General features: G+C 70.6%; 382 protein-coding genes and 4 pseudogenes (2 of these 386 running past the window's edge). 179 read left to right on the forward strand and 207 right to left on the reverse strand.

Features of this window, described 5'->3' with window-relative positions; genetic code table 11:
• Positions 1 to 613, reverse strand: the beginning of a protein-coding gene (locus tag OG246_RS37840; protein ID WP_266473476.1) for a cytosine permease. It extends 923 nt beyond the left edge of the window; the window shows 613 of its 1536 coding nt (coding positions 1-613); it begins with the start codon at positions 611 to 613; the stop codon falls past the left edge of the window.
• Positions 614 to 715: 102 nt separating this feature from the next.
• Here OG246_RS37840 and OG246_RS37845 point away from each other — a divergent pair, with 102 nt between their 5' ends.
• From OG246_RS37845 to OG246_RS37875, 7 genes are all read left to right on the forward strand, one after another.
• Positions 716 to 2167 carry a PucR family transcriptional regulator gene (locus OG246_RS37845; protein WP_266473477.1) on the forward strand — a complete coding sequence of 484 codons (1452 nt, stop codon included), beginning with the start codon at positions 716 to 718 and terminating at the stop codon, positions 2165 to 2167.
• Positions 2168 to 2296: 129 nt separating this feature from the next.
• Positions 2297 to 3394 carry a LacI family DNA-binding transcriptional regulator gene (locus tag OG246_RS37850; RefSeq protein ID WP_266473478.1) on the forward strand — a complete coding sequence of 366 codons (1098 nt, stop codon included), beginning with the start codon at positions 2297 to 2299 and terminating at the stop codon, positions 3392 to 3394.
• 52 nt (positions 3395 to 3446) lie between these two features.
• Complete coding sequence (locus tag OG246_RS37855) at positions 3447 to 5045, forward strand: FAD-dependent oxidoreductase (protein WP_266473479.1); 1599 nt, start codon at positions 3447 to 3449, stop codon at positions 5043 to 5045.
• Between the two features lie 99 nt (positions 5046 to 5144).
• Positions 5145 to 7274 (forward strand): hydantoinase/oxoprolinase family protein, encoded by a 2130-nt coding sequence (locus tag OG246_RS37860; RefSeq protein ID WP_266473481.1) that lies wholly within the window; start codon positions 5145 to 5147, stop codon positions 7272 to 7274.
• Positions 7271 to 7870: a hypothetical protein gene (locus tag OG246_RS37865; protein ID WP_266473483.1), complete on the forward strand. Its 600-nt coding sequence runs from the start codon at positions 7271 to 7273 to the stop codon at positions 7868 to 7870. The genes OG246_RS37860 and OG246_RS37865 overlap by 4 nt, the downstream gene beginning before the upstream one ends.
• A gap of 3 nt (positions 7871 to 7873) precedes the next feature.
• Positions 7874 to 9154 carry a TRAP transporter large permease subunit gene (locus OG246_RS37870; protein WP_266473485.1) on the forward strand — a complete coding sequence of 427 codons (1281 nt, stop codon included), beginning with the start codon at positions 7874 to 7876 and terminating at the stop codon, positions 9152 to 9154.
• A gap of 30 nt (positions 9155 to 9184) precedes the next feature.
• On the forward strand, positions 9185 to 10186 hold the full coding sequence (locus tag OG246_RS37875; RefSeq protein ID WP_266473487.1) for a hypothetical protein: 1002 nt from the start codon (positions 9185 to 9187) through the stop codon (positions 10184 to 10186).
• Between the two features lie 501 nt (positions 10187 to 10687).
• On the opposite strand, the gene OG246_RS37880 is transcribed toward OG246_RS37875, so the two are convergent.
• Positions 10688 to 13129, reverse strand: a complete 2442-nt coding sequence (locus tag OG246_RS37880; RefSeq protein WP_266473488.1) for an MMPL family transporter — start codon at positions 13127 to 13129, stop codon at positions 10688 to 10690.
• Positions 13130 to 13340: 211 nt separating this feature from the next.
• Between OG246_RS37880 and OG246_RS37885 the strand changes: the two genes are divergently transcribed.
• A complete protein-coding gene (locus tag OG246_RS37885) occupies positions 13341 to 14747 on the forward strand; it encodes an FAD-dependent oxidoreductase (RefSeq protein ID WP_266473489.1) in 1407 nt (468 codons plus the stop codon).
• A 27-nt stretch (positions 14748 to 14774) separates the two neighbouring features.
• Positions 14775 to 15260 (forward strand): SRPBCC family protein, encoded by a 486-nt coding sequence (locus tag OG246_RS37890; RefSeq protein ID WP_266473490.1) that lies wholly within the window; start codon positions 14775 to 14777, stop codon positions 15258 to 15260.
• Positions 15261 to 15309: 49 nt separating this feature from the next.
• Here the strand turns inward: OG246_RS37890 and OG246_RS37895 are convergent, their stop codons facing one another.
• The gene (locus OG246_RS37895; RefSeq protein WP_266473491.1) at positions 15310 to 15933 is read right to left on the reverse strand and encodes a TetR/AcrR family transcriptional regulator; all 624 of its coding nucleotides are present in this window, start codon (positions 15931 to 15933) and stop codon (positions 15310 to 15312) included.
• A gap of 186 nt (positions 15934 to 16119) precedes the next feature.
• Here OG246_RS37895 and OG246_RS37900 point away from each other — a divergent pair, with 186 nt between their 5' ends.
• Genes OG246_RS37900 through OG246_RS37910 form a run of 3 tightly spaced genes read left to right on the forward strand, consistent with a single transcriptional unit; the run spans position 16120 to position 19765 of the window.
• The gene (locus tag OG246_RS37900) at positions 16120 to 17481 is read left to right on the forward strand and encodes an NAD(P)/FAD-dependent oxidoreductase (protein ID WP_266473492.1); all 1362 of its coding nucleotides are present in this window, start codon (positions 16120 to 16122) and stop codon (positions 17479 to 17481) included.
• Entirely contained in the window at positions 17478 to 18356 is an 879-nt protein-coding gene (locus OG246_RS37905) for an SDR family oxidoreductase (protein ID WP_266473494.1), read from the forward strand. The genes OG246_RS37900 and OG246_RS37905 overlap by 4 nt, the downstream gene beginning before the upstream one ends.
• On the forward strand, positions 18353 to 19765 hold the full coding sequence (locus OG246_RS37910; RefSeq protein ID WP_266473496.1) for an aldehyde dehydrogenase family protein: 1413 nt from the start codon (positions 18353 to 18355) through the stop codon (positions 19763 to 19765). The genes OG246_RS37905 and OG246_RS37910 overlap by 4 nt, the downstream gene beginning before the upstream one ends.
• A 5-nt stretch (positions 19766 to 19770) precedes the next feature.
• Here the strand turns inward: OG246_RS37910 and OG246_RS37915 are convergent, their stop codons facing one another.
• A complete protein-coding gene (locus OG246_RS37915; protein ID WP_266473498.1) occupies positions 19771 to 20916 on the reverse strand; it encodes an AraC family transcriptional regulator in 1146 nt (381 codons plus the stop codon).
• 132 nt (positions 20917 to 21048) lie between these two features.
• On the opposite strand from OG246_RS37915, the gene OG246_RS37920 reads away from it, so the two are divergent.
• The 4 genes from OG246_RS37920 to OG246_RS37935 all read left to right on the forward strand — a co-directional run bounded on the left by OG246_RS37920 (position 21049) and on the right by OG246_RS37935 (position 25535).
• Positions 21049 to 22257 carry an MFS transporter gene (locus OG246_RS37920; RefSeq protein WP_266473499.1) on the forward strand — a complete coding sequence of 403 codons (1209 nt, stop codon included), beginning with the start codon at positions 21049 to 21051 and terminating at the stop codon, positions 22255 to 22257.
• 141 nt (positions 22258 to 22398) lie between these two features.
• Positions 22399 to 23562 (forward strand): ABC transporter substrate-binding protein, encoded by a 1164-nt coding sequence (locus OG246_RS37925; RefSeq protein WP_266473501.1) that lies wholly within the window; start codon positions 22399 to 22401, stop codon positions 23560 to 23562.
• A gap of 108 nt (positions 23563 to 23670) precedes the next feature.
• On the forward strand, positions 23671 to 24864 hold the full coding sequence (locus OG246_RS37930) for a sensor histidine kinase (RefSeq protein WP_266473502.1): 1194 nt from the start codon (positions 23671 to 23673) through the stop codon (positions 24862 to 24864).
• Positions 24861 to 25535 (forward strand): response regulator transcription factor, encoded by a 675-nt coding sequence (locus tag OG246_RS37935; RefSeq protein ID WP_266473504.1) that lies wholly within the window; start codon positions 24861 to 24863, stop codon positions 25533 to 25535. The genes OG246_RS37930 and OG246_RS37935 overlap by 4 nt, the downstream gene beginning before the upstream one ends.
• Before the next feature lie 26 nt (positions 25536 to 25561).
• Here OG246_RS37935 and OG246_RS37940 read toward each other — a convergent pair whose 3' ends face one another.
• The 3 genes from OG246_RS37940 to OG246_RS37950 all read right to left on the reverse strand — a co-directional run bounded on the left by OG246_RS37940 (position 25562) and on the right by OG246_RS37950 (position 29004).
• Positions 25562 to 26407, reverse strand: coding sequence for a carbohydrate ABC transporter permease (locus OG246_RS37940; RefSeq protein ID WP_266473506.1), 846 nt, complete (start codon positions 26405 to 26407; stop codon positions 25562 to 25564).
• A gap of 119 nt (positions 26408 to 26526) precedes the next feature.
• Positions 26527 to 27507, reverse strand: coding sequence for a carbohydrate ABC transporter permease (locus OG246_RS37945; protein WP_266473508.1), 981 nt, complete (start codon positions 27505 to 27507; stop codon positions 26527 to 26529).
• Positions 27508 to 27516: 9 nt separating this feature from the next.
• Complete coding sequence (locus OG246_RS37950) at positions 27517 to 29004, reverse strand: ABC transporter substrate-binding protein (protein ID WP_266473510.1); 1488 nt, start codon at positions 29002 to 29004, stop codon at positions 27517 to 27519.
• Positions 29005 to 29308: 304 nt separating this feature from the next.
• Between OG246_RS37950 and OG246_RS37955 the strand changes: the two genes are divergently transcribed.
• Positions 29309 to 30343, forward strand: coding sequence for a LacI family DNA-binding transcriptional regulator (locus tag OG246_RS37955; RefSeq protein WP_266473512.1), 1035 nt, complete (start codon positions 29309 to 29311; stop codon positions 30341 to 30343).
• On the forward strand, positions 30343 to 32301 hold the full coding sequence (locus OG246_RS37960) for a DUF2264 domain-containing protein (RefSeq protein WP_266473514.1): 1959 nt from the start codon (positions 30343 to 30345) through the stop codon (positions 32299 to 32301). The genes OG246_RS37955 and OG246_RS37960 overlap by 1 nt, the downstream gene beginning before the upstream one ends.
• Before the next feature lie 121 nt (positions 32302 to 32422).
• On the opposite strand, the gene OG246_RS37965 is transcribed toward OG246_RS37960, so the two are convergent.
• Together OG246_RS37965 and OG246_RS37970 are read right to left on the reverse strand one after the other, a co-directional pair.
• Positions 32423 to 33382, reverse strand: a complete 960-nt coding sequence (locus tag OG246_RS37965) for a glycoside hydrolase family 6 protein (RefSeq protein ID WP_266473515.1) — start codon at positions 33380 to 33382, stop codon at positions 32423 to 32425.
• Between the two features lie 111 nt (positions 33383 to 33493).
• Positions 33494 to 35716 carry a glycoside hydrolase family 9 protein gene (locus tag OG246_RS37970; protein ID WP_266473517.1) on the reverse strand — a complete coding sequence of 741 codons (2223 nt, stop codon included), beginning with the start codon at positions 35714 to 35716 and terminating at the stop codon, positions 33494 to 33496.
• Positions 35717 to 36019: 303 nt separating this feature from the next.
• Between OG246_RS37970 and OG246_RS37975 the strand changes: the two genes are divergently transcribed.
• From OG246_RS37975 to OG246_RS37985, 3 genes are all read left to right on the forward strand, one after another.
• The gene (locus OG246_RS37975; protein ID WP_266473519.1) at positions 36020 to 37360 is read left to right on the forward strand and encodes a GH1 family beta-glucosidase; all 1341 of its coding nucleotides are present in this window, start codon (positions 36020 to 36022) and stop codon (positions 37358 to 37360) included.
• Between the two features lie 62 nt (positions 37361 to 37422).
• The gene (locus OG246_RS37980; protein ID WP_266473520.1) at positions 37423 to 38424 is read left to right on the forward strand and encodes a LacI family DNA-binding transcriptional regulator; all 1002 of its coding nucleotides are present in this window, start codon (positions 37423 to 37425) and stop codon (positions 38422 to 38424) included.
• Between the two features lie 564 nt (positions 38425 to 38988).
• A complete protein-coding gene (locus OG246_RS37985; protein ID WP_266473521.1) occupies positions 38989 to 40644 on the forward strand; it encodes a carboxylesterase/lipase family protein in 1656 nt (551 codons plus the stop codon).
• A gap of 56 nt (positions 40645 to 40700) precedes the next feature.
• Here the strand turns inward: OG246_RS37985 and OG246_RS37990 are convergent, their stop codons facing one another.
• The 4 genes from OG246_RS37990 to OG246_RS38005 all read right to left on the reverse strand — a co-directional run bounded on the left by OG246_RS37990 (position 40701) and on the right by OG246_RS38005 (position 47224).
• On the reverse strand, positions 40701 to 41426 hold the full coding sequence (locus OG246_RS37990; protein ID WP_266473522.1) for a class I SAM-dependent methyltransferase: 726 nt from the start codon (positions 41424 to 41426) through the stop codon (positions 40701 to 40703).
• 170 nt (positions 41427 to 41596) lie between these two features.
• Complete coding sequence (locus tag OG246_RS37995) at positions 41597 to 44062, reverse strand: SpoIIE family protein phosphatase (RefSeq protein ID WP_266473524.1); 2466 nt, start codon at positions 44060 to 44062, stop codon at positions 41597 to 41599.
• 149 nt (positions 44063 to 44211) lie between these two features.
• Entirely contained in the window at positions 44212 to 46599 is a 2388-nt protein-coding gene (locus OG246_RS38000) for an MFS transporter (RefSeq protein WP_266473526.1), read from the reverse strand.
• A gap of 181 nt (positions 46600 to 46780) precedes the next feature.
• Complete coding sequence (locus OG246_RS38005) at positions 46781 to 47224, reverse strand: SRPBCC family protein (protein ID WP_266473528.1); 444 nt, start codon at positions 47222 to 47224, stop codon at positions 46781 to 46783.
• Positions 47225 to 47396: 172 nt separating this feature from the next.
• On the opposite strand from OG246_RS38005, the gene OG246_RS38010 reads away from it, so the two are divergent.
• The 3 genes from OG246_RS38010 (at position 47397) to OG246_RS38020 (ending at position 50849) form a co-directional block, all read left to right on the forward strand.
• Entirely contained in the window at positions 47397 to 48440 is a 1044-nt protein-coding gene (locus OG246_RS38010) for an Rv2578c family radical SAM protein (protein ID WP_266473530.1), read from the forward strand.
• A gap of 150 nt (positions 48441 to 48590) precedes the next feature.
• Positions 48591 to 50174, forward strand: coding sequence for an alpha/beta hydrolase (locus OG246_RS38015; protein WP_266473531.1), 1584 nt, complete (start codon positions 48591 to 48593; stop codon positions 50172 to 50174).
• Positions 50175 to 50336: 162 nt separating this feature from the next.
• Complete coding sequence (locus OG246_RS38020) at positions 50337 to 50849, forward strand: GNAT family N-acetyltransferase (RefSeq protein ID WP_266474990.1); 513 nt, start codon at positions 50337 to 50339, stop codon at positions 50847 to 50849.
• Positions 50850 to 50857: 8 nt separating this feature from the next.
• Here the strand turns inward: OG246_RS38020 and OG246_RS38025 are convergent, their stop codons facing one another.
• Entirely contained in the window at positions 50858 to 51430 is a 573-nt protein-coding gene (locus OG246_RS38025; protein WP_266473532.1) for an adenylosuccinate lyase, read from the reverse strand.
• Positions 51431 to 51793: 363 nt separating this feature from the next.
• On the opposite strand from OG246_RS38025, the gene OG246_RS38030 reads away from it, so the two are divergent.
• From OG246_RS38030 to pssA, 9 genes are all read left to right on the forward strand, one after another.
• Positions 51794 to 53599 (forward strand): 3-hydroxyacyl-CoA dehydrogenase family protein, encoded by a 1806-nt coding sequence (locus tag OG246_RS38030; RefSeq protein ID WP_266473534.1) that lies wholly within the window; start codon positions 51794 to 51796, stop codon positions 53597 to 53599.
• 136 nt (positions 53600 to 53735) lie between these two features.
• Positions 53736 to 54548 carry a TetR family transcriptional regulator gene (locus OG246_RS38035; protein WP_266473536.1) on the forward strand — a complete coding sequence of 271 codons (813 nt, stop codon included), beginning with the start codon at positions 53736 to 53738 and terminating at the stop codon, positions 54546 to 54548.
• Positions 54549 to 54969: 421 nt separating this feature from the next.
• Positions 54970 to 56307, forward strand: coding sequence for a crotonyl-CoA carboxylase/reductase (ccrA, locus tag OG246_RS38040; protein ID WP_266473538.1), 1338 nt, complete (start codon positions 54970 to 54972; stop codon positions 56305 to 56307).
• An 8-nt stretch (positions 56308 to 56315) separates the two neighbouring features.
• Positions 56316 to 58343 (forward strand): protein meaA, encoded by a 2028-nt coding sequence (locus tag OG246_RS38045; protein ID WP_266473539.1) that lies wholly within the window; start codon positions 56316 to 56318, stop codon positions 58341 to 58343.
• Positions 58340 to 59299, forward strand: a complete 960-nt coding sequence (locus OG246_RS38050) for a CoA ester lyase (RefSeq protein ID WP_266473540.1) — start codon at positions 58340 to 58342, stop codon at positions 59297 to 59299. The genes OG246_RS38045 and OG246_RS38050 overlap by 4 nt, the downstream gene beginning before the upstream one ends.
• A 5-nt stretch (positions 59300 to 59304) precedes the next feature.
• Positions 59305 to 59817, forward strand: a complete 513-nt coding sequence (locus OG246_RS38055) for a MaoC family dehydratase (protein ID WP_266473542.1) — start codon at positions 59305 to 59307, stop codon at positions 59815 to 59817.
• Positions 59818 to 59819: 2 nt separating this feature from the next.
• On the forward strand, positions 59820 to 61025 hold the full coding sequence (locus tag OG246_RS38060; protein WP_266473543.1) for an acyl-CoA dehydrogenase family protein: 1206 nt from the start codon (positions 59820 to 59822) through the stop codon (positions 61023 to 61025).
• Between the two features lie 173 nt (positions 61026 to 61198).
• Complete coding sequence (locus OG246_RS38065; RefSeq protein ID WP_266473544.1) at positions 61199 to 61855, forward strand: phosphatidylserine decarboxylase; 657 nt, start codon at positions 61199 to 61201, stop codon at positions 61853 to 61855.
• Between the two features lie 28 nt (positions 61856 to 61883).
• Positions 61884 to 62702 (forward strand): CDP-diacylglycerol--serine O-phosphatidyltransferase, encoded by an 819-nt coding sequence (gene pssA, locus OG246_RS38070; RefSeq protein WP_266474991.1) that lies wholly within the window; start codon positions 61884 to 61886, stop codon positions 62700 to 62702.
• 96 nt (positions 62703 to 62798) lie between these two features.
• On the opposite strand, the gene OG246_RS38075 is transcribed toward pssA, so the two are convergent.
• Genes OG246_RS38075 through OG246_RS38095 form a run of 5 tightly spaced genes read right to left on the reverse strand, consistent with a single transcriptional unit; the run spans position 62799 to position 67755 of the window.
• Positions 62799 to 64064: an ABC transporter substrate-binding protein gene (locus tag OG246_RS38075; RefSeq protein ID WP_266473545.1), complete on the reverse strand. Its 1266-nt coding sequence runs from the start codon at positions 64062 to 64064 to the stop codon at positions 62799 to 62801.
• Positions 64061 to 65134 (reverse strand): branched-chain amino acid ABC transporter permease, encoded by a 1074-nt coding sequence (locus OG246_RS38080; protein ID WP_266474993.1) that lies wholly within the window; start codon positions 65132 to 65134, stop codon positions 64061 to 64063. Before OG246_RS38080 ends, OG246_RS38075 begins: the two co-directional genes overlap by 4 nt.
• Positions 65135 to 65171: 37 nt before the next feature.
• Positions 65172 to 66062, reverse strand: a complete 891-nt coding sequence (locus OG246_RS38085) for a branched-chain amino acid ABC transporter permease (protein ID WP_266473546.1) — start codon at positions 66060 to 66062, stop codon at positions 65172 to 65174.
• Positions 66059 to 66940, reverse strand: coding sequence for an ABC transporter ATP-binding protein (locus tag OG246_RS38090; protein ID WP_266474995.1), 882 nt, complete (start codon positions 66938 to 66940; stop codon positions 66059 to 66061). Before OG246_RS38090 ends, OG246_RS38085 begins: the two co-directional genes overlap by 4 nt.
• A gap of 8 nt (positions 66941 to 66948) precedes the next feature.
• Positions 66949 to 67755, reverse strand: a complete 807-nt coding sequence (locus tag OG246_RS38095; protein ID WP_266473547.1) for an ABC transporter ATP-binding protein — start codon at positions 67753 to 67755, stop codon at positions 66949 to 66951.
• A 187-nt stretch (positions 67756 to 67942) separates the two neighbouring features.
• Here OG246_RS38095 and OG246_RS38100 point away from each other — a divergent pair, with 187 nt between their 5' ends.
• Positions 67943 to 69148 carry a helix-turn-helix domain-containing protein gene (locus OG246_RS38100; RefSeq protein ID WP_266473549.1) on the forward strand — a complete coding sequence of 402 codons (1206 nt, stop codon included), beginning with the start codon at positions 67943 to 67945 and terminating at the stop codon, positions 69146 to 69148.
• Between the two features lie 343 nt (positions 69149 to 69491).
• Here the strand turns inward: OG246_RS38100 and OG246_RS38105 are convergent, their stop codons facing one another.
• On the reverse strand, positions 69492 to 70610 hold the full coding sequence (locus OG246_RS38105; RefSeq protein ID WP_266474997.1) for a glycerate kinase: 1119 nt from the start codon (positions 70608 to 70610) through the stop codon (positions 69492 to 69494).
• A gap of 185 nt (positions 70611 to 70795) precedes the next feature.
• Between OG246_RS38105 and OG246_RS38110 the strand changes: the two genes are divergently transcribed.
• Both OG246_RS38110 and OG246_RS38115 read left to right on the forward strand, forming a co-directional pair.
• Entirely contained in the window at positions 70796 to 71869 is a 1074-nt protein-coding gene (locus OG246_RS38110) for an ADP-ribosylglycohydrolase family protein (protein WP_266473551.1), read from the forward strand.
• Between the two features lie 96 nt (positions 71870 to 71965).
• Complete coding sequence (locus tag OG246_RS38115) at positions 71966 to 72457, forward strand: NUDIX hydrolase (RefSeq protein WP_266473553.1); 492 nt, start codon at positions 71966 to 71968, stop codon at positions 72455 to 72457.
• Between the two features lie 6 nt (positions 72458 to 72463).
• Here the strand turns inward: OG246_RS38115 and OG246_RS38120 are convergent, their stop codons facing one another.
• Positions 72464 to 73216, reverse strand: coding sequence for a hypothetical protein (locus tag OG246_RS38120; RefSeq protein WP_266473555.1), 753 nt, complete (start codon positions 73214 to 73216; stop codon positions 72464 to 72466).
• 239 nt (positions 73217 to 73455) lie between these two features.
• Here OG246_RS38120 and OG246_RS38125 point away from each other — a divergent pair, with 239 nt between their 5' ends.
• A complete protein-coding gene (locus tag OG246_RS38125) occupies positions 73456 to 74193 on the forward strand; it encodes a Sir2 family NAD-dependent protein deacetylase (RefSeq protein ID WP_266473558.1) in 738 nt (245 codons plus the stop codon).
• On the opposite strand, the gene OG246_RS38130 is transcribed toward OG246_RS38125, so the two are convergent.
• The 3 genes from OG246_RS38130 to OG246_RS38140 form a co-directional block, all read right to left on the reverse strand.
• Entirely contained in the window at positions 74190 to 74675 is a 486-nt protein-coding gene (locus OG246_RS38130) for a methylated-DNA--[protein]-cysteine S-methyltransferase (RefSeq protein ID WP_266473559.1), read from the reverse strand. The two genes, OG246_RS38125 and OG246_RS38130, sit on opposite strands and share 4 nt — an antisense overlap.
• Before the next feature lie 9 nt (positions 74676 to 74684).
• A complete protein-coding gene (locus tag OG246_RS38135) occupies positions 74685 to 76169 on the reverse strand; it encodes an AlkA N-terminal domain-containing protein (RefSeq protein WP_323178366.1) in 1485 nt (494 codons plus the stop codon).
• A 77-nt stretch (positions 76170 to 76246) separates the two neighbouring features.
• Positions 76247 to 78187 carry a heavy metal translocating P-type ATPase gene (locus tag OG246_RS38140; RefSeq protein WP_266473561.1) on the reverse strand — a complete coding sequence of 647 codons (1941 nt, stop codon included), beginning with the start codon at positions 78185 to 78187 and terminating at the stop codon, positions 76247 to 76249.
• A 35-nt stretch (positions 78188 to 78222) separates the two neighbouring features.
• On the opposite strand from OG246_RS38140, the gene OG246_RS38145 reads away from it, so the two are divergent.
• The 3 genes from OG246_RS38145 to OG246_RS38160 all read left to right on the forward strand — a co-directional run bounded on the left by OG246_RS38145 (position 78223) and on the right by OG246_RS38160 (position 81617).
• Positions 78223 to 78585, forward strand: coding sequence for a metalloregulator ArsR/SmtB family transcription factor (locus OG246_RS38145; protein ID WP_266473563.1), 363 nt, complete (start codon positions 78223 to 78225; stop codon positions 78583 to 78585).
• Between the two features lie 46 nt (positions 78586 to 78631).
• Entirely contained in the window at positions 78632 to 79792 is a 1161-nt protein-coding gene (locus OG246_RS38150) for an MFS transporter (protein ID WP_266474999.1), read from the forward strand.
• 595 nt (positions 79793 to 80387) lie between these two features.
• Positions 80388 to 81617 (forward strand): transposase, encoded by a 1230-nt coding sequence (locus tag OG246_RS38160; RefSeq protein ID WP_266475003.1) that lies wholly within the window; start codon positions 80388 to 80390, stop codon positions 81615 to 81617.
• Positions 81618 to 81679: 62 nt separating this feature from the next.
• Here OG246_RS38160 and OG246_RS38165 read toward each other — a convergent pair whose 3' ends face one another.
• From OG246_RS38165 to OG246_RS38185, 5 genes are all read right to left on the reverse strand, one after another.
• Positions 81680 to 82621, reverse strand: coding sequence for a lysylphosphatidylglycerol synthase domain-containing protein (locus OG246_RS38165; RefSeq protein ID WP_266473565.1), 942 nt, complete (start codon positions 82619 to 82621; stop codon positions 81680 to 81682).
• Between the two features lie 205 nt (positions 82622 to 82826).
• The gene (locus OG246_RS38170) at positions 82827 to 83336 is read right to left on the reverse strand and encodes an O-acetyl-ADP-ribose deacetylase (RefSeq protein WP_266473567.1); all 510 of its coding nucleotides are present in this window, start codon (positions 83334 to 83336) and stop codon (positions 82827 to 82829) included.
• Positions 83333 to 84742 (reverse strand): NAD(P)/FAD-dependent oxidoreductase, encoded by a 1410-nt coding sequence (locus tag OG246_RS38175; protein WP_266473569.1) that lies wholly within the window; start codon positions 84740 to 84742, stop codon positions 83333 to 83335. Before OG246_RS38175 ends, OG246_RS38170 begins: the two co-directional genes overlap by 4 nt.
• A 111-nt stretch (positions 84743 to 84853) precedes the next feature.
• Positions 84854 to 85699 (reverse strand): inositol monophosphatase family protein, encoded by an 846-nt coding sequence (locus OG246_RS38180; RefSeq protein ID WP_266473571.1) that lies wholly within the window; start codon positions 85697 to 85699, stop codon positions 84854 to 84856.
• 121 nt (positions 85700 to 85820) lie between these two features.
• Positions 85821 to 87641 carry a gamma-glutamyltransferase family protein gene (locus OG246_RS38185; protein WP_266473573.1) on the reverse strand — a complete coding sequence of 607 codons (1821 nt, stop codon included), beginning with the start codon at positions 87639 to 87641 and terminating at the stop codon, positions 85821 to 85823.
• Positions 87642 to 87846: 205 nt separating this feature from the next.
• Between OG246_RS38185 and OG246_RS38190 the strand changes: the two genes are divergently transcribed.
• Complete coding sequence (locus OG246_RS38190; RefSeq protein WP_266475004.1) at positions 87847 to 88911, forward strand: biotin/lipoate A/B protein ligase family protein; 1065 nt, start codon at positions 87847 to 87849, stop codon at positions 88909 to 88911.
• A gap of 37 nt (positions 88912 to 88948) precedes the next feature.
• Here OG246_RS38190 and OG246_RS38195 read toward each other — a convergent pair whose 3' ends face one another.
• The 3 genes from OG246_RS38195 to OG246_RS38205 all read right to left on the reverse strand — a co-directional run bounded on the left by OG246_RS38195 (position 88949) and on the right by OG246_RS38205 (position 91406).
• Complete coding sequence (locus tag OG246_RS38195; protein WP_266473574.1) at positions 88949 to 89566, reverse strand: DUF4232 domain-containing protein; 618 nt, start codon at positions 89564 to 89566, stop codon at positions 88949 to 88951.
• Positions 89567 to 89628: 62 nt separating this feature from the next.
• Positions 89629 to 90297 carry a response regulator transcription factor gene (locus OG246_RS38200; protein WP_266473575.1) on the reverse strand — a complete coding sequence of 223 codons (669 nt, stop codon included), beginning with the start codon at positions 90295 to 90297 and terminating at the stop codon, positions 89629 to 89631.
• The gene (locus tag OG246_RS38205; RefSeq protein ID WP_266473577.1) at positions 90294 to 91406 is read right to left on the reverse strand and encodes a sensor histidine kinase; all 1113 of its coding nucleotides are present in this window, start codon (positions 91404 to 91406) and stop codon (positions 90294 to 90296) included. Before OG246_RS38205 ends, OG246_RS38200 begins: the two co-directional genes overlap by 4 nt.
• A gap of 431 nt (positions 91407 to 91837) precedes the next feature.
• Here OG246_RS38205 and OG246_RS38210 point away from each other — a divergent pair, with 431 nt between their 5' ends.
• Positions 91838 to 92797 (forward strand): carboxymuconolactone decarboxylase family protein, encoded by a 960-nt coding sequence (locus OG246_RS38210; protein WP_266473578.1) that lies wholly within the window; start codon positions 91838 to 91840, stop codon positions 92795 to 92797.
• 122 nt (positions 92798 to 92919) lie between these two features.
• On the forward strand, positions 92920 to 93579 hold the full coding sequence (locus OG246_RS38215; protein ID WP_266473581.1) for a hypothetical protein: 660 nt from the start codon (positions 92920 to 92922) through the stop codon (positions 93577 to 93579).
• Positions 93580 to 93637: 58 nt separating this feature from the next.
• Here OG246_RS38215 and OG246_RS38220 read toward each other — a convergent pair whose 3' ends face one another.
• From OG246_RS38220 to OG246_RS38260, 9 genes are all read right to left on the reverse strand, one after another.
• Positions 93638 to 95158, reverse strand: coding sequence for an NCS1 family nucleobase:cation symporter-1 (locus OG246_RS38220; protein WP_266473584.1), 1521 nt, complete (start codon positions 95156 to 95158; stop codon positions 93638 to 93640).
• 133 nt (positions 95159 to 95291) lie between these two features.
• On the reverse strand, positions 95292 to 96314 hold the full coding sequence (locus tag OG246_RS38225; protein WP_266473586.1) for a TIGR03842 family LLM class F420-dependent oxidoreductase: 1023 nt from the start codon (positions 96312 to 96314) through the stop codon (positions 95292 to 95294).
• Positions 96315 to 96332: 18 nt separating this feature from the next.
• Positions 96333 to 97733 (reverse strand): dihydropyrimidinase, encoded by a 1401-nt coding sequence (gene hydA / locus OG246_RS38230; RefSeq protein WP_266473589.1) that lies wholly within the window; start codon positions 97731 to 97733, stop codon positions 96333 to 96335.
• A gap of 139 nt (positions 97734 to 97872) precedes the next feature.
• Complete coding sequence (locus OG246_RS38235) at positions 97873 to 98715, reverse strand: nitrilase-related carbon-nitrogen hydrolase (RefSeq protein ID WP_266473591.1); 843 nt, start codon at positions 98713 to 98715, stop codon at positions 97873 to 97875.
• A 145-nt stretch (positions 98716 to 98860) separates the two neighbouring features.
• On the reverse strand, positions 98861 to 100417 hold the full coding sequence (locus OG246_RS38240) for a PucR family transcriptional regulator (RefSeq protein ID WP_266473592.1): 1557 nt from the start codon (positions 100415 to 100417) through the stop codon (positions 98861 to 98863).
• 48 nt (positions 100418 to 100465) lie between these two features.
• Positions 100466 to 101752 (reverse strand): aspartate aminotransferase family protein, encoded by a 1287-nt coding sequence (locus OG246_RS38245; protein WP_266473594.1) that lies wholly within the window; start codon positions 101750 to 101752, stop codon positions 100466 to 100468.
• Complete coding sequence (locus OG246_RS38250) at positions 101749 to 102591, reverse strand: nitrilase-related carbon-nitrogen hydrolase (RefSeq protein ID WP_266473595.1); 843 nt, start codon at positions 102589 to 102591, stop codon at positions 101749 to 101751. The genes OG246_RS38245 and OG246_RS38250 overlap by 4 nt, the downstream gene beginning before the upstream one ends.
• 186 nt (positions 102592 to 102777) lie before the next feature.
• The gene (locus OG246_RS38255; protein WP_266473597.1) at positions 102778 to 104550 is read right to left on the reverse strand and encodes a hypothetical protein; all 1773 of its coding nucleotides are present in this window, start codon (positions 104548 to 104550) and stop codon (positions 102778 to 102780) included.
• Between the two features lie 174 nt (positions 104551 to 104724).
• Positions 104725 to 104976 carry a helix-turn-helix domain-containing protein gene (locus OG246_RS38260; RefSeq protein WP_266473598.1) on the reverse strand — a complete coding sequence of 84 codons (252 nt, stop codon included), beginning with the start codon at positions 104974 to 104976 and terminating at the stop codon, positions 104725 to 104727.
• A gap of 32 nt (positions 104977 to 105008) precedes the next feature.
• Here OG246_RS38260 and map point away from each other — a divergent pair, with 32 nt between their 5' ends.
• Positions 105009 to 105776 (forward strand): type I methionyl aminopeptidase, encoded by a 768-nt coding sequence (map, locus tag OG246_RS38265; RefSeq protein ID WP_266473600.1) that lies wholly within the window; start codon positions 105009 to 105011, stop codon positions 105774 to 105776.
• 62 nt (positions 105777 to 105838) lie between these two features.
• Here the strand turns inward: map and ggt are convergent, their stop codons facing one another.
• Positions 105839 to 107644, reverse strand: a complete 1806-nt coding sequence (gene ggt / locus OG246_RS38270; protein WP_266473601.1) for a gamma-glutamyltransferase — start codon at positions 107642 to 107644, stop codon at positions 105839 to 105841.
• Positions 107645 to 107748: 104 nt separating this feature from the next.
• On the opposite strand from ggt, the gene OG246_RS38275 reads away from it, so the two are divergent.
• Together OG246_RS38275 and OG246_RS38280 are read left to right on the forward strand one after the other, a co-directional pair.
• The gene (locus OG246_RS38275; protein ID WP_266473603.1) at positions 107749 to 108507 is read left to right on the forward strand and encodes a hypothetical protein; all 759 of its coding nucleotides are present in this window, start codon (positions 107749 to 107751) and stop codon (positions 108505 to 108507) included.
• 116 nt (positions 108508 to 108623) lie between these two features.
• A complete protein-coding gene (locus OG246_RS38280) occupies positions 108624 to 110195 on the forward strand; it encodes an alpha/beta fold hydrolase (RefSeq protein WP_266473605.1) in 1572 nt (523 codons plus the stop codon).
• A 51-nt stretch (positions 110196 to 110246) separates the two neighbouring features.
• Here OG246_RS38280 and OG246_RS38285 read toward each other — a convergent pair whose 3' ends face one another.
• From OG246_RS38285 to OG246_RS38365, 17 genes are all read right to left on the reverse strand, one after another.
• On the reverse strand, positions 110247 to 111137 hold the full coding sequence (locus tag OG246_RS38285) for an amino acid ABC transporter permease (RefSeq protein WP_266473608.1): 891 nt from the start codon (positions 111135 to 111137) through the stop codon (positions 110247 to 110249).
• Positions 111134 to 111778, reverse strand: a complete 645-nt coding sequence (locus OG246_RS38290; protein ID WP_266473610.1) for an amino acid ABC transporter permease — start codon at positions 111776 to 111778, stop codon at positions 111134 to 111136. The genes OG246_RS38285 and OG246_RS38290 overlap by 4 nt, the downstream gene beginning before the upstream one ends.
• Before the next feature lie 7 nt (positions 111779 to 111785).
• Positions 111786 to 112703, reverse strand: coding sequence for a glutamate ABC transporter substrate-binding protein (locus tag OG246_RS38295; protein WP_266473613.1), 918 nt, complete (start codon positions 112701 to 112703; stop codon positions 111786 to 111788).
• Positions 112704 to 112720: 17 nt separating this feature from the next.
• Positions 112721 to 113464, reverse strand: a complete 744-nt coding sequence (locus OG246_RS38300; protein WP_266473615.1) for an amino acid ABC transporter ATP-binding protein — start codon at positions 113462 to 113464, stop codon at positions 112721 to 112723.
• A 109-nt stretch (positions 113465 to 113573) separates the two neighbouring features.
• Complete coding sequence (locus OG246_RS38305) at positions 113574 to 114014, reverse strand: DUF6278 family protein (protein ID WP_266473618.1); 441 nt, start codon at positions 114012 to 114014, stop codon at positions 113574 to 113576.
• A 181-nt stretch (positions 114015 to 114195) separates the two neighbouring features.
• On the reverse strand, positions 114196 to 114975 hold the full coding sequence (locus OG246_RS38310) for an exodeoxyribonuclease III (RefSeq protein WP_266473620.1): 780 nt from the start codon (positions 114973 to 114975) through the stop codon (positions 114196 to 114198).
• Positions 114976 to 115056: 81 nt separating this feature from the next.
• Positions 115057 to 115689, reverse strand: coding sequence for an MBL fold metallo-hydrolase (locus OG246_RS38315; RefSeq protein WP_266475005.1), 633 nt, complete (start codon positions 115687 to 115689; stop codon positions 115057 to 115059).
• A gap of 91 nt (positions 115690 to 115780) precedes the next feature.
• Positions 115781 to 117076: a 4-carboxymuconolactone decarboxylase gene (gene pcaC / locus OG246_RS38320; protein ID WP_266473622.1), complete on the reverse strand. Its 1296-nt coding sequence runs from the start codon at positions 117074 to 117076 to the stop codon at positions 115781 to 115783.
• A 129-nt stretch (positions 117077 to 117205) separates the two neighbouring features.
• Positions 117206 to 118504 (reverse strand): sulfite oxidase, encoded by a 1299-nt coding sequence (locus OG246_RS38325; RefSeq protein WP_266473623.1) that lies wholly within the window; start codon positions 118502 to 118504, stop codon positions 117206 to 117208.
• 349 nt (positions 118505 to 118853) lie between these two features.
• On the reverse strand, positions 118854 to 121175 hold the full coding sequence (locus OG246_RS38330) for an SWIM zinc finger family protein (RefSeq protein ID WP_266475007.1): 2322 nt from the start codon (positions 121173 to 121175) through the stop codon (positions 118854 to 118856).
• A 95-nt stretch (positions 121176 to 121270) separates the two neighbouring features.
• Positions 121271 to 124171, reverse strand: coding sequence for a DEAD/DEAH box helicase (locus OG246_RS38335; protein WP_266473624.1), 2901 nt, complete (start codon positions 124169 to 124171; stop codon positions 121271 to 121273).
• Between the two features lie 101 nt (positions 124172 to 124272).
• A complete protein-coding gene (locus OG246_RS38340; RefSeq protein ID WP_266473625.1) occupies positions 124273 to 124854 on the reverse strand; it encodes a sugar kinase in 582 nt (193 codons plus the stop codon).
• Positions 124851 to 125996 (reverse strand): ROK family glucokinase, encoded by a 1146-nt coding sequence (locus OG246_RS38345; protein ID WP_266473627.1) that lies wholly within the window; start codon positions 125994 to 125996, stop codon positions 124851 to 124853. Before OG246_RS38345 ends, OG246_RS38340 begins: the two co-directional genes overlap by 4 nt.
• Before the next feature lie 130 nt (positions 125997 to 126126).
• Positions 126127 to 126930 (reverse strand): ATP-binding cassette domain-containing protein, encoded by an 804-nt coding sequence (locus OG246_RS38350; RefSeq protein ID WP_266475008.1) that lies wholly within the window; start codon positions 126928 to 126930, stop codon positions 126127 to 126129.
• A gap of 14 nt (positions 126931 to 126944) precedes the next feature.
• Positions 126945 to 127976, reverse strand: a complete 1032-nt coding sequence (locus OG246_RS38355) for an ABC transporter permease (protein ID WP_266473630.1) — start codon at positions 127974 to 127976, stop codon at positions 126945 to 126947.
• 20 nt (positions 127977 to 127996) lie between these two features.
• Entirely contained in the window at positions 127997 to 129001 is a 1005-nt protein-coding gene (locus tag OG246_RS38360; protein WP_266473632.1) for a sugar ABC transporter substrate-binding protein, read from the reverse strand.
• Between the two features lie 246 nt (positions 129002 to 129247).
• Positions 129248 to 129985: a GntR family transcriptional regulator gene (locus tag OG246_RS38365; RefSeq protein ID WP_266475009.1), complete on the reverse strand. Its 738-nt coding sequence runs from the start codon at positions 129983 to 129985 to the stop codon at positions 129248 to 129250.
• 129 nt (positions 129986 to 130114) lie between these two features.
• On the opposite strand from OG246_RS38365, the gene OG246_RS38370 reads away from it, so the two are divergent.
• Entirely contained in the window at positions 130115 to 131125 is a 1011-nt protein-coding gene (locus OG246_RS38370; protein ID WP_266473635.1) for a Gfo/Idh/MocA family oxidoreductase, read from the forward strand.
• Between the two features lie 84 nt (positions 131126 to 131209).
• Here OG246_RS38370 and OG246_RS38375 read toward each other — a convergent pair whose 3' ends face one another.
• The 3 genes from OG246_RS38375 to OG246_RS38385 form a co-directional block, all read right to left on the reverse strand.
• Entirely contained in the window at positions 131210 to 132394 is a 1185-nt protein-coding gene (locus OG246_RS38375) for a cytochrome P450 (RefSeq protein WP_266473637.1), read from the reverse strand.
• Between the two features lie 40 nt (positions 132395 to 132434).
• On the reverse strand, positions 132435 to 133106 hold the full coding sequence (locus OG246_RS38380; protein ID WP_266473638.1) for a response regulator transcription factor: 672 nt from the start codon (positions 133104 to 133106) through the stop codon (positions 132435 to 132437).
• Positions 133107 to 133482: 376 nt separating this feature from the next.
• Entirely contained in the window at positions 133483 to 134730 is a 1248-nt protein-coding gene (locus tag OG246_RS38385) for a histidine kinase (RefSeq protein WP_266475011.1), read from the reverse strand.
• Between the two features lie 363 nt (positions 134731 to 135093).
• On the opposite strand from OG246_RS38385, the gene OG246_RS38390 reads away from it, so the two are divergent.
• Positions 135094 to 135300, forward strand: a complete 207-nt coding sequence (locus tag OG246_RS38390; protein ID WP_266473639.1) for a hypothetical protein — start codon at positions 135094 to 135096, stop codon at positions 135298 to 135300.
• A gap of 50 nt (positions 135301 to 135350) precedes the next feature.
• Here OG246_RS38390 and OG246_RS38395 read toward each other — a convergent pair whose 3' ends face one another.
• The 3 genes from OG246_RS38395 to OG246_RS38405 form a co-directional block, all read right to left on the reverse strand.
• Complete coding sequence (locus OG246_RS38395) at positions 135351 to 135743, reverse strand: ribonuclease domain-containing protein (protein ID WP_266473641.1); 393 nt, start codon at positions 135741 to 135743, stop codon at positions 135351 to 135353.
• Positions 135744 to 135894: 151 nt separating this feature from the next.
• Positions 135895 to 136521 (reverse strand): dihydrofolate reductase family protein, encoded by a 627-nt coding sequence (locus OG246_RS38400; protein ID WP_266473642.1) that lies wholly within the window; start codon positions 136519 to 136521, stop codon positions 135895 to 135897.
• A gap of 87 nt (positions 136522 to 136608) precedes the next feature.
• Positions 136609 to 137436 (reverse strand): AIM24 family protein, encoded by an 828-nt coding sequence (locus OG246_RS38405; protein ID WP_266473644.1) that lies wholly within the window; start codon positions 137434 to 137436, stop codon positions 136609 to 136611.
• Between the two features lie 130 nt (positions 137437 to 137566).
• Between OG246_RS38405 and OG246_RS38410 the strand changes: the two genes are divergently transcribed.
• Positions 137567 to 138316, forward strand: coding sequence for a 3-oxoacyl-ACP reductase family protein (locus OG246_RS38410; protein ID WP_266473646.1), 750 nt, complete (start codon positions 137567 to 137569; stop codon positions 138314 to 138316).
• A gap of 189 nt (positions 138317 to 138505) precedes the next feature.
• On the opposite strand, the gene alc is transcribed toward OG246_RS38410, so the two are convergent.
• Together alc and allB are read right to left on the reverse strand one after the other, a co-directional pair.
• Positions 138506 to 139636 carry an allantoicase gene (gene alc / locus OG246_RS38415; RefSeq protein ID WP_266473648.1) on the reverse strand — a complete coding sequence of 377 codons (1131 nt, stop codon included), beginning with the start codon at positions 139634 to 139636 and terminating at the stop codon, positions 138506 to 138508.
• A 79-nt stretch (positions 139637 to 139715) separates the two neighbouring features.
• Positions 139716 to 141056 carry an allantoinase AllB gene (gene allB / locus OG246_RS38420; RefSeq protein WP_266473649.1) on the reverse strand — a complete coding sequence of 447 codons (1341 nt, stop codon included), beginning with the start codon at positions 141054 to 141056 and terminating at the stop codon, positions 139716 to 139718.
• A 270-nt stretch (positions 141057 to 141326) separates the two neighbouring features.
• Here allB and OG246_RS38425 point away from each other — a divergent pair, with 270 nt between their 5' ends.
• Positions 141327 to 142130: an IclR family transcriptional regulator gene (locus tag OG246_RS38425; RefSeq protein WP_266473651.1), complete on the forward strand. Its 804-nt coding sequence runs from the start codon at positions 141327 to 141329 to the stop codon at positions 142128 to 142130.
• 124 nt (positions 142131 to 142254) lie between these two features.
• Here OG246_RS38425 and OG246_RS38430 read toward each other — a convergent pair whose 3' ends face one another.
• On the reverse strand, positions 142255 to 142569 hold the full coding sequence (locus tag OG246_RS38430) for a DUF5955 family protein (RefSeq protein WP_266473654.1): 315 nt from the start codon (positions 142567 to 142569) through the stop codon (positions 142255 to 142257).
• A gap of 208 nt (positions 142570 to 142777) precedes the next feature.
• Here OG246_RS38430 and OG246_RS38435 point away from each other — a divergent pair, with 208 nt between their 5' ends.
• Together OG246_RS38435 and aceB are read left to right on the forward strand one after the other, a co-directional pair.
• Positions 142778 to 143377, forward strand: a complete 600-nt coding sequence (locus tag OG246_RS38435) for an NTP transferase domain-containing protein (RefSeq protein ID WP_266473658.1) — start codon at positions 142778 to 142780, stop codon at positions 143375 to 143377.
• A 187-nt stretch (positions 143378 to 143564) separates the two neighbouring features.
• Positions 143565 to 145199 (forward strand): malate synthase A, encoded by a 1635-nt coding sequence (gene aceB, locus OG246_RS38440; protein WP_266473660.1) that lies wholly within the window; start codon positions 143565 to 143567, stop codon positions 145197 to 145199.
• Between the two features lie 6 nt (positions 145200 to 145205).
• Here the strand turns inward: aceB and OG246_RS38445 are convergent, their stop codons facing one another.
• Genes OG246_RS38445 through OG246_RS38455 form a run of 3 tightly spaced genes read right to left on the reverse strand, consistent with a single transcriptional unit; the run spans position 145206 to position 148044 of the window.
• Complete coding sequence (locus tag OG246_RS38445; protein ID WP_266473662.1) at positions 145206 to 145505, reverse strand: SelT/SelW/SelH family protein; 300 nt, start codon at positions 145503 to 145505, stop codon at positions 145206 to 145208.
• Complete coding sequence (locus OG246_RS38450) at positions 145502 to 146416, reverse strand: HipA family kinase (RefSeq protein ID WP_266473664.1); 915 nt, start codon at positions 146414 to 146416, stop codon at positions 145502 to 145504. The genes OG246_RS38445 and OG246_RS38450 overlap by 4 nt, the downstream gene beginning before the upstream one ends.
• Before the next feature lie 41 nt (positions 146417 to 146457).
• The gene (locus tag OG246_RS38455) at positions 146458 to 148044 is read right to left on the reverse strand and encodes an IucA/IucC family protein (RefSeq protein WP_266473666.1); all 1587 of its coding nucleotides are present in this window, start codon (positions 148042 to 148044) and stop codon (positions 146458 to 146460) included.
• Between the two features lie 107 nt (positions 148045 to 148151).
• Between OG246_RS38455 and OG246_RS38460 the strand changes: the two genes are divergently transcribed.
• From OG246_RS38460 to OG246_RS38470, 3 genes are read left to right on the forward strand one after another with little or no spacing between them, the layout of a single operon-like run.
• On the forward strand, positions 148152 to 149654 hold the full coding sequence (locus OG246_RS38460) for an IucA/IucC family protein (protein WP_266473668.1): 1503 nt from the start codon (positions 148152 to 148154) through the stop codon (positions 149652 to 149654).
• 45 nt (positions 149655 to 149699) lie between these two features.
• Entirely contained in the window at positions 149700 to 150965 is a 1266-nt protein-coding gene (locus OG246_RS38465; protein ID WP_266473670.1) for a VWA domain-containing protein, read from the forward strand.
• The gene (locus OG246_RS38470) at positions 150965 to 151783 is read left to right on the forward strand and encodes a hypothetical protein (RefSeq protein ID WP_266473672.1); all 819 of its coding nucleotides are present in this window, start codon (positions 150965 to 150967) and stop codon (positions 151781 to 151783) included. The genes OG246_RS38465 and OG246_RS38470 overlap by 1 nt, the downstream gene beginning before the upstream one ends.
• A gap of 197 nt (positions 151784 to 151980) precedes the next feature.
• On the opposite strand, the gene OG246_RS38475 is transcribed toward OG246_RS38470, so the two are convergent.
• On the reverse strand, positions 151981 to 152607 hold the full coding sequence (locus tag OG246_RS38475; protein WP_266473674.1) for a helix-turn-helix domain-containing protein: 627 nt from the start codon (positions 152605 to 152607) through the stop codon (positions 151981 to 151983).
• An 85-nt stretch (positions 152608 to 152692) separates the two neighbouring features.
• On the opposite strand from OG246_RS38475, the gene OG246_RS38480 reads away from it, so the two are divergent.
• From OG246_RS38480 to OG246_RS38495, 4 genes are all read left to right on the forward strand, one after another.
• Positions 152693 to 153901: a pyridoxal phosphate-dependent aminotransferase gene (locus tag OG246_RS38480; RefSeq protein WP_266473675.1), complete on the forward strand. Its 1209-nt coding sequence runs from the start codon at positions 152693 to 152695 to the stop codon at positions 153899 to 153901.
• Between the two features lie 128 nt (positions 153902 to 154029).
• Positions 154030 to 154680: a histidine phosphatase family protein gene (locus tag OG246_RS38485; protein WP_266473677.1), complete on the forward strand. Its 651-nt coding sequence runs from the start codon at positions 154030 to 154032 to the stop codon at positions 154678 to 154680.
• A gap of 22 nt (positions 154681 to 154702) precedes the next feature.
• Positions 154703 to 155341, forward strand: a complete 639-nt coding sequence (locus OG246_RS38490) for a hypothetical protein (RefSeq protein WP_266473678.1) — start codon at positions 154703 to 154705, stop codon at positions 155339 to 155341.
• A gap of 83 nt (positions 155342 to 155424) precedes the next feature.
• Complete coding sequence (locus OG246_RS38495) at positions 155425 to 155847, forward strand: thioesterase family protein (RefSeq protein ID WP_266473679.1); 423 nt, start codon at positions 155425 to 155427, stop codon at positions 155845 to 155847.
• Between the two features lie 54 nt (positions 155848 to 155901).
• Here the strand turns inward: OG246_RS38495 and OG246_RS38500 are convergent, their stop codons facing one another.
• Both OG246_RS38500 and OG246_RS38505 read right to left on the reverse strand, forming a co-directional pair.
• Complete coding sequence (locus OG246_RS38500) at positions 155902 to 157236, reverse strand: HAMP domain-containing sensor histidine kinase (protein WP_323178368.1); 1335 nt, start codon at positions 157234 to 157236, stop codon at positions 155902 to 155904.
• Positions 157233 to 157889 (reverse strand): response regulator transcription factor, encoded by a 657-nt coding sequence (locus tag OG246_RS38505; RefSeq protein ID WP_266473680.1) that lies wholly within the window; start codon positions 157887 to 157889, stop codon positions 157233 to 157235. The genes OG246_RS38500 and OG246_RS38505 overlap by 4 nt, the downstream gene beginning before the upstream one ends.
• A gap of 233 nt (positions 157890 to 158122) precedes the next feature.
• Between OG246_RS38505 and OG246_RS38510 the strand changes: the two genes are divergently transcribed.
• The 4 genes from OG246_RS38510 to OG246_RS38525 are packed head-to-tail and all read left to right on the forward strand — an operon-like array spanning position 158123 to position 162003.
• Entirely contained in the window at positions 158123 to 158647 is a 525-nt protein-coding gene (locus OG246_RS38510) for a hypothetical protein (protein ID WP_266473682.1), read from the forward strand.
• The gene (locus OG246_RS38515; protein WP_323178369.1) at positions 158640 to 160085 is read left to right on the forward strand and encodes a peptidoglycan-binding protein; all 1446 of its coding nucleotides are present in this window, start codon (positions 158640 to 158642) and stop codon (positions 160083 to 160085) included. The genes OG246_RS38510 and OG246_RS38515 overlap by 8 nt, the downstream gene beginning before the upstream one ends.
• Positions 160082 to 160780 carry an ABC transporter ATP-binding protein gene (locus OG246_RS38520; protein WP_266473683.1) on the forward strand — a complete coding sequence of 233 codons (699 nt, stop codon included), beginning with the start codon at positions 160082 to 160084 and terminating at the stop codon, positions 160778 to 160780. The genes OG246_RS38515 and OG246_RS38520 overlap by 4 nt, the downstream gene beginning before the upstream one ends.
• Positions 160777 to 162003, forward strand: a complete 1227-nt coding sequence (locus OG246_RS38525; protein ID WP_266473685.1) for an ABC transporter permease — start codon at positions 160777 to 160779, stop codon at positions 162001 to 162003. Before OG246_RS38520 ends, OG246_RS38525 begins: the two co-directional genes overlap by 4 nt.
• A gap of 53 nt (positions 162004 to 162056) precedes the next feature.
• On the opposite strand, the gene OG246_RS38530 is transcribed toward OG246_RS38525, so the two are convergent.
• Positions 162057 to 162458, reverse strand: coding sequence for a helix-turn-helix domain-containing protein (locus OG246_RS38530; protein ID WP_266473687.1), 402 nt, complete (start codon positions 162456 to 162458; stop codon positions 162057 to 162059).
• 90 nt (positions 162459 to 162548) lie between these two features.
• Between OG246_RS38530 and OG246_RS38535 the strand changes: the two genes are divergently transcribed.
• Positions 162549 to 164036 carry an MFS transporter gene (locus OG246_RS38535; protein WP_266473688.1) on the forward strand — a complete coding sequence of 496 codons (1488 nt, stop codon included), beginning with the start codon at positions 162549 to 162551 and terminating at the stop codon, positions 164034 to 164036.
• Here OG246_RS38535 and OG246_RS38540 read toward each other — a convergent pair.
• Complete coding sequence (locus tag OG246_RS38540; protein WP_266473690.1) at positions 164009 to 164872, reverse strand: NAD(P)H-binding protein; 864 nt, start codon at positions 164870 to 164872, stop codon at positions 164009 to 164011. The genes OG246_RS38535 and OG246_RS38540 overlap by 28 nt on opposite strands.
• An 87-nt stretch (positions 164873 to 164959) precedes the next feature.
• Here OG246_RS38540 and OG246_RS38545 point away from each other — a divergent pair, with 87 nt between their 5' ends.
• The 3 genes from OG246_RS38545 to OG246_RS38555 all read left to right on the forward strand — a co-directional run bounded on the left by OG246_RS38545 (position 164960) and on the right by OG246_RS38555 (position 167107).
• The gene (locus OG246_RS38545) at positions 164960 to 165793 is read left to right on the forward strand and encodes an AraC family transcriptional regulator (RefSeq protein WP_266473692.1); all 834 of its coding nucleotides are present in this window, start codon (positions 164960 to 164962) and stop codon (positions 165791 to 165793) included.
• A 64-nt stretch (positions 165794 to 165857) separates the two neighbouring features.
• Positions 165858 to 166184: a hypothetical protein gene (locus OG246_RS38550; RefSeq protein ID WP_266473694.1), complete on the forward strand. Its 327-nt coding sequence runs from the start codon at positions 165858 to 165860 to the stop codon at positions 166182 to 166184.
• Positions 166185 to 166291: 107 nt separating this feature from the next.
• On the forward strand, positions 166292 to 167107 hold the full coding sequence (locus OG246_RS38555) for a chitosanase (RefSeq protein ID WP_266473696.1): 816 nt from the start codon (positions 166292 to 166294) through the stop codon (positions 167105 to 167107).
• 83 nt (positions 167108 to 167190) lie between these two features.
• On the opposite strand, the gene OG246_RS38560 is transcribed toward OG246_RS38555, so the two are convergent.
• The 7 genes from OG246_RS38560 to OG246_RS38590 all read right to left on the reverse strand — a co-directional run bounded on the left by OG246_RS38560 (position 167191) and on the right by OG246_RS38590 (position 172953).
• Positions 167191 to 168564, reverse strand: coding sequence for a nucleobase:cation symporter-2 family protein (locus OG246_RS38560; protein ID WP_266473698.1), 1374 nt, complete (start codon positions 168562 to 168564; stop codon positions 167191 to 167193).
• A 225-nt stretch (positions 168565 to 168789) separates the two neighbouring features.
• Positions 168790 to 170166 carry an 8-oxoguanine deaminase gene (locus tag OG246_RS38565; RefSeq protein WP_266473700.1) on the reverse strand — a complete coding sequence of 459 codons (1377 nt, stop codon included), beginning with the start codon at positions 170164 to 170166 and terminating at the stop codon, positions 168790 to 168792.
• 162 nt (positions 170167 to 170328) lie between these two features.
• Positions 170329 to 171252 (reverse strand): factor-independent urate hydroxylase, encoded by a 924-nt coding sequence (pucL, locus tag OG246_RS38570; protein ID WP_266473702.1) that lies wholly within the window; start codon positions 171250 to 171252, stop codon positions 170329 to 170331.
• A gap of 5 nt (positions 171253 to 171257) precedes the next feature.
• Positions 171258 to 171647, reverse strand: coding sequence for a hydroxyisourate hydrolase (gene uraH / locus OG246_RS38575; protein ID WP_266473704.1), 390 nt, complete (start codon positions 171645 to 171647; stop codon positions 171258 to 171260).
• The gene (gene uraD, locus OG246_RS38580) at positions 171644 to 172162 is read right to left on the reverse strand and encodes a 2-oxo-4-hydroxy-4-carboxy-5-ureidoimidazoline decarboxylase (RefSeq protein ID WP_266473705.1); all 519 of its coding nucleotides are present in this window, start codon (positions 172160 to 172162) and stop codon (positions 171644 to 171646) included. The genes uraH and uraD overlap by 4 nt, the downstream gene beginning before the upstream one ends.
• A 174-nt stretch (positions 172163 to 172336) precedes the next feature.
• The gene (locus tag OG246_RS38585) at positions 172337 to 172705 is read right to left on the reverse strand and encodes a helix-turn-helix domain-containing protein (RefSeq protein WP_266473707.1); all 369 of its coding nucleotides are present in this window, start codon (positions 172703 to 172705) and stop codon (positions 172337 to 172339) included.
• Positions 172702 to 172953, reverse strand: coding sequence for a hypothetical protein (locus OG246_RS38590; protein ID WP_266473709.1), 252 nt, complete (start codon positions 172951 to 172953; stop codon positions 172702 to 172704). The genes OG246_RS38585 and OG246_RS38590 overlap by 4 nt, the downstream gene beginning before the upstream one ends.
• A 162-nt stretch (positions 172954 to 173115) precedes the next feature.
• Between OG246_RS38590 and OG246_RS38595 the strand changes: the two genes are divergently transcribed.
• The 4 genes from OG246_RS38595 to OG246_RS38610 all read left to right on the forward strand — a co-directional run bounded on the left by OG246_RS38595 (position 173116) and on the right by OG246_RS38610 (position 177228).
• Positions 173116 to 173955, forward strand: coding sequence for a TIM barrel protein (locus OG246_RS38595; protein ID WP_266473711.1), 840 nt, complete (start codon positions 173116 to 173118; stop codon positions 173953 to 173955).
• Positions 173956 to 173999: 44 nt separating this feature from the next.
• Positions 174000 to 174893 carry a 2-hydroxy-3-oxopropionate reductase gene (locus OG246_RS38600; protein ID WP_266473712.1) on the forward strand — a complete coding sequence of 298 codons (894 nt, stop codon included), beginning with the start codon at positions 174000 to 174002 and terminating at the stop codon, positions 174891 to 174893.
• A gap of 214 nt (positions 174894 to 175107) precedes the next feature.
• A complete protein-coding gene (locus OG246_RS38605) occupies positions 175108 to 176565 on the forward strand; it encodes a catalase (protein WP_266473713.1) in 1458 nt (485 codons plus the stop codon).
• 432 nt (positions 176566 to 176997) lie between these two features.
• Positions 176998 to 177228, forward strand: a complete 231-nt coding sequence (locus OG246_RS38610) for a hypothetical protein (RefSeq protein WP_266473714.1) — start codon at positions 176998 to 177000, stop codon at positions 177226 to 177228.
• Positions 177229 to 177530: 302 nt separating this feature from the next.
• Here the strand turns inward: OG246_RS38610 and gcl are convergent, their stop codons facing one another.
• The gene (gcl, locus tag OG246_RS38615; RefSeq protein WP_266473716.1) at positions 177531 to 179315 is read right to left on the reverse strand and encodes a glyoxylate carboligase; all 1785 of its coding nucleotides are present in this window, start codon (positions 179313 to 179315) and stop codon (positions 177531 to 177533) included.
• Between the two features lie 317 nt (positions 179316 to 179632).
• On the opposite strand from gcl, the gene OG246_RS38620 reads away from it, so the two are divergent.
• On the forward strand, positions 179633 to 180433 hold the full coding sequence (locus tag OG246_RS38620) for a hypothetical protein (protein WP_266475017.1): 801 nt from the start codon (positions 179633 to 179635) through the stop codon (positions 180431 to 180433).
• Between the two features lie 20 nt (positions 180434 to 180453).
• Here the strand turns inward: OG246_RS38620 and OG246_RS38625 are convergent, their stop codons facing one another.
• Both OG246_RS38625 and OG246_RS38630 read right to left on the reverse strand, forming a co-directional pair.
• Entirely contained in the window at positions 180454 to 182061 is a 1608-nt protein-coding gene (locus tag OG246_RS38625) for an AMP-binding protein (protein WP_266473718.1), read from the reverse strand.
• Entirely contained in the window at positions 182058 to 183737 is a 1680-nt protein-coding gene (locus OG246_RS38630) for an AMP-binding protein (RefSeq protein ID WP_266473720.1), read from the reverse strand. The genes OG246_RS38625 and OG246_RS38630 overlap by 4 nt, the downstream gene beginning before the upstream one ends.
• Before the next feature lie 104 nt (positions 183738 to 183841).
• On the opposite strand from OG246_RS38630, the gene OG246_RS38635 reads away from it, so the two are divergent.
• The 4 genes from OG246_RS38635 to OG246_RS38650 all read left to right on the forward strand — a co-directional run bounded on the left by OG246_RS38635 (position 183842) and on the right by OG246_RS38650 (position 189594).
• A complete protein-coding gene (locus OG246_RS38635) occupies positions 183842 to 184681 on the forward strand; it encodes a response regulator transcription factor (protein ID WP_266473721.1) in 840 nt (279 codons plus the stop codon).
• 153 nt (positions 184682 to 184834) lie between these two features.
• On the forward strand, positions 184835 to 187672 hold the full coding sequence (locus OG246_RS38640) for a helix-turn-helix transcriptional regulator (protein ID WP_266473722.1): 2838 nt from the start codon (positions 184835 to 184837) through the stop codon (positions 187670 to 187672).
• A 261-nt stretch (positions 187673 to 187933) separates the two neighbouring features.
• The gene (locus OG246_RS38645) at positions 187934 to 188722 is read left to right on the forward strand and encodes a trypsin-like serine protease (RefSeq protein ID WP_266473724.1); all 789 of its coding nucleotides are present in this window, start codon (positions 187934 to 187936) and stop codon (positions 188720 to 188722) included.
• Between the two features lie 227 nt (positions 188723 to 188949).
• Positions 188950 to 189594 (forward strand): LysE family translocator, encoded by a 645-nt coding sequence (locus OG246_RS38650; RefSeq protein ID WP_266473726.1) that lies wholly within the window; start codon positions 188950 to 188952, stop codon positions 189592 to 189594.
• A gap of 82 nt (positions 189595 to 189676) precedes the next feature.
• On the opposite strand, the gene OG246_RS38655 is transcribed toward OG246_RS38650, so the two are convergent.
• Positions 189677 to 190783: a winged helix DNA-binding domain-containing protein gene (locus OG246_RS38655; protein WP_266473727.1), complete on the reverse strand. Its 1107-nt coding sequence runs from the start codon at positions 190781 to 190783 to the stop codon at positions 189677 to 189679.
• 225 nt (positions 190784 to 191008) lie between these two features.
• Here OG246_RS38655 and OG246_RS38660 point away from each other — a divergent pair, with 225 nt between their 5' ends.
• Together OG246_RS38660 and OG246_RS38665 are read left to right on the forward strand one after the other, a co-directional pair.
• Complete coding sequence (locus OG246_RS38660; protein WP_266473729.1) at positions 191009 to 192169, forward strand: magnesium and cobalt transport protein CorA; 1161 nt, start codon at positions 191009 to 191011, stop codon at positions 192167 to 192169.
• 273 nt (positions 192170 to 192442) lie between these two features.
• Positions 192443 to 194431: a hypothetical protein gene (locus OG246_RS38665; RefSeq protein WP_266473732.1), complete on the forward strand. Its 1989-nt coding sequence runs from the start codon at positions 192443 to 192445 to the stop codon at positions 194429 to 194431.
• Between the two features lie 112 nt (positions 194432 to 194543).
• Here OG246_RS38665 and OG246_RS38670 read toward each other — a convergent pair whose 3' ends face one another.
• The 5 genes from OG246_RS38670 to OG246_RS38690 all read right to left on the reverse strand — a co-directional run bounded on the left by OG246_RS38670 (position 194544) and on the right by OG246_RS38690 (position 200767).
• The gene (locus OG246_RS38670; RefSeq protein WP_266473734.1) at positions 194544 to 195203 is read right to left on the reverse strand and encodes a hemerythrin domain-containing protein; all 660 of its coding nucleotides are present in this window, start codon (positions 195201 to 195203) and stop codon (positions 194544 to 194546) included.
• Between the two features lie 8 nt (positions 195204 to 195211).
• On the reverse strand, positions 195212 to 196132 hold the full coding sequence (locus OG246_RS38675; protein WP_266475019.1) for a TIGR03619 family F420-dependent LLM class oxidoreductase: 921 nt from the start codon (positions 196130 to 196132) through the stop codon (positions 195212 to 195214).
• A 160-nt stretch (positions 196133 to 196292) separates the two neighbouring features.
• The gene (locus tag OG246_RS38680; RefSeq protein WP_266473735.1) at positions 196293 to 198947 is read right to left on the reverse strand and encodes a BTAD domain-containing putative transcriptional regulator; all 2655 of its coding nucleotides are present in this window, start codon (positions 198945 to 198947) and stop codon (positions 196293 to 196295) included.
• Between the two features lie 252 nt (positions 198948 to 199199).
• Positions 199200 to 199892, reverse strand: coding sequence for a response regulator transcription factor (locus tag OG246_RS38685; RefSeq protein WP_266473736.1), 693 nt, complete (start codon positions 199890 to 199892; stop codon positions 199200 to 199202).
• Positions 199889 to 200767: a sensor histidine kinase gene (locus tag OG246_RS38690; protein WP_266473738.1), complete on the reverse strand. Its 879-nt coding sequence runs from the start codon at positions 200765 to 200767 to the stop codon at positions 199889 to 199891. The genes OG246_RS38685 and OG246_RS38690 overlap by 4 nt, the downstream gene beginning before the upstream one ends.
• 138 nt (positions 200768 to 200905) lie before the next feature.
• Between OG246_RS38690 and OG246_RS38695 the strand changes: the two genes are divergently transcribed.
• Together OG246_RS38695 and OG246_RS38700 are read left to right on the forward strand one after the other, a co-directional pair.
• Positions 200906 to 201637: an ABC transporter ATP-binding protein gene (locus tag OG246_RS38695; RefSeq protein ID WP_266473740.1), complete on the forward strand. Its 732-nt coding sequence runs from the start codon at positions 200906 to 200908 to the stop codon at positions 201635 to 201637.
• The gene (locus tag OG246_RS38700; RefSeq protein ID WP_266473742.1) at positions 201634 to 203949 is read left to right on the forward strand and encodes an FtsX-like permease family protein; all 2316 of its coding nucleotides are present in this window, start codon (positions 201634 to 201636) and stop codon (positions 203947 to 203949) included. Before OG246_RS38695 ends, OG246_RS38700 begins: the two co-directional genes overlap by 4 nt.
• 43 nt (positions 203950 to 203992) lie before the next feature.
• Here the strand turns inward: OG246_RS38700 and OG246_RS38705 are convergent, their stop codons facing one another.
• From OG246_RS38705 to OG246_RS38715, 3 genes are all read right to left on the reverse strand, one after another.
• Complete coding sequence (locus OG246_RS38705; RefSeq protein ID WP_266473744.1) at positions 203993 to 204700, reverse strand: restriction endonuclease; 708 nt, start codon at positions 204698 to 204700, stop codon at positions 203993 to 203995.
• A gap of 361 nt (positions 204701 to 205061) precedes the next feature.
• Complete coding sequence (locus OG246_RS38710) at positions 205062 to 206498, reverse strand: cell wall metabolism sensor histidine kinase WalK (protein WP_266473746.1); 1437 nt, start codon at positions 206496 to 206498, stop codon at positions 205062 to 205064.
• On the reverse strand, positions 206495 to 207184 hold the full coding sequence (locus tag OG246_RS38715) for a response regulator transcription factor (protein WP_266473748.1): 690 nt from the start codon (positions 207182 to 207184) through the stop codon (positions 206495 to 206497). Before OG246_RS38715 ends, OG246_RS38710 begins: the two co-directional genes overlap by 4 nt.
• Positions 207185 to 207335: 151 nt before the next feature.
• Here OG246_RS38715 and OG246_RS38720 point away from each other — a divergent pair, with 151 nt between their 5' ends.
• Genes OG246_RS38720 through OG246_RS38730 form a run of 3 tightly spaced genes read left to right on the forward strand, consistent with a single transcriptional unit; the run spans position 207336 to position 210127 of the window.
• A complete protein-coding gene (locus OG246_RS38720; protein WP_266473750.1) occupies positions 207336 to 208673 on the forward strand; it encodes a ferredoxin reductase family protein in 1338 nt (445 codons plus the stop codon).
• A gap of 10 nt (positions 208674 to 208683) precedes the next feature.
• Positions 208684 to 209397, forward strand: coding sequence for an FMN-binding protein (locus OG246_RS38725; RefSeq protein ID WP_266473751.1), 714 nt, complete (start codon positions 208684 to 208686; stop codon positions 209395 to 209397).
• Between the two features lies 1 nt (position 209398).
• Positions 209399 to 210127 carry an FAD:protein FMN transferase gene (locus OG246_RS38730; RefSeq protein ID WP_266473753.1) on the forward strand — a complete coding sequence of 243 codons (729 nt, stop codon included), beginning with the start codon at positions 209399 to 209401 and terminating at the stop codon, positions 210125 to 210127.
• A gap of 66 nt (positions 210128 to 210193) precedes the next feature.
• Here the strand turns inward: OG246_RS38730 and OG246_RS38735 are convergent, their stop codons facing one another.
• The 4 genes from OG246_RS38735 to OG246_RS38750 all read right to left on the reverse strand — a co-directional run bounded on the left by OG246_RS38735 (position 210194) and on the right by OG246_RS38750 (position 215481).
• Positions 210194 to 212833: an immunoglobulin domain-containing protein gene (locus tag OG246_RS38735; protein ID WP_266473754.1), complete on the reverse strand. Its 2640-nt coding sequence runs from the start codon at positions 212831 to 212833 to the stop codon at positions 210194 to 210196.
• 88 nt (positions 212834 to 212921) lie between these two features.
• Positions 212922 to 213461 carry a hypothetical protein gene (locus OG246_RS38740; protein ID WP_266473756.1) on the reverse strand — a complete coding sequence of 180 codons (540 nt, stop codon included), beginning with the start codon at positions 213459 to 213461 and terminating at the stop codon, positions 212922 to 212924.
• A 197-nt stretch (positions 213462 to 213658) separates the two neighbouring features.
• The gene (locus OG246_RS38745; protein ID WP_266473757.1) at positions 213659 to 214630 is read right to left on the reverse strand and encodes an HtaA domain-containing protein; all 972 of its coding nucleotides are present in this window, start codon (positions 214628 to 214630) and stop codon (positions 213659 to 213661) included.
• Between the two features lie 50 nt (positions 214631 to 214680).
• Positions 214681 to 215481, reverse strand: coding sequence for a hypothetical protein (locus OG246_RS38750; RefSeq protein WP_266473758.1), 801 nt, complete (start codon positions 215479 to 215481; stop codon positions 214681 to 214683).
• 92 nt (positions 215482 to 215573) lie between these two features.
• Between OG246_RS38750 and OG246_RS38755 the strand changes: the two genes are divergently transcribed.
• The 4 genes from OG246_RS38755 to OG246_RS38770 all read left to right on the forward strand — a co-directional run bounded on the left by OG246_RS38755 (position 215574) and on the right by OG246_RS38770 (position 219659).
• Positions 215574 to 216629, forward strand: a complete 1056-nt coding sequence (locus OG246_RS38755) for a hemin ABC transporter substrate-binding protein (protein ID WP_266473760.1) — start codon at positions 215574 to 215576, stop codon at positions 216627 to 216629.
• Positions 216630 to 216847: 218 nt separating this feature from the next.
• Positions 216848 to 217522 carry a heme oxygenase (biliverdin-producing) gene (locus OG246_RS38760; protein WP_266473762.1) on the forward strand — a complete coding sequence of 225 codons (675 nt, stop codon included), beginning with the start codon at positions 216848 to 216850 and terminating at the stop codon, positions 217520 to 217522.
• Between the two features lie 311 nt (positions 217523 to 217833).
• Positions 217834 to 218829, forward strand: coding sequence for an iron ABC transporter permease (locus OG246_RS38765; protein ID WP_323178381.1), 996 nt, complete (start codon positions 217834 to 217836; stop codon positions 218827 to 218829).
• On the forward strand, positions 218826 to 219659 hold the full coding sequence (locus OG246_RS38770; RefSeq protein WP_266473763.1) for a heme ABC transporter ATP-binding protein: 834 nt from the start codon (positions 218826 to 218828) through the stop codon (positions 219657 to 219659). Before OG246_RS38765 ends, OG246_RS38770 begins: the two co-directional genes overlap by 4 nt.
• Positions 219660 to 219714: 55 nt before the next feature.
• Here the strand turns inward: OG246_RS38770 and OG246_RS38775 are convergent, their stop codons facing one another.
• On the reverse strand, positions 219715 to 220254 hold the full coding sequence (locus OG246_RS38775) for a hypothetical protein (protein WP_266473765.1): 540 nt from the start codon (positions 220252 to 220254) through the stop codon (positions 219715 to 219717).
• 310 nt (positions 220255 to 220564) lie between these two features.
• Here OG246_RS38775 and OG246_RS38780 point away from each other — a divergent pair, with 310 nt between their 5' ends.
• From OG246_RS38780 to OG246_RS38790, 3 genes are read left to right on the forward strand one after another with little or no spacing between them, the layout of a single operon-like run.
• On the forward strand, positions 220565 to 222052 hold the full coding sequence (locus OG246_RS38780; RefSeq protein ID WP_266473766.1) for a family 43 glycosylhydrolase: 1488 nt from the start codon (positions 220565 to 220567) through the stop codon (positions 222050 to 222052).
• Positions 222053 to 222081: 29 nt separating this feature from the next.
• Entirely contained in the window at positions 222082 to 223527 is a 1446-nt protein-coding gene (locus tag OG246_RS38785) for a family 43 glycosylhydrolase (protein WP_266473768.1), read from the forward strand.
• 38 nt (positions 223528 to 223565) lie between these two features.
• Positions 223566 to 226370 carry a beta-L-arabinofuranosidase domain-containing protein gene (locus tag OG246_RS38790; protein ID WP_266473769.1) on the forward strand — a complete coding sequence of 935 codons (2805 nt, stop codon included), beginning with the start codon at positions 223566 to 223568 and terminating at the stop codon, positions 226368 to 226370.
• An 8-nt stretch (positions 226371 to 226378) separates the two neighbouring features.
• Here OG246_RS38790 and OG246_RS38795 read toward each other — a convergent pair whose 3' ends face one another.
• Positions 226379 to 227005 carry a GNAT family N-acetyltransferase gene (locus OG246_RS38795; protein WP_266473771.1) on the reverse strand — a complete coding sequence of 209 codons (627 nt, stop codon included), beginning with the start codon at positions 227003 to 227005 and terminating at the stop codon, positions 226379 to 226381.
• 83 nt (positions 227006 to 227088) lie between these two features.
• Positions 227089 to 228108 carry a DUF2278 family protein gene (locus tag OG246_RS38800; RefSeq protein ID WP_266473773.1) on the reverse strand — a complete coding sequence of 340 codons (1020 nt, stop codon included), beginning with the start codon at positions 228106 to 228108 and terminating at the stop codon, positions 227089 to 227091.
• Positions 228109 to 228233: 125 nt separating this feature from the next.
• Between OG246_RS38800 and OG246_RS38805 the strand changes: the two genes are divergently transcribed.
• On the forward strand, positions 228234 to 228674 hold the full coding sequence (locus OG246_RS38805) for an SRPBCC family protein (RefSeq protein WP_266473775.1): 441 nt from the start codon (positions 228234 to 228236) through the stop codon (positions 228672 to 228674).
• Between the two features lie 98 nt (positions 228675 to 228772).
• Here OG246_RS38805 and OG246_RS38810 read toward each other — a convergent pair whose 3' ends face one another.
• The 6 genes from OG246_RS38810 to OG246_RS38835 form a co-directional block, all read right to left on the reverse strand.
• Positions 228773 to 229942 carry a glycoside hydrolase family 6 protein gene (locus OG246_RS38810; protein WP_266473776.1) on the reverse strand — a complete coding sequence of 390 codons (1170 nt, stop codon included), beginning with the start codon at positions 229940 to 229942 and terminating at the stop codon, positions 228773 to 228775.
• A gap of 225 nt (positions 229943 to 230167) precedes the next feature.
• The gene (locus OG246_RS38815) at positions 230168 to 231334 is read right to left on the reverse strand and encodes an XdhC/CoxI family protein (protein ID WP_266473778.1); all 1167 of its coding nucleotides are present in this window, start codon (positions 231332 to 231334) and stop codon (positions 230168 to 230170) included.
• Between the two features lie 71 nt (positions 231335 to 231405).
• Entirely contained in the window at positions 231406 to 232863 is a 1458-nt protein-coding gene (locus tag OG246_RS38820; protein WP_266473780.1) for an NCS2 family permease, read from the reverse strand.
• A 265-nt stretch (positions 232864 to 233128) separates the two neighbouring features.
• A complete protein-coding gene (locus OG246_RS38825) occupies positions 233129 to 235516 on the reverse strand; it encodes a xanthine dehydrogenase family protein molybdopterin-binding subunit (RefSeq protein WP_266473782.1) in 2388 nt (795 codons plus the stop codon).
• A 2-nt stretch (positions 235517 to 235518) separates the two neighbouring features.
• Positions 235519 to 236100, reverse strand: a complete 582-nt coding sequence (locus OG246_RS38830) for a (2Fe-2S)-binding protein (protein WP_266473784.1) — start codon at positions 236098 to 236100, stop codon at positions 235519 to 235521.
• A complete protein-coding gene (locus OG246_RS38835; RefSeq protein WP_266473786.1) occupies positions 236100 to 236990 on the reverse strand; it encodes a xanthine dehydrogenase family protein subunit M in 891 nt (296 codons plus the stop codon). The genes OG246_RS38830 and OG246_RS38835 overlap by 1 nt, the downstream gene beginning before the upstream one ends.
• Positions 236991 to 237344: 354 nt before the next feature.
• Here OG246_RS38835 and OG246_RS38840 point away from each other — a divergent pair, with 354 nt between their 5' ends.
• Together OG246_RS38840 and OG246_RS38845 are read left to right on the forward strand one after the other, a co-directional pair.
• The gene (locus tag OG246_RS38840; RefSeq protein WP_266473789.1) at positions 237345 to 239018 is read left to right on the forward strand and encodes a PucR family transcriptional regulator; all 1674 of its coding nucleotides are present in this window, start codon (positions 237345 to 237347) and stop codon (positions 239016 to 239018) included.
• Positions 239019 to 239153: 135 nt separating this feature from the next.
• A complete protein-coding gene (locus tag OG246_RS38845) occupies positions 239154 to 239927 on the forward strand; it encodes a hypothetical protein (protein WP_266473791.1) in 774 nt (257 codons plus the stop codon).
• A 132-nt stretch (positions 239928 to 240059) separates the two neighbouring features.
• On the opposite strand, the gene OG246_RS38850 is transcribed toward OG246_RS38845, so the two are convergent.
• Together OG246_RS38850 and OG246_RS38855 are read right to left on the reverse strand one after the other, a co-directional pair.
• A complete protein-coding gene (locus OG246_RS38850; RefSeq protein ID WP_266473793.1) occupies positions 240060 to 240308 on the reverse strand; it encodes a hypothetical protein in 249 nt (82 codons plus the stop codon).
• A 151-nt stretch (positions 240309 to 240459) separates the two neighbouring features.
• Positions 240460 to 241290 (reverse strand): GntR family transcriptional regulator, encoded by an 831-nt coding sequence (locus tag OG246_RS38855; protein WP_266473795.1) that lies wholly within the window; start codon positions 241288 to 241290, stop codon positions 240460 to 240462.
• A 157-nt stretch (positions 241291 to 241447) separates the two neighbouring features.
• Here OG246_RS38855 and OG246_RS38860 point away from each other — a divergent pair, with 157 nt between their 5' ends.
• A complete protein-coding gene (locus OG246_RS38860; protein WP_266473797.1) occupies positions 241448 to 242326 on the forward strand; it encodes a (2Fe-2S)-binding protein in 879 nt (292 codons plus the stop codon).
• A 337-nt stretch (positions 242327 to 242663) separates the two neighbouring features.
• Positions 242664 to 243722, forward strand: a complete 1059-nt coding sequence (locus tag OG246_RS38865) for a DUF2637 domain-containing protein (RefSeq protein WP_266473798.1) — start codon at positions 242664 to 242666, stop codon at positions 243720 to 243722.
• Between the two features lie 86 nt (positions 243723 to 243808).
• On the opposite strand, the gene OG246_RS38870 is transcribed toward OG246_RS38865, so the two are convergent.
• From OG246_RS38870 to OG246_RS38880, 3 genes are all read right to left on the reverse strand, one after another.
• Positions 243809 to 244258 carry an ATP-binding protein gene (locus OG246_RS38870; protein ID WP_266473800.1) on the reverse strand — a complete coding sequence of 150 codons (450 nt, stop codon included), beginning with the start codon at positions 244256 to 244258 and terminating at the stop codon, positions 243809 to 243811.
• Positions 244259 to 244806: 548 nt separating this feature from the next.
• Positions 244807 to 246549 carry a pyruvate dehydrogenase gene (locus tag OG246_RS38875; RefSeq protein ID WP_266473801.1) on the reverse strand — a complete coding sequence of 581 codons (1743 nt, stop codon included), beginning with the start codon at positions 246547 to 246549 and terminating at the stop codon, positions 244807 to 244809.
• A 64-nt stretch (positions 246550 to 246613) separates the two neighbouring features.
• The gene (locus OG246_RS38880) at positions 246614 to 248329 is read right to left on the reverse strand and encodes a protein phosphatase 2C domain-containing protein (protein WP_266473804.1); all 1716 of its coding nucleotides are present in this window, start codon (positions 248327 to 248329) and stop codon (positions 246614 to 246616) included.
• 507 nt (positions 248330 to 248836) lie between these two features.
• Between OG246_RS38880 and OG246_RS38885 the strand changes: the two genes are divergently transcribed.
• Positions 248837 to 249817: a LuxR family transcriptional regulator gene (locus OG246_RS38885; RefSeq protein WP_266473805.1), complete on the forward strand. Its 981-nt coding sequence runs from the start codon at positions 248837 to 248839 to the stop codon at positions 249815 to 249817.
• A 36-nt stretch (positions 249818 to 249853) separates the two neighbouring features.
• Complete coding sequence (locus tag OG246_RS38890; RefSeq protein WP_266473807.1) at positions 249854 to 250336, forward strand: DUF456 domain-containing protein; 483 nt, start codon at positions 249854 to 249856, stop codon at positions 250334 to 250336.
• Between the two features lie 19 nt (positions 250337 to 250355).
• Here the strand turns inward: OG246_RS38890 and OG246_RS38895 are convergent, their stop codons facing one another.
• Positions 250356 to 251606: an SGNH/GDSL hydrolase family protein gene (locus tag OG246_RS38895; protein ID WP_266473808.1), complete on the reverse strand. Its 1251-nt coding sequence runs from the start codon at positions 251604 to 251606 to the stop codon at positions 250356 to 250358.
• Between the two features lie 150 nt (positions 251607 to 251756).
• On the opposite strand from OG246_RS38895, the gene OG246_RS38900 reads away from it, so the two are divergent.
• Positions 251757 to 252125: a PPOX class F420-dependent oxidoreductase gene (locus OG246_RS38900; RefSeq protein ID WP_266473809.1), complete on the forward strand. Its 369-nt coding sequence runs from the start codon at positions 251757 to 251759 to the stop codon at positions 252123 to 252125.
• 199 nt (positions 252126 to 252324) lie between these two features.
• On the opposite strand, the gene rsgA is transcribed toward OG246_RS38900, so the two are convergent.
• The 9 genes from rsgA to OG246_RS38945 form a co-directional block, all read right to left on the reverse strand.
• Positions 252325 to 253416, reverse strand: a complete 1092-nt coding sequence (gene rsgA / locus OG246_RS38905) for a ribosome small subunit-dependent GTPase A (protein WP_266473810.1) — start codon at positions 253414 to 253416, stop codon at positions 252325 to 252327.
• 456 nt (positions 253417 to 253872) lie between these two features.
• Complete coding sequence (locus OG246_RS38910) at positions 253873 to 255333, reverse strand: tannase/feruloyl esterase family alpha/beta hydrolase (protein WP_266473811.1); 1461 nt, start codon at positions 255331 to 255333, stop codon at positions 253873 to 253875.
• Positions 255334 to 255431: 98 nt separating this feature from the next.
• Entirely contained in the window at positions 255432 to 256079 is a 648-nt protein-coding gene (locus tag OG246_RS38915; RefSeq protein ID WP_266473813.1) for an aldehyde dehydrogenase family protein, read from the reverse strand.
• Entirely contained in the window at positions 256040 to 257905 is a 1866-nt protein-coding gene (locus tag OG246_RS38920; RefSeq protein ID WP_266473815.1) for a PAS domain S-box protein, read from the reverse strand. Before OG246_RS38920 ends, OG246_RS38915 begins: the two co-directional genes overlap by 40 nt.
• A 293-nt stretch (positions 257906 to 258198) precedes the next feature.
• Positions 258199 to 258864 (reverse strand): isochorismatase family protein, encoded by a 666-nt coding sequence (locus OG246_RS38925; protein ID WP_266473816.1) that lies wholly within the window; start codon positions 258862 to 258864, stop codon positions 258199 to 258201.
• Complete coding sequence (locus tag OG246_RS38930; protein ID WP_266473817.1) at positions 258861 to 260402, reverse strand: MFS transporter; 1542 nt, start codon at positions 260400 to 260402, stop codon at positions 258861 to 258863. The genes OG246_RS38925 and OG246_RS38930 overlap by 4 nt, the downstream gene beginning before the upstream one ends.
• Complete coding sequence (locus OG246_RS38935) at positions 260402 to 260632, reverse strand: hypothetical protein (RefSeq protein WP_266473818.1); 231 nt, start codon at positions 260630 to 260632, stop codon at positions 260402 to 260404. Before OG246_RS38935 ends, OG246_RS38930 begins: the two co-directional genes overlap by 1 nt.
• Positions 260629 to 261702: a pyrimidine utilization protein A gene (rutA, locus tag OG246_RS38940; protein WP_266473819.1), complete on the reverse strand. Its 1074-nt coding sequence runs from the start codon at positions 261700 to 261702 to the stop codon at positions 260629 to 260631. Before rutA ends, OG246_RS38935 begins: the two co-directional genes overlap by 4 nt.
• A gap of 131 nt (positions 261703 to 261833) precedes the next feature.
• The gene (locus OG246_RS38945) at positions 261834 to 262859 is read right to left on the reverse strand and encodes a LacI family DNA-binding transcriptional regulator (RefSeq protein ID WP_266473821.1); all 1026 of its coding nucleotides are present in this window, start codon (positions 262857 to 262859) and stop codon (positions 261834 to 261836) included.
• A gap of 170 nt (positions 262860 to 263029) precedes the next feature.
• On the opposite strand from OG246_RS38945, the gene OG246_RS38950 reads away from it, so the two are divergent.
• Positions 263030 to 265978 (forward strand): SpoIIE family protein phosphatase, encoded by a 2949-nt coding sequence (locus tag OG246_RS38950; protein ID WP_266473823.1) that lies wholly within the window; start codon positions 263030 to 263032, stop codon positions 265976 to 265978.
• Between the two features lie 63 nt (positions 265979 to 266041).
• Here OG246_RS38950 and OG246_RS38955 read toward each other — a convergent pair whose 3' ends face one another.
• Positions 266042 to 267037, reverse strand: coding sequence for a LuxR C-terminal-related transcriptional regulator (locus OG246_RS38955; protein WP_266473825.1), 996 nt, complete (start codon positions 267035 to 267037; stop codon positions 266042 to 266044).
• Positions 267038 to 267270: 233 nt separating this feature from the next.
• Between OG246_RS38955 and OG246_RS38960 the strand changes: the two genes are divergently transcribed.
• From OG246_RS38960 to OG246_RS39015, 12 genes and pseudogenes are all read left to right on the forward strand, one after another.
• Positions 267271 to 268566 carry an MFS transporter gene (locus tag OG246_RS38960; protein ID WP_266475021.1) on the forward strand — a complete coding sequence of 432 codons (1296 nt, stop codon included), beginning with the start codon at positions 267271 to 267273 and terminating at the stop codon, positions 268564 to 268566.
• The gene (locus OG246_RS38965) at positions 268511 to 271876 is read left to right on the forward strand and encodes a type I polyketide synthase (RefSeq protein ID WP_266473827.1); all 3366 of its coding nucleotides are present in this window, start codon (positions 268511 to 268513) and stop codon (positions 271874 to 271876) included. Before OG246_RS38960 ends, OG246_RS38965 begins: the two co-directional genes overlap by 56 nt.
• A 134-nt stretch (positions 271877 to 272010) precedes the next feature.
• Positions 272011 to 277464, forward strand: coding sequence for a MupA/Atu3671 family FMN-dependent luciferase-like monooxygenase (locus OG246_RS38970; RefSeq protein ID WP_266473829.1), 5454 nt, complete (start codon positions 272011 to 272013; stop codon positions 277462 to 277464).
• Entirely contained in the window at positions 277461 to 278768 is a 1308-nt protein-coding gene (locus tag OG246_RS38975; RefSeq protein WP_266473831.1) for a M18 family aminopeptidase, read from the forward strand. Before OG246_RS38970 ends, OG246_RS38975 begins: the two co-directional genes overlap by 4 nt.
• A 4-nt stretch (positions 278769 to 278772) precedes the next feature.
• Entirely contained in the window at positions 278773 to 279525 is a 753-nt protein-coding gene (locus tag OG246_RS38980; RefSeq protein WP_266473832.1) for a thioesterase II family protein, read from the forward strand.
• Positions 279526 to 279536: 11 nt separating this feature from the next.
• On the forward strand, positions 279537 to 281435 hold the full coding sequence (locus OG246_RS38985; protein WP_266473833.1) for an amino acid adenylation domain-containing protein: 1899 nt from the start codon (positions 279537 to 279539) through the stop codon (positions 281433 to 281435).
• Positions 281432 to 282649: an argininosuccinate synthase-related protein gene (locus OG246_RS38990; RefSeq protein WP_266473834.1), complete on the forward strand. Its 1218-nt coding sequence runs from the start codon at positions 281432 to 281434 to the stop codon at positions 282647 to 282649. Before OG246_RS38985 ends, OG246_RS38990 begins: the two co-directional genes overlap by 4 nt.
• A gap of 138 nt (positions 282650 to 282787) precedes the next feature.
• Positions 282788 to 283288: pseudogene (locus tag OG246_RS38995) on the forward strand (hypothetical protein); the annotation flags it as partial.
• Positions 283289 to 283384: 96 nt separating this feature from the next.
• Entirely contained in the window at positions 283385 to 284740 is a 1356-nt protein-coding gene (locus OG246_RS39000) for a hypothetical protein (protein ID WP_266475022.1), read from the forward strand.
• Entirely contained in the window at positions 284737 to 286116 is a 1380-nt protein-coding gene (locus OG246_RS39005) for a VWA domain-containing protein (protein ID WP_266473836.1), read from the forward strand. Before OG246_RS39000 ends, OG246_RS39005 begins: the two co-directional genes overlap by 4 nt.
• Positions 286117 to 286175: 59 nt before the next feature.
• The gene (locus tag OG246_RS39010) at positions 286176 to 287288 is read left to right on the forward strand and encodes an AAA family ATPase (protein ID WP_266473839.1); all 1113 of its coding nucleotides are present in this window, start codon (positions 286176 to 286178) and stop codon (positions 287286 to 287288) included.
• Complete coding sequence (locus tag OG246_RS39015; RefSeq protein ID WP_266473841.1) at positions 287285 to 290077, forward strand: DUF5682 family protein; 2793 nt, start codon at positions 287285 to 287287, stop codon at positions 290075 to 290077. Before OG246_RS39010 ends, OG246_RS39015 begins: the two co-directional genes overlap by 4 nt.
• Positions 290078 to 290185: 108 nt before the next feature.
• Here OG246_RS39015 and OG246_RS39020 read toward each other — a convergent pair whose 3' ends face one another.
• From OG246_RS39020 to OG246_RS39070, 11 genes are all read right to left on the reverse strand, one after another.
• Positions 290186 to 292099: a right-handed parallel beta-helix repeat-containing protein gene (locus OG246_RS39020; RefSeq protein WP_266473843.1), complete on the reverse strand. Its 1914-nt coding sequence runs from the start codon at positions 292097 to 292099 to the stop codon at positions 290186 to 290188.
• Between the two features lie 73 nt (positions 292100 to 292172).
• Positions 292173 to 292955 (reverse strand): SDR family NAD(P)-dependent oxidoreductase, encoded by a 783-nt coding sequence (locus OG246_RS39025; RefSeq protein ID WP_266473845.1) that lies wholly within the window; start codon positions 292953 to 292955, stop codon positions 292173 to 292175.
• A complete protein-coding gene (locus OG246_RS39030; protein WP_266473847.1) occupies positions 292952 to 293794 on the reverse strand; it encodes an ABC transporter permease in 843 nt (280 codons plus the stop codon). Before OG246_RS39030 ends, OG246_RS39025 begins: the two co-directional genes overlap by 4 nt.
• Positions 293791 to 294735, reverse strand: a complete 945-nt coding sequence (locus OG246_RS39035) for an ABC transporter permease (protein ID WP_266473849.1) — start codon at positions 294733 to 294735, stop codon at positions 293791 to 293793. The genes OG246_RS39030 and OG246_RS39035 overlap by 4 nt, the downstream gene beginning before the upstream one ends.
• A gap of 7 nt (positions 294736 to 294742) precedes the next feature.
• Complete coding sequence (locus OG246_RS39040; protein WP_266473850.1) at positions 294743 to 296332, reverse strand: ABC transporter substrate-binding protein; 1590 nt, start codon at positions 296330 to 296332, stop codon at positions 294743 to 294745.
• 86 nt (positions 296333 to 296418) lie between these two features.
• Complete coding sequence (locus OG246_RS39045; RefSeq protein WP_266473851.1) at positions 296419 to 297498, reverse strand: mandelate racemase/muconate lactonizing enzyme family protein; 1080 nt, start codon at positions 297496 to 297498, stop codon at positions 296419 to 296421.
• Positions 297495 to 298724 carry an ROK family transcriptional regulator gene (locus OG246_RS39050; protein WP_266473852.1) on the reverse strand — a complete coding sequence of 410 codons (1230 nt, stop codon included), beginning with the start codon at positions 298722 to 298724 and terminating at the stop codon, positions 297495 to 297497. The genes OG246_RS39045 and OG246_RS39050 overlap by 4 nt, the downstream gene beginning before the upstream one ends.
• Positions 298725 to 298892: 168 nt before the next feature.
• Positions 298893 to 300386, reverse strand: a complete 1494-nt coding sequence (locus tag OG246_RS39055) for a cellulose-binding domain-containing protein (protein WP_266473853.1) — start codon at positions 300384 to 300386, stop codon at positions 298893 to 298895.
• 345 nt (positions 300387 to 300731) lie between these two features.
• Entirely contained in the window at positions 300732 to 302066 is a 1335-nt protein-coding gene (locus OG246_RS39060) for a radical SAM protein (RefSeq protein ID WP_266473854.1), read from the reverse strand.
• An 83-nt stretch (positions 302067 to 302149) separates the two neighbouring features.
• Positions 302150 to 302815 carry a pyridoxamine 5'-phosphate oxidase family protein gene (locus tag OG246_RS39065; RefSeq protein ID WP_266473855.1) on the reverse strand — a complete coding sequence of 222 codons (666 nt, stop codon included), beginning with the start codon at positions 302813 to 302815 and terminating at the stop codon, positions 302150 to 302152.
• A gap of 148 nt (positions 302816 to 302963) precedes the next feature.
• The gene (locus OG246_RS39070) at positions 302964 to 303971 is read right to left on the reverse strand and encodes a hydroxyacid dehydrogenase (protein ID WP_266473858.1); all 1008 of its coding nucleotides are present in this window, start codon (positions 303969 to 303971) and stop codon (positions 302964 to 302966) included.
• A 212-nt stretch (positions 303972 to 304183) separates the two neighbouring features.
• On the opposite strand from OG246_RS39070, the gene OG246_RS39075 reads away from it, so the two are divergent.
• The 10 genes from OG246_RS39075 (at position 304184) to OG246_RS39120 (ending at position 316930) form a co-directional block, all read left to right on the forward strand.
• Positions 304184 to 305434 (forward strand): FAD-binding protein, encoded by a 1251-nt coding sequence (locus tag OG246_RS39075; protein WP_266473860.1) that lies wholly within the window; start codon positions 304184 to 304186, stop codon positions 305432 to 305434.
• A 92-nt stretch (positions 305435 to 305526) separates the two neighbouring features.
• Positions 305527 to 306741, forward strand: coding sequence for an ROK family protein (locus tag OG246_RS39080; RefSeq protein WP_266473862.1), 1215 nt, complete (start codon positions 305527 to 305529; stop codon positions 306739 to 306741).
• A 181-nt stretch (positions 306742 to 306922) separates the two neighbouring features.
• Complete coding sequence (locus OG246_RS39085; RefSeq protein ID WP_266473863.1) at positions 306923 to 308188, forward strand: ABC transporter substrate-binding protein; 1266 nt, start codon at positions 306923 to 306925, stop codon at positions 308186 to 308188.
• A 23-nt stretch (positions 308189 to 308211) separates the two neighbouring features.
• On the forward strand, positions 308212 to 309180 hold the full coding sequence (locus OG246_RS39090) for a carbohydrate ABC transporter permease (RefSeq protein ID WP_266473866.1): 969 nt from the start codon (positions 308212 to 308214) through the stop codon (positions 309178 to 309180).
• A 59-nt stretch (positions 309181 to 309239) separates the two neighbouring features.
• Positions 309240 to 310055, forward strand: coding sequence for a carbohydrate ABC transporter permease (locus tag OG246_RS39095; protein ID WP_266475023.1), 816 nt, complete (start codon positions 309240 to 309242; stop codon positions 310053 to 310055).
• A gap of 39 nt (positions 310056 to 310094) precedes the next feature.
• Entirely contained in the window at positions 310095 to 312971 is a 2877-nt protein-coding gene (locus OG246_RS39100) for a glycoside hydrolase family 2 TIM barrel-domain containing protein (protein WP_266473868.1), read from the forward strand.
• Entirely contained in the window at positions 312964 to 314139 is a 1176-nt protein-coding gene (locus OG246_RS39105; protein WP_266473870.1) for a sugar MFS transporter, read from the forward strand. Before OG246_RS39100 ends, OG246_RS39105 begins: the two co-directional genes overlap by 8 nt.
• Positions 314140 to 314236: 97 nt before the next feature.
• On the forward strand, positions 314237 to 315253 hold the full coding sequence (locus OG246_RS39110; RefSeq protein ID WP_266473872.1) for an ATP-binding cassette domain-containing protein: 1017 nt from the start codon (positions 314237 to 314239) through the stop codon (positions 315251 to 315253).
• Between the two features lie 4 nt (positions 315254 to 315257).
• A complete protein-coding gene (locus tag OG246_RS39115; RefSeq protein ID WP_266473874.1) occupies positions 315258 to 316070 on the forward strand; it encodes an ABC-2 family transporter protein in 813 nt (270 codons plus the stop codon).
• A 2-nt stretch (positions 316071 to 316072) separates the two neighbouring features.
• Positions 316073 to 316930 carry an ABC transporter permease gene (locus OG246_RS39120; RefSeq protein WP_266473876.1) on the forward strand — a complete coding sequence of 286 codons (858 nt, stop codon included), beginning with the start codon at positions 316073 to 316075 and terminating at the stop codon, positions 316928 to 316930.
• A 72-nt stretch (positions 316931 to 317002) separates the two neighbouring features.
• On the opposite strand, the gene OG246_RS39125 is transcribed toward OG246_RS39120, so the two are convergent.
• Both OG246_RS39125 and OG246_RS39130 read right to left on the reverse strand, forming a co-directional pair.
• On the reverse strand, positions 317003 to 319000 hold the full coding sequence (locus tag OG246_RS39125; RefSeq protein WP_266473878.1) for a calcium-binding protein: 1998 nt from the start codon (positions 318998 to 319000) through the stop codon (positions 317003 to 317005).
• 120 nt (positions 319001 to 319120) lie between these two features.
• Positions 319121 to 320329 (reverse strand): MFS transporter, encoded by a 1209-nt coding sequence (locus OG246_RS39130; protein WP_266475024.1) that lies wholly within the window; start codon positions 320327 to 320329, stop codon positions 319121 to 319123.
• 254 nt (positions 320330 to 320583) lie between these two features.
• Between OG246_RS39130 and OG246_RS39135 the strand changes: the two genes are divergently transcribed.
• Complete coding sequence (locus OG246_RS39135; RefSeq protein WP_266473880.1) at positions 320584 to 321672, forward strand: endo-1,4-beta-xylanase; 1089 nt, start codon at positions 320584 to 320586, stop codon at positions 321670 to 321672.
• Between the two features lie 25 nt (positions 321673 to 321697).
• Here OG246_RS39135 and OG246_RS39140 read toward each other — a convergent pair whose 3' ends face one another.
• The 4 genes from OG246_RS39140 to OG246_RS39155 all read right to left on the reverse strand — a co-directional run bounded on the left by OG246_RS39140 (position 321698) and on the right by OG246_RS39155 (position 326227).
• The gene (locus OG246_RS39140; protein WP_266473882.1) at positions 321698 to 322213 is read right to left on the reverse strand and encodes a hypothetical protein; all 516 of its coding nucleotides are present in this window, start codon (positions 322211 to 322213) and stop codon (positions 321698 to 321700) included.
• Complete coding sequence (locus OG246_RS39145; protein WP_266473885.1) at positions 322210 to 323925, reverse strand: PHP domain-containing protein; 1716 nt, start codon at positions 323923 to 323925, stop codon at positions 322210 to 322212. The genes OG246_RS39140 and OG246_RS39145 overlap by 4 nt, the downstream gene beginning before the upstream one ends.
• A 189-nt stretch (positions 323926 to 324114) precedes the next feature.
• Complete coding sequence (locus OG246_RS39150) at positions 324115 to 325593, reverse strand: alkaline phosphatase PhoX (RefSeq protein WP_266473889.1); 1479 nt, start codon at positions 325591 to 325593, stop codon at positions 324115 to 324117.
• A 157-nt stretch (positions 325594 to 325750) separates the two neighbouring features.
• Positions 325751 to 326227: an ATP-binding protein gene (locus OG246_RS39155; RefSeq protein ID WP_266473890.1), complete on the reverse strand. Its 477-nt coding sequence runs from the start codon at positions 326225 to 326227 to the stop codon at positions 325751 to 325753.
• A 151-nt stretch (positions 326228 to 326378) separates the two neighbouring features.
• Here OG246_RS39155 and OG246_RS39160 point away from each other — a divergent pair, with 151 nt between their 5' ends.
• Both OG246_RS39160 and OG246_RS39165 read left to right on the forward strand, forming a co-directional pair.
• Positions 326379 to 327224 (forward strand): helix-turn-helix transcriptional regulator, encoded by an 846-nt coding sequence (locus OG246_RS39160; RefSeq protein WP_266473891.1) that lies wholly within the window; start codon positions 326379 to 326381, stop codon positions 327222 to 327224.
• Positions 327221 to 327460 (forward strand): DUF397 domain-containing protein, encoded by a 240-nt coding sequence (locus OG246_RS39165; RefSeq protein ID WP_266473893.1) that lies wholly within the window; start codon positions 327221 to 327223, stop codon positions 327458 to 327460. The genes OG246_RS39160 and OG246_RS39165 overlap by 4 nt, the downstream gene beginning before the upstream one ends.
• A gap of 19 nt (positions 327461 to 327479) precedes the next feature.
• On the opposite strand, the gene OG246_RS39170 is transcribed toward OG246_RS39165, so the two are convergent.
• Together OG246_RS39170 and OG246_RS39175 are read right to left on the reverse strand one after the other, a co-directional pair.
• Complete coding sequence (locus tag OG246_RS39170) at positions 327480 to 328571, reverse strand: alanine racemase (RefSeq protein WP_266473895.1); 1092 nt, start codon at positions 328569 to 328571, stop codon at positions 327480 to 327482.
• 36 nt (positions 328572 to 328607) lie between these two features.
• Entirely contained in the window at positions 328608 to 329576 is a 969-nt protein-coding gene (locus OG246_RS39175; protein ID WP_266473897.1) for an alpha/beta hydrolase, read from the reverse strand.
• 186 nt (positions 329577 to 329762) lie between these two features.
• On the opposite strand from OG246_RS39175, the gene OG246_RS39180 reads away from it, so the two are divergent.
• From OG246_RS39180 to OG246_RS39190, 3 genes are all read left to right on the forward strand, one after another.
• On the forward strand, positions 329763 to 330227 hold the full coding sequence (locus OG246_RS39180; protein ID WP_266473900.1) for a MarR family winged helix-turn-helix transcriptional regulator: 465 nt from the start codon (positions 329763 to 329765) through the stop codon (positions 330225 to 330227).
• 41 nt (positions 330228 to 330268) lie between these two features.
• Positions 330269 to 331828, forward strand: a complete 1560-nt coding sequence (locus OG246_RS39185) for a carboxylesterase/lipase family protein (RefSeq protein ID WP_266473902.1) — start codon at positions 330269 to 330271, stop codon at positions 331826 to 331828.
• Between the two features lie 85 nt (positions 331829 to 331913).
• The gene (locus tag OG246_RS39190; RefSeq protein WP_266473904.1) at positions 331914 to 332504 is read left to right on the forward strand and encodes a TetR/AcrR family transcriptional regulator; all 591 of its coding nucleotides are present in this window, start codon (positions 331914 to 331916) and stop codon (positions 332502 to 332504) included.
• Here the strand turns inward: OG246_RS39190 and OG246_RS39195 are convergent.
• Both OG246_RS39195 and OG246_RS39200 read right to left on the reverse strand, forming a co-directional pair.
• Positions 332479 to 333255, reverse strand: coding sequence for an isocitrate lyase/phosphoenolpyruvate mutase family protein (locus tag OG246_RS39195; RefSeq protein ID WP_266473906.1), 777 nt, complete (start codon positions 333253 to 333255; stop codon positions 332479 to 332481). The two genes, OG246_RS39190 and OG246_RS39195, sit on opposite strands and share 26 nt — an antisense overlap.
• Positions 333252 to 333719 (reverse strand): hypothetical protein, encoded by a 468-nt coding sequence (locus tag OG246_RS39200; RefSeq protein WP_266473908.1) that lies wholly within the window; start codon positions 333717 to 333719, stop codon positions 333252 to 333254. The genes OG246_RS39195 and OG246_RS39200 overlap by 4 nt, the downstream gene beginning before the upstream one ends.
• Positions 333720 to 333872: 153 nt before the next feature.
• On the opposite strand from OG246_RS39200, the gene OG246_RS39205 reads away from it, so the two are divergent.
• The gene (locus OG246_RS39205) at positions 333873 to 335456 is read left to right on the forward strand and encodes a hypothetical protein (protein WP_266473913.1); all 1584 of its coding nucleotides are present in this window, start codon (positions 333873 to 333875) and stop codon (positions 335454 to 335456) included.
• On the opposite strand, the gene OG246_RS39210 is transcribed toward OG246_RS39205, so the two are convergent.
• Complete coding sequence (locus OG246_RS39210; RefSeq protein WP_266473914.1) at positions 335401 to 337131, reverse strand: DUF2264 domain-containing protein; 1731 nt, start codon at positions 337129 to 337131, stop codon at positions 335401 to 335403. The genes OG246_RS39205 and OG246_RS39210 overlap by 56 nt on opposite strands.
• A gap of 87 nt (positions 337132 to 337218) precedes the next feature.
• On the reverse strand, positions 337219 to 338268 hold the full coding sequence (locus tag OG246_RS39215) for a rhamnogalacturonan acetylesterase (protein ID WP_266473916.1): 1050 nt from the start codon (positions 338266 to 338268) through the stop codon (positions 337219 to 337221).
• A gap of 190 nt (positions 338269 to 338458) precedes the next feature.
• On the opposite strand from OG246_RS39215, the gene OG246_RS39220 reads away from it, so the two are divergent.
• Positions 338459 to 340123, forward strand: coding sequence for a rhamnogalacturonan lyase B N-terminal domain-containing protein (locus tag OG246_RS39220; protein ID WP_266473918.1), 1665 nt, complete (start codon positions 338459 to 338461; stop codon positions 340121 to 340123).
• Between the two features lie 7 nt (positions 340124 to 340130).
• Here the strand turns inward: OG246_RS39220 and OG246_RS39225 are convergent, their stop codons facing one another.
• Entirely contained in the window at positions 340131 to 341540 is a 1410-nt protein-coding gene (locus OG246_RS39225; protein WP_266473920.1) for an RICIN domain-containing protein, read from the reverse strand.
• A 274-nt stretch (positions 341541 to 341814) separates the two neighbouring features.
• On the opposite strand from OG246_RS39225, the gene OG246_RS39230 reads away from it, so the two are divergent.
• Entirely contained in the window at positions 341815 to 342594 is a 780-nt protein-coding gene (locus tag OG246_RS39230; protein ID WP_266473921.1) for a tetratricopeptide repeat protein, read from the forward strand.
• Between the two features lie 38 nt (positions 342595 to 342632).
• On the opposite strand, the gene OG246_RS39235 is transcribed toward OG246_RS39230, so the two are convergent.
• Entirely contained in the window at positions 342633 to 343040 is a 408-nt protein-coding gene (locus OG246_RS39235; protein WP_266473922.1) for a RidA family protein, read from the reverse strand.
• A 127-nt stretch (positions 343041 to 343167) separates the two neighbouring features.
• On the opposite strand from OG246_RS39235, the gene OG246_RS39240 reads away from it, so the two are divergent.
• A complete protein-coding gene (locus OG246_RS39240; protein WP_266473924.1) occupies positions 343168 to 343548 on the forward strand; it encodes a helix-turn-helix domain-containing protein in 381 nt (126 codons plus the stop codon).
• A gap of 49 nt (positions 343549 to 343597) precedes the next feature.
• Positions 343598 to 344386: a PIG-L deacetylase family protein gene (locus tag OG246_RS39245; protein ID WP_266473925.1), complete on the forward strand. Its 789-nt coding sequence runs from the start codon at positions 343598 to 343600 to the stop codon at positions 344384 to 344386.
• 59 nt (positions 344387 to 344445) lie between these two features.
• Here the strand turns inward: OG246_RS39245 and OG246_RS39250 are convergent, their stop codons facing one another.
• Complete coding sequence (locus OG246_RS39250; protein ID WP_266473926.1) at positions 344446 to 345357, reverse strand: LysR family transcriptional regulator; 912 nt, start codon at positions 345355 to 345357, stop codon at positions 344446 to 344448.
• A gap of 94 nt (positions 345358 to 345451) precedes the next feature.
• Here OG246_RS39250 and OG246_RS39255 point away from each other — a divergent pair, with 94 nt between their 5' ends.
• On the forward strand, positions 345452 to 346279 hold the full coding sequence (locus OG246_RS39255) for an oxidoreductase (protein WP_266473928.1): 828 nt from the start codon (positions 345452 to 345454) through the stop codon (positions 346277 to 346279).
• Between the two features lie 192 nt (positions 346280 to 346471).
• Positions 346472 to 348565, forward strand: coding sequence for an autotransporter (locus OG246_RS39260; protein ID WP_266475025.1), 2094 nt, complete (start codon positions 346472 to 346474; stop codon positions 348563 to 348565).
• Positions 348566 to 348582: 17 nt separating this feature from the next.
• Here the strand turns inward: OG246_RS39260 and OG246_RS39265 are convergent, their stop codons facing one another.
• Both OG246_RS39265 and OG246_RS39270 read right to left on the reverse strand, forming a co-directional pair.
• A complete protein-coding gene (locus tag OG246_RS39265) occupies positions 348583 to 349875 on the reverse strand; it encodes an MFS transporter (protein WP_266473930.1) in 1293 nt (430 codons plus the stop codon).
• An 82-nt stretch (positions 349876 to 349957) separates the two neighbouring features.
• Positions 349958 to 350740: a class I SAM-dependent methyltransferase gene (locus OG246_RS39270; protein ID WP_266473932.1), complete on the reverse strand. Its 783-nt coding sequence runs from the start codon at positions 350738 to 350740 to the stop codon at positions 349958 to 349960.
• Between the two features lie 110 nt (positions 350741 to 350850).
• Here OG246_RS39270 and mmuM point away from each other — a divergent pair, with 110 nt between their 5' ends.
• The 4 genes from mmuM (at position 350851) to OG246_RS39290 (ending at position 355084) form a co-directional block, all read left to right on the forward strand.
• Positions 350851 to 351774, forward strand: coding sequence for a homocysteine S-methyltransferase (gene mmuM / locus OG246_RS39275; protein WP_266473934.1), 924 nt, complete (start codon positions 350851 to 350853; stop codon positions 351772 to 351774).
• Between the two features lie 254 nt (positions 351775 to 352028).
• Entirely contained in the window at positions 352029 to 352313 is a 285-nt protein-coding gene (locus tag OG246_RS39280) for a hypothetical protein (protein ID WP_266473936.1), read from the forward strand.
• Positions 352310 to 353866 (forward strand): amidase, encoded by a 1557-nt coding sequence (locus tag OG246_RS39285; RefSeq protein ID WP_266473938.1) that lies wholly within the window; start codon positions 352310 to 352312, stop codon positions 353864 to 353866. Before OG246_RS39280 ends, OG246_RS39285 begins: the two co-directional genes overlap by 4 nt.
• 147 nt (positions 353867 to 354013) lie before the next feature.
• Positions 354014 to 355084 carry a LacI family DNA-binding transcriptional regulator gene (locus OG246_RS39290; protein ID WP_266473940.1) on the forward strand — a complete coding sequence of 357 codons (1071 nt, stop codon included), beginning with the start codon at positions 354014 to 354016 and terminating at the stop codon, positions 355082 to 355084.
• A gap of 24 nt (positions 355085 to 355108) precedes the next feature.
• Here the strand turns inward: OG246_RS39290 and OG246_RS39295 are convergent, their stop codons facing one another.
• The 7 genes from OG246_RS39295 to OG246_RS39325 all read right to left on the reverse strand — a co-directional run bounded on the left by OG246_RS39295 (position 355109) and on the right by OG246_RS39325 (position 365261).
• The gene (locus tag OG246_RS39295) at positions 355109 to 355945 is read right to left on the reverse strand and encodes an alpha/beta fold hydrolase (protein ID WP_266473942.1); all 837 of its coding nucleotides are present in this window, start codon (positions 355943 to 355945) and stop codon (positions 355109 to 355111) included.
• 84 nt (positions 355946 to 356029) lie between these two features.
• Entirely contained in the window at positions 356030 to 356728 is a 699-nt protein-coding gene (locus OG246_RS39300) for an alpha/beta fold hydrolase (protein ID WP_266473944.1), read from the reverse strand.
• A gap of 133 nt (positions 356729 to 356861) precedes the next feature.
• Complete coding sequence (locus OG246_RS39305) at positions 356862 to 359144, reverse strand: tetratricopeptide repeat protein (RefSeq protein ID WP_266473946.1); 2283 nt, start codon at positions 359142 to 359144, stop codon at positions 356862 to 356864.
• Positions 359145 to 359176: 32 nt separating this feature from the next.
• Positions 359177 to 360757, reverse strand: a complete 1581-nt coding sequence (locus OG246_RS39310) for a carboxylesterase/lipase family protein (protein ID WP_266473948.1) — start codon at positions 360755 to 360757, stop codon at positions 359177 to 359179.
• Between the two features lie 79 nt (positions 360758 to 360836).
• Complete coding sequence (locus OG246_RS39315; RefSeq protein WP_266473950.1) at positions 360837 to 362087, reverse strand: alginate lyase family protein; 1251 nt, start codon at positions 362085 to 362087, stop codon at positions 360837 to 360839.
• Positions 362088 to 362132: 45 nt separating this feature from the next.
• Entirely contained in the window at positions 362133 to 363638 is a 1506-nt protein-coding gene (locus OG246_RS39320) for a glycosyl hydrolase family 28 protein (RefSeq protein ID WP_266473952.1), read from the reverse strand.
• A 33-nt stretch (positions 363639 to 363671) separates the two neighbouring features.
• On the reverse strand, positions 363672 to 365261 hold the full coding sequence (locus OG246_RS39325; RefSeq protein WP_266473954.1) for a glycoside hydrolase family 43 protein: 1590 nt from the start codon (positions 365259 to 365261) through the stop codon (positions 363672 to 363674).
• Positions 365262 to 365574: 313 nt separating this feature from the next.
• Here OG246_RS39325 and OG246_RS39330 point away from each other — a divergent pair, with 313 nt between their 5' ends.
• Entirely contained in the window at positions 365575 to 366612 is a 1038-nt protein-coding gene (locus OG246_RS39330) for a LacI family DNA-binding transcriptional regulator (RefSeq protein WP_266475027.1), read from the forward strand.
• 16 nt (positions 366613 to 366628) lie between these two features.
• Here OG246_RS39330 and OG246_RS39335 read toward each other — a convergent pair whose 3' ends face one another.
• Together OG246_RS39335 and OG246_RS39340 are read right to left on the reverse strand one after the other, a co-directional pair.
• Positions 366629 to 367378: an SDR family oxidoreductase gene (locus OG246_RS39335; RefSeq protein WP_266473956.1), complete on the reverse strand. Its 750-nt coding sequence runs from the start codon at positions 367376 to 367378 to the stop codon at positions 366629 to 366631.
• Positions 367379 to 367448: 70 nt separating this feature from the next.
• Positions 367449 to 368168, reverse strand: coding sequence for an SDR family oxidoreductase (locus OG246_RS39340; RefSeq protein ID WP_266473958.1), 720 nt, complete (start codon positions 368166 to 368168; stop codon positions 367449 to 367451).
• Between the two features lie 194 nt (positions 368169 to 368362).
• Between OG246_RS39340 and OG246_RS39345 the strand changes: the two genes are divergently transcribed.
• Positions 368363 to 369388: an alcohol dehydrogenase gene (locus tag OG246_RS39345; RefSeq protein ID WP_266473959.1), complete on the forward strand. Its 1026-nt coding sequence runs from the start codon at positions 368363 to 368365 to the stop codon at positions 369386 to 369388.
• 18 nt (positions 369389 to 369406) lie between these two features.
• On the opposite strand, the gene OG246_RS39350 is transcribed toward OG246_RS39345, so the two are convergent.
• Positions 369407 to 370036, reverse strand: coding sequence for a hypothetical protein (locus OG246_RS39350; RefSeq protein ID WP_266473960.1), 630 nt, complete (start codon positions 370034 to 370036; stop codon positions 369407 to 369409).
• A 144-nt stretch (positions 370037 to 370180) separates the two neighbouring features.
• Here OG246_RS39350 and OG246_RS39355 point away from each other — a divergent pair, with 144 nt between their 5' ends.
• Positions 370181 to 371197 carry a DUF5954 family protein gene (locus tag OG246_RS39355; RefSeq protein WP_266473961.1) on the forward strand — a complete coding sequence of 339 codons (1017 nt, stop codon included), beginning with the start codon at positions 370181 to 370183 and terminating at the stop codon, positions 371195 to 371197.
• Between the two features lie 27 nt (positions 371198 to 371224).
• On the opposite strand, the gene OG246_RS39360 is transcribed toward OG246_RS39355, so the two are convergent.
• Positions 371225 to 371872 (reverse strand): DUF4389 domain-containing protein, encoded by a 648-nt coding sequence (locus OG246_RS39360; protein WP_266473962.1) that lies wholly within the window; start codon positions 371870 to 371872, stop codon positions 371225 to 371227.
• Positions 371873 to 372037: 165 nt separating this feature from the next.
• Here OG246_RS39360 and OG246_RS39365 point away from each other — a divergent pair, with 165 nt between their 5' ends.
• On the forward strand, positions 372038 to 372439 hold the full coding sequence (locus OG246_RS39365) for a VOC family protein (protein ID WP_266473963.1): 402 nt from the start codon (positions 372038 to 372040) through the stop codon (positions 372437 to 372439).
• A gap of 10 nt (positions 372440 to 372449) precedes the next feature.
• Here OG246_RS39365 and OG246_RS39370 read toward each other — a convergent pair whose 3' ends face one another.
• Positions 372450 to 373166, reverse strand: a complete 717-nt coding sequence (locus OG246_RS39370; protein WP_266473964.1) for a helix-turn-helix transcriptional regulator — start codon at positions 373164 to 373166, stop codon at positions 372450 to 372452.
• Between the two features lie 10 nt (positions 373167 to 373176).
• A complete protein-coding gene (locus OG246_RS39375; RefSeq protein WP_266473965.1) occupies positions 373177 to 374112 on the reverse strand; it encodes an AraC family transcriptional regulator in 936 nt (311 codons plus the stop codon).
• An 80-nt stretch (positions 374113 to 374192) separates the two neighbouring features.
• Here OG246_RS39375 and OG246_RS39380 point away from each other — a divergent pair, with 80 nt between their 5' ends.
• Positions 374193 to 375041, forward strand: a complete 849-nt coding sequence (locus tag OG246_RS39380; protein ID WP_266473966.1) for an NAD(P)H-binding protein — start codon at positions 374193 to 374195, stop codon at positions 375039 to 375041.
• Between the two features lie 15 nt (positions 375042 to 375056).
• Here the strand turns inward: OG246_RS39380 and OG246_RS39385 are convergent, their stop codons facing one another.
• Positions 375057 to 376229 carry a YihY/virulence factor BrkB family protein gene (locus OG246_RS39385; protein ID WP_266473968.1) on the reverse strand — a complete coding sequence of 391 codons (1173 nt, stop codon included), beginning with the start codon at positions 376227 to 376229 and terminating at the stop codon, positions 375057 to 375059.
• A gap of 17 nt (positions 376230 to 376246) precedes the next feature.
• Here OG246_RS39385 and OG246_RS39390 point away from each other — a divergent pair, with 17 nt between their 5' ends.
• From OG246_RS39390 to OG246_RS39455, 15 genes are all read left to right on the forward strand, one after another.
• Positions 376247 to 377881 (forward strand): acyl-CoA dehydrogenase family protein, encoded by a 1635-nt coding sequence (locus OG246_RS39390; RefSeq protein ID WP_266473969.1) that lies wholly within the window; start codon positions 376247 to 376249, stop codon positions 377879 to 377881.
• Positions 377882 to 378143: 262 nt separating this feature from the next.
• Positions 378144 to 379499 carry a helix-turn-helix domain-containing protein gene (locus OG246_RS39395; RefSeq protein ID WP_266473971.1) on the forward strand — a complete coding sequence of 452 codons (1356 nt, stop codon included), beginning with the start codon at positions 378144 to 378146 and terminating at the stop codon, positions 379497 to 379499.
• A gap of 242 nt (positions 379500 to 379741) precedes the next feature.
• Positions 379742 to 381130, forward strand: a complete 1389-nt coding sequence (locus OG246_RS39400; RefSeq protein ID WP_266473972.1) for a hypothetical protein — start codon at positions 379742 to 379744, stop codon at positions 381128 to 381130.
• A gap of 25 nt (positions 381131 to 381155) precedes the next feature.
• Entirely contained in the window at positions 381156 to 381728 is a 573-nt protein-coding gene (locus OG246_RS39405) for a GNAT family N-acetyltransferase (RefSeq protein ID WP_266473974.1), read from the forward strand.
• 195 nt (positions 381729 to 381923) lie between these two features.
• Positions 381924 to 382007 carry a putative leader peptide gene (locus OG246_RS42940; RefSeq protein ID WP_353962415.1) on the forward strand — a complete coding sequence of 28 codons (84 nt, stop codon included), beginning with the start codon at positions 381924 to 381926 and terminating at the stop codon, positions 382005 to 382007.
• 135 nt (positions 382008 to 382142) lie between these two features.
• A complete protein-coding gene (locus tag OG246_RS39410) occupies positions 382143 to 383837 on the forward strand; it encodes a nitrite/sulfite reductase (protein WP_266473976.1) in 1695 nt (564 codons plus the stop codon).
• Positions 383834 to 384013 carry a hypothetical protein gene (locus tag OG246_RS39415; protein ID WP_266473977.1) on the forward strand — a complete coding sequence of 60 codons (180 nt, stop codon included), beginning with the start codon at positions 383834 to 383836 and terminating at the stop codon, positions 384011 to 384013. The genes OG246_RS39410 and OG246_RS39415 overlap by 4 nt, the downstream gene beginning before the upstream one ends.
• Positions 384010 to 384717, forward strand: a complete 708-nt coding sequence (locus tag OG246_RS39420; RefSeq protein WP_266473979.1) for a phosphoadenylyl-sulfate reductase — start codon at positions 384010 to 384012, stop codon at positions 384715 to 384717. Before OG246_RS39415 ends, OG246_RS39420 begins: the two co-directional genes overlap by 4 nt.
• Positions 384718 to 384779: 62 nt before the next feature.
• A complete protein-coding gene (gene cysC, locus OG246_RS39425) occupies positions 384780 to 385316 on the forward strand; it encodes an adenylyl-sulfate kinase (RefSeq protein ID WP_266473980.1) in 537 nt (178 codons plus the stop codon).
• The gene (cysD, locus tag OG246_RS39430; RefSeq protein ID WP_266473982.1) at positions 385313 to 386248 is read left to right on the forward strand and encodes a sulfate adenylyltransferase subunit CysD; all 936 of its coding nucleotides are present in this window, start codon (positions 385313 to 385315) and stop codon (positions 386246 to 386248) included. Before cysC ends, cysD begins: the two co-directional genes overlap by 4 nt.
• A 2-nt stretch (positions 386249 to 386250) precedes the next feature.
• Complete coding sequence (locus OG246_RS39435; protein WP_266473984.1) at positions 386251 to 387606, forward strand: sulfate adenylyltransferase subunit 1; 1356 nt, start codon at positions 386251 to 386253, stop codon at positions 387604 to 387606.
• 230 nt (positions 387607 to 387836) lie between these two features.
• Positions 387837 to 388946 (forward strand): aliphatic sulfonate ABC transporter substrate-binding protein, encoded by a 1110-nt coding sequence (locus OG246_RS39440; RefSeq protein WP_266473986.1) that lies wholly within the window; start codon positions 387837 to 387839, stop codon positions 388944 to 388946.
• 36 nt (positions 388947 to 388982) lie between these two features.
• On the forward strand, positions 388983 to 389771 hold the full coding sequence (locus OG246_RS39445) for an ABC transporter ATP-binding protein (protein WP_266473989.1): 789 nt from the start codon (positions 388983 to 388985) through the stop codon (positions 389769 to 389771).
• A complete protein-coding gene (locus OG246_RS39450; protein WP_266473991.1) occupies positions 389758 to 390660 on the forward strand; it encodes an ABC transporter permease in 903 nt (300 codons plus the stop codon). The genes OG246_RS39445 and OG246_RS39450 overlap by 14 nt, the downstream gene beginning before the upstream one ends.
• 7 nt (positions 390661 to 390667) lie before the next feature.
• Positions 390668 to 391405, forward strand: coding sequence for a sirohydrochlorin chelatase (locus OG246_RS39455; RefSeq protein ID WP_266473993.1), 738 nt, complete (start codon positions 390668 to 390670; stop codon positions 391403 to 391405).
• Positions 391406 to 391416: 11 nt separating this feature from the next.
• Here OG246_RS39455 and OG246_RS39460 read toward each other — a convergent pair whose 3' ends face one another.
• Positions 391417 to 392025: a TIGR03086 family metal-binding protein gene (locus OG246_RS39460; protein WP_266473996.1), complete on the reverse strand. Its 609-nt coding sequence runs from the start codon at positions 392023 to 392025 to the stop codon at positions 391417 to 391419.
• Between the two features lie 95 nt (positions 392026 to 392120).
• On the opposite strand from OG246_RS39460, the gene OG246_RS39465 reads away from it, so the two are divergent.
• Complete coding sequence (locus OG246_RS39465; protein ID WP_266473998.1) at positions 392121 to 392990, forward strand: transglutaminase-like domain-containing protein; 870 nt, start codon at positions 392121 to 392123, stop codon at positions 392988 to 392990.
• Here the strand turns inward: OG246_RS39465 and OG246_RS39470 are convergent.
• Entirely contained in the window at positions 392956 to 393513 is a 558-nt protein-coding gene (locus tag OG246_RS39470) for a DUF1697 domain-containing protein (protein WP_266474000.1), read from the reverse strand. The genes OG246_RS39465 and OG246_RS39470 overlap by 35 nt on opposite strands.
• Positions 393514 to 393742: 229 nt before the next feature.
• On the opposite strand from OG246_RS39470, the gene OG246_RS39475 reads away from it, so the two are divergent.
• Positions 393743 to 396013, forward strand: coding sequence for an MMPL family transporter (locus OG246_RS39475; RefSeq protein WP_266474002.1), 2271 nt, complete (start codon positions 393743 to 393745; stop codon positions 396011 to 396013).
• A 16-nt stretch (positions 396014 to 396029) separates the two neighbouring features.
• Here the strand turns inward: OG246_RS39475 and mgt are convergent, their stop codons facing one another.
• Genes mgt through OG246_RS39495 form a run of 4 tightly spaced genes read right to left on the reverse strand, consistent with a single transcriptional unit; the run spans position 396030 to position 400325 of the window.
• Positions 396030 to 397238, reverse strand: coding sequence for a macrolide-inactivating glycosyltransferase (gene mgt / locus OG246_RS39480; protein WP_266474004.1), 1209 nt, complete (start codon positions 397236 to 397238; stop codon positions 396030 to 396032).
• Positions 397239 to 397282: 44 nt separating this feature from the next.
• Positions 397283 to 398560: an ABC transporter substrate-binding protein gene (locus OG246_RS39485; protein ID WP_266474006.1), complete on the reverse strand. Its 1278-nt coding sequence runs from the start codon at positions 398558 to 398560 to the stop codon at positions 397283 to 397285.
• Positions 398560 to 399393 (reverse strand): carbohydrate ABC transporter permease, encoded by an 834-nt coding sequence (locus OG246_RS39490; RefSeq protein ID WP_266474008.1) that lies wholly within the window; start codon positions 399391 to 399393, stop codon positions 398560 to 398562. Before OG246_RS39490 ends, OG246_RS39485 begins: the two co-directional genes overlap by 1 nt.
• Complete coding sequence (locus OG246_RS39495) at positions 399390 to 400325, reverse strand: carbohydrate ABC transporter permease (RefSeq protein WP_266474010.1); 936 nt, start codon at positions 400323 to 400325, stop codon at positions 399390 to 399392. The genes OG246_RS39490 and OG246_RS39495 overlap by 4 nt, the downstream gene beginning before the upstream one ends.
• 239 nt (positions 400326 to 400564) lie before the next feature.
• Here OG246_RS39495 and OG246_RS39500 point away from each other — a divergent pair, with 239 nt between their 5' ends.
• Positions 400565 to 401428: a phosphotransferase enzyme family protein gene (locus OG246_RS39500; protein ID WP_266474011.1), complete on the forward strand. Its 864-nt coding sequence runs from the start codon at positions 400565 to 400567 to the stop codon at positions 401426 to 401428.
• A gap of 15 nt (positions 401429 to 401443) precedes the next feature.
• Here OG246_RS39500 and OG246_RS39505 read toward each other — a convergent pair whose 3' ends face one another.
• Positions 401444 to 402409, reverse strand: a complete 966-nt coding sequence (locus OG246_RS39505; protein ID WP_266474012.1) for a LysR family transcriptional regulator — start codon at positions 402407 to 402409, stop codon at positions 401444 to 401446.
• A 95-nt stretch (positions 402410 to 402504) separates the two neighbouring features.
• On the opposite strand from OG246_RS39505, the gene OG246_RS39510 reads away from it, so the two are divergent.
• Together OG246_RS39510 and OG246_RS39515 are read left to right on the forward strand one after the other, a co-directional pair.
• On the forward strand, positions 402505 to 403551 hold the full coding sequence (locus OG246_RS39510) for a DMT family transporter (RefSeq protein WP_266474013.1): 1047 nt from the start codon (positions 402505 to 402507) through the stop codon (positions 403549 to 403551).
• On the forward strand, positions 403521 to 404018 hold the full coding sequence (locus OG246_RS39515) for a YbaK/EbsC family protein (protein WP_266474014.1): 498 nt from the start codon (positions 403521 to 403523) through the stop codon (positions 404016 to 404018). The genes OG246_RS39510 and OG246_RS39515 overlap by 31 nt, the downstream gene beginning before the upstream one ends.
• A 6-nt stretch (positions 404019 to 404024) precedes the next feature.
• Here OG246_RS39515 and OG246_RS39520 read toward each other — a convergent pair whose 3' ends face one another.
• The 4 genes from OG246_RS39520 to OG246_RS39535 all read right to left on the reverse strand — a co-directional run bounded on the left by OG246_RS39520 (position 404025) and on the right by OG246_RS39535 (position 408426).
• A complete protein-coding gene (locus OG246_RS39520) occupies positions 404025 to 404756 on the reverse strand; it encodes a 3'-5' exonuclease (RefSeq protein ID WP_266474017.1) in 732 nt (243 codons plus the stop codon).
• A 114-nt stretch (positions 404757 to 404870) separates the two neighbouring features.
• A complete protein-coding gene (locus tag OG246_RS39525) occupies positions 404871 to 406109 on the reverse strand; it encodes an SAV2148 family HEPN domain-containing protein (protein ID WP_266474019.1) in 1239 nt (412 codons plus the stop codon).
• A 115-nt stretch (positions 406110 to 406224) separates the two neighbouring features.
• Complete coding sequence (locus OG246_RS39530) at positions 406225 to 407544, reverse strand: copper amine oxidase (protein WP_266474021.1); 1320 nt, start codon at positions 407542 to 407544, stop codon at positions 406225 to 406227.
• A 72-nt stretch (positions 407545 to 407616) separates the two neighbouring features.
• Positions 407617 to 408426: a Tat pathway signal sequence domain protein gene (locus tag OG246_RS39535; RefSeq protein ID WP_266474023.1), complete on the reverse strand. Its 810-nt coding sequence runs from the start codon at positions 408424 to 408426 to the stop codon at positions 407617 to 407619.
• 178 nt (positions 408427 to 408604) lie between these two features.
• Here OG246_RS39535 and glgX point away from each other — a divergent pair, with 178 nt between their 5' ends.
• Together glgX and treY are read left to right on the forward strand one after the other, a co-directional pair.
• Positions 408605 to 410713, forward strand: a complete 2109-nt coding sequence (gene glgX / locus OG246_RS39540) for a glycogen debranching protein GlgX (RefSeq protein WP_266474024.1) — start codon at positions 408605 to 408607, stop codon at positions 410711 to 410713.
• A gap of 121 nt (positions 410714 to 410834) precedes the next feature.
• Entirely contained in the window at positions 410835 to 413237 is a 2403-nt protein-coding gene (treY, locus tag OG246_RS39545) for a malto-oligosyltrehalose synthase (protein WP_266474026.1), read from the forward strand.
• Here the strand turns inward: treY and OG246_RS39550 are convergent.
• Positions 413197 to 414354: a cytochrome P450 gene (locus OG246_RS39550; RefSeq protein WP_266474028.1), complete on the reverse strand. Its 1158-nt coding sequence runs from the start codon at positions 414352 to 414354 to the stop codon at positions 413197 to 413199. The two genes, treY and OG246_RS39550, sit on opposite strands and share 41 nt — an antisense overlap.
• Before the next feature lie 592 nt (positions 414355 to 414946).
• Here OG246_RS39550 and OG246_RS39555 point away from each other — a divergent pair.
• Positions 414947 to 416197: a M14 family zinc carboxypeptidase gene (locus OG246_RS39555; protein WP_266475029.1), complete on the forward strand. Its 1251-nt coding sequence runs from the start codon at positions 414947 to 414949 to the stop codon at positions 416195 to 416197.
• 16 nt (positions 416198 to 416213) lie between these two features.
• Here the strand turns inward: OG246_RS39555 and OG246_RS39560 are convergent, their stop codons facing one another.
• The 3 genes from OG246_RS39560 to OG246_RS39570 form a co-directional block, all read right to left on the reverse strand.
• On the reverse strand, positions 416214 to 416624 hold the full coding sequence (locus OG246_RS39560) for an SSI family serine proteinase inhibitor (RefSeq protein ID WP_266474031.1): 411 nt from the start codon (positions 416622 to 416624) through the stop codon (positions 416214 to 416216).
• A complete protein-coding gene (locus tag OG246_RS39565) occupies positions 416621 to 417946 on the reverse strand; it encodes a M14 family zinc carboxypeptidase (RefSeq protein ID WP_266474033.1) in 1326 nt (441 codons plus the stop codon). Before OG246_RS39565 ends, OG246_RS39560 begins: the two co-directional genes overlap by 4 nt.
• Positions 417947 to 418187: 241 nt before the next feature.
• Positions 418188 to 418739: a DUF1707 and FHA domain-containing protein gene (locus tag OG246_RS39570; protein ID WP_266474034.1), complete on the reverse strand. Its 552-nt coding sequence runs from the start codon at positions 418737 to 418739 to the stop codon at positions 418188 to 418190.
• A gap of 210 nt (positions 418740 to 418949) precedes the next feature.
• Here OG246_RS39570 and treZ point away from each other — a divergent pair, with 210 nt between their 5' ends.
• Positions 418950 to 420695: a malto-oligosyltrehalose trehalohydrolase gene (treZ, locus tag OG246_RS39575; RefSeq protein WP_266474036.1), complete on the forward strand. Its 1746-nt coding sequence runs from the start codon at positions 418950 to 418952 to the stop codon at positions 420693 to 420695.
• A 38-nt stretch (positions 420696 to 420733) separates the two neighbouring features.
• Here treZ and OG246_RS39580 read toward each other — a convergent pair whose 3' ends face one another.
• From OG246_RS39580 to OG246_RS39590, 3 genes are all read right to left on the reverse strand, one after another.
• On the reverse strand, positions 420734 to 421663 hold the full coding sequence (locus OG246_RS39580; protein ID WP_266474038.1) for an aminoglycoside phosphotransferase family protein: 930 nt from the start codon (positions 421661 to 421663) through the stop codon (positions 420734 to 420736).
• Positions 421664 to 421741: 78 nt separating this feature from the next.
• Positions 421742 to 422857, reverse strand: a complete 1116-nt coding sequence (locus OG246_RS39585) for an aminopeptidase P family protein (protein ID WP_266474041.1) — start codon at positions 422855 to 422857, stop codon at positions 421742 to 421744.
• Positions 422858 to 422950: 93 nt separating this feature from the next.
• Positions 422951 to 423574 (reverse strand): LysE family translocator, encoded by a 624-nt coding sequence (locus OG246_RS39590; RefSeq protein WP_266474049.1) that lies wholly within the window; start codon positions 423572 to 423574, stop codon positions 422951 to 422953.
• A 135-nt stretch (positions 423575 to 423709) separates the two neighbouring features.
• Here OG246_RS39590 and OG246_RS39595 point away from each other — a divergent pair, with 135 nt between their 5' ends.
• On the forward strand, positions 423710 to 424462 hold the full coding sequence (locus OG246_RS39595; RefSeq protein WP_266474051.1) for a phosphodiesterase: 753 nt from the start codon (positions 423710 to 423712) through the stop codon (positions 424460 to 424462).
• Between the two features lie 2 nt (positions 424463 to 424464).
• Here OG246_RS39595 and OG246_RS39600 read toward each other — a convergent pair whose 3' ends face one another.
• Positions 424465 to 425127, reverse strand: a complete 663-nt coding sequence (locus tag OG246_RS39600; RefSeq protein WP_266474053.1) for a PDZ domain-containing protein — start codon at positions 425125 to 425127, stop codon at positions 424465 to 424467.
• A gap of 92 nt (positions 425128 to 425219) precedes the next feature.
• Positions 425220 to 426086 carry a LysR family transcriptional regulator gene (locus tag OG246_RS39605; RefSeq protein WP_266474056.1) on the reverse strand — a complete coding sequence of 289 codons (867 nt, stop codon included), beginning with the start codon at positions 426084 to 426086 and terminating at the stop codon, positions 425220 to 425222.
• Positions 426087 to 426180: 94 nt separating this feature from the next.
• Between OG246_RS39605 and OG246_RS39610 the strand changes: the two genes are divergently transcribed.
• Positions 426181 to 426915, forward strand: coding sequence for a hypothetical protein (locus OG246_RS39610; protein ID WP_266474058.1), 735 nt, complete (start codon positions 426181 to 426183; stop codon positions 426913 to 426915).
• A gap of 40 nt (positions 426916 to 426955) precedes the next feature.
• Here the strand turns inward: OG246_RS39610 and cyc2 are convergent, their stop codons facing one another.
• Positions 426956 to 429139 (reverse strand): germacradienol/geosmin synthase Cyc2, encoded by a 2184-nt coding sequence (cyc2, locus tag OG246_RS39615; RefSeq protein WP_266474060.1) that lies wholly within the window; start codon positions 429137 to 429139, stop codon positions 426956 to 426958.
• A 273-nt stretch (positions 429140 to 429412) separates the two neighbouring features.
• Between cyc2 and OG246_RS39620 the strand changes: the two genes are divergently transcribed.
• Positions 429413 to 430660, forward strand: a complete 1248-nt coding sequence (locus tag OG246_RS39620) for an endonuclease/exonuclease/phosphatase family protein (RefSeq protein ID WP_266474061.1) — start codon at positions 429413 to 429415, stop codon at positions 430658 to 430660.
• Between the two features lie 47 nt (positions 430661 to 430707).
• Here the strand turns inward: OG246_RS39620 and OG246_RS39625 are convergent, their stop codons facing one another.
• The 5 genes from OG246_RS39625 to OG246_RS39645 form a co-directional block, all read right to left on the reverse strand.
• Positions 430708 to 431571 (reverse strand): TIGR03619 family F420-dependent LLM class oxidoreductase, encoded by an 864-nt coding sequence (locus OG246_RS39625; protein WP_266474063.1) that lies wholly within the window; start codon positions 431569 to 431571, stop codon positions 430708 to 430710.
• Positions 431572 to 431575: 4 nt separating this feature from the next.
• Positions 431576 to 431977, reverse strand: coding sequence for a MerR family transcriptional regulator (locus tag OG246_RS39630; RefSeq protein ID WP_266474064.1), 402 nt, complete (start codon positions 431975 to 431977; stop codon positions 431576 to 431578).
• Positions 431978 to 432044: 67 nt separating this feature from the next.
• Positions 432045 to 433208, reverse strand: coding sequence for a damage-control phosphatase ARMT1 family protein (locus OG246_RS39635; protein WP_266474065.1), 1164 nt, complete (start codon positions 433206 to 433208; stop codon positions 432045 to 432047).
• Positions 433201 to 433791: a hypothetical protein gene (locus tag OG246_RS39640; RefSeq protein ID WP_266474066.1), complete on the reverse strand. Its 591-nt coding sequence runs from the start codon at positions 433789 to 433791 to the stop codon at positions 433201 to 433203. The genes OG246_RS39635 and OG246_RS39640 overlap by 8 nt, the downstream gene beginning before the upstream one ends.
• Before the next feature lie 158 nt (positions 433792 to 433949).
• The gene (locus OG246_RS39645) at positions 433950 to 435758 is read right to left on the reverse strand and encodes a S8 family serine peptidase (RefSeq protein ID WP_266474067.1); all 1809 of its coding nucleotides are present in this window, start codon (positions 435756 to 435758) and stop codon (positions 433950 to 433952) included.
• A 469-nt stretch (positions 435759 to 436227) separates the two neighbouring features.
• Here OG246_RS39645 and OG246_RS39650 point away from each other — a divergent pair, with 469 nt between their 5' ends.
• A complete protein-coding gene (locus OG246_RS39650) occupies positions 436228 to 437163 on the forward strand; it encodes a lytic polysaccharide monooxygenase (protein WP_266474068.1) in 936 nt (311 codons plus the stop codon).
• Positions 437164 to 437181: 18 nt separating this feature from the next.
• Here OG246_RS39650 and OG246_RS39655 read toward each other — a convergent pair whose 3' ends face one another.
• Entirely contained in the window at positions 437182 to 437847 is a 666-nt protein-coding gene (locus OG246_RS39655; protein ID WP_266474070.1) for a Tat pathway signal sequence domain protein, read from the reverse strand.
• A gap of 737 nt (positions 437848 to 438584) precedes the next feature.
• Here OG246_RS39655 and OG246_RS39660 point away from each other — a divergent pair.
• From OG246_RS39660 to OG246_RS39670, 3 genes are all read left to right on the forward strand, one after another.
• Complete coding sequence (locus OG246_RS39660) at positions 438585 to 439268, forward strand: DUF6230 family protein (RefSeq protein WP_266474072.1); 684 nt, start codon at positions 438585 to 438587, stop codon at positions 439266 to 439268.
• Complete coding sequence (locus OG246_RS39665; protein WP_266474073.1) at positions 439268 to 439681, forward strand: DUF6114 domain-containing protein; 414 nt, start codon at positions 439268 to 439270, stop codon at positions 439679 to 439681. Before OG246_RS39660 ends, OG246_RS39665 begins: the two co-directional genes overlap by 1 nt.
• A gap of 262 nt (positions 439682 to 439943) precedes the next feature.
• Entirely contained in the window at positions 439944 to 441188 is a 1245-nt protein-coding gene (locus OG246_RS39670; RefSeq protein WP_266474075.1) for a cytochrome P450, read from the forward strand.
• 10 nt (positions 441189 to 441198) lie between these two features.
• Here OG246_RS39670 and OG246_RS39675 read toward each other — a convergent pair whose 3' ends face one another.
• The 5 genes from OG246_RS39675 to OG246_RS39695 are packed head-to-tail and all read right to left on the reverse strand — an operon-like array spanning position 441199 to position 445225.
• Positions 441199 to 442551, reverse strand: coding sequence for a cytochrome P450 (locus OG246_RS39675; protein WP_266474077.1), 1353 nt, complete (start codon positions 442549 to 442551; stop codon positions 441199 to 441201).
• Positions 442548 to 443150 carry an ATP/GTP-binding protein gene (locus tag OG246_RS39680; protein ID WP_266474078.1) on the reverse strand — a complete coding sequence of 201 codons (603 nt, stop codon included), beginning with the start codon at positions 443148 to 443150 and terminating at the stop codon, positions 442548 to 442550. Before OG246_RS39680 ends, OG246_RS39675 begins: the two co-directional genes overlap by 4 nt.
• Positions 443128 to 443490 (reverse strand): DUF742 domain-containing protein, encoded by a 363-nt coding sequence (locus OG246_RS39685; RefSeq protein WP_266474080.1) that lies wholly within the window; start codon positions 443488 to 443490, stop codon positions 443128 to 443130. Before OG246_RS39685 ends, OG246_RS39680 begins: the two co-directional genes overlap by 23 nt.
• Positions 443487 to 443900 carry a roadblock/LC7 domain-containing protein gene (locus OG246_RS39690; RefSeq protein ID WP_266474081.1) on the reverse strand — a complete coding sequence of 138 codons (414 nt, stop codon included), beginning with the start codon at positions 443898 to 443900 and terminating at the stop codon, positions 443487 to 443489. Before OG246_RS39690 ends, OG246_RS39685 begins: the two co-directional genes overlap by 4 nt.
• Positions 443897 to 445225, reverse strand: coding sequence for an ATP-binding protein (locus OG246_RS39695; protein WP_266474082.1), 1329 nt, complete (start codon positions 445223 to 445225; stop codon positions 443897 to 443899). The genes OG246_RS39690 and OG246_RS39695 overlap by 4 nt, the downstream gene beginning before the upstream one ends.
• A 287-nt stretch (positions 445226 to 445512) precedes the next feature.
• Between OG246_RS39695 and OG246_RS39700 the strand changes: the two genes are divergently transcribed.
• Entirely contained in the window at positions 445513 to 446490 is a 978-nt protein-coding gene (locus OG246_RS39700; protein ID WP_266474083.1) for a helix-turn-helix domain-containing protein, read from the forward strand.
• A 70-nt stretch (positions 446491 to 446560) separates the two neighbouring features.
• Here the strand turns inward: OG246_RS39700 and OG246_RS39705 are convergent, their stop codons facing one another.
• The 3 genes and pseudogenes from OG246_RS39705 to OG246_RS39715 all read right to left on the reverse strand — a co-directional run bounded on the left by OG246_RS39705 (position 446561) and on the right by OG246_RS39715 (position 449228).
• Positions 446561 to 447286, reverse strand: coding sequence for a helix-turn-helix domain-containing protein (locus OG246_RS39705; RefSeq protein WP_323178382.1), 726 nt, complete (start codon positions 447284 to 447286; stop codon positions 446561 to 446563).
• A gap of 612 nt (positions 447287 to 447898) precedes the next feature.
• Positions 447899 to 448153 (reverse strand): annotated as a pseudogene (locus OG246_RS39710) (PucR family transcriptional regulator); the annotation flags it as partial.
• 61 nt (positions 448154 to 448214) lie between these two features.
• Positions 448215 to 449228 carry an alpha/beta hydrolase gene (locus tag OG246_RS39715; RefSeq protein ID WP_266474085.1) on the reverse strand — a complete coding sequence of 338 codons (1014 nt, stop codon included), beginning with the start codon at positions 449226 to 449228 and terminating at the stop codon, positions 448215 to 448217.
• A gap of 252 nt (positions 449229 to 449480) precedes the next feature.
• Between OG246_RS39715 and OG246_RS39720 the strand changes: the two genes are divergently transcribed.
• Positions 449481 to 450305, forward strand: a complete 825-nt coding sequence (locus tag OG246_RS39720) for an SAM-dependent methyltransferase (protein WP_266474086.1) — start codon at positions 449481 to 449483, stop codon at positions 450303 to 450305.
• 15 nt (positions 450306 to 450320) lie between these two features.
• Here the strand turns inward: OG246_RS39720 and OG246_RS39725 are convergent, their stop codons facing one another.
• Positions 450321 to 451628: a YhgE/Pip domain-containing protein gene (locus OG246_RS39725; RefSeq protein ID WP_266474088.1), complete on the reverse strand. Its 1308-nt coding sequence runs from the start codon at positions 451626 to 451628 to the stop codon at positions 450321 to 450323.
• A 187-nt stretch (positions 451629 to 451815) separates the two neighbouring features.
• Here OG246_RS39725 and OG246_RS39730 point away from each other — a divergent pair, with 187 nt between their 5' ends.
• The 3 genes from OG246_RS39730 to OG246_RS39740 all read left to right on the forward strand — a co-directional run bounded on the left by OG246_RS39730 (position 451816) and on the right by OG246_RS39740 (position 456845).
• The gene (locus OG246_RS39730) at positions 451816 to 454197 is read left to right on the forward strand and encodes a SpoIIE family protein phosphatase (protein WP_266474089.1); all 2382 of its coding nucleotides are present in this window, start codon (positions 451816 to 451818) and stop codon (positions 454195 to 454197) included.
• Between the two features lie 214 nt (positions 454198 to 454411).
• The gene (locus OG246_RS39735) at positions 454412 to 455434 is read left to right on the forward strand and encodes a lysylphosphatidylglycerol synthase transmembrane domain-containing protein (RefSeq protein ID WP_266474090.1); all 1023 of its coding nucleotides are present in this window, start codon (positions 454412 to 454414) and stop codon (positions 455432 to 455434) included.
• 445 nt (positions 455435 to 455879) lie between these two features.
• Positions 455880 to 456845, forward strand: coding sequence for a sugar ABC transporter substrate-binding protein (locus tag OG246_RS39740; RefSeq protein WP_266474091.1), 966 nt, complete (start codon positions 455880 to 455882; stop codon positions 456843 to 456845).
• Between the two features lie 105 nt (positions 456846 to 456950).
• Here OG246_RS39740 and OG246_RS39745 read toward each other — a convergent pair.
• From OG246_RS39745 to murC, 5 genes and pseudogenes are all read right to left on the reverse strand, one after another.
• Positions 456951 to 457664: pseudogene (locus OG246_RS39745) on the reverse strand (pectate lyase); the annotation flags it as partial.
• Positions 457665 to 457880: 216 nt separating this feature from the next.
• Positions 457881 to 458240, reverse strand: a pseudogene (locus tag OG246_RS39750) (RICIN domain-containing protein); the annotation flags it as partial.
• Positions 458241 to 458492: 252 nt separating this feature from the next.
• Complete coding sequence (locus OG246_RS39755) at positions 458493 to 459455, reverse strand: MHYT domain-containing protein (RefSeq protein ID WP_266474092.1); 963 nt, start codon at positions 459453 to 459455, stop codon at positions 458493 to 458495.
• Between the two features lie 195 nt (positions 459456 to 459650).
• The gene (gene msrB / locus OG246_RS39760; RefSeq protein ID WP_266475032.1) at positions 459651 to 460070 is read right to left on the reverse strand and encodes a peptide-methionine (R)-S-oxide reductase MsrB; all 420 of its coding nucleotides are present in this window, start codon (positions 460068 to 460070) and stop codon (positions 459651 to 459653) included.
• Positions 460071 to 460098: 28 nt separating this feature from the next.
• A protein-coding gene (gene murC, locus OG246_RS39765) for a UDP-N-acetylmuramate--L-alanine ligase (protein WP_266474094.1) crosses the window boundary here: on the reverse strand, positions 460099 to 461373 show its 3' portion. 111 nt of this gene lie beyond the right edge of the window; the window shows 1275 of its 1386 coding nt (coding positions 112-1386); its start codon lies off the right edge, out of view; it ends in the stop codon at positions 460099 to 460101.

A 461373-nucleotide genomic window follows, 5' to 3' on the forward strand; every position in this document is an offset into this window, starting at 1 on the left:
GGTCGGCGGTGGACGCGAAGGCTCCCGCGTAACCGGGGTCGAAGTCGCCCGCGAAGGCGAAGGCGCCGAGCACGAACAGGGCCGACGCCGCCAGCACCGCGATCTTGTTGACCAGCAGCATGAACCGGAAGCCGTAGATGCAGACGGCCAGGACGAGTACGGCGAAGAGCGCGTACGCGATGCCGTAGGTGACGTCCGACTCGGGGACGTCGACGAGCCGGTGCGCACCGCCGACGAGCGCGTCCCCGGAGGACCACACCGAGATCGAGAAGAACGCGATGGCGGTGAGCAGGGAGAGGAACGAGCCGACGACCCGGCCGTGCACGCCGAGGTGCGCGGAGGAGGAGACGGCGTTGTTCGTGCCGTTGGTGGGCCCGAACAGTGCCATCGGGGCCAGCAGCAGCGCACCCGCGACGAGGCCGAGGACGGTCGCCGCCAGACCCTGCCAGAAGGAGAGGCCGAAGAGGATCGGGAAGGCGCCCAGCACACAGGTCGCGAAGGTGTTGGCGCCGCCGAAGGCGAGGCGGAACAGATCGATCGGGCGGGCCGTGCGGTCCGCGTCCGGGATCCGCTCGACACCGTAGGTCTCGATTTCGGTGATCGAGGTCGTCACGGGCGCTCCACCTTCCGTTCATGCTGGGGACGATTCCCCAGTCTGTGGCCGCGGCACGACCAGCCACAATTGTGTCCGTCACAGAGCCGTACGCTGTCTTATGTGGCCAGCAACAAACTCACCGTCGAGGATCTGCTCTCCTTCCCGGCACTCCAGCTCTCTGTGAAAGCCGGCAGTGGCGGTCTGGGCCGGTCCGTGTCCTGGGCGCACGCCAGCGAGCTCACCGACCCGACGCCCTGGCTCCTGGGCGCCGAGGTGATCATGACGACGGGCCTGGCGATCCCCCGTACCGCGGCCGGACAGTGCGCCTATCTGGAGCGGCTCGACGACGCCGGGGTATCGGCTCTCGCGCTCTCCGCGCAGCTGCACATGCCCCCGCTGCACGACGCGTTCTTCCGGGCGGCGGAGGAGCGGGGCTTCCCGGTCCTCGAAGTGCCGCTCGCCGTCCCGTTCATCGCTGTCGCCCAGGAGGTCGCGGCCTCGGCCCAGGAGGACGCCCGGCACCGGCTGGGCGCGCAGCTCCAGGTCTTCGGCTCGCTGCGCTGGCTGGTCGCCGAGGACCTCGACACGCCGACACTTCTGCGCCGCCTCGAACGTTTGTCGGGTTACGACGTCTACCTCTGCACACCGCAGGGCCGCCCGCTCCTGCCCGGCGTTCCCACGCCGGATCCCGCCGTCCTGCCCGCTTCCGTCGACGCCCCACCGACGATCCCCGGCGGATTCGTCCTCCCGGTGCCCGCGCCCGGCGGCCCGGCGGGCTTTCTCGTCGCGTACGAACGTCAGGGCGCCCAGCCCGGAGGGCTCGCCGTCGCCCAGCACATCGCCACCGTGGCGGCGCTGCGGCTTGCGATGGTGCGCAACGAGCGCGAGACGCTGCGCCGCGAGGGCGCGGAGACGCTGGCCGAACTGCTGCAGGAGGTGCTCGACCCGGAGGCGGCGCGCCGCCGGCTCGCCCGGCACTCGATCGAGGGCGACACCGTGCTCCTCGTCGTGCGCCACACCACCGACGAGGCGCTGCTGCGCTGCCTGGAGGACCATCCCCATCTGCTGCTCACCTGGGGCGAGGACCGCTACGTCCTGGGATCGCCGGAGCTGGCGGTGGCCGTCGGTGAGCTGCCGGCCGTGGCCGCCGGGATGAGCCGCCCCTTCTCGCCGGGCGCCGCGCTGAAGGTCGCCCAGCGCGAGGCGCTCTGGGCGGTCTCCAAGGCTGTGGAGTCGGGCCGCCCCGTCGTCCGGTACGGCGACGACTCGACGGGCCGGTGGCTGCCCGACGACCCCGCTGTCCTGACCGCACTCGTCCAGCACGTGCTCGGCGAGGTGCTGCGCTACGACGAGGCCCACGACTCGCAGTTGCTGGTCTCCGCCCGCACCTGGATGGAGCGCAACCGCCGTACCGACGCGGCTGCCGCGGCGCTCCACATCCATCCGAACACCCTCGCCTACCGGCTGCGCCGCTTCGGCGCTCTCGCCAACCGTGATCTGACATCGACGGGGGCTCTGGCCGAGGTCTGGCTGGCGATCCAGGCAGCGGGAGCGCTCGGCCTCACCGACTGATTTTCCCTGTCCCAACCCTTGACCCGCCGCTCGGGGAAGTGCACAGTCTCTCGTTAATGCGCATTAGGTAATACGCATTAATAGCGCCGTAGACAGCGCCTGATCCTGCCCCGGAGGAGAGAGATCACTGTGGAACCGAGGAAGCGGCCCGGACGTACGCCCGCTCCGGCCGGGCGTACGTCAAGGCCCCGACAGGCCGAGGTGGCCCGGCTCGCGGGGGTGTCCCAGGCGACCGTGTCCCTGGTGCTTTCGGCCAGGCCCGACGGCAAGGGACCCGTCATCTCCGAGGAGACCCGCCAACGGGTCCTGGAGGCGGCCCGCAGCCTCGGCTACGTTCCCGACCCGGCCGCCCGGCGGCTGGCCGCCGCCCGCAACAACCTCCTCGGCGTCTTCAGCTTCACCGCCACGTTCCCGACCGATGTGCAGCACTCGTACTACCCCTTCCTGGTCGGCGTGGAGCGAGAGGCGGCGGCGCTCGGCTACGACCTGGTGCTGTTCACCGGGTCGAGCACCGGCGGCGCGGGAGCCGCGGGTCCCGAAGCCCTGAGCCGGGTCCGGCTCGCCGACGGCTGTCTCTTCCTCGGCCGGCACACACCCCGGGCGGAGCTGAAGCGGCTGGTCGAGGACGGCTTCCCCGTCGTGCACCTGGGCCGCCGCGAGGAGTTGGAGGGCGTGGCATGGGTGGGCGCGGACTATGTCGCGGCCACGCGTGAAGTCGTGGGCCATCTGGCCGGGTTGGGGCATCGGCGGATCGTCCTGGTCCGCGAGGACGACGACGCGCCCGCCTCGGCGGACCGTCAGCGCGGCTTCCTGGAAGGGCTGGCAGCGGCAGGTCTGCCCTGCGGGCCCACGGCCGTCTTCCGGTCCGCGGATCCGCAGCGGGAGCTCACGCCCGAACGGCTGCGTGCCTGGGCCGATGAAGGGGTGACGGCCTTCGTCGCGGAGGAGACCGACACCGGGGCGGCCTGGCGGGGCCTGCTCTCCGCCGTGCGCGAGGCGGGCCTCGACTGCCCCGCAGACGTGTCTCTCGCCCTGCTCGGCAGCCCGCCCGCCGACCTGGCGGGGGAACCCGAACCCACCGGATTCGACATCCCCCGGCCGCAGTTGGGCGCCGCGGCCGTACGTCTGCTGGCCGCGCTCGTCGCGGGCGAGGAGGCGCGGGAGCCGCTCGTCAGCTGCGTCTTCCGCCCGGGTCTGACAACAGGACCGCCGCGTAGCCATCCCTGAGCACGGCCCGTACGAACCTCCGGATGAACCCGATCCAGCAGCAAGGAGAAGCGTGATACCCGAAGCAGACATCCTCGTCGTGGGCGGCGGTCTCGGTGGCGTGGCCGCAGCACTCGCCGCCTGCCGGGCAGGACGCAGCGTCGTGCTCACCGAGGAGACGGACTGGATCGGCGGCCAGCTCACCAGCCAGGCCGTACCGCCCGACGAGCACCCGTGGGTCGAGCGGTTCGGCACGACCGCCTCGTACCGCCGGCTGCGTGAGGAGATCCGGAGCTACTACCGCCACTGGTACCCGCTGCGGGCCGAGGCCCTGGCGCTCACCGACCTCAACCCGGGGGCGGGCCGCGTCAGCAAGCTCTGCCACGAGCCGAGGGTCGCCCTCGCCGTCCTGGAGGGCATGCTCGCGCCCCACCGTGCGGCGGGACGGCTGACCGTACTCACCGAGCACCGGCCGGTCTCCGCCGAGTCCGACAACGATGTCGTACGGTCGGTGACCCTGAAGGACCTGCGCGACGGGACGCATCGCACCCTCACCGCGCGTTACGTCCTGGACGCCACCGAGACGGGCGAACTCCTCCACCTCGCGGGCGTCGAGCACGCGAACGGGGCCGAGGCACGCGCCGAGTTCGACGAGCCGCACGCCCCCGACGAGGCCCAGCCCCTCAACCAGCAGGGCATCACCGTCACCTTCGCGCTCTCCCACCACGAGGGCGAGGACCACACGACCGACCGCCCGGAGGACTTCGACTTCTGGCGCACCTACCAGCCCTCGTTCTGGCCGGGCCCGCTGCTCGGCTTCGAGGCACCCGATCCGCGCACGCTGGAGCCGGTGCCGCGGACCTTCGTACCGAATCCGGCCCTCGACCCGCTCGGCATCTCCGCCGACCAGAGCGCCGACGCCGGCGACAAGGAACTGTGGGGCTTCCGCCGCATCCTCGCCCGCAAGCTGCACTCCCCGGGCGCCTTCGATTCCGACATCACGCTCGTCAACTGGCCGCTCAACGACTACTGGCTCAAGCCGTACATCGGACAGGAGGCCGAAGCGCTGCGCGAGGCACGGCAGTTGTCGCTGTCGCTGCTGTACTGGCTGCAGACCGAGGCGCCGCGCACGGACGGCGGCACCGGATTCCCTGGCCTGCGGATCCGCCCGGACGTGACCGGCACGGCGGACGGCCTGGCCAAGGCGGCGTACGTCCGCGAGTCCCGCCGTATCAAGGCGGTCACCACCGTCACCGAGCAGGACGTGGCGATCGACCTCGTCGGACCGTACGGCGGCACGCGGCACCGTGACTCGGTGGGTGTCGGCAGCTACCGCATCGACCTGCATCCCTCGACCGGCGGCGACAACTACATCGACATCGGGTCCGTGCCGTTCGAGATCCCGCTCGGCGCGCTCGTGCCGCGCCGGGTGCGCAACCTGCTGCCCGCCGGCAAGAACATCGGCACCACGCACATCACCAACGGCTGCTACCGGCTCCACCCGGTGGAGTGGAACGTCGGCGAGGTCGCCGGTGCCCTGGCCGCGCACTGCGTCAACGAGGACGTCGAACCACACCAGGTGCAGGCCGAGGACAAGCGGTTCGAGGAGTTCGCGCGGCTGCTCGACCGCGACGGAGTGCAACGCCACTGGCCGGACGTACGCGGCTACTGAACACACCCCGCGTGGACGGGAGTTCGGGCGGGGCGGCTCCACCCGCCCCGCCCGGTGACCGCCCGCGCGAACCGATCCAGCACAAGGAGGTGCCCGGACATGAACACACACCGCATCCGCGTCGGCATCGACGTGGGCGGAACCTTCACCGACGCCGTGGCCGTGGACGCCACGACCCTCGAACTCCTGGGGCAGGTCAAGGTCCCCACCAGCCACCATCACGAGGACGGCGTCGCACACGGCATCGTCGAGGCGCTCGACCGGCTCCTGGAACAGACCGGCTGCGCCCCGGCCGACGTCGCCTTCCTGGCGCACGGCACGACCCAGGCTACCAACGCCCTCCTGGAGGGCGACGTGGCCACCGTCGGACTGATCGGCATCGGGACCGGCCCCGCAGCAGTACTCACCCGCCGCCTCGCCTCGTTCGGCAAGCTCGAACTCGCCCCCGGCAAAAGGCTTCCGCTGGTCTACGCACATGTCACCGACCCTCAGGACACGGCAGCCGTCCGCAGCGCCGTCGAGCAGTTGAAGGGCGAAGGCGCCCAAGTCCTCGTCGCCAGCCAGCCGTTCAGCGTCGACCGCCCCGAGGGCGAGCAGACCGTCCTGGACGCGGCACGGCCGTACGGGCTGCCGACGACCGCCGCGCACGAGATCACCTCGCTGTACGGGCTGCACAAGCGCACCCGCACCGCCGTGGTCAACGCGGCGATCCTGCCCCGCATGCTGGCCACCGCCGACCTCGTCGACGCCTCCATCACCAAGGCCGGCGTGACCGCGCCACTGATGGTCATGCGCTGCGACGGCGGCGTGATGGCGCTCGGCGAGATGCGCCGCCGACCGCTACTGACGGTCCTGTCGGGACCGGCCGCCGGAGTCGCGGGCGCCCTGATGCAGGAGCGGGTGAGCGAGGGCGTGTTCCTGGAGACCGGAGGCACCTCGACCGACATCAGCGTCGTACGCCGCGGCAAGGTCGCCGTCCGGCACGCCACCATCCTCGGCAAGACCTCGTATCTGAGCGCCCTCGACGTGCGCACCGTCGGTGTCGGCGGCGGCTCCATGGTGCGGATAGGCGAAGGCCGGGTGACGGGCGTGGGGCCGCGCAGCGCCCACATCGCGGGACTGCCGTACGCCTGCTTCGCCTCCCCCGACCAGCTGCGCGACGCCAAGGTGGACACCGTCCGGCCCATGGACGGCGACCCCGCCGACTACGCCGTGCTCGACGCGGCGGGCGGGCGGTTCGCCGTCACGATGACCTGTGCCGCCAACGCCCTCGGCCGCGTCCCCGAGGGCGACTTCGCCCGCTGCGACCCCGAGAGCGCGCGTGCCGCGATCGAGCCGCTGGCCGCCCATCTCGGCACCGATGTCGCGACCGCGGCGACGCGGATCCTCGACGCGGGCATCGCCCAGGTGAAGTCGGTGGTGGACGCCATGATCCGCGACTACCGCCTCGACAAGGACACGGCCGTCCTCGTCGGCGGAGGCGGCGGTGCCGCGTCCGTCACCCCGCACCTGGCCCACACCAGCGGGATGGAGGGCCGGATCGCCCGCCACAACGAGGTCATCAGCCCCATCGGCGTCGCCCTCGCGCTCGTACGGGAGCAGGTCGAGCGGATCGTGCCCGGTGCCACGCAGGAGCAGATCCTCGCCGTCCGGGCCGAGGCGGAGCGGGCGGTCGTCGCCCAGGGTGCCGCCGCCGAAGGCGTCGAGGTCGAGATCACCGTCGACCCGCAGACCAACACCGTGCGCGCGGTCGCGACCGGCGCCACCGAACTGCGTACCCAGGACCGGTCCCACCGCGCCGACGACACCGAGCGGCTCCATGCCGCGGCGGCCAGCCTCAAGACCGACCCCGCGGCCGTCCAGGTCCTCGCGGGCACCGCCGCCCACACCGTCTACGGCACCGAGACGCGCCGCCGACTGCGGCCGACCCGACGACCCATACGGATCGTCGACGTGGACGGCGTCGTACGCCACCACGCCGCCGACGCCCGCGTGGAGACCACCACCGTGGCCGGCGCCCCGGAGGTGCTCGCCCGGCTGGTGGGCGAGTCCACCTCGTACGGTGACGGCGGGGTGCGCGCTCCCGCCCTGCGGCTGCTGCTCGGCTCCCGCATCGCCGACCTGTCCGGCGTCCTCGATCCCCAGCCGCTGCTGGCGCTGGCCCGCAGCGAGTTGCGGGCCCGCGCCGCCGACGAGCCGGTGGTCGCGGTACTGGAGGTGCGGTCATGACGGCCACTGAACTCACCCTCCAGGAGCGGGAGTTGATGGATCCCGAGTCCGTCGACGACATCGAATGGGCCGTACGACTGCTGGCCGCCACGCCCACTCACGAGGGCCGCGACCGCGAACTGCTGCGCCAATGGGCCCGTAAGGCCGACGAGTTCGGGTCCCGGCTCGCCCCCGTCCCGTCCACGGCCCGCGTGATCGAGCGGGACGGCGGCCTGGAGCGGATGCTGCTCGCCCGCTACACGTCACGGCCCCCGACGGTCGAGCTCTACACCGACACGCTCGCCCTCGCCGAGGAGTTGGTGGACGCCCGCGGCTGGCGCGGCTGGTATCCGCCGGGCTCGGTGCGCGCCGCCGCCCTGGCCCATGAGGCCGTGCACGCCCACTTCCACCACGGCCCGGCGAAGGCCGCGCTCAAGCAGGCGCTCGACCACACCGTGCTGCGCCTCGGACGCCACCGCCTGGCCGGTCATGTCGCCGGTGCCGAGGAGGTCGCCGCGCACGCCTACGCCCGAACCGTCTGCGGACTCGGCCGCAGCCCCCTGCTCCTCACCGCCGCACTGCGCGCGGAACTCACCCGGCCCGGAAGAGAGAAGTGACCCATGGGTGTCGTCATCCTTCTCGTCATGGCGGCCGGTGTCGCCCTGATGCTCACCCGCAGACTGCCCACCGCCTTCGCCCTTGCCCTGCTCGCCGTCGCCATCGCCTTTCTCGCCGGGGCACCGCTCACCGGCAAGAACAGCGTGCTGGACACCGTCCTCCAGGAAGGCGCGCCGACCCTGGCCGCCACCATGATCGCGATCATTCTGGGCTCCTGGCTGGGCAAACTCCTCGACGAGACCGGCATCGCGGGCACCCTCGTCCGCAAGATCGTCGAGTTCGGCGGTGACCGCCCGACCATCGTGGCCCTCGGTGTCCTTGCCGTGTCCGCACTCGTCGGAACGGTGACCGGCTCGGCACCCGCCGCCATGCTCGCCGGCATCATCGGAATCCCCGCCATGATCGCCGTCGGCGTGCCCAAGGTGACCGCCGCGGGCACGGTGCTGATGGGCATCGCCGTGGGCATCCCCTTCGAGCTGCCGCTGTGGCAGTTCTTCTCCACCGCGCTGGAACTGCCGATCCCGACCGTGCGCGGCTTCATGGTGAAGCTCTTCCCGTTCGCGCTGGTCGCCGCTCTCGCGTTCGTCCTCGTCGAGACGCGAAGGCGGGGCACCGAGCACGCCTGGTCGCTCAAGTCCGTTGACACGAAGCCTCGTTCACGACGCGAGGAGCTGGGCGACGCGCCCTGGTACCCATTGCTCGCCCCCGCCGTGCCGCTCGTTCTCGCCCTGGGCTTCGAACTCGCCATCATTCCCTCGCTGTTGGCGGGCGTCCTGTACGCGCTGGTCACCACGACCCGGCCCGGCGCGATGAACAAGCGGCTACTGCGCACCCTGTACGGCGGTTTCGAGGTGGCCGCCCCGCCGCTCGTCCTGTTCATCGCCATCGGCATCCTGCTCGCGGCCGTGAAACTGCCCGGCGCCGTCGACGCACTCGAACCGCTCGTCAAGGCCGTCAGCCCGCACAACCCCGTGGTGTTCGTCCTCGTCTTCACGCTCCTCGTCCCGCTGTGCCTCTACCGCGGCCCCCTCAACGTGTTCGGGCTCGGCGCGGGCATCGCCGGCGTCCTCATCGCCACCGGCATCTACCCGGCGGTCGCCGTCCTCGGCATGGCCACCTCGTACAACCAGGTGTTCGGCGTCGCCGACCCCACCAGCACACAGACCGTGTGGAGTGCCCAGTACGCGGGCGTCACTCCCCAACAGGTCATGGTGCGCACCCTGCCGTACGTCTGGGCGGTCGCCCTCGGCGGCCTGTGCGTCACCGCCGCCACCTACCTCTGAGCCGCACACCTTCTGGCATTGGAGACCACCATGCACGAGCAGCACCTCGACCGGCGTCTCTTCCTGCGAGCCACCGCCGCCACCGGAGCCGCCCTCACCGTCGGCACGGCCCTGGGCGCCCAGCCCGCGGCCGCGGCGCCCGGCGGATTCCCCGACTACGCCTACGTCCGCACCCTTCTGACGCCGTCTCAGCTGAAGTACAACCCGACCGGCGAGATCATCTTCCCCTGCATCAGAGGCGTCTACGACAAACTGAGCTCCCCACTCGGCCGCTACTACCTGTACTACGCCCCGCACGACACGCCAGGTGGGATCTGCCTGGCCTACGGCAACTCGCTGGAAGGGCCGTTCACGGAGTACCCGTCGAACCCGATCGTCTCCAACAAGTGGTCCCCGCACTACTCCGTCAGCCATGTCTCGTCCCCCCACGTGCTGTGGAACGAGGACGCCAAGGAGTTCTGGCTGTACTTCCACGGCGAGAACACCACGACGCGCCTCGCCCGCTCGGCCGACGGGATCCACTTCACGTACGACAAGGTCGTCCTGTCGGCGTCCATGCTCCCGGCAGGCACCAACGAGACGTCGTACGCCCGGGTCTTCCGCCACGAGCTGCCCTCGCGCGGCGCCCGCTACGTGATGGTCTTCATGCTCAACAACACCACCAACCACCGTGACATCCACTGGGGTTGGTCCGCCGACGGCCGCACCTGGACCTACGACCAGACGCCGCTGATCCGGCACGGGGACGTCGGCGCCGTCAACGTCGGCGGCCCGCACCTTCTCTACCGCAACGGCAGCACCTACGTCGTCTACAACAAGGACAAGGAGAGCGGCGGCGACATCATGATCACCGAGGTCGGCAACGACTTCAGCAAGCGCAGCCACCTCGGCGTCTTCTACAACTCCCGCAGCACGGCTCCCGAGAACGGGCGCTCCGCGGCACCGACCTTCGGCACCGACGGCGGCGTCCCGTACATGATCTACGAGGCGGGAGAGAGGCTCTCGGGGGCCATCGCGGTCGCCCGAGGCTGACCCGACAGGTCCCTCCCCGCCGACGTCCGGAACTCGTCGGCGGGGAGGGACCCGCGCCTCACCGCGCCACCGCCTCCAACCAGAACGCCTTGCCCTTCGAGGTGTTCTCGGACAGGTCGACCGGCAGTCCCCCGGTGCGCAGCAGCTCGCCGGTGAACTCGCCTTTCGCGGTGCGGGCCTAGCTGGCGTCGTTGGTGCGTTGCGCGCGGTCCTCGTTGCCTCACCAGGTGAAGGTGAGCGTCGCTTTCCCGCTCGCTTCCGTGCTCGGCCCGTTGTCGCTGGAGCAGCCGGTGAGTCCCGCGAGGAGTAAATGCTTTGAGGGACCTGAGGTGCGTCTACGACGGTCGGTGCGGGTGAACTGCCGGGTACCGCAAGGGACTTCGGGGGCCTCGGCGTAGAAGCGACACGACCGCATGGCACAGCACAGCGCCGCGCGACACCGCAGTGCGGTGCCGCGCGGCGCGGCGTGCCGTGGTCGGCCATCAAGGGCGACGGACCGGGTCAACGGCTGCCGGAAGCTTCGCGCCGCTCGCCGCGACCGGTCGTGGTCGAGCCCGCCGTGGTCGAGCCCGTCGCGGTCGAGTCCGCCGTCGTCGAGCGCGTCGCGGTCAAGTCCGTCGCGGTGCCACGCCCTTGGGCCGGCGCAAGGGAGACGACCTCAGGATCCTCGGAGCCCGCCGGTCCCGCCTTCTGGAGGCTGCTTCCTTCGACGTCGAGGTCCGGCAGGATCCTGTCCAGCCAGGCCGGCAGCCACCAGGCGCCCCGGCCCGCGAGGGCGAGTACCGCCGGTACGAGCGTCATACGGACGGCGAAAGCGTCGATGGCCACGCCGACGGCCAGGGCGAAGGCGATGGGTTTGATCAGGGCGTCGTCCAGGGGGAAGAACCCGGCGAAGACGGTGAACATGATCAGGGCGGCCGCGGTGACGACCCGAACACTGTGCCGCGCCCCGTCGATGACCGACTGGCGGGCCCGGCCGGTGTGGGCCCATTCCTCGCGCATCCCGGACACGAGGAACACCTCGTAGTCCATGGCCAGTCCGAACAGCACGCCGATCAGGATGATCGGCAGGAAGCTGACGACCGGACCGCTGTGCGGCACGTCGAGGACGTCGGCCAGCCAGCCCCACTGGAAGACGGCGACGACCAGACCGAGCGAGGCGCCCACCGAGAGCAGGAAGCCGACGGCGGCCTTGACTGGAATGACCAGCGACCGGAAGACGATCATCAGCAGGAGCAGGCTGAGGCCGACGACGATGGCGACGAAGGGCAGCAGGGAGTCGCTGAGGCGGGTGGAGACGTCGATGTTGACTGCGGTGGTGCCGGTGACGGCGACCGTGGCGCCGGTGGTGTCACGGATGCCGGGCGCGGCTTCGCGGATGTCTCGGACGAGTTGGTCGGTGCGGACGCTGTCGGGGCCGGAGGCGGGGAGCACGGTGATGACACTCTGCGCCGGGTCGCTGGTGGGCTGGGGCGGCAGGACGGCCTTGACGTTCTTGAGGGTCCCCAGCTTCTGGGCCACCTGAGCGCCGACCTGTGAACTCGTCCCAGCCGTACCGTTGTTGGACTCGACGAGTACGAGCAGGGGGCCGTTGAAGCCGGGACCGAACTTGTCGCTGATCGTGTCGTAGGCCTTGCGTTCGGTGGAGGCGTGTGGCGCGGAGCCGTTGTCGGGAAGCGCCAGGCGCAGGTCCATGGCCGGCAGCGTGAGGGTCACCAGGATGCCCGCGACAGCGAGCACGGTCAGCAGCGGCTTGGCGATGACCCACTTCGTCCAGCGGGTGCCCATGGTGGCGCGGGCGGTGGCCCCCTCGACATCGACGGCCCCCTCGACATCGACGGCCCCCTCGGCATCGGGGGACCCTTCGGCATCGGGGGACCCTTCGGCATCGGGGGACCCTTCGGCATCGGCAGCCCGCCGCCCGGCGCGGCTGCCGGGCTTGGGGACAAGCCGCGAGCCGGCGAATCCCGCGACGGCGGGGACGAGGGTGATGGCGGCCAGTACGGCGATCAGGACGGCGCCGGCGGCGCCGAGACCCATCGTCGTCAGAAACGGGATGCCGATGACGCTCAGCGCGGCGAGCGCGATGATCACGGTGACGCCGGCGAAGACCACGGCGCTTCCGGCCGTACCGACGGCCAGCGCGACGGATTCCTTCGGATCGGTTCCGCGGGCCAGTTGCTGGCGGTGGCGCGAGAGGATGAACAGGACGTAGTCGATGCCGACGGCCAGGCCCAGCATCAGGGCGAGTGTGACGGCCGTGGAGGAGATGCTGACCGCGGGCGCGAGAGCGAGCAGTCCGGCGAGCCCGACTGCCACACCGATCAGCGCGGGCAGCAGTGCCATACCGGCGGCCAGCAGCGAACCGAAGGTGACGACGAGGACGAGCAGCGCCACGGCCACGCCGATGATCTCCGACGGACCGATGTGAACTCCCTTGCTGCTGAAGACGGAACCGCCCACCGATGTCCGCAGCCCGTCCGTCTCGGCCGCCCGGGCCGCGTCCTCGATCGCGTCCACCGATGACGTACGGACCTCCGCGATCTGCACGGGGTACTGGACCTGGACGATCGCAGTGGTCCGGTCGGCCGAGACGGCGCCGGATGCCTGCGGGTCGACGACCTCGCCGACCTGGGGCGCCCGCTCGGCTTCCGCCACGGCCTCGGCGATGGCCGCCGTATAGGGGGCTTCGGTGACCTGGTGGCCCTCGGGCGCGGTGAAGACGATCTGGGCGCTCGCGCCCGAGGCTTCCGGAAGGGTCTTGCTCAGGCTGTCCAACGCCCGCTGAGACTCGGTGCCCGGCACCGAGAAGCGGTCGTCGAGCTTGCCGCCGAAGACGCTGACGCACGTGATGAGCGCGGCCAGCACGAAGAGCCATATCCCCAGGACGAGCTTTCGGTGTCGGTAGGCGCTGTGGCCCAGCCGGTGAAGCAGGACGGCCATGACGAACTCCCTCGTACGGTGTCGGTGGGCCGACTTTATCACCTGCTCAAGTCGCTCGAACGAGTCACTCGACCGCCACCCTTGCCCATCATGCAATAAGTGCAGGTCAAGCGGTAGAAGTGGATGACGAAATCAGTCGACCTTGTCACACGACAATGTCATCTGTACGTTGTTCATCGACCGCTTCACCGCCGGCAGCCGAGGAGTGACCATGACCAGTACGCACAGCACCCGGAACGTCGAGAGGCGCTGGAGTCGGGAGGCCGACGTCGTCGTGATCGGCGCCGGGCTGGCCGGACTCACCGCGGCGCGTGAGCTAGTCGCGGCAGGCAAGTCCGTGGCCGTCCTGGAGGCCCGCGACCGCGTCGGCGGCCGACTGCTGAACCATGAGCTCGGCGACGGCCAAGTGACCGAGATCGGGGGGCAGTTCGTCGGCCCGACCCAGGACCGCATCCTGGCGCTGGCCAAGGAGGTCGGGGTAGCCACGTACGAGGCCGCCGTGCCCGGCGAGCGGGTCTACGTCCGCGACGGCAAGGCCAAGCGGTTCGCCGGGCACACTCCGCCGGACCTCCTCGCGCTGCCGGACATGGGCATCGCCCTGGCCCGCATCGGCCAGGCGGCGGGCAAGGTGCCCCCGGCGGCTCCGTGGCGGGCCCCGAACGCCCGTGACCTGGACGGCATGACCTACGAGACCTGGCTGCGCAAGGCCGAAATCACCGGTGACGCGGTCGACTTGATCAACATCTTCCTCAACTCCGCGTACGGCGGCGAGGCGCGCGACGCGTCGGCACTGTTCAGCCTCTGGTACGTCTCGACCTTCGGCGACGAGACGCATCCGGGCACCATGGAGCGCGGCACCGGTACCTCCGGCGGTGCGCAGGACAGCCGGTTCGTCGGCGGCTCGCAGCTGGTCGCGGCCCGGCTGGCGGAGGAACTCGACGGCCGCGTCCATCTGTCGGCCCCGGTGCGCCGTATCAGCCAGGACGCCGACGGGGTCACCGTGATCTCCGACGCCGGCGACTGGCGGGCCGGCCGGGTGATCGTCGCCGTACCGCCGGTCCTGGCCTCGCGCATCGTCTGGGACCCCTTGCTGCCGCCGCAGCAGGACCAGCTGTTCCAGCGGTTGCCCTTCGGGACGCTCATGAAGTGCGTGGCCGTCTACGACACACCGTTCTGGCGGGCCGAGGGCCTCTCCGGCATGGGCCTGCTGCGGGGCGGCTCGCCGATCCGCGAGATGTTCGACAATTCCCCGCCCGACGGTGGACCGGGCGTGCTCATGGGATTCCTCGGCGGCAAGGAATGGCGGAAATGGGCGCACCGCCCGGCGGGCGAGCGCCGTGGCGCGGTGCTGCGCTCCTTCGCCCAGGTCGTCGGGGAGCGGGCCTACGACACCGTCGACTACGTCGAGCAGGACTGGACCGCCGAGCAGTGGACGCAGGGCGGCCCCACGTCCGTCGCCGCCCCCGGCGTGCTGACCGAGTACGGGGAGTGGATGGGCCGGAGTTTCGGGCGCGTGCACTGGGCGGGGTCCGAGTTCTCCCCCTACTGGAACGGCTTCATGGACGGCGCGGTCCGCTCCGGCGAGCACGCCGCCACCGAACTCCTCCATCAGAGCTGACCGAGAGAGAAACAAGGAGAAGCAGTCATGACCAAGTTCCACGTCACCGAACGCGCCATCATCAACGCCCCTGTAGAGCGGGTCTGGGAGGTCATCTCCCGCACCGACCGCTACGCGGAATGGGTCGCCGGCGCCATAGAGGTCACCGACCACCACGGCATCGCCACCGTCGGCCGGACCTACGCCGAACGCAACCGCACCCTCGGCCCGCTGCGCACCGACTCGGTGTGGACCGTGATGGAGATCGACCCCCTGAGGCGCCGCGTCGACACCGGGATCGGGTTCGCCCCGCTGAAGGAGGTGACCAGCATCTTCGAGTTTCTGCCGGTCAGGAACTCGGAGGGGAGGGACGCCACGCAGATGACGTACAAGGTGGAATACGTCATCGGCCTCGGCCCGATCGGGCTCCTGCTCGACCGGATACAGCAGCCGGGCATGCGCGCGAACATGCGCGCCTCGATGACCCGCCTGAACACCCTGATTCGCTCCGAGGCCGTCAACGCGCGCGGCTGACCACAAGCGAAGGGCGCACTCGTACCGTACGAGTGCGCCCTTCGTCGCATCAGCTCACCGGTACCGGCACCAGGTCCAGCCGACCGTCGGCCATGGCCACCACGGCGGACACGAAGGCCTCGAGGCAGGTGCGCTCGGCCTCCTCGTCGGGGAGCGAGAGACGTTGCATCGTGAGCCCGTCGAAGCCGGCGAGGAAGAACCGCGCGATCGTGTCGACAGGCTGGGCGAGGGGCCGCCCGGTACGCTCCGCCGCCTCGGTGATCAGCCTCGCCGTCACCTCGACCACCCCCCGGTAGTGGGTTTCGAGGGCCTCTCTCAGGGCGGGCGAGCGGAGCGCGGACATCATCAGCTCCGTGAGGAGCTGATGGCTGGCGGGCTGCTCACGCACCGTCCGCCACAGCGCGGCCGCCAGCGCGCCGACCGTCTCCTCGAAACCGCCGTCGGTCGGCGCCGCCTGCTCGACCTGCGCCACCAGATCCTGCGTGAGCTGCTCCATGACGGCGCGGTACAGCCCTTCCTTCGTGCCGAAGGTGTAGTGCACCGTGGCCTGGGCCACCCCCAGCTCGGCGGCGATGGCACGCGTACTGCCGGCCGCGACCCCTTCCCTCGTCATGAAGTCGATGGCCGCTTTGATCAGCTGAGGACGGCGCTCGGCCGCGGAAACGTGAGCCATGACCTCATCATACCGACTTAGTCCCACGAACAAGTCGCCCGAACAAGTCGAATCCGCCGCAGCGGGCTGCCAAGGCCGCGGCCGCTGGGGTCCGGTCCCTGGCCGCGCGGGTCAGTTCCCGCTGAACGGCGGGTGAATACGTTTCCTCCAACACCCGTGAAACGGGATGAACGAGGAGGCAGGCTCGTGAGAGAAAGCCAGTTTGATACGTGTGTGATCGGGGCGGGACCTGCCGGGCTGGCGGTCGCCAGGGCCCTGGCGGAGCGCGATCTGCCGTACACGCATCTGGAGCGGCACACCGGGCCCGGCGGTATCTGGGACATCGAGAACCCCGGCAGCCCGATGTACGATTCGGCCCATTTCATCTCCAGCAGGACCTTGTCGGGGTTCGGCGGCTTTCCGATGCCCGAGCACTTCGCGGACTACCCGCCGCACCGGCAGATCCTGTCGTATCTGCGGTCCTTCGCCGACGCCTACGGACTGACGGACCGGATCGAGTTCGGCGTCGAGGTCGCGGGCGTCGAGAAGAACGCGGACGGCACCTGGACGGTGACCCGGGCCGACGGGCGGGAAAGCGTGCATGGGCAGGTCGTGGTGTGTACGGGCGCGCAGTGGCACCCCAACATCCCTGATATTCCCGGGGAGTTCAGCGGGGAGGTCGGGCACACCGCCGGCTATCGCAGCGCGGAGGAGCTGCGGGGCAAGCGGGTCCTGGTCGTGGGTGCGGGCAACTCCGGCTGCGACATCGCCTGCGACGCCGCCCGGACCGCGGACCATGCGGTGATCAGTATGCGGCGCGGGTACTGGTTCATTCCCAAGCACCTGTTCGGCCGGCCCGTGGACACCATCGCCAACAGCGGGCCGCATCTGCCGATGTGGCTGGCGCAGCGGGTCTTCGGCGGCCTGCTGCGGATCATCAACGGCGATCCGACGCGGCTGGGGCTGCAGAAGCCGGACCACAAGCTGTTCGAGACCCACCCGGCCATCAACTCGATGCTGATCCACCACCTCCAGCACGGCGACATCGCCGCCAGGCCCGGGATCGCCCGCGCCGAGGGCAGCACCGTGCACTTCACCGACGGAACGAGCGACGACTTCGATCTCGTCCTGCTCGCCACGGGCTACGTCCACAAAGTGCCGGTCGCGCAGAAGTACTTCGGTGACGAGCAGCATCCCGACCTGTACCTGTCGTCGTTCTCGCGCGAGCACCTGGGCCTGTTCGGCATCGGGTTCATCGAGACCAACTCCGGCGCGTACCAACTCTTCGACACCCAGGCGCAGTTGATCGCCGGGTATGTGTACGACGCGCGGCACCGGCTGCCGAACGCGGAGCGGTTCAGCCAGATGATCCGCGCCGACCGCCCGGATCTGACCGGCGGGCTGAAGTTCGTCGCCTCGCCCCGCCACACCGGCTACGTCGACAGCGGGGCCTTCGTGAAGTACCTCGGCAAGGTCGCGGGCCGGATGGGCTGGCGTACGGAGGGCCGGCCGCCGGTGCGGTCCCCGCGCCGCGTGGAAGCAACGGAGACGGCGGAGGCGACGGCATGAGCCGGTTCGACTTCGCCGACAAGGTCATGCTGGTGACCGGGGGCGCGGGTGGCATCGGCAGCGCCCTGTGCCACCGCTTCGCCTCCGGCGGCGCCCGCTGTGTCGTCGTCGACATCGACGGGGTCCGTGCCGAGAAGGTGGCCGCTGAGCTGCCAGGGGCCGGGCACACGGGTATCGGCTGCGATCTGCTGGAACGCGCCGAGGTGGAGCGGCTGTTCGAGCGGGTCGCCGACGTCTACGGGCGCCTCGACGTGCTGGTCAACAACGTGGGCATGACGAGCTCGGAGCGCTTCGACGTCCGCAGCGTCGAGAGCATCGAGCGGGAGATCACCCTCAACCTGACCTCCCCGCTGGTCGCGACCCGGATCGCGATCCCCCTGCTGAAGGCGTCTCGTGACGCCCGGGTGGTCACCACGGTCTCCCTCGGCGGGATCTTCCCGCTGGGCGAGACCCCGATCTACACGGCCTCCAAGTTCGGGCTGCGGGGCGCGATGCTCGCCATCGGCCTCGACCTCAGGAGCAAGGGCATCCTGGCCGGTTCGGTGCTGCCCTCGGCGACCGACACCAGGATGCTGCGTCAAGAGGCCGTGGACGGCGGGAACTCCATGCAGTTCCAGGACCCGCCGCAGCAGCCCGCCGATGTCGTGGCGGCGGTGGTGAGTCTGCTGGACAGGCCACGCCTGGAGGCCTATCCCCGGCCCGGCGAATCCCGTCTGGTGCGGTTCGCGATGCTCGTACCGAACCTGCTGCCCAGAATCTTCCCGCTGTTCCGCAAGCGAGGTGACCGCGGCATGGCCCGCTATCTGGAGGAACTCCGCCGCCGCGGACTGGCCCGACAGACCGACGGACACTGGGAGTTGGTGGAGGAAGCATGACCAGGAACGAGACGCTGCACATCGTCAACCCCGCCACCGGGGAGCCGATCACCACCCTGCCCGCCGCGAGCGCCGACGACGTCACCAAGGCCGCCGAACAGGCCCGACTCACCTACGACGCCGGGACATGGTCGCGGCTGCCGATCCGGGAACGCGGCGCCGTACTGCTGCGCCTGGCCGGCCTGATGGAACGCGACGCCGAGATCCTCGCCCGGCTGGACAGCGAGGACGCGGGCAAACCCATCACGGAGTGCCGTACGGGCGACGTACCGGGCGCGATCGAGTCGATCCGCTGGTTCGCCGAGGCGGCCGACAAGGTCTTCGGCCGGGTCGCGCCGGGCGGGCCCGACGGTCTCGGACTCATGAGCCGCGAGCCGGTCGGGGTCGGCGCGGCGATCCTGCCGTGGAACTACCCCCTTGCGATGACCGCCTGGAAGGTCGGCCCCGCCCTGGCCGCGGGCAACTGTCTGCTGGTCAAGCCCGCCGAGGCGACCCCTCGTTCGGCCCTGCACCTGGCCGCGCTGGCCGCCGAGGCAGGCCTCCCCGACGGGGTGCTCACGGTGCTGCCCGGGTACGGCGGGGAGGCCGGGGCGGCCCTCGCTCGCGACCCCCTCGTCCAGGCGCTCTCCTTCACCGGGTCCACCTCGACCGGCCGCCACATCCTCAAGGCCGCCGCCGACAGCAACTTCAAGCGCGTCTCACTGGAAATGGGCGGCAAGAGCCCCCAGGTGCTGATGGCCGACGCGCTCTCCTACGGCGACGAGCTCATCGCCGACATGATCGAGGCCGCGTTCCTGACCATGGGGCAGAACTGCACGGCGGGCTCCCGTGTGCTCGTGCACCGCGACATCGCCGAGGAGGTCGTGGAGCGGTTCACGGCCGCGGCGAAGGAACTCGTCGTCGGTGATCCGGCCGACCCGCGCACCCGGATGGGACCGCTCATCAACCGCGCCGCCTTCGACCGGGTCGCGGGAGCCGTGGAGGCCGCCCGGGCCGGCGGAGCCCGGATCCACACCGGAGGTCTGCCCGACGGGCTGCCTCCGCGCGGCGCCTACTACCCGCCCACCGTGATCACCGGCGCCCCCGACGGCAGCGACGTACTCACCAAGGAGCTGTTCGGTCCCGTGGTCACCGTCGAGACCTTCACCTCGGAGGACGAGGCGGTACGCCGGGCGAACGCCACCGAGTACGGGCTCGCCGCCTCGGTGTGGACCCGCGACCTCGACACCGCGCTACGGCTGGCCCGTCGGGTCGAGGCGGGCGTGGTCTCCGTCAACGCCTACAGCGAGGGCGACATCACCACCCCCTTCGGCGGCTGGAAGCAGTCCGGATTCGGCGGCGTGGAGAAGTCCACCGACGCCTTCGGCCAGTGGACCCGGGAGAAGACGGTCTGGATCCGCACCCGCTGATCCGATCACTCCACGTGCCCCGCACCACCCCGGAGCATCCGCTCCCGCAGCTGGACCGGGGAGGTGCCGTGCCAGCGGCGCACCGCGCGGCGCAGCGCCCGTTCGTCGGAGAATCCCGCCCGGCGGGCGATGTCACGCAGTGTCAACTCCGGGCGGAGCAGCAGCTGTTCGACGCGTTCCCGGCGTACCCCCTCGGCCAGCGCCTCGTACGTCGTGCCGCAGTCGGCCAGCCGGCGGCGCAGTGTCCGCTCGCTCGTCGCGTGCCGTCGTGCCTGCTCACCGAACGAGGGGATCACCGGGAGGCTCTGCGCGACGGAGACCTCCAGCACCTCCAGCAGGTCCTGCTGGTCGTGGCGGGAAGCCAGCTGTGCGTCGAGCATCTCCAGGGTCGACGCGTAGGTCACCGGATCCCGGCCGGGCATCCGGGCGCCGGCCCACACGGGGTCGATGACGATGCGGTCGGCCGGAGCGCCGAAGCGGACCGGGCAGCCGAACAGGGCGCCGTACAGCTCGCGTTGGCGAGGCGCCGGAGCAGAGAACTCCACCGCCCTCGGCGCGAAGCCCGACCCGACGGCGAGCCGGGACAGGGTGACCACGGACGCGAATCCCTCCTCGATCAGGAAGGAGGCCACGCTCGGGTCGATGGCCGGGTCGGGGAGGTCGGCGTGCAGCACGAAGGCGCCGTCCTCGCCCAGGTCGGTCGACCACACGGTCATCGCGCCGGACAGGTTCTGGTACTTCACGCCGGTCTCGATGGCGTGTCGCAGCGTGTCGTCGGCCAGCAGGGCGAAGCCGAGCAGGCCCCACGCGGTCAGGTGCTGCGCCGCGCCGACCTTCAGGCCAAGACGCTCGTCCCCGGTGAGCTCCAGCGCGCGCCGGATCACCGCGCTGCCCTGCCGGTAGGACACCCTCAGCGCGGCGGCGCGCATGACCGTCTCGTCCAGCCCGACCTGTCTCAGCTGAGGCCGTAGATCGATGCCGCGTTCACCGGCGACGATGACGAGATAGCGCAGGATGTTCGGCTGGATCGTCGCCGACGTGCTGCGGCTGGTGCCTTGAGGGTCCGCGCTGGTCCCGTGAGGGTCCGCGCTGGCCCCGTGAGGGTCCGCGCTGGCCCCGTGAGGGTCTTCCGGGCCGGGGCCAAGGGTCATCGCACTCACCTTCTGCTGGGCGACCACCGTAAGCATCGGGACCTCACCGGTCGTATGCCTTGACCCGCGAAGTCCCCTGTACGGCCTCCGGCGTCCTGCGTTCGTCCCTCCGCGCCTGGCTACGGTCTGCGCATGTCCCTCAGTGCTCCAGGCCGGACGGAGGCCGGGCACCCCGCCTCCCAGGCCGGCGCCCGAAGGGTCGCGACCATCGCGTTCACCGCTCAAGGTGTGTCCGTCGCCGCCGTGTACACGACCGTCCCCGCCGTCACCGAACACCTGAGACTGGCTCCGCTCCTGACGACGACCATGATGGTCGCGGTGGCGCTGATGGCCGGGGGCGGCAGCTTCGTGGGGCTGGCCGCGATCCGCCGCGCCGGTCCCGTCGCCACGATGCGCGGCGCCCTGCTGACGGCCGCCGCCGCGCTGACCCTGATCGGGTGGGCGCCCGACACGGCGACCGTCATCTGCGCGTACATCCTCTTCGGGATCGCCGTCGGCGCCCTCGACGTCGCCGTCAACACCCGGGCAGCCGCGATCGAACGCGCCTACGGCCGCAGCATCTTCGGCTCCTTCTACACGGCATGGAGCGTGGGCGGCGTGGCCGCGGCGCTGCTCACCGCCGCGGCGGCCCGGCTGCAGTGGCCGGTGTCCGCCGGCCTGACCGTGCAGGCAGGCGTCCTCCTCGCCCTCACCGCCTGCATACGCACGCATCCCCTCGCCTCCTCCGAAGGGCCGTCGGACACCCCGGCGCAGCCGCCGCTGGGGCGCCGCGTGTGGAGCCGGCTCCTCCCCTTCGGCCTGGTCCTCCTCGTCGTCTACGTCGTGGACTCCACCGTCTCGGCCTGGTCGGCGGTCTATCTCCGCCAGACCCTCGCCGCCTCCCTCACGGTGGCGCCGATGGCGTACGCGGCCTACCAGGCCGGCACCGTCATCGGCCGCGCCGCCACCGACCGACTCGTGCAGAGGTTCGGCGCGGTCGCCGTCGTCCGTACCGCCGCTCTGTCGGTCTCGGGCGCCCTAGTAGGCATGGCCGCCGCGCCGGGCTGGCCGTTCGCCGTTCTCGCGGCCGGGGCGGTGGGGTTGGGGGCGTCCGTCCTGGCACCGCTGTGCCTGGCCTCCGCCGCACGGCTGCGCCCCGCCGCCTCGGAGGCGATCCTGGCCCGCCTGAACCTCTTCAACTACGCGGGCGTCGTCACCGGTGGCGCGGTGAGCGGTCTCCTCGGCTCCACCGGCCAGTTCCGTCTCGCCTACGCGGCACCGGCCGTGCTGGCGGTTCTGCTGCTGGCCGGCGCCCGCCATTTCACCCGGCCTCCGAGCTCGGCCGTTCCACCGAAGAGTTGAACGGGGTGGCAGCTTCTGGGCGATGTGTGAACGCGTGCCGCGGCCGGAGACTCGTCACGCCCCCGGTCGACCCGGCTCGAATCCGAGGCCGCGAGGTGCGAGACCGAAGCTCAGCAGGCGGAGAAAGGACCCACCCCACCCATGTCAAGGAACATCAGCAGACGCGGCGTTCTCGCGATCGGTGCCGGAGCGACACTGGCCGCAGCGACCGGGGCCGCCACCGCGAGCGCCGCGGAGACCGCGCGCGACACCAGGGGCGGCAACGGATCGTCCTCCCGCGGCTTCGGCGGCGAGGAGACCCGCTCGCTCGACCAGCTGTACGCGGCCGCTCTCGCGGAGGGTGGAAAGCTCGTCGTCTACGCGGGCGGTGATGTCGACGACCAACTGGCCGGTGTCAGGGCGGGGTTCAGGAGCAGGTTCCCCGACATCGATCTGACCATCGTCGTGGATTACAGCAAGTTCCACGACGTCCGCATCGACAACCAGCTCGCCACGGGCACCCTGGTCCCGGATGTCGTCCAGCTCCAGACCCTGCAGGACTTCACCCGCTGGTCCCGGCAGGGCGAGCTGCTGCGCTACAAGCCCGCCGGATTCTCCGCCGTCCACCCGAAGTTCAAGGACCCGGACGGCGCCTGGACGGCGGTCATGGCTGTCGCTTTCAGCTTCGTGTACAACGTGGCGGCGGTCGGCGCCGACGTGCCCCGTACACCGCTGGACTTCGTGGACCCCCGGTGGAAGGGCGCCGTCGCCTCCTCCTATCCGCATGACGACGACGCGGTGCTCTACCTGTTCTCGCTCTATGTGCGGAAGTACGGCTGGGAGTGGGTCGAGAAGTTCGCCCAGCAGCAGCCGCAGTTCGCCCGCGGCTCCCACAAGGCGGGCGTCGCCGTGGCCGCCGGCCAGAAGAGCGTCGGCGTCGGCTCGTCGGGCAGCCTGCTCGCCACCGGCGGGGCATCGAGGTGGGCTCTTCCCACCGAGGGCCACCCGTTCATGGCGTGGGGCCAGCGTGCCGCGATCCTGAAACAGGGCGCCCACCCCACGGCCGCCAAGCTGTACCTGAACTGGATGCTGTCGCCCGAGGTCCAGCAGACGTCGTACAGCGGCTGGTCGGTCCGTACGGACATCCCCCTGAAGAGCGGCCTCAAGCCGATCTGGGAGTACAAGGACGCCAACCTGGACGGGTTCCCGGTGTTCATGGAGGACCGCGCCACCGTCGAACAGCTCAAGCAGACCTTCGCGCTGTACTTCGGCGAGGTCGAGGGTGCCCCCTCCCCCGGGCGCCTCGGCCTGCACCCGGGCCGCTGACCCCGGGTGCCTCCTGCGGCTCCCTGCCGGCTTACGCCGGTCACACACAGGTTCGGGTTAAAGTCTGCCGCTCCTGTCGTGACCGTCACCCAGCAGGGAGCCGCTGCCGTGCCCCCCACTCGTTCCGCCCTGCGCAGGCTGTCCCTGTCGGTGTGGCACATTCCGCACCTGGTCTTCCTGACCGTCGTCACCGGCACCCTCGCCCGGCTCTTCGCCGTGCACACGTGGCTGTGCTGGATGGTCGCCCCGCCCATCGTGGTCCTGGCCCTGGCGTACGTGGGCGGGCTGGCGCGATGGGACCGGCTCGGCACCCGGGGCAGGCCCGCCTGGCTGGGACTGCTCCTGCTGCTGTGGGGGTGCGTCTGCTGGGCCCTTCCGGCCGACCTCGTCACCGGGTACGTGTGGTTGGCCATCCCGCTGGCCGTGGTGGCGCAGCGGATGCCCGGACGCCGATTGCCTCTCGCGGCGCTCTGGGTGACGACCGCGCTGCTCGTGGCGACGCTCACCCGGATCAGCGGCGGGTTCGACCTCGAACTCATAGCGCCGCCGACCGCGGCCATCTGGGCAACCGTGGCTCTGCACCGCACCCAGGAACGACTGATGCGTGAACTGACCGCCACCAGGGGCGAGTTGGCGGCACGCCAACGCGAGGCCGGCCGCCTCTCCGAGCGCGCCCGCCTCGCCCGGGACCTGCACGACACCCTGGCCCAGGAGATCTCGGGGAGCCGCATGCTGCTGCAGGCCGCCGACCGGGACTGGGAACGCAGGCCGGATGCGGCAAGGCGACAGGTGCGGGCCGTTGTCGACGCGCTCGGCACGCACCTCGCGGAGACCCGCGGCATCATCCACGATCTCACCCCGCCCGGTGTGGAACGCGATGGCCTGGAGACGGCACTGCACGAGCTCTGCGCCCGTACGGACGCCGCTCCAGGAGCTCCCACGGTCTCCGTCTCCACGCGGGGTGAGCCCTGTCCCGTCCCCACCGACCTGGCCGTCGCCCTCCTGCGCGTGACCCGGGGCCTGCTGGCGAACGCGTGCGAGCACGCCCGCGCCACACATGTCCGGGTCACCCTTCAGCACATGGACGGGGCTGTGGCGGTCGAAGTGAGCGACGACGGAACGGGATTCGACCCCGCGGTCACGGTTTCCGCGAAGGAGGGGCGGGGATTCGGACTGGCCGCCGCACACGACCGGCTGGCCGAGCTGGAAGGCACGCTCACCGTCGACGGCGTACCCGGCCTCGGGACCAGGGCGAGAGCCACCGTGCCGGTGCGGGCGCGCGTCACCGCGGGCGCGGCGTGAACGACGTTCCCGCGCACACGGTGCGGATCCTGATCGTGGACGACCATGCCGTCGTACGAGCCGGCCTGCGGGCCCTGCTGGAGGGTGAGCCCGGATTCGACGTGATCGACGAGACCGGCGACGGTGAACAGGCCGTACTCCTCGCCGGGAGGCACAGACCCGACGTGGTTCTGATGGACCTGCGGCTGAGGGACGGCGGCGGCACGGCTTCCGACGCCGAGGCGGGCGGCATCGCCGCGACACGGCGGATCACCGCCACCGTTCCCGGCGTCGACGTCGTCGTCCTGACCAGCTACGGCAACAGAGGGGACGTCGTCCGAGCCATGGAGGCCGGCGCCCGCGGCTATGTCCTCAAGGCGGGCCCGCCCGAAGAACTCTTCCGCGCGGTACGCGCCGCCGCGGCCGGGAGCATGGGCCTGGCTCCCGAGGCCACCGCTCACCTCGTCGGCGGGACGATGGAGGACGGCCCGGTACTGAGTGAGCGCGAGCTCGAAGTCATCAGGTTTCTCGCGCAGGGACACAGCAACCGGGCCATCGCGGCGGCCCTGCACCTCTCGGAAGCCACGGTCAAAACGCACCTCGTCCGCATCTACCGCAAGCTCGGCACCGAGAACAGGGTCGGCACGGTGTCCGAGGCCGTTCGGCGTGGACTGCTTGAGATCGGTGGATGAGGCGTCCGCGTCACCCTCGCCGAGCGCTACTGCTTGACCGCCCCCGCCAGCCCGTTGATGAAGAACCGCTGCAGCACGACGAAGATCAGGACGATGGGCAGCAGGGTGATGACCGACCCCGCGCACACCAGGGTCCAGGCGGTGGAGTTCTGGCCGATGAAGTTGAACATGCCCACCGACAGCGTGTGCAGTTCGGGGCGGGAGAGGGTGAAGACGAGCGGGATGAAGAAGCTGTTCCAGGCCGTGATGCAGGCGAACAGGCCGACGGTCGCCAGCATCGGCCCGGACAGCGGCAGCATGATCCGCCAGAAGATCTGGTGGAAGCTCGCCCCGTCCACCCGGGCCGCGTCCTCCAGGCCCCGGTCGATCGTCGTGAAGTAGCCCATGAAGAGGAAGGTGCCGAAGACCATCCCGCCCGCCGACTGGACGATGACCACCGACCAGAGGGTGTTGAGGAGATGGAGCCGCTGGATCAGGTCGAAGACCGGGATGATCGTGTAGCCGTGCGGCAGGAAGAGGGTCACCCCGACCAGGCCCAGCCAGATCTTCTTGCCGGGGAACTCGGTGCGGGCCAGGACGTAGCCCGCCATGGAGGTGGCGAGCAGCGTCACGATGACCGTGCCGGTCGCGAACAGGACCGTGTTGACGAAGAACCGGCTGAAGTCCGCCTGCGTCCAGGCCTCGCTGTAGTTGGACCAGTGGAACTCGGAGGGGATCGGGTTCAGCCCGCCGGAGAAGAAGCCGTCGGTGCTCTTCAGCGAGCTACCCAGCGCCCAGAGGAACGGGTAGAGCCAGATGAGCCCGCCGCCGAACAACGCGAGATAGAGCAGGCCGCGCCGGCCTTGGCGCAGGCGCGGGGACAGTGTGGACATCGACGAGACCCTTTACTGGTTGGCGACTGATGCGCCCTCAAGGGGCGCGAGGAACTGCGCGACCAGCCACGATGGCGCTGCAGACGATTGACGGCACCTGGCCGCCGTACCGCGGAGCACTAGGCGGCGCGCCGTCGGCCGATCCCCCGCAGCGCGAGGACCTGCAGCGCGGAGAAGACGATGAGCAGCAGTCCGTAGAGGAACGAGGCCGCGGAGGCCAGGCCGACGTCGGGCTGGGCGGCGGAGCCCGGGGAGCCGCCGAAGGCCAGGTGGTAGATGTACGTGTTGACGACCTCGGTGGCGAAGTACGGGCCGCCGCCGGTGAGGACCTGCACCAGGTCGAAGACCTGGAAGCTGCCGATGAAGGCCAACACCACGATGACGACGCCGACTTGGCGGAGCATCGGGATGGTGATGCGGAAGAAGGACTGGACGGGGCCGCAACCGTCGAGCTTCGCCGCCTCGTACAGCTCCGCCGGGATGGTCTGCAGTCCGGCGAGGAAGTAGACGAGGTTGTAGCCGAGGGTGTGCCAGATGCCGATCAGGATGATCACGGCCAGGGCGGTGTGCGGATCCCCGAGCCAGTCGATCTGCCCGTCGGTCACCCCGGTCTTGGCGAGCAGACTGCCCGCCGAGTCACCAAAGTTGGCGAGCATGAGCTGGATGACCACGCCGACGACCGCGGCCGAGGTGACGACGGGGATGAAGTAGACGGTCCGGAAGAACAGCGCGAACTTGAGCTTCGGGTTGTTCAGTACCAGCGCGAGCGCCAGCGCCAGCACGAGTTGGACCGGGACGAGCACGAACGCGTAGACGAAGGTGTGCCCGACGGCGCCCCAGAAGATGCGGTCGTGCAGGATCTGCCGGAAGTTGGCCAGGCCCACGTAGTCGCCGGGTTCGCCGATGCCGTTCCAGCGGTAGAAGGTGTAGCCGAAGGAGGCGAAGATCGGGTAGACCACGAAAGCCAGCAGCAGCACGGCCATTGGGGCGAGATAGGCGTACGACCACTTGGCGGCGCGGATTCTGCGCCAAAGGCCGGGCCGGGGGGCGACCGTGGGTGCGGTCCGAGGCGGCCGCTGACGGGTGGCGAGGAGTGACATGTTGACCGCTCACGCCTTCTTCGTGGTGTACGGCTTGGTGGGGTCCCAGTCCGGGAAGACGTAGTCGGACGTGCTGACCTTCTTGCCCTGCTTGGCGACTGCGGCGACCGCGTCGGAGAAGAGCTGGAACTTCTTGTCGGCCAGGCTGCTCAACTCGCTCTGTACGTCCTTGATCTGGCCGGTGTAGATGCCGGTCACCACATCGCTGATGTCCGGCTTGGGCGCGCTGGGCGCGACGGCTGCCAGCGCCGGGTTGCGCACGAGGGGCACCGGGCCGCGGAGCACCTGCTCGGTCATGCCGACGAAGGTGGCGAACGGCTTGGAGTCGATGCCGACCGGGTCGTTGTTGGCGGGGTGGGCGGAGACGCCGTTGAGAGCCTGCACCCAGCGGCGGCCCGCGGCGGGGGACGTCAGCGCGTCCAGCCACTGGAAGGCCTCGTGCGCCTTCTTGCTCTTGGCGGAGACCGCGGCGAAGGTGCCGTTGCCGACCGGGTCCGCGTAGTAGTAGCCCTGCGGGGTGGTGGTGGGCGAGGGCAGGGTGACCAGGCTGTAGTCGGTGAACTTGTGCTGGGTCCACTCGGGTTGGTTCCACACGCCGCCGACGGTCATGCCGAACTTGCCGCGCTCGAAGAACGCGCGGGCCGCTTCGTCGGAGAGGCTGACGGAGTTGGGGTGGAAGAAGCCGCGCTTCTTCCATTCGACGAGCAGCTCCAGGAAGTCGGCGTACGCCCGGTCGGTACCGAACGTCCACTTGCCGACGCGGTAGTCCATGCCCAGGCCGGGGCCGGTGGGGGCGCCGCCCGGTGCGCCGGCGCCGCGGACGAACAGGTCCAGCCACCAGGCGAGGACGCCGATGTTGTCGGCGTTGCCGAAGCCGAAGCCGTACGACTTGCCGCCGCTCTTCTTGGTGATCGTCTGGGCGGCGCTGGTGACTTCGTCCCAGGTCCTGGGGATCTTGACGCTGCCATCAGGGTTCGTCAGCCCGACGGACTTGAAGACGCCGTGGTGGATGTAGAGCTGGAGCTGTGGTCCCGAGCCCTTCAGCGGGGCCGAATAGACCTTCCCGTCGAAGACGTTGGCTCCTTCCAGGAAGGTGCCCTCGGGGAAGCGCGACTGCCACTCGGGTGTCGCCCACTCGTCGAGCGGCATCAGCCAGCCCTTGGCGACCTGTTCGGCGACGCTGGGCACCTGCGGGATCATGAAGACGTCCGGCGGGTTGCCGCTGCGGTTGGCGAGCGCCACCAGGTCCGCGTACTTGGCGTTCTGCTGGGTGGTCTTGTTGACGCTGACCCCGCTGTGGCCCTTCTCGAAGAGTTCTATCTCCTTGTCGACCCAGGGGGCTTGGGTGACGTACCAGTCCCAGTAGGCGAGTGCGTCCGCCGACGCGGAGGGGGAGCCGGAGCTGCATGCGCTCAGGCCACCGCCCAGCGCCATGGTGCCGGCACCGAGTGCGGCGGCGTGCAGAAGTCGGCGTCTGGAGACGTTCGACGAAGTCATCTGGTGTTCCTCCGAGGCGGAAGAGGGATGCTCAACGGCGTGTAACGTTCACTCAACCGTTTACAGTAACCGGGACGTTAAGGGTGCGTGTCACGCCCGTCAAGGGGTTCGACGAGGCTTTACGAGACGATCCGCACGGCGCCAGAAAGCCTCACAAGTCAGCTCCCTGCCAGGGCATAGAGAAACGCCGACAAGTTGTGTAACTTTTTCATCGGCGTTACTCACATTGGCTGTTCACCTGGGCGAGGAGAAGCAGAGCATGGCTCAAGGTCGGGGTTCCGCAGGTCGGGCGACGATTCGTGACGTGGCGTCGCGCGCAGGTGTGTCCGTCGCCACCGTGTCGCGGATCCTCAGCGGGGCGTACACGGCGCCCCCGGCGACGCACGACCGGGTCATGGACGCCGTGCGCGAACTCGACTACGTGGTCAACGCCAACGCCCGCTCCCTCTCCACGGCTTCGGGGATGGTGGCGATGGTGGTCAACGACATCACCTCGCCGTTCTTCATGAACGTCGCCTCCGGAGTCGAGGAACAGGCCGTCGCCGACGGCCGGGTCTGCCTCGTCTGTTCCACCCAGGGCGTCCCGGAGCGCGAGTTGTCGGTGATCAACCTGATGCGCCAGCGGGGGGCTGAGGCGATCATCCTGGTCGGCGGTATGGCCGAGACCGAGGAGCATCTCGCCCAACTCGCCGCCGCCGCCGAGGGGATGGACCGGGCCGGCGCCCGCATGGTGCTCTGCGCCCGGCCGTGGAAGGGCGCGAAGGCGCCGGTGGACGTGGTGGAGTGCGACATGGAGGCCGGCGCCTTCGCGGCCACCAGCCATCTGATCTCCGCCGGCCACACCCGGGTGGCCCACCTGGCGGGACCGCACGAGTTCAGCGTGGCGGGCCAGCGCCTCGAAGGGTACGAGCGGGCGCTGCGCGCGCACGGCATCAAGCCCGACCCGGCGCTCGTCGCCGAGAGCGACATGACCCGCGAGTCCGGATACGAAGCGGCCTGCCGGCTGCTCACCGGCACCGACGCCACCGCGATCTTCTGCGCGAGCGACATGAGCGCCGCGGGTGCCATCGCCGCCGCCCGCGACCTGGGCCGCTCGGTCCCCGGCGATGTCTCCGTGGTCGGCTTCGACGACATCCCGCTCGCCGAGGACCTGTATCCGCGGCTGACCACCGTGCACGTCCCGCAGCAGGAGCTCGGCCGCTCCGCGACCCGGCTGGCCCTGCACCGCCGCCCCACCGATCCGCCGAGCCGCCGCGTGGTGCTCGGCTCGCACGTCGTCGTACGCGAGTCGGTGGCGCCCCCCGCCCGCCTCAACACCGTCGGAAAGGCTGACAGTTGATGCCGGAAGACCGGCTCCTCTCCCCGTACACCGGCTGGACGCGTACGCACTGGGAGGGGCTGGCCGACGCGCAACTGGCCGCCATCCGCCCGTACGCCACCGACCGGCACGCCCTGCTCCATCTGCCCGGCCCCGCCAGCCGCTCCGGCCGGCACAGCGACGGCCTCGAAGGGTTCGCCCGCACCTTCCTGCTCGCCGGCTTCCGCCTGGCGCACTCCGGCGACACCGACCCCGGCGGCCATGCCGAGTGGTACGCCGAGGGCCTGACCGCCGGCACCGACCCTCGCTCACCTGACCACTGGCCGACCCTGCGCGAATGCCGACAGGCCAAGGTGGAGTGCGCGTCGGTGGCGATCGCGCTGCACGAGACACGGCCGTGGATCTGGGACCGGCTGGACGACGGCGTACGGCAGCGGATCATCGCCTGGATGACGGACATGCTCGGCAGTGAGGTCCCCGACAACAACTGGGTCTGGTTCCGGGCGATCACGTCGGCGTTCCTGCGCTCGGTCGGCGGACCGTGGAGCGCGCGCGACATCGACCACGCGATCGCGCGGACGGAGGAGTGGTACGCGGGCGACGGCTGGTACGCCGACGGGGGCGGCACAGCCGGCGCGCTGCGGCACTTCGACTACTACTCGGGCTGGGCCATGCAGTACTACCCGCTGTGGTACTGCCGCATCTCCGGCGCCGACGCCGACCCCGCCCTGCTCCCCCGGTACCGCGCCCGGCTGCGCCGCTACCTCGAGGACGCCCAGCACCTCGTGGCGGCCGACGGCGCCCCGCTGTACCAGGGCCGCTCCCTCACGTACCGCTACGCGATGCTCTGCCCGCTGTGGACCGGCGCCGTCTTCGACGCCACTCCCCTGCCCGCGGGCCGCACCCGCCGCCTGGCCAGTGGCGTGCTGAGGCACTTCACCGAAGCCGGCTGCTTCGACGGACGCGGCCTCCAACCGCTGGGCTGGCACGGGGAGTTCCCGGCCATCCGGCAGCCGTACTCGGGGCCCGGCTCGCCGTACTGGTCGAGCAAGGGCTTCGCCGGACTGGTGCTGCCCGCCGAGCACCCGGTGTGGACCGAGAAGGAAGAAGCGCTGCCGATCGAGAACCAGGACGTGCGGCGGACGCTGACCGCCCCAGGGTGGCTCGTCTCCGGCACGGCCGCGGACGGGGTCGTACGCGTCGTCAACCACGGCAGCGACCACGCCTTCGGTGACGGCGTCGACGCCGAGGCGGACGACCCGGTCTACAGCCGCCTCGCCTACGCCACCCACGCCGCCCCCGACAGCACGGACGCGAGCCTGAACGACCCGCTCGACTCGCACATCGCCCTGCTCGACGCCGAAGGGCGCCCCTCCCACCGCCGTCCGCTGACCCGGCTGCACCTCGGTGTGCGCACCGCCGTCTCCCGGCATCGCGCGCACTGGCCGCTCGGCCCCGTTCCCGCGCCGTACGCCCACGACCCCGCGCCCGACTTCCGTACAGGTCCGTGGATCACGACGGCGTCCATGCTGAACGGCCCGCTGGAAGTCCGGCTCACCAGGGTCGACGGCCCGCTGGAGGAGCCGCTGCGGCTGCGCCTCGGCGGCTACTGCCTGGCCACCGCCGAGCCGCCGCTCGCGCACGAGGCGAGCGGGCCCGCCGCATGGGTGCGCCGCCCCGCGGGCCTGTCCAGCACGGTGGTCGCGCTGCGCGGATTCGACGAGGCAGGCGTCGCCACCGCGCGGGACGCCAATGCCCTAGGCCCGCACTCGGCGACGCCCTGGCTCGGCACGGCGGCGGAGGTCCAACCGGGCACGGTGTACGCCGCGTTGGTGTGCCTCTCCGGAGTGATCGAGGGTCCGGCCACGGCCGAAGCCGTACACCTGGAGGTCTCCTACGACGGCGACGGCACCGCCCTCGCCTCCGTCACCTGGCCCGACGGCACCGAGGACAACGTCCGCCTGGAGCCGCCGAGTTGACGAGCGGGTAGCGGGCACGACGTGGGGCGCGGGCTGTCAGGGGCCCGCGCCCCACGCCGGATCGAGTGCCGTACGTCGGGATCAGTCGCCGTACGACGGAATCAGGTGCCGTACGCCTGGATCACGTGCCGTCGATCAGCCGGACGGCGATCGCGGGGCTGAACTGTCCGGCGGGAACGGTCGGGGCGATACCGCACTCCCCGTCGGAGTTGCCCGGTGTCTTGACCCACAGCAGCAGGTCCTCGCCCCCGCCCACGCGCGCGGTGACGCCGAGTTTGCGCCCGGCCGGGTTGCACCACTCGCCGTTGGAGCCGTTGCCGTTGCGGCTGGTGTCCACGACGAAGTGGGAGCCGCCGCCGAGGGCCGAGTTGATCGAGTTGCCGTAGGTCTCCGAGGACGCGGTGGTGTAGAAGTTCGAGACGTTCAGGGAGTAGCCGCGGATGTTGCGCACGCCCGCGGAGTTCAGCCGGCTCGCCATGGTCGCCGGGGCGACCCAGTTGGTGTGTCCGGCGTCGAGGTAGGCCCAGGTGTTGGGTGCCTTCTGCTGGAACATCTGGCTGGCGTACGCGAGCATCGCGAGACGGTCGCTGACCTGCGTGCTGGTCAGGCAGCTGAAGTCCGACAGGGCGTCCGGCTCGATGACGACCACGGCGGGGCGGTCCCCCACCGCGGCCGCGAAGGTGGAGACCCAGGTGCGGTACTCGGCCACGCTGCCCGCGCCACCGGAGGAGTGTCCGCCGCACGCGTCCCGGAGCGGGATGTTGTACGCGACGAGTACCGGCAGCTTGTCGTGGCTGTCGGCGGCTCCGACGTAGCTGGCCACGGCCGGTCCGATCGCCCCGCTCTCGCCCGCGAACCAGCGGGCGATCGGCTGGGACGCGATGGCCGACTGGATGCGCGCGGCCCGCGCGTCGCCGGAGTTGTTCCGGACCCAGACGGCCGGGCCGGAGTCGGGGTTGGAGTAGAAGCCGCTGGTCAGGGAGATCGGGCTGGCGGCGGCCGCCGGACCGGCCGCCGCGAACGACATCGGTAGGGCGAGCAGACAGATCAGGGCGGTTCGGAGCAGGGGGTTCCAGCGCATGGTGAGTCCCTATCTCTGGGGGGGTGGGGCTGTCGCGGGCCCCTCGGCTCGGCTCCCGCCCGCGCTCGTCCTGCGCGGGCGGGGCCACGGCGGTGATGCTGAAGCCGGCTCTCAGCGCGCGGAGTCGGCGGCGAAGGTCGCCACCCAGGCGAGTGCGGAGTTCCAGTTGATCGCGATCTCGTTGGTCGAGTACGAGTAGATGTCGTCGATGTAGCAGGTGGCCGGGGCGCAGCCGACCAGGTTCTGCTGCGCGACCGGGTCCTGTAGGGCGGAGTCGGGGCCGCCTGCGAGCGAACCGGGCGGCGGGCTGGGCAGCTTGGGGTCGATCTGGTGGGCCCAGATCCGGTTGTGCTGGTTGTGGCTGGCCTGGGTGCCGTATCCGGTGACGAAGGACTGGTTGAGGGCGTTGCGGCCGAGGAGGTAGTCCATCGACTCAAGCGCGGCGCTGCGGTAGACGCTCCGGTGGGTGATGTCGTAGGCGGTCGCGATGACCAGGGCGTTGTTCACGGTGACGCTGTTGGAGCCCCAGACGTAGGCGCCGTTGGCGGGCAGGCTGGGGTTCGGGTAGCCCTGCGACCGCTCGTCCCGTACGAACCCGTCCGCGACGGTGAGCACCCGCTTGCGCGCGGCGGCGACCATGCGGTCGGGGAAGCGGCTCGGCAGTCGGACGACGGTGAGGTCGGCGAGCGCGCCGGTGTCCCGCCAGGAGAATCCGGCCGGGGTGATCTCCGTGTCGATGCGGGACAGGTAGGCCCGGTCGTGCGTGGTGGCGTAGAACTCGGTGGCGGCCCAGGAGAACTCGTCGGTCACGTCGGTGTCGGCGTACGCTCCGCCGCCGACGCTGTCGCTGCTCGGGGCGTACACGTCGGGGTGGGCGAGCGCGGCCTTCCAGGCGGTCCTGGCCGCGGTCAGGCACCTGTGGGCGAAGGGCGCGTCGTAGCGGGCCCACACCCGGGCGCACTGGGCGCCCGCGGCGGCCAGGTTGAGGGTGGCGGCCGTGGACGGCGCGTGCAGGTAGCGGGGTTGGGAGTCCTTGTCGGGCTGGGTGGGCAGGGCGGACCAGGCCAGGTCGTGGATCTTGTGGTGGGCCATGCCGGCCAGCGGTTCACCCGCGGGCACCTGCATGCTCAGCAGGAACTCCATCTCCCAGCGGGACTCGTCGAGTACGTCCGGGACGCCGTTGTCGTTCTCGGGGATGCTCAGCAGCCCGTCACGCAGCCCCGCCAAGTCGCCCTGGCCGCGGGAGCGTTCGTAGGAGTCCATCAACTGCCAGGCGGCGAGCGCTCCGTTGACGACGTACTTGCCCTGGTCACCGGCGTCGTACCAGCCGCCCCGGACGTCAAGGGAGTAGTCGCAGGCACCGGGCAGGCAGGGCACGTCCGTGTCGCCCTTGTTGGGTGCCACGCCGAGGTGTCCGGCGGGCCGGGCGTAGGCCTCGCCTGCGTACTGCGCCTCGATGGGGGTGCCGCTGCGGACGGCGTAGAAGTAGGCGAGTGCGTCCTTGCGCAGGGTCTTGTAGGGGTTGTCCGCGATGGCGAACGGATAGCTCGTCGCCCCGTCGACCGCGAGCGTGTATCCCGTACCGGCCGTACGGACCGAGCTGAAATCGGCGATGTGCACATGGTCACCGGACGCGGCGTCCGTGCCCTGGACGTGGGTGAGTCCGTTCTTCACGACCGCGCCCGAGGAGTCGAGCAGGCGCCAACTCACGGGCGTCGCCGAGGCGTCGACGATGGATGCCTTCTTGGGGCCGTGGACCGCGTAGCCGTACTGGTTCGCCCGCACCGAGGAGCCGAAGTCGCGACCGCCGCCGGGAGGTATCGCACCGCCGGTGAGGGAGACGTCGTCGAGGCACAGGGTGAACGGCTGGGTGGCGCCGCCCTGTTGGAACAGCAGCTGGGCGTGCAGTCCTGCGGTCGTGGACGTGCCGGTGAACTGGAAGGACTTGGGCGTGCCGGTGACGGCGGCGGCCTTGTTCAGGGTGGCCGGAGCGGTGGGCAGCTGAACCACGGCGCGGATCGACATGTCCCGGGTGGCGGAGGCGGTGAAGCTCAGCGTGTACGGCTGGCCGGCCTCCAGCGGGATGTCGTTCTGGCCGATCATGGAGTCCCATACGTTGACGGTCCCCGCGGGAACGTCGGCGCACAGGCGGCCCAGACTCACGGCGGACGGCGTGTTGGCACTGCTCCACCAAGGGCTCTTCACGCTGTCGAACGTGCCGTTGAGCACCCGTTCGTATGCCGCTTCCGCTGCGGTGTGCGCGGGTGTCGCGGCCAGGGCGACGGTCAGGACGGGTGCGAGGAAGACTGCACCCCATCTGGCTCTGTGGGACATACCGGGCCCTTCTCGGTGGCAGGGTTCCCGGTCGGTGCGGCGTCAGTGCCAGATGTTCGGCTGGGGCACCGCGGCTGTCAAGTCTTCACGCACATAAGACTTTTCTGCGTCCGAACACTTCACAGACTGAACGCACCGCTCCTAGGCTGCGACTGTAAGCGCTTCCAGTTTTACCTGGAAACCTCACGTAGATACCGGCCGAGCTGCGGCGTCAACCCAGCTCAGCAGTGACATACGAATCAAGGACGAGAGCATTCCGATTGTTAACGCTCTCGGAATGCCCACCGGTGGAGGTTCAACTCAGTGAGCACGTTCGATCCCGGCTTCCTGTGGGGCGCCGCCACCTCGAGCTACCAGATCGAGGGCGCGGTCACCGAGGACGGCCGGGGCCCCTCCATCTGGGACACCTTCGCGGCCACCCCGGGAGCCATCCAGGGCGGCGACACCGGAGCCGTCGCGGCCGACCACTACCACCGCTTCCCCGAAGACATCGCGCTGATGGCCCAACTCGGCCTGCGCGCCTACCGCTTCTCCCTCGCCTGGCCCCGGATCCAGCCCACCGGCTCCGGGCCGGCCAACCAGCGCGGCCTCGACTTCTACCGCCGCCTGACCGACACCCTCCTCGACCACGGCATCCAACCCTGGCCCACCCTCTACCACTGGGACCTGCCCCAGCCGCTGGAGGACCGCGGCGGCTGGCCCGTCCGGGACACCGCCGAGCGGTTCGCCGAGTACGCCGCCCTCGTCCACGAGGCGTTGGGCGACCGCATCACCCACTGGACCACCCTCAACGAGCCATGGTGCTCGGCCTTCCTCGGCTACGCCACGGGCCGCCACGCCCCCGGCCGCCGCGAACCCGCCGCCGCCGTACGCGCCGTCCACCACCTGCTCCTCGGGCACGGCCTGGCGACGGAGGCGATACGAGGCGACGCCCAGGTCGGCATCACGCTCAACCTCACCCACATCTCCCCGCTGAGCACCGCGCCCGCCGACCTGGACGCGGCCCGCCGCATCGACGGCATGCAGAACCGCCTCTTCCTCGACCCCCTGCTGCGCGCCGCCTACCCCGACGACGTACTCGACGACCTCCACGAGGTCACCGCCTTCGGACACGTCCACGACGGGGACCTGAAGACGATCGGCGCTCCACTCGACCACCTCGGCATCAACTACTACGCACCGATGCTGGTCGCAGGCGGCACGACGCCGACCCAATCCGCCTATGTGGGCTCGCCGTTGGTCCGTGTCGCCGACGGCGGCCGGGCGAGGACCGCGATGGGCTGGGAGATCGACGAGAGGGGACTCCTGAAGCTCCTCCTGCGTCTCAAGGACGACTATCCGGCCGTACCGCTGTACATCACGGAGAACGGCGCCGCCTTCGACGACGTGGTGCTCCACGGCGAGGTGCGTGACCCGGACCGGATCGCCTACCTGGACGGCCATCTCCGCTCCTGCGCACAGGCGATCGGCCGCGGAGTGCCGCTCAAGGGCTACTTCGTCTGGTCGTTCCTCGACAACTTCGAGTGGTCCTTCGGGTACCGGCCCCGCTTCGGCATCGTGCACGTCGACTACGCGACCCAGCGCCGCACGCCCAAGGACAGTGCCCGCTGGTATGCCGAGGTCATCAGGCGCGGCGGCCTCTGACACGGTCCGCGCCTACAGTGCTGTACTGCCCACCCCATCCGTACGAACAGGAGCAGCCCCACATGACGAGACGGCCACCGACGCTGGACGAGGTGGCGCTGCGCGCCGGGGTGTCCGTCGGAACCGTCTCGCGTGTGATCAACAACCGGCAGCACGTCAGCACGAAGGCGCGGCAGGCGGTGGAGAGTGCTGTGGCGGAGCTGGGCTATGTGCCCAACGTGGCGGCCCGTTCACTCGCCTCGCAGCGCCGCGGCGCGGTGGTACTGGCGATCTCCAGCGACGACCCCGCGCTGTTCGCCAACCTCTTCTTCGCCGAGGTGATCACCGGTGTGAACGCGGTCATCGAGGAGACGGACCTCGAACTGCTGCTGGTCCTGGCCGCTTCCGAGCGGGGCCGGGCCCGGCTGGCCCGCATCCTCAAGTCCCGGGGTGCGGACGGCGTCATGCTGCTGGCCCTGCGCGAGAACGACCCGCTGGCGAAGGTGGCCGAGGCAGGGGGCGTACCCGTCGTGCACGGAGGCCGCCCCCTTGACCGGGCCCCGCGCTGGTACGTGGACGCCGACAACCGGGGCGGGGCCCGCCAGGCGGTCGAGTATCTGATCTCGACGGGCCGCCGCGCCATCGCCACCGTCACCGGCCCGCAGGACATGCACGCGGGTGTCTCCCGCTACCTGGGCTTCCGCGAGGCGGTCGCCCTGGCCGGCCTGAAGGACCACCGCGTGGCCCACGCCGACTTCAGCGAGGCGGGCGGCGCCGCGGCGATGGCCCGGCTGCTCGACGAACACCCGGACCTGGACGCGGTGTTCGTCGCTTCGGACGTCATGGCGGCCGGCGCCCTGCGCGTCCTGCGCGAGCGCGGCCGAGCCGTCCCCGAGGACGTCGCGGTCGTCGGTTTCAACGACATCCTCACGGCCCGGCACACCCAGCCGGCCCTGACGACGATCCACCAGCCCATTGTGGCCCTCGGCCGCGAGATGACCCGCATGCTGGTGCGCGTACTGGCCGGCGAGGAGCCGACGCCCCTCATCCTGCCGACGGAGCTGGTGATCAGGGGGTCCGCGTAGCGCGGCCTGCCCGACCTGTTGGAGCGTACGGCGAACGTCCACGATCCCCGCGAGCGCGGCGTCCCCCGTCGCATGGATGTCGCCGCGGAGGTCCATGCCCGGCGTTCGACGGTGCGCCTTTCGCGGCCCGTCGCGCCGCGGTGACCGTGATCGACGTGTGAAGGCCCGATGCCCGCCGTCACCCGGCTCGCTTCAAGAGTTGTAGGAAATTTTGTCGCACATATTGCTGACAGTATTGCCGCGCGGTTACGTTTCCATACACGCGAACACGGCTCACAGCGCTCGTGGCACACGTCCCGCCGCAGCGTCAGCAGCCGGCACAGCCGCACACGCACGTACCCGCAGACCGTTCCGCCGCGCCGACCGGTGCGTATCCCACTCAGTGGACTTCCGCAGCCGCGCCTCCCCCACAGCCACCACCACCGGTCGCCGACGTGGCCTTCTCATCGGAGGCGAACGTGATCGGACCTGCCCTGAAACAGCGAGTGGCCGCATGGACGGCGGCCCGGTAACCCCCGCCCCTCATTCCCCATCCCCCTCACCCTCAACAGGAAGCAGGGATCGATGAGCCGCAGGAGAATCAACGCGAGAATCGGTGCGGCCCTGGCCTTCGCGGGCCTGCTGGGCCTCGGCCTCATGAACCCGCTGTCGACCGGCGCGTCGGCACAGAGCTCCGAACGCCCCACCTCCACCGTCGTGGAAACCACGAACGGCAAGGTCAAGGGCGGCAGCCGGACCAACTACGACCAGTGGCTCGGCATCCCGTACGCCGCGTCGCCCACCGCCGCCCAGCGGTGGACCGCCCCGAAACCGGCGGCGAAGTGGAAGGGCGTACGGGACGCCACCGAGTTCAGCGACCGCTGCGCCCAGCCCTCCGGCTGGGATCCCGGCTACGAGAATCCGACCACCACCGAGGACTGTCTCGCCCTCAACGTCTATGTTCCGGAAGGCACGAAAGGCCGACTCCCGGTCCTCGTCTGGATCCACGGCGGCGGCTACTTCGGCGGTGCCGGGCAGGACACCGACCCGCGCAAGTTCGTCGAGCAGACGGGCTCAGTCGTCGTCACCATCAACTACCGACTCGGCCCGCTCGGCTTCCTCAACCTTCCCGAGCTGCGCACGGAGAGCGCCAACGGAGCAGGAAACTACGGGCTGTTGGACCAGCAGGCGGCACTGCGCTGGGTGCAGTCCAACATCACGAACTTCGGCGGCAACCCGAAGAACGTCACCATCGCGGGGCAGTCCGCCGGCGCAAGTTCGGTCTGCGCCCAGCTCGCCTCGCCCACCGCCAAGGGCCTGTTCGCCCGCGCGGGCATCATGAGCGGCAGTTGCGGCATCCAGTCCGCCGCGGCCGGTGAGACGCAGAGCCGGGCCTTCGTCAAGGAGATCGGCTGCTCCACCGCCTCCGACGTCCTCGCCTGCCTGCGCGCCAAGCCCGCCTCCGCGATCGTCGCCGCCCAGCAGAAGGCGGCCGTACGGCCCTCGCTCGGCGGCGCCGCCTTCCCGACCGACCCGGCGATCGCCGTAGGGACCGGGAAGTTCAACCGCGTCCCGGTCGTGCTCGGCCAGACGAACAGCGAACGCGGCCTGTCCACGTTCCAGAACTACGACTACCTCGGCAAGCCCATGACCGCCGCCCAGTACGAGACGGAGGTCCGGGGCGCCTACGGGGCCAACGCCGACAAGGTGCTCGCCGAATACCCGCTCAGCGCCTACAAGACGCCCGGCGAGGCGTGGACTTCGGCGCAGAACGGCTCCACCTCCTACGCCCGCCAGCAGCTGATGGGCACGCTGTCGCGCTGGACGCCCACCTACGCCTACGAGTTCGCCGAGAGCGACACCCCGCACTTCACCTCGATCTTCCTGATCCAGCAGAAGAGCGAGACCGCGCGGAACTTCCCGTTCGGCGGCGCCATCCACGTCGACGACCTCGGCTACATCTGGAACTACCTCGGCCAGACCATGCCCTACGACGACGACCAGCTCGAACTGTCCGAGCAGATGATCCGCTACTGGGGCCACTTCGCCGCGACCGGCGAGCCGAACGGCACCCGCACCCCGGCCTGGCCGAAGTACAGCACCAGGACCGGCGCCCTGATGTCGCTCTCCGCCTGCGACACCGCACCGTCGAGCGGCGCCTCCCCGGCGGCCTGCTCCAAGGTCTCCACACGGTTCGACGAGGAGCACAACCTCGACTTCTGGAAGAGCCTCTCGTCCTGACGGTCCGTGCACGTCGGCTTGAGTGGTGCCCGCGGGCACCACTCAAGCCGGCCGGCTCACCCCGTACGCCCCACCACATACCAGGTCGAGGGCAGCTCGATCCGTGTCCCGTCCGCCGTGTACTCCGTGGTGATGAGCGGGAGTTCACCGCTCGCAAGCACCGTCAGACCGGCCGCGCCCAGGTACACCGGCACCGCCGCGTCCGCGACCTCACCGGGCACGATCCCGTGCGCAAGGACCGGCCGCAGCTTGGGCGGCGGTCCCTCGGGGCCCTGTGCGAGGCCCATCAGAATAGGTCGCGCGTTCTCCGACAGCTCAACCAGGAAGCCCCGGCCGCGCTCCCCGAGCAGGGTCGCGATGCCGTCGACGAGGGCCTGCCGGTCGTCGGCCTCGCACTGGTGGAGCACACCCCGCATATAGACGTTGGTGTCGCCGAGCTCCGCGTGCAGCGCCTCGACCTCGCTCTTCTCGGCGGAGTCCAGCAGCCGGTATTCGACCGTGCCCTCCGGGTCCGCGCGACGGGCGTGGTCCAGTGCGGCGGACGAGATGTCGGCGCCGACGAGCCGGGTGAACCGTTCCGCGAGGAACCGTGTCTGTGTGCCGTTGCCACAGCCCAGGTCCACGAGAGGCAACTCGAAGTCCACCAGGCGCGGTTCGAAGACGGCGAGATGGACGCCGGCGGTCAGCACCGGTTCGGCGTCCCAGAAGACGGCCCCCTGCTGCTCGGGGGCCTCGCGCCAGAAGCCTTCCCAGGCCTCCTTGTACCGACTGGTCACGCTCATGCCCAACTCCCCAGGATGCGACGCCGACCCGACGGAAACGACGGGCCAGCTCGGTCTATCGCGCCATGGTTACGGCCACAAGCGCGCCGCGCATTCCTTCACGCTCATTCGACATGCGCACGCCGGTGCGCGCCCTCGGTCGCACCCTGCGCTGCCCGGCCGGAGGGGCCCTAACTGCGTCGCGGCAGCGTCAGTTCGAACCAGACGGTCTTGCCCGCGCTCGTCCGGCTCGTCCCCCACTCGCGGGCCAGCCTGCTGACGACGCGCAGACCACGCCCGAACTCGTCCTCAGGGCCCGCGCTGAGCAGGGTCGGCAGCGTGTGGTCGTCGTCGTCCACCTCGCACAGCAGCGTCTCGCCGCGCACCAGGCGCAGCCCGATGTGCCGGCTGCGGGCATGCCGTACGGCGTTGGTGACCAGCTCGCCGGCCATCAGCGCGGCCGGGTCGGCGAGAGCGGTCAGGCCCCATTCGTGGAGCTGCTCGCGGACCACGGCGCGTGCCCGGCCCGCCTCGATCGGCTCGAGCGCGAGCCGCCATTCGGCGACGTCCTCGGGTTCGATGCCGTTGAGCCGGGCCATCAGCAGCGCCACGTCGTCCTTGCGGCCGCCGCGGGTGTTGAGCGCGCGGATGATGGTGTCGCAGGCGTCGTCCATGGACGCGGCCGGGTGGGCGGCGGACTCGCAGAGCGTGGCGAGGCCGACGCCGATGTCCTCACCGCGCACTTCGACCAGTCCGTCGGTGCACATCACGAGCCGGTCGCCGGTCGCCACGGGCACCCGAACCGCCTCGAAGGGCACCCCTCCGACCCCGATGGGCGCGCCCGTCGGCAGGTCGAGCAGGTCACTGCGGCCGTCCGCGGCGCGCACGATGACGGGTGGGATGTGGCCGGCGTTGCCCATGTGCAGCTCGCCGGCGATGGGGTCGTAGACCGCGTACAGGCAGGTCGCGAGGTAGTTGTCGCCGAGTCGCTGGGCCAGGTCGTCGAGGTTGCGCAGGAGCTGGGCGGGCGGCAGGTCGAGCGCCGCCATGGTCTGGACGGCGGTGCGCAACTGCCCCATCATCGCCGCCGAGTTGAGGCCGTGGCCCATCACGTCGCCGACGACCAGGGCGGTCCGGGAGCCGGGCAGTTTCACCGAGTCGAACCAGTCTCCGCCGACCCGGCCCAGGAGCGTGCCGGGCAGATAGCGGGTCGCGATGTCGCAGCCGGCCATGCGGGGCGCGATGTGCGGCAGCATGCTGTCCTGGAGGGTCTCGGCGACGCTCTCCTGGTACGTGTACATGCGCGCGTTGTCGAGCACGAGCCCGGCGCGGGCGGCCAGTTCGGCGCCCGTCACCCGGTCCATGTCGTTGAACTCGACCCGCTCGGGGTGGCGCAGCAGGATCATGAAGCCGAGGACCACATTGCGGGCCTTCAACGGGACGACCAGCATGGAGCGGTGGGTGATGAGCGGCCTGATGTCGCGCTTCTCGAACTGCGCGGCGATCATGTGCCCCATCTGCTCGCTGATGCGCGGCACGAGGACGGGTTCACCGGTGGTCATGCACTGGAAGAACGGCGTGTGCGCCGGGAAGGGCATCGCCTCGCCGACCGGCACGACGTCGTCCCAGCGGCCCGGCTCGTCGGTGTGCTCCAGCGCCACGCGGTGCCACATGGTGGTCGTGTCGGGCACCCCTTCGGGGAAACCCTCACCGGCGACGACCTGTTCACGCAGGTACGTGCCCGCCACATCGGTGAAGCGCGGCACCACGGCACGGCTGACCTCGAGGATGGTCTGCGACAGGTCGAGCGAGGTGCCTATGCGCCCGCTGACTTCGTTGAGGAACTCCAGGCGCTCGCGTACAGCGACGTATTCGAGGTCCTCGCCCTCGTCCTGGACGTCGCTGGGCAGGGGTTCACCGGTGACCGCCGCCCTGGCCGCCCGCTCGCGGCGCGCCTTGCGCTCGGTGCGCCGGGGCACGCCCCAGTCGGGGGTGACGGGCACCCGGTCGTTCTGGCTGAACTCCAGGACGGGATAGCCCAGTTCGAGGATCTGCGCGACGATCCGGGCACCCTCGCCCACGCTCATGCTGGGCAGGATCTCGGGGAGCCCGCGGGCCAGTTCCTCGGCGCCGGGGAAGTCGGTGTGCAGCGCGAAGCCGGGCGCCATGCGCTCGACGGCCGCCCCATCGAGGTCCTGGTCCTCGTGGCGCATCGCGCCGGCGTCGGCGGCCAGCACCAGCAGCCGTTCCTGCCCGGGGCCCACGAGGGGATAGGCCCACCACAGGACATCGACCCGGTCGCGGCCGGTCACGGTGAGCCGGGCGCGCCCCGCGGCCGGGTAGGAGAGCCGCCCGTCGAGGGAGGACTCCAGGTCGGGGCCGAGTCCGTCGTAGGCCGCGTACGCCCCGTAGGGCGCCGTTTCGTCGTCTTCGGGGAGCGCGCCGGACACCGGGAGCAGATCGACGGCGGGCCGGCCCACCGCGTCCTCCTTGGAGGCGCCGAACAGGCGCCTGGCACCGGTGCTCCAGTGCGACACCAGCCCGCCGCGGTCCACGACCACCACGGCCAGGGGGATTCGTCCGGCGGCGGCGTGCTCCACCGCGCCGTTCCCAGCTCCGCTGCTGGGAGTTGCGCCCGCTTCGGTGCCACGGTCCATGGCCCAGGCCCTCTCTCCCACCGGCTCCGCAAGATCTGTGCCGCCACTACTACCGTACGGCGGTGGCCGGTTCCGATGTGTGGCAATTCCGGAATTGAACTCGCGGGTAGCCTCCGGCGCGTTGCGGGCGCGGCGTGGTCCGGCGATGCCTAGTCCTCGTGCCCGAGTTGCAGGTCGCGCTCCGTCCTGCCGCCCCCGGCGACCTGGAGCACGGTGGCCACCGGCGGATAGCCGGCCGCGATGACGGTGTACTCTCCGGAGGACAGATCCACGAACCGGAACGTTCCGTCGGCTCCGGTGGTGAGCGTGTCCACCACGTTGCCGGCGGCGTCGAGGAGGGTCACGCGCGCGTCCTCCACCGGGCGCCCGCCACCGGCCCGCACGGTGCCGCGCAGCACTGCGCCGCCGGCGAGTTCGACGTCCTGGCGGGTTTCGCGGGCGGCCTGGACGGAGACGGGGAGCGCGGCCGGGCGGAAGGCGGGCGCGCTGGCGGCGAGGGTGTACTCGCCCGCGACCAACTCCGTGATGACATAGCCCCCTTCGCGTCCGCTGCGGGTGGTGGCGACGACCTCCCCGTGGACGTTGGTGAGCGTGACGATGGCCTCGCGCACGGGGGTGCCGTCCGCCGTCAGCACGCTCCCGGCGAGGCGCCCCGCACCGCCGAGCACGACGTCGAGCTCCACGGGACGCTCGCCGACGGTCACCGAGACGGCCTGCGGCTGGTGGCCTCCCGCCGCGGCGATCAGGACGTACGACCCCGACCCCGGCGTGGACAGCGCGTACCGCCCGTCCTCGCCGCTGGCGCCCCGCCCGATCTGCTGTCCCGCGACGTCGATGAGGGTGAGCGCGGCTCGCGGCACGACGGTGCCGTCGGGGTGCTGCACCGTGCCGCAGACGGGGATCCCGGCGGCGTACGACGTGCGGGCGTGCGGGATCTGGGTGAGCCGTGCGGACTCGGCTTCGGTGGCGGGGGCGTTGTGGGACACCAGAGGTTTCTCCTTGAGGAAGAAGGCGATGAGCAGGCCGAGGACGAGTACCGGCACGAGGTAGAGGAAGATCCGCGGCATGGCTTCCGCGTACGCCCTGATGTAGTCGTCGCGCAGGGCGGCCGGCATCGCGTGCACGAGCTGCGGGGTGAGGGACTCGGAGTCCGGAACTCCGGTGCCCCCGTGCGCGGGGAGGCGGTCGGCGAGTTCGTCGGCGAGCCGGTTGGCGAACAGCGTGCCGAAGACGGCCGCTCCGACGCTGCCGCCGATCTGCCGGAAGTAGTTGTTGGCGCTGGTCGCGGTGCCGAGGTCGGCGGGGCGCGCGGAATTCTGCACGGCGAGGATCAGCACCGGCATCACCATGCCGATTCCGGCACCGAGGACCGCCATCCAGATGCTGTAGTGCAGCCGGGGCGTGTCCACTTCGAGCCGGGAGAGCAGCCACATGCCGACGACCGAGAGGGCGCCGCCGAGGATCGGGTGGACCTTGTAGCGGCCTGTCCTGCTGATGAGCTGCCCGGAGATGACCGAGGCGCCGACGATGCCGCCCATCATGGGGAGCATCAGGAGCCCGGACTCGGTGGCCGAGGCGCCGTCCACCATCTGCAGGAACGTCGGCAGATAGCTGGCGGCGCCGAACAGGGCGACGCCGATGATCAGGCCCACCAGGGCGGTGATGTTGAAGACGCCGTCCCTGAACAGCCTCAGGGGGATGAGGGGTTCGGCGGCGAAGTGCTCGGCGACGAGGAAGAGGACCGTCGCGGCGAGCGCACCCGCGCCGAGCCCGAGGATGACCCGCGAGTCCCACGCGTACTCGGTGCCGCCCCAACTGGTCAGCAGGACAAGGCAGGTCGACGCGGCGGCGAGCAGCAGCGCCCCGAGCACGTCGAGGCGCGCTCGGGCGGTGGGCTTCGGCAGTTTCAGTACGGCGGTGACGACGGCCAGGGTGAGCAGGCCGAAGGGCACGTTGATGTAGAAGCACCACCTCCAGGAGAGGTGGTCCGTGAAATAGCCCCCGAGGAGCGGGCCTGCGACGGAGGCGAGGCCGAAGGCGGCGCCGATCAGGCCCATGAAGCGGCCGCGTTCACGCGGCGGGACGATGTCGGCGATGATCGCCTGCACGCCGATCATGAGGCCGCCCGCGCCGACGCCCTGGAGTGCGCGGAAGGCGATCAGCTGGTCCATGGTGCGCGACCAGCCGGCCAGCGCGGAGCCGATGACGAAGACGACGATCGCGAACTGGAAGACGCCCTTGCGGCCGAAGAGGTCGCCGAGCTTGCCGTAGATCGGGAGTCCGACGGTGGAGGTGAGCAGATAGGCGGTGATCGCCCAGGACATCTTGTCCAGGCCGTGCAGCTCTCCGACGATCTTCGGGAGCGCGGTGGCGACGATCATCTGCTCGAGCGCCGCGAGCAGCAGCGCGAGCATGAGCCCGAAGAAGACCAACCGGACCTGGCGCGGCCCCAGTTGGGCGATCCCGGCGGCCTGTGGTTCGGGGTTCTGCGGGGGTGCGGCAGCCGGTTCGTCCTTCACCAGAGTGATCCCGCCCACGTACCGCTCCCCTCGTCGCACCTACCCGCACAATTCCCGCTTACGCGACAACTGCAGGCAAGCGCGACGAGTTACGGCACAACGGCACGCCAGAGAGAGATCCACTCGAAACGGTGAGGGTGACAACACGCCCTGGAGAGTTGCCTCTTGGACCGCACACCTCACGAAGTCGCCCTTGGGGCTACTTCTCCACCTCGGCGGCGAGCTTGGCGAGCACCAGGTCGTAGATCCTGCCGAGACCCTTGGGCGCGAAGGTCTTCTCGAAGAAGCCGCCGATGCCGCCCGCGCCGTTCCAGACGGTGGTGACTACGGCACGCGACTTGCCCTCACCGGCGGGAGTGACACGCCAGGTGGTGACCATCGAGGAGTTGCGGTCCTTCTCGACGAGCTCGCCGTCGGTGGGCTCGCTCACCTCGAGCAGGCAGTCGCGGATCCGCTTGCTGGTGGCCTGGAGCTTCCAGTGGACGAGGGTGCCCTCGCCGTCGCCGCCCTCGCGCACCTCGTACTCGCTGAAGTGCTCGGGCAGCAGCTTCGCGCGTGTGCCGGTGTAGTCGGCCAGGGCGTCGAACACCGCCTCCGCGTCCGCCGCGATGACCCGTTCAGTCGTGGCCTCGACCTGCGCCATTGCACTTCCTCCAGCACTTGGTTTCTCGGGGTGTGCGGCCACCCAACCACCCCCCGGCCGGGCCGCCCAAATCGGGGTCCTCACAGGGTGCCGCGCGGGACACGGAATAGGAGGTCGCACGATCAAGGGAACATGTGTTCTATTCTGTGGTCAGTGCTACCGAGGAGGCGTCATGCGCTGGGAGAACCTCACAGCGGACCCCGCAGGGAATCCCGCCCGGGACGCCGCGCTGTTCGGCGCGGACGCGGTGACCACCCGTACCTTCGACACCCCGGAGTTCCGGGGCATCACCTTCCACGAGATCCGGGCCAAGTCGATCGTGAACCGGGTGCCGGGGGCCTCCCGCATGCCGTTCGAGTGGACGGTGAACCCCTATCGGGGCTGCACGCACGCGTGTGTGTACTGCTTCGCCCGCAAGACGCACAGCTATCTGGACCTCGACACGGGCCTCGACTTCGACTCCCAGATCGTGGTGAAGGTGAACGCGCCGGACCTGCTGCGCCGCCAGCTCGGCTCACGCCGCTGGCACGGCGAGCACATCGCGATGGGCACCAACGTCGACTGCTACCAGCGGGCGGAGGGCCGCTACCAGCTGATGCCCGGCATCATCGCCGCCCTGCGCGACCACGCGAACCCCTTCTCGATCCTCACCAAGGGCACGCTGATCCTGCGCGACCTCGACCTCCTGAAGCAGGCCTCCGAGGTCACCGACGTGGGCATCTCCGTCTCCGTGGGCTTCACCGACGGCCAGTTGTGGCGCACCGTCGAGCCGGGCACGCCCGCGCCGGAGCGCCGCCTGGACGCCGTACGCACCCTGACGGACCACGGCATCGGCTGCGGGGTCCTGATGGCCCCCGTTATCCCCTTCCTGGGTGACGACCCGGCCCAACTGCGCGCCACTGTAAGGGCGATCGCGGCCTCCGGCGCCACCTCCGTGACCCCGCTCGTGCTGCATCTGCGACCCGGCGCGCGCGAGTGGTTCATGGCCTGGCTGGCGCACTACCACCCGCATCTCGTACGCCGTTACGAGCGGCTGTACGCGGAGGGCTCCTACGCCCCGAAGTGGTACCAGCGCCGGATCACCCGTCAGGTGCACGAGCTGGCCCAGGAGTACGGCATCGGTCCCTCGCGCGCGGGGATGCCCCGCAGGATCGCGGCACCGGAGCCCGCCGCACCGGAACCGGCGCAGCAACCGACACAGCTCACGCTCCTGTGATCACGGGCCTCTCCAGGGCATCCGAGCGCATCCCGCGACCCAATCGGGTCAAGTCTCGCCAGAACGGGTTCTTACGGACCCCCTCTCCGGGACGATGCGGCGAAGGCCGTGGCGTGCACGGCTCACAATCCTCCGTCCCTGGGAGGCTTCATGACGAAACGCGCAGCTGCTCTGTGCGGTGCTGCCGCGGTGGTGGCCGGGATGATCGCATCGGTCCCCGCAGACGCGAGCGCCGGCGCCGCGACCGCACCGCGCACCGACCGGACCGCGAAGCTCACCTGGAAGAAGTGCGGCACCAGCGCCTATCCGACGCTCCAGTGCGCGTCCTTGCAGGTGCCGCTCGACCACTCGAACCCGTACAGCGAGCGGATCACCCTGGCCCTCTCGCGCGTCCCGCACACCGCGAAGAAGTACCAGGGTCCGCTGCTGGTGAACCCCGGCGGCCCAGGCGCGAGCGGACGCACTCTCGCCGGTTACGTCGCGTCCGCACTGCCCAGGGCGGTGGCGGCGCAGTACGACGTGATCGGCTTCGACCCGCGCGGTGTCGGCGCGAGCAAGCCCGCCCTGAACTGCAAGCCGGGGTACTTCAACCCGGGGCGCCCGGACACCGTGCCCAGCACCCCGGCGCTCGAGAAGGCCAACCTCACGCGCGCCGAGTCGTTCGCGAAGGCCTGCGGCACCAAGTACGCGAAGCTCCTGCCGTACATCGACACGGTGAGCTCGGTCCAGGACATGGACGCGATCCGGCACGCGCTCGGCGCCGGGCAGATCAACTACTTCGGGTACTCGTACGGCACCTACCTGGGCGCCGTCTACGCCAAGCTCCACCCTGACCGCGTACGGCGCCTGGTCCTGGACTCCATCGTCGATCCCACCGGTGTGTGGTACGCCGACAACCTCATGCAGGACTTCGCCTTCGACGACCGGCACCGGGCCTTCCTGTCCTGGGTCGCCAAGCACAACACCACCTACAAGCTCGGCACCGACCCCGCGAAGATCGAGGCCAAGTGGTACGCGATGCGCGCGGCGCTGGCCAAGAAGCCCGCGGGCAAGAAGGTGGGCGCCTCCCAGGTGGAGGACACGTTCACTCCCGGCGGCTACTACAACGGCTACTGGCCCTATCTCGCCGGGGCGTTCGCGGCCTACGTGAACGACAAGAACGCGGTCCCGCTGGTCAGGGCGTACGACAAATTCGCCGCAGTCGACGCCGCCGGCGACAACAGCTACAGCGTCTACACCTCGGTACAGTGCCGTGACGCGCCCTGGCCGCGGGACTGGAACCGGTGGCGCGAGGACAACTCGGCGGTGTACGAGAAGGCGCCGTTCATGGCCTGGAGCAACGCCTGGTACAACGCGCCATGCGCGTTCTGGCCGACGGACTCGCTCCAGCCGGTGGACGTCGCCAACGACGCCATCCCACCGGCGCTGCTCTTCCAGGCCACGAACGACGCGGCCACCCCGTACGAGGGCGGCGTCACCGTCCACGGCCTGCTGCGCGGCTCCAGCCTGGTGGTCGAGCAGGGCGGCGGGAACCACGGCATCTCGCTGAGCGGCAACGCCTGCCTGGACAAGCACCTGGCGGCGTACCTGACCGACGGCAAGGTGCCGCGCAGCGGCGGCGAGGTCGACGCGGTGTGCAAGACGCTCCCCGACCCGAAACCGCTGAGCACGAAGGCCGCCTCCACCGCCTCGCGCGGCTCGACACTGCACGGCCTGCTCGGCTTCCGGGGCTGAACACCGCCTGAGCAGCGGCCCGTCGGGGGCGTTGTCGGACCCATGGTCCACCATGGACGCATGAGTGACCCGACTCCCCTTCCCGCCCCCGACGGGCCCTCCCGCCTCGGCTTTCGAGGCGTACGCGGTGATGGGCGCGTGAGTGACCTCCGGGTCCGCGAGATGACCCTCGACGACTGTGCCCGTGTCGCCGAGATCCGTATCCGCGGCTGGCAGACCGCGTACAAGGGGCTGATACCTCAGTCGTATCTCGACTCGCTCAGCGTGGAGGAGGACGCGGCGCGGCGCCGCGAGCGCTTCGGGCGGGGCGGCACCGAGATCGTGAACCTGGTCGCCGAGCGGGACGGCGAGGTGGTCGGCTGGGTCTGCCACGGACCGTACCGGGACGGTGAAGTCCGCACCGAGGACGTCGAGTTGTACGCGATCTATGTGCATCCCGACCGGGCCGGGGACGGGGTGGGGCAGGCGCTGCTGAGTGAGTCGGTCGCGCGGTGTGCCGCCGCCGGACACGGGCGGATGCTGCTGTGGGTACTCAAGGGCAACACCCGGGCCCGCCGTTTCTACGAGCGGGCCGGGTTCACCCCCGACGGCGCCGAGGAGCCTTTCGACGTGGACGGTGTCGCGGTGCCTGAGGTGCGTTACGTCCGCGTTCTGTCCGGCGCCGAGAGCGACTGACTCGGGGCCTACGTCTTCGGTAGCCGTGCCAGCGCCCGCACCGCCGCCTCCGCGAGCGTCGGATGCGCCAGCGCTTCCGTGAGGACCGGTCTAGCCCGTACGTCGCCGAGCGCGCCCAGCCCCTCCACGCAGGCGAGGGCGACCCTGCGGTGTGGATCGTGCGGGCGCAGCCTGCGTTCCAGGGTGGTGATCAGCGCGGGCACGGCCTCGGGGGCGCGCAGCTCGGCCAGCAGGCGTACCGGATGCAGGGCGTAGGCGACGCGCAGTTCGTTGGTGGCGAGTGCGGCCGCGGCGCGGGAGGTGCGGGGATCACCGAGCCGGGCCAGGGCGCAGGCGGCGGACGCGCAGCGCTGCGGTTCGCGGTGGTTGAGGAACAGGACAAGTGCCTCGAAGGCCCGCCGGTCCCCGGCGGCCCCGAGCCGGAAGGCGACCAACTCCCGTGCCCACAGTGGCTGTCCGGGCTCGGTCAGTGCTGCCGCCAGTTCGTCGGCGTCCTCGGTCGCCGCGAGACGGTCGTACGCCGCCGAAGCCCCGGACTCGCCTCGTAAACGCTCCGTGAGTGATCGCAACTCTTCGTCCATGACGCCGAGCCTAGGGAAACCTCTGAGGTGCGGGGACGTACATCACAAACTCGGGGGCTGGCGCGCTCGTTACTGGCGGGTTAAGCTCAGACGAGCGAGTTACCCACTCGCGTTCTACTCACGGTGGCCTGGTGACGCAGCCGCCGGGAGAGCAGTCGGTTCGGTACTTCAGGTACCTCAGTACGACATGGCTCCGGGACAGAGCCAGTCGGCTTCACGTTCCCTGGACGCTTCGCCCAGGAACGGCACCGGGCGTGTGCGCTTGTCAGCCCGGAATCACCCGCAAGAACCTCCGCACGGTGTGCGCCTGTCGGCGTACCCGCGTGCGCTCCTCAGTCGTCACCCTCTCCCTGGAGTCCCGCGATGGCCACTCCCCTTTCCGACACCTCTCTGTCCCCGCTCAAGACCGTCGCCGTCATCGGCCTCGGCACGATGGGCACCGGCATCGCCGAGGTTCTGGCACGCGCCGGCCGCGAAGTCATCGGCATCGACATCAGCGAGGCCCAGGCCGCCCAGGCGGTCACGGCGCTCGAAGCCTCCACCGCCCGCGCCGTGCGCCGCGAGCGGCTCACCGAGCAGGAGCGTGAGGACGTCCTCTCCCGCTTCCGCACGTTCACCGACCTCGCGGCCGCGGCCGACGCGGACCTGGTCATCGAGGTGACCCCGGAGTCGTACGACATCAAGCAGCAGGTCTTCCGCGCGCTCGACGACATCGTGCGCCCGGAGACGATCCTCGCCACCGGCACGAACGCCCTGTCCGTGACGCGCCTCGCCGCCGACTCGGCCCGCCCCGAGCGCGTCCTTGGCCTGCACTTCTTCAACCCGGCGCCCGCGATGAAGCTCGTCGAGGTCGTCTCCTCGGTGCTGACCGCGCCGGGGGCCGTCGCCGCGGTCACCGACCTGGCCATCGAACTCGGCAAGGAGCCCGTCGCGGTCGGCGACCGCCCCGGCTTCGTCGCCGACGGGCTGCTGTTCGGCTACCTCAACCAGGCCGCCGCGATGTACGAGGCGAAGTACGCCTCCCGCGAGGACATCGACGCCGCGATGAAGCTCGGCTGCGGGCTGCCGATGGGACCCCTCGCACTGCTCGACCTGATCGGCGTCGACACCGCGCGCACGGTCCTGGAGGCCATGTACGCCGAGTCGCACGACCGGCTGCACGCCCCCGCGCCCATCCTCAAGCAGCTCAGCGAGGCGGGCCTGACCGGCAGGAAGTCGGGGCGCGGCTTCTACTCGTACGAGGCTTCCAACAGCGCGAGTGTCGTGCGGGACGCCCTGACTCCCCTCGAAGGCGCCGCCGCGGCGCCCGGCCGCACCGTCCGCTCCGTCGGTGTCGCCGGCTCCGGCACGATGGCGTCCGGCATCGCCGAGGTGTTCGCGAAGGCCGGGTACGAGGTCGTCCTCGCCGCCCGCAGCGAGGAGAAGGCGCAGGCCGCCAAGGCCCGTATCGGCAAGTCGCTTTCGCGGTCTGTCGACAAGGGGCGGATGACGGCCGAGGCCGCGGCGGGAACCCTGGACCGGATCACGCCGGCGGGCTCGTACGACGCCTTCGAGGACGTCGATCTCGCCCTGGAGGCGGTCGCCGAGGACCTGGAGATCAAGCAGCAGCTGTTCGCGACCTTCGACAAGGTCTGCAAGCCCGGCGCGATCCTCGCCACCACCACCTCCTCGCTGCCCGTCGTGGCCTGCGCCCGCGCCACCTCGCGCCCGCAGGACGTGATCGGCATGCACTTCTTCAACCCGGCCCCGGCGATGAAACTCGTCGAGGTCGTGCGGACGGTCCTGACCGAGGACGACGTGCACGCCACCGTGCGGGAGGTCTGCGCGAAGATCCGCAAGCACCCGGTGGACTGCGGGGACCGGGCCGGTTTCATCGTGAACGCGCTGCTGTTCCCGTACCTGAACAACGCGATCAAGATGGTCCAGGAGCACTACGCGACGCTCGACGACATCGACGCCGCGATGAAGCTCGGCGGCGGTTACCCCATGGGCCCCTTCGAGCTCCTGGACGTCGTCGGCCTCGATGTCTCGCTGGCCATCGAGAAGGTGCTGCACCGCGAGTTCCGCGACCCGGGGCTCGCCCCGGCGCCGCTCCTGGAGCACCTGGTGGCCGCGGGCTGCCTCGGCCGCAAGACGGGCCGCGGCTTCCGCGAATATGCCCGCCGCTGAGCGAGAGGGCGACTGGTTCGCGGACAGCGCCCACTGGGGCGGCCTGCTCGACCCGGCCGGAAACCCCCCGCCCACGGAGGGCGGGGGGATCCCCGGACATGCGCACTCCCCTGCACATATGCAGTACGTTCGGGTCATGTCCCAGCCCGCCAAGTCCTCACGTACACCAGCCACGCCCGACGCGCCGGAGAGTGCCGCGGGCACTCGCGCGGCGGCCCAGCGGCTCAAGATGCGTCGCGAGCTGGCGGCCGCGGCCATGGAGCTGTTCGCGACCAAGGGGTACGAGGCGACCACCGTCGACGAGATCGCCGCCCAGGCCGGGGTGGCCCGTCGCACCTTCTTCCGCCACTTCCGTTCCAAGGAAGAGGCGATCTTCCCGGACCACGACGACACCCTGATCCGGGCCGAGGCGGTGCTGAACGCGGCTCCCGCGCACGAGCACCCGCTCGACACGGTGTGCCGTGGCATCAAGGAAGTCATGAAGATGTACGCGGCCCAGCCCGAGATCTCCGTCTCGCGCTACAAGCTCACGCGCGAGGTGCCGACGCTGCGCGAGGCCGAGATCGCCTCCGTGGCGCGCTACGAGCGACTGTTCACCCGCTATCTGCTGGGCCACTTCGACGAGCACGCGCACGACGACGACGCCAACGACGACCCGCTGCTGGCGGAGGTCGCCGCGTCCGCCGTGGTGACGGCACACAATCACGTGCTGCGGCGCTGGCTGCGGGCCGGGGGCCAGGGGGACGTCGAGACCCAGCTGGACCACGCCTTCTCGATCGTCCGCAAGACCTTCGGGACCGGGATCGGCGCCGGGCGCGAGGTCGCGCCGCAGGCGGCACCGGCTTCCTCCTTCACGGAGGGGGACGTGCTGGTGACCGTCGCCCGGGTCGATGCTCCGCTCGACCAGGTCATGCGGACCATCGAGCAGGCTCTCCGCGACCGGTCGTAACCACTTCCCCTCAGGAAACCGCGGCTTCGCCGCTTGTCCTCGATCGCCGGACGGGCTTGACCTGGCTCGTCCGGCGTTTTCATGCCGTTTTGCGCCCCACCTGATCGATCATCGCTCAAGTGTTACGTAAAGATTTCACCTGAGCGCAACTTCTGGCACTCCGTGCCTTGTCACGTGACACGCCGTGCCATACCTTGAAGGAGTCCGGGCGGCCGGCGTGCAGAGACCTTTCGTACGTCGGCTGTCCCCGCAAGCCAATGGCGAGCGCGCCCGGACGCCTGCGTCACAGGCAACCTTCTGCGCCGACCCAGCGCTGCCACAGCATCACCTCCGCCGAACCGACGGCACACCCCTCACCCCAGCAGCACCGACGTAACCCTCAGCGTCTCCCCTCAAGACGCCAGTCGCCGGAGGCAACACCGTGAAGGAAATCCTGGACGCGATCCAGTCGGGGACAGCTACGTCCGCCGACTTCGCCGCTCTGCCGCTCCCCGAGTCGTACCGCGCGATCACCGTGCACAAGGACGAGACGGAGATGTTCGCCGGCCTCGCCACCCGCGACAAGGACCCCCGCAAGTCGATCCACCTGGACGACGTGCCGGTGCCCGAGCTCGGCCCGGGCGAGGCCCTGGTGGCCGTCATGGCCTCCTCGGTCAACTACAACTCGGTGTGGACCTCGATCTTCGAGCCGATGGCGACCTTCGGGTTCCTGGAGCGCTACGGCAGGCTCAGCGAGCTCACCAAGCGGCACGACCTGCCGTACCACATCATCGGCTCCGACCTCGCGGGCGTCGTGCTGCGCACAGGGCCCGGCGTGAACGCCTGGAAGCCCGGCGACGAGGTCGTGGCGCACTGCCTGTCCGTCGAGCTGGAGTCGTCCGACGGCCACAACGACACGATGCTCGACCCCGAGCAGCGCATCTGGGGCTTCGAGACCAACTTCGGCGGCCTGGCAGAGATCGCACTCGTCAAGTCCAACCAGCTGATGCCGAAGCCGGACCACCTCAGCTGGGAGGAGGCCGCAGCTCCGGGCCTGGTGAACTCCACCGCGTACCGCCAGCTGGTCTCCCGCAACGGCGCCGGTATGAAGCAGGGCGACAACGTCCTGATCTGGGGCGCGAGCGGTGGGCTCGGCTCGTACGCCACGCAGTTCGCGCTGGCCGGCGGCGCCAACCCCATCTGTGTCGTGAGCAGCCCCCAGAAGGCGGACATCTGCCGGGCGATGGGCGCCGAGGCGATCATCGACCGCAACGCCGAGGACTACAAGTTCTGGAAGGACGAGCACAACCAGGACCCCAAGGAGTGGAAGCGCTTCGGGAAGCGGATCCGTGAGCTGACCGGTGGCGAGGACGTCGACATCGTCTTCGAGCACCCGGGCCGCGAGACCTTCGGCGCGAGCGTCTACGTCACCCGCAAGGGCGGCACGATCGTCACCTGCGCCTCGACCTCCGGGTACAACCACGAGTACGACAACCGCTACCTGTGGATGTCCCTGAAGAAGATCGTCGGCTCGCACTTCGCGAACTACCGCGAGGCCTGGGAGGCCAACCGGCTCGTCGCCAAGGGCAAGATCCACCCGACGCTCTCCCGGGTGTACTCCCTGGAGGAGACCGGGCAGGCCGCCTACGACGTGCACCGCAACCTGCATCAGGGCAAGGTCGGAGTCCTGGCGCTCGCGCCCCGCGAGGGCCTGGGCGTCCGCGACGAGGAGAAGCGCGCCCAGCACATCGACGCCATCAACCGCTTCCGGAACATCTGAGGTCATCGATGACAGAGCGCCAGAAGGACCGGCCGTGGCTGATGCGGACGTACGCCGGTCACTCCACGGCAGAGGCCTCCAACGAGCTGTACCGGCGCAACCTCGCCAAGGGGCAGACGGGCCTCTCCGTGGCCTTCGACCTGCCGACGCAGACCGGGTACGACCCCGACCACATCCTCGCCCGCGGCGAGGTCGGCCGGGTCGGCGTGCCGGTCTCGCACCTCGGTGACATGCGCCGGCTGTTCCAGGACATCCCGCTGGAGCAGATGAACACCTCGATGACCATCAACGCCACCGCCATGTGGCTGCTGGCGCTCTATCAGGTCGTCGCCGAGGAGCAGGGCGCGGACATCACCCAGCTCCAGGGGACGACCCAGAACGACATCGTGAAGGAGTACCTGTCGCGGGGGACGCACGTCTTCCCGCCGGTTCCCTCGCTCCGGCTGACGACGGACATGATCACCTACACGGTGAACCACATCCCCAAGTGGAACCCGATCAACATCTGCAGCTACCACCTCCAGGAGGCGGGAGCCACCCCGGTCCAGGAGATCGCGTACGCGATGTCCACCGCGATCGCCGTCCTGGACGCGGTGTTCGCGTCGAGGCAGATCGCCGAGGACCGCAAGGGTGATGTCGTCGCGCGTATCTCCTTCTTCGTGAACGCGGGCGTCCGCTTCATCGAGGAGATGTGCAAGATGCGGGCGTTCGGGCGGATCTGGGATCAGATCACGCGCGAGCGGTACGGCATCGAGGACCCCAAGCAGCGGCGCTTCCGGTACGGCGTCCAGGTCAACTCCCTCGGTCTGACCGAGGCTCAGCCGGAGAACAACATCCAGCGGATCGTCCTTGAGATGCTGGCCGTGACGCTTTCGAAGGACGCCCGCGCGCGTGCCGTGCAACTCCCCGCCTGGAACGAGGCGTTGGGCCTGCCCCGGCCCTGGGACCAGCAGTGGTCGCTGCGCATGCAGCAGGTGCTCGCCTACGAGAGCGACCTGCTGGAGTACGCGGACATCTTCGAGGGCTCGCACGTCATCGAGGCCAAAGTGGCTTCCCTGGTGGAGGAGTCGCTCGCCGAGATGGACCGCATCGAGGAGATGGGCGGCGCGATGGCCGCCGTCGAGTCGGGCTACCTGAAGTCGCAGCTCGTCTCCTCGCACGCCGAGCGCCGGGCCCGTATCGAGTCCGGCCAGGAGAAGATCGTCGGCGTCAACATCTTCGACTCGACCGAGCCGAACCCGCTCACGGCCGACCTGGACGCGGCGATCCAGACGGTCGACCCGGCGGTCGAGGCCCGAGTGGTCGGGGCCCTCCAGAACTGGCGCGACACCCGGTATCAGCCGCCGTTCAACCACCCGCGCCCGTGCAAGGCGCTGGAGCGGCTGAAGGCGGCCGCCAAGGGCACCGACAACCTCATGGAAGCCACCCTGGAGTGCGCCCGCGCCGGCGTCACGACCGGCGAGTGGTCCGGGGCGCTGCGCGAGGTGTTCGGCGAGTTCCGGGCTCCCACCGGCGTCTCGTCCGCGCCCGTCGCGGTCACCGCCGAGGAGGGCACCGCGATGGCGCTGGTGCGCCGCAAGGTGGAGAGGACCGCCCGCGACCTCGGCGTCGGCAAACTCCGCTTCCTGGTGGGCAAGCCGGGCCTGGACGGGCACTCCAACGGCGCCGAGCAGATCGCCGTGCGGGCCCGCGACGCCGGGTTCGAGGTGGTCTACCAGGGCATCCGGCTCACCCCTGAGGAGATCGTGGCCGCGGCCGTCGCCGAGGACGTGCACGGCGTCGGTCTCTCGATCCTGTCCGGCTCGCACGCGCAGCTGGTGCCGGACGTGCTGGAGAGGCTGCGCGAGGCCGGTGCGGCCGACATCCCGGTGATCGCGGGCGGGATCATCCCGAACGCCGACGCCGAACTGCTGAAGGCCGCTGGAGTGGCCGCGGTCTTCACCCCGAAGGACTTCGACATCACCGGAATCATCGCCCGTATCGTCGACGAGATCCGCAAAGCGAACAAGCTCGACCCCCTGGAGGTCCCCGCATGACCGTCAACCGTCTGCGTCCCCGCCGCTCCTGCCTCGCGGTGCCGGGAAGCAACCCCCGCTTCCTGGAGAAGGCGCAGGGCCTCCCCGCGGACCAGGTCTTCCTCGACCTCGAGGACGCGTGCGCGCCGCTCGCCAAGCCCGAGGCGCGGCACACCATCGTCAAGTTCCTCAACGAGGGCGACTGGACCGGCAAGACGAGGGTCGTGCGGGTCAACGACTGGACGACGGAGTGGACGTACCGCGATGTCGTGACGGTTGTCGAGGGCGCCGGTCCGAACCTCGACTGCATCATGCTGCCGAAGGTGCAGGACGCCCAGCAGGTTGTCGCGCTCGACCTCCTGCTGACGCAGATCGAGAAGACGATGGGCTTCGAGGTCGGCAAGATCGGTATCGAGGCGCAGATCGAGAACGCCAAGGGTCTGGTCAACGTCAACGAGATCGCGGCCGCCTCGCCGCGCACCGAGACCATCATCTTCGGCCCGGCCGACTTCATGGCGTCGATCAACATGAAGACCCTGGTCGTGGGCGAGCAGCCGCCCGGCTACGGCGCGGACGCCTACCACTACATCCTGATGAAGATCCTGATGGCGGCCCGTACCTACGACCTCCAGGCGATCGACGGCCCGTACCTCCAGATCCGCAACGTGGACGGCTACCGCGAGGTCGCGCAGCGCGCCGCCGCCCTCGGCTTCGACGGCAAGTGGGTGCTGCACCCGGGTCAGGTCGAGGCGTCGAACGAGATCTTCTCGCCCTCCCAGGAGGACTTCGACCACGCCGAACTGATCCTGGACGCCTACGAGTACTGCACGTCCGAGGCGGGCGGCAAGAAGGGCTCCGCGATGCTCGGCGACGAGATGATCGACGAGGCCAGCCGCAAGATGGCGCTCGTCATCTCCGGCAAGGGCCGGGCCGCCGGCATGCAGCGCACGTCCAAGTTCGAAGCCCCGGAGGCCTGAGCACCATGCAGTTCGGACGCACCTACGAAGAGTTCGAGATCGGCGCGGTCTACAAGCACTGGCCCGGAAAAACGGTCACCGAGTACGACGACCACCTCTTCTGTCTGCTGACCATGAACCACCACCCGCTCCACATGGACAGCAACTACGCGGAGAAGACGACCGACTTCGGGAAGAACGTCGTCGTCGGGAACTACATCTACTCGCTGCTGCTCGGCATGTCGGTCCCCGACGTGTCCGGCAAGGCGATCGCCAACCTGGAGGTCGAGTCGCTGAAGCACGTGGCGCCGACCTTCCACGGCGACACGATCTACGGCGAGACCACGGTCCTCGACAAGACGCCGTCGAGGTCCAAGTCGGACCGCGGGATCGTCTACGTGGAGACCAAGGGCTACAAGCAGGACGGCACGCTGGTCTGCGTGTTCCGCCGCAAGGTGATGGTCCCCACCGAGACGTACATCAAGGAGCGCGGCGGCGAGCAGCCCGGCCGCCCGGAGCTGAAGCAGACGGAGAAGTAGCCATGGCGCGACTCGCCCAGACCGCCGGTCTCACCGAAATCCAGCAGGAGATCCTCTCCACCGTCCGCGACTTCGTGGACAAGGAGATCATCCCGGTCGCCACCGAGCTGGAGCACCGCGACGAGTACCCACAGGAGATCGTCGACGGGCTCAAGGAGTTGGGCCTCTTCGGGCTGATGATCCCGGAGGAGTACGGCGGTCTGGGCGAGTCCCTCCTGACGTACGCGCTGTGCGTCGAGGAGATCGCCCGTGGCTGGATGTCGGTGTCCGGCATCATCAACACCCACTTCATCGTGGCCTACATGCTCAAGCAGCACGGCACACAGGAGCAGAAGGACTACTTCCTGCCGCGGATGGCGCTGGGCGAGACGCGGGGCGCGTTCTCGATGTCGGAGCCGGCACTCGGCTCGGATGTCTCGGCGATCACGTCGAAGGCGGTCAAGGACGGCGACGAGTACGTCCTGAACGGTCAGAAGATGTGGCTGACGAACGGCGGCACGTCGAACCTGGTGGCCGTTCTCGTGAAGAGTGACGAAGGACACCCCGAGGGCACCCCGGCCCACAAGTCGATGACGACCTTCCTGATCGAGAAGGAGCCCGGCTTCGGAGAGGTCCGCCCCGGCCTCACCATCCCCGGGAAGATCGACAAGATGGGCTACAAGGGGGTCGACACCACCGAGTTGATCATGGACGGACTGCGCATTCCGGCCAATCGCGTGCTCGGCGGGACCACCGGCCGAGGGTTTTACCAAATGATGGACGGGGTCGAGGTCGGCCGCGTGAATGTGGCGGCGCGTGGCTGTGGCGTCGCACAACGTGCATTTGAGCTGGGTGTCTCCTATGCCCAGCAGCGTCACACTTTCGGCAAGCCGATCGCCCAGCACCAGGCGATCCAGTTCAAGCTGGCCGAGATGGCTACCAAGGTCGAGGCCGCCCATGCGATGATGGTGAATGCAGCACGCAAAAAGGACTCCGGGGAACGAAACGACCTCGAAGCAGGGATGGCGAAGTACCTCGCCTCCGAATACTGCAAGGAAGTAGTCGAGGACGCTTTCCGGATCCACGGTGGCTACGGCTTCTCGAAGGAGTACGAGATCGAGCGTCTCTACCGTGAGGCGCCGATGCTGCTGATCGGCGAAGGTACCGCCGAGATCCAGAAAATGATCATCGGGCGCAGGCTGCTCGAAGAGTACCGACTCCAGGGCTAGATGTCCCGGTTAGGGGTGTTTCCTTCGAGAAGAACATCACACCCCGTCAGCACTCTTCAGCCGTCGACTCGGCTTCCTGGCTTGCCCAGTTGTGGCCCGCGACCGGTACGATCCCGGGAAAGCCGCCGTCCCCCGTTTTTGCAGCGCGGCATCATCCGCTACGAAGGTCATCCATGCCCCACAGCCAAACCTCTGCACCTCGCGACAGCCTGGCAGGCGTACGCCTCGCGCGCGGAGCATCGCCGTGGCTTCTCCCGACCGTTGCCACCGCAGCCCTCAGCCTGGCACGCGCACGCCACTCCGGCGTCGCCAAGGCCGTGGCCGTACCCGCCACCGCGCTCGCGGCGGGGATGCTGTGGTTCTTCCGCGACCCAGAGCGTGAGATCACGCAGGGCAGGGTCATCTCGCCCGCCGACGGTGTGGTGCAGAGCATCATGCCGTGGAAGGACGGACGCACCCGCGTCGCGATCTTCATGAGCCCGCTGAACGTCCACGTCAACCGCGCGCCTCTCTCCGGCACGGTGACATCGGTCGAGCACATCCCCGGTGGGTTCGTTCCGGCGTTCAACAAGGAGAGCGAGAACAACGAACGCGTCGTCTGGCACTTCGACACCGAGCTCGGTGACATCGAGATGATCCAGATCGCCGGCGCGGTCGCCCGCCGTATCGTTCCTTATATCCCTCAGGGTACGAAGGTCGAGCAGGGCGAGCGGATCGGCTTGATCCGGTTCGGCTCGCGCGTCGACATCTATCTCCCCGAGGGTGTCGAGGTGGACGTGGAGGTCGGTCAGAAGACCGTGGCTGGGGTGACTCGAATTGACCGTGATTGATCCCGAGACGCAGGCCGGCACCGGCTGGGTGCCGGAGGCCGACGAGGTGGACGACGAAGAGGAGATGCCCCTCTCTCTCCGCCTCTCAATAGCGGACACCCTCACCCTGGGCAACGCGACCTGCGGCTTCATGGCGGTGTACTTCACCACCACCGGCATCCTGATCCCGCACCTCACGGGTAGCCAGGAGACGGGCATGGCACGGCACAGCGCCGCCACGGCCGTCATCCTCATGCTGTGCGCGGCGGTCTTCGACCTCTTCGACGGTCTGGTCGCCCGCAAGCTGCGCTCCTCCCCCATGGGCGCCGAGCTGGACAACCTCTCCGACCTGATCAGCTTCGGGCTCGCTCCGGCGTACTTCGTGCTGGTCTACGGCATGGTCGCGGACGACGCGCATCAGCGAGTGGCGGCGCTGGGGGCCATCGTGGTCCTCCTCGCGGTCGTACTGAGACTCGCGCGCTTCTCCTGCGTCACGGTCAAGGACGGCACGTTCCAGGGCATGCCATCGCCCTTCGGGGCACTCACCGTGGTCTCCATCGTGCTGCTCGAGCTGCCGTTCGTCGCCACGCTCATGGCGATCCTCGGCACCGCCTGGCTGATGGTGAGCCGGGTCGAGTACCCGAAGCCGAGGGGGCGCCTCGCCATCGCGATGCTCTCCTGGATCGTCGTCAGCATGGGCCTCCTCGTGGCCTGGGCCTTCGACGCTCCCAGCGGGATACTGCTGCTGCAGACCGGATGCGCGCTGCAGCTGGTCATGGGCGCGGTGATTCCCCTCTTCGCCACGGCTCGGAAGGTGAACAACTTCCGGGACAACCGGCGTGAGGCACGGGCGGCTCAGCTGCCGTAGTGCTTGTACGAGCCGCGCTTGTACGTACCGAAGGGCCCCGAACCACACGGTTCGGGGCCCTTCGGCTTTTTCGGGGCCCTTGTTCGGCCTTTGGTGTCACGCCCCCGGCGTGTAGCCCTCTGCCGCCGTCGAGGCCGCCGCCTCCCGGACCACCGTCATTCCGCCCACGGCGCTCTTGTCCGGCTTCAGGATGATGCTCTGCTTCGAGGACGGGGACTTCGGATCGCTGAAGTCCTGGGTGACGCCGAAGCCCGGGTCGAAGGCGTCGATCGTCAGCAGGGCCTTGTCGACGCCCTCGCGGGTGAGGTCCTTGCTGTCGCAAGCCTTCTTCAGGGCCTCACCGAAGGCGGCCGCCGCGGTCCAGCCGGCCACCACACCGTTGTCGAGGGAGTCCTTCGGATAGGCCGCCTTGTAGTCCTCGACGAGCTTCTTGCCCTCCGGAGTGTCGGCGCCGATGGGGAGAGAGGGCGAGGCCACGTAGTAGTTCGCCGTCAGGGCCGGGCCCGCCTGGGTGGCCAGCAGCTGCGGGGCGAAGGCCGAGTTGTTGCCGATGATCGGCACATTGAACCCTCCGGCCGCCGCGACACCGACGAGCGAGGCCGCCTGGCGCGGTCCCGCGCTGATCACGATCGCCTTGACACCGGCCTGCTTGAGAGCGGCGACCTGGGCGGTCATGTCGTTGTCGGTCGGCTTGATCTTCTGCTCGACGACGGTGAGCCCCGACTCCTTCGCCATGTACTTGGAGCCGACCAGGGCGTTCTCGCCGTAGTCCCCCTCGAAGTACACATGGCCGATCTTGTCGCCCGCCTTGATGCCCTTCTCCTTGATCAGGAAGTCGACGGCGTTGATCGTCTCGATGTCGTACGTCGATCCGATGACCCGGATGTACGGGCTGCCCAGCAGGGTGGCCGACCAGGCCTGCGGCAGCACGAGGCCCTTGTCCTGGCCGTCCACCCGCTGCTTCACGGCGGCGACGAACGGCGAGCCGATGAACTGCGTGAAGCCCAGCACCTTCGGCGCAAGCTCCGTGTACCCGGAGACCGCCTTCTGCGGGTCGTAGCCGTGGTCCCGGACGGTGAGCGCCAGCTGGTAGCCGCAGATGCCGCCGTCGGCGTTGACCTGCTTCACATAGAGCTGCTGGGCCTGTGTGACGCTCTTGCCGAGGGTGGCGTACACGCCGGTCATGTCGGTGAGCGCGCCGAGGCTGATGGTCTTGCCGGAGATGCCGTCGCCGGTCTTCACGCCGCCGGCGGCCGTCTCCTTGTCGTCGTCCCCGTCCTTGGCCTTGGAGCTGCACCCGGCCAGCACGAGCAGGGCGGCCAGCGTCCCGGCGGCCACCCTTGCCACGTATGTCCTTCTCATCGTTCCTCCCCTGGAGTGGGCCTTGAGCCGTTCGGCTTGGCGCGACGCCGGGCGGCGACCCTGATCAGGCCGCCCGGCAGGAAGAGCACGACCGCCACGACGGCGGCGCCGTAGAGGTACCTGGACGCCTCGCCCGGTGCGATCCCGCCGGTGCCGGGGTCGGAGACCAGGGGCAGCGTGTCGCTGTAGCGGGTCAGCAGCTGCGGCAGCAGGGAGACGAACGCGGCCCCGACCACCGCCCCGGCGACCGAGCCGAGTCCGCCGATGACGATCATGGCGAGATATTCGAGCGAGAGGATCATGCCGAAGTAGTCCGGCACCGTCCGCTGGAAGATCAGCGCGAGCAGGACCCCGGCCAGGCCCGCGTACATCGAGGACAGCACGAAGACCGCGGCGCGGTAGCGGGCGACCGGCACGCCGATCACCCCGGCCGCGATCCGGTGGTCGCGGATCGCGTTCATGGCCCTCCCCGGCCGGCCCCGCAGCACCCCGCGGGCGAAGAGCGCACCGCCCAGAAGCATCAGGAGGCCCGCGTACCAGAGCTTCTCGGCGGAGCCGAACGGCACGGCGGCGACGACGAGTTCACGGTCGTCGAAGGTCAGCCCGAAGATGCTCAGGGGTGGTACGTCGCGGCCGTTGAAGCCGCCCGTCAGGTCACGCGCGTTGAACAGCACGTGCTGGCCGATGAAGATCAGGGCGAGGGTGGCGATGCCGAGATAGGCGCCGCGCAGCCGCCCCGCGATGGGGCTGAACAGCCCGCCCGCGACACCGGCGGCCAGCACGGCCAGCACGGTGGCGAGCCAGGTCGGCAGCCCGAGCCCGGTCAGCCCGTCGCCCCCGTCACCGGCGAACACGCAGTAGCCGTACGCCCCGACCGCCAGGAAGAAGGCGTGCCCCATGGAGAGCTGTCCGGTCGCGCCGGTGAGCAGGTTGATGCCGATCGCGCCGATCGCGGCGGCCATCGCGAACAGGCCCGCCTGGAGCCAGAAGCGGTCCAGGTAGAAGGGCAGGGCGAGCAGCAGGACGGCGCCCGCGGCCCAGACGTATGTGCGGGGACGGGTGAACCACAGCGGTGGAGCGCCGCTCCTGCGGGTGCTTGCGAGGACCTCAGACACGGGCGAGCTCCTTCGTGCCGAAGAGCCCGGCGGGCCGGATGAGCAGGATCGCGACCATGACGAGGTACGGGGCGAGGTCGCCGAGTCCCCTGCCCAGGAAGGTCAGGTCGCTCTGGTAGCCGGTGGCGAGGGACTCCGTGATCCCGACGAGCAGACCGCCGACCAGCGCGCCCGTCGTCGAGTCGAGACCCCCGAGGATCGCGGCCGGGAACGCCTTCAGCGCGGCGAGTGAGGTGGCCCGCTCGAGGCCCGGTGTCGGGAAGACGGTGAGGAACAGCGCGGCGACCGCGGCGAGACCCCCGGCCACCGCCCAGGCGCCGAGCGACACCCGCCCGAGCCGTACGCCCATGAGAGCGGCGGTCTCCGGACTCTCGGCGGCGGCGCGCATCGCCACGCCCCACGAGCTGTACCGGAAGGCCAGCAGGAAGGCCGTGATGAGCAGGGCGGCGGCCACGAACGCGGCGATCCGCGTGTGCGCGAGGGAGACCGGCCCGACCGTGAGCACCGCGTCGCCCCACGGATCGCCGAGCGGCAGTACGTCCGTGCCGATACGCCGGGTCAGTTCGGTGGTGAGCAGAATGTCGACGCCGATGGTGACGATGGCGAGAACACTGTGGTCGGACCCCCGGTAGCGGCGCATCACCAGGAACTCCACCGCCGCCCCCACCAGCGCGGCGCCCGCGATCCCGGCGAGCAGCGCGGGCCAGAAGCCGATGTCGTCGTGGAGGGAGGCGGTGACATAGCCGCCCGCGAGCAGCAGCGAGGCGTGGGCGAAGTTCACGACCTCGGTCGCACGGAAGATGACGACGAAACCGAGGGCGATGAGGGCGTAGACGGAGCCCAACGAGACGCCGTTGAGGAGGAGTTCGGCGAAGGTGCTCATGAGGCGGTCTCCTCACCGTTGGTGCGGGCCTGGTCGGGGCGGTCCCTGTCGGCGCGGTCCTGGTCGGCGCGGTCACCGTCCGCGCGCTCATCGTCCGCACGCTCGCCCAGGTAGGCCCGTACAACCGCCGGATCCTTCTGTACGTCGACGGGGGCGCCGTCCGCGATCAGCCGGCCGAAGTCCAGTACGGTCACCGCGTCCGCGAGCCGCATCACCACCCCCATGTCGTGTTCGACGAGCACGATCGAGATGCCGAGGCTGTCGCGGACGCCGGCCACGACCGCGGCGGTGCGGCGTCGTTCGTCGGCGGTCATGCCCGCGACCGGTTCGTCGAGCAGCAGGAGGCGGGGCTCCATACACAGAGCGCGGGCGAGTTCGGCGAGCTTCTGCTGCCCGTACGGGAGCGAGCCCGCCGGGCGGTCGAGTTGCTGTTCAATGCCCACGAACTCGGCTATCTCGCGGACGCGTTCACGGTGCCGGCGCTCCTCGCGGGCCGCCGCGGGCAGCCGCAGTCCCGCGGCGAGGAAGCCGGTGCGGGTCAGCCGGTGGCGGCCGAGCAGCAGGCTGTCCTCGACCGTGGCCAGCGGTGGCAGGGCGAGGTTCTGGAAGATCCGCGCCACGCCCAGGCCCGCGATGCGGTGCGGGGGCAGGCCGGTCAGCTCGTGCTCGCCGAACCGGACGCTGCCGGAGGCGGGCCGGCAGACACCGGAAAGCACGTTGAAACAGGTGGACTTGCCGGCGCCGTTGGGGCCGATGAGCGCGTGCACGGTGCCGGGGCGGACGGTGAAGCTGACGGCGTCGAGGGCGGTCAGGCCGGCGAAGCGGACCGTCAACTCCCTTACGTGGAGCGGCGGGACGTCGGTGTCGGCCGGGTCCATCGCGGGCGTCACCCCTTCCACCTGGGCAGTGTCGGGTGGGTGGCGCGGGCCTGGGAGGCGTCTTCTGCCGCGTCCTCGTCGACGACGCCCAGATAGCGGCGGCGCACCTCGTCGGAGGCGGCGAGTTCGTCGGCCGGGCCCGAGAGGGTCACTTCGCCGACTTCGAGGACGTACGCGCGGGAGGCGAGCCGCAGGGCGAGAGCGGCGTTCTGCTCGACGAGCAGGACCGAGGTGCCCTGGGCGTTGATCTCCCGTACGGTGTCGGCGATTCGCCGGGCCATCAACGGGGCGAGTCCGAGGGACGGTTCGTCGAGCAGGAGCACCTTGGGAGTGGCCATCAGGGCCCTCGCGACCGCGAGCATCTGCTGTTCGCCGCCCGAGAGGAGTCCCGCGCGCTGCTGGGCGCGTTCGGCGAGGACGGGGAACAGGTCGTGCACACGGCGCAGTGCGGCGGCCCGCTCCGCCCGGCCGCCCACGGCTCCGAGCGCTCCGGCCCGCAGATTGTCCGCGACCGTCATCCGGGCGAACACCCTTCGCCCTTCCGGTACTTGGGACACGCCGGCGGCCACCACCCGGTCCGGGGCCAGCCGGTCGAGCGGGCGTCCGCCGAGGGCGACCGTGCCGCCGGTCACCGCTCCCCCGTGGAAGGAGAGCGTCCGGCACACCGCCCGCAGCAGCGTCGACTTGCCCGCGCCGTTGCTGCCGAGGACGACGACCACGGCTCCCTCGGGCACCTCCAGAGAGACCTGGCGCAGTGCGCGTACGGGTCCGTATCCGACCGACAGGTCCCGTACGAGCAGAGCGGAACCGCCCATGGCACCTCCACCTCCCGCTGTCCTCGCTCGGTGTGGCGCTCACCTCAGCACCCGTCCAGGCGCCCGTCCACGGGGTGCGGGCGAAACGCGGCGGGTGCCCAGAGGTCGTGGCCGGCCGTTGTGCACGCGCACAACACCGCGTGTCAGGGGCCTGTCCGGCGGGCCTCCCCGGTGACATCCTCCGGCCATGGGACGGCGCCGACCGCGGACCGGTCATGACTGGAAGCTGCTCGCGGAGTCCTGCGCGGCTCTGCTGGAACGGCTGCCCGAGCTCGTCGACGAGCATCTGCGGCAGCTCACCGAGTACTCCCCCGTCTACGGACAGGTGCTGCCTTACGACGAGCAGTGGCGGGAGGCGGAGACCGCGATGCGCATCGGCATCGAGACGCTCTCCGCGCCGCGGGACTCGCCGCGCCGCGATCTGGAGTACGCCGAGGACGCGGGCCGCCGCCGTGCCCAGCAGGGGATTCCGCTGGAGCTGCTCGTGCACGCCTACCGCTCCGCGGGTTATCTCGTGTGGGACGCGCTGATGGAGGGCGTGGCCGGGCGGGAGCCGGAGCGGCTCGCGATGCTCATGCGCTCGGCGACCATGGTGTGGTCCGCCGTGGACGCGCAGGCCGCGACCGCCACGGAGGCGTACCGGGCCACCGAGATGGAGCTGCGGCGGCGAACCGACGAGCAGTTGCAGGCCCTCCTCGACGCCCTGCTCGAAGGGCAGCAGACGCCCGGGCTCGCGGCACGGGCCGCCGCCGGGCTCGATCTGCCGGAGCGTGGGCCGTACGCCGTGGTGGTACTGCGTGCCGAGCGCCATGACGCACGGGACGCGTGCCCTCGGCCCATGCTGGGTGCGGGGCTGCGTTTCATCTGGCGGATGCGGGCGGACTGCGAGGTGGGCGTGGTCGCCCTTGGGCCCGGGCAGGGGCTCGACGGGGTGGCCCGGCTGCTCGACGGGCGGTGTCAGGGGCCGGGCGGTATCAGTCCCGTGGTGGCCGGGCTCGCCGAGCTGGGGCGGGCCCGGCGGCTCGCCGAGCTGGCGCTGCGTACCTGTCCGCCGGACGCCACCGATGTCGTACGTCTCGACCAGCGGATGCCGACCGCGCTCGTCGTCAGCCAGCCCGAGCTGGCGGCCCGTCTTGTCTCGGACGTGTTCGGGGAGCTGCTGGAGCTCGAGCCCGGCGATCGGGCCGTGCTTCTCGAAACGCTCGACGTCTGGCTCTCCTGCGAGGGCTCCGCCGGGCGGGCCGCGGGGCGCCTGTACTGCCACCGCAACACGGTCTTCAACCGCCTACGCCGACTCGAACAGCTGACGTCCCGGTCACTGGCCCGGCCTCGGGACCTGATCGAGATGACGTTGGCGTTGGATGCGTATCGGTTGTCGGGGGTGGGGCGGTGAGACGGTTTTTCGCCCCCTCCGCCCCTACCCGTCCCTTGCTCCTGGGGGCTGCCGCCCCCAGACCCCCGCATCGCGCTGACGCGCTCGTCCTCAAACGCCGGACGGGCTGAAAGATCTCCCCCGGCCGGAACTGAAAGATCTGCCGCGGGGGCGAAAGATCTGCCGGTCGGGGCTGAAAGGTTCTCTGCCCGGGGCTGAAAGATTTCAGCCCCGGCCGGGGAAATCTTCAGCCCCTCCGGCGTTTGAGGAGCGGGGTCTGGGGCGGAGCCCCAGGAACAAGGGACGGGTAGGGGCGGAGGGGGCGAAAAACCACCCCCCACCCACCCCAGCCCTCCTCAGTTCCTCAGTTCAAGAAGTCCCGCCCAATGTTCTCCGCCACCTTCTCCAGGATCGGCCCCGCATCCGCGATGCACTTCGCGATGTCGGGCTCCACCTCGGTGAGCGGGTACGCGCGGCGGATGCCGGCCTTGCCGAGGGCCTCCGGGCGCAGGCCGAGGCGGCCACAGACCGCGACGACCTCCTTGCCCGCGGCACGCGCGGCGGCGGCCACCCCGGCGGGAGCCTTCCCGTGCAGGGTCTGCTCATCGAGCGACCCCTCACCGGTGATGACCAACGTGGCCCGCTCCAGCGCGGGCGCGAAGCCGAGAACGTCGAGCATGACCTCGATACCGGGCCGAAAGCGCGCCCCGAGAACAAGCGCGCCGTACCCGATCCCACCCGCGGCCCCGGCCCCGGGCGCCGCCGCGTACTCGGCGGCCCTGGACCCGATGGCCTTCTCCAGAACGGCGGCGAAGTGAGCGAGCGAGGCGTCCAGGACGGCGACGTCGTCGGGTCCGGCCCCCTTCTGCGGGCCGTACACGGCAGGCGCACCCTTGGGCCCGGTGAGCGGATTGTCCACGTCGGAGGCGAGAACAAAGTCGACCGAGGAGATCCGGCCGTCAAGGCCGGACAGATCGGCGGTCACGACATCGCTGAGCGCGCCCCCACCGGGCGCGACGGGCTCACCGTCCGCGTCAAGGAACCGCGCACCGAGCGCGGACAGCATCCCCGCACCCCCATCGGTGGTGGCGCTCCCGCCCACACCGAAGACGATGGCCCGCGCCCCCGCGTCCAGCGCGGCCCGCAGCAGCTCTCCGGACCCGTACGTCGAGGACGTGAGCGGCGCGAAGACCCCGGAGGGCAGCCGCTGCAGCCCGCTGGCCTCCGCCATCTCCACGACCGCCGTGTCCCCGCGCAGCGCGAACGCCGCCGTGACCTCGTCGCCGAGCGGCCCGGCGACCCGCACCTCACGCCGCTCGAACCCGGCGGCGACCGCCGCGTCGACGGTCCCGTCACCGCCGTCGGCCACCGGCAGCGCCTCGACCTCGACATGCGGCGCGACGCGGCGCAGCCCGGCCGTCACACGCTCGGCGACCTGCACGGCCGTCAGCGATCCCTTGAACTTGTCCGCGGCGATCAGCACACGCGCCGCCTGCCGAGTCCGATTCACAGCAGCGTCCGCCACCTTGCATCCCCTTGCTTTCGGCCTTGCTCACGTCAAGGCAGTCGCGCCGCTGCGACCTTAACCGGAGGAAGCCCCCGCCGTCATGCCCCGCCCGGACCGCGGAACACCGCGCACCATCGTCCGGAATTGGGTAAACCGGAGCTATGACCTCTGTGGGCACTGAGCTCGCCGACCGCATCCATGGGGGCTGGCTGGGCCGGATCGCGGGCAACATGCTCGGCAAACCGGTCGAGCAGGGCGACCACTGGACGCGGGACCGGATCGACCGCTATCTGCGGCAGGCCGCGGCCCTGCCCCTCACCGACTACCTCCCCGAGCCCGCCGCCGACGGAGGCGGGAGCGGCGAATTCGAGCTGCGGCCCGAGTGGCGACAGTGCGTACGCGGCCGTATCCACGGCAGCTGCCGCGACGACGACGTGGACTACGCGATCCTCGGGCTCGACCTCCTGGAGACGCACGGTTTCGGCTTCAGTACCGAGCAGGTCGGTGACCTGTGGCTGCTGCGGCTGCCGTATCTGCAGACGTTCACCGCGGAGCGGGCCGCGTACCGGAACCTCGCCAATGGGATCAAACCGCCGCTGACAGCGACGTACGACAATCCCTACCAGGAGTGGATCGGGGCTCTCATCCGCGCCGACGTCTACGGCTGGACCTGTCCGGACTCGCCGCGGCAGGCGGCCTCGCTGGCCCGTCGCGACGCCGTCCTCTCCCACACCGGCAACGGCGTGTACGGCGCGATGTGGGCGGCGGCGCTGATCTCGGCGGCCTTCACCGCGCCGAGCGTGCGGCACGCGCTGGACACGGCGCTCACGGTGATCCCTGCGAGCTGCCGCCTGGCGCGGACCGTACGACGGGTGATGACGCTCCACGAGACGCGGATGACCTGGGACGACACGCTCACGACCGTCTCCGAGGAGACCGCGGGGCTCGGCTGGATCCACACGATCCCGAACGCCGCGGTCCTCACGGCCGGGCTCCTGTACGGCGACGGCGACTTCACCCGCACCATCACGCTGACCGTCCGTGGCGGCCTGGACACCGACTCGAACGGCGCGACCGCGGGCTCCGTGGCGGGCGTCCTGTGCGGGGCGGCTGCGATCCCCGCACAGTGGCGGGACCCGCTGGAGGACACCGTACGGAGTGCGGTGTTCGGCTTCGACAGGGCGCGGATCAGCGAGCTCGCGTCACGTACGGTCGCGTTGACGACACGGGCCTAGGACCTGTCCGGCCGATGGCAGCCGGGGCCACCTCCAACTCGCCGAACCCGGCAGCGAGTCGGAGGAACGGCGCCGCAGGCTCGTTACCCTTCGTGAGTGACCACTCAAGACTTCGCCACGTACATCGCGAGCCTCCCCCGCGTCCTCGCCGGGGCCGCCGCCCTCTTCCGTGACGCCGCCGGACGTGTCCTGCTCGTCGAGCCGAACTACCGTGACGGCTGGGCACTTCCGGGCGGCACGGTCGAATCGGACGACGGGGAGACTCCGCGCCAGGGCGCCCGCCGGGAGACCGCCGAGGAGATCGGCCTCGACATCGAACTCGGTCGGCTGCTCGCGGTGGACTGGGTGCACGGCACGGCGAGGCCCCCGCTGGTGGCGTACCTCTACGACGGTGGAGTCCTCGCCGAGAGGGACTTCAAGGCGATCCGGCTGCAGGAGGAGGAGTTGCTGTCGTGGCGTCTGGTCCCGCGGGACGAGCTGGCCGAGTATCTGCCGGGTGCGCTGGGCCGTCGTGTCATGACCGCGCTCGATGTGCTGGCGGAGGGCACGGGGACGGCGGAGCTGGAGAACGGACACCGGGTCGGCTGACGCCGTCTAGACCTGGACGACCCGCTCGGCGATGCCCTCCTTGATCGTCACCGCAACGGTCAGGTTGCCGTCCTTCGCTACCGCGTCCAGTTCATCGGCGGTGCAGGTCTCCGCCGCCTGGGTCTCGGGGTCACCGCAGATGTCGCCGCCCTGGATCTCCGTGTCCTCCGCGATCCAGAAGGGACGACCGTCGACCTCCAACTTGCCCGGCGCCAGATAGGTCAGCGTGCCGGTGACCGTACCGTCCGCACGGTTGTCCGCACTCGCGTCCCCGGTGTCGTCCTGTTCGGTCGGCTCCGCCGAGGCGTCGGTACCCCCACCCGACCCGCCGGTGATTTTGGTCGCTATGCCGTTCGCGATCACTACCTCGGCCGTGACCCTGCCGGTCTTGGCCGCCGCCTCCGCCTCGTCGGCGGTGCAACTCTCCGCCGCCTGGGTCTCGGGGTCACCGCAGATCTCGCCGCCCTGGATCTCCGTGTCCTCCGCGATCCAGAAGGGACGACCGTCGACCTCCAACTTGCCAGGCGCCAGGTAGGTCAGCGTGCCAGTGACCGTACCGTCCGCACGGTTGTCGGCACTGGCATCCGTGGCGTCGGCTGCGCTGGAAGGGGTGCTCGCACCGGATTCGGCGCCTGAACCGGTGGCGGAACCAGTGGCGGAACCGTCGGGGCCGCACGCGGTGAGGAACAGACCCGTAGCGGCCAGGAACCCGACGGCGGCGAGCGTACGGGAGCGGGTGCGGGAGCGGGTGAGCGACATGTCAGGTTGCCCTTTCGGCGTCATTTCCTCGTTGATCTCAACCCGTCAAACGCCATACACAGCAAGCCGGTTCATCGGCGCTCTCCCCTGTTGCACAGCCAGGATGAACCGCCGGTATCTGTTACAGGGAACCGTTCCTCTGTGACCATCCGGATGCACCCGGCAGCACGAACGGTTGGAAGCGAGGGCACCCCGATATCCCTTCGCCTCCGAGCACGCAGGCGTCCTACTCTCGGTCCATGAACAAGCCTCTCGTCGCCATCCTCAGTGGCGCAGGCGTCTCCACCGACTCCGGGATCCCCGACTATCGAGGGCCCAACGGGCTGTGGCGACGCGATCCGGGGGCCGAGAAGCTCGTGACGTACGAGTACTACGTGGGCGACCCGGAGATCCGGCGGCGGTCGTGGCAGATGCGGCGCGGGAACTGGGCGCTCAAGGCCGAGCCGAACGCCGCGCATCGGGCCGTGGCGGAGTTGGAGCGGGCCGGGGTGCCCGTGCGGGTCATCACGCAGAACGTCGACGGACTGCACCAGTCGGCCGGGATGCCCGCCCGCAAGGTGCTCGAACTCCACGGCACCGCACGGAGCGTGGTGTGTATCAAGTGCCATGCCCGTGGCCCCATGGAGGACGCGCTGGCCCGGGTCGAGGCCGGGGAGGAGGATCCGCCGTGTCTTGAGTGCGGCGGGATCCTCAAGTCGGCGACCGTCATGTTCGGCGAGCGGCTCGACCCCGTGGTGCTCGGTGAGGCCGTCGCCATCACCAAGGCCTGCCAGGTGTTCATCGCCGTCGGGAGCAGTCTGCAGGTTCAGCCGGCGGCGGGGCTGGCGGGCGTCGCCACCGACCACGGCGCACAGCTGATCATCGTCAACGCCGAGCCGACGCCGTACGACGAACGAGCCGACACTGTGATCCGGGAGCCCATCGGCACGGCACTGCCGCAACTCCTGCGCGGGCTGAACACCTCGGACAGGTCCTAGAAGAGCGCGGCCCCGCTCTCGAAGTCCAGCAGCCGCTGCTTGCGGTCCAGGCCGCCGCCGTACCCGGTGAGGCTGCCGTTCGCGCCGACCACTCGGTGGCAGGGCACGATGATGCCGATCGGGTTCTTGCCGTTGGCGAGGCCCACCGCGCGGGAGGCGCCCAAGTTGCCGAGGGCTTCGGCGAGTTCACCGTACGAGCGGGTCTCGCCGTAGGGGATCTGCCCGAGCTGCTCCCAGACGCTGCGCTGGAAGGGGGTGCCGTCGAGGCGCAGGGGCAGGTCGAACTCCTTCAAATCGCCCTCGAAGTAGGCCGCGAGCTGGCGCGTCACTTCGTCGAAGAGGGAGCCGTCGTCGCGTACGCCGAAGCTCTCCTCCGGCGGGCGATGGCGCTGTCCGACCATGTACAGGCCGCAGAGGGCGCCGTCGTCGGCGACGAGGGTGAGCGGCCCGTAGGGGCTGTCGATCACGGTGTGGTGCTTCATGGAACGTCCTTATACGGGAAGGAAGTTGATCGGGTGGCTGTCCGTCGCCCACAGGTACTGGACCGCGTACGCCCGCCAGGGACGCCACGCCGCCGCGCGTGCCGTGAGCGCGGCCGGGGTGGACGGCAGGCCCAACTCCTGGGCGGCGCGCCGGATTCCGAGGTCGGTGGGGAGGAAGGCGTCGGGGTCGCCGAGGGCGCGCATGGCGATGACGTCGACCGTCCAGGGGCCGAAGCCCGGCAGCGAGAGAAGCCGGGCGCGGGCCTCCTCCCAGTCGCTCTCGACGCCCAAGTGGAGCGTGCCGTCGGCGAGTTGACGTACGAGCGTGGTGAAAGTGGTGCGGCGGGTGCGTGGCATCGCGAGGGACTCGGGGTCCAGCGCGGCGAGCGACTCGGGGGACGGGAAGAGGTGGGTGAGGCCGCCCTCGGGGTCGTCGACGGGTTCGCCGTGCGCGGTGACCAGGCGGGCCGCGTGGGTGCGGGCGGCGGCCGTGGAGACCTGCTGGCCCAGCACGGCCCGTACGGCGAACTCGGCCTCGTCGACCGTACGCGGCACCCGGCGACCGGGCGCCTTGTCGACGAGCGGCGCGAGCAGCGGGTCGGTGCGCAGCTGATCGTCGACCGCGACCGGGTCGGCGTCCAGGTCGAGCATGCGGCGGCAGCGGCTGATGGCGACGGGCAGGTCGCGCAGGTCGCTGAGGGTGAGGCGGCAGGCGATGTGGTCGGGCTGCGGGGTGAGGGCCACGATGCCGTGTCCGTACGGCAGCCGGAGCGTGCGCCGGTATGCGCCGTCCCGCCACTCCTCCACGCCCGGCACGGCGGTCGCCGCGAGGTGGCCGAAGAGGTTGTCGGGGTTGAGCGGGGCGCGGAAGGGGAGCCGGAGGCTCAGCACTCCCGGCGTGGCGGCCCCCGCCCTCCCCTTCGGCAGCCGGGCGCGCAGTTCGCTCGGTGACAGCGCGAAGACCTCGCGGACCGTGTCGTTGAAGGTGCGGATCGAGGAGAATCCGGCCGCGAAGGCGATCTCCGCCATCGGGAGCGGGGTGGTCTCGATGAGCAGCCGTGCGGTCTGGGCGCGTTGGGCCCGGGCCAGGGCGAGCGGTCCCGCGCCCAGCTCGGCCAGGAGCTGCCGCTCGATCTGGCGGGTGCTGTAGCCGAGCCGGGTGGCGAGGCCGGGTACGCCCTCGCGGTCCACGATTCCGTCGCCGATCAGGCGCATGGCGCGGGCGACGAGGTCGGCGCGCTGGTTCCACTGGGGCGAGCCGGGGCTGGTGTCGGGGCGGCACCGCTTGCAGGCCCGGAACCCGGCCTGCTGACAGGCCGCCGCGCTCGGGTAGAACGTCATGTTCTCCGGCTTGGGCGGCACCACCGGGCAGCTGGGCCGGCAGTAGATCCGCGTGGTCAGGACCGCCGTGAAGAACCAGCCGTCGAAGCGCGCGTCCTTCGACTGGACCGCGCGCACGCAGCGCTCCGTATCGGTGTGCATCCCGTTCTGCATACCTCAAGCATCGGGCACGCGCGAGGCCCGAGCTGGCGAGAATCCGACATCAGCCTTGCGTGCCCTGGGGCCGCCCATCAGGCCTGCGGCCTCCACGCGGAGTCCCGCAGCAGCCGCAGCCCGTTCAGACCGACCAGGACCGTGGAGCCCTCGTGCCCCGCGACGCCGAGCGGCAGCGGGAGGTGGCCGATGACGTCCCACAGGACGAGGACCGTGATGAACGTACCCGCGATGACGAGGTTCTGGGTGACCAGGCGACGGGCCGTGCGGGAGAGTCGTACCACCGCGGGGATGGCTGCGAGCTCGTCGCGGACGACGACGGCGTCCGCGGTCTCAAGCGCGAGGTCGGACCCGGCGCGACCCATGGCGATCCCGGCGTGGGCGGCGGCCAGGGCGGGCGCGTCGTTGACACCGTCGCCGACGAACAGCACTTTGCGGTCGGCCAGTTGGAGTACGGCGGCGACCTTGTCCTCGGGCAGCAGACGCGCGCGTACGTCCGTGATGCCGGTGGCGGTGGCCACCTGGGCGGCGGCGCGCGGGTTGTCGCCTGTGAGCAGCACGGGCGAGGTGCCCGTGAGGGCGGTGAGCGCGGCGACCGTCGAGGCGGCGTCGGGGCGGAGGCGGTCCGCGAGGGAGAGGGTGCCGACGGGGGCGCCGTCGCATTCCACCAGGACGATCGTGTGGTCGGCGTCCTCGTCGGCGTGTGCGCCTGGGCGTCCGACGGTGACGATGTGGCCGTCGACGGTGGCGGTGACGCCATGGCCCGGCTTCGCCGTGAAGTCGCCGACGGGCGCGAGGCGCAGCCCGCGGGCCCGGGCGGCGGCGACGATCGCGCGGGCGAGGGGATGTTCGCTGGGGTGCTCGGCGGCGGCGGCCAGGGCCAGCAGGGCGTCCTCGTCGAGGCCCGACCCGGGCACCGGACGTACGGCCGTCACCTCGGGAGCGCCCTCGGTCAGGGTGCCGGTCTTGTCGAGAGCGGCCGTGTCGATCTCGCCGAGGCGTTCCATGGCCACGGCCGACTTGACCAGGACGCCGTGCCGCCCGGCGGTGGCGATGGCGGACAGCAGCGGCGGCATGGTGGCCAGGACGACCGCGCAGGGCGAGGCGACGATCATGAACGTCATCGCCCGCAGCAGTGCACCGGTGAGGTCCTCACCGAAGGCGAACGGCACCGCGAAGACGGCGAGCGTGGCGGCCACCACGCCCACCGCGTACCGCTGTTCGACCTTCTCGATGAACAGCTGCGTCGGCGCCTTGGTCCGCGAGGCCTCCTCGACCAGGGTGACGATGCGGGCGATGACGGAGTCGGCGGGGTCGCGTTCGACGCGGACGCGCAGCACGCCGGTGCCGTTCAGGGTGCCCGCGAAGACCTCGTCGCCGAGGGCCTTCACGACCGGCAGCGGTTCGCCGGTGATCGTCGCCTGGTCGGCCTCGCTGATGCCTTCGACCACTCGCCCGTCGGCGCCGATCCGCTCGCCGGGTCGGATCAACAGCACGTCACCGACGGCGAGTTGAGCGGTGGGGACCGACTCCTCGCCGTCGGCGGTCAACCTCGTCGCGGTCGCGGGCGCCAGGTCCAGCAGGCCGCGGACGGAGTCGGCGGTGCGTGCGGTGGCCAGGGCCTCCAGGGCACCGGAGGTGGCGAAGATGACGATCAGCAGGGCGCCGTCCAGCACCTGTCCGATCGCGGCCGCGCCGAGCGCGGCGACGATCATCAGCAGGTCGACGTCCAAAGTCCTCTCGCGCAGCGCCCGCAGCCCTTCGAGGGCGGGCTCCCAGCCTCCGGCGGCGTACGCGATCACGTAGAGCGGGGCGTACGTCCACCCGGGCGCGCCGCCGAGGTGGAGTGGGAGCGCGAGCAGGAAGGCGACCGTGGCCGCGAACGCCCAGCGGGCCTCCGGCAGCGCGAGGACGCGCGTGCGGCGGCGAGCGAGCGCCGGGACGGACGGTGAGGCAACGGGAGACGGGGCGAGAGTGGGAGACACGCGGCCACCATACAGGAACACATGAAGACTCATTCATGTCTTCATGTACGGTGGGTAAGATACCGCCCATGGGTCATGGAGCCGTCACCACCACGCAGGACGCCACCCCGCGCGTACGTCTGGACGCGGCCAACGTCACGAAGGTGGCCACCACGCTCCAGGCGCTGTCCACCCCCTCGCGACTGCTGATCCTCGCGCGACTGCGCGAAGGCCCCCTCCCGGCCACGGAGTTGGCCGCCGCGGTGGGCATGGAACAGTCCGCCTGCTCGCACCAGCTGCGGCTGCTGCGAAACCTGGGCCTGGTCGTCGGCGAGCGGAGCGGACGCTCGATCGTGTACGCGCTGCACGACCACCATGTCGCCGAACTCCTCGACCAGGCGGTCTACCACGTGGAACATCTGCGGCTCGGGCTCAGTGACGCGCAGGACTGAGGTGACGGGGACGTCCTCGCCGCAGACGGGGGCATCCTCGCCGCAGATGTGGCCGCTGTACGCCGCCGGGTTCACGACCGCGTTCGGGGCGCACGGCATCGCCGCGAACCTCGGCGCCCACTCCGAGGACGCGGTCACCTCGCTCCTCGTCCTGGGCGGACTGCTCGCCCTCTACGACGGCGCCGAGGTCCTGCTGAAGCCCGTGTTCGGCACGATCGCCGACCGGATCGGCGCCCGGCCCGTACTGCTCGGCGGGCTCGTCGCCTTCGCCGCCGCATCCGTTCTGTACGTCGTCGTCGACAGCCCCGGCTGGCTGTGGGCCGCCCGTCTCGGTCAGGGCGCGGCGGCCTCCGCGTTCTCGCCCGCGGCCTCCGCGCTGGTGGCGCGGCTCAATCCGGCGGCCAAGCACGGGCGGGTGTACGGGAGTTACGGCTTCTACAAGTCCCTCGGCTACACGCTCGGCCCACTCCTGGGAGGCGTCCTGGTGTGGGCGGGCGGGCTGCGGCTGCTGTTCGTGGTGCTCACAGCCCTTGGCGCGGTCGTCGCCGTATGGGCCGTGATCGCGGTTCCGCACGTGCCACCGCTGCCGCGGGCCCGGCAGACCGTGCTCGATCTCGCGCGCCGGCTGACCGACCCGGTCTTCCTCACCCCCACGGCGGCGCTCGCGGGGGCTACCGCCGCGCTCTCCGTCGGCGTGGGGTTCCTGCCCGTATCCGGGGCGCTCGCCGGGCTCGGCACCGTGGCGACCGGCGCGGCGGTCTCGGTTCTCGCGGCCTGCGCGGCAGTCGTCCAGCCGCGCGCCGGGCGGGCCTTGGACGCGGGCCGGCTGACCACCCGTACGGGAATCGGCGCCGGGCTGCTGCTCACCGCCGCGGGGCTCGCCTGCGCGATGCTCCCCGGCCTGACGGGCGTCCTGCTCGCCGCCGCGCTGATCGGTGTCGGCACGGGCCTGATCACCCCGCTGGGCTTCGCCGCGCTGGCGGCCGGTGCTCCTCAGGAGCGGCTCGGCCAGACGATGGGCGCCGCCGAGCTGGGGCGCGAACTGGGCGATGCGGGTGGGCCGTTGCTGGTCGCGGGGGTCGCAACCGTGGCGACACTTACGTACGGGTACGGGGTACTCGCCGTGTTGCTGGCGGTTGGGCCTGTGGTGGGGGTGCTGCTGCGGAGTCGCTCGGGGCGGCGCCCGTCAGAGCCACCTCTAGGGTGACACGGCTGCGGCGGTGCTCGGGCCAAGCGGTTTTCGCCCCCTCCGCCCCTGCCCGTCCCGTACCCGGGGCTGCCGCCCCCAGACCCCCGCATCGCGCTGACGCGCTCGTCCCGGTCGGGCTCGGCGTGCATGCGGCGGGCGGTGAGCCCGTGCGGGTCCTGGACGGGGTGGTACGCGTAGCCGCGGCCCTGGTGCTCGCGGCCGGCGACGCCCATCTCGTGCAGGCGGGACGGGGTCGTCGTCACGGTCGTAAGGGCGTGGCCGGAGGCCGGCTCCGTCTCGGCCGTACCTGTCCGTCCAGTTTGGGAGAGCACTCGGCGAACGCCGTTCACCTGGTCTCTTGCGAGGAGGCCCGGCGTTCACGCCGGGGAGGAATCGCATCCCGTGACGGCGACGCGGAGTGTCGCCGCATCCTGCTTCCCGGGCGCGGAGCGGCGCTGCGGCTTGCCCGGCGGAGCCGGGTGCAGGCGAACGCGTGTGCCCGTGTTCGCTGATGGGAGTGACTGCGGCAGGAGAGGGGCGCGGGCGTACGGATCTCGTACGTATGGTCTTCCGGCAGGGCTCGGGTGGCCGGAACGTGGACGGGGGTGAGGGCGTGGCGGAAGCAGCAGGGGCCGTGGGAGCGGGACATGCCCGGTACACCTTCCGTCTGCGCGTGTCGTCCACCGCCCGCACCGCGCTGACGGCGGAGTGGGACCGGTGCCGGTGGATCTGGAACGAGTGCTGCGCGAAGTCGAAGCAGACGCACCTCTGGAACAAGAACCGGCCCGAAGGCGTGGACAAGCAGACCTGCGGTCCGGCCCAGCTCGACAAAATGCTGACCGAAGCCCGGAAGACGAACACGTGGCTGCGTGAGGGTTCCAGCGTTCCGCAGCAGCAGTTGATCCGCGACTTCGGCAAGTCCAAGGCCAAGGCACAGAAGGACATCAGGGAACGGCTTCCCATGCACCGCCGGGCCGGGATGCCGAAGTGGAAGAAGAAGCGCGAGGCGCTGCCCACCCTCAACTACACCAAGCGCGGCTTCCGTCTCAAAGACGGCAAGCTGCACCTCGCGGGCGGGATCGTGCTGACGCCCGTGTGGTCGCGGGAACTCCCGGCCGAACCGTCCAGCGTCCGTGTCCATCAGGACAGTGTCGGGCACTGGTACGTCAGCTTCGTCGTCCCTGCCGAGGCCCAGCCGCTGCCCGAAACGGGCGCGGTGATCGGCATCGACTGGGGCGTGAAGGAGACCGCGACCACCACCAGCGACGCGCACGACCTGCCCTACGCCGAGCACGGCAGGAAGGCCCAGACGAAACTGACCCGGTACGACCGGATGATGGCCCGGCGTAAGCCGAAGAAGGGGCAGGCCGGATCGGCGGGCTACCGAGAAGCAAAGAAGCTGCGGTCCACGGCATGCAAAAAGGTGGCCCGCCAGCGGCAGGACACCGGCCGCAAGTGGGCCAAGTCCGTAGTCCGCGACCACGACGCCCTCGCTGTGGAGGACTTCCGGCCGAAGTTCCTGGCCAGGACCACCATGGCGTGCAAGGCCGCCGACGCGGCGATCGGCGCCACCAAGCAGGCCCTGATCGAGATGGGCCGCAAGCATGGCCGTGCCGTGTACCTGGTACACCCCGCACACACCACGATGGACTGCGCACAGTGCGGAGCGAGAACCAAGCACGCACTGCCTCTGTCAGAACGAACGTATGCCTGCATCGCATGCGGAGCCGTGTCCCCCCGGGACAAGAACTCCGCCCGCGTCATGCTGGTCCGGGCAGGTCTCAACCCGGCTGGTGCTGATCGCGTAGGACCAGGTGGGGCGCTGCCCCACCTGGCAGCGTGAGCCAGAAATCCCCGATCAGCCATGGAGGGTGAGGAATCCCCTCCCTTCAGGCAGGGGAGGTTTCAAACCACCCGTCGGCGTACCAGCACTCCCAGCGCCAGCAAGCCCGGCAGCAGTGGCAGCCACACGGTCAGGAGCCGGTAGCCGAGGACGACGGACGCCGCCGCGCCGGCCGGTGCTCCGGCGAGGGTGAGGGCCAGGGCGAGTGCGGCGTCCAGGGAGCCGAGGCCGCCGGGGGTGGGAAGCAGGACGGCGGCGCTGCTGGCGGCGAGGTAGGCGAGGGCGACCTGGGCCGGGGGCAGTGGCAGGTCGACGGCCTGGGTCACCGCTATCACCACCGCGGTGTGCAGCGAGGCGAAGGCGAGCGAGCCGCCCCACAACGCGGCCGCCCGCGCGGGGAGTTCGTGCACGGCACGGACATCCGCGAGCACCGCCCGCAGGGCGCGCCGCAGCGGCCCCTTCAGGAGCACCGCGGCGAGGGCGATCACGGCGACCGTCACCACCACGGGTGTCACAGAGACATGCGGGACATGGAGTACGCCGGGACAGGCCAGTGCCAGTACGGCGATCAGGCAGCCTCGCACCACGGTCCCCGCGGTGGCCTTCACGGCGAGCGCGGTCGCCGAGTGCGCGACTGGCAGCCCGCACCGGGTCAGGAAGCGCAGGTTGACCGCTCCGGCTCCGAGGCCTGCGGGCAGCAGGTGATTGGCCGCGGACGCCGCGAACTGCACCGCCACCAGCCGTCGCGCGGGCAACGACCGGGACACCGCACCCTGTTGGGCCAGCGCCGAACACGCCCAGGTCGCCACGGTGGCGGCGGTCGCCACGAGCAGCCAGCCGCGGTCGGCGACGGCGAGCCTGGCGGCGCCGGCCTCGATCACCGGCCAGTGGCGGTGCGCGAGATACCCGGCGCACACCATCACCAGGAGCGAGACCCCGGCCTGCCAGGAGACCCGCCTGCGGACGGTGGTCGAAGTCGGAGGGGCGGCCGGCGGAGCGGTCATGTCGCCGGGCCTCCGGGCGCCTCGGCGGCGATCAACGTCCTGGCCATCGTCCACCCTTCACCCCGACAGGCCAGAGGGCCCACATGGCGGAATAACGGAAATCATGGACAAATTACCGTGCACCGCTCAGGGACGCAGGACGGGTGCGGCATCCGGAGGCTCCATCCCCGTCCTGGCCGGTCCTGGCCGATCCGGTCAGGACCGGTCAGCCGACGTGCTCGGCAAACGCCTTGTACGCCCGCTCGTCGAAGAGGACGAACCTCACCTCTTCGACCGCCGTCTCCGCGTCCCGCACCGTCTCCACCGCGATACGGGCGGCCTCCTCCATCGGCCATCTGAAGACGCCGGTGGAGATGGCCGGGAACGCGACGGTCCGTGCGCCCAGCTCGTCGGCCACCCGGAGGGACTCCCGGTAGCAGGAAGCGAGGAGCGCGGGGTCGCTGCCCGGGCCCTGCCACACCGGGCCGACGGTGTGGATCACCCATCGCGCGTCCAGCTCACCTGCGGTGGTGGCGACCGCCCGTCCGGTGGCGAGACCTTTTCCGTAGTGGGAGGCGCGGAGCCGGCGGCACTCGGCGAGGATGGCGGGCCCGCCCCTGCGATGGATGGCTCCGTCCACGCCGCCACCGCCGAGGAGCGAGGAGTTCGCCGCGTTGACGACGGCGTCGACGCTCTGCCGGGTGATGTCGCCCTGGACCAGCGTGATCGTGGTCATGACTGCCTGAGCCTCCTCCATACCGCCTTCGCCGCGTTGTGCCCCGACATGCCGTGTACGCCGGGGCCCGGCGGGGTGGCCGAGGAGCAGATGAAGACGGCCGGGTGCGGGGTGCTGTACGGGAAGAGGGAGAGCTTGGGGCGCAGGAGGAGCTGGAGGCCGGAGGCGGCACCGGAGGCGATGTCTCCGCCCACGTAGTTGGCGTTGCGGGCGGCGAGTTCGGGCGGGCCCGCCGTCGCGCGGGCCAGGACGCGGTCGCGGAAGCCGGGCGCGAACCGCTCCAGCTGCCGCTCGATCGCGTCCGTGAGGTCCCCGGTCCAGCCGTTCGGGACATGCCCGTACGTCCAGAAGACCTGCTTGCCTTCGGGTGCCCGAGACGGGTCGACGACGCTGGGCTGGACGGTGATCAGGAACGGCGCGTCGGGTGCCCGGCCCTCGCGTGAAGCCGCCCGCAGCGCTGTGCCGATCTCCGCGCGGCTCGCCCCGACCTGCACGGTCCCCGCCGTACGCGCCTCCTTCGCCGTCCACGGCACGGGGCCGTCGAGCGCGTAGTCGACCTTGAAAACACTCGCCCCGTACCGGTACCGCTCGTAGTAGCGGCCGAAGCCCGCGATCCGGGACAGCGCGGTGGGCGAGGTGTCGAAGACGTACGCGCGCGCGGGGGGCAGATCGTCGAGGCGCTTGACCTCGTAGTCGGTGTGGACGCTGCCGCCGAGGTCCTTGAGGTACGCGGTGAGCGCGTCGGAGATGGACTGGGAGCCGCCGCGTGCGACGGGCCAGCCGCGGGCGTGCGCGGCGAGGGCGAAGACCAGGCCCACGGCGCCCGTCGCGATCCCGTCCAGCGGGGCGATGACATGGGCGACGAGCCCGGCGAACAGCGCTTTGGCCCGCTCGTCGCGGAAGCGGCGCATCAGCCAGGTCGAGGGTGGCAGTCCGGCGAGTCCGAAGCGGGCGAGGGTGACCGGGTCGCGGGGCAGCGCGGTCAGGGGCAGCGACATGAAGTCGTGGGCCAGGGTGTCCCACTTGGGCAGGAAGGGGGTGACCAGGCGGCGGTACGCGCCGGCGTCACGCGGCCCGAACGAGGCGGCCGTCTCCGCCACCGACCGCGAGAGCACCGCCGCCGTGCCGTCAAGGAACGGGTGCGCCATGGGCAGCTCGGCATGCAGCCACTCCAGGCCGTAGCGCTCCAGGGGCATCGCCCTGAACGCGGGTGAGTTGATGCCCAGCGGATGCGCCGCCGAACAGGGGTCGTGCCGGAATCCCGGCAGCGTCAGCTCTTCGGTGCGGGCTCCGCCGCCCACGGTGTCCCGCGCCTCGAACACGGCCACGGAGAAGCCCCGGCGGGCCAGCTCCACGGCGGCCGTCAGTCCGTTCGGCCCAGCACCCACCACGACCACATCGAGCATTGACGGCACCTTCGGACTCCTTTGTCAGCCGATGGCCACTGGGTTCAGGATATGCCGGAGGACTGACAGGCTTGACGGCGCGGGCGGTTGAAAGACGGTCGGCCCCGGGGCTCAGGCTCCGGCCGCCAGCAGCCCCACCACCCGGCGAGCCGTGGCCGCGTCCCGGGCCGCCGTGAACGGCAGCGCATTGCCCCCGGTGATACGGAACGGCTCACCCGCGAGGGTCAGATGGGCGCCGCCCGCCTCCTCGACCAGGAGCAGGCCCGCCGCGTGGTCCCACGCGGCCTCCCAGGAGAAGGCCGTGGCATCCAACTCACCGCGCGCGATGGCCAGATACTCGAGGCCCGCCGACCCGCACGGGCGGGTGACGACACCCTCGGTGCGCAGGCCGAGGAGCGCGCGCTTCTGCTCGTCCGTGGTGTAGTCCGGGTGCGAGGTGGCGATGTCCAGGTCCCGGCCGGGCACGGGCGACCCGGAGCGCAGGGGCGCACCGTCGAGTACGGCGCCCCGGCCGCGGATGGCGGTGGCGAACTCGTCGCGTGCGGGAGCGAACGTCCACGAGGCGTGTACGACCCCGTCCAGCGCGAGTGCGACGAGCGTGCAGAATCCGGGGTCGCCGTGGACGAACTGCCGTGTCCCGTCGACCGGGTCGACTATCCAGACCGGCGCGGTGCCACATATCGCGTCGTACGTCGCCGGGTCGGCGTGCACCGCCTCCTCGCCGACCACGACCGAGCCGGGCAGCAGCGCGGTGAGGGCCTCGGTGAGGTACTGCTCGGCCTTGCGGTCGGCGTCCGTCACCAGGTCGTGCGGGCCGGTCTTCTGGTCGATCTCGTGCGCGGCGAGCTGCCGGAAGCGCGGCATGATCTCGGTGGCGGCCGCCTGCCGGACCGCTTCTTCGACGTCGGACGTGCGGTGGGTGAGAAACTCGTCGATGGTTTCGATGTCTACGATCATGTCTCCATAACAGCACGTGGCACTGACAATCCTCACCGGGCTGGTGCACTCCGGGTGGAATCGCCGTGAATTCCCGGCCTGTGCGGCTACCCGGAGTGAGCGATGACACAGGGGCCCGGGATCAGCGCCCCACCGCGTACCCCTGCATGCCCCGTGGATTCGCCGCCGCGGACAGCACACCCGTCTCCGGGTCCCGCGCCACCGCGCACAGCCGGCCCTCGGACCAGGCCTCGCCGACCAGGACGTCGTGGCCGCGGCGGCGCAGTTCCTCGACAACCCCCGCGTCCATGCGGGACTCGACGGTGACACTGCCGGGACGCATGCCCCGCGGGTAGAAGGAGCCGGGAAAACTGTCGTTGTGCCAGTTCGGGGCATCGATCGCACCCTGGAGGTCGAGGCCGCCGCGCACCTCGGAGCCCAGTGCCACGGACAGGAAGAAGTGTGTCTGCCACTGGTCCTGCTGGTCGCCGCCCGGGGTGCCGAACGCCATGACGGGCACCCCGTCGCGCAGCGCGAGCGAGGGGGTCAGCGTGGTGCGCGGGCGGCGGCCCGGCATCAGGGAATTGGGCAGCCCCTCCTCCAGCCAGGTCATCTGGAGCCGGGTGCCGAGCGGGAAGCCCAGCTCGGGGACGACCGGGTTGGCCTGCAGCCAGCCGCCGCTGGGAGTGGCGGCGACCATGTTGCCCCAGCGGTCGACGACGTCGAGGTGGCAGGTGTCGCCCCGGGTGCCGCCGTCCTGCGCCACTTCGGGTTCCGCGGCCGCCGTGGCCACCGTGGGCTCGCCCGCGCCCGGAAGCCCGAGGGCGTCGAACCCGGACTCCCCGGAGGCCACGTCGCGCGCGTGCCCGCTCATCCGCGGGGTGCGCCCTCCAGGGCTGCCGGGGCGCAGCTCGTACGAGGCCTTGTCGCCGACGAGCGCGCGCCGGGCGGTGTTGTACGGCTCCGACAGCAGCTCGTCGAGCGGCACCTCGGCCGCGTCCCCGTACCAGGCCTCCCGGTCGGACATGGCGAGCTTGCAGCCCTCGATCAGCAGATGGACGTACTCGGCGGAGCCGTACCGGGGCAGCTCGGGCGGCAACAGGGCCAGCTGTTGCAGCATGACCGGTCCCTGGCTCCAGGGGCCCGCCTTGCACAGGGTCCAGCCCCGCCAGTCGTACGTCGCCGGGGCCTCGTAGGCCGCGGACCAGGAGGCCAGATCGGCGGCCTTCAGGGTGCCGGTGTGGCGCTCGCCGCTGGTGTCCAAGGTGGGGAGCCGCGCCTGCCGTACGAGCGCCTCGGCGATGAAGCCGGAACGCCACACGTTCCGGGCGGCTTCGATCTGCGCCACCCGGTCGGCCTCCTCGGAGATCTCTGCGAGGAGCCGCCGCCAGGTCGCGGCGAGAGCGGGATTGCGGAACAGCTCCCCTGGTTGCGGCGCCCTGCCGCCCGGCAGATACACCTCGGCCGAGGACGCCCACTCCGTCTCGAAGAGCTCGCGCACCGTCTCCACGGTCTCGCCGACACGCTCCACGGGCGGGTGCCCGTCCTCCGCGTACCCGATGGCGTACTTCAGGACGTCGGCGAGGGACTTCGTGCCGTGGTCGCGGAGGAGCAGCATCCAGGCGTCGAAGGCGCCGGGCACGGCGGCGGCGAGCGGCCCGGTACCGGGTACGAGATCCAGACCGAGTCCCCTGTAGTGGGCGATCGTCGCTCCGGCGGGCGCGACGCCCTGCCCGCACAGCACCCGTACCTCCCCGCCCGCGGGGGCGAGGATGATCGGGACCTCGCCCGCGGGTCCGTTGAGGTGCGGCTCGACGACGTGCAGGACGAAGCCGGCGGCGACCGCGGCGTCGAACGCGTTGCCGCCGTCCTCCAGGACTGCCATCGCCGACTGCGAGGCGAGCCAGTGCGTGGAGGACACCATTCCGAAGGTGCCCTGGAGCGTCGGTCGGGTCGTGAACATGCCGTGACACCTCGCTGTGCGGAGCTGAGTGGAGCCGTCTGGAGCCGTGTGGAGTGATCAACCTCGCGCCCGACTATCGCACTTGCCGTTCCCGGGCGAACAGGGCACGTCGTGCCATGAACGCGCACGCGCCCGGCGAAGTACGACCGGAATCAATCACCCGAAGTCGACGTTGGCCCTCGTGGAACGGAACGGAGGCGGATCGGTGCACGGTGAGTACAAGGTCCCCGGCGGCAAGCTCGTCGTGGTGGATCTGGACGTCGAGGGCGGAGTCCTGCGGCACGCGCGCGTGGCGGGCGATTTCTTCCTCGAACCGGACGAGGCGCTGGACGCCGTCAACCACGCGCTGAACGGCGCCCCCGCGGACACCGACGCCGCGGGCCTGGCAGCCCGCGTGGACGCCGCGCTGCCCGAGGGCACGGTCATGTACGGCCTGACCTCGGAGGGCATCGCCATCGCCGTACGCAGGGCGCTCGCGCACGCCACCGACTGGACCGACTACGACTGGCAGCTGATCCACGAGGGGCCGCAGTCCCCCGCGCTGCACATGGCCCTGGACGAGGTCCTGACCACCGAGGTCGCGGCAGGGCACCGCCCGCCGACCCTGCGCGTCTGGGAGTGGGCCACCCCGTCCGTGATCATCGGCAGCTTCCAGTCACTGCGCAACGAGGTCGACCCGGCCGGTGCGGAGCGGCACGGCATCGAGGTGGTGCGGCGGATCTCCGGCGGCGGCGCGATGTTCGTGGAACCGGGCAACACCATCACGTACTCGCTCTCCGTGCCCGAGTCCCTCGTCCAGGGACTGTCGTTCCAGGACAGCTACGCGTACCTCGACGACTGGGTGCTCGGCGCCCTCGGCGACATGGGGATCAAGGCCTGGTACCAGCCGCTGAACGACATCGCCACGGAAGCGGGGAAGGTGGCGGGCGCCGCGCAGAAGCGGATGGTCGGCCCGGGTGGCGGGCCCGGCGCCGTGCTCCACCACGTGACCATGGCGTACGACATCGACGCCGACAAGATGCTCGAAGTGCTGCGCATCGGCCGGGAGAAGCTGTCCGACAAGGGCACGATGAGCGCGCAGAAGCGGGTGGATCCGCTGCGCCGGCAGACGGGGCTGGCGCGGGAGGCGGTCATCGAGCGCATGATCGACTCGTTCCGCGGCCGGTACGGGCTGGCGGACGGCAAGGTGACGCCCGAGGAACTGGCGCGCGCGGAGGAGCTGGCGCGGACGAAGTTCGGCTCACCGGAGTGGACGAGCCGAGTGCCGTAACCGCAGGCTCGGGGTGCCCGAGTTCAAGGGGCGCCGTCTAGGACGCAGGCGCCCACGGCGTTGTGCCGAGTATGTTCTCCGGGCCGATGTCGAGGGGCTCTTCAGGTCGTACGTTCACGAAGTCCCGCTTCTTGTCCGGCGCGACGCGGAGGTAGGTGCCGTCCTCGGCCGCCATCCGCCACAACAGCCCGGCTCTAGCGGTCTCGCCCGGTTTGAGGGTGAAGGGCTCGGGGGCGGAGCCGGGCGGTGCCACGGGCACCTCGTCCGTCCCCTCGGCCGTGCGCACGCCCGGAATCGGGACGCCTGCCTCGTCCAGGACGCTGACGGAGGGGTAGCCGTTCAACTCGTACGGCTGCTCCCCGCAGTTGGTCATGGAGAGCGTCATGGCCCGGAGACCCATGGCCCCGTCGACGCGACCGGCCTCGAAACGCAGACCGGACGACGGGCAGCCGCTCACCGGTTGGACCGATACGGACGGTGAGGGCGAGGCGGACGCGGGCGGCGGCGGGGCGGCCCGGGTCTCCGAAGGCGTGGGCTTGCGCTCGGGGTTGGCCTCGCGGTCCAGCTCGGCGGAGAGCCCGCACCCGCTCGTGGCCAGCGCCAGCACGCCGACGAGAGCGGCGCCGCAGGACGATCTCAGACGTATCGCGATCACCCGCCGATCATCGCACGCAGCGGCCACGACCCTCCCGGCCTCCGCTGTCCTCGACGCATCCGTCACTTCTCGCTCCCCCGCGCCGCCACCAGCCCCGACTCGTAGGCGAACACGACCAGTTGGGCCCGATCGCGAGCGCCCAGCTTCGTCATCGCGCGGCTGACGTGCGTCTTGGCCGTGAATGGGCTGATGACCATGTGCGCGGCGATCTCCTCGTTGGTGAGGCCGCGGGCGGCGAGGGCGGTGACCTCGCGTTCGCGTCGCGTGAGGCTCTCCAGGCCCGGCGCGGTGGCCCGGTCCGGGGGCCTGGCGACGAACTCGCCGATCAGGGTGCGGGTCACGGACGGGGACAGCAGCGCCTCGCCGCGCGCGACGACCTCGATGGCCTGAAGCAGGTCGGCGGGCTCGGTGTCCTTGAGCAGGAAGCCGCTCGCGCCCGCCCGCAGTGCCTCGAAGACGTACGCGTCCAGGCCGTAGTTGGTGAGGATGATCACGCGTACGCCGGACAGCTCGGGATCGGCGGCGATGCGGCGGGTCGCCTCGATGCCCGTCATCACCGGCATCTGCACATCGACCAGGGCGATGTCCGGGATCAGCGCGCGCACGAGCGCCACGCCCTGCTCGCCGTCGGCCGCCTCACCCACCACCTCGATGCCGTCCTCGGCCTCCAGCAGGGCCCGGAACCCGGCCCGCATCAGCGCCTGGTCGTCGACGAGCGCGATCCTGATCACACTGGCTCCCCCGCGCCGTCCAGCGGCAGTTGGGCCCGCACGGAGAAGCCGCCCTCCGCGCGCGGAGCGGCCTGCAGAGTGCCGCCGAGGGCCACGACGCGTTCACGCATGCCGGTGAGACCGATGCCCGGGGTGGGCGTGCGGGTCCGGACGGCACTGCCGTCGTCGTCCACGCGTATCGTCAACTCTCCAACTGTGTAGTCGAGTTGGACGATGACCTTGGCGGGGCCCGCATGGCGCGCCGCGTTCGTGAGGGCCTCCTGGACGATGCGGTAGGCGGCGCGGTCGACGGTCGCCGTCAACGGGCGCTCGTCGCCGGTCACTCTCAGCTCGACGGCGAGGCCAGCCGCGCGGGCCCGCTCCACGAGCAGCGCCGGTGTGCCGGTCGGCTCGTCGGTGCGCAACACCTCGAGTGTCGCGCGCAGTTCGCGCATCGCCTCGCCGCCGGCCTCCTGGATGGCGAGCAGCGCGGGCGGTACCTCCTCGCCGCGCTTGCGGGCCAGGTGGACGGCAACACCCGCCTGGAGCTTGACGATCGAGATGCTGTGCGTGAGCGAGTCGTGCAACTCGCGGGCGATACGCAGGCGTTCCTCGCCCGCCCTGCGCAGGGCCGCCTCCTCGCGGGTGCGTTCCGCCTCCAGCGCCCGCTGTTCCGTCTGGCGCAGATACGCCTGCCAGTTGCGGTCGGCGAGGCCGGTCACCAGCGCGCACAGGAACCAGCCCACGAGCAGCGCCACGCGTTCGACGATCTCCCCCGTCGTGGGGCCCGTCGCGACGTACCCCGCCAGGAACACCGCGCTGGCGGCCGCGGCCAGGCCTCGGTGACCCACACGGGCGGCCGTGTGCACGGCGCCCAGCACCGGGAGGGCGGACAGTGCGCCGGGGTGGGCGTGCAGAACGTACGCGGTCGTGGCGGCCGTGGCGACGGCCAGGACCGCGCGCGGTGCGCTGCGGTAGGCCGCGAGGGCCAGGGAGCCGAGGGCGATCAGCGCGTAGTCGACGGGTGCCGTGCCGTCGTCGAACGCGGCCGCGGTCGCGACGAGGGCGCCGACCACGACGGCGAGCGTCGCGTCGGCCAGGCGCCCGCGTGTGACCTGGTCCAACTCCATGGTCGGCACCCTAGACGGCGGCGCCGACAGCCGCGTCAGCCCTGTGGACGGCTCCCGGGCTACTCCCGGCGCAGTAGTCGGCGCCCCGCGCGGGCTCCTCGGCGCAGCGGGGATTGCCTTCGGGCGTACGACGCGGGCGACTGCCTCCCGGGGCGAGGGTTGCGAACACCGAACACCGCATCGCACGGCACGGCACGGCCCGAACGCGGAACACCGCACCGCACCGCCCGAACCCGCATCACCGCACCGCTGCACACCCCACCACCCCATCCCACCTCAGCCCAGCCCAGCCCAGTCCAGCCCAGTCCAGTCCAGCCCAGCCCAGCCCAGCCCAGCCCAGCCCAGCCCACCGACCAGGAGGCCCACATGCCCACCCCTTCCGCTACACCACCACACCGCCCCCCAAGTCCGCCACCGGCCGCACCGCCGAGGTGTACGCCCAACTCGCCGAGGACTTCGGCATCGAGCGGGCGACCACCTTCGTGGTGCTGTCCTCGGCACCCGAACTCCTCGCCCCGGCCTGGGCGTTGATGCGGGAGTCACTGATCGCGGGCGAGGGCAGTCGCACCGGCAAGGAGCTGGCGGCCTTCGGGGTGTCGGCCGCCAATCGGTGCCCCTTCTGCGTGGACGCGCACACGATGCTGCTGCACGCCACCGGGGACCACGCGCTCGCGGAGGCCCTGGCACGCGGCGAGACTCCCGCCGACGAGCGGCACGCGCGCGTGCTGGCCTGGGGCGAGGCGACCCGGACGCCGGGCGCCCCCGAGCTGACGCCTCTCCCCTTCCCCCGCGCACATGTCCCCGCCTACGTCGGTACCGCGCTGTCCTTCCACTTCATCAACCGGATCGTGTCGGCGCTGTTGACCGAGAACCTGCTGCCCGGCAACGCCCAGCGGTTCCGTGCGGTCCGGAGCCTGGTCGGCCGCTCGGTCGCCAAGACCGTGCGCCGTCGGGCCGCCCCCGGCGCGAGCCTGGCACTCCTCGACGACCCGGGACCCGGCCCGGACTGGGCACGGGGAAGCACCGTCGGCCCGGCCTACGCCGCACTGCGCACCGCCACCGCCGCAGGCGCGGGCCTCCTCGACGAGGCCGACCGGACCCTCGTACGGGAAACGCTCCAGGCCTGGAACGGCGCGCACCCGCCGCTCAAGTGGGACGAACTGCCCGACCGTTCCCGCCCCGGGGCACGCCTCGCGCTGCTGGCCGCCCTCGCCCCGTACCGCATCACGGACGAAGACATCACCACATGGCGCAAACCAGAACATTCCGACCACTGTCTTGTGCATCTCGTCGCATACGGCGCGTTCGTCGCCGTCGACCGCATCGAGAGCGCGCTTCCGTTCGCCAACTACGAGGCGACGCCACCTTCTCGCACAGTCCGCAAACAGTGAGCCACTGTCACCACACAGGCACGGAGCGAGTTGGCACTTCCGCCCCACAGGGACTCGTGTGACACTGGCGTCCCGTCCGCAGTGCGGACCACCTCCGCACCGTCCCCCACGAGAAGTGCGCCGTGCGTTCTCTTCCTTTGCCGCTCGCCCTCACCGCGCGTCTGCTGCCGGTCGCCGTGCTCGCCTCGGCGGGCTGGGCACTGACGTCCGGTCCGCTGGCCGCGACCCCGACCGCCGCCGAGGACAAATCGGCCCAAAAGCCTACGGATTCGGCTTCCGCGCCGTCGACGTCGGCGGCCACCAAGACGTACGCCGCATCGCCCGCACCCTGCGACAGCATGACCGAAAAGACGATCAAGTCGCTGGTCCCGGGCGCCAAGACGGCCGGCCAGGAGATCGCGTCGACCGACAAGTCCGTACGCCGCACCTGCTCCTGGAACGCACTCAAGGGGTTCGACTACCGCTGGCTCGACGTCTCGTTCGAGATCAAGGCGTCGGACGCGGCGGCGGAGACGTCCTACAAGGAGCGCGTCGCGGACAAGAGCGGTGGAGGAGCGGTCCCCGGCGTCGGCGACACGGGCTACTCCGTCGTGAACCTCACCACCGAGGACAAGCAGCAGACGCGCGAGGGAGTGGTGATCGTCCGCGCGTCCAACGCGCTGGTCGTCATCACGTACAACGGCAGCGACTTCGAGTCGAAGAAGGCGCCCAGCGCGGACGTGATCAACAAGGGTGCCATCAGCGCCGCCAAGGACGCGGTGGCCGCACTGGAGAAGACATAGCAGAGCTGACCGTCATCAAACGGTCAGCTCCACCCAAGCGTTCCTAAATGTTTCTAAATCAGACAGCGATCTTCCTCCGCCCACGCGACAGCATCAGCGCGAGGTACAGGACCATCGACGTCCCGAGCCCGACCGCCCAGCCGTAGTCGGCCAACGCGTCCAGCGCCGGAATGGGCCGTCCGTCGATCAGCGGATGGAAGTCGGCACCGCCGATGGCCAGGACGCCGCCGACCACGAAGGCCACGACCGCCCGCCAGTTCCAGCCGCCGTCGTACCAGTAGCGGCCGCCCGTGCTGTACAGGTCGGCGAGGTCCAGCTTGGTGCGGCGCAGGATCCAGTAGTCGGCGATGAGGATGCCCGCGACCGTGCCGAGCAGACCGCCCACCAGGCCGAGCCAGGTGAAGATGTAGCCCTGCGGGTCGGAGTACAGCTTCCACGGGAAGATCAGTACGCCGAGGACACAGGTGGTGAGGGCGCCCGCGCGGAAACTGATCTTCCTCGGCGCGATGTTGGAGAAGTCGAAGGCCGGCGAGACCAGGTTCGCCGCGACGTTCACGGACAGGGTCGCGACCAGCACGGTGACCAGCGCGAAGATGATGCCGAAGACGTTGTCGGTCTTGGCGGCCAGCTGGACCGGGTCCCAGATCGCCTCGCCGTACACCGCCTGCGAGCCCGAGGTGACCATGACGGACAGGAAGGCGAAGAGCGTCATGGTGGTGGGCAGGCCGAGCGCCTGACCCCAGGTCTGGGCCTTCTGGCTCTTGCCGTACCGGGTGAAGTCCGGGATGTTCAGCGACAGCGTGGACCAGAAGCCGATCATGCCCATGAGCGCGGGGGCGAACAGCGTCCAGAAGTCCGGACCCCAGCCGAGCTTGGACGGCTGGTCGAGCAGCGGGCCGAAGCCGCCCGCCTTGTCGCTCATCCACCACAGCATCACGCCGGCGCCGACGAGCACGAAGGGCGCCGCCCAGTTCTCGAAGCGGCGGATCGTCTCCATGCCCCGGTAGATGATGGCGACCTGGAGCACCCAGAAGATCGCGAAGGACAGCCACATGGTCCAGGCGTAGCCGCCGACATGGCCTGCGTTGGCCCAGCTGTCGCCGAAGAGCTTCCCGGCGAGGAAGAAGATCGCCTCGCCGCCGATCCAGGTCTGGATGCCGAACCAGCCGCAGGCCACCAACGCCCGTACGACAGCTGGCAGGTTGGCGCCGCGGACACCGAACGAGGCACGGGCGAAGACCGGGAAGGGTATGCCGTACTTGGGTCCCGCGTGCCCGGTGAGCAGCATCGGGACGAGCACGATCAGGTTGGCCAGCGCGATGGTGAAGACGGCCTGCTTCCAGTCCATGCCGACGGCTATCAGACCGGAAGCCAGCGTCCAGGAAGCGGTGTTGTGGGCCATGCCGACCCAGAGCGCCGAGAAGTTGTACGTGGTCCAGGTGCGCTTCTCGACCGGGACCGGCAGCAGGTCCTCGTTGGCGTAGGGGCCGCTCGGCGCGGGGGCTATCTCCACCCGGCCGTCCGGGAGGGTGACTTGAGCGGGGGGCGGCGAACTTTCGGTGGGGACGGTCTCGGTCATGGGCAGGCCAATCGAGTGAGGAGTGGCGGGAAAGGCCGTGCGGGGCGTCTGGGGGGTGCGCGGGGAGCGCCCTGATCCCCTTCCCGGGACGGCGGGAAGGGGAGAACGGGGAGGGGGTTCAAGTACCCCTGTACTACTGGGCGTTGAGGGCCGGGATGACCTTCGTCCCGTACGCGTCGATGGTGGCCTCCTGCGCGTCGTGCATGTCGTACACCGCGAACTGGTCGACGCCCAGCTCGCGCAGCGCGTTCAGCTTCTCGATGTGCTGCTCGGCCGTGCCGATCAGGCAGAACCGGTCGACGATCTCGTCGGGCACGAACTTGGTGTCGGGGTTGTCGCTGCGGCCGTGGTGCGAGTAGTCGTAGCCCTCACGGGCCTTGATGTATTCGGTGAGTTCGTCGGGTACGGCGGCCGAGTGCTCGCCGTACTTGGAGACGAGGTCGGCGACGTGGTTGCCGACCATGCCGCCGAACCAGCGGCACTGCTCACGTGCGTGGGCGAGCGCCTCGGGCGAGTCGTCCGCGGTGATGTACGCGGGCGCCGCCACACAGATCTTGACCTCGGACGGGTCACGCCCAACCGCCACGGCCGCGTCCTTCACGGCCTTGACCATGTACTCGGTGAGGTACAGATCAGCGAGCTGGAGGATGAACCCGTCGGCCTCCTCGCCGGTCATCTTCAGGGCCTTGGGGCCGTACGCGGCCATCCAGACCGGGAGTTCGGCACCGGGCTTGACCCAGGGGAACTTGATGACGGTGCCGCCGAGGTCGGCCTCGTCACCACGCCCGAGGGCACGGATGACCTTCATGGCGCCGCTGATGCGGGCCAGGGTGTTGGGCTTGCGTCCGGCGACGCGCATCGCCGAGTCACCGCGTCCGATGCCGCACACCGTGCGGTTTCCGTACATGTCGTTGAGCGTCGCGAAGGTGGAGGCGGTGACCTCCCAGGTACGGGTGCCCGGGTTGGTGACCATCGGGCCGACCGTCAACTTCTCGGTGTTCGCGAGGATCTGACTGTAGATCACAAAGGGTTCCTGCCACAGCACGGCGGAGTCGAAGGTCCAGCCGTACGTGAAGCCGTTGCCCTCGGCCCGCTTCATCAGGTCGATGACGCGGGAGGCAGGTGGGTCTGTCTGCAGGACGAGTCCGAAGTCCATGGCGCCGCTCCTGGTCGCTCAGAGAAGGTACTGACAGGTGGAGCGGGGGGTGTAGACGCCGTGACCCGCGCGTCCGGTGAACTCCCGCTCGGTGATGACGAGTTCGCCCCGCGAGAGCACGGTCTCGACCCGGCCGGTGATGCGCTTTCCCTCGTACGCCGAGTAGTCGACGTTCATGTGGTGCGTCTCCACCGACAGGACCTGCTCGGCATGCGGGTCGTAGATGACGACGTCGGCGTCGGCGCCCGGCGCGATCGTGCCCTTCTTCGGGTACAGGCCGAACATCCGGGCCGGGGTCGCGCAGGCGATCTCGATCCAGCGGCGGCGCGTGATGTGCCCGTCGACGACGGCCTGGTGGAGCAGGTCCATACGGTTCTCGACACCCGGAAGCCCGTTGGGGATCTTCGAGAAGTCGCCGCGGCCCAGTTCCTTCTGACCGACGAAGCAGAAGGGGCAGTGGTCGGTGGAGACGACCTGGAGGTCGTTCGTACGCAGTCCGCGCCACAGTGCGGCCTGGTGCTCCTTGGGCCTCAGCGGCGTGGAGCACACGTACTTCGAGCCCTCGAAGTCGGGCTCGGCCAGGTTGTCCGTCGACAGGAACAGGTACTGCGGGCAGGTCTCGCCGAAGACGTTCAGGCCCTCGTCGCGCGCCCGTGCCAGCTCGGCGACCGCCTGCTGCGCCGAGACGTGCACGACGTACAGGGGCGCTCCGGCCACCTGGGCGAGCTTGATGGCACGGTGGGTGGCCTCGGCCTCCAACAGCGCCTTGCGCACTTCCCCGTGGAAGCGGGGGTCGGTCTCACCACGGGACAGCGCCTGCTCCACGAGCACGTCGATCGCGATGCCGTTCTCGGCGTGCATCATGATCAGGCCGCCGTTCTCGGCGGAGCGCTGCATGGCGCGCAGGATCTGGCCGTCGTCGCTGTAGAAGACGCCGGGGTAGGCCATGAACTGCTTGAAGGAGGTGACGCCCTCCTCGACGAGCAGGTCCATCTCCTTGAGCGTCTCCTGGTTGACGTCGGAGACGATCATGTGGAAGGCGTAGTCGATGGCGCACTTGCCGTCGGCCTTGGCGTTCCAGGCGTCGAGGCCCTCGCGCAGGGAGTGGCCCACGCTCTGCACCGCGAAGTCGACGATGGTGGTGGTGCCGCCCCAGGCCGCGGCCCGGGTGCCCGTCTCGAAGGTGTCGGAGGCGAAGGTGCCGCCGAACGGCAGCTCCATGTGGGTGTGCGCGTCGACGCCGCCCGGGATGACGTACTTGCCGGTGGCGTCTATGGTCCGCTCGGCCGTCCACGCGTCGGCTGCCGGGGTGCCGGTCGCGGCAAGAGCAGCGATGCGGCCGTCCTCGATCAGGACGTCGGCATGGATCTCGTCGGACGCGGTGACGACCAGGCCACCTCGGATGACGGTACGGCTCATGCTCCCTCTCCTTCCGGTCGTGCGTGCACTGAGGGAATACCGAAGCTGTTAGGGACTGAGGTCAACACTGTTTCCTGGTAAGCAAATTGGCCCCGCGGGCCCGACCCCCCGTGAGCCGGGCCCGCGGAGTTCGACGCGGCTACGGAGCCGTCAGCGGCCCGTACGCCCCGGGAGCGCGGTCCCGGTAGAACTGCCAGCGGTCGCGCACCTCGCGGAGCTTGGCGAGGTCCAGGTCGCGGACGACGAGTTCCGTCTCCTTGTCGCTGGCCACCTCGCCGACGAACTGGGCTTCCGGGTCCACGAAATATGAGGTCCCGTAGAAGTCGTTGTCGCCGTACTCCTCGACGCCCACCCGGTTGATCGCGCCCACGAAGTACTCGTTGGCGACGGCCGCGGCCGGCTGCTCCAGCTGCCACAGGTAGCCGGACAGACCGCGCGAGGTGGCCGAGGGGTTGAAGACGATCTCGGCACCCGCGAGACCCAGCGCACGCCAGCCCTCGGGGAAGTGCCGGTCGTAGCAGATGTAGACACCGATCTTCCCGACTGCGGTGTCGAAGATCGGCCAGCCCGAGTTGCCCGGCCGGAAGTAGAACTTCTCCCAGAATCCCGGCACTTGGGGGATGTGGGTCTTGCGGTACTTGCCCAGGTACGAGCCGTCGGCGTCGATCACCGCCGCGGTGTTGTACAGGACACCGGGCTGCTCCTCCTCGTACATCGGCAGTACGAGGACGATGCCCAGTTCCTTGGCCAGCGCCTGGAAGCGCTGGACGATCGGGCCTTCGGGGATCTGCTCGGCGTACTCGTAGAACGCCTTGTCCTGGACCTGGCAGAAGTACGGCCCGTAGAACAGCTCCTGGAAGCACAGGACTTGGGCGCCCTGCGCGGCCGCGTCGCGTGCCGCCTGCTCGTGGACCTGGATCATCGATTCTTTGTCGCCGGTCCACGCGGTCTGGAAGACGGCGGCTCGGATCACTCTGCTCATCGGGACCTCCGGTCGCTCGGTGTGCGAGGAGCCTAAGAAGTCCTGGAGCCGGGTTTGAGTTGCACCGTGTCACGTCTGAAGCGTTCTGCCGTTCCACGGTGTCACCTCCGCGTCGTCTCATGTTTCACCTGAGTCGTACTGTGTTTCATCGTTGTTGCGCGTCGTGCGCGAGCAGCGCGATGTGTACGGACGCGGCCTGCTCGAAGTCGTCGAGGTCGACGCCTAGACGTGCCTCTATGGCCTCCAGACGGCGGTACAGCGCGGGCCTGCTGACATGGTGGAGCTGCGCGGTGCGCGACTTGTTGCGGCCGGTCGCGAGATACGTCCGCAGCACGGGCAGCAGCTCCGACTCCGCGTCCGCGCCGCACAGGAGTCCGTCCAACTCCCGCTCGGCGAAGGACTGTACGTGCGGGTCGTCCCGCAACAGCCTTACGAGGCCGCGCAGATGGACATCGCGGAGGCGTACGAGCACCGGCTGGTCCTGGTCTGCGGGCGCGTCGGCGGCGGCCTCGGCGACATGCAGGGCCTCGCGCAAACCGGCGGGGACGTCGTCCCAGGCCGTACGGGGGGACGCGGCCGCCACGGTCGTGCGGACGCCCGTCTCGTGCCGCAGCCGTACGGCGAAGTGCGTGGCCAGCGCCTCCGCGTCCTGGTCCCTGGCGAGGCTGAGCAGCACGGCGGTGGCTCCGTCCGCGAGCTCGGCCACCAGCCCGGGAAGCCCCAACAGCCGTAGAACCCGGTCGAGTTGGGCCGGATCACCGTCCCTCACCACCAACGGCACGAACGCCCGCCGGTTGACGGGCAGCCCGGCCGCCCGCGCCCTCGGAAGGAGCTGCCGAGCCGGTACGACACCGCTCACCAGGTCGGTCAGCAGGCTCTGCGCGGACTGCTCCTCCCAGGTGTGCACGGAGCCGCCGAGCATCCGGTGCAGGACCAGGGCCTCGGCGGCACGGTCGGCGAGCAGCCGCCCGGTGGCGGCGTCACCGCGGTACCCGCACAGCACGATGCGGCCCCAGCGCTCACCGCGCCCGCCCAGCTCGGCCCTGATCCACCCGTCACCCTCGCTCCCGCCCGCCTGCCGGGAGATGCGCTCCCAGTCACGCAGCACGTCGTCCACGGCGGACCGCTCCCCCGCCGTGGCGAGAACCCGGTGGGCGAGGTTGGTGACGACGACGGGACAGGCCGCGTGCCCGGCGATCTCGTCGAGCATCCGTTGCAGCGGCGCGCCCGAGGTGATGAGCCCGGTGAGCGCGGTCCGTACGGCCTCGGAGAGGCTCACCGCCGCGAACTTGCTCCTGACAAGGCGTGATTGGACCTCCTCCGTCAACTCGGCGAAGGGAAAGGGCCGGTGGAGCACCACCATCGGAAGCCCGCACCGCTCGGCCGCCCGGCACATCACGTCCGGCGGCGCGGGGAAGGCCCGGCCGAGTCCGAGGACGACGGCCGCGGCCTCCGCGCGGTGCAGCGAACGGATGTACTCGGCCTGTGCCTCCACGTCGCCGGCGAGCAACACCCCGGTGGTGAGCACCATTTCGCCGCCCGTGAGCATCACACCGACATCGGCGGCCTCGGCGACGTGCACCCAGCGCACGGCCCGGTCGAGATGGCTCGCGCCGGCCACCACCTCGGGCTCTCCGGCGAGCACCCGGTCCATGGTGAGGACCTGGCGTACCGACAGGGCGGGTTCCAAGGCGGTGGTCATGGGCGACGTTCCCTTGCTCAGTCCTACTGGGTGCTACACCACTCAGCTCTACTGGGTGGCACGCCGCAGCGCGCGCTCCAGGATCGCCGCGCCCTCCTCCGCCTCCGCGACGGTGAGGGACAGCGGCGGCGCGATGCGCAGCACGCTGGTGTTGTGACCGCCGCCCTTGCCGATCAACAGGCCTTCTTCCCGGGCCGCTTCGAGCACGGCCGCGGCACCTTCGGGATTCGCCTCGTCCGTGCCGGGCTTGACCAGCTCGATGCCGATCATCAACCCGCGGCCACGGACCTCCCGTACGCCGTCCAGTTGCGCGGCGATCGCCCGCAGCCGCTCGATGAGCAGTCCGCCGACGCGCCGGGCGTTGCCCTGGAGGTCGTGCTCGAGGAGGTACGTGAGGTTCGCGAGCCCCGCCGCCATCGTGACCGGCGAGCCGCCGAAGGTCGAAATGGAGTTGGAGTCGAGGCAGTTCATGATCTCGGCGCTCGCCACCACACCGCCGATGGACGTGCCGTTGCCGATGCCCTTGGCGAAGGTGAGCATGTCCGGCGGACCCGAGGCGGCGTGCGCCTGCCAGCCCCAGAAGTGCTCGCCCGTCCGCCCCCAGCCGGTCTGCACCTCGTCGGAGATCCAGAGGATGCCGCGCTCGCGCAGCACCTCGCGGAAGGCCGCGAACAGACCGTCGGGCGGTGCCGTGAAGCCGCCGACGCCCTGGATGGGCTCGGCGATCAGCGCCGCGGGCGACCGCACGTGACCGAGCAGGTCCTCCAGGTCGGCGACACAGGCCGCGATGAACTCGTCGTCGCTGAGATCGGCGTACGGGCCACGGGTGCGGACGCCGCCATGGACGTACAGCGTCTGGAGGGGTGACAGCGAGGTCGGCGACCAGCCCTTGTTCCCGGTGATGCCGACCGTGGTGAACGAGCGGCCGTGGTAGCTGTTGCGCATCGCCAGGATCTGGTTGCTCTGCCGGTAGGCGGTGGCGAGCAGGAGAGCCGTGTCGTTGGCCTCGGTGCCGGAGGTGGTGAAGAAGACGCGTGCGTCCGGGATGCCGGACAAGTGGGCGATCCGCTCGGCGAGTTCGACCATCGGCCGGTTGAGGTAGAGCGTGGAGGAGTGGATGATCCGCCCCGCCTGCTCGCTCACCGCCTTCGTCACCTCGGGCAGCGCGTGCGCGGTCATCGTGGTGAGGATGCCGCCGAAGAAGTCGAGGTACTTGTTGCCCTTGGCGTCCCAGACGTGCCGGCCCTCACCGTGGGTGATCTCGATCGGGTCCTCGTAGTAGAGGGCGAGCCAGTCGGGCAGGACGGCCTTGTGGCGCGCGTACAGGTCGGTCACGGCTGCACCAGCCCTTCGTACGCGTCGGGACGCCGGTCGCGGTAGAACGCCCACTGCTGGCGCACTTCCTCGATCAGGTCGAAGTCGAGATCACGGACGATGAGCTCCTCGGCCTTGTCGCTCGCCGTCTCGCCCACGAACTGTCCGCGCGGGTCGACGAAGTACGAGGTCCCGTAGAAGTCGTTGTCCCCGTACTCCTCCTGCCCGACCCGGTTGATCGCGGCGATGAAGTACTCGTTGGCGACGGCCGCGGCGGGCTGCTCCAGCTGCCAGAGGTGGGAGGAGAGACCGCGGGAGGTCGCGGACGGGTTGTACACGAGCTGGGCGCCGTTGAGACCGAGCTGCCGCCAGCCTTCGGGGAAGTGCCGGTCGTAACAGATGTAGACACCGATGCGGCCCACCGCGGTGTCGAAGACGGGCCAGCCCAGGTTCCCCGGTTTGAAGTAGTACTTCTCCCAGAAGCCCTTCACCTGGGGGATGTGGTGCTTGCGGTACTTGCCCAGATAGGTGCCGTCGGCGTCGATCACGGCCGCGGTGTTGAAGTAGAAGCCGGACTGCTCGACCTCGAACACGGGCACGACGATGACCATGCCGGTCTCGCGAGCGAGCTCCTTCATACGCGTGACGGTGGGCCCGTCGGGCACGGGCTCCGCCCAGCTGTAGTGCTCTGGCTCCTGGACCTGGCAGAAGTAGGGGGCGTTGAAGACTTCCTGGAAGCCGATGATCTTGGCGCCCTGCCGGGCCGCCTCGCGGGCGTGCTCCTCATGCTTGGCGACCATGGATGCGGTGTCGCCGGTCCAGGTGGCCTGGACGAGAGCGGCGCGTACGACGTTGGCCATGAGCTGCTCCTTCGACAGGGACGTCAGAGAGCTTCTACGCCCGTAGACAAAGGCGGTAGAGGCTCGAAAGTAAGCCCACTGAACAGCCTTGCCAAGACCATCGTCGTTAACCCGCTGAGTCGATCACGTTTCGCACCTCTTGTGGGTGAGCGCGCGGCCACGCGCGCGTGGCCCGCGCCGGACCTGTCAGGCGGTGAATCCGGCGACCCGGAGAGCGTGCACGAGATCCCAGTGGCGCTCCTCGGACACGCCCTTGGCGGCCTCCAGGAGGAGCGGTACCAGCCGCTGCGGGTCCGCTTCCGCGCTGCGGGCCGCCTCCTCCGGGGTGCGCATCCGTACGTACGCGCCGAGGAGTGCGCCGATCTCCCGGCGGCGGCCCTCCTCGGCGAGGCTCAGGACGGCGGCCCCGATCTCCGGCGCGGGGCGGGCGACACCCTGGCGCAGCATCTGCTGTCCGTCGACCTTGCGCCCCGCGACCACGAGCGCGTCCGCGGCGGCGACCAGCCGGTCGGCGGGCAGCGAGGCGGCCTCCCACAGCAGGGTGGCCCAGTCGGCGTCGAGGCCCGCCCGGTGCAGTTCGGCGGCGAGCAGCGGAAAACGGGCGGCCGGCCAGTACGCGGCCTCCACGAGCACGGCGTGCGCCTCGCCGCTCCGGCCCTCGCTGCGCAGCCGGATCAGCGTCCGGATCGTCTCGACGGTGTCCTGCCGCGCCTCGTCGTCCATCGGCTGCGTCCGCGGCTGCGCAGGCTCCTCCGCGACCCCCGCGAAACGGGCGCCACGGGGGCTACGGCCGCCTCTCGCGGCCGGAGCGGGCACGGAGGGCGCCGCCGCCTCGGGGACGCCCACGGGAGCCGTCTCCGCCTCCGCCTCCATCATTCCGGCGAAGCGGGCACTGCCACGGGTACGGCGCTTCGAGCGCTGCTTGGTGGTGGGGGTGGGGGGTGTGTGGTCCTCGGCGGGGGGCTGGGGGGTGTCGGACTGCGCGGAGGACGCGAGGGGCGCGAGGAAGTTGTCGGGTTGCGCGGTGGGGGCGTGCGCGCCGTCGCGGTGCCGATCAGGGGCTTGCGCGCCGTCGCTTTGCGCGGAAGCGGCGCGGGAGCTGTCGTCGCGGCGCGGGGCGGGGGCGTACGCGCTGTCGCGCTGGGTGTGCTGGGCGTACGCGCCGGAGCGGGAGGGCGCTCCCGAGATCCCCCCGTCGTCCGGCATCCCGGGATCCGCGAACGGCGACCGCGGCCCCGTCTGCTCCGGAATGCCCGAGCGCCGACGACCCTGCCCCGGTCCCGGCGCCCCGTGCCCCGCCTCCGCCGGCCGCTCCGCAGCCCCTTGCCGGGCAACGCCGCCACCCGACGGCTGAGCCCCACCCTCACGCTCCCGCATCCGAAGGACGTCCCCGGCGGTACCGGTGGCACCGGCCGGGAAGTTCAGTGCGCCCTCGGCATGGGTGCGAAGATCGCGCCGATCGAGGTTCTCCATGCGGCGGCGGATCTCCGCGCAGCGGGCGGTGGCCCGTTCATGGTCGTCGTGGGCCCAGGCGAGGTCGAGCCGGATCGAGTCGGCCTCCTCCTGGGAGGCGGCCGAGCGGAGCAGCCGGCTCAGTTCCACCTGGCGCTCCGCGGCGTAGCGCTGTTCGCGGAGCAGGACGTCGAGACGGTCGCCGAGATTGTCACGGCCGCCGGGCCGACCGTCGTACGCGGCGAGCGAGGCACCGTGCAGGGCGCGGGCGCGCTCGGTCTCCTGGGCTGCGGCCCGGTCACCGTACTCAGCCGCGACGTCCTGAAGGAGCGCCTCCACGACGTCCCAGGGCGGAACCTCCCACCCGTCCAGGCAGGCACGCATACCGTCGGGATCGCGCTGCCAGAACACTCCGCACCAGCCACCGCCCTGGTCGAGCCGTTCCATCAGCGTATTCAGAAACCTCGCGAACTCCCCTACCTGAACCGGGAGTTGTTCCACAGCCATCACACAACTCCCGCCAGACTGGAGTGCCCTGATCCGGTAGAAAACACCCTCCGTGTTACGGAAGGGCTACGAAGAGTTTTCGGACCGGACGCAGAGTCCTGTGATCCCACTGGGAGTTGACGTGATCCCACGGGAAGCCCGAGCGGGCCGGCGGGCCCCGAAAGGCGGCCCCGGTCACACCCCGACCGGCACACACTCCCCCGCGAGGTCGTCCATGGACAGGCCGAGCGCCCGCGCAAGCGCCGCCACCGTGAAGAAGGCGGGGGTGGGCGCCCGCCCGGTCTCGATCTTGCGCAGCGTCTCGGCGGAGATCCCGGCGTGCGCCGCGACATGAGCCATGCTCCGCCCGCCGCGGGCCTCACGCAGCAGCCGCCCGAGCCGCTCGCCGCGCTCACGCTCTTCAGGAGTCAGGGGGTTACGGACCATGCCCCCATACTAATACCGGTATAGTAATTGGCATGGTGGAACTGAAGACGGACACATCTATCGACGAAATGTACGAGGCGGGCCAGGTCGTGGGCCGAGCCCTCACGGCGGTACGCGAGGCCGCTGACGTGGGCGTCTCACTACTGGAACTGGACGAGCTCGCGCACCAGGTGCTGCGGGACGCGGGCGCGAGCTCCCCCTTCCTCGGCTACCGCCCCTCCTTCGCGCCCACCCCGTTCCCCGCCGTCATCTGCGCCTCCGTGAACGACGCGATCGTGCACGGCATCCCGACCGGCTACCGGCTGCACGACGGCGACCTGGTCTCCATCGACTTCGGCGCCCAGCTCGGCGGCTGGGCGGGGGACTCGGCGATCAGTTTCACCGTGGGAACGCCGCGCGCCGCCGACGTACGCCTCATCGAGGCCGCCGAGCGCGCACTCGCGGCGGGCATCGAGGCGGCCGTGGTCGGCAACCGCATCGGGGACATCGCGCACGCCATCGGCACGGTGTGCCGCGCGGCGGGGTACGGCATCCCGCAGGGCTTCGGCGGCCACGGCATCGGCCGCCGTATGCACGAGGACCCGCCCGTCCCGAACGAGGGCCGCCCCGGCCGCGGACTCCCCCTCCGCCACGGCATGGTCCTCGCCATCGAGCCCATGCTCATCGGCGGCGGCACCGACGGCTACCACGAGGACACCGACGGCTGGACCCTCCGCACGAACGACCGCTCCCGCGCGGCCCACGCGGAACACACCGTGGCGATCACGGACGCGGGCCCCCGCATCCTGACGGCACGCTGACGACCGCACCCACAACCGGTGAGGCGGACGGCCCTGCCGCCCGCCTCACCGCCACGTCACCGCTACGAGGCCGGCCGCACGACCATCGCCGACCCGCCACCCCGCCGTACGGTCTCCGCCGCCGCGAGCCACTGCCCGTTAGGCAGCCGCTGTACGCCCGTCGCCGCACCGATCTCGGGGTTCTGCCGGAAGGCCTGGCCGACCGACTCCAGCTGCGCCTTCAACGGGCTGTTCCACAGGCCCGGTTCGAGCTCGGTGGTGGTCTGGTTGCGCTGGCTGGCGCGCGGCGCCGCGATCGCGTCCACCAAGGGGAGACCCCGGTCGACGACGCCTGTAAGGGTCTGCAGCACGGTCGTGATGATGGTCGCGCCGCCCGGTGAACCGAGCGCCACTACCGGCTTGTTGTGCTGGTCGAGGACGATCGTCGGCGAGATCGACGAGCGCGGCCGCTTGCCAGGGCCGGGCAGGTTCGGGTCGGGCACGGCCGGGTTCGCCGGGGTGAAGGAGAAGTCCGTCAGCTCGTTGTTGAGGATGAAGCCGCGGTCCGGGACCGTGATGCCGCTGCCGCCGGTCTGCTCGATGGTCAGCGTGTACGCGACGACGTTGCCCCACTTGTCGGCCACCGTCAGGTGCGTGGTGTTCTCGCCCTCGTACGTCGTCGGAGCCGCCGTACCGGCCGTCGAGCAGGCCGCCGGATTGCGCGGGTCGCCCGGCGCGAGCGGACTCGTCAGCGTCGCGTCGTCCTTGATCAGGCATTCGCGCGAGTCGGCGTACTTCTGCGACAACAGTTCCTTCGTCGGTACGTCCTCGAAGGCGGGGTCGCCCACCCAGCGCCCCCGGTCCGCGAACGCGATCCGGCTCGCCTCGATGTAGCGGTGCAGGTACTCCGCCTCGCTCGCCTTCGAAAGGTCGGTGCTCTCAAGGATGTTGAGCGCCTCGCCGACCGTCGTACCGCCCGAGGAGGAGGGCGCGATCGAGTAGACGTTCAGACCGCGGTACGAAGTCTTCGTGGGCGCCTGCCGCTTCGCCTCGTACGCGGCGAGGTCTTCGAGCGACAGCCGGCCGGGGCGGGCGTTGTAGCCCGAACCCGGGTCCACCGGCGGATTGTTCACCGTGTCGACGATCTCCTTGCCGAGTTCGCCGTCGTAGATCGCGTCGACGCCCTCCTCGCCCAACTCCTCATAGGTACGCGCGAGATCGGGGTTCTTGAAGGTCGAGCCGACCACCGGGAGCGAGCCGTCGGGAAGGAAGAGCTCCGCGGTGTCCGGGAGTTTCTTGAACCGGGCCTGGTTGGACTCGGTCTGCGAGCGGAAGGTGGCGTCGACCGTGAAGCCGTCGCGCGCGATGCGTTCGGCGGGCTTCAGTACGGCGCTCAGGCGCTTGCTGCCCCAACTGTCCAGTGCCGTCTGCCAGGTTGCGGGCGTCCCGGGAGTGCCCACGCCCAGCCCGCTGGTGACGGCGTCCGCGAAGGCGATCGGCTGCCCGTTCTCCAGGAACAGACCGGAGTCTGCGGTCAGCGGCGCCGTCTCGCGGCCGTCGATCGTGTGGACCTTACGGGACTTGGCGTCGTAGTAGACGAAGTAGCCGCCTCCGCCGATGCCGGACGAGTACGGCTCGGTGACGCCGAGGGCCGCCGCCGTGGCGACCGCCGCGTCCACCGCGTTGCCGCCCTTCTTCAGGACCTCGATCCCGGCCGCGGAGGCATCCGCGTCGACGCTGGCCACCGCACCGCCGTAGCCGACGGCGACCGGCACCTTCTCCACTGCGGCCGAACCACCCGAGGCGGACGGTGGTGCCGCCGCGCCGACCGACACCACCGCGGCCGAAACCGCCAAGACCGCCAGATTCCGCGCAACAGGGCGACGCATCCGTACCTCCAGTCAACAACCGTCCGCGCAGCGTAACTTCAGCGAGGCTCTCCCGTCAGGACCCCCTCGAACACCGTTCCGGATTGCCGCTACCATGCGCGCCCATGAATGACGACGTGCGCAACATCGTCCTGGGCGTGCTCGCCGCCGGCATCAGCGCCGCGCTCGGCTGGGTCGCGCGGACCTATCTGTGGAAGCGGAAGCTCCGCCGCAAGCAGGCCTTCTTCGGGCTGCCGACCAACTCCGAGTCACTGCTGGTGGTCAACCGCGACGCGGGCAGCCCCGACCTCGCGGTGCACCGCTACGACGTGTTCGCGCTCCTGGAACTCTCCGCGCTCATCAAGGACTGCGGCTCCAACGCCCAGGTGATCACCCATGAAGCGGCCCGGCAGGGCTTCGGGGAGCGGACGGAGTTCTGCGTCGGCGGCCCGGGGTCGAATCGGCGCATGGCGGCCCATATGCAGGCCATGCTGCCCGGGGTCCGCGTGAACACCGACCCGGAACCGGTCCTGGACCGGCTGGCGTTCCAGGTCGGCAGCGAGCGCTACCGCATGGAGAAGGGCGTGACCGAGTACGTGCTGCTCGCCCGGCTGACAGCCGGCCAACCCGGCCTGTCCCGGCCCGTCTTCCTGTTCTGCGGCCAGCGCGCGATCACCAACCAGGCGGCCTCCCGCTACCTCGCCCGCAACCACGAACGGCTGGCCCGCAAGCACGGCAACAACTCCTTCGTCCTCCTCCTGAAGGTCGTGAACTCCCAGGCGTACGGCCCCGATGTCGTCGAACTCGTCGCGGACGTGACGCGCGCGGCGCAGGCCCCGCTGCCGGAGGCGACGGCTGCACGGAACTCCCATCGCGCCTCCTAGGTTTCATCACGTTTCAACAATCGTTACTGGCGCGTAACTTACCGACGGGTTACTTACGGTAAGAGACCGAGGTTACCGTCGGGTCACTTTGCACTTACACGAGTGAGGAGTGACCCGTGGGACACCCGCACAAGGCCCTGCGCACCACCGCCGTCGGCGTCGTCTCGGCGACCCTGATCGCCGGAACCACCCTCGGCCTGGCCCCCGCCGCCCAGGCCTCCACCACGGCGGGTGTCCGCTTCGTCGACATCGCCGGAGACGGCGGCACCATCCTCAAAGCCAACGTCATCACTCCCGCGGGCGCCGCCGGCACTCGCGGCTTCCCGCTCATCGTGCTGCCCACGAGCTGGGGCCTGCCTCAGGTCGAGTACCTCACCCAGGCCCAGAAGCTCGCGAACTCCGGCTACGTCGTGGTCAGTTACAACGTCCGCGGCTTCTGGCAGTCCGGCGGGGAGATAGAGGTGGCGGGCCCACCGGACGTGGCCGACGCGTCCAAGGTGATCGACTGGGCGCTCGCGAACACCCCGGCCGACGCCCAGAAGGTCGGCATGGCGGGCATGTCGTACGGCGCCGGCATCAGCCTGCTCGCCGCCGCGCACGACAAGCGGATCAAGGCGGTTGCCGCCCTCAGCGGCTGGGCGGACCTGATCGACTCCATCTACTCGGGCCGCACCCAGCACGCCCAGGCGGCCGCCCTGCTGGACGGCGCCGGCACCCTCACCGGCCGCCCCAGCGCCGAACTCCAGCAGGTGTTCAAGGACTTCTTCTCCTCGAACCTGTCCAAGGAGCCGGAACTCATCGCCTGGGGGAAGAAACGTTCCCCCCAGACGTACGTCGACCAGATCAACGCCAACGGCGCGGCAATCATGCTGGCCAACGGCTGGGGCGACACGATCTTCCCGCCGAACCAATACGTCAAGTTCTACGAGGAGTTGACCGGCCCGAAGCGGCTGGAGTACCGGCCGGGCGACCACGCGACCGCCGAGGTGACCGGTCTCTTCGGACTCCCCAACGACGTGTGGACGGACACCGGCCGCTGGTTCGACCACTACCTCAGGGGCGAGGACAACGGCATCGACCGCGAGCAGCCGGTCCAGCTCAAGTCCCGTTCCACGGGCGGCTACGAGGGCTACCCGGACTGGAAGTCGGTCGCCGCGACACGCAAGAAGATCGCCCTCGCCGGTTCGACCACGATCCGCGCGAACGTCGACTCGGGCGCGAACGGCGGAGTCATCTTCCTCTCCAGCATCCTCGACCAGATCGCCCAGCTGCCCCCGATGGCGTCGATCCCGCTGCTGCCGCGCCGCTGGGCGGCCGTCTGGCAGTCGGAGAAGTACGCGAGTGCCCAACAGGTGCGCGGAACCGCCAAGTTGCACACCACGGTCACCGCGACCAAGGAGAGCGGAACCCTCGTCGCGTACCTCTACGACGTGGGCCCGCTCGGCCTCGGCAAGCTGGTCAGCAACGCGCCGTACACCTTCCACGGGCAGACGCCCGGCAAGCCGTTCGGCGTCGACCTGGAGTTGTTCTCCACGGCCTACGACGTTCCGGCAGGGCATCGACTCGCCCTGGTCGTCGACACGGTCGACCCGCTCTACATCGAGCACAACCCGTCCGGCGCGCAGCTGACCTTCTCCTCACCGGAGCACGACCCGTCGTATGTGTCGGTGCCCCTGCGCAAGCAGTGATCTCCGGCTGCTGCCGCCGGCCGGGTCTGGCCCTGTGAGCTGCTGCTCCCCCTACAGTCTCGGGGCTGTGGGGGGACCCCCACCCTGCAGCAGCGTCCCTGGTTCGGCCGTTGCCACGTCCACGGCCTCGGTCTTGGGACTGCGCTGCTCCCGCCGGGACACCCATTGGGCGAACCAGCTGAGCAGCATGCACATCCCGATGTAGATCGGTGAGATCACCATCACCACGGGGATGAACGGCAAATCGTAGTCGAGGTTCGACGCGATCAGCTTCCCGGCATGGAGAAACTCTTCGTAGGTGATCAGATAGCCGAGCGAGGTGTCCTTCAGGGCCACCACTAGTTGGCTGATGATGGTGGGCAGCATGGACCGTACGGCCTGCGGTACGAGGACGTACGTCATGACCTGGGTCTTGCGCATGCCGAGCGCGAACGCGGCCTCCCGCTGGCCGCGTTCGACGGAGTTGACGCCCGAGCGGAAGACCTCGGCGAGCACCGAGCCGTTGTAGAGCGTGAGCCCGGCGACCAGTGCGGGCAGCGGCTGCACCTTGAGCGCCACGAAGATGAAGAAGATCATCACCAGGACCGGCATGGCGCGGAAGAACTCGACGAGCAGGGTGGAGATCCAGCGCACCGGCCTGTGGTCCGACAGCCGTCCCGTCGCGAGCACGGTGCCCAGAGCGAGGGACAGCACGGCGGCGATCGCGAAGGCCTTGAGCGTGTTGCCCAGGCCCCGCAGCAACAGCTCCTGGATTCCCTTGTATTCGAAGGGCATCCACTTCGTGTAGGTGAACTGGTCGGTGTCGAACAGGAGATACAGGAGCCAGCCGATGAGCCCGAGGATCACGGCGGTGGACAGGACGCCGTACATCCGGTGCCGTTGGCGGGTCTTGGGCCCGGGGATGTCGTAGAGGGCGGTGGATTCGGTGGCGGTGGCGGTCATCGGGCGACTCCCCAGCGCTTTTCGAGGATGTTGAAGACCGCGCTGATGGCGAGGGTGATGATCAAGTAGCCGACGGCGATCCAGACGAAGGTCCAGACGATGTTGTAGCCGAGTTCGCTGAGGGTCTTGTACGTGCCGAGCAGCTCGGTGACGCTGAACGCCCCCGCGATCGCCGAGTTCTTGGCAAGCGCGATGAGGGTGGAGCCGACCGGCGGGATCACCGAACGGAAGGCCTGCGGCAGGACGACCACGGACAGGGTCTGACTGAACGTCATACCGAGACTGCGGGCAGCCTCCCCCTGCCCCTTGGGCACGGTGTTGATGCCCGACCGCAGCGCCTCGCAGACGAACGCCGAGGTGTAGCAGCCGAGCGCCAGGATCGCGAACACCTCGAAGGGCAGCACGAGTCCGAAGCGGGGCAGACCGAGCAGCACCGCGAAGAACAGCAGGGTGAGCGGGGTGTTGCGGAGCACCGTCACCCACGCCGTACCGAGGGCCCGGAGCGAGCCGACCGGCGCGACCCGGAACGAGGCCATCAGGAACCCCAGAGCCAGTGCCAACAGCGAGGCGTAGACGGTGAGTTCGACGGTGCCGAGGAATCCGTCGACGAACGTGGAGAAGTTGTCTGTCAGTACGTTCACGACGGTCTCAACTCCCCTGATAGCGGTCGATCTTGGGCGGGGTAGGCGCAGGCACGCCGGAGAGGCCGAGCGTCGCCTCGTACGCCTTCTTCCAGTCGCCGTTCTTCTCGCGGGCCTCCAGTGCGTCGTCGAGCGCGAACCGCAGCGCGTTGTCGCCGCGCGGCACTCCGATGCCGTACGGCTCCTCGGAGAACGGCTTGCCGACGACCTTGAGTTCGTCGGGGACCTTCGCCGCGTAGCCGATCAGGATCGCGTCGTCGGTGGTGACGGCGTCGACCTGGTAGGTGAGCAGGTTGTCGACGCAGACCGAGTACGTGTCGTAGGCGACGAGTTTCGCCCTCGGGTAGTCCGCCTTGATGCGCTGGTAGGGGGTCGAACCGGCCGCCGAGCAGACGGTCTTGCCTGCGAGGTCCTGTGGGCCGTGGATGTCGTTCTCGTCCGCGCGCACCAGCAGGGACTGACCCGCCATGTAGTACGGGCCGGCGAAGCCGACGAGTTTCTTGCGCAGGTCGTTGATGGTGTAGGTGCCGACGTAGTAGTCGATCTGCCCGTTCTGCAGGGCGGTTTCGCGGTTCGCCGAAGCGATCGTCTTGAAGCGGACCGTCGTCGGAGCGAAGCCGAGCGAGGCCGACATCATCTTGGCGATCTCGATGTCGAAGCCGGAGTACGTGCCGCTCGCCGGGTTCTTCTCTCCCAGGTACGGCTGGTCCTCCTTGGCGCCCACGGTGAAGTAGCCGCGCTTCTCGGCACGCTTCCAGGTGGACGAGTCCGGGAGCTGAAAACCTTCTACCACCTGGTAGTTGGGCAGTTTGTCGGCGGCTGGTCCCTTGGTCGGAGGGCTCCCCTCCTTGCCGCAGGCGGCCGCGCTGGCGATCAGTGCCGCAACCGCCGCGAGGGCACAGGACACACGTGTCGTACGGATCATGCTGCGCACCCCCCGGCTCAGTGCTTGAGGATCTTGGAGAGGAAGTCCTTGGCGCGGTCGCTGCGGGGGTTGGTGAAGAACTCCTCCGGGGTGCGGTCCTCGACGATGCGGCCGTCGGCCATGAAGACGACGCGGTTCGCGGCGGAGCGCGCGAAGCCCATCTCGTGGGTGACGACGACCATCGTCATTCCGTCGCGCGCCAGTTGCTGCATGACTTCAAGGACTTCGTTGATCATCTCGGGGTCGAGCGCCGAGGTCGGCTCGTCGAAGAGGAGCGCCTTCGGATCCATGGCGAGGGCGCGGGCGATGGCCACGCGCTGCTGCTGTCCGCCGGAGAGCTGTGCCGGGTACTTCGGGGCCTGCGAGGCGAGGCCGACGCGGTCCAGGAGTTCGCTGGAGCGCTTGTCGGCTTCCTCCCGCTTGCGGCCGCGGACCTTGACCTGGGCGAGCGAGACGTTCTGCAGAACCGTCTTGTGGGCGAAGAGGTTGAAGGACTGGAAGACCATGCCGACCTCGGCACGGAGCTGGGCGAGCGCCTTGCCCTCCTCCGGAAGCAACTTGCCGTCGAGCTTGATCGTCCCCGACTCGATCTTCTCCAGCCGGTTGATCGCTCTGCACAGTGTCGATTTTCCCGACCCCGACGGGCCGATGACCACGACCACCTCCCCCTTACCGACGGTGAGGTTGATGTCCTGAAGGACATGCAACTCACCGAAGTGCTTGTTCACGTCATGCAGCTCGATCAACGGATCGACAGCCATGCCCGGCCCCTACCCACTCTCAACTGTGTCGCAGTTGCCGCAAACTATCCGGACAAGAACGGACTTAATACTCGACACGCACTTTTCGGGCATTAGCCGTATTGTGCGGTTAGCCCTCCGACACCTCCGCGTAGAGCTGCGAGAGTTCGGGGGCACCGGTGGATGCCCAGGTGTGGCCGGAGGCGACCACATCGATCTCACGGCCGGAGGCCAGCCGCACCACGGGATGGCCGTTGGGCCAGATCTCCCATACGGCTCCGGGGACCGTGCGCACGATGACCGTGCCGACGTAGAGGCCCGCGTCGTTGCCGAGCCAGGGCAGGCTCTCCTCGTCGTCCCGCCAGCGCGGCAGAAGTTGGTCGAGGGCCTCCAACGAGGCCACGGAGTCGTCGAGTTCGACCCCCGCCAATTCCGCCTGGGAGCGCAGCAGATCGCACTCGGAGAGGAGCTCGGCGACACCCTCGGAATCGGTCACGCCGTCTGAGAACACCGCGACCCCGAAGGCGGGGCCACGCTTCTTGCGCCAGTTACCGAGGAAGGGGATGTTCATAAGCCCAGCGTGTCATTCACGCCACCGCGCGCACCACAGGCGCGCGGGGTCGCCTGTTCGAGGGCGTTCCCATCCATGGCGGCCGCGCCCCAAGTCCCCACCGGACCAAGGGAGATCACCGCCCGCGGTCCGCGGACGGGCTGATGAACCGATGGGCGCGCCGTTCACACGTCCAGGTCCGCTACACGTCCAGGTCCACCACGACCGGCGCATGGTCCGAGGCGCCCTTGCCCTTGCGCTCCTCGCGGTCCACGTACGAGTCGGTGACGGCCTTCGAGAACGCCTCGTTCCCGTAGACGAGGTCGATGCGCATACCGCGGTTCTTGGGGAAGCCGAGCTGACGGTAGTCCCAGTACGTGAACGGGTGGTCGTACTTCAGGGGGCGCGGGACCACGTCCGTGAGGCCCGCCTCGCGCAGGGCGGCGAGGGCGGCGCGCTCGGCCGGGGTGACGTGCGTGGCGCCCTCGAAAGCGGCGATGTCCCAGACGTCGTCGTCCGTCGGCGCCACGTTGTAGTCACCCATCACCGCGAACGGCCGGCTGCCCGCGGCGTCGCCCGCGATCGCCGCTTTGAGGGCCTCGAACCACTGGATCTTGTACGCGTAGTGGGGGTTGTCCACCTCGCGCCCATTCGGCACGTACACCGACCAGACGCGGACCGGGCCGCAGGTCGCGGAGACCGCGCGGGGCTCCTGGACGCCGTCGAAGCCGGGGTCGCCCGGCAGTCCCTTCACGACGTCCTCGAGACCCACTCGGGAGACCACCGCGACGCCGTTCCACCGCCCCGTGGCGTTCACCGCCGACTCGTAGCCCAGCTCCCGCAGCTCCTCCGTGGGGAACTGCTCGGCGGTGGTCTTGGTCTCCTGGATGCACAGCACGTCCGTGCCGCTGCTCTCCAGCCAGGCCAGCAGCCTCGGGAGACGGGCGGTGATCGAGTTCACGTTCCAGGTGGCGATACGCATGACTCACAACTTACCGGGCGGGTACGACAACGGGTCCGGCGGCGCCTTCCGCGTGCGGAAGCCGCCGTCTTCTCATGCGGCTCAGACCTCCGCCGACGCCCCCGGCGTGAGCCGCAGGTGCTCGGAGCCGCCCAGGGCGCCGATCTGGTTGTCGTAGATCGGCCGGGCGAGGTCGGTGAGCAGGGCGTCGTGGATGTCGTACGCGCGCTGCGGCTTGACCTCGCGGACGTAGTCGATGACCTCGGAGATCTTGCTCCAGGGAGCCATGACGGGCAGCAGCAGCGTCTCGACCGGATGGTCGGGGACGGTGAGGGCGTCGCCCGGGTGGAAGACACGGCCGTCGACGAGATAGCCGACGTTGGTGATGCGCGGGATGTCCGGGTGGATCACGGCGTGCAGTTCGCCGTGCGCCTGGACGTCGAAGCCCGCGGCGCTGAAGGTGTCGCCGTGGCCGACGGTGTGCACGCGCCCCGGGAAGGCCGCCGAGATCTTGTCGGCCACCGACTTCAGCGTCCAGATCTCGGCGCCCGGGTTGGACTCGAGCCCGGCCCGCAGCCGCTCCTCGTTGAAGTGGTCGGCGTGCTCGTGCGTGATCAGGATCGCGTCCGCGCCGACCGCGGCATCCGCCTCGCTGAAGGTGCCCGGGTCGATGACGAGCGTGCGTCCGTCCTTCTCGAGGCGGACGCAGGCGTGCGACTTCTTCGTGAACTTCATGAGGGTCATGGCTCCATCCTGCCCCCGTCGGCCCGGCGCCGGGCCGCTCAGGCTGGTGCCCTCGCTGCCCGGATGAAGATCACGGGCGCGGTCACTCCTGGGGGGTGGTCTCTTCTCGTATGACCTGCTGGGCCACCTTGAAGGCGCTGTTCGCGGCCGGCACGCCGCAGTAGACGGCCGCCTGGAGGAGCACTTCCTTGATCTCCACCGGGGTGAGGCCGTTGCGGAGGGCGGCGCGGATGTGGAAGGCGAGTTCGTCGAGGTGGCCGCCCGCGACCAGCGCGGTGAGCGTGACACAGCTGCGCGAGCGCCGGTCGAGCCCCGGCCGGTCCCAGATCTCGCCCCAGGCGTACCGGGTGACGAAGTCCTGGAAGTCCCCGGAGAACTCGTCCGCCGAGGCCAGCGCCCGGTCCACGTGCGCGTCGCCGAGCACCTCACGGCGCACCTTGATCCCGGCGTCGTACGGGTCGGGCCGCCCCAGCCCCTCGGCCTGCGCGGCGGGCGGCGCGATCTCGGCGACGGGGGACGCCGAGGGCGGCGGGGCGATGCCCTGCTTGACCGGGGCCGCCGGGATCGCCATCTGGCCGGTCGACGAGTCGAAGGCCGGCTGCCAGGCGCTGGTGAAGTGTCGTACGAGGAGGTCGGTGACCGCGGCCGGCTGCTCGACGGGGACCAGGTGCGAGGCGCCGGGTACGACCGCGAGCCGGGCGTCCGGTATCCCGGCGACCAGGGTGCGGGCCTCGGCCGGCCCGGTGACCTGGTCGTCCGAGCCGACGAGGACGAGGGTCGGCACGCCGATGCGGGTGAGTTCGGCGCGTACGTCGAAGGCGGCGAGCGCCTCGCAGGCCGCGATGTAGCAGCCGGGGTCGGTGGTGCGCACCATCTGCACGGCCCACTCGGTGATCGCGGGCTGGGTGGCGGCGAATCCCTCCGTGAACCAGCGCTCGGGCGACATCCGGGCGATCGGGTCGAGACCGTTGGTGCGTACGATCACACCGCGCTGCCGGAACTCGTCCGCCGTGCCGAAACGCGGCGAGGCGGCGATCACCGCGAGCGAGGCGAGCCGCTCCGGATGACGCAGCGCCAGCTCGATCCCGATGGCGGCGCCGAACGCGCAGCCCGCGTAACCGAAGCGCTGCACACCGAGCCCGTCAAGGGTGGCGAGCAGCCGCTCGACGAGTTCGGCGACCGAACCCGCCGGGTACGCGGGCGCGCCACCGTGACCGGGCAGGTCGAACCGGAAGATCCGCCAGTGCTTGGCCAGCTCCGGGACCTGCCGGTCCCACATGTGCCAGGTGGTGCCGAGCGAGGGCCCGAGGATGAGGACCGGGGCGTCTTCCGGGCCGTCGCATCGGTACTGAAGGGCAGGGGTCGTCGTCTCACTCACCGCTCCACGCTAACTTCCATCCCTGTGGGGGCGGACATGGGCCCTGGTTGTCCACGTCGCCCACACTGGTCCGCCACATGGGGTGACGTGCATATGTGCGGAAGGCATACGTGGAGCGGCTACATGTGGTCAGGACACCTGGACGGGGTGTCGTACGACCGCGTCGAAGAGGTAGCCCTGCGTGTTGACGACCGTCGTCTCCGGCTGGCTACGGCCCGTCGTGTCCGTCGCGCGGGCCAGCAGCGTGTACGTCCCCGGAGTCGTCGGACGCCAGTCGGTGGACCAGCGGACCCAGCCCGCGCGGCGCGGCACGTCGTACAGCCGGGCCCTCTTCCAGGTCGCGCCACCGTCGGTGCTGACATCGACGCGGACGACGCCACCGGCGCCGGACCAGGAACGGCCGGTGAGCCGATGGACCGTGCCTGCCGGGAGGCTCGCGTTCCAGGCGAGTTCGAAGGCGCTCTTGAGGGTCTGCCGGGTGAGCGGCGCGCTGCCGCCGTCGGGGTACGCGGCGCCGAACAGCCGGTAGAAGTCGGTGTTCCAGGGCGAGTAGAGCGGCTGGGCGGAGACCTCGATGTCGCCGACCCACTTGATCGAGGCGATGCCCACCCAGGAGGGCACCAGGACACGCACCGGGTGACCGTGGTCCGCGGGAAGCGGTTCGCCGTTCATTTCGTACGCGAGCAGCACGTCGTCCAACGCCTTCGAAAGCGGCAGCGGGCGGCGGACATGACCGAGGTTCGTGCCGTCCGCGGTGACGTACTCCGCGTCCAGGCCTCGGGGCAGGACGTCCACGGCGCGGTCCGTGAGCCCGGCCCTGCGCAGTACCTCGGCCAGCCGTACGCCCTTCCAGCGTGCCGTGCCGATCGCGCCGAGCGTCCACGCCGTACCACTGACGCTCTGCCCCTGCTGCGTCGTGAAGAAGCTCCGGCCGTTGCCCGCGCACTCCACGAACGCGGTGCGGGTGGTTGCGGGCAGCCGCTTCAGGTCGTCGAGCGTGAACTCGACGGGCTCCTCGCGCGCGAGTCCGTCTCCCCAGAGGGTGAGGGTCCATGCCTCGGCGTCCAGGAGGGGTGTGGCGGTGTGGTTGCGTACGAAGAAGTGGCCGTTCGGGGTGTGGTAGCCGGTGCCGGCGAGGGACGCGAACTTCGTCTCGGCATTCGTACCGCGTGCCGTGAACCAGTCGTCCGGGAGGGGTTTGACGATGCCGGGGACCGTCGCGGCGGCGGACACGGAGGTCCCGGTGGCGGCCGCAGCGGGTGCGCCGAAGGCCGTGGGCACGGCCGCGGTGAGTCCGGCCGCGGCGAGCAGTCTGAGCATGTCGCGGCGGGCCACGCCATCGGCCCGGGCGTCGCCCGCCAGCCATTGGCGGAGTCTGCGGCGGTCGTAGGCGGACTCGGGGTGGAGTGTGTGAGGCGACTGGGGCATGGCGGGGCCTGCCTTTCGGGCGGGAGGCGAACGCTCGGGGCACGGCGGGGTGGACCGCGGCCGTGCGAAGGGACGGCACTCGGGAGGTGCCTGAAGCGCAAGGGGGTTATGGCGTCTGCGGTGGGACCGCGACTGCCATGGCACGGACGGCGTCCGTGGCGAGGATCAGCAACAACAACCGCGCGACGAACGCGCGCGGGACCGCGGGGCGGGGTGGTGGTTGCTGGGGAACATGGGCGCCATGGTACGAGTCGGAGGGCAACTCGTCGGGGAATCGGGGCAGTCGGTGTTCTGGAACGCCAACTGCCGGACAGCGGGCGTGCGGAGGGTACCGGGTGACTCGCCGGCGTCAGAGGTCGCCCGGTGCGCCGAGGCCGGTGAGGGCGCCGACCGGGTCCAGGTCGGGGGTGCCCCGGGGCCACCAGTCGTCCTGGCCCGGCTCTGATTCGTAGGCGTACCAGAGGCCGTTGTGGCCGAGGCGGAGCTGGGCGTGGCCTCTCGGGTGGGTGAGGTGGTTGCGCCAGGGTCGGAAGGCGGGGAGATCGGCGGCGAGGAGGAGTGGGCGGGCCCGGTCGAAGCGGCCCGCGGGCGGATCCCAGGACTCTTCGAGGACGGCGAGCCCTTCGAAGCCGCCTTGGCGCCAGGCGGCGACCGCGCGCGCCAGGTCGGCCCGGGTACGTCCCGCGGCGGAGGCGAGCGAGGCGTAGAGGGTGCGGGTCGCCGCGGTGAGGCCGGAACCGGGGCGGGCGGCGGCGAGGCGCACCGCGTCCTGCCAGAGCGTCAGGCCCGCGACCGGATCGCGGCCCGCGGTGAGCAGCGTGTGCGCACGAGCCGCCGCGTCGGTGGCCAACTGGTCCAGCGCGAACGGGTCCGGGCCGCCCGGCGCGCCCGGGTAGGTCGGCGGCTGCTCCGGGTGCGCGGGCGGTGGGAGCGGCGCGGGGAGGGGAGGCAGTACGCGCTGAGCGAGGGCGTCGCGGGCGCGGGTGCCGGGGAGGGGGGCCGGTTCCTGATCCTGGGCGGCGCGCGCGATACGGGCCGCGTTGCGGCGGGACAGCGCGTCGAGAAGCTCGCGTTCGCCGCGGCCGCGCAGGAGGAGCAGCACGAAGGGGTCTTCGTCCAGCAGCCGTGCCGTCTGGTAGCAGAGGGCGGCCGCGTGCTTGCAGGGATGCCCGGAGTCGGGGCAGCTGCAGTGCGGTTCCAGCTCGCCGGGACCGGGGAGCAGGGCGACCCCGCATTCGGCGAGCGACTTGGGCATCTCCTTGTCGAGCAGCGCCGCGATGTCCCCGGGCCGCTCGGCGACCGCGTCGAGGAAGCGGTCCCAGTCACCGTCGGACAGCGTCCCCAGGGCGACCTGTACGCGATACGGCCGCGGGCGGCTCCCGTGCACGTACGCGAGCACCAGCCCAGGTGTGACCGTGATCGCGTCCACGTGCCCACGCCCGGCATACGTCCTTCCTCGCGCAAGCCGCGCGGCATCGAGCGCCCCCTCCTCCAGCGCACTCACCCACGCGTTCCCCCACCACGTCTCCGCGAAGCCGCCGGCCCCCGACTCCCGCGCCGGAAAGGCCTCGAACGTCCGGCGCAGCTCACCATCGCGACCAGGGGATCCCATGGAACGCGGGAGCCGGGTGGGCGCGACTGGGGGCCGCTCTACGGGCCTGGGGTGCGCGGGGTGCGGGTCGGGGGTTGCTCCGCGCAGGGGCAGGGGTGGTGCGTCCGGGGACGGGACGGTTGGGTCACCGGGCTGCGCCGGGTGACGGTCCGGGATTGCTCCGCGCACGGGTCGGGGCGGTGCGTCCGGGGACGGGACGGTTGCGTCACCGGGCCGCGCCGGGCGCCGGTCCGGGATTGCTTCGCTCGCGGGCAGGGGTGGTGCGTCCGGGGGTACGACAGCCGCGGCGTCGGGCTGCGCCGGGCGCGAGTCGATGCCCTCGCTCGCGGGCCGGGGGTGTGCGTCCGCGCCCTGGCTCGGTCGGGTCGCGGCTGCGGGCTGCTCGGGGTGCGAGTCCGAGCTTGCGTCGACGGCGGCTTCGGTGTCGGACGGCAGTTGGAAGGCGCCGGCGAGCAGATCGCGTAGGTCTTGGGCCTGGGTTCGCCGGTTCTGGCTCCGGGGGTTCCGCGGAGCCCTGGAATCGGTCGGCGCGGGATCGGTGGACCGGCGCCGCGCCTCGACTCCCCTGCTGCCAGGGTCCGTTGCCCTCTTGGTTCCGGCATCCGTTCGCGTCTGCCTCGCCTCACTCCGCGCGGCGCGCAACGCCTCGCGTGCGATGTCTCCTGGGCGCGGACGCTCTGCGGGCGGACTGCCTGTCGGGGTTGCCTCCGTCCTGGCAACGGCCTCGGCCTGGACCTCGGTCCCGGTCCCGGCATCGGCATCGGCATCGGCTGGAGACTGTGGCCGGCCGGGTTCCACAGCCCCGTCGGACGCCGCAGTCGCACCGGCGTAGGCGCCGTGAACAGCTCCGGTACCGGCTGACCTTCCCGCCGCCGTCGCCCGTCGCAGAGCCTCGCGTGCCGCGTCTCCCGGTCGCGCTCCCGGGGAGGACGCCCTCTGGGGGCGCGGATCGGCGGCGACCCGCTCAGCCGGCTGGTCCGGCTGACCCGACTCACCGTCAGCCGACTCGTCCCCCCGAACCTCGCGCTCCCGCGCGGCCCGCAGAGCCCGGCGGGCCACGTCGGCAGGGCGCGCTCCCGCCTCCTCCGCCGGGAGGTGTGACTGCTCGATGTCCCCGCCCTCGGTCTCCGGAGCCGTCTCATCCGCGTCGGCGTTCACGTGGGCCTCCGAAGGGACACCAGGTCCGACAGCTCGCGGTCGGTCAGCTCGGTGAGAGACGCCTCGCCGGAGCCGAGGATCGCGTCCGCGAGCGCCCGCTTCGCTTCGAGCATCTCGGCGATGCGGTCCTCCACCGTGCCCTCGGTGATCAGGCGGTGGACCTGGACGGGCTGGGTCTGACCGATTCGGTAGGCGCGGTCGGTGGCCTGCTCCTCGACGGCCGGGTTCCACCAGCGGTCGAAGTGGACGACATGTCCGGCGCGGGTGAGGTTCAGGCCGGTGCCGGCTGCCTTGAGGGAGAGCACCAGGACGGGGGTCGCACCGCTCTGGAAACGGTCCACCATGTGCTCGCGCTCGGGGATCGGCGTTCCGCCGTGGAGGAGCTCCACGGGGACCGCGCGCGCGGCCAGGTGGGCGGTGATCAGGCGGGCCATGCCGACGTACTGCGTGAAGACCAGCGCGGAGCCGTCCTCGGCGAGCAGCGTGTCCAACAGCTCGTCGAGCAGGGCGAGTTTGCCGGAGCGGGCGGAGGGTCCCTGGGCGGCGGCCCGTGCGTCCTCCTTCAGATACAGCGCCGGGTGGTTGCAGATCTGTTTGAGGGAGGTGAGGAGCTTCAGAACCAGTCCCCGGCGCGCGATGCCGTCGACGGTCTCGATGGCGAGCAGCGACTCGCGGACCACCGCCTCGTAGAGGGAGGCCTGTTCGCGGGTCAGCGGGACCGGGTGGTCCGTCTCCGTCTTGGGCGGGAGTTCGGGGACGATCCCGGGGTCCGACTTCTTGCGGCGGAGCAGGAACGGGCGGATCAGCCGGGCCAGGCGGGTCACCGCCTCCTCGTCCTCCCCGTTCTCCACGGCGCGCGCGTGCCGGGCGCGGAAGGACTTGAGGGGGCCGAGCAGGCCGGGGGTCGTCCAGTCGAGCAGGGCCCAGAGTTCGGAGAGGTTGTTCTCCACGGGGGTGCCGGTCAGCGCCACGCGCGCGGGGGCCGGGATCGTCCGGAGCGCCTTGGCCGTCGCCGAGTAGGGGTTCTTGACGTGCTGGGCCTCGTCCGCGACGACCATGCCCCAGGTCTGCTGGGCCAGGTGTGCCGCGGCCGAACGCATCGTGCCGTAGGTGGTGAGGACGAAGCCGCCGTCGAGGTCTTCCAGGGTGCGGTCGGGTCCGTGGAAGCGGCGGACGGGGACGCCGGGCGCGAAACGGGTGATCTCCCGCTGCCAGTTGCCCAGCAGCGAGGCGGGGCAGACGACCAGGGTCGGCTCGCTGCGGGCCCGGCGCAGGTGCAGCGCGATGAGCGTGACGGTCTTGCCGAGCCCCATGTCGTCCGCGAGGCAGCCGCCGAGGCCGAGGGAGGTCATCAGGTCCAGCCAGGCGAGACCCCGGAGTTGGTAGTCCCGGAGCGTGGCCTGGAGACCGGGAGGTGGCTCGACGGGAGTCACGCCCGCCGTCAGCCGGTCGCGCAACACGGCCAGCGCGCCGACCGGTACCGCCTCGACGGTCTCGCCGTCGACCTCCGCGACGCCACTGAGCGCGACGGAGAGCGCGTCGACCGGGTCGAGGAGGCCGAGTTCGCGTTTGCGTGCCTTGCGGACCAGGGCCGGGTCGACGAGGACCCACTGGTCACGCAGCCGTACGACCGGACGGTGGGCCTCGGCCAGGGTGTCCATCTCGGCCTCGGTGAGCGGGTCACCGCCGAGGGCCAACTGCCAGCGGAACTGGAGCAGTTCCTCGCTCTCGAAGAACCCGGTGCCGTCCGTCGCCGACCCGGGCGCCGGGCGCACCACGGCCGCCGCGCTCAGGTCCTGGGCCAGATCCCGGGGCCAGTGGACGGCGACTCCGGCCGCGCCGAGCCGGTTGGCCGCGACACCGAGCAGGTCGGACAACTCCTCTTCGGAGAGGGCGAGTACATCGGGCACGTCCTGCTCGGACAGCCGGTCCATGGGCGGCCAGACGCGGGCCGCCCGACGGACGGCGAGGGCCGCGTCCACGCGCGCGCGGGGGCCGAACGTCGCGTCGGCCTCGCCCGCCCACAGCGCCGCGGCGTCGACGACGAGGGTGGGGTCGGCGAGGCTGTGCACCTGGACGACGGCCGCACCCGCGCGGCGCGCTCCCTCACCGTCGTCGAAGAGCTGGTACGCCGACAGGTCCAGGCGGAGCGAGATCCGGACGCCCGCGTCCATGCCCGCGGCGACCTCCGCGGCCCAGTCGTGGGCTCCCGGCAGCCGCTGCGGCCCGATCGCGGCGAAGGGTTTGCCGGAGGTGTACTGCGCGGCCGGGGTGCGCGGCAGTGTGTCGGCGACCGCGTCCAGGAAGGACCGCATCAGCGCTTCCGGTTCCGGCAGCCGGAGCGGGCCCTTGCCGGGGAGGGGGACGGCGTGTCCCTCGTACGGCAGGGCCGCGGCCACCGCCCTCAGGTGGGCGATGTCGTCCGGGTCCAGCGGGCCCGCGCGCCAGGCGTCGAAGCCGTCGGCCGTCAGCCCCGGCAGCAGCCGCCCGCGCGCGACGAGCCGCAGCGCGTGCAGTGCGGCGGCGCCCCAGCAGGCCGTGGCGGGATGCGCGGCGGGGTCGCGGCGCGCCCCGGCCAGCAGCGGCAGGGCCTCGCCGATCGGCAGGGTCACGGCGGGGACGGTGCCCCTGCGGATTCCGGGACCGTGCCGCCGTACCACCGTCAGTTCGGTCGGCTCGCCGGACGATCCCCGCTCGACGTGCTCACCGGGTGTCCCCCGCCCGGAACTCTCGTCGGACGACGGCCCCCGTTCCCCGGCGCGTCCGTCGGACGGTCCCGGCTCGCCCTCCGGATCCCAGAAGGCGACCCGCCCCTCGCGCGGCAGCGGCGCGGGCAGGAAGACGGCGGCGAGCCGCATCGGGATCGCCTTGTCGGCCACATCCACCCCGTCCCCCATACGCCCGCTCACCTCCCGCCCTTCAGCCGAATCAGTTGTCTTCGACTCTACGGGCGGGGTCTGACAATCGGCCTCGGCGACAGCGCCGGCGGCGGTGCTGGTCAGGGAGTCGTGCGCGAGACCACGTACACCATGGGGTGCTCGGGGTTGGAAAGGTTCACGACGATGTCCAGGGTGGGCGCCGGGTCCTTCTGCTTGTGGACGAGGCCCGACCACGGGCCGGGACCCGTGAACTCCCAGCCGACGACCTGCTGGTCGCGGGCGTTGATGGCGAAGTCGTCCGGCTGCAGGGCGGCACGGGTGACTCCGACATGGCCCAGGAACCTGTCCAGGCCCGCGCTGGTCGTGCCGAACTGGACGTACAGACGGCTGGTCTTCCAGTTGTTCGTCTCGTAGTAGGCGACGTCGGTCGCGTACGACGGGATGGTGATCTGGTAGACGCGGCGCTGGACGCGCGACGGCCAGCCCGTGGTGAGGCCGGTCGCCGAGTACTTCTCCTCCTTCTGCTTGCCGGCGTCGCGGCTCTGGTTGGCGGAGATCACCAGATAGCCGGCCGGGACGCCGATGAGCAGCACGATGATCAGGAGGGTGAGCGCGCGGCGGCGGAACTTGCGGCGCGGGTCCTCGGGCGGCCGTTCGGGCTCGTCCGGCGGCGAGGCCTGGCGCGGCAGCGAGGCCGTCACAGCGACCCCTGCGAGGTACGGCGGGACTCCACATAGCGCTCGTACCGCTCGTAGCGCTCCACCCTGCGGCGGTTGGCGCGGCGGAAGCGGCGAGCGACGAGCCGGGCGAGGTCGGCGGCGCCGACCATGCCGGCCTCGGGGCCGAGCTGGGCGCGGGCGATGCGGGCCTCGGGGCGGTAGCCGCGGCCGGTGAGGTGCCTGCGGAACGCGTCCCGTGCCGGGCCGATGAGCAGGTCGTCGGCCGCGCTGACACCGCCGCCGATCACGAAGCAGGAGGGGTCAAGGGCGGCTGCCAGGTTGGCGATGCCGACGCCGAGCCACTGTCCGATGTCCTGGAGCAGCTCGATGCACATGGCGTCGCCCTCGCGGGCCAGCTCGGTGATCAGCGGTCCGGTGATGTCGGGGATGCTGCCCTTGACGCGCTCGATGAGCCCGTACGCCACCGGGGAGTCGGCGGCGGCGAGTTCGCGGGCCTCGCGCACCAGCGCGTTGCCGGAGCTGTACTGCTCCCAGCAGCCGCGGTTGCCGCACGGGCAGCGGTGGCCGCCGGGCACGACCTGCATATGGCCGAACTCGCCCGCGACGCCGAACTTGCCGCGCTTGACCTGGCCGTCCTCCAGGATCGCGCCGCCGATGCCGGTGCCCAGCGTGATCATGACGAGGTGGTCCTCGCCCCGGCCCGCGCCGAAGCGCCACTCGGCCCAGGCGGCGGCGTTGGCGTCGTTGTCGACCAGCACTGGCACGGCGAGGCGGCTGGAGATGCGGTCCCGGAGGGGCTCGTTGCGCCACGACAGGTGCGGGGCGAACAGGATGCGGTTGCGGTCGGCGTCGACCCAGCCGGCCGCGCCGATGCCGACCGCGTGCACGTCGTGCCGGTCCGAGAGGTCCAGGACCAGTTCGACGATGGTGTCCTCGACGACCTTGGGGCTCTTGGACTTGTCCGGTGTCTCGGCGCGGAGCTTCTCCAGGATGTTGCCGTCGGCGTCCACGACACCGGCCATCACCTTCGTGCCGCCGATGTCGATGCCGACGGTGGGAACGCGGGGGGCCGTCAGGTGGGAACGGCGCTCGCGCGTTCCCACGGTCCGCAGGACGGTGGCCCGCGCGGAGCCGCGGTGTGCGAGGTCGCGGTAAGTGCTCATCGCGCCGATTCTGCCCTACGCCAGCGCTGGCCTGCACGGTGGGAGACCGTGGGTGCGTTGGGTCGGTCCGTCCTCCGCGGGCCGGCTGTGGCTGATCGCGCAGTTCCCCGCGCCCCTGTCGGGGCGCCCCCTAGGTGGCGCGTTCCAGCTCGTGGCGTAGATCGTCCAGTTCGCTGCCGCCTGCCATCTGGCGGGTCAGCTCGTCCAGGCTGATCTCGTCGCGCAAATGGCTGCCCGACATCGCGCCCCGCTTCAACAGTACGAAGCGGTCGCCCACCAGGTATGCGTGGTGCGGGTTGTGGGTGATCAGGACAACACCCAGGCCGGCGTCCCGTGCGGCGGCCACATATTTGAGGACCACACCGGACTGCTTGACGCCGAGGGCGGCGGTGGGCTCGTCGAGGACGAGGACCTTGGCGCCGAAGTGGACGGCGCGGGCGATCGCCACGCACTGGCGCTCGCCACCGGAGAGGGTGCCGATGGGCTGGTCGACGTCGCGGAGGTCGATGCCCATGCGCAGGAGTTCCGCGTGGGTGGTCCTGCGCATGAACTCGACGTCCATGCGCTTGAAGGGGACCACGCCCTTGCGCGGTTCGGAGCCGAGGAAGAAGTTCCGCCAGACCGGCATCAGCGGGACGACGGCGAGGTCCTGGTAGACCGTGGCGATACCGCGGTCCAGGGCATCGCGCGGGGACGACAGACGGGTCTCCTCGCCCTCGATGCGCAGGGTGCCCGCGTCGTGCTGGTGCAGGCCCGCGATGATCTTGATGAGTGTGGACTTGCCCGCGCCGTTGTCGCCGAGCACGCAGGTGATCTCGCCCGCGTGGACCTCCAGGGAGACGCCTTCGAGGGCGCGGATGTTGCCGTAGTACTTACTGACGTCGTCGAGCTCGACGAGCGCCGCACGTTCCGCGGCGGCCGCGTCCTTCGTCATGTTCGCGTCCGTCGTCATTTCGTCGCCTCCGCGCGCTTGCGGACCCAGTGGTTGAGCAGGGTCGCGAGGAGCAGCATCACTCCCAGGAAGAACTTGAACCAGTCCGGGTTCCACTCGGCGTACACGATGCCCTTGCTGACCATGCCGAAGATCAGGGCACCGACCGCCGCGCCGACCGCGGAGCCGTAGCCGCCGGTGATCAGACAGCCGCCGATGACGGCCGCGATGATGTACGTCAGTTCGTTGCCGACGCCCTCGCCGGACTGCACGACGTCGAACGAGAACAGCAGGTGCTGGCCGGAGATCCAGGCGCCGAAAGCGACGCCCATGTAGAGGCCGATTTTCGTCTTGTCGACCGGCACACCGACCGCACGGGCCGCTTCCTCACCGCCGCCGACGGCGTAGATCCAGTTGCCGATACGGGTGCGCAGCAGGATCCAGGTGGCGACGACGATCAGGCCCAGCCACCACAGGATGGTGATCTTGAAGTCGACGCCGCCGATGGTGAGCGTCGAGGCGAAGACGTCCCTGGCGGAGGAGAAGCCCTCCATGTCGGAGATCGACTTGGTCGAGACCGTGCCGCTGATCAGCTTGGTGAAGCCGAGGTTCATGCCGGTCAGCATCAGGAACGTGCCGAGCGTGATGATGAAGCTGGGCGGGTCGGTGCGGGTCAGCATGACGCCGTTGAAGACGCCGATCGCCAACGTGACGATTAGCGAGACGAGGACGCCGACCCAGACGTTGGCGGTCATCTGGTAGCTGAACATCGAGGAGACCAGCGCGGAGGACGTCACCATGACGCCCGCGGACAGGTCGAACTCGCCGCCGATCATCAGCAGCGCGACCGGTACGGCCATGATGCCGATGGTCGAGGAGGCGTACAGGACCGTGCTGAGGCTGGCGGCCCGCACGAAGCTGTCCGCGAAGATCGCGAAGAAGAGGAAGACCGCGATCGCGCCGACCACCGAGCCGAGCTCGGGGCGGCCCAGGAGCTTGCGCAGCGGCGACTTCTTCAGGAGGCGTTCGTCGGGCCTCGCGCTGGGCATGGGCGCAGGAGCTGTCGCGGTCATCGGGTGCCCCGCTTGGTGTACTCCTCCAGGGCGGCGGCCATGTCCTTGGTGATGATCTGCGGTCCGGTGAGGACCGGCTTGCCGCCGCCGAGGACGTTGGAGTTGTACTTGTAGAGCCAGAGCAGGTCCACGGCCTCGTACCCCTGGAGGTAGGGCTGCTGGTCGACGGCGAAGCCGAGCGTGCCCTCCCCGAGCTCCGTCGCCACCTTCGCGTTCAGGTCGAAGGTGTCGATCTCTGCCTTGCTGCCCGCGTCCGCCTTGGCCTTGACCGCGGTGTCCGCGTACGGGGCGCCGAGCGTGACGACGGAGTCGATGGACTGGTCGGCCTGGAGCTTGGCGCCGATGGAGGACTGCACGTCGGGCATGCTCGTGCCCGTGACGTAGAGGTTCTCCACCGTGCCGTCGAAGGTCGCCTTGATGCCCGCGCAGCGCTGCTCGTGGCCGACGTTGCCCTGCTCGTGCAGGATGCACAGAGCCTTCTTCTTGCCCCGCTTGTTCAGCTCGTCGCCCACGGCCTCACCGGCGATGGTCTCGTCCTGGCCGATGTGCGCGAGCGCGCCGAACTCCTTGGACTCCGCGGAACCCGAGTTCACGGTGATCACGGGGATGCCGGCCTTCTCGGCGCGCTCGACCGCCGCCTTCATGGCGTCGGGCTTGGCGAGCGTGACGATGATGCCGTCGACCTTCTTGTCGACCGCGGCGTCGACGAGCTGCGCCTGCTGCTGTGCCTCGTCGTCGTGCGAGTACAGGAAGTTGATGTTGTCCTTGACGGCGGCCTGTTCGGCGCCGCTCTGGACGATGTCCCAGAAGGTGTCGCCATCGCCCGAGTGGGTGATCATCGCGAAGGTCCAGTTGGGCGTGTTCACCGCGGCCTTGCCCTGGGCGGCCGCCGCCTCGCGGGCATCCTCGGCCCGTTTGCCGCCTGTGCTGCTGCAACCGGCGAGGGAGACCCCCAGCGCCCCTGCGAGCGCGATGCCTACCCAGGTTCGAGTCCGTGCCACGAGGGGGTGCCCTTCTTGCTGTGCTCCTTGGTGCGCCGGGCCCTGCGGACTGGCCCGGAGGGCCGTCCGTAGGCCCCTGGGGCCGGCGTCCCACCGGTCCCAAACGCCCAAGTATGAGTCACGGGGATCATGCACCCCACCAGCGGGTCCCGCGCGCGGTGTCCTCCTCCGGTTGCCGTACGTCCTTCTCGGTGACGATCACCCCCCGGTCGCGCCGCATTTACTCCACGGCCGGCCCGCCGCAGGTCAGGGCCGTACGAGGAGCTGGAACTCGAAGGAGTAGCGCGAGGCCCGGTAGGTGTGGGAGCCGAACTCGACCGCGCGGCCCGTGTCGTCGAAGGTGGTGCGCTGCATGGTGAGCAGCGGCGCCCCCGCGGGCTCGCCGAGCCGCTCGCCCTCCTGCGCGGTGGCCGCGCGGGCACCGATGGACTGGCGGGCGCTGTGCAGCGTGATGCCCGTGGCGCGCATCAGCCGGTACAGGCCCGTGGCCTCCAGCTGTGCCGAGTCGAACTTCAGCAGCCCCGGGGGCAGATGGTTGCAGAGGTACGCCATCGGCTCCCCGTGGGCGAGTCGCAGCCGCTCCACACGGTGCACCTCGCTGCCCTCGGCCACGGACAGCGCGGCCGCGACTTCGGCGGAGGCCGGTTCGACGGTGTTGACGAGCACCTGGGTCTCGGGGCGCTGCCCGGCCGCCTCCAGGTCGTCGTACAGGCTGCTGAGCTCCAGCGGGCGCTTGACCTGGCTGTGCACGACCTGGGTACCGACGCCGCGGCGCCGCACGAGCAGGCCCTTGTCGACGAGGGACTGGATGGCCTGGCGGACCGTGGGCCGGGACAGCCCGAGCCGTCCGGCGAGCTCGATCTCGTTGCCCAGGAGGCTGCCCGGGGTCAGCACCCCGTGCTCGATCGCGGCCTCCAGCTGTTGGGACAGCTGGAAGTAGAGCGGGACCGGACTGCTGCGGTCGACGCTGAGCTGGAGCGACACGGTCGGATCCACATCTGGTTTCGGCACGGCCCCGAGCGTAGCTCCGGGAGATGTTGACGGGAAGTTGTGAAGTTCGATTGTCCGGACAAACCATTGACAGGCCCCCGGGTCGGCCCTCACTTTGTAGCCATGCGCATCGGACTTATCGGAACGGGTCGTATCGGTACATTTCACGCGACCACTCTGAACCGCCACCGCGAGGTCGGCTCCCTTATCGTCACGGACGCGGACACCGTGCGGGCCCAGGCACTCGCGGACCGTCTGGGGGCCACTGCGGCGCCCGGCGTGGACGAGATCTTCACCTGGGGTGTGGACGCGGTCGTCATCACCGCGGCGACCTCCGCCCACGCCGAACTGATCGGTCGGGCAGCACGCTCCGGACTCCCTGTCTTCTGCGAGAAGCCCATCGCCCTCGACCTGCCTGGCACGCTGGCGGCGCTCGCCGAGGTCGACGCCGCCGGAACCGTGCTCCAGCTGGGCTTCCAGCGCCGCTTCGACGCGGGCTACACGGCCGCGCGCGAGGCGGTGCGCTCCGGACGGCTGGGGCGGCTGCACACGGTCCGCGCGATGACGTCCGACCAGTCACCGCCCCCGGCCGCCTACCTCCCGCTCTCCGGCGGGCTCTACCGGGACTGCCTGATCCACGACTTCGACATGGTGCGCTGGGTCACGGGCCGCGAGGTCGTCGAGGTGTACGCGGCCGGGTCGGACGCGGGGCCCGCGATGTTCCGCGAGGCGCGGGACATCGACACCGCCGCCGCGGTCCTCACCCTGGACGACGGCACGCTCGCCACGGCGACGGCGACCCGCCTGAACGGCGCGGGCTACGACGTCCGCATGGAGCTCGCCGGCGAGCTGGACCAGATCACCGTCGGACTTGACGACCGTACGCCGATCGCCTCCACGGAACCGGCCGGGCCGCCGGCCGCGAACAAGCCGTGGATGGGCTTCCTGGAGCGCTTCGGCGCCGCGTACGAGACCGAGCTCGCCGCCTTCGTCGACGTCGTCCGCGGCGAACGCACCAACCCGTGCGACGGCCACGAGGCCCTCCAGGCCCTGCGCATCGCCGAGGCGTGCGAGCTGTCGCGGCACGAGCGGCGTCCGGTACGGCTGGCGGAGATCCCGGGAGACAGGGACTGACCGCGGGGCCCTTGGGCGTACGGAACCGACGGGCGGACTCCTGCCCGTCAGGACGGCCGAGCGCCCTTGCGCGTCACCTCGGCCTCACCACCGCACCGGCAAGCGGCGCACACCCCGCATCAGCATGCCGGGCAGCCACTCTCCGGGCGGCCCGTCGAGCGCCAGGTCCGGGCAGCGGTCCAGCAGGGAGCGGAGGGCGACGCGGGCTTCCAGGCGGGCGAGGGGCGCGCCCAGGCAGTAGTGGATGCCGTGCCCGAAGGCGATGTGACCGCGGGCGTCGCGCCTGATGTCGAAGCGGTCCGGTGCCGGGTACCGCACGCCGTCGCGGTCGGCCGCGGTGAGGCCGATCATCACCGCGTCGCCCGCCTCGACGGGCGTCCCGCCGATGTCGAGAGGTTCGGCGGCATAGCGGAACGTCGCGTTCTCCACCGGCCCTTCGTAGCGCAGCGTCTCCTCCACGGCACCGTCGAGGAGTGTCATGTCGGCGCGCAGCGCGGCGAGTTGGGCGGGGTGGGTGAGCAGCGCGTGGACGCCGCTCGAAATGAGGTTGACCGTCGTCTCGTGCCCGGCGACGAGCAGCACGAAAGCCATGCCGCGCAGCTCCTGGGGCGAGAGCCGGTCGCCGTCCTCCGCGGTCGTCCGGATGAGACTGCTGAGCAGGTCGTCGGCCGGGGCGGAGCACCGCTTGTCCTCGATCAAGTCGGTGAGATACGCGGCGAGTTGGACGAACGCGTCGTACTCGGTCGCCGCGCTGGTGGGCGCGACCGCCTCCGTCGACAGCGCACGGAAGGCCGCCCGGTCCATCTCGGGCACCCCGAGCAGCTCACAGATGACGGTGAGTGGCAGCGGATAGGCGAACGACTCCACGAGGTCGGCACGCCCGCGCGGCAGCATCGCGTCGAGCAGCTCGTCGGTGATCTCCTGGACGCGCGGCCGCAGCGTCTCCACGCGCCGCATGGTGAACTCGCGTGCGATGAGCGCCCGCAGCCGCGTGTGCTGGGGCGGGTCGGCCACCAGCAGGTACTTGCCGATCAGCTCCTCGTCGAGGAACGTGACCCCGATCTTCTCCCCGTCCTTGGCCAGCCGCGGATCGGCGAGCGCCGCCCGCGCCTCCTCGTAGCCGACGACGAGCCAGGTCTCGTGGTGCGCGTCCGGGAACGGCAGCCGCACCCGGTGCACCGGCCCGAGCGCACGCAACTCGGCATACACGGGATGCGGATCCTCCCTGAACCGCGCCCCGTACTCCCCCAGATCGATCACTTCCGCCATACGCCTCCCCCTTCACCACCAAAACGCCCGGGAGAGCCGACTAGTGCCCGTCCTCTTCGAGCAGTCCGGCGTCGTACGTCAACAGGGCGATCTGTACGCGGTTGTTGAGGTCGAGCTTGGCGAGGATCCGCGAGACATGGGTCTTTACGGTGGCGACGCTCATGAAGAGTTCGGTGGCGATCTCGGCGTTCGCCCTGCCCTGCCCGACGGCCACGGCGACCTCGCGCTCGCGGTCGTTCAGGGCGGAGATCCTCGTGCGGGCGCCCGATCGCCGGGTGTCGAGGGCGGAGCCGGCAGCGTGGGCCATCAACTGGCGGGTGACGGTGGGCGAGAGCACGGGATCGCCCGCTGCGACGCGACGTACCGCCGCGAGGATCTCCGTCGGCGGGGTGTCCTTGAGGACGAAACCGGCCGCGCCCGCGCGCAGCGCCCGCAGTACCTGGTCGTCGGCGTGGAAGGTGGTGAGGACGACGACCTGGGGAGCGTCCTTGCGTGCGCGCAGCTGCTCGGTGGCCGTGAGTCCGTCGACGTTCGGCATCCGGATGTCCATGAGGACGACGTCCGGGCGGGTGCGGTCGACGAGCGCGGCGACCTCGCTCCCGTCGGCGGCCTCGCCGACGATCTCGATGTCATCGGCGCCGCCCATCATGAAGGACAGGCCGGCCCGCACCAGGGGGTCGTCGTCGACAAGGAGCAGTCGGATCACAGTCATGGGCCTACCGTAGTGACGCGGCGCGTACGGGACGGTTTCTCGCCCCCTCCGCCCCTTCCCGTCCCGTTCCTGGGGGCTCCGCCCCCAGACCCCCGTATCGCGCTGACGCGCTCGTCCTCAAACGCCGGACGGGCTGAATGGCCCTACCCGGTGCTGAAGAGTGCGGCCCCATGGGTGGGTGGGGCATCGGGATGGCGCAGCCTTTCCCAGACGCCGAACGGGCTGAAAGATACCCACCGGCGGAAGGGGGCGTGCCGGTACGTCCAAAGCCCGTCGCGTACGTTCGCGTCACCGGACGCTTCCCTGCCCGGCCAACGTCTGATCCGGCGGCGACGGGCGGACGTACCGGCACGCCCCCGACCCACCCACCACCTGGTCAGACCCCCCACGGCAACCACGCCCGCACCTCGAACCCCCCATCCCCCGCACCCCCGTGCACAAGGCGCCCACCCGCAAGCGTCGCCCGCTCGGTCAGCCCGATCAGCCCCTGCCCCGACCCCGGCACATGCGGAACCTCCCCCGGCGGCGCCGGATTGTGTACGACCACGGTGAGGCCGTCCCCCGGAGCGCCCGAGACGGACACCGTCACCTCCGCACCCGGCGCGTGCTTGCGGGCGTTCGTCAGCCCTTCCTGGGCGATGCGGTACGCGGTGCGGCCGACGGACGCGGGCACGGCGGCCGGCTCCGTGACGCGGTTGTCGAGGACGACCTTCATGCCCGCCGAGCGGGACTCGGAGACCAGCCCGTCGAGCGCGGCGAGCGTGGGCTGCGGCCGCCCCGCGTCGTCGGAGTCCCCCGTCCGCAGCACCCCGATGATCTCCCGCAGATCCTGCAGGGCCTCGTGCGCGCTCTCCCGGATCACCCCGGCGGCCCGCGCGACCTCCTCGCGGGGCGCGTCCGGCCGGAACTCCAGCGCCCCCGCGTGCACGCTCAGCAGCGTGAGCCGGTGCGCGAGCACGTCGTGCATCTCCCGTGCGATGTCCTCGCGGGCGAGCCGCTGTGCCTGCTCGGCCCGCAGCGCCGCCTCCGTCTCGGCCCGCCGCGCCCGGTCCCGCAGACTCAGCATGAGCTGCCGCTTGGACCGTACGAACATGCCCCAGCCGACCAGCGTCACGGTGATCAGCGCGCTGATGCCGACCGAGGCGACGTACGGCAGATCGGGGTCGGGCCGCAGCCAGAAGTAGACCGGGAGCAGCGCGAGCGAGATGGCGGCGAGCGTGCCGACGTACTTGAAGGGCCGGTGCACGGCGAGGGTGAACAGGGCGACCATGCCGGCGCCGCCCGCGGTGTTCGAGAGCAGTCCTATGGAGAGCATCGCGACGGCCAGCCCCAGCGGCCAGCGGCGGCGCAGCCAGACCGCGGCGCAGGCCAGTGCGCCGACCAACTGGTCGGCGACGGCCAGGGAGTGCGGGGTGTTCGGGTCGTTGGTCAGGGTGTCGGCGGCCAGCATCCCGATGACGACGGCGATCACGAAGCACCCGAAGTCGACGATCCAGTCCCGCGCGGTGCGCCTCGGCCGCCCGGACCGCCCGACCCGCTCGGGGCCGAGCTCCGCCACCAGGGCGGAGGGCAGCAGCCACCGCCGCGTCTGCAGTCCGTGCGCCTGCGCCGACGCGACGGACAGCGCCGCACCGGCAGCCGGCCCCCGAGCCCCGGCCGCACCCGTACCCGCCCCGACGGGCCTGGCCAGCACCCCGGGCACCACCGCACCCGGCTCAGCCAGGCCCCCGGTCGGGGCCTGCGCCTGAGGCACCGTCGCCCGGCCGGTCAGGTCTCGCGGCGCACTCGCCGGTTTGTCACTGCTCACGGTCGACAAATCTACGCAGCCACGGCCGCGCCCACCTCCCCCCGCCGGGGATCACCGACCAAAGTCGCACCCCTTCAGACTTTGGTCCCGGCCCCTCCTCCGCGGTCCACCACTTAGGTCGGACATGCCTCGCCCCGCGGCCGATGAACGTGGGGGGTCCGCGGGGCGAGGGTTTTCTTCATGAAGCAGTTTCTGGAGGTTCTCGGCTTTGTCGCCCTGGTCCAGGGCGCCCTGGGCCTGGTGAACGAGTTCACCGGCCGCCTACGAGGGTGGGGCCTCGTACAGCGGCTCGGTTTCCTCGACGGCTACGAGATCTACGCGAGCGTCACCCTGCTCGTGCTGTCGTTCGCGCTGTTCGCGGCCGCCGAGAGCCGGAAGCCCGGCTGAACACGGGCCGGACCTCCGGCGCACCCGGCGACAACCGCATCACCCTCGGTTCAGCAGCTGTAGTTGACCAGCTTGAAGGTGACGTAGTGGTCCGCAGTGTAGTAGTCCTCGTCCGTCCTGTTGCCGGTGACGATGCGCCGGGCGCCACGCGTCGAGGAGCCGGGCGTGATCACCGTGTACTCGTGATAGTAGCCGGTGGACTGAGAGGGCAGGATGCCTTCCCGGTTCTGGAAGACGGCCCCGTCCTGCGAGTACGGGAAAGGGCCTCCCGAGTCGATCAGGCGGAGCGTGGTGTACGCCTGGGACGGCAGCGCGCCGTAGCAGATGCTGCCCACGGCGGTCGCCGCCGCGTTGGCCGGTACCGCGGCGGTGCCGCCTACGAGCAGGGCGGACATGAGGGCGACGATGGCGCCCGTGCGAGTGGTTCGTGGGGGGAATCTCATGGACCTAGAATGACGCGCGTAGACCATGGCATGTCAATGACAAGTCTAGGGATTTCTCCCGCCAAGTCCGATGAATTTTCCGGGAGTTAACCTGCCGCCCGGCGGTGCGGCCCGTACGCCGGACCTCGCCACCGGTGCGGCTGATCTGCGGTTAGGCGTTGGCCGGGAGCTCGTAGGTGCCGTATTCCGGGCGGCCCGCGAAGTCGTACGACTGGATGGAGACGCCCTTCGAGGTGATGCGTCCGCCGGTGTGCCGGAAGGCGGTCGGTACGGAGCCCTCGCGGAAGATGCGGCGGCCGGCGCCAAGGACGACCGGGAAGGTGAGCAGGTGGACGGTGTCGACGAGGTCGAGGGCCAGCAGGGACTGCAGGAGTGCGCCGCTGCCGTGCACCTGGATCTCACCGTCGGTGCGCTCCTTGAGGGCGGTGACCTCCTTGGCGAGGTCGCCGCCGATCACTGACGTGCCGTCCCACGCGGGGTCGGTCAGGGTCGACGAGGCGACGTACTTCGGCAGAGCGTTGAGCTTCGAGGCGACGGGGTCGGCCGGGTCGGTCATCTTCGGCCAGAACGCGGCGAAGATGTCGTACGTACGGCGGCCGAGGAGGAACGCGTCGACGCTGCCGAAGACCTCGGTGACGAACCGGCCGAAGTCCTCGTCGTCGAACGGGACGGACCAGCCGCCCTGTGTGAAACCGCCCCTGGGGTCCTCCTCGGGACCGCCCGGTGCCTGGTAGACGCCGTCGAGGCTGACGAAGATCTGGGAGACGAGCTTGCCCATGACGGGTGCCTTCTCTCTCGGGTGAGGTCTGTTGTCATCAGCTCAGACCCCACCCGCACCCGCAACTCATCGGTCGGCCCACCGGTGTCATCCCGCGTTCGTCGAGAACAACCCGCCCGTCGGACCCTGCTTGTCGCCGCCCTGGGCCTTCCTGAGGGCGTTGGCGAGGCTCTCGATGGTGAGGGACTGCAGGATCACCCGGCCGTTGCCCTCCAGGGTCGCGAGGGACAGGCCCTCGCCGCCGAAGACCGCGTTCATCAGGCCCTGCCGGTTGAGGCCGCCGACGCGCTGGATGCCGTACCGGATGCCCTCCTCGAAGGCGACGACGCAGCCCGTGTCGACCTCGATGCGGCCGCCGAACTCGGCCGGGTCGAGGTCGATGAAGTTGCCCGCGCCCGCGATGATCACCGTGCCCCGCCCGGTGAACTTCTCCAGGACGAAGCCCTCGCCTCCGCTGCGCCCCGTCTTCCCGCCCTGGAAGGCGATCCCGAACTGCACGCTCGACTCGGCGGCGACGAACGCGTCCTTCTCCGCGAACCACGCGCGTGTGCCGTCCAGCTCCAGAGCGCGCATCTCGCCGGGCAGGACGCCCGCGAAGCCGACCGTGCCCTCGCCGCCCGTCGACGTGAAGTACTGGAAGGCCAGCGACTCGCCCGCGAGCGCGCGCTGGCCGGCCTGCATCGCCGTGCCCATGGCCTGGCGCAGCATGCCGCCCATGCCACCGCCCGCGCCCCCGGCGCCGCCCTGGGGTCCGCCGCCCGCGCCGCCGGACGGCCCGGAGAGCCTGGTCTCCATCGTCACGTTGGTGGTCTTGAAGAGGAACTTTCCCGCCTCGCAGTACACGGTCTGGCCGGGGCTCAGGCTGACGACCGCCATCTGCATGGCAGTGCCGACGATTTCCTGCTGAAGAGTCACAAAAGGTGAACGTGAGAGGCGGAGGGAAGAGTTCCGGCCATCCGAGTGGCCTGTCGGCCGGGCAGGCGTCGGCGAACTCACCGTCCGTTTACCGCCAGCAACCGGGCCTCGAAGCCGCTGGGATGGATCCATGACTTCACGAGAGAACATGAGCGGCACGGTGGCCCTGGTCACCGGCGGCAGCCGGGGTATCGGGGCCGCGACGGCTCTGCGGCTCGCCCAGGACGGTGCCGATGTGGCCATCACCTATCTGCGGGACAAGGAAGCCGCCGAGGACGTCGTACGGAGGATCGAGGCGCTCGGCAGGCGTGGGCTGGCGCTGCGGGCGGACTCCGGCGACGCGGTGGAGGCCGTCGAGGCGGTGCGTACGGCTGCGCAGGTGTTCGGGCGGCTCGACGTGCTGGTCAACAACGTGGGCGTCGGGCTGCTCGGCCCCCTGGAGTCGCTGTCCCTCGCCGACGTCGACCGGGTCCTCTCCGCCAATGTGCGCGGGGCCTTCCTGGCCTCCCAGGCGGCGGCTCCGCACCTGGGGCGCGGTGGGCGGATCATCACGATCGGTACGTGTATGACGCAGCGGGTGCCCGGGGCCGGGGGCACGCTGTACGCGACCAGCAAGTCGGCGCTGATCGGGCTCACGAAGGCGCTGGCGCGGGAGCTGGGTGGGCGGGGGATCACTGCGAACATCGTCCACCCCGGGCCGGTGGACACGGAGATGAATCCGGCGGACGGGCCGCATGGGGCCGGGCAGGCGGCGATGACCGCGCTGGGGCGGTTCGGTACCGCCGACGAGGTGGCCTCGATGGTGGCGTATCTCGCCGGGGGCGAGGCGGGGTACGTCACGGGGGCGGAGTTCGCGGTGGACGGGGGGCATGCGGCGTAGGGGCAGGGTTTTTCGCCCCCTCCGCCCCTACCCGTCCCGTACCTGGGGGCTCCGCCCCCAGACCCCCGTATCGCGCTGACGCGCTCGTCCTCAAACGCCGGACGGGCTGAACCCCGCGGAGCGGGGGTTTGGGGGCGGAGCCCCCAAGTGACGGGAATGGGTAGGGGCGGAGGGGGCGAAAACTACTCGTCAGCCGCCCAGTTCCTGGTGGCGGGCCGTCAGCCGCGCAGTGCCTTCCTCGGTCAGCGAGCCGAACAGCCTCAGGCGGGAGATGCCGCCGTCCGGGAAGATGTCCACGCGTGCGTGGGTGCCGACGGCGGGGGCGGTGAGGACGAAGCGGTGGTTGGTGTCGGGCTGGAGGCGGGTGCGGGGGAGGATCTCCGTCCAGGCCCCGTCGGCGCCGTCCTTCACCGACACCGAGGCCCAGCCCGCGCTGTTGCCCTTCAGGTACGCCGTGTCGATCTCGATCGCGCGGATCTCCGACTGGCCGACCAGCTGGTAGCGGATCCAGTCGTTGCCCTGGTCACGGCGGCGTCGGGTCTCCCAACCGTCGTCCATCTTGCGGGAGCGGCCCGGCTGGATGGTGTTCGAGGCGGGGGAATAGAAGAGGTTCGAGGCGTCCTCGGCCCGGCCGCCGTTCTCCAGGGCGACCACGTCGAAGGTGCCGAGCACGGACAGCCACTCGGGGTCCGGTACGACCTCGCCGTGGACGCGCAGGCGCGCGATGCCGCCGTCGGGGTGCTGGTTGACGCGCAGGTGCGTGAAGCGCTGTTCGACGGAGACGGCGAAGCCGTTGGCCGCGTGGCCGCCGACCGCCGTGCGCGGGACGAGCGTCGTCCACTTCACGTCGTCCGCCAACAGCTCCTCGGGCGAAGGGGAGCCGGGGACGGACGCCCCCTCGACCGACACCGCCTGCGGGTAGTTCCCGCGGAAGTGGGCCGTGTCGACGACGATGCCGCGTACGACGCCGGGCGCGCCCAGGCGGACGAGGGCCCAGTCGTGGTCCTCGGCGGTCGGCCACGGGTGCTCGGCCGAGGCGCCGCGCCGGCGGCGGGTCTCCCAGCCGTCCATGATCTTGCCCTTGTGGCCGAAGTGCTCGGGGTCGAACTCGGCGGCGCCGGGCAGGAGAAGGTTCTCGCGCTGGGCGAAGAACTCGTCGTTGGCGGCGATGACACCGGCGCCGAGCTGCCGGTCGGCGAGGTTGGTGTACTGGGTGAAGGGGAAGTCGGCGGTGCGGTAGTCCGCGTACGGGTCGCCGCCTCCGTAGGGGTTCGCGTCGCCGGTGAAGTGAGCCGGAGTGGACTGATGCTGCGCCGTCACGGTGATCAGGTCTGCCTTTCGAGGGTCGGCCGCTGCGGGTGCGGATGCGGGTGCGTGCGTGGAGTTGGTACGGCTGTGGTTACGGGTGCCGGGTCAGCAGGTGCCCCGTCGGCTCGCCGAACTCACCGTCGGCCACGATGCGTGTCCCCCGCAGCCAGGTGGACTTGACGACCCCGCTGAGGGTCTTGCCCGCGTATGCCGTGACCCGGTTGCGGTGCTGGAGCGCGGCGGGGTCGACGGTGAACGTCTCGTCCGGCGCGAGGACCGCGAAGTCGGCGTCGTGGCCCGCCGCGATGGCGCCCTTGCGGTCGCCGAGGCCGACGAGTTCCGCCGTGCGCGTCGACATCCAGCGCACCACGTCCTCCAGGGCGTACCCGCGCGCCCGGGCCTCCGTCCAGACCGCGGACAGGCTCAGCTGGAGGCCGGAGATGCCGCCCCACGCGGTCGCGAAGTCGTCGGTCTTCAGGTCGGCCGTGGAGGGCGAGTGGTCGGTGACGACGCAGTCGATGGTGCCGTCGGCGAGGGCCTGCCACAGCAGGTCCTGGTTGGCGGCCTCGCGGATGGGCGGGCAGCACTTGAACTCGCTGGCGCCGTCCGGTACTTCCTCGGCGGTGAGGGTGAGGTAGTGCGGGCAGGTCTCGACCGTGAGCCGGACGCCCTCCGCCTTCGCGGCGGCGATCAGCGGCAGCGCGTCGCTCGACGACAGGTGCAGTACGTGCACGCGCGCGTTGAGGCGCTTCGCCTGGGCGATGAGGTTCTCGATGGCGGTGTCCTCGGCGTCGCGCGGGCGCGAGGCGAGGAAGTCGGCGTACTTCCCGCCGCCCTTCTGCGGGGCGGCTGCGAGGTGGTGCGGGTCCTCGGCGTGCACGATCAGCAGGCCGCCGAAACCGGCGATCTCCGCGAGTGACTGGGCGAGTTGCTCCTGGTCTAGCTCCGGGAACTCGTCCACACCGGACGGGGAGAGGAAGGCCTTGAAGCCGAAGACGCCGGCGTCGTGCAACGGCCGCAGATCCTTGACGTTGTCGGGCAGTGCGCCGCCCCAGAAGCCGACGTCGATGTGCGCCTTGGAGCGGGCGACATCCTTCTTCGTACGGAGGTTGTCGACCGTCGTCGTCGGCGGGAGGGAGTTGAGCGGCATGTCGATCAGGGTGGTGATGCCGCCGGCGGCCGCCGCGCGCGTGGCCGTCCAGAAGCCCTCCCACTCGGTGCGCCCTGGATCGTTGACGTGCACGTGGGTGTCGACGAGGCCGGGCAGCAGGACGTCGTCGCCGAAGTCCTCGATGCGGGCACCGGCCGGTACCTCCGCGTCGTGCGCGAGTACGGCCCTGATCTTTCCCCCGGCGACCGCGACCGAGGCGGCGCGCGTCCCTTCGGGAGTGATGACGCGTGTCGAGCGCAGCACCAGTTCGACGTCGGACACCCGGACCCCTCTCTGTCCCTGTTGACTCCCGGCACGGCTGTTTACTTCCGCGTAACGAAATTCAACGTTCTGTTGAAGGAGTCTTCACTTCGACCCTCGCGCCGTCAAGGGCGCACTTCTCCACTCTGCCTCTCATGCGTCGACTCTGGACGTTTCCACAAAGTGGAATTAGAATTCCGCCCAGCAGAACGTAGCTATGCACCACCAGGGGGTCGACCGACTGCCGGGTAGGCTGCACCACCGCCTGTCAGTCTTGAAAGGACCGCGCCCGTGCCGACGTCCAGCGCCAGCACCACCGACGCCGCCAAGTCTTCCGCACCCAGCGGTGGCGTCCAGTCCCTTGAGCGCGCCTTCGATCTGCTCGAGCGGATGGCGGACGCCGGGGGCGAGGTCGGCCTGAGCGAGCTCGCCGCGAGCAGCGGGCTGCCGCTGCCCACCATCCACCGCCTCATGCGCACGCTGGTGTCCTGCGGCTACGTACGTCAGCAGCCCAACCGCCGGTACGCCCTCGGCCCCCGTCTGATCCGGCTCGGGGAATCCGCCGCCCGGCTCCTCGGCACCTGGGCCCGCCCCTACCTCGCGCGCCTCGTCGAGGAGACCGGCGAGACCGCGAACATGGCGCTGCTCGACGGGGACGAGATCGTCTACGTCGCCCAGGTGCCGTCCAAGCACTCGATGCGCATGTTCACCGAGGTGGGCCGCCGGGTGCTGCCGCACTCCACGGGTGTGGGCAAGGCGCTGCTCGCGCACACGCCGGCCGACGAGGTGCGCTCGCTCCTCGCCCGTACCGGCATGCCCGCCGCGACGGAGAAGACGATCACCACGGCGGACGGATTCCTGACCGCACTGGAAGAGGTGCGCCGGCTCGGCTACGCGGTCGACGACAACGAGCAGGAGATCGGCGTCCGCTGCCTCGCGGTGTCCGTGCCCAACTCCCCCACCGCCGCCGCCATTTCGATCTCAGGCCCGGCGGGTCGCGTCACCGAGGCGGCCACCGAGAAGATCGTGCCGGTGCTGCAGCAGGTCGCGGTGGAGCTGTCCGAGGCGCTGGCCAGCTCGGGACCGGCCGTCTGACCCTACGACGGTACGGCAGCGCCCCGAAGGGGCGCGGGGAACTGCGCGACCAGCCACGACGTACCCGCAGCTGATGGTGGACCGGACTTCCAGCAGCGCGGTTGCGGCCCCGGACCCACCGGGACTACCGCCGCGGCGGTTCCCCGAACAGCTCCACGGCGCTGCGGACATCCGCGAGGCTCGTCGCCAGCGCGCTGACCGAGCCGATCGCACCCGCGACAAGGAGCAGGGAGCGACGCAGGCGCGGGACCTCCGGGACGCCGCTGACGGCCATCGCGGCGAGGGCCGCGAGCTCGTCCTCGGCGATGCCCCGGTCCGGGAACTCGGCCGGATGCGCGGCGAGTTGACGGCGCAGCCGGGAGACGGCGGTACTCAGTTCCGCCACCCTCGGGTCCTCGTCGTTGCCGGTCACTGGCCTCTGCCCCAAGCTCCGCAACACAGCTCTCCCCCTCGCACGTCCTTGTGCGCAAGTCCTTCGTACGTCCGCCAAACGCCCCATGGCGATGGTCGGGCGCCGGGGACGCGGGCCAGTAAACGCCACCCGGTGCGGTGGGCGCCACTACCCTGACCGAAATTCAGCCCACGGACATCGTGCGCTCCATCCGGGTTCCGGAGCGCGCCCCGGCCGGGTCGGGTATGCAGGGGACATGACGGAGAACAAAGACCAGGTGGCCGGGCTGCTGCTGGCGGCCGGCGGCGGGCGGCGGCTCGGTGGGCGCCCCAAGGCGCTCCTGCCCCACCGGGGGCGGCCCCTTGTCGAACACGCGGTCGGAGTGCTGCGCGCGGGCGGCTGCACCCGCGTCCATGTGGTCCTCGGGGCCCGTGCCGACGACGTACGGGAGCAGGCTTCACTGCCCGGCTGTGTGCTCGTCGACAATCCGGAGTGGGAGGAGGGCATGGGTTCCTCGCTGCGGGCGGGGCTCGATTCGCTGGCGGGCACGGGGGCGCGGGCCGCGTTGGTGTCGCTCGTGGACCAGCCCGGCATCGGGCCCGAGGCGGTGGGTCGGGTACTTGACGCGTACGAGGGTGAAGGGACGCTCGTTTCGGCCGCCTACGAGGGCGTGCGCGGTCACCCCGTTCTCTTCGGCGCCGCCCACTGGGCGGGCATCGCCGCGACTGCGACCGGGGATCGAGGGGCGCGCGCCTACCTGAAGGAGCACGCAGCAGCGATCACGCTCGTCGAGTGCGGAGACATTGCGCGGCCGTACGACATCGACACGGCGGAGGACCTGGTCCACCTTGAGTGAACGGGGTGGCACTGAGCGCCACACTCTGTCGACCCGGAGAATCTCGACATCAACAAACCATTGAACTTCCACAATGAGGAAACTAGTATCCACTGTTCAGAAGCGCCCCCTTGCTCCGCGGGCGTTCACAGCCGTACTCAGATTGACTGGCACCCGGTGCCACGCTCGCTGAAGGAAGTGACAGCTCATGTCCGCACCAGCGCCGTCCTCGCTGGCCATCGTCGACGCCGAGCCCCTGCCCCGGCAGGACGAGGTCCTCACCGACGCGGCCCTCGCCTTCGTGGCCGAGCTGCACCGGCTGTTCACGCCCCGGCGTGACGAGCTCCTCGCCCGCCGTGCGGAGCGCCGCGCCGAGATCGCCCGCACCTCCACGCTCGACTTCCTCCCGGAGACCGCCGCCATCCGCGCGGACGACTCCTGGAAGGTGGCCCCCTCCCCGGCGGCCCTGAACGACCGCCGTGTCGAGATCACCGGCCCCACCGACCGCAAGATGACCATCAACGCCCTCAACTCCGGCGCGAAGGTCTGGCTCGCGGACTTCGAGGACGCCTCCGCGCCCACCTGGGAGAACGTGGTGATCGGGCAGGTCAACCTGGCCGACGCGTACACCCGGAACATCGACTTCACGGACGAGCGCACCGGCAAGTCGTACGCGCTCAAGGCGGACGCCGAGCTCGCGACCGTTGTCATGCGGCCGCGCGGCTGGCACCTGAATGAGCGCCACCTCGTCGACGCCGACGGCACTCCCGTGCCGGGCGCGCTCGTCGACTTCGGCCTGTACTTCTTCCACAACGCGCAGCGCCTGATCGACCTCGGCAAGGGCCCGTACTTCTATCTCCCGAAGACGGAGTCGCACCTGGAGGCGCGCCTCTGGAACGACGTCTTCGTCTTCGCGCAGGACTACGTCGGCATCCCGCAGGGCACCGTTCGCGCGACCGTCCTGATCGAGACGATCACGGCGGCGTACGAGATGGAGGAGATCCTCTACGAACTCCGCGACCACGCCTCCGGGTTGAACGCGGGCCGCTGGGACTACCTCTTCTCCATCGTCAAGAACTTCCGTGACGGCGGCCAGAAGTTCGTGCTGCCGGACCGCAACGCGGTGACGATGACAGCCCCGTTCATGCGCGCCTACACCGAACTCCTCGTCCGCACCTGCCACAAGCGGGGCGCGCACGCGATCGGCGGCATGGCCGCGTTCATCCCCTCGCGCCGCGACGAAGAGGTCAACAAGGTCGCCTTCGAGAAGGTCAAGGCGGACAAGGACCGTGAGGCGGGCGACGGTTTCGACGGCTCCTGGGTGGCCCACCCGGACCTCGTCCCGATCGCCATGGCTTCCTTCGACGCGGTTCTCGGCGACAAGCCCAACCAGAAGGACCGGCTGCGCGAGGACGTGTCCGTCGCCGCCGGTGACCTGATCGCCGTGGACTCCCTCGACGCCAGGCCGACGTACGACGGCCTGGTCAACGCCGTCCAGGTCGGCATCCGCTACATCGAGGCCTGGCTCCGCGGGATGGGCGCGGTCGCCATCTTCAACCTCATGGAGGACGCGGCCACCGCCGAGATCTCCCGCTCGCAGATCTGGCAGTGGATCAACGCGGGGGTCGTCTTCGAGCACGACGGCAAGGCCGTGGCCGCGACGCCCGAGCTGGCCCGCGAGATCGCCGCCGAGGAGCTCGCGAACATCCGCGCCGAGATCGGCGAGGAGGCCTTCGCGGCGGGCAACTGGCAGCAGGCGCACGACCTGCTGCTCACGGTCGCCCTCGACGAGGACTACGCGGACTTCCTCACGCTGCCCGCGTACGAGCAGCTCAACGGCTGACGACGCTCACTTCTCCGAGTGGCCCAGGGACTTTTCCGGGGCCACTCGGTCGCGTACGAGGCGCTTCACGGCGGTCGGCTCCGGGAAGCCCTGCTCGCGGCGGTCCCAGACGACCTCGTCGTCCACGCGTACGACGAAGACGCCGCCGGTGCCGGGCTTGAGGGCGAGTTCCGTCAGCTCGGTCTCGAAGGTGGTGAGGAGTTCCTGCGCGAGCCAGGAGGCGCGGGGCAGCCAGCGGCACTGAGTGCAGTACTCGATCTGGACGCGATGGGTGTTCGCCGGGTCCTCCGGGGGCTTCGTGTTCATCCGAGGTGTACCGACCAATCCTGTTCCGCCGCCGGTTTGCCGTGCAGGTCGGGGACCTGTTTGAGCCAGTTCGGCCGGCCTCGCTGAGTCTTCGCCACGCGGTCCGCGTCCTCCGCGGCGAGTTGTTCCCGGGTGGGGAAGTCGGTGGGCAGCCACTGTGCGGAGGCCTTCACACGGGCGAGGAGGTAGCGGACGTACGCCTCACGCGCCTCGTCGGGGGTCGCGAAACCCGGCTCTTCCGCGAGCCAGGCGTCGGGCACCTCCGCGGTGATCTGGCGCAGCAGTTCCTCGGTCACCAGGGGGGCCAGTTCGGCGTCCGCCGCGCGGGTGTCCGGGGTGTAGCCGCCGAGGGCGTGGCGCCGGAAGTCGTAGGCCTTCTCCGGTGCCGACGCGTCCCAGCGGTGGTGGAAGACGAGGGCCGCGCCATGGTCGATCAGCCACAGGCGCGGGGGTGCGACACCGAGCGTGGGCCAGATCATCAGGTTCGAGCTGTGCACCGTGCGGTCGACGTTGACCGTGAGGGCGTCCAGCCAGATCACCTTGCCCGCCTCCAGCGGGTCCACGGTGAAGGTCCTGGCGAGCTCCGGGGTGAAGTCCTTCGCGCCCGACAGGTAGTCCATGCCGAGGTTGAGCCCGGCGCTGGCGCGCAGCAGGTCCTGGACCTCCTGGTGCGGCTCGTGCTCGCCGATCGCCGGGTCGAAGTGCACGAGGACCAGCTCGGGGAATCGCAGCCCCAGGGCGCGCGCCAGCTCTCCGACGATCACCTCGGCAACCAGCGCCTTCCTGCCCTGCGCGGAGCCCGTGAACTTCACGACGTACGTCCCCAGGTCGTCGGCCTCGACGACTCCGGGCACGGAGCCGCCCGCCCTCAGCGGGGTCACGTATCGAACAGCGGTCACGTCGCGCAGCACACTGGCCACTGTAGATCAGGCGGTCGCCGGACCTCTCGGGATTATCCGCGGGCCAGCGGGCTGGGGAGCGGCACATAGCGGGCGTCCGCCCCGTCCGCTCCCGTCCATCGCAGCAGGAGGTTCGTCTTGCCGGGGAGGGTGGGTGAGGTGAGCAGGTCCGCGATCTCGGGGAGGCCGTGCTCCGTGTCGTAGCGGGTCAACTCCTGTCGTACGGCGGGCCACAGGTCCGCTGTCGGGTGGCGTTCGGCGAGGAGTGCGGCCAGTTCGGCGAGGTGGTTGACGACCAGGCAGTACACGAGCCGTTCCCAGCCCGCCGCCCGCGTCACCTCGGGCAGGAGCTTCACGCCTTCCGCGTCCCGGAAGAGTGCCTGTACGGGCATTCCGTCGGCGTCGACGGCCACCACCGTGTTCTGGACATGCGCCTCGACGACCACTCCGTACCGCGCGAAGGCGTCGAGGACCGGGGGCACGACCTGGCGCAGGTACGCCGCCCACCAGGCGGAGGGGTCGGTGAGCCGGTCGAGGGGGCTGCCGTCGAAGCCCTCCACGAGGGCGGCCGTGAGGAGTGGGGTCGCGCCGGGGACGACGTGGGCGCGCAGTCCGTCGCGGACCATCACGGCGAGTTCCTCGAAGGCGAAGTCGGCGGTGCGGTAGCCGCGGTCGCTCAGCCAGGCGGCCGGGCCGGGGATGGCCGCGAAGGCCGTCGCGGTCGCCTCGTCGGTGCGGCGGAGTTTCAGCAGGTCGTGCCGCCACAGCCGGCGGATGTCGTTGGTGATGCGCACATCGAGGCTGAACTTGAGGAAGAGGTCGTCCTCGGGGTCGTACAGCGTGCGGATGGCGGCCGTGGGCCACAGCGGATGTGCGGTGCGCCCCAGTCGCAGGAGCCGGCCGTCCGCGAAGGCCTCCCGGATCTCCGGGCGGGCGGCGACCAGGTCGAGCTGCCAGGGGTGGGCGGGGAGCATCCGGTAGCCGCGCGGCGGGTCCCCGAGGGTGTCGAGGGCCCTCGTGTCGCCCTCCTCGACGACCGCGTCCTCGCGCACGGCGAGCAGTTCCAGCGGGAAGCGGGCGTACGCCTCGGGCGCGTAGGGCAGCCAGCCGGTGACCGGGCCGCCGCCGCGGGCCTTGGGGGCCGGGTGGTGCGGATGCCCGGTGATCAGCGACTGTTCGGAGCGCAGATACGGATCCTCCGGAGGCGTGGCGCGAGCACGCGCGGCGAGGATCGCGGCGACCGCGTCCCGGCTGTCGTTCATCTCGGCGGGCAGCTCGGAGTTGGACAGGCCGGTGTGGGCGCGGAGTTCCTCTGCCGTGAGTTTGACCAGCTCGGCGTGGGTGAGCCGGTGCCAGGTGTCGTCGGCGTACAGCTCGGGACGCGTCGGTCGGCGCGTGCCGCGGACCTTCATCAGGCGTCCGCCTGCCTTGAGCCGGTAGGTGCCGGGGGTCCCGGCGGGCTCGCCCACCTCCCGCAGCAGACAATTGAGCAGCGGAGCGGCGGCGTACGCGTCGGCGACTGCTTCCGGGTCTTCGTCTTCCCTGGGAAGGCCGACCGGGTCGTTCCGGCCGTTCCGGTCGTTCCCAGGGGGCGGGGGGAGCATGGGGGGCATGGGGTCCACGCGATCCGTTCGTTCCATACGGTGCTCTGGTGATCATTATGTCTGTCGGCATCGCCGATCACGACGACAGACCCTCGTCGCAAGCGACGACGTGACGACAGACCCCGTACCCAAGGAGCCGCACTGTGCACCGTCCCCCCACGCCCGAGGCCGAGGCCGCGCTCGCGGACGAGCTGAGCGTCGCACGGCCCGGTCTGTCGGCACCGTACGCGGCCGCACTGCCCGGCGCGCGGGCGGCCGTACTGACCCGTCTGTGGCGGGCGCTGGCGTACGAGCCGATGCCCTGGGTCGCGCGCCGCGAGACGGGGCGGCACGGTCTCACGCTGCATCTGGCCGACGGCCGTCGGCTGCACGGGCCGCACGCGGATCCGTACGCGACCGCCTCGTACGTCACCCAGGTGCGGCTGGACGGCACGCCGCACGACCGTCCGGAACGGCTCGTCCTGGCCCTCGCCGTCCCGCACGCGGCCGCCTTCGCCACCGAACTCGGCAACAGTGTCGCCTCGTTGGCACTGTCCCGCGCAGGTCAGCCTGTCTCCGACCATGAGCCGGTCACCGGCTGGGAGTGGGAGCAGCGGATCGTCGACGGGCACCCGTATCACCCCAACTGCCGTTCGCGGCCCGGGTTCTCGGCGGCCGAGCAGCTCGCGTACGGGCCGGAGCACCGGCCGCTGGTGGACCTCGGGCTCGTGGCCTCGGACGACTGTCTCGTCACGGGCGAGTGGCCGAAGTGGCTGCGGGACGGGGAGCGGGTGTTGATCCCGGTTCATCCCTGGCAGGTGGCTCATGTGCTCGACGAACCGGTGCAGGAGGGTTTCGCCGCCCACCCGTTGATGTCGCTGCGCACCCTCGCGCTGCCGGACGGACCGCACATCAAGACCGCGCTGAGCGCCCGGCTGACCTCCTCCGTGCGGGACATCTCGGTGTACTCGATCGAGACGGCCGCGACGGTCTCGGCGTTCATGGAGACGATCACGGAACGTCTGGACGTGCCACTGCACATCACCCGGACCCTGGGCGCCGCCACCGCCAACAGCCCTGATCTGGCGGCGGTGTTGAGGGAGTCCCCGGACCTGTACGCGAACCCCGGTGAGCGGGTCGTCCCGGTGGCCGCCCTCGCCACCACCGCGTTGTCCCAATCCCCGTCCTGGCTGGCCGAGTTCACCCGTCTCGCCCTCACCGTCTGCCTGCGTCTGCTCGACCTGGGTGTGGCTCTGGAGGCACACGGCCAGAACCTCCTCGTGGTCCTCTCCCCCACCGGCGCCCCTCTCCGGCTCGTCTACCGCGACCTGGCCGACATCCGGGTCAGCCCGGCCCGCCTGGCCCACCACGGCATCCCGGTCCCGGATCTCGCCGGACGCATCGTCACGGACGACGAGAGCACCCTGCGGCGCAAACTCTTCGGCGCCCTCGTCGGCGGCACGCTGGGCGCGACGGCGGGATCGACGGCCGCTCTGCGCACGGCGATTGACGCGGTCGTGGACGATCTGCCGCACACCCCGGATCTGGCGGCCCTCCGCCGTGAACCGCTCCCCACCAAGGCGCTGACCTTGATGCGGCTGTCTCCGCAGACCCCGGGGGACATCTGGGCGCAGCTCCCCAACCCGCTCCTCAGCCCTGCGTTGTGAGGTCTCGTTTTGAAGCACGACACCTTTGATCAATAGGATCCGCCGATGATCACAAGACAACGGCTGGCAACAGGGGTTTGCGCCCTGCTCGCCGCCCTGACGGCCGGAATCGCCTACCCGGCCGGAGCGGTCGCCGACGAAACGGCGGAGCAGGCCGCTCCCAAGGTCGACCTCGTACTGGACGTCAGCGGTTCCATGCGGGCCACCGACATCGACGGCAAGTCGCGCATGGCCGCGGCCAAGCAGGCGTTCAACGAGGTGCTCGACGCGACGCCCGAGGAGGTCCAGCTCGGGATCCGCACACTCGGCGCCAACTACCCCGGCGACGACCAGAAGACGGGATGCAAGGACACCGCCCAGCTCTACCCGGTCGGCCCGCTGGACCGGACCGAGGCGAAGACCGCCGTGGCGACGCTCGTCCCCACCGGCTGGACCCCGATCGGACCCGCGCTGCTCAAGGCTGCCGACGACCTCGACGGCGGCAACGGGTCCAAGCGCATCGTCCTCATCAGTGACGGCGAGGACACCTGTGCCCCGCTCGACCCGTGCGAGGTGGCCCGGGAGATCGCGGCCAAGGGGATCGGGCTCACCATCGACACGCTGGGCCTGGTGCCGAACACCAAGATGCGCGAGCAGCTGAGCTGTATCGCCGAGGCCACCGGCGGTACGTACACCTCGGTGGAGCACACCGACGAACTCACCGACAAGGTCAACCAGTTGGTGGACCGCGCCGCCGATCCCGTGGTGGTGCCGCAGGCCGTGGAGGGTGCCGAGGCATGCGCCAAGGCGCCCACGATCGAGTCGGGCCTCTACACCGACCGTGAGGAGTTCGCGCAGCACCGCTGGTACCGCGTGGACGTCGAGCCGGGCCAGGAGCTGCGCGCCTCGGTGAGTGTCGCGGCGGACCGTGAAGTCAACCCCGACTACGGGGTGTTGCTTCGGGCCGTCACCCTGAGCGGACGGGAGATCGTCCGCGGTGAGGCGGCGAGCACCGGCCGGACCGATGTCATCTCGACGGGTCTGCGCTATCCGAAGGCCGAGAGCGACGACGAGAACGCCGCCGCCGAGACCGTGTGTCTCCAGGTCGCCAACTCCTTCTCGGCCGCCGCGGGCGTGAAGACCACGCCCGGGCTGCCGCTGGAACTGACGGTCGACGTCGTCGACGCGCCGGACCAGGCGAGCGACGTGGCCTCGTTCGGCCTCGGGCGCGGCTGGTGGCTGCTCGGTGCCCTCGTGCTCACCGGTTTCCTCGCGGGTGTGCTGTGGGGCTGGATCTCGCGCCTGCGGGTCGCTGTCTGGAGGACCAACTGATGCGTATCCCACGAGTGTTGACCGCCGCGCTGCTCCTGCTCGGGGTGGCCGCGGCCCCTGCCGTCGCCGACTCCTCGCCCTCGGCGAGCCCGTCGGACGACAGTGGCGCACCCACCCAGGCCGGTACGTCGTTCCGTACGGCGACGGAGATCGAGCAGGGGCAGCAGGCCACCGCGAGCGGGTCCTCGGGCGACTACCTGTACTGGTCGTTCCCCGCGGACGCCGGCCAGCGGCCCACCGTGAAGGCGACGGTGAAGCTGCCCGAGGCCTCGACGCGGAACGCCGCGCAGAGCTGGCAGCTCGATGTGTACGACGGGCTGCGGCGCCGTCAGGCGTGCCAGTACGGGGCGCAGACGCGGACGGCGGCGCAGGACGCCGCCTCCGTGGAGCTGTCCTGCACGCTGCGCAACGTCCGTGCCTGGTCGGAGACCTGGGCCGATGACCCGCTGCCGGGCACGTACTACGTCCGGCTGACCGCCATCGGTCTTGGGGCCGCCGACCTTGGTCTGCCGCTGAGTGTCGAGGTCCAGGTGTCGTCCAAGGACGTCGGCGGTTCGGCGGCGGTGGACGGCGCGCTTGCGCAGCCGCTGGTCCCGGGGGTCGCGACCTCCGTCGACGCGTCCGAGGACGAGGACTCCGACTCGACGACGGCAACGCTGTCGTCCCTGGAACCCGATGACGGGTGGGCCTCCGGGTGGTGGTCCGACCGGTGGGTGTGGACCGGGTTCGGTGGCGTGCTCGCTGCGTTGGCGGGGATCGGGGGGTATGCGCTGACCCGAGGGTCGGGGCGGCCTTCGCGGGTGCCGCGGGGCGTTTGATCGGAGGGTGGGGGTGGGGGTGGTTTTTCGCCCCCTCCGCCCCTACCCATTCCCGTCACTTGGGGGCTCCGCCCCCAAACCCCCGCTCCTCAAACGCCGGAGGGGCTGGATTCAGCCCGTCCGGCGTTTGAGGACGAGCGCGTCAGCGCGATACGACGGGACGGGAAGGGGCGGAGGGGGCGAAAAACCACCCCACCTCACCCCTCCCGCAGCCCCTTCGCCAGCGTGCCCTCGCCCGCCACCGTGACACGCCCCGCACGCACCCCGTCCAGCAGGCTCAAGTCCCCACGGCTCACGGCCTCGCACGTCCCCGTGTCGAGCGACAACCGGACGTCCGGCTCCTCCCGGGCGGGACCGTCCCCGTACACGGGCCCACCCTCACCCCCCAGCCACACATGGAACTCCCCCTCGTCCAGGCGGACTTCCACCAGCCCCTCCCCCTCAAGACCCCGCAGCAGCGGCAACGCGAACCAGTGCGCCCGTACGGCATCCGTCGGCCGCCGGTCCCCCAACTCGGCCGCGCCCCACTCCCCGAGCGCCTGCAGCACGGGAAGCAACTCGCGTCCACGCGAGGTGAGTTCGTACACGTACGCCGCACCGGGCGGCGGAAGGCGCCGCCGAGTCGTCAGCCCGTCCCGCTCCATGTCCTTGAGCCGGGAGGCGAGGACGTCCGTGCTCACGCCCGGCAGATCCGCGTGCAGGTCCGTGTAGCGGCGCGGTCCGCCGAGGAGTTCGCGGACGATCAGGAGGGTCCAGCGGTCACCGACGGCGTCGAGCGCGCGGGCAGCGGAACAGTACTGGTCGTAGCTTCGGCGAGGTGACATGCGACGCAGTCTAAACAACTTGTTGGACTTTCCAAGCGCCTACTTGGTAAAACCAAGCATCACAACGAACCGGAGGGCACAGCGCATGGAGTTCCGGCAGTCGAGCAAACTCAGCGAGGTCTGTTACGAGATCCGGGGCCCGGTGATCGAGCACGCCAACGCGCTGGAGGAGGCGGGCCACAGCGTGCTGCGCCTGAACACCGGCAACCCCGCGCTCTTCGGCTTCGAGGCGCCGGACGAGATCCTCCAGGACATGATCCGGATGCTGCCCCAGGCGCACGGCTACACGGACTCCCGCGGCATCCTCTCCGCCCGCCGCGCGGTCGCCCAGCGCTACCAGGACCGCGGCCTGGAGGTCGACGTCGACGACGTCTTCCTCGGCAACGGTGTCTCCGAGCTGGTGTCGATGGCCGTACAGGCGCTGGTCGAGGACGGCGACGAAGTCCTCATCCCGGCCCCGGACTTCCCCCTCTGGACGGCGGTGACCACGCTCGCCGGCGGCAAGGCCGTGCACTACCTCTGCGACGAACAGTCCGACTGGTACCCGGACTTGGCGGACATGGCCGCCAAGATCACCGACCGGACGCGTGCCGTCGTCATCATCAACCCCAACAACCCGACGGGAGCCGTGTATCCCAAGGAGATCATCGAGGGCATCCTCGACCTCGCCCGCCGCCACGGTCTGATGGTGTTCGCGGACGAGATCTACGACCAGATCCTGTACGACGACGCCGTGCACCACTCGGCCGCCGCGCTCGCCCCCGACCTCGTCGTCCTCACCTTCTGCGGCCTGTCGAAGACCTATCGCGTCGCCGGATTCCGTTCCGGCTGGCTGGTCGTCACGGGCCCCAAGCAGCACGCGCGCAGCTATCTGGAGGGCCTGACCATGCTCGCCTCCATGCGGCTGTGCGCCAACGCCCCCGCCCAGTACGCCATTCAGGCCGCGCTCGGCGGCCGCCAGTCCATCCATGAGCTGACCGCCCCCGGGGGCCGCCTCCACGAACAGCGCGACCGCGCCTGGGAGAAGCTCAACGAGATCCCCGGCGTCTCCTGCGTGAAACCGAAGGGCGCGCTGTACGCCTTCCCGCGCATCGACCCCGAGGTCCACAAGATCCACGACGACGAGAAGTTCGTCCTCGACCTCCTCCTCCGCGAGAAGATCCAGGTCGTCCAGGGCACCGGCTTCAACTGGCCCCGCCCCGACCACTTCCGCATCCTCACCCTCCCGTACGCCGACGACCTGGACGCGGCGATCAGCCGGATCGGACGGTTCCTGAGCGGGTACCGGCAGTAGGCCTGAGCGAGTACCGGCGGTAGGCCCGGCAGTAGGGCCGACCGGCGCAGCCGGTGCTGCGACCGCCGCCGGCCGGTGTCACCGTACGAAGGACAGTCACGTGCGGAGGGACAGAAAGGGTTTCGGCGATGGGTGACCTTCTCCTCGTACGGCACGGTGAGACCGAGTGGTCGATGTCCGGGCGGCACACGGGGTCGACCGACGTCCCGCTGACCGAGAACGGGCGGGAGCAGGCCCGCAGGCTGGCTCCGCTGATCGCCCGGCACCACATCGCGGCGGCGTTCGTCAGCCCGATGCGGCGGGCCCGGGAGACGGCACAGCTGGCCGGGATCGGCGGGGCGAGGGTCGACGCGGACCTGTCCGAGTGGGACTACGGCGGGTACGAGGGGATCACGACCGTCGAGATCCACCGGTCGCGGCCCGACTGGTTCCTGTTCACGGACGGAGTCACCGCCGGCCCGCCCGAGCACCCCGGGGAGAGCCCTGAGGAGGTCGGGGCGCGCGCGGAGCGGATGCTCGCCAAGATCGACGCCGCGCTCGCCGACGAGGAGGGCAGTGTGGTGGTCGTGTCGCACGGGCACTTCCTGCGGGTGCTGACCGCGCGTCGGCTGGGGCTGCCCGCCGGGGACGGCGCCCTGTTCCAGCTCGGCACCGGGACGATGAGCCGGCTGAGCACGGAGCACCGGCGGCATGTGGTGGCCGGCTGGAATGTCAGACCCGACTCGTACTGTTCTCATGGGCCGCTCTCCCCGGCGGGACAGGGGCCCGAGGACCACTGACCGGAGGCGGAGGGAGAGCGCCGTGACACGACCGCCGACCGCCGCGCAGCGGCGTGTCATCGACGCGGCTGATCCCGTGACCGGGCGGCTGAAGGGTACGGAGGCCCAGCTCGCCGCTCTGGTGAAGCGGGGGCTCGCCTTTCGGCATCCCCGGCCGCCGCACGACCACTTCCTGACGCCCGCCGGACATCGCATACGTGAGACTCCCGAACCCGGACCCGAACCGGTCGCGGAGACGTCCGTGTCCGCCGGCTCGGGGGTGTTCGCCGCGCGGATCGGCGGCGAGGAGGCGGCCGACGGCGGCCCCTCCCGGATACGCGAGGTGCACAGCGCCTGGCAGGGACTCCTTGAGATGCGCCGGATGACCAACCCCGACGGCGCCACGGACCGTCCGTGCGGGTGGGAACGTACGCATCTGGTGCAGGCCGCCGCGCTCACCCTGGAGGCTGCGGGCCACCCACCCGCGGGCGCGTCCGCCGGAGGTGCCGGTTATCGGGTGCGCGCGACACCTCAGCCGGAGGCCGTCGCCGTGCGCGAGCCGGACCCCGGGGCCTTGCGCGCCTGCGCGGCCACGCTGGAGAAGGCGGGCTGGCAGGTGGGCGAGCACACGGAGCCGCGCACTGGGGCCCGGTATGTGCTGGCTTCGCCCCGGCGCGTGTGAGGGGCCGGAATGGCTTGCTGTAGAAGGGAGTTGGACTGGATTGGATCAGACCTGACCGTCGTCGAAGTCGTTAAGGGGAAGTCGTGGCAGAGCAGTTCTCCGTCGCAGTGACCGTCCGCGGGTACGAGACCGATGTACTGGGACACCTCAACCAGAGCGTCTATCTGCAGTACGCGGAGCACGCCCGCTGGGTGCTGCTGCAGGTGGCCGGGGTCAGCCAGACGGAGCTGGTGGGCAAGGGCGTGGGCCCGGTGGTCCTGGAGACGAACATCCGCTATCTGCGGGAGCTGCGCGCGGGCGACGAGGTCGAGGTGACGTGCGGCTTCACCTGGGGTGAGGGGAAGACCTTCCGGGTCGAGCAGACGATACGCAAGACGGACGGCACGGTTTCCGCCGAACTCACCAGTGTTGGAGGGCTGCTGGACCTCAAGCAGCGCAAGCTGGTCGCGGACCCGCGCGAGCACTTCCGGGCGCTGGCGACCGACCCGCTGATGTTCGGCCTCTGACCGGCCGGCGCCGTCGCCACGCCCGGCCATGTCCCGAAGGCCGCCGCGCCGGCATCACGGGCGCGCGTCCTCCGGGCACCCCGGCAGTGTCACCGTCACCGTCAAGCCTCCTTCCTCGCGCGGGCGGGCGGCGGCCTCTCCGCCGTGGGCGCGGGCGATGGAGCGGACGATGGACAGGCCGAGCCCCGCGCCCTTCGAGGTGAGCACGCGGTCGCTGCCGAGGCGGCGGAAGGGTTCGAAGAGGGCGGGGAGTTCGTACGGCGGCACGGCGGGACCCGAGTTGGTGACCTCCACCTCCACCCGGCCATCGTCGTTCGTACGGCTGACCACCTGCACCCAGCCCCCGTCGCCGGTGTTGTGCCGGATGCCGTTCTCGACCAGGTTGTGGACGAGGCGTTCGAGGAGCAGCGCGTCACCGCGTACGGGCGCCTCCTCGGCCTTCTCCTGGACGGTTACTCCGGAGCGCTCCGCCTCGCCCGCGATCTGGCCCGTCACATGGGTCACCACATCGGCGAGGTCGACGGGCAGCCGTTCGGCGATCTCGTTCTCCGAGCGGGCGAGGAGCAGCAGGCCGGTGATCAGCCGCTCGTGCCGGGTGTTGATCTCCAGCAGGTTCTCGCCGAGCTGCCGGACGTCCTCGGAGGCCGTCTTGCGGTGCATGGCCACCTCGACCAGCGCACGGCCCAGCGTCAGCGGGGTGCGCAGTTCGTGGGAGGCGTTGGCGACGAAGCGGCGCTGGCCGTCGAAGGAGCGGTCGAGGCGCTCGACCATGGTGTCGAAGGTGTCGGCGAGATCCTTGACCTCGTCGTCGGGGCCGCGCAGCGCGATGCGTTCGTGCAGGCCGCGGTCGGCGGCGGGCGAGCTGGCGATGCGGTGCGCGGTGTCCGTGACCCGGTGCAGCGGGGCCAGCACGCGTCCCGCGATCAGCCAGCCGAATCCGGCCGCGGCGCCGCCGACGACCAACAGCGCGAAGCCGCCCTGGGTGAGCAGTGAGCTGGTGGCGACGTCGCGGAGCCGGTCGCGCTCGGCACCCATCCATTTGTCGAGGTCGGTGAAGTCCGACGGCGGTGCCGAGCCCGCGCCGGTGACGAGTGTCCGCTCGTTCTGCGGTTCGCCGGTCGGTTGGGCGGAGGGCGTGCCCGTTCCGGTCAGCGTCCCGGAGAGGACCTTCTGCCCGGAGCCGTCGAGCTGCTGGGTGAGCAGGGCGTAGGTGACACCGAGCAGGACCACACCGCCCGCGAAGAAGAGACCGCCGTAGATCATGGTGAGGCGGGCGCGCAGGGTGATCCGGCGCGGAAGGAGCCGCCGGCGACGGCGGGCGCGTCCCGTCGGCCGCGACTCGGCTCCGTTCACCGGACCGCTCACGACACCGTTCGACGAATCGCTCACGGGATCCGGTACCCGACGCCGGTGACGGTCTCCACCACGGCCGGGTCTCCGAGCTTGCGGCGCAGCTTGAGCACCGCGAGACGGACGGCTCCGGTGAAGGGGTCGGCGTGTTCGTCCCACGCCTTCTCAAGGAGTTGCTCGGCGGACACCGCGGCCCCTTCGGCTCTCAGCAGCTCGGCCAGCACCGCGAACTCCTTCTTCGACAGAGGGACGTAACGGCTGCCCCGGAACACCTCGCCGCGGGCCGGGTCCAGGGTGAGTCCCGCCCGGCGCAGCACCGGAGGTGCCGCAGGCCGCGACCTTCGCCCCAACGCCAGGACGCGGGCGGTGAGTTCGGCGAAGGCGAAGGGTTTGACGAGATAGTCGTCGGCGCCGAGGCCGAGCCCGAAGACTCGGTCGGTGACCTCGGCCGCCGCCGTGAGCATCAGCACCCGCGCGCTCGACTCGGAGGCGACCAGCTCGCGGCACACGTCGTCGCCGTGCACCAGCGGCAGGTCCCGGTCGAGCACCACCACGTCGTAGTCGACGACCGTCGCACGCTCCAGTGCCGCCGCACCGTCGTACGCCGTGTCGACGGCGTGGGCGTGGCCGCGCAGCCACTCCGCAATCGCGTCGGCGAGCATCGGTTCGTCCTCGACCACCAGGACCCGCATCCGGTCACACCTCTCTCTGGGCGGAGCGCTCCGCAGGGACAGGGTGCCGGGAGCCGCGTTTCCTTTCTGTTAGTGATCGTCCCCGCGCGCGCGCCGAACTCGGCCCGCGTGGGCCCGAACACAGCCCACTGGGCACTCAAGTGGCTTGGAAACGCCAGGGAAACGCCCGGTCCTGTTCCCTCCTGGCGAGTGGCCGGAGAACTCCTCCGGTCCCGACCTGAGGAGACGACGCGATGCGGATGCGGACCCGCGGCACACTGGCCGCCCTCCCGCCGGCTCTCGCCCTGGTGCTTGCCCTGTCCCTTTCGGGGTGTGGTTCCGAGGGCGACGCCGAGGCGACCGGTGCGACTGCCAGCAAGAGCTCGCTGGACGACCAGGGGGTGAAGTTCGCGCAGTGTCTGCGCGAGCACGGCGTGGACGTGGAGGACCCGGAGCCCGGCAAGGGCCTCCGGATCACCGGCAAGCTGCCCAAGGGCGAGGTCGACAAGGCGATGGAGGCCTGCCGCAAGTACGACCCCATGCAGAACGGGGAGGCCAGTGCCGACCCCGAGATGGAGGAGCGGATACGCAAGCTCTCCCAGTGCATGCGCGACAACGGGGTGGAGGAATTCCCCGACCCCGAGCCCGGCAGCGCGGGGATCCAGATCAATCAGGACGTCGCCGAGGACCCCGACTTCGCGAAGGCCCAGAAGACATGCGACAAGTACGCCCCTGCCGGCGGCGAAGGCCCCTCCAACGACAAGGCCGACGATGAGTGAGGCCGCGGTCGTGCCCGACGACACCTCTCCCGAGCACACTCCATCCGAAACCCCGCGCGAGCAGGCGCAACTCGCGGCACGGTCGGAGCGGGCGCACGCCGAAACCCAGGCCGGGCACGCACATCCCGAAGCACGGTCGGAGCGGGCGCATACCGAAACCCAGGCCGAGCACGCACATCCCGAAGCACGGTCCGAGCGGGCGCATACCGAAACCCAGCCCGAGCACGCACCGCGCGAAACCGAGCCGCAGCAAGCGCAACCCGACCCCCAGCCCGACCCGGCACACACCGAGTCCCAGGCCGACCCGTCACGGTCCGACCCCCGGTCCGCCCCCGTACAGACCGAGCCGAGCCACCCCCGGCGTCACAGGCGCCGCGGCCGCAAGGCCGTCATCGCCGTAGGCGTCATCGCCGCGGTCGGCGGCGCGGCGGCCGCCGGTCTCGGGCTCGCCGGACGCGACGGGTCCGGCGGCGGATCCGCCACCCAACTCCCCCCGGCCACCGCCGATGTGACCCGCCAGACCCTCAAGGACAGCCAGTCCGAGGACGGCGAACTCGGCTACGGTACGGCGACCTCCGCGACCGGCCGCATCCCGGGCACGGTCACCGAACTCCCTGATGCGGGCGAGGAGATCACCCGGGGCAGGACCTTGTACGAGGTCGACGACAAGCCCGTAACCCTGATGTACGGCGCGACTCCCGCGTACCGCGACCTGAAGCCCGGCGTCGAGGGCGCGGACGTGGAGGCGCTGGAGCGCAACCTCGACGCGCTCGGCTACTCCGGCTTCACGGTCGACGACGAGTACACGGACGCGACCGCCGACGCGGTGGAGGAGTGGCAGGAGGACCGGGGTCTGGACGAGACCGGCGCCGTGGAGCTGGGCCGGGTGGTGTTCGCGCCGGCCGCCGTGCGCGTGGACGCCGTCGACGCCGAGGAGGGCGCCGCGACGGGCCCGGGCCAGAAGGTGCTGTCGTACACCGGCACCACCCAGGTCGTCACGCTCGAACTCGATACCGCCGACCAGCGGTTGGCGAAGAAGGGCACGAAGGTCGCCGTCGAACTGCCGGACGGTACGAGCGTCGAGGGCCGGATCGAGGACGTCTCCACCGAGATCGATCCCGGCGACGGCGGGGAGCAGGACCCGACGACCAAGGTGAAGGTGACCGTCGCGCTGGACGGCGCCAAGGCGCAGAAAGCGGCCGCGTCCTACGTACTGGCCGCCGTCAACGTCTTCTTCACGGCGGGCGAGCGCAAGAACGTCCTGACAATTCCGATCGCCGCGCTCGTGGCGCTTCCGGAGGGCGGTTTCGGCGTCGAGGTCGTACGGGGGTCGACCACGGCGTACGTGTCTGTCGAGACGGGCCTGTTCGCGAACGGGCGGGTGGAGATCACCGGCGAGGGCATCACCGAGGGCACGAGGGTGGGGGTGCCCGCATGATCTCGCTGACCGATGTCACCAAGGTCTACCCGGGCGGCGTCACCGCGCTGGCCGGGGTGTCCCTGACGATCACGCGCGGTGAACTCGTCGCCATCGTGGGCCCGTCGGGCTCCGGCAAGTCGACCATGCTGCACATGCTCGGCACCCTCGACCGGCCCTCGTCGGGCAGTGTCCGGGTCGAGGGGTACGACGCGGGGGCCCTGTCGGACGCGCGGCTGTCGGCGCTGCGGGCGCGCCGGATCGGCTTCGTCTTCCAGCGGTTCCATCTGGCGGGCGGGACAACGGCGTTGGAGAACGTGGCCGACGGTCTGCTCTACTCCGGGCTGCGGCCCGCGGAGCGCCGCCGTCGCGCCGCGCAGGCACTGCGCCGGGTGGGTCTTGGCCACCGTATGCACCACGAGCCGCAGGAGTTGTCCGGCGGCGAGCGACAGCGGGTGGCGGTGGCCCGCGCGGTCGCCGGGGATCCTCCGCTGCTGCTCGCCGACGAGCCGACGGGTGCGCTGGACTCCGTGTCGGGCCTGGGCGTGATGCGGCTGCTGCGCGAACTGCACGCCACCGGGACCACGGTCGTGATCATCACCCATGACCGGGAGATCGCCGACTCGCTGCCACGGCGGGTGCGGATGCGGGACGGCCGAGTGGTCGAGGACTCGGACCGTGCGGCCACCGACGTGGCGCGGGAGGCGATCCGATGACCACGGAAGCGACACGAGTGACCACCGACGTCCTGCGCCCCGCCCACCTCGGCCCCGCCGACGTCGTCAGAGTCGGCGCCGTCGGGCTGCGCACCCGGCCGCTGCGGGCCTTCCTGTCGGCGCTCGGCATCGCGATCGGTATCGCGGCGATGGTCGCCGTGGTCGGCATCTCGTCCTCGTCCCGCGCCGATCTCGACCGCGCCCTTGCGGCTCTGGGCACCAATCTGCTCACGGTGTCACCGGGCTCCACCCTGACCGGCGGGGTGGCTCAACTCCCCTCCACCGCCGAGGACATGGTGTCCCGCATCGACGGTGTGGAGGCCGTGTCGGCGGTCGGCAGGGCCGAGGACGCGAAGGTCTACCGCACCGACCGGATCCCCGAGGCACAGACGAACGGGATCGCGGTGTACGCGGCCCGCACGTCTCTACGGGCCACCATCGGCGCGGAGTTGGCGAGCGGGGCCTGGCTGAACGGAGGCACGGGCCGGTACCCGGCGACGGTGCTCGGCGCGACGGCCGCCCAGCGGCTCGGGATCGGGCACGCGAGCCCGGAAACCCAGGTGCTGGTCGGCGGCACCTGGTTCACAGTGGTCGGGATTCTCCAACCGTCGGAGCTGACACCGGAGTTGGACACGGCGGCGCTGATCGGCTGGCCCGTGGCCGCGTCGGAGCTGGCGTTCGACGGCCATGCCACCACGGTCTACACCCGCTCGGCCGACGCGTCCGTGACGACGGTCCGCGAGGTCCTGGGCGCCACCGCCAACCCCGAGGCACCGAGCGAGGTCCAGGTCTCCCGGCCCTCGGACGCGCTCGCCGCCAAGCAGGCCGCGGGTGAGGCGTTCACCGGGCTGCTGCTCGGCCTGGGGGCGGTCGCTCTGCTCGTCGGCGGGGTGGGGGTGGCGAACACGATGGTCATCTCGGTCCTTGAGCGACGGGCGGAGATCGGGCTGCGCCGCTCGCTGGGCGCGACGCGCGGGCAGATCCGTACGCAGTTCCTCGCCGAGTCCCTGCTGTTGTCCGCCCTCGGCGGCGCGGCCGGCGCCCTGCTTGGCCTGGCCGTCACCACCGGGTACGCCCTCTACCAGGGCTGGCCGACCGTCGTGCCGCCCTGGGCGCTGGCCGGCGGCGTCGCGGCCACCCTGGTGATCGGCGGACTGGCCGGGCTCTACCCGGCGATCCGGGCGTCGCGTCTGTCGCCGACCGAGGCGCTCGCGACTCCGTAGCGGAGGGGCCAGCGCGTCCCGACGGATGGGCCTAGGCGTCCAGACGGATGTGCCTACGCGTCCAGCAGCTCCGGCCGGTGCTGGACGTCGTAGGCCGCTCGCGACTCGGCGATCGTGACGCGGTGCCGCTCCGCCCAGTCCGTCAGGGACAGCAGCGTCTCGTGCAACTCGCGGGCCACCGGTGTGAGTTCGTACTCCACCTTCGGCGGCACCGTCGGATGGACGGTGCGTGTGACGAGTCCGTCGCGCTCCAGGTTGCGCAGCGTGAGGGAGAGCATGCGGCGGCTGATGCCCTCCACGCTGCGCTCCAGTTCGGTGAACCTGATCGGGCCGTGGGCGGCGGCCACGATGATCAGCACGCTCCATTTCCCGGCGACCCTGTCAAGAACTTCGCGGACCGGGCACGCCTGCGCGAGCACTGCCTGCGCGGTAACACCGGTGTTCCTCTGGGACATCGAAGTGCCTCCTTATGCCGGACTCCAGGGTCACCCACGATGAACCCCGTTACAAGTCGTGCACCTATGGAGAACGCCGAGGTCATCGCCATGCATTTCCGAACCGCGTCAACGGCACCACGAACATACTCCCGCTGGGCGTCCCTGGTCGTGCTGTGCGCGGGCACGCTGATGACGATCCTGGACGGGAACATCGTCACGGTCGCGATGCCCGCGATCCAGAGCGACCTCGGCTTCTCGGGCCCTGGTCTCGCCTGGGTCGTGAACGCGTATCTGATTCCGTTCGGCGGACTGCTCCTGCTCGTGGGGCGGCTCGGTGATCTGGTGGGCCGCAAGCGGATGTTCGTCGCCGGGCTCGCCGTGTTCACCGCGGCGTCCGTGCTGTGCGGGGTGGCCACCAGCCAGGGCATGCTGGTCGCGGCCCGCGCGCTGCAGGGCGTCGGCGGGGCGATGACCTCGGCGGTCGTCCTCGGCATGCTGGTCGGGCTCTTCCCCGAGCCCCGCGAACAGGCCCGCGCCATCGCGGTGTTCAGCGCGGTCGGCGCGGCGGGCGGGGCGCTCGGCACCTTCCTCGGCGGGGCGCTGACGCAGGCGATCGGCTGGCACTGGATCTTCCTGATCAACCTGCCTATCGGGGTGGTGGCGCTGGTCGCCGCACTGCGAATCCTCGCCCCCGATCAGGGGTTCGGCCTCGGCAAGGGCGCCGACTATCCCGGGGCGGCGCTGGTCACGGGCGCCCTGATGCTGACCGTGTACGCGATCGTCGGCGCCGGCGACCGCGCGCTCGGCTCCACGCTCACCCTCGCCGCCGTGTCGCTCGCCCTCTTCACCGGCTTCACCGTGCGGCAGGCGTGGGCCGCACGCCCCCTGCTGCGGCTGCGGCTCTTCCGCTCCCGTGCCCTGACGGGTGCGAACAGCGTCCAGATCCTCATGATCGCGGGGATGTACGGCTTCCAGTTCATCGGCGCGCTCTACCTCCAACGCGTCCTGGGCTACAGCGAGTTGCTCACCGGCACGGCGTTTCTCCCCGCGCCGATCGCGATCGGGGTGCTGATGCTGAGCCTGTCGGCGCGCACGATCGCCCGCTTCGGCCCGTACCGGGTGCTGCTCGCCGGGCTCGCCCTCATCACCGCGGGCATGGCCCTGTTGAGCCGGGCCCCTGCCGACGGCACATACCTCGCCGACGTCCTGCCGCCGCTGCTCCTCCTCGCCGCCGGTTTCGCGGCCTCGATGCCCGCGGTCACCGGGCTCGCCATGTCGGGAGCCCGCGAGGAGGACGCGGGACTGGCCTCCGGGCTCTTCAACACCACGCAGGTGGTGGGCGGTTCACTGGGCCTCGCGGTCCTCACGACGCTGGCGGCGAGCCGCACGGAGCGGCTGCTCGGTGCGGGCGAGGGCCTGGTCGCGGCGACGGCTGACGGCTATCGGCTGGCGTTCACCGTGGGCATGGGGATCACCGCGACCGCGTTGATGCTGGCGGCGGTGCTGCTGAGGCCGGCGCGTGTCTCCTCCTCCGCGGTCACGGAGGAGGAGACACCCGGGGCCGGCCGTCAGTCCCGTGCGAAGGCCTCCTTGTGATCGCGCGCCCACTGGGCATAGGTACGCGGCTCACGGCCCAGTACCTGCCGTACGTCCTCGGTCAGCACGGCGTTCCCGCCCCTGCGGACGTACGCCGTGCCCGCCAGGACTCCTTCGGCGTAGGTCTCGGACATGCCGGCCACGATGAACTGCTCGCGGAGCGCGTCCGGGGGTACGTCGACGGTGGCGACCGGGCCGCCGAGAACCTCGGAGAGGGCGGCGGCCTGGTCGGAGGTGGTGAGGAGCTCGGGTCCGGTCAGGGTGTAGGTGCGGCCGGTGTGCCCCGGCGCGAGCAACGCCTCGGCCGCGACCTCGGAGACGTCACGGGGGTCGATGACACCCTGTGTGCCCGCCCCGGTCATGTTGGGCACCGGGTTGCCGGAGTGGATCGCCTCCGCCCAGCTCAGCGTGTTGGAGGCGAACGACGAGGGACGCAGCACGGTCCACTCCAACTCGCTTGTCTGGACGGCCTGTTCGCCGCCGAGGTGCCAGTGGCCGACGGGGCCGAGGGCCGGGTCGCCGGTACCGATGGCGGAGAGTTTCACGACCCGGCGTACGCCCGCCGCCCGCGCCGCCGCGACCAGCGCCGCGTCGGCGTCCGCGTCGCCGGGGCCGAGGACGCCGACGGCGAAGAGGGCGGACACCCCGGACATGGCGGCCTCGACGGACGCGGGCTCGTGGTAGTCGCCGCGGACCACCTCGACCCCGGCCGGCACCCTTGCGCGGGTGGGGTCCCGGGTCAGCGCGCGGGCCTTCTCGCCGCGCGCCGCGAGTCGCCGCAGAAGTTCACTGCCGATGGTGCCCGTGGCACCGGTCACTAGGATCATGTCCCTCACCGTGCCGAGCCGGTGCGGCCGGCCGCTAGGAAATTCCGGCACGGTTCCCGGGCCCGGCGGACGCTCCGGCGCGATTACGGTGGAGGAGTGACCACCACGGATGAGACGACGAAGCCCGGCGCGAGCGGTCTCACCGAGACGCGCCTGCCGCTGCCCGGGGTGCTCCGCCCCTGGTTCGTCGACGCCGCCTTCACATCCGTCGACGGCGAGCTGCGCGAACCGTTCACCCATGTCCCGGACGCGGTGACGAAGATGGTGGTGCGGGTCGAGGAGAACGGCCGCCGCGATGTCCTGGTCGTCGGGCCGCGCACCCGCGCCTCGTACCACGCCAGCAAGCGGCTGGCCTCCTGCGTGCAGCTGCGCCTCGGTCCCGGCGCGGCCCGCCCGCTGCTCGGCGTACCGGCGGTCGATCTCGTCGGCAAGGTCGCACCGCTCGGCGACTTCCCCGGCGCCCACGCTCGCCAACTGGCCGACGAACTCCTCCCGTTGGACCCTGAGCGGGTTATGCCCCACCTGACGGAGACCCTGCCGGAACGGCTCACCCCAGCCGACCCGGCACGTACGGAACTGCTACGCGCGGCGGTCGAGGCGATGTCGACGGACACGGGCCATCTACCCGTGGGCGTACGGGAGTTGGCCGGACACCTCGCCGTCAGCGAACGCCAGTTGCGCAACCTCTTCGCGGACGGTGTCGGCGTCTCCCCCAAGCACTACGCCCGCATCGCCCGCGTACGGCACATCCTCACGCACGCGCGCAGCGCGCCGGAGACCCCCTGGGCCCAACTGGCCACCGCCACCGGGTACTACGACCAGTCGCACATGGCCGCCGACTTCCGCACCCTGATGGGCGTCCCGCCCACCTCGTTCTTCACCGGCCGCCTCCCCCAGGCCCAGCCCTGCCAGGCCTACCGCCACGCCTGAAATCCAGGTGCGACACGGCGCCGCCCGCTGCCGTGCTCCGACCCGGAGGAGCGGACCTTCTACCGTGAACTCCGGCCGATCGGCGAGGAGTGCGCAGCCCGTGATGTGCGGCTACCCGGCGATGTACGACTGGACGTTCCTGTACTGGTATCTGATCCGCTTCACCGGGGCGAGCCCGTTCGGGCACTCCGGCTGCCTCGACATGAAGACGCTCTACGCGACGAAGGCTGCCCTCCCGCTGCGTGCGGTCGCCAAGGGCACCATGCCGCGTGACCTGCTGTCCCGCCGGCGGCATACGCACCACGCTCTCGACGACGCGGTCGAGCAGGCCGAGCTGCTTGCGAACCTGATGGCGTGGCAAGGGCCCGCGTCGGCACGCCTGCCCGAATGAACTAGTGGTTCCCACCTCCTCCCTGACGGGTATACGTCACTCGCATTCTCTGGTAGGAAACTTTCCTAACAGTACGCGTGAACGACAACTCCCCCTTCGGAGGTACCGTGCACACCCCCCACATACGCACGTCACGCCGCACGCTGCTCGCGGTGATCGGAGCCTCTCTGGTGACAGGTCCGCTCATCGCGACCCAGTCCGCAACCGCTGCGGCGACCGGTCTGGACGACCCGGCGAAGAAGGAGATCGCCATGAAGCTGGTGTCCAGCGCGGAGAACTCCTCGCTGGACTGGAAGGCGCAGTACGGGTACATCGAGGACATCGGCGACGGGCGCGGCTACACCGCCGGGATCATCGGCTTCTGCTCGGGCACCGGCGACATGCTGGACCTCGTCGAGCTGTACGCACAGCGCAAGCCCGGCAACGTACTCGCGAAATACCTGCCCGCCCTGCGCAACGTGGACGGCAGCGATTCGCACGACGGCCTGGACCCCGGCTTCCCCGGGGACTGGCGCAGGGCGGCCCAGGACTCGGCGTTCCAGCAGGCCCAGAACGACGAGCGCGACCGCGTCTACTTCAACCCTGCCGTCGGGCAGGGCAAGGCCGACGGCATAGGCGTCCTCGGCCAGTTCGCCTACTACGACGCCATCGTGATGCACGGCAACGGCGGCGACAGCACCAGCTTCGGCAGCATCCGCAGGCGGGCCCTGTCCAGTGCCCGGCCGCCTTCCCAGGGTGGCAACGAGGTGACGTATCTCAACGCGTTCCTCGACGCGCGCGTCTGGGCGATGAAGCAGGAGGAGGCGCACGAGGACACCAGCCGGGTCGACACCGCGCAGCGGGTCTTCCTGCGGAACCGGAACCTGAACCTGAATCCGCCGCTGGACTGGCAGGTGTACGGGGACAGTTACCACATCGGCTGACCCTGGCCGGGAGTACGGCGGAGGGCGCGACACCCCCGGGTGCCGCGCCCTCCGTATGCCCGAGGCGCAAGTGAGCTGAGACGTCAGTGGGCCGGGACCGCCTTGAGGTCCTCGCCCGCCTCCATGGGGTGGGTCACGTCGTCCGCGTCCTGTCCCTTGCCCAGGTGGTTGAAGACGAGGTTGAGGAGCACGGCCGCCACGCACCCGGTCGAGATCCCCGAGTCCAGGACGATCTTCGCCGTCTCCGGGAAGGCGTGGTAGAACTCCGGCGCCGTGATCGGGATGATGCCGACGGCCAGCGACACGGCGACGATCAGGACGTTGTTGTCCTTCTCCAGGCCCGCCCGTACGAGGGTCTGGATGCCGCTGGCCGCGACCGAGCCGAAGAGGACGACGCCCGCGCCGCCGAGGACGGGACGCGGTACGACGGCGATCAGCGAGGCGGCCATGGGGCACAGGCCCATCAGTACGAGGAAACCGCCGCCGGTGGCGACGACGTACCGGCTGCGGATCCTGGTCATCGCGACCAGGCCGATGTTCTGCGCGAAGGCGCTGCACATGAAGCCGTTGAAGAGCGGGCTGATCGCCGAGCCGAGGGTGTCGGCGCGCAGGCCCGCCGCGATGGTCTTCTCGTCGGCCGGGCGCTCGACGATCTCGCCCAACGCCAGCATGTCCGCGGTCGATTCGGTCATCGAGACCACCATGACCACGATCATCGAGACGATCGCGGCGACCTGGAACTGCGGGGCGCCGAAGTGGAACGGCGTCGGGAAGCCGACGATGTCCGCGTCGGCCACCGGGCTGAAGTCCGTGACGCCGAACGGGATCGCGACGAGGGTGCCGATGACGAGGCCGAGCAGCACGGCGATCTGCTTGACGAAGCCGCGGGTGAAGCGGCGCAGGAGCAGCACGATGACGAGGGTGGCGGCGGCCAGGCCCAGGTAGGTCGTCGAACCGTAGTCGTCCGCCGCGGGGTTGGGCCCCTGCGCCCAGCCGAAGGCGACCGGAAGGAGCGAGACGCCGATCAGCGTGATGACGGTGCCGGTGACGACGGGTGGGAAGAAGCGGACCGCCTTGCTGAAGAAGGGGGCGGCTATGAATCCGAGGACGCCCGCGACGATGACCGCGCCGAAGATGACCGGCAGGGCGTCGCTCTTGTCCTCGGTGGAGGCGACGACCGCGGTCATGGGCGCGACGCCGGCGAAGGTGACGCCGTTGACGAACGGAAGCCTGGCGCCGATCTTCCAGATGCCGATCGTCTGGAGGAAGGTGGCGAGGCCCGCGGTGAAGAGGCAGGCACCGGTGAGGAAGGTGAGTTCGGTGCCGGAGAGGCCGATGGCCGCCCCGACGATCAGCGGCGGGGCGACGACTCCCGCGTACATGGCGGCCACGTGTTGCAGACCCGTGGTGGCCATCTTGAGTGCGGGGAGTTTCTCGTCAACGGGGTGGGCGGTCACGGTGGTTCCTCCGGGTCAGCTAACACGTCGGCTCTGACGTGGGTTTCATGGAGGTGGTGCGCGGTCGTGCGGGACCGGGGGGACGGATCGCCTCAAAAAGGGCAACAGTGACCGTCCCGGGACGCACACGTCCGTGCACGCCCCGGAAACGGCCGCCATGGACCCCGCTCGGGTCCACGGCTACCGGTCGAGGGCCGTCCCCCTCGACCGGAGATCTTCAACCGGTCAGCCCTGTGCGGCGATCCGCGCGAGTCGCTGGGCCTCTTCCCGCGTGGAGCGGGCGATCGCGTCCTCGTCGACGTGCAACAGGCGGTTGTCCTCGACGATCTGGCGGCCGTTCACGAACGACGCCGTGACCGGGGCCGCCGCGCCGAAGACCAGTGCGGTCACCGGGTCGGCGATCGAGGCGTGGGCCAGGGTGTCGAGCTTCCACAGCACGAGGTCGGCGAGCTTGCCGGCCTCCAGGGAGCCGATCTCCGCGGCCCTGCCCAGGACTTGGGCGCCGCCGTAGGTGCCCAGGCGCAGCGCCTGACGGGCGTTGAGGGCGGCCTCGCGGTGGGCACCGAGGCGGTTGATGAGGAGCGCGTTGCGCAGTTCGGTGTGGAGTTCGCCGGACTCGTTGGAGGCGGTGCCGTCGACGCCGAGGCCGACCGGGACACCGGCCGCGAGCATGTCGGGGACGCGCGCGATCCCGGCCGCCAGACGGGCGTTGGAGGAGGGGCAGTGGGCGACACCCGTCTTCGTACGGGCGAAGGCGGCGATGTCGGAGTCGTTCATGTGGACGCAGTGCGCCATCCACACGTCCTCGCCGAGCCAGCCCGTCGACTCGAAGTAGTCGGTCGGGCCCATGCCGAACAGTTCCTTGCAGAACTGCTCCTCCTCCACGGTCTCCGAGCCGTGCGTGTGCAGCCGTACGCCCTTGCGGCGGGCCAACTCGGCGCCCTGCCGCATCAGTTCGGTGGACACGGAGAAGGGGGAGCAGGGCGCGACGGCGATCTGTGTCATCGCGCCGAAGGAGGCGTCGTGGTGCTCGTCGACGGTCGCCTCGGTGGCGGCGAGCGCCCCTTCGAGGGTCTCGACGGCGAAGTCCGGCGGCAGCCCGCCGTCCTTCTCGCTGCGGTCCATGGAGCCGCGGGCCAGGGTGAAGCGGACGCCCGTCTCGCGCGCGGCGCGGATGATCGAGCCGGACAGGTCGCCGGAGCCCTTGGGGAAGACGTAGTGGTGGTCCATGGCGGTGGTGACACCGCCGCGGGCCAGCATGGCGAGGGAGCCCTGCGCCGCCGCGTACGTCATCTGCTCGTCGATGCGCGCCCAGGTCGGGTAGAGCGCGACGAGCCAGTTGAAGAGGTTGTGGTCCGTGGCGAGGCCCCGGGTGATCCACTGGTAGAAGTGGTGGTGGGTGTTGACCAGGCCGGGGGTGGCCAGGTGTCCGGTGCCGTCGATGCGGCGGACCACGTTCTCCAGGTTCTCGGGGGCCTTTCCGGCGCCCACCGACTCGATCTTGTTGTCGGCGACGACGATGTGGCCCGAGGTGTACTCGGTGTCACCCGCGTCCACGGTCGCGATGGAACAGTTCTCGATCACGATGCGCGAAGCTGCCACGGCGGTTCCTCGTTCTTCCCATTGGCGGACGGACCCGGGGGTCGAGCGGGGTGACGACCGGGTCCGTGGTGCTGTTGTTGCGCAGATGCCCCCGCTCTCCCCTGGGATCTTGACGCCGGCGCACGCGTCGGGGCTGGAGCAGCAGGGCCGCTGGATGCGGTCCTACAGGTTGGTGAGGTCCACCGGGATCTTCGGCTCGACTCCGTCGCGCAGGACGGTGGCCTCGATGAGGCCGTACGGGCGGTCGGCCGCGAAGTAGACCTCGTTGTCGTTCTCGAGCCCGAACGGCTTGAGATCCACCAGGAAGTGGTGCTTGTTCGGGAGCGAGAAGCGGACCTCGTCGATCTCACTGCGGTTGTTGATGATCCGCGAGCCCATTTGGTACAGGGTCTGCTGGAGGGAGAGCGAGTACGTCTCCGCGAAGGCCTGGAGCATGTGCTTCCTGACCTGGTCGTAGGACTTCTCCCAGTTGGGCATCTTCTGCTCGTCGCCGGACCAGTTGAAGCGCCAGCGGGCGGAGACCTGGGTGGCCAGGATGCGGTCGTAGGCCTCGGGGAGCGTCGTGTACTTGTCCTTGACGTAGCCCCAGAACTCGGAGTTCGTCGAGTTCATCACCACGAGGTCCTTCAGCCCGGAGATGATCTCCCACGACGAACCGTCATAGGTGATCTGGGTGACCCGGGTCTCCTGGCCCTTGCGGACGAAGGAGTGCTTGACCTCGTCGGCGCCGATGAACTTCGAGTTGGCGTCCGAGGTCTCGATGCGCTCCCAGGAGTACTCCTCGATCCGGATGCGCGCCGTCTTGATCGGCTCCTGGCTCGTCACGAAGTGCCGGGCCAGGTGGATGCCGAACTGCTCGGCGGACTCGATGCCGTGCTCCTTGGCGAAGGCGTACACCGTGTTCTTGGTGGTGTCCGTCGGCAGGACGTTCGCGTTGGAGCCCGAGAGGTGGACCTCCTGCATGTCGCCGCTCAGCGCGACCGACACGTTCAGGTCCTTGATGTGGTGCGTGTCGCCGTCGCGGGTGATCTTGACGACGCGGTTCTCGGCCTTGCCGTACTGGTTCTGTCCCAGAATCGTGGGCATGTCTGCTAGCTCCCTCGGTAAACGGAGTAGCCGAACGGGTTGAGCAGCAGCGGTACGTGGTAGTGCTCGCCCGGATTGACGGCGAAGGTAATCGCCACCTCGGGGAAAAACGCGCCGCTGTCCCGATTCGCGGGGGCGTCCTGCTGCGCATCGGCTTGCTTTTTCTCGAAGTACGACTCCACGGCGAAGTCGAGCCGTACATGGGTCGTCCCCTCCGGCAGCGCCGGAAGGTCCTTGCACCGGCCGTCCGCGTCGGTCGCGGAGCCGCCGATCGCCTGCCAGTCCGCATCCCGGCCACTGCGGGCCGTGAGCTGGACGGCGACGCCCTCGGCGGGGCGTCCGACGCTGGTGTCCAGGATGTGCGTGGACACGGAGGCCGTGGTGTCGGTGCTCATGCTTCATCTTCCTGCTGTACGAGATTGGCCAGACGGATGCGGTTGATCTTGCCCAGCTCGGCGCGGACGATCTCGCGCTCCTGCTCCGGCGAGTTGCCGATCCGTTCCTTGACCGCGTCGCGCATCTGCTCGCCGGTCCTGCCTGTGGCGCAGATGAGGAAGACGTGGCCGAACCTCTCCTGGTACGCCAGGTTCAGTTCGAGCATCTCCTCCTTGAGCTCCTCGGAGGCGCCGGCCATGCCGCGCTGCTCCCGAGAGGAGGTCGGGTCACCGGGCTTGGGCCGGCCGATCGGAGGATGCCCGGCCATCGCCTCCGCCAGGTCCGCGGTGGTCAGCTCGGCCATGACGGCGTCGCTCGCGGCGAGGAGGTCGGCGAGACTTTCGAAGGGGCGGCGGGCGAGCAGGCCGCGCCCCCATGCCGATGAGGCGCACGCCTCGTGGAGGGCGGCGGTTGCCGCGTGCTCCTCCAGGGCGTTGAACCGGGCGAGGCCCGGTGTCGAGGAACTCGAAGTCACGGGGGCCTCCGTGGCCTTGTTGCTGGACGGGCTGCGGATAGCTAACGCCCTCGGAAACACCACGTCAACACTTTGTTGAAAACTTCGGGTAACAAAAACCGCCGCCCTGGCACTCCGGACGGCGGCGGGTCACAACCGGCACGCCTTCAGCGAGCCCGGTCACGTTTCCCCAGGTCAGGAGTCCTTCTCCCGGTTCAGATAGTTGTAGACGGTGAAGCGGCTCACCCCGAGGGCGCTCGCCACCGTCTCCACACCGTGCCGCACGGAGAAGGCGCCGCGCGACTCCAGTATCCGTACGACCTCCTGCTTGGCCTTGCGGTCGAGGTCGGCCAGCGGCTTGCCCCGCTTGCGCTCCAGGGCGGCCAGGATGTGGTCGAGGGAGTCGGCGAGCTGCGGCAGACGTACGGCGACGACGTCCGCGCCCTCCCAGGACAGCACGACGTCGTCGGCGCCGGCCTGGTCCAGCGGCAGCATCTCGCCACCCATGGCATCGACGAGCGGCTTGACCGCCGTAACGAAGGGGTCGTCCCCGAAACCGGTCACTTATCGCCCTCCCCGACCACGTTCACCTGGAGCGAGACCCGCGAGGCCCCCGCCTCCAGCGCCTTGCGCAGCAGTGCGTCGACCGCGGTGAGCACCGCGTCCGCACCACCCTCCGCGGTGTTGCCGAACGGACCGACGTCCACGGCGTCCAGCTCGGCCGCCTCGATGACCTCACGGGCGACCAGCGCGTGCGGGGGCGCCTCGTCGAGGTCGAAGGGCTCGGTCGTGAACTCCACTCTCAATCGCACGCGCTCAACCTACTGCGCGGTGTCGATTTTCCGGCAGCCCCCTCTTGACAAGCCGCGACACACGACGGCAATCTTCCATTAAGCAGAAACGAACTTCCACCATACGGAATCGGTTCGGTCAGCACATCGGAATCGCCGACACGGAAGGGAGCGCCGACCCCTATGGGACTCGCGGACCAGCGCTTCAACGTCAACCTGTCGATCCTCTTCACGGAGCTCCCGCTCCTGGAGCGTCCCGCGGCCGCCGCCGCGGCGGGCTTCACGGCGGTCGAGCTGTGGTGGCCCTGGATCGACTCCCCCACCCCCGAGCAGTCCGAGCTCGACGCCCTCAAGCAGGCGATCGAGGACGCGGGCGTGCAGCTCACGGGCCTGAACTTCTACGCCGGACAACTCCCGGGCCCGGACCGCGGCGCCCTGTCGATCCCCGGCGAGGAGTCGGTGAAGTTCCACGCCAACATCGATGTGGCGGCGGACTTCGCCCAGTCGCTTGGCTGCAAGGCGCTCAACGCGCTGTACGGCAACCGCGTCGAGGGCGTGGACCCGGCCGAGCAGGACGAACTCGCCCTGGAGAACCTGGTACTGGCCGCCCGCGCGGCCGACCGCATCGGCGCGATCCTGCTGATCGAGACCCTCAACAAGCCCGAGTCGCCGCTCTACCCGCTGGTGACCGCCCCGGCCGGCATCGAGATCGTCGACAAGGTCAACGAGGCCACCGGCCTCGGCAACGCCAAGTTCCTCATGGACCTCTACCACCTGTCCATGAACGGCGAGGACCTGCCCTCGGTCATCGAGCAGTACGCAGCCAAGACCGGCCACGTGCAGATCGCCGACAACCCGGGCCGGGGCGCGCCGGGCACCGGCTCGCTCCCCCTGGAAGACCTCCTCGACCAGCTGAAGAAGGCCGGTTACGAGGGCTGGGTCGGCCTGGAGTACAAGCCGGGCGACCGGCCGAGCGCCGAGTCCTTCGAGTGGCTGCCCGCAGCGGCCCGAGCCGCCCGCTGAGCGGCAACTCACCGACGTATCACAGCAGTCAGAGAGGCACCCCCATGAGCAGCAATCTTCCCAAGGTCGCGTGGATCGGTCTCGGCATCATGGGCTCCCCCATGTCCGAGAACCTGATCAAGGCCGGATACGACGTCACCGGCTTCACCCTGGAGCAGGACAAGCTGGAGCGCCTTGCCGGCGCCGGCGGCACCGCGGCGGGCTCGATCGCCGAGGCCGTGCGGGACGCCGACGTGGTGATCACCATGGTGCCCGCGTCCCCGCACGTCGAGGCCATCGCGTACGGCCCCGACGGCATCCTCGAGAACGCGCGGTCCGGCGCGCTCCTGATCGACATGTCGTCCATCACCCCGCAGACCTCCGTGGACCTCGCGAAGGCCGCCAAGGAGAAGGGCATCCGTGTCCTGGACGCCCCTGTGTCGGGTGGCGAGGCCGGTGCCGTCGAGGCGGTGCTGTCGATCATGGTCGGCGGCGAGCAGGCCGACTTCGACGAGGCCGAGCCGGTCTTCGAGGCCCTCGGCAAGACCATCGTGCTGTGCGGTCCGCACGGCTCGGGCCAGACCGTGAAGGCCGCCAACCAGCTGATCGTCGCCGTGAACATCCAGGCGTGCGCCGAGGCCGTGGTCTTCCTGGAGAAGTCCGGCGTGAACCTGAGCGCCGCCCTCGACGTCCTCAACGGCGGCCTCGCGGGCTCGACCGTGCTGACGCGGAAGAAGGACAACTTCCTGAACCGCGACTTCAAGCCGGGCTTCCGCATCGACCTCCACCACAAGGACATGGGCATCGTCACGGACGCCGCCCGCAATGTCGGTGCGGCCCTCCCGGTCGGCGCCGTGGTGGCCCAGCTCGTCGCCAGCCTGCGCGCGCAGGGCGACGGCGGCCTGGACCACTCGGCCCTGCTGCGGGCCGTGGAGCGCCTCTCCGGCGCCCAGGTCTGAGCCCAGGCCGACGTCTTCGAAACTTCCGGGCCACGGCGGCGCTGACACCTGTCCTGTCGCGCCCATGCGCCGCCGTGGCCCGGATTCATACCCTTGACTTCAACAAACTGTTGACGTCCGGTTCGCCCTGAACCTAGGCTCCACGAAGCGGAAGCTCCACCAAGCGGAAGAAGATTTCCACTAGCCCCGCTGCCCTCTCGTACGGAAGGTCACGATGTCGAAGCGCGTGCTTACGACCGAGTCCGGCGCTCCGGTCGCCGACAACCAGAACTCCGCCACCGCCGGCGCAGGCGGCCCGCTGCTCCTCCAGGACCAGCACCTCCTGGAGAAGCTCGCCCGGTTCAACCGCGAGCGCATCCCGGAGCGCGTGGTGCACGCCCGCGGCTCCGGGGCGTACGGCTACTTCGAGGTCACCGACGACGTCACCGGCTTCACCCACGCCGACTTCCTGAACACCGTCGGCAAGCGCACCGAGGTCTTCCTGCGCTTCTCCACGGTGGCCGACAACCTCGGCGGCGCGGACGCGGTCCGTGACCCCCGCGGTTTCGCGCTGAAGTTCTACACGGAGGAAGGGAACTACGACCTCGTAGGGAACAACACTCCGGTCTTCTTCATCAAGGACCCGATCAAGTTCCCCGACTTCATCCACTCCCAGAAGCGCGACCCGTTCACGGGCAAGCAGGAGCCGGACAACGTCTGGGACTTCTGGGCGCACGCCCCCGAGGCGACGCACCAGATCACCTGGCTGATGGGCGACCGAGGCATCCCGGCCTCCTACCGCCATATGAACGGCTACGGCTCGCACACCTACCAGTGGACGAACGCCGAGGGCGAGGCCTTCTTCGTCAAGTACCACTTCAAGACGAACCAGGGCATCCGCAGCCTGTCGAGCGAGCAGGGCGCGGAGATCGCGGGCAAGGACCCCAACTCCCACCAGACGGACCTGCTCCAGGCCATCGAGCGGGGCGTCAACCCGTCCTGGACGCTGCACGTGCAGATCATGCCGGCGGCGGACACGGCGGAGTACCGCTTCAACCCCTTCGACCTCACCAAGGTGTGGCCGCACCAGGACTACCCGCTGCAGCGCGTGGGCCGCCTTGTCCTGGACCGCAACCCCGACAACGTCTTCGCCGAGGTCGAGCAGGCCGCGTTCTCCCCGAACAACTTCGTGCCGGGCATCGGCCCCTCGCCGGACAAGATGCTCCAGGGCCGCCTGTTCGCGTACGCCGACGCGCACCGCTACCGCCTGGGCGTCAACCACACGCTGCTCGCGGTGAACGCCCCGAAGGCGACCGTCGCGAACAACTACGGCCGGGACGGCTTCATGGCCTCCAACGCGCAGGGCCGCGCCGCGAAGAACTACGAGCCGAACTCGTACGACGGCCCGGCCGAGACAGGCCGCCCGCTGTCGGCGCCGCTCGCGGTGCACGGCCACACGGGCACGCACGAGGCCCCTCTGCACACCAAGGACGACCACTTCTTCCAGGCGGGCGAGCTGTACCGCCTGATGTCCGCGGAGGAGAAGTCCCGTCTGATCGCGAACATCGCCGGCGGCCTCTCGCAGGTCTCCCGCGACGACGTGATCGAGAAGAACCTCGCCCACTTCCACGCCGCCGACCCGGAGTACGGCAAGCGCGTGGCGGAGGCGGTCCGCGCCCTGCGCGAGGACTGAGCCTCAACTCAAGGGCTGCGTCCGGGATCTGACGGGAGGTCGGATACCGGACGCGCGCCCGCCGCGACCGTGAACCCGGATGAGGGGTGTCACACGGTCCGCAGGCGGGCAGGCCGAGGACCGCGGCGGCGTGCGAGCCAGTGCGGTGGTGAAGGTCCCAGGGCCCCCTTCTCGACCTGAGGGAAGGCGGCCCCGGTTCCATCGCATCCGCCGCGGTCCCAGCCACACAGCAGGATCACCGGCTCCGTCCGGCGGCGCGAATGTCCTGTCGCGCTCAGCCTCGCGCCGTCGGACGGCTACAACCTCACAGATCACCGGTCCAGAGCGCCGGGTACGGACGGTCCCGTACCCGGCGCTCCGCCGTGCTGTCCGGGTGCGGTTTCCACCGCTTCTCCGGGTGCGGTTTCCAGCTCCGCGCAGGAGCCTGAAGGCATGGACTATCCCAGTATCGTTGTGCACACCCCGGGTCTGGACGGGTCGCGGCGGGTCACCGCGGGGGACGAGACACTCGGTGTCGCCTATCACCTCGAGGACGTCGTCGACATTCTGCGCCGGGCGGACGTCGACCTCGACGAGATCGAGGTCGAGGAGAGCGACATCATCGACTGGCAGGGCGGCGGCCCCGACGACTGGCCGGGGCTGTCGGAGCACCACGAGCCCTGAGCCCTGCCGGCGCCCCACTCGCCACCTGGGCCCCAGGGCTCCCCGGGTACGTACGCCACCGTGCGTAGGGGTCCTACGGAACCCTCAAATCTACCTCTGAGTAACTGTCCCGGGTCTTCAACTCCCCCCGGTTCAAGGCGCATTCTCAGCACACGGAGCCCGCCGGCACGGGGGCGGCGGGCCTCGCGCGGGGGACGCCATGGGCGGGGGAACCCATGGCACGCGGAAGGGGCGGCTCACCCTCGGGTGAGCCGCCCCTTGCCGGATCCTGCGTACCTGATCCCGCGTACTGATCCCGCGTATCAGACCTTCAGCGTCCTGATCGAGGTGGGCGCGTGGCCCGGCTCGGTCGCGATCTCCTCGAACTCGACGACCGCGCTGATGTCGTTCGTCTTGCTCATCGCGATGTTGGTCACGCGCTCCAGGATCGCCTCCACGACGACCGGGACCTGGAACTCGGCGGCGAGCTTCTTGGCCTGCTCGAACGCGGCGCCCAGTTCGCTGGGGTCGGTGACCCGGATCGCCTTGCAGCCGAGGCCCTCGACGACCTTGACGTGGTCGACGCCGTAGACGCCCAGCTCCGGCGAGTTGATGTTCTCGAACTCCAGGTTGACCTGGAAGTTGATGTCCAGGCCGATCTGCGCCTGGCGGATCAGGCCCAAGTAGGCGTTGTTCACCAGGACATGGACGTACGGGATCTTGTGCTGGGCCCCGACGGCCAGTTCCTCCAGCATGAACTGGAAGTCGTAGTCGCCGGAGAGCGCGACGACCTGGGCCTCGGGGTCGGCCTTGGCGACGCCGAGCGCGGCCGGGATGGTCCAGCCGAGCGGGCCCGCCTGGCCGCAGTTGATCCAGTGCCGCGGCCGGTAGACGTGCAGCATCTGGGCGCCGGCGATCTGCGAGAGGCCGATGGTGGTGACGTACCGGGTCTCCGGGCCGAAGGCCTTGTTCATCTCCTCGTAGACGCGCTGCGGCTTCATCGGGATGTTGTCGAAGTGCGTACGGCGCTGGAGGGTCGCCCGCTTCTCCTGCGCGGAGGCGGCCCACTCGCTGCGGTCCGGCAGCCTGCCCTCGTCCTTGAGCTCGCGCGCGACCTCGACGAACAGCTTCAGCGCGGCCTTGGCGTCGGAGGCGATGCCGTAGTCCGGGGCGAAGATCTTGCCGATCTGGGTGGGCTCGATGTCGACGTGCACGAACTTGCGGCCCGCGGTGTAGACGTCCAGCTTGCCGGTGTGGCGATTGGCCCAGCGGTTGCCGATGCCGAGGACGAAGTCGGACTCCAGGAAGGTCGCGTTGCCGTAGCGGTGCGAGGTCTGCAGGCCCACCATGCCGGCGTTCAGGTCGTGGTCGTCGGGGAGGATGCCCCAGCCCATGAGGGTCGGCACGACCGGGATGCCCGTCAACTCGGCGAACTCGACGAGGAGTTCGGCGGCGTCGGCGTTGATGACACCGCCGCCGGCGACGATCAGCGGCCGCTCGGACTCGTTCAGCAGTCCGATCGCCTTCTCGATCTGGGCGCGGGTGGCGGCGGGCTTGTACGCCTGGAGCGGCTCGTACGTCTCCGGGTCGAACTCGATCTCGGCGAGCTGGACGTCGATGGGCAGGTCGATGAGGACCGGGCCCGGACGCCCCGAGCGCATGAGGTGGAAGGCCTGCTGGAAGACGCCGGGGACCTGGGCCGGTTCGAGGACGGTGATCGCCATCTTCGTCACGGGCTTGGCGATGGAGGCGATGTCGACGGCCTGGAAGTCCTCTTTGTGGATCACGGCGGTCGGAGCCTGGCCGGTGATGCAGAGGATCGGGATCGAGTCGCCGGTGGCCGAGTACAGCCCGGTGATCATGTCGGTGCCTGCCGGTCCCGAGGTACCGATGCAGACGCCGATGTTGCCCGGGTGGGTCCGGGTGTAGCCCTCCGCCATGTGCGAGGCACCCTCGACATGGCGGGCGAGGGTGTGGTTGATCCCGCCGGCTGCCTGGAGAGCCGCGTAGAAGGGGTTGATCGCCGCGCCCGGGACGCCGAACGCGTTGCTGACGCCCTCGCGCTTGAGGATCTCGACTGCCGCGCGGGCAGCGGTCATACGAGCCATGGAGTACTCCTGCTTCGGCTGTCGGATTCGCGCTCCCGTCGCGCCCGCGGAGAGCTGGTGAATCCGTTCACGGTTCCGCAGCGGTCTCCCTGTCCGAATTCCGTATTGCGGAAACTAACTTCTACTATCTGGAAGCAATGTAGGCGGGGGTGCCGAGGGGCGTCAAGAGTGGGTAGGGGCGGGATCCACCGAAGGTCCATGGAGAGGGTGAGAAGCGGAATCCGGCGGGGGCTGTCGAACCGTTTCCCTGTCGGAGGCCCTCTCCCTGGAGGACTATGGACGCGCTGTCCCGACGTGACGACGTCCTGGAGTGGGTCATGGCCGAGAGTGTGCCGGTGCGGTGCCCGGCCTGCCGCCGCGAGCATCTGTACGCGGCGCCGACCTACCCGTGCGTGTGCGGCGCCCCCGTCACACCCCCGCTCGACCGCCTCGCGGAACCGGCACCGGTCAGCCGGCGCACCTGGGACGAGCACTGGGTCACGGTCCGCTGCGAGTCCTGCGACCGCGAGGACCAGTGGCCCGCTCCGGAGCTGGGCTGCTCCTGCGGGACGGCGCTGCGTATTCCGGTACGAGGGGTACGGCGACCGCAGCGCGCGCAGCTCGCGCCGGGCGCCGTCGGCGAGGCGAATCACGACACGGACGAGGACACCGGCGCCGCAACCGCCCCGGACACGCGCCCGCACCCGGACATCCCCGACACCCGCCCCCAGCCCTCGGACGTCACCTCGCTGGAACCCCGCCCGGCGTTCCAGCCGGTCACCATCCGCACGGCCCGGGACGCGGTCACGGCCGCCGCGCTGTACCTGCGCTGGCTCGGCTACCGGGACATCAGGCGGGCCGACCAGCGGCCCCCGTCGGGGATCGGCCTTGCGGCCCGCGGGATCCTGGCCCAGGTGGACCCCACGGTCCGCCCCGCCTCGCTGCGCGACGTGGAGTGCCTGTGGCTGACGGCGATGTCGGAGTCGGCGGGATGCGTCTACTTCTCCCTCTCGGGCTTCGCGGACGACGCCCGGGCCCGCGCCGACAGCCTCGGCGTCCCGCTCTTCGTCCTGGACCTCACGGGCACTCCGCAGCCCGTGAACAGCCCCGCCGACGAACTCATGGCCGACGGGGCCTGACCATCGCGGTGCCGCCGCATCTACTCCGCGTACGACTCCCGCAGCTCGATCTTCCGCACCTTCCCCGACACCGTCATCGGGAAGGACTCCAGGATCCGCAGCAGGCTCGGGATCTTGTAGTGCGCCAGCCGCCCCTCGCAGAAGGCCCGCAGCTCCTCCAGCGTCGGCGGGTCGGCCGGGTCTCGCGGGATGACGCAGGCGAGCACCTCCTCGCCGTAGCGCTCATGGGGCACTCCGACCACCTGGACGTCGGCGATCTTCGGATGGGCGTACAGGAACTCCTCGATCTCGCGGGGGTAGATGTTCTCGCCGCCCCGGATGATCATGTCCTTGATGCGTCCGACGATCTCGACGTACCCGTCCTCGCGCATCACGGCGAGGTCGCCCGTGTGCATCCAGCGCTCCGCGTCGACGGCCTCCGCGGTCTTGTCGGGCTCGTTCCAGTAGCCGAGCATCACGCTGTAGCCGCGGGTGCACAGTTCGCCCGCCGAGCCGCGTGGCAGGGTCGCCCCGTCCGCCGGGTCGACCACCTGCACCTCGATGTGCGGAAGGACCCGGCCGACCGTGCCGGTGCGGTGCTCCAGGTCGTCGTCCCTGCGGGTCTGCAGGGACACCGGCGAGGTCTCCGTCATGCCGTAGCAGATGGACACCTCCGCCATGTGCATCTCGGCGACCACCCGCTTCATCACCTCGACGGGGCAGGGCGAGCCCGCCATGATGCCGGTGCGCAGCGAGGACAGGTCGTACGTCGCGAAGTCGGCGAGGTTCAACTCCGCGATGAACATGGTGGGTACGCCGTAGAGGGACGTGCAGCGCTCCTCCTGGACGGCGCGCAGGGTCGCCGCCGGGTCGAAGGAGGGCGCGGGAATGACCATGCACGCGCCGTGCGAGGTCGCCGCGAGGTTGCCCATCACCATGCCGAAGCAGTGGTAGAAGGGCACGGGGATGCAGACCCGGTCCTGCTCGGTGTAGGCGATCAACTCGCCCACGAAATAGCCGTTGTTGAGGATGTTGTGGTGGGAGAGCGTGGCGCCCTTGGGGAAGCCCGTCGTGCCCGAGGTGTACTGGATGTTGATCGGGTCCTCGCAGGACAGCTCGCTCGCGCGGGTCCGGAGGGCCTCGGAGAGTTCGGGGGTGGAGCGGCCGACCAGCGTGTCCCAGCTGGGTTCGCCGAAGTACACGGTCTCCCTCAACTGCGGGCACGCGCCCCGCACTTGCTCGACCATCGCCCGGTAGTCGCTCGACTTGTGGCTGAGTGAGGCGAACAGCAGCGAGATCCCGGCCTGGTTGAGGACGTACTCGACCTCGTGGGTGCGGTAGGCCGGGTTGATGTTCACCATGACCGCGCCGATGCGGGCGGTGGCGTACTGGACGAGCACCCACTCCGGGCAGTTGACCGCCCAGATGCCGACGCGGTCGCCCTTGGCCACCCCGCTGGCGAGCAGCGCGCACGCCAACCGGTCGACGTCCGCGGCGAATTGGGCATACGTCCAGCGCCGCCCGGACGGCACGTCGACGAGCGCCTCCCGGTCGGGCCAGGCCTCGACCGCCCGGTCCAGATTCGCCCCGATCGTGTCCCCCAGCAGCGCGGTCGCGCTCGTGCCCTGCGCGTACGACGGCTCAGTCACCGGAAGTCCTCCTCGCGGTACTCGGCGTCCGAGCCCGCGGCCGTGGCCTCGCGCAGCTCGATGCGGCGGATCTTGCCGGACACGGTCTTGGGGAGTTCGCCGAACTCCAGTCGGCGCAGGCGCTTGTACGGGGCGAGGACCGTGCGCGAGTGCTCGAAGAGGACCTTGGCGGTGTCGGGGCCCGGCTCCCAGCCCGCGGCGAGGACGACGTACGCCTTGGGCACCGCGAGGCGCAACTCGTCCGGCGCGGGCACGACGGCCGCCTCGGCCACCGCCTCGTGTTCCAGGAGCGCGCTCTCCAGCTCGAAGGGCGAGATCTTGTAGTCGGAGGCCTTGAACACGTCGTCCGAGCGGCCGACGTAGGTGATGTAGCCGTCCGCGTCGCGCGAACCGATGTCACCGGTGCGGTAGTAGCCGCCCGCCATGGCCTCGGCGGTGAGGTCGGGGTCGCCGTGGTAGCCGGTCATCAGGCCCACGGGCCGCAGCGACAGGTCGAGCGAGATCTCGCCCTCGTCGGCGCCCGGCGCGCCGGACACCGGGTCGAGCAGTTCGACGCGGAACCCGGGGCTCGGCCGCCCCATCGAGCCCGTCTTCAGTGGCTGCCCTGGGCTGTTGGAGACCTGGACCGCGGTCTCCGTCTGCCCGAAACCGTCCCGGATGGTGACGCCCCAGGCGCGCCGCACCTGTTCGATGACCTCGGGGTTCAGGGGCTCCCCCGCGGCGACCGCCTCGCGCGGCGGGGTACGCAGCTGGGACAGGTCGGCCTGGATGAGCATGCGCCAGACGGTGGGCGGGGCGCAGAAGGTGGTGACGCCCGCCCGGTCCATCTCCGCCATCAGCCGGGCCGCGTCGAAGCGCGTGTAGTTGTGGATGAAGACGGTCGCCTCCGCGCTCCAGGGCGCGAAGAGGTTGGACCAGGCGTGCTTGGCCCAGCCGGGCGAGGAGATGTTCAGGTGCACGTCGCCGGGCTGGAGCCCGATCCAGTACATGGTCGCCAGGTGCCCGACCGGGTAGGAGACGTGGGTGTGCTCGACGAGCTTGGGGCGGGCCGTCGTACCGGAGGTGAAGTAGAGCATCAGCGGATCGTCCGCGTGGGTGACACCGTCCGGCTCGAAGGTCTCGGGGGCGCTCTGGACATCGTCGTACGACAGCCAGCCGGTGGCGCCGCCGTCCACGACGATCCGTGTGTAGTCGCCGGGCACCTCGTCGAACTTGGCCGTGTCCTCCGGCCGCACGATCACATGACGGGCCCGGCCCCGCTCGATGCGGTCGCGCAGGTCCAGCGGGCCGAGCAGCGGTGTCGCCGGGATCACCACGGCCCTCAGCTTCATCGCGGCAAGGGCGATCTCCCACAGTTCGACCTGGTTGCCGAGCATGACCAGGATGCGGTCCTCCGCCCGTACGCCGTGTCCCCGCAGCCAGTTCGCGGTCCGGTCGGAGCGGGCGGACAGCTCCGCGAAGGAGAAGCGGGTGCTGAGCCCGTCCTCCTCGACGATGTGCAGGGCGGTGCGGTCGTTGCCGCGTGCGATGACGTCGAACCAGTCGAGTGCCCAGTTGAAGCGCTCCGGGCGGGGCCAGTCGAAGCCCTCGTAGGCCGTGGCGTAGTCCTCGCGGTGTGCCAGCAGGAAGTCCCGCGCGGCACGGAACTGGTCCGTCGCGCTCGTCGTCACCGTCATGTGTCCTCCTCGTCGCCGGACCGTCGCCGCCTAACATCGTGTATTCCGTGATGCAGGTCTCACCACCCCCGAACGGGGGTGCGCCGCGATGAAGGGGCGAGCAGGTGACAGCAGACACAGCCGAGGCGGTGGAGATGCGTGGTGCGCTGGTACGGCTGCGGCGCACGACAGGACTGCCGGTCGCGTTCGGCGGCCTGGTCGATTCCGGGCGCCGGCAGGTGCGCATCAGCCAGCTCAGCGGTACGGCGACGGCCGCGCTCAGCGCGCTCGCGGTGTCGTCGGGCAACGGCCTGGGCGGCAAGGCGGTGGCGCTGGCCCGGCCGTGCGCGGTGACCGACTACTCGGCCTCGCGGCAGATCAGCCACGAGTACGACGTGGCGGTCGCCACGGAGGGGCTGCACTCCGTCCTCGCGGTCCCTGTCGTCGTACGACGCCGGGTGCGCGGTGTGCTGTACGGCGCCCTGCGCACGGCCCAGCCGCTGGGTGACCGCACGCTCGGGGCGGCGGTGGCGGCGGCCCGGGACGTGGAGCAGGCGCTCGTCGTACGGGACGAGGTGCGGGAGCTCCTTGCCGTCGCGCGGGAGCCGGGACCCGGGGTGGGGGGTGCCGCGTGGGAGGAGGTGCGCGAGGCCCACGGGGCGCTGCGCGCGCTGGCGCCGCGGATTCTCGACCCCGCGCTGCGGGGCGAACTCCTCTCCGTCTGCGGGCGGCTGGCCGAGGCGGTGTCGCCGGGGCCGGGCTCCCGTGACGTGGGTCTGGCGCCGCGTGAGGTGGACGTGCTCGCCTGTGTCGCGGCCGGCGCGACGAACTCGGGCGCCGCGGAGCGGCTCGGGCTGCGCCCGGAGACCGTGAAGGGATACCTGCGGTCGGCCATGCGCAAGCTGGGCGCCCACACCCGGTGGGAGGCGGTCGTCGCGGCGCGACGGGCGGGGCTGTTGCCGTAGCCCGTCGGGCGTTTCTGGCGATTTCTCATTCAATCGGGAGCGCTCTGAAATGCCTTATACCGAAGGCTTGTTATTTCCCTCACCATCCCGACCGCCCTTAATTCAAAGAGACATTGCCTAATATTGGTCAGGACACGACACACGAGGGGAGCGGTGACCGTGCGAGGGGACTTCAAGGAACCTGCGAGACCCCGCCCCGACCTGGTCATCGGCCGGGAGGAGCTCTTCGCCGGGGCGCGTGATCAGCTCTCCGGCGGCGGGAGTGTGCTCGTGCACGGCCCCGCGGGAATAGGAAAGTCGACCGTCCTGCGGGCGTTGGCAGCGGAATACACCGAATCTGCACGAACTGTGTTGCACTGCTCGGCCACCGAGTCCGAATCCCACCTCCCCTTCCTCGCACTGACCGACCTCCTCGGTCTGGTCGTGGACGAGGTCTCCGGGCACCTGCCCGCCCCGCAGCGCACCGCCCTGGAATCGGCGCTCACCGGCCGCGGCGAATCCACCCTGCAGCGCGACGGGCTCGCACTGCGGCTCGCGGTCCTGTCGGTGTTCCGGTCCCTGGCCGCCCAGGGCCCCGTACTGATCGTCGCCGACGACCTGCAGTGGCTCGACCCGGCCAGCGCCGAACTGCTCGGCTTCGCCGCCCGCCGGCTCGGTGGCATGCCGGTACGGATGCTGTGCGCCGTACGCACCGAAACGGAACCGCCGGGGCAGCAGCACGACCGATATCTACGCGCGTCCCCTCCGGACACCCTGGCCGTGCGGCTCAACCCGCTCACCCGGGCGCAGGTCGCCGAACTCCTCGGCCAGCGCGGCTACACCGGCCTGCCCCGCTCGATCGTGCGGGACATCCACCGCACCAGCGGCGGCAACCCGCTCTTCGCGCTGGAGCTGGGCCGCGCCCTCGCCGAGAGCCCGACCCCGCCGAGCCCCGGCGAACCCCTGCCGGTGCCGACCTCGTTGAGCGCACTCGTCCTCAGCCGCCTTGAGATGCTGTCCGCGGAGGCCCGCCGCACCCTGCTCGTGGCGAGCGCGGGAGCCCGGCCCACGCTGGCGCTGCTGCACGCCGCGGGGCGCGAGAACGCCGAGGCGGAGACGGCCTCGGCGGCCGCGCTCGGCCTGCTGGCGACGGAGCGCGAGGCCTCTCCGGTCATCCGGTTCGCACACCCCCTCGTCTCCGCCGCCCTCTACGCGGAGGCGACCGCGCAGGAGCGGCGCGCCGCCCATGCCGCGCTGTCCACGGCCGCCTCCGATCCCATCGAGCGGGCCCGGCACCTCGCCCTGGCCGCCACGGGTACGGACCCGGGCGTCGCCGCCCGGCTCGGCGAGGCCGCGGCGGCGGCCCGGGACCGCGGCGCGCCCTCGGTCGCCGCGGGGCTCGGGCTGCTGGCGGCCCGGCACACCCCGGCGGACGCCGTACCGGGCCCCGACGAGCGCAGACTCCAGGCCGCCGAGGACGCGCTCACGGCCGGCGAGACGGACCTCGCGCGGGACATCGCACGCCAGGTACTGGCTCGTGCCACCGCGCCCGCCGACCGGGTGCGGGCCTGGATGGTCGTCATCGACGCGGCCGGGCATTCCATGGCCGAGATCGACGCCGTCTTCCCGCAGGCGCTCGCGGACGCAGGCGACGACCCGCGGCTGCTCGCCCTCGTCCGCTACCAACTGGCCTGGCGCGCCCTGCTCATGGAGGGCGAGATGGCCAAGGCCCGCGAGGAGGCCGCCCGCGCCGCGGGGCTCGCGGCCCGTGCCGGGGACCGGCCCACCGAACTCCTCGCGCTGGGCTTCCAGGCACAGATGGAGACCCTGATGGGGCACCCGGGCGCCCCGGCGACCATCCAGCGGGCGATGCGCGAGCCGCAGGACCCCCGGGTCGCGTGCGACCACAACGGCGCCGGTGCGGCCCGCTTCCGCTGGCTGATCATGGGCGACCAGCTCGCCGAGGCCCGTACGACCATCACCGCGCTGCTGCGCGAGGTGCGGCGGCGCGGGATGGTCGAGAGCGAGGTGCACTTCCTGCGCGGCCTCGCCGAGACCGAGCTGCGCTCCGGACACTGCGGCCGGGCCCTCGACCTCGCCCGCGAGAGCCTGCGGCTCGCCCGCGACACCGGAATCGGCGAGGCGGCCACCGCGATGTTCACCTCGCTTGCCGAGGCCGCGGGCGGCGACGTGGACCGGGCGCTCGCACTGGCCCGGGAGGCCGTTGACCGCGCGGAGGAGGACGGCGACCTGATCTACCTCTCGCGTGCCCTCGGCGCCCTCGGCCACGCCCAGCTCGTGGCGGGGGACGCGTCGGCGACGGTCCAGTCCCTGCGGCGCGTACGGGAGTTGGAGGAGGGCCTCGGGGTCACCGATCCCGCCCGGGGCCGCTGGCACGGGGATCTCGCCGAGGCGCTGGTACGGATCGGCGAACCGGTGGAGGCGCAGGACGTCATCGACGCGACGCGCGAACGGGCGCTGCGGCTCGGCCGGGAGAGCGTGCTCGCCGTACTCGACCGCGCCGAGGCCCTCGTACGCGCCGCACGCGGCGAACAGGGCCCGGCCACCCGGCAGTTGACGGCTGCTCAGGACCGGCTCGGCAAGCTGGGCTACGGCCTCGAGGAAGCGCGGGCCGCGTACGCCCTCGCCGGGCTGCGCACCCTGCGGCCCGGTCCCACCTCGTACGACGAGGCGACCCGGCTGTTCCGCCGCTGCCGCGCCCTGCCGTGGCTGCGCCAGGTCGAGGCGGCCTCCGCGGCCCACGCGGCCCCGTCGCCCCTCACGTCCGCCGCGCTCGACAGTCTCGCCTCCGCCGCCCTCGACAGCCTCGCCTCGACGGAACGGCAGGTCGCCGCGCTCGTCATGGAGGGCGCCACGAACCGCGAGATCGCCGCGCGCCTGTTCATCAGCGTGAAGACGGTGGAGGCCACACTTACGCGGGTGTACCGGAAGTTGGGGATCCGCTCGCGGGTGGACATAGTCCGGCTGGCGGTCGGGCACCGGCCGGGCTGACGTTCCGTCACACCCGGGGGAAGGGCAGATCCCCGGGTACGGGACCAACCGGACGGAATCACAAGCTAAACCCAGCCGCCGCACAGCAAGGGTTATCCCTCCCCCAACTCCCCTAGGGGCTTCCCTCATTGGGGGTGGAGGGCTGCAGCTCCTAGCCTGATCCCAGTGCCGCTCGCCCGGGCACACGGCACCGGCCCGCCGGCGCCGTGCAGCACCCCCCACACCCGCGCGTCCCCCCACCGGCAACTTCCGAGGAGATCCATGTTCGGGCTCAACCGCGCCAAGAAGACCGCCGCCGCCTGTGTGGCGACCGCTGCCGCAGCCACGGCACTGCTCGGCGCGCCCAGTGCCGTCGCCGCTCCCCAGCCCATCGTCGGCGGCTCGACGACCACCACGACCGCGTACCCGTTCATGATGCAGATCACGGACGCCTCGCAGAACCAGTTCTGCGGCGGCACCCTGGTCTCGGCCACGAAGGTCGTCACCGCCGCCCACTGCATGGTCGGCGAAACCACCAGCAGCGTCCGCGTCGTCGGCGGCCGTACGTACCTCAACGGCACGAACGGCACCGTCAGCAGAGTCAGCAAGATCTGGGTCAACCCCGACTACACGGACGCCACCAACGGCGACGACGTGGCCGTACTGACCCTGTCGACGGCGATGTCGTACACCCCTGCGTCGTACGTCTCCTCCTCGCAGACCAGCGTGTACGCGACCGGCGCCACCGCCCGCATCATCGGCTGGGGCACCACCTCGGCCGGCGGCAGCTCCTCCAACCAGCTGCGGACCGCGACCGTCCCGATCGTCTCCAACACCAGCTGCGCGAGCTCGTACGGCTCCGACTTCATCGCCAGCGACATGGTCTGCGCCGGATACACCTCCGGCGGCGTCGACACCTGCCAGGGCGACAGCGGCGGCCCGCTGCTCATCGGCGGCGTCCTGGCAGGCATCACCTCCTGGGGCGAAGGCTGCGCCGAGGCCGGCTACCCGGGTGTCTACACCCGCCTGACGACCTTCTCCAGCCTGGTGACCACGCAGGTCAACTCGTAACCCGACCGACAGTCCAACTCGCGGTCACCGATGAACTCCTGAGTACCCCTCAGGTGCAAGCCGGGGGGCGTTGCGGGCCTCCACGAGCGGCCCGCAACGCTCCCTATCCATTTACCTGCCCGTCGGCGGTCGGCTTCCCCAATGGCCCGACCGCCGGCGGGCATACGTCCGTCGGACTCCTGCTTCTCCTTGACCACAGCCGCGGGCGGCCTGTTTGAATGGCCTCCATGGTGTCCACGGACCGTTTTCTCGCCTTCGCCGCGATGTCGCTCCTGGTGATCGTCATCCCGGGGCCGAGCGTGCTGTTCGTCATCGGGCGGGCGCTCGCGCACGGCCGGCGCACCGCGGTGGCCACGGCCCTTGGCAATGTCTTCGGCTCGTACCTCCTTGTCGTCGCGGTCGCCGTCGGTATCGGTTCGCTGGTCGAACGCTCGGTGACGGTCTACCTGGCCGTGAAGCTGGCCGGCGCCGCGTACCTCGTGTTCCTCGGCGTACAGGCGTTCCGGCACCGCAAGGAGCTGAACGCCTCGGCGATCACGACCCGGGACACCTCCCCGGCCCGCGGAGATCTCCGCACGGTCCTCGACGGCGTACTGGTCGGCGTCACCAACCCCAAGGGCATCGTCTTCTTCGCCGCGGTACTCCCCCAGTTCGTGGACCACTCGGCGGGCCGACTCCCCCTGCAGATGCTGCTGCTGGGCCTGGTCCCGATCTCCATCGGCCTCGTCACGGACACCCTGTGGGGTCTGACGGCCTCGGCGGCCCGCACCTGGTTCGCCCGCTCGGACCGACGGCTGTCGCTGATCGGGGGCACGGGCGGGTGCGCGATGATCGGGCTGGGGGTTACGGTCGCGGTGACGGGGCGGGACTGAGCCCAGCGGTGAGTGGCCGGGACGACGCCCACTGGTGACGGGCTGGGACGAGGCCCATCGGTGAACGGGCCAGGGCTGAGCCCTACTTGACGACCGTCCCGAAGCGGATGTCCCAGGAGGATGACGAGCCGTTCATCATCTCGATCGTCCGCTCGGCCTCCTCCACGACCTCCTTCCGCTGGGAGTTCGTCAGAGTCCCGAAGAGCTCGATCGTGAGGACTTCCTCCTCCTGCCGCCAAACGCCCGCCAGGAAACCGTCGACGAGCAGCACGCAGTACGCCTGGTTGCCCTTCCACGTCCGGCCCTTGAGGTCGGCGGACCCCATCCGGGTGCGGTCGGCGTGCGAGAGGAGCAGGTTGTCGAACTCGGGGAGGAAGCGCGGCGGGGCCGGGGTGTCGGCGTCCGGGCGGGGCGCGTCGGGGAGGTCGAAGAGTTCGACGCCGTTCTCGTCGCGGAAGGTGACCAGCTGGGGCCTGAGCCGTTCGAAGGCGTCACGCAGCCGGGTCAGTCCGGCCCAGGTCTGCATGTCCTTGACGGAGGCGGGCCCGAAGGCGGCCAGGTAGCGCAGGACGGTCGCGTCGGGGGCGGGCGCCGGCTCGGACGGGCGGTCCAGCCAGTGCTCGGCGGTGGTGAGCGTGACCTGGCCGCTCCGGCCCCACAGGCCACGCGGGGTGACCTGGACGAGCGGCAGCCTGCAGCGGGCGGCGACCGAGAGCGCGAACGGGTCGGCGTCGGGCCACTCGACGAGCAGCGCCTCACGCAGCTGCTTCATGGTGCGCGGCTCGGCCTCCACCAGCTCACGGCTGATCGAGGCGAGCCGGTCCAGGTCGACGCCGTCGAGCCCCTTGCGGAACTGGTTGAGTTCCCGGTCGCGCGCGGCCTGCACGAGCGGGCGCAGGTTGAGGGCGTCGTCGGCGGTGTGGGTGTGGATGGTGGAGCGCATGGTGACGAGGCGTACGACCTCCCGGTCGGCCATGAGCTGCGACAACGCCTCCGGGGTGAAGCCCTCCAGCCGGGCGGCGAGCGCATAGTACGGCGGCTTGACGTTCTGCGCCTGAAGGCCGAGGAGGTGCTCGACGGCCTCCTTGGCACCGAGGTCGGACCGGCGCAGGAGGAGCTGCCGGGCGAGGGTCGCGCGGTTGAGGGCGCGGGTGCCGAGCACGGGTGCCGCGGAGGTCTTCTTCGTCATGCTCCGCACGTTAGCGGGACTTGCGGACAGGTTCTGTCCTCATTTCTGTCCTCATTCCTCGGGAATCCCTGCCCCGGCGGTGCCACACCCCCGCGCCGAGGACATTTGACCCGTATATCCTGCTCGGTGATCGCAGAGACGTACGTTCGACCGAGTTCGTGCTTCATGCTCCACGTTCATGCTTCATGCTCCAGGCGACGACAGACGACAGGGGAGGCAGCCGCGATGTCCGAGCGACGCGCCCGCCCAGCCGCGCAGGGCGCCAGGAAATCCGGCTGGCGACGCGCCCTCACCCCACCGGCCGCACCGCCGGCGCAGCCCCCCGCGCCCCGCCCCGACCCGCCTTCGCCGGAACCCACCGACGCCGGCAGCGTCGTACAGGCGGCGCTCTACCGTGACGGCGTACGCGTCTCGACCCCGGAATCGCTGGCCGACACCTTCCGCGAGCTGCGCGAGCAGCCGGACGGCATGGCGTGGATCGGCCTGGCCCGCCCGACGGAGGCCGAACTCCTCTCCCTGGCCGCCGAGTTCGACCTGCACCCGCTCGCCGTCGAGGACGCGATGGAGGCGCATCAGCGTCCGAAGCTGGAGCGCTACGGCGAGACGCTCTTCGTCGTCCTGAGTGCCGCGCGCTATCTGGACGCGCTGGAGGAGGTCGATTTCGGCGAGCTGCACGTGTTCGTGGGCCCCGACTTCGTGATCACGGTCCGGCACGGCGCGGCACCGGACCTCTCGGCGGTGCGCCGCCGCATGGAGGACACCCCGGAGCTCCTGAAGCTCGGCCCCGAGGCGGTCCTCTACGCGATCCTCGACTCCGTGGTCGACGGCTACGTCCCCGTCGTGACCGGCGTCCAGACCGACATCGACGAGATCGAGACCGAGGTCTTCCGCGGCGACCCCGCGGTGTCCCGCCGTATCTACGAACTCTCCCGGGAAATGGTCGAGTTCCAGCGCGCCACCCGCCCGCTGGTCGGCATGCTGCACGCCCTCATGGCCGGCTTCGCCAAGTACCGCACCGACGAGGAACTCCAGCGCTACCTCCGCGACGTCGCCGACCACGTCACCCACACCAGCGAACGCGTCGACGGCTTCCGCCAGGCCCTCACCGACATCCTCACCGTCAACGCGACCCTCGTCACCCAGCAACAGAACGCCGAAATGCGTGCGTTGGCGGAGGCGGGCTTCGAACAGAACGAGGAGATCAAGAAGATCTCGTCCTGGGCGGCCATCCTCTTCGCCCCGACGCTGGTCGGCACGATCTACGGCATGAACTTCGACGACATGCCGGAGTTGGGCTGGACCTTCGGATACCCCTTCGCGATCGGCTTGATGGGGATTGTCTGCGTCAGTCTGTACCTGATTTTCAAGCGGCGGGACTGGCTCTGAGGCTGAGCACTACGGGCAGGGCCGCGAATAGCCTGACCCGCAGCGCCTGACGCATCGCCACCAGGATCGAACCTGCCCTCAAGGGCGAACTGGGGGTGAAGAGCGACCCCCGGAGGCCTGAGCCAAGCCGGGCCTGGTGGACACCTGATGAAACCTTGATCGTTTCTAGACCATCCCAACAGCCAGGCGTTCCGCCAGGTTGGGTACCGTCACCACGGACTTCCCCCCACGTCGAGTTCCACCAGCGACACCCCACCACACACAGGAGCCGTCGTGGCACCGAGCACGTCTCGAATACGTCGACCGAGAGCCGCCTGTCTGGCGCTCACCGCCGCGGTGACCGCCGTCACCGCTCTGGTCCCCGCGATCCCCGCGGCCGCCGCGGGATACACGACGGCGGCCGGTCCCTGGAGTGCCGCCACCGCGCTGACCGGCGCCGACGGCCAGCAGACCCTGATCGACGTCCAGACCGCCGGCGACGGCACCACGTTCGCGCTGTGGCGCGACCGGGCGGCCGACGGCACCCACTGGAACTTCGACGTCGCCGTCAAGTCCGCCGGAAGCAACACGTGGGGCGCCTCCCACACCCTGGCCACCGGCCGCGAGAGCACCTCCCCGGCGGTCCTGACCGCGACGCCCACCGGGCAGGGTGTCGTGACCTGGGTGGACGGCAGGAGCGTGGACGGCGACCTGGCCGCCGTCGCCGCCACCTGGACCCCGGCGGAGGGCGGTTGGTCGGATCCGGTCCCGATCGCCTCGTACCCGGGCGGCACCTACCTCGGCCTGCCCCGGCTCGCCTCGGCGGCCGACGGCACCCTCACCGCCGTATGGCAGCAGGGCGAGTTCAACGACTACAAGATCATGACGGCCGTCCGCGCCCCTGGCGCCACCACCTGGTCCACGGCCCAGCCGCTGGCCTCGGTCACCACCGGTTCCGTCTACGACCTCGCGCTCGCCGTCGCCCCCGACGGCTCGGCCACCGCGGTGTGGGACGTCTACGACCAGGTCGCCGACGGCAACCAGCACACCGTCCTCACCGCCACCCGTGCCACGGCCGGCGGAAGTTGGAGCGAGGCGGCCGTGCTGCCCGGTGTGGGCTACACGGACGGTGTCGTCCAGGTGACGTCGGACGCCACGGGCGCCACCACCGTACTGTGGCACGGCGCGAACGCCGCCGGGAGCGGCACCGACCTGAACTCGGTCACCCGGCTCTCCCCCTCCACGAGCTGGGGCGATGTGCAGACCGTGGTCGCGTCGTCCTTCAACTACAGCGACGGCAGCGACCCGCTCACCGCGCCCAACGGCGACCTCACCTATGTGTGGGTGGGCTGGAGCAGCGCCGATGGTGAGCCGGTCGTAAAGTCGGTCACCCGCTCCGCGAGCACCGGCACCTGGTCCACGCCGCAGACGCTGTCCACCGGTTACGTCCCCTGGGACGTGGACGCCTCCATCGGCGCCGACGGCACCGTCCAGGTCGTCTGGCCGCAGACACCGAGCATCGACAACGGCAACGACCACTACCTCCAGTGGGCGGTCCGCGCCAACGGCACCTGGAGCAAGGCGACCGCTCTCAACAGCGAGCCCGTCCCCGACGTCTCCAGTACGCAGGCGCTGTACGGCGAGGTCGCCACCGGCCCCGACGGCCGGGCCACCGTCCTGTCACGCAAGGCCGTGGGCAGCGGCGACTACACGAGCCAGGTCTCGGCCCAGTGGCAGACCCTGCTGACCAAGCCGTCGGTCACCTCGAAGGCCACGCTGAGCGGGACCGTCCGTACGGGCTCCAAGGTCACCTGCAACGCCGCCTGGACCGGCATCGGAGCCAAGGCCGCCTGGTCCTGGCTGCGCGACGGCACGGTTATCTCCGGTGCCACCGGCAAGACCCGCACCCTGACCGCCTCCGACTACAAGCACAAGCTGTCCTGCCGGGCCACGGTCACCAACAATGCCGGGTCGACGCGCTCCACCTCCGCCGCCGTCACGGTCGCGGTCGGCCCCGCCCTGAAGGCCACCAAGGCGCCCGCGATCACCGGCACGGCCAAGGCCGGCTACAAGCTCACCGCCGCCCACGGCACCTGGTCACCGACGGTCACCTCGTACACGTACGTCTGGAAGCGCGACGGCAAGACCATCACCGGAGCCACCAAGTCGACGTACGTGCTGGTGAAGGCCGACAAGGGTCACAAGATCACCGCGAAGGTGACGGCCAAGCGGTACGGCTGGACGAACGGTTCGGCGACGACAGCCGCGGTCACCGTGCGCTGAGAGCCGTAGAGCGGGAGGCACCCGGTCGGTGCACCGGGCGCCTCCCTGTCCAACCCTTGTAATGGGCTACGGATCCAGCCCTTGTAGTGGACTGCGGATCCGGTCGTCCTGCTCACGCCCCGTACAGGCGGGCCTCCCAACGGGCGTGTGAGCGGCGGCCGGACAGGCGCCACAGGAGGCGGGCGGGCAGTGGTGCCTTGGTGAGAAGTGTTCGCTGCTCTTCGGGAGTTGCTACTGCCATCAACGCGCTGAAGGCGCGCAGCAGATGTTTCTTGTCCAGCTTCGCCAGGCTGATCTCGCCGAGTTCCTCCCATTCGGCGACGCTCAGATGTTCGGCGGCCAGGGGCAGGATGGTGTTCTCCTCCTCGTCCATGTGCGCGGTCAACACCGAGCCCAATTCGGTGAGTTGAGCCGCCACCTGCTCGCAGAGGGGCTGTCGGGGATCGACGGCCAGTCCGTCCAGCACGGCCCTCACCCGCGTGACCAGCTCTTCAAGCCGGTGGTGCTGTTCCTCCATGCGCGTGATCGCCTCGGCCCGCACCGCCGTCCGTGCCGCGAGCCGGGGCCAGAGGAACTCGTCCTCGCTGACGTGGTGGGCTTCCAGGCCCATGAGCATGAACCGCACCGCGTCGACGACCAGCGCGGCCCGCGCGGTGTCGCCGGGCCGCAGTCCGCGCACCAGATCCGGCAGTTCCGCGCACGATTTACGGAAAGTGCGATGCACCACCACCATGTCGTGGACATCCGGCTTCACGGTGACTACATCAGACATGGTGCTCCCTAGCCCTTGCTCAGCTGCTCGTGAAAACGGTGTGCCAGGTCCGTCAGCTCTTCCGCGCTCCGCGCGGTCTGCTGCACGTCGATGAGGACCTCGTCGGCCCCGGCCGCGTGGGCGGCGAGCAGGTAGTCCGAGACCTGCACGACCGTTCCCCGGTGCGGAACGGCATCGCTCGGGGCGGCCTCGGCCGTCACCACGGGGTTCACACGGACGACGGTGCGCAGGGCGTCGGGGTCACGTCCGACCGCCTCCGCGATCTGCCGGATCTGGCTGATGACGTAGGCGAGTTGGGGTACTGGCAGCGCGACTCCCGCCCAGCCGTCCGCGCGACGACCGATGCGTTCCAGAGTGGCCGGGGTGAAACCGCCCAGGAGCACCGGCGGGCGGGGACGCTGCACGGGGAGTGTCTCGATGTGCGCACTCGGGATCGTCCACAGCGCCCCCTTGTGCTCCGCCGACGACGAACCGGACCAGACGTGCTCCAGGACGTCCAGGATCTCTTCCAGCCGTGCCCCGCGCCCCCGCCACGGCACACCGATGGCCTCGTACTCGTCGGACGACCATCCCAGTCCGAATCCGATGTCGAGCCGCCCCTCGCTGAGGATGTCGACGGAGGTCAGGGAACGGGCCAGCAGGAGCGGGGAGTAGAAGGGCGCGTTCAGCGTGCTGGTGCCCAGGCGCATCCGTCGGGTGGCGTGAGCCAGGAAGGACAGGGTGGCGATGGGGTCCAGGAAGTTGCGGTACTCCTCCGGTACGGGGCCACCGCCGGGATACGGGTCACGCGGCTGCGTCGGTACGAGGGCCCGGTCGCCCACCCACAGGCTGTCGAAGCCGATCGCTTCGACCGCGGCGGCGAACCCGGAGAGCGTGGAGGGGTCGGCGAACAATCCGTACTGGGGGGCTCCCAGACCGATCTTGAGCATGTCTGTCACCTGTTGGTCACCTGTTCGAGGAGATGCTGAGGCAGCGGGGGGACGTGCGGAGGCATTCCGGCCGCGGTCCGTTCTCGGATCACCGTGCCGAACACGGATCGACGTCCGGTCGACGGCGCGTAAACGGGGGCCGACTCAGCGAGCGACAGGCTCAGCGCTGCGCCGCTTCCTTCCGCAGGCGATCGCTCACCTCGTACACATGCTGTGCCGCGGAAATGTTCACCTCGGCCCGGTCCGAGCTCAGTGCAGTGAACAGGCGGGCCACCTCCTGAAGGAAGTAGGCCGGGCTGTTCGGATCGTCCTCCGCGCCGGCGACCGCGTCCGACTCGGCGAAGAACTCGACGGCCTCCGCGGTCCGCCCCTGGTCCGCCAGTACGACCGACAGCAGCCGGGCGGACATGAAGAACGTCACCGGGTCGTCGCCGTCGCGCGCACGCCGGATCGCGTCGCGCAGGTCGGTTTCCGCCGCTGTCAGATCATCGCGGATGAAGGCGAGCCAGGCCCGGATGTGCCGGGTCTGCGCCCGCAACGCCGGGTCGTCGCCCAACTCGGCCGCCGCGACCGCCTGGTCCGTGATGCGTTCCAGCTCCCGCTGATGTGCGGGCCCGGCGAAGAGCCCGCTCGACGCGATCACCGACAGCGCGGCGACGACGATCCGCGCAGCGCCCGGGATGTCGCGCAGCACCCGGGAGAACACCGAGACCAGCAGCGTGTGCTCGGCCAGCAGCCATGTGCGCGCCTCCTCGGCGTCGGCGAACCGCAGCCCGGTCAGTGGCACGGGGAAGAGGTGGGTGCTGAGCGAGCCGGACTGCTCGGTCGCGCTCATGGCCTGGAGCAGGGTGGCATGAAGGAACATCGCTAGCCGCACCAGTGCCGCCTCGCGCTCCGCGACAGGATCCTCGCGATCGGCACGACGGGCGGCGAACGCCCGTACCAGATCGTGGAATCGGTAGCGGTCGGCCGAATGCGGTTCGAGCAGACCGGCCTCCACCAGATGCTCGAGTTGCTCCTCGGTCTCCTGCTCGGGCCGGTCGAGCAGCACCGCCGCGACCGCGACCGGGAAGTCGGCGGCGTCGAGCAGCGCGCACAGGCGCATCGCCCGGGCCTGCGCGTCGGCTAGAGCCCGGTATCCGACCTGGAAGGTGGCCTCCACCGACATGCCTCCGGCCCGCAACTCGTCGAGCCGGCTCTCCTCGGCGCGCAGGCGCTGCAACTGCGCACCGAGCCCGCGTCCGGGACGAGCCGCCGCACGGGCACCGATGATGCGCAACGCCAACGGCAACTGCCCGCACGCGCTGACCAGTTCCAGCGCGAGTTCAGGGTCGGCGGCGATCTCGGCGTCGCCGGTGAACCGGCCCAGCATGGCCACCGCCTCCTGCTGATCGGGCACCGGTACCTCGAAACGCGTCGCACCCGGCGGTACGAGCGACCGGTGCCGGGTCGTGATCAGCGCGGCGTTGCCGGGTGTGCCCGGGAGCAGCGGTGTCACCTGGGCGGTGTCGGACGCGTTGTCCAGGAGCACCAGAATCCGGCGATCGGCGGTCAGGGTGCGATAGGCCCCGGCGCGGGCGGTGGGCGTCGCGGGGATCTGGGCGGCGGGCATGCCGAGCGCGAGGAGGAAGTCGACCAACACGTCCGCGGGATCGGCGGGTTGGCCGCCGTCACCCCGCAGGTCCACATAGAGCTGCCCGTCCGCATAGTCGCCGCGGATGCCGTGGGCGACGCGCAACGCGAGCGCTGTCTTCCCCACGCCGCCGATACCGCTGAGCACTGCGAGCGCGACCGCTTCCCCGCTGGGCCGCAACGCGAGCCGGAGCCGCTCCCGCAGCCGCTCCCGACCGACGAAGTCGCCCGGCGCCGGGGGCAGTTGTTGCGGGCGGACGCCGGCCGAGGCCTCCTCGGCCTGAGTCGTCGCCGGCCGGTCGGCTCCGTGGGCGGCGCCCGATTCGATGCGCTGTCCCTGACCGCCGGACCGCGTCGCGGTGTCGTCGGAAGCACCAGGGGACGTCGTGGCGCCGGCGCGATGTCCCTCAGGACGCGACTCGGCGGGGTCGGGCCCGACCCCGCCGAGTATGCGTGCCTGCAACTCACGCAGCTCCGGCCCCGGATCCATGCCCAGCTCGGCCGCCATGGTCTCGCGGGCCGCGGCGTAGACCGCCAGGGCCTCCGCCGCCCGCCCTGCCTGGTACAGCGCACGCATGCGCAGTGCGTACAGATCCTCCCGCAGCGGATGGTCGGCGATCAGTGAGATCAGTTCCGTCGCCACGCGGGCGTGCTCACCCAGTTCATCGGCGCACTCCAACCGCGCCACCTGGGCGTTCAGCCGCAGATCGACGAACCGTCGGCGGTGCCGCTGGGCGTAGGGGCCGGGCACGCCGGACAGCGGCTCCCCCGACCACAGCGCCAGCGCGGCGTCGAACGCACGCAGGGCGGAGCCGGTCTGCCGCGTGGCCCGCAGTTCCTCGCCCTCACGGACGAGTCGCTCGAAACGCAGGGCGTCGACGACCTGTTCCGGGATGTCGAGCTGGTATCCGCCCTGCGTGGTCTCCAGTCGGGAACGTTCCTCGCCCAACGAGAGGCGGATGCGGTAGACGTACGTCTGCACCGAGCGCACCGCGTTGCCTGGCGGCTCTTCCCACAGCGCGTCAATGAGGTGGTCGAGGCCGGACTGGCGTCCTTCTCCGAGCAGGAGCCGTACCAGGACCGCACGTTGCAACGGGCTGCCCAGATCCAGTTCGCGCCCGCCATGGCGGCCACTCAGTGGCCCCAGCAGCCCGAACTCGTACCCTTCCACCGCCGTTACCACTTGACGGAGTCTAGCGGGCCGACCCGGTGTCGGTGTGCCGTGAGGCGCCGTCGGACGTGGGTGCCCGAGGCCCAGGTCGGTGCTCTGCGCAGGCCGTCGAGCAAGGTGCGGATCGCGCTGGTCAGGGTGGGGATGTCGGCTGCACCCAGGCGTGCAGCGCGGCGGTCCAGACGTGGCCGACCTCAAAGCACTGTCATTGGACAATCGGCTGCATTGGACAACATGCGCCGGGTGACCCAGCGGCGCTGAGACCTATCTGCTCCCGCCCGTGTCCCCCGCCTTCACCAGCCCCGTCTCGTACGCGAGCACCACGGCCTGGGAGCGGTCGCGGAGGGTCAGTTTGGCGAAGATCCGGGCCACGTGGGACTTCACCGTCGCCTCGCTCAGGGTCAGTTCCGCGGCCAGCTCCGTGTTGGAGAGGCCTCGGCCCAGGAGGGTGAGGACCTCCAGCTCGCGGGGGGTGAGGGCCGTGAGGTCGGCGTGCACGGCGGGTGGGCGGGCGGTGTCCGAGGCGAAGCGCTCCACCAGGCGGCGGGTGATCGACGGGGCCAGCAGGGCGTCGCCGGTGTCGACCAGGCGTACGGCGGCCGCGAGGTGTTCGGGGGTGACGTCCTTCAGGAGGAAGCCGCTGGCTCCGAGCGCCAGCGCGGCGTACACATAGCGGTCCAGGTCGAAGGTCGTCAGCATGAGGACCCGGCAGTCCGGGGCCTGCGCCAGAATCCGGCGGGTGGCTTCCAGGCCGTCCATGTTAGGCATGCGGATGTCCATCAGCACGACGTCCGGCAGGAGTTCGCGCGCCGCCGCGACCGCCTCCACGCCGTCGGCAGCCTCGCCCACCACGTCGATGCCGCGGGCGTTCAGGATCAGCCGGAAGCCGGTCCTGATCAGCGTCTGGTCGTCGGCGATGAGCACGCGGGGAGCCCGCTCCCCGGCTCTCCCTGTCACGGCCGGTCCAGCGGGATGCGCGCCCGGACCCGGTAGCCGCCGCCTAGACGGCGCCGGGCGTCCAGGTCCCCTCCGTACACCGCGACCCTCTCGCGCAGGCCAAGGAGTCCGCGGCCCGCGCCCTCCCGGTGTCGTGGAACCGGCACCGACGGCGCCGGCACGCTGCCGGTCAGGACGGACGGGCCGGTGTTCAGCACCTCCACGCGCAGCGCGTGGTCCGCGTACCGCACGGTCACCTCGGCCTTGCCGCCGTCGCCGTGCTTGAGCGCGTTGGTCAGCGCCTCCTGGATGATCCGGTACGCGGTCACGTCGATCCCCTCCGGCAGCGGGCGCGGCTCTCCGGAGATCCGCACCTCGACGGGCAGCCCGGCGAACGATATCCGGTCGACGAGCCGGCCGAGGCGGTCGAGGCCGGGCTGCGGCGCCAGGCCCGCCGCGCCGTCGGAGTGGCTTCGCGCACCGGCCAGGTCCGAGTCCTGGTCCGTCTCCTCGCCGTCCTGCGAAGGCGCCAGCAGACCCAGCAGGTGCCGCAGGTCGGTCATCGCGCCGCGCCCCGCGTCCTCGACGGCCCGCAGCGCCCTCACGGCCTCGTCGGGCATCGTGCCGAGGACCTCGCGGGCGGCTCCGGCCTGGACCACCATGAGGCTGACGTTGTGACTGACGATGTCGTGCAACTCCCGGGCGATGCGGTCGCGTTCGGCCGCGACCGCGTCATGGGCGGCGCTCTGCCGCTCCCGCTCGAGCAGCCAGCCGCGTTCCCCCACGGCCGTGTGCCACCGGCGCCGGGTACGCAGCCACGCCACTGCCAGCCATCCGGCGGTCGCCCATGCCACCACGAGCGCCGCCACCAGCGCTTCAAGCTCCCACTTCCCCACGGGCTCACCTTTGCAGAAGGCCGCCCGGTCCGCATCGGCCTGTGGACGCAGGGCCCTGCATCTCCGGGATGAGGGCGGGCCGGTTTGCCACCCGGGGAGGGATGTCCTGGGCGCCGTCCCCCACTTAGCGTCCTGTGCATGGTCAATGGAGGCAGCATGGTCGCCGAGGGCGGCAACAGCCGGGGAGAGCCCGTCGTACGACTCGACGGCGTGCGCAAGGAGTTCGGCGAGACGACGGCTCTGGACGGGGTTTCGCTGGAGATCCGGGCCGGGGAGGCGGTCGCCGTGATGGGGCCTTCGGGGTGCGGCAAGTCCACCCTGCTCAACATGATCGCCGGTCTGGACCGTCCGACGGGCGGCACGGTGTTCGTGCACGGCGAGAACGTGGGCGCGCTGAACGAGAAGGGGCTCGCCCTGTACCGGCGGCGCCGCATCGGCATGATCTTCCAGTTCTTCAACCTGATCGACGACCTGTCGGCGCTCGACAACGTCGCCCTGGCCGCGCAGTTGACCGGCAGTCCCGCCCGACAGGCCCGCCGCCGCGCCCTTGAGCTGTTCGACGAACTCGGCATCGCGGACCGCGCGAACGCCTATCCGGCGGTGCTCAGCGGCGGTGAGCGGCAACGCGTCGCGGTGGCCCGGGCGTTGATGAACCGCCCCGCCCTGCTGCTGGCCGACGAGCCGACCGGCGCGCTCGACAGCCGGGCCGGCGAGCAGGTGATGGACCTGCTGCTCGACCTCAACCAGATCGGCCAGACGCTGATCCTGGTGACACACGACGAGCATCTCGCCCGGCGCTGCGCCAGCCGCCTCGTCGAGCTCGGCGACGGCCGGGTGACCGGCGAGCACACGCTGGAGCCGTCCGCATGAGGGCGGTGTGGCGGGCCGCCCGCGCGGCCGTACGGCGGCGCAGGCTCCAGACGATCGTCATCGCGCTGGTCACGCTGACCTCCACCGGGGCGATGGTGGTCGCGCTCGGCCTGGTCGACGCGGCCTCCGCGCCCTTCGACAAGGCCTTCGCCGCGCAACGCGGCCCGCATGTCGTCGCCGCGTTCGATCCCGACAAGGTCTCCGACGCGCAGTTGGCGCGGGCGGCCGAACAGCCGGAGGTCGAGGCCACCGCAGGGCCCTTCGCCCAGGCCACGATCGACGACCTGCCGAGAGAGGGCGACGGCTTCGCCCTCTTCGGCACGGTCACGGTCGTGGGCCGTGCCGACCCGCAAGGCCCGGTGGACCGGCTGAACGTGTGGGCGGGCCGCTGGGCCACCCGACCGGGCGAGATCGTCGTGAACCGGGATCAGGGCTGGGCCCCGGACGACCTGGGCAAGAAGATCCGGGTGCCGTCGGGTCCGACGCTCACCGTCGTCGGGTTCGCCTTCGACCTGAGCCGGACCGCCGATGCCTGGGTCGCCCCGGAACAGATGGCGGCCCTGCACCCGACCACCGCTCAGATGCTGTTCCGCTTCACGGACGCGTCCTCGGAGAGCCGGATCGGCACGAACCTGGCCGCCGTCACCGATGGGCTGCCGAAGGACGCGCTGGCCTCTTCACAGTCGTATCTCACCCTCAAGGAGTCGATCGGCAGTTCGGCGCGGGCGTACGCCCCCTACCTGATGGCCTTCGGCGTCCTCGGCATCGTGGTGGCGGTGCTCATCGTCGCCAACGTGGTGGGCGGCGCGGTGATTTCGGGCCTCCGGCACATCGGGATCCTGAAGGCCCTGGGGTTCACGCCGGGGCAGGTCGTCGCCGTCTACCTCACGATGATCTCCGTTCCGGCGTTCGCCGGGTGCGTGCTCGGCACCCTCCTCGGCAACGTCCTGGCGCGCCCCTTCTTCGAGTTCGTGTTCACCGGACCCGAGGCGGGGGTGTTCCACGGCAACGTCGGTATCCCGACCTGGGTGAACGCGCTCGCCCTGCTCGGCATGCCCGCCGTCTGTGTGCTGGCCGCGCTCGCCCCGGCGGCACGCGCGCACCGGCTGTCCGCGGCGCGGGCGATCAGCGCGGGCAGCGCCCCGCGCGCCGGGCGGGCGCTGAGCGTCCAGCGCCGACTGGCGGGCAGCAGGCTGCCGCGGTCGGTGAGCCTGGGGCTCGGCCTGCCGTTCGCCCGGCCGGGCCGGAGCGGCCTCACGCTCGCCGCGGTGGTCCTCGGGGTGACCACCGTGACGTTCGCGACCGGTCTTGCCACGACGATGGCCAGGTTCGGGGAGGCGGGGCGCGACGCCTTCCAGGTCACGGTCTACGCGAGCAACTACAAGCAGGGCAAGGAGGTCCAGCCGGTCCACAGCGATCTCGAACTCCAGTCGCTCCTCGGCTCGTTGCCCGGCGCGACCGAGGTCACGGCCAGGGCGGACGCCGACGTGCGCATCGCGGGCACCGTGCAGAAGCTGTGGGTCGAGGGCCGTCGCGGTGACCGGCCGCAGCTGGACAACGTACTCACCGAGGGCCGGTGGATGCACCGTACCGGCGAGGCCGTCGCCGGATCGGCCTTCCTGCGCGAGCACGGTCTGGAGGTCGGCGACCACCTCGCTCTGGAGAAGGGCGACCGTCAGGAGGAAGTGACCATCGTCGGCGAGTACATGGAGAGCACCGGGGACGGGATCGCCACCGACTGGTCGACGATGGCGGCGCTTGCCCCGAAGGAGAAGCCCATCGCGTACCACGTCAAACTCCGCGAGGGTGCGGACGCGGCGGCCTACGCACGCACGGTCCGGGCCGCCGACCCCGGGGTCAGCACAGCGGTGACCGGGCCGAACACCATCACCCAGACCATCATCGGCTCGGCGACGGTGCTCACCCTGATGCTCGCCGTGGTCTCGTCGCTCGGCGTCTTCAACACGGTCGTCCTCAACACCCGTGACCGGCGCCGCGACTTGGGCATGCTCAAGTCCATAGGCATGACGCCCCGGCAGGTCACGGCGATGATGGTGACATCGATGGCCGTGCTCGGTGCGGTCGGCTCACTGCTCGGCATCCCGCTGGGCATCGCGGGCTACCACCTGGTGATCCCTCGGATGGCGGACGCCGTGTCCATCTCCCTGCCCTCGTACATGACGGACGTCTGGGAGGCCCCTGCGCTGGCCGGCATGGCCCTGGCCGGCGTCGCGATCGCGGTCCTGGGCGCGTTCATTCCGGCGCGGAGCGCGGCTCGGCTGACGATCGCGGAGGTGCTGCACAACGAGTGAGCACCGCGACGAGACCGCGGGCGGTCGGCCCGGCGCCCGTTCCTCAGGACAACGAAGCCGACCGCTTCCCCGGCGGAGGCAGCTTCTGGAGCAGCTCCCAGAGCGGCCGCGAGCCGCCCGCCCACTCCCCCAGCGTCCCGCGGTCGACCAGGTGCAGCTTCTGGGACTTCGCCAGCGGCTCACATCCCGCGGTGAAGCGTCCGTTCGTCACCAGCACCACCACGTCCCCGCCGTGCAGCTGTCGGCCGGTTCCGTTGAGCACATGGAGATCCGGGGTTCCCACGGGTGACCCCGAGGCCCCGTTCTGCCGGTGCTTGCACTGGATCACCCAGCGTCTGCCGAGCGGATCGGTCGCCGTCACATCCGCGCCGTTGTCCCCGGCGCCGCCCACCTGTACGGCGTCCCCGCAGCCGTCACGGCGCATCAGGTCCCGTACCGCGAACTCGAAGTCCTCGTGATGGAGCCTGTCGAGCTGGGGCAGCTTGTACCGCAGCCTCCGTACGTGCACCCACTCCCAGCGGGCGCTCACCGCCCACTGGGTGAGCCAGAGACCGCCCGCCCCGGCCACCACGGCGGCGAGCACGGCGAGCAGCCACCAGTTGTCCAGCAGCCACTGGCCTACGGCGAGGCAGAGCGCGACGCCCGCGGCGGCCGCTATGACGAGCGCCAACCGCTGGGGCCCCTTGGGCTTCGTCGAGACGCGCGCAACGGGCTTGCGAGGCCGCCGCCGCGCGGGCGGGCGGGGGCTCATCGCTGCCCCCCGACAGCGACAAACCCGGAGACACCCGCCATCGGAGTCCTGCCGTCGTGCTTCACGTACCGATCGATCCAAGACACCGCGTCCCCCTCGGCGATCCTGCGTACGGTCACTGCGACCGCACAACAGGCATTGGAGCAGGCACCTTTGACACTAAGTCAGGTCTCTCCGACCGACGGGAGCGGGCGCCGCTTCCGGCCACCTCGACGGGAGTCCGTGGACAGTACTTCCGCCACTCGTCCCGCAGTCCGGGGATACGCGCGCCCGAACAGTTGTGCGCCACCACAACTGTTCCAACCGTGCCCCGCCCATCGCGCTCGTGGACCGCCCGAAGTCGGCCGAGAAGCGCGCCCTCTCACGTACCGGAGGTGAGGGGAATCCTGATGGTGAAGGCCGTCGCACCCGGGCGGCTGGTCAGTTCGAGGGTGCCGCCGTGTGCCCGCACCAGGGACAGCGCGACCGCCAGGCCCAGGCCGCTGCCGCCCCGGTCGCGGCTGCGGGCCTTGTCGACGCGGTAGAAGCGGTCGAAGACCTGCTCCTGGTCGGCAGCGGGAATGCCCGGGCCCGAGTCGGCGACGCGGACCACCGCCGCGCCGGAGGCGACGGACACCTCCACGGACACCCGCGTACCGGCCGGGGTGTGCACGGCGGCATTGGTGAGGAGGTTGTCGAGCACCTGCCGGATGCGCAGCGGGTCCAGGCGCAGCCGGACCGGTTCGGGGCCGGCCTGCACGGTCAGTTCGTGGTCGGGGTGGCCCGCGCGGAAGGCGTCCGCCGCCTCGCGTGCCAGCTCCGCCAGGTCCGCGTCCACCAGCCGCAGCGGTGCCTCCACGTCGGCGGCGTCCAGGCGGGCGAGCAGCAGCAGGTCGTCGAGGAGTATGCCCATCCTGGCCGCCTCGGCGCGCAGGCGGGCCAGGTGCTTGTCGCGTTCTCCGGGCTCGTTGGCCGCCGCGTACTGGAAGAGGTCCGCGTAGCCGCGTACCGACATCAGGGGGGTGCGCAGCTCGTGCGAGGCGTCCGCGACGAACCGGCGCAGCCGTTGTTCGGCCTCGGTGCGGACGGCGAGGGAGTCGTCGATGTGTTCCAGCATGGTGTTGAACGCGGTGCGCAGTTCCTCGACCTCGGGGCCGCCGTTGCCGCGGTCGGCGCGTACCGGCAGCCGGGCCGATTCGGTGAAGTCGTGCGAGGTGATGCCGCGGGCCGTGTGTGCCATGTCGCTGAGTGGCCGCAGGCCGCGCCGCAGCACCCTCCGGCCGATCACGACGAGCGCGAGCAGCGCGAGTGCGAACGCGACGACCTGGACCGTCACCAGCTGCTGCATGGTGTTGTCGATGTCCTTCATGGGCGCCGCGGTCACCAGGACCACACCGGGTTCGACGGCGCAGGCGCGCAGCTGGTACGTGCCCTCGCCCTCGATGTGGGCGGTGCGGACGAGGTCGGTGGAGCCCGAGTCGGCCAGCGCCTCGGCTGCGGCGGCGAGTGCGGCGTCGTCCGCCGGCGCGTCGGCGGGCCGGCGGATCTCGGCGGTACCGGCCGAGACCTTGTACGAGGCCGTGTACCAGCCCCAGTACGGCTCTCCGTGCGCGTTGTCGTTCTCCTTGGCCTCCTCGGTCTGGGTGAGCTGGACGACCTTCATCTGGTCGTTCAGCTGACGTTCCAGGTAGTCCCGCATGTACATCGACAGCGCCGTGCCGACGACGGCGAAGGCCACGAGCGACAGCACGCCCAGGCCCAGGGCCAGCCGGGTGCCCAGGCGCATCCTGCGGTAGGTCTCCCGGAACCGGCGGATCACTCGGCGACCTGCCGTACCACGTACCCGACGCCCCGCACGGTGTGGATCAGCGGCTCGCCGACGTCGTCGAGCTTGCGGCGCAGGCGGCTGACGACCAGCTCGACGACGTTGGAGCGGCCGCCGAAGCCGTACTCCCAGACGTGGTCGAGGATCTGGGCCTTGGTGAGCACGGTGGGTGACTTGCGCATCAGGTAGCGGAGCACCTCGTACTCGGTCGGGGTGAGCGTGAGGAGCTTCTCGTCGCGCCGTACCTCGCGGGTGTCCTCGTCCATCGTCAGGTCGGCCACCCTGAGCACGGAACGCTGGAACCCGGGCCCGGCGCTGCGCCGCAGCACGGTCCGCAGCCGGGCCATGAGCTCCTCCACGGCGAAGGGCTTGACCAGGTAGTCGTCACCGCCCCGGGTGAGGCCCGCGACCCGGTCGGCCACTCCGTCCCGGGCGGTCAGGAACACCACGGGGACCATCGTGCCGGACTGGCGCAGCCGGTCCAGGACGCCGAAGCCGTCGAGGCCGGGCAGCATCAGGTCGAGCACCACGATGTCCGGATGGAATTCGGCGGCGCGGCTCAGCGCCTCCTCTCCGGAGTTCGCGGTGACGGCCTCCCACCCCTCGTAGCGGGCGACCGTCGCGACCAGGTCGGCGATGGGAGGATCGTCGTCCACGACGAGAAGTCGTACTTTTTCCACGAGCCCATAGTGCTTCACCTGCCTCCGGACGCCATAGCCGCGGGCTCCCCGGACGCGTATCGGTAAGAACTTGAAAGTTGATCGACAGGGAAACGACAGCTCCCACCCGGCAGGCTCGGTGTCCCCGGACCCGAACGAGGAGCTCCCGTCCGTGACGACTGTCGAACGTCTCCAACCGCCCCCCACGGCGGTACGTCCCAAGGTGGTGGCCCGTACCGGCCTGTACGCCTTGCTGGCCGTCAACGTGGGCGTGGTGGCCGTCTTCTTCCTCCAGTCCCCGCGCGACTCGAACGCCCTGATCCTGATCGGGCGGCTCGCCGGGCTGTACGGCGCGCTCCTGATGGCCTTCCAGCTGCTGCTGGTCGCCCGGCTGCCGTGGCTCGACCGGCGGATCGGCATGGACCGGCTGACCTCCTTGCACCGCTGGGTCGGCTTCAGCCTGCTGTGGACGCTGGTCGGGCACGCCGTGTTCATCACCTTCGGCTACGCCGAGTCCTCGTCGATGGGTCCGGTGGACCAGCTGGTGAACCTGGCCGAGACCGTCGAGGGCGTGCTGCGGTCGATCACCGCGCTGGTGCTGATCATGGTGATAGGCGCGGTGTCTGCGCGGTACGCCCGGCGGCGGCTCGCGTACGAGACCTGGCACTTCATACACCTGTACACGTACGTGGCGGTGGTGCTGGCGTTCACGCACCAGATCGGCGTCGGTACGACCTTCACCACGTCGTCCACGGCGACGGCGTACTGGTGGGGCATGTGGGGCACGGCCCTCGGTGCGGTGTTCCTGGGCCGGGTGGTGCTTCCGCTGTGGCGAAACCTGCGCCACCAGCTGCGGGTCTCCGCCGTCGTCCCCGAGTCCGACAACGTCGTGTCTATCTACATGACGGGGCGTGACCTGGACCAACTGCCCGCGCGGGCGGGCCAGTTCTTCCTGTGGCGGTTCCTGACCAGGGACCGCTGGTGGCAGGCCAACCCGTTCTCGCTGTCGGCTGCCCCGGACGGCCGGACGCTGCGTCTGACCGCGAAGACGGCCGGCGAGGGCACCGCGGCCCTGCGGCACATCAAGGTCGGCACACGGGTCTTCGCCGAGGGCCCGTACGGCGCGTTCACCACGATGCACCGGACGCGCCCTGACGCCCTGCTCATCGCCGGCGGCGTCGGCATCACCCCGATGCGGGCGCTCCTCGAGGAACTGCAGGGCCACGTGGTGCTCATCTACCGGGTCGCCAGGGACCAGGACGCCGTCCTCTACGAGGAGCTGCGGGACCTCGCCCACGCGAAGGGCGCGATGCTGCACCTGATCAGCGGCCCGGTCGTGCCGGACCGGCTGGCGCCGCCGGAGCTGGTCAAGCTCGTGCCCGACATCACCGACCGGGATGTCTACGTGTGCGGCCCGCCCGGCATGACCGGCGCCGTCCTGCGCACGCTGCGCGAGCTGGGCGTGCCCAAGCCGCAGATCCATTCCGAACGCTTCAGCCTGGCCGGATGAGGGGAACACAGTGAAGCGAGTACTGCCTGTCGTCGCCCTGTCCGCCTTGGGCCTGATCACGGTGTGGCGCTACGAACCGTCGGCCGATACGTCGTCCGCCGCCACGACGGTCACCGAGCCCGCCTCGACGCCGTCCGCCTCCTCGGGTTCCTCGGGCACCTCGACCGTGGTCGCGGGCTCGACCGTCGCCACCGAGAAGGGCGACGTCCAGGTCGAGGTCACCTTCGAAGGCGACACGATCGCCTCCGTACGAATGCTCACCCAGCCCAACCACCCGCAGACCACCGCCGCCGTACCCAAGCTCATCCAGGAAACCCTGGAGGCACAGAGCGCCGACATCGACACGGTCTCCGGCGCCACCATCACCAGCGACGGCTACAGGGAGTCCCTCCAGGCCGCCATCGACGCGAAGCCGGAGACCGCCACGGCCTCCCCCTCAGCGTCCGCCTCCTCGGAGGCCGCGTCCGAGACCGTCGCGGGCTCCACCGTCGCCACCGAGAAGGGTGACGTGCAGGTCGAGGTCACCTTCGAGGGCGACACGATCGCCTCGGTGCGGATGCTCACCCAGCCGAACCACCCGCAGACCACCGCCGCCGTACCCAAGCTGATCCAGGAAACCCTGGAGGCGCAGAGCGCCGACATCGACAACGTGTCTGGTGCCACCATCACCAGCGACGGGTACAAGGAATCGCTCCAGGCCGCCATCGACGCGAAGGGCGCCTGAAGTGCGGCGGGTTGAGCATGTGATGGGGTTCCCGGTGTCGCTCCGGATCGACGACGGGGACGGGGACGCCCAGGAGGAGGCCGCGGACGCGGTGTTCGCATGGCTGCGTGAGGTCGACGCGCGGTTCAGCCCGTTCAAGCCCGACAGCGAGGTGTCCCGCCTCGACCGGGGCGAGCTGGCAGCCCACGAGCTCAGCCCCGACCTGGTCGAGGTCCTCGACCTGTGCGAGGACTACCGGGTCGCGACCCTCGGCGCCTTCCAGGTGCGGCTGCCGGGCCGCGGTCTCGATCCCTGCGCGATGGTGAAGGGCTGGTCGGTGCAGCGGGCCGCGGATCTGCTGGCGGCGCGCGGGGCGGCGCGGTTCTGCCTGAACGCCGGTGGCGACGTGGCCTCGGTGGGCGGCCCCTGGCGGGTGGGCGTACGCCACCCGGAGCAGGCCGACCGGCTGTGCACGGTGCTGGAGATCAGCGACGGCGCCGTGGCGACCTCCGCGCGGTACGAACGCGGTGACCACATCGTCGACGGCCGCACCGGCCGCCCGGCGACCGGGCTGCTCAGCATGACCGTCGTGGCCCCGTCCCTGACCGAGGCGGACGCGACGGCGACCGCGGCGTTCGCGATGGGCGCGGAGGGCATCGAGTGGGCCGCCGCGCGGGAGGGCTGCGAGGTCTTCGCGGTCGACACCGAGCACCGGGTCTTCCGTACTCCGGGGCTGCCCGTCGCCGCGTGACGGTCGCTTGTTCTACGTGAACGAGGGCTCCCCGCAGTGTGCGGGGAGCCCTCGTTGTCGTACGGCTTACGGGGTGTCCGTGCCCCTCACCTGTGCGCGCCGGTAGACGAACCAGCCGCCTGCCGTGAGCAGCGCGGCCAGCGCCGCCACGCTCAGGACGGTGACACCGGTGGAGGCGAGGCTGCCGCCGGTGGTGGTGGTCGTCGTCCCGCTGGAGGTGGATCCGCCCGTGGTGGAACCGGAGCTCGAACCGCCGGTGCTGCTGGTACCGCCGGACGTCGTGCTTCCGCCGGTGCTGCCCCCGTCCGTACCGCCGGTGTCGCCGTCGTCGGTGCCGACGGGGTCCTGGCCGACGAAGGCGACGGGCACCTTGACGTCCTGGGAGCGGTCGCCGGAGAGGGTGTGGTCGGCGCGGGTGGCCAGGACGCAGGTCACCTCGAAGCAGTCGGTGTACTCGTCCTTGGCGTCGACGGTGAGCTCGACCTCGAAGGTGCCGTCCTCGCCGTACGGGATCGCCAACTCCTCGCCGTAGTCCGGCGGGTTGGAGCTGATCCACGCGGAGGAGTGGGAGGCGCCGGTCATGTCGACGCCGCCGATGCACGGGGTGGGCAGTTCGCCGTCGCCGTTGTCGACGCACAGGGCGACGTAGATGCCCTTCTCCTCGTCGTAGCCGGAGCCCTTGACCTTCAGGGTCTGGTCCTCTGTGGCGAGGTTGTTGACCGGGGTGACGGTGAGCTTCTGGCCTTCGGAGCCGGTGACGGTCTTGGTGCCGGAGGGTTCGGTTTCCTCGCCGCCGTCGTCGCCTCCGGTGGTGGTGCCGCCGTCGCCGCTTGCCTCCGTGACGGTCAGCGTGATCGGTGAAGTGCGGGTGGTGCCCACGGAGTTCTTGAACTCGGCGCGGTACTCGTAGTCGTCGTGCGCCGCCTTCGCGGTGAAGGTGTACGCGTTCTGCGTCGCGCCCTCGATCGCGGACCAGGTCTGGCCGCCGTCCGAGCTGACCTGCCAGCTCACGGTCGGCTCCGGGGTGCCCTCGGCCGCCGCGACGAACGTGACCTCGTCGCTGGGGGCGGCGGACCGGTCGGTGGGCGACTGGACGACCTTGGGGGACATCCGGAGGTCGAGCTTGACGACCTTGCTCTCCGCGGCCCTGGTGAGGTAGACGGACGTGGCGCCGGGGGTGACGGCGACGCCCGCGTAGACGCCGACCCTGACGCTGCCCGGGAGGGCCACCGCGGCGGCCGCCGGCTGGAAGGTCGCGCTGTCGAGGATCTGGAGGGATCCGGTGTTGTCCGTGGTGCCGTCGGAGACGTCCTCGCTCAGCACGAAGGCGCGTCCGGTGGTCTTGTCGAAGGCCACCGCCATGGCCCGGTCCGCACCCGTCAAGGTGGTCAGCAGCTTGGCGTCCTTGTCGAAGACGAGCACCGAAGTGCCGTTGCCCACCCAGACGTTGCCGGTGGCCGGGTCCGGCTCGACGAAGGTGAGGACGTCGGCGGTGAGTTCGGCCGTGGCGGTGACGTCGAAGGTGGCGGTGTCGACGCGGCGCAGTACCGGCTTGCCCTCGGCGGTGCCGACGGACCAGGCGGCGCCGTGGGCGGCGTCCACACCGAGTTCGGTTCCGCCTTCAAGAGTGGCGGTGTCCTTGACGGTGCCGGTGGCGATCTCGACGCGGCGCAACTCGGGTCCAGCCGCGACCAGGACGGTGGAGGTGTCGGCGTCCTGGCCGATGCCGGTGAAGGTCGCGCCGGTGAACCAGACGCCCTGTGCGACGGTGTCGCCGTCCTTGGCGGTGCCTATGCCGCGCAGCGGGTAGTGGAAGACCACTCCGTCGCCGGCGAGCGGGGCGGCGATCCGGCGGACCACGCGGTTGGCCATCGCGCCGTTCAGGCCGGGGGCCTGCTCGATGTGACTGAGGACCTTGCCGTCCTTCGGGTCCAGGACGTACAGGCCCTGCTCGGCCACGTCCGCGGTGTCGGGGATGTTGTCCGAACCGACGTACAGCTTCCCGGAGTCGGGGTGCAGCAGCAGGTCGAGGGGGCGTCCCGCGGTGGTGTACTCCGCCGACTGGACGTAGCTGACGGTGCCCGCCGGGACGTCCACGCCGTCGCCGTCGTCTCCGTCACCGGGGTCCTGGCCCTCGAAGGTGATCGGGATGCGGACGTCCTGGGAGCGGTCGCCGGAGCCGTTGTGGTCGACACGGGTGACGACCGAGCAGGCGACCTGGAGGCAGTCGAGGCCGCTGTCCTTGGCCTTGACGCCCAGCTCGACATCGAAGGTGCCGCCCTCGCCCCACCGGATCGCGACCCCGCCCGCGCCCTCGTCCGAGGCGTCCCTGGGGATGATCCAGATCGAGGAGCCGCTGCCCCCGGTCTGGTCGGCGCCGCCGAGGCAGGGGGTGGGAACGCGGTTGTCGCCGTTGTCCTTGCACACGGCGACGTAGATGCCCTTGTCCTCGTCGTAGCCGGAGCCGGTGACGCGGAGTTCCTCGCCGTCCGGGTCCAGGTTGGCGGAGGCGGAGACAGTGAGCTTCTGGCCGTCCTTGCCGAGAGCTGTCTTCGGGGTGTCGGCGGCCTGGGCGGCCGAGCCGACGGTGACGGCCACGGCTCCGGCAGCCACCAGGGCGACGGCTCCCAGGAGCGCCGCGGAGCGTCTGAAGCGGGGTCTGGTCCTGTCGTCCCGCCGCTGCCGGTCGGGGCTGTCGTCTGTCATGAAGGGTTCCTCGGGTGACGGATGATCACTGGGTGGAACGGGCCGGCCGGAAGGGCCGGCCCGCGTGACCGGTCGCGCTTACGAGCGCTTAGTTGAAGGTGACCGGGATGTGCACGTCGTACTTGCGGTCGCCGCTGTCGAAGTGGTCGGCGCGCGTGACGATGGCGCAGTCGACGTCCTGGCCGCAGACGCTGCCGTCGTCGAGGGTGGCCTGGACGTAGATCTGCACGCTGAAGGTGCCGCCGGTGCCGAACTTGGAGCTGTTGGCGAACAGGCCGCCGAAGATGTTGTTGATCCAGTGCGAGGCGCCGGTGGCGCCGGTCTCGTCCTGACCGCCGAGGCAGGGGGTGGGCTTGTTCGCGCCCGCGGCGCCGTCGACGACACAGAGGCCGACGTAGATGCCCTGGCTCGTGTTGTAGCCGGAGCCCGTGACGGTGACGACCTGGCCCGCGCCGGCGACCGTGTTCGGTGCGGTCAGCGACAGGTTGTAGGTGGTGGTTCCGTCGACGACCGTGCGGGTCGAGGTGGCGGCGGAGGCCGAGGTGGCCAGGCCGAGGGTCAGCGCGGCGGAGGCGACGACGGCGAGACCCGCGCGGGCGGCGGTACGGGCGGACGGAACAACTCTCATGGGGAAGAGCACCTTTCTCGGTGTCAGGAAAGCCGGACGGGCCGCGAACCCATCCGTAACTTAGGTAAGGCATACCTAAATATGAATTTCTGTCAGTTGTCAACGGAAGGCAAAGAAATCCCAACTACCAATAAAGAGAAGGGAGTTGGGCATGCCTCGGAGCGGACCCGCCGGGTCCGCTCCTTGTCGGCGTTGAATCAGCCCGCGGCCCGCACCAGGAACTGCGCGACGGCGCTGCGCGCCCCGGTCACGGTGTACAGCTCGACCGTGTGCGCACCCTCGACCGCGGAGGCGTACACCGGGAACGTCCGGGAGACCCGGCCCTCGGCGTCGGCCACCGTCTGGTATCGGGTGTCCTCATCGATCGCGACAAGGACCACCTCGCCCGGCTCGAACCCCTCACCCGTGACGCCCTGTTCGGCGCCCGCGGTCAGATCGGCGAGGGCCACCGCCGCCGAGGGCACAGCCCCGTCGGCCGCCTGCTCCGGCGCCGTGTGCTGTTCGTCCGGGGCGGTGGCGCCCGGCGACGCCTGCGGCGCCTCGTCGGGCTGCGCGGGTTTCTCGGACGCACCGCCCGTGGACCCCGTTCCCACGGTCACGTCGAGTGTGCCGAGACCGTCCCCCGCCGCGAACCGCTGCCCGCTCCAGGTGGACAGCAGCCGCGCACCCTCGTCCGTGAGGGACGCCCGCAGGCCGGTCCAGGTCACCCCGCCATCGCGTACGGCGGGTTCGGCGCCGTCCGACCGTACGCCGGCCAGGGCGACGTCCCGCTCCTGGCCGTCGAGTTCGGTCCGTACGTACAGCGCACCGCCGCCGTCCTCGATGCTCAACCGCAGGCCGTCGAGGAGCAGGGTCCCGGCCGCGTCCGCGGACCCGGTGAGGCGGGCGGTGCCGCCGAGGTCGATGTCCGCGTCGCCGGTTCCGGGGTCCGTTCCGCCGCCGGTGGCGGGGAACCAGGTCAGGTCCGCGGACCCTCGTACGGCGGGCGCGACGGCGTCCAGCGACACTCCGTGACCCGACAGGGCCGCGGAGGCCGTCGCCCAGCCCACATAGCCTCCGGACACCTCGCGCGGGAACGCGTCCCCGTCCTGCGCCGCCGCCATGCCCGGGCAGAGCAGCGCGAACAGGGCGCTGCCCGCCAGGACTACCGCACTGGGTCTTTTCCTCACCTTGAAACCCCTCCTCAACATCCGAGCCCCCGCTGGAATGTGACGCTTCGTCAGCCTGTGCTCGCGTCGCCCGGTTGCCCGGCACGGCGCCGACGCGCCCAGAACCAGGTCCCGGCTCCGACCGCGACAAGGCCGGCCGCGGTGAGTCCGAGCGGTACGGCGAGATCGGCACCCGTACTGGCCATCGAGCCGTCCGAGGAGCTCGTCGAACTCCCGGTACCGGCCGTGCCGCTGGTCGTCGAGCCCGGTCCGGCGGTCGCGGTCGCGGACGGTTCGGCCGACGCCGTGTCACCGCTGTCGCTGCTCGCGCCGCCGCCGAAGGTCACCGGAATCCGGACCGTCTGGCTCTGATCCCCGCCGCGCGTGTGGTCGTTGCGGGTGATGACGGAACAGGTCACGCCGGACTTGGTGCAGTCGGTGTTCGCATCCTTGGCGCGCACCTTGATCTGCACGCTGAACGAGCCCTTGTGCGCGCTGCCCGTGTAGGGCTTGGCCAGGCCCTCGCCGTACGACGGCGGATTGGAGGAGACCCAGACCGAGGCCCCGGAGTCGCCGGTCATGTCCACCCCCCCGACGCAGGGCGTGGGCGTCTTGCCCGCTCCGTTGTCCACGCAGAAGGCGACGTAGATGCCCTTCTCCGTGTTGTAGCCGGAGCCGGACACGGTCACCGTCTCGCCCGCTTCGGCGAGGCCCGAGGCCTTGGAGACGGAGAGTTTCTGGCCCTCGGGTCCCGTCGCCGAGGCACCCGCGGCGAACGCCGGCGAAGCCGCCGGAAGCACCAGGACGACCGTGGTCGCGGCCACTGCGGACCACGCAAACCGCCTGCCGCGCAGGCCACTTGCGAATTTCATGTCTACACCCCCACCACGAGTTCCTAAGGTAAACCTAACCTAAGCTATTGATCAACTGTGCGATACCGACGGGCGACCCGAAAGGCCGAGCGATGCACATGTCCGGAAGACCCCATCAGCCCCCGCGGCACCGAGGCCCAGCCGCCCTGGCCCTGACCCTGGCCCTCGCGCTGCTCACCGGCGCCTGCGCGGGCAACTCCGGCTCCTCGGGGGCGGATCCGTCCCCGGCCTCCGCGAGCGAGCGCGCCGCGGCGGCCGAGAAGCAGCTCGCGAAGAACACCGTCGTACCCCTCGAAGGCAAGGCGCCCGTACCCGAGTTGCCCGTCACCGTCGACTCCTCCGACGGGCGCGAAGTCACCGTCGAGGACGCCTCCCGCATCCTGCCCCTCAACGGCGGTGTGGCGGAGATCGCCTTCACCCTCGGGCTCGGCGACCGGGTCGTGGGACGCGACATCACCGCGACGTTCGAGGAGGCGAAGAAGCTCCCGCAGGTCACCAAGGCACACGACGTCAGCGCGGAGAGCGTGCTCTCCCTGCACCCCACCGTGGTGCTCGCCGACACCGACACCGGCCCGAAGGAAGCGATCGACCAGATCCGCGACGCCGGCGTCCCCGTCGTCGTCCTCGACCCGGCCACCGAACTGGCCGACGTCGCGACCCGGACCACCCGCATCGCCGAGGCCCTCGGCGTTCCCGCGGCGGGCAAGGCCCTCAACTCCCGCATCGGCAAGGAACTCGCGGCGGCCCGGGCGGTCGTCCCCGAGGGCAGCCGGCCCAAGGTCGCCTTCCTGTACATGCGCGGCAGCGCGGCCGTCTACCTCATGGGTGGCAAGGGGTCGGGCGCGGACTCGCTGATCGAGGCGGCGGGCGCGGTGGACGCGGGTGTCGACGCAGGCCTGAACAGGCCCTTCACCCCCCTCACCGGCGAAGCCCTCGTCAAGGCGCAGCCCGACGTGATCCTGATGATGACCAAGGGCCTGGAGTCGGTCGGAGGAGTCGACGGGCTTTTCGACGTCCCCGGCATCAAGGAGACCCCGGCCGGGCTGGACCGGCGGATCGTGACCCTGGAGGACGGGGTTCTGCTGAGCTACGGGCCGCGCACCCCCCTGGTCATCGACATCCTCGTCGACCGCCTCCATCGCACGTGAGCCCGTGACCCGCGTATCGCCACCGGGGGCCCGGAGTTCCCGACCCGCGTACCGCCACGAGAGGCCCGGAGTTCCCGACAGCCTGTCGGGAACAGATTGACTTAGGTAAGCCTAAGTAGGAGGATCTGAGCTGTCGGCGCGGCTCTTCGCGACCGCTGCCCACTCCCTCCCCATCCTTCGTCCCCTTTCATTCCCTTTTCGTGCGCCTGGAGGCCCTCGTGAATGCCCGTGCCGTCACCGCCGACGCGACTCCGTTCTCGGTGCTGATCCGCACCGCGTCGCACGACCAGCACACCGAGGCGGAGAACTCCGGGTTCATGAGCGACCTGCTCGGCGGCAGGCTCGGCCTCGACGCGTACGCGCGCTACACCGAGCAGCTGTGGTTCGTGTACCGGGCGCTGGAGGCCTCGGCCGAGGCGCTGGCGGGCGACGCGGTGGCCGGGCCCTTCATCCGGCCCGAGCTGTTCCGGGTGGCGGAGATCGAGCGCGACCTCGCGCATCTGCGGGGTGCCGACTGGCGCGAGACGGTCAGCGCGCTGCCGTCGACGCAGACGTACGCGGCGCGGGTCGAGGAGTGCGCGCGCACGTGGACCGCCGGGTATGTCGCGCACCACTACACCCGGTACCTCGGCGATCTGTCGGGTGGCCAGATCATCCGCGGTACGGCGGAGAAGACCTGGGGCTTCGCACGCAAGGGCGACGGGGTCCGCTTCTACGTCTTCGAGGGCGTCGGCAACCCGGCGGAGTTCAAGCGGGGCTACCGCGCGCTGCTCGACGCGATCGCGGTGGACGACCTGGAGAAGCAGCGCGTCATCGAGGAGTGCAACCGGGCCTTCGCCCTCAACGGGGCGGTATTCCGGGAGCTGGGCGAGGAGTTCAGGCCCGCCGCCTGAGTGCGCGCGGGCCTGCCCGGCCGAGGGACATGACGCCGGCCGACGGGGTCGACGGACCGGTGAACCGCTGGGCGGGCTCCGGTCCGGCCGGTACGGCCCGCGCACCGGCCAGGTGCCGAACTCCCCCGTCGATCAGTGAACAGCTCCAGCCAGGAGGCGAAGTGACCGCCCTCGACAGCCCCGCACAGTCCGGCGAAGCCGCCGGGCCCGGGCCCGGGCCCAAGACCGAAGCCGGGCCGAGCGCGCCCGGGATCGAGCCCGCACCCATCGACCGGCGCAGACGCGGCGCCGCCTGGCTGCTCACCGTGGGCATGATCGCCGCCCTCGTCGCCCTCGTCCTGGCCTCCGGCGCCCTCGGCGCCTACCCCATCCCGACCGGCGACGTCCTCGGCTCGATCCAGCACAGGATCGGGCTCGGCGGAACCTCCCTGGACCGGGTCGCCGAGTCGGTCCTGTGGAACGTCCGTTTCCCCCGCATCGTCCTCGCGCTGCTCGTCGGCGCCTCGCTCGGCTGCGCGGGCGCGCTCATGCAGGGTGTCTTCGGCAATCCGCTCGCCGAACCCGGCGTCATCGGCATCTCCTCCGGCGCGGCGGTCGGCGCCGTCTGCTGCATCTCGCTGGGCCTGAACTTCTTCGGCAACTGGACCGTCTCCGCCTGCGCGTTCGTCGCGGGACTCGCCACCGTCCTGCTCGTGTACGGGATGTCCCGCTCCGGGGGCCGCAGCGAGGTCGTCACGCTGATCCTGACCGGCATCGCCGTGAACGCCTTCGCGGGCGCGATGATCGGCCTGTTCATCTTCTTCGCGGACACCGCCGCCGTGAACCAGATCGCCTTCTGGCAGCTCGGCTCCCTCTCCCAGGCCACCTGGCCCAAGGTCCTCGCCGTCCTGCCGTGCGCCCTCGTGGGCCTGGCCGCCGCCCCGTTGTACGCCCGCCGCCTGGACCTGCTCTCGCTCGGTGAACGCCCGGCCCGCCACCTGGGCGTGGACGTCGAACGGCTGCGTCTCGTCCTCGTCCTGGTGATCGCGCTCCTGACGGCCGCCGCCGTCGCGGTCTCCGGGATCATCAGCTTCGTCGGCCTGGTCGTCCCGCACCTGCTGCGCATGGCCGCGGGCCCCGGACACCGCTTCCTCATCGCGGGCAGCGCGCTCGGCGGAGCGGTCGTCCTGCTCGCCGGGGACCTGGCCGCCCGCACCCTGGCCGCACCCGCCGAACTCCCGCTCGGCGTCCTCACCGCGTTCCTCGGCAGTCCCGTCTTCTTCTGGCTGCTGCGCCGCACCCGCCGTACGCAAGGAGGCTGGGCATGAGATCCCTCTTCGCCGCCACCCGCCACCGTTCGCTTCCCGAGCCCTACGAGCCCGGAAGCACCGTCGCCGAGGCACGCGGTCTCCATGTGCGACTCGGCTCCCGCGAAGTCCTGACCGGCATCGACCTCACCGTCCGGACGGGCGAGGTGCTGGCCCTCGTCGGCCCCAACGGCGCCGGCAAGTCCACGCTCCTCGCCGCCCTCGCCGCCGACCTGGCACCGGATGCGGGCGAGGTGCGGATCTGCGGCCGTGACGCCCGTACCTGGCCGCCGGCCGAACTGGCCCTGCGCCGCGCGGTGCTGCCCCAGTCGGCCGCCCTCGCCTTCCCGTTCCCGGTCGAGGAGGTCGTACGGATGGGCCGGGCCCCGTGGGCCGGCACACCGCGCGAGGAGGACGACGACGCCGCCGTCGCCCGCGCCCTTGCCGCCACCGAGACGACCGGCTTCGCCGCCCGTTCCTTCTCCGCGCTCTCCGGTGGCGAGCGGGCCCGGGTCGCCCTGGCGCGCGTACTCGCCCAGCGGACGCCGCTGCTCCTCCTGGATGAGCCCACCGCCGCCCTCGACCTTCGCCACCAGGAACTCGTCCTGCGTGTCTGCCGGGAGCGGGCCGCGGCCGGCGACGCCGTCGTGGTCGTCCTGCACGATCTGGGCCTGGCCGCCGCGTACGCCGACCGCGTCGCCGTCCTCCACGACGGCCGCACCGCCGCCGACGGACCGCCCGCCGACGTCTTCGAGGCCGGGCTCCTCACCCGTGTCTACCGCCAGCCCGTCGAGGTCCTGCCCCACCCGCGCACCGGCGCACCGCTCGTGCTGCCCGACCGTTCCGTTTGAGCCCCGGTACCGCACAGGCCGGGCCCCCGTCGAGGGGGCCCGGCCTTCGTTGTGCTTACTGGAAGTCGATCGGGACGTGGACGTCGTAGTTGCGGTCGTTGGTGTCCGTGTGGTCGGCGCGGGTGACGATGGCGCAGTCGACGTCCTGGCCGCAGACGCTGCCGTTGTCGAGGGTGGCCTTGACGTAGATCGTGGCGGTGAAGGTGCCGCCGGTGCCGAAGGTGGAGCTGCTGGGGAGCGAGCCGCCGCCGGCGTTGGACACCCAGTAGGAGGCGCCGGTCGTGCCGGTCTCGTCCTGGCCGCCGAGGCACGGGGTGGGCTTGGCCTCACCGGGGTCGCCCGTGACCACGCACAGGCCGACATAGATGCCCTGGCTCGTGTTGTACCCGGAGCCCGTTACGGTTACGACCTGGCCCGCCGCGGCGGCCGAATCCGGTGCGGTCAGCGACAGGTTGTAGGTGGTGGTTCCGTCGACGATCGTGCGGGTCGAGGTGGCGGCGGAGGCCGAGGTGGCCAGGCCGAGGGTCAGCGCGGCGGAGGCGACGACGGCGAGACCCGCGCGGGCGGCGGTACGGGCGGACGGAACAACTCTCATGGGGAAGAGCACCTTTCACGGCGTCAGGAAAAGCCGGACGGGCCGGTCGGTCGACTCACCACGTCCGTCCGAACTTAGGTAAGGCATACCTAACAACACCCGTGCCTCAACTGTCAACAATTGGCAAAGTGACTCCAACTCGCCCCGCACGCAACGGGAGTTACGACAAACACCCACAAGCACCTTGAGTCGAACCGGAATCGAAACACGTCAGAAGCGTTGACGTGCCCCTGCCCGAAACTTATCTTCTGGTCGGACACCCGCACAGCGTTCGTAATCCCGAACAACTGGCCGTCAAAGGGGACTTGCCGTGTTCCGTATCCGTCACTGGTTCGCCCTGGGCGCCGTACTCCTGGCCCTGCTCGTGTCACCGGTCACCGCCCAGCCCGCCGCCGCGGCCGCCGGCCAGCCGTATACCAACCCGGTCAAGGCGCAGAAGGGCGCCGACCCCTGGCTGGAGTACTACAACGGCAACTACTACCTGGTGACCACCTCGTTCACCAACGAGCTGACCATGCGCAAGTCCCCGACGCTCGCCGGCCTTGCCACCGCGCCCAGCGTCCAGGTGTGGTCGGACACCACCGCAGGGCGCAACGCGAACTTCTGGGCACCGGAGATCCACTTCCTCAACGGCAAGTGGTACCTGTACTACTCGGCCGCGCCGAGCGGAGTCGCCTGCTGCGACTCCCAGCGCACGCACGTCCTGGAGAGCGCGGGCACCGACCCGATGGGCCCGTACACGTACAAGAACACCCTCACAGGGTCCAATCTGAACCCCGGGGGCTGGCTGATCGACGCCAGCGTGCTCGAACACGGGGGCAGCCTCTACCTGGTGGGCAGCGGTTCGGCCAACGGCAGCGCGCAGAGCCTGGTCATCGCCCCGATGAGCAACCCGTACACGCTGAGCAGTTCCACGTTCACGGTCATCTCCAGTCCCACGCTGAGCTGGGAGACGTCCGGCGCGCCGGTCAACGAGGGCCCCGAGCCGCTGTATCACGGCGGCAGGACCTTCCTGACCTTCTCCGCGAGCTACTGCCAGACCGCCGACTACAAACTGGGGCAGCTGGAACTGACGGGCAGCAACCCGCTCTCCGCCGCGTCCTGGACGAAGAAGCAGACGCCGGTCTTCCAGCGCAACGACGCGGCCGGGGTCTACGGTCCTGGCCACAACGGGTTCTTCACCTCACCGGACGGCACCGAGAACTGGCTCGTCTACCACGCCAACAGCTCGGCGAGCGGCGGCTGCGGCAACGGACGCACCACCCGGGCACAGAAGTTCACCTGGAACGCGGACGGCACCCCCAACTTCGGCACCCCGGTGGCGACCGGCACCACCCTCCCCGGTCCTGCCGGGGAAACGGCGACCACACCGACCGCGTACACCCTGGTGAACCGCAACAGCGGCAAGTGCCTTGACGTCGCGGGCGGCAACACGGCCGACGGCACCAACATCTTCCAGTGGACGTGCAGCGGCGGCGCCAACCAGAAGTGGCGGATCGAGGACCTCGGCAACGACACCAGCCGCCTGGTCAACGTGGCCACCGGCAAGGTCGCGGACACCGCCGACTGCTCCACCGCCGACGGCGCGGACATCCGGCAGTGGTCCTGGCTCAACAACAACTGCCAGAAGTTCAGGCTCGTTTACACCGGCGGCGACTACGTCCGGATCGTCAACGCCAACAGCGGCAAGGTCGCCGACGTAGCCGACTGCTCCACGGCCGACGGCGCCGACGTACGCCAGTGGACCTGGCTCAACAACAACTGCCAGCAGTGGCGCCTCCAGCCCACTACCGCCTGACCGCCACCGACCCAGGAGTGAGTACCCCCATGAGCCGTCCCAGCCGCCGAGTGGTGCTGACGGGCCTCGCCGCCCTGGCCCTCACCGCCACCGTCACCCCCGCCCACGCAGCCGCCCCGGCCTCCCCCGCCGTGACCTTCACCAACCCGGTCGCCGAACAGCGCGCCGACCCGCACATCTTCAAACACACCGACGGCTACTACTACTTCACCGCGACCGTCCCCGCGTACGACAGGATCGTGCTGCGCCGCGCCACCACGCTCCAGGGTCTGTCCACGGCCGCCGAGACGACCATCTGGACCAAGCACAGCAGTGGCGAGATGGGCGCCCACATCTGGGCACCGGAGATCCACTTCATCGACGGCAAGTGGTACGTCTACTTCGCCGCCGGCGCCACCAACGACATCTGGAAGATCCGGCCGTACGTCCTCGAGTCGAGCTCCGCCAATCCGCTGACCGGCACCTGGACCGAAAAGGGCCGTATCGCGCTGCCGTTGGACACCTTCTCGCTCGACGCCACGACCTTCGTCGTGAACGGGACCCGCTATCTGAGCTGGGCGCAGAACGACCCGGCGGTCGGCGACGGCACCAACCTCTACCTCGCGAGGATGTCCAACCCCTGGACGATCAGCGGCAGTCCGGTCATGATCTCCCGGCCCACCAACGCCTGGGAGACGATCGGCCACACGGTCAACGAAGGGCCGTCGGTCATCCAGCGGAACGGCAAGGTCTTCATGACCTTCTCGGCCAGCGCCACCGACAGCAACTACTGCCTCGGCCTGTTGACCGCCTCCGCGACGGCCGACCTGATGAACGCGGCCTCCTGGACCAAGACGCCGACCCCGGTCTTCACCAGCAACGCGGCCACCGGCCAGTACGGGCCCGGCCACAACACCTTCACCACGTCCGAGGACGGCAAGAGCGACGTCCTCGTCTACCACGACCGCAACTACAAGGACATCACCGGCGACCCGCTCAACGACCCCAACCGGCGCACCCGTTACCAGAAGCTGTACTGGAACGCCGACGGCACACCGAACTTCGGCATCCCGGTCGCCGACGGCCTCACCCCGGTCCGCTTCTCGTCCTACAACTACCCGGGCCGCTTCATCCGCCACTGGGAGTTCCGCGCCAGGCTCGAAGCGAACGTCACCAACCTCGCCGACTCGCAGTTCCGGGTGGTGACCGGGCTCGCGGGCAGCGGCACGGTCTCGCTCGAATCGGCGAACTTCCCCGGCTACTACCTCCGCCACAAGAACTACGAGCTGTGGGTGGAGAAGAACGACGGCACCGCCACCTTCCTGGCCGACGCCTCCTTCCAGCGGCGTGCGGGTCTCGCGGACACCACGGCGGGCGTCTCGTTCGAGTCGTACAACTTCCCCGGCCGGTACGTCCGGCACTACGCCAACCTCATCCAGCTCCAGGTGGTGAGCACCGCGCTGGACCGGCAGGACGCGACCTTCTACGCCGAGTAGCCCGGCCAGACCCCAAGACGCGCAGAGACGAGGAACACATGGCCCCCCACCTCTCCAGACGGTTCCTGCTCCAGAGCGCGGCACTGGCCGCGGCGGCACCCGCCTTGGCCTACGCCGCGTCCGGCCGGGCCGCTGCCGCCACCCTGCCCGCGCCTGCTGCCTGGACACTCCGGCCGTTCGAGCTCAAGGACGTCAAGCTCGGCCAGGGCGTCTTCGCCGCCAAGCGGCAGTTGATGCTCGACCACGGCCGCGGGTACGACGTGGACCGGCTGCTCCAGGTCTTCCGCGCCAACGCGGGGCTCTCCACCCGGGGCGCGGTGGCCCCCGGTGGCTGGGAGGGCCTGGACGGGGAGGCCAACGGCAACCTCCGGGGCCACTACACCGGCCACTTCCTGACGATGCTCGCCCAGGCCTACGGCACCACCGGCGAGCAGGTGTACGCCGACAAAGTCCGCGCCATGGTCGGGGCGTTGACCGAGGTTCGGGCGGCGCTGCGGATTGCCCCGGCAGTGCTCAGCGTCTCCGGGAGGTTCGGCACGGGCGCGGAGAACGTCCGGGGCTCCTACCAGTACGTCGATCTGCCGGCCGCCGTGCTCGGCGGGGCCTCGGCGATCACCCTGTCGGCCTGGGTGAAGCCCACCCACAACGCCAACTGGACCCGGGTCTTCGACTTCGGCAACGACACCACGCGCTATATGTACTTGGCCGCCCGCAACGCGACCGGCGTGCCGCGCTTCGCGATCACCACCGGCGGCGCGGGCGGCGAGCAGGGCCTCAACGGCACCGCCGCGCTGCCGCTGAACCAGTGGAGCCATCTAGCGGTGACACTCTCGGGCTCCACCGGAGCGCTCTACGTCAACGGCACGCCCGTAGCGCAGAACACGTCAATGACCCTCAGCCCGGCGGCACTTGGCACCCTCGCGAACAACTGGCTCGGCCGCTCGAACTACCCCGCCGACCCGGTGTTCGCGGGCGCGTACGACGAGTTCAACATCTGGTCGCGGGCGCTGACCGCCGCCGAGATCACCGCACTGCAGACCTCCTCGGCCGCCTCCTCACCCGTGGGCCGGGGCAACCTCGCCTCGTACGCCTTCGACGAGACCACCGGCGGCAACTTCGCGGACGCCTCCGGCCGCGGCCTGACCGCCACCCTGCGCCGCACCTGGGGCGGGCCGAGCCACCCCGGGTTCCTCGCGGCGTACCCGGAGACGCAGTTCATCGCGCTGGAGTCGATGACCAGCGGCGACTACACGAAGGTGTGGGCGCCCTACTACACCGCGCACAAGATCCTGCGCGGCCTCCTTGACGCCTACCTCCACGTCGACGACGCCCGCGCCCTCGACCTCGCCTCCGGCCTGTGCGACTGGATGTACTCGCGGCTCTCCAAGCTGCCCGACGCCACCCTGCAACGCATGTGGGGCATCTTCTCCAGCGGAGAGTTCGGCGGCATCGTCGAGGCGATCTGCGATCTGCACTCCCTCACCGGCAAGGCCGAACACCTCGCGCTGGCCCGCCTGTTCGACCTCGACAAACTCATCGACGCCTGCGCCGCGAACACCGACACCCTCGACGGACTGCACGCCAACCAGCACATCCCGATCTTCACCGGACTGCTGCGGCTGTACGACGCGACGGGCGAGCAGCGCTACCTGAGCGCCGCGAAGAACTTCTGGGGCATGGTCGTACCGGTGCGGATGTACGGCATCGGCGGGACCAGCACCGCCGAGTTCTGGAAGGCCCGTGGGGTCGTCGCGGGGACGATCAGCGACACCAACGCCGAGAGCTGCTGCGCGTACAACCTGCTCAAGCTCAGCCGGATGCTGTTCTTCCACGAGCAGGACCCGAAGTACATGGACTACTACGAACGGGCCCTCTACAACCAGGTGTTGGGCTCCAAGCAGGACAAGGCCGATGCGGAGAAGCCGCTCGTCACGTACTTCATCGGTCTCACCCCCGGCCATGTCCGGGACTACACCCCGAAGCAGGGGACGACCTGCTGCGAGGGCACGGGCATGGAGAGCGCCACCAAGTACCAGGACTCGGTGTACTTCAAGGCGGCGGACGGGGGCGCGCTGTACGTCAACCTGTACAGCCCGACCACCCTCAACTGGTCCGAGAAGGGCGTCACCGTCACGCAGACCACCGACTACCCCCGCGAGCAGGGTTCCACGATCACCATCGGGGGCGGCAGCGCGGCCTTCGCCCTGCGTCTGCGGGTGCCGTCGTGGGCGACCGCCGGCTTCCGCGTGACGGTCAACGGCGGTGCGGTGAGCGGGACTCCGGTCGCCGGGAGCTACTTCACCGTCTCCCGGACCTGGCGCGGCGGCGACGTCGTACGCGTCTCGGTCCCCTTCCGGCTGCGGGTGGAGAAGGCCCTCGACGACCCGTCGCTCCAGGCCTTGTTCTTCGGACCGGTCAACCTGGTGGCGCGCAACGCGGGCACGAGCTACCTGCCGTTCGGGCTCTACCGCAACGCCGCTCTCTCAGGCGACCTGCTGCCCACCCTCACCCCGGTGACCGGCAAGCCCCTCCATTACACCCTCGACGGCACCGAGTTCGCCCCGTTCTCCGAGGGGACGGAGGACCCGACGCACGCCTACTTCCGACGGACCGAGCCGCGACTCGTCTTCGGCAACACCGACTCGGGCGTCGCCAACCCGACCGGGGCGAACGGCACCACTCTCCTCGACGAGATCTGGGCCGGGGCTCCGTTCAGCGGCAAGAGCGCGCTGGTCTCGCGGGTGCAGACCGTCGTGAACTCGTGGGTGTCCGCGGGTCTTCTCAGCGCCGCCGATGGGCAGCGGGTGGTGAGCACGGCGCAGAACGCGTCGTACGCGGCCTGAACGTGTTGTCAGGAGAAGTCGACTCGCATGACGACGCGCCGCGGGCTGGGCTTGCTCACCTGCGCGAACCCGGCGTCGGCGAACACATCACGGCTGCCGACGTGGAGTTCGCCCCAGGTGATCTCCTTGCCGGGCTGGGTGATCATCGTGTATGCCTCGAGCGCGCGAGCGCCACGGTCGCGGGCGAAGGCGATGGTGGCACGGGCGAGCCCGTAGGTGATGCCGCGCTTGCGGTAGCCCTTGCGGACGACGAGGCAGGTGACGGCCCAGACACTGTCGTCCGTCTTGTCCTCGTCACGTCCGGTCCACGGAGTTCGCGTACGCAGCAGGCGCGGGTAGGCGGTGCGCGGCTCGACCGCACACCAGCCGACCGGTTCGTCGCCGAGGTAGGCGACGAGACCGCTGGTCGAGCGGGCCTTCGGGTTGTCACAGGAGGTCTGCTCACGCAGCCGGTCGGCGCGCTCGCCGTCGGAGACCGTGTTCCACAGGGATTCGCGCATCTTGTAGCGCTGGCAGTTGCACTTGCCCGCGTCGGTGGTGCCGAAGACCGCCCGCAGGTCGTCCCAGGACGCCTTGTTGGCCGGGACGATGGTGAGTTGGTCGGGCGTGACGGGCTGGGACGTGTGGGACGTCATCGCGGGCTCCTTGCGGCCGAGGTGATCTGTCGAGGTGATCTGTCGGAGGGACGCCGCCGACAGGCCCCGGCCGCCGAGCCAGGCTAGAACACGATGGTCCAGCCCTCCCGCCCGGACTGCTCGGCCGTGTACGAGACGCCGTGCACCTTCAGGCCGTCGGCGCCCAGCAGGGTGATCTGGCCGCCGCGGTTGCCGAGTTGGACCTCGCCCGTGACGGGGACCAACAGGCTTGCTCCGGCGGCGAGTTGACCGGCGGGGACCGGGCAGCGGTGGTCCAGGCGGTCGGTGAGGTGCCAGCCGGTGAGGTCGACGGTGTCCGGGGAGGCGTTGATGAGTGTCACGGTCTCCGGCTCGGGGGCCGGGCCCCGGGGGTTCACGAGCGCCGCCACGATGCGTACCGGCCGGTCGCCGGGCTCGGGGCGGGGGCCGCCGTCATCCGGGGCCGGGACCAGGGCGTGGCCCGTGATGTCGTCCGTGTGCCAGGACTGGCTCTGGAAGGCGAGGAAGACGGCGACCCAGCGCGACTGGCCGGGGAAGTGGATCAGCAGCCCGCCGTCCTGCCAGACCCCGTCGTCGCCCTTGAAGCGGGGGCTGTTGCCCTGGTTCATATGGATGTCGTGCACGCCGTTTCCGGGCAGGAACCCGAAGATCTTGTCCCGGACGGCGGGCTCGGGGCCCCAGCGCTCGCCGAAGACGTACATCCGGGCGGCCGGGTCGGCCACCGCGCGCTGGACGTAGTGGTCGAGCAGGTCGGCCAGGTCGTTGTCGGGGCCCTCCGCGTCCGGCGGCAGGGACCGCAGCTGCGCCGGGTCGAAGAGGTTCCCGCGTACGAAGTCGAAGTTGGCGCCGCCGGGTCCGTGCGGCAGCGTGTTCCAGCCGGACCCCAGGCCCTCCAACTGCGCCGTGACCGGGTGCTGGAAGTCGTCGCTCACCAGATAGAGCAGCTCGGACGGCCGCTCCTGCGACTTCACGTTGACCGATGCCCGGTAGTGCACTCCCTGATCGTCCGTCAGGTGGATCTGGTAGTGCGGAGTGTCGGACGAACCCTCGCGGCGGGTGTCGACCGCCCGTGTGATGAGTACGCCGTAGGTCTTCAGTGGCATGGCGACCAACTCCCCCTGGGGGCGGGCACTTTGCTCGCCCTATGAGGAAATGGTAGGGGGATCGCGCCCGATTTCAGGTGGTTGGGTGAGAATTCATGTCTCGTTCGACTGCCTACGATCGGCCCGTGGCCTTCTTCCTGCTGGAGCGCGAGTCTCCGTATCCCGTCGACCGGAGCTGGCACCGGCTCACCGAGTGGCAGCGGCACGCCGATGTGGTCCCGCTGACCCGCATCAGAGTGGTCACACCGCCGCCGACCCATCGGGGCACCGTGTTCGTGGCGCGGTCGGGTGTGGGCCCCTTGGCGTTCGACGACCCGATGGAGGTGGTCGTCTGGCAGCCGCCGGGACACGACGGGCCGGGCATGTGCCGGCTGGAGAAGCGCGGCTCGTTCGTGACGGGGTGGGCCGAGATCGAGGTGCATCCGGCGGACGGCGGGGGTTCGCGGGTGGTCTGGCGGGAGGACATCAGGGTGCGGTTGCTGCCCGGGTTCCTCGACCGGGGGCTGGCCTGGGCGGGGCGATGGATGTTCGGGCGGGCGGTGGAGGGGTTGCTGCAGGGGGACTGACGCGAATGGGAACGGCAGCGGAGGGAGTGACGGGGATGGGCGGTCGCACGCAGGTTGGCACCCGCCGGGCCGCTCCACCCCCTGAACGCCCCTGAACGTCAGCCCAGAATCGGCGGTTTGGCGAACCGTACGAGTTCCAGGGCCTGTTCGGGGAACCAGTCCCCCGCGTCGGGATCGACCATCCCGCGCTCCGGGTCCTCGGGGCCCGGAGTGCCGCGCAGGCACAGCCCGTCCGACTCGCCCGGTGTCTTGATCCACAGCCTGGCGTCCTGCAAGGGGTCGCCGGTGCGCAGGGTCGGTCGGGCACCCAGGCCGCGGTTCGGTGGGTTGCACCAGTCCTGCGGGTCCGGGTACTTGCCGACGGGCGGCGTCCAGGGGCCCTGACCGTTGCGGCTGGAGTCCGTGACGAAGTGCTTCATCCGGGACGCAGGCACGTGGACGTGCGTGTCGAGCCAGGCCTGTGCGTCGGCCCGCGGCCACCACTGGTGCGGGCACTCGGCGACGTCGCCACCTCCGTCGACGTACGCGAGGCACGACGAGATCAGCTTGCCGTACCAGGAGTTGGCGTCGTCGGTGTTGTAGTTCGAGGCGTTGGTGTAGAAGCCGGAGGCGTGCGCGATGCCGCCCCTGATCAGGCGCGGCACGATGGAGTTGACGGTGTGCCAGCCGGGGTGCCCGGTGTCGAGGTACACGCGCGTTCCGCGCAGCGGCTCCAGCACGGACACCGCGTAGTTGACCTCGACGTACCGGGCCGCGGTCTTCGTGCCCTGCGCGTCGTCCTGGCCGCAGTCCGCGGGCAGCAGGGCGAGGGCGTCGGGTTCGAGGGTGACGAGGGCATCGCGGCCGCCGATCCCACGCGCCACCGCGTCGATCCACTCCTTGTACTCCGCCGTGTTGGAGGCCCCGCCCCCCGAGTAGTTGGAACAGTCGCGTCCTGGGATGTTGTAGAGCGCGAACACCGGGATCGCGCCCTCCCGGTCCGCGTCCCGCGTCACCCCCCGGATCAGCCGCTCCACCTGGGCCGGCGTCTGGTCGCCGTACCAGACGGCCTGCGGGGTGTTCACCATGGCCACGATGCCCGCGGCGTCCAGGAACTGGCCCGCTCGGGCGAGGTCCAACGCCTGCCGGTAGGCAGCCGGGTTGGCGTCGGGGACGTACAGGGAGGGGCCGCGTTCGAGGGAGTCCGCGGCCTGCGCCTGAGATGGTGTGACGAAGAGGGCCGCCAGCCCGAACGACAGGGCGGCGAGCCATGTTGAGGTACGTCTCATGTGGGTTCACTCCTGGATCGCAACGGTCACGAGGGACTTGCGGGAGCGCTCCCACAGGAGCGTCGTCGAGGGACATGCCCGCGTCAATACGTCGGGCTCGGGATTACTTCGTACGACTGATGCGACCGAGTCGGCCTATGCGGCTATGCGGCTATGCGGCTATGCGGCTATGCGAATGATGGACCCGCCGCGTCCCAGCGAGCGAGCCCCTCAGCCGTACGCACCTCAGGCCACCGACCCGATCCGCCCCACCGACGCCGACTCGGACACCGACGACGCCGCGTCATGGTGAATCGGCGTGTGCGCCCCGGTGAGCGCGACCCCGCTCCCCCCGCGCCGGTTGGCCACGATCTCCGAGGCGATGGACAACGCCGTCTCCTCGGGCGTACGGGCGCCCAGGTCCAGCCCGATCGGCGACCTGAGCCGCGTCAACTCCAGCTCGGTCACGCCGACTTCGCGCAGGCGCTCGTTCCGGTCAAGGTGGGTCCGGCGGGATCCCATCGCGCCCACGTAGGCCACCGGGAGCTTCAGCGCGAGCTGGAGCAGCGGGACGTCGAACTTGGCGTCGTGGGTCAGTACGCACAGCACCGTGCGGGAGTCGACCTCCGTGCGGGCCAGGTACTTGTGCGGCCATTCGACGACGATCTCGTCGGCGTCCGGGAAGCGGGCGGCCGTCGCGAAGACGGGGCGGGCGTCGCAGACCGTCACGTTGTAGCCGAGGAACTTGCCGATGCGGACCAGCGCCGAAGCGAAGTCGATCGCGCCGAAGACGATCATGCGGGGCGGCGGGACCGACGACTCCACCAGAACCGTGAGCGGTGCTCCGCAACGAGAGCCCTGCTCTCCGATCTCCACGGTGCCGGTACGGCCCGCGTCCAGGAAGGCTCCCGCCTCCCCCACCACGGTCCGGTCCAGCTCGGGATGGGCGCCGAAGCCGCCCTCGTACGAGCCGTCGGGACGGACGACGAGGGCGCGCCCCAGCAGCTCGGCCGGGCCGCTCACGATCCGGGCGACCGCGGCCGCCTCCCCGTCCGCCGCGGCGGCCAGCGCGGCGGCGAGCACCGGCCGGGCGTGGTCGCCGGAGCGGACCGGGGTGACCAGGATGTCGATGATGCCGCCGCAGGTCAGCCCCACCGCGAACGCGTCGTCATCGCTGTAGCCGAAGCGTTCGAGGGCCGACTCCCCGTCCTCCAGGGCCTGTTGGCACAGTTCGTAGACCGCGCCCTCCACGCAGCCGCCGGAGACCGAGCCGATCGCCGTGCCGTCGGAGTCGACGGCGAGGGCGGCGCCCGGCTGGCGGGGCGCGCTGCCGCCGACGGCCACCACGGTGGCCACGGCGAAGTCGCGCCCCTGCTCGACCCACCGGTGCAGCTCTTCGGCGATGTCCAGCATGTCTCGGTCTCCTTCGACGACGTAGCAGCGGTTGCGTGGAGGGGTCCAACAGGGCGTTCCGGAAGGGCGTGTCAGTGCACGCCCATCCAGCTCTCGATCGGGTTGAGGGCGAAGAAGACGAAGAAGATCACCGTCAGGCCCCACATGAACGCCCCGATCTCCCGGGCCTTGCCCTGGGCGACCTTGATGGCGACGTAGCTGATGACTCCGGCCGCGACACCCGCGGTGATGGAGTACGTGAACGGCATGATCACGACGGTCAGGAAGACCGGGATCGCGGTGGCGCGGTCGGCCCAGTCCACGTGCCGGGCGTTCATCATCATCATGGCGCCGATGACCACCAGGGCCGCCGCCGCGACCTCACCCGGGACGATCGCGGTGAGCGGCGTGAAGAACAGGCAGGCCGCGAAGAACAGACCGGTGATCACGGAGGACAGGCCCGTGCGGGCGCCCTCCCCGACGCCCGTCGCCGACTCGACGAAGACCGTCTGGCCCGAGGCACCGGCCACCCCGCCGACCGCTCCGCCCGCGCCGTCGATGAACAGCGCCTTGGACAGACCCGGCATCCGGCCCTGCGCGTCGGCCAGCTTGGCCTCCGTGCCGACGCCGATGATCGTGGCCATCGCGTCGAAGAACCCGGCGAGCACCAGCGTGAAGACGATCATGCCGACCGTCATCGCGCCGACCTCGCCCCAGCCGCCGAACTCGACGTCTCCGAAGAGCGAGAAGTCCGGCATCGAGACCGCGCTGCCGTGCAGTTCGGGGGCGCCGCTCGCCCACTGCTTGGGGTCGATGACATCGAGGGCGTTCAGTACGACGGCCAGTACGGTGCCCGCGACGATGCCGATCAGGATCGCGCCGGGGACGGCCCGGGCCTGCAGCATGAAGATCAGGAGCAGTGTCGCGGCGAAGAGCAGCACGGGCCAGCCGGCGAGTTCGCCGTTCGGGCCGAGGGAGACCGGGGTCGCCTCGCCCTGGTGGACGAAGCCGGCTTTCACCAGGCCGATCAGCGCGACGAACAGGCCGATGCCCATGGTGATCGCGTGCTTCAGCGCCAGCGGGATCGCATTCATGATCATCTCGCGCAGTCCGGTGACGACCAGAAGCATGATGACGACGCCGTACATGACGCACATGCCCATGGCCTGCGGCCAGGTCATCTGCGGGGCGACCTGCGAGGAGAGCACGCCGGACACGGAGAGTCCGGCGGCGAGGGCGAGCGGCACCTTGCCGAAGAAGCCCATGAGGAGTGTGCTGAAGGCCGCCGCGAACGCGGTCGCGGTGATCAGCGCCTGCTGGCCGAGCGTGTTCCCCGCCGCGTCCTTGCCGGACAGGATCAGCGGGTTGAGCAGCAGGATGTACGCCATCGCCATGAAGGTGGTGGTGCCGCCGCGCACCTCACGCGCGACGGAGCTTCCCCGCTTGGATATGTGGAAGTACCGGTCGAGCCAGGACCGTCCGGCCGGGACGCGGCTACCCGCACCCGCGTCATCGGCGACGGTCTTCGGCTCCAGAGACTGCTGGGTCATGTGGGCCTGCTCCCAAGGTTCAAAGGGACACCCGCTCGGCAGCCGCCCTGACGGCTGCTCAACCACCTCGGTGGCTACGGGTTTTGGGAAGGTTCTTCGGCCGCACGACCCGGGGGACGGCCCGAGACGAACGTTGCTTTGATACGTGATGGTGCTGATGGTGCTGATGGTGCTGATGGTGCGTCAAGTCCCGCGAGCGGTGCGGTACTTGAGTACTCCGGGCGGCGCGGCGAAGTGTGACGTTCCCTGCGCCGCCCGGAGAGTCCTACGCGGTACCGGTGAGGTGTTCTGGCCGTACCGGCGTCCGGTTGAGCTCCAGACCCGTCGCGTTCCGGATCGCCGCGAGGACGGCCGGGGTGGACGACAGGGTCGGCGCCTCGCCGATGCCACGGAGCCCGTACGGGGCGTGGTCGTCGGCGAGTTCGAGCACATCGACCGGGATGGTCGGGGTGTCGAGGATGGTGGGAATCAGGTAGTCCGTGAAGGAGGGGTTGCGCACCTTCGCGGTGACCGGGTCGACGATGATCTCCTCCATGACCGCCACGCCCAGGCCCTGGGTGGTGCCACCCTGGATCTGGCCGATGACGGACAGAGGGTTGAGCGCCTTGCCGACGTCCTGGGCGCAGGCCAGTTCGATGACCTTGACCAGGCCGAGTTCGGTGTCGACCTCGACGACCGCGCGGTGCGCGGCGAAGGTGTACTGGACGTGGCCGAAGCCCTGACCGGTACGCAGGTCGAAGGCCTCCGTCGGACGGTGCCGCCACTCGGCCTCGATCTCGACGGCCTCGTCCTCCAGTACGTCCGCCAGGTCGGCGAGGACCTCGCCGCCGTCGGTGACGACCTTGCCGCCCTCCAGGAGGAGTTCGGCGGTGGCCCAGGCCGGGTGGTACGTACCGAACTTGCGGCGGCCGATCTCCAGGACCTTCTCGCGGACGAGCTCGCAGGAGTTCTTGACGGCGCCACCGGTGACGTACGTCTGGCGCGACGCGGACGTCGAACCGGCGCTGCCCACCTGGGTGTCGGCCGGGTGGATCGTCACCTGTGTGACGCCCAGTTCGGTGCGGGCGATCTGCGCGTGGACGGTGACACCGCCCTGGCCGACCTCCGCCATCGCCGTGTGCACGGTCGCGACGGGCTCCCCGCCGACGACCTCCATCCGCACACGAGCGGTCGAGTAGTCGTCGAAGCCCTCGGAGAAGCCGACGTTCTTGATGCCGACCGCGTAACCGACACCGCGTACGACGCCTTCGCCGTGCGTGGTGTTGGAGAGGCCGCCAGGCAACTGGCGTACGTCGGCGGCCTCGCCGGCCGCGAGCCACTGCTGCTCCGGCGGCATCGGCATCGCCTTGACGCGGCGCAGGAGTTCGGCGACCGGGGCCGGTGAGTCGACGGCCTGCCCGGTCGGCAGGAGCGTGCCCTGCTCCATCGCGTTGAGCTGGCGGAACGCGACCCGGTCCATGCCCACCTTGTCGGCGAGCTTGTCCATCTGGGCCTCGTACGCGAAGCACGCCTGCACGGCGCCGAAGCCGCGCATGGCGCCGCAGGGCGGGTTGTTGGTGTACAGCGCGATGGCCTCGATGTCGACGTTGTCGACGACGTACGGTCCCGCGCCCAGCGAGGAGGCGTTGCCGACGACCGCCGGGGAGGCGGAGGCGTACGCGCCGCCGTCGAGGACGATCCGTGCCTTCAGGTGCGTGAGCTTGCCGTCCTTCGTCGCCCCGTGCTCGTAGTAGAGCTTCGCGGGGTGGCGGTGGACGTGCCCGAAGAAGGACTCGAAGCGGTTGTAGACGATCTTGACGGGCTTGCCGGTGCGCAGCGCCAGCAAGCAGGCGTGGATCTGCATCGACAGGTCCTCGCGGCCGCCGAACGCGCCGCCGACGCCGGACAGCGTCATACGGACCTTGTCCTCGGGGAGGCCCAGGACCGGGGCGATCTGCTTGAGGTCGGAGTGCAGCCACTGGGTGGCGATGTAGAGCTCGACGCCGCCGTCCTCGGACGGCACGGCGAGACCGGACTCCGGGCCGAGGAAGGCCTGGTCCTGCATGCCGAAGGTGTACTCGCCCTTGACGATGAAGTCGGCCTTCTTGGCGGCCTCGTCGGCGTCGCCGCGGATGATCGGCTGTCGGTGCACGATGTTCGGGTGCGGGACATGGCCGATGTGGTGGTCGTCGCGGCCCTCGTGGATGAGGATCGCGTCCGGCGCGGTGGCCGACGCCTCGTCCGTGATGACCGGGAGATCGCGGTACTCGACCTTGATCTTGGCGGCGGCGCGGCGCGCGGTCTCCGGGTGGTCGGCGGCGACGATCGCGACCGGCTCGCCGTGGTGGCGGACCTTGCCGTGGGCGAGGACCGGGGTGTCCTGGATCTCCAGGCCGTAGTTCTTCACCGCGGTCGGCAGGTCGTCGTACGTCAGGACGGCGTAGACGCCCGGTGTCTTCAGCGCCTCGACCGTGTCGATCGACACGATCTCGGCGTGCGCGACCGGCGAGCGCAGGATCTGGCCCCAGAGCATGTCCTCGTGCCACATGTCGGACGAGTACGCGAACTCGCCGGTGACCTTGAGGGTGCCGTCCGGACGCAGCGTCGACTCGCCGATGCCGCCCTTGGTCTTGGAGCCCTGGGTGATGTTGGTGGGCGTACCTGTCGTTCCCATGGTCAGACCGCCTCAGACTGCCGTGCGGCCGCCAGCCGGACCGCGTCCATGATCTTCTCGTAGCCGGTGCAGCGGCACAGGTTGCCCGAGAGCGCCTCGCGGATGTCCGCGTCGGTCGGGGTCGGGTTGTGCTCCAGCATCTCGTCGGCCGCGACCAGCAGACCGGGGGTGCAGAAGCCGCACTGGACGGCGCCGGCGTCGATGAACGCCTGCTGGATCGGCGCGAGTTCGCCGCCCTCGCCGGTGTGCGAGTCCTGCGGCTTGGAATTCCACTGCTGGGCGTCCTGAAGCGACGTACCCGACGTACCGCAGGCGCCGGTCCCACAGGAGCGCTGCTTCGCGTACTCCGCGAGCCCCTCCACCGTGACGACCTCGCGCCCCTCGACCTGGCCGGCCGCGACGAGACACGAACAGACGGGTACGCCGTCGAGGCGGACCGTGCAGGAACCGCACTCGCCCTGCTCGCAGGCGTTCTTCGAGCCAGGCAGGCCCATCCGCTCCCTCAGCACGTACAGCAGGGACTCGCCCTCCCACACGTCGTCGGCTTCCTGCTGACGGCCGTTGACCGTGAAATTGACGCGCATTACGCGACTCCCTCCGTGCGGGCGGCGGTGCCGCGGTACGACTCCCAGGTCCAGGTGAGCGTCCGGCGGGCCATGATGCCCACCGCGTGGCGGCGGTAGCTCGCCGTGCCCCGGACGTCGTCGATCGGGTTGCAGGCGGCGGAGCAGAGGTCCGCGAACTGCTTGGCGACCGACGGAGTGATGATCCTGCCGTTGTCCCAGAAGCCGCCCTCTTCGAGCGCCGCGTTCAGGAACTCCTCGGCGGCCTTGGCGCGGACGGGCGTGGGCGCGGCGGAGCCGATGCCGGTGCGGACCGTGCGCGTGGACGGGTGCAGTGCCAGGCCGAAGGCGCAGACCGCGATGACCATGGCGTTGCGGGTGCCGACCTTGGAGTACTGCTGCGGGCCGTCCGCCTTCTTGATGTGTACGGCCCTGATGAGCTCGTCGGGAGCGAGCGCGTTGCGCTTCACGCCCGTGTAGAACTCGTCGATCGGGATCAGGCGCGTGCCGCGTACGGACTGGGCCTCGACCTCGGCGCCGGCCGCGAGGAGCGCGGGGTGGGCGTCGCCGGCCGGGGAGGCGGTGCCGAGGTTGCCGCCGACGCCGCCGCGGTTGCGGATCTGCGGGGAGGCCACCGTGTGGGAGGCGAGGGCAAGGCCGGGCAGTTCGCCGCGCAGGTGATCCATGATCTTGGTGTAGGACACGGAGGCGCCCAGGCGCACGCTCTCCTCGCCGACCTCCCAGTCGCTCAGCTCGCCGATGCGGTTCAGATCGAGGAGGTACTCGGGCCTGCGGTGGTCGAAGTTGATCTCGACCATCACATCGGTGCCACCCGCAATCGGCACAGCGGTGGGGTGCTCAGCCTTGGCGGCGAGCGCCTCCTCCCAACTGGCGGGGCGAAGGAAGTCCATGAGTGGCTCTCTTCATTCGTATCGTGGTGGTTCTGATCAAGCCAGATCGTGTGCGGCAGGCCCGGCTCGTTCATGAGTTGTTAACGCGGAGTGAGGCCAGTACACAGCGCCGTCCTCCACCGGGGTCAGTCACCGAAACCATGAAGGAGTTGGCTGGCCAGGGTGCGCATCTTGTAGATTCGTATGAACGGAGGTCATCAGTAACCTCTCTGTTTTTCCCTGGAAACAGTGAGCACAGCTCTCGAAAGCCCAGGACACAGGCTCAGGCGGGCGGAAACCCCGCTCGCGGGGTCCTCACCCCGGAGTCGTACAGATCCATCGTAGATTTCAAGACAAAGATCGGCGGCGACGAGAATGCGGCTGCGCGCACTGCTGGACACCGACGCGCTGGGCCTGCGGCTGCTCGGCGGCGAGGACGAGCTGGATCGCACCGTACGCGGTGTGATGACCACTGACCTCAAGGATCCCAGCCGCTATCTCTCGGGCGGTGAGCTGGTCCTCACCGGTCTCGCCTGGCGGCACGACGCCGCGGACTCCGAGCCCTTCGTACGCATCCTCGCGGGCGCCGGGGTCGCGGCCCTCGCCGCAGGTGAGGCGGAGCTCGGCGACGTGCCGGACGATCTGATCCAGGCCTGCGTCCGGCACCGGCTGCCGCTGTTCGGGGTGAACGAGTCGGTGGCCTTCGCGACGATCACCGAGCACGTCGTACGGCAGGTCTCGGGCGAGCGGGCCGGGGATCTGGCGGCCGTGGTGGACCGGCACCGGCGGATGATGACGTCAGGACCGGCGGGCGGCGGACCCGATGTCGTCCTGGACCTGCTCGGCTCCGACCTGGATCTGCGGGCCTGGGTGCTCTCGCCCACCGGCCGCCCCATCGCGGGCTCGAAGCTCGCGGGGGCCGCGCTGCCCGCGGACGTCTGCGCCAAGCTGGCCGCCGAGCATCTTGCGGCGGCGCGCACCGGGCGCCGGGGGCCGCACCGGGTGACGGTGGGCACGACGACGTACTCGCTCTTCCCGATCCCCTCCTCGGGCCGCTCCACGGGCGCGTCCCGGGATGTGCGCGAGACGGTGCTCTCCGACTGGCTGCTCGCGGTCGAGGCGGACGCCGGGGACTGGCCCGAGGAGCGGCTCGACCTGCTCCAGGGCGTCACCCAGCTGATCTCGGTCGAGCGGGAGCGGCGGGACGCGGCGCGCACCGTGCGGCGGCGGCTCGCGCAGGAGGTCCTGGAGCTGGTGCAGACGGGCGCGGCGCCCGCGGAGATCGCGGCGCGCCTGCGGGTCGCCGCTCCGGTGCTGCTGCCCGGGCTCGGCGCGGCCCCGCACTGGCAGGTGGTCGTGGCCCGCGTCGAGTGGGACGGCGGTGACATCGAGGGCGGCCCGGTCGCCCAGTCGCTCCTGGAGGAGATCCTCGTCAATCCGCTATCCGCGGGTCCTGAGCACTCCGACCGCATCGCCGTCGCCCACACCGGCGAGGAGGCGATCGCCCTGCTCGCGCTTCCCGCGGTGTCCTCGGAGCACGACGGCACGGAGACCGGGCTGCTCGCCGACACGCTGCTGGAGGCCGTACGGGACCCGCTGACGGCCGGTCTGAACGACGACGGGCGGCTCACGCTCGGCGTCAGCGCCGCCGTGCACTCGGCGGAGGGGCTGCGCGGCGCCCTGGAGGAGGCCCGGCACGCCCGCCGGGTCGCCGCCGCCCGCCCGGGGCGGGTGTGCGCGGCCGGGCACCAGGAGCTGGCGTCCCACGTGCTGCTGCTGCCCTTCGTGCCGGACGACGTGCGCCGGGCGTTCACGGCCCGGCTCCTGGATCCGCTGCGGGACTACGACAGACGCCATCGCGCGGAACTGATCCCCACCCTGGAGGCGTTCCTCGACTGCGACGGATCCTGGACCCGTTGCGCCGCCCGTCTCCACCTGCACGTCAACACGCTGCGCTACCGCGTGGGCCGAATCGAGCAGTTGACGAGTCGTGATCTTTCCCGCCTGGAGGACAAGCTGGACTTCTTCCTGGCACTGCGAATGAGCTGATTTGTGGCTGCCCGGATGCGCCGAGTGAGATCAATGACTTTGTGAAATCCTTCACCCACCCCCTTGGCCGGGCCCCGCGATCCGTGCTGAGATGCCAGCACTCAACAGCTCAATGGTGTGCTCGGGGAGGGCAACGTGGCGCATTCCGCCATGTCTGGTTCCGGAACGACTGCAGGGGACGATCCGCTCCAGACCGCGGTATGGCGGCTGCGCTCGCGCGCCTGCTGGGCCGACGCGGCGGCGCTGCTCGATCCGCGCACCGCGGGGGCGGCGCTGCAGAGAGCGTCGCTTCTTGTGGAGGGGTGTCTGTACACCGAGCAGGGCTGGGCCGAGGCGGAGGACGCGCTGCGGACGGCGGAGGCGGTGGCCCAGAGCGACGACGAGCGGGGCGCGGCGGCGTGTGAGCGCGGGCAGCTCGCGTACGCGGCCACGCTGCTCGGCGTGCGGGACCGCGCGGACGAGGCGCGGGCCGCGCTCAGCCGGGCCGCCGCGTTGATCACGCCCGGGGCGCCGGGGCGGGCGCTCCTGGACTTCCGGCGCGGTCTGGTCGCCCAGAACCTCGCGCATTCGCCGGAGTCCGCGCGCGCCGCCTACCGGCGCGCCCACGCGGGCGCCACGGCGAACGGCGACCTCCTGCTGCTTTCCTTCACCTGGCGTCATCTCGCCGGACTCGCCCTCCAGGAGGGCGAGTTGGCGGAGGCCCGGCACGGCTTCGCAGAATCCCTGCGGATCCGCGAGGAGTTGGGCTTCCTCGTCGGCACCGTCCCGGCGCTCGCCTCTCTCGCGGACGCCGAGACCGAGCCGGAGGCGTCCCGGCTACGGGCCGAGGCGGGACGGCTGTTCCGGCTTCTGGGCGGCGTACCGACGTGGCTGGCACAGCAGTTGGACCCACCGGCGGCGACGGCCTAGCTGCCGCCAAGCAGGGCGGATGAAGTCCGCTGCGGTTTGCCGGCGCCCTGAAGGGGCGCGGGGAACTGCGCGACCAGCCACGGCGGTGCCGCAGACGGTCGACGGCACATCCCGCCACTTCCAGCGGAGCGCTCAGCTGTTCTGGACGTCCGCCCACAACTCCTGGGCGAACGTCCAGGCCTCGGCGCGCAGTTCGGGGTTCTGGGCAAAGAGGACGACGACGCCCACGAGGAGGGCCAGCTTCAGCAGGTCGCTGAGACCCGAGCCCGAACCCCTGCGGGCCCGTCGGCGGCGCTGGGCGTCCATCTGGTCGTTCATCTCACGGAATCGGCGTGACTGGTCGAACTGCTGCTGCGCCTGCCAGCCTGGATCGGGACCCATCGTCGGTCGCCCCCGGGAGTAGGAGTGGTCGTGCCTGCACGGGGGAGCACGCGACCGGCCGGGCGCCGGGTTGCCCCTGTACGGGACTCGTTGCGCGGAGCCCACGCGTCCGTGACACGGGCGCCACCAGGGGTTCGCTCACCGAGGGCGGCTACGCGCCCGCGAAGTGCTCCCGTACCAGCGACTGCACGACCGGCAGGTCCTGGGCGGCCAGCGCCTCCAGGAGGGCGGTGTGTTCGGCGGCGTCGGCGACGAGGTCGGCGCGGCCGCGGGTGGCGGGGCCGCCGACCAGGGGCCACTGGGCGCGGCGGTGCAGGTCGTCGGCGATCCGCACCAGCTGGCTGTTGCCGGCGAGGGCGAGGACGGCGCGGTGGAAGGCGCGGTCGGACTCGGCGTAGGTCGCCCGGCAGCCGAGGGACGCGGCCCGTACCGTCGCGTCGGCGAGCGGGCGCAGCTCGGCCCAGCGCGCGGCGGGCACCGTACGGGCCAGCCGCAGCATCACCGGGACCTCGATCAGGGCGCGGATCTCGGCGAGTTCGGCCAGCTCACGCGTGCCGCGCTCGACGACCCGGAACCCGCGGTTGGGTACGACCTCGACGGCACCTTCGAGCGCGAGCTGCTGCATCGCCTCCCGTACGGGCGTCGCCGACACCCCGAAACGCTCACCGAGGACGGGCGCCGAGTAGACCTCCCCCGGCGCCAGCTCACCCGCCACGAGCGCGGCGCGCAGGGCGTCGAGGATCTGCCCGCGTACGGAGGCTCGCTGTACAACGGGACGCGCGCTCTCGGCGCGGGGGCGCGGGATGGGCGCCTCGCTGTGCGTGTGCTCACCGCGGACCCCGGCACCTCCCGGGGCGGCATGCCTCTCCCGGTCCACGTCCGCGGCCTGCGGCTGCGCGGGCACCCGAACGGCCTCCGTACGGATGTCCGGGGTTCCCGCCCCTGCGGAGCCGTGCGCGCTGCGCGGACCGGCCTGCTCCACGGGAACCTCCTCCGGGCTTGTTGGTACTTGGGGGTCAATGCGGCGGTTGTTACTCGTCCGTCAAGCACCATAGGCCCAGTCGCTGTCAGTTCAAACATCGATCGCTCAGGGTAAGGTAAGGCTAACCTTTCAACGATCGTGAAGCGATGGTCACCGTATGCACGCTCCCGCCCCGACCGCAGGCGCCCCGGCCCGTGCCGAGGCACGTCCGGCCCGTTCGGCGGTCGCGGACGCGTACGCCCGGCTGACCGAGGTCTTCCCCGGACTGAGCGTCACGGAACTCGGACAGGACGAAGCGGCCCCTCGGGACGACGGCTGGGTCGGCGCCGCCGGGCTCGCGGCGGGCGGGGCCGACCTCGACGCGTTCCTGGCGTGGGACGACGCCCAGGTGATCCGGGACTACGGGCAACGGGCGCGCCCCGACGTGGTGGCCAGCTTCGGGCTGCACCGCTACGCCTGGCCCGCCTGCCTGCTGATCACCGTGCCGTGGTTCCTGGAGCGCCGGGTGCCCCGCCTCCCTGTGGAGCAGGTCACATTCCAGCGCGCCCTCGGCCGCATGGCGGTGCGGACCGGAGAGTTCGCCTGCCTGCCGGACGACCCCGCGGCCGGCCTGCCCGGCGCCCGCGTCGTGCCGGACGAGGAGGCCCTGCGGGCCGAGGTGCGGTCCGCCGTGGCCGAGCACCTGGAACCGGTCCTCGGCGGTTTCGGCCCGCGCATGCGACGGCGCGGCCGGGCCCTGTGGGGCATGGCGACGGACGAGATCGTCGAGGGCCTCTGGTACGTCGCCCACCTCCTCGGCGAGGAGCGGCGCGCGATGAGCGAGCTGGAGCTGCTGCTGCCGGGGGCGACCCGGCCGTACGCGGGTTCCGCCGCGTTCCGTGAACTGACAGGACCGAACGGGGAGTCCCTGCCCACCCGCGACCGGGTGAGCTGCTGCCTCTTCTACACACTGCGCCCCGAGGACACCTGCGCCACCTGCCCGCGTACCTGCGATGCCGACCGCGTCGCCAAGTTGACGGCCGCCGCCGCAAGTTGAGGCACCCCGGGGCAGACCGTTCGAGGCACCCCGGGTCGGACCGCCCCCGCACATGCCCTAAGATCAACTCCCGCTGGACCGCCCACGGAGGCGTCCGCGGATTACAGGCGCTTCACAATTTCCTCACTTGTCGCAGGAACTTTCCGTTGAACCACCCGTACGGGTAGTGTTAATCGCACTCAACTCCCGTCCCTCGCGCGGCAGTTCGAGCAGAATGTCGCCTTGCGCATCCCCTTGCACTCCCTTGGCGGCCTCTTGCCCCGAAAACCCCTGAGGGCCGATGGGATTGGGCCACTATGACGGGCGTTACGCCCTATCCCAATGCAAGGGACCCCAGATGAGACTGACCGACATATCGCTGAACTGGCTGCTTCCGGGCGCCGTTTTGCTCCTGGGCCTGCTGGCGGCGGTGGCGGTGCTCGCGCGCGGCAAGCGGTCCGGGGAGAAAGCGGCGGGCACGGAAGACTCGTGGGAGCGCAGCGAGGAGCGCCGCAGGCGCAAGGAAGCCCTCTACGGCACCGCCTCCTACATGCTGCTCTTCATCTGCGCCGCGGTCGCGGCCGCGCTCTCCTTCAAGGGACTGGTCGGCTTCGGCGAGGAGAACCTCGGCCTCTCCGGCGGCTGGGAGTACCTGGTCCCGTTCGGCCTGGACGGCGCGGCCATGTTCTGCTCCGTGCTCGCGGTGCGCGAGGCCAGCCACGGTGACGCGGCGCTCGGCTCCCGGATACTGGTGTGGACGTTCGCCGGTGCCGCCGCCTGGTTCAACTGGATGCACGCGCCCCGGGGCCTCACCCACGAGGGCGCCCCGCAGTTCTTCGCCGGCATGTCCCTGTCGGCCGCTGTGCTGTTCGACCGCGCGCTGAAGCAGACCCGTCGTGCCGCGCTCCGTGAGCAGGGCCTGGTCCCGCGTCCGCTGCCGCAGATCCGGATCGTCCGCTGGCTGCGCGCGCCCCGTGAGACGTACAGCGCCTGGTCGTTGATGCTGCTCGAGAACGTCCGCACCCTCGACGAGGCCGTGGACGAAGTGCGCGAGGACAAGCGCCAGAAGGAGCAGACGCGGCTGCGCCGCCGCAACGAGGAGCGCGTCGAGCGTGCGCACCTCAAGGCGCTCAGCCGTGGCCACAAGGCTCTGCCCCCCGGCCCCGGTGGTGGCGGCGGTGGCGGACGGGAACTCGAGTCGGCGACCGTGGAGCGAACCTCCGCCCAGGCCTCCGCGGAGCCTGCGATATCGGCCCCGGAGCAGCTGCCCGTCCGCTCGCGGCCCTCCCTTCAGCCCGTCCGCAAGAGCGCTGAGCCGTTCACCGTCGACCTCACGGCGGAGGACGACACGATGGCCCTGCCGCGACTCGACTCCCTGGAGCGCAAGCTCAAGGATCTCGAGCAGCAGTTCGGCTAGGACGTTCGGCCGGGGTCACCGGCCAGAACCACCGGCCGGAACCTTCGGCCAGGACTGAGAACACTGGGACGGCGGCGCGGTTTGCTCTACACCGCGCCGCCGTCCAGTTCGAACCACACCGCCTTGCCCACGCCATGCGTCCGCACACCCCACGCGTCCGCGAGGGACTGGACGAGAACGAGCCCTCTGCCATGCGTACCGTCGTCGGCGTTCGGTACCCGCAGCATGGGCCTGCGTCCCACGAAGTCCCTTACCTCCACGCGGAGTCCACGGGGCCCGACGGTGGCCGTCAGGACCGCGTCGTGATCGGTGTGGATGAGTGCGTTGGTGACCAGCTCGCTGGTCAGCAGCTCGGCTATCTCCGACCTACCCGGCCTCCCCCAGTGCCGTAAGAGTTCCCTCAGCGCCTTCCGGACCTCGGGCACCGCCCGCAGATCCGCCCTGCCCAGCCTGCGCCTCAACTGCGCACTGCCCGGCTCCATCGCGCTGTCGGCCGCTTCCTCCACCGTTTCCCCGGAGGAGGCCCCGATGGCCATCGGACCACCTCCTCGTGCCTGCCTCTTCATGACCCCCGCCTGCGCGCCGATGTCGGTTCCTTCCCGCTCGAACACGTTCACGGGGATCCATGCCCGCTCCACCACGCGACAGTCATGTCGAATCGTCAACGACCGTTCGTACGGGGCCGAATGCCCGGCGCCCCTGCCGGGAAGGACACTCTGGTGGAGGCGGTACGTCTGCAGTTCGGGCCACCGCTCGACCCTGTGCACCCACACACCTGCGAGCCGACATCCGTGGGGACGCACCGGCCGATGACGATCGGCCCAACTACCGATCCACCACTGCCGATCCAGCCGTATTCAGCCCGGGCCGGAGGTTTTTCGCCTCCTCCGCCCCTACCCGTCCCGTACCTGGGGGCTGCCGCCCCCAGACCCCCGCTGTCGGCCTGAACGGCCTCGTCCTCAAACGCCGGACGGGCTGAACCGGGCGTAGCCCGGAAGCAAGGGACGGGTAGAAGAGGAGGGGGCGAAAAGCCTCCAAGCCCCCCCGCCCCCTGGCCCCCAGGGCCGACTGAGCGCCGACGCGTCTAAGGACGCGGCACGTTCCGTAGGTTGGAGCGGGCCATCTGAACCATCCGCCCCACTCCCCCGTCCAGCACGATCTTCGAGGCCGACAGCGCGAACCCGGTAACCATCTCCGCGCTGATCTTCGGCGGAATGGACAGGGCGTTGGGATCGGTGACGATGTCGACAAGGGCGGGACCCTTGTGCTTGAAGGCGTCCTTGAGCGCACCGGCAAGCTGCCTGGGCTTCTCGACCCGAACACCGTAGGCACCGCAAGCGCGAGCCACAGCCGCGAAGTCGGGGTTCTTGTTCGTGGTCCCGTACGAGGGAAGCCCCGCCACCAGCATCTCCAACTCGACCATACCCAGGGAGGAGTTGTTGAAGAGAACGACCTTCACCGGCAGGTCGTACTGGACGAGGGTGAGGAAGTCGCCCATCAGCATGGAGAATCCGCCGTCGCCCGACATCGAGACGACCTGCCGCTCCCGGTCGGTGAACTGGGCGCCGATGGCCATCGGCAGCGCGTTCGCCATCGAGCCGTGCGAGAACGAACCGATCACGCGGCGCCGGCCGTTGGGCGAGATGTAGCGAGCCGCCCACACATTGCACATCCCGGTGTCGACGGTGAACACCGCGTCCTCGTCGGCGAGTTCGTCGACGAGAGAGGCGACGTACTCGGGGTGGATCGGAACGTGCTTCTCCACCTTCCTCGTGTACGCCTTGATGACTCCTTCGAGCGCGTCCGCGTGCTTCTTCAGCATCCTGTCGAGGAAACGCCGGTTCTCCTTGGTCCGCACCCGCGGGGTGAGACAGCGCAGGGTCTCCTTCACATCGCCCCACACGGCCAGTTCGAGCTTGGAGCGGCGGCCCAGGCGCTCGGGGCGGACGTCGACCTGGGCGATCTTGACGTTGTCGGGGAGGAAGGCGTTGTACGGGAAGTCGGTGCCGAGCAGGATGAGGAGATCGCACTCATGAGTTGCCTCATAGGCGGCGCCATAGCCGAGGAGGCCGCTCATGCCGACGTCGTACGGGTTGTCGTACTGGATCCATTCCTTGCCCCGCAGCGCGTGCCCGACCGGGGACTTGATCTTCTCCGCGAACTCCATGACCTCGGCGTGTGCGCCCGCCGTGCCGCTGCCGCAGAAGAGGGTGACCTTGTCGGCCTCGTCGATCATCGCGACGAGCTTGTCGATCTCGGCGTCACCGGGGCGGACGCTGGGCCGGGAGGTGACGAGGGCGGTCTCCAGGGCCTTGTCGGGGGCGGGCTCGGAGGCGATGTCGCCGGGGAGTGAGACGACGCTGACGCCGGACTGGCCCACCGCGTGCTGGATGGCGGTCTGGAGCAGCCTCGGCATCTGCTTCGGGTTGGAGATCATCTCGTTGTAGTGGCTGCACTCGTTGAACAGCCGTTCGGGGTGGGTCTCCTGGAAGTAGCCGAGGCCGATCTCGCTGGAGGGGATGTGGGAGGCGAGGGCGAGCACCGGGGCCATGGAGCGGTGGGCGTCGTACAGGCCGTTGATCAGGTGCAGGTTCCCTGGGCCGCAGGAACCGGCGCAGGCGGCGAGCCTGCCGGTGACCTGGGCCTCGGCGCCCGCGGCGAACGCGGCGGTCTCCTCGTGCCGGACGTGGATCCAGTCGATGGCGGAGTTGCGCCGGATCGCGTCGACGACCAGGTTGAGGCTGTCGCCGACGACTCCGTACATCCGCTTCACCCCCGCACGGGCGAGGATGTCGACAAACTGTTCGGCGACGTTCTGCTTGGCCATGACTTCACGTGCCCTTCGGTATCCGGAGATCCCTCTGGGTTCCATGAATTCACAAGGCCAACCGTTACGCCTCCCAAACGGCCGCCGCTGTCCGATCGTCGGCGTATCCCTTGACCCGCACCTGGGTGTCCGCGAGGAACGCGGCGAGACCGGGCGGTTCCCCCTCCGACCACCGCGCCGTCAGATGCTCCGCGAGCTCGGGTTCGCCGCGCAGCGGCTCCGCGAGGCCGCCGGTGCACAGCAGGAGGGTGTCCCCCGGGCGGGCGACGGAGGCGCGGAAACGGAACGGGGCGCGGGGCGGTTCGGCGATCGCCTCGTACGGGCTCGGGGGTGTGGTGATCCCCAGGTCCATGGTGAGCCGGTCGCCCTCCGGGGTCTCGTGCGGCAGCGACCCGAAGCCGACCACGGCCTCCCCGGCGGCGTCGGCGACCCGCGGCTCAATGTCCTGCCACTCGCCGTCCCGCAACCGGAACAGGCCCCCGGCCCCGACGCCGAAGAACACGCGCGTACGGCACTCGGGATCGGCGGGCAGCAGCAGGCACCGCAGGCTGGCGGTGTACTCCTCGGGTTCGATGCCCTGCTCGGCCGCGCTCGCCCGCAGTTTGCCGAGGCTGCGGTCGGTGAGCCGGTGCAGCCCCGACTTCAGGTCCCCGCGCCGGGCGGCCCGGATGTCCTCGGCCAGCCGCACATGGCTGCGCCCCACGGCCCGCCCGATCCACTGGCAGGCCTCGGCCGCGGCCAGGTGCGCGCCGGGCGTGGCACGGGCCCCGGTCGCCATCGCGACGAGCACGAGCGCCTGCTCGCCCGTCCCGAACCGGGCGGTGAGCAGCGAATCCCGGCGTGGTTCGCCCCGGTAGCGCGCGGAGTCCCCGCGCACGGAGACGGCGCGCAGCGTGCTGGTCCCGTAGCGCGCGCCGTCCAGCACCGTGTCGGCGACCAGGTCGTCGAGCTCGTCCGGGTCGGCGGGCGGGAGGGCGGTGGGTTCGGCGTCGTAGGTGGGCGGGCCCGAGCCGACGTAGTCGACGGTGGGGGGCTGGTACGGGACGGAGAGCGTGGGTGTGCGGCTCTGGAGGGCGGGCGGTGGCGGGGCGTCCTGGGGCACGGGAGCCTGCGAGGCGGGCGCGTGCGAGACAGGAGCGGCCGCGGCGGGGGACTCCGTGGACGTACGACTCGGGGGCTGCTGCGGGCGGAAACCCGGCGGGGTCGGCCCCGGCGGGAAGATGGCGGGAACGGACGGGTCGGCGGGCGGACCTGTGGGCGGCGGGGCGGGTGGGGCCTCCCAGGGGGCGGGGCTCTGCCCGAGACCTGGGTCGGGACTCTGCCCGAGACCAGGGCTGGGGCTCTGCCCGAGACCAGGGCTGGGGCTCTGCCCGAGACCAGGGCTGGGGCTCTGCCCGAGACCAGGGCTGGGGCTCTGCCTGGGGGTGTCGCCGCGCTCCCAGCGGGCGGGACGCTGCTCCGGTACGGCCGGGGGCCGGTCCGGTACGGCCGGAGGCCCGTCCGGATGAGGCGGGGCATCGAACCCGGGCGTCCGCTCCGGATGAGGCGGGGCGTCGAGCTCGGGCCTCCGCTCCGGATGAGGAGGGACGTCGGCTTCCGGCTTCCGCTCCGGTCGTGGAACGGGCGCGGGCTCAACGCCCACCGTCCCCACGGCCGACGCGAACCGGTCGTCGAGGGAATCGGCCACGGCCGCGGGCCCCGTGTCCTCGGTGGAGTCGTCGTACAACTGCCCCCACCAGTCGTCCTCATGACCGGTGGGCTTCTCCCCCTGCTGGCTCATGCCCCTAATTGTCCACCGCGGGAGCCGGATGAAAACGGGGCATCCGGAAAAACCGGCCAAGGGACTGGCCCTCGAACGGCGTGTCGGATGAATCGTCGAACGGCGATGCGAAGCGGACGCCCTGCGAAAGGCCGTTGCGGCGAAACCGCCGGGCGGTCCCACCCCCCACGGGAGAACCGCCCGGCGGCGCCGGAGTGACCGGGACCTAGTACACGTCATAGGTCCGGGTCACAGTCTCTGTGACCGAATTGTCGTCGCTGTCGGTCAGTTCGGCCCCGAGTGTGACCTGACTTCCTGAAGCTCCGCTGTGATTCACAGCCGCGCTCGGCCCGCTCGCGATGACCAAGCAGGGCATTACGGACGGTGTGTGAAGCCGCGGTGGCGTGAGCTTGTCAGATGGGCGGGTGGTGCGGTGATGATGTGCGAGGCGGGTTTACGCCGTGGCTGTTTTCCGCCACTGCTGTCGCCGACCTGCAGAAACCGATCCTTGGGGAGGGGCATCGCCGCATGCTGGGAGCGATAGGTCTGGACGAGACGCACGAGTCGGCGTACCGGGCGCTGGTGTCCGTGGGCGCCGCCGACGTGCCCGATCTCGCGCGGCGGCTCACGCTCGGCGAGTACGACACGGAGCGCGCCCTGCGCCGCCTTGAACGGCACGGACTCGCGGCCCAGTCCTCGGCGCGCCCGGGGCGCTGGGTCGCCGCACCGCCCGGTGTGGCCCTCGGCGCGCTGCTCACCCAGCAGCGGCACGAGCTGGAGAAGGCGGAGCTGGCGGCCGCGCTGCTCGCCGAGGAGTACCGCGGGCAGGCCGCCGAGCCCGCCGTCCACGACCTGGTCGAGGTGGTGATCGGCTCGGCGGCGGTCTCGCAGCGGTTCCTGCAGCTCCAGCTCGGCGCGGCCGAGGAGGTGTGCGCGCTGGTCACCGACAACCCGCTCGCCGTCTCCGGGATGGACAACGACGCGGAGGAACAGGCCGTGGACCGGGGCGTCCGCTACCGCGTGGTCATCGAGCGGGCGGTCCTCGACATGCCCAACGGGATCACCGAGCTGTCCGCCGCCCTCGGCCGGGACGAGCAGGTGCGGGTCGTGGACAAGGTGCCGACCAAGCTGGTGATCGCCGACCGGACACTCGCGATGGTGCCGCTCAGCTCTCGCACCGCGGAACCCGCCGCACTGGTCGTCCACGAGAGCGGACTGCTCGAGCTGCTCTCCGGGCTGTTCGAGTCGGTGTGGCGGGACGCGCTGCCACTGCGGCTCAGCGGCGGGGCCGTCGCGGAGCAGGAGGCGGACGGCCCGGACGGCACCGATCTGGAGATCCTTTCGCTGCTCCTTGCCGGGCTGACCGACGCGAGCGTCGCCAAGCAGCTCGATCTGGGGCTGCGGACCGTGCAGCGCCGGGTGAAGCGGCTGATGGAACTGACGGGCGTGACGACCCGGCTCCAGCTGGGCTGGCACGCGTACGCAAAGGCCTGGGTGGCCCGGGACTGACCTGCGGTTTCCCGCCCGCTCAGTCAGGCTGGGCAGATGGGAGCGTGGGAACTCCTGCTGGTCGGCGTGGTGATACTGCTCGGCCTGGCCGGAGTACTGGTGGCCGGCGTACCGGGGTCGTGGCTCGTATGGGCCGCGGTCCTGTGGTGGGCACTGGAGGACACCCGGGCGCTCGCCTGGGCCGTGCTCGTGGGCGCGACCGGGGTCCTGCTGCTGTCCCAGGCTGTCCGGTGGATGCTGCCGCCCAGACGCCTGCGGGAGAGCGGAGCAACCCCTCGAATGGCGGTATACGCCGGGGCCGGGGCCCTGCTCGGTTTCTTTCTGGTGCCGGTGGCCGGCGCGATACCCGGTTTCCTCTGCGGGATCTACCTCTCCGAGCGGCTGCGCCTCGGCGGGCACGCGCGGGCCGTGGCGTCGTTGCGGACGGCGATGCGCGCGGGCGGGTGGAGTGTGCTGACGGAGCTGTTCGCGTGCCTGCTGATCATGGGGGCGTGGCTGGGGGCGGTGATCTGGGGTTGATGGCGCCTGAACCTTCTGATCAAGGAGTCCACGCTGTCAGCTTCGCCAGGTCGATCCTGTCGGCCATCGCCTTCATGCCGGCGTCGTTGAAGTGGAGATGGTCACCGGGGTCGTAGGCCGGGAGGATGCGGCTCGGGCGGGCCGGGTCGCGGACGACGGCGTCGAAGTCCACGACCGCGTCGAAGAGGCCGCGCGTGCGGATCACGGCGTTGACCTTCTGGCGTACGGCCTCACGGGCCGGGGTGTAGGCGCCGTGGCCGCCGTACGGGGTGAGCGTCGCCCCGATGACGCGGATCCCTCGGGCGTGTGCGCGGCTCACGATGCGGCGGTACGCGTCCTCGAAGGCGGCGGTTCTCGTCTGCTCCGGGCTGCCCTTGAGGTCGTTGATGCCTTCCATCACGATCACCACGCGCACGCCGGTGCGGGACAGGACGTCGGCGTCGAGGCGGGCCAGTGCGCTGGGCCCGCGGCCCTCCAGGAGGAGGCGGTTTCCGGAGATACCCGCGTTGAGGACGCCGAGCCGGCGGTTCGACGGGAGGGCCTTGAGGCGGTCGGCGAGCCGGTCGGGCCAGCGGTGGTCGGCGCTGAAGGACGAACCGGTGCCGTCGGTGATGGAGTCGCCGAGCGCGACCACGCTGCCCGCGGCGGAGGTGCCGAGTACGTCGACACCGGTCACGTAGTACCAGTTGCCGATGGCGGTGGTGTACGCGGTGCCGCTCTCCTCGGCGGTCCGATTGCCCTTGGGAGCAACGAAGTTGGCCTGGATGGCGGAGCGGTGGTAGGTCGCCGGGCCCGAGTCGGCGGGGGTGTGCACCGAGACCAGGAGGTTGGCGTCGGCGGGGATCGGGAGGTACACGGGGTCGGTCACCAGGTCCTTGCCCACCGGGATCGTCACCGTCCTGGCGCCCCCGAACGTGGCGGTGCGCATCGAACCCGCGACGGCCTTCGGGCTTCTCGGCGCGCCCGGCTCCTGCAACGCGAGGGTGACGGCGCCGAGTTGGAGGGGCCGCGTACCGAGCCGGTTGGAGATCCGGACGCGGGCTGCGGTGCCGCCGACGCTGGTGTGCACGACGTTGCGGATCGAGGCGCCGGGCAGTGCGGGGGTGGTGCCGGAGGCGGCGCCTTCCCAGGTTCCGGTCCAGGTGGGGCTCGGGGCGATGGCGAAGGGGCCGAGTGCGGGTGCCGCGTCGGCTCTCGCGGACGGTGGGGCGAGAACCAGGGTTGTCACCAGGACCGCGAGGACGTGCCGGACCTTGATCGCGCGGGTCATGCGCCCAACGATTCCCGAGTCGTCGGTCCCACCAACGCACTCTCGCCCCATTGCACGCCATTGGGCGCACGGCCGTACACGCGTACTACGTCCCCGGCCCTAGGGCCAGGATCCGATGCGGACCGGGGTACCCGCGTGTTTGGGTGCCCCATGACCGAATTCAGCGAGGCCGAGCGTGCGTATCTCAAATCGCAGCGGCTGGGGCGGCTGGCCACCGTCGATGCCCACGGGCAGCCGCAGGCGAATCCCGTCGGCTTCTTCCCGCAGGACGACGGGACGATTCTGATCGGCGGCTATGCGATGGGGTCCACCAAGAAGTGGCGGAACCTTCAGAAGAACCCGAAGGTCGCGCTCGTCGTCGACGACATCGTCAGCCTCCACCCCTGGAGGGTGAGAGGCGTCGACATCCGGGGCGATGCCGAACTCCTCACCGGGCCACATGAGTTGGGACCACATTTCAGTGAGGAGCTGATCCGTGTGCATCCTCGGCGGATTCATAGTTGGGGGCTGGAGGGCTGAGGGGAGGGTGGGGGCGGGTGGGGTGGTTTTTCGCCCCCTCCGCCCCTACCCGTCCCATCCTTCCGGGCTACGCCCGGTTTCAGCCCGTCCGGCGTTTGAGGACGAGCGCGTCAGCGCGATGCGGGGGTCTGGGGGCGGCAGCCCCCAGGAACGGGACGGGTAGGGGCGGAGGGGGCGAAAAACCCTGCACCCCTGCCGGCTACCGGCGACCCCTCTTCGCCTCCATCGCCGCCCGGCCCTCCGCCCCCTTCCGCTTCCAGTCCTTGCGGATCTCGGCGCGCAGGCGGGCGTCCGTCTTCGCGACGATGCGCTGGTTCTCGCGGAGGAGTTTGCGGTAGCTGTCGAGGCGGCGTTCGGGGAGGGTGCCGGAGTCGAGCGCGGCCAGGACGGCGCAGCCGGGTTCGGCCACGTGGGCGCAGTCCTGGAAGCGGCACTGCTTGGCGAGTTCCTCGATCTCGGCGAAGACCTGGCCGACGCCGGTTTCGGCGTCCCAGAGGCCTACGCCGCGCAGGCCTGGCGTGTCGATGAGGACGCCGCCTCCGGGGAGGGCGAGGAGGTTGCGGGTCGTCGTGGTGTGGCGGCCCTTGCCGTCCACGTCACGCGCGGCCTGTACGTCCATGACGTCCTCGCCGAGCAGGGCGTTGGCGAGGGTCGACTTGCCCGCGCCGGACTGTCCGAGGAGCACGGTCGTACCGCCGGAGAGGACGGCCTCCAGTACATCGAGGCCCTCCCCGGAGCTGGCGCTCACCGCCAGCACCGGCACCCCCGGCGCAGTCTTCTCCACGTCCTCCACGAGGTACCCGAGCGTCGCCGGGTCCGGCACGAGGTCGGCCTTGGTGAGGACGACGACCGGCTGCGCGCCGGACTCCCAGGCGAGCGCCAGGAAGCGTTCGACGCGGCCGAGTTCGAGTTCCACGGCAAGCGACACGGCGACGACCACGTAGTCGACGTTGGCCGCGAGGATCTGGCCCTCGGAGCGCTTGGAGGAGGTGGAGCGTACGAAGGCCGTACGGCGGGGGAGATAGCTGCGTACGTAGTGGGGGTTGCCCGCGGGTTCGACGGCGACCCAGTCACCGGTGCACACGACCCGCAGCGGATCGTTCGGCGTCACGAACGCGGTGTCCGCGCGCATGACCCCGTCGGCGGTGACCACGTCGCACTGCCCGCGGTCGACCCGGATCACCCGCCCGGCCAGCAGCCCCTCGGCGTCGTACGGGGCGAACTCGTCCGCCCATGCGTCGTCCCAGCCGTAGGACGTCAGAGGGTGGAGAGGGAGAGAAAAGGAAGTCAAGGGAAACCCTTCACAAGGGCGGCCCCGGCACGCGCGCTCAGGCGCGAAGGTTGAGGAAGGTCAGCCGGCGGCCACAGAGGTGGACTTGATGAACTTCTGGATGCGGGCAGCGCCCATCTCAAAGACAGCCATCAGTCACACCTCCCAAGCAATGCCTAGTCGCCCACGGCAACTCCCGGTCGCCGCTCGAACAGCACCGACCCTAGAGGCACACGGGCCCGCGACGCCAGCGAATTACGACGCGCCCAACAGCGACTTGCACGGGGTCCCGCGGCTGCGCTGCAAAGCGGCAGGGGACGCTGCCCGGGGCGCGGTACGCCGTCCTCCAAGGCCTGTTCGGTGACTTGACCCAGAGTTCATCGTCGCCGGCATCGGCGCGGGGCCGGGCGGACGTGAGTGAGAGGCCGGGTCAGCTCTTCCCGGGCCGCGTGACCCACTGGCCGTCGACCCAGCCGCTCACCGTCTCGTAGCCGGAGCGGAACGAGCCGAGGTAGTCCACCCGGAGGTTCTGCTCCGCGGTGGACAGGCGGGCCGTGTAGCCGCCGGTCGTGTTTCCGCGATGTACGGGTACGGGTAGACGGGCCGGGCTGCCGTGACGTTGCCACCCGAGTCGATGTCCTGACTGAACAGGCTGTCCGGAGCCTGGTCCTCGGTCACCCAGCCGATGATCGCGGACAGTGCGTCGATGCTGTCCGGGCCCTGACCGCCGCCGCAGTGCGCCACGCCCGGGAGCAGGAACAGCCGGGCGAAGTCCTGGGTGGCTGCCGCGCCGCCCATCTTCTTCTGCGCCGCCTGGTAGTAGGCCATGGAGGCGACGGAGGAGATGTTCGGGTCGGCCAGGCCGTGCCAGATGATCAGCTTGCCGCCGGCTGCCTTGAAGGCGGACAGGTCCGGGTCGGTGGCGTCCATCATCCCTTCGTTGAGCTTCATCAGTTTCCGGTAGTTGGCCGAGGCGAACTCGACGTCCTTCCAGGAGAGTTCGGGGTGGGCCTGAGGGTAGAGCAGGTAGCGGACGCGTTCGTTGACGTTGGTCTGGTTCGAGGTCGAGCCGGTCGCGGTGGTCGGGACGGTGGCACCGGCCCAGTTGAGCTCGCTGCCGCGCAACTGCCAGCCCGGGTAGAGGAGTTCGCCGTGCTCGTCGCGCGGGCCCGAGTACATCTTGCGCACGGTGGTGACCTGGGCGGAGGTCAGGCAGAAGTCGGCGGCGGTGGAGGTCTGTCCGCTCGCGCACGCGATGCTGCCCGGATCCCAGGCGCAGGCGAGCGGGTCCTCGATGATCCCGTCGTCGGTGGCGCCGCAGCCCGCGAGCACGACGGCGTGCAGCGGCTTGAGGTCCGTCGTGGTCAGAGTGGCCGTACCGTCCGCGCCCGCGAAGACCGCGTGGGCGTTCCAGGCGTGCTGGAAGGTGTGCGCGGTCCAGTTGTTGGCGGGGGCGCCCGCGACGATTCCGTCGAAGTCGGTCGGGTAGCGCTGAGCCTCGGTGAGGGCCTCGTGGCCGCCCTGCGAGCAGCCGTCGTAGTAGGAGTGCGTGGCTGCCTGGCCGTAGAAGCGCTTGATGATGTCCTTGGCCACGACGGCGAGTTGGTGCTCGGACTTGTAGCCGAAGTCGGCCTTCAGGGTCGGGTCGGTGGCGAAGATTCCGGAGCTCGTGCTGGTGCCGTAGTGGCCCTGGTCGTCGGTGGCCACGGCGAGGGCGCCGTCGGTGAGCGGGACGCAGCCGGTGGCGGCCGGGGCGCTGCCCGAGGTGACGACACCGCAGTTGCCGCCGCAGCCGGTCTGGAGGTAGCTCCCCTGCCAGGTCGTCATGGGCAGGCGCAGGTCGAACTGGATCTGCGGGGCGATGAGCCACGTGGTTCTCCTGATCCGGTGGGGGACGGCATGGCCGTGCGGACAGGTCGGGGGAGTTGAACCGGGCATGAGCATGTCCAATCCCGGTCGCGAGAACATGAGACATGTCAACGATCCTGTCAACAAAGAGAGTTGGCGGGATTCATGTGAGATTCACAGGCGAACACTCACGGACGACGCCCACGACCGTTCGCGGGGGCGGGGTGGACGATGAGCGGCAGCGCGTGGTCGAGGCCGGCGTCGTGCCAGAGCAGGGTCGGGGAGTTGGAGCCGAGTTCCAGCTGCGGGCGGGCGGGACAGCTGACGGCCCGGATGTGCCGGCCGACCGCGGTCGGCCCGGTGAAGGTGATGGAGCGGACGTCGGGGTGCCGTACGAGCTGGTCACCGACCGTTTCGCCCGGGCCGGGCAGCAACTGCACCAGCCACTCGGGCAGTTCGGGCAGTTCGGGCAGTTCGGCGTCCAGGAGTGCCCCTGCGAGGGCGATCGAGGACAGGGGGTCTGCTCGGCGGATTTGAGTATCACTGCGTTGTGGGTTACTGCCTTCCGGGTCCTGCTCACCAGCTTCGCCGTCGGGCTGGTGGCGGGTGGTTTGACGGCGCTCAGCGGAGCACCCGGAGTGGGTTCGGTGCTCGCGGGGCCGGCTGCTGCCGGATCGGCTGTCCCCGTGCTGCGCTCGCTCATCGGGCCACCCGGCGGCGCATGTCGTTGAAAGGCGATGGCGTGCCGAAGGGGCTACTTCGGAGAGCCACCGGCATTGCCCGGCGTGTTCACTTCTCAACGTTGAGCCGAGTCGGGCAGGGGAAGAGAGAACCACACGGCTTTGCCTTCCTCGGCGAGCAAGGTGCCCCAGGTTGAGGCCAGTTGGTCGAGCAGGGCAAGTCCGCGGCCTGACTCGTCATCGGGGCCCGCCGTCCTGGCGCGGGGCAGAACCGGGCTGCCGTCGCAGACTTCGATGTGGAGTTCGTCCCGGGTGCGGCGCAGTCGCAGCCGCAGGGGGTCGCAAGCATGGCGTACCGCGTTGGACAGCAGCTCGGAGGCCAGCAGACAGGCCGTGTCGGTGAGGTCCTCACAGTTCCAGTCCTGCAGGGTGCGGCGCAGGAAGCGGCGGCCTTCCCCCACACTGACCGGTTGCGCCGGCAGGAGCGCGGACGCCGCGGTCACCGGAGCAGACGGGATGCGGGCGAGCAACAGGGTCACGTCGTCGGTGTAGTCGTGGGGGGCGGGCAGCAGGGCAGTGAGCACGGCGTCGGCGGCCCGCTCCAGGCACGGCGTATCGGCAACGGCCTTTTCCAGAGCGATGGCCAGGGCGTCGATCTGCAACTCGATGTCGCTGGTGGGGGTTTCCACCAGGCCGTCGGTGTACAGGGCCAGCACCGAGGCCGGCGGCACGGTCAGCCGGGTCTCCTGGTGTGGTACGTCGCCGACGCCCAGCGGCACGCTGACCGGAACCGGGAGCCTGCGGACCTGCCCGGTGGGATCCACCACCAGCACCGGCAAATGACCGGCCGAGCACACGGTCAGGGCGCTCTCGTCGGGGTCCAGGACCAGATAGCAGCAGGTGACGAGTTGGTCGGGCAGTTCGCTGACGACCGCGTCGAGGGCCCGCATCAGCTGCCAGGGCGGCATGCCGGTCTTGGCCAGGGCATGAGAGGCCGAGCGCAACTGGCCCATGACTGCAGCGGCCTCCAGGCCACGGCCCATGACGTCGCCGATCAGCACCCCCATCCGGCCGCCGCCGAGGGCGATCAGGTCGAACCAGTCCCCGCCCACGCCGGGTCCCTGCCGGGCGGGGAAGTAGCGACTGGAGGTGTCCATGCCGGGCAGGGGGGCAGGTGAGCCCATCAGGCTGCGTTGGAGGGTCAGGGCGACATGCCGCTGCTGTTCGTAGAGTTCGGCGAGCTGGGCCTCGGCCTTCTTGCGTTCGCTGACGTCACGGATGGCTGCGGAGACCAGCGTGCCGTCCGGGGTTTCCAGGGGGCTGAGGCTGATCTCGACCGGGAACTCGACCCCGTCCCGGCGCAGCCCGTAAAGCTCCAGCCCGGCGCCCATGGGACGCACACGTCGGTTGTCGACATAGCCGTGCCTGTGGGCGGGGTGGTGATGGTGGAACCGCTGGGGGACCAGGATCTCCACCTGTTGTCCCAGGAGTTCTTCCCGCCGGTAGCCGAACAGGGCCTCGGTCTGTGCGTTGACCAGCTGAATGATGCCGGTGTCATCCACGATGACAATGGCGTCGGGGGCGGCTTCCAGCAGGGCGCGGAAGCGCGCTTCGGCGGCCTTGCGTTCGCTGACGTCACGCACGGCGGCGGAAATCAACAGTCCATCGGGGGTCTGCAGCGGGCTGATGCTGATCTCGACCGGGAACTCGGCGCCGTCCCGGCGCAGCCCGTAAAGCTCCAGGTTGGCGCCCATCGGACGGACCTGCTGGTTGGCGGAGTATCCCAGTCGGTGGCTCGGGTGCTGGGCGCGGAAGCGCTCCGGAACCAAAATCTCGATGGGTTGACCGAGCAGTTCGTTCCTTGGATGGCCGAACAAGGCTTCGGTCTGGGCATTGACCAGGCGGATGACTCCGGTGTCGTCCACGATGACCATGGCGTCCGGAGCCGCCTCCAGAAGCGCGCGAAACGGTTCCTCGGCCACGGGAGTGATGCGGGCTAGTGGCTTGCGCTCACCTGGTTCCATGGCGCATCTCAGCATCAAAGAGACCGAGTTCGTGCACCTTTTCGCCAAGTGACCATTCGTGACATTTCTCGGCGGAAAAGAAGACTCGGGTTCCGGTTTCCGGAACAGAACCGCATCCGACGGCAGCCGACGCCGCGAAGAACTTCGACGGCTCCACCCTCTTCGGCGAGTCCGTCCTGCCGGCCGAGCCGGTCCCCGCCCCGGACCGCGTCCACCAGACCCGGAGCGCTTCAGTGCTGGCCGGACTGTGGTTACTGGGCCCCGCTCATCTTTCCGAGGTACTCCTGGACGCGCCCGATCTGCCAGACCTCGCCGATCTTGTGCTTGATGTCGAAGAGATTCGCCGCGTGGACGTCAGGATCCCGGTCGCCCACGGCCTCCTCGACCACGACGGGTATGAATCCGTGCTGCATGGCGTCCAGAGCGGTGGCGCGGACGCAGCCGCTCGTGGAGAGTCCGCCGATGAGCAGGGTGTCGATTCCTTCGGCAGTGAGGTGAGCGGCCAGCTCGGTGCCGAAAAAGGCACTCGGATACTGCTTCGTCACGGTCAGTTCGTCCGCCACCGGGGCCAGCCCGTCGATGAACTCGCCGAAGGGGCTGCCCTCGGTGAATGCCCGCAGAGTGGGCACCTTGCGGAAGAAGACGCCGCCGTCGCTTCCGTCCGCCCGCAGCAGCACGCGCGTGACGATCACCGGAATCCCGGCCCGGCGCGCGTCGGCCAGCAGCACCCTCATCGCCTCGACCGCCGGTTCGACCCCGGCGTAGAGCGGACAGTCCGGGTCGACGTAAGCGCGGGCGGGGTCCACCAGGAGCAGAGCCGGGCAGGTCCCGGGGGTGAGCTCCCCGCCGAACCCGGCGCGCTCGTAGTCCTCCTGCTGGGCCTGCTGTGGGTGCGGGGACTGCTGGGAACCGGTCATGGCGACGTCCTTCGTGTGGTGGCGGGTTCCGGGCGGGCGTCCATGGCGGCGTCAGCGGTACGGGGCAACCGGAACGATGTGGGAAACGCCAGGCAGATCGCTCCCCCCGCCACGGCGATGCCCGTGAGGACGAACCCCGTGACGCGGATGTTGGCGACGAACCGGCTCAACTCGCCCGACGCGAGCACGTTCAGCGTGTTCAGTGTCCCTTCGTACGCGGCGTTCCGGGCCGGTTCGCTCAGTCCCGCCGTCGTGCACGCGAGTGCGAGCGCCGTGCTGAGCAGATAGCCCACGTTCTGCGTGGTCGACCGCAGGCCGTTGGCCACTCCGCGCCGGGCCGCCGGCACGCCGAGCATCAGCGCGCTCGTACTGGGCGTCATGAACAGCCCGGTGCCGGCCCCTATGAGGAAGAGGAACGGGGCCACGGTCCAGAAGGGCACAGCCGCCGGCGACAGCGTCAGCGTGAAGCCCAGCAGCCCGCACGCCGTCACCGCCATGCCTGCCGTCGTCAGCGCTCGCGGAGTGAAACGGCCGAAGAGCGAACCGGCGGCCGCCGAGCTGATCAGCGTGCCGATCGCGACCGGTGTCACCAGCACCCCCGCCTCCAGTGACGTGGCCCCGCCGGCCGCCTGCTCGTGCAACGACGCCAGCAGGACGACGGCGTAGGTGCCGACCGCGTTGGCGAGCACGGCCGCGAGCACCAGGGCGATCGCGCGGGTACGCAGCAACGCCACGTCGACCAGGGGGTACGGCCGCCGCGTCTGGACGAGGACGAACACCGCGAACAGCACGACGGCCGCGCCGCCGCAGACCCACGGCAGCCATCCGGCGACCGTGGCCGTGGCGCGAGGGGTGAGTGCGAGGACCAGAGTGGTCAGCATCGCCATGGACAGCAGTGCGCCCAGCAGGTCGAACGGTTCACGGACCCCGCCGGACCGCCGGACCGTACTGCCTCCGCTCGGCGGAATGAGCGGAACGACCAGCGCCGATGCGACGATCGCGGCCAGTCCGATCGGCACGCAGACGACGAACAGCCCACGCCAGCCGAGCAGTTCGCTCGCCGCGCCGCCGACAACCGGCCCGGCGACCTGGGCCACCGCGGCCACCGTCACGTTCCAGCCGAGCGCCCGGCCCAGGGTCCGCGCGGGGAACACGTCGGTCAGCAGGGCGGTGTTGTTGGTGATCACCGCGGCGGCACCGACCGCCTGCACGACCCGTGCCGCGATCAGGAACTCCGCCGACGGGGACAGCGCCGCGAGCCCGGTCGCGGCGGTGAAGACGACAAGCCCGGCCAGATAGAGCCTGCGGCGGCCGACAAGGTCGGCGATCCGGCCGAAGACGAGGATCAGCGCGGTGGTGCCCAGCATGTAGCCGAGCAGGATCCAGTCGGCCTGACCGGGGCCCGCCCCCAGCTCCCTGGTGATCGTGGGCAGCGCGACGGCAAGACCGCTCATGTTGAGGAACACGGCAACCACACCCACCGCGGTGGCGGCGAACACCCACCGCGGATCACGGACGGCGGGCCCCTCCCCGGGCATCAGGCCGACCACACGTCCAGGCCATCGGGGGCCCGCTCGTGATGGCCCGTCACCGACTGGAGTACCTCGGCCGGCCCCAGACGGACGTCGTCGGCCCAGGGGCGCCCGACGAGTTGCACACCCGTCGGCAGTCCCCCGGCGGGGGCGGCGAACGGTCGTCGGACGTACAGGAGTCGGCACCCCCGGAGCCGACGCGCGCGGACTCCGACGACGTTCACCGCATCGTTCACCGGGGAAGCGAGCGCGACTTCATCAGCGGCTGGATGCGTGTACCGAAGTTCTCCAGGCCTTCGAGGAAGTCGTCGAAGACGAGCATGATCCCCTTGGTACCCGCGACTTCGGTGACCTCGTCGAGCATGCTCGCGACGGTCTCGTACGACCCGACCAGCGTGCCCATGTTGAAGTTCACCGCACCCTCGGGCAGCGCGATGGTCCGGGCCGTCGACGTGCCGTCGGAGGTCGTGTCCGTGGCCGTCTCCCCCGCCATGTACGCCAGCGCGGCGTGGTCCGCGTTGTCGTGGTAGTCCTGCCACTTGGCCTGGGCGGCCTCGTCGGTCTCGTCGGCGATGACCATGAAGAGCGAGAGTGCGCCGACGTCACGGCCGGTCTTCTTCGCCGCGTCGACGAGGGTGGCCGTGGTGTCCGAGAGCGCGAGCGGGGTGTTGACGCCGCTGCCCAGGATGAAGTTGTACTGGGCGTGCTCGGCGGCGAACTTCATGCCGGTGTTGCTCTGGCCGGCGGCGACGATGTCGATGTGCCCGTTCGCCGGGCGCGGGGACAGCACGCAGTCGTCCATCTTGTAGAACTCGCCCTTGAAGTTGCTGACGCCCTCGCTCCACAGCTCCTTCATCACGGTGACGTACTCGGCGGCCCGCGCGTAGCGGTTGCCGAAGTGCTCGTCCCCTGGCCACAGGCCCATCTGGGAGTACTCGCCGGGTGCCCAGCCGCTGACGATGTTGATGCCGAAGCGCCCTGGGGCGATCGAGTCGATCGTCACCGCCATGCGCGCGACGATGGCGGGCTCCAGCGCGAGGATCGGTGTGGAGGCATACAGCTTGATGCGCTCCGTCACGGCGGCCAAGCCCGCCATCAGCGTGAACGACTCCAGGTTGTGGTCCCAGAACTCGGTCTCGCCGCCGAATCCCTTGAGCTTGATCATCGACAGCGCGAAGTCGAGCCCGTGTTCCTCCGCCTTCTGCACGATGGCCTTGTTCAGCTCGAAGCTCGGCAGGTACTGGGGCGAACTCTTCGATATGAGCCAGCCGTTGTTGCCGATGGGGATGAAGACGCCGATGTCCATGCCGCTCCTGGTTGGCGGGTGGGGTGAGCCTGACGGGGTATCAACGTGCTTGTGTGATCGATGAGTTCCAGAATGACTTCGAATGTATTCGTCGATCATTACTGGCCCCCTCCCGATCTGTGAACGGTGCGCTACACCGCGGTCGTGCTGCCGCGCCGAACGAGCTCGACACCGAAGTTCCGGTGCACCGGCCGCCCGGCCGCCCCGTCGATCCGGGCGAGCAGCAGCTTCGCCGCCGTCGCGGCCATGTCCCGCAGGGGCTGGCGCACAGTGGAAAGGTCGAACATCGACCAGCCGGACGCCTCCAGGTCGTTGTAGCCGATCACGGAGACGTCGCCCGGCACGTCCAGGCCGAGCCGCTGTGCCGCGTCGAGCGTCCCGTACGCCACGTAGTCGGTGACGCAGAACAGAGCCGTCGGCCTCCGCGCGGCCGGTCCTGCGAGCAGCGTCCGGCCACCCTCGAATCCGGTCGCCGGATCGATCCGGCCGCGGAACACCAGCGCCTCGCCGAGCGGCCGGCCTGCCTCGGCGAGGGCGTCCCGGAACCCCTTCTCGCGCAGCGCGACCCCGGCGTTCCCCAAGGGGCCCGAGACCAGCCCGATCCGTCGGTGACCGAGTTCCAGCAGATGCCCGGCGACCAGTCGGCCCCCGTGTTCATTGTCCGAGGTGACCCGGTCGGCGACAGACGCCCGGCCCGCCCCGTCGAGGTCGCGGTTCAGGATGACGAGCGGGATCCGCCAGTCGATCAGTTCCGACACCATGGGCGAGTCGAGCCACGGCGAGATGTACACGACGCCGTCGACGAGGCCGCCCCGCAGGGCCCGGACGTCCCGGTCGAGCGCGCCCTCGGCACGGTCGCCGAGCAGCAGGATCCGGTACTCGTGCCGGGTGAACTCGTCCCGCAGCGTGTCGACCAGCATGGGATACGACGGGTTGCGCAGATCACGGCTGACGATCGCGATGCTCCACGACTTACGGGTGACCAGCCGGCGGGCGGTGACGAGCGGGACGTAGCCCATCTCGGCCGCGATCGCCCGGATCCGGTCGCGTGTCTCCCGCACGACGCGGGGATCGTCGCGCAGCGCCCGCGACACGGTCGACTGGGACACCTGCGCCTTGCGCGCCACGTCGTAGCTCGTCACCGGCCGCTGCACCACGGTCGGATACTAGTGCCCTACGCAGTGTCACCAACCGGAACCTCGGCGTGACCGACCAGTAACTCGTCCTGAATTTCCGCCAGTTGATGCAGGCATCCGCTGCCGGAGCCGCAGGTGTGGATCCTGCGAAGCAACGCATCACGTGAGACTGGAACGGTAAAGTCCGCGGCATGAACGCGCGTCTGGCTCTACTCGGCACGGTGGATCCCAGCGTCGCGGAGAGCGAGGTCTTCCGGCTGGCACTCCAGCACGCCGTGGGAGAGCTGGGCGCCCTGGGGGGAACGATTCACCTTCGCGGCCCCATGTCCGCGCTGCGCCTGGTGTCGTCCACCGGTCTGCCTCCCGCGCTCACCCGCTCCTGGGAGATCATCGACCAGGAGGGGCCGTTGGCCCAGGCCCGGGCCGTGCACCAGGGCCGTGGCGTGTGGGTGCCGCGGAAGCCCAGGCCCACGGACGCGTCGAACACGGAAGTCATCTGGCCCGGCACCGGCCTGGCCGCTTTACCGCTGTTCGGCGGGGACCGCAGCATCGGCGCGCTCACGGTCCTGACGAGCGACCAGGGCGAGCCCACCCCCCAGCAGTGGGACTTCCTCCGGGCGCTGATCACCTGGACCGAAGAGCGCATGAGCCAGGCCCCGCCGCCCTCCACGCCCTCCCGGAGGGAGCTGAGCGGTGACCGTGACCGCCTGCGGCAGGCCTTGAAAGAGGTCAGAGTCGGCTCGTGGGACTGGGACATCCAGGGCGGCGAGCTGCTGTGGGACGAGGCGGCCCTGGAGCTGTACGGCACCAGGCCGGAGGACTACACCGCCAGGGTCGAGAACTGGATGGTGTGCGTCCACCCCGACGACCTGGCGCCGACGCTGGACGCGGTGGACCGGGCGATCCGCGACCACGACGTGTTCGAGGCCGAGTACCGGGTACGGCGCCTGGACGGCACGTACGGCTGGACGCAGGCCCGCGGCCGGGCGACGTACCACGAGGACGGCGAACCCCACCGGATGATCGGCCTGGGCTGGGAGAGCAACGAGTCCCGTTCCGCCCGGGACGCGCTCAGCCGCGCCCTGCGCCACATGAGCGACGGCTTCCTCGCGGTGGACGACGAGTGGCGGATCACCTTCGCCAACCTGGAGGCGGAACGCACGCTGGGCTTCTCCGAGGAGGAGTTGTTCGGGCGTCTGCTGTGGGAGCTGCCCGCCACCCGGGAGGTTCCCGGCATGGAGAGCCGCTGCCGGGAGGCCGCGGCCGAGGAGAGGTCCGTCGGCTTCGACGTGCGGATGGGGGACACCGGCCGTCGCCACCACGTGCGGCTGGTCCCGGGCCCCGATGGCCGCACCCTCTATCTCACCGACGTCACCGAGAAACGGCAGCACGAGGAGGAGCGCCGGGCGTCCGAGCGCGCCGCCGGCCAACGTGCGGCCCGTATGGGTGAGTTGACGACCGCCCTCGCCAAGGCGACGACCTCGCAGGACGTGGTGGACGCGGTCGCGCTCCGGGTGCTCCCGCCGTTCGCCGCCGCCGGCCTCCTGGTGCAGGCCATCGAGGGCGACCGGCTGTACAACGTGGGTGCGGTCGGATACCCGGAGGGCTTTCTCTCCACGGTCAACAGCCGCCCCCGCGCGTCCGGCGACCCGTCCTGGGAGACGATCACGTCCGGTACGCCCCTGTTCCTGTCCTCCGTGCAGGAGTTCACCGCGCGTGCACCGCGGCTGACCGACTCGCCCGACCGTACGGGCATGCAGTCCTGGGCGTTCCTGCCGCTGACGGCGTCCGGCCACACCTTCGGCGTGTGCGTCGTGGCCTTCGACCGCCCGCGCCGCCTCGACGACGAGGAGCGCACCCTGCTGACCACGATCAGCGCTCTCGTCGCCCAGGCCCTGGAGCGGGCCCGCCTGTACGACGCCGAGCACACCCGCTCCCGCGAACTCCAGCGGAGCCTGCTCCCCCGCGCCCTGCCCGACCTGCCCGCCTGCACCGCGGCGGCCCGCTATCTGCCGGCCGGCCAGGGCATGGACGTGGGCGGCGACTGGTACGACATCATCCCGCTCTCGGGCGGCCAGGTCGCCCTGGTGGTGGGCGATGTCATGGGCCACGGCCTGCCGGAGGCGGCGACGATGGGCCGCCTGCGCACGGCGGTCCACACCCTCGCCGACCTGGAACTCCCGCCCGACGAGATCATGAGCCACCTCAACGACCTGGTCGCCGGCATGGGCGAGGAGTCGTACGTGACCTGCCTGTACGCGCTCTACGACTCGACGACCCAGATCTGCTCCATCGCGCGGGCCGGCCATCCCCCGCCGGCGGTGGTCCACCCCGACGGCACGGTCATCTTCCCGCCCCTGGAGGCGGACCCGCCGCTGGGTGCGGCGGAACCCCCTTTCGAGACGGTCGAGTTGATGGTGCCGGAGGGAAGCCTGCTGGTGCTCTACACCGACGGCCTGGTGGAGTCGTCGAAGCGCGAGATGGAGGAGGGCATGGCGGATCTGGCGCGCCTGCTGCACGAGGCGCACCAGGCCGAGCCCGGCACGGACATCGATCTGGAGCGCCTCTGCGACACCCTGACGACGGGTCTGCTCCCCGCCGAGCACGCGACGACCGACGACGCGGCCCTGCTCGTGGCCCGCCTGCACGCCCTCACCGGCGACCGGATGGCCTCCTGGCCCCTCCCCGAGGACCCACGAGCGGCCGGCCAGGCCCGCCGCCACGTCCGCGAACAGCTCTCCCTGTGGGGCCTGGACGACCTGACCCCGACCACGGAACTCCTGGCCAGCGAACTGGTGGGCAACGTGATTCGCCACGCCAGAGGCCCACTGCACCTGCGCCTCCTGCACGGCGCCGAACTGATCTGCGAGGTCTTCGACGGCAGCCTGACGATGCCCCGAATACGCCGCGCGACGGAAACCGACGAGGGCGGCCGCGGCCTGCAACTGGTCACGGCCCTCTCCCAACGCTGGGGCACGCGCTACACGGCCACCGGCAAATGCATCTGGACAGAACAGGCACTGCTCACCCCGGAGAGCCGACAGGAACCGCCGTCCGGCGCCTTGGACTTGGTGTTCCTGGACACGGATGAGTTCACAGGGGACTTGGACGCCCTGCTCCTCGCGGACGAGGACCGATAGCGATGTCCCGCGGTGACGGCCTCCGCGACTGAGCGGACCCGAGATCGGGGTCGGCGGCGGACATCAGTCGTCGCTCTCCAGCAGCCCGGTGGTGGCCACCAGATAGCCGAGTTGGGCCCGGCTGCCGCTGCCCAGCTGGGCGGAGACCTTGCGGACGTGTTCGGCCACGCTGCGGCGGCTCATTCCCAGGCGGCGGGCGATGACGCTGTCCGTCTCGCCGGAGATCACGGCCCGCAGAATGGTCCGCTGCAGATCGGAGGCGACGACATCGTTGCGCGGCGCCGAGGACGTGTCGTGCACCGGCGTCGCGTGCTCCCAGGTCTGGTCGAAGGACCGGGCCAGGAAGCGGACCAGTGACGGGTCCCTGATCTGCACCACTCCGTCGGCCGTTTCGTCGGACACGGGGACGAAGGCGACTTCGCGGTCGCAGATGATGAAGCGTTCGACGACCTCGGCCAGGGTTCGCACCTCGGCACCGGCCGCCGTGACCTGCTCGATGTACGACATGGTCGGGCGGTGGGTCTGGACGGTGTGCTGGTAGACGGTGCGCTGGCGAACTCCCCGGTCGAGCGCCCGTAAGTCCCTGAGCAGGGCTTGGGCGAGCACCGACTCGGGCCGTCCGCCGCCGGGCTGTGCCGTGAGCAGCTCGGCCCGGCAACTGCCCACGGCTGCTTCGAGCGCCGCGTTGATGACGGCCTTTCCGGCGAGCCGCGCGATCGAGGGCCGCGCCGCCTCCTGCTCCTGTGTGTACACCGCTTCGAAGGCTGCCAGCCGGGCCTTGACGGACCGCAAGGCCATCCGCTGGCGGGCAAGGAGGTCCTCCAGGGGGCCGGCCGTGGCGAAGGCCGCCGCGGCGGGTGGTACGGGCACGGCGTACTCCGGCACCTCCGGGGCGTCGATGACGAGATGGAGTTCGCGCAAGCAGGTCGGCACCTCGCCGCGGGCGAGGCGGCCCTCGCGCAGCGCTTCTCGGTAGACGGCCAGTGCCGCCTCGCAGGGTTGTTCCAGAGGCGATTGGCCGCAATTGCATGAGGCGGTACCGGATTGCTCTTGCTTCACAACTGTGCAGATTACATTCGTCCGCATCGACTCCCGAACGGGCGAGCGAGAGCCTGCCTATGGTGAACGGAGCGCCCTCGCTCGTGCGTTCACGAACGAGGGTGCCCCATGTTCGGCTATGCGCGACACGACCATCTCTCGGGGCGGGTTCATTCGTGACGACCGGCACGGCAGCGCTCAGGGAACAGGCGCTCAGGGAACAGGCGCTCAGGGAACAGCGGTACCGGATCCTGGTGACCGGCTACGCGGTCTCGTCGTACGGCACGTTCCTCAACATGGTGGCGCTCAACCTGTACGTGTACGCCGTGACCGGACGGGCGCTGGCCGTCGGCGTGTTCATGGCCGTGCGGCTCGGTGCGGGTTTCGTCGCGGGTCTGGTGGCCGGCTCGGTGCTCGCCCGGTGGTCCGCGAAAGGGGTCATGTTCTGGGTCAACGTGGCCCAGGCGGCGGCGCTGCTGCTCCTGGTCGTGGCCCCGGACGGGCTCCACACCGTCTCGCTGTTCGTCGTCTCGGCGGTGGTCGGCTTCTCCGGCACCGTGTTCATGGTCGCCCTGCGCAGCTCCATTCCGGAGATCGTGGGTGATGATCGCAAGACCTGGGCGAACTCGTTCATGGTCAGCGGGCGTTCGCTTGCCATGGTGGCCGGATTCGCGTCGTCGGGCGTGGTGGTGTCCCTGCTCGGCTACACCGCGGCCTTCCTGGTGGACATGGCCTCCTTCCTGGTGTGCGCGATCACCGTTGCTTCTCTCCCCTTGGCTCTGAGCCCCGTGGGCAAGGAGAGCGGGGAGACCGCCGCCGGGGACGCCGGGACGAAGGGTGGGTTCCTCTCCCGCTTCATGGCGCTCGGCGCGGTACCGGCGCTCGCTCTGATGGTGCTGCTGCGCGGGGTCGACGCCCTGGGTTCCTCGTCGCACAACGCGGCCCTGCCCGTGTACTCCACCGAGATCGACGCGGACAACCCGGCCGTGTTCGTCAGTGTCTTCTGGTGTGTTTGGGCGCTCGGCAACATCCTCGTCCAGCAGGTGTTGCAGCGGTACACCAAACGGACCGGCCGCTCGGTCGGAGCGCTGGGCTTCGGGCTCGGCACCATCGCGATGTCCGGCGCCTTCATCCTGGCCTTCGCCGGGCTCCCGTGGGCCGCGACGATCGTGATCGCCCTGCTGGCGGGAGCGGCCGACGGGCTCACCGAAGTGTCGTACACCTCGCATCTGCAGACCCTGCCGGGCGCGGTGCGCACCCACGCGTTCGGGACCTCGGCCACGGTGGAGAACCTCGGGTTCGGCGTCGGCATGATCGTGGTCGCCGCCGCCCTTGACTCCTTCACGGCGCTGTCGGTCGTGGGAGTCGCACACGGCGTCGCCATCGCCGTCGCGCTGGTCTTCGTGGTCCGGGTGCTGCGGCAGCGCGGCCGCGGCGCTGGGGAGGCGGTATCGGCGAGTGAGGGAAGCAGCGGGAGTCAGAAGGGGGCAGGCGATGCAGGACCGGCGCGTGGCGGTCGTCGGGATGGCGCTGAGGTTTCCGGGGGCTGAGACGCCCGAGCAGTACTGGCACGACATCCGGTCCGGCGTATCGCACGTACGGCGTTTCACCGATGCGGAGTTCGCGGCCGCGGGGTTCGCCGAGGATCTCTACCGGGACCCGGATTTCACGGGAGCCAGTGCGCTGCTGCACGACGTGGACGGCTTCGACGCCAGGTTCTTCGGGATGAGCGGTCGCGAGGCCGCCCTGACCGATCCGCAGCAGCGGCTGTTCCTGGAGTGCTGCCATCACGCGCTGGAGGACGCCGGGTACGCCGGTTCGGGCGAGCGGGTCGGTGTGTACGCGAGCGTCGGCTACCGCCTCTACTCCCTGCACAGCTATCTGGCCTCCAACATCGGCGAGTCGTTCCGCGGCGCCGACTGGAACGCCGTGAAGCAGATCCAGGTCGGCAACTACGCCGACTTCACCGCCAATCGGGCGGCGTTCCGGCTCGGGCTCGACGGGCCCGCGGTGAACGTCGCCACGGCCTGTTCGAGCGCGCTCGTCTCGGTCCACCTGGCCTGTCAGGCTCTCCTGGCGGGCGACGCGGAGGCGATGGTGGTGGGTTCCGCGGCGCTGCATCTGCCGCAGGTCACCGGGCACCGGCACATGAAGGGCTCGACGATCTCCAAGAGCGGCGCGGTCCGGGCCTTCGACGCCGGGGCGGACGGCACGGTCGGCGGCAACGGGGTGGCCGCCGTGGTGCTCAAGCCGCTGGCGAAGGCGCTCGCCGACGGCGACACCGTGCACGCGGTCGTACTGGGCTCCGCCGTCACCAACGACGGTGCGGACAAGGCCGGTTTCGCGGCTCCCGGTGTCGCGGGCCAACGGGACGCGGTGCTCGGAGCGCTGGAGCGGGCCGGGGTCTCCGCCGATGGGATCGGCTATCTGGAGGCGCACGGCACCGGCACCTACAAGGGTGATCCGATCGAATTCGCCGCGCTCACCGAGGCGTTCCGCCGGCACACCGACCGCACGGGATTCTGCGCGCTGGGCTCGACCAAGCCGGCCATCGGACACCTGGACAGCGCCGCGGGCCTCGCCGGACTGATCAAGGCCGTCCTGGTCCTGCGCCACGGTGTCATTCCCCCGCTGGTGAACTTCACCCGGCCCAATCCTCAACTCGGTCTGGACGACAGCCCGTTCGTGCTGCCGCAGCGGTCCACCGCGTGGCCGTCCCACGGCCCCCGGCGCGCGGGCGTCCACTCCATCGGCATGGGCGGGACCAACGCGCATGTGGTTCTGGAGGAGGCCCCGGCGGCGTCCGTACGGGTGGAGGGTGCTCCGGTGCCCGCGCTGCTGCCGCTGTCCGCGCAGAGCCCCGAGGCCCTGGAGGCGTACGCCCGTTCCTTCCGCGACGCACTGGTGCACGACCCGGACATCGCACCGGCCGACCTGGTGGCGACGACCGCGCTCGGGCGTCGGCACCTGTCGCTGCGGCTGGTCGTCACGGCGCCCGCCGAGGGCCTGGTGGCCGCACTCGACGCGTTCCTCGCGGATCGGCGAGGGACAGTTCTCGCCGGCTCGTCGGCGTCCGCGGCGCCCACCGCGCCGTACCGCACGGGGATCGCGGCGTCCATCGCGCCGTACCGCACGGGGACCGTTGACATCACCGCACCGGCCGCCGCGCCCGCGTACGTCTTCAGCGGTCAGGGCGGTGGTCGTCCCGGCATGGCCGCGGCGCTCGCCGGGCGGTTCCCCGTGGTGGCCGACGTCCTTGGACAGTGCGCCCGTGTCCATGAGGAGGAGACCGGGGAGCGGTACTTCCTCGAGCGGCTGGTCGGCGGGGAGGGCCCGCAGCGGTGGGACACCGCCTTCGCCCAGCCTGCGATCTTCGCCTTCCAGGTCGCGCAGGCCATGCTGTGGCGGCGGTTCGGGGTGTCCCCCGTCACCGTCGCCGGGCACAGCGCCGGGGAGTTCGCGGCCCTGTGCGTCGCGGGAGCCCTGTCCGTGTCGGACGGTATGCGGCTGATGTGCCGCAGGGGCCGGCTCATGCAGGACACCGAACCCGGCGCGATGCTCGCCGTGTTCGCTCCGCCGGAGCGTGTGCGCCAACTCCTTGACGACATCGGCCGGTCAGGGCACGAGCGCCTCGAACTCGCGGTGTCCAACGGGCCTGTGAACCATGTGGTCGCCGGCCGCCCGGAGGCCGTGGAAGCGGCCCGGGCATGGCTGGCCGAGCACGGCATCGCGGGCGAGCCGCTCCCCGTCGACCGCGCCTTCCACACGGAGCTGCTCGACCCGGTACTCGACGAGCTGCGGGTGGCCGTGGAGAAGACCGAACTGCGCCCGGTGGAGGTGGAGTTCGTCAGCGGACTCGACGGGGCGGTGCGTCCGCGGGGCTGGCTGCCCGATACCGGGTACCTCGTACGTCAGGCCCGGCAACCGGCCGACTTCCACGCGGTGTTGAGGACGCTCGCGCAGCGCGACGTGCTGGTCGAGCTGGGGCCCGGGGCGCCGCTCACCGGCATGGTGCGGCGGGCGCTGCCCGGCACCCGCTGCGTTCCGACCCAGGGCCGCGAGCCCGGTACGGACGGCCTGTGGTCGGCGGTGGCCGGGCTGCACTGCGCCGGCGTCGGGATCGACTGGGCGGCGCTCCTCGACAGCTGCGGGGGCCGCCGGATCCCACTGCCCACGTACCCGTTCCAGCACCGGTCGTACTGGACCGGCCCGCCGCCGTATCCCGGTTCGCCACCGCGTCCCCGTCCGGCAGCGGACCCCGTACCCGCAACCGAAGGTTCCATGGAGGTTGGCATGACCGAACAGGCAGTCCTGGAACGGGTACTTGAGCTCACCGCGCAGCACCTCGGATATCGCGCCGACGAGCTCGGTGCCGGGGACGCCTTTGTTGCTCTCGGTGCCGACTCTCTCCAACTGATCGGGATATTGCGGCAGTTGGAGGGTGAGTTCGGGGTGCGGGTCTCCGCTCAGGAGCTCCTCGAAGAGGCGGCCACGCCGGAGCTGACCGCGCGTCTGATCGCGTCGCGGGCGGGAGGGGGCGAGCCGGAGCGGGCGTCTTCGCCTGCGCCTACGCCTGAGGCCACGGTGCCCTTCCCCGCCCCGACCGCCGCCGAGCCGCTTGCCGCCCCGGCCTCACAGCCCCTCACGCCCCCGGCCGCGCAGTCCCCCGTACCCCCGGCATCGCCACCCCCCGCACCTCCGGCAGCACAGTCCCCCACACCCCCGCCCCCGGATTACGCCTCCCGTGCCGAGATCGCCGAACTGACCCGTCAGGTCAACCTGCTCGCCGAGACTCAGGCGGCCATGCTGACCCAGCTCTCCGAGGCGGTCGCGCTTCTCACGGCCGAGCGCGCCCGGTGAGTGCGACCGCCGCGGACAGGGCCGCGGAACTCTCCCGGAAGCTCACCGCGCAACTCACCGCGGCCAGGAGCCGCACCACGACGGCACCTGTGTCACCCACGTCACCCCCGCCGCCCGCCGTACACGGCCCCCGCGTGACCCTCCCGGAAGGCTCCGGCATGGTGGGCGACACCGCCGGCGCCGCGCAGCGGGCCCACGCCGCCGAACTCAGCCGCCGACTGACCGAGCGCACCCGTACGTCCAAGGAGCAGGCGCAGAACCGGCGTTCCGTGCTCGCGGACAGCCGGGCGGTCGTCGGGTTCCGCCGTTCGACGAAGGAGACGCTGTACCCCCTCGCGGCCCGCTCGGCGCGCGGGGCTCATCTGACGGACGTGGACGGCAACGACTACACCGACATCACCATGGGCTTCGGTGCCCTTCTCTTCGGCCACGACCCGGAGTTCGTGACGCGGGCCGTACAGGAGCATCTCGCGCAGGGGCTGCGGTTCGGCCCCCGGCCCGTCGAAGCGGGTGAAGTCGCCCAGCTGCTGGCCGACTTGACGGGTATGGAGCGGGTCGCGTTCGCCAACTCCGGTACCGAGGCGAACTCGGCCGCCATCCGGCTCGCCCGCGCCGCCACCGGACGCGACCGCATCGTCATGTTCCGCGGGTCCTACCACGGCCACATCGACTCCGTGCTCGGCCGTCCCGGCCCCGACGCCGGTCGTGCGGTGCCCGTGTCGCACGGCATCCCGGACAGCGCCGTGGCCGAGCTGCTCGTCCTCGAATACGGCAGCCAGGAGGCCCTGGAGACCATCGACGCGCTGGGTGACACCATCGCCGCGGTCCTCGTCGAGCCGGTCCAGTGCCGCAACCCCGCCCTGCGCCCGGTCGACTTCCTGCGCGGTCTGCGCGAGCTCACCCGGCGCCGCGGCATCGTCCTGCTCTTCGACGAGATGCTCACCGGTCTCCGCCCGCACCCGCGCGGCGCACAGCACCACTTCGGTGTCGTCCCGGACCTGGCCACCTACGGCAAGGCATTGGGCAGCGGCTTCCCGATCGGCGCCATCGCGGGCCGCGCCGACATCCTGGACGGGGTGGACGGCGGCTTCTGGCGGTACGGCGACGACAGCCGCCCCGAGGTGGAGACCACCTTCTTCGGCGGTACGTACATGCAGCACCCGCTGTCCATGGCTGCGGCCAAGGCGGTGCTGACCCATCTCACCGCCGAGGGCCCGGGTCTCCAGGAACGGCTCAACGCCCGCACGGACGCCCTCGCCGCCGACCTGAACGGGTTCTTCGCGGGAGAGGAATTCCCCCTGGAACTAAGCCACTTCGGGTCCATGTTCCGGTTCACCCCCCGGGCCGACATGGAGCTGCTCTACCAGCACCTCCTGCTGCGCGGCGTCTACGTGTGGGAGTGGCGCAGCTTCTACCTGTCCACCGCCCACACCGACAGCGACATCGAGCGCGTCTCGGACTCGGTGAAGGACTCCCTGCGCGCCCTGCGCCAGGGCGGCTTCTTCCCGGCCACCCGCCCGCGCCCCGCGACGAACCCGAAGCCGAACCCGAAGCAGCGCCCCCGCCCGGCCCCCGACTTCGGGGTGTACTTCTTCGGCGACTACCCGGACGCACCCGCAGGCGGGGACGGAGAGTCGCAGCCGGCCTCCGAGGCCTACGACCGGATCATCGAGACGGCCCGTTTCGCCGACGAGCACGGCTTCAGCTCGCTGTGGATACCCGAGCGCCACTTCCATTCCTTCGGCGGTCTCTTCCCCAACCCGTCCGTGCTGGCGGCCGCGCTGGCCCGGGAGACCAGCCGCATCCGGCTGAACGCCGGTTCCGTCGTCCTGCCGCTGCACGATCCGGTCCGGGTCGCCGAGGAGTGGTCGGTGGTCGACAACCTCTCGGGCGGCCGGGTCGGCATCGGCTGCGCCACCGGCTGGCACGCGCAGGACTTCGCCCTCCACCCGGAGCGCTTCGGGAACCGCAAGGAGATCGCCTTCGCCCACCTCGACGACGTACGGACGCTGTGGGCGGGCGGCACTGTGCGGCGCGGGACAGGGGACGGCGAGGAGACGGACGTACGCATCCGGCCCGCTCCGGTGCAGGACATGCCGCCGATGTTCCTCGCCACCTCGGGCCGTCGTGATTCGTACGAGGAAGCGGCACGGCGTGACCTGGGCATCGTGACGAACCTGATGAACCAGACGGTCGCCGAGCTCGCGGAGAACATCGGCCACTACCGCAGGGCCCGTGAGAAGCACGGCCTCGACCCGGACGCGGGCCGGGTCACCGTGCTCCTGCACACCTATCTCGGGGACGACCACGCGACGGCGCGTGCGCAGGCGCTGGAACCGATGAGCCGGTATCTGCGCTCCTCGCTCCAATTGCGTTCCGCCGCGGGCGCGCTCGGCGCCGGGCCGCAGGACGTGGCCTCGGCGCGCGAGGAGGACCTGGACCATCTCTTCCGGCGGGCGTACGACCGCTACTGCGACGAGCGGGCGCTGATCGGCACGGTCGACACCTGCTCCCCGGTGGTGGACGCGCTGCGCGAGGCGGGCGTCGACGAGATCGCCGCGCTGGTCGACTTCGGCATGCCCGCCGACCTGATGCGTGCCGGACTGGAACGCCTCGACGCGCTGCGCGGGCGCCACCACACCTCCGACACCGATGTGTCGGCGCCTGCGACCGCCGCCCAGCGTCGGCTGTGGCTCGCCTCCCAGCTGATCGGCGACCGGGCCGCGTACAACGAGGTCCAGGCGGTGCGGCTGCGCGGCGCGCTGGACGTGGCGGATCTGACCCGTGCCGTGGCGGGTCTCGTGGCGCGGCACGCCGCACTGCGGACCGTGTTCCGCGCGGGCGGCGGGGACGAGACCGTACAGCAGGTCGTACGGGGCGGCCTGGACGTTCCGCTCCAAGTGACCGACGCCCGGGGGCAGGAGCCGGACGTGGCTGTCGCGGCGGTTCTGAAGGAGGAGAGCTCTCGGCCGTACGACCTGGCCGAGGGTCCGCTGTTCACGCCACGGCTTCTGACGCTCGCCGACGACGACCACGTCCTGGTGTTCGGCCTGCATCACATCGTCACCGACGCGCACTCCGCCGGGATCCTCGCGGCGGATCTGGAGGAGCTGTACCGGGCCGGGGTCGAGGGGCGTCCCGCGCGGTTCCCGACGCCGGCCGGCAGCACCGTGAGCGAGGTCGAGCCCGACCGGGACCCGGCCGATCTGGAGTGGTGGCGTACGTATCTCGCCCCGCTGCCGCCCGTGCCCGCGCTGCCCACCGACCGGCCGCGCGGCCGACGCGTGGCGGGCAGCGGCGCGGCCGCCGGGATCCGCCTCGACAGGGCTCGGACCGTCGCGCTCCAGCAGTGGAGCGGGCGGCAGGGCGTCACACTCTTCGCCACGCTCCTGACCGCCTGGCAGTTGGTGCTGCGCGAACGCTCGGGCCAGGACGAGTTCGTCGTCGGTTCCACCTTCGGCAGGCGCACGCCGGGGACCGCCGACACCGTCGGTTTCCATGTCGCCGTGCTGCCGCTGCGGGCGTCCCTGACGGACACGACATCGCTGACCGCCGCCGTACGGGCCACCCGCGACGCCCTGTTCGCGGCGGACGCGCACCAGTACGTCGACCTCGACGCGTTGCTGGCGAAGGTCAACCCCGACCGCGGCAGCCCGCGACCGCTGATCACCGTGTCGGCCGACCTCGACACCGTGCCGCTGACCCGGCTCGACCTGCCGGGACTGCGCTGCGAGGAGGTCGACGGAGGTACCGAATCGGCGCCGCTGGAAATGGCGTTGATGGTCATCAGGAGCGGCACCGGACTGCGTCTGCGCGTTCGCTACGACGCGGATCTCTTCGACGCGGGGACGGTTCAGGGGTATCTGGGCGACCTCGACCGGGTCCTCGGCGTCATGACGGGCGGTACCGCCGAACTGGTGGGGGACGTCGCCGCATCGTCCGCCGAGCCCCTCCACGAGGCGTTGCGCGGCGTCTGGAAGTCGGTTCTCGGGGTCGAGCACGTCGCCGACGACGCCAACTTCTTCGAACTGGGCGGCAATTCGATCGCGGCGATCCGGCTCGTGAACCGGGTGCGCGAGGTGCTGGGTGCCGAGATCGCCCTTGCGGACTTCTTCGCGGACGCGACCTTGAACGCGATGGCCCGCCAACTGGGCGGCGAGCGCGGCGACTTGGCGGAATCCGGCAGTGCGCGTGCCCCGGTCGCCCTCCCGCCGGCCGACGGCGAGGTCGTCGACCGGTCCCGGGTGAGTGACCAGCAGGACCGGATGATCGCCGGCCACTACTCCGTTCCTCAGGCCCAGATCTGGAACGTACCGACCAGGATCCGGTTCCGGGGAGCGTTCTCCCCCGACGCACTGCGCTCGGCACTCACCGAACTGACACACCGTCACTATGCCCTGCGCACACGCTTCGTGAAGGACGGCGAGGACGTCTGGTGGCAGGAGGTGACGGCCGCGCGGCCGTTGCGACTACGGGTCGACGACCTCAGCCGGCTCGATCCCGAGAGGCGCGCCGCGCGCGCCGACAAGGTGTGCCGCGAGCTGGCCGCGACCCCCATCGACATCACGCGCACGACGCTCGCCCCGCCGCGGCTGCTGCGGATCGCGGAGGACGAATGGGAGCTGATGTTCGTCCTGCACCACATCTGCGCCGACGGCTGGTCCCACTCGCTGCTCATCTCCGAACTCGCCGAGCTGTACAAGGCCGCCGCGTCCGGTACCGCGCACAACCTGCACGTGCCCTCCGCCCAGCCCACGGACTACGCCCGACACCAGCTGGAGGCGCGGGACCCGGACACCGAGGCCCGGCGGGCCACGTACTGCGCCACCTATCTGAAGGGGGTTCCGGTCCGGCTCGATGTCCCCACGGACCGGCCCCGGCCCGCGAAGCTCAGTGGTGACGGCGGCACCGTTCGCGGCGTGGGCACCGGTGAACTCCGTACGGCGCTGGAGGAGTTCGCGGCCGACCGGCGCGTGACCCCGTTCGCGGTCACGGTCGCGGCGCTCGGGATCCACCTCGCCCGTCTCTCTGGCGAACAGGACGTGCTGCTGAGCGTCCCGTACGCCAACCGCGAGGGCACGGAGTCGGAAACTCTGGTGGCGATGACCAGCACGGCGGTCATGGTCCGGGTGCGGATCGACCCCGCCGAGAGCTTCGCCGAACTCGTGGCGCGCATCGGTGCGGAGGCGCTCGCCGTGATGGCGAACGTCCTGCCCACCGCGCGGATCATGCAGGCGATGCGCGACGCGGGCGCCACCGAGGTCCCCGACCGGGTGCCGTACGTCCTGGCCTTCCAGAACTACCCCGACACCGACATCGAGATCCCCGGTCTCGACGTCACGGTGGAGGACCTGGCCCCGCCGGTGGCCCGGGCGGAACTGTGTTTCGGCATCTCGCCGCGCCGTGACCCGCGCCTCGGTTACCGGACCTTCCTGGAGTACTCGGCCGACCTGTGGGACAGGGAGTCGGCCGAGGATCTCCTCGCCTCCTATCTCACCCTGCTCGACGACCTGTGCGCACACCCCGACCGTCATGTCGCGGCGGCACTCACCCCGTACGCGACGCCCCGAGAGGCAGACTCCGAGTGACCATCGCCACCGACCGCAGCCACAACGAGGACCTGCTCGCCTTCCTCAAGGACAGTTCCTCGCCCTACCACGCCGTGGCCCATGCCGCGCGCCGCCTGGAGAAGGCGGGCTTCACGGAGCTGAGGGAGACCGAGGAGTGGACCGGGCTCAGCGGGGGCGGCTTCATCACCCGTGCCGGTGCCCTCGTCGCGTGGTACGTCCCCGAGGGCGCGCCCGCGCACACCCCCTTCCGGATCGTCGGAGCGCACACCGACTCCCCCAACCTACGGGTCAAGCCGACGCCCGACACCGCGTCCGCGGGCTGGCGCCAGATCGCCGTGGAGATCTACGGAGGCGTCCCGCTCAACACCTGGCTCGACCGGGACCTGGGCATCTCGGGGCGGCTCAGCCTGCGTGACGGCGGCTCGGCCCTCGTCAAGATCGACGAACCGCTGTTCCGCGTACCGCAGTTGGCCATCCATCTGGACCGCTCGGTCAACGAGGGCCTGTCGCTCGACCGGCAGCGCCAGACCCAGCCGATCTGGTCCCTGGGCGGGCGGGAGCCGGGCGCGCTGCTGCGGAAGGTCGCGGCGGAGGCCGACTTGGAGCCCGCGGAGATCCTCGGCTGGGACCTGATGCTGCACGACATCCAGGCGCCAGGGCACCTGGGCCTGGAGCGCGAGTTCCTGGTGTCCTCGCGCATGGACAACCTGGTGTCCGTGCACGCGGGCGTCACGGCGCTCACCGCGGCTGCCGACGCGTGGTCGAAGGGCGCCGGGCCCGCGGGCGGTTTCCGGATCCCGGTGCTCGCCGCCTTCGACCACGAGGAGTGCGGCAGCGGCTCGGAGACCGGCGCCCAAAGTCCGCTCCTGGAGCGCGTGTTGAGCCGCTCGCTGACCGCCCGTGGCGGCAGCGGCGAGGACTGGTCACGGGCGATGGCGGGTGCGTTCTGTGTGTCGGCCGACATGTCCCACGCGGTGCACCCCAACTACAGCGAGCGGCACGACCCGGACAACCATCCGCTGCCCAACGGCGGACCCGTGGTGAAGGTCAACGTCAACCAGCGGTACGCCACCGACGGCACCGGCTTCGCCGCCTTCGTGGCCGCCTGCGAGCGGGCCGGAGTGCCGTGGCAGCGGTTCGTGTCCAACAACGCGATGGGCTGCGGCACTTCGATCGGGCCGATCACCGCGGCCCGCCTGGGCGTGACCACGGTCGACGTGGGGGTGCCCGGCCTGTCCATGCACTCCGCGCGCGAGCTGGTCGGCGCCAGGGATCCCGGCCATCTGGCCCGGGCGCTCACCGAGTTCGTCACGGCAGGCTGACAACGTGCCTTCGAGGAACTTCGTACTCAAGGGCGCCGCACCGCAGGACGCGGCAGTACGGGTGCTGATCATTCCGCATGCCGGTGCCGGGGCGTCGAGCGGTCTGGCCTTCGCGGAGCACGCTCCGGCCGAGTGGCTGGTGGCGACGGCCCGGCTGCCGGGGAGGGAGTCGCGCATCCGGGAGGGCGTCCCGGAGCTGCCCGGCCTGGTCGCGGACGTCGTGGCGACGGTCCGTTCGCTGCCCGGTACGGCCCCGCTGATCGTCGTCGGAGTGTGTTCCGGCGCTGTCATCGGTCTGGAGGCGGTGCGGGAACTTCAGCGTGACGGCAGCGGCCATGTGGTGGGCCTCGTGGTCGTCTCGCAGTGGGCGGTCACCGAGAAGCCCGATCCCGGGCGCCGTCTGCTGCGCGACACGGACGAAACGGATCAAGTGCTGGACATTCTCCGGGAGTTCGGCGGCGTCCCGGAATCCGTCTCGGCCAACGAGGAGATGCTCAAGCTCGTTCTGCCGGGAATCGTGGCGGACATCCGTGCCGTCGAGGACTACTCGTCGGATCCGGACCCGCTCCTCGCCTGCCCGCTCCTCACCGTGTTCGGGGACGAGGACCACCTGTGTCCCGAGGAACGGACCGCCGACTGGTCCCTGTTCAGCGAGAACACCCGCACCGCCTGGGTGCCCGGCGGTCACATGCTGCTGACGGAGAACCCCGCCGTGGTGGTGGACGCCCTTGCCGGCAATCTCGACCAGTTCGCGTGAGGACTACTTGGATGACGACTGCGCCATTGGATTCCCGCCACCGGATCGACGCCCTCCTGCTGGAGCGGTGGGACCGTGACCCGGCTCTCCCCGCGCTCGTGTCCGGCGACTCCGTGCTCACCATGGGCGAGTTGAAGGAACGGGTCCTGCGGGCCGCAGCCGCGCTCCGCGCGCGGGGTGTGGGGTCCGGGGACCGCGTCGTCGTCTACCACGAGCGGTCCGTCGACTTCGTGGTGGCCATGCTGGGCGTGGTGTTCGCGGGCGCCGCCCATGCGGCGATCGACGTGAACGATCCATTGCGGCGCACGCTCCGTACGATCGACGACTGCGCACCCCGGGCCCTGATGACCAGCCCCGCGCTGCGCTCGCGGTTCAGCGGGGTGCCGGGCTTCGTGGTGGTCACGGACGAGGAGTACGCCGTACGACGGCCGACGCCCCCTGTGCCGCCGGTGACCGCGTCGGGCGAGGACCCCGCGGTCGTCATCTACACCTCCGGTTCCACCGGCCGCCCCAAGGCCTCGCTGATCAGTCATCGCGCGCTCGTATCGCGGCTGATGGCCCTGCAGTCCACGCACCGCATGGACGAGCACGACCGGATGATCCACCACACGGTGTGCAGCTTCGACATGTATCTCTGCGAGCTGTACTGGCCGTTGCTGGCGGGGGCCGCCGTCGTCATCGCGGCACCGGGCCGCCAACGCGACGCCGACTATCTCGCCGCGCTGATCCGGGACCACCGGATCACGACGTTCTACTGCGTCGTGTCCCTGCTCGAACTCTTTCTGCTGACACGTGACCCGGCGGAGCGGTACGACGGCATCCGGCAGGTGCTCACCGGCGGGGAGTCGCTCAGCCCGGAGCTGGTCAAGCGCTTCCACGCGCGTTCCACCGCCTCGCTCACCAACCTGTACGGCCCCAGCGAGTGCACCATCTACTGCACCGCCTGGGTGTGCCCGCGCGATCCCGACCTGGACACCGTGCTGATCGGATCCGCCATCCAGGACACCGAGTTGTGGATCCTCGACGAGGCGGGCGCTCCGGTCTCCGACGGGGAACCGGGCGAGCTCCACATCGGCGGCGCCGGCCTCGCGCTGGGGTATCTGCACCGGCCCGAACTCACGGCGGAACGCTTCATCACCTCCCCGGCGTTGAGCCCGGACAGCCGGCTCTACCGGTCCGGTGACCTGGTCAGGGCCCGTCCCGACGGCGCTCTCGAGTTCCTGGGCCGCGTGGACCGCCAGGTGAAGATCCGGGGCATCCGTATCGAGCTCGGGGAGATCGAGGCAACCGCGGTGCGCTGCGCGGGGGTTCGGCAGGCGGCGGTCGTCGCGCACGGCACGGGGTACGAGAAGCGGCTGGCCGCGTATGTGGTGGCCGAGGAGGGCGCGGAGTCACTGGGGCTGCCCTCGGCCGTACGTCAGACCTTGCGCACCTGGCTGCCGCCCTACATGGTGCCGACGGCGATCGAGGCTGTCGACAGCCTGCCCCTGACGGCCAACGGCAAGCTGGACCGGCTGCTCCTCGAGGACTGGACGGCGAAGCGGGCGGCCGCTCCCGTGCCTGCGGCGGTGGCGCACGGCACGGTCGTGGCAGCCGCCGGTGCGGACGTCTCCACGGTCACGGTGGTAGCCGGTGCGTCCGTGGAGACCGTCGTGGCCGAGGTGTGGTGCGAGGCGCTCGGGACCACCGGCATCGGCCCCGACGACGACTTCTTCGACCTGGGCGGCGACTCGTTCAAGGTGGTCCAGGTGGTCGAGAGTCTGCGCCACCGGCTGGGGGCGGACATTCCGCTGGCGGCGCTGCTGCACGAGCCGACGGTGGCCGGTTTCGCCGCGGAACTGCGGCGCCTCATGGACATGGATACGGACATGGCCACCCATACGGATACGGATCAGGAGCCCGCGAGTTGAACCCTTTGGGAAGCACCCCCGGCCCCCGCTCCGGGCGTCCCGGCCTCATCCGTTCCTTCGCCGATCTCACCTCCGAGCGGTTCGACCGGGGGCGTCCCGTGGTCACGCTGTTCAGCGGCGGCCTGGACAGCAGCTATCTCCTCCACCGGCTGGCGAAGGCCGGCTTCACCGACATCCACGCGGTGAGCGTCGACCTGGGCGCCGGTGAGGACCCGGACGATCTGCGGCTCGTGACCGATCGGCTCTCCGTACGTCTTCATGTCGTCGACGGGCGGGAGTTGTTCGCGGACGAGTACGTCCGCCCGGCGATCGCCGCGCAGGCCGTCTATCTGGACACGCATCCGGTCAGCTCGTCACTCAGCAGACCTCTCATCGCGAAGCTGGCCATGGACATCGCGGTCGGCCTGGGCGCCTGGGGAGTGCTGCACACGGCCAACCGCTCACAGAACACCCTGCGCAGACTCAACGGGGCACTGGGGCTTCTCGGTTATCAGGGCCACTATGGAAGCCCGTACGACCTCGACCCGGTGGACCGTGACCAGAAGGCCAGGGAGCTCGAGGAGATCGGGCTCTTCCACATGAGCAAACGGGTCGCCAGCATCGACGCGAACCTGTGGTGCCGGGAGTTCGAGTCCGGTGTGCTGGACGATCCCGAGGAGCACATCGTTCCGGAGCATCTGTACCGCTGGAGCGTGCGGGAGGACGGGGTCCCGGACGAGACGGTCGAGATCGGTTTCGCCGAGGGGGTGCCCGTCTCCGTCGACGGCACGCGCCTCCCGCTGCATCTGCTGGTCACCGCGCTCAACCGCCGGGCCGGCGCCCATGGAATCGGCCGCTACAGCGGGCTCGAACATCTCCCCGGCGGTCAGAAGGTGCTCGAACTCCGCGAGATGCCGGCCGCCGCACTGCTCCTGAAGACCTACCGCCACCTGGAGACGGCGACCCTGGACGCGGAGACCATCCGGGAGAAGATGCACATCGAACAGATCTGGGTGCGCGAGGCGCTCGAAGGGCGCTGGTTCGGCGAACTGCGGCAGGCGAGCCAGTCGTTCGTGGACTCCTGCGCCGCCCGGGTGACGGGAACCGTACGTTGGCGCCTGCGGCCGGGCTCGGCGGAGACGCAGTCCATCGTCGCCGCCTCCCCGCGCTATGTGCGCAGCCGCGAGGACTGGGAAAGGGAGTCGATTCGCGCCGACGGTTCGTACGGTCTGTAGGCCTCGGCGCCCCTAGGCCTCGGCGCTCCTAGGCCAGGTCTCGGCGCCCGCCCGGCGTTGTCAGTGGTCGCCACTATGTTCATTCGTGCCCCGCCGTTGTGACGGGGAAGTCCCCACGGGTGCATAGGAGATGGTGCGTTGTCAGCTTGGGAGAGGTCGAGCACGGCACGGGTGACCGCACCCGCACGACCGCGCAAGCTCGCCAAGGTCCCGTTCGTCGAACTGGCCGACGGACGCTTGCAGGGCGTGGTGTCCAGCGGCTCGGACATCGAGCGGGTCTACGTCTCGTCGGTCGCCGCCGGTGACTACGCGTTCGCCTGCAGCACCAACAACAACCGGCCCTGCGGCGGCGCGCGGGGCGGGTTCTGCAACCACATCCGGGCGCTGATCACCGAGGCGGTGCTCCAGTACGGCGCCGAGCGCGTCGCCCGCTATCTGCGGGTCGAGACCGTGAGCGGGGAGCCGAGCGCGCTGACGATAGCCGCCGACATGAGCAGCGCCCGTCCGCCGCAGGGAGACACTAAAGCAGCGGCTCCCGTCTTCAGCCGGTTCCTGCGCCACCTGGCCTATCTGGAACTCGCCCCGACCACCGCGCCGTTGCCGGAGATGCAGTGGTTCCCGCCGACCAGGGTGACGGCGGTGGGTACGCCCCCGCGCGAGCTCGGTCCGACCGCGGGCGAGCACGTCGACCCGTCCTCCGAAACCGGAGACGGGCCGGACGGGCTCGACGAAGCGCTGACGGCCGTCGACGCCTTCGACCGGGCGCTCGTCGCCGGCCTGCTCCGCCCCCAGCCCGCCCAGGTGGCCGGGCTGACGGAGCTGGCCCACTCGGTCGCGGGCACACCGCTCGCTTCCCGGGTCTCCGAGGCGGCCGAGAAGGCGGCGTCCGGAGTCGCGAGCGAGGACCACTTCGTCGCCCTCGCGGCCGCCCGCACGGCACTCCTCGGCTCCGTCCACGACGCCCTCGCGAGCCGTCTCGACGAGGTGACCGGGCGTACCCGCGGCGAGGTGACACCCCCGGCGCCCGCCGAACGGCAGGCCGCGAACCTGCTCGCCGCCGCCCGCTCCTGGCTGTCCGATCTCGCGCGCGCAGGCTGGCAGGGCATCGACCACGAGGTGGTCTCGGGGGCGGCGCAGGTCGTCTCCGCGATGCTGCCCGACCCCGCCCTGCGGCGCCTGGCGACCCTTCTCGACGGGTTCTCCGCCGAACTCGCCGCGTCCTGCCCCGGCGCGACCCTGGAAAGGATCCCGGCCCGCCGCTGGGGCGACCTCTGGTCGCGGGCGATGCTCCTGACGCTGCCCGGCGCCGGCGCCGCGCCCCCGACCGGTACCGCCACCGGCCGCCTGCTGCCCCTCGGCGTCGACCTCCAGGAACACGCGACCTCCGCGCAGGCCCAGGTCCACGCGGTGTTCGAGCCCGCCGACGGCACCGCGCCCCGCCTGGTGCGCGCCTGCGTCTCGGTGCCGAAACCGGACACCGTCGTCGGAGCCGGTGTCTGGCAGCTGCTCCGCCCCCACATGTCACTGCTGGCGGCCGTCAGTGAAGGCCGCTCGATGGGCCTCACCGGTATGCCGGTCACCGCCGAGGGCGACCTGGTCTGGAGCGACGAGCACGCCCGCCCGGGTGAGCCCGCCGACGCCTTCGTCACCGCCCGCGTCGCCCTGCCGACCGCCACCGACACGGCGACGGCACCGCTGGACCGGCACCCGGCGCGCATCGCCCTGCCGGTGTTCCTGGAGGGCTACACCATCGACAAGGACAAGGGTGCACACGGCGGCAACATCCTCACCTTCACCGTCGCCGGACAACCCCTCGCCGTCGACACCGACCGCATCCCGGCCGCCGGACCGCTGACACCGGAAGCCGTCGCGGGGTCGAGCGCCTGTATCGGCCTGCTCCGCTGGGACGCCGGGAGGTACCGCGTCCAGCCGCTCGCCGTCGAGACGACCGTGCGGAAGAAGGCCCTCGCTGTCCACGCCGGGGCGTGGGCCGGAGGCACGACCGACAAGGCCGCCGTCAAGGCCGAGAAGGCAGCCACCGATGCCGTCACGGTGTTGCGCGAGCGCGCGGGAAGGCTGCTGCGCAAATGACCGAGCAGACGACCGACCGCGCACCCCGGGCGGACTCCGAGGAGAACCGCCGGCAGATCCAGTACTGGCGGCTCCTCGCCCGCCTCTTCGACCACGAGGAGCAGCCCGCCCTGGAATCGGGGAGCCTCGCCGTCGTCGAGGACCTAGGTCTGCCGCCCGCGTTGCTGGACCCGGGGGCCTCCATCGACTCGATCGTGCAGCGCCATCCGGAGCTGGCCACCGAGTTCGACGGTCTGATGGCGCCAGAGCCCGACGGCGTCGACGCCGGTGCCCGCGACCGGGCCGCCGAAGTACGGCGCGCGGCACTGGTGTCGAAGGTGCTGCTCAACGTCTTCGCCTCCGGTTCCGGCACGGTCACCGCCGGGCAGCTGGCCCGCTGGCAGTCCGACGCGGGATGGCTGGAGCGCGCGCTCGGCTGCCGGCCAGGCGAGCTGCGCGGCGGCCGCGCGGGCGGAGGCGCCGGAGCGGGCGGCCTGCTGATCCCGGGTTTCGGCCCCGAACTCGGCGCCATCGAGGCCGATCTCGTCAAGCGGATGCATCTGCGCGAGGTGCTGGCCGACCCCAAGCTCGCCGCACAGCTGACCCCGAGCATGTCGCTGATCGAGCAGCTGCTGCGGGACAAGAGCAACCTCTCCGGCGTCGCCCTGGCCAACGCCAAGTCCTTGATCCGCCGTTTCGTCGACGACGTCGCCGAAGTGCTGCGCACCCAGGTGGAGAAGGCCACGGCAGGCGACCTGGACCGCTCCGTCCCGCCCAAGCGGGTGTTCCGCAATCTCGACCTCGACCGCACGATCTGGAAGAACCTCACCAACTGGAGCCCGGAGGAGGAGCGGTTGTACGTCGACCGGCTCTACTACCGGCACACCGCCCGCAAGACGATGCCCCAGCGGCTGATCGTCGTCGTGGACCAGTCGGGTTCGATGGTCGACTCGATGGTGAACTGCACGATCCTGGCGTCGATCTTCGCCGGGCTGCCGAAGGTCGACGTCCACCTGATCGCGTACGACACACAGGCGCTCGACCTCACGCCCTGGGTGCACGACCCCTTCGAGACCCTGCTGCGCACCAAACTCGGCGGCGGCAACGACGGGCCCGTCGCGATGGCCATGGCCCGACCGAAGATCACGGAGCCGCGGAACACCGTGATGGTGTGGATCTCGGACTTCTACGAATTCGACCGCTCCCAGCCGCTGTTCGAGGGCATCGAGGCGGTTCACCGCTCCGGGGTGAAGTTCATCCCGGTCGGATCGGTGACCAGCTCCGGCCGCCAGGAGGTCAACCCCTGGTTCCGTGAGCGCTTCAAGACCCTCGGCACGCCGGTGCTCTCCGGACACATCCGCAAGCTCGTCCACGAGCTCAAGACGTTCCTCACCTAGCACTCACACGCCTCAGACGCGTCACTCCCAAAACTTTTCACGCCCAGAAAGGCCCTTGCATGTCCGAGCTGTTGCGCGCCCCCGCCGAGATCAAGTACGCCGAGGAGCTGGACTGGCTGGAGTCCGTCGACGACAACCCCAAGCCCTTCTCCTGGCGGCTGTCGCCGAAGATGATCCGGCTGTTCATCCTGGGTTCCGAGCGCTCCGACGGCCTGGACCGGGAGGTCGCGCAGAAGTGGTTCGGCGACCGCAGTCTCGTCGAGCGCTCCATCGTCACGCTGGCCTCCGACCGCGGTCTGCTGCTCATCGGCGACCCCGGCACCGGCAAGAGCTGGCTGGCCGAGCTGCTGGCCGCCGCGATCAGCCGTAACTCCACGCTGGTCGTGCAGGGGACGGCCGGTACGACCGAGGACCACATCAAGTACTCCTGGAACGTGTCCATGGTCATCGCCAAGGGCCAATCGCGGGAGTCGATGATCCCCTCGCCGATCATGACCGCGATGGAGACCGGCGCGATCGGCCGTTTCGAGGAACTCACCCGCTCCACCAGCGACGTCCAGGACGCGCTGATCTCGATCCTGTCCGAGAAGTACGTCTCGGTTCCCGAACTCGACAGCGACAGCATCGTCTTCGCCAAGCCCGGTTTCTCGATCATCGCCACCGCCAACAGCCGCGACCGGGGCGTCAACGACCTGTCGTCGGCGCTCAAGCGCCGCTTCAACTTCGTCCGCATCCCGGTGGTGACGAACAAGAAGAGCGAGGCGGAGATCGTCCGCTTCCGCACCGAGGAACTGCTGCGCCGCCACCAGATCGAGCTGGAGGTGCCGCCGACGCTGCTCGACGTGCTGCTGCAGAGCTTCGCCGACCTGCGCGCCTCGGCGTCCGCGGCCGGCAGTGACGACGAGAAGCTGGAGTCGGCGCTGTCCACCGCCGAGCAGATCGGGGTGCTCGAGGACGCGATCCTGCACGGCAACTTCTTCGGCGAACGCGCCCTGACCGCCCGCGCACTGGCCTCCTCGCTCGTCGGGTCGCTGGCCCGGCGCGAACCCGAGGACCTGGCCATCCTCAACAAGTACCTGCACGGTGTCGTCGAGCCGCGCAGCAAGGAAGAGGGCGGCTCCTGGCCGGAGTTCCTGGAGGGCGGCCGCGACGCGATCGCCACCCTGTCATGAGCGAGGGAACTTTCACCGCACTGCGCACCCAACTGCAGGAAGCGGCGACGGAGTTCGCCGACGGTCCGGGCGCTCTGAAGGGCATCCTCCTCGGCATCGTCGAGGACGTCGACCGCGCGGTGCGCGAGCCGCTGGAGATCTTCCCGGTCTGCCACCACTCGCCCGCCTCGGCGCTCGCGATGGCCCGCCGCCTGCGCGAGAAGCAGCCGAAGGTCGTCTATCTGGAGCTGTGCGAGGACATGGCGCCGCTGCTCACCGAACTGCGCAACTGCAGGCTCCCGGTGGCGGTCCAGGCCTTCGCGACCGAGGTCGACGGCTTCCCGGCCGAGTGGTCCCCGCTGTCGGTGGTCGCCCCGATCACCGAGGCCTCCGCCGAGTACCAGGCGATCGCCTACGCCCTGGACACCCCGGGCGTCGAACTGGTCCTCGTCGACCGTTCCTCGGACCACGTCTACCAGTGGGACGCGCGCGGTACGGAGGATGCCGGGCCGACCGATCCGGACGCACCGCCCGCCGAGGAGGAGGCCGCGCTGCACGGTGACGCGGTCGGCGTGGAGATCGGCGACCTGCGGCCGCGCTTCGCCGAACTGGAGGAGCACCTGCTGCGGCACGGCAGGGTGCGGCACTGGTCGGAGTGGTGGCACCAGTACGTCGAACTGCCGCTCGGCGACAGCGACCACGACACCTACCGCCAGGTCATGCTGCTGATCGGCAGCCTCTTCCGGCGCCTCGCACCCGGCGACCCGCACCGGGTCCGCGTGGACGAGGACCGCGAGCGGTACATGTGGACCCGGATGCGCGAGCACCTCGCCGCGTCCGGCGCAGATGCCGCGGACTGCCTCTACGTGTGCGGCGCCTTCCACGCGGCCAGCCGCGTCGCGGAGTTCGGCGTCCACGGCAGCGACACCTTCGAGATCGGTCCCCGCAGTGCCACCAAGTGGCAGCACGGCCTGATTCCGTCCAGCCACGCGGCGATCGAGGCGCAGTTCGGCCTCGCCGCCGGCTCGGTGTCGATCGCCGCGACGCAATGGGCGAAGAACGTCGGGCGCACGCGCGTGGAGCCGTACCGCCTGACGGGACAGGCAGGCGTGAAGAAGACGCGCGCCAGGAAGACCGCCGCCGCGGCCCCCGTACCGTCGGCCGTCCCGCCCTCGGACAGGCTGACCGGCTTCCTGCGCCAACAGCCCGTCCTGGACCCGCTGGACGAGGCGGAACTGCTCGGCTGGTCGGTCGACATCGTGCGTGCCGCACGCCGGGCCGGCTATCTGGCCTCCACGGCCGACGCCATCGCGGTGTTCGAGACGTCGATCCTGCTGGCCGGGATGCGCGACCGGGCCAAGCCCACGCCGTACGACTTCCAGGACGCGGCCGTCACCTGCATCGAGAAGGACTCCGTGCCGGGCCGGCGCGATGTGCGCCGCCTCGTGGAGATCATGATGGGCGGCGACCGGGTCGGCCAGGTCGGTTACGACGCGCTGCCGCCGCTGGCCCGCGATGTGCACGACCGGCTCGCGCCGCTGAACCTCAGGCTTCAACAGCGCGGTGTGCAGCGGGCGTTGCTGGACATGGCCGCCCAGCCGGAGTTGGGGCCCTGCTCCGACGTGCTGTGGATGTTGAAGTACCTGATGCCGCACGGCACCGCGCGGCCGATCATGGGCGAGCGGAAGCTCGGCGAGCGGCCGATCCAGGAGTCGTGGGACCTGGCGCTCGGCACCCATCAGCGTGCGCTCATCGAGCTCGGCTACGAGGGCGTCAGCATCGAGCAGGTCCTCGAACAGCGTCTGCGCCGGGCGGCGTACGGCCCGCAGGCCACCGCGGCGACCGTCCTGGCGGCCGTCGAGGACGCGACGCTGTACCTGCGCGGCCGCCGTCTCCCCGACGAGCTGGGCACCCGGGCTCTGGAGGTGCTGTCGGCCGAACGCGGCGTGGACGGCGCGCCGGAGGTGCTGCGCCGGGTGCGGCGTCTGCTTGCGTACTACCGCACCAGTGAGCCGGTGCTGCCGCCGTGGATCGAGTCCTTCGTGAAGGCCGGATACGCGCACTACTGCACCCTGCTGCCAACCGCGTTCACCGACGAGGACGCCACCGTCCGCCAGGTGGCGGCGATGCTGGGCTTCCTGTTCAGCATGGAGGGTCTGGCGCTGTCGCTGGGCTGCGACCGGACCCAACTGGAGCTGGCCGTGGCCCAGTCGCATCCGCAGGACCCGTCGAGGACCGCGCTGCTGTGGGCGGCCCGGACGCAGCTCGGACACCTCTCCCGCGCGGACCTGCGGGCGAGGTGCGACGAACTCCTCGCCAACCCCTTGGTCGTGCCCGCCTACCCGCGCTATCTGAGCGGCTTCGTCCACGCCCTGGAGCCCGTCCCGAGCCTCACCGACTTCGTCGTGGAAGCCGTGTCGAACGCCTTCGGGCGGCTGCCGGACCCGGTGCTCCTGCCCTGGCTGCCCACCCTGATCACCACCCTGCGATCGAGCGGCACCGAGCTGGCTCCGCTGCTGATCCGCGAGGCCGGACGGACCTTTCCCGGCCGGCTCGCGGCGCTCGACGAATGGGTCCCGCCCTGGCGGACCCGGCCACAACCGCAAGCCGCCCACCCGGCACGGCACCCGGACGGCAACCGCCCTGCCGCACTCCTCGCCGCCCACCCCGCGACATGCGACGCGGTGGCGGGCCTGCTGGGCTGCGACGGGGCATGGGAGCCGGCGGATCCCGGCCCGCGGGGCGCCGCACTGGCCGGCCGCTATCCGGAGACGGGGGTGGCTCTGGAGGTGCTGCTGTCGGACGCGTGACCGCGGCGGGGCCTGAGGCGTCGCCCCAGGCCCCGCAGGGATCAACCGACCGGCATCAACCGCCGGGTCTCGGCCGACCGTTATCAACCCACCGGCTGCACGATCACGTCATCCACGTATGACAACCCCGGCGACGTCGCCCGAACCCGCAGCATGGTCGCCGTCGACGGTGCGGACAGCTCCACGCGGTGCCACTCCCCCGCCGTGGTGTCGGACTGCGTGGCGGTGGCGACGACCGTGCCCGAGGAGTTGAGGACCTCGACGGCGACGGGCGTGGACGGGGAGTCGGAGCGTACGAGGGCGGAGACGCGGCGTGTGGTGGTGCCGCCGATGGTGCGGGTCAGGGTCGAAGTACCTGTCAGGCGGGCCGAGTTGCCCAGATCTCCCGAGGGGTCCGTGACCACGGATGCGGTACCCGTTGTGGTCCAGGTCGACGACAGCGTGTCGAAGAGGTCGGTCACCAGGGGGGGGCGTCGTACCGCTGCCGCCGTACGCCCCGATGTTCGGGGCGGTTGTCGAGGAGACCGCGTTGCCGTAGTAGTCCAGTCCCCCGTTGCCGGCGACCACCGCGCCGGTGCCGAGTGTTCCGTACCCCGTGATGAGACGGTAGCCGTGCGGATCGCGGAGGCCGGGGGCGACGAGACCCGGTGCGGTGGTGACCGTGTTGGTCGCCGCCGCCGGTGCCGTCAGGCCGTGGAAGGCGTTGTGGTCGAAGGTGACGTTGGCGTCGGAGTAGTTCCAACTCACCGATCCCGAGCCGGACTTGCGGACGATGTTGTTGGTGAAGGCCAGGTCGAGCGGGTCCGAGGTGGACTCGGTGAGGAAGACCGGGCTGAGGCCGGTGCCCACGGAGATCGTGTTGTTGTAGATGTCGCCGTTGTCGATCTCGCCGGAGCACACCTGGAAGGTGCGGGTGCGGTCGTTGACCGAGATGTTGTAGCGGATCGTGAAGTCGGTGACCGGAGTGTCGTACGGGCAGATGAGGAAGAAGCCGCCGTCGTTGTCGTGGGAGAGGTTGTACTGGAAGACCGTGCCGGACGTGGAGTGGTCGACGTCGTAGGACTGGCCGTCCTTGGTCGTGTTGCCCCCGGACACCTCGTTGTACTGGAAGAGGCCGTTGTCGCTGTTGGCGGTCCAGATGCCGATGTTCACGCTGCCCGCGCGCTCGTTGAAGCCGGTGACCTTGTTGTGCTCGATGAGCGCGCCGTCCTGGCCCTTGGCGACGATGCCGTCTCCGCCGATGTCACGCAGGTCGTTGCCGCGGACGACCAGACCGGTCGAGGCCTTCCAGTCGGCGAAGCACAGGGTGTCCTGCCAGAAGGCGGCGAGCTGGTCCCGCTTGCACCAGTTGGACCAGGTGTAGATGCCCTCGCGGTCCACGGAGTGGATCTCGTTGTCGAGAATGCGCGTGTCCGCGAAGGCCGTCGGCGTGGTGGTGCCCTGCGCCTCGATGACGATGCCGCCGGTGGCGTTCGCGTACTTTCCGGTGCCGTGATAGTTCCCGCTGACCGTCGCGGGCAGCACACCGCGTACGTCATGGATGTCGAGCCGTTGCAGCGTGATGCCGCTGACGACGCCCGCGTCCGCCGCGTGGACGTAAACCCCGCGTCGGTACGCCGTGTTGTCGCCGTCCGCCGTCAACTCCAGGTCCTGGACGGTGATGTACGGGGTGTTGTCGAGGAGTACGGCGTTGACCGCGCCGTCCGCGTTGACCGCCGGCTTGTCACCGCTGCCGTAGGCGCCGATGACGACCGGGGCAGAAGCGGTGCCGGTGGCGTCCGGGGCGAGCTGGCCCGAGCAGGCGGTGCCGCGCCGCAGGAGAACCTGGTCACCGGCCGTGAGGGTGAGGGCGTTGACCGAGGTCAGGGAGTTGTACGGGGAGGAGGAGCCGCCGGTGCCGTCGGCGGCGGCGGAGCAGTCCACGTAGTACGTGGTGGGGGCGGCCTGGGCCGGTGAGGCGGCGATGAGGGCCGCGCCGAGGGCCGTCAGGCAGGTCAGCAGGGCGGTGCTTCCGGAACGCATGGCGGGACTCCGTGAGGGACGGCGGGACGGGGGAAGGGCGCGGCACGGAGACGGCTACATCGCGCGCGGTGCATCACAGGTCTACCTCCGGGGTACGGGCGGACAGGCCGCCGTCGACGGGCAGTACGGCACCGGTGACGAACGAGGCGTCGTCCCCGGCGAGGAACGCGACGGCCCGGGCCACCTCGTGCGGCAGACCGGCCCGGCGCAGCGGATAGGGCCGGACCCGCGCGGCGAACTCTTCCGGGTCATCGGCCAGTTGGGCATTGCGCTCGACCATGACGAGCCCCGGCGCGACCGCGTTGACGCGGATGCCGTGCGGGCCCCATTCGTGCGCAGCGGTCCGGGTGAAAGCGACGAGCCCGGCCTTGGCGGCTGAGTACGCGCCGAACCCGGTAGCCGCGAACTGAGCATGTACGGAAGCGATGTTGACGATGGCACCCGGCCTCTCCTCGGCGATCAACCGGGCGGCGAAGGCCTTCGAGAGCCGGACGGCCGCGTGCAGGCTGACGTCGAAGGTGAGCCCCCAGCCGGACTCCGTACTGTCGAGGAGAGCCGAACGCTCTTCGGCAAAGGCGCAGTTGACGAGAATCCCGGGAGCGCCGTCGTGAGCACCGGGAGCGCCGTCAGGGTTCCCGGGAACACCACCGAGCACCCCGCAGGCGCCGTCGAGGATGCGCTCGGGCGCGTCGGAGTCGGCGAGGTCGACGACCACCGGCCTGATCCGCCCGGTGGCCGCCTCCCGTACGGACTCCAGGATGTCGACGGCGACGACCATGTGCCCGCGGTCGGCGAGTTCGGTGGCGATGGCGCGCCCGATTCCGCGAGCCGCACCAGTGACAACAGCGACAGTCATCGTTTCAGCAACCCCTTGTTCAGCCCGTCGGCGAGGAGGTTGAAGCCGACGACAAGCCCCACGACGACGGTGATCGGACCGAGTGCGTAGGCCGGATTGTCGGCCAGGAAGGACACGCTGGTCCGCAGCAACGCGCCGAGTGACGGGGTGGGCGGGGTGACTCCGATGCCCACGAAGCTCATCGCGCCCTCGACGAAGACGGCCGTGGACAGCGAGAGCGCCGCCTGCACGACGAGCGGGTCGACGATGTTGGGCAGGATGTCGCCGAGCAGGATCCGGCCCCGTCGGGCGCCCAGGGCCACTGCGGCCAGGACGTATTCCCGGTCCTTCTCCACTCGTACCGCATCGCGGGTGATCCGCCCGAAGAGCGGGATGTTGACGCCCGTCACCGTCCAGAAGACGGCGGCCGTGCCCGCGCCCAGGATCGCGGCGAGCGTGACGCCGAGGATCAGGGCGGTGAAGGCCAGCATGACGTCGAAGGCCCGTTGCAGGACGACGTCGAGTGCCGGGTGCAGGGTGCACAGCAGGCCGAGGCCGATTCCGGCCACCGCGCCGAGCGGCACCGCGGTGAAGGCGACGAGCAGGTCGAGCCGGATGCCGTACAGCGTGCGGCTGAACAGATCTCGGCCGAACTCGTCGGTGCCGAGGGGGTGTTCGGCGCTCGGCCCGGCCAGTGCGCCGGTGCCCTGGGTGAGCGGTGAATGCCCGGTCAGCAAGGGCGCGGCCGCCCCGAGCAGCACCAGGAGGACAACGAGGGCGAGACCCCAGCGGGCGGCGGGGGCGCGGAGCGCCCGGGAGCCGACGGCGCGCCGGACCCGTACCGCGACCAGGGTGGTCATACCGATCCCCCGATCCGCGCCCGCGGATCCAGCCCCGCCTGCACCAGGTCAGTGAGTGTCTGCAGCACCACGAACACCGCGACGGCGAACAGCAGCAGATCCTGTACGAGGAGATAGTCGCGGCTGAGTACGGCCTGCAGGAGCAGCTGCCCCACCCCCGGCCAGGCGTACACCGCCTCGACGACGATCGCGCCGCCGAGGAGCTGACCGACCTGGATGCCCAGGACGGTGACGACGGGCGGCAGCGCACCCGGCAGTACGTGCCGGGCCAGCAGCCGCCCCTCCGTCACGCCCTTGGCCCGGCCCGTGCGGACGAAGTCCTCCTGCCGGGACCTGCGCAGCGAGGCCGCGAGGAAGCGGGCGAGGACCGCGCCGGTGGGCAGTGCCAGGCAGAGCGCGGGCAGCAGCAGGTACTGCACGCCGATGACCGGGTCGGCGAGCAGCGACTCGTGCCCGGAGGCCGGCAGCACCCTGAAGGTGACGGCGAGGACGAGGACGAGCAGCACACCGGTGACGTACGGCGGGACGGCGAGTGCGAGGTTCACGGCGCCGCTGAGCAGGCGTGCGCGGCGTGCCGTGCCTAGGACGATGCCCGCCGCGCCGCCGCCCGCGAGCGCCAACAGCAGGGCGGCCGCGGTGAGTTCGAGCGTGTTGCCGAGGCTGTGCCAGATCAGTTCGGTGATCGGCGCGCCGAGGATGAACGACGTGCCGAGGTCGCCGGTGAGGACACCGGTGAGCCAGGTCCAGTACTGGACGGGCAGCGCGGCGTCGAGGCCGAGCGAGGATCGCACCTCGGCGACCGTGGCCGCTGAGGCGTCCGGGCCCGCGAGGACGACGGCCGGATCCCCCGGCGCGAGCCGCAGGACACCGAAGACGAGCACGGACGCCACCAGCAGCACGAGCAGGGCGGACGGCACGCGCCGCAGTGCGTAGCGGAGCATGGCGGGGTCAGCCGATCGAGGTCTGGTCGAGGTCGAGGTAGTCGTACATCGTCCAGTTCAGTCCCTGAACCTTCTTGCTGCGCGTGTACGTGTGGGAGCTCGCGACGAGGTCGGATACGAACTGCTCTTCCAGCAGCAGGTCGTTGAGCGCGTCGGCGGCCTGCTTCGCCTCGGCTTCCTCGGTCGCCTTCCACAGCTGGTCGGCGAGGGTCCGGTACGCGTCGCTGTCGAAGTTCGAGGCGTTCTTGTCCGCGTTGAAGGGGAAGGCGCCCTTGACGAGGGTCGCCGGGTGCAGCTGGCCGAAGCCGTGGCCGTTGATGAACAGGCCGGGGAGTTCGCCCGCCTGAAGCTGAGCAAGGAAGTCGGCGGCCTGGAGCGGCTCGGCCTTCGCGTCCAGGCCCAACTCGGTGAGGTCGTACTGCACTATCTCGGCGATCTTCGCGTTGGTGGCGAGCCCGGCGTTGTAGACGACCTTGACGCTCTCGCCCTGCGCGCCCGCCGCCTCGATGAGTGCCTTGGCCTTCTTCAGGTCGCGGCTGTAGTGGGCGGCCTTCGTCCTGTCGTACGCCGGTGAACTCGTCGCCCAGGGAAGGGAGGTGACGGTTCCGATGGAGCCGAGGACCTGGCTGAGGATGCGCTCGCGGTCGACGGCCCAGGCGACGGCCTGGCGTACGCGTTTGTCGTCGAGGGGCTTCACCTTGACGTTGGAGGCGACGTAGAAGCCGGAGTCGTGGGCGTCGGAGACGGTCACCTCGAAGCGGGTGTCGTTCTTGACCGAGGCCGCGTCCAGCGGGGCGACGTCGACGAGGAGGTGGGTGCCGCCGGAGCGGAGCCCGGAGACCATCGAGGCGGACTGGCTGACGACCGAGACCTCGATGGCGTCGAGCAGCGGGGCGCCCTTCTTCCAGTACGCGTCGTTCCGCTTCAGCTCGAAGCCGGTACCCGGTGTGTAGTCGGCGACCTTGAACGGGCCGGTGCCGATGATCTTCGTGCCCTTGAGCAGCTCGTCGATGGACTCCTTGTCGACGATGAGGAGGATCTCGAAGAGGTCGAAGAGGTTGCTGACCGGGTGCGCGAGGTGCAGCGTGATCGTGTGCGCGTCGGTCTCGTCGATCTTCTCGATGGCGAGGGCGACGTGCTTGAGCTGGGACGCGGTGGTGTCCTTCTTCAGGTTCTCGATGGCGAAGGCGACATCGGCGGAGGTGAAGGCGCGGCCGCTGTGGAAGGTGACGCCCTCGCGCAGCTTCAGCGTGATGGACCTGCCGTCCTTCGCCTCGGTCCACGACTCGGCGAGCGACGGCTTCGGCTCGAGCGTCTTGTGGTCGTACTCGGTCAGCGTGTTGAAGACCGTGCGCGCGACGGTGAAGTTCGGGTTGTTCTGGCCGAAGAGGGTGGCGGGCGCGATGTCGGCGGTCTGCGCGATCTTCAGCGTGCCGCCCTTGGCGGCGGCCGTCCCTGACGTCGTGGCGCCCTCGTCGGCGGCGCTGCGGCAGGCGGGGACGGCGAGCAGTGCGCCGCCGGCACCGATGGCGGCGAGCAGTCGGCGCCGGGACATGGCGAGTCTTTCGGGTGTGCGGAGGTTGCTGGACGAGGGCATGACGGAACTCCGGTCGGCAGAAGGGGAGATGAAGAGCAAGGGAGATGAGAGGGCAGGCGAGAGCTGCGAAAGCGCGTGGTGAGGTGTCAGCTACAACAGGAGGGGCGCGGTTCGAGGCGCCCGCTCCAGACCCGGGTGACCGCCGGGTGATCGGTGTCGAGTTCGAGGCCGATTCCGGGGGCGTCCGGCAGGGTGAGCCGGCCGTCGCGGACCCGCTCGGCGCCGTGCACGACGTCGGAACGCCAGGCGACCTCGCCGTACGCGAACTCCAGGCGCTCGGCGACCGCCGCGTCGGTGGGCGCGAGCTGCGCCGCGTGCAGGGTGGCGACGGGTCCCGAGGGGTTGTGGAAGGAGATGCGGGCCGTGCCCCGGGTCCGGCGGGTGAGTTCGAGCGCGGCGCGCGGGCCGCCCGCGTGCTTCACGTCGGGCAGCAGTACGTCGAGGAGTCCGCGTACGGCTTCGATGTCGTCGGCCCGGTGCGCGAACTCGCCTCCGGCCAGCGGGAGTCGGGTGCGGGCGCGCAGTTCGGCCAGTTCGGCGGGGCGGGCGATGCCGACGCCGTCCTCCAGCCAGTACAGGGCCAGCTCCTCGAACGGGCCGAGCAGCGGGGTGAGTTCGTCGAGGGTGAGGCGCTCGTGCGCGTCCACCATGACGTCGACGCCGGAGCCGACCGCCTCGCGTACGGCGCGGACGCGCTCCAGGCCGATCTCGGCGAGGGTACGGCGCCCGTCGGTGTCCGGGGTGTCGAACGGGGCGAGTTTGACGGCCGTGAAGCCTTCGCGTACGGCGGCTTCGGCGGTCGCGGCGATGTCGCGCGGGGTGCGGCCGCCCGGGGCGCGGTTGATGTTGGCGTACAACTCGACGGTTTTCGAAGCTTCCTGACCGATGATCAACTTTCGCAGGGGTACGCCCGCGCGGCGGGCGACGCGGTCGAGGCGTGCCTGCTCCACGGCACCGCGTACGGTGATCGCGGCGAAGCCGCAGGAATCGCAGGCGCCGTCGAACCGGTCCAGTTCCCGTATCACGGTCTCCAACGACCCGGCGTCCGAGCACTCCCCGTATCCGTGATCGCCGTCCGGCCCGCAGACTCGCAGCACCAGCCACTCCGTCCGCGCGCTCACGGTGATCCGGAACAGCTCCCAGCTCTCCTGCCGCAAGGGGTTCATGACGCGACGCCCTGAGCTGCCGGGCTTTCCCGGCCTTCGGGGCCGAGGAGTGCGATCGGGTCCTGATAGACCCCTTCCAGCAGCGGCATCGCCGAGGCGACGACCAGCGTGCCGGAGCCGAAGGTGCTGGTCACGACGCGTTCGGTGGCGCTCCAGCCGCGGTGCACACGGTCGGTGATCTCCTGGCGCAGGTCGGCCAGGTATTCGTCGGCGGCGACGATGCCGCCCGCGAGGACGACCCGGCTCGGGTTGAGCAGGTCGACGACGGTCGCGACCGCACGGCCGGCGTGGCGGGCGCGGGTGCGCAGCAGTTCCTGGGCGCGGAGGTCGCCGGAGCCGGTGCCGGCCGGGCGTGCGGCGGCGATGAGCCGTTCCAGCGGGAGGTGTTCGTCGGCGGCGGACAGGATGCCCGCGGTGCGGGCCCGCTCCACCAGGGCCGCGTCGCTGGCGACTGCCGAGAGGCAGGCGGCTCCGCAGCAGGGGCACGGGGTGCCCGGTTCGCCGCTCACCGGCAGGTGTTCGATGCCGCCCGCCGCGGCTCCCGGCCCACGGTGCACGGAACGGTCGACGACCACGGCGGCGCCCAGAATGTTGCCGAAGAAGACGTACACGAAGTCGTCCACCTCGCGCCCGGCGCCGAACCACAACTCGGCGCGCGCGGAGGCCCGTACGTTCTGGTCGAGGAGGACGGGCCCGGGCAGCCGCCCGTCAAGCAGTTCAAGGAGCCGTACGTCGCTCCACCCCAGGGCGCTGTGCTCGACGACCGTGCCCGTGTCACCGTCCACCCAGCCGCCGAGGCTGATGCCGGTCCCGAGGATCCGCCGCCCGCCGAGCCGGTCGGCCAGGAACTCCCGGGCGCCGTCGACGGCCTGCTCCGCGATGCGGCGCGGGTCGAGCCCGCCGTCGGCGGGGGCGTCGTGGTCGAGGACCCGTTGGGCGGCGACGGTCCCGTCGAGGGCGACGAGCCCGAGGGTCGTCCGCAGCAGCCCGATGTGCACGCCCAGCGCGGCGGGGCCACGCGGGTCGACGCCGACCGGCACACGGGGCCGCCCCTGCGCCGCCTCCAGCGGGGCCTCCTCACGCAGTACCCCCGCCTCGACGAGTACAGCGGTGAGCTTGGTGACGCTGGGCGCCGACAGACCCGTACTGCGTGCGATGTCGGCGCGGGAGAGCGGGCCCCCGGCGAGGACGGCACGCAGAACCGCCGAAGCGTTGCCTCGACGCATGCCCTCGGCTCTCATGGTTCCCCTCACTCCCCACCGGACTTAATTTCAGAAATTAAGTCAAGCGGGACGGGGTGCGCAACGCCTCGGCCGGAAGATCTCGCCCAGTGGACAGAGCAACGGGCGGCAGGGCGACCGGAGCAATCGGGCGAATCTGACGAGGCGCCCGGGTCAGCTCCCGGTCGCGCAGCTTGCGTCGTTCAGCGTGAAGTCGTCCGGGACCGAGTTGGTGCCCTGCCAGGAGCCGAGGAAGCCGACGGTGAAGGTGCCGCCTGCGGCGACGGTCTTGTTGTAGTCGGCGGCGGTGGCGGTGACTCGGGTGGCCTCCTGGGCGAAGGTGCCGTCCCACATCTGGGTGACCCGCTGGCCGTCCTGGAAGGTCCAGGAGACGCGCCAGGTGCCGAGGGCCTTGGTGGTGGTGACGGTGACGGTGGCCTGGAAGCCGTCCGGCCACTGGTTGATGATCTCGTACTTGATCTGGCAGGACGGCGACGCGGTCTTCGTGGGTTCCGCCGCCTTGTGTGTCACGTCGGCGGAGGACGAGGAATTGCCCTGGGGTTCGGTATCGGGGTTCGGGGTCGTCGCCCCCGTGCGGGGGTCCGATTCCGAGGGATCGGGCGACGCCGACGAGCCCGAGGGACGGGCGGTGGCCGCCGGGAGCACGGTGCCCGGCTCCGCCACGGGCAGGCGGTTCACCGACTCTCCGCCCGCCGAGGTGTCGGTCCCCGTGGTGTCGTCGGAGGGCATCAGCGTGACCCCGAGTGCCAGCGCGGAGACGAGGACGGCCGTGACCAGGAGCCCGGTCCGGCCGATCCGGGGCGCCGTCATCTTGCCCACGGCGAGGCCGGTGTCCACGGCCGCGTCCCTGCGTCCGCCAAGGAGACCGGCGTCCGCCGCCCGGCGGCGCCGCTCCAGATACGCGAGGCCGCCCCAGCCGATCACGCCGCCCGCGAGCGCCGAGGGCAGCCCGCCGCCGTGCAGCCGCAGACAGGCCGCCGCCTCCGCGCAGTCCACGCAGCGGGCGAGATGCCGCGAGAGGTCCTCGGGTGTCTCGGCGCCCGGCGAGCGGGTCACCGCGTCCAGGAGCCGGGCGTAGCTGCGGCAGTTGGCGTCCATCGGGGTGTCGAGGTGGTTGCGATGGCACCGGTCCCTGAACAGCGCCCGGACCTGGGCGAGTTCCTCTGCCGCGGCCGCCGGGTCGAGGCCGAGTCTTCGGGCCACCGCGGGCAGCGGCAGTGCCTCGACCTCGGCCAGCCACAGCAGCGCCGCGTCCGGTTCCTGCATGTCACGGAGGCCGCGCAGCGCCAGCGGGCGGTGCAGCGGCGGCCCGGTATAGCGGGCCGCCTTCCCGGAGTTGAGCCACAGCCTGAGGTCGGGGTCGAGCCGGTGGCCCTGCCCGTGTTCCTCCCAGGCGGCGGCGGTGGTGCGAACCGAGGTCAGCAGCAAGGGAATTCGGGGCAGCCGGGGCGTCCTGCGGCCGGTACCCTTCGTTCCTGAACCGAGGGCGCGCGCCTCACGGATGCCGTGGGTGAACGCCTCGGTCGCCAGCTGCGTGGCCGCGGCGGAACCGGACGTGCACAGGTCGGCGTACGACAGGACCACGTCCCAGCACTCCGAGAACAGCGCGGCCTCGGCAGCGTCCTGGGGGGTCGGCAGGTCAGGCATGGGGGGCTCCTGCATCAACTGCGTCCATGTGCCAAGTCATGCAATGCCAACTCACGTGTCCTACAAAGGAGTTGGGGTCCGTCTCAACGACGGGGCCCGAGCCTTTCACGGTTTCCACACAACTGACAAGCCGCGTATTCAAATGAAGCGGTAAGCGGTTGCGCGGCCAGGGTTCCGGCCTTGCGAGCGCCTTGCGGGCATCCACAGTCTTATACGGAATTGAGGCGCGGAAGTATCAGCGTGACGGCTGGTTCGTGACATGACCGGGCGCAAGCCGCCGGACCGCGGCCGGGGTACGTCCCGGCCGCGGTCCGGCGGCGAGTTGATGACTAGGTGCTTACCCGACTACAGGCCGGCCGGCTCCGTCTCGGGTTCCCGTGCGGGAAGGCTGTCCATGAAGGAGCTGACCGAGAACACCGCACGCCCCGGGCCGGGTTCACCGTATCCGGGCGGCGACTGGAGCCCGAAGTCGTCCATGGTGGCGCGGTAGGCCTCCAGCAGGCGGATGTGGTACTCGAGCGGCGCGCCCTGCGGGTTGGCCTTGCCCAGCGGGGTGGTCGGCTCCGGGCACCAGGTGGTGAAGCGGGGCGTGATGCCGTGCGACATGAAGAAGCGCAGCCCCTCCGTCGTCGACGCGATGGCCTCGTCGACCGTGGTGAAGCCGAAGGGCTCGGCCATCTCCACGCCCGCCACGAAGTTGGGGATCACATTGCGCGCGCCGAAGACCTCCGCCGAGTCGAGGATGCGCTTGTGCCACTCGTCGCGGCCGACGTAGCGCTCCTTGCCCGGGCAGTACATCTTGAAGAGGTACTCGTCCCACACCTCGTAGTTGGGGTGGTAGATCTGCACGCCGTAGTCCTTGAAGCGCTGTACGTCGTCCTTCGGCAGCGCCTGTGCCACGACCTTGCCGATCCAGCGGCCCGGGAAGTGCTCCTCGATGGCCTTGGCGTACATGCCGTAGAAGTCGGCCTCGTCACGGCCCTGGAGCTTGGAGGTGATCGCGCCGCCGGTCAGCGTGTACGCGGTGGACGCCTTGGCGGTGTCGTACCGGTCGATGATCTCCAGCGCCTCGAGGACCTCGTCCACGTCCTTCACGCCGGTGTACGGGCGCCCCGCCGCCTTGTGCTGGCGCCAGTTGTGGTTGATGTCGCAGTACTGGCACTCCTCCTTGGCGCCGAAGTACTGGCAGACGCGGAAGACGGTGAGGTAGATCAGGTAGCCCCACTGGATGGTCGGGGCCACCTCCATCACGGACTTCCCGTTGGAGAGCTTGTGCTTGTAGTACTCGGGCATCGGAGGCACGCCGACGTCGGAGATCCGCTTCCCGTCGAGGTAGAGCCCGAGGACGCCGTGCTCGTCGGCGGCCACGCGGTACGGCGAGGCCGGGTTCACGCGTACGGAGACGACGGTGCGGCGCAGGTCGTACGGGCCACCGGTGAGGATGATCTCCTCGGGCGGGCGCCTGAGTGCGGCCTCGCCCAGCTCGGGCAGGGTGCCGTGGTCGAAGGAGAAGATGAAGTACGACTTCGGCTTGACGTCACCGCCCTCGTTGTCGGAGAGGGCCGACGCGTCGAAGGCGACACCTCCCCGGAGCAGGTCCTCCTTGAAGACGGCTTCCCGCGGCACGTGCGGGAACCGTTCCATCAGATCCTCGACCAGCGCGGTACGGCTGCCGCCCATCCCGATCTCCTCGCTCCCGGCTCACTCAGGCTCAGTGTTCGAGCCCTGTGCTCAACTCCTCACGTTATGCCCCTGCCTGCGCGTCACCCGTGCCGGGTCCCCTCGCGCCGCGCGATGTGTGCCGGAGCCGCGAGGTCCGGGGCCAGCAGGGGATCGGGCTCGGGCGCGCCCCAGGCCGAGGTCAGCGGCAGGGTGCCGGCCCACAGGCCCAGCTCGGCGTCGGGTCCGTCCCCGTCGTCCGGGGCGCCGGTACGGATCTTCACCGAGGCCTCTTCGAGGGACAGCGCGAGCAGGGTGGTCGCCGCCAGCTCCTTGCGGCTGGGCCTTCGCGCGTAGTCCCACTGACCTGGCGTGGCGTGCTCGGTGAGCCGTCGCAGGCCTTCGAGTTTCTCCTCCGGGTCGGTGACCTTTCGCGGCACGCCGTGGATCATCGCGCTCCGGTAGTTCACGCCGTGCTCGAACACGGACCGGGCGAGCACGAGCCCGTCGATGTGCGTGACGGTGACACAGACCGGGCTGTCGGCCGCGAGGCTGCGACTGGCCACCGAACCGTGGACGTACAGCTGCCGCTCGTCCCGCCCGTAGACGGTCGGTACGACCAGCGGGCGCCCGTCGACGATCACTCCGAGATGGCAGACGAACCCCGCGTCGAGGATCGCGTCGAGGTCGGCGCGATCGAGGCTGCCCTGTTCACGCAGGCGGCTGTGGCGGGTGAGGTCGGATTCGGGCAGGCGGCGGCTGTACGTCATGGGCGGATGCTACCGATATCGCATCCAAGTGACCATTGATTGACGTTATTAGTTGCCGGAGCGACCAAGAACAACGATATCCGCACATCGAAAGCAGGTGCGGTTCCGGCCGGGATACCGATGAGACCCGGCCGGAACCCGATGACGGTCACGCCGCCCGGGACAGCGCCTCCCGGTCGACCGAAAAGGCCAACTCCCGCCCGGACAACAGCCGTTCGATCTCCTCCACGACGGTGAGCCCGAGTCGGGCGACCTCGTTGCCCTGGGAACCCGCGAGATGCGGGGTGATGAAGGCGTTCGGAAGGTCGTACAGCGGGGAGTCGGCCGGCAGCGGCTCGGGGGCGGTGACGTCGAGGACCGCGCTGAGCCGTCCGGTGCGCAGCTCGTCGATCAGCGCGTCGTGATCGACGAGCGACCCGCGCGCGGTGTTGATGAGGACCGCCCCGGCCGGCATCAGGGCGAGCTCGCGGCGGCCGATCAGGTGGAGCGTCTCAGGGGTCTCCGGGGCATGGACGGTCACGACGTCACTGCCGCCGAGCAGTTCGTCGAGCGGCAGCAGCGGAACGCCCAGCTCGGCGGCCCCTGCCTCGTCGACGTACGGATCGGCGAGGCTCACCGCGAGGTCGAAGGGGCGGAGCAGGTCGATGAGACGCCGGCCGATGCGGGAGGCTCCGACGATGCCCACGCGGCGGCCGAAGTTGCCGATGCCGGGGATGATCTCCCCGTAGGGGAAGGCGCGTTGGGAGCGGAGCCGGTCCCGGTGCGTGAAGAGGTCCTTACCGGCGAGCAGGATCATGGCGAGGGTGTACTCGGCGACGGGCAGCGCGTTGGCGGCGGCGGCCGACGACACGGCGAGTCCGCGTGCCCAGACCGAGGGTGTCGTGAGGCTCTTGACGGAGCCCGCGGCGTGGAGCACGGCGCGCAGCTTCGGTGCGGCTTCCAGGGTGACTTCGTCGAGGGTCGGGCAGCCCCAGCCGGTGATCAGGATCTCGGTCTCCGCGAGAGCCTCGCGCACCCGGGGGTCGGTGAAGTTCTCGGCCACCAGAGTGGGATCGATTTCTACGGAGTCGCGCAAACGAGCCAGTACCTCCGGCGGGAAAATATGCGGCACGTTCTGGGCGGTCATGGCGAACAAGGCCAACGGACGCTCGGACAAGGAGGCGACCTTCCGGCTCGGCGACTTCATGGATAGCAACCGGTCTCTACGGTAGTTGTCGCCGCGCGGGAGGGTCAATGGACGGGGCGGTGGGTCACGACCACGACTCGACGGACCGCCCGTGGAGGGCCGCGCCCCGGCAAGGTACGTTCCCCCGGTGGCCACTACACCGGCCGCGGCGGACGGCGACTTCCCGGGGAGGGATCACAGGGATGACCGAGACCCTGACCAACTGGGCCGGCAACATCACGTACACGGCCAAGAAACTGCACCGGCCGCACTCGCTCGACGCACTCGCGACGCTGGTGGCGGACAGCCGGAAGGTGCGTGTCCTGGGCAGCGGGCACTCGTTCAACGAGATCCCCGAGCCGGGCGACGACGGCGTACTGCTCTCGCTGACCGCGCTGCCCCCGGCGGTGGACGTCGACACGACGGCCCGTACGGTACGGGTCGCGGGCGGCGTCCGTTACGCCGAACTCGCCCGCCAGGTGCACGAGCACGGGCTCGCGCTGCACAACATGGCGTCCCTCCCGCACATCTCCGTGGCGGGTTCCGTGGCGACCGGCACACACGGCTCGGGGGTCACGAACGGTTCGCTGGCCTCCGCCGTACGCGAGGTCGAGCTGATCACGGCGGACGGCTCGACGGTGACGATCGCCCGGGGCGAGGACGGCTTCGACGGTGCCGTGACCTCGCTGGGCGCCCTCGGCGTCGTCACCGCGCTCACCCTCGACCTGGAGCCGGACTTCGAGGTGAGCCAGCAGGTGTTCACCGAACTCCCCCTGGAGGGGCTGGACTTCGAGGCGGTGGCGGCATCGGCGTACAGCGTGAGTCTCTTCACCGACTGGGGGCGACCGGGATTCCGGCAGGTGTGGCTCAAGCGGCGCACCGACCAGCCGTTCCCCGGGTTCCCGTGGGCCGAGCCCGCCACCGAGGCCGCGCACCCCGTACCGGGCATGCCCGCACGCAACTGCACCCAGCAGTTCGGCGTACCCGGCCCCTGGCACGAGCGACTCCCGCATTTCCGGGCCGAGTTCACCCCGAGCAGCGGGGCCGAGCTCCAGTCCGAGTATCTGCTGCCGCGCGCGAACGCCCTGTCGGCGCTGCACGCGCTGGACGCGATCCGCGAGACGATCGCACCGGTGCTCCAGGTCTGCGAGGTGCGGACCGTCGCCGCCGACCGCCAGTGGCTGAGCCCGGCGTACGGGCGGGACACCGTCGCCCTGCACTTCACCTGGGTCGAGGACACCGCGGCCGTACTGCCGGTGGTGCGGCGGGTCGAGGCGGCGCTCGACATCTTCGACGCACGGCCGCACTGGGGCAAGGTGTTCACCGTGCCGTCGGCGGTGCTGCGCGAGCGGTACCCGCGGCTGGACGACTTCAGGTCGCTGGCCCAGTCGCTCGACCCCGCGGGCAAGTTCACCAACGCCTTCGTGGGGGACTTTCTACACCCCATTTCCTAACCCCTTGTCGAAAGTCCGTCCCAGACCATAGCCTTGCGCCGCGCCGATGCTTGCGAGCCTCGGCACGGGCGCGGGGATCCGAGGGGAGATCGATGAAGCGCGGCACATCACGCGACATCCGCACGGCGAACCGCTACGAGGTCCTGCGCCAGATCATCGCCCGGTCGCCCACCTCCCGGCAGGAGTTGGCGGCGGCCACCGGGCTCAGCCTGGCCACGGTCGCCACGCTCGTCGGCGAGCTGCTCGACCTTCGGATGCTGACCGAGGTCGGGTTCGAGGACTCCGCGGGTGGCCGCCCGCGGGGGCTCGTGGCCGTCAACGCGTCGGGGGGCGCGTTGATCGGCGTCGACATCGCGGAGACGTACGTACGCGTGGAGCTGTTCGACCTCGCGCTGAACGTGCTCGCCCGCGCCACCGAGGACATGCGCCCCGGTGAGAGCCGCCCGGAGCAGGTCGTCGGGCATGTCGCCGCGGCCGTCGGCTCGGTGGTCACCCAGGCCGGGATCGAGGGCGCGCGCGTCCTCGGTGTCGGCGTGAGCGTGCCGGGCCAGGTCGACCGCGAGGACGGGGTGTGCGAGTACGCCCCGAACTGGGACTGGCACGACGTGCCGCTGCTCGAGCTGCTCGCCGAGCACATCGCCTACCCGCTGTACCTCGACAATCCGCTGCGCGCCTGCGCGGTCGCCGAGCTGTGGTTCGGCGCGGCCCGTGGGCGCGGGGACGCCGTGGTCGTCAACCTCGGTACCGGTGTCGGGGCCGGGCTCGTGCTCGGCGGCGGGGTGCACCGCGGGGTCAGCAACAGCGCGGGCGAGTGGGGCCATACGACGCTCGTCCTTGACGGCCGGCTGTGTCACTGCGGGAACCACGGATGCGTGGAGACGTATGTCGGGGCGCCCGGAATCATGCTGAACCTGCGGGAGTTGAGCCCGCGCAGCCCGCTGCTGCACCCCGAGGACCAGACCGCCACGATCGACGCGCTCGCCCGCGGTGTCGCCGCGCAGGACCCGGTGGCCCTCAAGGTCGTGCGGGACACCGCCCGTTACCTCGGTGCCGGGATCTCCGACCTGGTGAACCTCCTCAACCCCGAGGTGGTCGTGCTCAGCAGCTGGGTCGCGGCGACGCTTGGCGAACCGCTGCTCAAAGAGGTCCGCGAGGCCGTCGCCCGGCATGCGCTGAAGCGCCCGTTCGCGGCCACCGAAATCGTCCTCTCCCCCGTTCCGACCGATCCGGTCTGCCTCGGAGCCGCGACGTTCGCCCTGGAAGGGGCGCTCCAGTCGGTCGGCCAACGGCCCGCCAAGCGCAAGTAGTTACCCACCGCAGCGTACAAAGCCCCCGCCTTCAGGGGGCCCGCACGTCCGGTATCCCGAACCAGGCACAACGCTTCGAACAGACTTCGTCCGACCCCTTGCCGAAGCCTTAGCCGAAGGTTAACGTCCCGCACCGCACAGGGAATTGAGCCGCAGCCGTACTAGAGACAAGGGCGTCACCATGTCGGCAATGAGCAGCAGCAACTGGGACCGTCGATCCGTACTGCGAGCCGCCGCGGGCCTCGCCGCACTGGGGCCGCTGGCCGCCTGCGGGAGCAACAACGGGCGCTCCGGGGGCGGGAGTTCGGGCAAGAACCTCACGCAGTACTTCCACGCGTACGGCGAGGCCGGCACCGAGCAGGCCATCAAGAAGTACGCGAAGGCCTACGACAAGGCGAACGTGACCACGCAGTGGATCACCGGCTCCAACTTCGAGAGCAAGCTGTTCTCGGCGCTGCTCACCGACAACGCGCCGGACGTGTTCGAGTTCCACCCGCAGATCCAGCTCGTCGAGAGCGGCCAGGTGGCCGATCTGACCGACCTCATCGCCCCGGTCAAGGACGACTTCAACCAGGCCGACATCGCGTCCCACACGATCGACGGGAAGATATGGGGCATCCGCATGATCGACGACCCCCAGTTCTTCTTCTACCGCAAGTCGGTCCTGGAGGACGCGGGCATCGAACCGCCCGCCACGCTCGACGAGTTGGTCGAGGCCGCGGCCAAGCTCACCACCGACAAGGTCAAGGGCGTCTTCCTCGGCAACTCGATCACGCCCGTCATGAACCCGCTGATCTGGTCGACGGGCGCCAACACACTCACGGACGACAACAAGATCGCGTACCACACGGACGAGGTCGCGGCGGGCCTGAAGCAGCTCCGCACGATGTTCAAGGACGGACATCTGCTGCTCGACGCGCCCGCCGACTGGTGGGACCCCTCCGCCCTCACCCAGGGCCTGGTCGCGATCCAGTGGTGCGGCATGTGGGCGATGCCGGTGATCCAGCAGGCGCTCGGCGACGACGTCGGCATCTTCCCGTTCCCGCAGTCGGCCGACGCGGGCAAGCCCGCGGTCACCAACGGCGGCTGGTCGATGTTCGTGAACGCCAAGTCGAAGAACATCGACGCGGCGAAGGAGTACGTGAAGTGGCTCTGGATCGACCAGAAGGAGTACCAGGAGGACTGGTCCCTCTCCTACGGCTTCCACATCCCGCCGCGCGCCTCGCTCGCCGCCTCCGCCACCAAGCTCAAGTCGGGCCTGCCCGCCGAGGGCGTGAAGCTCTTCGACGAGTACGGGCACTTCGACAACCCGGCCTGGACGCAGGCCATGATCGTCGCCCTTGAGGGGGTCGTCGCCGACACGGTCCGCAAGGGCGGGGATCCGCAGGCCGCGCTCGACAAGGCCGACAAGACGGTCGAGCGCGAGCTCAAGAAGCTGTTCGGATAGGCCGGCGGACGGACCACGACGACATGTCGACCACCACCACGAGCGGTGTCGCCAAGAGCCCCGCCGCTGCCGGGACCCCCACCAAGGTCCACAAGCGGCGCGGCGTCCGCGGCCGCACCCTCAACTTCTGGCTCTTCACCGGCCCGTTCCTGATCGGGCTCGCCGTCTTCGTCTACATCCCGATCGGCTGGAGCGCGTACCTCTCCTTCTTCGAGGCGCGCTACACGGTCACCCCCAGCACGTTCGTCGGCTTCGACAACTACTCGTACATGCTGACGAACGACAAGTTCACCGAGTCCCTCGTCACCTTCACCGTCTTCGCCGCCTTCATCGTGCCCGTCACCTGGGCGTTCTCGCTGGGCCTCGCGCTGCTGGTGAACCGGCTGCGCTTCATGCGGGCGTTCTTCCGGTCGGTGTTCTTCCTGCCGACCGCGGTCAGTTTCGTGGCCGCCTCGCTGATCTGGAAGATGTCCATCTTCAGCGGGGTCCGCTTCGGCCTGATGAACACCGTCATCGGCTGGTTCGGTGTCGAGAACATCGCCTGGCTCGCCAACCCCAACCCGCCCTGGTACTGGCTGGTCATCGTCACCGTGCGCCTGTGGCTGCAGGCCGGCTTCTACATGATCCTGTTCCTGGCGGCCCTGCAGAACATCCCGCCGGAGCTGTACGAGGCCGCCGCGATCGACGGTGCCAAGCGGGGCTGGCAGACCTTCCGGCACATCACGCTCCCGCAGCTGCGCGCCACCTCGACCGCAGTGATCCTGCTGCTGCTCGTCGCCGCCTTCCAGGCCTTCGACGAGTTCTTCAACCTCCTCGCCAAAACCACCTGGGGCCGCCCGCCGTTGGTCGAGCTGTACTACACGGCGCTGGGCGAGAGCCAGGACTACGGCGCGGGCAGCGCGGGCGCCATGATCCTGACCCTGCTGATCTGCGTCGTGACCCTCGCACAGGGCAGGTTCATGGGCTTCGGAAAGGGTGAGGAGGCCAAGTGACCACCACAACACCTCCGGTCGTCGGCAAGCCGCGTTCCGTGCGGCGGCGCGGCGGCGTCATGAGCAGCGCCGGTCTCTACTTCGCGGCCGGCATCGGCGCAGCGCTGTTCCTCGTCCCCTTCTATCTGATCGTCCGCAACGCCCTGTCCACGGACGCGGAGATCACCGGCGAGAACTGGAAGTGGTTCCCCACCGACATCCAGTGGGGCAACCTCACCGAGCTGTTCGACGACCCCACGGTCCCCTTCGCACAATCCCTGTGGAACTCGACGGTCGTCGGCATCCTGCACACCGTCGGCACCCTGTTGGTGTGCTCGCTGGCCGGGTACGGCCTGGCCCGCATCCCCTACAAGCACTCCAACAAGATCTTCTACGTCGTCCTGGTCACCCTGATGGTCCCGACCGCCGTCACCTTCGTGCCGAGCTTCGTGCTGGTCTCGTCCCTCGGCTGGGTGTCGAGTCTGCAAGGTCTCATCGTCCCGGGGCTTTTCAGTGGTTTCACCTGCTTCCTGTTCCGGCAGTACTTCCTGGGGTTCCCGAAGGAGCTGGAGGAGGCGGCGCGGGTGGACGGGCTCAGCTACTGGGGCGCGTACTGGCGCATCGTCGTGCCCAACTCGCTGAACTTCTTCGCCGCGATCGCCACCATCACCTTCATCAGCGGCTGGAACGCCTTCCTGTGGCCCCTGGTCATCGGCCAGGACCAGGAAGCCTGGACCGTGCAGGTCGCGCTCTCCTCGTACATGACCAACCAGACCGTCAACTTCCATCTGATCTTCATGGCGACCGCGATTTCCATCCTGCCCCTGGTGTTCGTCTTCCTCTTCCTCCAGCGCTGGCTGGTGCAGGGGATCGCACAGACAGGCATCAAGGGCTGACACAACTCGCTCAAGACCACTCCCAAAACCTGGAGACCCATGTCCTTCCGCACCACTACCGCCATTGACTACGTCGAGGACGTCTCACCCGGCAGCGGGGCGCTTCCGCCACGGGCCTGGTACGCGTCCTCGGATGCCCGGTCCTTGTCACTGAACGGCAGTTGGCGCTTCCGGCTCTCCCCCACCGCCGATGCCGAGGACGACTCCTTCGCGGCGGAGGGGTACGACGCCGGGGACTGGGCACAGGTGTCGGTCCCCGGCCACTGGGTCCTCCAGGGCGACGGAGCCTTCGGCGCGCCGATCTACACCAACCACCTCTACCCGTTCCCGGTCGACCCGCCGCGGGTGCCGACCGGGAACCCGACCGGTGACCATCTGCGAGTCTTCGATCTGCCCGAGGAGTGGCCCGGGGACGGCGGCTCCGTGCTCCGTTTCGACGGTGTGGAGTCCTGTGCCCGGGTCTGGCTGAACGGCACGGACATCGGCGAGTTCAAGGGCTCGCGGCTGCCGCACGAGTTCGCGGTCGGCCATCTGCTGAAGCCGGGCGGCAATGTGATGGCGGTGCGGGTCCACCAGTGGTCGGCGGGCTCCTATCTGGAGGACCAGGACCAGTGGTGGCTGCCGGGCATCTTCCGGGACGTCACGCTGCTGCACCGTCCGGCGGGCGGCGTGCTCGACCACTTCGTGCACGCGTCGTACGACCATGTCCGCGGCGAGGGGACCCTGCGCGTCGACTCCGATGTCGACGGGCGGGTCACCGTGCCCGCCCTGGACATCGATGTCGCCACCGGCGAGTCGGTGACCGTGCCGGTCCAGGCGTGGACGGCCGAGACGCCCCGCCTCTACGACGGGGTGCTGACGACGGAGGGCGAGCGCGTCCCCCTGCGGATCGGTTTCCGCACGGTCGTGCTTGAAGACGGTCTGATCAAGGTCAACGGCAGGGCGCTCCTCTTCAAGGGCGTCAACCGGCACGAGTGGCATCCGGAGCGGGGCCGCGCCCTCGACCTGGAGACCATGCGGCAGGACGTGCTGCTGATGAAGCGGCACAACATCAACGCCGTGCGCACCTCGCACTACCCGCCGCACCCCGCCTTCCTCGACCTGTGCGACGAGTACGGCCTCTGGGTCATCGACGAATGCGACCTGGAGACCCACGGCTTCACCGAGCAGGCCTGGCGCGACAACCCGGTGGACGACGAGCGCTGGACCCCGGCGCTCCTTGACCGCGCGTCCCGGATGGTCGAGCGCGACAAGAACCACCCGTCCGTCGTCATCTGGTCCCTCGGCAACGAGGCCGGCACCGGGCGCGGGCTCACCGCCATGGCCGAATGGATCCGCGGCCGGGACCGCTCACGGCTCATCCACTACGAGGGCGACATCAACTGCCGTGACACGGACGTGTATTCACGGATGTACGCCGAGCACACGGAGGTCGAGCGGATCGGCCGGGGCCTGGACGGCGGATCGCACGTCCGACGCCAACTCCCCTTCATCCTCTGCGAGTACGGGCACGCCATGGGCAACGGACCCGGCGGACTCGCCGACTACCAGCGGCTGTTCGAGTCGTACGACCGCATCCAGGGCGGGTTCATCTGGGAGTGGATCGACCACGGCATCAAGGACGAGCGCTACGGGTTCGCGTACGGCGGCGACTTCGGGGAGGAGCTGCACGACGGGAACTTCGTCTGCGACGGGCTGCTGTTCCCGGACCGGACTCCGTCACCCGGTCTCGTCGACTACAAGAAGGTGATCGAGCCGGTCCGTATCGAGGGCGACGGGGCGGACGGCAGCGTCCGCGTCACGAACGCGTACGACTTCGCCGACCTCTCGGCGCTCGCCTTCGAGTGGTCGTACCGGGTCGACGGGGAGACGGTGGAGGCGGGCGCGCTGTCCGTGCCCCCGCTCCTGCCGGGCGAGTCGGCCGTTGTGAAGCTTCCGGCCTCGCCCGCGGACGGTCGGGGGGCCGAGACGGGGTGGACGGTACGGGCGGTGCTCGCAGCGGAGACCGCCTGGGGTCCGCAGGGCCATCAGGTGGCCTGGGCTCAACTGCCCGCCACCGAGAAGGTGTTGGGTCAGGTGGCGCAGTCCGACAGGCCGGCGCTCGGCGTGCGGCAGATCACCCTGGGCCCGGCCGCCTTCGACGCCCGTACGGGCGCGCTGAAGACCATCGGCGGGGTCGACGTCACCGGGCTGCGCCTCGACGTGTGGCGCGCCCCGACCGACAACGACAACGGCGCGTCCTGGCAGCCCGACATCCGTTACGGCCCGCTCTGGCGCGAGCTCGGGCTGCATCGGATGCAACACCGGCTGGATGCCGTGGAGTTGACCGACGACGCCTTGACCGTACGGTCCCGGGTGGCGCCCGCTGCCCGTGAGGTGGGCCTGCGCACGGTGTACCGGTGGACGTCGGACGGGACGCGGCTGCGGCTGACCGTGTCCGTGGCGCCCGAGGGCGACTGGACGCTGCCGTTGCCGCGGCTCGGGATCCGGCTCGGGCTGCCTTCGTCGGCGGACCGGGTGAAGTGGTTCGGCGGCGGGCCCGGTGAGGGATATCCGGACACGAAGTCGGCGTCGATGGTGGGGCGTTGGGAGTCGTCGGTGGACGAGCTGCAGACCCCGTACGTCCGTCCGCAGGAGAACGGTGCGCGGGCCGATGTCCGCTGGGCGGAAATCGGTGGACTGCGCATGGAAGGTGATCCATCCTTCTGGTTCACGGCCCGCCGCTGGACGACGGAGCAGCTCGACGCCGCCGACCATCTGACCGATCTGGAACCGGGCGACACGGTCTGGGTCAACCTCGACCACGGACAGCAGGGCATCGGCTCGCAGTCGTGCGGACCGGGTGCGCTGCCTCAGTACCAACTGCGGGCCGCTCCCGCGGAGTTCTCGTATCTCTTCTCGGAGATTCATGACTGACACCGTCATACAGCCCGCGGCCGGTCGGCTCTTCACCCGACCGGCCGCGATCGCGTCCTGCGTCGGATTCGTCCTCATCGGCATGCTCCAGGCGCTCTACGGGCCCGCGGTTCCCGGGCTGCGCGAGGAGTACGGCCTGTCCCCATCCGCCGCCGGGCTGGGTCTCAGCCTGCACTTCACCGGCGGCGTCGCGGGCGTCCTGGCCTTCAACGCGATCCACTCCCGGATCAGCAACAGGGCTTTGCTGGCGGCGAGTTACGTCCTGATGGCGGCGGGCGGCGCGGGCTTCGCGCTCGCCCCCAACTGGCCGCTCGCGCTGGCCGCCGCCTTCCTCGGCGGCCTCGGTTTCGGCGGCATCGACTACGGCCTCAACCAGCTGTTCGCGGTCGGCTTCGGCGACCGTTCGACGGCGATGCTCAACGTACTGAACGCGCACTTCGGGATCGGTGCGGTGCTCGGTCCCGCGCTCATCGCCTGGACCGGGCCAGACGACTACCCGTACGCCTTCGGGGCGTGTGCCGTGCTGGCGGGGGCACTGATCCTGTGCACGGGCGGCGTCGGGAGCCAGGCGCCGTCGCCTCCCGCCGAGAAGGCGCGGGATTCCAGCGGCCTGCTTTCGCGCGTCCTGGTCGGCTTCCTCGTCCTCTACATCCTCAACGTGGCGGTCGAGGCAGGCGTGGGCGGCTGGGAGCCCACCCACCTGGAGACCGTCGGTTACAGCGCGACCGTCGCCGCCTCCGCCACCTCGGTCTACTGGCTGATGATGACGGTGGGCCGCTTCCTGGTGGTGCCGATCACCCTGCGGTACGCGCCCGAGCGCATCCTCGCGGTCTGCGCGGCCGGCATGACGGCGTGCCTGCTGCTTGCGCTGATACCGGGGGCGGCACCGGTGGCGTACGCCGGTGTGGGCCTGTTCATCGCGCCGGTGTTCCCGACCGGGCTGCCCTGGCTGAACCAGGCCCTTCCGGGGGCCAAGCGGGCGGGCGCCTGGGTTATCGCCGCGTCGATGATCGGCGGGGTGGCGGCCCCGCCGCTGCTTGGCGTGGGCATCGAGGCGTCCGGGATTCACGCGGTGCCATGGCTGTTGACCGTGTTGTCAGGCGGATCGCTGGTGGCGACGGTGTGGCTGGTGCGGCTGACGAGACGGTCGTCGGCGGAAGGGGTGTGAACAGGGTCAACAGCAGGTGAGACGTGAGCGGCGCGCCAACAGCATGCACGCCGCGCACAGGGCGATCGACGTGAAGGGGTCAACCAGCGTGAACGCTGTGAACGAAAGCATCCAGGTCCGTGGACTCTCCCGGACCTTTCACACCACCGTCCGCCGCCCAGGTTTCGCGGGCGCGCTCAGATCGCTGGTCAACCCGGAGCGCGTCGCCAAGGACGCCGTCTCCGACATCACCTTCGACGTCGCCCCCGGCGAACTCCTCGCCCTGCTCGGCCCGAACGGCGCCGGCAAATCCACCACCATCAAAATGCTCACGGGCATCCTCACTCCCACGTCCGGCGAGGCGCGCGTCGCGGGAGTGGTCCCCTACCTGGAGCGGGAGCGCAACGCCCGCAACATCGGCGCCGTGTTCGGGCAGCGCACCCAGCTGTGGTGGGACCTGCCGGTGCGCGAGTCGTTCTCAATCCTGCGGGACATCTACGAGGTGCCCAAGGCCGAACACGCGGTCCGGCTGCGGGAGTTCGACGAGCTCCTCGATCTCTCCTCCTTCTGGGACACCCGCGTACGGCACCTCTCCCTCGGCCAGCGGGTGCGCTGCGACCTGGCCGCCGCGCTGCTGCACGATCCGCCGGTCGTCTTCCTCGACGAGCCGACGATCGGCATGGACGTGGTGGTCAAGGAGCAGGTGCGCGAGTTCCTCCGATACCAGGTGGAGGAGCGCGGCCGGACCGTCCTGCTGACCACGCACGACATGACGGAGGTCGCGAGGCTCGCCGAACGAGTCGTCCTGATCAACCACGGTCGGCTCGTCCTGGACGGCACCCTCGACGAGATCCGCCGGAAGTTCGGCTCGACCTGGCAGGTGCGGGCCACGCTCGCCGATCCGCACGCGCCCGTGGATCCACTGCCGCCGGGGATCGCGCTGCTTCGGCGCGAGGGCCCGCAGCTCGTGTTCGGACCGGCGGAGGGCGCCGCCTCGCCCACCGTCCACCAGGCACTGAAGCAGGTCATCGAACGGTACGAGGTCAACGATGTCGCCCTGGACGAGGCCGACTTGGAGGACGTGATGCGGGCGGCCTACCTGCGCGAGGTGCCCGTACAGGCGCAGGGAGGCTGACCCCATGGCCCTGCCCTCCGCCCCGCGCGCCTGGCGCGTCACCCGGGTCACCCCGCTCGGCGAGCTGCACACACCTCCCCGGATCACCGCGGCCCTGCTCCGGCTCACCGTGCAGGTGGTGCTGGTGGCCTCGCTGTGGCACGGCCTGTACGAGCAGACCGGCACGACCGCCGGACTCACCCGCGACCAGGCCGTCACGTATGCCGTACTCGCCGTACTGGCCACCCGCATCAGGGAGTTGGACCAGTACGCGGGCCGGGACACGGTTCTCCAGCACATGCACTTCGGCACGATCGTCTACTGGTACCTGCGTCCGCTCTCGCCCGGGCGCTACTACGCCCGGCGGGCCCTCGGCGAGCAGCTCTACGGGCTCATCTGGGTGCTCGCCGGATACCTGGTCTGCCTGGCCGCCGGCGTGATCGAACCGACCAAGTCCCCTGCCGCGACAGGGGTGTTCATGCTGAGCGCACTGCTCGGCCAGTGGGTCCTCTACTACATCATGCTCACCCTCGACCAGCTGTGCTTCTGGACGCTCCGCAACGGCGCCGCGATGATGATCCTGATCTTCGCGCAGAACCTGCTGGCCGGGGTGTACGCGCCGCTGTGGTTCTTCCCCGACTGGTTCGTGACTATGAGCGGCTTCCTCCCCTTCCAGGCGACGCTGAGTGTGCCGCTGTCGCTGTACGTCGGCCGGATCCCGCTGTCGGACGCGGGCCCCCAACTCGCCGTACAGGCCGCCTGGGTGGTGGCACTCGCCCTGCTCACCCGCCTGCTGTGGCGGCGCGCGGCCCTCCGCGTGATCTCCCAGGGAGGCTGAACATGTCGTCGGAGAACCTCTCGAGAAATCTGCCGAAGAATCTGTCGAAGACCTCTTCGTTCAACGGCCTCCGGATCGTGTGGCGCATCACCCGGCTCAACTTCCGCGCACAGCTGGAGTACCGCTCCGAGTTCCTGATGATGATCGCGATCGGCGCGGTCTGGCAGGTGTCGGTGATCGTTTTCGCCACGGTGCTGCTCACCCGGTTCGCCGGGATGGGCGGCTGGGACAGCTCGGACGTCCTGCTGATCCCGGCGACACGGATGCTGGCGCACGGCCTGTTCGTGCTGTTCCTGGGCCGGGTGCACGGCCTTGGCCGGCACATCCAGGAAGGCGTGATCGACACGTATCTCGTACGCCCGATGCCGGTGTACCGGCAGCTCCAGCTGTCGTTCTTCCCCACCAACGCGATCGGCGACCTGACGGTGGCGGCGGGCCTGATGGCGGGCGCGCTGAGCCGCAGCGACCTCGACTGGACGGCGACCCGCATCACGTACCTCGTGGTCGCAGTCCTCGGCGGGATGCTCCTGGAAGCGGCCCTGTTCACGGCCGTGGCCTGCGCCTCCCTGCGCTTCCCGGCCGCCGACTACTGGGGCCGCTGGCTGGAGGAACTCCTCGGCACCTTCGGCAGCTACCCGCTCAACGTCCTCCCGCGAGCGGTCGGCAGCCTCCTCACCTTCGGTCTGCCGCTGGCCTTCGTCGCCTACTTCCCGGCCGCGGTACTGACCGGCCACACCTCCGGCACAGGCGTCCCGTACTGGCTGGCGGCCGCCTCCCCGCTCCTGGGGGCGGCGGCCTACCTGGGCTCCCGCCTGCTGTGGCGGTGGAGCCTGCGGCACTACACGGGGGTGAACGGCTGACGCGAAGAGAAAGAAGAGAAGAGGGGCCCGGACCGACAACCGGTCCGGGCCCCTCTTCCGCGTCGCGGTCGCTCAGGGACAGCTGATCCGGATGTCGCCGGTGTCCGTCGTGCAGGTGTCCGTGCTGAAGCCGCCGTTGGCGGTGTCGTTGCCGGAGACGCTGTCGACGGTGTTGAGCCGGTCGTTGCCGTAGTTGCCGATCAGGTTGTCGTTGCCGGGGCCTCCGTTGAGGGTGTCGTCGCTGAAGCCGCCGTCGACGCGGTCGTCGCCGAAGTTGCCGTACGCGGTGTCGTTGCCATAGCTGGCGTTGATCGTGTCGTTGCCTCCGAGGCCGCAGATCACGTCGTTGCCGTAGCCGCCGTTGAGGGTGTCGTTGCCGCTCGTGCCGGTGATCGTGCAGCCGCGGGAGTTGTTGACGGTGGTGGTCGCGGTGGCGGTGTTGTTGGCGGTGGCCGGGTCGGTCTGGGTGGCGGTGACCGTGGCCCGGTCGGTGAGGGTGCCGGTGGCGCGGGGCTCGACGACGATGGTGACGGTCCTTTGCGCCCCGGCCGGGAGAGTGCCGAGGGCGCAGGTCGCGCCGGTGGCGGAGGTCGTGCAGGTGCCCTGGCCTGGGGTGGCCGAGATCAGCGTGGCGGCGGGTCCTGTGAGCGTGTCGGTGAGCGAGACGCCGGTGGCCGCGGTGCTGGTGCTGTTGTTGGTGACCGTCACGGTGTACGTGGCGCGGTCGCCGATGCTGACGGTGCCGGTGCCGGTCTTGGTGACGGAGAGGTCGACGCCGGTGGGCGGGGGCGGGCTGCCGGCGCCGCCGAGGTAGCGGGCCAGGGCGCGGTCGCCGTCGCTGTTGCTGCCGAAGGCGAGGATCTTGCCGTCGGACTGGAGGGCGAGGTTGTGCGCGACGTCGCCGATGCCGAAGTCGGTGGTGGTCTTCCCGCCCGTGCCGAAGCCGGTGTCCAGGGCGCCGTCGACCTGGTAGCGCGCCAGCGCGAAGTCACCCCCGGCGGCGGTGCCCGCGGCGACGATCCGGTCGTCGGGCTGGAGCAGGAGGGCCTCCACACCGGAAGTGGTGCCGAAGTTGGTGGTGACTACGCCTCCGGTGCCGAAGCCGCTGTCGAGAGTGCCGTCGAGGTTGTAGCGGACGAGGGTGAAGTTGCCGCCGGACGACCCGGAGGCGACGATCTTGCCGGTCGACTGGACGGCCACGGTCCGGCCCCAGTTGTAGCCGCCGAGGTCCGTGGTGACCCGGCCGTCGCCGCCGAAGGACGTGTCGAGGCTGCCGTTGGAGTTGTAGCGGGCCAGCGCGAAGTCGAAGGAGGTCTCGCCCGAGTAGCCGACGATGACGAACTTCCCGTTGGGCTGCAGGGCCATGTCGAACCCCTGCGCGCCGCCCACGTCCTGGAACGAGGTGAGGACCTTGCCGTCGCCGTCGAAGGTGGGGTCCAGGGTGCCGTTGGTGTTGAAGCGCACCGCCGTGAACGTGCCGCCTGCCGAGCCCGCCGCAAGGATCTTCCCGTCGGGCTGCACCGCGACGGCCCAGCCCTCCTCGGCACCGCCGGCCAGCTCGGGGACGACCCAGCCGGTACCCCCGAAGGTGGTGTCGAGGCTGCCGTCGGAGTTGTAGCGGGCGACCGTGAGCCAGCAGCAGCCCGCGAACTCGTCCGCGGTCCGCTGGGTGCGGCCGACGACCACGATCTTTCCGTCGGGCTGCAGCGTCACGCCCTGCGCCCGGTCCTCGCCCTGCTCGAAGTCGGTCAGCACCTCGCCGTCACCGCCGCCGAAGGTGGTGTCGACGCTGCCGTCGGCGTTGTGCCGCATCACGGAGAAGTCGGCGTAGAAGGTGTCGGGGTCCTGGCGGGCGCCGACCGTGACGATCCTGCCGTCGGCTTGGACGGCCAGATCCTGACCGTCCGAGAAGGCGCCGTCGACGGTGACCTTTCCGCCGGTGCCGAACGTGGTGTCCAGGTCACCGGGTGCGGCGAAAGCGCCGTGCGGCACCGCCACGACGAGCGCCAGCGCGGCGACGAACACCGAGGCGGCGCGCAGAGTTCCCCGTAGGGAAAGAAGGGTGGGCATGCGCCCAGCTTCCGCAGCCGAACACATTATCTTCACGCGGCTGGCCGACCACTGCGCCCATGGGCCGCAGAGTTCCACTCGCCGGGGTGATCCAGGCGCTGACGAGGCTTGGGCTGCCGATCAGGCGGCGCGGGACCGCCGTATCGGCGTGAACAGCGCGGCCACCGCGATCAGTACGCAGCAGGCGCCGGCGACCAGGCCGACCGGTGCGGTGCCCTGGCGTTCCGCGGCCCAGGTCAGGACGGCCGCGCCGATCGGGGCCGCGGAGTACTGGAGGGTCCAGAAGGCGGAGGTGACTCTGCCGAGGAGCGGTTCCGGGGTCACTTCCTGACGCAGTGACATCGAGCAGGTGCCCGCGACACCGGCGCAGGCGAGGAACGCCGCGCTCAGTACCGCGACGGCGGAGACGTCCCGTGCCCAGCCAAGGCCGGCGAACGCGAGCCCGCACACCGCGACCGCACCGGTCCAGGTCCGCCCGAAGCCGAGTCCCCGACGGATCCGGGCCACCAGCAGGGCGCCGGTGATCGTGCCGAGGGCGCCGACGGCCATGACGGTGCCGACCGTGCCGTCGTCGTGGCCGAGGTCGTGCTTGACGTGGTAGATGACCAGGTCGGTCATGCCGAGGGTGAGGAAGCTGAAGACGAACAGCAGGGCGGTCAGCGAGCGCAGCACCGGATGGCCGTACAGGAAGGACACCCCCGCCCGCAGGTCCCGCCACAGGCCCGCCGCCCCGGCCCCCTTCGCCGGGACGCCGTCGTCCCCGGAGCGTGGGGCGAACCGTACGAAGAGCATGCAGGCGGCCGACACGGCGAAGCTGCCCGCGTTGACCCACACCGCGGCGGCCGGGCCGGTCCAGGCGGCGACCAGACCCGCGCACAGCGGGCCGAGTACGCCCGCCGCGGCGGCGGTCGCGTTGAGCCGGCCATTGGCCTCGGTGAGCTGCCCGGTGCCGACCAGGCTCCGGACGACGGTGACATAGCCGACGGCGAACAGCATGCCGACGGCCTCGCAGAGCGGCAGGACGACGTACAGCAGCCAGACCTGCGGTCCGAACAGCCACACCAGCGGGATCACGCCGTACAGCACCGTGCGCACCAGGTCGCAGGCGATGAGCAGCCGTCGGCGGTCGACCCGGTCCACCAGGGCCCCGGCGAAGACGGCCGCCAGCACCGAGGCGGCTCCGCCGACCGCCGTGAGCAGTCCCATCCGCGCGAGGGAGCCGGTCGCCTGGAGCACCAGCAGGGGCAGGGCGATCAGCGCGAAGGAGTCGCCGAGGACGGAGAGGGTCTGCGCGGCCCAGAAGATCCCGAAGTTGCGCTGCCGCCACAGCGGACGGCCCTTCTCGGGCGGCGGATCGGTACGTGGCCTGCGCGGCGCCGGGTCGGCCGGTTCGTCCGCGCGCGGTATCCGATCGCCCGGTCCGTCCTCGTGCTGCGCCTCGTACGCCACGCGGCCCCTTCCCCTTGTCCTTGTCCTGGTCCTGGTCCCCGGCAACCTTATGGCGCCCCTGCGGCGACCTGCAGACAAATAATTCGCACCGCATCCCCTCCCGTCCGCACCCGCATCCCCTCCGAGGAGCAGCCGTGCCCCACGCCTCCCGACCCCACCACCACCGCCGCCGCCGTGTCCCGCGCCCGCTGCCGCTCATCGCCGCGGGCGCGCTGCTCGCCACCGCGGCCGTCACGCTCCCCCAGCTCACCCCGGAAGCCTCGGCCGCGACGACGCTACGGGGGTACGCCCACGCGCGCGGCGTACGGATCGGCGCGGCCGTCGGTGACGGCCCGCTCACCTCCGACTCGGCGTACACCGCCGTCCTAGACCGGGAGTTCAACTCGGTGACGGCGGAGAACGCGATGAAGTGGGACGCGCTGGAGCCGAGCCGGGGCGGCTACAACTGGGCAGCGGCCGACCGGCTGGTCGCGCACGCAGCCGCGCACAACCAGGGTGTACGAGGGCACACGCTCGCCTGGTACAGCCAGTTGCCGTCCTGGCTGAAGAACGGGAACTTCTCGGCCGCCGAGCTGAACACGATCCTCAAGAAGCACATCGACACGACCCTCGGCCGGTACAAGGGCAAGGTGTACGCCTGGGACGTCGTCAACGAGACGTTCAACGAGGACGGTTCGATGCGCAGTTCGCTGTGGCAGGACAAGCTCGGAACGGGGTACATCGCGAACGCGCTGCGGTGGGCGCACGCCGCCGACCCTGCAGCCAAGCTGTACATCAACGACTACAACATCGAGGCGGACAACGCGAAGAGCGACGCCCTGTACGCGCTGGCGAAGCAACTCCTCGCGGAGGGCGTGCCGTTGAACGGGATCGGCTTCCAGTCGCACTTCGTGGTCGGGCAGGTGCCGTCCACCATGAAGGCCAACCTCAAGCGCTTCTCCGACCTGGGCCTCGAAGTCTCCGTCACCGAACTCGACATCCGCATCCCGCTGCCCGCCTCCGCCGCCGAACTCGCCCAGCAGTCCGCCGACTACAAGCTGGCCAGCGAGAACTGTCTTGGCGTCGCCCGGTGCGCGGGAGTCACCGTCTGGGGCGTCACCGACAAGTACTCCTGGATCCCGGGCACCTTCAGCGGCTTCGGCGCGGCCCTCCCGTACAACGAGAGTTACGCGCCGAAGCCGTCGTACACGGGCCTGTCGAACGGTCTCAACCCGGCCGCGTAGACCGCCCGTTCAGTGATCCACCAGTTCAGTGATCCGCACAGCAAGGTGTGGGATCCGGTACCTCGAAGGGCACGAGCGTGCCGCCCGCCGCCGGCATCGCCGTCAGGACCAGCGCTCCGTCACGCCACTCCGGGCGTACGTGATCGCGGGTGACCAGCGGCTGGTCCGGGGCGGGTTCGCCGGGCGCGCCGAGTACGGCGACGCGGTCGATCGCGGAGGCGGCGAGCAGGTCCGCGACCGTGAGCGTGCCGGTGAGTTCCGCGACGCCGGGGTACAGCACCGCGCGGCCCACCGCGTCCGGGGCCTCGGGCGACACCTCGTACCCCTTGACGGTCAGCCACTCGCGGACGGCGTCAAGCACCGCCCGCGAGGGGACCGCGAAGGACAGTGCGACCCGGGGCCGATCACCGCGCACCAGGTGCGTGCAGCCGAACGAGCCCTCGGGGAGGGCGAGTTCGGCGGCCAGCGCCCGGAGCAGGTGATCGGCTTCGGGCAGGGCCGACAGATGGGTGTCGACCCCGATGACGTACGGCTGGTTCACGACGGCAGGACCCACACCGGGTTGGAGTAGAACCACAGGTCGACCCACGGGTCGGCGTCGCCGACGACGTCGAGGGCGGGGCCCTTGGGGTCGACCGCCGCGCCGTTGATGCCCACCGCGGAGCGGTTGCCGTCCGAGCCGCGCAGGCGGACGTACAGCGGGCGGTCGACCTGGCCGAGGGAGTACGTGATCCGGACCGTGCCGGTCGTCTTGTTCACCTCGTACGACTGGACGACCTTCGCCGTCGGCGCGCTGAAGGTGTCCTTGTCCGCGGGTGTGCCCGTGACATCGCCCTGGATGACGTCCACGCGGGCCAACTTCGGTACGAATCCGGCCCAGTTGGGGGTGTCGGCGAGCGCGATGTCGACCGTCAGGGTGACCTTCGTGCCCTTCTTGACGTGCAGCGCGCCGCCGAGCGTCGCCCACTTACCGCTGCCCGAGAGCCGGGCGTCGAGGCCGCCGATGAGCTGCCCGTGGTCGACCCAGACACGGCCGGCCCGGATGCCGTCCATGACGGCGGCGTAGGAGAAGCCGTCGGAGCCGACGTGCGTGCGGCTGTACTGGCCGGGCCAGTAGTCGCCCTGGGTGAGGTCGACCTTGCCGCTGTACACGGGGTCGGTGTGCTTGCCGTTGAGGTTGAAGTCGGTGTCCGGGCCGCCGCGCTTGGCGGTGTCCGTGTACACCTGGTGGGAGTCGGAGTTGGCGGTGATCCACCAGGGCTTGCCCTCGGCGAGGAGGCTGTCCCACAGGCCGCCGACGGTGGCCGTCATCCAGTCGAAGCCGCCCCAGGTGCGGTAGCTCTCCAGCGGGTAGCCCGCGAAGGAGTCGGCGCTCGGGTTGTTGTCGTAGATGCCGCGGGCACGGCCCATGCCGGTCGGCGCGGCGATACCGGCCGCCTGGTGGCCCGGCGCGCCCTCGAAGCCGATGGCTATCTGCTTGCCGCCGGGCGTCGCGTCGCGCCAGCCGCGGATCTCGTGCGGGGAGTCGACACCGCGCCGCGCCGGGTGGTTGGCGAGCATCAGCGCGTCCTTGATCCTGCGCCGCTGCACCTGCTCGGAGAGGAAGGCGAGGCCGGCGACGGCGAGCGCCTCGTTGGCGGGCGAGGAGCCGCTCGCGCCCTTCACGCTGCCGTCGTAGTCGGTCTCGAACGCCTTGAGGACGCTGACCTCGTTCTTGCCGGGGTGCACGAAGACGGTGCCGTGCTCGGCGCCCGGGATGTTCCACTCAAGGCCCTGGAAGACGAGGGTGTCCTCGTACGTCTCCCGGGCCTCCTTGATGTCCGGGTTGACCTTGTCGACACCGATCTTGGCGTGCGTCTCGCTGCCGTGGTCGGTGATGACCAGCCAGTCCATGCCGTGCCGGGCGCCCTGGCGGACCTGGTCGGAGACGCGGTACTTGCCGTCGCTGCTGTACTGCGTGTGGATGTGGTGGTCGCCGGCCAGCCAGAGGAAGCCGTTCGATCTCCGGCGGCTCTCGGAGGCGTACGCGGGGGCCGCCGCCGCGCCCTGGGCGAGGACGCCGCTCGCGGCCAGGCCGGCGCCCAGCAGACCCGCGCGGCGCAGCATCGTGCGGCGCGACTGCTGTTCGGGGCTCAGGGCCTCGTCGGGCACGGAGGTGTCGAAGGCGGCGGGCAGAGCCGTGCCTTCGTGAGCGTCAGAGTGATCGTGGGTGTGGTCGTGGTGGTGATGACCGTGAGCGTGTCCGTGCCCCATGTCTGCCTCCTGTGTTCGACGCCGCATGTGCGGGCTCGCGAGATGGAGACTCGATGTGAAACATGAACGTTGAACAGCCGTGGGGTGGCCGCTCGGCGACTCAGGTGCGGCGGTCTGAACCAGCCACGCACGGGTACCCCAACTGCCCTGAATGTCATGACAGTTGGGGTCTCTCCGCTACGCGTGGTGTCAGCGCTGGTAGCGCCAGGGGCCCGTGATGGCCAGCAGGATGCCGGGGTTCTGGATGCTCGCGTACAGCGTCTTGCCGTCGGGCGAGAAGACGACACCGGCGAACTCGCTGTACGACGGGTCCTCGGCGGTGCCGTCGTTGAGCTGGTTGCGGGCGATCGGGTAGGTCTTGCCCGACTCCGTGGCGCCGAAGAGGTGCTGGATGCCCTCGCCGTCCTCCGCGAGGATCACACCGCCGTACGGGGAGACCGTGATGTTGTCCGGACCGTCGAGGACGCCGTCGTTCGCGTCGGGGTCGGGGTTGACACCCAGGATCAGCTTGAGGGTCAGCGTGCCGCGGGCGGGGTCGTAGAACCACACCTGCCCGTCGTGCTGGACCGGGCTCTCCTCGCGGGCGAAGGACGAGACGACGTAGGTGCCGCCGTCGGCCCACCACATGCCTTCGAGCTTGCGGGCGCGGGTGACCTGCGTGCCGGTGAACTGCTGACGCGTCGGGACGGTCTTGGCGTCACGGTCCGGAACCGCCACCCACTTGACGCTGTAGCTGGTGCCGGCCTTGGTGGCGCGGGACAGGTCGTCGACGAACTGGCCCTTGGAGTCGAAGCACTTGAAGGCTTCAAGGACGCCGGCCGTGTCGGAGAGCGTCCGCAGCTTGCCCCGGCCGTGCTTGAAGCCCTTCGGCGGAGTCCAGCGGTAGAACAGGCCGTTGGGGCCCGCCGCGTCCTCGGTGAGGTACAGGTGACCGCGCTTGGTGTCGACGACTACGGCCTCGTGGTCGTAGCGGCCGAGCGCCTTGATCGGCTTGGGGTTCTTGTTGGCACGGCGGTCGTACGGGTCGACCTCGAAGACGTAGCCGTGGGCCTTGGTCATACCGGCGTCGCCGACCTTGGCGGAGTTCTCCTCGCAGGTCAGCCAGGTGCCCCAGGGGCTGCGGCCGCCCGCGCAGTTCTGCTGGGTGCCCGCGATGCCGACCCACTCGGCCACGCACTCGCCGTCCTTGGAGATCTCCACGACCGTGCAGCCGCCGGGGGCGCTGGGGTCGTAGACGAGTCCCGGGGTGAGCGGCACGGGGAACGCGGTGTTCGCACGGTTGTCGCGGATCTCGTGATTGACGACCAGCAGAGTGGAACCGCGGGTGCCCTTGAAGGCCGCCGTGCCGTCGTGCTTGTTCGGTGTGAACTCGCCCGACTCCATCTTCGTGACACCGGCGTGGGTGACCACCTTGTAGGAGAACCCCTTGGGGAGCGCGAGCAGCCCCTTGGGGTCGTCGATCAGCGGACCGTACCCGGTCTTGCTCTGGTGCGCCTGCGAGACCTGCTCGGTGGCGTCGATCTCCTGGCCCCGGCTCTTGGCGTCCTCGGCCGTCTCCGCGGCGTACGCGTACGAGCTTGCGGTGGACAGCACACCGGCGGTGCCGATGAGGGCGATTCCCGCCCCGGCTGAGGTTTTGGCGAAGTCTCTACGGGTGGTGGAAGGCACGTTGATCTCCTGAGTGGCACGAACCGGGGGCCTTGCGGTGGGGGGCGCAGCACACAGTTCCCTGACCTTCCGAACGGTAGGTGAACAAGACACAACGCCTGTACGAGATACCGAACATATGGTCCATACTTAATCCCCATCGTGATCTTCCGCCCCCTCAACTCCCAGGCGGGAGGCTCTTACCGGCCATACCCCCGAGCCTCTCCGGCAGGGAGATCTCCGCCCACACCGTCTTGTACGTCCCGTCCTCCCGCGGCTCCACACCCCACCGCTCGGCCAGCGCCACGACGATCAGCAGCCCGCGCCCGCCCTCCCCTTCCGAGGGCTCCCGGACCACGGGCAGCCGGTCGGCCCGCCCGTCCGCCACCTCCACCCGTACGACGTCCTCACGCAGCACCAGCCGTACGCGGATGTCGCGCCCTCGCACCCGCCCGTGCCGCACCGCGTTCGCCGCGAGCTCGGCGACGACGAGGGTCACGGTCTCGCTGACGTCGCTGTCGTACGCGAATCCCCAGACGTGCATCCGGTTCGCGACCAGCCTGCGGGCGAGCCGGGCACCGCGTGGGGTGCAGCTGTAGAGCTGCGTGAACGTACCGAGGGTGACGGGGACTTGGGCCCGGGGGTGTCCTTGCATGGCTCAACGGTCCCTGGGGACACACGGGTCGAACAGGCACGCCACTCGTACAGTGCGCGTTGTACGAGTTACAGAGTGGACAGTTTGGGTAACTGTCCGTGAGCATTGGTGACTTGCGGGGTTGGCAACACGGAACACGGGAGTTCCCGGCATGACCGACAGCATCGAAAGCATCGAGACCACCACGAACGAGCCCGAGCCGCCCGACAGTTTGAAGGCGTTCGGGGCGGTGCACAAGGCCTTCCGAAAGCGGGCGGGCTACACACAAGAGGAGTACGCGCCACTCGTCCAGTACCAGCCGGGGACGGTGGCATCCATCGAACAGGGGCGGCGCTTCCCACAGCGCAGGTTCGTCGAGCGCTCGGAACAAGTCCTGGAAGCGTTCGGCGTACTGCAGGAGGTGTACAAGCACGCGGGAAGGGAGACGGGGCTGGCCTCGTGGTTCCGCAAGTGGGGCGAGCTGGAGGAACAGGCGATCAGCCTGTACACGTACGAGAACCGGCTCGTCCCCGGGCTTCTGCAGTCGGAGGGATACGCCCGCACCCTGTTCGGCGCACGCGTGCCCCTGCTCACCGAATCGCAGATCGAGGCCCAGCTCACGGCCCGCATGCAACGCCAGACGCTGCTGCGCGAGCGACCCAACACGGCGTTCAGTTTCATCGTGGAGGAGTACGTCTTCCAGCGGCGGACCGGGGGGACGGAGGTCACGCGGGAGCTGATCGACCATGTGTTGGGGCTCGCGGAACTGCGCAATGTGGAGCTGCAGTTGTTGCCTATGACGCGCGATGTCCACGCCGGTCTCGACGGGCCAATCCGGCTGTCGGAGACTCCGGAGAATGAGTGGTTCGGCTACTGCGAAGGGCAGCGGAGCGGTCAGTTCATCGCTGACCCGAAATCGATCAGTGTGCTCCACATGCGCTATGCGAAACTGCGCTCACAGGCTCTCACCCCGGAGGATTCCCTGAGCCTGCTGGAGCGGATGCGAGGAGCACTATGAGCACCACCGAACTGGCCTGGTTCAAGAGCAGCTACAGCAGTGGCAGCGACGGGGACTGCGTCGAAGTGGCCCTCGCCTGGCGCAAGTCGACGTACAGCGGCAGCGACGGCGACGACTGCGTCGAGGTAGCCACCTGCCCCACCACCATCCACATCCGCGACTCCAAGAACCCCCGCGGCCCCCAACTCGCCCTCTCCCCCACCGCGTGGACGGACTTCGTGGAGTTCGCGAAGTAGCCGACGTCCCGGTCCGCGCTCAGGAGTTGGTACCGCGCGCCACCACCTTCCACCGGTCGACCTCCGATCCCTCGCGGGCGATCAGCAGCTCGTCCGCGAGGTTCACCGGCGTACAGACGTGGTTCGGCACCACGGACACGACCTCCCCCAGGCGCGGGCCGCGTACGCCCTCCGGGAGTTGGACGACCGCGTGGTGTTCCCAGAGTCCGGTGATCGTGGCGTCCGGGTAGGCGGGGAGGTAGCCGTGGCCGGTGACCCACGGGGAGCGGTCGGGGCCGAGTACCTTGCTGCCGGCGTCCAGGACGAAGCGGTTCGGGGCGGGGACGCTGATGACGGTCGAGGCGGCGAACAGGGCCAGGTCGTCGACGGTGCAGGTACCGATGGCGAGCTGCTGGGCGTCGTTGAAGACGTAGACGCCGGGGCGGATCTCGTTGACAGGGCCGGGCCGCCAGTGGCCCGCCGTCGGAGTCGAGCCGCCGCTCAACACGCGGGCCTCCAGGCCGAGTTCGCCCAGGGACGTCGCCGCTTCGGCAAGCGCGTGCTCCTCGTCGCGGGCCGCCCGCTCGGCGGCCCCGGCGTCATGGCCGTACCCGTGCCCGGGGAAGGTGAAGACACCCACCACGTCGAGACCGGCGTCCACGGCGGCCCCGGCGACCCGCCCCGCGTCGGCGGGCGGCACCCCCGTCCGGCGCGTTCCGCAGTCCACCTCGACCACCGCCTGGACCGGGCGGTCGCTCCCCCGCACCGCGTCCCCCAGCCGCCGCGCCCCCTCGACCGAGTCGACACCGACGCGCAGCGCGACCTCATCGGCCAGCGTGCGCGCCCGCTCAGCCTTCGCCCGGTCGAGCCACAGCGGATACGCGATGAACAGATCGTCGACCCCCGCCCGGGCGAGCGCCTCCGCCTCGCTCAGGGTCGCGACCGACAACCCGGCTGCTCCGAGGCGGAGTTGGCGTTCGGCGATCTCCGCACACTTGTGGCTCTTGGCGTGCGGACGGAGCGCGAACCCCCCGGAACCCGCCGCCTGCGCCATGCGTGCGATGTTCCGGTCCAGCACATCGACGTCGACGACGAGCACCGGCGTGACCAGTCCCTCGGGTATTTCGCGCACCGCAACCTCAGTTTCCCTTGCCCACGTACCGTCCGGTCAGACGGTACCGAGGGCCGTGCGCAGGGTGCTGATCGCCTGGGCGATCGCGGCCTCCGCGGCGTGGGTCTCGCGCAGGGCGTTGAGCATCACGAAGTCGTGGATGATGCCCTGGTACCGGACGGCGGTGACGGCTACGCCGGCCTCGCGGAGTTTGGCCGCGTAGGCCTCGCCCTCGTCGCGCAGGACGTCGGCCTCGCCGGTGATGACGAGCGCCGGGGGGAGCCCGGTGAGCTGCTCGGTGGTGGCGCGCAGCGGGGACGCGGTGATCTCGGCGCGCTGCTTCTCGTCGGTCGTGTACTGGTCCCAGAACCACTGCATGCCGTCGCGGCGCAGGAAGTAGCCAGTGGCGAACTGGTGGTAGGAAGCCGTGTCGAAGGTGGCGTCGGTGACCGGGTAGAAGAGCACCTGCTGTACGAGGGGGACGTCGCCGCGGTCCTTCGCCATCAGGGTCAGCGCCGCGGACATGTTGCCGCCGACGGAGTCGCCGGCCACCGCGATACGGGAGGCGTCAAGGCCGTGGGACGCGCCCTCGGTGACGATCCACTGGGCCACGGTGTAGTTCTGCTCGATGGCGACGGGGTAGCGGGCCTCGGGCGAGAGGTCGTACTCGGGGAAGACGACCGCGGCCTGTGCGCCGACCGCCAGTTCGCGCACCAGGCGGTCGTGGGTGTGGGCGTTGCCGAAGACCCAGCCCGCGCCATGGATGTAGATGATCACCGGGAGGGTGCCGGAGGCGCCGGCCGGGCGGACGATCCGCGCCCGCACCTGGCCGGTGGGTCCGCCGGGCACGGTGACCCACTCTTCGTCGACAGCGGGCTTGGCTATGTCGCCGGACTGCACCTCGTCGACGGCCTTGCGGCCCTCTGCCGGGGCCAGGTCGAACAGGTACGGCGGGTTCGCGGTCGCCTCGGCGAATGCCGCGGCGGCGGGCTCCAGGACGGCGCGGGGGGCAGTGGACTCGATCATGACGATCTCCTCGGATCGGGTGCCGCGGACAGGCTCCGTCGGAGGTCTCGCCGTGGAGCCGCGGCACCGTTTGATAGTAAGCGCTCGATTAAGTCGTGCACAACTCAGTTGGGATCGATACAGTCGAGAGGACTTGAACGGTAGAATGAGACTCGACATGTACAGGACGGGCACCAGGAGCCACACGTGAACACGACCGGAGCCGAACCGACGCAGGAGGGTTCGCTACTCCTGGACGACCAGCTCTGCTTCGCCCTCTACGCGGCCTCACGCGCGGTCACCGCCCGCTACCGGCCACTGCTGGACGAGCTGGGTCTCACCTATCCCCAGTACCTGGTGATGCTGGTGCTGTGGGAGCAGGACTCGATCTCCGTACGCGCCTTGGGCACCGCCCTGCAGTTGGAGTCCAGCACCCTTTCCCCCCTGCTCAAGCGCCTGGAGGCGAACGGTCTTATCCGCCGCGAGCGTCGCGCCGAGGACGAGCGTTCCGTCGCCCTGCACCTCACGGAAGCCGGCATCCGACTCCGGGAACGGGCAGGTACGGTCCCCCTCGCCATCGGCGACGCCATGGGGCTCTCCCCCGAGCAGGACGCCATGGCCAAGCAGCTTCTCCGCCTGCTCACCGCCAACGTCGGTCATGACCGTCCGTAAATGATTGGCCCGCTTCTTGGTTGAACGGGATGATCCGGCACATGTCTAAAACGCCCGAATTCGAGTCTAAGCCCGAGCCTTCGACCTCGCCCTCGCTCGAAGTGCGCACGGCGGCCGGGGTAGTGCGCGGCAGCCGTGAAGCGGGGCTCGCGGTCTTCCGCGGCATCCCGTTCGCCGAGCCGCCGGTCGGCGCGCACCGCTTCGCCGCACCGCAGCCGTTACGGGGCTGGGACGGCGTACGCGATGCCGTGTCGTACGGACCTCCGCCCCCGCAGGCCGGTGCGTTCGGCATGGACGCCCTGTCGCAGCACGCCGCGGACGACGGTGACTGGCTGACGGTCAACGTCTGGTCGCCGGAACCGGCCCCGGACGCCGGACTTCCGGTGCTGGTGTGGATCCAGGGCGGCGCCTACGTGATCGGCACCTCCGGCCTCCCGGAGTACGACGGTTCCCGGCTGTCCCGGGAGGGCGGCGTCGTCGTCGTGACCTTCAACTACCGTCTGGGTATTGAGGGTTTCGCACAGATCGAAGGTGCGCCCGCCAACCGGGGCCTGCTCGACCAGGTCGCCGCGTTGCGGTGGGTGCGCGACAACATCGGTGCGTTCGGCGGCGATCCGGACCGGGTCACGGTCTTCGGCGAGTCCGCGGGCGGAGGATCGGTCGCCGCGCTGCTGGCGATGCCGCGTGCGGCTGGGCTGTTCCGCCGGGCGGTCGCGCTGAGCGTGCCGGGCACGTTCTTCTCGCCGGAGCTCGCCGCCGACATCGCCGCCGCCTGCGCCGCCGAGCTGGGGCTGCGGCCCACGGTGGCCGACCTGTCCGGCGTGACCCCGTCCGAGCTTCCCGCCGCCGGTGACGCGGTCACCGCCAAGGCAGCCCAGTGGGCGGACCGTTGGGGCCGGGCCGCGCAGCGATCCATCCTGTTCTCCCCGGTCGTCGACGGCGACGTCCTGCCGGTCACTCCTTGGCAGGCGCTGGCCGACGGCGCGGGCCGCGACATCGAACTCCTCGTCGGTCACACCCGCGAGGAGCAGCGGCTGTTCACCGCGATCGAAGGCATGCTCGGCGAGGTGACGGAGGAACAGGCGACGACCGCACTGCGGGCCTTCGCCCCCGGCCCGGACGGCGCCCGCCGCTACCGTGACGCCTTCCCGCTCGCGGGCCCCGACGAGCTGTACGAACTGGTCAACTCCGACTGGCTGTTCCGCATGCCGTCCCTCCACCTCGCCCAGGCGCAGACCGCGGCCGGCGGCCGTGCGCACCTCTACGAACTGACCTGGCCCGCCCCGGGCATGGGCGGCGTCTTCGGCGCCTGCCACGGCCTGGACGTACCACTCGTCTTCGGCAACCTGAGCGACAGCCACGCCGCCATGCTGATCGGCGAGACCCCCACCCCGGAAGCAGAAGCCCTGTCCGCCCACATCCGCAACGCATTGACAGCGTTCGCCACCCACGGCGACCCCGGCTGGCCCGCGTACGACCCCGCCCAACGCCTCGTACAGCTCTTCGACACACCCTCGACCGTCACCACCTACCCGGAGGAGGAGTCCCGCGTGCTGTGGCAGGACCATGTGTTCCCGGCGCTGCCACTGATCGGCCGGTGACGGGCCGCATACACTGGCCTTTTGCCTAGAGCGTCTAGGCACAACAGCTGGAGTGCCTAGGCACAGCAGGCGGAGGCGGTCACCCATGGCGCGTGTCGGGCTCACGGTCACCCGGCTCGTGGAGGCCGCTGCCGATCTCGCCGACGAGGTCGGGTTCGAGAACGTCACCGTGTCCGCGCTGGCGCGGCAGTTCGGGGTGAAGGACGCGAGTCTGTACTCGCACATCAGGAACGTGCAGGACCTGAGGGAGCGGATCGCGGTGCTCGCGGGCGGCGAGATGATCGACCGGATCGCGAGCGCCGTGGCCGGGCGAGCGGGCAAGGACGCGCTGGTCGCATTCGCGGGGGCCTACCGGGAGTACGCCTTGGAACGGCCCGGACGGTACCGCGCCACGCACACCCAGCTCGACCCCGCCTCCGCCATCGCCGAGGCCGACCTGTACCGCCGCACCGCCGAGGTCACGTACGGCATGCTCCGCGGGTACGGCCTCCCGGAGCCCGATCTCACCGATGCCGTCCGCCTGTTGCGCAGCACCTTCCACGGTTTCTGCAACCTGGAGGCCATCGGGGGCTTCGGCGACCCCAGGGACGTACAGGCCTCCTGGGAGCGGGCGTTGGACGTCCTGCACGTGGCGCTGGAGCACTGGCCCGCTAGGACTGGGGATCCGCGTCGCTGAGCGCCTGCACCTCGGCGTACGTCGGGGTGACGCCCCGCGGTGATCGTCCGGCCCGGATGTCCGCGGCGGCGTCCAGAGCCGCGCCGAGCGCCCGCCGGTAGAGGAGGGAGCCGAGGCTGACCCTGCGCACGCCTAGGTCGCCGAGTTGGGCGACGGTGGGGCCGAGCGGTGAGTAGAGGATGTTGAGCGGCACGTCGAGGGTCTTCACCAGGTCGGTGATCCGGGCCGCGTCGCTCACGCCGGGGACGAACACGCCGTCGGCGCCCGCCTGTTGGTAGGCGTCGAGACGGCGGCACGTCTCGGTGTGGCCGCCGTCGCCGAGCCAGTACGTGTCGGTGCGGGCGTTGACGAACAGGTCCGGCGCGGCGGCCTTGACCGTCGAGATCTTCGCCGCGTGCAGCTGCGGGGAGCCGAGTCCGTCCTCCAAGTTGATGCCGACCGCGCCCGCTTCGGCCAGCTCGCACGCCAACTCGGCGACCTCGTCCGGGTCCTGGTGGAACCCGTCCTCGGCGTCGACCGACAGCAGGAAGGTGCCCCGGCCGAGCTGCCGTGCGAGCAGCAGCGTCACGTCCCTGGTCGCCGCCGTGCCGTCCGGCAGACCGGCGGCAGCGGCGACACCGAGGCTCGTGGTGCCGATCGCCGCGAAGCCCTGGGCGGCGAGGGCGGTCGCGGAGGCGTGGTCCCAGGCGTTGGGCAGCAGGAGGGGGGCGTCGGTGTGGTGGAGTGCGGAGAAGGCGGAGAAAGGGGTCATGCGAGCTTCCCGACGGCATCGGCGTAGTACGTGGATCCCTTGAGGTGCAGGGCCAGTTCGCGGAAGCTCCAGCCCTCCCCCGGTGAGTTGTCGAGTTGCTCCTCGGTCAGCGCGCCGAGCCGGTTCGCCCACATCCGGGCGAGGCGGGTGAGACGGCTGCGGGCCTCGTCGAGGTCCTCCTGCGTGAACGGCGCGAGGTCCGCCGCCGTCGTGCTCGCGGACGCGTGCCAGTGATCGGGCTGCGGCCGCTCGCCGACGAGGCGGGCCTCCAACTCGGCCAGGTGGTCCACCAGATGGTCGGCGACGCGACGGATCGCCTTGTGCGGGGTGTAGACGCGGTCGTCGACGTGGGTGGGCTCGCCGTCCCAGGCGGTCCAGGTGGCCGCCAGGTCGAGGACGTGGTCGACCATGGCGACGACGGCTTCGGCGGGACTCTCCAGCGGTTCCTGCGCGGAATCGTTCATGGCGGCAACGCTAGAGGCGGAACACTTCGGCGCCGGCCGAACCGTGCGCACAGCAGCCGAACCGTGCGCACAACAAGCGCCCACTCGGCGCCCGCCGCCCCTTACGCACAGCAAGCGCGGCAACCTCCCGCCCGCCGGTGACAACTACCCCGCATGACCAACGCAAGACGCGCAGCATCCGACAGACGTACGACCACACACCGGCGCCGCCGCTCCGCCCGCAAGCCCGTCGTGGCCTCGCTCGCGGCCGTGACCCTGCTGGCCGGGGCGTGGTACGCGACGGCGGCGACCCTGGACCTGGGCGGCGAGGACGCCGGGGACGGCACCACCACGGCTGCCGAGGCATCCGCCACCGGCTCCACCGAGGCATCCCCCACCGCCACCGCGACGGGCACTGCCTCAGCGTCACCATCGCCCACGCCCACGGCCACCGCCACTCCCACGGCGACAGCGAAGGCCCCGGCGGCCGCCAAGGCCGCGACGGGCACCCTCGCCGTCACGAGCACCGCCGTGACCCTGAGCGCCAAGTTCGCTTACCTGTCGGCGGGTTACAACAACACCCGCGAGTGGACCCGCACCACGACCGCCGTCGCCCCCAACGGCACCCTGCGCGTCGCCTGGCCCGCCTCCGACGGCATCCACGTCACGCCGCTCACGGCGGCGGGCAAGCGGGCAGCGGCCGACACGGTCGTCAAGGGGGCCAAGGAGGTCGGCGGACTGGTCGCCCACAACGACGGCTTCGCCCTCCTCACCCGTGTCGCCGACACGAACAAGTGGAAGGAGACGGCGGCGGCGCTCGTCCGCTACACGAACGGCAAGCAGACCTTCGCCACAAAGCTCACAGGCACCGCCTCGCACGACACCGCGCCCCTCCTCGACGGCCAACTCACCTGGAACGGCACGAAGTACGGCACGTACTTCGTCGTGCACGGCGCGGGCGGCTTCGCCGACGGCCACTTCGGCGACAAGCTCGCGTACGTCAGCGCCAAGGGCGCCAAGCTGAGCGGCGGTTGGGGATGGGGCTGCAGCCACAACGAGGGCATCGCGCTGCACGCCGAGCCGACCGGGGCGTTCACCTCGCTCTGCTTCGACGACTGGCGCTCGGGCCTGTTCGTCTCGACGGGCATCGGCGCACCCGACACCGCGCCGGCCGTGCAGCGCGAGCAGTGCTGGGCGGGCTACTGCGGCGGCACCTTCGCGGGCCGCACCGGCGAGCTGGTGAAGTCATCGACCGGCCGGTACGCCACCGCGTTCGGCTCCCGCGGCGCTGCCTCCGCCGCCAAGAACCCGGACGACGCGAGCGGCCGGGGCTGGACGGTCAAGCCGAAGACGACGACCCACCAGGTGGCCGTCGCCTTCCTCAAGACCCGCAACACCCCCGCGGGCAAGCCCGTTTACCTCACCAACACCCCCGGCACCGAACACGTCAACGTCCACATAGCCCCGTACGGCAAGGACCGCCTCCTCGTCTCCTGGGAGACACTGAAGAACGCCAAGTGCGCGAGCGGCACCTGCACCGGGACCTTCACGGGCACCCACCTGCGTCTCATCGACTGGAACGGCAAGTTCCAGAGCGCGGACAAGGTCGTCACCGCCCGCATCACGGGCGACATCGCGATCCAGAAGGACGGCTCCCTGACCTGGGCCTACGCCCCGGTCACCCCGTCGTACGCGACGGCGCTCACAGGGGCGTCACCGACCACGACGACTCTGCGGATCGCCCGTCTGAAGCCTTGAACCGGAACCGCGCGGGCGGCCCCGAAGCCCAGGTCACGCACACCTCGTACGCCCCCTCCACCTCCACGGACACCAGCTCCGTGAGGGGCAGGGGGTCCGGTTCGGCGGTGAGGCGGGCGAGGGAGACGAACAAGGTGGCCTCGGCGTCGGTCGTGGTCAAGGGGCCGTGCACGGAGGTGATTTCGGCGTGCAGGCCGTCGCCGGGCGCCCATCCTGTGACGCATACCGGCGTCCCGGGCGCCGCCCCCACCACCAGATGGGCCCGCACCTCCACCGCGCCCCGGGCGACCACAAGGCTGGTGACCCGGATCCCCTCCGTCACCGTGTGGCGGGACGCCGCCCAGCCCTCTCCCGTACCCAGCGGCACGATGTCCGTACGGCTCGCGTAGTCGCCGACGATCACGCTGTTGTCGTACGACGGCGAGGGCTCCGTCGCCGTCGAGTAGGCGAGCCGGGTGTAGTACGGGTCGTAGCGGACGTCCTCGCTGCCGTGGTTGTGGAGGCGGACCAGGCCGTCCGAAGTGGTCGACTGGAGGAGCCAGTTGGGCGGGGCGACCGGGGTGACCGCGTCGGTGCGGTCGGTGGGGCCGGGTTTCTCTGGCGCCGTCCATACCTCGTGGTCCGGCGGGAGGAGGAGGCCGAGGAAGCCCTTGCTCGCCCAGTACGGGGAGGCGGGGCCCGAATAGGCTTGCAGGAGTGCCTCGTTGGGGCCGTGCCAGCCGAGGGTGAGGAGGCCCCGGTCGTCCACGGCGCCGTGGTCGAGGAAGTGGCGCAGGGCGCCGGCGGCCAGGCGTCGGGTCTCGCCCGGGGAGAGGGGTGTACGGCCCGTGAGGGCGCCGAGCCACAGGGGTGCGGTGGTCGCGAAGCGGTAGGTGAGGGAGCGGCCCTGGTGCATCGGGGCACCGTCGGTGCCGAACAGGCGGGCGTAGTCCTCCAGATGGCGTGACAGCCTGCCGCCGTACAGGCCAAGGAGGCGGGAGTCGTCGCCCAGCCACGCGTGCAGCACCGGATAGAGGTGCATCGCCCAGCCGTTGTAGTAGTCGAACTTGCGGCCGTCGCCGTCGGTGTACCAGCCGTCGCCGACGTACCACTGCTCGATACGGTCCAGGCCCCGGTCGATCGCGGCACGCGAGGCATCCGGCTCGTAGCCGATCTCCTGGAGGAAACCGCCGACCGTGACCGGGAACAACTCCCAGTTGCAGGGCCAGGGTTCGGCCGTCAGAGCATCGCCGAGCCAGGCCGCGGCCCGCTGCCGTACGCCGTCGTCGAGACGGTCCCACAACAGCGGCCGGGTCAGGCGCAGTGCGAGGGCGATCGACGCGGCCTCGACGAGGGGCTGACCGCGGTCCTCAATTCGGGGCCAGATTCCGGAGGTTCCGGCGGCGAGGCCGTCCGCGTACCGCTCCAGGGCCTTCTCGTCCCGGCGGAAGGCGGCGAGGAGGAGCGTGCGCGCGTAGCCCTCCAGGCCGTCGGAGAGCCGGCCCGAGGCGCTCGTGTGCTCTCCGGGGAGGTGGTACAGGGCGCCGCCCTCGGTGGCGTACGGCTCGACCGCGGCGAGGAGGGAATCAGCTGCCGCCTCCCAATGGGCGCGCGTGTAGCCGGTGTACGGGCTGAGGATGCGGTCCTCAGGAACCTCAGAAACCTCAGGCACCTGAGGTTGCAGGTGGGCAGGCATCGGGCGGGACTCCCTCACGAGACGGGCCGGTCGCGGGATGGCGGGATACCTGGGGCGCCCCGGTTCCGGACGGGACGCCCCAGGAGCTCATCCCACCCTCACGAGGCCTTCCGGCACTAGTCGTTGGGTGACGAGTTCGTCGCGGACCAGGCCCGCGTAGACCGTCGCGCCGTGCGCGGAGGTGTGCGTGTTGTCGCGCTTCTCGTTGTAGAGGTAGAGCGCCTTGGAGCCCTCGACGCCCAGGGATTCGACGAGGGCCTTGGTCTTGGCCGTGAGGTCGATGAGCGGGACGTTCTCGGCGGCGGCGACGGAGCGGGTGACGGCGGGGTGGTCGACGCCGAGGCCGTTCACCAGCAGGGCGGTGCCGTTGTTGAGGGTGCCGTCCGAGTTGAACCAGCGGCGGACGATCGGGGTGACGAGGACCGGTTCGCCGCCGCGAGCGCGGACGCCCGCGACGAGGGTTTCGAGGTTCGCGCGGTACGTCGCCTCGTCGGTCGTCTTGTCGTTGTGGGCCAGCTGGATGAGGACCAGGTCGTGCCGGTGGATCAGCGGCTGGACGGTCGGGAAGAGCGCCGGGGTGGCGAGGTAGGTGACCGTACTCTCCCCGGAATCAGCGTAGTTGGCGACCGAGACGCCCTTGCGGAGGTACTGCGGCAGCTGCTGTCCCCAGCCCGAGTAGGGGTCGCCGGGCTGGTCGCAGACCGTCGAGTCGCCGACCAGGAAGATCTGCCGGGTGTGGGGTCGGGCGGGGGTCACGCGGATGTCGGCCAGGGCGGGCGCCGAGCCGCCTAGCACCAGGTCGAGGCCAGGGGTGCCCTCGGGGCCCGTCGGCTCACCCTCGGGGGTGCGGACGTTCACGGTGAAGCTGCGGACCACGGGCCGGCCCGCCTCGCTGGCGGTCTCCGGGAGCAGGGAGCGGCGCGTCTCACCGCTGACGCTCGTACTGGCGGCGGCCTCCCCGCCGAGGACCACGCGGACGTCGTAGGTGCCGGGCTCGACGTCGAAGTGGCAGGCGGTCGCGGTGCAGTTGTCCAGGCCGAGGGCAGGTCCCCGCTCACGCGCCTGCGCCGGCGTGACCACCGACAGCGCGGTGGCGGCCGTCACCGCCGCCAGTACGGCGATGTTGAAACGTCTCATTGCGGCTCCTCCAACAGGACGACAAGACCTGGCGGCTGGACCGTACCGCGCCGGGCAAGCGCTTTCTAGTGCGCGGCTCGATTTCACACGACTGCCAACTCCGTGCCAGCGAAAGCCCTTTCGCGAAATCGATTCAACTGGCACTCTGCCAGGCACCCGCACCCCCACACCTCCCGAAGGAGGCACCCCCATGTCCGGATCCGCTCGCAGACCGGTCCGCCGCCGCACCTTCGTTCTCGGCAGCGCGGCCACCGCTGCCGGCGTGGCCCTCACCGGCACCGCGCAGGCCGCGAGCTTCGGCTACACGGACGACGGCTCGAACTACGTCATCGACACCGGCGCCAACCTCATCTTCAAGGTCAGCAAGACCAACGGCGACCTGACCTCGCTGGTCTACCGCGGCACCGAGTACCAGGGGTACGACGGCAAGAACTCGCACGTCGAGTCGGGCCTCGGCACCTCCACCGTGACGATCACGCAGTCCGGTTCGACGATCCTCGTCTCCGTCACGTACGGCACGCTGAGGCACTACTACGCGGCCCGCAGCGGCGAGAACAACGTCTATGTGTGGACCAACAAGGCCGACACCTCGGTCTCGGCAACCCGCTACATCGTGCGGGTCAAAGCGGGCCTGTTCCTCAACGACGAGCCCGATTCTTACACTTACGCGCCCACCACCATCGAGGCGGCGGACGTGTTCGCCAAGTCCGACGGCCAGACCCGCTCCAAGCACTACTCGAAGCTCCGCGTCATCGACTACAACTACGTCGGCTGGACGACGGGAAGCGTCGGCCTGTACGTCGTCCGCTCCAACCACGAGAAGGCCTCCGGCGGCCCGTTCTACCGCTCCCTGCTGCGGCACCAGAGCGCGGCCGGCGGCGGTCTGTACGAGATCCTGTACTACGGCGAGAACCAGACGGAGGCGCAGCGCTTCGGCCTCCAGGGCCCGTACGTCATCGCCTTCACGGACGGCGGTACGCCCTCGTCGGCACTGTTCCCGGGAACCCTCACCACCTCCTGGGCGGACTCGCTCGGCATCGCCGGGTACGTCGCCGCCGGCGGCCGGGGCCGGGTGGCGGGCGTCGGTATCTCGGGGCGCGACACGGCGTACGCGTATACGGTCGGACTCGCCAACTCCGTTGCCCAGTACTGGGGTTCGGCGCGGACGTCCGACGGATACTTCTCGGTCTCCGGGGTCCTGCCGGGGACGTACACACTGACCGTCTTCAAAGGTGAACTCGCCGTCTACACCACCTCGGTGACGGTGACGGCGGGCGCGACGACCACCCTCAACACGATCGCGATCCCCTCCTCGAACGACCCCGCCAACGCGAGCGCGATCTGGCGGATCGGCACCTGGGACGGCACACCGAGCGGGTTCAAGAACGCGGCGCTGATGACGTACGCGCATCCGTCCGACCCCCGGGCCGCCGCCTGGACCGGCAACGTGGTGATCGGCAGCGGCAGCGAGACCGCGTCCTTCCCGGCGTACATCTGGCAGGGCGTCAACAGCGGTCTGCTGGTGTACTTCAAGCTGACCGCCGCGCAGGCCGCCGCCGCCCACACGCTGCGGATCGGGGTGACGACGGCTTACGCGAACGGGCGACCGCGCGTCACGGTCAACAGCTGGGTGTCGGCCATCCCCTCACCGCCCACCCAGCCGAGCACCCGTTCCCTGACGGTCGGTTCGTACCGGGGCAACAACTACACGTTCACCTACAGCGTTCCGGCCAGTGCGTGGCTCACGGACACCAGCCAGTACAACGTGCTGAAGATCGACGTGGTGAGCGGTTCGGGAACGACGGCCTATCTCAGCGCGGGGACCTCCTTCGACGCCCTCGACCTGTTGACCTGATTCTCAGTCAGGTTCCGCGCGTCCACTGCTGGTTGGTTCCTCCGGTGCAGGTGTACGTGATCAGCGCGGCGGAGTTGGCGGTGGACGCGCCGTTCACGTCCAGGCACTCGCCGCTCGCGCGGGACTTGAGGGTGGAGTAGCCGCCCGAGGCGGTGACCGTCCACTGCTGGGTGGTGGCGCCGGTGCAGTTCTCCTGGGTGACGTTGGTGGCGCCCTCGGTCAGGCACAGGGAGCTGCCCCGGCCCATCAGCTGGTAGTAGCCGCTGCCGAGGGACTTGAACCAGAACTTCTGGTTGTTGCCGCCGTTGCAGTCGTACTGCTTGATCTGGGCGCCCTGCCACAGCGACTGGCTTGTCACGTCGGCGCACTTGGCGGAGTGCCGGGCGATCAGCGTCTCGTACGTGGCGCTCGTCCCGCTGACCGTCCCGGCGGTCGTGTCGACGGTGACCTCGGGCGACCAGGTCATGGACATCGTGGTGGACGTCGGGAAGGTCAACGGCAGCCATACGTAACGGGAGTCGTTGACGGTGCCGCCGAAGGCGTTGCCCCAGCGGTCGCCCATGTAGAGGTACGAGGTGCCCGAAGTGCCCTGCACGGGAAGGACGTACGCGGTCTGCGAGCCGTATGTCGTCGAGTCGCCGACGTTCGTCATGGCGGTCCACGGGCCTGTGATGCTCGTGGCCGTCGCGTACTGCTGCTGGTTGGGGCTCCAGCCCGTGGCGCCCGAAGTCAGCATGAAGTAGACGCCGTTGCGCTTGAAGAGGGCCGGGGCCTCGCGGTGGCCGTTGTGCCAGGGGTCGGCGACCAGGGCGGCGATGCCGGTGTAGTCGGCGGTGAGCCGGTAGATCTGGAGGTCGTAGTTCTCGCGGGCGGCGGAGATCATGTAGCCGGTGCCGTCCGTGTCGACGAAGACCGTGATGTCGCGGGACATGTGGGTGTCGAGCGGGCGGAAGCTGCCCTGCCAGGTGTAGTTGCCGTCCACGGTGTCCGACACGGCGACGGCGGCGCGCGCCTCGCTGTAGTCCGTGCCGTTCTCCTTGTGCATCCACATCACGAACTTGCCGGTGGACGCGTTGTACATGACCTTCGGACGTTCGATGTTGGCGCTCGTCAGCTCGCTTGCGCTGGACTGGGTCAGGACGTGGTTGCGGAACTCCCAGTTCTTCAGGTCGGTGGAGCGGTAGGCGTCCACGTACTGGAAGGTGTTGTCGGCGTTGCGGTGCTCGCCGAACCAGTAGTAGTAGCTGCCGACCTTGATGACTCCGCCGCCGTGGGCGTGCAGGGCGTTGCCCGAAGTGTCCGTGAACTGGGTGCCGTTGGTGATGGTCTGGGGTGCCGCTGCGGCCGGTCCGGCGGTCGCGAGGGCCGCGGCGACCGCGAGACAGAGGGCGACGAGGACCGCGTACACACGTCTCATTTCACACACACTCCTTGAGGGGGGCGGGCGGCTCATGCGGTGACCGCTCGCCCGATCGTTCGAAGTACCGAACGGAATCTGTGATTACGAACGTGCGGCCGCCGAAAAGGTAAGCGGTTGCCATGGCGGGGTCAACGGGTCTGACGGGACGGGTCCGCACGCTCGTGAACGATCTCCTTCCGGAGCGTCAGCGGCGTGTCCTGTTCCGGGATGCCCTCGTCGCGGGTGCCGTACCTACTCTGAGAGCAGGTGGCGGACGAGGGGCGGATGCCATATGACCGGAGAATCGTGCGCGGGATGCGCCGGGACGATGCGGGCGCTACGGCAGCAGTTGCAGCAAGCCGCGGAAGACCGATCCATGGCGGGGATCGGTCTGTCGCGGACGGACGGCGCGCGGTCCGCGGATGGATCGCCCGGGGACGCGGACGAACTGACGGACCAGGTGGCCTTCTTCGAGCAGCAGGTCGCCGAGCGTGAACGCGAGCTCGGGCCCGAGCACCCCGACACCCTGGGCTCCCGCAACAATCTCGGGGGCGCCTGTCAGCAGGCGGGACTCCTCGACCGGGCCGTGCCGTTGTTCGAGCGGAACCTCGCCGACACCGAACGCGTCCTGGGACCCGACCATCCCGACACCCTCGCCGGTCACAACAACCTCGCGGGCGCGTACGAGGCGGCAGGCGACCCGGCCCGCGCGATCCCGATCTACCTGCGCGCCCTGGCCGGCCGCGAGCGGGTCCTCGGACCCGAGGACCTGCGCACCCTGGTGTGCCGGGACAATCTCGCCCGCGCCCACGAGCTGACGGGGAACCCGGCCCGCGCGGTCCCCCTCCACGAGCGCACCCTCACCGACCGCGAACGCGCCCTGGGCCCCGGCCATCCCGACACCCTGCTCTCCCTCAGCAATCTCGCCTACGCCCACCACCGGGCCCAAGACCGGGAGCGGAGCGCGGAGTTGTTCGCGCAGGCCCTGAGCGCCGGCGAACGTCACCTCGGGCCCGAGCACCCCGCGACACGGCACGTTCAGGAACTGCTGAGCCATGTGCGGGGCGGCTGATCCGCCGCTCTCGACCCGGCGGCGGGGCGGGCGGATGTTCAGTCGAGGATCGCGGTGACCTCGATCTCGACCAGGTGGTCAGGGATGTCCAGTGTCGCCACGCCGATGAGCGAGCCCGGCGACTTCGGTGTGACCCCCAGCTTCGCGGCCGCGCGCGAGACGCCCTCCAGGAAGAGGGGCATCTTGTCGGCGGTCCAGTCGACGACGTAGACGGTCAGTTTCACCACGTCGTCGAAGGAGGCGCCGGCCGCGGCCAGGGCGGTGCCGGCGTTGAGGTAACTCCGTTCGACCTGTGCGGCGAGGTCGCCTTCGCCGATCGTGACCCCGTCGGCGTCCCATGAGACCTGCCCGGCAACGAAGATCATCTTTGTCCCGGTCGCGATCGACACCTGACTCATGACATCGACCACCGGAAGTCCGTCGGGGTTCACCAGGGTGATGGCCATACCGCCTGCCTCCTCATTGCGTGAGCCCGGTCGTGCCAGGACTCGCGCTCTCTTGTGGTTACTCAGGAACCGTAGGAGAGTGTGCTCTGACATGGAAGAACGCACTTTTCAGTGACTGGGGAACCTCATGGTGACCAAGCAGCTCAGCGGCTCGCGCGACGAGGCGGACCTGCGGCGAGCGGACTCTCTGGCGCGGGAGATCTTCTCCGATGTCGCCAACAAGTGGGCGTTGCTGATCATCGAGGCGCTGGGCGAGCGCACCCTGCGCTTCAGCGAGCTGCGGAACGAGGTCGAGGGCATCAGCCACAAGATGCTCACCCAGAACCTGCGCATGCTGGAGCGCTACGGCCTGGTCGACCGGTGCGTGCACCCCACCGTGCCGCCGCGGGTCGAGTACACCCTCACCGAGCCGGGCCGGGGCCTGCGAGCGACGGTCGACGCAATGTGCGGCTGGACCCACCAGTACCTCGGCCACATCGAGGCATCCCGCCGCCGCTTCGACGCCTGACGGACGGAGCGGCCGAACTTCCCGCTCCGGAATCCGGAAGGTGACGTCCATGGCTGCGCCGAGCCTGCTCGCGGTTTTCGCCCACCCGGACGACGAGTCACTGTCGGCGGGCGGAGTGCTCGCCCGTCACGCCGCCGCGGGCGCTCGCACCGCGGTCGTCACGGCGACCTGGGCCGCGGACACTCCACGCGCCGCGGAGCTGGCCGAGGCGCTGCGGATTCTTCGGGCCGGCGAGCCGCGGTTGCTCGGCTACGCCGACGCACGCGTACCGCGGTCGGCCCCCGGCAGGACGCGGTTCCGCGATGCGCCGCTCGACGAAAGCGTGCGCGAACTGGTCGCGTATATACGGGAGTTCCGCCCGGAGATCGTGGTCACCCATGACGCCTACGGTGGGCTGACCGGTCACTCGGACCATGTGCACACGCACCGGGTGACCATGCTCGCCGTGCAGGCGGCCGGACTTGAGCGGGTCTACCCGGACGCCGGTGGGCCCTGGCAGCCGAGCGCCCTGTACCTGGCCACGCACCCGCACTCGGCCCTGCGGGTGTGGAGCGGACACCTGGCCCCTGCGGGCAAGTCGATGCACAGCGTTCCGGACGAGTGGGTCACCGCGACCGTCGATGTCGGCCCCTGGCTGGATCAGAAGGTCGCGGCGGTACTGGCCCACCGCACCGAGGTGGAGCGGGGAGCCGCGCCGGGGCTGATCGCCGGCCTCCCCGCGTCCGACCGGGCACGGCTGCTCTCCACCGAGTGGTACATCCGCCACGACCCGGCACCGTGGCGGCAGCGCAAGGGCGCCGGGATTCCCGCACGCGGGTGTTCGGAACTGCTCCCCTGAGTTCAGGCTGTGGCGCTGGGCTCAGGCTGTGGCGCTGGACTCAGGTTGTGCCGCTGGCTTCAGGGTGTGCCGCGGCTGCCCGAGGCCAGGCGGCCCGCCTCCGCGTAGGCCCGTACCAGTGGGCGCCCGTCGTCCGCCCGCCAGGCGAGGGCGAACCGGCTCGGCGGGAGGTCGCGAACGGGGCGGGTGACGACGCCGCCCCGGGTGAGCAGGGGTGCGTTGCCCGCGGCGAGCAGGCAGACGCCGCGGCCGTCCACCAGCGCCTCGTACGTCTCGTCCGCGCTCGCGCACTCCGCGCCGATCCGTGCCGGGCGCCCGGCACGGGCGTCCAGGGCCAGCCAGTAGTCGCGCAGCACCCCGGCGGACTTGGGGATGGCGATGAAGGGTTCGTCGAGGAGGTCCGCGAAGTCGATCTCCTCCCGCGGCGCGAGGCGATGCGTGTCCGGCAGGGCGACATGGCGCGGCTCCTCGGCCACCACCACCCACTCGTACCGCTCCGCGTCCGGAACCGGCAGCCACACGAACGCCGCGTCCACCGAGCCGTCCGCGAGCCCGGCGCTGGAGTCCTCCCAACTCACCTGTCTCAGCTGGACTTTCGCCTGCGGGTGCGCCTCGCTGAACCGGGACCTGATGGCCGGGAGCAGGCCGCCGCGCCCCGGGCTCGTGCTCATCCCGACGACAAGGGTGGCCTGCTGCTCGGTCTTGGCGCGCTCGACGGCGTCGGCCGCCGCGTCCCAGTCGGCGAGGACCCGGCGCGCGTACGGCAGCAGGGCCGTGCCCACCGCGGTCAGGCGTACGCCCTGCCGGTCCCGCTCGAAGAGCTCTGTCCCCAACTGGCGCTCCAACATGCGGATTTGCTTGCTCAGCGCGGGCTGGGAGACGAAGAGGCGCTCGGCGGCGCGTGTGAAGTGCAGGTCTTCGGCGACCGCGACGAAGTAGCGCAGGTCCCGCCCGTGGACGTCCATGGCCATAACCATTGGTTATCACGACGGGTCTTGGACGGGCGAGTGGGTTTCCGGCGAGGCTCGACGCGTCGAAAGCACGGATTCCACGAGGGAGTCGGACATGAGCAAGGTATGGCTGGTCACCGGTGCCAACAGTGGTTTCGGGCGGGCGTTCACCGAGGCGGCCGTCGGCGCCGGAGACGTGGTGGTGGCCACGGCTCGCAGGCCCGAGGCGCTTGCCGACCTGGTGGCGGCTCACCCCGACCAGGTCGAGGCGCTCGCCCTCGACGTCACGGATCCGGCGGGGATCACCTCCGTCGTGGCCGATGTGGTGGAGCGGCACGGCAGGATCGACGTGCTGGTCAACAACGCGGGCCGCACCCACGTCGGGGCCGCCGAGGAGACCACCGACGCCGAGCTGCGCGATCTGTTCGAGGTGCACTTCTTCGGCCCGGCCGCGCTGGTGCGTGCGGTGCTTCCGCACATGCGGGAGCGGCGTTCCGGGGCGATCGTTCAGCTGAGCAGCATGGGCGGGCAGATGTCGTTCGCGGGGTTCTCGGCGTACAGCGCCACGAAGTTCGCACTCGAGGGCTTCTCCGAGGCACTGGCGGACGAGGTCGGCCCGCTCGGTGTCAAGGTCCTGATCGTGGAGCCGGGCGCGTTCCGCACGGGCCTGTTCGGCAACGCGAGCACCAGCGAGGAGATCGCCGACTACGCGGACACGGTCGGTGCCACGCGTCGGGTGGTCGCTGGCTCCGACGGCTCCCAGCCGGGTGATCCCGCCAAGGCCGCGGCGGCTGTCCTGAGCGCCCTCGCCTCGGAGGACACGCCGCTGCGGTTGCCGCTCGGGAGCGATGGGGTGGATGCGGTGGTGGGGCATCTCGACTCGTTGCGGGCCGAGATCGCCACCTGGGAGAAGGTGGCGCGCGACACTGCCTTCGGGGTGTAGCCGCTGGCGCGGGGGTCGGGTATTTGTCCGCGGGTGCGTGGGGGCTGGACATTTGTCCGCGGGTGCGTGGGGGCTGGGCGCGCAGTTCCCCGCGCCCCTTAAGGGGCATCCATGCCAGGCCCCGCCTTTGGTGTGATGTGGGTCACCTTGGGGTTTCTGTTATTCCAGGGTGTCCGGTCCGTCTCCCCGTATGTGCGCATCCAGATCTACAAGACAGCCTCGGCCGCCGCCTGCCTCGCGGGGGTCGCCCTCATGCTCGCCGCACCGCCCGCGGCCGCCGCGGGCGGTGACATCACCGCGGCCGTGATCGCGGGGCGGGACGTGACGCTCACTGGTGACTCGGTGGTGACCGTGCCGGCCGGGACGACCACGTACGACGGGGTGTTCCGGGGCGAGGGGACGCTCACCGTGCGCGGTAACGGGACGCTGATCCTGACCAAGGACAGCGACTTCACGCTGCCCAAGTCGCGGCAGCGGCAGCAGGTGAGTATCCCCGGCGGCAACCACCCGTACGTCACCGTGGCCAACCCCGATCCGCCCGCCGTGACCGTGGAGAGGGGTGCCACCCTCCAGTACGGCACCGGCGGTACGACCGGGCTGATCGGCAGCTTCCCGTACAACACCCCCGCGTTCCGGCTCAACCGGGACAACATCCGGGTCGACGGCACACTGCGGCTCTCCCTGACGAGCGCCTACAACCTGGGCACCATCAGCGGCTCAGGGCTGATCACCCAGCCCCGGTTCCTCTGGGGGACCTGGGATCTGTCGGGGACCCACACCTTCTCCGGGGTGATCGACAACGGCACGCAGGCGAACGCCGGACGGCCGGAGTTCGCGACCTCGCTGCCGAAGGTCCGCAAGGTCCTGAACCAGGGCACCTGGACCGTGGACACCCCGCTCGGCCAGACCGTCACCATGGGGATGGACTTCTACCAACGGGAGTACGGCAGCGACATCAACGTCCAGTCGCGGCCCGGCAGCAAGGTGGTGCTCACCGGCCAGTACAGCTGGTCGGACCAGGGCGGCGACACCAACCCCTCGCTCAGCGACCCCGCCCTGAACTGGACGCCCGCGCGGAAGAACGTCAACAAGCGCGGCACCAACATCAAGGGCGCCGACGTCCAGTGGGGCGACGGGACGACGAACAAGATCTTCATGCCGGGGACCGCCGAGACCGTGTACATCAACCTGCTGGCGGCCAGGTCCCGTTCGCTGCTCACCTTCGACTACAACGGCCCGGTGACACTGGGCGCCCCCATCGGCGGCGGCCGGTTCCACGACACGCTGTCCGCACCCGGCGCCGGGGACATCGTCATCAAGGGGACGAAGGGCAACGACGTCACCTTCGCCGCCGTCCAGTACTACAACGGCTCGACGACCGTCGAGAAGGGCGCGGTGCTGAGGCTGGGCAGCGGGAAGTCCGGCGGTGACGGCGGGCTCTACACCAAGGGCGACCTCTACAAGGTCGTCAACAACGGCTCGCTGGTGCTGCGCAACACGAGCAAGGCGCTCACCCTCTCGCGGATCAGTGGCAGCGGCTCGCTCACCCAGGCGGGCGCCGCGACGACGACGCTGACGGGCGGCGAGGTGACGTACACGGGGACGACGACCGTCTCGAAGGGGACGCTCGCCCTGACCGGGGGTGCCTCGCTGACGCGCAGCAAGGCGATCCGGCTGACCTCGACCGGGGCACGGCTGGACGCGCGGGCGACGGGGCTGCGGGTGGCGACCTCGCTGACCGGCAAGGGCACGGTGACGGGTTCGGTGACGAACGCGGGCGAGGTCACGGCCGGGCTGACGGTCACCGGTGACTACACCCAGGACGCGAAGGGCGTACTGGTCCTCCGCGACAAGCCCCTGAAGGTGACCGCCGCGGTCCGCCTGGCCGGAGACGTGGACCTCTCGGCCGCCGGGACCGACCCCGCCCCCGAGATCACGGTGCTCGACCACACGGGCGACGCGAAGACCACCGGCACCTTCACCGGCCTCCGCGAGGGCGCCAAGCTCAAGCTCGCCGACACGACATACCGGATCAGCTATCGCGGGGGCGACGGCAACGACGTGACCCTGAAGGCGATCACGAAGAAGCCCGCCGCCTCGACGACCCCCTCCACCCCCGGGACGCCACCCGCCACGACGACAGCCGCACAGTCCAACACCGACTCCACCCGCCCTTGGTGGCCCCTCCTTCTCATCCCGCTGCTTCTGGGTCTGCTGGTCGTGCCGTCGGTCAGGCGCAAGCGGTCGCGGCGCGGGGGTGGGCGGCGGCACGCCGCGGCACGGTGAGAGACGGGGTGCCTCCGCTACGGCGCGGCGACCGGCCCGCCCCCTGTCGGCTCCGGCTCGGTGGACTGCCCGGCATCCGCAGGCCCGTCGCCGACGCGGAGGGTGCGGAGGTTGCGTACGGCGGGTGCCAGTAGGGCCCCGACGGTGGCCAGCAGCACCAGGGCCGCGCAGCCCGCCAGGGCTCGGCCGACGCCGATGGCGGCGGCCACGGGTCCGGCGACGAGCAGTCCCAGCGGAGCGAAGGCCAGGGATCCGAACCAGTCGTAGGAGCTGACCCGGGACAGCACGTCCTCAGGGACCTCCCGCTGGATCGTGGTGGCCCACAGCACGGCGAAGACGTCACCGGCGACGCCTGCAGCGAACATCGCGGTGGCGATGAGCCAGACCGGGGCCCGGACACTGAGCAGGGCGATCGGCACGGCGGCCGGGAAGGTGGCGAGGACCGCCACCAGAATGGGCCGGTCGACGCGTACCCGGGCGGCGAGCCCCGCTCCGGCGATGGTGCCCAGGGCCCCCGCGGCCACGATGACCGACCAGGCCCGCGCTCCGCCCAGGTGCTGTTCGGCCGTGAGCGGGCCGAGGACCCCGACGTTCGCGTTGAGCGCGGCCATCACCACGGCGTACTGGACGACAACGACCCACAGCCACTGCCGAGAGGCGAACTCCCGCCAGCCTTCGCGCAGGTCCGCCCAGCCCGAGGACGACTTGGGCGGCCGCGCGGCCACCCGGAGGCGGGCGGTGAGAGCGGCGCTGACCACGAAGGACGCGGCATTCAGTGCCAGCGCCCAGCCGGCACCGACCAGCGCCACCGTCACACCGGACAGCGCCAGGCCCAGCAGGAGGGAGCTGTTGGTGGCCACGCGAAGCATGGCGTTGGCCTGCTGCAGTCGGCCGGCGGGCACCACCAAGGGCACGATGCCGTCCATCGCGGGGGCGAACAAGGCGGTCGCCGTGCCCGCCGCGACGGCCAGCAGACACATCGCCGGCAGCGGTGCGTGACCGGTCAGCACCAGGCCGGCCAGCCCCGCGTACGCCCCCGCGCCGAGTAAGTCGGCCAGGGCCATCAGCCGTGCCCGCGACATCCGGTCCGCGATGACCCCGCCCAGCAGGATGAAGACCAACTGCGGCAGCGCCTGACAGGCCAGCACCAAAGACAGACGGCCCGGGCTGGCCCCTGGCAGGGCGAGCACCGCGAACGCCAGCGCCACCCGCGCGAAGCCGTTGCCGAGTACGGAGATGATCCGCGCGCCGATGAGCAGCGCGAACTGCCGCTCACGCCACAGCGGTGACCTGTCCGGGGAGATCGTCACGGCCAGGGACTCTATGGGGCCGACGGCAACTCCGGTTCGTATCCGGCCACTTCGCAGGTTCCGGCGTACCGCCGGCCCGGTCCTACCTCCTGCGCCTCGCCGTGATGAGTTCGTGCAGCGTGCGCTTCGTGACGCTGCCTCCGTATTGGTTGTCGATCAGGTCTCTGATGGAGTCGAGCAGGCCGGTCAGCGCGGTGGGGTCCAGGGCTCGGTGTCCGGAGAAGGTGCGCAGGAGGTCGAGGTATTCGGGGGCCGAGTACGTGATCTCCTGGGTGAAGCGCTGGATCTGCACGGCGTCGAGTTGCTCGGAGTGGTCCAGTTCGTCGGTATCGGGGGTCAGGGTGGCTTCGTCCGGCAGGCGGAGGCCGGGCGGAGTGGCCGGGTCCCAGCGTTCGTAGCAGCGTTGGACCTGGTCGAAGAAGTCCTGGTCCCAGTTCCCGCCGGCGACGTGCTCGGTGGTGATGAGGGCGAGCGTGCCGCCGGGGGCGAGAGCGGCTGTGGCCTTGGGCACCCGGACCTCGGGGTCGACCCAGTGGAAGGCGGTGGCGCTGACCACCAGGTCGAAGGGCTCCTCGGGCAGGGGCCACTCCTCGAAGGCCGAGACCTCGACGCGGGCGTCGGGGAACGGGCGCAGGTTTCGCCGGGCCACCGCCGCGAGCGCGGGCCCCAGTTCGACGGCCGTGATACGGCAGCCCAGCCGTGCCAGGGGAACGGTCAGCTGTCCCGTTCCCGGGCCCACCTCGAGGACTCGGCTTTCCGGGGACAGCCCGGCCCTGTCGATCAGCGCCTCGACCAGCGCGGGCGGGTAACCGGGTCGGGCACGGTCGTAGAGCTCGGCATCCTCGTCGAACACTTCACGCAGCATGGTCCAAGGCTAGGCCGCCGCCCTTTCCGCCGGTATCCCACATCGTGGGCGATATTTTCACTTGGTGGACGTGAACGGGCGTCTCCTCCCGCATCGACTAGCGTCGTGACATGACCAGCAACATCTCCGGCACCCTCGCCGACGCCCTCACCACCGGCACGGTCGTCCTCGACGGCGGCATGTCCAACCAGCTCGAATCGGCCGGGCACGACCTGAGCGACGAGCTGTGGTCGGCGCGGCTGCTCGCGGAGCGGCCGGAGGCGATCGTCGAGGCGCATCTCGGCTACTTCGAGGCGGGTGCGGATGTGGCGATCACGTCCAGCTATCAGGCGACCTTCGAGGGGTTCGCCAAGCGCGGCATCCCGCGGGAACGGGCGGCGGAACTCCTCGTCCTCAGCGTCGAGTTGGCGCGTGAGGCCGCCCACCGCGCGCATGCGAAGGGCATCAGGCGCCCGCTGTGGGTGGCCGCGTCGGTCGGACCGTACGGGGCGATGCTCGCGGACGGCTCCGAGTACCGGGGGCGGTACGGGCTGAGCGTCGCGGAGCTGGAACGGTTCCACCGGCCACGCCTGGAGGTGCTGGCCGCCGCCGCGCCCGACGTGCTCGCCCTGGAGACCGTGCCCGACGCCGACGAGGCCCAGGCACTGCTGCGGGCGGTGCGCGGGCTCGGCGTACCGGCGTGGCTGTCGTACAGCGTGGCCGGCGACCGTACACGGGCCGGGCAGCCCCTGGAGGAGGCCTTCGCCCTGGCCGCCGACGCCGACGAGGTCATCGCGGTCGGCGTGAACTGCTGCGCCCCGGAGGATGTGGACGGGGCGGTCGAGACCGCCGCGCGGGTGACCGGGAAGCCCGTCGTGGTCTACCCGAACAGCGGCGAGGCGTGGGATGCCCAGGCGCGGGCGTGGAGTGGACGGTCCTCCTTCACCGCCGAGCAGGTCACCGGGTGGGAGACGGGCGGCGCACGGTTGATCGGGGGGTGCTGCCGGGTGGGGCCAGGGGCGATCGCCGGGATCGCCGAGTCGCTCAGGGGCTGAGGGTTCGATGCGGGTGCGGCGAGTTGGCTGACGTCCGTCGAGGTGTGAAGAGGCCCGCAGAGGTGCGCCGAGGGTGCGGCGAGTTGCGCTGAGGTCCACGAGGTGCGCCAAGGTCCGCTTGGGTTCGCGGACCGGCGCTCACCTGAGCCGACTTGCGCCGACGCTGGCGTAACTCCCGTGAAGCACGGGCTCAATGAGGACTTCACGGGCGGGTGATGAAGTCCCCGTACCCGTCAGCGATCACGGAGGCACCCTTGAGCGAGCCCACCGCCGAGCAACTGGACACCTATGTACGGACCCGCCTCACGCTGGCGGGTTTCGACCTCTCCCTGCTGCCCGAGGTCTTCGACGCCGACACCGGGGTGCCGACGCAGGCCCAAGTACTCACCTCCCTGAAATCGTTCGTGGCGTCCACACCCGGCGCGATATCCGGGTGGGCCCCGCCGGTGGACAGTCCCGCCTACGCGCAACAGGCCTCGCCACCCCTCATCTACCCGTCCATCACGGAGGCCTGGACCGGCAAGGCGGGCGACCGATGAGCCGGGCCCTCAACAGGCGGGTTTTCCTGGCGAGTTCGGCTGCGGTGGCGAGTGGGCTCGCCCTGCAGAGCGCCGCGCCCGCGAGCGCCGCCTCCAACACCATCCGCGTGCCCGACATCGACGTACGCAAGGCCGCCCGGCAGGACCCCTCCGAAGCCACCCTCACCGAAGCCGTGGTCCTCATGCGGCGCGGAAAGCTGACCTCCGCGACGCTGACCGAGGCGTACCTCGACCGGATCCAGCAGTACGACACCACGTATCAGGCGTACGCGGAGGTCACCGGCGAGGCGGCGCTCGCGGCGGCACGGAAGGCGGACCGGGGACAGGGAGCTGGCGGTGTGCTGCGCGGAATCCCCCTCTGCATCAAGGACAACTACTTCACCAAGGGCGTGCCGACGCGCTGCAACTCGTACATCTTCGAGGACTTCGTGCCGGACGAGGACGCCACGGCCGTGGCCCGGCTGAAGGCGGCGGGCGGCATCGTCCTGGGCAAGGGGCAGATGGGGCCGCTCGCCACGACGCGGGCGACGCAGCCGAACGGGACGGTGACCACGGTCAACGCCTGGACACCCGAGGACCCGAGCACCGACCCGGGCGGCTCCTCGACGGGACCCGCCTGCTCGGTGGCCGGACGCATGGCGTCCTCCTCGATCGGCACCCAGACCGGCGGTTCCATCGTGCTGCCGTCCAACCAGCAGAACCTGACAGGGCTCAAGCCCACCATGGGCCGGGTGTCCATCCACGGCATCATCCCGCTCTCCTTCACCCGCGACCACGCGGGCCCGCTCGCGCGCGACGCCATGGACGCGGCGCTCATGCTCCAGGTGATGGCAGGCCCCGATTCCCAGGACCCGCGCACGCTGGGACTGCCGGCCGTGCCGGATCTCGTCAAGGCGGCAACTCCCGTCGTGGCAAAGGGCGTACGGATGCGCCGGGCCACGAAGATCGGGGTCCCCGCCGATTTCCTGAGCGCGCAGAAGCAGTTGCGCGGCACCTTCCTCGACACGCTCGACTCGATCCCCGGCGCCACGCTCGTCGAGGTCGCGTATCCCGCCGACTGGACCCTGCTGACCGGCACCTTCAACGCGGCCCGGCTCGCCGAACGCACCGAGCCGTTCCGGCACTGGCTGCGCGCCGATCCCGCCAAGTTCGGTGTCTCGCTGCTGACTTGGCTCCAGGGGCTGATGCTCTCCGGCGACGAGTGGATCACGGCCCAGCGGGCCAAGAACCATCTGCTGCGGGAGGTCCTGGACGGGGTCATGGACCGCTGCGACGTGATCCTGCAGACGGGGCCGGTGCCGTTCGACATCCTGGGGCTGCCCGAGATCGGCTTCCCCATCGGCTTCGACAGCGGCGGCGTACCCGTCGGGGCGATCCTCGGCGGTCAACCGTACGAGGAGGACCGGCTGTTGGAGGTCGCCGCCGCGTATCAGGCGGTCACCGACTGGCACACTCGGCGACCTGCCGACCCCGTTTCCGCCGCCACCCTCATGAGAGCCGCGACCGCCCGGCCCCAGCTGTCGGCCGAGGAGGCTGCCGCGGCCTCCGCCTGACCGTTCCCTTCCTCTCGTCGCGCGCAACTCCCGCTGCTAGCCTCCGGCTCGGGAACCGGTTGCCGTCAGCGTTGCCGCACTTCCCGAGGGGCGGACGGCCCCGGCGGCGGTGAAGTCGCCGTCCGGGACGGAGGAATGGGGTCGGCGATGACGAGGAAGAGCACCACGGACACCGGGAACCGGCGCACGATCCGGGACGTGGCGGCGCGCGCGGGGGTGTCCGCGTCGACGGTGTCGCGGGTGCTCGGCGGTGAGTACCCGGTGAGCACGACGACGCGTACTCGGGTGATGCGGGCGGTCCATGAGCTGGACTATGTCGCCGACGCCCGTGCCAAGGCGATCGCGGGGGCCGGCACGCCGACGCTGGCGTTCGTCCTCGACGACATCACCGGGCCGTCGTTCACGCACATGGCGCACGGCGTGGAGCGCGAGGCGACGCGGCTCGGCCATCTGTGCCTGGTGTGCAGCACGGACGGCGACGCCGCACACCAGCTGGAGTTCATCGACATGATGCGCGCCCAGCGGGCCGCCGCGGTGATCCTGGTCGGCGGGGCAGCCGACACCCCCGAGCACCGCGAGCGGATGGCCCGCATCGCCGACTCCCTCGCGTCGGCCGGGTCGCGGCTCGTCCTGTGCGGGCGCCCGCCGCTCGCACCCGGGACGCCGGTCACGGTCATCGAGTACGACAACGAGGGCGGCGCCTATGCCCTGTGCGCGCACGTCCTCGCCCAGGGTCACCGGCGGGTGCTGTTCCTCGGCGGCAAGGCGGACAACACCACGGCCCGTGGCCGCGAACGCGGTTACCTCGCCGCCCATCACGACCGCGGCGTCGATCCCGACCCGGCGCTGCGCCTGTACGGCGACTTCACCCGCGACTCGGGCCACCGTCTGATGCGCTCCGCGCTGGAACAGGGCCTGGACTTCACGGCCGTGATCGCCTCCACCGACATGGTCGCCGCCGGCGCGCTGACCGCCCTCCACGAAGCGGGCCTGCGCGTCCCGGCCGACGTCTCCCTCGCCGGCTACGACGACATCCCCTTCGCCCGGGACCTCCACCCACCGCTCACGACGGTCCACGTCCCCTACGAGGAACTGGGCCGCCTGGCCGTCCGCACCGCCCTCGGACGCACTCCGGACGCCCCGAACGAACACCTTCTCCTGGGCACGCACGTGGTGGTGCGTGACTCCGTTGCGGCGCCGGCGGAAAGAAGGCGTTGAACGGGGCGGCCGGGGCGGCGGCGGTCAGCTGGTGGCTCTGACCGCCTGTTCGATGAGACGGGTGGTGGCCTTCGGGTGGCTGATCATGGGGACGTGGGACGCACCCGGCACCTCGACGACGTGGGCGTTGGCCCGCTCGTAGAAGAAGCGCTCCAGGGCGGGCGGGATGGCCTTGTCCTCGGTGGCGACCATGCCCCAGGAGGGGATCGTGCGCCAGGCGGCGGCCTGGGTGACGTCCGTGAGGGAGGAGGCGCTGAAGGGCCGCTGGGTGGCCTGCATGAGCCGGGTGGTGGCGAGGGGCAGGTCGGCGGCGAACGCGGACCGGAACGCGTCCGCCCGCAGATACAGGTCGGTTCCGGTGCTGCCGTCGGGGTTGGGGAAGGGCACTCCCTGGACGGAATCGGCGATCAGGGAGCCGGGGTATTTGCCGAGCAGGACGCCGAGTTGCTCGCCCTTGTCGGGGGCGAACGCGGCGATGTAGACCAGCGCCTTGACGTTGGGGTTGCCGGCGGCGGCGTTGGTGATGACGGCGCCGCCGTAGGAGTGCCCGACCAGGACGATCGGGCCGCTGACCGATGCCAGGACACTGGCGATGTAGGGGGCGTCCGTGGGCAGGCCGCGCAGCGGGTTGGCTGGGGCGATGGTCTCGTAGCCGTTGTGCTGGAGTCTGCTGATGACGCCGTTCCAGCCGGAGGCGTCGGCGAAACCGCCGTGCACCAGCACGATCGTCGGCTTGGCCTTGGGCGTGCTGTCGTCGGCGACCGCGGCGGCGGAGCCGGCCGAGGTGAGGAACGTGGCCGTCGCTGCGGCCGCTCCGGTGGCGATCACTCTGCGGCGGGTGAACGAGGGGCGATCGGACATGCGGGAACTCCCTGGGCAGCGGACTGGGACGGGAATGTCACGTGCGGGCGGGGTGCCGCCTCCGCGAGGCGGCACCCGCGGCTTCTAGGAGTTGCCGTTGAGGCCTTCGGCGGCCTGGGTGATCACGGCGGCGACCGTGGCCGGGCGGGAGACGTAGACGGCGTGGCTGCCCGGGGTCTCGGTGGTCGTCGCTCCGGTCCGCTCGGCCATGGCGCGCTGGGCGGGCGGCGGGATCATCCGGTCGTCGGCGGCGACCAGGTACCAGGCGGGCTTGGTACCCCAGGCCGGTTCGGAGACCGCCCCTTCGAGCGCGGCGACGCCCCATGGGACCTGGGAGTCGGCCATGAACGCCGCCAGCTTCTCGGGCACGTCGGCGGCGAACGATGCCGCGAACTTCTCCCGGTCCAGGAACAGGAACCCGTCCTTCGGCGGCAGGATCGGCGGGACCGGCGCGCCGGGCGGCGGGTCGGCGATCAGGGATGCGACCGACTCGCCCTTGTCGGGGGCGAACGCGGCGATATAGGCGAGGGCGGCGACGTTCGGGTGGTTGCCGGCCTCGGTGATGACGACGCCGCCGTAGGAGTGGCCGACCAGAACGGCCGGGCCGTCGAGGCCGTCGAGGACCTGGTGGGTGGCGGCGACGTCACCGGCCAGCGACAGCGTCGGGTTCTGCACGACGGCCACCCGGTAGCCGTCGGCGGTCAGCTGCTCGTAAACGCCCTGCCAGCCCGATCCGTCCACGAATCCACCGTGCACCAGCACGATGTTCCTGATCGCAGTCATGGTCACTCCTGACCTGGAGGGACAGGCTGAGCGCCCGTCCGGTGCGGTCAAGTCAAGTGCTGTGGAAGCGGGCGGAACATGCAGAACAGCACGCAGAACTTCCGCGCACATCGGCTCGGGCCTGCCGGGCGGGTCAGGGTGCGGCGGTCGCCAGGTCGCGGCAGCGGCGGTGCGCCTCGGCGTCGCCGATCGCCTCGAACACCTCCGCCGTGCGCGCGTAGGTCCGGCGGCTCTCGTCGGTCCGGCCTTCCTCGGCCAGCAGGGCCGCGAGGGTCTCCAGAGCGAGGGCTCTCATGTAGTTGGAATCGAACGACTCCATCGCCACTGTCGCCTCGGTGAGCGCGGTGATCGCTTCGGCGCGGCGGCCCAGCAGCCCCAGACACCCGCCGATGTCGGCCAGTGTGTACGGCCGGAGGTGCGCCGCGATGCTCGGCGTCATCCCGGATTCGTCGTCGCCGGCCAAGGCGAACGCTTCGCGGTATCGCTCCAGCGCTTCCTTGTGGCGTCCGTCGTCACGAAGGCCGTTGCCGAGGTTGCTGAGGCTCGAATAGTACGAGTCGGCGTCGCCGAGGGATTTGAACATCTCCATCGCCCGCGACGCCGACACAACGGCTTCACCGCTCCTCCCGAGCTTGCGGAGCGCGATGGCGGTGTAGTGGTGCGACCAGGCGATCTGCACTGTGGCGCCGCTGCGGGTGGCGAGGTCCAACGCCTCGGCCGCGGTCCGCAGCATGGTTTCCGGATTCCTCAGCGGGATCCCCTGCACCCAGGCCAGATAGTTCAGCTGGGTCGCGTGCTGGGCGAGATCGCCAAGGGCGGCTGCGGCCTCAGCGCCGAGGGTGAAGACCTCGTGCCAGTGCGGGCCGTGGACCCACCGGTCGGAGAACCAGTGCATCGACTCGGCACAGTCGAGGACGGCGGCGTACTCACCCCTGCTCGCCGCGAACCGCATCGCGCCCAGCCAGTTGGCCACATTCACGCGCAGCCAGAGTTCGGCCTGCTCCGGTACCGAGAGGACGGCGAGGTCGGCATCCGGTCGCTCGGGACGGCCGTAGGCGGGTTCGAACCACCGCCCGGCCGTCGTGGCCATCCGCAGCAGCCACGACGTCACCCTGCCGGTGAGCGCCGTGCGTTCGGCCGCGGGCTCGTCCTGCCGCAGCCGGTCGCGGGCGAAGAGCCGTACGAGGTCGTGGAAGCGGTACCGGCCCGAGGTGCTGTCCATCAACAGGCCGAGGTCGACGAGTTCGTCGAGCGCGTCCCAGGCGTCCTCGATCGATATCCCGCCGACAACCGCCGCGAGGAGTGCGTCGAAGTCCCGGCCGGGCACCACGGCCAGCCGGCGGAAGACCCGCCGGGCCGACTCCGCCAGTTGGTCGTAGGACATACCGAAGGCATTGGCGATCTTGAGGTCGCCGGCCTTGAACTGATCGAGACGTCGCTCCTCGTCCGACATCCGGGCGGCGAGTTCGACGGCGCTCCATCCGGGTCGGCTGGCCAGCCGGTTTCCGATGATGCGCACCGCCAGCGGCAGCCCTCCGCACAACTGCGCGAGGTGGGCGAGCGCCGGCTCCCCGTCGGAGGCGGAACGCTCGCCCACGATCCCGGTCAGCAACTGCGTGGCTTCCGCCGGCGGCAGCGGTCCCAGGACGAGCCGGCGTACACCCTCGAGGCCCGCGAGCAACCGCCGGCTGGTGACAAGAACCCTGCCCGCGCCCTCTCCCGGCAGCAGCGGGCGGACCTGGTCCTCGGACGCGGCGTTGTCGAGCACGACCAGGACACGCCTGTCCCGCAGCAGCGAGCGGTACAAGGAGGCCCGCCCCTGGGTGTCGGCGGGTATCTGCTGATCCGCGACACCGAGCGCACCGATGACCAGCCCCAGGGCGTCGTCGACGGCGAGCGGCCGCTGAGACATGCCGAACAGATCGAGGAAGAACACTCCGTCGGGAAAGCCCGGCCGCAACGCGTGGGCGGAGCGGACCGCGAAGGTCGTCTTGCCCAGCCCCGCGGAGCCGGTGACGAGTCCCACCACCGGGGCACCCGGGGCGTGTTCGGCGTGGACGAGGTCTTCGATCCAGGCCAGTTCCGCGGCCCGGCCGATGAAGTCGTCGACGGACCGGGGCAGTTCGCACAGCCCGGACGGACGCGTCCAGTGATCCCGCAGACGGCCGTCCCGGGCCAGCTCGATGAGCTGTTTGCGCGCGTCGCCCTCCAGCGCGAGCGCGTCCGCCACAGCGGCAACGGTCCGGTGCTGGGGCCCTTTGCTTCGGCCCCGCTCCATGTCCGACAGCGTTCGGGCACTGACCCCTGAGGCTTCGGCGAGCTGCTCCAGGGTCAGCCGCCCCGCGCGCCGATGACGACGCAGCAACTCCGCGAGACTCAAACGCTCGGCGATGAGGCCACTCCCCCTCGGCGACATCGGGACCTGACCCGCTCGGATCGGCTGCCAGCCTACTCGGGCGGCCAGGGCACGCGGAGTGTCCGAACGCGTCCGACGCCCCGGCCGGGTGCACGCGACGTCAACTCCCGTGCGCGCGTTGCCGGATGAGAAACGGTCTCGGCGTCCCACAGCGCGAGTTCGCGGTCGCGCGGCCCAAGGACGGTGTGCGGGTCTCCGGCGCCGAAGACCCGGACCGGGTGCTTGGCGTCCCAGGCGGCCCAGCCCGGATCGCCTTCGACCGCGAACCGCACCCACGCCGCGTGCATCTGGTCGGCGAGTTCCTGCGGTGCGCCCGGACCCGCCAGCTGCGCGGACTCCGGTACGTCGGGGGTGTCGAAGACGAAGCCGAGCTCCAGGGCGTGACAGGCGCCGAGGTCGGGCACGTTCGAGGGCCAGGCGAACTCGTATACGTACGCGGGGAGTTCGGGGGGCCGGGAGTCCGCGAGGCGGTGCAGCGGTACGCGCAGGAGATGGTCGGTGACCAGCTGGCCGACCAGGTCGGCGGTGCCCGCGTCCGGATGGATCGCGCGGTAGCCGCGGGGCACCTCGTGGCCGCAGCGGCAGCGGGCCATCGCGCCGGCCAGGGCGACCGGGCCCAGCCGGTCGACGCGCTCCAGGAGGCCGCCCGGCACCAGCCACAGCCGGTACTCCTCGCTGGTCCAGCCGAGGAGCAGGCCGACGCCGGGCGCGGCGCCGCCCTCGACCAGGGCCTCCAGCGGATCACGCGGGACGAGGTCGCCGTCGACGACGATGCCGAACGCGGGCCCGCCGACGACGGGGCTGCTGAGTCTGCCCACCTCGGCCTGGGTGCGCAGCAGCAGGTCGCGGTCGACGGCGGCGAACGCCTCCGCCGTCGCCGGGATCTTCAGCCGGGCGGCCATCCTGCGCACCATCCGGCGCACCTTGTCGCGGTCGCTCGCCTCGGGCGCCCCGCTCTGCAGGACGGCCCGGTGGAAGAGCCCCTCGGCGCGCGGACTGGCCAGCAGCGCCCCGATGCTGATGGCTCCGGCCGACTCGCCGAAGACGGTCACCCGGTCGGGGTCGCCGCCGAACTCCGCGATCGACTCGCGCACCCACTCCAGGGCGGCGAGCTGGTCGCGGAGCCCCGGGTTGGCGGGCGCGTCCGGGAAGAGCCCGTAACCCTCCACTCCCAGGCGGTAGTTGACCGAGACGAGGACGACGCCGTCACGGGCGAAGTTGCGTCCGTCGTAGACGGGCACCGCCGAGGAACCGCGGGTGAGCGCCCCGCCGTGGATCCACACCATGACGGGGAGCTTGGCGCCGGGGCCCGGCTCCGGCGTCCACACGTTCAGGTTGAGACAGTCGTCGCCCGGCACGACGGGGTCGGCGAGGAGCCGCGCGAACGCCTCGGAGTACGGCGGCTTGGGCGGCGTGGGCCCGAAGGCACCCGCGTCCCGCACACCGTCCCAGGGCTCGGGCGGCACCGGTGGCCTGAAGCGGAGCGGGCCGAACGGCGGAGCCGCGTACGGGATGCCGCGGAAGACGGCGATCCCGTGCTCGTATCTGCCTCGTACGTCCCCGTGTGGCGTCCTGACCACGGGATCCGTCGACTCTGCCGCCGCTGCCGTCATACGCCCACCAGCTCCTCGCCGCCCGCGAACCATTGACCTCAGATCATCACATCACCTTCCGGTATTCCCGCGGACGTCCCTATTTGGCGTACATCACCGTGCCGAAGCCGAGCTGGTCGAAGCCTCCGCTGGTCGTGCCGTAGTCACCGCCGCCGCCCTCGGGCCGGACGCTCTCGGCCATGGCCTGGATGTACGGGACGGACAGCCCGCGCCGGCGGGCGTAGTGGTAGTAGAGGATGTCCCAGACCGGCCGTACCTGACCGCGGCTCCCGGAGGAGATCGCGGTGTGCGACTGCTGGGCGCAGCTCTGGCCCGTGCCCCAGGTGTACGTCGTGAAGGGCACGTCCTGTCCGAGGTTGTACTTGGCGACGTACTGGGCGGCCTTCATGAACCGGTTGCTGTCGTAGCCGTACAGGTCCTCGCCCTGGGACCAGGCCATCTCGCAGAAGGCGCCCATCTGCCCCATGCCCATCATGGTGTGCCCCTGGTCGCGGCCCGACTCCTGCCACTGCGCGAGGCCCTGGCTGTCGTACAGGAAGGGGACGGCGTGGGTGATGGAGCCGTTGCCCGCACCGGTCTTGAAGTAGTTGACCGCCTGGTCGTACTTGGCCGCGTCGTCGCAGAGGATGCCGATGGCCAGGATCGAGTTCATGTTGCAGAGATCCCAGTTGGCCCAGTAGTTGGTGATGCAGGCGCCGTTGTGCACGGTGAGGAACTGGTTGTTGAGCGGGTAGAAGACGTTGAGCATCATCGTCTTGAACCGCGCGAGGTCGAATCCGCTGTAGCCGCGCATGAGTTCGGCGGCGTTCGCGAACTGGTAGCCGTAGATCCCGGCGGCCAGGAAGCGGTCCGCGTTGCCCGTGACGGTGGTGAGTGTGGCCGACCAGGCGTTGAGGATCCTGACGGCCGCGTCGCCGTTCGCGGTCGTCCCCGCGATCTTCCAGCGCAGGGCGTTCTGGTAGGCCGCGTGGATGTCGTTGTAGAGGGTGCCGTAGTTCTCGCCGGTGCCGCCGCGGATGATGGTCGCCTGCGGGTTGGGGTTCCAGGTGCTCGCCGAGTGGCCGTTGGCGGTGAGGCGGTTCCAGCCGGAGAGCCACGGGTCGTCGCCCGCGGCGACCCGCACCTTGGCACGGTTGAGTTCTCCGGAGGCGTGCAGCATTCCGGGGTGGGTGAAGGTCGCGGGTGCGGCCTGTGCGGCGGTGCCTGCCGAGGCGCCGACGGCGAGGGCGGCCGTGAGACCACCCGCCGTCTTCAGCAGACCGCGACGGCTCAACTCTCTTGACGGGCCTTGCTCGTGGGGGTTGGTGCGGCTCAGGACTGTGCGGCTCATGGCTGTGTGTCTCCAATCCAGTGGGGTGGACCCAAGGGGATGGATCTAGGGGGAGGCGATGCTCACCTCCCCTCCCGCAGGACCGGCCGTCGCCTCGGCGGTCGTGATGAACTTCAGGGCCTTGACGTGCTCGTTGGCGTACATCGGCACGTAGTCCGAGGTGACGAACCAGCTCGGCTTGCTCATCGAGTCGGCGATCACCGTGCCGTTGACGACGAGGTTCTCGAAGGTGATGTTCTGGATCAGGTGGTCCTGGTCGTAGCCGATCAGCAGCGCGGTGCCGGCGTGGGTGCCGGTGTAGCTGAGGTCCTTGATGTGGACGCCGTCGATGCCGCGGCCCGCCGAGGTGTTGTACTTCTCGTTGAACATGATCCGCATGTTGACGAGTTGGCCCTCGCGGAAGTCCTCCACGCGCATGCCGTCGACGCGGACGTTCCTGATGAGGTTGCCGTCGCCGGGGTTGAGGGCGAGGACGCCCTGGTAGAGGATCTGCGGTTCGCGGTGGTCGCAGACATCGATGTTCTGGAAGGTCAGGTTCTCCAGGACCTCGGGGGCGTCGGTGTTGCCGTGCGTGCCGACGTTGATGGGGTGCGCGACGTCCGCCCAGAGGGTGGAGTTCCTGACCGTGATGTCGCGGGTGTCGCCGTAGTACTCCCAGCGGTGGGTGTAGATGGCGATGCAGTCGTCGGCATTGCGCATGAAGACGCCGTCGATGGTGACGTCGCTGCTGGAGAAGATGTCGATGCCGTCGCCCCAGGCCTTGGAGCTGAAGGAGCCGAGGCCTGTGATGGTGACGCTCTCGGACTCGGCGACCGTGACCGCGTAGCCGTCGGGGTTGAGCATCGTCACCGTGCCGATGGATATGTTCCGCGAGCCCTCGACGGTGCAGCCGCCGCCGGGTGACGCCCAGATCACTCCGCGCCCGGCGAGCCCCGCGTTCTCCACGTCCTTGAAGTACACGCGGGACTTGAGCACCGCGCCGCCGTCGAGGTAGACGGTCCTGCCCGAGGGGACGGTCACGACGCCGCCTTCGGTGGTGTGCAGGCCGGGGCCGAAGTAGAGGACGTCCGGGTCGTCGGGCGCGGGGCGGTCGGTCTCCAGGGGGCGGGCGAACAGGTGCAGCGCGTCGAAGACCTCGTCGTTGACCTGGACGACGAGGTTGCGCGGCTCGGTGAGTTCGAACCGCACGGTGTCGGCGCTCAGTTCGGGCTCGATGCCGTAGGAGTCGGGACGGATCCGGGCCTTCCGCACGCCGCCCTTGACGTAGGTGACCTCGACCTCGACGGTGTCCGCGAAGTCGAAGAACGCGAGGGAGGAGTTCTGGATCTGCCCGGCGCCGGTGGCGGTGCTGATGAGGTTGAGGGTGGCCAGGTAGGTGCCGAGCTGCTGCCAGCTGCCGCCGGGTGTACGGACGTTGACGGTGTAGCTCGCGTTGGTCGGGGCGCCGTCGGGGACCGGGTAGGTCACGAGCCCGGGGGTGCCTTCGGCTTCGGCTGCCTGGGCGGTCGTGTCGGTGGCACCGGCGGCCTGAAGGGTCGTACGACGAGACATGGACATCCTCAATTCCAGGGCTCCTGGGAACCGCTACAGCTGATCGCGCAGTTCGAACCAGTCGAAGTCCGCGGAGACCCGGGTCCCGCCCAGGTCCTGGACGCAGACCCCGACGAACGCTCCGGTGAAACGCAGCCGGCTCCCGTAGTCGTCGGAGAGCTTGCTCGCGTCCAGGGCCGGGCCCACCTGCTGCCAGTCCGTCCCGTCGGGCGAGGCGGAGAAGCGGAGGTCCGCGCCGTCGAAGCGGGCTCGGAGATGCACCAACGGCCAGTCGTCCGTGGAGAGTTCGCTGTCCGGAAGCTCGCGGTAGGTGCCGTCGTCGGTGAGGACCACGCCCAGCGTCCGGCCCACGCCCTCGACGTGCGTGAGGCGCAGGTAGTAGTGGGTGGAGGTGTCGTACCAGCAGACCAGGCCCGCGAGTTGGCTGAAGTGCGCGGGACGGAAGTCGACGACCGTCGTCGCCTCGCAGCGCACCGAGGTGAGCGGCCGTGCGACCAGACTCTGGTCGAAGCGCGAGTGCAGGCTCTGTCTGCCGCGCAGCCGCAGGTACCCCGGCCGCTCGGCGAGCGTGAGCCAGTCCGGGGCGGCGGGCACCCGCAACGTACTCCAACCCCCGTCCAGTACTGGCGCGTTGAACTCGTCGCGCACGGCGGCCGGCTCGGCGGGCCCCGACTCCACCCCTGCGGGCGCCGGAACCTCCACACTCGGCCTCCGCCCCCCGTCCGCCAGCCGCAGCCACCCCTCCCGCGTCCAGGCCACCCGCTGGAGGCAGGTCTCCCGGCCCAGGACGCAGCGCGGCCCGTCGTCGGTCCGTACGGGGCGTGAGGCCAGGTGGGCGAGGTACCACTCCCCCTGCGGGGTCTGGACGAGTTCGCCGTGCCCCGCCTTCTGCAACGGCCACTCGGGGGCGTCGCGGGTGGTCAACAGCGAGCCGCCCGGGTCGAGTTCGTACGGCCCTGCCAGCTCGCGCGAGCGCGCCATCACGATGCCGTGGTTCCAGCCCGTGCCGCCCTCCGCGAGCATCAGGTAGTACCAGCCCTCGCGCCGGTAGACGTTGGGGCCCTCGATCAGCTCGTCCTGCGTAAGGATCGTGCGGGGCTGCCCGATCAGGGCCTGCTTCCCGGCGTCGTACTCCTGGAGCAGGATCCCGGCGAAGGAGGGATGTCCGTCGCGCGGGTCCCACTGGATGTTGAGCAGCCAGCTGTGGCCGTCCTCGTCGTGGAAGAAGGACGGGTCGAAACCGGAGGAGTTGAGGAAGACCGGCTCCGACCACGGGCCTTCGATCGCGGGGGCGGTGATCAGGTAGTTGTCGACGTCCTTGTAGGGGTGCCCGATCGTGCGCACGATGCTGTAGACCAGCCAGAACCTGCCGTCGTGATACGACAGCGAGGGCGCCCACACTCCGGCCGAGTCGGCCACTCCGCGTAGGTCGAGCAGGTCGGTGCGGTCCAGGATGTGACCGGCCGGTTCCCAGTGGGCGAGATCGGTCGAGCGGTGCACGGGCACGCCCGGGAACCATTCGAAGGTGGAGGTGGCGAGGAAGTACTCCGCGCCGACGCGCACGATGCTCGGATCCGGGTGAAAGCCCGGCAGCACGGGGTTGCGGATGTGGGCCGCGGTCATGCCGCCACCCGTGTCCCTTGGCTTGTTTGGTACTTCACGCCCTCACCCCTCTGTTTCGGCGTTCGGCCATTCCGCGATTGGGCATGCGCGTTCGGCCCGCATGCCCAGCCCGCGTGTTCGGCATTTCGAAAGTTTCAATGTTCGGGGAATTCCGTGAATCCCCGCTTCTTCACGCCGTGTTGAGGCGGGCCTAATGTAGAAAGCGGTTGCTACGCGGTCAATGTTTCGGTCGCGTGAGCAGCCGTATTCGAAACTTTCGATGCCCCTCGGGGCCGGAGCGGCGGCCCTCGGGCGGGCCGGAGGGGTGGACTCCATGGTCCGTACGGGAAGCGTGAGCGGGCCGACGCTGGCGGTCGTCGCCCGGGAGGCGGGGGTGTCTGTGCCGACGGCGTCGAAGGTGGTCAACGGCCGGGAGGACGTGGCGCCGGAGACACGCCGCCGGGTGACGGAGGCCCTCGACCGCCTCGGCTACGTCCGCAGACCCCGCTTCGAGGCGTCGAAGGCGCCGGGGCTGGTCGACCTGGTGGTGCACTCCCTCGAAAGCTCCTGGTCGGGCGCGGTGCTGCACGGCGTGGAGGGGGCGGCGCACGACGCGGGCCTTGAGGTGGTGGTCTCGGCCGGGCTGACCCGGACCAGGGGCGGGCGCCCCGAGCGCGGCTGGCTGGACAAGCTCACCACCCGGGGTTCCTCAGGGGTGTTGTTCAACCTGGCCGAGCTGACTCCGTCGCAGTACGCCTGGCTCGACCAGCACCGCATTCCCTTCGTGATGATCGACCCGGTCCACGAACCGCCGCCGGGGGTCGTGTCGGTGGGTGCGGCGAACTGGCAGGGCGGTCTGCTGGCGACGGAGCATCTCCTCTCCCTCGGCCATGAGCGCATCGCCGTCATCGGTGGCTACCGTCGCAAGATCTGCAGCAGCGACCGCATCGCCGGCTACCGCTCCGCCCTCGCGTCGGCCGGGATCCGCCACCGTCCCGAATACATCCGTTACGGCAGCTTCGACGAAACCGTCGCCCACTGCCGCATGCTGGAGCTCCTCGACCTCCCCGAACCGCCCACCGCCGCGTTCGTCTGCTCCGACAAGATGGCCCTCGGCGCCTACCAGGCCCTGGCCGAGCGGAAGTTGAGCGTCCCGGACGACTTCAGCGTGGTCGGCTTCGACGACCTCCCCGAGTCCCGCTGGGCCACCCCCGCCCTCACCACCGTCCGCCAGCCACTCTCCGAGATGGCGGCAACGGCACTGCGCCTCCTGGTCCGACTGATGGCGGGCGACCAGCCGGAGGGCACCCGTACGGAGCTGTCGACGCGGCTGGTGGAGCGGTCGAGCACGGGTCCCGGGCCGGTGGCCTGAACGGTGGTTCTGCTCGTCATTGGGACAACAGCTGCTGACCGCCGTCGATGTCGTACGTCGCGCCCGTCAATGCTTCGTTGCACATGATGTGTACGGCCAGAGCGGCGACGTCCTCCGGGCCGACGACCCGTCGGATGGGGAGCGAGGAGCGGAGCTCTTCGCGCCGTGCGTCGATCTGGTCGCCCAGGAGTGAGGCCGACAAAGGCGTGTCGACGAATCCGGCAGCGATGAGGTTCACCCGGATCGGCGCCAGTTCGAGTGCCAGGTTCGCGGTCAGAGCGGGAAGTGCCGCGGTGAGCGCCGAGGTGACGGACCTGCCGACGCCGGGGCGGCGACCGCCCGTGCCGCCGATGAACAACAGCGTTCCCAGGTCCCGGAGTTTGCCCCGGCTGTACTTGGCGAGCCCGAGCGTCATGGCGAGGCGTTCGCCGAAGTGCCGACTGGTCTCCGCCACGTCCATGTCGGCCAGGGGCGCGTACAACGGGCCGCCGGCCGTCGACATGACGTGGTCGACCGCGTAGGGCAGGTCACTGAAGAACTGCTGAAGCCGGTCCGTGTCGGCGGCGTCGAGGGCCGCGGTGCTCCGCGGCTGGACTTCCGCAGCCGCTCGCTCCAGTCGCTGCGGATCGCGCGCGACCATGACCACTTGGCCGCCGGAAGCGCGGACCCGACGCGCGGTTTCGAGCCCGATTCCCGAGCTTGCGCCTATCACGACGACGGTCTGGTCGGCCAAGTCCTGGTGCTGGCTCAGCTCGCTTCCGCTCATCAGTGCCTCCGATGATCCGACGGCGGCAACAAGGCGACGGCGCGGGACGGCTGAGCCTCCTCCCGGTGCGTCAGACCAGCGATTGCCCACCGTACAGTTGTGGATACAGCTCGCCCGGCCCCCCGGGCAGCGCGGCCTGAACCTGCTTGCTGACCTCGTCGGCGAGCACCTCGTGGAGTCCGGCCTCGACACCGGCGAGCGCCGCCCGGGCGACATCGCCGGGATCTGCCTTCGGACCGCTCACCATCGCAGCCATTTCGGTCGCCAGGTAGCCGACATGCAGCGCGGTGACCTGCGTGCCCTGTTCCGCGAGGGCGACCCGCAGGGCGTTGGTCACCGACCATTCGGCGGACTTGGCTGCGGCGTATCCGGCGCTGACGGGGATCGACACCCATGACAGCACGGAGAGAACGTTGACCAGGGCGCCGCCGCCATTGCGTCCGAGTACGGGGGCGAAAGCCCTGCTCATGGCCAGAGTGCCGACCACATGCGTTTCGAACTCCGTCCGGAATGCGTCGAGGTCGGACGTGAGGATGCCGGCACGGGTGGTGGATCCGGCGTTGTTGATGAGGAGTGTCACGTCCTGCGCCTGGGCACTGGCCGCCCGGACCGACTCGTGGTCCGTGATGTCGACGGCCACCGGGACGGCTCCCGGCACCGTGACCTTTGCGGGGTCGCGGGCTCCCGCGTAGACCTTGGCCGCTCCAGCCTCGAAAAGGGCCTTGACGAATTGCTCTCCGAGCCCTCGATTGGCACCCGTGACGAATGCAACGGACCCGTCGATCTTCATGGGAAACCTTTCCCGCAGGGCGTACGAAAGGCTGCAGACAGCTCGGTCCGCGATGCTCCACGCGATTTTTCCAACCTTTCCGAACCTACCTCGCACGGCTGTCCACCACCACCCGGGATCTGTTGCCCGGGCGACCAGGCAGTGGTGGGATGGATGTGCTCTCGTATCGTCTACTCCGGAGTACGGAGACACGTATGACCACTTATCGAGCGGCGCAGGTCATCACCCCGAACGGGCGTTTCGAGATAGTCGAGCGCGAGGTGCAACACCCAGGTCCAAGGCATGTGCGAGTGGCCGTCGAGGCGTGCGGGATCTGCCACAGCGACGATGTGTTCGTGAGCGGCGGTTTGCCCGGGGTGCGGTTCCCGCTGGTTCCGGGCCATGAGATCGCCGGGCGTATCGAAGAACTCGGCGAAGGAGCCGAGAGCAACAATTGGAACGTGGGGGACCGCGTGACCGTGGGGTGGTTCGGAGGAAGTTGCGGACACTGCATCCCTTGCAGGCAGGGCGACTTCATAGTCTGCGACAACCTCAAGATTCCCGGCTGGGCATACGACGGGGGCTACGCGGAAAGCATGATCGCGCCGATTGATGCCCTGGCGCGGATTCCCGAGGCCCTTTCGGCGACCGACGCGGGCCCCATGTCCTGCGCGGGAGTCACGACCTACAACGGGCTGCGACGGAGCTCCGCCCGTCCCGGAGATCTGGTGGCGGTCCTGGGCATCGGTGGGCTCGGCCACCTGGGTGTGCAGTATGCAGTGGCCATGGGTTTCGAAACCGTGGCGATCGCCCGCGGGTCCGAGAAGGCCGACACTGCCAAGAACCTCGGGGCCCATCACTACATCGACAGCACGGGCGTGACCTCAGTCGCGGAGGCCCTGCAGTCGCTGGGAGGCGCGAAGACCGTACTGGCCACCGCCGGCAGCTCCGAGGCCATCGCGGCAACCGTCGAGGGCCTGACGCACCGTGGTGAACTCATTGTCATCGGGGTTTCGCCCGACACCCTCGGCATCAGCCCGCTTCAGCTCATCCTGCGGGGCCGGATCCTTCGAGGACACCCGTCCGGTACCGCTCAGGACGTGCAGGACACCATGGCGTTCAGCGCCCTGCACGGTATCCGTCCCATCGTCGAGACGATGCCGCTGAGTGAGACCGACGCGGCCTACCGGAAGATGCTCGACGGCTCCGCTCGCTTCCGCATGGTGCTGACCACAGGCTGACCTGCGCGGGGACGCCGCTCAACCGCTGGTCCCCACCTCATTGTTGGGCGCCCCGTCCCCGACCGGCGGCAGGTCGCCGCGCTCCACCGGTTCGGTGGCGGCCGCAGGTGCGGACGGCAGGAGGGCGGTGAGTTCGGCGGCGTCGGGGCGGTGGGCTCCGAGGGCGGCCTCGTGCAGGACGTCGCGCTTCACCGTGGCCGTGTCGCCGACGACGCGGATCACGTGCCCGTCGCCCGGCACCAAGTAGTCGTGCTGCCCGCCGGAACTGCGGTACCAGGCCTTGCCGTCGCGCGTGCAGGTGACGGTCTCGCCGGACGCCTCACCGACCGGCTGCTTCGGACAGCTGTCGGCGGTCACCGTGCCCCGGTCCACGTACAGGTGGATCTGGGCACCGGTCTTCTGCGACCAGTACGCGCTGGAGAAGCCGTCGTTCCCGTACACGCCGACCGACTGCTGAGCGACGGTGAAGCCGGGCGCCTCGATGACGTAGACGAGCTCCGGGGCGACGCCCAACGCCCGGGCACGGGCGCTGAGTTCGGCCGGGTCGGCGGCTGCCCCGGCCTTCTCGTCACCGCACGCGGCGAGCAGCATGGGCAGGAGCAGCAACGGCAGCGCGCGTAGGGCACGGGCGGGCACGGAACGGATCATGCGCCCATCCTGCCGCACAGGTGTTCCACATGCCTCGCAGAGAGAGAGGCAGTCCAAGCGCTTCGCGTGTGAACGCGGCCAACAACACCGTTTGTTGGGTCGGTTCGGCCCCGGCACGCACACCGACCCCGCAACAATGCGTGCATGTCCGACGACTGGCAGCGACAGATCCAGGCCCTCCATGAGGAGTTGATCCACCGCGACGACCCCGCCGCCTGGGTGCGGGAGGCCGACGCGATGGAGGCCTCCCGGCGATATCCCCATCTCGCGCTGCGCGGGCCGGTGTTCGGGGTCGCGGTGCGTGACCCGGCAGCAGGGCCGGGGTGGCGCCTGCTGAAGCCGGTGGTGGACGGGATGCCGCAGGTGGCCCGGGACGGGCTGAACTCGCATCTGTGGTTCACCGCGAAGGACGACACCGACGACCCGGCGGTACGGCGGGAACTGCTGGCGGCCGTGGCGGCGTTGGAGCGGGATCCGGTCGACGAGGTGGAGGCCTGCGGGGTGCGCTACCGGGTGGTGCGCGGGGACGAGTTCGCGCGCGTCGGGGACGACGGTCTGGAGCCGCCCCGGCCCACCGACCCGGAGCCGGCGGAGCGGCCGTGGGACCGGCATGCGCGCGACACACCGTCCCCGGACGTCGGTTTCGCCCTCGATCCGGACCACGCGGACGGCCCGGCCGCCGGTGCGCTGAAACTGGGGCTGCGGGACTTCGCGTACACGGGCTCCCGCTTCCCCGCCGACGTACGCGCGGACTCCCGGCGGGCGGCCGCCACCCATCCGAACGTCCTCCTGCTGCCCACCGGCTTCAGCCTGGCCGAACGCGGCGAACACGGCTGGCGGCCGAGCGGGGCCCTGATGGCCACCCCGCACGACGCCCGGCGCATGTTCTACGACGCGATGGCCGAGATGTGGGCGCTGCTCCACCGGTTCGACGACGCCAAGAAGGCGAGGTACGCGAAGGCGGCCGAGGAGTACCGTGCGCTCGGCCGCGCCGACGAGTTCCGCGTCGACGACCGCGTCTTCCGGATCTGCCGCGTCGAACGCATGCTCCGTACGGGCCCCGACGGCCCGGAATCCCCGCGCCCCTCGGACGTCGACGAGTACGGCCCCACGAAGATCCACCCGACGATGGACGAGACCGGCGCCCTGACCCATGAGTGACGGCGAGTCACACGGGCCTTCGGCGGGTCACGGTTCGCTCGGCCCCTGATCCAGCCGGTACGGCGGGTAGACGTCCGTCAGCAGTGCCGCGTACGCCATGACGCGGACCACCCAGCGGTGCAGCCCGATGTTGAGGTCGTACATGCCGCGCGGATAGCGGCCGGTGAACAGGAGTGAGACGCCCGCGTAGAGGGCCAGCAGGCCCGCGAGTCCGCCCGCGAAGCGGAAGCCGCCCGCGAGAATGGCGGCCACGAAGAGTTGCGGCAGCACCAGGAGCCACCACTTGACGAGCACGAGGCCGCGGGAGAGCTGTTCGGCGCGGACCACGTCCAGGTGGGCGGGATAGTCGGGCACGTCCGCCAGCGTGAAGGGCGGATAGCGGTCCGTGCCGAGCGATCCGTACGCGTAGTACGCCACCCGCCAGGTCCAGCGCAGCACACCGACGTTGAAGTCGAACAGGGCGCGCGGATAGCCGCCGGTGATCAGGATCGCGAAGAAGGCGATCACGGTGACGACCAGGAAGGCGATCCAGAGGAGGACGAGGGCGATGTAGTGCGGAATCGCGAGCAGCCACTTGACCAGCCAGAGCCAGCGGGACAGGGCCGGGTCGTATTCCGACTCCAAGGTGACCGGACTCTTGGGGTAGTCACTCAACGCGGTGGTCACGTGGGACATGCCGTTCCCCTCTCCCCCGCGGGCGCGGAGCAGATCCGTCCGCTTTCACCGTATACGGGCCTTTCTTCCGTGTACAGCCGAGCGGCGAGCCCCGCAAGGTACCTGGCCCGGACCGTGTCCGATTCGTTCAAGACCAGCCGCCGACGGCCTGCCTACCGTGGCCGTATGACTCCACGATTCGATGTGATCGGCCTCGTCGTCTCCGACATGGCCGCCTCCCTGGCCTTCTACCGTCGCCTCGGGCTCGTCTTCCCCGAGGGGTCCGAGGATCAGCCGCACGTCGAGGCCGAACTGCCCGGCGGGCTGCGCCTCGCGCTCGACACCGAGGAGACGATCCGTTCGTTCCACACCGGTTGGCGGCCCCCGGCCGGCGGCGGCCGGGTCTCGCTCGCCTTCCTCTGCGACAGTCCGGCGGAGGTCGACTCCGTGTACGACACCCTGGTCGGCGCCGGTCATGAGGGCGAACTCAAGCCGTGGGACGCCTTCTGGGGCATGCGGTACGCGGTCGTGAAGGACCCGGACGGCAACGGCGTGGACCTGTTCGCGCGACTGCCGGAAGCCAAGTAGGCCGCCGGCACTAGCCGCGTCCGAGCAGCTCCCCCAGTGTCATCCCCGCCAACTCCCGTACGTCCCGTGCCAGATGGGCCTGATCCGCGAACCCGGCCCGGGCCGCCGTCTCCGCGAAGGGCACCCCGTCGCGTGCGAGGGCGAGCGCCCGCTGGAGCCGCAGTACACGGGCGAGCGTCTTGGGCCCGTATCCGAACGCGGCCAGTGAGCGTCGGTGCAACTGGCGTGCGCCCAGACCCAGTTCGTCCGCGACAGCGGCGACGGGGCGGCCCGCTTCCAGGGCCGACACGACCTCCCGCAGCAGCGGGTCGGAGGGCTCCGCGCCGGCCGCCCGTTCCAGCGCCACCTCTTCGAGCGCGCTCACGGGGTCGGCGGCCGAGTCGACCCGCGCGGTGAGGCGCCGTACCTCCGAAGCGGGCCAGAGGTCCGCCAACTCCACGCGCTGATCACGGAGTTCGTGGGCAGGCACGCCGAGGAACGCGGGAGCCGTACCGGGAAAGAAGCGGACGCCCGCCCAGCCACCGGACGCCCCCTCCGGGACGTACGCGCGCGTGTCCGGCCCGGCGACCAGCAGCCGCCCCTGGTTCCACAGCAGGTCCATGCACCCGTCGGGCAGCACGGGCCGCGCACCGGACGCGGCCGGAGTGTTCGTCCACACCACGGCACCGGCCAGCCGGGACGCCCTCTCCGCGTAACCCGAAGCCGGTGCGAGACGCTCGGCAGTCACGGACGACACGCTACGCCGCCCGCGTCCGATGCTCCTGCGGACTGACTCCGTACACCCGCTTGAAGGCGCTGGACAGCGCGAACGAGCTGCCGTAGCCGACCTGGCGGGCGATCGCGCCGATGGTGTCCTCGGTGTCGCGCAGCCGGTCCGCGGCGAGGGCGAGGCGCCAGCCGGTCAGGTACGTCATCGGGGGCTCGCCGACGAGTTCGCTGAAGCGGCGGGCGAGGGCCGCGCGCGAGACGCCGGCCTTGGCGGCGAGCGTCGCGACCGTCCAGGGGTGGGCCGGATCGTCCTGGACGAGCCGCAGCACCCGGCCCACGACGGGGTCGGCGAGGGCCTGGTACCAGGCGGGTGCCTCGGCCTCGGGGCGGGAGAACCAGGACCGCAGCGCGGCGATGACCAGCAGGTCGAGCAGCCGGTCGAGGACGACCTCCTGGCCGGGTTCGTCGCGGACGATCTCCTCGGCGAGGATGTCGGTGAGCGCGCAGTCCCACATGTCGGCGGTGAGCGTGAGGAGCGGCGGCAGGGCGTCGAGCAGCCTGCCGCTGATCTCGCCCTGCATCATGTACGTCCCGATCAGCATCACCGACGAGCCGTCGAGCCGGTCGCCCCAGCTGCGTACGCCGAGGTCCCAGTGGCCCTTCATGGAGCGCCCGTCGGGGTAGCTGCACTCGCCGCCCGGCAGGATCACCGCCTGCGGGTCGGTCCCCGGGGCGTCGGCGACGGTGTACGGGTCCGGTCCGCGCGCGATGGCGACGTCGCCCGCCGCCAGCCGTAGCTGCTGTCCCCCGTCCGCCGTGACCCACGCGTCACCGCGGACAAGGAGCATGATCGTGAGAGGAGCGCGGTCCTCGACGCGGATGCCCCAGGGCGGGTCGAAGCACGCACGGATCATGAAGGCGCCACGGGCGCGTGGGCCCTCCAGCAGGCCTGCGAGAGCGTCCATGAGGCCAGCGTAGACGCGCACATATGGGAATGAGCGGTTCAGCGATGGTTCCTTGCGGCGCACGGAAGTTGACTGGCTGCATGACGGAAAACACGGCACGTACGAATGACATGACGGTACTGGTCACCGGAGCCACGGGACGCACGGGCAGCCGGGTCGCGGAGGCCGCGCGGGCGGCCGGGCTCACGGTGCGGGCCGGGTCCCGCTCCCAGGGCACCCGCTTCGACTGGGCGGACCGCTCGACCTGGGCGGACGCCCTGCGGGGCGCCGACGCGGCGTATCTCGCCTACCCCACGGACGTCGGTTCCCCTGAGGCCACCGAGGCGGTCGGCGCCATCGCCCGGGAGGCGGTCGGACTCGGCGTACGGCGGCTGGTGCTGCTGTCGGCGCGGGGCGAGGAGCGGGCGCTCGCGACCGAGGAGGCGCTCAGGACCTCGGGCGCGGACTGGACGATCGTACGAGCGGCCTGGTTCGCGCAGAACTTCAGCGAAGGTCCGCTGGTGGAGGGGATGCTCCACGGGGAGCTGGTGTTCCCGGCCGGTGAGGTGCAGGAGCCCTTCATCGACGTACGGGACATCGCGGACGTCGTGGTGGCCACGCTGACCTCGGGCGACCGGTACGTCGGCAAGGACGTCACCGTCTCCGGGGCCCGGCTGCTGTCCTTCCGCGAGGCGGTCGCCGAGATCTCGGAGGCGACCGGCAGCGAGCTGGCGTACATCCCGGTGACCGCGCGCCAGTACGGCGACACCCTGGCCGGGTTCGGGGTGCCGCAGCACGAGGTCGACCTCCTCGTCGAGGTCTTCGAGGGCCTCCTCGACGGCCGCAACGCGCACCTCTCGGACGGCGTCCAGCAGGTCCTGGGGCGCGAGCCGCGGGACTTCACCGAATTCGTACGGGAGAACGCGGCGGCCGGAGTCTGGAAGGCCTGAGCCCACCCGGCGGTGTCACTCCCCGGGAGGCGGCACATCCCCGTTCTTGTGCTGCGGATGGTGCGTGCTCTTCACATGCGCCCGCAGCCGGGAGGTCACGTCCTCCGGCGGGAGGAAGCGGGACCAGCGCTCCGGGAACTCGGAGGGCATGTCCGGGTCGTCGGAGTCGTCGAACTCGGCGTCGTACGAGCGGGACGCGGCAACCCGGGCGACGTACTCGGCGACCTGGGCCTCGCGCAGGCGTTCGTTGTTGGCACGCGCCGCCGCCGTGGCGGCGGCCGGCCAGACGCGGTCGATGGCGGCGTTCACGGCGGCGCCGACCAGGACCGCGAACGCGGACACGCCGATCCACAGGAGGACGGCGACGGGCGCGGCGAGCGAGCCGTAGATCGTGGGGCCCTCGACCGTGTTGGTCAGGTAGATGCGGAGCAGGAGGCTGCCGAGGACCCACATGCCGAGGGCCACCAGGGCACCCGGCACGTCCTCCACCCACGGCGACCGCACCGGCACTGACACGTGGTACAGGGTCGTCAGGAACACGACCCCCAGGACGATGACGACCGGCCAGTACAGAATCTGCACGACCGTCTCCGACCACGGCACGATGTTCACCACCGCGTCCGGGCCCGCCACCATCAGCGGCAGCGCGATCGAGCCGATCAGCAGCGCCACGATGAAGAGCAGGAACGACACGATGCGGGTCTTCACGATGCCGCGGGTGCCGTCGAGGCCGTACATCACGGTGATGGTGTCGATGAAGACGTTCACCGCGCGCGAGCCCGACCACAGGGCGAACAGAAAGCCGAGCGAGATGATGTCGGGGCGGCCGCCCTTCGTCACGTCGTGGAGGATCGGCTCGGCGATGTCGTGCACGCCCTTGTCGGAGAGGACCGTGCGGGCCGCCTCCAGGATGTTGGTCTCCAGGCTTGCGATCGTGTCGGCGCCGGTCCAGGCGTCCACATAGCCGAGCAGGCCGATCATGCTCAGCAGCAACGGCGGCACGGAGAGCAGCGTGAAGAACGCCGCCTCCGCTGCGAGACCCAGGATCCGGTACTCCATGCACGAGTTGACCGTGTCCTTGACCAGCAGCCAGGCGGTCCTGCGCTTCGACACGTTCCGGTACAGCGCGCGAGCGCGGTGAAGACGACCCGAGGGAGGCCGTTCAGGTGTTTCTTTTGCCTGGTGCACGTCCTTACCGTATCCGTATGGCAGCCACCACCCACACCGTGACCAACCAGCCTCCGCCCCTGGTCGGATATGACGTCTTTGCCGCCGACCGGGCCCTTGCGGAGGCGGTCGAACGGCATCTCGAACCAGCACTTCTCGACGAGGCGCGCGAGGAGCTTTCGGCGCTCGGCCACACCTCCGGTTCCGCCCAGGTACAGGAGTGGGGCGTGCTGGCCAACGAGAACCCGCCAAAGCTCCGCACCCATGACCGCTACGGCAACCGGATCGACGAGGTCGAGTTCCATCCCTCCTGGCACCGGCTACTCGGCAAGGGCGTGTCGGCCGGGCTGACCTCGGCCTGGTCGCGGCCCGGCGGGCATGTGCGGCGCGCCGCCGGTTTCGTGGTCTGGACGCAGGTCGAGGCCGGCAACGGCTGCCCCCTGTCGATGACCCACGCGGCGGTGCCCGCGCTGCGCACCGACCCGGCGCTCGCCGCCGAGTGGGAGCCGCGGCTGACCTCCACCGTCTACGACCAGGAGTTCCGTCCCGCCGCCCAGAAGGCCGGTGCGCTCTTCGGGATGGGCATGACGGAGAAGCAGGGCGGCAGCGACGTACGCGCCAACACCACGGAGGCGCGGCCGCTCGCCGAGGACGGGACGTACGAACTGACGGGCCACAAGTGGTTCTGCTCGGCGCCCATGTCGGACGGATTCCTGGTGCTCGCGCAGGCCCCTGACGGGCTGACCTGCTTCCTGGTGCCGCGTGTCCTGGCGGACGGCACGCGCAACGTGTTCCGCATCCAGCGGCTCAAGGACAAGCTCGGCAACAGGTCCAACGCGTCGAGCGAGGTCGAGTTCGACGGGACCTGGGCGCGCCGGGTCGGGGACGAGGGGCGCGGGGTGCGCACCATCATCGAGATGGTCGCGGCGACCCGGCTCGACTGTGTGCTCGGCTCGGCCTCGCTGATGCGGCAGGCCGTCGCGCAGGCCGTGCACCACTGCACCTACCGCGAGGCGTTCGGCGGCAAGCTCATCGACAAGCCGCTGATGAGGAACGTACTGGCGGACCTGGCCCTGGAGTCGGAGGCCGCGACGACGCTCGGGCTGCGCCTTGCCGCCGCGTACGACGACGGGAGCGAGCAGGAGCTCGCGTTCCTGCGTCTCGCGGTGCCGGCCGCCAAGTACTGGGTGACCAAGCGGTGTACGCCGGTGGCGGTCGAAGCGCTCGAGTGCCTGGGCGGCAACGGGTACGTCGAGGAGTCCGGCATGCCGAGACTGCTGCGCGAGTCGCCGCTCAACTCGGTGTGGGAGGGCGCTGGCAACGTCCAGGCGCTGGACGTACTGCGGGCGCTCCAGCGGGAGCCGGGTGCGCTCGATGCGTATCTGCGGGAGGTGGGGCAGGCGCGGGGCGCCGACCACCGGCTGGACGGGGCGATCAAGAACCTGCTGACCGAACTCGCCGACCTGGAGGGCGTCGAGGGCCGCGCCCGCCGTCTCGTCGAGCGGATCGCACTGGTGCTCCAGGGTTCGCTGCTCGTCCGGTACGCGCCGCCGGAGGTCGCCGACGCGTTCTGCGCCTCACGCCTGGGCGGCGACTGGGGTTCGGCCTTCGGCACACTGCCGCACAGTCTGGATCTGGCCACGGTGGTGGAGCGGGCGCGGCCGGTTTCCTGAACGGCCCGGCGGCCGGTTTCCTGAGGCGCTCTCGCGGGGACGGTCCTCGGATACGAGGTTTGCCGCGCTGACACGGGGGTGGTGCTGCGCCGACACGGCACCACCCCCGCTCTCAGGCCCCGTTCAAGGAGCACGACGCCGCACGGGCGACGTCATTGTCATTTTCTAGGAACCTTATGACCGTTGGCGAGAGTTGCAGACCGTTGCATTCCTTGGTGCACCTTGCGCGAACCACCGGCGTCCGCGGCCGGGAGCAGGCACGATGTGGGATGACGGCGGCGTCACAGCTTGTACGCGGTACTGGTTTCGGGAGTGCCCAGTGAAGACCACATCGTTCAACCCTGCCCGTTTCGCTCCGCTGGACGCGTCCGAATCGGCCCGGCGTCTCCAGGAAACCTGGGCCGCGACGCTCAGAGGCGACCGCTCCCCGATCGCGCCCCGTCCCGTTATCGGACAGTCCTGGCAAAGAGTGAAACGTTTCGGCGTGCAGCCCGAACAGGGCACGGGCAGCGTCCTGTTGCAGGCGGAGGAAATCGAGCACCGCCGTACCTCGACCGCGCTCGCCGACGTGATGCCGGTCCTCAGCGGCGGCCTCGGCTCGGTCGCCGACGCCTCCCTGCAGATCATGGTGGTCACGGACGCGGAGGGCCGGGTGCTGTGGCGCGAGGGCAACGCGGGCGTGCTGCGCCGGGCCGACGCCATCTGCCTGGAGGAGGGTGCCGCCTGGAGCGAGGACACCACGGGCACCAACGCGATCGGCACCGCGCTCACCGCCGGGGCCGCCGTCCAGGTGCACTCGGCCGAGCACTTCGTACGCACCCTGCACAACTGGACCTGCGCCGCGGCGCCGGTGCACGACCCGCGCGACGGGCGGCTCCTCGGCATCATCGACGTGAGCGGGCCCGACTGCACCTTCCATCCGGCCACGCTCGCGCTGGTCGACTCGGTGTCCCGGCTGGCCGAAAGTGAGCTGCGTACCCGCCATTTGGCATCGATCGAACGACTGCGCTCGGTGGCCGCGCCCATCCTGTGCCGGCTGGACGGCAAGGCGCTGGTCGTGGACACGCACGGCTGGCTCGCGGCCGTCACCGGGATGCCGCCGGTCGACCGGGTCCCGCTGCCCAACTCCTTCGGCGCCGGCCGGTACTGGCTGCCGCCCCTCGGAACGTGCGTCGCCGAACCGTTGCCCGGCGGCTGGCTGCTCCGGGTCACCGAGGCCGACACCCCGGGGTGCGCGAGCCGGGTGGTCCTCGACCTGAGCGAACCCCGGCGGCCGTGCGCCACCGTCGCGGGCGCGGCGGGCAGTTGGGCGCAGGACCTGAGCCCGCGCCACGCCGAGCTGCTGTACGTGCTCGCCCTCCACCGCCAGGGACGCAGCGCGGCCGAACTCGCCCTCGACCTCTTCGGCGACCCGACCCGTACGGTCACGGTCCGCGCCGAACTCTCCCGGCTCCGCCGCCGGTTCACCGGCCTCCTCGACCACCGCCCCTACCGCTTCCGCGAGGAGGTGGAGGTCGAGGTCGTCCTCCCGGACGACCCGATCGACCTGCTGCCGCAGTCGAGGGCACCCGCGGTGGTGGGGGCGCGCATGGACGGAAGGCGCCAGGGAGGCCAGTGAGCGGGAGGCACGGAGGCAGTACGTCCCGTGTCCCGAGCCGCCCATTCGGCGCTGCCGCCCGCGTCCCCGGACTCTCACCACCTACGCATTTCGTCAGTTTTCGTCAGTTTTCCCAGGTGTCTTCCGGGGTATTTGACCTGGCCCGTGGGTCTCTGCCGTAGCATCACTTGACAGGCCACCCCACCCGCCTCTCCGTCAACGCACGGAGTGTGAGAGGCAGTTGGCCTTCGTCGGGAGGACGCATGAAGCAGCGCGGCAGGCACCGTCGTCATAGGAGGGGTCAGGCGCTGCGCGCCACGCTGGCCGGAACCGCCCTCGCGCTCACCGCGGCAGCCACCCTGATCAGCACCTCCCAGGCCACGGGCAGCGGAAACCCGGGCGCGCTGGCCCCGCTCACCTCCTCGTCGACGGCCGGAAAGCTCGGCCTCCAGGAGAAGCTGGTCGCTCAGGGCACCATCGACACTCTCACCCGGCGGATGGGCGGGAACGTCGGTGTCGCCGGCATCCTCGACAGCGCCGACCACTCGATGCGCAACGAGGGCGACTGCGACGACTCGGAGCGCGCCGCGCTGCCCGTCGAACCGACGGCCACGCGCGCGTACTGCTGGGACAGCGCCGACGCGAAGGTCCGGCAGTGGCTGCCGCAGTCGGTCACGACCTCCGGGGACGCCTACGAGGACGCCACGTGGGGCGACCGCCGGGTGATCCTGGCCGGCTGGACCCATGAGGACCAGCAGGCCGCCGACGACTCCCGGGCGGGCGAGCCGACAAGCGACGAGGGCCTCGCCCGGATCGCCTTCATCGACGCGACCGACCCGCACGCCCTCAGGTACCGCTATGCGCTGCTCGTCGCACCGCAGGACGGCGGCAAGGACTTCGAGGCGGTCCGCTCCCGCCTGGGCGGCATGGTCTGGTACCAGGACAAGCTGATCGTCACCGCCCGCAACGGCACCGCCCTGCTCGCCTTCGACCTGCGCCGCATCCTCGAGACCGATGTGAACAGCGCGGCGATCGGCAAGGTGAGCGGCGGCTACTCGGCGGACGGCTACCAGTACGTGATGCCGGCCATCGGCTCGTACGACCTGACCGGCGGCGCGTGCAGCCCCGTCGACGACCACGCGGTCCCCTGCTTCGGCTCCCTCTCCCTGGACCGCACCTCGAGCCCCGACAGCCTGGTGGCGACCGAGTCGTCCGTCCCCGGCGGCGATGACCGGGCCCGCGTCTGGCGGTATCCCTACAGCACCTCGATCCTCCGCACAGGACTGCTCGCCGCCGACTCCAAGGGCCGTGTCGACGCCGACGAGGCCTACGAGACCAAGGCCACCGGAGTGTCGGGCGTGCTCTCGCACACGCCGGACGGCGGTGACGAGCCCGAGTGGTACGTCGCCCAGACACCGGCCGACAACGGCAGGAACGGCACCCTCTGGCGGCAGACGGACAGCGGCGCCAAGGCGGCCACCTGCACCACGGACCAGTCCTACGCCTGCTGGGGCCTGCACACCTCGTCCCTGTCGTACTGGTACGAGACGGGTGAGCTCTGGACGCTGACCGGGACAGTGGCCGCCGACACCGCCTCCGGGCGTGTGCTCTACGCGGTTCCGCTGTCCTCGGTCGACGGTTCGCTCGGATAGGCACCCCCGTGATTCCCTGACCTGCATGAGCAACGTCACTGTGACCACCTGGTCCCTGGAGCAGACGGCACCGACCGACCTGCTCCCCGCGATCGCCCCCGACGGGGACGTCCGGATCGTCCGCGCCGAGATCCCCTCCCCCGAGTTCAGCCGCTTCCTGTACGCCTCGGTCGGCGGCGACATCCGCTGGACCGACCGGCTCGCCTGGTCGTACGAGCGTTGGCAGGAGTACCTGGACCGGCCGGGCGCGGAGACCTGGGTCGCATACGACCGAGGGACGCCCGCCGGGTACATCGAGCTCGACCCCCAGGACGACGGTGTCGTGGAGATCGCCTACTTCGGTCTGATACCCGCCTTCCGGGGGCGCCGGATCGGCGGGCACCTCCTCTCGTACGGTGTCGCGCGGGCCTGGGACCTGGCCGAGCGCGGGTCCGGGCGGACGGAGACGAAGCGGGTCTGGCTGCATACCTGCAGCAAGGACGGGGAGCATGCGATGGACAATTACCTGCGGCGCGGCTTCAAGCTCTTCGACACCAAGGTGGAGGAGGAGCCCGAGGTCGCCGCACCCGGACCCTGGCCGGGAGCGCGGGCCGTCTGACCAGCGGTCGACCAACGGCCCACCAGCGGCGGACCAGCCGCTGACCTGCGGCGTCGTGAGCCCTTGTCGCGCCACGGCCCGCTGAAGTGCCCGGTCATGTGACCGACAACACCCTTGTCTCACGATCCGGGACAAGGGTGTCCACATGATGGATGACGGTGGACTGTCCCGAGACCCCCATGACACGCTTCCGTCATGTCTGGAACTGGGATTGCCTTGGTGAGTCGGCGGCACGTCGACCTCGGCCGCATGTCCAGCGCCATCTGTCCGACGGGCTGACAGCCCCGGCACGGTCGGCATTTCCCTGTTTCCCTCCCCCTGCGCGATGAGGCGCACGCACTTACGCGTGCGCCCGTTTCCGCAGGTATGAGCCGCTCTCCTTCCTGTCCCGCAGTCCCGAAGGACGTATCAACCATGGCCGCCACCCCGCAGAATCCCGCCGCAGCGCCCCGCCGCAAGGTGAGCCGTCACCGCGGTGAGGGTCAGTGGGCCGTGGGTCACTTCACCCCGCTCAACGGCAACGAACAGTTCAAGAAGGACGACGACGGTCTCAACGTGCGGACACGCATTGAGACGATCTACTCCAAGCGCGGCTTCGACTCGATCGACCCCAACGACCTGCGCGGCCGGATGCGCTGGTGGGGCCTGTACACCCAGCGCAAGCCCGGGATCGACGGCGGCAAGACCGCGATCCTGGAGCCGGAGGAGCTGGACGACAAGTACTTCATGCTGCGCGTGCGCATCGACGGCGGGCGGCTGACCACCGAGCAGCTGCGTGTCATCGGCGAGATCTCGCAGGAGTTCGCGCGCGGCACCGCCGACCTCACCGACCGGCAGAACGTGCAGTACCACTGGATCCGCATCGAGGACGTCCCGGAGATCTGGAACCGGCTCGAAGCCGTCGGGCTTTCCACGACCGAGGCCTGCGGTGACACCCCCCGCGTCATCCTCGGCTCGCCCGTCGCCGGCATCGCCGAGGACGAGATCATCGACGGCACGCCCGCGATCGAGGTGATCCACCGCCGGATCATCGGCAACAAGGACTTCTCGAACCTGCCCCGCAAGTTCAAGTCCGCGATCTCCGGCTCGCCGCTGCTCGACGTGGCGCACGAGATCAACGACATCTCCTTCGTCGGCGTGAACCACCCGGAGCACGGCCCCGGCTTCGACGTCTGGGTCGGCGGCGGCCTCTCCACCAACCCGAAGCTCGGCCAGCGCCTCGGCGCCTGGGTCCCGCTGGACGAGGTCCCGGACGTCTACGAGGGCGTCATCTCGATCTTCCGCGACTACGGCTACCGGCGGCTGCGCACCCGCGCCCGCCTGAAGTTCCTGGTCGCCGACTGGGGTATCGAGAAGTTCCGCCAGATCCTGGAGGACGACTACCTCAAGCGCAAGCTGATCGACGGCCCCGCGCCCGACCAGCCGGTCGCCCGCTGGCGCGACCACGTCGGTGTGCACCGGCAGAAGGACGGCCGCTTCTACGTCGGCTTCGCGCCGCGTGTGGGCAGGGTGGACGGCACCACGCTCACGAAGATCGCCGAGCTGGCCGCCGCGCACGGCTCGGGCCGTCTGCGTACCACCGTCGAGCAGAAGATGATCGTCCTCGACGTGGAGCAGGAGCAGGTCGACTCGCTGGTGGAGGGCCTTGAGGCGCTCGACCTGACCGTCAAGCCGTCTCCCTTCCGGCGCGGCACGATGGCCTGCACCGGCATCGAGTACTGCAAGCTCGCGATCGTCGAGACCAAGGCGCGCGGTGCCTCCCTGATCGACGAACTCGAGCGCCGCATCCCCGAGTTCGAAGAGCCGATCACCATCAACATCAACGGCTGCCCGAACGCCTGCGCCCGGATCCAGGTCGCGGACATCGGTCTCAAGGGCCAGTTGGTCCTGGACGACGAGGGCAATCAGGTCGAGGGCTTCCAGGTGCACCTGGGCGGCGCGCTCGGCCTGGAGGCCGGTTTCGGCCGCAAGGTCCGTGGCCTGAAGGTCACTTCGGAGGAGCTGCCCGACTATGTCGAGCGCGTCCTCAAGCGGTTCCAGGAGGAGCGCGAGGACGGCGAGCGATTCGCCACCTGGGCGACCCGCGCCTCCGAGGAGTCCCTCTCATGAGCGAGCGAGCTGCCCCTTTCTACTGCCCCTACTGCGGTGACGAAGACCTTCGTCCGAGTGAGGAGGGACACGGCGCGTGGGAATGCGCGGCGTGCAATCGAGCCTTTCAGCTGAAGTTCCTCGGGTTGCTGTCCCGGGGGCTTCAGCGAGAAGACGGTGGAGGGGCAGAGATATGACGACGATTCAGGAAGAGCGTACGGACGAGGACTTGAAGAGTCTCGCCGAGCAGGCGGGGCGCGATCTCGAGGACGCGTCCGCCCTGGAGATCCTCCAGTGGGCGGTCGGCACCTTCGGTGCGAAGTTCTGTGTGACCTCCTCCATGGAGGACGCGGTGGTCGCCCACCTCGCCTCCCGCGCCCTCCCCGGCGTGGATGTCGTCTTCCTCGACACCGGCTACCACTTCCCGGAGACCATCGGCACCCGGGACGCCGTCGAGGCGGTGATGGACGTCAACGTCATCACGCTCACCCCGCGTCAGACGGTCGCCGAGCAGGACGCCGAGTACGGCCCCAAGCTGCACGACCGCGACCCCGACCTGTGCTGCGCGCTGCGCAAGGTGAAGCCCCTCGAGGAGGGGCTCACCAGGTACAGCGCCTGGGCGACGGGCCTGCGCCGCGACGAGTCCCCGACCCGGGCGAACACCCCGGTCGTCGGCTGGGACGAGAAGCGCCGCAAGGTCAAGATCTCGCCGATCGCCCGCTGGACGCAGGAGGACGTGGAGGCGTACGTCGCCGAGCACGGCGTGCTCACCAACCCGCTGCTGATGGACGGTTACGCCTCCGTGGGCTGCGCGCCCTGCACCCGCCAGGTCCTCGAGGGCGAGGACGCGCGCGCCGGCCGCTGGGCCGGACGCTCGAAGACCGAGTGCGGGCTGCACTGATGACCGCGCCCACGAAGAGTCCCCAGACCAGTCAGCACCCCCGGATTTCCCAGGAGAAGCAAGTGACGACCGGAGCCACCATCTGGCTCACAGGTCTGCCGAGTGCCGGCAAGACCACCATCGCGTACGAACTGGCCGGACGGCTGCGCGAGGAGGGCCACCGCGTAGAGGTGCTCGACGGCGACGAGATCCGTACGTTCCTGACGGCGGGCCTCGGCTTCTCCCGCGAGGACCGGCACACGAACGTGCAGCGCATCGGCTACGTCGCCGACCTGCTCGCCCGCAACGGCGTGAAGGCCCTGGTTCCCGTGATCGCGCCGTACGCCGACAGCCGCGAGGCCGTCCGCAAGCGTCACCAGGTCAGCGGGGCGGCGTACATCGAAGTGCATGTCGCGACGCCGGTCGAGGTGTGCAGCGAGCGGGACGTGAAGGGCCTGTACGCCAAGCAGGCGGCGGGCGAGATCTCGGGGCTCACCGGGGTCGACGACCCCTACGAGGCGCCCGAGTCGCCCGATCTGCGGATCGAGTCGCACACCCAGTCCGTGCAGGAGTCCGCGGCCGCGCTGCATGCGCTGCTCACCGAGAGGGGTCTCGCATGACGACCGTCGTGACTGTCTCCCAGGAGACCGGCAGCCCGTACGCGCTGTCCCACCTGGACGCTCTGGAGTCCGAGGCGGTGCACATCTTCCGCGAGGTGGCGGGCGAGTTCGAGCGGCCGGTGATCCTCTTCTCCGGCGGCAAGGACTCCATCGTCATGCTCCACCTCGCCCTCAAAGCCTTCGCACCCGCCGCGATCCCCTTCACGCTGCTGCATGTGGACACCGGGCACAACTTTCCCGAAGTCCTCGAGTACCGCGACCGTGTGGTCGCCGAACACGGACTGCGCCTCCATGTCGCCTCCGTCCAGGACTACATCGACCGCGGTGTGCTGCGCGAACGCCCCGACGGCACCCGCAACCCCCTCCAGACCGTCCCCCTGACGGAGAAGATCCAGTCCGAACGCTTCGACGCCGTCTTCGGCGGCGGACGCCGCGACGAGGAGAAGGCCCGCGCCAAGGAACGCGTCTTCTCCCTCCGCGACGAGTTCTCCCAGTGGGACCCCCGCCGCCAGCGCCCCGAACTCTGGCAGCTCTACAACGGCCGCCACGCACCCGGCGAACACGTCCGCGTCTTCCCCCTCTCCAACTGGACCGAACTCGACGTCTGGCAGTACATCGCCCGCGAAGGGATCGAGCTGCCCGAGATCTACTTCGCGCACGAGCGTGAGGTCTTCAAGCGGTCCAACATGTGGCTCACCGCCGGTGAGTGGGGCGGCCCCAAGGACGGCGAGACCGTCGAGAAGCGTCTGGTCCGCTACCGGACCGTCGGCGACATGTCCTGCACCGGCGCCGTCGACTCCGACGCCATCACGCTGGAAGCCGTCATCACCGAGATCGCCGCCTCCCGCCTCACCGAACGCGGCGCCACCCGCGCCGACGACAAGATGTCCGAGGCCGCGATGGAAGACCGCAAGCGCGAGGGGTACTTCTAACCATGACCAGCACCACCGAACCCACCGAGCCCTTGTCGGTCGAGCAGTTGTCGGCGACCACCCTGCTGCGCTTCGCCACCGCGGGGTCCGTCGACGACGGCAAGTCCACCCTCGTCGGACGCCTGCTCCACGACTCCAAGTCGGTCCTCACCGACCAGCTCGAGGCCGTGGAACGCGTCTCCCAGAGCCGCGGCCAGGACACCCCCGACCTCGCCCTCCTCACCGACGGCCTGCGCGCCGAACGCGAGCAGGGCATCACCATCGACGTCGCCTACCGCTACTTCGCAACCGCGCGCCGCCGGTTCATCCTCGCCGACACCCCCGGGCACGTGCAGTACACGCGGAACATGGTCACCGGCGCCTCCACCGCCGACCTGGCCGTCGTCCTCGTCGACGCCCGCAACGGCGTCATCGAGCAGACCCGCCGGCACGCCGCCGTCGCCGCCCTCCTGCGCGTCCCGCACGTCGTCCTCGCCGTCAACAAGATGGACCTCGTCGAGTACAAGGAGTCCGTCTTCGCAGCGATCGCCGAGGAGTTCACGGCGTACGCCTCCGAACTGGGCGTCCCCGAGATCACCGCGATCCCGATCTCGGCGCTCACCGGCGACAACGTGGTGGAACCCTCCGCGAACATGGACTGGTACGGCGGTCCGACGGTCCTGGAGCACCTGGAGACGGTCCCGGTCAGCCACGACCTGACGAGCTGCCACGCCCGCCTGCCCGTGCAGTACGTGATCCGCCCGCAGACCGCCGAGCACCCGGACTACCGGGGCTACGCGGGTCAGATCGCGGCCGGAACCTTCCGCGTCGGCTCCCCGGTCACGGTTCTGCCGTCCGGGCGTACGTCCACGATCGCCGGGATCGATCTGCTGGGCACGTCGGTCGACGTCGCCTGGACCCCGCAGTCGGTGACCCTCCTGCTTGACGACGACGTCGACATCTCGCGCGGCGACCTGATCGTGCCGACCACGGACGCGCCCCCGATCACGCAGGACGTCGAGGCGACCGTCTGCCACGTCGCCGACCAGCCCCTCACCGTCGGCCACCGGGTGCTGCTCAAGCACGGCACCCGCACGGTCAAGGCGATCGTCAAGGACATCCCGTCCCGGCTGACCCTCGACGACCTGTCCCTGCACCCGCACCCCGGGCAACTCGTCGCCAACGACATCGGCCGCGTGAAGATCCGTACCGCCGAACCGCTGCCGCTCGACTCGTACGCCGACTCACGGCGCACCGGCGCGTTCATCCTGATCGACCCGGCCGACGGCACCACGCTGACCGCGGGCATGGTCGGCGAGTCGTTCGCCTCGCCGGAGCCCGTCAAGTCCGAGACCGACGACGACGGTTGGGACTTCTGACGTGAACCTCATCGACATCTACTCCACGTTCGCGAAGGAGGGCGGCCGCGTCGGCAGCGGCGCCCTCGGCAGCGGGCAGGGCGGAGTCGCGCGATGTGCGCGATGACGTACGCGCACCGCTTGCGCGCCCCGTCCCCCCACCCGCCGTCGCGGACGCGACGAAGACCCGTCGACCTTCCCGGCCACGTACTGAAACCGTGACCGCCGGGCCAACGAGAGGAACACCTCCCGTGCCTGCCAACCGCTCTCTTGCCCTGAAGCGCGGCCTCGCGCTGATAGCCGCACTGCCCCTCCTCACCCTCGCCGCCTGCGGCTACGGTTCCGACTCCAAGGACGAGGGCACCACGAAGGTCGCCGCCGGCGCCGAGAAGATCGACGGTCTCGACTCCGTGAAGATCGGCTACTTCGGCAACCTCACCCACGCGACCGCGCTGGTGGGCAACCAGAAGGGCTTCCTCCAGAAGGAGCTCGGTGCCACCAAGGCCGAGTACGCGGTCTTCAACGCCGGACCCTCCGAGATCGAGGCGCTGAACTCCGGCTCCATCGACATCGGCTGGATCGGCCCCTCGCCGTCCATCAACGGCTACACCAAGTCCAAGGGCACGAACCTGCGCATCATCGGCGGCTCGGCCTCCGGCGGCGTGAAGCTCGTGGTCAACCCGGACAAGATCAAGTCCCTGAAGGACGTCAAGGGCAAGAAGATCGCCACCCCGCAGCTCGGCAACACGCAGGACGTGGCGTTGCTCAACTGGATCTCGGACCAGGGCTGGAAGGTCGACGCGGAGAGCGGCAAGGGCGACGTGTCCGTCGTCCGCACGGACAACAAGGTCACCCCGGACGCCTACAAGAACGGCTCCATCGACGGCGCCTGGGTGCCGGAGCCGACCGCGTCCAAGCTGGTCGCCGAGGGCGGCAAGGTGCTGCTCGACGAGGCCGACCTGTGGCCGGACAAGAAGTTCGTGATCACGAACATCATCGTGTCCCAGAAGTTCCTCAAGGAGCACCCGGACGTCGTCGAGGCCGTGCTGAAGGGCTCGGTCGAGACCAACAAGTGGATCAACGCCAACCCGGACGAGGCGAAGGCCTCGGCGAACGCGCAGCTCAAGATCGACTCCGGCAAGGAGCTTCCGGCGGATGTGATCGACCCGGCGTGGAAGTCCATCCAGTTCATCAACGACCCGCTGGCCTCCACCCTCAACACGGAGGCGGAGCACGCGGTGAAGGCGGGTCTGCTGGAGAAGCCCGACCTTGACGGCATCTACGACCTCACGCTCCTCAACAAGGTCCTCAAGGCCGAGGGCGAGAGCACGGTCGACGACGCCGGTCTCGGCGCCAAGTAAGCCCGGATCCCGATGAGTTCCCAGGAGGTGACGACCATGGCCACCACACTCGCCAAGGCTGCCGACGGCGCCGAAGCAGTGAAGCATGCCGCCCGTATCGAGCATGTCTCGAAGTCCTTCGCCGGGCCCGCCGGGCAGCAGCTGGTCCTCGACGACATCACCCTCGATGTCGCGCCGGGTGAGTTCGTCACCCTCCTGGGGGCCTCGGGATGCGGCAAGTCGACGCTGCTGAACCTGGTGGCGGGGCTCGACGCCCCGTCCGCCGGCAGCATCTCGACGAACGGCCGCCCTGCCCTGATGTTCCAGGAGCACGCGCTCTTCCCGTGGCTGACCGCGGGCAAGAACATCGAACTCGCCCTGCGGCTGCGGGGTGTCGCGAAGGACGAGCGGCGCGACAAGGCGGAAGAACTGCTCGGACTCGTCCGCCTGAAGGGCGCGTACGGCAAGCGCGTACACGAACTGTCCGGCGGTATGCGGCAGCGTGTCGCGCTGGCCCGCGCACTCGCGCAGGACAGCCAACTGCTGCTGATGGACGAGCCGTTCGCGGCCCTCGACGCCATCACGCGCGACGTACTGCACGACGAGCTGACCCGCATCTGGCGCGAGACGAACCTGTCGGTGCTGTTCGTCACGCACAACGTGCGCGAGGCGGTACGGCTCGCGGAGCGCGTCGTACTCCTGTCCTCCCGTCCCGGGCGGATCGCGCGCGAGTGGACGGTGGAGATCCCGCAGCCGCGCCGCATCGAGGACGCCGCCGTGGCGGAGCTGTCCGTCGAGATCACCGAAGAACTGCGTGGGGAGATCCGCCGTCATGGCCAGCACTGAGACCAGGACCGACGCGGTCCCCCGGGACACGCACGACCTCTCCGGTCTGGAGGCGGGCCTCGACGCCCTGGAGACGACCCAGACGGGCCGTACTCCCTTCCGGCAGACCTTCGTGCAGAAGATCCTGCCCCCGATCATCGCCATCGCGCTGGTGCTTGTGGTGTGGCAGGCACTGATCTCGTTCAAGGTCGTCACCGACCCGAGCAAGCTGCCCTCGCCGGGCGCCGTCTGGGACCAGATCGAGCAGGCCTGGCTGGAGGGCAAGCTGCTCGGCTACATCTGGACGAGCGTCTCCCGCGGCCTGGCCGGCTTCGTCCTCGCGCTCGCCATCGGAACCCCGCTGGGTCTCCTGGTGGCGCGCGTGAAGTTCATCCGTGCGGCGATCGGCCCGATCCTGTCGGGCCTGCAGTCCCTGCCGTCGGTGGCCTGGGTGCCGCCGGCCGTGATCTGGCTGGGCCTGAACAACTCGATGATGTACGCGGTGATCCTGCTCGGCGCGGTCCCCTCGATCGCCAACGGGCTGGTGTCCGGCATCGACCAGGTACCGCCGCTGTACCTGCGCGCGGGACGCACGATGGGCGCAACGGGGCTGCGCGGCACCTGGCACGTCGTCATGCCGGCCGCCCTGCCCGGCTACCTCGCAGGCCTGAAGCAGGGCTGGGCGTTCTCGTGGCGTTCGCTGATGGCGGCGGAGATCATCGCTTCCTTCCCGGACCTGGGTGTGGGCCTCGGCCAGCTCCTGGAGAACGGCCGCAACAACAGCGACATGGCGACCGTCTTCCTCGCCATCCTGCTCATCCTGTTCGTCGGCATCGCCATCGACCTGCTGATCTTCAGTCCGCTGGAGCGGTGGGTCCTGCGCAGCCGCGGTCTGCTGGTGAAGAGCTGAGCCGACCATGCGCCAACAGCCGGTCCTTCTGGTCATCGCCCACGGCAGCCGCGATCCGCGGCACGCCGCGACGGTACACGCCCTGGTGCGGCGGGTACGGGCACAGCGCCCCGGCATCCGCGTCGAGACCGGCTTCCTGGACTTCAACATCCCGTCGGTGAACGGAGTGTTGGAGTCCCTAGCGGCCGAGGGCGTACGGGACGTGGTCGCCCTACCCCTGCTCCTGACCCGCGCCTTCCACGCGAAGTCGGACATCCCGGCGGTCCTGTACAGCGCGCCGCGGCAGCTCCGCATCCGCCAGGCGGAGGTGCTCGGCCCGTCGCCGCTGCTGCTCTCGGCCCTCGAACGGCGTTTGTACGAGGCCGGGTTGACGCCGGCCGACAAGTCCTCGACCGGGGTCGTACTGGCCTCGGCGGGGTCCACGGACCCGGAGGCGATCGCAGTGATCGCTGAAATCGCGCGGGAGTGGCGGCACACCGGCTGGTGCGCCGTGCGACCTGCGTTCGCCTCCGCGTCGGGGCCCCGCACGGAGGAAGCCGTACGCGAACTGCGGGCGCTGGGCTGCGCCCGGGTCGCGGTCGCGCGCTACGTCCTCGCGCCCGGCTTCCTGCCGGACCGCATCGCACGGGGCGCCGCCGAGGCGGACGTACTCGCCGATGTGCTCGGTCCGGCGCCGGAGGTGGCGCGGGTGCTCCTCGACCGGTACGACGAGGCTTCGCTGCCGGCCCTGGCGGCGGTGGGCTGAACAGCCCGACGTCACCGGTGCGCGTCGCCCACGGCGGCCCGCCGCGGATCCCGTCCGCTCGCCGCCAGCGCGCGTTCGAAGGCGGGCGCGTCCTCGGGAACGGCCACCGGGTCGGCGAAGCCGTCGTACTGACGGTAGAGGTCGCCGTGCGTCTCCACGACGTCCAGGACGAGCCGGCCGGCGCCGTCCGAGACACGGAACTCCTGCCCGGTGGCGGTCGCGACGTCCCAGCCGTGGACGGCCGTCTCCTTGACGATCATCGAGGCGAGCTCGGCGGCCGGCATCTTCGCCATCCCGAGGTCGACCTCGCCCTCCCACACGGAAGGGTCCTTCCAGGCCGCGACGGCACGGTCCAGCTGGGCCGCGTACGCCTCAGCCCAGTCCGGGTCGGCCGTGAAGTCGCGCCCCGTCAGCTCCTCGGAGAGCTGCTCGCGCAGCGCCCGGTGCTCCATCCCGTGCGAGGTGTAGAGCACCCAGTGGTTGACCAGGGTGTGCAGGTCCCAGTCCGCGCAGGGGGTGGGTCCGGTCAGTGGGCTGCCGGCGGCCGTGACGCCGCGTGCGACGCGGGCGGCTTCGGCAGCGCATTCGGCCATGTACGGGTACACGCTGTCTCGGTTCATGCACCTCACGCTAGGCATCCAGCCCGCGCCCCTCTTGAACAAACGCGACGCGCCGGGTTGACCTTGCCCTCGGGGCAGACCCGAGGGTGCCCGTCATGGACCTCTACCTGAAGCAGAGCGCGTACAGCGACCCGGGCGACCTCGGCACCGGTGACCTGCCGCGCGATCCCGGCCAACTGGCCAACCTCGTAAGGGAACTGATCATCCATCGACTGGAGGGATGGCGCTTCGGCCACGTCATCCCGGAGGAACGGCTGCACACGGACGCCGAGGCACGCTACGTGACCGAGCTGCTGCGGATCCTGCGGGAGCGCCTGGACGCGCCGCTCACCAGGTCCCGCGCACCCGAGGAGCGGTTCGTCGGCACCTGCCGGGACTTCTCGCTGCTGCTGTGCTCGTTGCTGCGGGCCACGGGGACACCCGCACGGATCCGCGGCGGCTTCGCCACGTACTTCATCGACGGTTTTCACGAGGACCACTGGGTCACCGAATACCGTGTGGCGGACGGGAGTTGGCGGCTGGTCGACGCCCAGGTCCTGCACGAGTCGTACGGCGTTCCCTTCGATCCGCTGGACGTGCCGCGCGACCGGTTCCTGATGGCGGGCGAGGCCTGGCGGGCGTGTCGCACGGGGAAATCCGACATCACGACGTTCGGTTTCTCCGGCGCCCCGGAGCTGCGCGGGATGTGGTTCCTGCGCGCCCGTGTCGTGCAGGACCTGGCCGCCCGCCACGGCGTGGAGCCACTCCCCTGGGACGGCTGGGGCCCCGAGATCCTCGACGACGCGTCCCTCACCGAGGACGACCTCGCCCTGATCGACGCCGTCGCCGACGCCCGCTCCGACGAGGAGCTGCGGCGCCTCTACCAGGACCCGCGCCTCACCGTCCCGGACGAGATCACCTCGTACACGACCTACCGCGGCGACCGCAAGGTCACTCTGCGGCAGCGGTCAGCTCCTCCAGCTTGACGACGGTGTTCCAGTTGCGGGTGGTGGCGGTGACGCCCTTGAGGAGTCTGGGCTTGGACAGCGCCTCCCCCAGCTTGGAGCGGCCGAGGCCGTCGGGGGCGTAGAGGTACAGGACGCGGTCGCCGATCCGGAACTCCTCTGGGAGGAAGGCCGGTTGGTCGACGGAGGCGAAGCGCTCGGCGTCGACGGGGGCCGAGAAGTATGTGGCGTGCAGCTGCTTGGCCTCCAGTTCGGCGGCCGGGAACGGGCACGCCTCCCGTACGGCCCTGAGGTAGGCGTGGTCGCGCACCAGCACGCCCACCGTGAAGCCGAAGTGCTTCTCGATGGCCTGTGCCAGCTCGGCGGCGAGGGACTCCTCGTCGCCGTGGCCGGCGGTGAAGACGGCGTTGCCGCTCTGCAGATATGTGCGTACGCCGCCGTACCCGAGCCCCTCAAGGAGCGTGCGCAGCTCGGCCATCGGCACCTTCTTGGCTCCGCCCACATTGATCCCGCGGAGCAGCGCCGCGTACGTCTTCGTCGTCATCCGCACACCATAAGGCGAGCGGTCACCCTGATCATGACCCCCGAGAAGGTCCATTACGTGTAGGGGACCATCATCCTCCGCAGTGCGGAGGGGACGGGGTCCGCACGGAGGAGCCGGGCGCCCGGCGGCTCACCGGGCAGCACGACGAGACGCTCTTATCCGGCCCATACCTTCGAAGTGCGAGGTGGCGACAGGGGGTTGTCACCGCAGACGAGGGGGCTTGCCCGTCATGGGGAACCGAGAGACAAGGGTGCGGGGGATCGCCGCCCGAGCGGGCGGCTGGAGCGCCCGCCACCGATGGGCGGCCGTAGGAATCTGGGTGCTGTTCGTCGTCCTGTCGATGGGGCTCGGCTCGGCCGTGGGCAGCGTCGAGGTCAAGGAGAGCGAGGCCCTCAAGGGCGAGACGCAGACCGCCGCGAAGATAATCGAGGACGCGGGGATCGAGGAGCCGGCCAGTGAGAGCGTCCTGATCCAGGCCAAGGACGCGAACATCAAGGCCACGGACGCCGGGTTCCGGAGCGCCGTCGCGGAGGTCGTCACAGCGGTCGAGGGCACCGGCGAGGTCACGGACGTGACGTCGCCGTACGACGCCGGCACGATCTCGAAGGACGGCCTCAGCGCGCTCGTGCAGTTCGACATGCGCGGCGAGGCGGAGACCGCGGGCGACCGCGTCGAGCCGGTGCTCAAGGCCGTCGAGGGGGTGCAGAAGGGCCACTCCGAGCTGCGGATCGAGGAGATCGGCGGCGCCAGCATGAACGAGACCTTCGCCGACGCGACCGGCAAGGACTTCAAGCGGGCCGAATTCTCCGCCGTGCCCGTGGCGTTCGGCATTCTGCTGATCGCGTTCGGCGCGCTGGTCGCGGCGCTGGTACCGGTGGCGCTGGCGATCACCGCGATCATGGCGACGATGGGCCTGATGGCCGTGGTCAGCCATGTGATGCCGATGAGCGACACGGCCAGCTCCGTGATGCTCCTCGTCGGTCTGGCGGTCGGCGTCGACTACTGCCTGTTCTACCTTCGGCGTGAGCGCGAGGAGCGCGCGGCGGGTCGCGACCCCGAGACCGCTCTGCGGATCGCCGCCGCGACCAGTGGCCGCGCGATCATCGTCTCGGGTGTGACGGTGTGCGTGGCGATGGCCGGCATGCTCTTCACCGGGCTCGCCGACTTCGAGGCGATGGGTCTGGCCTCGCTGATGGTCGTGGCGGTCGCCATGGTCGGTTCGGTGACGGTGCTGCCCGCCCTGCTGTCGCTGCTCGGTGAGCGGGTCGAGAAGGGTCGGATTCCGTTCCTGCACCGCGCCAAGCGGCGCAAGAACGGCAACGGACGCAAGGGCAACGGCGAGAGCCGCTTCTGGGGCGCCGTGCTGAACGTCGTACTCGCCAAGCCCGGCCTCGCGCTGGTCGTGGCGGCCGGCGCACTGCTTGCCATCTCCGCGCCCGCACTGGGCATGAAGACGCAGAACCTCACCCTGGACCAGGAGTTCGGCGACTCGGTGCCGATCGTGGGCACGTACAACCGGGTCAACGACGCCTTCCCCGGCGGTTCGGATCCCGCCGTGGTGGTCGTCAAGGCGGACGACATCAACGCCGCCGACGTGAGGTCCGCGCTCGCCGAGTTCCGTACGGAGGCGATCAGTTCGGGCGCCTCGCTGGGCCCGGTCGACATCAAGGTGCACGACGCGCAGAACGTCGCCTTCGTCTCCGTACCGCTGGTCGGCGGTTCCGATCAGGGCAAGGCGGAGGAGAGCCTGGGTCTGCTGCGCGACACGGTACGGCCGGACACGCTCGGCAAGGTCGACGGAGTCGAGGCGCCGATCACCGGGCAGGTCGCGGGATCGCACGACTTCAACGAACAGCTGGTCGGCTCGGTGACCCCGGTCTTCGCGTTCGTGGTCGTCTTCGCCTTCCTGCTGATGCTGCTCTCGTTCCGCTCACTGACGATCGCGATCACCTCGATCGCCCTCAACCTCCTTTCGGTCGCGGCTGCTTACGGCATCCTGGTCGCCGTCTTCCAGCACGGCTGGGGCGCGTCGCTGGTGGGCGCGGAGGGGGTGGGCGCCATCGTGACCTGGCTGCCTCTGTTCCTCTTCGTGATCCTCTTCGGGCTCTCGATGGACTACCACGTGTTCGTGGTCTCGCGGATTCGTGAGGCACGGCTGCGGGGGCTCGACACCAAGGACGCGATCCGGCACGGCGTGGTCACCACGGCGGGCGTCGTCACCAGCGCCGCGATCATCATGGTCGCCGTCTTCGCGATCTTCGGAACGCTCTCCATGCAGTCCATGAAGCAGATGGGCGTGGGCCTGGCGGCCGCGGTACTCATCGACGCGACCGTCATCCGCGGGGTGCTGCTCCCGGCCGTGATGGCCCTGCTCGGCGAGCGCAACTGGTACCTGCCGAAGTGGATGAACCGCCTGCCCGACCTCACGCACGACGAGTCGGCCGAGGCATTGTCACCGCCTCAGCCACCCGCCGTGGAGGGCGAGAAGGTCGGGGTGTAGCTCCACCCACGACCGGCTACACCTGTACGTCGGCGGGCAGTTCGGCCTCGATGAGGTCGGCTGCCCGCCTTGTGCCGCCCTCCCCCGCCATCTGCTCCTGGATCTCGTGCAGGCGGCTCGCCACCCCGGAATCCGCGGCCAGTGCGAGGACGGTCTCACGCAGGTTCTCGGCCGTCGCCTCCTCCATCGATAGGTGACGGGCGACGCCGAGCGCCTGGAGCATGTCGGCGTTCCCGAACTGGTCGACGGCCTGAGGTACGGCGACCATCGGCGTCCCGGTGGCCAGCCCCTCCTGGCTGCCGCCCGCCCCCGCGTGGGTGATGAACACGTCGGCCTGACGGAGGACCGAGAGCTGCGGCACCCACTGGTGCACCTCCACATTGCCGGGCACCTCGCCCAGCTCGGCGGGGTCGACGAACTTCCCGATCCCCAGCACGACATGCCAGCCGGGCAGCTCGCCGAACGCCTTGACGCACTCCCGGTAGAAGTCGGGCTGCTTGGTGAAACTGGAGCCCAGCGACACGAGCAGCACCTTTTCGACTCCCGCGGGCCGCTGCCACTCGCCCTGCGCCGCCCGGTCGCCCTGGCAGGCGCCGACGAAGGTGTGGACCGTCTCGTCCACCCGGTCCGCGTGCGGCTGGAGCGCCTTCGGGATCAGTACGAGGGAGCGGGCGGGACTGCCGGTGAACGGGTCAGGGTGCTGCGTGATCCCGTTCTCCGCCAGCCAGGCCTCGAAGCGTGCGTAGTACGCCTGTCCGCGCTCGGTCTTGAGCGGCTCCGCCCACATCGGCTCGGCGACCTCCTCCTCGTAGCCGGTCCAGGCGACGAGGTTCGGCGACAGGGAGACGGCCGGGACGCCCCAGCGGTGCGCGAGGACACGGGCCGGGTAGGACGTGATGTCGTGCAGCACGAGGTCCGGCTCGTCACCCTCGTACGCCTTCACGAGCTGCGGCAGCGCCTGGATCGCGTCCGCCAGGAAGGGTTCGACGTTGTCGAGGAGGGTGCTCCCCCAGGCAGCGGGGTCGTCGTCGGGAGACGGCAGCGTCGAGGTGTAGAGGACGGGTTCGGCGCCGGTCGCCGCGACCTTGTCGGCGAAGACCGGCGGAATCGCGTACGTGACCCGGTGCCCGCGCGCGACGAGCTCCCGGATCACCTCGATGCTCGGGTTCACGTGCCCGTGGGCGGCAATCGAGAACATGGCGATATGGGCTCGTCGTGAAGTCATAGCGGGACACTAAGCGAGACGAGACGTCTCGTGCAATTGAATTGCTACCTCTGATAGCGGGCCAGCACCAGATTCCCGTCCTCCACCAGCCGTTTTCGCAGCTCATCGAGGTCGATCGCCCCGCTGTAGTACTCCTGGAACGCGGGCGTCGCGACCTTGTCCTTCCACTCGGGGTAGCCGCGCACGGACTGGGCGGGCGCCGAGCGCAGCTGGGCGGCGAGCGCGGTGCCGGTCGCCCAGTCGTCCTTGGTGGTGTGCAGGGCGGGGTCCTTGAGTGCCTCGGTGCCGGTGGGCAGCATCCAGTCGCCGAGGGCGAGCCGGACCATGTTCTTCGGCTGGAGCAGGAAGTCGATGAACTCGGCGGCCTCCTTCTTGTGCGGGCTGTCCTCTGCGATGGAGAGGGTCTGCGGGCTGACGCCCTGGGTGAGGCCGTCCGCGCCCGCCGGAGCGGGCAGCACTTGCCAGTCGAAGCCCTTGGGTGCCTGCTGGACGATCTGCTGCCGGTAGGAGAAGCCGAGCGGGACCATCGCGTACTTGCCGCCGAAGAACCCGGGCAGCGTGTCGGAGCCGCCCATGCCGAGCGTCGTACTCGACGCGCTCCCGTCCGTGTTCACCTCGTCGTGAACCGTCCTCGGCACCACCTCGTCGGCCGCGTCGAAACGGACCGTCACCCTGCCGTCCGCGCCCCGGTGGAACATCTGCCCGCCGGTGGAGAGGGAGAGGTTGAGCGTCGCGGAGACCGGTTCCTTGAGCGGCCAGGCGACCCCGTACTTTCCCTCGCCGCTCAGTTCCTTCGCGATCGAGCGGAACTCCTCCCACGTCCAGGGGTTCTCGGGCGTCGGAATGCGGACGCCCGACTCCTTGAGCCACTCGGCGTTGGCGATGAGGACACGCGGCTCCTGGAGGAACGGCACACCGTAGATCCCGTCCCCGAAGGTCGCCGTCTCCCAACTGCGCTGCGGGATGTCGGACTTCAGGCGCTCGGGCAGCAACTCACCGAGTTCCGCGAGGTATCCGCCGTACGCGAAGTCCGCGAGGTCGTCCGAGGCGTCATGGATGATGTCCGGCGCCTCACCGCCCTCGAAGGAGGTGAGCAGCTGGTCGTGGACGCTGTCCCAACTCCCCTGCACATACTCGACCTTGACGTCCGGATGTACGGCGTTCCACTCCTCCACCAGCTCCTTGTTGGCGTCGACGGACTCCTCCTGCCAGGCGAGTGACTGGAACCGGAGGGTGATCCGTCTGTCGGAGCTGCCGTCGTCCGAGGAGCAGGCCGTGAGCAGCAGCCCCATGACCAGCGCGAGGATCCATCGCGTACGCATCAGCTCTTCACCGCCCCGGCGAGCATGCCGCCCGTGATCCGCTTCTGGATGATCGCGAAGACGACCAGCGACGGGAGGGTCGCGAGGAACGCCGCTGCCGCGAGCGGGCCGAGGTCCGCGACACCCTCGGCTCCGATGAAGTGGGTGAGGACGACCGGAAGCGTCTGTTTCTCCGGGGTCTTGAGGAGCACGAGCGCGAAGAAGAACTCGTTCCACGCACTGATGAACGCGAACAGCGCCGTCGCCACGATGCCGGGCGCGAGCAGCGGCGCGGTGATGGAGACGAGGGTGCGCAGTTTCCCCGCCCCGTCGACCGCCGCGGCCTCCTCCAACTCGGTGGGCACGGCCCGTACATAGCCCACCAGCATCCACAGCGCGAACGGCAGCGCCCACACCACGTACACCATGACCAGCCCCGGCAGTGAGTTGATCAGCCGGAGGTTCTTGAGGACCAGGAACAGCGGGATGATCACGAGCACGAACGGGAACGCCTGGCTGACCACCACCCACCCGGTGGCGGCCTTCGCGAGCCGGGTTCGGTGCCGGGCCATGACGTACGCCATCGGGGTCGCGACCAGTACGGCGATGACCGCCGCGCCGAGCGCAGCGACGAGGGAGTTGAACGCGGCCTGCAGCAAAGGCTGTTCGTCGAAGGCCTGCCGGAAGTTGGCGAGGGTGGGATTCCTGGGGATCCAGGTGGGGTGCAGGCTCGCCAGCTCGCGCGGGGGCTTGAAGGCGGTGGAGATCAGCCAGACGAAGGGGAAGGCGAGGAAGACGAGATAGCCGAGGAGTGCGAGGTACTGGCCGACGCGGGCGCCCTTGCTGGTCCTCATGCGTCCTCACCTCCCCTCAGGCGGCCCACGAGGAAGACGGCGAGGAGGACCGAGATCAGCGCGACCATCACGCAGCCCATCGCCGCCGCGTAGCCGAACTGGCCGTAGCGGAAGGCCTCTTCGTAGGCGAAGAGCATGGGCAGCCGGGTCCGGCCGCCGGGTCCGCCGTTGGTGAGTACGTAGACCAGCGCGAAGGAGTTGAAGTTCCAGATCAGGTTGAGCGCGGTGATGGCGAGCGCCACCGGCCTCAAGGCGGGCCAGGTGACCGTCCGGAAGCGGCGCCAGGCTCCGGCGCCGTCCATCGCGGCCGCCTCGTGCAGTTCGCGCGGGGTGTTCTGCAGGCCGGCGAGCAGGGCCACCGTCGTCTGGGGCATGCCCGCCCAGACGCCGACGACGATGACGGCGGGCAGGGCGGTCGCCAGACCGCTGAGCCAGTCGCGGCCGTCACCGAGGCCGAGGTCGCGCAGGGTCTCGTTGAGGATGCCCGCGTCCGGGTTGTAGACCAGCCGCCACATGACGCCGACGACGACCTCGGGCATCGCCCAGGGGACGATCGCCAGGGCGCGCGCGAGCCAGCGCAGGCGGAGCTCCTGGTTGAGCAGGAGGGCGAGTCCGAGCGCGAGGAGGAACTGCGGCACGGTCACCCCGACCGCCCACAGCAGCCCGATCCGGAACGAGTCCCAGAACAGTGTGTCGTGCAGCAGGTCCTGGAAGTTGAGCACGCCGATCCACTGCGTGGACCGGGTCCGCCCCGACTGCGAGTCGGTGAACGCCAGCGCGATCCCGTACAGCAGGGGTCCGACGCTGAGCACCAGGATCGGGATCAGCGCGGGCAGCACCAGGAACCAAGCGCCGTGGTCGGCGGGACGACGCTCCCCGCCCCCGCCGGGCGCACGCTTCGTTGACCGCCTCGTCGCGGTCGCCAATGTCACGGATTCGGCTCCTTCGGCGGCTCGTGGGGGTCGCGGCTCGTGGAGGTCCGGGCTCGTGGGGGGTCCGGGCCCAACGTCCCGGCGGCCCCGTCATCGTGCTAATGGTCTGACGCGACGTCAAGACAGCGTGCAAGCCCTTCGTGGGCCTCCGACCAGTGCGAATGCGACACTGGCGGTCGTAAATGGCGTGATCGCGACCCCGGAGGCGGAGAGCCGGCGGGAACCATAGGAGGCGACGGATGGACGAGGCACAGGCGCGGAACGTACTTGCCGCGGCGGGTGTGCTGCCGGAGCCGGTGCGGGAGGCGACGCTCCTCGCCCTGGGCGAGAACGCGGTGTTCGCCGCCGGTGACCTGGTCGTCAAGGTGGGGCGGGACGCCGAACTCCTCGACCGCGCAAGGCGGGAGCTGGACATCGCGGCCTGGCTCGCCGACGCGGGCGTCCCGGCGGTGCGGGCGGCGGAACCCAAGGCTCGACTGGTCGACGGTCACCCGGTGACGGTGTGGCACCGGCTGCCCGATCCCGTACGCCCCACGGAGGCCCGAGATCTGGCCGAACTGCTACGGGTGGTGCACGCCCTCCCTTCTCCCGCCTTCGAGTTGCCGCCCCGCGAACTGCTGGGCGGTGTGGAGCGCTGGCTGCGTCTGGCGGGCGACGCGATCGATCCCGCCGACGCGGCGTATCTGCGGGCGCGGCGCGACGGCTTCGCGACGGCCGCGGCCGCGCTCACCCCGCACCTGCCGCCGGGCCCGATCCACGGCGACGCGCTGCCCCGCAACGTCCATGTCGGCCCCGACGGCCCGGTCCTGGTCGACCTGGAGACCTTCTCCGCCGACCTCCGCGAGCACGACCTGGTGGTCATGGCCCTGTCCCGCGACCGCTACGGGCTGCCTGCCGAGGCGTACGACTCCTTCACCGAGGTGTACGGCTGGGACGTCCGTGAGTGGGAGGGCTGTTCCGTGCTCCGGGGAGCGCGCGAGACCGCCAGCTGTGCCTGGGTCGCCCAGCACGCGCCGGCCAACCCGAAGGCGCTGGCGGAGTTCGAGCGGAGGGTGGCGTCGCTGCGGGACGGCGACGAGGGCGTGCGCTGGTACTCGTTCTGAGGAGCGCCGGGCTCGCTACCGGTCCGGGTCCGGGGGTACGGATGCGCCGTGGGCCTCGAGAGCCGGCCACGGTTCGCCCGTGTCCCGGGCCTGGATCGTGCGGGCGGCCCGGCGCAGCTCCGCCAGGACCGTGCGTACCGCCTTGCGGGCCGTGCGCTCGGGGCGGTGCAGCGCGTCGATGTGCCGTCTGGCCTGTACGCCGCTGAGCGGCTTCAGGACCAGCGCGGGGTGCGGCCGCGTGGTCCAGCGGGGCATCAGCGCGAGGCCGCCCCCGGCGGCGACGGCCTCGGCGACCACCGCGAACTCGTTGATGCGGTGCGCGAGATGGAGCGGGCGGCCGGCCGCGGCGGCGATGGCCTCGATGGTGGCCATGACCGGGAAGCCGTCGTGCACGGTGATCCACGGCTGGTCGGCCACATCGCGTGGCGAGACCCGCCGCTTGGCGGCGAGCGGGTGGTCGGCGGGCATCGCCACGTCGAGCGGCTCGCGCAGCAGTGTGGTCACGGTCACCGTGCGCGGCCACGGCGGGGCGTGGTCGAGGCGATGGGCGAGGACGAGGTCGTACTCCCGGGTCAGCCGGGGGAAGTCGTCCTGCGCCACGTCCTCGTCCGCCAGCGCCAGAACCGGTCTGCCGGGTCCGGCGAGGCCGCGCAGCAGCGGCGGGAAGAACGTCGAACCCGCACTGTGGAACGCCGCCACCGACACCTCGCCGTCGGGCCGGTCGAGGAACTCGTCGACCGTGTGCCGGGCCCGTGCCAGAGCCGTCTCCACCTCGACCGCCGCGCCCGCCAGCGCCTGTCCGGCGTCGGTGAGCACCAGCCGTCGGCCCTGGCGCTCGGTGAGCGGGACCGGGATCGCCCGCTGCAGCAGCCGCAGTTGCTGCGAGATCGCCGAGGGCGTCACCAGCAGCGCCTCGGCGACCGCGGTGACACTGCCCAGTTCGCCGAGCTCCCGCAGGATCTTCAGCTGCCTTTCGTCCACGCGTCCCAGTGTAGGCGCCGGATGTAGGGGAACTAAAAGATCGTTTTAGAAGGTGGCTCTGGGCTTCAGTGATGCCCGCGGTGCACCGTAGGCAGGTGTCCGACACCCGCCGTACCGATCTGGTACTCCTCCTTGTCGCGCTCGTCTGGGGTTCCAGCTATCTGTCCGCCCAGACGGCCACTTCCGCCCTGCCCGTTCTGGTCGTCCTGTTCGTGCGGTACGCGTTCTCCGCGCTCGCCTGTCTCGGTCTCGTCGCCGCCCGTCGGGGCGGACCCCGGGGCGCGCGCCGGTGGACCCGTGACGAGATCCGGGCCGGGGTGCCGCTGGGGGTCACCCAGGCCGCCGTCCTCGTCGTGGAGACGTACGGGGTCGCGCACACCAGCGCCGCCAATGCCGGGCTGATCATCAGCCTGACGATCGTGCTCACCCCGCTCCTCGACCGCGCCGGCCGGCGCGGCGGGCTGCCTCCCGTGTTCTTCGCCGCCGCCGGGGTGTGTGTCCTGGCGGTCGGACTCCTGATGTCCGGCAACGGCTTCCACGGTCTCCGCCTCGGCGACCTGCTGATGCTCGTCGCCGCGCTGGTGCGGGCGGTGCATGTCGTGCTCGTCGGACGGCTCACCGCACGCCGGTCGATACGCCCGCTGCACCTGACGGCGGTGCAGACCCTCGTCGGCTCGGCCCTGTTCCTGGCACCGGCCGCGCACGACCTGCCGACACTGGCCCACGCCGACACCGCGACCTGGGCGCAGCTCGTCTATCTCGCCCTGTTCTGCAGCGTGTTCGCATTCCTCGCCCAGACGTGGGCCGTGCAGCGCACTTCGGCCAGCCGGGCCAGCCTGCTCCTTGGCACCGAACCGATCTGGGCCGCCGCGGTGGGCATCACCCTCGGCGGCGAACACCTCACCTGGCTCACCGGCCTCGGCGCGGCCCTGATGGTCGGCGGCACCTACTGGGGCCAGTCCGTGGAACGGGCCCATCGCAGCGCCGCCGAGCCCATGCGGACCGGCGAAACCGCCGTCACCGCCGCGACGGCGCAGGGCACCGAGGCTCGCAGCGCTACAGCTCAACGCCTTGAAAGCGCCACAGCTCATCGCCTCGAAAAGGACACCCCATGCCCGACGACGACACTTACCGGCAGCTGATCTCCCTCCTCGACACCTCCTCCGTCGACTACCGCCTCATCGACCACGAACCCGAGGGCGCCACCGACACCGTCAGCGCGCTGCGCGGACACCCCGTCTCCCAGGCCGCCAAGTGCATCGTCCTGCGGGTCAAGGTCGACCGCCGCACCACACGTCATGTGCTCGCGGTCGTCCCCGGAGACCGGCGGGTGGACCTGGACGCCGTACGGACACTCTTCGCGGCCCGCTATGTCGGTTTCAGCGACGCGGAGACCGCCCAGCGCCTGGCCCGGGCCGTCCCCGGCAGCGTCCTCCCGTTCAGCTTCGACCCCGACCTGGAACTCGTTGCCGACCCGGACGTAGTCGCACAGCCGCGGCTGTACTTCAACGCCGCCCGCCTGGACCGCTCCCTGGTCATCTCGGGCCCCGCCTACGCCGAACTCGCCCGGCCGCGGGTCGCGCACATTGCGAGCCCGGCGCCGGCGTGACGCCGCTCAGTCCGTCGGAACCGGCTCGTCCGCCAACTCCCGCAAGGGCCACGTGCCGTCCACCACCGCGTCCGTCTCGCCCTTGCGGCGCAGGAAGCTCTGGAAGTCGGCGGCCCACTCGGCGTACCACTCGATCTGCCGGCGGTGCAGCTCCGCCGGGCCGAGGGCAGCGACCTTCGGGTGGCGGTCGGCTATCGCACAGGCCAGCTTGGCCGCGGCGAGCGCGTCGGCCGAGGCGTCGTGGGCGGTGTCCAGCGACACCCCGTACTCCGTGCAGACCGCTTCGAGGTTGCGCTTGCCGCGGCGGTAGCGGTCCACGGAGCGGTCGATCGTGTACGGGTCGATGACGGGCGCCGGATCCACGCCGCCCAGCCGGTCGCGCAGCGACGGCAGACCGTACCGCCGCAGCTCCGCGGAGAGCAGGGTCAGGTCGAAGGCCGCGTTGTAGGCGACGACGGGCACGCCCGTCTTCCAGTACGCGACGAGGACACCCGCGATCGCGTCGGCCACCTGATCGGCGGGCCTGCCCTCGGCGGCCGCCCGTTCGTTCGAGATCCCGTGCACCGCCACCGCGTCCGCCGGAATCTCCACGCCCGGATCGGCCAGCCACTCACGGCGCCCTATGGGTTCTGAATCCTTGACCTCGATCACGGCACCCGTGACGATGCGCGCCTCGCGCGGATCCGTCCCGGTCGTCTCCAGGTCGAAGCCGATCAGCAGCTCCCGGTGCCAGCCCATGGGCGGCCCCCCTTTCTCGTGGTGCTTTCCCCCAGTGGTCTCCACGATCCCATGCACCACTGACAATCCGAGGGCCGCATTCCGCTTCCCCCGGTCCTCAGCGTGCCGGGAGCATCAGGACACCGGCCGTGAATCCGCCCAGGCCACCTCGAACTCCTCGCGGTATGTGGAGAAAAGCCCCTCTTCATCGACCTCGTCCGGTTTGACCACCCGGCCACCGCCGCGCAGCACCAGCACCGGCGCCTCCATGCCGCGCGTCCGGCGCAGATAGGACTGCACGACCGCGATGCCGTCCGAGCCGTCCCCGTCCACGAGGTACGCGGTGAAGCGGGGTGTCTCGTCGTAGACCTGGATCTCGAAGGCGCCCGGGTCGCGCAGCTTGGACCGCACCCGCCGCATGTGCAGGATGTTCATCTCCACGGCGCGGCTCAACTCGCCGCGCTTTATGCCGAGTTCCCGCTCGCGCCGCTTCACCGCACTGGAGGCGGGGTTCAGGAACAGCAGCCGCACCCGGCAGCCCGACTCGGCGAGCCGCACGAGCCGCCGCCCGGAGAAGTTCTGCACCAGCAGGTTCAGGCCGATGCCGATGGCGTCGAGACGGCGGGCGCCGCCGAACAGGTCCTCGGCGGGGAACTGCCGCAGCAGTCGCACCCGGTCGGAGTGCACGCCGACCACGTCCGCGTAGCGGTCGCCGACCAGGTTCTCGACGGCGTCGACGGGCAGTCTGCGCGCGGAGGGCACGTCGCTGCCGGCGCCGAGTATCTCCAGGAGTTTCGACGCGGCACGCTCGGCCTGCGCGAGGACCGCCTCGGACAGCGCCCGGTTGCGGGAGACGACGTTCCGGGTGACTTCCAGTTCGTCCAGAGCGAGTTCGACGTCGCGGCGCTCGTCGAAGTAGGGCTCGAAGCACGGCCAGTGCTGCACCATCAGCTCGCGCAGCTGCGGCAGGGTCAGGAAACTGAGCACGTTGTCGTCGGCGGGGTCGAGCAAGTACCCCTTGCGGCGGCTGACTTCGCGTACGGCGACCGCGCGCTGCACCCACTCCTGTCCGGCGGGTCCGGCGGCGGCGACCACCCATTCGTCGCCGTGGACGGGTTCGTAGATGGGACGGAGAACAGCGGCCACGACCGCGCGCAGCCGCTGCTCGACCAGGTTCAGCCAGATGTAGGCGCGCCCGGCTCGCTGGGCGCGCGTACGCACCTCGCGCCAGGCGTCGGCGCCCCAGTCCAACTCCGGTCCAATAGATCCCATTTCCATCGGCCGCGCCAGGGACACCGCGCCGGGTGGGACATCTGTGGAGTTCCCCTCGTGACCCTCGTCACCAGGAGGCAACTCCAGCCCTCCCGAGCCCACCCGTGCACCGCCTTCCGCTCCCCCGAGCTCTTGCGTGGAGCAAGCCCCCACTCAACGATCAAGGAAGGGTACTCCGGGAGCGGTCGGCGGTGCAGCCCGATGGACAGGTCGTTTCTCAACTACCGTTTTGCGCTTGCCCGTTCTGATCGGCGAGCGCGGGCGGAGTGAGCGGATTCATAGCCGTGACGTCGCGCGGGGCGATGGAGAAGCCCTGCCAGTGGACCGGCATGGGCTGCTGGTCCTCGTCGCGCGCGATGTGGTGGAAGCCGACGTTGACCCAGACGACGGGGTGGGCGAGCGACTGCCCGTTGACCCACTTGTCGACGGAATTACCGGCTCCGGTACCGCAGTTGATCGGGTTGTTGCTGGCGAACTGTTCGCACCTCTTGTACTCGGTGAAGTAGATGTCGTGCTTGGTGAAGCTGCGGCCCGGGTACTTGGTGGTGGCGCCCGGGACGATCTCGTAACTACGCGCGTGCTCGTCCTTGTTCTTTCCGACCCTGCTGACGACGCGCCACCAGCGCATGTTCTTGGCGTCGCCCGCGAGCTCCTTGGCGATCTTGGTGCGGGTGGTCTTGTTGGTCGGCCCCTCGTTGCCGTTGGCGGGCGGGCTGACCTTGGAGTCGTACTGCTCGACGGTGCTCCTGGAGGAGCCGTCCAGGCCGAAGTTGAGCTTCCAGAAGACGTTGTGGCTGTGGCTGGTGGCGTAGGACTTGGCGCCCTTGCCGATCGGCCAGCCGCGGCCGTCGCCCGCGTCGTAGTCACCGGGCGAGAGGCTGCCGGTGGCGCCGACGTTCATGTTGACGGTGCCGTCGTCCTGGAAGCGCCACTCGGTGATGTACTCGTACCAGCCGACCTGGTTGACGGTGTAGATCAGCAGGTCCTTGCCCTGGGTCTGATAGACCTTGTTCGCCGTGTCGCCCTGCATGCGGTAGGCGTGGCCGCGCGTGCGGGTCGTGGTGCACAGGCCGTTGGCGGTGGGCCGGTCCGGGTTCCAGGCGTTGGGGATCTTGACCTTCTTGATGGTGCCGCCGGGACACTCGCCCGGGGCCAGATCCATCAGCCCCTGCCCGAAACCGGCGCCGGTGAGGTCGTCGTACTCGGCCTGGCCGTCGTCGTAGGGGACGTGGATCTGGGCGAGCTTGGCGCTGGTGAGGACCTTGATGGGGGCGGCCTCACCCTTGGGCTGGTACGAGATGTCCTCCAGGACGAGCCCGGCCTCGCTCTCGTAGTGCCAGCACATCCGCCAGGTGGTGCCGGTGGAGAGCTTCTGCTCGATCCGGAAGTCCGCGCTGCAGGCGGGGGCCGCCGCGGGAGCGGCCTTGGGCTGGGCGACCGCCGGCCCCGCGGACGTCGCCGCGCCCACGGTCAGTGCGGCCACCGAGAGGCCCACCGCCGCCCGGCTGCGGGCACGGCTGTTTTTGTTCACGCGCATGACGAAGAGACTCCTTGCGAAAGCAGAGAAGTGAGTGAGTTGGAGAAGTGAACCGAGAGCGGGCGGCGCCGGCTAACCGAGCTTGCCGACCTTGCGGGTGCTCAGGTCGATCACCACGTCACGGCTGTCGATCCACGGCCCGTTCTTCACCTTGGGGAAGAGCCGTACGCAGCGGTGCGTGCCGCAGTCCGCGAGCGTGGCGGGCTGGGCGCCCGAGGCCGCGCGGTAGACCATGCTGTTGAGGATCAGCTGATCCGGCGAGGTGAGTTCCTTCCCCGTGGCGTCCTTGTAGTCGGCCCTGAGGCCCGCGCCGAGCGGGTCGGCGATGAGCAGCTGCGCGGCTTCGGTCATCTCGTCGCGGCTGATGGGCGGCTGGACACCGTGCTGGGTGTCGGTCCGCTCGACCTTCCCGGTGTCCAGGTTGACGGTCTTGGTGACGAGCGCGTCGTCCTTGTAGTCGTAGAACCGGACCTCGGCGCGGCGTGGCGCGTTCGGGTCGTCCAGTTCGTCCGCGTCCGGCTCGGCGAGGTCGACGCCGATCCGCTGCGGGCCGCGGTCCCCTTCGACGTCCTCGGCGGAATTGCGCAGCTGCCGGTTGAGCGCGATCTGTTCGACCCGCTCGGTCTCGTCGTCGGTCAGCGGGTCGCGGCCCTTGCCCTTGTCGCCTTCGGCCGGCGCCTCCTCGACCACGCCGGGTTCGGCCGCCGCCTGCCCCTGCTGGCCCGCCTCCTGAGAGGTCCCGCCGCTTCCGTTGGCTCCGCCCGAGTCGTCGGCCCCCGCGGAGCCCGGCAGAGTGATACCGATCATCACGGCCGTCCCGGCAACCGCGATGGCGGCACCCGCCACCACCTTGCCCAGATGGCGGTGCACTATGTTGCGCACATTTCCCCCTACTCCCCCGGATCCGTCTAGGAGTGTTCGAGCCCCACTGGTTCGGCATACGACGTATGCCTGGTCATTGGGTAAGAGGGACGTAAGTCATAGGAGGTTCCCTCACTTTCGGGGAGACTCGGCCCGGAGCAGCCCCCAGGGGCACGGCACAACTGGAAGAGTCGTATCCATGCAGGTCTGGCCTGGAGAGGCATATCCACTCGGTGCCACGTACGACGGTGCCGGTACCAATTTCGCGGTCTTCTCGGAGGCCGCCGCCCGTATAGAGCTGTGTCTGCTGCACGACGACGGCTCGGAGACCGCGGTGGAACTGCGGGAGAGCGACGCGTTCGTACGCCACGCCTATCTGCCCGGAATCATGCCCGGGCAGCGCTACGGCTTCCGCGCGCACGGGCCGTACGCGCCCGGCCGCGGCCAGCGCACCAACTCCGCGAAGCTGCTGCTCGATCCGTACGCGCGCGCGATCAGCGGTGCGGTGGAGTGGGGCGAGGAGGTGTACGGCTACCACTTCGGTGAGCCCGACAAGCGCAACGACCTGGACTCGGCGCCGCACACCATGACGTCGGTCGTGGTCAACCCGTACTTCGACTGGGGCGACGACCGGCCGCCACGCACCGAGTACCACCACACGGTGCTCTACGAGGCCCATGTGAAGGGCCTCACGATGCAGCACCCGGAGCTGCCCGAGGAACTGCGCGGCACGTACGCGGCGCTCGCCCACCCGGCGATCATCGAACACCTGACCAAACTGGGCGTCACCGCGCTGGAACTGATGCCCGTGCACCAGTTCGTGAACGACCACCGTCTGGTGGAGATGGGCCTGAACAACTACTGGGGCTACAACACGATCGGCTTCTTCGCCCCGCACAACGCGTACGCCTCCTGGGGCGACCGCGGACAGCAGGTCCTGGAGTTCAAGTCGGCGGTCCGGGCCCTGCACGAGGCCGGGATCGAGGTCATCCTGGACGTCGTCTACAACCACACGGCCGAGGGCAACCACCTGGGTCCGACGCTGTCCTTCAGAGGCCTCGACAACGCCTCGTACTACCGTCTCTCGGAGGACCAGCGCTACTACACGGACACCACGGGGACCGGCAACTCCCTGCTGATGCGCTCCCCGCACGTGCTCCAGCTGATCATGGACTCGCTGCGCTACTGGGTCACCGAGATGCACGTCGACGGGTTCCGCTTCGACCTCGCGGCCACCCTGGCGAGGCAGTTCCACGAGGTGGACCGGCTGTCGTCGTTCTTCGACCTGGTGCAGCAGGACCCGGTGGTCTCCCAGGTGAAGCTGATCGCCGAGCCCTGGGACGTCGGCGAGGGCGGCTACCAGGTGGGCAACTTCCCGCCCCTGTGGACCGAGTGGAACGGCAAGTACCGCGACACCGTACGGGACATGTGGCGGGGCGAGCCGCGCACGCTGGCGGAGTTCGCGTCCCGTCTGACGGGCTCCTCCGACCTCTACCAGGACGACGGCCGCCGCCCCCTCGCCTCGATCAACTTCGTGACGTGTCACGACGGCTTCACGCTGAACGACCTCGTCTCGTACAACAACAAGCACAACGACGCCAACGGCGAGGACAACCGCGACGGCGAGAGCCACAACCGGTCCTGGAACTGCGGTGTCGAGGGCGAGACGGACGACGAGTCGGTCCTGGCCCTGCGCGGGCGTCAGAGGCGCAACTACATCGCGACGCTGATGCTCTCCCAGGGCGTGCCGATGCTCAGCCACGGCGACGAGTTCGCGCGTACCCAGGGTGGCAACAACAACGGGTACTGCCAGGACAGCGAGGTGTCCTGGGTGCCGTGGCCGGAGGAGGACGGCGAGCTCCTCGAGTTCACCCGCGCGATGGTGTGGCTCCGCCGAGACCACCCGGTCTTCCGGCGTCGCAGGTTCTTCCACGGGCGTCCCGTCCAGGGCACCCACGACGAGTTGTCCGACATCGCGTGGTTCACCCCGGAGGGCCAGGAGATGACCCAGCGCGACTGGGGCTCGGCGACGGCACGCGCCCTGTCCGTCTTCCTCAACGGCAACGCGATCTCCGAGCCGGGCCCGCGCGGGGAGCGCATCTCCGACGACTCCTTCCTGCTGATGTTCAACGCCTCGCCGGGGCCCCTGGAGTTCGTGGTGCCGGTCAATCACGGACGCCAGTGGCAGGTGATCGTCGACACGGCACGCCCGGAGGGAGTGGCGCCGGGAACGGGCGCGAAGGTCGAGGCCGGGGACCGGCTGTCCCTGGTCGACCGGAGCATGACGGTGTTGCAGCGGCCCGCCTAGGCGATGCGTCAGCCGTTTCCCGTGGTGCACGCGCGCGTAGAGGGTCCCTCGCTCCACGCGCGCGTGCCCGTTTGCAGGCGTCGATGACACGAAAGGCGGCAGGGCGGGTACGTAGGTTCCCATGACACCTGAGCGTCCAGAACCGGTGACTCCCGAGCCCGTGGTTCCCGCCGTGCCGACCGCCACGTACCGGTTGCAGCTCCAGCCGGAGTTCCCCTTCGGGGCGGCCGAGGCGGCCGTGCCGTATCTGGCCTCGCTCGGCGTCTCTCATCTGCACCTGTCCCCCGTCCTGGAGGCGGTCCCGGGCTCGACGCACGGCTACGACGTGGTGGACCACGCGCGCGTACGGGGCGAACTGGGCGGGGAGGACGGGCTGCGCTCCCTGGCGCGCACCGCGCGGGAACACGGTCTTGGGCTGGTCGTGGACATCGTGCCGAACCACATGGCCATGACCCCGCGGCACAACCGCCCCCTGTGGGAGGTGCTGCGCGAGGGCCCCGAGTCGCCCTACGCGCGGTGGTTCGACATCGACTGGGACGCCCAGGGAGGACAACTGCTGCTGCCGGTGCTCGGGGGCAGGCTCGGCGCGGAGCTCGGCCATCTGAAGGTGGACGGCGACGTACTGCGCTACTACGACCAGGTGTTCCCGCTGCGCGAGGGCACCGAGAAGCTGCCGCTGCCGCAGCTGCTCGACGCGCAGTGGTACCGCCCGGCGTGGTGGCGGCTGGCCAGGACCGAGCTCAACTACCGCCGGTTCTTCAGCATTTCGGAGCTGATCGGGCTGCGCGTCGAGGACCCGGAGGTGTTCGCGGCGACCCACGCGAAGATCCTGGAACTGCTCGACGACGGCGTGGTCGAGGGGCTGCGCATCGACCACCCGGACGGGCTCGCGGACCCGGACACATATCTGCGCCACCTGCACGAGGCGACCGGCGGGCGTTGGACGGTGGTCGAGAAGATCCTCGCGGACGGCGAGCCGCTGCCCGCCGCGTGGCCCGTCGCGGGCACCACCGGCTACGACGCGCTGCGGCAGGTGGACGGCCTCTTCGCGGACCCCGCGGGCGCGGGCGAACTCCTCGGCCAGTACCGGCGTTTCGCAGCCCCTCAGAGCGACCGGGGCGGCCACTGGGAGGCGACGGTGCGCCGGGCGGCGTACAAGGTGGTCACGCACGAACTGGCCACGGAGGTCGACCGCCTCACGCGCGTGGCGAGCCGCCTGTGCACGGCCTCCCCGGACCCCGCGCTGCGCGACCACGCCCCCTGGGCGCTGGGCACCGCGCTGCGCGAACTCCTCGTACGCCTTGAGGTGTACCGGCCCTACCCCTCCTCCGACGCCGCCCTGGTGGTCACCGAGGAGGCCGCCGCCGAGGCCCGGGCGGTCTTCACGGTGCCCGAGGAGGCGCACGCCGTGGACGTCGTACGGGACCTGGTGCTCGGGCGGGCCGGTGACGGGCCCGGGCACGCGGAGTTCCGAGCCCGGTTCGCACAGACCTCGTCCGCGCTGCGGGCCAAGTCCGTGGAGGACACGGCGTTCTACCGCTATGTGCCCCAGCTGTCGGCGAACGAGGTGGGCGGGAACCCCGGGAGCCCGGCCGTGTCCCCGGAGGACTTCCACGCCTACTGCGCGCGCGTGCAGCGCGACTGGCCCGCCACCGGAACCGCCCTGTCCACCCACGACACGAAACGCAGCGCCGACGTACGTGCCGCCCTCTCCGTGCTCACCGAGTGCCCCGGGCAGTGGGCCGACGTCCTGGCCGAGGTGACCCGCGAGGGCGCGGGCGTGCCCGACCCGCAGGTGGCGTGGGCCGCGTGGCAGACGGTGTTCGGGCTCGGCCCGGCCGACCCGGAGCGGGTCCAGGGGGCCCTGCTGAAGCACATCCGGGAGGCCGGACTGCACACCGCCTGGACCGAGCAGGATCCCGCCTACGAGGACGCGGTGGCGGCGTTCGTCGCGGCGGGGCCCTGCGGGGCGCCAGGGCGGCGCGTGGCCGACTTCCGGGCCGCCCTGGCGCCGCATGTGCGGGCGAACGTCCTGGGGGCCGCTCTGGTCCACCTGACGATGCCTGGGGTACCGGACGTCTACCAGGGCACCGAGGGCGAGTACCTGGCGCTGGTGGACCCGGACAACCGGCGGCCGTTCGCACCTCTGGAGCAGGAGTCGGCGAAGTCCGCGCTGACCACGGGGGCCCTGCGGCTGCGCGGGCGGCGCCCCGCCGTCTTCGGCGACTCGGCGACGTACGGGCCGCTGACGGCACAGGGCCCCGGCGCCGCGCACTGTGTGGCGTTCGTACGCTCCGGTGAGGTGGTCACGGCAGTCACCCGGCTGTCGCTGCGGCTTGCGGAGGCGGGCGGCTGGCGCGACACCCTGCTCCCGCTTCCCGAGGGACGGTGGGGCGATGTGCTCACCCCGGGGCGGGAGTTCACGGGGCACGCGCGCGTGGCGGAGCTTTTCGAGCGGTTGCCCGTGGTGCTGCTCGAGCGGGTCAGCGAAGGCGCACCGCAAGGCTCCGCGGTGAGCGGCTGATCAGGCCCTCCGGGGTGGGCCGGAAGCCCGGGACCCACCGGAGGTCCGGCAGGACCGTCAGGAGGGCGCGCAGGCCGTGTTCGGCGGTGAGCCGGGCGAGCAGGGCACCGGGGCACAAGTGCCGTCCGGAGCCGTACGCGAGCTGCCCGGGGTCGGTGCGGAAGGCGTCGTAGCGGTCCGGGTCGGCGAACCGTGCGGGGTCGCGGCCCGCGGAACCCACCAGACACGCCACGGTGGCGCCCACGGGTATCGCGCCGACCGGCTCGACGGCCCGCCGCAGCACGATGTGCAGCGGCGGATCGCGGCGCAGCGACTCGGCCCAGGCGTCGGCCGTCAGCGCGGGACGGAGGCGGACGATCCCCAACTGGCCCGGGTGATCGAGGAGGTTGGCGAGGAACGACGCCAGGCCCCGGGCGGTCGCCTCGCCGCCCGCACCGAGGAGGGACCCCGAAAGGCCGACCACGGCCTCGTCGGACAGCGGTCGCCCGTCGGCCCGCGCCGTGCACAGCGCCGACAGCAGATCGGTGCCCGGGTGGGCGCGGCGGCGGGCGATGTACGGCCGCAGGAAGGTGTCGAGGTCGGGGTGGTGGCCGCCGAGATGGTCGAGTCCCGTGCGGCACCAGGCGTGCACGCGCGCGGTCTCCTCGTACGGCAGCCCGAGCGCGGCGACGGCCGCCGCGGTGGGCAGCCATTCGCAGAACTCGGCGACGAGATCGGCCTCCTGGCGGCCGGCGAGACGGCGGGCGAGGACGTACGCCGTGCGGGCGACACCGGCGGTCAGGGCGGTCAGCGCGGCTCCCCGGAACGCCGGGGAGACCACGGCCCGGTGCGCGCTGTGCGTAGGGCCCTCCAGGTGGGCCAGGGTGCGTCCGGGCGGCACGGCGACGAGCCGCGGGTCCGCGAGCGCGGCGCGCACATCGGCGTACCTGCTGACCAGCCAGGCGCCGAACGGCTCGTCGTACACGAGGGGATGGCGCTCGCGCAGGACGCGGTACAGCGGGTAGGGGTCGCGCTCGGTGCCGGGGGCGAGGAGGCTCGGGGGCGACGGGCGGTTCTCCGCCGGCGGTCCCGTCCGTGTCGCCGAGCCGGGGCCGGTCCGGGGCAGCGGACTCGGCATTGCGGGGCAGTGAATCGGCAGCGCGGCCATGCTCTCCGGCCACTGACTCAGCGGTTCGGAGGAATCCCCCGGCCACGGGCTCAACAGTGGAGACGCGTCCGCCGGCCGAAGGCTCCCAGATGCGGGGCCGTCATCCAGGAGGGCACCCGGAGTCGAAACCCGCGGCGGTCCCGTCGGTATGGACGCCGGTGCGCCTTCGCCGGGAAGACCGTGAGGACACAGCACCGCCGGCCTCCCGCCTCGGGTCTGCGCGCTGGACCCGCGCGCGGTTGGTCCCAGCCGACCACCGCGACGCCCGGACCGCAGGCCTCGTACACCCGTACGGGTGACGCAGACGCCTCCTCGCGGCACCGGCGGTCGCGGCACCGCTCCGCGCGAGGCCGAGGCATGCATCCGAGGCGGTCGGCGAGACGTTCCGGACGCTCCGAGGGCGGGGCGTGCATCAGCGGTAAATCCGCCGTCTGTCGGTGCACACCCCCCTGCCAGCGGTAAATGCTATTTGGCGCCCCCTGGAGCCGCCCCATCACTTCCTTGACACTTCACTCAGTCCGTGGAGTACTGCGGAAAGCGACGCAGGGCGGACAAGTCGGGGGTGAGTCTCCTGCCGGAGTTGCGCTACCTCACTGTGACCGAAATCGTCTCGACCGCCCGGGCGTTGGCAGCTCACCGTCCCGGCCTGTGCGCGCTCAGACAAGTCGGTGTCTCGCGCGGGGGCAGACCTCTCCTCCTGCTGTCCATGGGCCACGCACCGCGCGCGGTCCTTGTCGTGGCGGGCGCGCACGCGAACGAGCCGACCGGCGGCTCGACCGTGCTGGCGGTGGCCGAACGCGTACTGCACGAGCGGGAGTTGCGGGCCGGCACCTCCTGGCACTTCCTGCTCTGCGCGGACCCGGACGGGGCGAGCCTCCATGTGACGCCGGCGCCGCGCACCCTGTTCGACTACCACCGCGGCTTCTTCCGTCCGGCCGGGCCCGAGCAGCCGGAGTGGTCCCCCTCCGTGCTGCCGCCCGACCAGTTGCCGCCGGAGACCCGCGCCCTCACCCGGGTCATCGACGAGGTGCGGCCCTACCTCCAGGTCAGCCTGCACGGGACCGATCTGGGCGGCAGCTGGGTGCAGTTGACCAAGGACGTCCCTGGACTCGCCGAGCCGTTCGCCAAGTCCGCGGCGGAGCTGCACATCCCGGTGGAGACGGCCGCGTCGGACGCCGCCGGCTGGCCCGCCTCCGGGCCCGGGGTGCATGTGATGCCGGCGCCCGGCTCGGACGCGGCGTACCCGAGCATGCCCGACGACGCACGGCACAGCACCTGGTACCACGCCCACCGGTACGGCGGTCTCACCGCGGTGGTCGAAGTGCCGATGTGGGCCAGTGACCTGGTGGACGATCCGGCGCCGCACCCGGCTCCCGCGGCGGCGATGCGACGGCTGGCGCACCGGCTGCTGTGGGACGCGCTGCAGGTGGAGGGGGTGCTCAAGGCTGCGCTGCCGCGGCTCCATGGCCTCGACGGCCCGCTCCTGCGCGCCTCGAAGTGGGCGCTGGACCTGGTGCCGGGCCTGGCCGACGACTGGGTCCGGACGCCGCCGACGAACACGACGATGGCGTACGTCGGCAGTGTCGACGCGTTCGGGCGCCGGATCCCGCTGCGGGCAGCCGCGATGCTGCTGCGGGTCCTGCGGGAGGCCGGCGACCGCGAGGTACCGCGTCTCGAACGGCTCGTCGCCACCTGGAGCGATGCCTTCGCCGAACGCTTCCGTGCCCGCTGGGTTCCCTTGGAGCACCAGGTCGAGCACCAGGCACGTACGGTGATCGCGGCCGCCCGCCACGCACGTGACGCGCAGTCCTGAATCGGCCTCTACGGAGTCAGCCTCCGAGCGCGAACACCGACCCCGTCTCGACTCCCATCATGCAGGTGTTCGAGAAGGTGTGCGTGTACTCGGTCCGTCGGCCGTTCCACTCGCCGCGCGCCGAGGCGGTGACCGGCGCGTAGATCATCGGGCAGAGGACGTCGGCCCTGACCGGGATGCGGGTGATGTCCCCTTCGGCGGCCCGGAGTTCCTCGCAGGCCTGTGCCGCGTGGGCGTGGCCCTGGGGCGGGTCGCAGAGCAGCAGTGTGCCGCGGGTGTCGCTGGACCGGGCGTCGCCGGTGGTGACCGTGAGGTACAGCCAGTTGCCTTGGACGGCCTGCTGAGGCATCGCCGGGGCCGCGCCCACGGTGAGGAGGGCGACCGCCGCGAGCAGACCGCCCCGTACCGCTTGAGTGGTTTTCGTCATTCCCGATGCATCGGCACCGCGGCCTGCGAACCCCACCCCGTCTCACCCGAACGGGAGTGCACGCGCGCGTGCCGTCCGGCGAGTTCGAACGCGGCGAGCACCACGCGCGCCTGGTACTCGACCTGACGCGCGACCGGGATCCAGCGCGCCCCGCAGCCGTCGCGGTAGTCGGCGCACCACTCGTCGATCAGCCGGTCGAGCTCCGGCAGCGCTCCGCGCGGGTCGTGTCCGGAGCCGGTCACGAGCTGGTGCAGCAGTCCCGCGGTGCGCAGGGCGACCCGGCGGCCCGCGAGGCGCAGGGCGGTCAGCCGCGCGGTGTTGAGCGGCGGCAGTGGGCGCGCTCCACCGTCGTGCAGGTCGGGGTCCCACGAATCGGCGAGACCGGGGCCGACCAGTAAATAGTCGTCCACGGGCGCGAGGAGGCAGGCCACGTCCGGGGAGTTGTCGAGAACGGGGCGCACGCGCGCGAGGATCCCCTCCAGGAGCCGGGTGTCGTCGCGCAGGGCGTGGCTGACGGCGCGCAGCGCCGCGTCGGCGTCGGCGGGCGGTGAGGGGTCCTCCACGGCGGCGACACCCCACATGGGGGCCTCGACGACCGCTGTCACGGTGCCGTACGGGTGCGGGTGGAACCAGGTGGACTCGACCGCGGCCTCCGTGATGGCGGCCGCGAGGTCTCCCCTGCGCGGCGGCGGGATGCGGTAGACGGCGGGGCCGAGCGTCGGCCAGTACAGGGTGTCGTACGGGCCGAGTTCGCGCGGGATGCCGAGGCGGGTCGCGGTGTGCGCGACGCGCTGGGCGATTCCGGGCAGCTCGCGGGTGAGCTCGACGAAGGCGCCGCCCACGTCGACGCCGTGCAGGGAGCACTGCAGGAAGGGCCGCAGTTCGTCCTGGAGGTCGAGGAGGGTACGGGTCTCGGGTAGGGTCGCCCCTTCCGCGCCCTCGGGCAGCCATTCGGGCTGCTCCAGGAAGCCGGGCCGGAAGAAGTGCCTGAAATAGTTGCCGAGGGTGTACGGGCCCGACAGCCAGGCCTCGTTGCGGCGCGCGCCGTCGGGGTCCAGGCAGAGCAGCAGGTTCCAGGTGGCGTCGGCGCCCTCGCACAACCGGGGGTCGGCGAGCGCCCGTTCGGCAAGACGCAGGGCCGTGGCACCGCCCACGGGTTCGTTGGCGTGCGGTCCGGCGACGACGAGGGCCTGACGGCTGCCGTGCCCGACGGACAGGAGCCACAGCGGCGTGCCCGCCCGTGACGTGCCCACGCTGCGCAGGCGGGCGTCGCGAGGACGGCGGGCGACGAGCGTGGCCGCACGGGCTCCCAGCTCGTCCACAGTCGGGTAGCGGAGGAGCGGCGGCAGGGCACACCTCCACTGTGAGTGGTGCCGTCGGTTCACCTGATGTGCATGGTGTACGCACAGTCAGTCACGCCTCTTGGGGTACGTCAACACCGTGGAGCGTAAGGAGAGTCGGCGAAAACTGAGCGCAAATCCCAGGCCAGAGCTCAGTCGGCGGTGAACCGGAACGCCACCCGCGCGGGGCAGTTCCACGCGAGTCGGAACGTCACCCGTGCGTTCAGTCCGACGCGAGCCGGAACGTCATCCGCCCGAAGCCGATCTGGTCGCCGTCCTTGACGACGGCGGCGCCGATGACGCGCCGCCCGTTGACGGTCGTGCCGTTGGTCGAGCCGAGGTCGCGCAGCACCCACAGACCGCCCTGCCGGCTCAGCTCGGCGTGTATCCGGGACACCGTCTCGTGGTTGAGCCGCAGACCGTTGGCGGGGTCGCGGCCGATCCGCAGCGGGTACATGCCCGCCGGCTGGGGCAGCAGCAGCTTCGGGAGCTTCTCGGCCTGCCAGGCCCTGCGCACCCGTACGGAGAAGCCGGAGACCGCCTCGACTGTGCCGAACACCAGCTTCGACCAGCGGTTCTCGGTGGGCAGGTCGGCGGTGAGCACGGCCAGCTCGTCGGACCTGCGGGCGGTGAGCGCCAGCTCCATGCGGCGGATGAACGTGTCGTGCGAGAGGCGCCCGAGGGCGACGCCGTCACGGAGCGCCTTCAGCGCCCGGTCGCGCTCCGCGTCGGACAGCCGCGCGGGGTACGTGTGGAACTCGAAGGACGACGTCACGCTCGTGATTGTCGGGCAGCGCGGGCGGGGTGTCCAGAAAACACGGAAACGGCGGCTGCGGCCGACCGGACCGTTCCAGGTGGCGAACACGCGGCAAAAGGGTGGATTCGAAAGCGAATTGATCTCGCGTGAAGCACCATGGACAAGCTGCGTCACGGTGAGCGGACAACGGTGAGCGATCAACGCTGAGCGAACAAGGGGGAACCGTCAGTGCGGTTCGAGGTGTGGGCACCGCAGGCCGACCGGGTGACACTCCACTGCGAGGGCACCACGCGCGCGTTGGAGCACGATCCGGAGCGTGCCGGGTGGTGGACGGGTGACGCGGAGGCGCGGGACGGGACGCGGTACGGCTTCGCGCTGGACGACGGTCCCGTGCTGCCCGATCCGCGCTCACGGCGGCAGCCGGACGGCCCCGACGGGCTGAGCGCGGTGGTCGACCCGGAGCGGTACGCCTGGCGCACGGAGTGGGCGGGGCGTCCGCTGCCGGGCGCGGTCCTGTACGAGCTGCACGTGGGGACGTACACGCTCGAGGGCACCCTTGACGCGGCCGCCGAGCGGCTCGGGCATCTCCAGGAACTGGGCATCACGCACGTCGAGTTGATGCCGGTGTGCCCGTTCCCCGGACGGCACGGCTGGGGGTACGAGGGTGTCTCGCTGTGGGCCGTGCACGAACCGTACGGCGGCCCCGAGGCGCTGAAGCGCTTTGTCGACCGGGCGCACGAACTCGGCCTGGGCGTCGTCCTCGACGTCGTGCACAACCACCTCGGTCCGTCCGGCAACTACCTGCCCGCGTTCGGGCCGTACTTCACGGACACCCACCAGACGCCCTGGGGCTCCGCGGTGAACCTGGACGCGCCCGGTTCGGACGAGGTGCGCGCGTATCTCGTGGGCAGCGCGCTGGCGTGGCTGCGCGACTACCGTCTTGACGGGCTGCGCCTGGACGCGGTGCACGCGCTGCGGGACAGCCGGGCGCTGCACTTCCTGGAGGAGTTGTCGACGGCCGTGGACGGCCTCGCCGCGGACCTGGGGCGGCCGCTCTTCCTGGTCGCCGAATCGGATCTGAACGACCCCCGGCTCATCACCTCCCGCGAGGAGGGCGGCCTCGGGCTGCACGCGCAGTGGAACGACGACTTCCACCATGTGCTGCACACCGCGCTGACCGGTGAGACGCAGGGCTACTACGCGGACTTCGCGCGCGCCCCGTTCGCGTCGCTGGCGAAGACGCTGACGTCCGGCTTCTTCCACGACGGCACCTACTCGAGCTTCCGCGGGCGCTCCCACGGCCGCCCGCTCGACCGTACGCGCGTCTCGGCCCACCGCCTGCTCGGCTACGCCCAGACCCACGACCAGATCGGCAACCGCGCCCAGGGTGACCGGCTCTCGGCCTCCCTCTCCCCCGGTCTGCTGGCCTGCGCCGCCGCGCTGACGCTCACCGGGCCCTTCACGCCGATGCTGTTCATGGGCGAGGAGTGGGCCGCGGGCACACCCTGGCAGTTCTTCACCGACCACACCGATCCCGAGCTCGCCGATGCCGTACGGCGGGGCAGGCGCCGGGAGTTCGCGGCGCACGGGTGGGCCGAGGAGGACGTCCCGGACCCCCAGGACCCGGCCACCCGGGACCGCTCCTGCCTGGACTGGTCGGAGCCCGAAGAGGCACTCCACGCGCGCGTACTGGCCTGGTACCGCGACCTGATCACCCTGCGCCGGCGCCAGGCCGACCTCTCGGACCCCGACCTCGCCGCCGTCAAGGTCGCCTACGACGAGGAGGCCCGCTGGCTGGCCCTGCGGCGCGGGGACGTCCGGGTGGCCGTGAACCTCTCCAAGGAGACCGCGGAGATCCCCCTCGGCATCCGCCACGCGCGCGTGCTGGCCGCCTGGGAGCCGGTCCGGGCGCCGGGCGAGGACGGGGTGTTGAGCGTGCCGGGCGAGTCGTGTGTGGTGCTGAGGCAGGCGTGATCCGGTGGCGGGTCGAGCGGGCGTGAGCCCACAGTGGTTCAGTCGTCGCCCGTCAGTTCCGTGACGCGTTCCAGCAGGATCGGCTCCCAGGCCCGGCGCAGTTGGGTCCTCAGGAGGGCGACGGGGCTCTCGTCACGCCCCTGGAAACGGTCGGCGAGCCGGATCACGGTGTCGCAGCGGGACAGCCACAGGCCGCGCAGACAGGGGCGGGCGCCGTACCCGGCGAGGGTGGCGGCGCGTACGGCCGCGGGGGCGCCGACGGCGACGGCGAGCCCGGCGATGTCCTCGGTGGGGTCGCCGATCACCGCGTCGGTCCAGTCCAGGACACCGCGCACCCGACCGTCGGCGCTGACGACCAGGTGTCCGCCCTTGAGGCCGTGGTGCACGAGGACGGCCGCGCCGGGCTGTCCGGCGAGCTTGACGGCGGCTGCCGCGGTGAGCTGGGCGAGCCGGGCGGGGTCGAACTCGTCGGCGGACGCGAGCTGTTCGGCGGCCCGTCCCGCGGACGTCCGCAGCGCCTCCAGGGAGCGCGGCGCGGCGCGCGGAACACCGAGAGCCTCGGCCTGTCGTACGGGCACCTCGCGCAGCCCCGCGAGGAGCGCCGCGAGGTCCGCCTCGCCGATGGCGGAGACGTCCTGTTCCTCGCCGGTGACGCCGGCCAGCTTGGTGTCGAGGGTGTAGCTCAGACCGGCGGCCCACTCGCCGTGCGCGACGCTCACCGGGACCGCGACCCCGGCATGCGGGCGGACCACGTCACGCAGCCGCAGTTCACGGCGTTGGCGTGCGGAGGCCTCGCGGTCCGGGGCGAGCCGCAGGACATGACGCGAACCGACCCACCAGGTGGAGTGTCCGCCACCCTCGGTGATGGGCCGGACGTCGGGGCCCCGGCCCGCCGCGGGGGCGTCGGCGAGCAGGGTACGGACCAGTCGGCGGACGGCGTCCGCGGTCGGTGTCGGTGCCTGGGTCATGGTCGCGCCGCTGTCGTTCGGGGACGTGGGAACCGAGCGTGGAAGGACTTTCCGGTCGGGCGTGGGAAGAACTTCCGGTCAGTCGACGATCACCAGCTCTCGGGAAGTGGTGTTGAGGCGGCGCCCGCCGTCCTCGGTCACCGTCACGATGTCCTCGATGCGCACTCCGAAGCGGCCGGGCAGATAGATGCCGGGCTCCACGGAGAAGCACATTCCGGGGACGAGGGGCAGTTCCTCGCCCTCGATCATGTACGGCGGTTCGTGGGTGGTGACGCCGATGCCGTGCCCGGTGCGGTGGATGAAGTACTCGCCGTACCCGGCCTCGGTGATGACCGCGCGGGCCGCCCGGTCGACGTCCTGGCAGGCGGCGCCGGGCCGCACCGCCCGGAAGCCCGCCTCCTGTGCTTCGCGCACGATGTCGTGCACCGTGCGCTCCTCGTCGTCCGGTTCGCCGACGTGGACCGTGCGGGAGGTGTCGGAGCCGTAGCCGTGCTTGAGGCCGCCGAAGTCGAGGACGACCATGTCGCCGCGTTCGATGACGCGGTCGCCGGCCTCGTGGTGCGGGTTGGCTCCGTTGGGGCCCGAGGCGACGATGGTGAAGTCGACCTGGGAGTGCCCGAACTGCCGCAGCAGGGCGGCGACATCGGCGGCGACGTCCGTCTCCCGGCGGCCCGCGAAGGGAACCTTCCTGATCTCCTCGTACGTCGCGTCCGCGGCGGCGCCCGCAGCCGCAAGGCGGTCCAGTTCCGCCGCGTCCTTGACACCCCGCAGCATCGGCAGGGCCTCGGTGAGGGCGACGTAGCGCGTGTCCGGCAGCCGCTTCTGGAGGCCGAGCAGGTGCAGGGCCCAGGTGTTGTCGCTGACGCCGAAGCGGCCGGAGCCGGCGAGGAGGGCGCCGGTCGCCTCGTACGGGTCCTTGCCGTCGGTCCAGTCACGGAGTGCCAGCGTGGGGGCCGCCGCTGCCGCGTCCGGGGCCTCCAGGGTGGGCACGACGAGGACGGGATCCTGGCCGGGCCTGAGCACCAGCACGGTGAGCCGTTCGGTCTCCACGGGCCGGTACCCGGTCAGCCACACCAGATCGGGCCCCGGCGCGACCAGGACGCCGTCGAGCCCCGCGTCCGCGGCGGCATCGGCCGCGCGCCGCATACGGGCCTCGTAGTCACCGGCGGTGAAGGGCGCGGGTGTGCCGGTCATCCATGCCTCCGTCTTTCCCGGATTCCCCAGGGGGCTACGGGCAGCATCCTGCCCCTCCAGTGGGGCGGGCGCGAGCCGGTTGCCGCGCTCGCGTCAGCTCTCCAGGGCCAGCCGGGCGCCCAGGAGCAGCAGTACGCCCCCGGAGACCTGCTCCAGGCGCCGGCGCACGCCGGTCCGGGACAGTACGGCCTTCATCCGGCCGACGAACCACACGTACAGGCCGTAATAGCCCACCTCGTAGACCGCCCAGAGCGCGGCGAGTCCGACCATGGTGGGCAGATGCGGGGCGCCCTCGGGCACGAACTGCGGGAGGAAGGACATCGCGAAGATGGCCGCCTTGGGGTTGGCGAGGTTGAGCAGCAGACCACCTCGGTAGGAGACCCAGTCGCTCTTCCCGGCGCCCTCCCAGCCCTCGCTGTTCACGGTCCCCTTGGAACGGCGCGCCTGCCACAGCGTCTGGACGCCGAAGCCGACGAGCACAGCCGCGCCGACGATCCGCATGACGTCGTACGCCAGCTCGGAGGCGGCAAGGAGTGCGGTCAGGCCGAACGCGGCGACGACTCCCCAGACGAAGACGCCGGTCTCGTTGCCGAGCACCGTCAGGAAGCCGGAGCGCCTGCTGTGCAGTGAGCGCTTGATGATCAGCACGGTGCTCGGTCCGGGAGAGGCGGCGATCAGTGTGCAGGCGCCGAGGAAGGCGAGGAGGGTGCTCAGCATGCCGCCATCGTGGCGTGCGGTCCCGATCTCGGCCAACCCTTTTCCGGCGGCTCGGAGTTAATGGCCAGTCATTGCCATGCCATTAGATCTAATGGTTAGATCGATGCCACCCATTAGGGCGATGAAGGGATGGGCATGCTCGTACTGGCACACATCAGTGACCTGCATCTGGATGGGACCGAGCGGGCGACGGAGCGGGCCGAGCGGGTACGCGACCGGCTGTGGGGGCTTCCCGGGAAGGTGGACGCGCTCCTGGTGACCGGGGACATCGCGGACCACGGCACGGAGGCCGAGTACGAGGAGGCTGCGCGCCTTCTCGGGCTGCGCGACAGCGCGACACCCTTCCCCGTACTCACCTGCCCGGGCAACCACGACAGCCGCGCGCCCTACCGCAAGGCGCTGCTCGGGGAACCCGCGGCCGACGGGCCGGTCAACAGCGTCCATGTCTTCGACGACGCGGCCGTCCTGATGTGCGACTCCAGCATTCCGGGCCGCGACGAGGGCGAGCTCGACGAGGAGACGTACGCCTGGATCGAGGCGACGCTCGACGAGCTGAACGGCGATGTGCCGGCGCTGCTCGCCTTCCACCACCCGCCGGTGGCGCTGCACCACCCCTTGCCGGACGCCTACCAGCTGCGCCGGCCGCGTTCCCTGACCGCGCTGTTGGAGCGGCGGCCCGAGGTGGCCGGGCTCATCACCGGCCACGCGCACACGCCCGCCGCGACCTCCTTCGCCGGGCGGCCGCTGGTCGTCGGACCCGGGGTGACGTGGACGCTGCGGCTGCCGTGGGAGGGCGAGGGAGCGGCGGACCGGGATGCTCCTCCAGGGTTCGCGTTTCATGTGCTCGATGACGAGGGGCGGTTGACCAGCCACTTCAGGGTGGTCTGAGCTCAGGTCACGACCCCTGGGGTCGTGGACAGTTGCTGTTGGTTGCCGTTCGCGTGCCGCACGGTGAGTGTGACGGACCTCCCGGGGTCGGCCGCGGCGACCGCCCGCGCCAGGTCGGCGGCCGAACCGATCCTGGTCTCACCGAAGGCGAGCAGGACGTCGCCGCGCACCAGTCCTGCCGCGTAGCCCGGGCCGGGGATGTGAACGCCGACGACGAGTGCGCCCGCGTCCTCGGAGGCGTCGACGGCCTCGACGCCGAGCGTTGCGCGTACGGGCTCCTTCCCCGATTCATCCTCCGACTTCCCCGGTTCCTTCGGTTCCTTCGCGGGGGTTGAACTCCCGCTGTCCGGCGCCGACTTGGACCCGCCGGGCGATGCCGCCCCGGAGGCCTGTCCCGACGGCGCGGACTGGCCGGGCGCGCCCGCCCCCGCCGCCTGCTTCTGCAGATCCGCCAGCTTGCTCATCCCGATCACCGTGGCGCCCACGGTGCCGAGTCCGACGCCCGACAGGACCAGGACGGTCCCTACGAAGAGGCCGAACAGCAGAGTCATCAGCCGCTTGCCGCGTCGCCGTGCGGCGTGCGGACGCCGGGCGGCGCCGGACGGACGGCCACCGCCCGGCTCCTGACCGGGCATCGGCTTGGGACGCAACGCGGTCTGTTCCATTGATCGCCTCCGGCAGATGCTCTACGGACCGCCCCCGGCTGTTGCTCTACCCGGCGCCCGGGCGCGCGACGATTCACGAACGAGTGAGACTGTCAAGCGCGTTCGAGAAGTTTGTCCGCCATTGTCGCCGCGGCTCCGCGCAGTGATCCGCCGTGCACCAGCTCCGTCCGGTGCACCACGCGTGGCGACACCAGGGGCACGGCGACGGCTCCCGGGACACCGGTGGCCATCGCCCGGGGAAGCAGGGTCAAGCCGTGCCCGGCCGCGGCCAGCGCCGTGAGAGTGCGGATGTCGGTGCCCTCGTAGCGCAGCGCCGGGCGGAAGCCTCCGCTGCCGTTCGCGGTACGGAGCTGGGCCAACGGCAGGCCCGCACCGGGAGCGTCCAGCCAGCGGGCGTCGACCAGGTCGCCGAGGCGCAACCCCGTACGGCGGGCGAGGGGATGGGACTCGGGCAGCAGTACGCAGACCGGCTCCTCCCCGACACTCCGCGTGGTCAGCGGCGCCACGTCGGGCAGCCGGAGCGGGTCGCTGGGCGCGGCGAGTCCGTCGACGAGGCCCAGGTCCGCGGCGCCGGTGGCCACCGCCGCGGGGATCTCGTCGCGGGCCAGCACCCGTACGGTCACACCGGCTGCGGGGAGCGCGGCGACCGTACGCGGCCCGAGCGCCGTCGGTGCCACCGCGAGCGTCAGCCCGTGCTCGGGCGCGGCCGCCATCCGTACGACGTCGGCGCGGGCGGCGTCCAGGCGCAGCAGCAGCGGTCCCGCGTGTTCGAGGAGCCGCTCGCCGGACGCGGTGGGCACCACGGGGCGGCGGGTGAGCAGCGGGGTGCCGAGGTCCTGTTCCAGCGCGGCGATGTGCTGGGACACCGCGGACTGGGTGTAACCGAGCTCGCGGGCGGCTTCCGAGAAGGAGGCGAGCCGGGCCACCGTGACGTACGTACGCAGGAGATGCGGGTCCATGTGCTCAAGGATCCCCGACCACATCAGCGTTGCTTATCGAGGGTGCAGAAATCATCGTTGGACGTGAACGAGTAGGGCGGCCGAGGATGTCGGCATGACGGACAACGCCACGCACACCGCTCGCCTCGCCCTCGTGGGCGACCGCTCCCCCAACGTCGTCTCGCACACCCGCGTCCCGCTCCTGCTCGACGCCCTCGCCACCCGTGACCGGCTCGTCCTCGACGCCTACTGGATCCCGTCCGAGGACGCCGTGGACGAGGAAGCCGTGCGCGGCTTCGACGCCGTGTGGGTACTGCCCGGCAGCCCGTACCGCAGCGAGGCCGGAGTGCTCACCGCCATCCGCACCGCACGCGAGGGCGGCATCCCGTTCCTGGGCACGTGCGGTGGCTTCCAGCACGCCCTCCTGGAGTACGCCCGTGACGTCTGCGGTCTCACGAACGCCGCCCATGCCGAGAACGACCCCGACGCCGACGACCTCCTCATCGAGCCGCTCGCCTGTTCCCTCGTCGGCCACGAGGGAACGGTCACCATCGAGCCCGGCTCGCTCGCCCAGTCGGTGATCGGCTCCGAGCGGACGGTCGAGCGCTACTTCTGCGCCTACGGCCCCTCACGCCACCTCGACACCCTGCGCGCCCATGGACTGCGGTTCAGCGGTCACGACGAGGACGGTCAGGCGCGGATCGCCGAACTCCCCGGCCACCCCTTCTTCCTGGCCACCCTCTTCCAGCCGGAGCTGTCCGGGGACGGCTCGCGTCCACACCCGATCGTGCGGGCGCTGGCGCGAGCCGCAGTGGAGCACGCGGCGAGGACGCGGCCTCAGCCGGTGTGACCCTCCTCGTGGCCGCCGTGCCCCGCGGCGCGGTTGAACGTCAGACCGACGTCGGCACCTGAGTCCCCGACCAGTTGAAGGGGAGTGCGGGTACCCGGTCCGGTACGAAGCCGTGGGCGCGGCGGGCCAGGTCGGCGGCGCCGTAGCGGTGGCAGTCCTGGTGCCACTTCAGGATGCCGGAGAGCCAGTTCTGCAGCTCCGTCACGTAGCCCTGCATGATCTGGCGCACCTCCTCGGAGAGCTTGAAGTCCTCGTACAGGATGGGCAGTTCATGGGTGGCGACGTGCTGGAACTGCTGCATGCGCTGGGTCATCAGGTCGTGGATGACATTGAGCGCGGCCGGGTAGTCGCAGCCGAAGAAGTTCTGCACGACGAGGATGCCGTTGTGGACCTCGCCCTCGTACTCGATCTCCTTCTGGTAGGAGAAGACGTCGTTCAGGAGCATCGCGTAGTCCATGGCCGCGTTCTCCAGCGAGCGGACGGGGCCGCTGCGGTAGACCTCCGGCGGTACCTTCCGGCCGTGGCCGATGCGGCACAGGCTCATGGTGAGTTCGGAGCCGAAGGTGGCGCGGCGCATCTCCAGGTAGTCGACCGGGTCGGGGATGCGGTGCTGGAGCTGGTTGGACAGCTCCCACAACCAACTCTCCGTCATCACGTCGACCGCGGCCCGGAACTGGCGCCGCTCGTCCTGGTTCATGTCCGCGGCGGTGCGCTCCCAGAGGTCGATGAGGCCGCGCTCCATGCCGTTCACCGGGACGGGGACCTCCTCACCGTCGATGGGCATGCAGGCCGACAGGCGCGCGGTGACCAGCTTGGCGGTGGCCAGGTCGCGGCGGTTGCCGAAGACGAGCGGGTAGTAGTCGTCGCCGTAGGTGCCCCAGGCCAGCCACTGGGAGCTGACGTCGAGGGCCTCCGGCGTCGCGTCCGGGTGGATGCCCGCCGCGCACAACGGCAGGTCGTAGGCGAGGAGTTTGTCCTCGTCCCAGACGCCCTCCTGGAGCATCCCCATGTCGCGCATCCAGCCGGTGAGCCGGTCCCGGGCGCCCGCCAGATGCGGGCTGAGCGTCAGCTCGAACGGCATGTAGAAGTCGGGGAGTTGAGAGGGTCCGACCTTCTGGAACGGGACATGGGTGTACGAGCGCAGCCGCTCGGCACCGGCCGCCGAGAGCAGCGCGCCGATGTCGACGGCGGACGTCCCGAACCCGGCGGCACCGAAGGGCTCTCCCTGCGACAGGGCCCCCTCGTTCATGTAGCGGCTGGACCGCAGGTGCCACTCGTGGCCGCCGGACTGCCAGTCCTGGAGCCCTTGCGTGTACGCGGCGACCGCCGCGACCTCGTCCGGGGTGAGCCCCTTCTCCAGGGCCAGCGCGGGCACTTCGGTGAACGCCGTGTGCTCGAACTGGTGGAGCCGGGAGGTGAGGACGTCGTTGACGGTCTCGGCGGCCTCCTGGGTCGTGCAGCCGAAGAAGGTCTCCAGGACGAGGACACCGTTGCTGAGCTCGCCCTCGTCCTCGACCTCCCGCTGGTACGAGAACAGGTCGTTGCGCAGATGCACCCCGTCCGAGAACGTCTCCATCAGCACCCTCAGCGGCCTCGACCCGGCGACGGCGACGGGCACTTCGCGGGTCGCGTACTCGACCAGCCCCGCCGACCAGGGGGCGCCGCCCACCTTGCGGCGCATCTCGATGTACTCGACGGGGTTGGAGACCCGCCCCTCGTTGATGTTGGAGAGCTCCCACAGCGACTCGTTCAGCAGATGCTCGGTGGAGACGGCGAACCGCCTGCGCCACTCGACGGACATCGAGGGCACCGTGCGCGCCCAGAGGTCGGCGAGCCCCGCCTCGACGGGGTTCTCCGGCTCCGGTACGGGAGTCGAGAGATCCAGCGGCATGAAGAGCGGCAGCCGGTCGAGGTAGGCCTTGCCGCCGTCGCGGTCCTGGCTGCGTTTGAAGATCTCCAGGAAGTGGTCGTCGAAGAAGAACACCCACATGTACCAGTCGGTGATGAGCGAGAGCGCCGGGCCGTCGCAGTCGGGGTGCGTGTACGCGCAGAGCAGCCCGTAGTCGTGCGCGTCGAGGTCGGACTGCTCCCAGACTCCGGAGCCCTCCAGCATGCCCATTCCGCGGGCCCATTCGACCGAGTGGGCCCGCGCCTCGTCGAGATGCGGGTTCAGCCGCGCGGGATACGGCATGTAGAAGTGCGGGAGTTCGAACGGCTGCGTCATGGCCGGGCACTACCCAGGGCCTTCCGGGGGCATCCACGAGCCGGGACATGATCACACCATCGCGTGAATCGGCGTGTGAACGTACGCCGCACCGGCAGACCTCGTGCGTAAAGCCACGGTGTACGCCCGAAGGACGGTAACTGGACGGGACTTCACCGGCTTCTGGCCGATCCCGTCCTCGTACCTCCAAGTCGCCGCCAACCCTTGTGGCGGCCGCATCTACGCGCAGAGACTACGGGGGTTCACGCGTCCCCTCCCCTTCCCGGAGTCCCGATGAACCAGCCGAGCCCGTCGCCCCGCCCGTTCTCACGCCGCGCCGCCCTCGCCGGACTCGCCGGAGCGGCGCTGGCCGGGTCGACAGCGTTCAGCGCGTCGGCAGCCGACCGCAAGCGCTCCGTACGCTTCGCCACCTTCAATGCCTCCCTGAACCGCGGCACCCAGGGCGCCCTGATCACAGACCTGTCGACGCCCGGCAACATCCAGGCGCAGAACGTCGCGGAGACCATCCAGAGAGTCGATCCCGACATCGTCCTGATCAACGAGTTCGACTACGACGAGAACGGCACCTCGGTCGGCCTGTTCCTGCGCAACTACCTCGCGGTGGGCCACAACGGCTCCAAGCCGATCCGCTTCCCGTACCACTTCACCGCTCCCGTGAACACCGGCGTCGCCTCCGGGGTGGACCTCGACGGCAGGAACGGGGCGGTCACCACGCCGGGTTCGGACGCGTACGGGCAGGACGCCTACGGGTACGGCTGGTTCCCGGGCCAGTACGGCATGGTCGTGCTCTCCAAATGCCCGATCGACACCCGCGCGGTGCGCACCTTCCAGAACTTCCTGTGGAAGGACATGCCCGGCAACATCATTCCCGAGGGCTACTACAGCGACGAGGCCCGCGCGATCCTGCGGCTGTCCTCCAAGAGCCACTGGGACGTGCCGGTCCGCGTCGGCCACGACACCGTGCACTTCCTGGTCTCCCACCCGACGCCGCCCACCTTCGACGGCACGGAGGACCGCAACGGGCGTCGCAACCACGACGAGATCCGGCTGTGGGCCGACTACATCGGGGGACGCAGGCGTGGCGCCTACCTGTACGACGACAAGGGGGTACGCGGCGGGCTGCGGCCCGGGGCGCGGTTCGTCATCGCGGGTGACCAGAACGCCGACCCGCACGACGGCGACAGCTACGACGACGCGATTCTGCAGCTCCTGGACCACCCGGCGGTGCGGCTGCCGAAGACTCCGCCCGCCAGCGCGGGGGGTGTCGAGGCCGCGAGGCTCCAGGGCGGTGCGAACACCTCGCACGTCGGGAACCCGGCGTACGACACCAGCGACTTCAACGACGTCGCGCCCGGCAATCTGCGGGTGGACCACGTCCTCCCGTCGAAGGGGCTGACGCCGCTGTCCAACGGGATCTTCTGGCCCACGTCGGACGATCCCCTGTACCGGCTCGTCGGGAACGGCACGACCGTGCCGACGTCCGACCACCGGATGGTGTGGCAGGACGTGCGGGTCGGCTGACGGCGAGTGGGGGCGGGCTCCTCCGGAGGCTCCGCCCCCTCGGCCCCTCAGCCGCCGGAGAACACCGGCAGCACCTCCGCCGCCACCCACGCGAGCGCGTCGGGCAGCGCCTCCGTCGTCACCGGAAGCCAGAGGGAGCAGGAGGCGAGACCGGCCTCGGCGAGCCGACCGAGTTCGTCGTTCACGCTGTCGGCGGTGGCCTCTTCGCCGCCGAGCGGACGCCACGGCATGTCCACGGCCGGGGAGAAGCCCGGTGGCACGAGGAACGCGCCCGAGGTCAGCGCGAGGGTGTCCGGATCCCGGCCGGCCTCCTTGCCGAGCGTCGCGAGCCGTTCCCGTACGGCGGTCAGGGCGGCCGCGTCGACTCCCGAGCCGTGCCACCCGTCGCCGTACCGCAGGGCCCGGCCCAGTGCCGCGTCGCTCTCTCCGCCGATCCACACCTCGGGTCCGCCGGGGGTGCGCGGCCGTACTCCCAGCCGCATCCCCTCGGCCCGGTCCTCCCACAACTCCCGCATGACGGCGAGCTGTTCGTCCATCCGCTTGCCGCGCCCGCGCAACGAGGCACCCACCGCGGCGAACTCCGCCGGGTCCCAGCCGGTGCCGACGCCGAGCGTGAAACGGCCGCCCGAGACGCGGTCGAGGGTGGCCGCCTGATGGGCGAGGACGACGGGGTTGTAGAGCGGCAGGATCAGGACGCTGGTCACCACCCGGATCCGGTCCGTCGCGCCCGCGATCGCCGACAGCAGCACCAGCGGGTCCGCGGTCACCCCCAGGTCGCCCGCGAGGACATGGCTCCCTGCAACAAGGTGGTCGAAGCCCAGCCGCTCGGCCGTGCGGGCCGTCTCCAGGACCCCGTCGAGTTCGCTCTCCTGTCCCGGCCACAGCCGGTGCGGCCCCACTCCGATCCGCATACCCTCAGCTCCCCTCACGCGCGTCCAGCGCGTCCCGTGTCCGCTCCACCTGTCCGGCCAGCCGTTCGCGCAGTTGCCGCAGCGCGCCGATCCGCCGGTCCAACTCGTCGAGCCGGTCAGCGGCGGTCTCCAACGCGCCTTCGCACAGCGGCAGTTGATCCAAGGGTTCGTCCAGGCAGCCGTGGCCCAGCGGCTCCCGGATGTCGTCGACGGTCAGCCCCGCACGCAGCAGACCCTGGATGTTGGCGGCGCGGACCACGACCGACTCGTCGTAGTCCCGGTAGCCGTTGGCCGTCCGTCCGGCAGCCAGCAGGCCCTGCTGCTCGTAGTACCTCAACGACCGAGTGCTGACGCCCGTCCTGCGGGACAGCTCCCCGATGAGCATGCCGATGGATTCCCTTCGCACGCCGCGACGTTAGGGCCCTGACACTAGTGTCAGGGTCAACGCCCCGACAGCGGACGGCGGTTCGCCGTCACCGCCTGGCCTGAATCAGCGCATGCGTGCCGCTCGTGCGCCAGCGCTGCTCCTCGGCGGCGACGAGTGCGGCCTCGGTGCGGGCGTCGAGACCGATGGTCACGTCGGACTTGAGGGTGCGCAGGGCGGCGACCGGACCCGGGAAGTACGCGGTGGGGGTCGCGAAGGGTGTGGTGGCGGGGCGGAACCGGTCGCCGATCAGGCGGCGGTAGTTCAGGTCACCCTTCATGATCGTCACGTCCGCCGAGGCGAACTCCGCGCGCAGGTCGTCCGGCATGTCGGCGTACGGCAGGGGTGCGCAGGAGAAGGGGTGGGCCCGGACCGTGAGGCGGCCGTCGGTCATCGCCGACCAGAGGCGGTGGCCCGACTCACCGGCGGCGCCCTTCGCGGCGGCGAGGTGACGCACCGCGTCGACCACGTCCGCGGTCGTGGCGTCGGAGACGTAGTACGGGTACGGCTTCACGTGCAGGACGGCCCGCCCCGCGCGGCCATGGCGCAGGAGATGGTCGATGAGGAGCAGGTCGGGGATGAGTTCGCGGCCCGCGTTGTCCGCGACCACGCAGAGGGTGCCACCTGCGAACAGCGAACGGAGCAACTCGCTGTCATCGGCCACGAGTGGGGGACTGTCGGCCGTGTCGCCGTCGGAGCCGGCAAGGCGGAAGCCGAGGTCCGCGCGGTTGCCCCACAGCGAGCCGTGCAGCAGCGCCAACTCCTGGTCCTCGACCGGCTGGTGCGCGAGGTCGTCGAGCGCGGCGAGTTCCCCGTCCGCCTCCGGGGTGTCGAGTTCGGCGAGCTTGAAGGGGCGGAAGGGGTCAATGCCACGCCAGGGTCCGGGGGCGAAGTAGCCGACGGATTCGAGGAGTTGGCGGTAGAAGTAGCTCTCGGACCACAGGAAGGGCACGTCGAACCAGGACCGGCCGAAGTACTCCCGTCCCCACGCCTCCCACTGCTCACGGCCCTCCGCCTGCGCACCGAGCGGTTCGATGACGCCCTCGGTGCAGTTCTCCAGCAGGGCGTCGAGCGCACGCTGCTGCTCGGGGGCGTACGGGAAGGCGTTGCGCACCTTGCGGATGAGCGCCGGGTGCCGCTCGGCCAGCACGCTCCACGGGAACGAGCCGGGCGCGTTGCTGAGGATCACGGGTGCGCCTTCGGCGTCAGACATGGCGGTGCGGTCCTCCGGTGCGGGACAAGGCCTCGGCAGGCACAGTAGCCTCCTTGGCCTTGTCGTCATGGGCTAGCCGGTCCGCGTAACCCGCCTCGGTCCACATCAGCTTCTTGAACTGCTCGGGTGTCAGCGTCCCCTGCCACTGCGAGCCGTCCGGGCAGAACACCGACTCGCAGCCGGAGCAGTAGTACCCCGCCCGCCACAGCCGCTCCGCGCGCAGTTCACCCCTGGGCACGACGACCCTCTCGCGAGCCTCGCCGCGGATCACCACGATGGTCCCGACGAACAGCAGGACCGCGAGGAGCACCCCGCCGATCGTGTACAGCGGCTTGTCCTGCTGCACACCGGTGTACGCGAGTCCGACGCCCAGGCCGGTGAACACCATGCCTTCGAGGAAGTGCATGAACGAGTCGAAGGAGTCCGTCGCGCCGGGCGACACGGCCAGGCGGTCGGCCAGGCTGCCGCGCTCAGGCTTCCCGCCGGACCTCCAGTCGGCCTTCTCGCCGGCCTTCTCCCCGGCTTTCCCTCCGGCCTTTTCGCCGGCTTTCTGCTCGGAGCGGGCCTGCTCAACCGTACGCACCGAGGATCCGCCACAGCCCGGACACATTACGCCAGCTGCCCCTTGGGCCGACTCGTTCACCATGGCCGTCACAGTATCCGGCGTGCACAACGGCCTCGCGGCGCCCCGGAACCCGGGACGCCGCGAGGCACCGTACGAGATACGACAGAAGCCGGTTGTCAGAAGGTCAGCTTCCAGCTGTTGACCGTGCCCGTGTCCTGCGCGGCCGTGTCCTGGACGCGGAGCTTCCAGGTGCCGTTCGCGGTCTCGCTGGAGGCGTCGACCGTGTACGTGGTGCTGACGTTGTCCGCGGAGTCCGAGGAGCTGGAGGCCTTCAGGCGGTACGTCGAACCGTCCGGGGCGACCAGGTCGATCACCAGGTCACCGCGGTAGGTGTGGGTGATGTCGACGCCGACCTGGAGGGCGGTGGGCGCGTTGCCGGTGCGGCCGCTGACGGTGATCGGCGACTCCACGGCGGAGCCCGCGTCCGGGATCGCGACGGCCGAAGCGCTGGTGAAGGTGGTGCCCCCCGTGGAGCCGCCGGACCCGCTCACCGCCTGCACCGTCTTCGTCGCGTCCGCCAGACCGGCACCGCAGCCACCGGTGCAGGCCCCGGGCAGGGCACGGGCGTTGGTCTTGATGGCCGACTCGATCTGGGCCGGGGTCAGCGAGGAGTTCGCCGACTTCATCAGCGCCACCAGGCCCGCGATGTGCGGGGTGGCCATGCTGGTGCCCTGGTAGTACGCGTAGGACTCCGTGGACGCGGTCTTCGTACCGGAGTTCAGCGTGGAGAGGATGCCGTTGGCCGTACCGGTGCTGGTCTGGCCGCCGGGGGCCGCGATGTCCACGAGGGTGCCGTAGTTGGAGTACGAGGCACGGGCGCCGGTGCGGCTCGTCGCGGCGACGTTGATGACGTTGCTGCAGCTCGACGGGGAGAAGCCCGAGGTGTTGGAGTTCTCGTTGCCCGCGGCCACGACGACCGTCGTACCGCGGTTCACGGCGGCGGTGATCGCGGTCTGCGTGGCGGAGGTGCAGGCACCCGAGCCGCCGAGGCTCATGTTGATGACCTTGGCGACGTTGGTGTTGGCGGGCACGCCGGAGACCGTGCCGCCGGACGCCCAGGTGATGGCGTCGATGATGTCGGAGTCGTAGCCGCCGCACTTGCCGAGGACCCGCAGCGGGGAGACCTTCGCGTTGTACGCGATGCCCGCGACGCCCTTGGTGTTGTTGGTGACGGCGGCGATGGTGCCCGCGACGTGCGTGCCGTGCCAGGAGGAGTTGCTGGAACCCGTGCCGGTGCCGCACTCGTCGGTCGCGTACCAGTCGCCCGGGTCGGCCGGGTTGCTGTCGCGCCCGTCGCCGTCGACCGAGACCGCGGTGTCGGAGATGAAGTCGTAGCCCGCGACGATGTTTCCGGCCACATCGGAGTGCGTGACGTAACCGGTGTCGATGACGGCGACCGTCACACCGCTGCCGGTGGAGGTGGCCCAGGCGCCCGGGACGTTCATGCCGGCGGTGGCCTCGAAGAGGTCCCACTGCTTGGAGTACTCGGTGTCGTTCGGGTCGGCCAGCGGCTTGTTGATGCGGTCCGGTACGACGTAGGCGACCTGCGGGTCGGCCTGGTACTGCGCGATGACGTCGGCGACATCCGCCTTCTTGAGCTCGGCGCCCAGGTCGACCAGGGCCGCGCCGGTGCCGAGGCGGCGCTGGAAGTCGAGGTCCTCGCCCGCCTTCTCGCCCTTGGCCCGGGCGTCGGCGTCGGCGGCCGTGTTGGACTTGGCCTCGGTGGCGCCGGACTTGTAGCCGACGATCAGGCGCTCGGCGGGAGCGGCGGCCGCGTTCGCGGCGGCGGTGGTCTCGGCGGCCGGGGCGGCGTCGGGAGTCTGGGCGACGGCGACCGAGGTGGTCGTACCGGCCAGCAGCGCGGCGGATATCGCGGCGACGGATATCAGCTTCCGTCTGGCGTCGCGGGAGGGGGAAGGACGCAAGGGCTTGCCTTTCGGGGCCGGCTCCGGGCAGCGCGGTGCGAGGCGGAGCAGCGGTCGATTCGCTTCGTCGTCGAAGCGGCGGGGGGTGCAAAACCAGAAAGCGGCGCGGTGGCCGACCATGCGCGTAGCGACCGGTGAGGGGTTACCTGTGGGGTGGCTGTGGTCGAACGATAGGCAAAGCGCAGGTAAGAGGGATACAGGGGAAACCCTCGACTTGGCTGGTAACCAACCCTCGGATACGGGCGGTTGGCCGGGAACGCCCGGGTTCGGCACCGTTGCGGATCTGAACGCAGGGCGCTCGGTTCCCGTACTCCACCGTGCGGTGCGGCCGCTCAAGTGATGCGGTGCGGCCGCACCGGCTTTCTGCTGTGCCTGCCGTGCCTGCTTTCCCGCCGTATCTGCCTTGCCGCTTTCCCTGTTGCACCCGCCTTGCCGCTGTCCCCACCGCCCCGCCGAGGAGACCGTCCCGATGACCGTGACCGCACACCGCACCGCCGCAGCGGCCGCCGTCGCCGTGGGTGTACCCCTGCTGCTCACCACGCTCGCCGCGGGACCGGCCCAGGCGCATGGCGCGCCGACGGATCCGGTCAGCCGGGTGGTGGCGTGCTCGCCCATGGGCGGGAGCAACACCCGCACAGCGGCCTGCGCGGCGGCGATCGCCGCGAACGGTGCGCCCTTCACGGCCTGGGACAACCTCCGGGTCGCCGGTGTCAACGGCCGCGACCGCGAGGTGATCCCCGACGGGCAGCTCTGCAGCGGGGGGCTGTCCGCTTATAAGGGCCTCGATCTCGCCCGCGCCGACTGGCCCTCGACCCGCCTGACTCCCGGTGCGGCCCTGACCCTCAAATACAGCTCGACCATCCCGCACACCGGGACCTTCAAGCTGTATCTGACCAAGCCGGGTTACGACCCGACACAGCCCCTGAAGTGGTCCGACCTGCCCTCTCAGCCGTTCGCCACCGCCACCGACCCGGCGCTCGTCAACGGTGCCTACAGCGTCAAGGCCACGCTGCCCTCCGACCGGACCGGCCGCCAGCTGCTCTTCACGATCTGGCAGAACTCCAGCACGTCGGACACCTATTACTCGTGCTCGGACGTGGTGTTCCCCGCAGCGGCCAAGGGCACGGGCGGAGCCGCCGCACCGGCGACATCCTCACCGGCACAGCGGACGCCTTCACCCACGACCAAGTCGCCGGAGCCGCCGCGGACGACCTCTCCGGCCGTGCAGACGCCCACACCCACGCAGACGGCCGCCTCACCGGCCCAGGAGACCGCTCCCGACGACCTCACCCCCGTCGCCGACAGCGATTCCGGCGGCAACACCGCGCTCCCCCTGGTAGCAGGCGGAGCGGCGGCGTTCCTCCTTGCCGCGGGGGTCGCCCTCACTGCTTGGCGACGCCGCTGAACAGGGCTCCGGCGTGGATCAGTTGACGTACACCACCGGGCTGCCCTCCTGGCTGGTGTCCGTGACGGGCGCGTACTTGGCAGTGAAGTAGCCGTTGCTGAAGCACAGGGACGAGCCGGAGAACTTCGTGAACTGCTGACCGGTGAAGGCGATGCTGTTGTCGGTGTTGCTCGCCGTGCCGGAGAGGCTCGGCGCCCGGTAGACGCAGGTGATGCTGCCCAGCAGGGTGCGCAGAACGACGGTGGTCTGGATGGTCGAGCCGGCGGCCGGAGTGACGGTGACCGTGCCGTCGGAGGCCACCGTGGTGGTGTAAGGGAGGTTGTCGACGGTGACGCCCGTGACGCCGAGCACCCCGATGACGTTGCTGGTGCAACCACTGGTGGCGAAGGTGTGCCCGGTGAGCGACTCGGTGGCCGTTCCCGGAGCCGCCGGATTGTCGGTGACGGTGGCGGTGAAGGCCGACGAGGTGCAGGAGATGCCGCTCGTGCCGGTGCTGCTGGAGTAGAGCGTGGCAGCGGTGCCGCTCGCCAGCGAGGCGTTGAGGACGTCACCGACGGCGACGGGGGTTCCGCCGAGGCTGCCGGTGGTGAGCACCGGGGTGTCGGCGGCGGCCGCGGGGACGGTGGCGGACACCGCGAGCGCCGTGGCGGCACCGATGAGGGCGAGGAGGGATCGAGTACGCATGGGGGTGCCTCTTTCCGGAGGGGTGCGAGTGCGTGATTCCGACGGGGTGCGGGTGTGCGTTCCTGAAGGGGGTGCCCGTTCCTGAAGGGGGTGCGCGTTCCCGAAGGGGGTGCGCGTTCCCGAAGGGGGTGCGCGTTCCCGAAGGGGGTGCGCGTTCCCGAAGGGGGTGCGCGGGCAGGGGGCCGCTGCCGGCCCGTGACGTCTTCTCCGTACGCGACGGACCGGCAGCGACAACGGGGCTACCGGGCACGGCCCAAGGGGGAAGGCGACCGTGCCGGTGCCGTGGGGGGGCTGGACAGGAGATTGCGCCGCGCGCATTTCGGATGCGCTTCAGATGCACATGGCATGCGCTTTCGGGTGTGTCACGCCGCCCCGCGACAGAGCGGGGACCAGGAGGGTGACATGTGCCGCGCTGCGGATCCGGCGCCACGGATCCGTGGAGACAAGGGAGAGTTCTAGACCCGCCGGACGGTCAACGTCAAGGCAGGGAACGGAAGTTGGAGATCAGAGCGGCCGCCCTCTTCACAGCTGTCGCACAACCGCCACCCTTTTCCCACAGGTCCCTTGACCCACGTCTGTAACCCCCGGTAACTTCCTCGACGGCTACTGAGGCGTAACAAGAAAGCCCTTCCATCCGCCAGGAGAGACAAGGGTGCCCGCGTCGCAGCCGCTGTCCGCGCCAGGACAACACGCCGTTGAATCCCCTAACCCGCATCGCCCATGCCCAGGGAGCAGACATGGCCTCGTCCTCGGACGCCACGGCGTCCAACCCATCCACCCCGTCCGACCCGGAAAGCACGGAAAGCGGTTCCGCCGCCGACGAACCGGTGAGACGCGGGCGGGTCCGCCTGCGCAGAGCCGCCGTGATGGCGGTACCGGCCACCGCGATCGCCGCGGGGCTGATGATCCTCACCGCGCAGGGCGCTCTCGGCGTCCAGTTCGCCATCTCCGGCATGCCGTTCACGGTCACCGCCACCGAGCTCAAGGGAACCGGCTTCGAGCAGTTCGGCGGCCTCGACTACATGGCCGAGGGCAGCCCCAACGCCGGCGACACCGGCGGCCAGGTCCTGGTCGTCACCTCCGCGATCAAGAGAGCGACCCTCACCAAGCTGTGCCAGAGCGTCGACCTGGGCGGCACGAACCTGCTCATCAAGGCGGGCGGCGGCGAGGAGAAGGTGCAGGCGAGCCACCTCACCACCGACTCCACGGAACTGTCGGGCGACGCGTCCTTCAAGAACATCGAGATCGGCAACGACGCCAGCACCCTCGACAAGGCCGGAGTCCAGGGCCCCATCGGCGTGTTCAGCCAGCAGGCCGACACCGTCCGTATCGCGAACCTGCGGCAGACCAACTACGCGACCACGGCGGCGGTGTTCAAGCTCCCCGGCCTCAACCTCAGTTTCAGCTCCCAGGGTTGCTGATGAATCGCATCACGAAGCCAGGGGACCTGAGGTCCGATTTCCGGCAGTGGCGCGCGCACCGCCCCTTCTGGGGCGGGCTGCTGCTCACCCTGGCGGGGGCGGAGATCCTGCTCACCGAGAAGGCGTCCATGAAGGTCGTCATGCACATGGGCGCGCAGGGCCTGGCCGGCTATCTGCTGCCGACCCTGATGGTGCTCTGCGGCCTGCTGATCCTCTTCAACCCGGTGCAGCGCCTCTTCTACTCCCTCCTCGGCATCCTCCTCACCCTCGGCACCTGGGTCACCTCCAACCTCGGCGGCTTCTTCGTCGGCCTCCTCCTCGGAGCCGTCGGCAGCTGCCTCGCCTTCGGCTGGCTCCCGGACCAGGAACCGCGCCGTCCGCGCCGCCGTCTTCTGCGCCGCGGACACGCCTAGGCGTGGCCTAGGGCCTGTCCGGCGGATCAGGCCGCAGACGCGGGGTCTGGCACGCCCACCTGTGTTTGCAAGGTGCCGTTGCTTTCCTCCGGCCTGATCCGCCGGACAGGCCCTAACCACCAGAACGATCAACTTGCCTGTACGCGCAGGGAAGTTGCCCTCGTACGCAACGGGCGCCGGGCGATCTCGCTGGGCAACCGGACGGCAGCTTAGGGTGATGTGCCGAATGACCGGCGCATGCCTGATGCCGTGGAGGCTCCTGATGGGAAACCCCAGCCCTTTAGTGATCGACCCGACCGGCCGCGACATTCACGGCGAGGGTGCCCGCATCCGTGCAGCGGGGCCGGTGGCCCGTGTCGCACTGCCCGGCGGCGTGGAGGCCTGGGCGGTGAGCAGCCCCGATCTGCTCAAGAGGCTGCTCACCGACCCCCGGGTGTCCAAGGACGCCCGGCAGCACTGGCCCCGGTTCGCGAACGGGGAGATCACCCCGGAGTGGCCGCTGTTCACCTGGGTCGCCGTGCAGAACATGTTCACCGCGTACGGCGGCGACCACAAACGCCTCCGCGTCCTGGTGTCCAAGGCGTTCACCGCCCGCCGGACGGCAGCGCTCCAGCCACGGATCGAGGAGATCACCAAGGGGCTCCTCGACCGCATCGAGGAAGCCGGAAGCGGTTCCCAAGTCGTCGATCTGCGCGAGGAGTTCTGCTATCCGCTGCCGATCCAGGTGATCAGCGAACTGTTCGGCCTGCCCGAGGAGGGCGGTCCTGAGCTGCGCCGGCTGGTGGACCGCATCTTCGACACCTCCGCCGACCCGGGCGAGATGACGGCCGCCTACGAGCGGTTGTACGTCGTCCTGGCCGAACTCGTCGCCGCCAAGCGGGAGTCGCCCGGCGACGACCTGACCACCGGCCTCATCGCGGCCCGCGACGAGGAGGGCAGCACTCAGCTCGCCGAGCAGGAACTCCTCGACACCCTGGTGCTGATGATCAGCGCCGGGCACGAGACCACGGTCAACCTCATCGACAACGCCGTCCACGCCCTGCTCACCCACCCGGACCAGCTCGCGGCCGTGCGGGCGGGCCGGGCCTCGTGGGACGACGTGGTCGAGGAGACGCTGCGGGTGGACGCACCGGTCGCCAGCCTGCCGCTGCGGTACGCCGTGACGGACCTCGACCTCACCGAACTCGGCGTCCCCGACGGGACCGTGATCGCCAAGGGTGAGGCGATCCTGGCCTCCTACGCCGCCGCCGGACGCGACACCGAGCGGCACGGAAAGGACGCCGACCGCTTCGACGTCACCCGCGCCGACAAGGAGCACCTGGCCTTCGGCTACGGCGTGCACCACTGCCTCGGCGCCCCGCTGGGCCGCATGGAGGCGCGCATCGCGCTACCGGCGCTCTTCGACCGGTTCCCCGGCCTCCAACTCGCCGTTCCCGAGGACGAGTTGCGGCCGGTGGACTCCTTCATCTCCAACGGCCACCGCTCCCTTCCCGTTCGGGTCCGCTAGCCGGGAACGGTCACTCCCCGCGCCACCAGGCCAGCAGCCGGGCCCAGCCGCTCTTCGGACGGTCGGGCACCGCTGCGGGCTCCTCCCCCGCCGCCACCGGTACGGCGCTCGCGTACGACGGCCGCCCGCCGTCCGTCCGTACGACAGCCGTGGCGGGCGGAAAACGCACGGGCAGTGCGGCGAGCGCCCGGTGGAACGGGCCGGGCCGCCAGACCAACTCCTCGACGGGAACGGCCAGTTCGACATCCGGAAGCCGGTCGAGGAGCTTCTCCACCGCGACCGCCGCGATCAGCCGGGCCGGGCTCTGCGCGGGGCAGTTGTGCGGTCCCGCGCTCCACGCCAGGTGGGCACGGTTGCCCGCCCGCTGATCGGCTGCCAGAGCGGGGTCGGTGTTCGCGGCGGCGAAACTGACGACGAGCGGGGCGCCCGCGCGCAGCAACACCCCCTCGTACACGACGTCGTGCATCGGGAAGTGCACGGCGTAGTTGGCCATCGGCGGGTCGGCCCACAGCACCTCGTCGAGGGCGTCCTCCACGGGCAGGCTGCCGCCGGACAGATCCCCCGCGAACCGGTCGTCGGACAGCAGCAGGCGCAGGCTGTTGGCGATCAGGTTCTGCTGGGGCTCGGTGCCCGCGCCCATCAGCAGGACAAGGCTGTGGATCATCTCCTCGTCCGTCAGCCCGGCGGGGTGCGCCATCAGCCAGGACGTCATGTCCTGCCCCGGCCTGGCCCGCTTCAGCGTGACCAGGTCCACCAGCGTGGCGGTGAGCAGCTCGTTCGCCTTCTCGGCGTCCACCCCGTCGAAGATCCCGGACATGCCCTCGACCAGCCGGACACCGTACTCCGCCGGGCAGCCGAAGAGGTGGTTGAAGACCAGCAGCGGCAGGACCTGCGCGTACTCACCGAGCAGGTCCGCCGTTCCGAGCGGCGCGAACCGGTCGACGAGCGTGTCGGCGCTGCGCTCCACGTACCCGCGCAGCATGCTCGGCTCCACCCGGGCCAGGCTGTCGGCGATCGCCCCGCGCAGCCGGCGGTGCTCCTCCCCGTCGGTGAACAGCGCGTTCGGCCGGTACGCCATCATCGGCACGACCGGGCTGTCCATCGGCACGGTGCCGTCGGAGAGGTCCGTCCAGCGGCGAGGGTCCTTGGAGAAGGTCTCGGGACTGCGCAGGACGTGCAGGGCGGCGTCGTACCCGGTGACGAGCGTGGCCTGGACGCCGGGCGCCAGCTCGACGGGCGCGGTCGGCCCGGCCTTGCGCAGCCGCCGGTAGACGGCGGCGGGATCGGCCGCGAACTCCGGTCCGTGCAGCGGCTCGTGGAACGGGCAGCCCCGTGGGGGAACGGGCGGCGGTACGGCAGTCACGCGTGCTCCAAGTCGCCGGTGCGGGTCAGCAGATACTCGACGAGGGTGATCAGCGCCTCCGTGGACGAGACCGGGTCGCGCGCGTCGCAGCGCACGAGCGGGGTCGACGGCAGCAGGTCGAGGGCCTCGCGCACCTCGGCAAGACCGTATGCGGAGGCGTCGTCGAAGTCGTTCAGGGCAACGGCGTACGGCAGCCCCAACTCCTCCAGTACACCCATGAATTCGAAGGACTCTCCCAGGCGCCGGGTGTCGGCAAGGACGAGCGCGCCGAGGGCTCCGTGAGTCATGTCCTGCCACAGCTCGGAGAAACGCTGCTGCCCCGGGGTGCCGAACAGGTAGAGGACCAGCGAGTCGTTGAGGGTGAGGCGGCCGAAGTCGAGGGCCACCGTCGTGGTCGTCTTGTCCGTCGTACCCGCCAAGTCGTCGACGAGGGCGCCGGCTTCGGTCATGATCTCCTCGGTGCGCAGCGGCCGTATCTCGGACAGCGCTCCGACGAAGGTGGTCTTGCCGACCGCGAAGTGGCCCACGACCAGCAGCTTGACGGCCGTCTGCACGCCGGGCCGGAGATAGACGTCGTCAGAGGCGGGCGCGGAGCCCATCGAGCACCTCCTGAAGGATGCTGGTGTCGGACGGCTGGGCGGACGGAATCGGCGCGCGGGTGACGATGTGCCCGCTGTCCATCAGGTCGGCGATCAGCACCTTCGTGACGCTGACCGGCAGCGCCAGATGCCCGGCCACCTCGACGACCGACAGCGCTCCGGGCCGGCACAGCTCCATCAGCCGGCGCTTCTCCGGGCTCAGGCCGGTCAGCGGCAGATCCTCGGCGGCGATCAGCAGGGTGACGAGGTCCAGGGTGTTGCGGGACGGCTGGGAGCGGCCCTCCGTGACGACGTAGGACCGCACCAGCCGCTCGCCCAGGCGGCGGCGCCCGGGCGTCATGCCGGGCTGCCGGTGTCCTGCCGGGCCGGGCTGGTCAGCTCCTTGCCGAGCCGGTCGACCAGTTTGTGCATGCGGTAGGTGACCGCCTCCATGTCCACGTTCTCGGTGGTCGACACCGCGAGGTGGGTACCCTCACCGGCGGCGACGAGGAAGACGTACCCGTGCGCGAACTCGATCAGCGTCTGCCGCCAGGGGGTGTCCGGGCTGCCGCAGAACTCGGCGGTGCTGCGGCTGATCGACTGCACTCCGGACAGGCCCGCGGCCATCCGCTCGGCGTCGTCCCGGTCGATGTCCGCGGAGTGGGCCCGGAGCATGCCGTCGGCGGAGAGCAGGATCGCGTGCCGCGCCTCCGGCACCTTCAGGACCTCGTCGAGCATCCACCCCAGCTCGTTGGTCATGGGCGCGATCATCCCTGTGTGTTCCCTTCGGTCATGTGGGGGGTTTCATCGGCTGCGTCGGGGATGTCCTGCGCGGCCCGGCCGAAGCGGGTGCCGCGGGCGAACGCGCCCATGCGCCGGGCCTGCTCCTCGGCCGAGCGGTCTCCGGGCTCCTCGGCGGCTGCGGCGGTGGCCGTTTCGGAGACCGTCGCCGCCCTTGGTGCGCGGCGGCGCCGCTTCGGCAGGCCTCCGGCGGTGGTCGCTTCGGCGGACACGGGTTCGGCGGTGCGGGGCTCGCGCGCCGACTCGGTGGTTCGCGCCGGTTCGGCCGTGGGCTCCTGGACCGTGGCTGCGGCCGTGTCCACATGCGTGAGCAGCGCGGCCGGTACGAACACCACGGCGCGGACACCCCCGTAGGGCGAGCGCGTGTCCACGGAGACGCTGAACCCGTACCGCGCGGCGAGCACTCCGATGACGGCGAAGCCGAACTGGGGCGGGTCGTCGAGCCGGGTCACGTCCACCGCGTGGCGTCCGGAGAGCAGTTCGGCGGCGTCCTCGGTCGCCTGGCCGTCCATGCCGACCCCGGCGTCGTCGATGACCACACAGGCGCCGTTGTGCACGGACTGGACGTTGACCTCGACGGTCGTGTTGGGCTGCGAGTGGCGGGCCGCGTTGTCCAGGAGTTCGGCGATGGCGAGGACCACCGGCTCCACCGCCCGGCTCTCGACGGCGATGTCGACCTGCCCGATGATCCGGATCCGCCGGTAGTCACGGATGCGGGAGGTCGCGCCCCGCACGACCTCGATCAGCGCGGAGGTGGCCCGCTGCCGTCCGGGCCACGAGCCGCACAGCACGGCGATGGCCTGTGCCCGGCGGCCGAACTGGGCGTTGGTGTGGTCGATTTCGAGGAGGTCGCGCAGCACGTCGGGGTGGTCGTGGCGGTCCTGCATCTCCGAGATGGACACCTGCTGCTCGTTGGCCAGGGCCTGGATCGAGCGCATCGACGCCTTCAGGGCGGCCTTCGCGGACTGGTCGGCACGGGACTGCGCGTGCTCCACGGCACCGGAGAAGCGTTCGAGGACGCTGTCGAGGCACTTGGCGAAGTCGGTGTCGGCCAGCCGGACGTCGAGCAGACCGGTCGCGGGGCCCGATTGCTGCGGGGAGTCGGCGAGGGCCGGCAGGCGGACCGCGACCACATGGCGCAGCTCCTCGTCCCGGGCCCGCAGTTCGTCCGCCAGCTCGGCGGTCCGCCCGCGCTGCCGCGCGGTGATCCCGCGCTGGCGCACCAGCAGCACGGTGACGGCGAGCAGCGAGACGGCCAGGCACCAGAACGCCACCTCCGGTATCGGTTCGGTCATGGGGTTCAAGTCCTCTGAAGGCGTACGTGAGTCGACGGGGGCGCGAGTAACGGCGTACGTGAGTCGGTGAGGGCGCGAGCGGGGACGTGCGTCAGTCGATGAGGGCGTGAGCAGGGGCGTGCGTGAGTCGATTGGGGCGCAAGTGACGCGGCGCACGACGCTAGCCGCGCGGCGGCTTCGGCGCTTGCGCCCGCGCGCAAGGAAGTTGCTGTCATGCGCACTGACCGTGTGGACTAGGCTGACCGCGAGTAACTACGGCCGTTGGTACGGGAGTTGCACGGGAGTTGATGGTGTCGTCGCTGTCCGCGGAAAGCTACTTGGTGGAGACGCGGACGACCGGGGAGGTGGATCCGCGCGAGCGGACCGACTTCTGGAGCGAGCACATCGGGTCCTACGAGCCCCAAATGGGCTACCGGTACCCGCGCACCGACAACTTCCGCGGTGAGACGGTCCGCCAGCGCACCGAGGCCTACCAGCTCGTCAGGGTCCGGTCGGACGAGGTCGCGTACAGCAGGTCCGCGCGGCAGGTCCGGGAGGACCCGGACGAGGACTACCGGTTGCTGCTTCCGCTCACCGGCGAGATCGTCGTACGGCAGAACGAGCGGGAGGCACGGCTGACCCCGGGAACGGGCACGCTCGTCTCCTTCGGGGCGCCCTTCGAGTGCCACCAGGACGCGTCCGCGCAGGCGTTCGTCCTCACCATCCCGGCCCACGAGGTGGACGGGCCACTGAACCGCAGGTCGCCGCTGGCCACCAGCCTCGATCTGAGCAGAGGCCTCGGACGCGTGGTGAACTCCATGGTGAGCGACCTGCACGCGGAGCGCGACCACCTCACCGATCCCCAGTTCAACGCCGTCTCCGACCGCGTCGTCGAGCTGTTGTGCATGCTCGCCTCCGCCGACGACCGCCCGGACTCGGCCAGGCATCTCACCGACGTGGAGACAATGGTCCGCCGCTATGTGCGCGAGCACGCCGCCGACCCCGCCCTCACCGGTACGTCCATGGCGCACACCCTCGGCTGGTCGCTGCGCCAGATCCAGCTGGCCCTGCAGCGCGTGGGCACCACCCCCCGCGAACTGATCCGCGAGGAACGCCTGCGCCTGGTCCGCGAGCGCCTGCGGTGCGGTGACTGCGAACATCTGACGATCACCGACCTCGCGTACGCGTCGGGCTTCTCCTCAGCCAGTGCGCTGAGCACGGCGTTCCGGCAGCGCTACGGGGTGAGCCCGCGGGAGATGCGGCACGGCGGGCGGCGTCGGCTGTAGGCCGTCGGTGCCGGAGGAGATCACCGCCGGTGACCGACTTCCGCACGGCCCTCCCCGCCCTGGCGCTCCCCTACCGGACGTCGGAACGCCGGGCGCCCTCCGGGGCCTGACCGGTCTTTGCCGAACGCCGCAACTTCCGTATCGCGAGAGCGAGTTGCAGACGCAGTCGCCCCTGCGGGGAGTGCACGTCCCAGCCGAGGACATGCTCGGTCTGTACGAGGCGTTCCTGGAGCGTCGAGTGATGAACCGTCAGTTCGGCGGCGGCCGCGCGCAGACTCGGCGAGGCGGACACCGCGTGGAGTGTCGCGGCCGCCCAGGGAGCCTCGGCGACGGCCCGTTCCACGGCGAGTTCGTCGGGCACCGGCGGGGTGTCCGGGCCCACCGCGTCCGCGAGCAGCACCAGACCGCCGAGCTCGTCGGCGTACACCGTTCGAGGCCCCGGATCGTGCGCCGTGCCCTCGGCGGTCAGCCGGAGCGCGGTCCTGGCGGCGGCCCACGACCCCGGAAGCCCGTCCGGTTCCACGGCCGGTCCGACCCCGGCCCGCCGCGCCTCGTTCCCCGGCCGTCCGGCGGTCACAATCTCCGCACCGCCCTCGTACAGCGCCAGCGCCCGCACCAACTGTCCCTGCCTCAACCCCAGTTGGGCTGCGGCACGCATCCGGGTGGCACGCGGCGCGGACGCGTCGAGGACCACCTCTACGAGCGCGGGATCGGGAGCCGACACGGCAGCGGGCGCCCAGCCACGCGTCCGCTCCAGAACAGCCCGTACGGCACCGGCGGCCCGCTCCAGGATCATCGCGCGCACCCCGTCGGGCGGGCCGGGGGTCTCCAGCCAGAGAGCGGCCGGGGTCTGCGGGGCCGACGGACGGGCGAGGTCGGGGGTGTCGAGCTGCGCCTGTGGGTGGGTGGCATGGGGAGTGTCGAGCGACGCCTGCGGCGGGGCGGTATCGGGGGTGCCCGGTGACGCCGGGGCGGCGTCCGGGTTCCCCCGCGACACCGGGGCCGGGGCTGCGTCGAGAGAGCCCGGCGACCCCGATGGCGAGACGGCATCGAGGGAGCCCAGCCGCGCCCACGGCCGAACGGAATCCGGGACGCCCGATGACGACGAGGCCGAGGCGACGTCCGGGTTCCCCTGCGACACCGGACTCGGGACGGCATCCGGGTTCCCCTGCGACACCGGACTCGGGACGGCATCCGGGTTCCCCTGCGACACCGGACTCGGGACGGCATCCGGGTTCCCCTGCGACACCGAGGCCGGGCCCGCATCCGGGTTCCCCGGCGACTTCGAGACCAGGCCGGCGTCAAGGGTGCCCAGCCGCCCCGCGGCCGAGGCGGCGTCGAGGGAGCCCGGGGACGCCGCGGCCGGGATGCCCAGCCGCGCCCCCGACCCCGCCACTCCGGAGGTGTCGAGCGACACCCACGGCCACGTCGGATCCGCCGGCCCCCCGGAGTCCTCCCGTCGTCCGTCCGGTTCGACGCGGATTCGGATGCCGCGGCGGTCGTCGATGAGGCGGGCGGGGCAGCCGGAGAGGACGGCGGCGCCGCGTACCAGGGCCTCGAGGCCTACCCGGCCCTCCATCAGACGGTCGAAGTAGGCGATGACCTGTAGCGCGGCGCCCGCGTCCGGGTCGAGCTCCGCGAGGCGTCCTGCCAGCTCTCTCACAGACACCATCCTGCGACCGTGGGCCCGCCCTGCCAACCGTCGGGGGCCGCGAACCGGCCGGTCAGGCGCCGAGGAGCCGGCGCAGCCAGCGGAGCCTGGTCGCCCGGCTCTCCTGGGACAGCGGCACCTGTGGAGCCAGCCCCTCGAAGCCGTGGAAGCCGCCGGGCCACACATGGAGCTCGGCGCGACCGCCGGCCTGCCACAGGCGGGTGGCGTACGCGACGTCCTCGTCGCGGAAGGTCTCCGCCGAGCCCACGTCGATGAAGGCCGGGGGCAGCCCGGACAGGTCGGTGGCGCGGGCCGGGGCCGCGTACGGCGAGACATCGGGTCTGCCGCTCGCCTCCCCGAGCAGCGCGCGCCAGCCCATCTCGTTGGCGGTGCGGTCCCAGACGCCGAGCCCTGCCATCTGGTGGCCGGACAGCGAGTCGTTGCGGTCGTCAAGCATCGGGCACATCAGCATCTGGCCGATCAGCTCCGGCCCGCCGCGGTCCCGGGCCAGCAGGGCGAGGGCAGCGGTGAGCCCGCCGCCGGCGCTGCCTCCGGCGACGATGATGCGGTCCGCGTCGATCCCGAGTTCGCCCGCGTTCCTCGCCGTCCACACCAGGCCCGCGTAGCAGTCCTCGACGGGCGCCGGATGCGGGTTCTCCGGCGCGAGCCGGTACTCCACCGACACCACCACGAGCCCCAGCTCCTCGGCCCAGTCGAGCGCCTCGGGCACCCCCATCCGGTTGTCGCCGACGACCATCCCGCCACCGTGGATGTAGTACACGGCCGGCAACGGTGTGTTCACGCCGCTCGGCCGGCAGATGAGCAGCGAGACGTCCGGCGCCCCCTCGGGCCCCGGTGCCGACCACCCCTCGACCTGGAAGGCGCCGCCGCGCCGCAGGTCCTCGTCCGAGGGCCGCAAGGGGGTCGTGGCCTCCCGCAGCAGAGGAATCTGCTCCAGCGTGAAGGTGGTCGGAATCTGCTCCCTGACCAGTTCCAGGACGGCGGCCAGCTCCGGGTCGAAGGGCGGCGGCGGAGGGACAGGACCGGTGTGTGCCGGTGAAGTGGCGGTCGTCGGCTCGGCAGTCATGACGGCTCCTCGCGCTCCGGTCACTGCGGTGTGACCAGTGCGTTCATGGTGCCCCGAGGACGAACCACCCGGGTACGCGCCGTTCGGCTGGAATCCCCCGCCATGCGGCGGGGCGCCATCCCGTGGTTTCCCCCGCCCACGAGATGACTAGTGTCCCGGGAGACAGCTGCGACGCCTGATGCGCGGGCGCCAACTCCGCGACACGGACGCTCAGTTGACGACGTAGGTCACCACTCGACGGAAGGAACGGCGTTGTCCGACAACCCAGGACCGGCCGGCCGCATCGACACCGAGACCGCGCACTCCGCACGGATCTACGACTACATCATCGGAGGAAAGGACTACTACCCCGCCGACAAGGAGGCGGGCGACGCGATGGCACGGGAGTGGCCCGCCCTGCCGGTGCACATGCGGGCCAACCGCGACTTCATGAACCGCGCCGTGCGCCATCTCGCCCAGGAGGCGGGGATACGCCAGTTCCTCGACATCGGGACCGGCATCCCCACCTCGCCCAACCTCCACGAGATCGCCCAGTCGGTGGCCCCCGAGTCCCGGGTCGTCTACGTGGACAGCGACCCCCTCGTCCTCACCCTCTCCCAGGGCCTGCTGGCCGGCGCGCCCGAGGGCAGGACGTCGTACCTGGAAGCGGACATGCGCGACCCGGCGAGCATCCTGAACGCCCCGGAGCTGCGCGAAACGCTCGACCTCGGCAAGCCGGTCGCCCTCACGGTCATCGCGATCGTCCACTTCGCGCTGGACGAGGACGACGCGGTCGGCATCGTCCGCCGCCTCCTGGACCCGCTCCCCTCGGGCAGCTATCTGGCGATGTCCATCGCCACCGCCGAGTTCGCGCCCGACGAGGTGGGGCGGGTCGCAAACGAGTACGCGGCCCGCGGCATGCCCATGCGGCTGCGTACGCACGCCGAGGCCGGGGAGTTCTTCGAGGGCCTCGAACTGGTCGAGCCCGGCATCGCGCAGGTCCACAAGTGGCATCCGGACGGTGCCGGCAGGGCCGCCGCCGAGCCGATACGGGACGAGGACATCGCCATGTACGGGGCGGTGGCCCGCAAACCGTAGGAGCCGACCGCCGCTTCAGACGGGCCGCGGAGTCAGCCGGTGCAGCCCCCTGCGGTCGTAGTAGCGGGTCATCGCGAAGCCGAAGAGCAGCGCGAGGGCGGTGCCGATCGCGATCCACAGCCAGGCGCGGGTGAGGCCGGCATCCGCGCGCGCGTCGAAGAAGAGGATGGCGCGGACGCCGTCGCTGAGCTGGCGCATGGGCTCGAAGAGGGACAGGAATCGGTAGAAGCCGGGGACGGCCTGCAGCGGGATGGTCGCTCCGGAGGACGGCAGGCCCAGGACGATGAACACGAACATGGACACGAGCTGGCCGATCCCGCCGAACGCGGCGTTGATGGCCTGCACACCGAGTCCGACCGCGAGACTCGCGCAGTAGGAGTAGATCCACAGCAGCGGCAGGTGGGACGCGTCCATGCCGAGGATCGCGACGGTGGCGACCATGATCAAGGTGGTGCTGAGGACGGTGATCCCGGCGGTCATGCCCATCTTCAGCAGCAGCGACTGGGTCCGGCTGATGGGCACGGTCGGGCGGCGGGTGTGCCAGGGGCCGATCTCGGTGTCCGCGTAGCCGAGGGCGCTGTCGACTCCGGTGCCGATGATGTTGGCGCCCATGAAGCCGGCCAGCACGAGCAGCAGGGTGTAGTAGAACGCGGTCAGGCCGAGGCCGCTGTGCTCGCCGATGGGGTGGCCCACCTTGGTGGTGACCGTGACCGGGTCGGCGAGCAGCAGACGCCCGGTGGAGCCGGCCTGTGCGGTGGCGGGGGCCGCCGTCAGCTCCCTGCCGATGGCCAAGGAGGCCTGCTGGGCGGCCTGTTGGGTGATCCTGCTCGCCAGCGAGGAACCGAAGCTGCCCATACCGGGGTTGGTCAGTACGGTGATCCCCGGCCGCGCCTTGGCGTTCGCGGTGGTGAGCGCGGCGACGGAGGCGGTGAAGTCCGCGGGGACGACCAGGGCGCCGTAGATCTTCCCGGAGGCCAGCTGGTCCTGCGCCTGGGCGGTGGTGAGCGTGCGCCAGTCGACCGTGTCGGAATTGCCGGAGGTGATGGACCGGGTGATCTGCGTCCCCAGGTTCTCCTGCTGCCCGGGCAGCGGCTCGCCCCGGTCCGCGTTGGCGATGCCGATGGGCAGGTCGTGCAGCGCGCCGTTCGGGTTGACGATTCCGCCCATGTAGAGCAGGGACAGCAGCAGTGCGAGCAGCCCCGTCAGAACGGTGGGCATCAGCCACAGCTTGGGGCGGCGCAGCAGCCCGGCGGCGCGCGCCTGCGGGGAAGCCGGTGCGGGAGCCGGTGCCGGAGCCTCGTGGTGATCGCTGTCGTCGGCCATGGTTCTCCCTGGGTTCTGGGGCGGCACGAGTGCGTCACGTCAGGATGTGGGCTGCGACGGGAAGGCCCGATCAGCGACTCGCCGGACCTCTGACGACACGCTCCGGGACCACGCCCTGCGCGTCACCGCGCCGCAGATACCGGGACCTGGGTTGATGCGATCACCGGATCGGACCATTCTTGTACATATGGCGACATTGCCGGGCGACAAGGGGCGAGCGGCCACGGCCGGTGACGCCATGGCGGTCGTCGACGTGCACGGCATCGTCACCGGCTGGAGCGAGGGCGCGCGCCTGCTGACGGGGTACACCTCGGCGGAGATCACCGGACGGCCGGTGTCGGACCTGGCGGACACCGATGACGTACAGCGGGTACTGCGGACGGCGGGCGACGCGCTCGTGGACGTACGGCGGCGGGACGGGCAGCGGACCCGGCTGGCCCTGCGGGTGTGCCCGCTGCGGGGCGGGAACGGTGAGCGCCAGGGGTACGTGATCACCGCGGCGCCGGAGCCGCAGGGGCAGGCGCTCGGAGAGCTGGCGTTCCGGCAGTCGTCGATGTCGATGTCCGTCTTCGACACCGAGCAGCGGTATCTGCGCATGAACGACACGGCGTCCCGGATCATGGGCTCGCACGAGGCGGACTTCCTGGGCCGCTTCTTCCCGGACACCGTGGAGAACGCGGAACACAGCCGAGGCTTCCTGAGCCACCTGCGCAAAGTGGTCGAGACGGGCCTGCCGGTGCACTACGAGAGCTGGACGCGCGCGCCCTCCGGGATGCGGATGCACGCCTGGAACACCGAGATGTGGCCCCTGCGGGATGCCGCCGGGCAGCTGCTCGGCGTCGCCCTCGCCGCCTTCGACAGCAGCGAGCAGCACTCCGCACGGCAGCGGCTCGCCCTGCTGAACGAGGCCGCCACCTCCATCGGTACGAGGCTGGACGTCATCCACACCGCCCGGGAGCTGGCCGAGCTGGTGGTGCCCCGGCTCGCGGACTTCGCGAGCGTGGATCTGCTGGACTCGGTGCTCCAGGGCGAGGAGCCGGTCGTCGGCCCGGTGGGCGGCGACGTGGAGCTGCGCCGGGTCGCGCACCACTCCCCTACGGCCGGGGTGCCGGAGGCGGCGATCGACCTGGGCGCGGCTGACGTCTATCCGCCCTCCTCCGCGCCGGCCCGCGCCCTCGCCACCGGGCAGGCGGTGCTCACCCGCACCGGCGACCCGGACCTCGACACCTGGCTGACCCGGCACGCCGAGCGGTCCGCCAAACTGCGGGACTTCGACGCGGGCGACCTGTCCCTGATGGCCGTACCGCTGGTCGCACGGGGTACGACGCTGGGGGTGTCGGTCCTCGTACGGCAACTCACCCCGGTCCGTCCCGATCCCTTCGACCAGGACGACGTGTCGCTGGCCCGTGAGCTGGCCAGCCGTGCGGCCATCTGCGTCGACAACGCCCGCCGCTACACGAAGGAGCGCACCACCGCGCTGGCTCTGCAGCGCAGTCTGCTGCCGCAGGCGATGGCCGGGCAGGCGGCGGTCGAGTTCGCCTCCCGCTACCTTCCCGCGCTGTCGCAGGCGGGAGTCGGCGGCGACTGGTTCGACGTGATCCCGCTGTCCGGGACCCGGGTGGCGCTGGTCGTCGGCGATGTCGTCGGGCACGGCATCCACGCCTCCGTCACCATGGGCAGGCTCCGTACGGCGGTGTGGACACTGGCCGATGTCGACCTGGCCCCGGACGAGTTGCTCACCCACCTGGACGACCTGGTCGGACATCTGGCGGCCGACGAGAACGCGACGACCGGGGAGATCGGCGCGACCTGCCTGTACGCGGTGTACGACCCGGTGTCCCGGCACTGCACGATCGCCGCCGCCGGACACCCGCCGCCCGTGGTGCTGCTCCCGGACGGAGCCGTCGAGGTCGTCGAGGTGTCCGCCGGGCCGATGCTGGGGGTCGGCGGCCTCCCGTTCGAGGCCACCGAACTGACCCTGCCCGAGGGCGCCGTGCTCGCTCTCTACACGGACGGTCTCGTCGAGGCCCGCGACCTCGACGTGGACACGGGCACCGCCGCCCTGTGCACTGCCCTCGCGGCGCCGGCCGGCAACCTGGAGGACGCCTGCGACAACGTCCTCAAGGCCCTGCTCCCCCGGCGCCCCGCCGACGACGTGGCCCTGCTCCTCGCCCGTACCCGCGCCCTCGATTCGGAACAGGTGGCCGTCTGGGACCTGCCCGCCGATCCGGCGGTGGTCTCCACCGCCCGCCAGTACGCCACCGAGCGGCTCACCCGCTGGGGACTGGACGAGGCCGCCTTCGTCACCGAACTCGTCGTCAGCGAACTGGTCACCAACGCCATCCGCTACGGCGGCGCACCCATCCAGCTCCGCCTCATCCGCGACCGCACCCTCATCTGCGAGGTCTCCGACGCCAGCAGCACCTCCCCCCACCTGCGCCGCGCCCGCACCACCGACGAGGGCGGCCGCGGCCTCCTCCTCGTGGCCCAGCTCACCGACCGCTGGGGCACCCGCCCGACCGCCACGGGGAAGACGATCTGGGCGGAGCAGGTTCTGCCGGTCCGGTGAGTTGCGTACGCACGAACTGCTCGACGTCGTAGCCGGAAGCGGCTCGACCGACAGGTCGGGGCTGCCAAGTCGCCCAGCCTCCGACGCCGCTTCGGCTCCCGGACACCCTGTGGTCACGCGGGCGGGGAACGCTCCCCGCGTCCCCTCTTGCCTCGCCTTGTATCCGTCCGACCCGTGACCCCGCGGGACGCGACGCGGAAGGACGACGTGCGCCGTGTCCCAGATCCGGATCGACGAGTTCCCAGGGCCGCTCACCCTGACTCGCTCACCCTCCCCCTCCCCTAGCCCCTCCCCCGCTCTCTCCCCCACACGCCATGTCCGCCTGGCCCTCAGCCTGGTCCCGCTGCTGCTGATCGGTGCGTGGGCCGCCGTCGACTGGCGTGCGATGCACGACGGCACCGCGCGGCTGGCCTCCGCCGACCCCTGGTGGCTGCTGGCCGGGGTGGTGTTCACCTGCCTGTGCTGGGTGGGCGCCGCCGTGACCCGGCAGGGGGCCATCCCGGAGAGGCTTCCGCCGGGGCCGCTGCTCGCCTCGCAGTTCGCCGCCGGCGCGGCGAACCACGTTCTTCCGGCCGGGATCGGCGCTCATGCCGTCACCCTCCGCTTCCTCCAGGGCCGCGGCATATCCCTCGCGCGGGCGACCGCCTCGCTCGCCCTGTACTCGCTGGTCAAGCCGATCGCGAAGATGGTGCTGATCCTCGCGTTCCTGCTCGCCTTCCCCGGCACCCTGCGGATCGGCCAACTCGTCCCGGACGGGCAGACGTTGCTGCTGGTCGCCGCAGGCGTGCTCGTCGGTCTCGCCGCGACGGCCGTGCTTCTGACGGTCGTACGCCGGTTGCGGCGCCCGCTGCTCGAGTTCGTCCGCACCGCCCTCACCGACGCGCGGATCCTGCACACCCGGCCCAGCCGGGTACTCGCCCTGTGGGGCGGGGCGGCCGCCTTCCCCCTGTTCCAGGCGGGCGTGCTCGCCTCGGTCGGGGCCTCGCTCGGTCTGCCCCTGCCCTGGCCGCACGTGGTCTTCGCGTATCTCGCGGCCAGCGCGGTGGCCGGAGCCGTGCCCGCGCCGGGCGGCATCGGGCCGGTGGACGCGGCGCTGGTGATCGCCCTCGTGGTGTTCGGCGCGCCGATGACGCTCGCCACGGCGAGCGTCATCGGCTATCGCGTACTGACGGTCTGGCTGCCCCTGCTGCCGGGCGCGATCGTGCTCTCGGCCCTGGTACGCCGAAAGGTGCTGTGAAGCCCCACGGCGCGGCACCCGCCTGAAGCCGCTCAGGCCGCTCGAACGGCTCAGACCGCTCAGGCCACGCCCTTCACGGGTCGCACGCGCCGACCCTGCTCATCGCGGTCGCAGGATGCTTGCGTACGACATGGCGGTGGCCGCCGCCCCGGGCGTCGCCGAAGGACGAGGCGCGGTGTCTGGTGACACCACCAGGCACCGCGCCTCCGTGCGGTCTGGACGCGGTCTGGACGCAATTCGAATGCACTCCGGATGCACTCCGGATGCACTCCGGATGCACTCCGGATGCGCAAGTTCACTTTGCGTTCCGCGAAGGGTGAGCCTCGTCCGCGCGGCGGTACCGTCAGCCGCCGTCGCACAGCTTCCGGCTCGCGTTACCGGACGGCAGGCATCCGGGCAGTCGCGAATCGAGCCGCTTCCGCCCGCCACGAAGGACGGTCTTCCCATGCCCATGTCCACCCGGCCCCGAAGAGCGCTGGCCGCATCGGTCGTCGGCACCACCCTGGTGCTGAGCGGCTGCGGAGCACAGTCCCAGTCCCGCACCGCTTCCGGCCCGCTCGCCATCGGGTTCGTGAACGGTTCCGACACCGCGTTCCACACGTGCCTGCGCAAAGCCGTCGAGGAGGAGGCCACCGCCCAGCGCGTCACGCTCTACACGGCCAACTCCCGTCAGGACCCCGGCACCGAGCTGTCCAACATCCAGGACATGATCGCGCGCGACGTCGACGCGGTCATCGTGCAGACCGTGAACGTCGACGCGCTCGAGGACGACATCGCGAAGGCCAAGAAGGCGGGCATACCCATCTTCCTGACCACTTTCGTCCCCGAGGACACGGCGGACCTCCTCGGGGCGGTCGTCGTCGACCTCAGGAAGGTCGGGGAGCTGGACGCCGACTGGGTCGCCAGGGACGCAGCAGGACGGCAGGTGGAGGTCGGCGTCATCGCCGGAGCACCGGGAGCCGCCTCCGACCTGCTCACCTCCGGCTTCAGCGAACGGCTGCCGGCCAACGCCGAGGTGGTGGCGACGGCGCCCGGCATGTTCGACGCCGCCAAGGCACAGGGTGTCGCCGCGAACATGATCGAGGCTCATCCGGACCTGCGGTACGCGTTCGTCGCCAACGAGGAGATGGCCTTCGGCGTCCGCAAGGCCTTCGACGCGGCGGCCGCCGAGGACGTCAGGATCGTGACGGTCAACGGCACCGACGAGGGCCTGGCCGCGCTCAAGGACGGACGCTTCTCCGCCACGGTCACCAACTCGGCGATGCGCATCGGTGAGCTGGCGGTGGAGAACACCGTGGACCTGCTCCGCAAGTACAAGGAGGTCGAGAAGATCACCGAGCTGCCCATCCGCCTCATCACCGAGGACAACACGGAACTGGCCCCGATGTACTGCCCGTCGAACGACTACTGAGCGCCGGTCGCCCGGCGAACGGGCGGCCCCGGGGCCTTCACCGCCACGACGACGATGAAGGCCCCCTCCGATGAAGGCCCCCTCACGCAAACCGACCGGAGTGGCTCACGAGTAGGTGATGCCCGAAGCGCTGTAGCGGCAGTACGTGCCGTCCGGCCCGCTGCCGAGCGAAGGCGGTTCGGCTCCGGTGGAGTTGCCCTGGAAGCGCTCGCACACGGTGATCTTCTTGCTGCTGTCGCCCACGATGGTCACACCCGAAATCGTGGCCGTGTCACCGTAGTTGGAGTTGATGCCGGCCAGTACCTTGCCGGGGCTGGTCGCCTTGACGTTGCTGATCACGACATGGCGTTCGTACTGGGTCTTGCAGTTGCCGCACGAGCGGTAGAGCTTGCCGAAGTCGGCGACCTGGAAGTTCTTGATGGTCAGCGTGCCGGCGCCGTTGTGCTGGAAGACCTTGTCGTCCGCGCCCTTCGCACCGCCTCCGTCGACGAGATAGGTGGCCGAGGCCGACTTCCCCTTGAAGGTGGCCGCATCCTCGCCGACGTCCTCCCACCACACGTTCTGCAGGGTGCAACTGCCCAGGCAGTGCACGCCGTCGGCGGCCGGTGCACCCAGGACGACGTTCTTCAGCACGGCACCGTCGGCAAGCTCGAACAGCGGTCCCTGGTCCTCGTCCTGGCCGGCGCTGCCGAGGTCGCCGGAACCGTAGAAGCGCGCCAGGCCTCCGTCGTAGGTACCGGAGACCGCGATGGTGGCGGTCACCGCCTTGCCGCCGGTGACGGTGGGCCAGGCGCCGAGCGTGGTGCTGCCGGAGGAGGAACTCGCCGACGCGGTGGCGGACTTGGTCGCGGAGACCGACGCCGAAGCCGAAACCGCGGGCGACTTCGACGCGGAGGCCGATGACGTCGCCGACGGTGAGGCGGTCGGGGACGCGGTGCGCGACGCCGATGCGGAGGCGGAGGGCGTCGGTGAGGAGGAGGCGTCCGCGGCCTCCAGAGTCCAGCTCTTGCCGCTCGCCTTGTCGCAGGAGTTCTGCTGCGCCAACTCGCCCTTGAGGTTGAGGCACTTGGCGCTGGCGACGTTGACGAGGTGGAACGCCGACCCCAGTTCGGTCAGCTTCCACACCTGCGAGTCGCCGCCGTCGCAGTCCTGCTGCTGTACGGCCTTGCCCGCCGACGTCGAGGCGCCCTTGACCCCGACACACAGCGCGCCGGACGCGGTCGTGACGGTGAACCCGCCGTCGGAGTCGTCGAGTTGCCAGGTCTGCGCGGCGCCGCCCGCACACTCCGCGGCCGCCAGCTGCGCGCCGCTCGACGGCGCCGTCAGGCAGGTACCGTCGGCGCCGTTGACGATCCGGTACGTCCCCGCCGCCGGGCCGGCCGCGGAGGCCGACATCAGGACCCCGGTGGTGATCGCGCCGCCGGTCAGGGCCGTGGCCAGGGCCGCGACCAGGACACTCCGCCGCCGGTTGTTTCTCCTGCGCCGCGACCGGCGCGGTTTCGCTCTCTCGCTCACGTCGTCACTCTCGTTCGGAAGTTCGGGCTGCCCGTGAGTGGTCGCCGGGCGCGCAAGGGTTGCCGCGAATCCGGAACGTCTTCGGGCACCCCGCCGCGAGAGAGGAACGGCAGGGCGGTCGCAGCCGGGCCGCTACCGGGGACGCGGCGGCGACGAGCCCCGGTTGTGCGTACGCCGACCGGTGTCGGCCGGCGCCTCGAAGTAGGAGTCGGGCTGACCGGACCAGCGGGCCGGGGCGCGGTACGGGGCGCCTGACGGCGCACGGGACGGGGCACTGGACGGCGTACGGGACGGAGCGCCTGACCGCGTACGGGAAGGCGCGCCGGACGGGCCCCGGCGCGCGGCAGGACCGCTCCAGTCCCCGTCGCCCAGGACCAGCAGCGGGTCGAACATCACCACCACGCCCGCCAGCACCAGGAAGATGACCGGGCCGATCAGCATGGGGAGCAGGAGCGAGTAGGCGGACCCGCCGGCCCAGGAGCCGCCCTTGCTGTGGAGGTGCACGCTGACGGCCGCCATGCCCGTGTAGTGCATGCCGGTCACGGCGATACCCATGATGAGGCTGGCTCCCAGGCTGGCCAGGAAGCCGCGGATCGTGACCGCCGCCCAGAGCGCGGCGGTCGCGGCGACGATGGCGATCGCCACGGACAGCCCGACGGTGACCGCGTCGTACCGCAGACTCCCGTTCAGGCGTATGGCCGCCATACCGACGTAGTGCATGACCGCGACACCGAGACCGGTGAACGTCCCTGCAGCGAGCAGGGCCTTCGTGCTCGCGCCGTAGCGGCCGACCGCGAAGACACCGAGGCCGACCACGAGTATCGCGACGCCGAGACTGAGAATCGTCAGGCCGACGTCATAGCGGAGGCGTGATTCCTCGACCTGGAAGCCGATCATGGCGATGAAGTGCATCGTCCAGATGCCACACCCGATCGATGTGGCTCCGAGCGCGAGCCAACCGGGCTTCCACGACTGCTCGTTGCGCAGGGACCTGGTGATACAGCGCAGCCCGAGCGCCGCCCCCAGACATGCCATGACGTAGGCGGTCACCGGTGTGACCAGGCCGTAACTGAATCCGTCAACTGTGCCCTGCATATGCCAACATCCCCCCGGAATACGGCCGTTGTGGGGGACATGTGTACGTGCCATGACCGCATGGAGCAAGTCATTCCGGCCGATTGGCCATTAACTTCTTGTCACAACCACATCAACCACATCAAAGGGACCGGCGCGAACGTTCGCGCCGGTCCCGGAGGGCATGATCAGAATGCGGCCGAAGCGACCACGGAATTACGGTCGGGCGTCAGGCGCGTCAGGCGCCAACCGCAGCGAGATGCTGTTGATGCAGTACCGCTGGTCGGTCGGGGTCGCATACCCCTCACCCTCGAACACGTGCCCAAGATGCGACCCGCATCGAGCACACCGCACCTCCGTGCGCACCATTCCGAGCGAGCTGTCCTGGATCAGCTCGACGGCGTCGGTGTCCTTGGGGTCGAAGAAGGACGGCCAGCCGCAGTGCGACTCGAACTTCTCGCCGGAGGTGAAGAGCTCGGCCCCGCAGGCACGGCAGGAGTAGACGCCGGTCGTCTTGGTGTCGGTGTACTCACCGGTGAACGCCGGCTCCGTGCCCGCCTTGCGCAGCACCTTGTACTCGGCAGGGGTCAGCTCGGCGCGCCACTGCTCGTCCGGCTTCTCGATGTCGTACGACATGTTGCTCAACCCCTCACAGACGGTACGGCTACTTCGACAGGCGGGTCAGGATCTCCGGACCGAGGTCCGTGACGTCGCCCGCGCCCATGGTGAGAACGAGATCACCGGGCTTCGTCATTCCCTCGATCGCCGCCGGCACCTCCGCCTTGTCGTGGACCGGCGTCACATCCGCGCCCGCGGCCCGCGCCGCCTGGATGATCAGCTCGCTGGTGACGCCCGGGATCGGGTCCTCGCGGGCCGGGTAGATGTCCAGGACGACCGAGGCGTCCGCCAGGGACAGGGCCTCGCCCATCTCCTTGCCCAGTTCCTGGGTCCGGGAGAACAGGTGCGGCTGGAAGACGACCAGGATGCGGCCGGAGGCACCCGCGCGCATCGCCTCCAGGTCCGCCGTCATCTCGGTCGGGTGGTGCGCGTACGAGTCGACGACCTGGACGCCGGCCTCCTCGCCCTTGAGCTGGAGGCGGCGCTTCACGCCCGTGTAGGAGGCGAGCGCGGGGGCCAGCTCGGCGGCCGGGACACCGAGTGCCACGCCGGCGGCCAGCGCCGCGACCGCGTTGTGCGCGTAGTGGCGGCCGGGGACGGAGACCGTGAAGGTGAGCCGTGCGCCGTCCAGCTCGACGGTGACCTCGCTCTTGAGGCCGTGGGGGACGACGGACAGCACACGTACGTCCGCGTCCGCCGACTCGCCGTACGTCACCACACGTACGCGGCCAGGCAGCCGCCGTGTCAGCTCGCGCGTGCCCTCGTTGTCCGCCGAGATCACCAGCGTGCCGCCCTCGGTGACACGGTCCACGAACGTCTCGAAGGACTCGTAGATCTCGTCCATGGACGCGTAGTTGGCGTGGTGGTCAAGCTCCGCGTTGAGGATGATCGCCACCTCGGGCGCGTACTTGTGGAAGCTGCGGTCCGACTCGTCGGCCTCGGCGACGAAGATCTCGCCCTCGCCGTGCAGGGCGTTGGATCCGGGGGCGTCGAGGTCGCCGCCGATCGCGTACGAGGGCTTCAGCCCCAGCGTCGAGAGCGACACGGCCAGCATCGAGGTCGTCGTCGTCTTGCCGTGGGTCCCCGCGACCGCGATCGGGCGCAGGCCGTCCATCAGGCGGGCAAGGGCGTCCGAACGGTGGACCACCGGAATGCCGAGCTCCGCGGCACGGGCCAGCTCCGGGTTGTCCGCGCGGATCGCGGAGGAGACGACGACGCAGGTGGCGTCGGCGGCGAGATGGCCGGCCGCGTGCCCGATGTGCACCGTCGCACCCAGCGCGCGCAGCGCCTCGGCGGTCGCGGACTCCTTCGCGTCACTCCC

The sequence above is a fragment of the Streptomyces sp. NBC_00620 genome, from assembly GCF_026341825.1.
Taxonomy (GTDB): domain Bacteria; phylum Actinomycetota; class Actinomycetes; order Streptomycetales; family Streptomycetaceae; genus Streptomyces.

Excerpts from the sequence above, each read along its gene's own strand:
- OG246_RS37860 (WP_266473481.1), top strand. The coding sequence starts at position 5,145 with ATGAACACACACCGCATCCGCGTCGGCATCGACGTGGGCGGAACCTTC.
- OG246_RS37865 (WP_266473483.1), top strand. The coding sequence starts at position 7,271 with ATGACGGCCACTGAACTCACCCTCCAGGAGCGGGAGTTGATGGATCCC.
- OG246_RS37870 (WP_266473485.1), top strand. The coding sequence starts at position 7,874 with ATGGGTGTCGTCATCCTTCTCGTCATGGCGGCCGGTGTCGCCCTGATG.
- OG246_RS37875 (WP_266473487.1), top strand. The coding sequence starts at position 9,185 with ATGCACGAGCAGCACCTCGACCGGCGTCTCTTCCTGCGAGCCACCGCC.
- OG246_RS37880 (WP_266473488.1), bottom strand. The coding sequence starts at position 13,129 with ATGGCCGTCCTGCTTCACCGGCTGGGCCACAGCGCCTACCGACACCGA.
- OG246_RS37885 (WP_266473489.1), top strand. The coding sequence starts at position 13,341 with ATGACCAGTACGCACAGCACCCGGAACGTCGAGAGGCGCTGGAGTCGG.
- OG246_RS37890 (WP_266473490.1), top strand. The coding sequence starts at position 14,775 with ATGACCAAGTTCCACGTCACCGAACGCGCCATCATCAACGCCCCTGTA.
- OG246_RS37895 (WP_266473491.1), bottom strand. The coding sequence starts at position 15,933 with ATGGCTCACGTTTCCGCGGCCGAGCGCCGTCCTCAGCTGATCAAAGCG.
- OG246_RS37905 (WP_266473494.1), top strand. The coding sequence starts at position 17,478 with ATGAGCCGGTTCGACTTCGCCGACAAGGTCATGCTGGTGACCGGGGGC.
- OG246_RS37910 (WP_266473496.1), top strand. The coding sequence starts at position 18,353 with ATGACCAGGAACGAGACGCTGCACATCGTCAACCCCGCCACCGGGGAG.
- OG246_RS37915 (WP_266473498.1), bottom strand. The coding sequence starts at position 20,916 with ATGACCCTTGGCCCCGGCCCGGAAGACCCTCACGGGGCCAGCGCGGAC.
- OG246_RS37920 (WP_266473499.1), top strand. The coding sequence starts at position 21,049 with ATGTCCCTCAGTGCTCCAGGCCGGACGGAGGCCGGGCACCCCGCCTCC.
- OG246_RS37925 (WP_266473501.1), top strand. The coding sequence starts at position 22,399 with ATGTCAAGGAACATCAGCAGACGCGGCGTTCTCGCGATCGGTGCCGGA.
- OG246_RS37940 (WP_266473506.1), bottom strand. The coding sequence starts at position 26,407 with ATGTCCACACTGTCCCCGCGCCTGCGCCAAGGCCGGCGCGGCCTGCTC.
- OG246_RS37945 (WP_266473508.1), bottom strand. The coding sequence starts at position 27,507 with ATGTCACTCCTCGCCACCCGTCAGCGGCCGCCTCGGACCGCACCCACG.
- OG246_RS37950 (WP_266473510.1), bottom strand. The coding sequence starts at position 29,004 with ATGACTTCGTCGAACGTCTCCAGACGCCGACTTCTGCACGCCGCCGCA.
- OG246_RS37960 (WP_266473514.1), top strand. The coding sequence starts at position 30,343 with ATGCCGGAAGACCGGCTCCTCTCCCCGTACACCGGCTGGACGCGTACG.
- OG246_RS37965 (WP_266473515.1), bottom strand. The coding sequence starts at position 33,382 with ATGCGCTGGAACCCCCTGCTCCGAACCGCCCTGATCTGTCTGCTCGCC.
- OG246_RS37970 (WP_266473517.1), bottom strand. The coding sequence starts at position 35,716 with ATGTCCCACAGAGCCAGATGGGGTGCAGTCTTCCTCGCACCCGTCCTG.
- OG246_RS37980 (WP_266473520.1), top strand. The coding sequence starts at position 37,423 with ATGACGAGACGGCCACCGACGCTGGACGAGGTGGCGCTGCGCGCCGGG.
- OG246_RS37985 (WP_266473521.1), top strand. The coding sequence starts at position 38,989 with ATGAGCCGCAGGAGAATCAACGCGAGAATCGGTGCGGCCCTGGCCTTC.
- OG246_RS37990 (WP_266473522.1), bottom strand. The coding sequence starts at position 41,426 with ATGAGCGTGACCAGTCGGTACAAGGAGGCCTGGGAAGGCTTCTGGCGC.
- OG246_RS37995 (WP_266473524.1), bottom strand. The coding sequence starts at position 44,062 with ATGGACCGTGGCACCGAAGCGGGCGCAACTCCCAGCAGCGGAGCTGGG.
- OG246_RS38005 (WP_266473528.1), bottom strand. The coding sequence starts at position 47,224 with ATGGCGCAGGTCGAGGCCACGACTGAACGGGTCATCGCGGCGGACGCG.
- OG246_RS38010 (WP_266473530.1), top strand. The coding sequence starts at position 47,397 with ATGCGCTGGGAGAACCTCACAGCGGACCCCGCAGGGAATCCCGCCCGG.
- OG246_RS38015 (WP_266473531.1), top strand. The coding sequence starts at position 48,591 with ATGACGAAACGCGCAGCTGCTCTGTGCGGTGCTGCCGCGGTGGTGGCC.
- OG246_RS38020 (WP_266474990.1), top strand. The coding sequence starts at position 50,337 with ATGACCCTCGACGACTGTGCCCGTGTCGCCGAGATCCGTATCCGCGGC.
- OG246_RS38025 (WP_266473532.1), bottom strand. The coding sequence starts at position 51,430 with ATGGACGAAGAGTTGCGATCACTCACGGAGCGTTTACGAGGCGAGTCC.
- OG246_RS38030 (WP_266473534.1), top strand. The coding sequence starts at position 51,794 with ATGGCCACTCCCCTTTCCGACACCTCTCTGTCCCCGCTCAAGACCGTC.
- OG246_RS38035 (WP_266473536.1), top strand. The coding sequence starts at position 53,736 with ATGTCCCAGCCCGCCAAGTCCTCACGTACACCAGCCACGCCCGACGCG.
- OG246_RS38045 (WP_266473539.1), top strand. The coding sequence starts at position 56,316 with ATGACAGAGCGCCAGAAGGACCGGCCGTGGCTGATGCGGACGTACGCC.
- OG246_RS38050 (WP_266473540.1), top strand. The coding sequence starts at position 58,340 with ATGACCGTCAACCGTCTGCGTCCCCGCCGCTCCTGCCTCGCGGTGCCG.
- OG246_RS38055 (WP_266473542.1), top strand. The coding sequence starts at position 59,305 with ATGCAGTTCGGACGCACCTACGAAGAGTTCGAGATCGGCGCGGTCTAC.
- OG246_RS38060 (WP_266473543.1), top strand. The coding sequence starts at position 59,820 with ATGGCGCGACTCGCCCAGACCGCCGGTCTCACCGAAATCCAGCAGGAG.
- OG246_RS38065 (WP_266473544.1), top strand. The coding sequence starts at position 61,199 with ATGCCCCACAGCCAAACCTCTGCACCTCGCGACAGCCTGGCAGGCGTA.
- OG246_RS38075 (WP_266473545.1), bottom strand. The coding sequence starts at position 64,064 with ATGAGAAGGACATACGTGGCAAGGGTGGCCGCCGGGACGCTGGCCGCC.
- OG246_RS38085 (WP_266473546.1), bottom strand. The coding sequence starts at position 66,062 with ATGAGCACCTTCGCCGAACTCCTCCTCAACGGCGTCTCGTTGGGCTCC.
- OG246_RS38090 (WP_266474995.1), bottom strand. The coding sequence starts at position 66,940 with ATGGACCCGGCCGACACCGACGTCCCGCCGCTCCACGTAAGGGAGTTG.
- OG246_RS38095 (WP_266473547.1), bottom strand. The coding sequence starts at position 67,755 with ATGGGCGGTTCCGCTCTGCTCGTACGGGACCTGTCGGTCGGATACGGA.
- OG246_RS38100 (WP_266473549.1), top strand. The coding sequence starts at position 67,943 with ATGGGACGGCGCCGACCGCGGACCGGTCATGACTGGAAGCTGCTCGCG.
- OG246_RS38110 (WP_266473551.1), top strand. The coding sequence starts at position 70,796 with ATGACCTCTGTGGGCACTGAGCTCGCCGACCGCATCCATGGGGGCTGG.
- OG246_RS38120 (WP_266473555.1), bottom strand. The coding sequence starts at position 73,216 with ATGTCGCTCACCCGCTCCCGCACCCGCTCCCGTACGCTCGCCGCCGTC.
- OG246_RS38125 (WP_266473558.1), top strand. The coding sequence starts at position 73,456 with ATGAACAAGCCTCTCGTCGCCATCCTCAGTGGCGCAGGCGTCTCCACC.
- OG246_RS38130 (WP_266473559.1), bottom strand. The coding sequence starts at position 74,675 with ATGAAGCACCACACCGTGATCGACAGCCCCTACGGGCCGCTCACCCTC.
- OG246_RS38135 (WP_323178366.1), bottom strand. The coding sequence starts at position 76,169 with ATGCAGAACGGGATGCACACCGATACGGAGCGCTGCGTGCGCGCGGTC.
- OG246_RS38140 (WP_266473561.1), bottom strand. The coding sequence starts at position 78,187 with ATGAGTCTTCATGTGTTCCTGTATGGTGGCCGCGTGTCTCCCACTCTC.
- OG246_RS38145 (WP_266473563.1), top strand. The coding sequence starts at position 78,223 with ATGGGTCATGGAGCCGTCACCACCACGCAGGACGCCACCCCGCGCGTA.
- OG246_RS38150 (WP_266474999.1), top strand. The coding sequence starts at position 78,632 with ATGTGGCCGCTGTACGCCGCCGGGTTCACGACCGCGTTCGGGGCGCAC.
- OG246_RS38165 (WP_266473565.1), bottom strand. The coding sequence starts at position 82,621 with ATGACCGCTCCGCCGGCCGCCCCTCCGACTTCGACCACCGTCCGCAGG.
- OG246_RS38170 (WP_266473567.1), bottom strand. The coding sequence starts at position 83,336 with ATGACCACGATCACGCTGGTCCAGGGCGACATCACCCGGCAGAGCGTC.
- OG246_RS38175 (WP_266473569.1), bottom strand. The coding sequence starts at position 84,742 with ATGCTCGATGTGGTCGTGGTGGGTGCTGGGCCGAACGGACTGACGGCC.
- OG246_RS38180 (WP_266473571.1), bottom strand. The coding sequence starts at position 85,699 with ATGATCGTAGACATCGAAACCATCGACGAGTTTCTCACCCACCGCACG.
- OG246_RS38185 (WP_266473573.1), bottom strand. The coding sequence starts at position 87,641 with ATGTTCACGACCCGACCGACGCTCCAGGGCACCTTCGGAATGGTGTCC.
- OG246_RS38205 (WP_266473577.1), bottom strand. The coding sequence starts at position 91,406 with ATGGAGTTGGACCAGGTCACACGCGGGCGCCTGGCCGACGCGACGCTC.
- OG246_RS38220 (WP_266473584.1), bottom strand. The coding sequence starts at position 95,158 with ATGACCGAGACCGTCCCCACCGAAAGTTCGCCGCCCCCCGCTCAAGTC.
- OG246_RS38225 (WP_266473586.1), bottom strand. The coding sequence starts at position 96,314 with ATGGACTTCGGACTCGTCCTGCAGACAGACCCACCTGCCTCCCGCGTC.
- hydA (WP_266473589.1), bottom strand. The coding sequence starts at position 97,733 with ATGAGCCGTACCGTCATCCGAGGTGGCCTGGTCGTCACCGCGTCCGAC.
- OG246_RS38235 (WP_266473591.1), bottom strand. The coding sequence starts at position 98,715 with ATGAGCAGAGTGATCCGAGCCGCCGTCTTCCAGACCGCGTGGACCGGC.
- OG246_RS38240 (WP_266473592.1), bottom strand. The coding sequence starts at position 100,417 with ATGACCACCGCCTTGGAACCCGCCCTGTCGGTACGCCAGGTCCTCACC.
- OG246_RS38250 (WP_266473595.1), bottom strand. The coding sequence starts at position 102,591 with ATGGCCAACGTCGTACGCGCCGCTCTCGTCCAGGCCACCTGGACCGGC.
- OG246_RS38255 (WP_266473597.1), bottom strand. The coding sequence starts at position 104,550 with ATGGCTGTGGAACAACTCCCGGTTCAGGTAGGGGAGTTCGCGAGGTTT.
- OG246_RS38260 (WP_266473598.1), bottom strand. The coding sequence starts at position 104,976 with ATGGTCCGTAACCCCCTGACTCCTGAAGAGCGTGAGCGCGGCGAGCGG.
- map (WP_266473600.1), top strand. The coding sequence starts at position 105,009 with ATGGTGGAACTGAAGACGGACACATCTATCGACGAAATGTACGAGGCG.
- ggt (WP_266473601.1), bottom strand. The coding sequence starts at position 107,644 with ATGCGTCGCCCTGTTGCGCGGAATCTGGCGGTCTTGGCGGTTTCGGCC.
- OG246_RS38275 (WP_266473603.1), top strand. The coding sequence starts at position 107,749 with ATGAATGACGACGTGCGCAACATCGTCCTGGGCGTGCTCGCCGCCGGC.
- OG246_RS38285 (WP_266473608.1), bottom strand. The coding sequence starts at position 111,137 with ATGACCGCCACCGCCACCGAATCCACCGCCCTCTACGACATCCCCGGG.
- OG246_RS38295 (WP_266473613.1), bottom strand. The coding sequence starts at position 112,703 with ATGATCCGTACGACACGTGTGTCCTGTGCCCTCGCGGCGGTTGCGGCA.
- OG246_RS38300 (WP_266473615.1), bottom strand. The coding sequence starts at position 113,464 with ATGGCTGTCGATCCGTTGATCGAGCTGCATGACGTGAACAAGCACTTC.
- OG246_RS38305 (WP_266473618.1), bottom strand. The coding sequence starts at position 114,014 with ATGAACATCCCCTTCCTCGGTAACTGGCGCAAGAAGCGTGGCCCCGCC.
- OG246_RS38310 (WP_266473620.1), bottom strand. The coding sequence starts at position 114,975 with ATGCGTATCGCCACCTGGAACGTGAACTCGATCACCGCCCGTCTCCCG.
- OG246_RS38315 (WP_266475005.1), bottom strand. The coding sequence starts at position 115,689 with ATGAAGTTCACGAAGAAGTCGCACGCCTGCGTCCGCCTCGAGAAGGAC.
- OG246_RS38325 (WP_266473623.1), bottom strand. The coding sequence starts at position 118,504 with ATGCCCCAGTCGCCTCACACACTCCACCCCGAGTCCGCCTACGACCGC.
- OG246_RS38335 (WP_266473624.1), bottom strand. The coding sequence starts at position 124,171 with ATGGGGGACGGGGTGGATGTGGCCGACAAGGCGATCCCGATGCGGCTC.
- OG246_RS38345 (WP_266473627.1), bottom strand. The coding sequence starts at position 125,996 with ATGAGCACTTACCGCGACCTCGCACACCGCGGCTCCGCGCGGGCCACC.
- OG246_RS38350 (WP_266475008.1), bottom strand. The coding sequence starts at position 126,930 with ATGACGAAGGACGCGGCCGCCGCGGAACGTGCGGCGCTCGTCGAGCTC.
- OG246_RS38355 (WP_266473630.1), bottom strand. The coding sequence starts at position 127,976 with ATGCCCAGCGCGAGGCCCGACGAACGCCTCCTGAAGAAGTCGCCGCTG.
- OG246_RS38370 (WP_266473635.1), top strand. The coding sequence starts at position 130,115 with ATGCGCATCGGACTTATCGGAACGGGTCGTATCGGTACATTTCACGCG.
- OG246_RS38375 (WP_266473637.1), bottom strand. The coding sequence starts at position 132,394 with ATGGCGGAAGTGATCGATCTGGGGGAGTACGGGGCGCGGTTCAGGGAG.
- OG246_RS38380 (WP_266473638.1), bottom strand. The coding sequence starts at position 133,106 with ATGACTGTGATCCGACTGCTCCTTGTCGACGACGACCCCCTGGTGCGG.
- OG246_RS38390 (WP_266473639.1), top strand. The coding sequence starts at position 135,094 with ATGAAGCAGTTTCTGGAGGTTCTCGGCTTTGTCGCCCTGGTCCAGGGC.
- OG246_RS38395 (WP_266473641.1), bottom strand. The coding sequence starts at position 135,743 with ATGAGATTCCCCCCACGAACCACTCGCACGGGCGCCATCGTCGCCCTC.
- OG246_RS38400 (WP_266473642.1), bottom strand. The coding sequence starts at position 136,521 with ATGGGCAAGCTCGTCTCCCAGATCTTCGTCAGCCTCGACGGCGTCTAC.
- OG246_RS38410 (WP_266473646.1), top strand. The coding sequence starts at position 137,567 with ATGACTTCACGAGAGAACATGAGCGGCACGGTGGCCCTGGTCACCGGC.
- OG246_RS38435 (WP_266473658.1), top strand. The coding sequence starts at position 142,778 with ATGACGGAGAACAAAGACCAGGTGGCCGGGCTGCTGCTGGCGGCCGGC.
- aceB (WP_266473660.1), top strand. The coding sequence starts at position 143,565 with ATGTCCGCACCAGCGCCGTCCTCGCTGGCCATCGTCGACGCCGAGCCC.
- OG246_RS38445 (WP_266473662.1), bottom strand. The coding sequence starts at position 145,505 with ATGAACACGAAGCCCCCGGAGGACCCGGCGAACACCCATCGCGTCCAG.
- OG246_RS38455 (WP_266473666.1), bottom strand. The coding sequence starts at position 148,044 with ATGGAACGAACGGATCGCGTGGACCCCATGCCCCCCATGCTCCCCCCG.
- OG246_RS38465 (WP_266473670.1), top strand. The coding sequence starts at position 149,700 with ATGATCACAAGACAACGGCTGGCAACAGGGGTTTGCGCCCTGCTCGCC.
- OG246_RS38470 (WP_266473672.1), top strand. The coding sequence starts at position 150,965 with ATGCGTATCCCACGAGTGTTGACCGCCGCGCTGCTCCTGCTCGGGGTG.
- OG246_RS38475 (WP_266473674.1), bottom strand. The coding sequence starts at position 152,607 with ATGTCACCTCGCCGAAGCTACGACCAGTACTGTTCCGCTGCCCGCGCG.
- OG246_RS38480 (WP_266473675.1), top strand. The coding sequence starts at position 152,693 with ATGGAGTTCCGGCAGTCGAGCAAACTCAGCGAGGTCTGTTACGAGATC.
- OG246_RS38485 (WP_266473677.1), top strand. The coding sequence starts at position 154,030 with ATGGGTGACCTTCTCCTCGTACGGCACGGTGAGACCGAGTGGTCGATG.
- OG246_RS38505 (WP_266473680.1), bottom strand. The coding sequence starts at position 157,889 with ATGCGGGTCCTGGTGGTCGAGGACGAACCGATGCTCGCCGACGCGATT.
- OG246_RS38510 (WP_266473682.1), top strand. The coding sequence starts at position 158,123 with ATGCGGATGCGGACCCGCGGCACACTGGCCGCCCTCCCGCCGGCTCTC.
- OG246_RS38515 (WP_323178369.1), top strand. The coding sequence starts at position 158,640 with ATGAGTGAGGCCGCGGTCGTGCCCGACGACACCTCTCCCGAGCACACT.
- OG246_RS38520 (WP_266473683.1), top strand. The coding sequence starts at position 160,082 with ATGATCTCGCTGACCGATGTCACCAAGGTCTACCCGGGCGGCGTCACC.
- OG246_RS38525 (WP_266473685.1), top strand. The coding sequence starts at position 160,777 with ATGACCACGGAAGCGACACGAGTGACCACCGACGTCCTGCGCCCCGCC.
- OG246_RS38530 (WP_266473687.1), bottom strand. The coding sequence starts at position 162,458 with ATGTCCCAGAGGAACACCGGTGTTACCGCGCAGGCAGTGCTCGCGCAG.
- OG246_RS38535 (WP_266473688.1), top strand. The coding sequence starts at position 162,549 with ATGCATTTCCGAACCGCGTCAACGGCACCACGAACATACTCCCGCTGG.
- pucL (WP_266473702.1), bottom strand. The coding sequence starts at position 171,252 with ATGCCCACGATTCTGGGACAGAACCAGTACGGCAAGGCCGAGAACCGC.
- uraH (WP_266473704.1), bottom strand. The coding sequence starts at position 171,647 with ATGAGCACCGACACCACGGCCTCCGTGTCCACGCACATCCTGGACACC.
- OG246_RS38595 (WP_266473711.1), top strand. The coding sequence starts at position 173,116 with ATGGGACTCGCGGACCAGCGCTTCAACGTCAACCTGTCGATCCTCTTC.
- OG246_RS38600 (WP_266473712.1), top strand. The coding sequence starts at position 174,000 with ATGAGCAGCAATCTTCCCAAGGTCGCGTGGATCGGTCTCGGCATCATG.
- OG246_RS38605 (WP_266473713.1), top strand. The coding sequence starts at position 175,108 with ATGTCGAAGCGCGTGCTTACGACCGAGTCCGGCGCTCCGGTCGCCGAC.
- OG246_RS38610 (WP_266473714.1), top strand. The coding sequence starts at position 176,998 with ATGGACTATCCCAGTATCGTTGTGCACACCCCGGGTCTGGACGGGTCG.
- gcl (WP_266473716.1), bottom strand. The coding sequence starts at position 179,315 with ATGGCTCGTATGACCGCTGCCCGCGCGGCAGTCGAGATCCTCAAGCGC.
- OG246_RS38620 (WP_266475017.1), top strand. The coding sequence starts at position 179,633 with ATGGCCGAGAGTGTGCCGGTGCGGTGCCCGGCCTGCCGCCGCGAGCAT.
- OG246_RS38630 (WP_266473720.1), bottom strand. The coding sequence starts at position 183,737 with ATGACGGTGACGACGAGCGCGACGGACCAGTTCCGTGCCGCGCGGGAC.
- OG246_RS38645 (WP_266473724.1), top strand. The coding sequence starts at position 187,934 with ATGTTCGGGCTCAACCGCGCCAAGAAGACCGCCGCCGCCTGTGTGGCG.
- OG246_RS38650 (WP_266473726.1), top strand. The coding sequence starts at position 188,950 with ATGGTGTCCACGGACCGTTTTCTCGCCTTCGCCGCGATGTCGCTCCTG.
- OG246_RS38655 (WP_266473727.1), bottom strand. The coding sequence starts at position 190,783 with ATGACGAAGAAGACCTCCGCGGCACCCGTGCTCGGCACCCGCGCCCTC.
- OG246_RS38660 (WP_266473729.1), top strand. The coding sequence starts at position 191,009 with ATGTCCGAGCGACGCGCCCGCCCAGCCGCGCAGGGCGCCAGGAAATCC.
- OG246_RS38670 (WP_266473734.1), bottom strand. The coding sequence starts at position 195,203 with ATGTCTGATGTAGTCACCGTGAAGCCGGATGTCCACGACATGGTGGTG.
- OG246_RS38675 (WP_266475019.1), bottom strand. The coding sequence starts at position 196,132 with ATGCTCAAGATCGGTCTGGGAGCCCCCCAGTACGGATTGTTCGCCGAC.
- OG246_RS38695 (WP_266473740.1), top strand. The coding sequence starts at position 200,906 with ATGGTCAATGGAGGCAGCATGGTCGCCGAGGGCGGCAACAGCCGGGGA.
- OG246_RS38700 (WP_266473742.1), top strand. The coding sequence starts at position 201,634 with ATGAGGGCGGTGTGGCGGGCCGCCCGCGCGGCCGTACGGCGGCGCAGG.
- OG246_RS38705 (WP_266473744.1), bottom strand. The coding sequence starts at position 204,700 with ATGAGCCCCCGCCCGCCCGCGCGGCGGCGGCCTCGCAAGCCCGTTGCG.
- OG246_RS38735 (WP_266473754.1), bottom strand. The coding sequence starts at position 212,833 with ATGACAGACGACAGCCCCGACCGGCAGCGGCGGGACGACAGGACCAGA.
- OG246_RS38740 (WP_266473756.1), bottom strand. The coding sequence starts at position 213,461 with ATGAGAGTTGTTCCGTCCGCCCGTACCGCCGCCCGCGCGGGTCTCGCC.
- OG246_RS38750 (WP_266473758.1), bottom strand. The coding sequence starts at position 215,481 with ATGAAATTCGCAAGTGGCCTGCGCGGCAGGCGGTTTGCGTGGTCCGCA.
- OG246_RS38755 (WP_266473760.1), top strand. The coding sequence starts at position 215,574 with ATGCACATGTCCGGAAGACCCCATCAGCCCCCGCGGCACCGAGGCCCA.
- OG246_RS38765 (WP_323178381.1), top strand. The coding sequence starts at position 217,834 with ATGATCGCCGCCCTCGTCGCCCTCGTCCTGGCCTCCGGCGCCCTCGGC.
- OG246_RS38770 (WP_266473763.1), top strand. The coding sequence starts at position 218,826 with ATGAGATCCCTCTTCGCCGCCACCCGCCACCGTTCGCTTCCCGAGCCC.
- OG246_RS38775 (WP_266473765.1), bottom strand. The coding sequence starts at position 220,254 with ATGAGAGTTGTTCCGTCCGCCCGTACCGCCGCCCGCGCGGGTCTCGCC.
- OG246_RS38785 (WP_266473768.1), top strand. The coding sequence starts at position 222,082 with ATGAGCCGTCCCAGCCGCCGAGTGGTGCTGACGGGCCTCGCCGCCCTG.
- OG246_RS38790 (WP_266473769.1), top strand. The coding sequence starts at position 223,566 with ATGGCCCCCCACCTCTCCAGACGGTTCCTGCTCCAGAGCGCGGCACTG.
- OG246_RS38795 (WP_266473771.1), bottom strand. The coding sequence starts at position 227,005 with ATGACGTCCCACACGTCCCAGCCCGTCACGCCCGACCAACTCACCATC.
- OG246_RS38800 (WP_266473773.1), bottom strand. The coding sequence starts at position 228,108 with ATGCCACTGAAGACCTACGGCGTACTCATCACACGGGCGGTCGACACC.
- OG246_RS38810 (WP_266473776.1), bottom strand. The coding sequence starts at position 229,942 with ATGAGACGTACCTCAACATGGCTCGCCGCCCTGTCGTTCGGGCTGGCG.
- OG246_RS38815 (WP_266473778.1), bottom strand. The coding sequence starts at position 231,334 with ATGCTGGACATCGCCGAAGAGCTGCACCGGTGGGTCGAGCAGGGGCGC.
- OG246_RS38820 (WP_266473780.1), bottom strand. The coding sequence starts at position 232,863 with ATGACCCAGCAGTCTCTGGAGCCGAAGACCGTCGCCGATGACGCGGGT.
- OG246_RS38825 (WP_266473782.1), bottom strand. The coding sequence starts at position 235,516 with ATGGGAACGACAGGTACGCCCACCAACATCACCCAGGGCTCCAAGACC.
- OG246_RS38830 (WP_266473784.1), bottom strand. The coding sequence starts at position 236,100 with ATGCGCGTCAATTTCACGGTCAACGGCCGTCAGCAGGAAGCCGACGAC.
- OG246_RS38835 (WP_266473786.1), bottom strand. The coding sequence starts at position 236,990 with ATGGACTTCCTTCGCCCCGCCAGTTGGGAGGAGGCGCTCGCCGCCAAG.
- OG246_RS38840 (WP_266473789.1), top strand. The coding sequence starts at position 237,345 with ATGCGGCTGCGCGCACTGCTGGACACCGACGCGCTGGGCCTGCGGCTG.
- OG246_RS38850 (WP_266473793.1), bottom strand. The coding sequence starts at position 240,308 with ATGGGTCCCGATCCAGGCTGGCAGGCGCAGCAGCAGTTCGACCAGTCA.
- OG246_RS38860 (WP_266473797.1), top strand. The coding sequence starts at position 241,448 with ATGCACGCTCCCGCCCCGACCGCAGGCGCCCCGGCCCGTGCCGAGGCA.
- OG246_RS38865 (WP_266473798.1), top strand. The coding sequence starts at position 242,664 with ATGAGACTGACCGACATATCGCTGAACTGGCTGCTTCCGGGCGCCGTT.
- OG246_RS38870 (WP_266473800.1), bottom strand. The coding sequence starts at position 244,258 with ATGGCCATCGGGGCCTCCTCCGGGGAAACGGTGGAGGAAGCGGCCGAC.
- OG246_RS38875 (WP_266473801.1), bottom strand. The coding sequence starts at position 246,549 with ATGGCCAAGCAGAACGTCGCCGAACAGTTTGTCGACATCCTCGCCCGT.
- OG246_RS38880 (WP_266473804.1), bottom strand. The coding sequence starts at position 248,329 with ATGAGCCAGCAGGGGGAGAAGCCCACCGGTCATGAGGACGACTGGTGG.
- OG246_RS38885 (WP_266473805.1), top strand. The coding sequence starts at position 248,837 with ATGCTGGGAGCGATAGGTCTGGACGAGACGCACGAGTCGGCGTACCGG.
- OG246_RS38890 (WP_266473807.1), top strand. The coding sequence starts at position 249,854 with ATGGGAGCGTGGGAACTCCTGCTGGTCGGCGTGGTGATACTGCTCGGC.
- OG246_RS38895 (WP_266473808.1), bottom strand. The coding sequence starts at position 251,606 with ATGACCCGCGCGATCAAGGTCCGGCACGTCCTCGCGGTCCTGGTGACA.
- OG246_RS38900 (WP_266473809.1), top strand. The coding sequence starts at position 251,757 with ATGACCGAATTCAGCGAGGCCGAGCGTGCGTATCTCAAATCGCAGCGG.
- OG246_RS38910 (WP_266473811.1), bottom strand. The coding sequence starts at position 255,333 with ATGCCCGGTTCAACTCCCCCGACCTGTCCGCACGGCCATGCCGTCCCC.
- OG246_RS38925 (WP_266473816.1), bottom strand. The coding sequence starts at position 258,864 with ATGACCGGTTCCCAGCAGTCCCCGCACCCACAGCAGGCCCAGCAGGAG.
- OG246_RS38930 (WP_266473817.1), bottom strand. The coding sequence starts at position 260,402 with ATGCCCGGGGAGGGGCCCGCCGTCCGTGATCCGCGGTGGGTGTTCGCC.
- rutA (WP_266473819.1), bottom strand. The coding sequence starts at position 261,702 with ATGGACATCGGCGTCTTCATCCCCATCGGCAACAACGGCTGGCTCATA.
- OG246_RS38950 (WP_266473823.1), top strand. The coding sequence starts at position 263,030 with ATGAACGCGCGTCTGGCTCTACTCGGCACGGTGGATCCCAGCGTCGCG.
- OG246_RS38965 (WP_266473827.1), top strand. The coding sequence starts at position 268,511 with ATGCAGGACCGGCGCGTGGCGGTCGTCGGGATGGCGCTGAGGTTTCCG.
- OG246_RS38985 (WP_266473833.1), top strand. The coding sequence starts at position 279,537 with ATGACGACTGCGCCATTGGATTCCCGCCACCGGATCGACGCCCTCCTG.
- OG246_RS39005 (WP_266473836.1), top strand. The coding sequence starts at position 284,737 with ATGACCGAGCAGACGACCGACCGCGCACCCCGGGCGGACTCCGAGGAG.
- OG246_RS39010 (WP_266473839.1), top strand. The coding sequence starts at position 286,176 with ATGTCCGAGCTGTTGCGCGCCCCCGCCGAGATCAAGTACGCCGAGGAG.
- OG246_RS39015 (WP_266473841.1), top strand. The coding sequence starts at position 287,285 with ATGAGCGAGGGAACTTTCACCGCACTGCGCACCCAACTGCAGGAAGCG.
- OG246_RS39020 (WP_266473843.1), bottom strand. The coding sequence starts at position 292,099 with ATGCGTTCCGGAAGCACCGCCCTGCTGACCTGCCTGACGGCCCTCGGC.
- OG246_RS39025 (WP_266473845.1), bottom strand. The coding sequence starts at position 292,955 with ATGACTGTCGCTGTTGTCACTGGTGCGGCTCGCGGAATCGGGCGCGCC.
- OG246_RS39030 (WP_266473847.1), bottom strand. The coding sequence starts at position 293,794 with ATGACCACCCTGGTCGCGGTACGGGTCCGGCGCGCCGTCGGCTCCCGG.
- OG246_RS39035 (WP_266473849.1), bottom strand. The coding sequence starts at position 294,735 with ATGCTCCGCTACGCACTGCGGCGCGTGCCGTCCGCCCTGCTCGTGCTG.
- OG246_RS39040 (WP_266473850.1), bottom strand. The coding sequence starts at position 296,332 with ATGCCCTCGTCCAGCAACCTCCGCACACCCGAAAGACTCGCCATGTCC.
- OG246_RS39045 (WP_266473851.1), bottom strand. The coding sequence starts at position 297,498 with ATGAACCCCTTGCGGCAGGAGAGCTGGGAGCTGTTCCGGATCACCGTG.
- OG246_RS39050 (WP_266473852.1), bottom strand. The coding sequence starts at position 298,724 with ATGCGTCGAGGCAACGCTTCGGCGGTTCTGCGTGCCGTCCTCGCCGGG.
- OG246_RS39055 (WP_266473853.1), bottom strand. The coding sequence starts at position 300,386 with ATGCCTGACCTGCCGACCCCCCAGGACGCTGCCGAGGCCGCGCTGTTC.
- OG246_RS39060 (WP_266473854.1), bottom strand. The coding sequence starts at position 302,066 with ATGGGCGGCAGCCGTACCGCGCTGGTCGAGGATCTGATGGAACGGTTC.
- OG246_RS39065 (WP_266473855.1), bottom strand. The coding sequence starts at position 302,815 with ATGACGTACAGCCGCCGCCTGCCCGAATCCGACCTCACCCGCCACAGC.
- OG246_RS39075 (WP_266473860.1), top strand. The coding sequence starts at position 304,184 with ATGACCGAGACCCTGACCAACTGGGCCGGCAACATCACGTACACGGCC.
- OG246_RS39080 (WP_266473862.1), top strand. The coding sequence starts at position 305,527 with ATGAAGCGCGGCACATCACGCGACATCCGCACGGCGAACCGCTACGAG.
- OG246_RS39085 (WP_266473863.1), top strand. The coding sequence starts at position 306,923 with ATGTCGGCAATGAGCAGCAGCAACTGGGACCGTCGATCCGTACTGCGA.
- OG246_RS39090 (WP_266473866.1), top strand. The coding sequence starts at position 308,212 with ATGTCGACCACCACCACGAGCGGTGTCGCCAAGAGCCCCGCCGCTGCC.
- OG246_RS39095 (WP_266475023.1), top strand. The coding sequence starts at position 309,240 with ATGAGCAGCGCCGGTCTCTACTTCGCGGCCGGCATCGGCGCAGCGCTG.
- OG246_RS39100 (WP_266473868.1), top strand. The coding sequence starts at position 310,095 with ATGTCCTTCCGCACCACTACCGCCATTGACTACGTCGAGGACGTCTCA.
- OG246_RS39105 (WP_266473870.1), top strand. The coding sequence starts at position 312,964 with ATGACTGACACCGTCATACAGCCCGCGGCCGGTCGGCTCTTCACCCGA.
- OG246_RS39115 (WP_266473874.1), top strand. The coding sequence starts at position 315,258 with ATGGCCCTGCCCTCCGCCCCGCGCGCCTGGCGCGTCACCCGGGTCACC.
- OG246_RS39120 (WP_266473876.1), top strand. The coding sequence starts at position 316,073 with ATGTCGTCGGAGAACCTCTCGAGAAATCTGCCGAAGAATCTGTCGAAG.
- OG246_RS39125 (WP_266473878.1), bottom strand. The coding sequence starts at position 319,000 with ATGCCCACCCTTCTTTCCCTACGGGGAACTCTGCGCGCCGCCTCGGTG.
- OG246_RS39145 (WP_266473885.1), bottom strand. The coding sequence starts at position 323,925 with ATGGGGCACGGACACGCTCACGGTCATCACCACCACGACCACACCCAC.
- OG246_RS39155 (WP_266473890.1), bottom strand. The coding sequence starts at position 326,227 with ATGCAAGGACACCCCCGGGCCCAAGTCCCCGTCACCCTCGGTACGTTC.
- OG246_RS39160 (WP_266473891.1), top strand. The coding sequence starts at position 326,379 with ATGACCGACAGCATCGAAAGCATCGAGACCACCACGAACGAGCCCGAG.
- OG246_RS39165 (WP_266473893.1), top strand. The coding sequence starts at position 327,221 with ATGAGCACCACCGAACTGGCCTGGTTCAAGAGCAGCTACAGCAGTGGC.
- OG246_RS39175 (WP_266473897.1), bottom strand. The coding sequence starts at position 329,576 with ATGATCGAGTCCACTGCCCCCCGCGCCGTCCTGGAGCCCGCCGCCGCG.
- OG246_RS39185 (WP_266473902.1), top strand. The coding sequence starts at position 330,269 with ATGTCTAAAACGCCCGAATTCGAGTCTAAGCCCGAGCCTTCGACCTCG.
- OG246_RS39190 (WP_266473904.1), top strand. The coding sequence starts at position 331,914 with ATGGCGCGTGTCGGGCTCACGGTCACCCGGCTCGTGGAGGCCGCTGCC.
- OG246_RS39195 (WP_266473906.1), bottom strand. The coding sequence starts at position 333,255 with ATGACCCCTTTCTCCGCCTTCTCCGCACTCCACCACACCGACGCCCCC.
- OG246_RS39200 (WP_266473908.1), bottom strand. The coding sequence starts at position 333,719 with ATGAACGATTCCGCGCAGGAACCGCTGGAGAGTCCCGCCGAAGCCGTC.
- OG246_RS39205 (WP_266473913.1), top strand. The coding sequence starts at position 333,873 with ATGACCAACGCAAGACGCGCAGCATCCGACAGACGTACGACCACACAC.
- OG246_RS39210 (WP_266473914.1), bottom strand. The coding sequence starts at position 337,131 with ATGCCTGCCCACCTGCAACCTCAGGTGCCTGAGGTTTCTGAGGTTCCT.
- OG246_RS39215 (WP_266473916.1), bottom strand. The coding sequence starts at position 338,268 with ATGAGACGTTTCAACATCGCCGTACTGGCGGCGGTGACGGCCGCCACC.
- OG246_RS39220 (WP_266473918.1), top strand. The coding sequence starts at position 338,459 with ATGTCCGGATCCGCTCGCAGACCGGTCCGCCGCCGCACCTTCGTTCTC.
- OG246_RS39225 (WP_266473920.1), bottom strand. The coding sequence starts at position 341,540 with ATGAGACGTGTGTACGCGGTCCTCGTCGCCCTCTGTCTCGCGGTCGCC.
- OG246_RS39230 (WP_266473921.1), top strand. The coding sequence starts at position 341,815 with ATGACCGGAGAATCGTGCGCGGGATGCGCCGGGACGATGCGGGCGCTA.
- OG246_RS39235 (WP_266473922.1), bottom strand. The coding sequence starts at position 343,040 with ATGGCCATCACCCTGGTGAACCCCGACGGACTTCCGGTGGTCGATGTC.
- OG246_RS39240 (WP_266473924.1), top strand. The coding sequence starts at position 343,168 with ATGGTGACCAAGCAGCTCAGCGGCTCGCGCGACGAGGCGGACCTGCGG.
- OG246_RS39245 (WP_266473925.1), top strand. The coding sequence starts at position 343,598 with ATGGCTGCGCCGAGCCTGCTCGCGGTTTTCGCCCACCCGGACGACGAG.
- OG246_RS39250 (WP_266473926.1), bottom strand. The coding sequence starts at position 345,357 with ATGGCCATGGACGTCCACGGGCGGGACCTGCGCTACTTCGTCGCGGTC.
- OG246_RS39255 (WP_266473928.1), top strand. The coding sequence starts at position 345,452 with ATGAGCAAGGTATGGCTGGTCACCGGTGCCAACAGTGGTTTCGGGCGG.
- OG246_RS39270 (WP_266473932.1), bottom strand. The coding sequence starts at position 350,740 with ATGCTGCGTGAAGTGTTCGACGAGGATGCCGAGCTCTACGACCGTGCC.
- mmuM (WP_266473934.1), top strand. The coding sequence starts at position 350,851 with ATGACCAGCAACATCTCCGGCACCCTCGCCGACGCCCTCACCACCGGC.
- OG246_RS39285 (WP_266473938.1), top strand. The coding sequence starts at position 352,310 with ATGAGCCGGGCCCTCAACAGGCGGGTTTTCCTGGCGAGTTCGGCTGCG.
- OG246_RS39290 (WP_266473940.1), top strand. The coding sequence starts at position 354,014 with ATGACGAGGAAGAGCACCACGGACACCGGGAACCGGCGCACGATCCGG.
- OG246_RS39295 (WP_266473942.1), bottom strand. The coding sequence starts at position 355,945 with ATGTCCGATCGCCCCTCGTTCACCCGCCGCAGAGTGATCGCCACCGGA.
- OG246_RS39300 (WP_266473944.1), bottom strand. The coding sequence starts at position 356,728 with ATGACTGCGATCAGGAACATCGTGCTGGTGCACGGTGGATTCGTGGAC.
- OG246_RS39305 (WP_266473946.1), bottom strand. The coding sequence starts at position 359,144 with ATGTCGCCGAGGGGGAGTGGCCTCATCGCCGAGCGTTTGAGTCTCGCG.
- OG246_RS39310 (WP_266473948.1), bottom strand. The coding sequence starts at position 360,757 with ATGACGGCAGCGGCGGCAGAGTCGACGGATCCCGTGGTCAGGACGCCA.
- OG246_RS39315 (WP_266473950.1), bottom strand. The coding sequence starts at position 362,087 with ATGAGCCGCACAGTCCTGAGCCGCACCAACCCCCACGAGCAAGGCCCG.
- OG246_RS39320 (WP_266473952.1), bottom strand. The coding sequence starts at position 363,638 with ATGTCTCGTCGTACGACCCTTCAGGCCGCCGGTGCCACCGACACGACC.
- OG246_RS39325 (WP_266473954.1), bottom strand. The coding sequence starts at position 365,261 with ATGACCGCGGCCCACATCCGCAACCCCGTGCTGCCGGGCTTTCACCCG.
- OG246_RS39330 (WP_266475027.1), top strand. The coding sequence starts at position 365,575 with ATGGTCCGTACGGGAAGCGTGAGCGGGCCGACGCTGGCGGTCGTCGCC.
- OG246_RS39335 (WP_266473956.1), bottom strand. The coding sequence starts at position 367,378 with ATGAGCGGAAGCGAGCTGAGCCAGCACCAGGACTTGGCCGACCAGACC.
- OG246_RS39340 (WP_266473958.1), bottom strand. The coding sequence starts at position 368,168 with ATGAAGATCGACGGGTCCGTTGCATTCGTCACGGGTGCCAATCGAGGG.
- OG246_RS39345 (WP_266473959.1), top strand. The coding sequence starts at position 368,363 with ATGACCACTTATCGAGCGGCGCAGGTCATCACCCCGAACGGGCGTTTC.
- OG246_RS39350 (WP_266473960.1), bottom strand. The coding sequence starts at position 370,036 with ATGATCCGTTCCGTGCCCGCCCGTGCCCTACGCGCGCTGCCGTTGCTG.
- OG246_RS39355 (WP_266473961.1), top strand. The coding sequence starts at position 370,181 with ATGTCCGACGACTGGCAGCGACAGATCCAGGCCCTCCATGAGGAGTTG.
- OG246_RS39360 (WP_266473962.1), bottom strand. The coding sequence starts at position 371,872 with ATGTCCCACGTGACCACCGCGTTGAGTGACTACCCCAAGAGTCCGGTC.
- OG246_RS39365 (WP_266473963.1), top strand. The coding sequence starts at position 372,038 with ATGACTCCACGATTCGATGTGATCGGCCTCGTCGTCTCCGACATGGCC.
- OG246_RS39375 (WP_266473965.1), bottom strand. The coding sequence starts at position 374,112 with ATGGACGCTCTCGCAGGCCTGCTGGAGGGCCCACGCGCCCGTGGCGCC.
- OG246_RS39380 (WP_266473966.1), top strand. The coding sequence starts at position 374,193 with ATGACGGAAAACACGGCACGTACGAATGACATGACGGTACTGGTCACC.
- OG246_RS39390 (WP_266473969.1), top strand. The coding sequence starts at position 376,247 with ATGGCAGCCACCACCCACACCGTGACCAACCAGCCTCCGCCCCTGGTC.
- OG246_RS39395 (WP_266473971.1), top strand. The coding sequence starts at position 378,144 with ATGTGGGATGACGGCGGCGTCACAGCTTGTACGCGGTACTGGTTTCGG.
- OG246_RS39400 (WP_266473972.1), top strand. The coding sequence starts at position 379,742 with ATGAAGCAGCGCGGCAGGCACCGTCGTCATAGGAGGGGTCAGGCGCTG.
- OG246_RS39405 (WP_266473974.1), top strand. The coding sequence starts at position 381,156 with ATGAGCAACGTCACTGTGACCACCTGGTCCCTGGAGCAGACGGCACCG.
- OG246_RS42940 (WP_353962415.1), top strand. The coding sequence starts at position 381,924 with ATGTCTGGAACTGGGATTGCCTTGGTGAGTCGGCGGCACGTCGACCTC.
- OG246_RS39410 (WP_266473976.1), top strand. The coding sequence starts at position 382,143 with ATGGCCGCCACCCCGCAGAATCCCGCCGCAGCGCCCCGCCGCAAGGTG.
- OG246_RS39415 (WP_266473977.1), top strand. The coding sequence starts at position 383,834 with ATGAGCGAGCGAGCTGCCCCTTTCTACTGCCCCTACTGCGGTGACGAA.
- OG246_RS39420 (WP_266473979.1), top strand. The coding sequence starts at position 384,010 with ATGACGACGATTCAGGAAGAGCGTACGGACGAGGACTTGAAGAGTCTC.
- cysD (WP_266473982.1), top strand. The coding sequence starts at position 385,313 with ATGACGACCGTCGTGACTGTCTCCCAGGAGACCGGCAGCCCGTACGCG.
- OG246_RS39435 (WP_266473984.1), top strand. The coding sequence starts at position 386,251 with ATGACCAGCACCACCGAACCCACCGAGCCCTTGTCGGTCGAGCAGTTG.
- OG246_RS39445 (WP_266473989.1), top strand. The coding sequence starts at position 388,983 with ATGGCCACCACACTCGCCAAGGCTGCCGACGGCGCCGAAGCAGTGAAG.
- OG246_RS39450 (WP_266473991.1), top strand. The coding sequence starts at position 389,758 with ATGGCCAGCACTGAGACCAGGACCGACGCGGTCCCCCGGGACACGCAC.
- OG246_RS39455 (WP_266473993.1), top strand. The coding sequence starts at position 390,668 with ATGCGCCAACAGCCGGTCCTTCTGGTCATCGCCCACGGCAGCCGCGAT.
- OG246_RS39460 (WP_266473996.1), bottom strand. The coding sequence starts at position 392,025 with ATGAACCGAGACAGCGTGTACCCGTACATGGCCGAATGCGCTGCCGAA.
- OG246_RS39465 (WP_266473998.1), top strand. The coding sequence starts at position 392,121 with ATGGACCTCTACCTGAAGCAGAGCGCGTACAGCGACCCGGGCGACCTC.
- OG246_RS39470 (WP_266474000.1), bottom strand. The coding sequence starts at position 393,513 with ATGACGACGAAGACGTACGCGGCGCTGCTCCGCGGGATCAATGTGGGC.
- OG246_RS39475 (WP_266474002.1), top strand. The coding sequence starts at position 393,743 with ATGGGGAACCGAGAGACAAGGGTGCGGGGGATCGCCGCCCGAGCGGGC.
- mgt (WP_266474004.1), bottom strand. The coding sequence starts at position 397,238 with ATGACTTCACGACGAGCCCATATCGCCATGTTCTCGATTGCCGCCCAC.
- OG246_RS39485 (WP_266474006.1), bottom strand. The coding sequence starts at position 398,560 with ATGCGTACGCGATGGATCCTCGCGCTGGTCATGGGGCTGCTGCTCACG.
- OG246_RS39490 (WP_266474008.1), bottom strand. The coding sequence starts at position 399,393 with ATGAGGACCAGCAAGGGCGCCCGCGTCGGCCAGTACCTCGCACTCCTC.
- OG246_RS39500 (WP_266474011.1), top strand. The coding sequence starts at position 400,565 with ATGGACGAGGCACAGGCGCGGAACGTACTTGCCGCGGCGGGTGTGCTG.
- OG246_RS39515 (WP_266474014.1), top strand. The coding sequence starts at position 403,521 with ATGCCCGACGACGACACTTACCGGCAGCTGATCTCCCTCCTCGACACC.
- OG246_RS39520 (WP_266474017.1), bottom strand. The coding sequence starts at position 404,756 with ATGGGCTGGCACCGGGAGCTGCTGATCGGCTTCGACCTGGAGACGACC.
- OG246_RS39530 (WP_266474021.1), bottom strand. The coding sequence starts at position 407,544 with ATGCGCGTGAACAAAAACAGCCGTGCCCGCAGCCGGGCGGCGGTGGGC.
- glgX (WP_266474024.1), top strand. The coding sequence starts at position 408,605 with ATGCAGGTCTGGCCTGGAGAGGCATATCCACTCGGTGCCACGTACGAC.
- treY (WP_266474026.1), top strand. The coding sequence starts at position 410,835 with ATGACACCTGAGCGTCCAGAACCGGTGACTCCCGAGCCCGTGGTTCCC.
- OG246_RS39550 (WP_266474028.1), bottom strand. The coding sequence starts at position 414,354 with ATGCCGAGTCCGCTGCCCCGGACCGGCCCCGGCTCGGCGACACGGACG.
- OG246_RS39560 (WP_266474031.1), bottom strand. The coding sequence starts at position 416,624 with ATGACGAAAACCACTCAAGCGGTACGGGGCGGTCTGCTCGCGGCGGTC.
- OG246_RS39580 (WP_266474038.1), bottom strand. The coding sequence starts at position 421,663 with ATGACCCAGGCACCGACACCGACCGCGGACGCCGTCCGCCGACTGGTC.
- OG246_RS39585 (WP_266474041.1), bottom strand. The coding sequence starts at position 422,857 with ATGACCGGCACACCCGCGCCCTTCACCGCCGGTGACTACGAGGCCCGT.
- OG246_RS39590 (WP_266474049.1), bottom strand. The coding sequence starts at position 423,574 with ATGCTGAGCACCCTCCTCGCCTTCCTCGGCGCCTGCACACTGATCGCC.
- OG246_RS39595 (WP_266474051.1), top strand. The coding sequence starts at position 423,710 with ATGCTCGTACTGGCACACATCAGTGACCTGCATCTGGATGGGACCGAG.
- OG246_RS39600 (WP_266474053.1), bottom strand. The coding sequence starts at position 425,127 with ATGGAACAGACCGCGTTGCGTCCCAAGCCGATGCCCGGTCAGGAGCCG.
- OG246_RS39605 (WP_266474056.1), bottom strand. The coding sequence starts at position 426,086 with ATGGACCCGCATCTCCTGCGTACGTACGTCACGGTGGCCCGGCTCGCC.
- OG246_RS39610 (WP_266474058.1), top strand. The coding sequence starts at position 426,181 with ATGACGGACAACGCCACGCACACCGCTCGCCTCGCCCTCGTGGGCGAC.
- cyc2 (WP_266474060.1), bottom strand. The coding sequence starts at position 429,139 with ATGACGCAGCCGTTCGAACTCCCGCACTTCTACATGCCGTATCCCGCG.
- OG246_RS39620 (WP_266474061.1), top strand. The coding sequence starts at position 429,413 with ATGAACCAGCCGAGCCCGTCGCCCCGCCCGTTCTCACGCCGCGCCGCC.
- OG246_RS39625 (WP_266474063.1), bottom strand. The coding sequence starts at position 431,571 with ATGCGGATCGGAGTGGGGCCGCACCGGCTGTGGCCGGGACAGGAGAGC.
- OG246_RS39635 (WP_266474065.1), bottom strand. The coding sequence starts at position 433,208 with ATGTCTGACGCCGAAGGCGCACCCGTGATCCTCAGCAACGCGCCCGGC.
- OG246_RS39650 (WP_266474068.1), top strand. The coding sequence starts at position 436,228 with ATGACCGTGACCGCACACCGCACCGCCGCAGCGGCCGCCGTCGCCGTG.
- OG246_RS39655 (WP_266474070.1), bottom strand. The coding sequence starts at position 437,847 with ATGCGTACTCGATCCCTCCTCGCCCTCATCGGTGCCGCCACGGCGCTC.
- OG246_RS39660 (WP_266474072.1), top strand. The coding sequence starts at position 438,585 with ATGGCCTCGTCCTCGGACGCCACGGCGTCCAACCCATCCACCCCGTCC.
- OG246_RS39665 (WP_266474073.1), top strand. The coding sequence starts at position 439,268 with ATGAATCGCATCACGAAGCCAGGGGACCTGAGGTCCGATTTCCGGCAG.
- OG246_RS39670 (WP_266474075.1), top strand. The coding sequence starts at position 439,944 with ATGGGAAACCCCAGCCCTTTAGTGATCGACCCGACCGGCCGCGACATT.
- OG246_RS39680 (WP_266474078.1), bottom strand. The coding sequence starts at position 443,150 with ATGGGCTCCGCGCCCGCCTCTGACGACGTCTATCTCCGGCCCGGCGTG.
- OG246_RS39685 (WP_266474080.1), bottom strand. The coding sequence starts at position 443,490 with ATGACGCCCGGGCGCCGCCGCCTGGGCGAGCGGCTGGTGCGGTCCTAC.
- OG246_RS39690 (WP_266474081.1), bottom strand. The coding sequence starts at position 443,900 with ATGATCGCGCCCATGACCAACGAGCTGGGGTGGATGCTCGACGAGGTC.
- OG246_RS39695 (WP_266474082.1), bottom strand. The coding sequence starts at position 445,225 with ATGACCGAACCGATACCGGAGGTGGCGTTCTGGTGCCTGGCCGTCTCG.
- OG246_RS39700 (WP_266474083.1), top strand. The coding sequence starts at position 445,513 with ATGGTGTCGTCGCTGTCCGCGGAAAGCTACTTGGTGGAGACGCGGACG.
- OG246_RS39705 (WP_323178382.1), bottom strand. The coding sequence starts at position 447,286 with ATGATCCTGGAGCGGGCCGCCGGTGCCGTACGGGCTGTTCTGGAGCGG.
- OG246_RS39715 (WP_266474085.1), bottom strand. The coding sequence starts at position 449,228 with ATGACTGCCGAGCCGACGACCGCCACTTCACCGGCACACACCGGTCCT.
- OG246_RS39725 (WP_266474088.1), bottom strand. The coding sequence starts at position 451,628 with ATGGCCGACGACAGCGATCACCACGAGGCTCCGGCACCGGCTCCCGCA.
- OG246_RS39730 (WP_266474089.1), top strand. The coding sequence starts at position 451,816 with ATGGCGACATTGCCGGGCGACAAGGGGCGAGCGGCCACGGCCGGTGAC.
- OG246_RS39740 (WP_266474091.1), top strand. The coding sequence starts at position 455,880 with ATGCCCATGTCCACCCGGCCCCGAAGAGCGCTGGCCGCATCGGTCGTC.
- OG246_RS39755 (WP_266474092.1), bottom strand. The coding sequence starts at position 459,455 with ATGCAGGGCACAGTTGACGGATTCAGTTACGGCCTGGTCACACCGGTG.
- msrB (WP_266475032.1), bottom strand. The coding sequence starts at position 460,070 with ATGTCGTACGACATCGAGAAGCCGGACGAGCAGTGGCGCGCCGAGCTG.